General features: G+C 66.1%; 407 protein-coding genes, 8 tRNA genes, 8 pseudogenes and 1 riboswitch (2 of these 424 running past the window's edge). Of the genes and pseudogenes, 209 read left to right on the top strand and 214 right to left on the bottom strand.

Annotated features, from left to right (window positions below):
* Positions 1–10, top strand: the end of a protein-coding gene (locus MKI84_RS01090; RefSeq protein WP_241616126.1) for a hypothetical protein. Its footprint begins 188 nt before the window's first position; only the last 10 of its 198 coding nucleotides appear in the window; the start codon falls outside the window, past its left edge; the stop codon is at positions 8–10.
* Here MKI84_RS01090 and dprA read toward each other — a convergent pair.
* The 4 genes in view from dprA to MKI84_RS01110 are tightly spaced (at most 42 nt apart) and all read right to left on the bottom strand, a layout consistent with a single transcriptional unit that may run on beyond the window.
* Positions 1–1,089: the 5' portion of a DNA-processing protein DprA gene (dprA, locus tag MKI84_RS01095; protein ID WP_241616127.1), read on the bottom strand. 21 nt of this gene lie to the left of the window's left edge; 1,089 of the gene's 1,110 nt are visible here — the first part of the coding sequence; it begins with the start codon at positions 1,087–1,089; its stop codon lies beyond the left edge, outside the window. The genes MKI84_RS01090 and dprA overlap by 31 nt on opposite strands.
* Positions 1,090–1,092: 3 nt before the next feature.
* Positions 1,093–1,698, bottom strand: a complete 606-nt coding sequence (gene plsY / locus MKI84_RS01100) for a glycerol-3-phosphate 1-O-acyltransferase PlsY (RefSeq protein WP_241616128.1) — start codon at positions 1,696–1,698, stop codon at positions 1,093–1,095.
* Between the two features lie 42 nt (positions 1,699–1,740).
* Positions 1,741–3,054 (bottom strand): dihydroorotase, encoded by a 1,314-nt coding sequence (locus MKI84_RS01105; RefSeq protein WP_241616129.1) that lies wholly within the window; start codon positions 3,052–3,054, stop codon positions 1,741–1,743.
* Positions 3,047–4,012, bottom strand: a complete 966-nt coding sequence (locus MKI84_RS01110; protein WP_241616130.1) for an aspartate carbamoyltransferase catalytic subunit — start codon at positions 4,010–4,012, stop codon at positions 3,047–3,049. The genes MKI84_RS01105 and MKI84_RS01110 overlap by 8 nt, the downstream gene beginning before the upstream one ends.
* A gap of 482 nt (positions 4,013–4,494) precedes the next feature.
* Here MKI84_RS01110 and MKI84_RS01115 point away from each other — a divergent pair, with 482 nt between their 5' ends.
* Positions 4,495–4,887 carry a hypothetical protein gene (locus MKI84_RS01115; RefSeq protein ID WP_241616131.1) on the top strand — a complete coding sequence of 131 codons (393 nt, stop codon included), beginning with the start codon at positions 4,495–4,497 and terminating at the stop codon, positions 4,885–4,887.
* A gap of 7 nt (positions 4,888–4,894) precedes the next feature.
* Here the strand turns inward: MKI84_RS01115 and MKI84_RS01120 are convergent, their stop codons facing one another.
* Complete coding sequence (locus MKI84_RS01120; protein ID WP_241616132.1) at positions 4,895–5,827, bottom strand: AEC family transporter; 933 nt, start codon at positions 5,825–5,827, stop codon at positions 4,895–4,897.
* 3 nt (positions 5,828–5,830) lie between these two features.
* Positions 5,831–6,316, bottom strand: a complete 486-nt coding sequence (gene ruvX / locus MKI84_RS01125; protein ID WP_241616133.1) for a Holliday junction resolvase RuvX — start codon at positions 6,314–6,316, stop codon at positions 5,831–5,833.
* A 96-nt stretch (positions 6,317–6,412) separates the two neighbouring features.
* Between ruvX and MKI84_RS01130 the strand changes: the two genes are divergently transcribed.
* Positions 6,413–7,108: a metal-dependent hydrolase gene (locus MKI84_RS01130; protein ID WP_241616134.1), complete on the top strand. Its 696-nt coding sequence runs from the start codon at positions 6,413–6,415 to the stop codon at positions 7,106–7,108.
* 4 nt (positions 7,109–7,112) lie between these two features.
* Here MKI84_RS01130 and MKI84_RS01135 read toward each other — a convergent pair whose 3' ends face one another.
* The gene (locus MKI84_RS01135; RefSeq protein WP_241616135.1) at positions 7,113–8,021 is read right to left on the bottom strand and encodes a hypothetical protein; all 909 of its coding nucleotides are present in this window, start codon (positions 8,019–8,021) and stop codon (positions 7,113–7,115) included.
* 144 nt (positions 8,022–8,165) lie between these two features.
* Between MKI84_RS01135 and MKI84_RS01140 the strand changes: the two genes are divergently transcribed.
* From MKI84_RS01140 to MKI84_RS01160, 5 genes are all read left to right on the top strand, one after another.
* Positions 8,166–8,534 (top strand): hypothetical protein, encoded by a 369-nt coding sequence (locus tag MKI84_RS01140; RefSeq protein WP_241616136.1) that lies wholly within the window; start codon positions 8,166–8,168, stop codon positions 8,532–8,534.
* Positions 8,535–8,574: 40 nt separating this feature from the next.
* Positions 8,575–8,874: a hypothetical protein gene (locus MKI84_RS01145; protein WP_241616137.1), complete on the top strand. Its 300-nt coding sequence runs from the start codon at positions 8,575–8,577 to the stop codon at positions 8,872–8,874.
* Between the two features lie 119 nt (positions 8,875–8,993).
* Complete coding sequence (gatC, locus tag MKI84_RS01150; protein WP_241616138.1) at positions 8,994–9,281, top strand: Asp-tRNA(Asn)/Glu-tRNA(Gln) amidotransferase subunit GatC; 288 nt, start codon at positions 8,994–8,996, stop codon at positions 9,279–9,281.
* Positions 9,282–9,286: 5 nt separating this feature from the next.
* Positions 9,287–10,768, top strand: coding sequence for an Asp-tRNA(Asn)/Glu-tRNA(Gln) amidotransferase subunit GatA (gene gatA / locus MKI84_RS01155; protein ID WP_241616139.1), 1,482 nt, complete (start codon positions 9,287–9,289; stop codon positions 10,766–10,768).
* On the top strand, positions 10,768–11,064 hold the full coding sequence (locus tag MKI84_RS01160; RefSeq protein ID WP_241616140.1) for a chorismate mutase: 297 nt from the start codon (positions 10,768–10,770) through the stop codon (positions 11,062–11,064). The genes gatA and MKI84_RS01160 overlap by 1 nt, the downstream gene beginning before the upstream one ends.
* Positions 11,065–11,095: 31 nt before the next feature.
* On the opposite strand, the gene MKI84_RS01165 is transcribed toward MKI84_RS01160, so the two are convergent.
* On the bottom strand, positions 11,096–11,389 hold the full coding sequence (locus MKI84_RS01165; protein WP_241616141.1) for a DUF6455 family protein: 294 nt from the start codon (positions 11,387–11,389) through the stop codon (positions 11,096–11,098).
* Between the two features lie 171 nt (positions 11,390–11,560).
* Entirely contained in the window at positions 11,561–13,255 is a 1,695-nt protein-coding gene (locus MKI84_RS01170; RefSeq protein ID WP_241616142.1) for an L-lactate permease, read from the bottom strand.
* Positions 13,256–13,606: 351 nt separating this feature from the next.
* Between MKI84_RS01170 and gatB the strand changes: the two genes are divergently transcribed.
* Both gatB and MKI84_RS01180 read left to right on the top strand, forming a co-directional pair.
* Complete coding sequence (gatB, locus tag MKI84_RS01175; RefSeq protein ID WP_425353786.1) at positions 13,607–15,082, top strand: Asp-tRNA(Asn)/Glu-tRNA(Gln) amidotransferase subunit GatB; 1,476 nt, start codon at positions 13,607–13,609, stop codon at positions 15,080–15,082.
* A gap of 142 nt (positions 15,083–15,224) precedes the next feature.
* Complete coding sequence (locus tag MKI84_RS01180) at positions 15,225–15,725, top strand: GNAT family N-acetyltransferase (protein ID WP_241616143.1); 501 nt, start codon at positions 15,225–15,227, stop codon at positions 15,723–15,725.
* Between the two features lie 14 nt (positions 15,726–15,739).
* Here MKI84_RS01180 and MKI84_RS01185 read toward each other — a convergent pair whose 3' ends face one another.
* Positions 15,740–16,384 (bottom strand): hypothetical protein, encoded by a 645-nt coding sequence (locus MKI84_RS01185; RefSeq protein WP_241616144.1) that lies wholly within the window; start codon positions 16,382–16,384, stop codon positions 15,740–15,742.
* Between the two features lie 153 nt (positions 16,385–16,537).
* Entirely contained in the window at positions 16,538–16,813 is a 276-nt protein-coding gene (locus MKI84_RS01190) for a hypothetical protein (RefSeq protein WP_241616145.1), read from the bottom strand.
* A 295-nt stretch (positions 16,814–17,108) separates the two neighbouring features.
* Between MKI84_RS01190 and MKI84_RS01195 the strand changes: the two genes are divergently transcribed.
* Complete coding sequence (locus MKI84_RS01195) at positions 17,109–17,822, top strand: glutathione S-transferase N-terminal domain-containing protein (RefSeq protein WP_241616146.1); 714 nt, start codon at positions 17,109–17,111, stop codon at positions 17,820–17,822.
* A gap of 123 nt (positions 17,823–17,945) precedes the next feature.
* Positions 17,946–18,037, top strand: a tRNA-Ser gene (locus MKI84_RS01200).
* A gap of 404 nt (positions 18,038–18,441) precedes the next feature.
* Here the strand turns inward: MKI84_RS01200 and MKI84_RS01205 are convergent.
* Entirely contained in the window at positions 18,442–18,591 is a 150-nt protein-coding gene (locus MKI84_RS01205; protein ID WP_241616147.1) for a hypothetical protein, read from the bottom strand.
* A 221-nt stretch (positions 18,592–18,812) separates the two neighbouring features.
* Here MKI84_RS01205 and MKI84_RS01210 point away from each other — a divergent pair, with 221 nt between their 5' ends.
* Both MKI84_RS01210 and MKI84_RS01215 read left to right on the top strand, forming a co-directional pair.
* Complete coding sequence (locus MKI84_RS01210) at positions 18,813–20,306, top strand: ankyrin repeat domain-containing protein (RefSeq protein WP_241616148.1); 1,494 nt, start codon at positions 18,813–18,815, stop codon at positions 20,304–20,306.
* Between the two features lie 20 nt (positions 20,307–20,326).
* Complete coding sequence (locus tag MKI84_RS01215) at positions 20,327–21,697, top strand: hypothetical protein (RefSeq protein ID WP_241616149.1); 1,371 nt, start codon at positions 20,327–20,329, stop codon at positions 21,695–21,697.
* A gap of 228 nt (positions 21,698–21,925) precedes the next feature.
* On the opposite strand, the gene MKI84_RS01220 is transcribed toward MKI84_RS01215, so the two are convergent.
* From MKI84_RS01220 to MKI84_RS01260, 9 genes are all read right to left on the bottom strand, one after another.
* Positions 21,926–22,717 (bottom strand): ATP-binding cassette domain-containing protein, encoded by a 792-nt coding sequence (locus tag MKI84_RS01220; RefSeq protein ID WP_241616150.1) that lies wholly within the window; start codon positions 22,715–22,717, stop codon positions 21,926–21,928.
* On the bottom strand, positions 22,714–23,571 hold the full coding sequence (locus tag MKI84_RS01225; RefSeq protein ID WP_241616151.1) for an alpha/beta hydrolase: 858 nt from the start codon (positions 23,569–23,571) through the stop codon (positions 22,714–22,716). The genes MKI84_RS01220 and MKI84_RS01225 overlap by 4 nt, the downstream gene beginning before the upstream one ends.
* The gene (fhuB, locus tag MKI84_RS01230; protein ID WP_241616152.1) at positions 23,571–25,577 is read right to left on the bottom strand and encodes a Fe(3+)-hydroxamate ABC transporter permease FhuB; all 2,007 of its coding nucleotides are present in this window, start codon (positions 25,575–25,577) and stop codon (positions 23,571–23,573) included. The genes MKI84_RS01225 and fhuB overlap by 1 nt, the downstream gene beginning before the upstream one ends.
* A complete protein-coding gene (locus tag MKI84_RS01235) occupies positions 25,570–26,484 on the bottom strand; it encodes an iron-siderophore ABC transporter substrate-binding protein (RefSeq protein WP_241616153.1) in 915 nt (304 codons plus the stop codon). Before MKI84_RS01235 ends, fhuB begins: the two co-directional genes overlap by 8 nt.
* Positions 26,481–28,919 (bottom strand): TonB-dependent siderophore receptor, encoded by a 2,439-nt coding sequence (locus MKI84_RS01240; RefSeq protein ID WP_241616154.1) that lies wholly within the window; start codon positions 28,917–28,919, stop codon positions 26,481–26,483. Before MKI84_RS01240 ends, MKI84_RS01235 begins: the two co-directional genes overlap by 4 nt.
* 120 nt (positions 28,920–29,039) lie before the next feature.
* Positions 29,040–30,023, bottom strand: coding sequence for a FecR family protein (locus MKI84_RS01245; RefSeq protein ID WP_241616155.1), 984 nt, complete (start codon positions 30,021–30,023; stop codon positions 29,040–29,042).
* Between the two features lie 93 nt (positions 30,024–30,116).
* Complete coding sequence (locus MKI84_RS01250) at positions 30,117–30,611, bottom strand: RNA polymerase sigma factor (protein ID WP_241616156.1); 495 nt, start codon at positions 30,609–30,611, stop codon at positions 30,117–30,119.
* 172 nt (positions 30,612–30,783) lie between these two features.
* Positions 30,784–32,277, bottom strand: coding sequence for an MFS transporter (locus MKI84_RS01255; protein ID WP_281063185.1), 1,494 nt, complete (start codon positions 32,275–32,277; stop codon positions 30,784–30,786).
* Between the two features lie 53 nt (positions 32,278–32,330).
* On the bottom strand, positions 32,331–33,191 hold the full coding sequence (locus MKI84_RS01260; RefSeq protein ID WP_241616158.1) for an oxidoreductase: 861 nt from the start codon (positions 33,189–33,191) through the stop codon (positions 32,331–32,333).
* Between the two features lie 160 nt (positions 33,192–33,351).
* On the opposite strand from MKI84_RS01260, the gene MKI84_RS01265 reads away from it, so the two are divergent.
* Both MKI84_RS01265 and MKI84_RS01270 read left to right on the top strand, forming a co-directional pair.
* Positions 33,352–34,218: a LysR family transcriptional regulator gene (locus MKI84_RS01265; protein WP_241616504.1), complete on the top strand. Its 867-nt coding sequence runs from the start codon at positions 33,352–33,354 to the stop codon at positions 34,216–34,218.
* A 274-nt stretch (positions 34,219–34,492) separates the two neighbouring features.
* A complete protein-coding gene (locus MKI84_RS01270; RefSeq protein WP_241616159.1) occupies positions 34,493–35,698 on the top strand; it encodes a M14 family metallopeptidase in 1,206 nt (401 codons plus the stop codon).
* A gap of 27 nt (positions 35,699–35,725) precedes the next feature.
* Here MKI84_RS01270 and MKI84_RS01275 read toward each other — a convergent pair whose 3' ends face one another.
* On the bottom strand, positions 35,726–36,661 hold the full coding sequence (locus tag MKI84_RS01275; protein WP_241616160.1) for a pirin family protein: 936 nt from the start codon (positions 36,659–36,661) through the stop codon (positions 35,726–35,728).
* A 208-nt stretch (positions 36,662–36,869) separates the two neighbouring features.
* Positions 36,870–37,763, bottom strand: coding sequence for a LysR family transcriptional regulator (locus tag MKI84_RS01280; RefSeq protein ID WP_241616161.1), 894 nt, complete (start codon positions 37,761–37,763; stop codon positions 36,870–36,872).
* Positions 37,764–37,912: 149 nt separating this feature from the next.
* Between MKI84_RS01280 and MKI84_RS01285 the strand changes: the two genes are divergently transcribed.
* Together MKI84_RS01285 and MKI84_RS01290 are read left to right on the top strand one after the other, a co-directional pair.
* Positions 37,913–38,566 (top strand): hydrolase, encoded by a 654-nt coding sequence (locus tag MKI84_RS01285; protein ID WP_241616162.1) that lies wholly within the window; start codon positions 37,913–37,915, stop codon positions 38,564–38,566.
* Between the two features lie 403 nt (positions 38,567–38,969).
* Entirely contained in the window at positions 38,970–40,094 is a 1,125-nt protein-coding gene (locus MKI84_RS01290; RefSeq protein WP_241616163.1) for a mechanosensitive ion channel family protein, read from the top strand.
* A gap of 22 nt (positions 40,095–40,116) precedes the next feature.
* Here the strand turns inward: MKI84_RS01290 and MKI84_RS20600 are convergent, their stop codons facing one another.
* The 3 genes from MKI84_RS20600 to MKI84_RS01300 form a co-directional block, all read right to left on the bottom strand.
* On the bottom strand, positions 40,117–40,239 hold the full coding sequence (locus MKI84_RS20600; RefSeq protein WP_281063179.1) for a hypothetical protein: 123 nt from the start codon (positions 40,237–40,239) through the stop codon (positions 40,117–40,119).
* Between the two features lie 171 nt (positions 40,240–40,410).
* On the bottom strand, positions 40,411–40,704 hold the full coding sequence (locus tag MKI84_RS01295) for a YciI family protein (RefSeq protein ID WP_241616164.1): 294 nt from the start codon (positions 40,702–40,704) through the stop codon (positions 40,411–40,413).
* Between the two features lie 92 nt (positions 40,705–40,796).
* Entirely contained in the window at positions 40,797–40,940 is a 144-nt protein-coding gene (locus tag MKI84_RS01300; RefSeq protein WP_241616165.1) for a hypothetical protein, read from the bottom strand.
* A 138-nt stretch (positions 40,941–41,078) separates the two neighbouring features.
* Between MKI84_RS01300 and MKI84_RS01305 the strand changes: the two genes are divergently transcribed.
* Positions 41,079–41,783, top strand: coding sequence for an SOS response-associated peptidase (locus tag MKI84_RS01305; protein WP_241616166.1), 705 nt, complete (start codon positions 41,079–41,081; stop codon positions 41,781–41,783).
* On the opposite strand, the gene MKI84_RS01310 is transcribed toward MKI84_RS01305, so the two are convergent.
* Both MKI84_RS01310 and MKI84_RS01315 read right to left on the bottom strand, forming a co-directional pair.
* Complete coding sequence (locus MKI84_RS01310) at positions 41,773–42,279, bottom strand: hypothetical protein (protein WP_241616167.1); 507 nt, start codon at positions 42,277–42,279, stop codon at positions 41,773–41,775. The two genes, MKI84_RS01305 and MKI84_RS01310, sit on opposite strands and share 11 nt — an antisense overlap.
* Before the next feature lie 60 nt (positions 42,280–42,339).
* Complete coding sequence (locus MKI84_RS01315; RefSeq protein WP_241616168.1) at positions 42,340–42,996, bottom strand: GntR family transcriptional regulator; 657 nt, start codon at positions 42,994–42,996, stop codon at positions 42,340–42,342.
* Between the two features lie 209 nt (positions 42,997–43,205).
* Here MKI84_RS01315 and MKI84_RS01320 point away from each other — a divergent pair, with 209 nt between their 5' ends.
* The 4 genes from MKI84_RS01320 (at position 43,206) to MKI84_RS01335 (ending at position 48,669) form a co-directional block, all read left to right on the top strand.
* Positions 43,206–44,834 (top strand): ABC transporter substrate-binding protein, encoded by a 1,629-nt coding sequence (locus tag MKI84_RS01320; RefSeq protein WP_241616169.1) that lies wholly within the window; start codon positions 43,206–43,208, stop codon positions 44,832–44,834.
* Between the two features lie 208 nt (positions 44,835–45,042).
* Entirely contained in the window at positions 45,043–46,056 is a 1,014-nt protein-coding gene (locus tag MKI84_RS01325) for an ABC transporter permease (protein WP_241616170.1), read from the top strand.
* A complete protein-coding gene (locus MKI84_RS01330; RefSeq protein ID WP_241616171.1) occupies positions 46,053–46,934 on the top strand; it encodes an ABC transporter permease in 882 nt (293 codons plus the stop codon). Before MKI84_RS01325 ends, MKI84_RS01330 begins: the two co-directional genes overlap by 4 nt.
* 10 nt (positions 46,935–46,944) lie before the next feature.
* Complete coding sequence (locus tag MKI84_RS01335) at positions 46,945–48,669, top strand: dipeptide ABC transporter ATP-binding protein (RefSeq protein WP_241616172.1); 1,725 nt, start codon at positions 46,945–46,947, stop codon at positions 48,667–48,669.
* Positions 48,670–48,693: 24 nt separating this feature from the next.
* Here MKI84_RS01335 and MKI84_RS01340 read toward each other — a convergent pair whose 3' ends face one another.
* Positions 48,694–49,080 carry a hypothetical protein gene (locus MKI84_RS01340; protein WP_241616173.1) on the bottom strand — a complete coding sequence of 129 codons (387 nt, stop codon included), beginning with the start codon at positions 49,078–49,080 and terminating at the stop codon, positions 48,694–48,696.
* 459 nt (positions 49,081–49,539) lie between these two features.
* On the opposite strand from MKI84_RS01340, the gene MKI84_RS01345 reads away from it, so the two are divergent.
* Positions 49,540–50,496, top strand: a complete 957-nt coding sequence (locus MKI84_RS01345; RefSeq protein ID WP_483415922.1) for an SLAC1 family transporter — start codon at positions 49,540–49,542, stop codon at positions 50,494–50,496.
* Positions 50,497–50,516: 20 nt separating this feature from the next.
* Here MKI84_RS01345 and MKI84_RS01350 read toward each other — a convergent pair whose 3' ends face one another.
* On the bottom strand, positions 50,517–51,299 hold the full coding sequence (locus tag MKI84_RS01350; protein WP_241616174.1) for an SIR2 family NAD-dependent protein deacylase: 783 nt from the start codon (positions 51,297–51,299) through the stop codon (positions 50,517–50,519).
* 71 nt (positions 51,300–51,370) lie between these two features.
* Between MKI84_RS01350 and MKI84_RS01355 the strand changes: the two genes are divergently transcribed.
* The 4 genes from MKI84_RS01355 to MKI84_RS01370 all read left to right on the top strand — a co-directional run bounded on the left by MKI84_RS01355 (position 51,371) and on the right by MKI84_RS01370 (position 53,877).
* Entirely contained in the window at positions 51,371–51,793 is a 423-nt protein-coding gene (locus MKI84_RS01355) for a VOC family protein (RefSeq protein ID WP_241616175.1), read from the top strand.
* 152 nt (positions 51,794–51,945) lie between these two features.
* Positions 51,946–52,020: transfer RNA gene (locus tag MKI84_RS01360), tRNA-Glu, on the top strand.
* Positions 52,021–52,519: 499 nt separating this feature from the next.
* A complete protein-coding gene (locus MKI84_RS01365) occupies positions 52,520–53,125 on the top strand; it encodes a cold-shock protein (RefSeq protein ID WP_241616176.1) in 606 nt (201 codons plus the stop codon).
* Between the two features lie 233 nt (positions 53,126–53,358).
* Entirely contained in the window at positions 53,359–53,877 is a 519-nt protein-coding gene (locus tag MKI84_RS01370; protein ID WP_425353778.1) for a DUF192 domain-containing protein, read from the top strand.
* A gap of 6 nt (positions 53,878–53,883) precedes the next feature.
* Here the strand turns inward: MKI84_RS01370 and MKI84_RS01375 are convergent, their stop codons facing one another.
* Positions 53,884–55,539, bottom strand: a complete 1,656-nt coding sequence (locus MKI84_RS01375) for a glycosyltransferase family 4 protein (protein ID WP_241616177.1) — start codon at positions 55,537–55,539, stop codon at positions 53,884–53,886.
* Between the two features lie 449 nt (positions 55,540–55,988).
* Between MKI84_RS01375 and MKI84_RS01380 the strand changes: the two genes are divergently transcribed.
* The 9 genes from MKI84_RS01380 to MKI84_RS01420 all read left to right on the top strand — a co-directional run bounded on the left by MKI84_RS01380 (position 55,989) and on the right by MKI84_RS01420 (position 62,106).
* Positions 55,989–56,065 (top strand) — tRNA-Pro (locus MKI84_RS01380).
* A gap of 84 nt (positions 56,066–56,149) precedes the next feature.
* Positions 56,150–56,455, top strand: a complete 306-nt coding sequence (locus MKI84_RS01385; protein WP_241616178.1) for an ETC complex I subunit — start codon at positions 56,150–56,152, stop codon at positions 56,453–56,455.
* Between the two features lie 28 nt (positions 56,456–56,483).
* Positions 56,484–56,560: transfer RNA gene (locus MKI84_RS01390), tRNA-Arg, on the top strand.
* A 139-nt stretch (positions 56,561–56,699) separates the two neighbouring features.
* Entirely contained in the window at positions 56,700–57,098 is a 399-nt protein-coding gene (locus MKI84_RS01395; RefSeq protein WP_241616179.1) for a hypothetical protein, read from the top strand.
* A 32-nt stretch (positions 57,099–57,130) separates the two neighbouring features.
* On the top strand, positions 57,131–57,715 hold the full coding sequence (locus MKI84_RS01400) for a nucleoside 2-deoxyribosyltransferase (RefSeq protein WP_241616180.1): 585 nt from the start codon (positions 57,131–57,133) through the stop codon (positions 57,713–57,715).
* Positions 57,716–57,873: 158 nt separating this feature from the next.
* Entirely contained in the window at positions 57,874–58,287 is a 414-nt protein-coding gene (locus MKI84_RS01405; RefSeq protein WP_241616181.1) for a hypothetical protein, read from the top strand.
* A gap of 189 nt (positions 58,288–58,476) precedes the next feature.
* Positions 58,477–59,736, top strand: a complete 1,260-nt coding sequence (locus MKI84_RS01410) for an aminopeptidase (RefSeq protein WP_241616182.1) — start codon at positions 58,477–58,479, stop codon at positions 59,734–59,736.
* Between the two features lie 99 nt (positions 59,737–59,835).
* Positions 59,836–61,962 carry an OmpA family protein gene (locus MKI84_RS01415; protein ID WP_241616183.1) on the top strand — a complete coding sequence of 709 codons (2,127 nt, stop codon included), beginning with the start codon at positions 59,836–59,838 and terminating at the stop codon, positions 61,960–61,962.
* A 3-nt stretch (positions 61,963–61,965) separates the two neighbouring features.
* Positions 61,966–62,106 carry a hypothetical protein gene (locus MKI84_RS01420; protein WP_241616184.1) on the top strand — a complete coding sequence of 47 codons (141 nt, stop codon included), beginning with the start codon at positions 61,966–61,968 and terminating at the stop codon, positions 62,104–62,106.
* Positions 62,107–62,226: 120 nt separating this feature from the next.
* Here the strand turns inward: MKI84_RS01420 and MKI84_RS20605 are convergent, their stop codons facing one another.
* The gene (locus MKI84_RS20605) at positions 62,227–64,413 is read right to left on the bottom strand and encodes a lytic transglycosylase domain-containing protein (protein WP_281063180.1); all 2,187 of its coding nucleotides are present in this window, start codon (positions 64,411–64,413) and stop codon (positions 62,227–62,229) included.
* Positions 64,414–64,773: 360 nt separating this feature from the next.
* Between MKI84_RS20605 and dapA the strand changes: the two genes are divergently transcribed.
* Both dapA and smpB read left to right on the top strand, forming a co-directional pair.
* Entirely contained in the window at positions 64,774–65,664 is an 891-nt protein-coding gene (dapA, locus tag MKI84_RS01430; protein ID WP_241616185.1) for a 4-hydroxy-tetrahydrodipicolinate synthase, read from the top strand.
* Between the two features lie 40 nt (positions 65,665–65,704).
* On the top strand, positions 65,705–66,181 hold the full coding sequence (smpB, locus tag MKI84_RS01435; protein WP_241616186.1) for an SsrA-binding protein SmpB: 477 nt from the start codon (positions 65,705–65,707) through the stop codon (positions 66,179–66,181).
* 72 nt (positions 66,182–66,253) lie between these two features.
* Here the strand turns inward: smpB and efp are convergent, their stop codons facing one another.
* Positions 66,254–66,823, bottom strand: coding sequence for an elongation factor P (gene efp / locus MKI84_RS01440; protein ID WP_241616187.1), 570 nt, complete (start codon positions 66,821–66,823; stop codon positions 66,254–66,256).
* Positions 66,824–66,949: 126 nt separating this feature from the next.
* On the opposite strand from efp, the gene epmA reads away from it, so the two are divergent.
* Positions 66,950–68,002, top strand: a complete 1,053-nt coding sequence (gene epmA / locus MKI84_RS01445; protein ID WP_241616188.1) for an EF-P lysine aminoacylase EpmA — start codon at positions 66,950–66,952, stop codon at positions 68,000–68,002.
* Here the strand turns inward: epmA and MKI84_RS01450 are convergent, their stop codons facing one another.
* Positions 68,003–68,662, bottom strand: coding sequence for a uracil-DNA glycosylase (locus MKI84_RS01450; protein ID WP_241616189.1), 660 nt, complete (start codon positions 68,660–68,662; stop codon positions 68,003–68,005).
* A gap of 10 nt (positions 68,663–68,672) precedes the next feature.
* On the bottom strand, positions 68,673–69,296 hold the full coding sequence (locus MKI84_RS01455; RefSeq protein ID WP_425353779.1) for a LabA-like NYN domain-containing protein: 624 nt from the start codon (positions 69,294–69,296) through the stop codon (positions 68,673–68,675).
* A 219-nt stretch (positions 69,297–69,515) separates the two neighbouring features.
* Between MKI84_RS01455 and rpoZ the strand changes: the two genes are divergently transcribed.
* The 11 genes from rpoZ to recO all read left to right on the top strand — a co-directional run bounded on the left by rpoZ (position 69,516) and on the right by recO (position 78,586).
* Complete coding sequence (gene rpoZ, locus MKI84_RS01460; RefSeq protein ID WP_241616191.1) at positions 69,516–69,902, top strand: DNA-directed RNA polymerase subunit omega; 387 nt, start codon at positions 69,516–69,518, stop codon at positions 69,900–69,902.
* Between the two features lie 174 nt (positions 69,903–70,076).
* A complete protein-coding gene (locus MKI84_RS01465) occupies positions 70,077–72,275 on the top strand; it encodes a RelA/SpoT family protein (protein WP_241616192.1) in 2,199 nt (732 codons plus the stop codon).
* A gap of 36 nt (positions 72,276–72,311) precedes the next feature.
* Positions 72,312–72,560, top strand: coding sequence for a CsbD family protein (locus tag MKI84_RS01470; protein ID WP_241616193.1), 249 nt, complete (start codon positions 72,312–72,314; stop codon positions 72,558–72,560).
* 40 nt (positions 72,561–72,600) lie between these two features.
* Positions 72,601–73,434: a transglutaminase-like domain-containing protein gene (locus MKI84_RS01475; protein WP_241616194.1), complete on the top strand. Its 834-nt coding sequence runs from the start codon at positions 72,601–72,603 to the stop codon at positions 73,432–73,434.
* Positions 73,435–73,520: 86 nt separating this feature from the next.
* Positions 73,521–74,114 (top strand): orotate phosphoribosyltransferase, encoded by a 594-nt coding sequence (gene pyrE / locus MKI84_RS01480; protein ID WP_241616508.1) that lies wholly within the window; start codon positions 73,521–73,523, stop codon positions 74,112–74,114.
* A 5-nt stretch (positions 74,115–74,119) separates the two neighbouring features.
* A complete protein-coding gene (locus MKI84_RS01485; RefSeq protein WP_241616195.1) occupies positions 74,120–74,896 on the top strand; it encodes a pyridoxine 5'-phosphate synthase in 777 nt (258 codons plus the stop codon).
* Positions 74,897–74,911: 15 nt separating this feature from the next.
* Positions 74,912–75,322, top strand: coding sequence for a holo-ACP synthase (gene acpS, locus MKI84_RS01490; protein ID WP_241616196.1), 411 nt, complete (start codon positions 74,912–74,914; stop codon positions 75,320–75,322).
* A 125-nt stretch (positions 75,323–75,447) separates the two neighbouring features.
* On the top strand, positions 75,448–76,203 hold the full coding sequence (gene lepB / locus MKI84_RS01495; protein WP_241616197.1) for a signal peptidase I: 756 nt from the start codon (positions 75,448–75,450) through the stop codon (positions 76,201–76,203).
* Entirely contained in the window at positions 76,200–76,931 is a 732-nt protein-coding gene (gene rnc, locus MKI84_RS01500) for a ribonuclease III (RefSeq protein ID WP_241616509.1), read from the top strand. Before lepB ends, rnc begins: the two co-directional genes overlap by 4 nt.
* Positions 76,928–77,842, top strand: a complete 915-nt coding sequence (gene era, locus MKI84_RS01505; RefSeq protein WP_241616198.1) for a GTPase Era — start codon at positions 76,928–76,930, stop codon at positions 77,840–77,842. Before rnc ends, era begins: the two co-directional genes overlap by 4 nt.
* Positions 77,843–77,854: 12 nt before the next feature.
* Positions 77,855–78,586 carry a DNA repair protein RecO gene (gene recO, locus MKI84_RS01510; protein WP_241616199.1) on the top strand — a complete coding sequence of 244 codons (732 nt, stop codon included), beginning with the start codon at positions 77,855–77,857 and terminating at the stop codon, positions 78,584–78,586.
* A 12-nt stretch (positions 78,587–78,598) separates the two neighbouring features.
* Here the strand turns inward: recO and MKI84_RS01515 are convergent, their stop codons facing one another.
* Positions 78,599–78,886, bottom strand: a complete 288-nt coding sequence (locus tag MKI84_RS01515; RefSeq protein ID WP_241616200.1) for a hypothetical protein — start codon at positions 78,884–78,886, stop codon at positions 78,599–78,601.
* Positions 78,887–79,211: 325 nt separating this feature from the next.
* Between MKI84_RS01515 and parC the strand changes: the two genes are divergently transcribed.
* Complete coding sequence (gene parC, locus MKI84_RS01520; protein WP_241616201.1) at positions 79,212–81,446, top strand: DNA topoisomerase IV subunit A; 2,235 nt, start codon at positions 79,212–79,214, stop codon at positions 81,444–81,446.
* A gap of 3 nt (positions 81,447–81,449) precedes the next feature.
* Here parC and MKI84_RS01525 read toward each other — a convergent pair whose 3' ends face one another.
* The 5 genes from MKI84_RS01525 to hemB all read right to left on the bottom strand — a co-directional run bounded on the left by MKI84_RS01525 (position 81,450) and on the right by hemB (position 86,573).
* Positions 81,450–82,199 (bottom strand): arginyltransferase, encoded by a 750-nt coding sequence (locus MKI84_RS01525; protein ID WP_241616202.1) that lies wholly within the window; start codon positions 82,197–82,199, stop codon positions 81,450–81,452.
* 105 nt (positions 82,200–82,304) lie between these two features.
* The gene (locus MKI84_RS01530; RefSeq protein ID WP_241616203.1) at positions 82,305–82,829 is read right to left on the bottom strand and encodes an RDD family protein; all 525 of its coding nucleotides are present in this window, start codon (positions 82,827–82,829) and stop codon (positions 82,305–82,307) included.
* A gap of 76 nt (positions 82,830–82,905) precedes the next feature.
* Positions 82,906–84,135 (bottom strand): threonine ammonia-lyase, encoded by a 1,230-nt coding sequence (locus MKI84_RS01535; RefSeq protein ID WP_241616204.1) that lies wholly within the window; start codon positions 84,133–84,135, stop codon positions 82,906–82,908.
* 8 nt (positions 84,136–84,143) lie between these two features.
* On the bottom strand, positions 84,144–85,472 hold the full coding sequence (locus tag MKI84_RS01540; RefSeq protein WP_241616205.1) for a branched-chain amino acid ABC transporter permease: 1,329 nt from the start codon (positions 85,470–85,472) through the stop codon (positions 84,144–84,146).
* Between the two features lie 42 nt (positions 85,473–85,514).
* Positions 85,515–86,573 carry a porphobilinogen synthase gene (gene hemB / locus MKI84_RS01545; RefSeq protein WP_241616510.1) on the bottom strand — a complete coding sequence of 353 codons (1,059 nt, stop codon included), beginning with the start codon at positions 86,571–86,573 and terminating at the stop codon, positions 85,515–85,517.
* A gap of 174 nt (positions 86,574–86,747) precedes the next feature.
* Between hemB and MKI84_RS01550 the strand changes: the two genes are divergently transcribed.
* The 5 genes from MKI84_RS01550 to MKI84_RS01570 all read left to right on the top strand — a co-directional run bounded on the left by MKI84_RS01550 (position 86,748) and on the right by MKI84_RS01570 (position 91,514).
* A complete protein-coding gene (locus tag MKI84_RS01550; protein ID WP_241616206.1) occupies positions 86,748–87,809 on the top strand; it encodes an enoyl-CoA hydratase/isomerase family protein in 1,062 nt (353 codons plus the stop codon).
* Between the two features lie 25 nt (positions 87,810–87,834).
* Positions 87,835–88,266: a DUF6163 family protein gene (locus tag MKI84_RS01555; RefSeq protein ID WP_241616207.1), complete on the top strand. Its 432-nt coding sequence runs from the start codon at positions 87,835–87,837 to the stop codon at positions 88,264–88,266.
* Between the two features lie 157 nt (positions 88,267–88,423).
* On the top strand, positions 88,424–88,936 hold the full coding sequence (ldtR, locus tag MKI84_RS01560; RefSeq protein ID WP_241616208.1) for a transcriptional regulator LdtR: 513 nt from the start codon (positions 88,424–88,426) through the stop codon (positions 88,934–88,936).
* A gap of 110 nt (positions 88,937–89,046) precedes the next feature.
* Positions 89,047–90,183 carry a GGDEF domain-containing protein gene (locus MKI84_RS01565; protein ID WP_241616209.1) on the top strand — a complete coding sequence of 379 codons (1,137 nt, stop codon included), beginning with the start codon at positions 89,047–89,049 and terminating at the stop codon, positions 90,181–90,183.
* Positions 90,184–90,365: 182 nt separating this feature from the next.
* Positions 90,366–91,514 carry a GGDEF domain-containing protein gene (locus MKI84_RS01570; protein ID WP_241616210.1) on the top strand — a complete coding sequence of 383 codons (1,149 nt, stop codon included), beginning with the start codon at positions 90,366–90,368 and terminating at the stop codon, positions 91,512–91,514.
* 6 nt (positions 91,515–91,520) lie between these two features.
* Here the strand turns inward: MKI84_RS01570 and MKI84_RS01575 are convergent, their stop codons facing one another.
* A complete protein-coding gene (locus tag MKI84_RS01575; protein WP_241616211.1) occupies positions 91,521–92,549 on the bottom strand; it encodes a histone deacetylase family protein in 1,029 nt (342 codons plus the stop codon).
* Between the two features lie 193 nt (positions 92,550–92,742).
* Here MKI84_RS01575 and glyA point away from each other — a divergent pair, with 193 nt between their 5' ends.
* The 9 genes from glyA to MKI84_RS01620 all read left to right on the top strand — a co-directional run bounded on the left by glyA (position 92,743) and on the right by MKI84_RS01620 (position 100,572).
* Entirely contained in the window at positions 92,743–94,044 is a 1,302-nt protein-coding gene (gene glyA, locus MKI84_RS01580) for a serine hydroxymethyltransferase (RefSeq protein ID WP_241616212.1), read from the top strand.
* Positions 94,045–94,056: 12 nt separating this feature from the next.
* Entirely contained in the window at positions 94,057–94,593 is a 537-nt protein-coding gene (gene nrdR / locus MKI84_RS01585; RefSeq protein WP_241616213.1) for a transcriptional regulator NrdR, read from the top strand.
* Positions 94,590–95,702, top strand: a complete 1,113-nt coding sequence (gene ribD, locus MKI84_RS01590; protein ID WP_241616214.1) for a bifunctional diaminohydroxyphosphoribosylaminopyrimidine deaminase/5-amino-6-(5-phosphoribosylamino)uracil reductase RibD — start codon at positions 94,590–94,592, stop codon at positions 95,700–95,702. Before nrdR ends, ribD begins: the two co-directional genes overlap by 4 nt.
* Positions 95,703–95,705: 3 nt before the next feature.
* The gene (locus MKI84_RS01595; protein ID WP_241616215.1) at positions 95,706–96,296 is read left to right on the top strand and encodes a riboflavin synthase; all 591 of its coding nucleotides are present in this window, start codon (positions 95,706–95,708) and stop codon (positions 96,294–96,296) included.
* A 43-nt stretch (positions 96,297–96,339) separates the two neighbouring features.
* The gene (gene ribH, locus MKI84_RS01600; protein WP_241616216.1) at positions 96,340–96,837 is read left to right on the top strand and encodes a 6,7-dimethyl-8-ribityllumazine synthase; all 498 of its coding nucleotides are present in this window, start codon (positions 96,340–96,342) and stop codon (positions 96,835–96,837) included.
* Positions 96,834–97,340, top strand: a complete 507-nt coding sequence (gene nusB / locus MKI84_RS01605) for a transcription antitermination factor NusB (RefSeq protein ID WP_241616217.1) — start codon at positions 96,834–96,836, stop codon at positions 97,338–97,340. The genes ribH and nusB overlap by 4 nt, the downstream gene beginning before the upstream one ends.
* Before the next feature lie 8 nt (positions 97,341–97,348).
* On the top strand, positions 97,349–98,359 hold the full coding sequence (gene thiL / locus MKI84_RS01610; protein ID WP_241616218.1) for a thiamine-phosphate kinase: 1,011 nt from the start codon (positions 97,349–97,351) through the stop codon (positions 98,357–98,359).
* 123 nt (positions 98,360–98,482) lie between these two features.
* The gene (locus MKI84_RS01615) at positions 98,483–99,247 is read left to right on the top strand and encodes an ABC transporter substrate-binding protein (RefSeq protein WP_241616219.1); all 765 of its coding nucleotides are present in this window, start codon (positions 98,483–98,485) and stop codon (positions 99,245–99,247) included.
* A gap of 83 nt (positions 99,248–99,330) precedes the next feature.
* Positions 99,331–100,572, top strand: a complete 1,242-nt coding sequence (locus tag MKI84_RS01620) for an NAD(P)/FAD-dependent oxidoreductase (protein ID WP_241616220.1) — start codon at positions 99,331–99,333, stop codon at positions 100,570–100,572.
* Between the two features lie 33 nt (positions 100,573–100,605).
* Here MKI84_RS01620 and MKI84_RS01625 read toward each other — a convergent pair whose 3' ends face one another.
* Positions 100,606–101,121: an outer membrane protein assembly factor BamE gene (locus MKI84_RS01625; protein ID WP_241616221.1), complete on the bottom strand. Its 516-nt coding sequence runs from the start codon at positions 101,119–101,121 to the stop codon at positions 100,606–100,608.
* A 238-nt stretch (positions 101,122–101,359) separates the two neighbouring features.
* Here MKI84_RS01625 and MKI84_RS01630 point away from each other — a divergent pair, with 238 nt between their 5' ends.
* The 6 genes and pseudogenes from MKI84_RS01630 to MKI84_RS01655 all read left to right on the top strand — a co-directional run.
* Positions 101,360–101,920: a ubiquinol-cytochrome C chaperone family protein gene (locus MKI84_RS01630; RefSeq protein ID WP_241616222.1), complete on the top strand. Its 561-nt coding sequence runs from the start codon at positions 101,360–101,362 to the stop codon at positions 101,918–101,920.
* Positions 101,917–102,447: a YceD family protein gene (locus MKI84_RS01635; protein WP_241616223.1), complete on the top strand. Its 531-nt coding sequence runs from the start codon at positions 101,917–101,919 to the stop codon at positions 102,445–102,447. Before MKI84_RS01630 ends, MKI84_RS01635 begins: the two co-directional genes overlap by 4 nt.
* 121 nt (positions 102,448–102,568) lie before the next feature.
* Positions 102,569–103,651, top strand: a complete 1,083-nt coding sequence (gene plsX / locus MKI84_RS01640; protein WP_241616224.1) for a phosphate acyltransferase PlsX — start codon at positions 102,569–102,571, stop codon at positions 103,649–103,651.
* Positions 103,648–104,625 carry a beta-ketoacyl-ACP synthase III gene (locus MKI84_RS01645; protein ID WP_342593606.1) on the top strand — a complete coding sequence of 326 codons (978 nt, stop codon included), beginning with the start codon at positions 103,648–103,650 and terminating at the stop codon, positions 104,623–104,625. The genes plsX and MKI84_RS01645 overlap by 4 nt, the downstream gene beginning before the upstream one ends.
* A 102-nt stretch (positions 104,626–104,727) precedes the next feature.
* Entirely contained in the window at positions 104,728–105,033 is a 306-nt protein-coding gene (locus MKI84_RS01650) for an integration host factor subunit alpha (RefSeq protein WP_241616225.1), read from the top strand.
* A 135-nt stretch (positions 105,034–105,168) separates the two neighbouring features.
* Positions 105,169–105,457, top strand: a pseudogene (locus MKI84_RS01655) (MerR family transcriptional regulator); the annotation flags it as partial.
* 769 nt (positions 105,458–106,226) lie between these two features.
* On the opposite strand, the gene MKI84_RS01660 reads toward MKI84_RS01655, so the two are convergent.
* Positions 106,227–106,571 (bottom strand): septal ring lytic transglycosylase RlpA family protein, encoded by a 345-nt coding sequence (locus MKI84_RS01660; protein ID WP_241616512.1) that lies wholly within the window; start codon positions 106,569–106,571, stop codon positions 106,227–106,229.
* Between the two features lie 414 nt (positions 106,572–106,985).
* On the opposite strand from MKI84_RS01660, the gene amaB reads away from it, so the two are divergent.
* Positions 106,986–108,533: an L-piperidine-6-carboxylate dehydrogenase gene (gene amaB / locus MKI84_RS01665; RefSeq protein WP_241616226.1), complete on the top strand. Its 1,548-nt coding sequence runs from the start codon at positions 106,986–106,988 to the stop codon at positions 108,531–108,533.
* Here the strand turns inward: amaB and MKI84_RS01670 are convergent.
* Positions 108,503–109,186, bottom strand: coding sequence for a nitroreductase family protein (locus MKI84_RS01670; protein WP_241616227.1), 684 nt, complete (start codon positions 109,184–109,186; stop codon positions 108,503–108,505). The genes amaB and MKI84_RS01670 overlap by 31 nt on opposite strands.
* A 78-nt stretch (positions 109,187–109,264) precedes the next feature.
* Here MKI84_RS01670 and MKI84_RS01675 point away from each other — a divergent pair, with 78 nt between their 5' ends.
* The 4 genes from MKI84_RS01675 (at position 109,265) to MKI84_RS01690 (ending at position 112,244) form a co-directional block, all read left to right on the top strand.
* On the top strand, positions 109,265–109,453 hold the full coding sequence (locus MKI84_RS01675) for a hypothetical protein (RefSeq protein WP_241616228.1): 189 nt from the start codon (positions 109,265–109,267) through the stop codon (positions 109,451–109,453).
* Positions 109,454–109,555: 102 nt separating this feature from the next.
* Positions 109,556–110,284, top strand: coding sequence for a hypothetical protein (locus MKI84_RS01680; protein WP_241616229.1), 729 nt, complete (start codon positions 109,556–109,558; stop codon positions 110,282–110,284).
* Positions 110,285–110,455: 171 nt separating this feature from the next.
* Positions 110,456–110,533 (top strand) — tRNA-Pro (locus MKI84_RS01685).
* A gap of 370 nt (positions 110,534–110,903) precedes the next feature.
* Positions 110,904–112,244 (top strand): tyrosine-protein kinase family protein, encoded by a 1,341-nt coding sequence (locus tag MKI84_RS01690; RefSeq protein WP_241616230.1) that lies wholly within the window; start codon positions 110,904–110,906, stop codon positions 112,242–112,244.
* 21 nt (positions 112,245–112,265) lie between these two features.
* Here the strand turns inward: MKI84_RS01690 and MKI84_RS01695 are convergent, their stop codons facing one another.
* Complete coding sequence (locus MKI84_RS01695) at positions 112,266–112,529, bottom strand: DUF2842 domain-containing protein (protein WP_241616231.1); 264 nt, start codon at positions 112,527–112,529, stop codon at positions 112,266–112,268.
* A gap of 175 nt (positions 112,530–112,704) precedes the next feature.
* Between MKI84_RS01695 and MKI84_RS01700 the strand changes: the two genes are divergently transcribed.
* The gene (locus MKI84_RS01700) at positions 112,705–113,811 is read left to right on the top strand and encodes a COX15/CtaA family protein (protein ID WP_241616232.1); all 1,107 of its coding nucleotides are present in this window, start codon (positions 112,705–112,707) and stop codon (positions 113,809–113,811) included.
* On the opposite strand, the gene MKI84_RS01705 is transcribed toward MKI84_RS01700, so the two are convergent.
* Both MKI84_RS01705 and uvrA read right to left on the bottom strand, forming a co-directional pair.
* Positions 113,804–114,493: a hypothetical protein gene (locus tag MKI84_RS01705; RefSeq protein WP_241616233.1), complete on the bottom strand. Its 690-nt coding sequence runs from the start codon at positions 114,491–114,493 to the stop codon at positions 113,804–113,806. The genes MKI84_RS01700 and MKI84_RS01705 overlap by 8 nt on opposite strands.
* Before the next feature lie 66 nt (positions 114,494–114,559).
* Positions 114,560–117,466, bottom strand: coding sequence for an excinuclease ABC subunit UvrA (gene uvrA / locus MKI84_RS01710; RefSeq protein WP_241616234.1), 2,907 nt, complete (start codon positions 117,464–117,466; stop codon positions 114,560–114,562).
* A gap of 479 nt (positions 117,467–117,945) precedes the next feature.
* Between uvrA and ssb the strand changes: the two genes are divergently transcribed.
* Together ssb and MKI84_RS01720 are read left to right on the top strand one after the other, a co-directional pair.
* Positions 117,946–118,509 (top strand): single-stranded DNA-binding protein, encoded by a 564-nt coding sequence (gene ssb, locus MKI84_RS01715; protein ID WP_241616235.1) that lies wholly within the window; start codon positions 117,946–117,948, stop codon positions 118,507–118,509.
* 296 nt (positions 118,510–118,805) lie between these two features.
* Entirely contained in the window at positions 118,806–119,204 is a 399-nt protein-coding gene (locus MKI84_RS01720) for a DUF2306 domain-containing protein (RefSeq protein WP_241616236.1), read from the top strand.
* 9 nt (positions 119,205–119,213) lie between these two features.
* Here the strand turns inward: MKI84_RS01720 and MKI84_RS01725 are convergent, their stop codons facing one another.
* The gene (locus MKI84_RS01725) at positions 119,214–119,840 is read right to left on the bottom strand and encodes a MarC family protein (protein ID WP_241616237.1); all 627 of its coding nucleotides are present in this window, start codon (positions 119,838–119,840) and stop codon (positions 119,214–119,216) included.
* A gap of 267 nt (positions 119,841–120,107) precedes the next feature.
* On the opposite strand from MKI84_RS01725, the gene gyrA reads away from it, so the two are divergent.
* From gyrA to tgt, 7 genes are all read left to right on the top strand, one after another.
* Complete coding sequence (gene gyrA / locus MKI84_RS01730; protein WP_241616238.1) at positions 120,108–122,879, top strand: DNA gyrase subunit A; 2,772 nt, start codon at positions 120,108–120,110, stop codon at positions 122,877–122,879.
* Between the two features lie 72 nt (positions 122,880–122,951).
* Complete coding sequence (locus MKI84_RS01735) at positions 122,952–123,533, top strand: LOG family protein (RefSeq protein ID WP_241616239.1); 582 nt, start codon at positions 122,952–122,954, stop codon at positions 123,531–123,533.
* A 117-nt stretch (positions 123,534–123,650) separates the two neighbouring features.
* Complete coding sequence (gene coaD, locus MKI84_RS01740; RefSeq protein ID WP_241616240.1) at positions 123,651–124,163, top strand: pantetheine-phosphate adenylyltransferase; 513 nt, start codon at positions 123,651–123,653, stop codon at positions 124,161–124,163.
* A gap of 39 nt (positions 124,164–124,202) precedes the next feature.
* Positions 124,203–124,754, top strand: coding sequence for a peptidylprolyl isomerase (locus MKI84_RS01745; RefSeq protein ID WP_241616241.1), 552 nt, complete (start codon positions 124,203–124,205; stop codon positions 124,752–124,754).
* 44 nt (positions 124,755–124,798) lie between these two features.
* On the top strand, positions 124,799–125,260 hold the full coding sequence (locus MKI84_RS01750; RefSeq protein WP_241616242.1) for a peptidylprolyl isomerase: 462 nt from the start codon (positions 124,799–124,801) through the stop codon (positions 125,258–125,260).
* Positions 125,261–125,374: 114 nt separating this feature from the next.
* Complete coding sequence (gene queA / locus MKI84_RS01755) at positions 125,375–126,454, top strand: tRNA preQ1(34) S-adenosylmethionine ribosyltransferase-isomerase QueA (protein ID WP_241616243.1); 1,080 nt, start codon at positions 125,375–125,377, stop codon at positions 126,452–126,454.
* The gene (tgt, locus tag MKI84_RS01760; RefSeq protein ID WP_241616244.1) at positions 126,451–127,584 is read left to right on the top strand and encodes a tRNA guanosine(34) transglycosylase Tgt; all 1,134 of its coding nucleotides are present in this window, start codon (positions 126,451–126,453) and stop codon (positions 127,582–127,584) included. Before queA ends, tgt begins: the two co-directional genes overlap by 4 nt.
* 88 nt (positions 127,585–127,672) lie before the next feature.
* On the opposite strand, the gene wrbA is transcribed toward tgt, so the two are convergent.
* Entirely contained in the window at positions 127,673–128,272 is a 600-nt protein-coding gene (gene wrbA, locus MKI84_RS01765; RefSeq protein ID WP_241616245.1) for an NAD(P)H:quinone oxidoreductase, read from the bottom strand.
* A 231-nt stretch (positions 128,273–128,503) separates the two neighbouring features.
* Between wrbA and MKI84_RS01770 the strand changes: the two genes are divergently transcribed.
* Together MKI84_RS01770 and MKI84_RS01775 are read left to right on the top strand one after the other, a co-directional pair.
* A tRNA-Lys gene (locus MKI84_RS01770) sits at positions 128,504–128,579 on the top strand.
* 297 nt (positions 128,580–128,876) lie between these two features.
* Positions 128,877–129,179 (top strand): hypothetical protein, encoded by a 303-nt coding sequence (locus MKI84_RS01775; protein ID WP_241616246.1) that lies wholly within the window; start codon positions 128,877–128,879, stop codon positions 129,177–129,179.
* A gap of 14 nt (positions 129,180–129,193) precedes the next feature.
* On the opposite strand, the gene MKI84_RS01780 is transcribed toward MKI84_RS01775, so the two are convergent.
* The 12 genes from MKI84_RS01780 to MKI84_RS01840 form a co-directional block, all read right to left on the bottom strand.
* Positions 129,194–129,937 carry a TIGR02391 family protein gene (locus MKI84_RS01780; RefSeq protein ID WP_241616247.1) on the bottom strand — a complete coding sequence of 248 codons (744 nt, stop codon included), beginning with the start codon at positions 129,935–129,937 and terminating at the stop codon, positions 129,194–129,196.
* A 55-nt stretch (positions 129,938–129,992) separates the two neighbouring features.
* Complete coding sequence (locus MKI84_RS01785) at positions 129,993–130,664, bottom strand: DUF2161 domain-containing phosphodiesterase (RefSeq protein ID WP_241616513.1); 672 nt, start codon at positions 130,662–130,664, stop codon at positions 129,993–129,995.
* A gap of 364 nt (positions 130,665–131,028) precedes the next feature.
* Positions 131,029–132,807: a hypothetical protein gene (locus tag MKI84_RS01795; protein WP_241616249.1), complete on the bottom strand. Its 1,779-nt coding sequence runs from the start codon at positions 132,805–132,807 to the stop codon at positions 131,029–131,031.
* A complete protein-coding gene (locus MKI84_RS01800; protein ID WP_241616250.1) occupies positions 132,807–135,209 on the bottom strand; it encodes a coiled-coil domain-containing protein in 2,403 nt (800 codons plus the stop codon). The genes MKI84_RS01795 and MKI84_RS01800 overlap by 1 nt, the downstream gene beginning before the upstream one ends.
* Positions 135,199–135,459: a hypothetical protein gene (locus MKI84_RS01805; protein ID WP_241616251.1), complete on the bottom strand. Its 261-nt coding sequence runs from the start codon at positions 135,457–135,459 to the stop codon at positions 135,199–135,201. Before MKI84_RS01805 ends, MKI84_RS01800 begins: the two co-directional genes overlap by 11 nt.
* A gap of 204 nt (positions 135,460–135,663) precedes the next feature.
* Positions 135,664–136,857 carry an AAA family ATPase gene (locus MKI84_RS01810; RefSeq protein ID WP_241616252.1) on the bottom strand — a complete coding sequence of 398 codons (1,194 nt, stop codon included), beginning with the start codon at positions 136,855–136,857 and terminating at the stop codon, positions 135,664–135,666.
* Positions 136,857–137,468, bottom strand: a complete 612-nt coding sequence (locus MKI84_RS01815; protein WP_241616253.1) for a hypothetical protein — start codon at positions 137,466–137,468, stop codon at positions 136,857–136,859. Before MKI84_RS01815 ends, MKI84_RS01810 begins: the two co-directional genes overlap by 1 nt.
* Before the next feature lie 11 nt (positions 137,469–137,479).
* On the bottom strand, positions 137,480–137,701 hold the full coding sequence (locus MKI84_RS01820; protein ID WP_241616254.1) for a helix-turn-helix transcriptional regulator: 222 nt from the start codon (positions 137,699–137,701) through the stop codon (positions 137,480–137,482).
* Between the two features lie 110 nt (positions 137,702–137,811).
* Entirely contained in the window at positions 137,812–138,360 is a 549-nt protein-coding gene (locus tag MKI84_RS01825) for a hypothetical protein (RefSeq protein WP_241616255.1), read from the bottom strand.
* A gap of 2 nt (positions 138,361–138,362) precedes the next feature.
* Positions 138,363–138,656 carry an addiction module antidote protein gene (locus tag MKI84_RS01830; RefSeq protein ID WP_241616256.1) on the bottom strand — a complete coding sequence of 98 codons (294 nt, stop codon included), beginning with the start codon at positions 138,654–138,656 and terminating at the stop codon, positions 138,363–138,365.
* A gap of 3 nt (positions 138,657–138,659) precedes the next feature.
* Positions 138,660–138,953 (bottom strand): type II toxin-antitoxin system RelE/ParE family toxin, encoded by a 294-nt coding sequence (locus MKI84_RS01835; RefSeq protein WP_241616257.1) that lies wholly within the window; start codon positions 138,951–138,953, stop codon positions 138,660–138,662.
* 165 nt (positions 138,954–139,118) lie between these two features.
* Positions 139,119–139,376, bottom strand: a complete 258-nt coding sequence (locus MKI84_RS01840) for a sulfurtransferase TusA family protein (protein ID WP_241616258.1) — start codon at positions 139,374–139,376, stop codon at positions 139,119–139,121.
* A 148-nt stretch (positions 139,377–139,524) separates the two neighbouring features.
* Between MKI84_RS01840 and mobB the strand changes: the two genes are divergently transcribed.
* Complete coding sequence (mobB, locus tag MKI84_RS01845; protein ID WP_241616259.1) at positions 139,525–140,052, top strand: molybdopterin-guanine dinucleotide biosynthesis protein B; 528 nt, start codon at positions 139,525–139,527, stop codon at positions 140,050–140,052.
* On the opposite strand, the gene mobA is transcribed toward mobB, so the two are convergent.
* Genes mobA through recG form a run of 3 tightly spaced genes read right to left on the bottom strand, consistent with a single transcriptional unit; the run spans position 140,049 to position 143,207 of the window.
* Positions 140,049–140,663 (bottom strand): molybdenum cofactor guanylyltransferase MobA, encoded by a 615-nt coding sequence (gene mobA / locus MKI84_RS01850; protein ID WP_241616260.1) that lies wholly within the window; start codon positions 140,661–140,663, stop codon positions 140,049–140,051. The genes mobB and mobA overlap by 4 nt on opposite strands.
* Positions 140,663–141,094, bottom strand: coding sequence for a YbaN family protein (locus MKI84_RS01855; protein WP_425353780.1), 432 nt, complete (start codon positions 141,092–141,094; stop codon positions 140,663–140,665). Before MKI84_RS01855 ends, mobA begins: the two co-directional genes overlap by 1 nt.
* Positions 141,095–141,110: 16 nt before the next feature.
* A complete protein-coding gene (gene recG, locus MKI84_RS01860) occupies positions 141,111–143,207 on the bottom strand; it encodes an ATP-dependent DNA helicase RecG (RefSeq protein WP_241616515.1) in 2,097 nt (698 codons plus the stop codon).
* 151 nt (positions 143,208–143,358) lie between these two features.
* Between recG and MKI84_RS01865 the strand changes: the two genes are divergently transcribed.
* The gene (locus tag MKI84_RS01865; protein WP_241616261.1) at positions 143,359–143,655 is read left to right on the top strand and encodes an FAD assembly factor SdhE; all 297 of its coding nucleotides are present in this window, start codon (positions 143,359–143,361) and stop codon (positions 143,653–143,655) included.
* The gene (gene mfd / locus MKI84_RS01870; RefSeq protein WP_241616262.1) at positions 143,652–147,332 is read left to right on the top strand and encodes a transcription-repair coupling factor; all 3,681 of its coding nucleotides are present in this window, start codon (positions 143,652–143,654) and stop codon (positions 147,330–147,332) included. The genes MKI84_RS01865 and mfd overlap by 4 nt, the downstream gene beginning before the upstream one ends.
* A 25-nt stretch (positions 147,333–147,357) precedes the next feature.
* Here the strand turns inward: mfd and MKI84_RS01875 are convergent, their stop codons facing one another.
* Both MKI84_RS01875 and MKI84_RS01880 read right to left on the bottom strand, forming a co-directional pair.
* Positions 147,358–147,693, bottom strand: a complete 336-nt coding sequence (locus tag MKI84_RS01875) for a hypothetical protein (protein WP_241616263.1) — start codon at positions 147,691–147,693, stop codon at positions 147,358–147,360.
* A 163-nt stretch (positions 147,694–147,856) separates the two neighbouring features.
* A complete protein-coding gene (locus MKI84_RS01880) occupies positions 147,857–149,560 on the bottom strand; it encodes an extracellular solute-binding protein (protein ID WP_241616516.1) in 1,704 nt (567 codons plus the stop codon).
* Positions 149,561–149,879: 319 nt separating this feature from the next.
* Here MKI84_RS01880 and MKI84_RS01885 point away from each other — a divergent pair, with 319 nt between their 5' ends.
* Complete coding sequence (locus MKI84_RS01885; protein WP_241616264.1) at positions 149,880–150,656, top strand: invasion associated locus B family protein; 777 nt, start codon at positions 149,880–149,882, stop codon at positions 150,654–150,656.
* A gap of 83 nt (positions 150,657–150,739) precedes the next feature.
* On the opposite strand, the gene hspQ is transcribed toward MKI84_RS01885, so the two are convergent.
* Positions 150,740–151,069, bottom strand: coding sequence for a heat shock protein HspQ (hspQ, locus tag MKI84_RS01890; protein WP_241616517.1), 330 nt, complete (start codon positions 151,067–151,069; stop codon positions 150,740–150,742).
* 166 nt (positions 151,070–151,235) lie between these two features.
* Between hspQ and MKI84_RS01895 the strand changes: the two genes are divergently transcribed.
* Positions 151,236–152,189, top strand: a complete 954-nt coding sequence (locus MKI84_RS01895) for an AEC family transporter (RefSeq protein ID WP_241616265.1) — start codon at positions 151,236–151,238, stop codon at positions 152,187–152,189.
* Positions 152,190–152,197: 8 nt separating this feature from the next.
* Here MKI84_RS01895 and MKI84_RS01900 read toward each other — a convergent pair whose 3' ends face one another.
* Positions 152,198–153,418: a UbiH/UbiF family hydroxylase gene (locus MKI84_RS01900; RefSeq protein ID WP_241616266.1), complete on the bottom strand. Its 1,221-nt coding sequence runs from the start codon at positions 153,416–153,418 to the stop codon at positions 152,198–152,200.
* Between the two features lie 204 nt (positions 153,419–153,622).
* Between MKI84_RS01900 and MKI84_RS01905 the strand changes: the two genes are divergently transcribed.
* The 9 genes from MKI84_RS01905 to MKI84_RS01945 all read left to right on the top strand — a co-directional run bounded on the left by MKI84_RS01905 (position 153,623) and on the right by MKI84_RS01945 (position 163,741).
* Positions 153,623–154,327, top strand: coding sequence for a CDP-alcohol phosphatidyltransferase family protein (locus tag MKI84_RS01905; protein ID WP_241616267.1), 705 nt, complete (start codon positions 153,623–153,625; stop codon positions 154,325–154,327).
* A gap of 34 nt (positions 154,328–154,361) precedes the next feature.
* Positions 154,362–155,339, top strand: a complete 978-nt coding sequence (locus tag MKI84_RS01910; protein ID WP_241616268.1) for a quinone oxidoreductase family protein — start codon at positions 154,362–154,364, stop codon at positions 155,337–155,339.
* Between the two features lie 205 nt (positions 155,340–155,544).
* On the top strand, positions 155,545–157,113 hold the full coding sequence (locus MKI84_RS01915; protein ID WP_241616269.1) for an ABC transporter ATP-binding protein: 1,569 nt from the start codon (positions 155,545–155,547) through the stop codon (positions 157,111–157,113).
* Positions 157,103–158,179 carry an ABC transporter permease gene (locus tag MKI84_RS01920; RefSeq protein ID WP_241616270.1) on the top strand — a complete coding sequence of 359 codons (1,077 nt, stop codon included), beginning with the start codon at positions 157,103–157,105 and terminating at the stop codon, positions 158,177–158,179. Before MKI84_RS01915 ends, MKI84_RS01920 begins: the two co-directional genes overlap by 11 nt.
* Complete coding sequence (locus tag MKI84_RS01925; protein WP_241616271.1) at positions 158,172–159,095, top strand: ABC transporter permease; 924 nt, start codon at positions 158,172–158,174, stop codon at positions 159,093–159,095. The genes MKI84_RS01920 and MKI84_RS01925 overlap by 8 nt, the downstream gene beginning before the upstream one ends.
* Before the next feature lie 114 nt (positions 159,096–159,209).
* Complete coding sequence (locus MKI84_RS01930) at positions 159,210–160,295, top strand: BMP family ABC transporter substrate-binding protein (protein WP_241616272.1); 1,086 nt, start codon at positions 159,210–159,212, stop codon at positions 160,293–160,295.
* Positions 160,296–160,458: 163 nt separating this feature from the next.
* Positions 160,459–161,712: an allantoate amidohydrolase gene (locus tag MKI84_RS01935; protein WP_241616273.1), complete on the top strand. Its 1,254-nt coding sequence runs from the start codon at positions 160,459–160,461 to the stop codon at positions 161,710–161,712.
* Positions 161,713–161,729: 17 nt separating this feature from the next.
* Positions 161,730–162,962 carry an ArgE/DapE family deacylase gene (locus MKI84_RS01940; protein WP_241616274.1) on the top strand — a complete coding sequence of 411 codons (1,233 nt, stop codon included), beginning with the start codon at positions 161,730–161,732 and terminating at the stop codon, positions 162,960–162,962.
* Positions 162,963–163,027: 65 nt separating this feature from the next.
* On the top strand, positions 163,028–163,741 hold the full coding sequence (locus tag MKI84_RS01945) for a bestrophin-like domain (protein ID WP_241616275.1): 714 nt from the start codon (positions 163,028–163,030) through the stop codon (positions 163,739–163,741).
* Positions 163,742–163,749: 8 nt separating this feature from the next.
* On the opposite strand, the gene rimO is transcribed toward MKI84_RS01945, so the two are convergent.
* The 3 genes from rimO to MKI84_RS01960 form a co-directional block, all read right to left on the bottom strand.
* Entirely contained in the window at positions 163,750–165,108 is a 1,359-nt protein-coding gene (rimO, locus tag MKI84_RS01950) for a 30S ribosomal protein S12 methylthiotransferase RimO (RefSeq protein WP_241616276.1), read from the bottom strand.
* Between the two features lie 93 nt (positions 165,109–165,201).
* Positions 165,202–165,522: a heme-degrading protein HmuQ gene (gene hmuQ, locus MKI84_RS01955; protein WP_241616277.1), complete on the bottom strand. Its 321-nt coding sequence runs from the start codon at positions 165,520–165,522 to the stop codon at positions 165,202–165,204.
* Between the two features lie 167 nt (positions 165,523–165,689).
* Positions 165,690–166,259 (bottom strand): hypothetical protein, encoded by a 570-nt coding sequence (locus tag MKI84_RS01960; protein WP_241616278.1) that lies wholly within the window; start codon positions 166,257–166,259, stop codon positions 165,690–165,692.
* Between the two features lie 609 nt (positions 166,260–166,868).
* Here MKI84_RS01960 and MKI84_RS01965 point away from each other — a divergent pair.
* From MKI84_RS01965 to MKI84_RS01975, 3 genes are all read left to right on the top strand, one after another.
* On the top strand, positions 166,869–167,138 hold the full coding sequence (locus MKI84_RS01965) for a hypothetical protein (protein ID WP_241616279.1): 270 nt from the start codon (positions 166,869–166,871) through the stop codon (positions 167,136–167,138).
* A gap of 182 nt (positions 167,139–167,320) precedes the next feature.
* The gene (locus MKI84_RS01970; protein ID WP_241616280.1) at positions 167,321–167,986 is read left to right on the top strand and encodes an alpha/beta hydrolase family protein; all 666 of its coding nucleotides are present in this window, start codon (positions 167,321–167,323) and stop codon (positions 167,984–167,986) included.
* Positions 167,987–168,060: 74 nt separating this feature from the next.
* A tRNA-Ser gene (locus MKI84_RS01975) sits at positions 168,061–168,150 on the top strand.
* Here the strand turns inward: MKI84_RS01975 and MKI84_RS01980 are convergent.
* The 18 genes and pseudogenes from MKI84_RS01980 to MKI84_RS02065 form a co-directional block, all read right to left on the bottom strand.
* Positions 168,121–169,767: pseudogene (locus MKI84_RS01980) on the bottom strand (recombinase family protein); the annotation flags it as partial. The gene MKI84_RS01975 and the pseudogene MKI84_RS01980 overlap by 30 nt on opposite strands.
* Complete coding sequence (locus MKI84_RS01985; protein ID WP_342593607.1) at positions 169,764–170,165, bottom strand: HVO_A0114 family putative DNA-binding protein; 402 nt, start codon at positions 170,163–170,165, stop codon at positions 169,764–169,766. The pseudogene MKI84_RS01980 and the gene MKI84_RS01985, both read right to left, overlap by 4 nt.
* A 131-nt stretch (positions 170,166–170,296) precedes the next feature.
* Positions 170,297–170,569: a hypothetical protein gene (locus MKI84_RS01990; protein ID WP_241616281.1), complete on the bottom strand. Its 273-nt coding sequence runs from the start codon at positions 170,567–170,569 to the stop codon at positions 170,297–170,299.
* Between the two features lie 129 nt (positions 170,570–170,698).
* Entirely contained in the window at positions 170,699–170,941 is a 243-nt protein-coding gene (locus MKI84_RS01995; RefSeq protein WP_241616282.1) for a DUF2274 domain-containing protein, read from the bottom strand.
* Positions 170,938–172,182 (bottom strand): TraB/TrbI/VirB10 family type IV secretion system protein, encoded by a 1,245-nt coding sequence (locus tag MKI84_RS02000; RefSeq protein WP_241616283.1) that lies wholly within the window; start codon positions 172,180–172,182, stop codon positions 170,938–170,940. The genes MKI84_RS01995 and MKI84_RS02000 overlap by 4 nt, the downstream gene beginning before the upstream one ends.
* Positions 172,179–173,219: a P-type conjugative transfer protein TrbG gene (gene trbG, locus MKI84_RS02005; RefSeq protein WP_241616284.1), complete on the bottom strand. Its 1,041-nt coding sequence runs from the start codon at positions 173,217–173,219 to the stop codon at positions 172,179–172,181. Before trbG ends, MKI84_RS02000 begins: the two co-directional genes overlap by 4 nt.
* On the bottom strand, positions 173,216–173,899 hold the full coding sequence (trbF, locus tag MKI84_RS02010) for a conjugal transfer protein TrbF (RefSeq protein WP_241616285.1): 684 nt from the start codon (positions 173,897–173,899) through the stop codon (positions 173,216–173,218). The genes trbG and trbF overlap by 4 nt, the downstream gene beginning before the upstream one ends.
* The gene (trbL, locus tag MKI84_RS02015) at positions 173,899–175,269 is read right to left on the bottom strand and encodes a P-type conjugative transfer protein TrbL (protein ID WP_241616286.1); all 1,371 of its coding nucleotides are present in this window, start codon (positions 175,267–175,269) and stop codon (positions 173,899–173,901) included. The genes trbF and trbL overlap by 1 nt, the downstream gene beginning before the upstream one ends.
* A 1-nt stretch (position 175,270) precedes the next feature.
* Positions 175,271–175,663: a putative entry exclusion protein TrbK-alt gene (gene trbK-alt, locus MKI84_RS02020; protein WP_241616287.1), complete on the bottom strand. Its 393-nt coding sequence runs from the start codon at positions 175,661–175,663 to the stop codon at positions 175,271–175,273.
* Positions 175,664–175,677: 14 nt separating this feature from the next.
* A complete protein-coding gene (gene trbJ, locus MKI84_RS02025) occupies positions 175,678–176,436 on the bottom strand; it encodes a P-type conjugative transfer protein TrbJ (protein ID WP_241616288.1) in 759 nt (252 codons plus the stop codon).
* Positions 176,433–178,871, bottom strand: a complete 2,439-nt coding sequence (trbE, locus tag MKI84_RS02030) for a conjugal transfer protein TrbE (protein ID WP_241616289.1) — start codon at positions 178,869–178,871, stop codon at positions 176,433–176,435. The genes trbJ and trbE overlap by 4 nt, the downstream gene beginning before the upstream one ends.
* A gap of 13 nt (positions 178,872–178,884) precedes the next feature.
* Positions 178,885–179,166, bottom strand: coding sequence for a VirB3 family type IV secretion system protein (locus tag MKI84_RS02035; RefSeq protein WP_241616290.1), 282 nt, complete (start codon positions 179,164–179,166; stop codon positions 178,885–178,887).
* Positions 179,166–179,513 (bottom strand): TrbC/VirB2 family type IV secretion system protein, encoded by a 348-nt coding sequence (locus MKI84_RS02040; RefSeq protein ID WP_425353781.1) that lies wholly within the window; start codon positions 179,511–179,513, stop codon positions 179,166–179,168. Before MKI84_RS02040 ends, MKI84_RS02035 begins: the two co-directional genes overlap by 1 nt.
* The gene (trbB, locus tag MKI84_RS02045; RefSeq protein ID WP_241616291.1) at positions 179,510–180,538 is read right to left on the bottom strand and encodes a P-type conjugative transfer ATPase TrbB; all 1,029 of its coding nucleotides are present in this window, start codon (positions 180,536–180,538) and stop codon (positions 179,510–179,512) included. Before trbB ends, MKI84_RS02040 begins: the two co-directional genes overlap by 4 nt.
* A gap of 169 nt (positions 180,539–180,707) precedes the next feature.
* Complete coding sequence (locus MKI84_RS02050) at positions 180,708–181,145, bottom strand: ribbon-helix-helix domain-containing protein (protein WP_241616292.1); 438 nt, start codon at positions 181,143–181,145, stop codon at positions 180,708–180,710.
* A gap of 10 nt (positions 181,146–181,155) precedes the next feature.
* Positions 181,156–183,144, bottom strand: a complete 1,989-nt coding sequence (locus tag MKI84_RS02055) for a conjugal transfer protein TraG (RefSeq protein WP_241616293.1) — start codon at positions 183,142–183,144, stop codon at positions 181,156–181,158.
* Between the two features lie 116 nt (positions 183,145–183,260).
* Positions 183,261–183,731 carry a hypothetical protein gene (locus tag MKI84_RS02060; protein WP_241616294.1) on the bottom strand — a complete coding sequence of 157 codons (471 nt, stop codon included), beginning with the start codon at positions 183,729–183,731 and terminating at the stop codon, positions 183,261–183,263.
* Positions 183,731–184,039 (bottom strand): DNA -binding domain-containing protein, encoded by a 309-nt coding sequence (locus MKI84_RS02065; RefSeq protein ID WP_241616295.1) that lies wholly within the window; start codon positions 184,037–184,039, stop codon positions 183,731–183,733. Before MKI84_RS02065 ends, MKI84_RS02060 begins: the two co-directional genes overlap by 1 nt.
* 107 nt (positions 184,040–184,146) lie before the next feature.
* Between MKI84_RS02065 and MKI84_RS02070 the strand changes: the two genes are divergently transcribed.
* Together MKI84_RS02070 and MKI84_RS02075 are read left to right on the top strand one after the other, a co-directional pair.
* The gene (locus MKI84_RS02070; protein ID WP_241616296.1) at positions 184,147–184,410 is read left to right on the top strand and encodes a helix-turn-helix domain-containing protein; all 264 of its coding nucleotides are present in this window, start codon (positions 184,147–184,149) and stop codon (positions 184,408–184,410) included.
* Positions 184,411–184,482: 72 nt separating this feature from the next.
* Positions 184,483–184,704, top strand: a complete 222-nt coding sequence (locus MKI84_RS02075; RefSeq protein WP_241616297.1) for a helix-turn-helix domain-containing protein — start codon at positions 184,483–184,485, stop codon at positions 184,702–184,704.
* On the opposite strand, the gene MKI84_RS02080 is transcribed toward MKI84_RS02075, so the two are convergent.
* The 4 genes from MKI84_RS02080 to MKI84_RS02095 are packed head-to-tail and all read right to left on the bottom strand — an operon-like array spanning position 184,687 to position 189,100.
* Complete coding sequence (locus MKI84_RS02080; protein WP_241616298.1) at positions 184,687–185,646, bottom strand: LysR substrate-binding domain-containing protein; 960 nt, start codon at positions 185,644–185,646, stop codon at positions 184,687–184,689. The genes MKI84_RS02075 and MKI84_RS02080 overlap by 18 nt on opposite strands.
* Positions 185,647–185,680: 34 nt before the next feature.
* Positions 185,681–186,865, bottom strand: a complete 1,185-nt coding sequence (locus tag MKI84_RS02085; protein ID WP_425353787.1) for an MFS transporter — start codon at positions 186,863–186,865, stop codon at positions 185,681–185,683.
* Positions 186,866–186,900: 35 nt separating this feature from the next.
* Positions 186,901–188,046 carry an alkene reductase gene (locus MKI84_RS02090; RefSeq protein ID WP_241616299.1) on the bottom strand — a complete coding sequence of 382 codons (1,146 nt, stop codon included), beginning with the start codon at positions 188,044–188,046 and terminating at the stop codon, positions 186,901–186,903.
* The gene (locus MKI84_RS02095; RefSeq protein WP_241616300.1) at positions 188,039–189,100 is read right to left on the bottom strand and encodes an LLM class oxidoreductase; all 1,062 of its coding nucleotides are present in this window, start codon (positions 189,098–189,100) and stop codon (positions 188,039–188,041) included. Before MKI84_RS02095 ends, MKI84_RS02090 begins: the two co-directional genes overlap by 8 nt.
* A 67-nt stretch (positions 189,101–189,167) precedes the next feature.
* Here MKI84_RS02095 and MKI84_RS02100 point away from each other — a divergent pair, with 67 nt between their 5' ends.
* Complete coding sequence (locus MKI84_RS02100; RefSeq protein WP_048646195.1) at positions 189,168–190,085, top strand: LysR family transcriptional regulator; 918 nt, start codon at positions 189,168–189,170, stop codon at positions 190,083–190,085.
* Here MKI84_RS02100 and MKI84_RS02105 read toward each other — a convergent pair.
* The 18 genes from MKI84_RS02105 to MKI84_RS02190 form a co-directional block, all read right to left on the bottom strand.
* Entirely contained in the window at positions 190,082–192,289 is a 2,208-nt protein-coding gene (locus tag MKI84_RS02105; protein WP_425353782.1) for a relaxase/mobilization nuclease domain-containing protein, read from the bottom strand. The two genes, MKI84_RS02100 and MKI84_RS02105, sit on opposite strands and share 4 nt — an antisense overlap.
* Before the next feature lie 133 nt (positions 192,290–192,422).
* Positions 192,423–193,352: a lytic transglycosylase domain-containing protein gene (locus MKI84_RS02110; RefSeq protein ID WP_241616302.1), complete on the bottom strand. Its 930-nt coding sequence runs from the start codon at positions 193,350–193,352 to the stop codon at positions 192,423–192,425.
* A gap of 4 nt (positions 193,353–193,356) precedes the next feature.
* Positions 193,357–193,692: a DUF736 domain-containing protein gene (locus MKI84_RS02115; protein WP_241616303.1), complete on the bottom strand. Its 336-nt coding sequence runs from the start codon at positions 193,690–193,692 to the stop codon at positions 193,357–193,359.
* A 43-nt stretch (positions 193,693–193,735) separates the two neighbouring features.
* Complete coding sequence (locus tag MKI84_RS02120; RefSeq protein ID WP_048646198.1) at positions 193,736–194,281, bottom strand: S26 family signal peptidase; 546 nt, start codon at positions 194,279–194,281, stop codon at positions 193,736–193,738.
* A complete protein-coding gene (locus MKI84_RS02125) occupies positions 194,278–194,799 on the bottom strand; it encodes a DUF2840 domain-containing protein (protein WP_241616304.1) in 522 nt (173 codons plus the stop codon). The genes MKI84_RS02120 and MKI84_RS02125 overlap by 4 nt, the downstream gene beginning before the upstream one ends.
* Entirely contained in the window at positions 194,796–195,050 is a 255-nt protein-coding gene (locus MKI84_RS02130; RefSeq protein ID WP_241616305.1) for a ribbon-helix-helix protein, read from the bottom strand. The genes MKI84_RS02125 and MKI84_RS02130 overlap by 4 nt, the downstream gene beginning before the upstream one ends.
* Positions 195,047–195,700: a ParA family partition ATPase gene (parA, locus tag MKI84_RS02135; RefSeq protein ID WP_241616306.1), complete on the bottom strand. Its 654-nt coding sequence runs from the start codon at positions 195,698–195,700 to the stop codon at positions 195,047–195,049. The genes MKI84_RS02130 and parA (MKI84_RS02135) overlap by 4 nt, the downstream gene beginning before the upstream one ends.
* Entirely contained in the window at positions 195,697–196,776 is a 1,080-nt protein-coding gene (locus MKI84_RS02140) for a replication initiator protein A (protein WP_241616307.1), read from the bottom strand. Before MKI84_RS02140 ends, parA (MKI84_RS02135) begins: the two co-directional genes overlap by 4 nt.
* A gap of 1 nt (position 196,777) precedes the next feature.
* Positions 196,778–197,047, bottom strand: coding sequence for a helix-turn-helix transcriptional regulator (locus MKI84_RS02145; protein WP_241616308.1), 270 nt, complete (start codon positions 197,045–197,047; stop codon positions 196,778–196,780).
* 157 nt (positions 197,048–197,204) lie between these two features.
* Positions 197,205–197,762, bottom strand: a complete 558-nt coding sequence (locus MKI84_RS02150; RefSeq protein WP_342593608.1) for a DUF2285 domain-containing protein — start codon at positions 197,760–197,762, stop codon at positions 197,205–197,207.
* A complete protein-coding gene (locus tag MKI84_RS02155; protein ID WP_241616309.1) occupies positions 197,743–197,997 on the bottom strand; it encodes a transcriptional regulator domain-containing protein in 255 nt (84 codons plus the stop codon). Before MKI84_RS02155 ends, MKI84_RS02150 begins: the two co-directional genes overlap by 20 nt.
* A 297-nt stretch (positions 197,998–198,294) precedes the next feature.
* Entirely contained in the window at positions 198,295–199,137 is an 843-nt protein-coding gene (locus tag MKI84_RS02160) for a DUF932 domain-containing protein (RefSeq protein WP_230360043.1), read from the bottom strand.
* Between the two features lie 387 nt (positions 199,138–199,524).
* Complete coding sequence (locus tag MKI84_RS02165; protein WP_048646204.1) at positions 199,525–199,845, bottom strand: DUF736 domain-containing protein; 321 nt, start codon at positions 199,843–199,845, stop codon at positions 199,525–199,527.
* Between the two features lie 733 nt (positions 199,846–200,578).
* Entirely contained in the window at positions 200,579–200,869 is a 291-nt protein-coding gene (locus tag MKI84_RS02170) for a putative quinol monooxygenase (protein WP_230360044.1), read from the bottom strand.
* Between the two features lie 41 nt (positions 200,870–200,910).
* Complete coding sequence (locus MKI84_RS02175) at positions 200,911–201,333, bottom strand: type II toxin-antitoxin system VapC family toxin (protein ID WP_230360045.1); 423 nt, start codon at positions 201,331–201,333, stop codon at positions 200,911–200,913.
* The gene (locus MKI84_RS02180) at positions 201,330–201,584 is read right to left on the bottom strand and encodes a FitA-like ribbon-helix-helix domain-containing protein (protein WP_230360046.1); all 255 of its coding nucleotides are present in this window, start codon (positions 201,582–201,584) and stop codon (positions 201,330–201,332) included. Before MKI84_RS02180 ends, MKI84_RS02175 begins: the two co-directional genes overlap by 4 nt.
* Before the next feature lie 96 nt (positions 201,585–201,680).
* Positions 201,681–202,097, bottom strand: coding sequence for a hypothetical protein (locus MKI84_RS02185; RefSeq protein ID WP_230360047.1), 417 nt, complete (start codon positions 202,095–202,097; stop codon positions 201,681–201,683).
* 133 nt (positions 202,098–202,230) lie between these two features.
* Positions 202,231–204,267, bottom strand: a complete 2,037-nt coding sequence (locus MKI84_RS02190) for a ParB/RepB/Spo0J family partition protein (protein WP_241616310.1) — start codon at positions 204,265–204,267, stop codon at positions 202,231–202,233.
* Between the two features lie 635 nt (positions 204,268–204,902).
* Between MKI84_RS02190 and MKI84_RS02195 the strand changes: the two genes are divergently transcribed.
* The 6 genes from MKI84_RS02195 to MKI84_RS02220 all read left to right on the top strand — a co-directional run bounded on the left by MKI84_RS02195 (position 204,903) and on the right by MKI84_RS02220 (position 212,008).
* Positions 204,903–206,909 (top strand): ATP-binding protein, encoded by a 2,007-nt coding sequence (locus MKI84_RS02195; protein ID WP_230360049.1) that lies wholly within the window; start codon positions 204,903–204,905, stop codon positions 206,907–206,909.
* A gap of 30 nt (positions 206,910–206,939) precedes the next feature.
* Positions 206,940–208,211, top strand: a complete 1,272-nt coding sequence (locus MKI84_RS02200; protein ID WP_241616311.1) for a hypothetical protein — start codon at positions 206,940–206,942, stop codon at positions 208,209–208,211.
* Positions 208,211–209,365, top strand: coding sequence for a hypothetical protein (locus MKI84_RS02205; protein WP_241616312.1), 1,155 nt, complete (start codon positions 208,211–208,213; stop codon positions 209,363–209,365). The genes MKI84_RS02200 and MKI84_RS02205 overlap by 1 nt, the downstream gene beginning before the upstream one ends.
* A 148-nt stretch (positions 209,366–209,513) precedes the next feature.
* Entirely contained in the window at positions 209,514–210,062 is a 549-nt protein-coding gene (locus tag MKI84_RS02210; protein WP_241616313.1) for a hypothetical protein, read from the top strand.
* Complete coding sequence (locus tag MKI84_RS02215; RefSeq protein WP_230360053.1) at positions 210,059–210,742, top strand: hypothetical protein; 684 nt, start codon at positions 210,059–210,061, stop codon at positions 210,740–210,742. The genes MKI84_RS02210 and MKI84_RS02215 overlap by 4 nt, the downstream gene beginning before the upstream one ends.
* A gap of 42 nt (positions 210,743–210,784) precedes the next feature.
* The gene (locus tag MKI84_RS02220) at positions 210,785–212,008 is read left to right on the top strand and encodes a DUF3644 domain-containing protein (protein WP_241616314.1); all 1,224 of its coding nucleotides are present in this window, start codon (positions 210,785–210,787) and stop codon (positions 212,006–212,008) included.
* Between the two features lie 138 nt (positions 212,009–212,146).
* Here the strand turns inward: MKI84_RS02220 and MKI84_RS02225 are convergent, their stop codons facing one another.
* Positions 212,147–212,284 (bottom strand): hypothetical protein, encoded by a 138-nt coding sequence (locus tag MKI84_RS02225; RefSeq protein ID WP_241616315.1) that lies wholly within the window; start codon positions 212,282–212,284, stop codon positions 212,147–212,149.
* A 380-nt stretch (positions 212,285–212,664) separates the two neighbouring features.
* Positions 212,665–213,687: a LysR family transcriptional regulator gene (locus MKI84_RS02230; protein ID WP_241616316.1), complete on the bottom strand. Its 1,023-nt coding sequence runs from the start codon at positions 213,685–213,687 to the stop codon at positions 212,665–212,667.
* A 171-nt stretch (positions 213,688–213,858) separates the two neighbouring features.
* On the opposite strand from MKI84_RS02230, the gene MKI84_RS02235 reads away from it, so the two are divergent.
* Genes MKI84_RS02235 through MKI84_RS02250 form a run of 4 tightly spaced genes read left to right on the top strand, consistent with a single transcriptional unit; the run spans position 213,859 to position 217,970 of the window.
* Complete coding sequence (locus MKI84_RS02235) at positions 213,859–214,530, top strand: L,D-transpeptidase (protein WP_241616317.1); 672 nt, start codon at positions 213,859–213,861, stop codon at positions 214,528–214,530.
* Positions 214,531–214,558: 28 nt separating this feature from the next.
* A complete protein-coding gene (locus tag MKI84_RS02240; protein ID WP_241616318.1) occupies positions 214,559–214,951 on the top strand; it encodes a RidA family protein in 393 nt (130 codons plus the stop codon).
* Between the two features lie 51 nt (positions 214,952–215,002).
* Complete coding sequence (locus tag MKI84_RS02245; RefSeq protein WP_241616319.1) at positions 215,003–217,054, top strand: prolyl oligopeptidase family serine peptidase; 2,052 nt, start codon at positions 215,003–215,005, stop codon at positions 217,052–217,054.
* Complete coding sequence (locus MKI84_RS02250; RefSeq protein ID WP_241616320.1) at positions 217,044–217,970, top strand: AraC family transcriptional regulator; 927 nt, start codon at positions 217,044–217,046, stop codon at positions 217,968–217,970. The genes MKI84_RS02245 and MKI84_RS02250 overlap by 11 nt, the downstream gene beginning before the upstream one ends.
* A 12-nt stretch (positions 217,971–217,982) precedes the next feature.
* Here the strand turns inward: MKI84_RS02250 and MKI84_RS02255 are convergent, their stop codons facing one another.
* From MKI84_RS02255 to MKI84_RS02270, 4 genes are all read right to left on the bottom strand, one after another.
* Entirely contained in the window at positions 217,983–218,747 is a 765-nt protein-coding gene (locus tag MKI84_RS02255; protein ID WP_241616321.1) for an MBL fold metallo-hydrolase, read from the bottom strand.
* Positions 218,748–218,813: 66 nt separating this feature from the next.
* Entirely contained in the window at positions 218,814–221,009 is a 2,196-nt protein-coding gene (locus MKI84_RS02260) for a xanthine dehydrogenase family protein molybdopterin-binding subunit (RefSeq protein WP_241616322.1), read from the bottom strand.
* Entirely contained in the window at positions 221,006–221,977 is a 972-nt protein-coding gene (locus MKI84_RS02265; protein WP_281063186.1) for an FAD binding domain-containing protein, read from the bottom strand. The genes MKI84_RS02260 and MKI84_RS02265 overlap by 4 nt, the downstream gene beginning before the upstream one ends.
* Before the next feature lie 50 nt (positions 221,978–222,027).
* Complete coding sequence (locus MKI84_RS02270) at positions 222,028–222,651, bottom strand: (2Fe-2S)-binding protein (protein WP_241616324.1); 624 nt, start codon at positions 222,649–222,651, stop codon at positions 222,028–222,030.
* Positions 222,652–222,841: 190 nt separating this feature from the next.
* Here MKI84_RS02270 and MKI84_RS02275 point away from each other — a divergent pair.
* Positions 222,842–222,919: pseudogene (locus tag MKI84_RS02275) on the top strand (ethanolamine utilization protein); the annotation flags it as partial.
* Positions 222,920–223,016: 97 nt separating this feature from the next.
* Here the strand turns inward: MKI84_RS02275 and MKI84_RS02280 are convergent.
* From MKI84_RS02280 to MKI84_RS02290, 3 genes are all read right to left on the bottom strand, one after another.
* Complete coding sequence (locus MKI84_RS02280; RefSeq protein WP_241616325.1) at positions 223,017–223,934, bottom strand: alpha/beta hydrolase; 918 nt, start codon at positions 223,932–223,934, stop codon at positions 223,017–223,019.
* Positions 223,931–224,596, bottom strand: coding sequence for an SDR family oxidoreductase (locus MKI84_RS02285; RefSeq protein ID WP_241616326.1), 666 nt, complete (start codon positions 224,594–224,596; stop codon positions 223,931–223,933). The genes MKI84_RS02280 and MKI84_RS02285 overlap by 4 nt, the downstream gene beginning before the upstream one ends.
* Positions 224,597–224,658: 62 nt before the next feature.
* A complete protein-coding gene (locus tag MKI84_RS02290; RefSeq protein WP_241616327.1) occupies positions 224,659–225,357 on the bottom strand; it encodes a type 1 glutamine amidotransferase domain-containing protein in 699 nt (232 codons plus the stop codon).
* A 149-nt stretch (positions 225,358–225,506) separates the two neighbouring features.
* Here MKI84_RS02290 and MKI84_RS02295 point away from each other — a divergent pair, with 149 nt between their 5' ends.
* Together MKI84_RS02295 and MKI84_RS02300 are read left to right on the top strand one after the other, a co-directional pair.
* Positions 225,507–226,472: a LysR family transcriptional regulator gene (locus MKI84_RS02295; protein ID WP_241616328.1), complete on the top strand. Its 966-nt coding sequence runs from the start codon at positions 225,507–225,509 to the stop codon at positions 226,470–226,472.
* Positions 226,473–226,919: 447 nt separating this feature from the next.
* Positions 226,920–228,026 carry a Gfo/Idh/MocA family protein gene (locus MKI84_RS02300; RefSeq protein WP_241616329.1) on the top strand — a complete coding sequence of 369 codons (1,107 nt, stop codon included), beginning with the start codon at positions 226,920–226,922 and terminating at the stop codon, positions 228,024–228,026.
* 412 nt (positions 228,027–228,438) lie between these two features.
* Here MKI84_RS02300 and MKI84_RS02305 read toward each other — a convergent pair whose 3' ends face one another.
* The 3 genes from MKI84_RS02305 to nikR form a co-directional block, all read right to left on the bottom strand.
* On the bottom strand, positions 228,439–228,774 hold the full coding sequence (locus MKI84_RS02305; RefSeq protein ID WP_281063187.1) for an FUSC family protein: 336 nt from the start codon (positions 228,772–228,774) through the stop codon (positions 228,439–228,441).
* 63 nt (positions 228,775–228,837) lie between these two features.
* Positions 228,838–229,737, bottom strand: coding sequence for a LysR family transcriptional regulator (locus MKI84_RS02310; protein WP_241616330.1), 900 nt, complete (start codon positions 229,735–229,737; stop codon positions 228,838–228,840).
* 146 nt (positions 229,738–229,883) lie between these two features.
* Positions 229,884–230,357: a nickel-responsive transcriptional regulator NikR gene (gene nikR / locus MKI84_RS02315; RefSeq protein ID WP_241616331.1), complete on the bottom strand. Its 474-nt coding sequence runs from the start codon at positions 230,355–230,357 to the stop codon at positions 229,884–229,886.
* A gap of 185 nt (positions 230,358–230,542) precedes the next feature.
* Here nikR and MKI84_RS02320 point away from each other — a divergent pair, with 185 nt between their 5' ends.
* From MKI84_RS02320 to MKI84_RS02395, 16 genes are all read left to right on the top strand, one after another.
* Positions 230,543–231,277: a DUF4198 domain-containing protein gene (locus MKI84_RS02320; RefSeq protein WP_241616523.1), complete on the top strand. Its 735-nt coding sequence runs from the start codon at positions 230,543–230,545 to the stop codon at positions 231,275–231,277.
* Between the two features lie 9 nt (positions 231,278–231,286).
* The gene (cbiM, locus tag MKI84_RS02325) at positions 231,287–231,901 is read left to right on the top strand and encodes a cobalt transporter CbiM (RefSeq protein ID WP_241616332.1); all 615 of its coding nucleotides are present in this window, start codon (positions 231,287–231,289) and stop codon (positions 231,899–231,901) included.
* A complete protein-coding gene (locus MKI84_RS02330) occupies positions 231,898–232,455 on the top strand; it encodes a cobalamin biosynthesis protein CbiL (protein WP_241616333.1) in 558 nt (185 codons plus the stop codon). Before cbiM ends, MKI84_RS02330 begins: the two co-directional genes overlap by 4 nt.
* A gap of 20 nt (positions 232,456–232,475) precedes the next feature.
* Positions 232,476–233,165, top strand: a complete 690-nt coding sequence (gene cbiQ / locus MKI84_RS02335; RefSeq protein WP_241616334.1) for a cobalt ECF transporter T component CbiQ — start codon at positions 232,476–232,478, stop codon at positions 233,163–233,165.
* Positions 233,162–233,869, top strand: a complete 708-nt coding sequence (locus MKI84_RS02340) for an energy-coupling factor ABC transporter ATP-binding protein (RefSeq protein ID WP_241616335.1) — start codon at positions 233,162–233,164, stop codon at positions 233,867–233,869. The genes cbiQ and MKI84_RS02340 overlap by 4 nt, the downstream gene beginning before the upstream one ends.
* A 221-nt stretch (positions 233,870–234,090) precedes the next feature.
* Positions 234,091–234,393 carry an urease subunit gamma gene (locus tag MKI84_RS02345; RefSeq protein ID WP_241616336.1) on the top strand — a complete coding sequence of 101 codons (303 nt, stop codon included), beginning with the start codon at positions 234,091–234,093 and terminating at the stop codon, positions 234,391–234,393.
* Positions 234,394–234,412: 19 nt separating this feature from the next.
* On the top strand, positions 234,413–234,823 hold the full coding sequence (locus MKI84_RS02350; protein ID WP_241616337.1) for an urease subunit beta: 411 nt from the start codon (positions 234,413–234,415) through the stop codon (positions 234,821–234,823).
* 33 nt (positions 234,824–234,856) lie between these two features.
* Positions 234,857–236,575, top strand: a complete 1,719-nt coding sequence (locus MKI84_RS02355; RefSeq protein WP_241616338.1) for an urease subunit alpha — start codon at positions 234,857–234,859, stop codon at positions 236,573–236,575.
* 60 nt (positions 236,576–236,635) lie between these two features.
* Complete coding sequence (locus MKI84_RS02360; protein WP_241616339.1) at positions 236,636–237,019, top strand: fluoride efflux transporter FluC; 384 nt, start codon at positions 236,636–236,638, stop codon at positions 237,017–237,019.
* A gap of 10 nt (positions 237,020–237,029) precedes the next feature.
* Positions 237,030–237,410, top strand: a complete 381-nt coding sequence (locus MKI84_RS02365; RefSeq protein ID WP_241616340.1) for a CrcB family protein — start codon at positions 237,030–237,032, stop codon at positions 237,408–237,410.
* A 24-nt stretch (positions 237,411–237,434) separates the two neighbouring features.
* Entirely contained in the window at positions 237,435–238,124 is a 690-nt protein-coding gene (locus MKI84_RS02370) for an urease accessory protein UreE (protein WP_241616341.1), read from the top strand.
* Between the two features lie 41 nt (positions 238,125–238,165).
* A complete protein-coding gene (locus MKI84_RS02375; protein ID WP_342593610.1) occupies positions 238,166–238,846 on the top strand; it encodes an urease accessory protein UreF in 681 nt (226 codons plus the stop codon).
* 27 nt (positions 238,847–238,873) lie between these two features.
* Positions 238,874–239,521, top strand: coding sequence for an urease accessory protein UreG (gene ureG, locus MKI84_RS02380; RefSeq protein WP_241616343.1), 648 nt, complete (start codon positions 238,874–238,876; stop codon positions 239,519–239,521).
* Positions 239,522–239,524: 3 nt separating this feature from the next.
* The gene (locus MKI84_RS02385; protein WP_241616344.1) at positions 239,525–240,460 is read left to right on the top strand and encodes an urease accessory protein UreD; all 936 of its coding nucleotides are present in this window, start codon (positions 239,525–239,527) and stop codon (positions 240,458–240,460) included.
* Positions 240,461–240,476: 16 nt separating this feature from the next.
* Positions 240,477–241,493 (top strand): urea transporter, encoded by a 1,017-nt coding sequence (yut, locus tag MKI84_RS02390; protein WP_241616345.1) that lies wholly within the window; start codon positions 240,477–240,479, stop codon positions 241,491–241,493.
* A 126-nt stretch (positions 241,494–241,619) separates the two neighbouring features.
* Positions 241,620–242,861 (top strand): ammonium transporter, encoded by a 1,242-nt coding sequence (locus MKI84_RS02395; protein WP_241616346.1) that lies wholly within the window; start codon positions 241,620–241,622, stop codon positions 242,859–242,861.
* A gap of 32 nt (positions 242,862–242,893) precedes the next feature.
* Here the strand turns inward: MKI84_RS02395 and MKI84_RS02400 are convergent.
* A pseudogene (locus MKI84_RS02400) lies at positions 242,894–243,010 on the bottom strand (IS5/IS1182 family transposase); the annotation flags it as partial.
* A gap of 6 nt (positions 243,011–243,016) precedes the next feature.
* Positions 243,017–243,259 carry a flavin reductase family protein gene (locus tag MKI84_RS02405; RefSeq protein WP_342593611.1) on the bottom strand — a complete coding sequence of 81 codons (243 nt, stop codon included), beginning with the start codon at positions 243,257–243,259 and terminating at the stop codon, positions 243,017–243,019.
* Between the two features lie 14 nt (positions 243,260–243,273).
* On the opposite strand from MKI84_RS02405, the pseudogene MKI84_RS02410 reads away from it, so the two are divergent.
* The 3 genes and pseudogenes from MKI84_RS02410 to MKI84_RS02420 all read left to right on the top strand — a co-directional run.
* Positions 243,274–243,880: pseudogene (locus MKI84_RS02410) on the top strand (transposase); the annotation flags it as partial.
* A gap of 132 nt (positions 243,881–244,012) precedes the next feature.
* Positions 244,013–244,091: riboswitch (Fluoride riboswitch) on the top strand.
* A gap of 102 nt (positions 244,092–244,193) precedes the next feature.
* Entirely contained in the window at positions 244,194–246,026 is a 1,833-nt protein-coding gene (locus MKI84_RS02415; RefSeq protein WP_241616348.1) for a voltage-gated chloride channel family protein, read from the top strand.
* 56 nt (positions 246,027–246,082) lie between these two features.
* Entirely contained in the window at positions 246,083–246,517 is a 435-nt protein-coding gene (locus MKI84_RS02420; RefSeq protein WP_241616349.1) for an EamA family transporter, read from the top strand.
* Between the two features lie 6 nt (positions 246,518–246,523).
* On the opposite strand, the gene MKI84_RS02425 is transcribed toward MKI84_RS02420, so the two are convergent.
* The 3 genes from MKI84_RS02425 to nhaA form a co-directional block, all read right to left on the bottom strand.
* On the bottom strand, positions 246,524–246,724 hold the full coding sequence (locus MKI84_RS02425; RefSeq protein WP_241616350.1) for a hypothetical protein: 201 nt from the start codon (positions 246,722–246,724) through the stop codon (positions 246,524–246,526).
* Between the two features lie 75 nt (positions 246,725–246,799).
* Positions 246,800–247,000, bottom strand: coding sequence for a hypothetical protein (locus MKI84_RS02430; protein ID WP_241616351.1), 201 nt, complete (start codon positions 246,998–247,000; stop codon positions 246,800–246,802).
* A 16-nt stretch (positions 247,001–247,016) separates the two neighbouring features.
* Entirely contained in the window at positions 247,017–248,384 is a 1,368-nt protein-coding gene (nhaA, locus tag MKI84_RS02435) for a Na+/H+ antiporter NhaA (RefSeq protein WP_241616352.1), read from the bottom strand.
* Between the two features lie 383 nt (positions 248,385–248,767).
* Between nhaA and MKI84_RS02440 the strand changes: the two genes are divergently transcribed.
* Positions 248,768–250,270 carry an MFS transporter gene (locus tag MKI84_RS02440; RefSeq protein WP_241616353.1) on the top strand — a complete coding sequence of 501 codons (1,503 nt, stop codon included), beginning with the start codon at positions 248,768–248,770 and terminating at the stop codon, positions 250,268–250,270.
* 166 nt (positions 250,271–250,436) lie between these two features.
* Here the strand turns inward: MKI84_RS02440 and MKI84_RS02445 are convergent, their stop codons facing one another.
* Positions 250,437–251,336, bottom strand: coding sequence for a LysR family transcriptional regulator ArgP (locus tag MKI84_RS02445; protein WP_241616354.1), 900 nt, complete (start codon positions 251,334–251,336; stop codon positions 250,437–250,439).
* 73 nt (positions 251,337–251,409) lie between these two features.
* Here MKI84_RS02445 and MKI84_RS02450 point away from each other — a divergent pair, with 73 nt between their 5' ends.
* The 6 genes from MKI84_RS02450 (at position 251,410) to MKI84_RS02475 (ending at position 257,705) form a co-directional block, all read left to right on the top strand.
* On the top strand, positions 251,410–252,033 hold the full coding sequence (locus tag MKI84_RS02450) for a LysE/ArgO family amino acid transporter (RefSeq protein ID WP_241616524.1): 624 nt from the start codon (positions 251,410–251,412) through the stop codon (positions 252,031–252,033).
* A 388-nt stretch (positions 252,034–252,421) separates the two neighbouring features.
* On the top strand, positions 252,422–253,618 hold the full coding sequence (locus MKI84_RS02455) for a patatin-like phospholipase family protein (protein ID WP_241616355.1): 1,197 nt from the start codon (positions 252,422–252,424) through the stop codon (positions 253,616–253,618).
* A gap of 154 nt (positions 253,619–253,772) precedes the next feature.
* A complete protein-coding gene (locus MKI84_RS02460; RefSeq protein WP_241616356.1) occupies positions 253,773–254,024 on the top strand; it encodes a hypothetical protein in 252 nt (83 codons plus the stop codon).
* 379 nt (positions 254,025–254,403) lie between these two features.
* Positions 254,404–255,309 carry a helix-turn-helix transcriptional regulator gene (locus MKI84_RS02465; RefSeq protein WP_241616525.1) on the top strand — a complete coding sequence of 302 codons (906 nt, stop codon included), beginning with the start codon at positions 254,404–254,406 and terminating at the stop codon, positions 255,307–255,309.
* A gap of 180 nt (positions 255,310–255,489) precedes the next feature.
* Positions 255,490–256,395, top strand: coding sequence for an alpha/beta fold hydrolase (locus MKI84_RS02470; RefSeq protein WP_241616526.1), 906 nt, complete (start codon positions 255,490–255,492; stop codon positions 256,393–256,395).
* A 104-nt stretch (positions 256,396–256,499) separates the two neighbouring features.
* On the top strand, positions 256,500–257,705 hold the full coding sequence (locus MKI84_RS02475; protein ID WP_241616357.1) for an NAD(P)/FAD-dependent oxidoreductase: 1,206 nt from the start codon (positions 256,500–256,502) through the stop codon (positions 257,703–257,705).
* A gap of 25 nt (positions 257,706–257,730) precedes the next feature.
* Here the strand turns inward: MKI84_RS02475 and MKI84_RS02480 are convergent, their stop codons facing one another.
* From MKI84_RS02480 to MKI84_RS02500, 6 genes and pseudogenes are all read right to left on the bottom strand, one after another.
* Positions 257,731–258,423 carry a response regulator transcription factor gene (locus tag MKI84_RS02480; RefSeq protein WP_241616358.1) on the bottom strand — a complete coding sequence of 231 codons (693 nt, stop codon included), beginning with the start codon at positions 258,421–258,423 and terminating at the stop codon, positions 257,731–257,733.
* Positions 258,424–258,425: 2 nt separating this feature from the next.
* On the bottom strand, positions 258,426–258,803 hold the full coding sequence (locus tag MKI84_RS02485) for a response regulator (protein WP_241616359.1): 378 nt from the start codon (positions 258,801–258,803) through the stop codon (positions 258,426–258,428).
* Between the two features lie 2 nt (positions 258,804–258,805).
* Positions 258,806–259,447, bottom strand: coding sequence for a response regulator transcription factor (locus MKI84_RS02490; RefSeq protein WP_241616360.1), 642 nt, complete (start codon positions 259,445–259,447; stop codon positions 258,806–258,808).
* Positions 259,444–260,985: a PAS domain-containing sensor histidine kinase gene (locus MKI84_RS20785; RefSeq protein ID WP_425353788.1), complete on the bottom strand. Its 1,542-nt coding sequence runs from the start codon at positions 260,983–260,985 to the stop codon at positions 259,444–259,446. The genes MKI84_RS02490 and MKI84_RS20785 overlap by 4 nt, the downstream gene beginning before the upstream one ends.
* Positions 260,959–261,939, bottom strand: a pseudogene (locus MKI84_RS20790) (PAS domain-containing protein); the annotation flags it as partial. The pseudogene MKI84_RS20790 and the gene MKI84_RS20785, both read right to left, overlap by 27 nt.
* Positions 261,940–262,131: 192 nt before the next feature.
* Positions 262,132–262,893: an SDR family NAD(P)-dependent oxidoreductase gene (locus MKI84_RS02500; RefSeq protein WP_241616362.1), complete on the bottom strand. Its 762-nt coding sequence runs from the start codon at positions 262,891–262,893 to the stop codon at positions 262,132–262,134.
* An 88-nt stretch (positions 262,894–262,981) separates the two neighbouring features.
* Here MKI84_RS02500 and MKI84_RS02505 point away from each other — a divergent pair, with 88 nt between their 5' ends.
* The 4 genes from MKI84_RS02505 to MKI84_RS02520 all read left to right on the top strand — a co-directional run bounded on the left by MKI84_RS02505 (position 262,982) and on the right by MKI84_RS02520 (position 267,926).
* Positions 262,982–263,881, top strand: coding sequence for a LysR family transcriptional regulator (locus MKI84_RS02505; protein WP_241616363.1), 900 nt, complete (start codon positions 262,982–262,984; stop codon positions 263,879–263,881).
* Positions 263,882–264,085: 204 nt separating this feature from the next.
* Positions 264,086–265,000, top strand: a complete 915-nt coding sequence (locus tag MKI84_RS02510; RefSeq protein ID WP_241616364.1) for an MBL fold metallo-hydrolase — start codon at positions 264,086–264,088, stop codon at positions 264,998–265,000.
* A gap of 111 nt (positions 265,001–265,111) precedes the next feature.
* Positions 265,112–266,389: an HlyD family secretion protein gene (locus MKI84_RS02515; protein ID WP_241616365.1), complete on the top strand. Its 1,278-nt coding sequence runs from the start codon at positions 265,112–265,114 to the stop codon at positions 266,387–266,389.
* Position 266,390: 1 nt separating this feature from the next.
* Positions 266,391–267,926 carry a DHA2 family efflux MFS transporter permease subunit gene (locus MKI84_RS02520; protein WP_241616366.1) on the top strand — a complete coding sequence of 512 codons (1,536 nt, stop codon included), beginning with the start codon at positions 266,391–266,393 and terminating at the stop codon, positions 267,924–267,926.
* 165 nt (positions 267,927–268,091) lie between these two features.
* On the opposite strand, the gene MKI84_RS02525 is transcribed toward MKI84_RS02520, so the two are convergent.
* The 6 genes from MKI84_RS02525 to MKI84_RS02550 form a co-directional block, all read right to left on the bottom strand.
* On the bottom strand, positions 268,092–269,147 hold the full coding sequence (locus tag MKI84_RS02525) for an alpha/beta fold hydrolase (protein WP_241616367.1): 1,056 nt from the start codon (positions 269,145–269,147) through the stop codon (positions 268,092–268,094).
* A 350-nt stretch (positions 269,148–269,497) separates the two neighbouring features.
* Positions 269,498–270,334: a sugar phosphate isomerase/epimerase family protein gene (locus tag MKI84_RS02530; RefSeq protein WP_241616368.1), complete on the bottom strand. Its 837-nt coding sequence runs from the start codon at positions 270,332–270,334 to the stop codon at positions 269,498–269,500.
* A complete protein-coding gene (locus tag MKI84_RS02535; RefSeq protein WP_241616369.1) occupies positions 270,331–271,836 on the bottom strand; it encodes a tripartite tricarboxylate transporter permease in 1,506 nt (501 codons plus the stop codon). The genes MKI84_RS02530 and MKI84_RS02535 overlap by 4 nt, the downstream gene beginning before the upstream one ends.
* 1 nt (position 271,837) lies before the next feature.
* Positions 271,838–272,290 (bottom strand): tripartite tricarboxylate transporter TctB family protein, encoded by a 453-nt coding sequence (locus MKI84_RS02540; RefSeq protein ID WP_241616370.1) that lies wholly within the window; start codon positions 272,288–272,290, stop codon positions 271,838–271,840.
* A gap of 11 nt (positions 272,291–272,301) precedes the next feature.
* Complete coding sequence (locus MKI84_RS02545; protein ID WP_241616371.1) at positions 272,302–273,288, bottom strand: Bug family tripartite tricarboxylate transporter substrate binding protein; 987 nt, start codon at positions 273,286–273,288, stop codon at positions 272,302–272,304.
* 103 nt (positions 273,289–273,391) lie between these two features.
* On the bottom strand, positions 273,392–274,642 hold the full coding sequence (locus tag MKI84_RS02550; protein ID WP_241616372.1) for a YncE family protein: 1,251 nt from the start codon (positions 274,640–274,642) through the stop codon (positions 273,392–273,394).
* A gap of 112 nt (positions 274,643–274,754) precedes the next feature.
* Between MKI84_RS02550 and MKI84_RS02555 the strand changes: the two are divergent.
* The 9 genes and pseudogenes from MKI84_RS02555 to MKI84_RS02595 all read left to right on the top strand — a co-directional run.
* Positions 274,755–275,162 (top strand): annotated as a pseudogene (locus tag MKI84_RS02555) (ATP-binding cassette domain-containing protein); the annotation flags it as partial.
* Positions 275,163–275,251: 89 nt separating this feature from the next.
* Positions 275,252–276,307, top strand: coding sequence for a dipeptidase (locus MKI84_RS02560; protein ID WP_241616373.1), 1,056 nt, complete (start codon positions 275,252–275,254; stop codon positions 276,305–276,307).
* Between the two features lie 30 nt (positions 276,308–276,337).
* Entirely contained in the window at positions 276,338–277,978 is a 1,641-nt protein-coding gene (locus MKI84_RS02565; RefSeq protein WP_241616374.1) for an ABC transporter substrate-binding protein, read from the top strand.
* Between the two features lie 15 nt (positions 277,979–277,993).
* Positions 277,994–279,067, top strand: a complete 1,074-nt coding sequence (locus MKI84_RS02570) for an ABC transporter permease (RefSeq protein WP_241616375.1) — start codon at positions 277,994–277,996, stop codon at positions 279,065–279,067.
* Positions 279,064–279,996: an ABC transporter permease gene (locus tag MKI84_RS02575; RefSeq protein ID WP_241616376.1), complete on the top strand. Its 933-nt coding sequence runs from the start codon at positions 279,064–279,066 to the stop codon at positions 279,994–279,996. The genes MKI84_RS02570 and MKI84_RS02575 overlap by 4 nt, the downstream gene beginning before the upstream one ends.
* The gene (locus tag MKI84_RS02580; RefSeq protein WP_241616377.1) at positions 279,993–280,826 is read left to right on the top strand and encodes an ABC transporter ATP-binding protein; all 834 of its coding nucleotides are present in this window, start codon (positions 279,993–279,995) and stop codon (positions 280,824–280,826) included. Before MKI84_RS02575 ends, MKI84_RS02580 begins: the two co-directional genes overlap by 4 nt.
* Positions 280,823–281,608, top strand: coding sequence for an ABC transporter ATP-binding protein (locus MKI84_RS02585; protein ID WP_241616378.1), 786 nt, complete (start codon positions 280,823–280,825; stop codon positions 281,606–281,608). The genes MKI84_RS02580 and MKI84_RS02585 overlap by 4 nt, the downstream gene beginning before the upstream one ends.
* Positions 281,589–282,986: an amidase gene (locus MKI84_RS02590; RefSeq protein ID WP_241616379.1), complete on the top strand. Its 1,398-nt coding sequence runs from the start codon at positions 281,589–281,591 to the stop codon at positions 282,984–282,986. The genes MKI84_RS02585 and MKI84_RS02590 overlap by 20 nt, the downstream gene beginning before the upstream one ends.
* Before the next feature lie 283 nt (positions 282,987–283,269).
* Positions 283,270–283,346, top strand: a tRNA-Arg gene (locus MKI84_RS02595).
* Positions 283,347–283,725: 379 nt separating this feature from the next.
* Here MKI84_RS02595 and MKI84_RS20795 read toward each other — a convergent pair.
* Positions 283,726–283,920: pseudogene (locus tag MKI84_RS20795) on the bottom strand (recombinase family protein); the annotation flags it as partial.
* A 166-nt stretch (positions 283,921–284,086) separates the two neighbouring features.
* Here MKI84_RS20795 and MKI84_RS02605 point away from each other — a divergent pair.
* The 7 genes from MKI84_RS02605 (at position 284,087) to otnC (ending at position 290,870) form a co-directional block, all read left to right on the top strand.
* Complete coding sequence (locus MKI84_RS02605) at positions 284,087–285,127, top strand: 3-hydroxyacyl-CoA dehydrogenase (RefSeq protein ID WP_241616381.1); 1,041 nt, start codon at positions 284,087–284,089, stop codon at positions 285,125–285,127.
* A 38-nt stretch (positions 285,128–285,165) separates the two neighbouring features.
* A complete protein-coding gene (locus tag MKI84_RS02610; protein WP_241616382.1) occupies positions 285,166–285,852 on the top strand; it encodes an FCD domain-containing protein in 687 nt (228 codons plus the stop codon).
* Between the two features lie 43 nt (positions 285,853–285,895).
* The gene (otnK, locus tag MKI84_RS02615; protein ID WP_241616383.1) at positions 285,896–287,158 is read left to right on the top strand and encodes a 3-oxo-tetronate kinase; all 1,263 of its coding nucleotides are present in this window, start codon (positions 285,896–285,898) and stop codon (positions 287,156–287,158) included.
* Positions 287,159–287,228: 70 nt separating this feature from the next.
* Entirely contained in the window at positions 287,229–288,233 is a 1,005-nt protein-coding gene (locus MKI84_RS02620; protein ID WP_241616384.1) for a TRAP transporter substrate-binding protein, read from the top strand.
* Between the two features lie 125 nt (positions 288,234–288,358).
* Positions 288,359–288,856, top strand: coding sequence for a TRAP transporter small permease (locus MKI84_RS02625; protein WP_241616385.1), 498 nt, complete (start codon positions 288,359–288,361; stop codon positions 288,854–288,856).
* A complete protein-coding gene (locus MKI84_RS02630; RefSeq protein ID WP_241616386.1) occupies positions 288,853–290,121 on the top strand; it encodes a TRAP transporter large permease in 1,269 nt (422 codons plus the stop codon). The genes MKI84_RS02625 and MKI84_RS02630 overlap by 4 nt, the downstream gene beginning before the upstream one ends.
* Before the next feature lie 134 nt (positions 290,122–290,255).
* On the top strand, positions 290,256–290,870 hold the full coding sequence (gene otnC / locus MKI84_RS02635) for a 3-oxo-tetronate 4-phosphate decarboxylase (RefSeq protein WP_241616527.1): 615 nt from the start codon (positions 290,256–290,258) through the stop codon (positions 290,868–290,870).
* Positions 290,871–291,290: 420 nt separating this feature from the next.
* Here the strand turns inward: otnC and MKI84_RS02640 are convergent, their stop codons facing one another.
* On the bottom strand, positions 291,291–291,491 hold the full coding sequence (locus tag MKI84_RS02640; protein ID WP_281063182.1) for a DUF3363 domain-containing protein: 201 nt from the start codon (positions 291,489–291,491) through the stop codon (positions 291,291–291,293).
* 448 nt (positions 291,492–291,939) lie between these two features.
* On the opposite strand from MKI84_RS02640, the gene MKI84_RS02645 reads away from it, so the two are divergent.
* Positions 291,940–293,025 (top strand): Gfo/Idh/MocA family protein, encoded by a 1,086-nt coding sequence (locus tag MKI84_RS02645; RefSeq protein ID WP_241616387.1) that lies wholly within the window; start codon positions 291,940–291,942, stop codon positions 293,023–293,025.
* Positions 293,026–293,081: 56 nt separating this feature from the next.
* Here the strand turns inward: MKI84_RS02645 and MKI84_RS02650 are convergent, their stop codons facing one another.
* The 4 genes from MKI84_RS02650 to MKI84_RS02665 all read right to left on the bottom strand — a co-directional run bounded on the left by MKI84_RS02650 (position 293,082) and on the right by MKI84_RS02665 (position 296,785).
* Positions 293,082–294,605, bottom strand: a complete 1,524-nt coding sequence (locus tag MKI84_RS02650) for a tripartite tricarboxylate transporter permease (RefSeq protein ID WP_241616388.1) — start codon at positions 294,603–294,605, stop codon at positions 293,082–293,084.
* A 10-nt stretch (positions 294,606–294,615) separates the two neighbouring features.
* Positions 294,616–295,140 (bottom strand): tripartite tricarboxylate transporter TctB family protein, encoded by a 525-nt coding sequence (locus tag MKI84_RS02655; protein ID WP_241616389.1) that lies wholly within the window; start codon positions 295,138–295,140, stop codon positions 294,616–294,618.
* A 78-nt stretch (positions 295,141–295,218) separates the two neighbouring features.
* Positions 295,219–296,187 carry a tripartite tricarboxylate transporter substrate binding protein gene (locus MKI84_RS02660; protein WP_241616390.1) on the bottom strand — a complete coding sequence of 323 codons (969 nt, stop codon included), beginning with the start codon at positions 296,185–296,187 and terminating at the stop codon, positions 295,219–295,221.
* Between the two features lie 133 nt (positions 296,188–296,320).
* Positions 296,321–296,785 (bottom strand): cupin domain-containing protein, encoded by a 465-nt coding sequence (locus tag MKI84_RS02665; protein ID WP_241616391.1) that lies wholly within the window; start codon positions 296,783–296,785, stop codon positions 296,321–296,323.
* 408 nt (positions 296,786–297,193) lie between these two features.
* On the opposite strand from MKI84_RS02665, the gene MKI84_RS02670 reads away from it, so the two are divergent.
* The 4 genes from MKI84_RS02670 to MKI84_RS02685 all read left to right on the top strand — a co-directional run bounded on the left by MKI84_RS02670 (position 297,194) and on the right by MKI84_RS02685 (position 301,498).
* Positions 297,194–298,330, top strand: a complete 1,137-nt coding sequence (locus MKI84_RS02670; protein WP_241616392.1) for a Gfo/Idh/MocA family protein — start codon at positions 297,194–297,196, stop codon at positions 298,328–298,330.
* A gap of 79 nt (positions 298,331–298,409) precedes the next feature.
* Complete coding sequence (locus MKI84_RS02675) at positions 298,410–299,420, top strand: Bug family tripartite tricarboxylate transporter substrate binding protein (RefSeq protein WP_241616393.1); 1,011 nt, start codon at positions 298,410–298,412, stop codon at positions 299,418–299,420.
* Between the two features lie 113 nt (positions 299,421–299,533).
* A complete protein-coding gene (locus tag MKI84_RS02680) occupies positions 299,534–299,980 on the top strand; it encodes a tripartite tricarboxylate transporter TctB family protein (RefSeq protein ID WP_241616394.1) in 447 nt (148 codons plus the stop codon).
* Between the two features lie 9 nt (positions 299,981–299,989).
* Complete coding sequence (locus MKI84_RS02685; protein WP_241616395.1) at positions 299,990–301,498, top strand: tripartite tricarboxylate transporter permease; 1,509 nt, start codon at positions 299,990–299,992, stop codon at positions 301,496–301,498.
* Positions 301,499–301,574: 76 nt separating this feature from the next.
* Here the strand turns inward: MKI84_RS02685 and MKI84_RS02690 are convergent, their stop codons facing one another.
* From MKI84_RS02690 to MKI84_RS02710, 5 genes are all read right to left on the bottom strand, one after another.
* A complete protein-coding gene (locus MKI84_RS02690; RefSeq protein WP_241616396.1) occupies positions 301,575–302,537 on the bottom strand; it encodes a LysR family transcriptional regulator in 963 nt (320 codons plus the stop codon).
* Between the two features lie 67 nt (positions 302,538–302,604).
* The gene (locus MKI84_RS02695) at positions 302,605–303,153 is read right to left on the bottom strand and encodes a carboxymuconolactone decarboxylase family protein (protein WP_241616397.1); all 549 of its coding nucleotides are present in this window, start codon (positions 303,151–303,153) and stop codon (positions 302,605–302,607) included.
* Between the two features lie 9 nt (positions 303,154–303,162).
* Entirely contained in the window at positions 303,163–304,197 is a 1,035-nt protein-coding gene (locus MKI84_RS02700; protein WP_241616398.1) for a Gfo/Idh/MocA family protein, read from the bottom strand.
* A 48-nt stretch (positions 304,198–304,245) separates the two neighbouring features.
* Positions 304,246–305,346 carry an LLM class flavin-dependent oxidoreductase gene (locus MKI84_RS02705; protein WP_241616399.1) on the bottom strand — a complete coding sequence of 367 codons (1,101 nt, stop codon included), beginning with the start codon at positions 305,344–305,346 and terminating at the stop codon, positions 304,246–304,248.
* Positions 305,343–305,915, bottom strand: coding sequence for a flavin reductase family protein (locus MKI84_RS02710; RefSeq protein ID WP_241616400.1), 573 nt, complete (start codon positions 305,913–305,915; stop codon positions 305,343–305,345). The genes MKI84_RS02705 and MKI84_RS02710 overlap by 4 nt, the downstream gene beginning before the upstream one ends.
* 77 nt (positions 305,916–305,992) lie before the next feature.
* Here MKI84_RS02710 and MKI84_RS02715 point away from each other — a divergent pair, with 77 nt between their 5' ends.
* Positions 305,993–306,961 (top strand): LysR family transcriptional regulator, encoded by a 969-nt coding sequence (locus MKI84_RS02715; RefSeq protein ID WP_241616401.1) that lies wholly within the window; start codon positions 305,993–305,995, stop codon positions 306,959–306,961.
* Between the two features lie 60 nt (positions 306,962–307,021).
* Here the strand turns inward: MKI84_RS02715 and MKI84_RS02720 are convergent, their stop codons facing one another.
* From MKI84_RS02720 to MKI84_RS02775, 12 genes are all read right to left on the bottom strand, one after another.
* The gene (locus MKI84_RS02720; protein ID WP_241616402.1) at positions 307,022–308,116 is read right to left on the bottom strand and encodes an Ldh family oxidoreductase; all 1,095 of its coding nucleotides are present in this window, start codon (positions 308,114–308,116) and stop codon (positions 307,022–307,024) included.
* Positions 308,113–308,559 carry a cupin domain-containing protein gene (locus tag MKI84_RS02725; RefSeq protein WP_241616403.1) on the bottom strand — a complete coding sequence of 149 codons (447 nt, stop codon included), beginning with the start codon at positions 308,557–308,559 and terminating at the stop codon, positions 308,113–308,115. The genes MKI84_RS02720 and MKI84_RS02725 overlap by 4 nt, the downstream gene beginning before the upstream one ends.
* Positions 308,556–309,596 carry an amidohydrolase family protein gene (locus MKI84_RS02730; protein ID WP_241616404.1) on the bottom strand — a complete coding sequence of 347 codons (1,041 nt, stop codon included), beginning with the start codon at positions 309,594–309,596 and terminating at the stop codon, positions 308,556–308,558. Before MKI84_RS02730 ends, MKI84_RS02725 begins: the two co-directional genes overlap by 4 nt.
* 9 nt (positions 309,597–309,605) lie before the next feature.
* Positions 309,606–311,135, bottom strand: a complete 1,530-nt coding sequence (locus MKI84_RS02735; RefSeq protein ID WP_241616405.1) for a tripartite tricarboxylate transporter permease — start codon at positions 311,133–311,135, stop codon at positions 309,606–309,608.
* A 15-nt stretch (positions 311,136–311,150) separates the two neighbouring features.
* Positions 311,151–311,603 (bottom strand): tripartite tricarboxylate transporter TctB family protein, encoded by a 453-nt coding sequence (locus tag MKI84_RS02740; protein ID WP_241616406.1) that lies wholly within the window; start codon positions 311,601–311,603, stop codon positions 311,151–311,153.
* A gap of 67 nt (positions 311,604–311,670) precedes the next feature.
* A complete protein-coding gene (locus MKI84_RS02745; RefSeq protein WP_241616407.1) occupies positions 311,671–312,705 on the bottom strand; it encodes a Bug family tripartite tricarboxylate transporter substrate binding protein in 1,035 nt (344 codons plus the stop codon).
* 508 nt (positions 312,706–313,213) lie between these two features.
* Positions 313,214–314,227 (bottom strand): CobW family GTP-binding protein, encoded by a 1,014-nt coding sequence (locus MKI84_RS02750; protein WP_241616408.1) that lies wholly within the window; start codon positions 314,225–314,227, stop codon positions 313,214–313,216.
* A gap of 117 nt (positions 314,228–314,344) precedes the next feature.
* Positions 314,345–315,583, bottom strand: a complete 1,239-nt coding sequence (locus MKI84_RS02755) for an LVIVD repeat-containing protein (RefSeq protein WP_241616409.1) — start codon at positions 315,581–315,583, stop codon at positions 314,345–314,347.
* Between the two features lie 127 nt (positions 315,584–315,710).
* Positions 315,711–316,454, bottom strand: a complete 744-nt coding sequence (locus MKI84_RS20740; RefSeq protein WP_241616410.1) for an FCD domain-containing protein — start codon at positions 316,452–316,454, stop codon at positions 315,711–315,713.
* Positions 316,455–316,548: 94 nt separating this feature from the next.
* Positions 316,549–317,250, bottom strand: coding sequence for a TetR/AcrR family transcriptional regulator (locus MKI84_RS02765; protein WP_241616411.1), 702 nt, complete (start codon positions 317,248–317,250; stop codon positions 316,549–316,551).
* Positions 317,251–317,285: 35 nt separating this feature from the next.
* Positions 317,286–318,500 carry an acyl-CoA dehydrogenase family protein gene (locus MKI84_RS02770; protein WP_241616412.1) on the bottom strand — a complete coding sequence of 405 codons (1,215 nt, stop codon included), beginning with the start codon at positions 318,498–318,500 and terminating at the stop codon, positions 317,286–317,288.
* 11 nt (positions 318,501–318,511) lie between these two features.
* Positions 318,512–318,991, bottom strand: a complete 480-nt coding sequence (locus MKI84_RS02775) for a VOC family protein (protein WP_241616413.1) — start codon at positions 318,989–318,991, stop codon at positions 318,512–318,514.
* A 182-nt stretch (positions 318,992–319,173) separates the two neighbouring features.
* Here MKI84_RS02775 and hisD point away from each other — a divergent pair, with 182 nt between their 5' ends.
* Both hisD and MKI84_RS02785 read left to right on the top strand, forming a co-directional pair.
* On the top strand, positions 319,174–320,493 hold the full coding sequence (gene hisD / locus MKI84_RS02780) for a histidinol dehydrogenase (protein WP_241616414.1): 1,320 nt from the start codon (positions 319,174–319,176) through the stop codon (positions 320,491–320,493).
* A 52-nt stretch (positions 320,494–320,545) separates the two neighbouring features.
* Entirely contained in the window at positions 320,546–321,418 is an 873-nt protein-coding gene (locus tag MKI84_RS02785; RefSeq protein WP_241616415.1) for a polysaccharide deacetylase family protein, read from the top strand.
* A gap of 7 nt (positions 321,419–321,425) precedes the next feature.
* Here MKI84_RS02785 and MKI84_RS02790 read toward each other — a convergent pair whose 3' ends face one another.
* The 9 genes from MKI84_RS02790 to MKI84_RS02830 form a co-directional block, all read right to left on the bottom strand.
* Positions 321,426–322,103, bottom strand: a complete 678-nt coding sequence (locus tag MKI84_RS02790) for a hypothetical protein (protein ID WP_241616416.1) — start codon at positions 322,101–322,103, stop codon at positions 321,426–321,428.
* Positions 322,100–322,948, bottom strand: coding sequence for an ABC transporter permease (locus MKI84_RS02795; RefSeq protein WP_241616417.1), 849 nt, complete (start codon positions 322,946–322,948; stop codon positions 322,100–322,102). Before MKI84_RS02795 ends, MKI84_RS02790 begins: the two co-directional genes overlap by 4 nt.
* A complete protein-coding gene (locus MKI84_RS02800) occupies positions 322,945–323,742 on the bottom strand; it encodes an ABC transporter permease (RefSeq protein ID WP_241616418.1) in 798 nt (265 codons plus the stop codon). Before MKI84_RS02800 ends, MKI84_RS02795 begins: the two co-directional genes overlap by 4 nt.
* On the bottom strand, positions 323,742–324,575 hold the full coding sequence (locus MKI84_RS02805; RefSeq protein ID WP_241616419.1) for an ABC transporter ATP-binding protein: 834 nt from the start codon (positions 324,573–324,575) through the stop codon (positions 323,742–323,744). Before MKI84_RS02805 ends, MKI84_RS02800 begins: the two co-directional genes overlap by 1 nt.
* Entirely contained in the window at positions 324,572–325,600 is a 1,029-nt protein-coding gene (locus MKI84_RS02810) for an ABC transporter substrate-binding protein (protein WP_241616420.1), read from the bottom strand. Before MKI84_RS02810 ends, MKI84_RS02805 begins: the two co-directional genes overlap by 4 nt.
* A gap of 257 nt (positions 325,601–325,857) precedes the next feature.
* The gene (locus tag MKI84_RS02815) at positions 325,858–326,619 is read right to left on the bottom strand and encodes an SDR family oxidoreductase (RefSeq protein WP_241616421.1); all 762 of its coding nucleotides are present in this window, start codon (positions 326,617–326,619) and stop codon (positions 325,858–325,860) included.
* 11 nt (positions 326,620–326,630) lie between these two features.
* Positions 326,631–327,632, bottom strand: coding sequence for a Gfo/Idh/MocA family protein (locus tag MKI84_RS02820; protein WP_241616422.1), 1,002 nt, complete (start codon positions 327,630–327,632; stop codon positions 326,631–326,633).
* A gap of 3 nt (positions 327,633–327,635) precedes the next feature.
* On the bottom strand, positions 327,636–328,568 hold the full coding sequence (kce, locus tag MKI84_RS02825; RefSeq protein WP_241616423.1) for a 3,5-dioxohexanoate:acetyl-CoA acetone transferase: 933 nt from the start codon (positions 328,566–328,568) through the stop codon (positions 327,636–327,638).
* 78 nt (positions 328,569–328,646) lie between these two features.
* Positions 328,647–329,600 (bottom strand): cyclase family protein, encoded by a 954-nt coding sequence (locus MKI84_RS02830; RefSeq protein WP_241616424.1) that lies wholly within the window; start codon positions 329,598–329,600, stop codon positions 328,647–328,649.
* Positions 329,601–329,938: 338 nt separating this feature from the next.
* Here MKI84_RS02830 and MKI84_RS02835 point away from each other — a divergent pair, with 338 nt between their 5' ends.
* The 11 genes from MKI84_RS02835 to MKI84_RS02890 all read left to right on the top strand — a co-directional run bounded on the left by MKI84_RS02835 (position 329,939) and on the right by MKI84_RS02890 (position 341,411).
* Positions 329,939–330,751 carry an alpha/beta fold hydrolase gene (locus tag MKI84_RS02835; RefSeq protein WP_241616425.1) on the top strand — a complete coding sequence of 271 codons (813 nt, stop codon included), beginning with the start codon at positions 329,939–329,941 and terminating at the stop codon, positions 330,749–330,751.
* A 5-nt stretch (positions 330,752–330,756) separates the two neighbouring features.
* A complete protein-coding gene (locus tag MKI84_RS20745; RefSeq protein WP_241616426.1) occupies positions 330,757–331,656 on the top strand; it encodes an NAD(P)-dependent oxidoreductase in 900 nt (299 codons plus the stop codon).
* Position 331,657: 1 nt separating this feature from the next.
* Positions 331,658–332,098 (top strand): GlcG/HbpS family heme-binding protein, encoded by a 441-nt coding sequence (locus MKI84_RS02845; protein ID WP_241616427.1) that lies wholly within the window; start codon positions 331,658–331,660, stop codon positions 332,096–332,098.
* Between the two features lie 3 nt (positions 332,099–332,101).
* Positions 332,102–332,821 (top strand): SDR family NAD(P)-dependent oxidoreductase, encoded by a 720-nt coding sequence (locus tag MKI84_RS02850; RefSeq protein ID WP_241616428.1) that lies wholly within the window; start codon positions 332,102–332,104, stop codon positions 332,819–332,821.
* Between the two features lie 251 nt (positions 332,822–333,072).
* Positions 333,073–334,686 (top strand): methyl-accepting chemotaxis protein, encoded by a 1,614-nt coding sequence (locus MKI84_RS02860; protein ID WP_241616429.1) that lies wholly within the window; start codon positions 333,073–333,075, stop codon positions 334,684–334,686.
* A 16-nt stretch (positions 334,687–334,702) separates the two neighbouring features.
* Positions 334,703–335,167 (top strand): chemotaxis protein CheW, encoded by a 465-nt coding sequence (locus tag MKI84_RS02865; protein ID WP_241616430.1) that lies wholly within the window; start codon positions 334,703–334,705, stop codon positions 335,165–335,167.
* Positions 335,164–336,447, top strand: coding sequence for a CheR family methyltransferase (locus MKI84_RS02870; RefSeq protein ID WP_241616431.1), 1,284 nt, complete (start codon positions 335,164–335,166; stop codon positions 336,445–336,447). The genes MKI84_RS02865 and MKI84_RS02870 overlap by 4 nt, the downstream gene beginning before the upstream one ends.
* Positions 336,444–337,058, top strand: a complete 615-nt coding sequence (locus MKI84_RS02875; protein ID WP_241616432.1) for a chemotaxis protein CheW — start codon at positions 336,444–336,446, stop codon at positions 337,056–337,058. The genes MKI84_RS02870 and MKI84_RS02875 overlap by 4 nt, the downstream gene beginning before the upstream one ends.
* Entirely contained in the window at positions 337,055–339,322 is a 2,268-nt protein-coding gene (locus MKI84_RS02880; protein ID WP_241616433.1) for a hybrid sensor histidine kinase/response regulator, read from the top strand. The genes MKI84_RS02875 and MKI84_RS02880 overlap by 4 nt, the downstream gene beginning before the upstream one ends.
* A gap of 34 nt (positions 339,323–339,356) precedes the next feature.
* Entirely contained in the window at positions 339,357–340,385 is a 1,029-nt protein-coding gene (gene cheB / locus MKI84_RS02885; RefSeq protein ID WP_241616434.1) for a chemotaxis response regulator protein-glutamate methylesterase, read from the top strand.
* Between the two features lie 12 nt (positions 340,386–340,397).
* Positions 340,398–341,411, top strand: a complete 1,014-nt coding sequence (locus MKI84_RS02890) for a diguanylate cyclase (protein WP_241616435.1) — start codon at positions 340,398–340,400, stop codon at positions 341,409–341,411.
* 204 nt (positions 341,412–341,615) lie between these two features.
* Here MKI84_RS02890 and MKI84_RS02895 read toward each other — a convergent pair whose 3' ends face one another.
* On the bottom strand, positions 341,616–342,320 hold the full coding sequence (locus tag MKI84_RS02895; protein WP_241616436.1) for a DUF1223 domain-containing protein: 705 nt from the start codon (positions 342,318–342,320) through the stop codon (positions 341,616–341,618).
* Between the two features lie 241 nt (positions 342,321–342,561).
* Here MKI84_RS02895 and mtnK point away from each other — a divergent pair, with 241 nt between their 5' ends.
* Positions 342,562–343,827: an S-methyl-5-thioribose kinase gene (gene mtnK / locus MKI84_RS02900; protein WP_241616437.1), complete on the top strand. Its 1,266-nt coding sequence runs from the start codon at positions 342,562–342,564 to the stop codon at positions 343,825–343,827.
* A gap of 50 nt (positions 343,828–343,877) precedes the next feature.
* Here mtnK and MKI84_RS02905 read toward each other — a convergent pair whose 3' ends face one another.
* The gene (locus MKI84_RS02905) at positions 343,878–344,363 is read right to left on the bottom strand and encodes a PRC-barrel domain-containing protein (RefSeq protein WP_241616438.1); all 486 of its coding nucleotides are present in this window, start codon (positions 344,361–344,363) and stop codon (positions 343,878–343,880) included.
* Between the two features lie 108 nt (positions 344,364–344,471).
* On the opposite strand from MKI84_RS02905, the gene MKI84_RS02910 reads away from it, so the two are divergent.
* The 4 genes from MKI84_RS02910 (at position 344,472) to MKI84_RS02925 (ending at position 348,666) form a co-directional block, all read left to right on the top strand.
* A complete protein-coding gene (locus MKI84_RS02910) occupies positions 344,472–345,116 on the top strand; it encodes a cytochrome b/b6 domain-containing protein (RefSeq protein WP_241616439.1) in 645 nt (214 codons plus the stop codon).
* Between the two features lie 11 nt (positions 345,117–345,127).
* On the top strand, positions 345,128–345,919 hold the full coding sequence (locus MKI84_RS02915) for a molybdopterin-dependent oxidoreductase (RefSeq protein WP_241616440.1): 792 nt from the start codon (positions 345,128–345,130) through the stop codon (positions 345,917–345,919).
* A gap of 61 nt (positions 345,920–345,980) precedes the next feature.
* A complete protein-coding gene (locus tag MKI84_RS02920; protein ID WP_241616441.1) occupies positions 345,981–348,002 on the top strand; it encodes a hypothetical protein in 2,022 nt (673 codons plus the stop codon).
* Positions 348,003–348,006: 4 nt separating this feature from the next.
* Positions 348,007–348,666 (top strand): 5'-methylthioadenosine/S-adenosylhomocysteine nucleosidase, encoded by a 660-nt coding sequence (locus MKI84_RS02925; RefSeq protein ID WP_241616442.1) that lies wholly within the window; start codon positions 348,007–348,009, stop codon positions 348,664–348,666.
* A gap of 16 nt (positions 348,667–348,682) precedes the next feature.
* On the opposite strand, the gene MKI84_RS02930 is transcribed toward MKI84_RS02925, so the two are convergent.
* The 6 genes from MKI84_RS02930 to MKI84_RS02955 form a co-directional block, all read right to left on the bottom strand.
* Positions 348,683–349,318, bottom strand: a complete 636-nt coding sequence (locus MKI84_RS02930) for an NrsF family protein (RefSeq protein WP_241616443.1) — start codon at positions 349,316–349,318, stop codon at positions 348,683–348,685.
* Between the two features lie 104 nt (positions 349,319–349,422).
* Positions 349,423–349,791, bottom strand: a complete 369-nt coding sequence (locus MKI84_RS02935) for a DMT family transporter (protein WP_241616444.1) — start codon at positions 349,789–349,791, stop codon at positions 349,423–349,425.
* The gene (locus MKI84_RS02940; RefSeq protein WP_241616445.1) at positions 349,788–350,855 is read right to left on the bottom strand and encodes an NAD-dependent epimerase/dehydratase family protein; all 1,068 of its coding nucleotides are present in this window, start codon (positions 350,853–350,855) and stop codon (positions 349,788–349,790) included. The genes MKI84_RS02935 and MKI84_RS02940 overlap by 4 nt, the downstream gene beginning before the upstream one ends.
* Positions 350,856–350,872: 17 nt before the next feature.
* The gene (locus MKI84_RS02945) at positions 350,873–351,628 is read right to left on the bottom strand and encodes a glycosyltransferase family 2 protein (protein WP_241616446.1); all 756 of its coding nucleotides are present in this window, start codon (positions 351,626–351,628) and stop codon (positions 350,873–350,875) included.
* Complete coding sequence (locus MKI84_RS02950) at positions 351,625–352,368, bottom strand: TIGR04282 family arsenosugar biosynthesis glycosyltransferase (RefSeq protein WP_241616447.1); 744 nt, start codon at positions 352,366–352,368, stop codon at positions 351,625–351,627. Before MKI84_RS02950 ends, MKI84_RS02945 begins: the two co-directional genes overlap by 4 nt.
* A gap of 11 nt (positions 352,369–352,379) precedes the next feature.
* The gene (locus tag MKI84_RS02955; RefSeq protein WP_425353783.1) at positions 352,380–353,510 is read right to left on the bottom strand and encodes a trans-sulfuration enzyme family protein; all 1,131 of its coding nucleotides are present in this window, start codon (positions 353,508–353,510) and stop codon (positions 352,380–352,382) included.
* Between the two features lie 424 nt (positions 353,511–353,934).
* Here MKI84_RS02955 and MKI84_RS02960 point away from each other — a divergent pair, with 424 nt between their 5' ends.
* Complete coding sequence (locus MKI84_RS02960) at positions 353,935–354,489, top strand: sigma-70 family RNA polymerase sigma factor (protein ID WP_241616449.1); 555 nt, start codon at positions 353,935–353,937, stop codon at positions 354,487–354,489.
* Positions 354,490–354,533: 44 nt separating this feature from the next.
* Here the strand turns inward: MKI84_RS02960 and MKI84_RS02965 are convergent, their stop codons facing one another.
* The 14 genes from MKI84_RS02965 to MKI84_RS03030 all read right to left on the bottom strand — a co-directional run bounded on the left by MKI84_RS02965 (position 354,534) and on the right by MKI84_RS03030 (position 373,996).
* The gene (locus MKI84_RS02965) at positions 354,534–355,187 is read right to left on the bottom strand and encodes a hypothetical protein (protein ID WP_241616450.1); all 654 of its coding nucleotides are present in this window, start codon (positions 355,185–355,187) and stop codon (positions 354,534–354,536) included.
* Entirely contained in the window at positions 355,184–355,819 is a 636-nt protein-coding gene (locus tag MKI84_RS02970; RefSeq protein WP_241616451.1) for a S1 family peptidase, read from the bottom strand. The genes MKI84_RS02965 and MKI84_RS02970 overlap by 4 nt, the downstream gene beginning before the upstream one ends.
* 71 nt (positions 355,820–355,890) lie before the next feature.
* Entirely contained in the window at positions 355,891–356,328 is a 438-nt protein-coding gene (locus MKI84_RS02975; RefSeq protein ID WP_241616452.1) for an RT0821/Lpp0805 family surface protein, read from the bottom strand.
* A gap of 30 nt (positions 356,329–356,358) precedes the next feature.
* On the bottom strand, positions 356,359–360,030 hold the full coding sequence (locus tag MKI84_RS02980; RefSeq protein ID WP_241616453.1) for a tubulin-like doman-containing protein: 3,672 nt from the start codon (positions 360,028–360,030) through the stop codon (positions 356,359–356,361).
* A 15-nt stretch (positions 360,031–360,045) separates the two neighbouring features.
* On the bottom strand, positions 360,046–360,531 hold the full coding sequence (locus tag MKI84_RS02985; protein WP_241616454.1) for a hypothetical protein: 486 nt from the start codon (positions 360,529–360,531) through the stop codon (positions 360,046–360,048).
* 29 nt (positions 360,532–360,560) lie between these two features.
* Entirely contained in the window at positions 360,561–362,048 is a 1,488-nt protein-coding gene (locus MKI84_RS02990) for a hypothetical protein (protein WP_241616455.1), read from the bottom strand.
* 19 nt (positions 362,049–362,067) lie between these two features.
* Positions 362,068–363,492, bottom strand: coding sequence for a hypothetical protein (locus tag MKI84_RS02995; RefSeq protein WP_241616456.1), 1,425 nt, complete (start codon positions 363,490–363,492; stop codon positions 362,068–362,070).
* The gene (locus tag MKI84_RS03000) at positions 363,493–363,909 is read right to left on the bottom strand and encodes a hypothetical protein (protein WP_241616457.1); all 417 of its coding nucleotides are present in this window, start codon (positions 363,907–363,909) and stop codon (positions 363,493–363,495) included.
* A 793-nt stretch (positions 363,910–364,702) separates the two neighbouring features.
* Positions 364,703–368,968 carry a translocation/assembly module TamB domain-containing protein gene (locus MKI84_RS03005; RefSeq protein WP_241616458.1) on the bottom strand — a complete coding sequence of 1,422 codons (4,266 nt, stop codon included), beginning with the start codon at positions 368,966–368,968 and terminating at the stop codon, positions 364,703–364,705.
* Entirely contained in the window at positions 368,968–370,950 is a 1,983-nt protein-coding gene (locus tag MKI84_RS03010) for an autotransporter assembly complex protein TamA (RefSeq protein WP_241616459.1), read from the bottom strand. The genes MKI84_RS03005 and MKI84_RS03010 overlap by 1 nt, the downstream gene beginning before the upstream one ends.
* Before the next feature lie 224 nt (positions 370,951–371,174).
* Positions 371,175–371,816, bottom strand: a complete 642-nt coding sequence (gene parA, locus MKI84_RS03015) for a ParA family partition ATPase (protein ID WP_241616460.1) — start codon at positions 371,814–371,816, stop codon at positions 371,175–371,177.
* 94 nt (positions 371,817–371,910) lie between these two features.
* Positions 371,911–372,615 carry a L,D-transpeptidase gene (locus MKI84_RS03020; protein ID WP_241616461.1) on the bottom strand — a complete coding sequence of 235 codons (705 nt, stop codon included), beginning with the start codon at positions 372,613–372,615 and terminating at the stop codon, positions 371,911–371,913.
* A 213-nt stretch (positions 372,616–372,828) separates the two neighbouring features.
* The gene (locus MKI84_RS03025) at positions 372,829–373,428 is read right to left on the bottom strand and encodes a flavin reductase family protein (protein ID WP_241616462.1); all 600 of its coding nucleotides are present in this window, start codon (positions 373,426–373,428) and stop codon (positions 372,829–372,831) included.
* 4 nt (positions 373,429–373,432) lie between these two features.
* Positions 373,433–373,996, bottom strand: coding sequence for a nitroreductase family protein (locus MKI84_RS03030; RefSeq protein ID WP_241616463.1), 564 nt, complete (start codon positions 373,994–373,996; stop codon positions 373,433–373,435).
* A 284-nt stretch (positions 373,997–374,280) separates the two neighbouring features.
* Here MKI84_RS03030 and MKI84_RS03035 point away from each other — a divergent pair, with 284 nt between their 5' ends.
* Positions 374,281–375,273, top strand: a complete 993-nt coding sequence (locus MKI84_RS03035) for a hypothetical protein (RefSeq protein WP_241616464.1) — start codon at positions 374,281–374,283, stop codon at positions 375,271–375,273.
* Between the two features lie 99 nt (positions 375,274–375,372).
* Positions 375,373–376,500, top strand: coding sequence for a DUF2336 domain-containing protein (locus tag MKI84_RS03040; RefSeq protein WP_241616465.1), 1,128 nt, complete (start codon positions 375,373–375,375; stop codon positions 376,498–376,500).
* 9 nt (positions 376,501–376,509) lie between these two features.
* On the opposite strand, the gene MKI84_RS03045 is transcribed toward MKI84_RS03040, so the two are convergent.
* Positions 376,510–377,328, bottom strand: coding sequence for an NAD kinase (locus tag MKI84_RS03045; RefSeq protein WP_241616466.1), 819 nt, complete (start codon positions 377,326–377,328; stop codon positions 376,510–376,512).
* A 31-nt stretch (positions 377,329–377,359) separates the two neighbouring features.
* Here MKI84_RS03045 and cutA point away from each other — a divergent pair, with 31 nt between their 5' ends.
* A complete protein-coding gene (gene cutA / locus MKI84_RS03050) occupies positions 377,360–377,695 on the top strand; it encodes a divalent-cation tolerance protein CutA (protein ID WP_241616467.1) in 336 nt (111 codons plus the stop codon).
* Between the two features lie 15 nt (positions 377,696–377,710).
* Here cutA and MKI84_RS03055 read toward each other — a convergent pair whose 3' ends face one another.
* The 8 genes from MKI84_RS03055 to MKI84_RS03090 all read right to left on the bottom strand — a co-directional run bounded on the left by MKI84_RS03055 (position 377,711) and on the right by MKI84_RS03090 (position 384,413).
* Positions 377,711–377,968 (bottom strand): DUF3297 family protein, encoded by a 258-nt coding sequence (locus tag MKI84_RS03055; protein ID WP_241616468.1) that lies wholly within the window; start codon positions 377,966–377,968, stop codon positions 377,711–377,713.
* Between the two features lie 72 nt (positions 377,969–378,040).
* Positions 378,041–378,301: a cupin domain-containing protein gene (locus tag MKI84_RS03060; protein WP_342593609.1), complete on the bottom strand. Its 261-nt coding sequence runs from the start codon at positions 378,299–378,301 to the stop codon at positions 378,041–378,043.
* Between the two features lie 92 nt (positions 378,302–378,393).
* Positions 378,394–379,392 carry an MBL fold metallo-hydrolase gene (locus MKI84_RS03065; RefSeq protein WP_241616469.1) on the bottom strand — a complete coding sequence of 333 codons (999 nt, stop codon included), beginning with the start codon at positions 379,390–379,392 and terminating at the stop codon, positions 378,394–378,396.
* A gap of 112 nt (positions 379,393–379,504) precedes the next feature.
* Entirely contained in the window at positions 379,505–380,095 is a 591-nt protein-coding gene (locus MKI84_RS03070) for a hypothetical protein (protein WP_241616470.1), read from the bottom strand.
* Positions 380,096–380,133: 38 nt separating this feature from the next.
* Positions 380,134–380,931: an ABC transporter permease gene (locus MKI84_RS03075; protein WP_241616471.1), complete on the bottom strand. Its 798-nt coding sequence runs from the start codon at positions 380,929–380,931 to the stop codon at positions 380,134–380,136.
* On the bottom strand, positions 380,928–381,965 hold the full coding sequence (locus tag MKI84_RS03080) for an ABC transporter permease (RefSeq protein WP_241616472.1): 1,038 nt from the start codon (positions 381,963–381,965) through the stop codon (positions 380,928–380,930). The genes MKI84_RS03075 and MKI84_RS03080 overlap by 4 nt, the downstream gene beginning before the upstream one ends.
* Positions 381,966–382,054: 89 nt before the next feature.
* Positions 382,055–383,131, bottom strand: a complete 1,077-nt coding sequence (locus tag MKI84_RS03085; protein ID WP_241616473.1) for an ABC transporter ATP-binding protein — start codon at positions 383,129–383,131, stop codon at positions 382,055–382,057.
* Positions 383,132–383,285: 154 nt separating this feature from the next.
* A complete protein-coding gene (locus tag MKI84_RS03090) occupies positions 383,286–384,413 on the bottom strand; it encodes an extracellular solute-binding protein (RefSeq protein ID WP_241616474.1) in 1,128 nt (375 codons plus the stop codon).
* A gap of 430 nt (positions 384,414–384,843) precedes the next feature.
* Here MKI84_RS03090 and MKI84_RS03095 point away from each other — a divergent pair, with 430 nt between their 5' ends.
* Together MKI84_RS03095 and MKI84_RS03100 are read left to right on the top strand one after the other, a co-directional pair.
* Entirely contained in the window at positions 384,844–385,590 is a 747-nt protein-coding gene (locus tag MKI84_RS03095) for a TerC family protein (RefSeq protein WP_241616475.1), read from the top strand.
* A gap of 128 nt (positions 385,591–385,718) precedes the next feature.
* A complete protein-coding gene (locus MKI84_RS03100) occupies positions 385,719–386,414 on the top strand; it encodes a sulfite oxidase-like oxidoreductase (protein ID WP_241616476.1) in 696 nt (231 codons plus the stop codon).
* 92 nt (positions 386,415–386,506) lie between these two features.
* On the opposite strand, the gene MKI84_RS03105 is transcribed toward MKI84_RS03100, so the two are convergent.
* Together MKI84_RS03105 and speB are read right to left on the bottom strand one after the other, a co-directional pair.
* A complete protein-coding gene (locus tag MKI84_RS03105; RefSeq protein ID WP_241616477.1) occupies positions 386,507–387,262 on the bottom strand; it encodes a hypothetical protein in 756 nt (251 codons plus the stop codon).
* 174 nt (positions 387,263–387,436) lie between these two features.
* Positions 387,437–388,489 (bottom strand): agmatinase, encoded by a 1,053-nt coding sequence (speB, locus tag MKI84_RS03110; RefSeq protein ID WP_241616478.1) that lies wholly within the window; start codon positions 388,487–388,489, stop codon positions 387,437–387,439.
* Between the two features lie 192 nt (positions 388,490–388,681).
* Here speB and recA point away from each other — a divergent pair, with 192 nt between their 5' ends.
* The 3 genes from recA (at position 388,682) to MKI84_RS03125 (ending at position 394,464) form a co-directional block, all read left to right on the top strand.
* Positions 388,682–389,755 carry a recombinase RecA gene (gene recA, locus MKI84_RS03115; RefSeq protein WP_241616479.1) on the top strand — a complete coding sequence of 358 codons (1,074 nt, stop codon included), beginning with the start codon at positions 388,682–388,684 and terminating at the stop codon, positions 389,753–389,755.
* Positions 389,756–389,943: 188 nt separating this feature from the next.
* Positions 389,944–392,598: an alanine--tRNA ligase gene (gene alaS / locus MKI84_RS03120; RefSeq protein WP_241616480.1), complete on the top strand. Its 2,655-nt coding sequence runs from the start codon at positions 389,944–389,946 to the stop codon at positions 392,596–392,598.
* Between the two features lie 612 nt (positions 392,599–393,210).
* On the top strand, positions 393,211–394,464 hold the full coding sequence (locus MKI84_RS03125) for a cyclic nucleotide-gated ion channel (RefSeq protein ID WP_241616481.1): 1,254 nt from the start codon (positions 393,211–393,213) through the stop codon (positions 394,462–394,464).
* Positions 394,465–394,554: 90 nt separating this feature from the next.
* Here MKI84_RS03125 and MKI84_RS03130 read toward each other — a convergent pair whose 3' ends face one another.
* Positions 394,555–395,766 (bottom strand): NADP-dependent isocitrate dehydrogenase, encoded by a 1,212-nt coding sequence (locus tag MKI84_RS03130; protein WP_241616482.1) that lies wholly within the window; start codon positions 395,764–395,766, stop codon positions 394,555–394,557.
* Between the two features lie 268 nt (positions 395,767–396,034).
* Between MKI84_RS03130 and MKI84_RS03135 the strand changes: the two genes are divergently transcribed.
* The 6 genes from MKI84_RS03135 (at position 396,035) to MKI84_RS03160 (ending at position 402,646) form a co-directional block, all read left to right on the top strand.
* On the top strand, positions 396,035–396,874 hold the full coding sequence (locus tag MKI84_RS03135; protein ID WP_241616483.1) for an RNA methyltransferase: 840 nt from the start codon (positions 396,035–396,037) through the stop codon (positions 396,872–396,874).
* Positions 396,875–396,998: 124 nt separating this feature from the next.
* Entirely contained in the window at positions 396,999–397,850 is an 852-nt protein-coding gene (gene murI, locus MKI84_RS03140; protein WP_241616484.1) for a glutamate racemase, read from the top strand.
* A gap of 97 nt (positions 397,851–397,947) precedes the next feature.
* The gene (locus tag MKI84_RS03145) at positions 397,948–399,207 is read left to right on the top strand and encodes a lytic murein transglycosylase (protein WP_425353784.1); all 1,260 of its coding nucleotides are present in this window, start codon (positions 397,948–397,950) and stop codon (positions 399,205–399,207) included.
* A 482-nt stretch (positions 399,208–399,689) separates the two neighbouring features.
* Positions 399,690–401,003, top strand: coding sequence for an oxalate/formate MFS antiporter (gene oxlT, locus MKI84_RS03150; protein ID WP_241616485.1), 1,314 nt, complete (start codon positions 399,690–399,692; stop codon positions 401,001–401,003).
* Positions 401,004–401,208: 205 nt separating this feature from the next.
* Positions 401,209–401,826 (top strand): 30S ribosomal protein S4, encoded by a 618-nt coding sequence (gene rpsD / locus MKI84_RS03155; protein ID WP_241616486.1) that lies wholly within the window; start codon positions 401,209–401,211, stop codon positions 401,824–401,826.
* A 103-nt stretch (positions 401,827–401,929) separates the two neighbouring features.
* Positions 401,930–402,646 (top strand): hypothetical protein, encoded by a 717-nt coding sequence (locus MKI84_RS03160; RefSeq protein WP_241616487.1) that lies wholly within the window; start codon positions 401,930–401,932, stop codon positions 402,644–402,646.
* A gap of 75 nt (positions 402,647–402,721) precedes the next feature.
* Here MKI84_RS03160 and grxD read toward each other — a convergent pair whose 3' ends face one another.
* The 6 genes from grxD to purC all read right to left on the bottom strand — a co-directional run bounded on the left by grxD (position 402,722) and on the right by purC (position 407,515).
* Positions 402,722–403,063, bottom strand: coding sequence for a Grx4 family monothiol glutaredoxin (grxD, locus tag MKI84_RS03165; RefSeq protein ID WP_241616530.1), 342 nt, complete (start codon positions 403,061–403,063; stop codon positions 402,722–402,724).
* Positions 403,064–403,106: 43 nt separating this feature from the next.
* Positions 403,107–403,340 carry a BolA family protein gene (locus MKI84_RS03170; RefSeq protein ID WP_241616488.1) on the bottom strand — a complete coding sequence of 78 codons (234 nt, stop codon included), beginning with the start codon at positions 403,338–403,340 and terminating at the stop codon, positions 403,107–403,109.
* 19 nt (positions 403,341–403,359) lie between these two features.
* A complete protein-coding gene (gene purL / locus MKI84_RS03175) occupies positions 403,360–405,567 on the bottom strand; it encodes a phosphoribosylformylglycinamidine synthase subunit PurL (protein WP_241616489.1) in 2,208 nt (735 codons plus the stop codon).
* Positions 405,568–405,622: 55 nt separating this feature from the next.
* A complete protein-coding gene (gene purQ / locus MKI84_RS03180) occupies positions 405,623–406,321 on the bottom strand; it encodes a phosphoribosylformylglycinamidine synthase subunit PurQ (RefSeq protein ID WP_241616490.1) in 699 nt (232 codons plus the stop codon).
* A gap of 4 nt (positions 406,322–406,325) precedes the next feature.
* Positions 406,326–406,568, bottom strand: coding sequence for a phosphoribosylformylglycinamidine synthase subunit PurS (purS, locus tag MKI84_RS03185; RefSeq protein WP_241616491.1), 243 nt, complete (start codon positions 406,566–406,568; stop codon positions 406,326–406,328).
* Positions 406,569–406,705: 137 nt separating this feature from the next.
* Positions 406,706–407,515: a phosphoribosylaminoimidazolesuccinocarboxamide synthase gene (gene purC, locus MKI84_RS03190; RefSeq protein WP_241616492.1), complete on the bottom strand. Its 810-nt coding sequence runs from the start codon at positions 407,513–407,515 to the stop codon at positions 406,706–406,708.
* 287 nt (positions 407,516–407,802) lie between these two features.
* On the opposite strand from purC, the gene MKI84_RS03195 reads away from it, so the two are divergent.
* Both MKI84_RS03195 and MKI84_RS03200 read left to right on the top strand, forming a co-directional pair.
* Entirely contained in the window at positions 407,803–408,126 is a 324-nt protein-coding gene (locus MKI84_RS03195) for a DUF1476 domain-containing protein (protein ID WP_241616493.1), read from the top strand.
* A 297-nt stretch (positions 408,127–408,423) separates the two neighbouring features.
* On the top strand, positions 408,424–408,780 hold a 357-nt coding region (locus MKI84_RS03200; RefSeq protein WP_241616494.1), incomplete at its 3' end, for an SH3 domain-containing protein.

Genomic DNA, 408,780 nt, shown 5'->3' on the forward strand with positions numbered 1-408,780 from the left:
GCCGGAGTGACGTTCCAGCCGGCCGGCGAGTTCGATTTCCAGCAACACGATCTGAACCTCCGCGACGCCGGCGCGGGAGAGCTGTACCAGATCGTCGACCTTCATCGGCGCAGGCGAGAGCAGCGACACGATGCGTGAGCGGGTGTCATCGCTCGGCTCATCGTCCACCAGTTCGCCCGCCGGCTCCTCCATCGACCGTGCGTCCAGATGCTGCCGCAGCGGCGCGAGCACCTCGATGATGTCGCGCGCGCTGGTCACAAGCCCAGCGCCCTGCTGGATCAGCGCATTGGCGCCGCCCGCGCGCGGGTCGAGCGGCGAGCCGGGAACGGCGAACACCTCCCGGCCCTGTTCGCCGGCCAGCCGCGCGGTGATCAGCGAGCCGGAACGCTCCGCCGCCTCGACCACAACCACACCGAGAGACAACCCCGAGACCAGCCGGTTGCGGCGGGGAAAGTCGCGTGCGCGCGGCTCCCAGCCCATGGGCATCTCGGTCAGCACCAGCCCTTGCTCGGCGATGCGCGCCATCAAGGCCTCGTTCTCGCGGGGGTAGGGCTTGTCCTGCCCGCCGGCGATGACGGCGATGGTGCCACTGGCAAGGCTCGCCTCGTGGGCGGTGGTGTCGATGCCGCGCGCCAGCCCGGAGGCGACGACCCAGCCCGCCTCGCCGAGCCCGCGCGCGATGCGTGCCGTCATGGTCCGCCCGGCGCCGGAGGCGTTGCGCGAGCCGACAATGCCGACCGTGGGCCGGTTGAGCAAAGCGACGCGGCCGCGCACCGCGATCAGCGGCGGGGCGTCGTCGATCTCGCGCAGCAGGGCCGGGTAATCTGGTTCGCCCAGCGCGATGAAGCGCCCGCCGAGCCGCGCCAGCGCCTCGATTTCCGCCTCGATCTCGGCGACGGACGGAATGCGCGGAGGGAACAGGCCGCCACCCCGGCGGGCCATGGCCGGCAGGGCGTCCAGCGCGGCGGCGGCCCCGCCGAAGCGGTTCACGAGATTGCGGAAGGCGCGGGGGCCGACATTTTCGGTGCGAATCAGGCGGAGCCAGTCGCGGCGCTGCGTCTCGTCGAGCTGAACGCCGCGTCCCGCCACAGCCTAGCCCTTGCTGCCGATGCGGCTCTCGGTGCCGGCCAGCAGCCGGGCGATATTGGCTCGGTGCAGGAACCAGGACAGGGCGGCGAGGACCAGAAGCAGCACGCCGACCGCGGGTGAAGCGAGGACGAAGGCGCTGAGCGCGGTGCCGACCGTCGCCACCAGCGCGGCCAGCGAAGAATAACGCGTCGCGAAGGCGGTGCCGAGCCAGAGCGCGGCGAAGACCAGCGCGCAGGGCCAGGCGAGGCCTAGGGTAACGCCAAGATAGGTAGCCACGCCCTTGCCGCCGCGAAAGCGCAGCCAGACCGGGAAGACATGGCCGATGAAGGCACCCAGCCCGCCGAGCAGCGCGCCCTCGAAGCCGTAGAGCCGGCCGACCAGCAGCACCGCCACCGTGCCCTTGAGCGCGTCGCCGAGCAGCGTGGCCGCAGCCAACCCCTTGCGCCCGGTGCGCAGCACATTGGTGGCGCCGATATTGCCGGAGCCGATCGAGCGGATGTCCTGCGTGCCGGCAAGCCGCGTCAGGATCAGCCCGAACGGGATCGAGCCGAGGAGATAGCCGATGAGCGCGGCGATGTGGCTGGAGACCAGCGGAAGGGACCAGTTCATGGCGATGAGCTTAGAGCCTTTCCGGCGGAATGGGGAAGTCGCTCACACGTATTCATATACCGTGCGGCCTGAAACCAGCGTGCGCACGACGCGGCCCTCGAACCGGGCCTCGTCGAACGGGGTGTTGCGGCAGCGCGATTTGAGCTGCGCGGCGTCGAGCAGCCACGCCTCGTCCGGGGCGATCACCGCGATATCGGCACTGCGGCCGGGGCGTAGCGTGCCGGCCGGCAGGCCGAGCAATTCGGCGGGGCGGGTCGACATGGCGCGGATCAGCGTCATCAGGTCGAGGCTGCCGTCGTTCACGAGGCGCAGCCCGGCGGCGAGCATGGTCTCCAGCCCGATGGCGCCGAACGCGGCTTCCGAGAATGGGAGGCGCTTGACCTCGACATCCTGCGGGTTGTGGTCGGACACCACCACATCGATCAGGCCTTCCGCCAGCGCGCTCACCAGCGCGCGGCGATCATCCTCGTCGCGCAGCGGCGGGGCGACCTTGAAGAAGGTGCGGTAGCCGACCACGTCGCGCTCGTTCAGCGTCAGATGGTTGATCGAGGCGGAGGCGGTGACGGCGAGGCCCGCCTCTTTCGCCCGCCGCAAAACGTCGAGCGAGTCCGGGCAGGTCAGCGAGGCGGCGTGGTAGCGACCGCGCGTCATGGCGGCGAGGCGCACGTCGCGCTCGAACACGATGGTTTCCGCCGCGCGCGGAATGCCGGCGAGGCCGAGGCGCGAGGCGAGCTCGCCCTCATTCATCACGCCCGCGCCGGTGAGGTCGGCGTCTTCGGTGTGATGCACGATCAGCGCGTTGAACTCGCGGGCATAAGTCAGCGCCCGGCGCAGCACCTGCGCGGAGGGGATGGAGTGATTGGCGTCGGTGAACGCCACCGCGCCGGCCGCGCTGAGCAGGCCGATCTCCGTCATCTCGCGGCCTTCCATGCCCTTGGTGAGGGCGGCCATGGGATGGACATGCACGATGGCGGTGTCGCGGGCGCGGCGCTTGACGAAGTCGACGATGGCGGGATCGTCGATGATGGGGTCGGTGTCCGGCTGGCAGATGATGGTGGTCACGCCGCCCGCCGCAGCGGCCTGGCTGGCGGAGGCCAGCGTCTCGCGGTGCTCGGCGCCGGGCTCGCCGATGAAGGCGCGCATATCGACGAGGCCGGGCACCACGACGCGGTGGCGGCAGTCGACGATCTCGGTGCCGTCGGGCAGGCCCTCCGAGGACAGGCCGGAGGCGTTGTCCTTGATGATGCCGTCGGCGATCAGCAGGTCGGCTTTGATGTCGAGGTCGCGGGAGGGGTCGAGCACGCGCCCGCCGGCAAGCAGCACCGGGCGGGGCGAGGGGGAGCGGCTGTCATGCATTGGGCAGGTTCCCCGGCAGGGTGCGCGAGAGCGCGTCCAGCACCGCCATGCGGACGGCGACGCCCATCTCGACCTGTTCGCGGATCAGCGACTGGGCGCCATCCGCGACCGCCGAATCGATCTCCACGCCCCGGTTCATCGGCCCGGGATGCATCACCAGCGCGTCGGGCTTCGCGTAGCGCAGCTTGGCCTCATCGAGGCCCCAGAAGTGGAAATATTCCTTCACCGAGGGCACGAAGGAACCGTTCATGCGCTCGCGCTGCAGGCGCAGCATCATGACGATATCGACATCCTCCAGTCCCCGGCGCATGTCGTGATGCACCTCGACGCCGAAGCGCTCGATGTCGCGCGGCAGCAGGGTCGGCGGGGCCACGACGCGCACCTGCGCGCCCAGCGCGTGCAGCAGCAGAATGTTGGAGCGGGCGACACGGGAATGGGTGATGTCGCCGCAGATGGCGACGGTGAGCCCTTGGATGCGGCCCTTGTTGCGGCGGATGGTGAGCGCGTCGAGCAGCGCCTGCGTCGGGTGTTCATGGGCGCCGTCGCCGGCATTGATCACCGCGCAGTCGACCTTGCGCGCCAGCAGTTCCACCGCGCCGGAGGCGCTGTGGCGCACGATGAGGAGGTCCGGGTGCATGGCGTTAAGGGTCGCGGCGGTGTCGATCAGCGTCTCGCCCTTCTTCAGCGAGGAGTTGCCGACCGCCATGTTCATCACATCCGCGCCGAGCCGCTTGCCGGCCAGCTCAAACGAGGACTGGGTGCGGGTCGACGCCTCGAAGAACAGGTTGATCTGGGTGCGGCCGCGCAGCGTCGCCCGTTTCTTCTCGACCTGACGGTTGAGGACCACGAACTCTTCGGCGAGGTCGAGCAGGCCGGTGATCTCGCCGGCGGACAGCCCTTCGATGCCGAGAAGATCGCGGCGCGAGAGCGTGAAGGGTGCTTTGAGGTTCGATGTCATATCGAAGTCGGCTGGATAGACTTAGCCCGGGGTGACCGCAAGCGATTAAGCGCGATTTCCCAAGAAACAACGACGCAGGAATGGCGCCAGCCTCCCGCGCTCGGCGCTCGCCCCCCGGCACGCGGCGGTAGCGCCAACCATCTCGCGGTCCACAAGCCGCCTGAAACGGGGCAGGGAGACACAAGTAATGGCCGCCCCACGCGGCGTCATCGCCGGGTCTGGCAGGTGATGAAGCAGAAGAGCCCGCCAGACGGACAGGTTCGGTTGATGGTACTCTGTGGAATATATTCGGATCCACGGCCGGCCATTGGAGCCGCATTGAGGGGGCTCACCCCGTCGCCTGAAGAGCGAGCGCCGTTGCAGCGAAATATGTCGATGTTGCTGTGGGGAGGGTTCAGTCCTTCCGGCCTGTATGGAACCGAGCACAGCCGTGGGGCGTTCTTTCGGTCACATGCCCGTTGGGCGCTGAAGGAGTGCTGACGATGAGTGGTTTCCTGAACAAGACCAGCGTTGTGCGCGGCGCGGCCGTCGCGGCGGGTATCGCCGCCCTTTCGGCTCTCGCCCTGTCCCCGGCCTCCGCCGCGACTATGGGGAACGCCGCGCTGGAGCGCGCGCCGGCCAGCCTTCCGGTGGAGAATGTCCGCTGTGGCGACGGCTGCGCTGTCGGCGCGGGCATCGCGGCCGGTGTGATTGCCGGCGCGGCGATCGCCGGAGCCGCCAATAATCGCAACAATTATTACCGCGAGCGTTATGATTATGCCGAGCCCGGCCCGGCTTATTATGGCGGTCGCGGCTATGGCCCGCGCCCGCGCCAGGGCCGTTGCTGGGTCGAGACCAACCCGATGCGCGGCACCGGTTACTGGGGCCGCTGCTGAGCGGCGGCTACAGGTGGGTGACCACCGCGATCACCACCGGCATGGTGAAGGCGGCGAAGAGGGTCTGAAGCGTGAGCATCTCGGCGAGCAGCGGCGCGTCGCCGCCCATCTGGCGGGCGAGGACGTAGCCATTGGGTGCCGAGGGCACGCTGGAGGCGACGGAGACGATCAGCAGATCGACTCCATGCAGGCCCAGCGCGAGGCCGATCGTCACCGCGATGGTCGGTAGCACCAGTAGCTTCAACGCCGCCGCGGCCAGACTTTCCGGCCGCGGCCGGTGCAGATCGCCGAGCCGCAGCCCGGCGCCGACCACGAGAAGCCCGAGCGCCAGCGAAGCGCGGCCGAGGACGTCGCAAAACGTGATCAGGATGCTCGGCACCGGGAGGTGCAGCAGGTTGATCGCCGCGCCGACGAGACACGACCAGATGAACGGGTTGCGCGCGAGTTGCACCAACAGGCCGCGCGCCGAGACGTCGCCGTTTCCGGCATGCCGGGTCAGCACCGCCACGCTCATGATGTTGAGCAACGGAATCAGCACCGCGATCGCGACGGCGGCGACCGCCAGCCCTGCCGGCCCGGCCAGCGAACCGGAGACGGCGAGCGCGATATAGGTGTTCCAGCGCAGCGAGCCCTGGAAGAACGAGGTGTAGGCCGGTCCCAGCATGCCGAACATGCGGCACAAATGGCGCCGGAGGACCGTGAACACCGCCGCCAGCAGGACGATGGAGCCGATCAGCGCGCTGCCGACTTCCATGACCGCGACGCCTGTAAGGTCGGCGCGGGCGATGTTGACCACGATCAGCGCCGGGAACAGCACGTAATAGGTGAGGCGCTCCAGCCCGATCCAGTGTGCTTCCTCGGGCAGCAGGGTTCGCTTCAGCCCGATCCCCAGCGCGATGGTGAGGAAGACCGGCACAAGCGCCGACAGCACGCTTTCCATGGTTCAGTCCCGGAATTCCGCGAGAAAGCGCAGCCGGTCCAGCGCGCCTTGCAGGATGAAGGCGGCGGCCTGCTGGTCCACCACCTCGGCGCGACGGGCGCGGCTCATGTCGGTGGAAATAAGATCGCGTTCGACGGCAGCGGTGGACAGCCGTTCGTCCCAGAGCACGATCGGCAGATCGGTGAGCCGGGCGAGATTGCGGGCGAAAGCGCGCGAGGCCTGCGCGCGCGGGCCTTCCGATCCGTCCATGTTCACCGGCAGGCCCAGCACGAAGCCGACCACGCCGCGCGCCGCCGCGAGCTGAAGGATGCGGCCGGCATCGGGGGTGAACTGCTTGCGCGCAATGGTTTCGACGCCCGCCGCGATACGCCGGTCGGGGTCGCTGCTGGCGACTCCGATGGTCTTGGTGCCGAGATCGAGGCCGATCAGGCTGCCGCGCGCGGGCAGCAGCCCGGCGGCATCGGTGAGGGAGAGAAGGGGCGCGCTCATGGCCGATGCGCTAGCACGACCGCCGCGCGGGCGCCACTTGTGCCGTCATCGACGCGCTCTAATCTCCCGCCCGACCTTATCCTTCAGGAGACAAAGATGAAGATCACCTGGTACGGCCATTCCGCCTTCCGCCTCGATTTCGCGGACAAGGTGGTGCAGATCGATCCCTTCCTGACCGGCAATCCGTCGTTCCGCTCCGGCCGCGACGTGGCGGTGATGGGCACCACCCATGTGCTGCTGACCCACGGCCATGGCGACCATGTCGGCGACACGGTGGCGATCGCGCAGGCGACCGGCGCCACCGTGGTCGCCAATGCCGATCTGGCCTCCTGGCTTGGCCATCAGGGCGTGGCGAATCTGGAGATGATGAACACCGGCGGTACGGTATGGCTCGACGGCTTCTCCGTCTCCATGGTGCGGGCCGACCATTCCTCGGGCGCGATGGTCGACGGCCATTCGGTCTATCTCGGCAATGCCAACGGCCTGATCGTGAAGGCGCCGGGCGAACCGGTGATCTGGCACATGGGCGATACCGACCTGTTCTCCGACATGGCCTTGATCGCCGAAATCCACAAGCCGGACATCGTGATCCTCCCCATTGGCGACCGTTTCACCATGGGGCCGGAGAGCGCGGCGCTGGCCGTGAAACGCTATCTGCCGGGCCTGACCGTCATTCCGTGCCATTACGCCTCGTTCCCGCCGCTGGAGCCGACGGCCGAGCGCTTCGTTGCGCTGGTCGAGGAAGAGGCGACGGTGATCGTGCCGGAAAACGGCGTGCCGGTCAGCGTCTGACGGCTCAGGGCGCGCGGTCCCGCTGTTCCATGCAGGCGCAGGCGTGGCGCACGGCCTGCGCCTGCATCAGCATCGCGACCGCCACCAGCTTCTCCAGCGCCACGATGAGTGCCGGCCGGGCGATCGCGCCGCCGCGCGGTTCGGGGCGGTGCACCAGCCCGGCCTGCTCGGCTTCCTGCAGCATGCCGACAATATGCGAGCGCGACAGCCGGAAATGCCGCGCGAGATGGGCGATAGGGCGCGGCGGGGCGCCGTGGCCGGTTTCCAGGAGCGACAAGGCGAGCACCATGCCGCCGTCGCGCTCCGTGAACATGGCGAGTTCCGGCACGTCGTCCACCATGCGCCAGCCCTCGCGGAACGGCAGGAGGAACGCGCTGATGAACGGCGCGAGAAAAGCGTGCTGATCGAGCCGCTCCAGCCCCTGTGTGCCCTCGGGCATCAGTCCGGCCATGGCCTCCAGCGTGCGGTGCCAGCGCTGGCGGTGGATCGCGATCAGCTTCTCGGTCGCGGCGAGCCGGTTGAGGCGCCGGTCGGGATCCGGCACGCTGGTGACGAGGCCCATCAGCCGGAAGGTCGCGAGCACAGCGCCGGCGCGGCCGGGGCTGCACAGACCGAGGCCGGTGGCCTGCGCCTTCAGCCGGGTCGAGGTGAGCCCGCCGCGCGCGCTGCCGGTCAGCGACTCGAAATGCATGTCGAGCACCAGCAGCGAGAGGACGAAGCGTCCGCGGTCGTTCATCAGCCGGTTCAGCAGGTGGCTGCCGCTATAGGTGCTCACAATGCCGGCGGCGAAGGCGAGGGTGGCTTCGACGAATGCCGGCTGCGCCCGCAATGCGGCGATGTCGGCCAGCAGAATGGCGCTCGATGCGCGCGCGCAGGCGGTAGGGAACGCGGAGGGTGAGCCGTAATTCGGCAACCTTGATACTCCAGTAGAGAATGGTGTTTCCCTAGCGGCAATATCGCTGGGCAATGCGACCAATCTTCGGCATTGATGACGGGATCTTTTTACCGAATGCATACGCGCCCCGTTTCAAGTCCAATGTCAACCCAAGGAAGCGCCATGAAAAATCCGGGGATTTCCTCTGCCTTCGTCTCGCGCGGTGGTGCATGGGCGCTGCGCGCGCTCCTCGGCGCCGCGGCCCTTGCGCTGTTCGTCCCGGCTGGCAGCGGCCCGGCCGAAGCGGTGGTTTACTGCAACGGTCCCGGCGTGCCCGTCGGCTGCGTCGTGCGCCCGGCCGCTCCGGTGGCCCGCGCGGCGGTGGCCTGTACCCGGCCGGGCTATCCGGTTGGCTGCGTCGGCGGTGTCGGCGCTCCGGGCGTCGGTGTCGCGCCCGGCGTGGGCGTGGGCGCTCCCGGCGTGGGTGTTGCGCCGCGCGCCGGTTCGCCGGTCAATCGCGGCGGTCCGGTCAATCGCGTCGGCGTGCACTGAACGCCGCCGACCTCATTCGTGTTTCGAAAGGGAAAACATCATGAACATCCGTCTTATCTCGCGCGGCGCGCTCGTTGCCTCGGCGCTCGCTGCCGCCTCCATCCTCGCCGCCCCGCTCGCCCATGCCGACAAGGCGGCCGGCGACGCCTGCGCGGCTGGGCTGAACGCGGACGGCAAGGCGATCTACGCCGCCGCGCTGCCCTCGCTGGGCTCGGCCGACCTTCGCACCGTGGTGACCAACACCACCAAGTCGCTGGTCGAGGGCGGCAAGGTCGCCATGGGCAGCGCCCGCTCCAATGCGCAGGCCGCCGGCAAGTGCCTGGAAGCCGCCAGCTCCTGACGGGCGGCACCCGCTTCAGGTGTCCCGATCGCCGAATGAACCGGGCGTAGCGCGTTGCGGGGCGGGCCACCGCCCTGCTATACGGCGCGCGGTAGCAATTCAGCGTTCGGGATTTTGAGATGGCGGTCGATCAGGCGACGGTCCGGCGGGTGGCGCGTCTTTCGCGCATTGCCGTGACCGAGGACGAGGTGGCCCATCTGCAGGGCGAGCTCAATGCCATTCTCGCCTTTGTGGATGAACTGGCGCAGGTGGATGTCTCCGGCGTCGAGCCGATGACCAGCGTCATCCCCATGACGCTGCCGATGCGCGCGGACGAGGTGACGGACGGGTTCTACCCCGCCCGTATCCTCGCCAACGCTCCCAATGCCGAGGACGGCTTCTTCGCCGTTCCCAAGGTTGTGGAGTGAGCGCGATGACCGAACTGACCCGCCTCACCATCACAGCCGCCCGCGAGGGGCTCGCCGAAGGCCGCTTTTCGGCCACCGAGCTGACGCAGGCCTATCTCGACGCCATGGCGCCGGCCGGCGCGCTCAACGCCTATGTGCTGGCGACGCCGGAAAAGGCGCTGGCGATGGCGAAGGCCAGCGATGAACGGATCGCCAAGGGCGAGGCGCGCGCGCTGGAAGGCATCCCGCTCGGCATCAAGGACATGTTCGCCACCGATGGCGTGCGCACCACGGCGTGCTCGAACATCCTCAAGAACTTCGTGCCGACCTACGAATCGACCGTCACCTCGCAGCTCTGGCGCGACGGAGCGGTGCTGCTCGGCAAGCTGAACCAGGACGAGTTCGCCATGGGCTCGTCCACCGAATCGAGCGCCTTCGGCCCGGCCGTGAACCCGTGGCGGCGCAAGGGCTCTGACAAGACGCTGGTGCCCGGTGGCTCCTCCGGCGGCTCGGCGGCGGCGGTGGCGGCGCATATCTGCGCGGGCGCGGCCGGCACCGATACCGGCGGCTCGATCCGCCAGCCCGCGGCCTTTACCGGCACGGTCGGCATCAAGCCGACCTATGGCCGCTGCTCGCGCTGGGGCATCATCGCCTACGCTTCCTCGCTGGACCAGGCCGGCCCGATCGCCCGCTCGGTGAACGATGCGGCGCTGCTGCTGCGCTCCATGGCCGGCCACGACCCCAAGGATTCCACCAGCGCCAACCTTCCCGTGCCGGACTACCAGCAGGCGGTGGGCGCGTCGGTAAAGGGCAAGCGCATCGGCATTCCGAAGGAATATCGCGTCGACGGCATGTCGGCCGAGATCGCCGCTCTGTGGGACAAGGGCGCGGACATGTTGCGCGAGGCGGGGGCGGAGATCGTCGAGATCAGCCTCCCGCACACCAAATATGCGCTGCCGGCCTATTACATCGTGGCGTTGGCCGAAGCCTCGTCCAACCTCGCGCGCTATGACGGCGTGCGCTATGGCGAGCGCGTGCCGGGCCGCGACATCATCGACATGTACGAGAAGACCCGCGCCGGCGGCTTCGGCGACGAGGTTCGCCGGCGCATCATGATCGGCACCTATGTGCTGTCGGCCGGCTATTACGATGCCTATTACCTCAAGGCCCAGAAGGTGCGCACCCTGCTCAAGCGCGACTTCGAGAACGCCTTCGCCGACGGCGTCGACGCGGTGCTGGCGCCAGCCACGCCGTCGCCGGCCTTCGGCATCGGCGAGAAATCGGGCGCCGATCCGGTGGAGATGTATCTCCAGGACGTGTTCACCGTGACACTCAACATGGCCGGCCTGCCGGGCATCGCCGTGCCGGCCGGGCTGTCCTCCGACGGCCTGCCGCTGGGCTTGCAGCTCATCGGCCGTCCGTTCGGCGAGGAGGGGCTGTTCTCGCTCGGCCAGGTGATCGAGGAGGCGGCCGGCCGCTTCCCGTGCCCCGATCATTGGTGGAAGTAATGGCGCGCCGGCTGCCTGAAAACGAAGCCGCGCTGCTGCCGTTCCGGGCGGAGATCGACCGGATCGACGCGCAGATCGTCGAGCTTCTGGCGCGGCGCTTCGAGGTGGTGAAGCACGTCATCGCCGTGAAGAAGACCGAGGGGCTGGCGGCACTGCTGCCCGAGCGCGTCGAGGATGTGGTCGAGAAGGTCTGCGCGCAGGCCGAGACCCAGGGCGTGCCGCCGGAGCTGGTCGAGAAGCTCTGGCGCATCCTGATCCAGTGGGTCATCGACTATGAGAACGAGCGGCTGGGCTGAGCCCGGCCGCGCTCTCTTCCAAGGCTCGGCGTCAGCGATCCAGCGCGTGAACCGCTTCGCTGAGCGTCTCCTGTTCCATCGACACCTGACGCGCCGCCCAATCGGTGAAATGCGCCGCGTTCCGGCAGAAGCCGGGGACGGATGCGTGGTCGGGCGCGGTTTCCAGCCAGTCGCGGCAGGTCTCCCCGGAACGGCAGCCGAGACAGCGCTGGGCGCCGCCGCGCAGTTCGTCATTGGAGATGAGGGGGAATTGAGGGTCGAAGCCGGCCCGTTCCATCATGGCGCGGAACAGCGCCAGCCTTTCGTCGATCGTATCGATGTGCATGTGACGCCTCCTTCGTGACGGACTGTGCCGGCAGCATGAGGCGAGGGCGCCGCAGCGTTGTTGATCTGTCGCAATTTTCCCGGAAAAGCCGGCCGCCATGCGCGCCGGACAAAGAAAAACGGCGACCGGGGGAGTCCCGGTCGCCGCGAAGACTAGGCACGATCCGGCGTGTCAGCGCACGGTGAGCGGATCGCCGAGGCCGAACACGTAGAACCCCAGCACCAGAATCAGGCCAGTCAGGCACAGATAATAGATGGTCGGCAGGATGGTGATGCGCAGCGTCGCGCCTTCCCGGCCGAGCAGGCCGACCGTGGCGGACGCCGCGACCACGTTGTGGATCGCGATCATGTTGCCGGCGGCGGCACCGACCGACTGACCGGCCACCATCAGCGCCGACGAGATGCCCAGGCCCTGCGCCACCGAGAACTGGAACTGGCTCAGCATCAGGTTGCTGACCGTGTTCGAGCCCGCGAGGAACGCGCCCAGTGCGCCGATGGAGGGAGCGAAGAACGGATAGACCGCGCCCACCTGCGTCGACACCCACTCTGCGACCAGCACGGGCATGCTGTCGAAGCCGCTGGCATTGACGCCCGAATTGATCATCACGCGCACCATCGGCACGGTGAAAATCAGCACGAAACCGGCGCCGAGCAGCGTGCCGGTGCTCTCATGAACCGCCCTGGCGAAGCCGGAGAACGACATGCGGTGCAGGAAGAAGGTGAGCAGGCAGACCAGGACCAGAAGGCCGCCCGGCGAGAACAGGATCGGGAAATCGCCGTTGATGCCCGTTTCGCCCATGATGCCGACCACCGGTACGGTCGCGGCCTTCAGCGCGCTACCGATCGAGGGGATGGTGCGGCTGATCACCAGCACGACGGCGAGGATCACATAGGGGGCCCACGCCAGGGCAAGCGGGATGGTGCGCTTGGCCAGATTGTCGAGCTTGATGTCGACCGCGCCGAACCACTCCTTGGGCCATTCCGACGGCGGCGCGAAGTCCCAGCTGTCCTTGGGAATCAGGAAACGGGCACGGGCCGCGGCCGTCATCAGGGCGAGGCCGACGAGGCCGCCGATCAGCGAGGGGAATTCCGCGCCGAGGAAGACGGCGGAGGCGACATAGGGGATGGTCATCGCGAACGCGCCGAGAATGGCGAACGGCGCGATGGACAGGCCTTCGGTCCAGGACTTGTTGCGACCGAAGAAGCGGGTCATCACCACGATCAGGAACAGCGGCATCAGCGTGCCGCAAATGGCGTGAATGATGGCGACTTCCGAGGTGATGACGTGGAAGAACGCCTGCCATGAGGAGCCGGCCTCAGTGAGCCGGGCCGTGATCGCGGCCTGGTCGAGGCCGGTCTGCACGCCGACGATCAGCGGCGTGCCGACCGCGCCGAACGACACGGGCGTCGACTGGATCATCATGCCGAACACGACGGCGGCCATCGCCGGGAAGCCGACGGCCACCATCAGCGGCGCCGCGACGGCGGCCGGGGTGCCGAAGCCGGAGGCGCCCTCGATGAAGGAGCCGAACAGCCACGCGATGAGGATGACCTGCACGCGCCGATCCGGGCTGATCGACGTGAAGCCGGCGCGGATCGTGGAGATGGCGCCCGAATGCTTGAGGGTGTTCAGCAGCAATATGGCGCCGAAAATGATCCACAGCAGGCCGATGGTCTGGATGAGGCCCTGCAGGGACGAGGCGATGACCCGGTTGGCGCTCACGCCCCACACGAACAGCGCGATGACCACGGCCATGGCGTAGGTGATCGGCATCACGATACGGGCGGGAATACGAAAACCGATCAGCAATACGCCAGCGGAAAGAATCGGCAAGAAGGCCAATAATGCGAGTAGTCCGGTCGACATCCGACGTTTTCCTCCTTGGGTGTCAGGCTTTTTATTGCCCTTGGAGCCATGGGGCCTTTTTAGAGATGATGCCTGAAACGAGACGCTCCGCCGTTCAGCTATAATTGGTAAAATGAACTAACCAATATAGGCCGATGGTCTAATTTCTTCGTCGAAGGCGAATTTTGGCGCAATTGTGATGGGCCATGACATGCGCGGCGCCTGAATCGCCCGCCATCGGCGTGTCGGTGCGTACCTGACCACCGAGCCGTTTGTCAGCGTGCCGGTTGTCAGGACAGTCGTCTGTTGTATAGGAAACGGCATGCCGTGAGCCGCCTCGTCATGGGCGGCGCGATGGAACAGGTTGACGCGATGAACATGCACGCCCGCCCCGCAGACCCGAAGAAGCTGATCAAGGGCGCGACCGGCGACTGGGAGGTCGTCATCGGCATGGAAATCCATGCGCAGGTGACGTCGAACTCGAAGCTGTTCTCCGGCGCCTCCACCGAATTCGGCGGCGATCCCAATTCGCACGTCTCGCTGGTCGATGCCGCCATGCCCGGCATGCTGCCGGTGATCAACGAGGAATGCGTGAAGCAGGCGGTGCGCACCGGCCTGGGGCTGAAGGCGCAGATCAACAACCGCTCGGTGTTCGACCGGAAGAACTATTTCTACCCGGACCTGCCGCAGGGCTACCAGATCAGCCAGTTCAAGCACCCGATCGTCGGCGAGGGCGTGGTGCTGGTCGACACGGCGGACGGGCAGATCGAGGTCGGGATCGAGCGGCTGCATCTGGAGCAGGATGCCGGCAAGTCGATTCACGACCTGCATCCGAGCCAGTCCCTGGTCGACCTCAACCGTTCCGGCGTCGCGCTGATGGAGATCGTCTCCAAGCCGGACCTGCGCTCCTCCGAGGAAGCCAAGGCCTATGTGACCAAGCTGCGCACCATCCTGCGCTATCTCGGCACTTGCGACGGCGACATGGAGAAGGGCAGCCTGCGCGCCGACGTGAACGTCTCGGTGCGCAAGCCGGGCGACGATTTCGGCACGCGCTGCGAGATCAAGAACGTCAACTCGATCCGCTTCATCGGCCAGGCGATCGAGGTCGAGGCACGCCGCCAGATCGGCATCATCGAGGATGGCGGCACCATCGACCAGGAAACCCGCCTGTTCGACCCCGGCCGGGGCGAGACCCGCTCGATGCGCTCCAAGGAAGAAGCGCATGATTACCGCTATTTTCCCGACCCGGACCTGTTGCCGCTGGAATTCGACGACGCCTTCGTCGAGGCGCTGAAAGTCCATCTCCCGGAACTGCCGGACGAGAAGAAGGCGCGCTTCGTCGCCAGCTACGGCCTCTCGGCCTATGACGCCGACGTGCTGGTCGCCGAGAAGGACACCGCCGACTATTACGAGGCCGCCGCCAAGGGGCGCGATGCCAAGGCGGTGGCGAACTTCACCATCAACGAGCTGTTCGGGCGACTGAACAAGGAAGGCAAGGACATCTCCTCCTCGCCGGTCTCGGCCGACCAGATCGGGGCCATCGTCGACCTGATCGCCGACGGCACCATCTCCGGCAAGATCGCCAAGGACCTGTTCGAGATCGTGTTCACCGAGGGCGGCGATCCCCGCGCGGTGGTGGAAGCGCGCGGCATGAAGCAGGTGACCGACACCGGCGCCATCGAGGCGGCCGTCGACGCCATCATCGCCGCCAACCCGGACAAGGTGCAGCAGGTGCTGGCCAAGCCGACCATGCTGGGCTGGTTCGTCGGGCAGGTGATGAAGTCCACCGGCGGCAAGGCCAACCCGCAGGCGGTGAACGACCTGTTGAAGGCGAAGCTCGGAATCTGATTCCCCCCGCGCCGGCGCATTCCCGTGCGCCGCCTGCGCGACATCGACCGCCATCCCCGGGCTTGACCCCGGGGGGCCAGTTTCCGGGTGCGTCAGGTCTGGCAGGGGCGGCCCCTGCCATGACAGCAAGGGGGACGGCCAGATGACCGAAGCCGACAATGCCGCCGTGGCGCCTGTCGCGCGCGACGCCCTCATTATCGAGCCCGCCAGCCGCGCGGATCTGGCCGACATCATCGCCATCCTCGCCGCCGAGACGCTGCTCGGGGTGCGCGACAGCACGGATCCGGCCGACCTGCCGGCCTATGAGCGCGCCTTCGAGGACATCGCGCAGGACCCGCGCACCACGATTTATGTGGCAAAGCGCGAGGGGAGGGTGCTCGGCACCTTCCAACTCGTGCTGATGCGGGCGCTGACGCGCCGGGGCGCGCTGCTGGCGATCGCCGAGGCGGTGCAGGTGCACCCGGAGGCGCGCGGCATGGGGGTCGGCCGCGCGATGATGGATTTTGCCATAGCGGAGGCGAAGCGGCGCGGAGCCGGCTCGCTGCAGCTCACCTCGAACAAGCAGCGGCTGGATGCCCACCGCTTCTACGAGCGCGCCGGCTTCGAGCGCCGGCATGAAGGCTTCAAAATCGATTTCTATTGAGCCGGCAAAATAACCTAGAGGCACTTCGCCATGAAGACGTGCCAGGCCTTGGCGCCGCTAAGGTTGTTCCTGGCCTTGTAGTCCTGCCACTGCGCATTGCAGCGGGTGAGCGCGGCCTTGTCGCTCTCGCTGTCCTGCTCCTCGCGCGCGGCGGCGGGCTTCGGCGCGGGCTTCGCGGGTGCCGGCTTCTCCGTTGCCAGCGGCTTGGCGCCGGCGCTCGGCACCGAGGTGCGGCTTCCGGTGGCGGCGCCCTTCGGCGCCGTGCCCGCCATGCAGGACTGCGAGAACTCGCGATAGGTGAGATCGCCGGTCTGGTCCTTCGCCTTCATGTCGTTCCAGCGCGCCGCGCAGTCCTTGGCGGAGGCGCCGCCGGTGGCGGGCGTCGCGCTCGCGGCGGGGGTGCTTGTGGCGGGCTTGGGCGCCGGGGCGGAGGAGGGCGCCGCATTGGCGGTGCATTGCTGGAAGAACTGGCGATAGGTGAGATCGCCGGTCTGGTCCTTGGCCTTCATCTCGTTCCAGCGCTCGGAACACTGCTTCATCACCGCCGAACTCTGGGCGTTCGCGGGTGCCGCAAGGGCAAGGGCGGCGAGTGCGGCGGCGGCAAACAGGCTGCGCGCAGCACGGTTCCGGGGGGAGGAGAAGGCATTCAGGACCGGCATGTCGCACCTTGCGGATGTCTGCCGTGGTGCCGCCGCCGGCGCGGGGAGGGCTCGCGCTTCGCCCCCTCGCGACAGGTTTTAGCCGCTTCGCGCCATTGAGGCGAGAGCGATGGCGGGCGAGATGCCGCGCGGCACCCCGCCCGTCGGCGCCGCTCAGGCGCCCTTCATGCATTTCGACAGGAAGTCCTTCTGGCCGAGGCCGTTCAGCTTCCCGGCCTTGTGGCCGGTGGTCCATTCCTTCTCGCAGCTCTTCTTGCTGGTCTGGGCCGCCACCTTGATCGGGGTGGGGGTCGCCTGTGCCGTGGTCTGCACCTTGGCCTGCGGCGTGGCCGCGGGGGGCGCGGAGGCGGGCGCGCCCGCGGCGAAAGCCGCCGCCGAGGAGAGCACAAACGCAGCAGTGGTGAGGGTGGCAAGAGTACGCTTGATCATGTCTGATCCTCGCTTGATATCCGCGTTCATCTGCGGACAGGCAGTATTTCGCTCCCGGTTGGTGTTTTAAATTTGTCGGATCGACGGAATTAATTCGATGACCGAAAAATATGACTCCATTTGCTTACCTATCGAAAAGTAACCATAGGAGAGGTGTTCATCGAATGCTGGAAATTTCAAGGTTTCGGCCCCGATGCGCGGCGTTCCGGTTCTGCTTGCCAGCGCCGCCGGAGAGTCCTAGTTCTGGTGGCACGATGGCCCAAAAGCGGCAAAACGGCGGAGGGGTACACCCGACATGGCCCAGCTTCAGACGCGACCGATCCAGCTCTATTACTGGCCGACCCCCAATGGCTGGAAGATCAGCATCATGCTGGAGGAGTGCGGGCTGCCCTATGAGGTGATTCCGGTGAACATCGCCAAGGGCGAGCAGTTCCGCCCGGAATTCCTGGCGCTCTCGCCCAACAACAAGATTCCCGCGATCCTCGACCCCGACGGGCCGGACGGCGAACCGATCTCGGTGTTCGAGTCGGGTGCGATCCTGCAATATCTCGGGCGCAAGACCGGGCTGTTCTACCCCGCCGACGAGCGCGGCCGCGTGGAGGTCGACCAGTGGCTGTTCTGGCAGATGGCGGGGCTGGGGCCGATGGCCGGGCAGACCCACCATTTCCGCATCTACGCGCCCGAGAAGATTGCCTACGCCATTGACCGCTACACCAACGAGACGCACCGGCTCTACGGCGTGCTCAACAAGCGGCTGGCCGATCGCGATTTCGTCGCCGGCAGCTATTCCATCGCCGACATGGCGATTCTGGGCTGGGCCAAGCTCTGGGAGCGGCAGGGGCAGGACATCGCCGAGTTTCCCCATATGGCGCGCTGGCTGGAGCGCATGCTCGCGCGCCCTGCGGTCAAGCGCGGCCTCGCCGTGAATGCGGAGGATCGCAACCGCACCGACCTCGCCACCGACAAGGATGCGCAGAAGGTCCTGTTCGGCCAGCGTGCCCGCAGTTGAGGCCCGGCGCGCGCGCTGGCGGTGCATCACTTCACGATGGCCCTTGACCGTGGGGCGTTGGAAACCTAGACAGGGCGCCGCCCCATCCCGGCGCCCGACATAAAGGCGCCCGGCGGGCGGGCTGGAGACGTGGCCGAGAGGCTGAAGGCACTCGTTTGCTAAATGAGCAGGCCCCCAAAAGGGCCTCGAGGGTTCGAATCCCTCCGTCTCCGCCATTTCAATCCCAGACTGGGCGCGCCTATTGCCGCCGATTCCCTCCTGAGACGGCTGCGAGCGTTCTGAGCAGTCTCCCCTTCTTTCCGATGATGCGGACTTCCTTCGCGCCGATAGCCGCCGCCGTCCATGCGCCTGCGCTCGCTCGCCTTGCGAGCGAAATGCGCGCCATCGCCGATGTGGGTGCGGTGGTTCAGCGGCCGGTGCAACTGGCTAATGCCCCAGCGCCCGCCCTTCCGGGAACGGTCGCGTCGTGCCGTGGGGCGGCGGCGTCACGGCGTGGGTGGACTGGCGCGAACGCGACCGATGCCAAACGTGCATCCAGCGCTACGCGTGGTTTTGACGCCACCTATCCGGACGCGAGGCAATCGAGTGACGGTGAACTGGCCGCGTGTTCAGTCACCTCTCATGGCCACGCGATGCTTACGAGCCGGCCGCCGTTCCAGACCGCATCGACGAGATAAAGCGCCGGAAGCACCATGAGCGCCAGGTAGAGACAGGCGACAACACATAGTTCCTTCGCGATCAAAAAGAGACGCCCCAGCGAAACGCTCATTCAGTCCTCTCCGTCACCGTGCAACGTCTCGATAGTGCGACCCATTCGTGTACGTTCCGTATGCGCCGGCTCATGCAGCCGTATCACACGCCCCCACGCGGCTCTCCATCCTCGCCTGCAGCCACATCCCCGATATGCCGCCCCGTTGCCGTAACCGCAGCTTTAGGGCTGACAGTTGCGCCTGTGCGTTTACATTGGTGGCGCGATGACGGGGAACGCCGATGAGACGTACACTCTTCGCGCTGGCGATGCTGTTGGCGATGTCGGGCGTGGAAGCGCGCGCCGACGATACCGCCAGACCGGAGCTGATCGCGATCCAGCTCGCCATTCGCAGCCATGACGAGACCGCACTTGCCACCTTTGCGCAGCGCGGCCTGCGTGTGACAGATCTCGGCCCCTCGGGCCCGGAGCTGGTCACGCTGGCCGCACGCATGGGAACGCCCGAAACCCTCCGGCTCCTGCATCGCATGGGCGGTGAAGTCGATCGCGAAGACGCGCAGGGCTACACGCCGCTCATGCGCGCGCTGGAGGAGCGGCGCATCGACAATGCGCTGGCGCTGAAGGATCTCGGCGCGCGCCTCGATAGCGTGGCGGAGGATGGCATGTCGCCCGCCGCCCTTGCCGAGATAGCGGGCCTTTCAGGATTTGGCGAAGGTCCTGGCCGGGCAGCGGCGCCCATGCCGCCAGACGCCGCCAACCGCCTGCTGCTGTTCGCCAGCGAGTTCGGCGACGTCGAGGCGGTCGACCAAGCCATCGCGCAGGGTGCGGCGGCCGACGCGCGCGCGGCCAATGGCTGGTCCGCCGTGATGCTTGCGGCCTTGGGGGGACATGCCGCCATCGTCGAGCGTCTGGCCCGCGATATCGCCGACCCGTCGCGGAAGGCGCGCACGGCCGCCACCGAGGCCGGAGCGATGGACGCGATCACGGCCGCGCTGGTCGGCGAGGGCGGTGGCGACACCGGGCGCGTCGCCGCTACCTTGAGAGCGCTTCAGTCCTCGGGAGTTCAGGGTGAACTGACCGATGATCAGCGCCAGCGCTACCGGCGGATCGCCCGCAACATCGGCTATGATCCGCGCTTCATCGATGCTCATTTTCCCGGCGCGGATCCCCCACGCTTCCTGCCGGTGCTGGAATATGATCTGCCCTTCGGCATCGCCTCCGATGGCGAGGGCTGGAGGGAGGCGCAGAAGGTGCTGCGGGACACCGGCCTGTATCGCGGCGCCATCGACGGGACGCCGGGTGAGGAGACGCTGGCCGCGCTGCTGGCCTATGTGGCGCCGCTGGAGAAAGTGCTCGCCGACCGCGGCGAACAGGCCGCGCGCCGGGGCACCGGCGGGACCCGCGAGGAGAAGGCCGGGCCGGGCTATGGCGAAACCGTGCTGATAATCGGCGAGGTGAATGGCCGCCTGCCCGTGGGCTATATGCGCAACAAGGCGCTGGATGGTTTCGCGGGCGCCTTCTATTACGCCTATCGCTTTCCCGGCGAGGACTATGTCGAAGCGGCGCTGATCCAGACGGTCGATGTCACGCGCGTCCGGCGGATATTGAGAGTGCCGTTTCTCGACCGCACGCTCACGGTCATCCGCGAGCCCGACAGCACGACGCTTTCGATCGCCGAGACCGGCACGCCGTCCGGGCCGGCGCCCAAGGAATTCCACAAGCTGCGGATTGCGCAGAAGAACCAGCCGATCCAGCCCTCCGCCGCCGTCCCCTAGCCAGAGGGAGCCGCCGCCTCATGCCGAGAACACAGGTGAAGACCATGCGCCCATGGCTCTGCCTCGCGGCCCTGCTGCTGATACTCTCCGCCACGCCGGGCCTCGCGGACTATAACGACCCGCGCACCACGTCCGACTGCAACATCCACTCCGGCAACTACGTCTTTTCGAGCCAGCGCAACGAACTTAGCAGCAGCATCCAGCGCTGCCTGCGAACCGCGAGCGGCGCGAACTGGATTCGCGTCCCGGTCTGCGGTTGGGGCGGGTCACGGGACTGCGCGGCGCTGGAGCAGCAGCGCTGCGAACTCGACAACCGCATGAGAGCGATCCGGGACGCCTGCCTCGCGCGGTTGCGCGTGCACCAGCTCCGCGAGGTGGAGCGCGAGCAGCGGGAGCGGGAGCGCCAGCGCCAGGAAGCGCAGGCACGGGAGGAACAGGCCGCCCTGATGCGGGCCGCGGCGGCGCGGGCCGTCACGCCGGGCGGCGTCTCTCCGGCATTCCGTCCGGCAGCGCAGGCCCAGCGCGGCGCGATGATCGGCGGCATGGCTGCCGCGCAGGTTGCCGGCATCCCGGTACTGGCCCATGGCGGCGCGCTTCACCTCTCCAATGCCTTCACTCTCGAAGGCACCCGCGTGTTGCAATCCATCCAGCAGCAGACCCTCGCCATGCTGGAGGCGAGCCTCACCGCGGTCGAGGCGGCGGAGCACCAGAAGCGAAATCCGGACACACCGGCGAGCGGGCCCTATTCGCGCAGATCCCCCTATCCCCTCGACCAGCAGGTGCGGCAGCAGATCGAGGAGCCGTTCCAGCAGGCGGCGCGCACCGCCGCGATGGACGGCCAGCTGCCCTTTGGCGGCGAGAGCGCGGTCGAGGGTAGCCGCGCGCAATACCTCACCGAACTCGCCGAGGACCGCGCCAATGGCACGCTGACCGAGCCGTTCTGGTCGATGGATGTGGGCGAGGCCTTGGCCGCGCCGCTGTCCGGGGGCGAGGGCGTGAGGGCAGGCGCGGATATCGCCCGCGAGCCGGGCCTCGATGCGTCCGTCCTGCGCGAGCAAAGAATGGCGGCACTCACTCAGGTCCAGCAGGGCCGGGCGAGCCTTCAGCGCCAACAGGACGCCGTCGCCGGCGAACGCAGGAGAGCGGAGGACGCACGCCGCAACGCGAACCGGCAGGCATCACCGGGTGGTAGGGGAGCGTCCGCTGCACGGGTTCCTGCAGGCAGCTGCGTAAAAGTGGCGCAGGAATCAAATTACTACAGCATTTACAATCTGTGCAGCTACCCGATCCAGTTCCTTTGCGCTTATGTAGACCCTACCGTGCCCTACATTCTAAAGCAGAGCGAGGGATTCACATGTACCAGACGCCCATCGGGCATCTACCGCAGATAGTTCTGATATCGGCTTGATCCTGACTACTTGAAGATAATACGACATTAAGATAAGCGACATGATAAACCTGCAGGTATTCCAACAATTCCGCTTCGACTCACGCCCTCAATCCGAATGCGGCCTGGGGCTGCCCCACGCCGCACAGGAATATAGATCGCAGATAAAACGGATGCCTCACGCCCCCGACCTCCCGCGTCATCTGCTCTGCGCGGGCTCAGGTCGTTTGACTTAAAGGCGTGGCACGGAAACCTGCCGCCCGTTTTCCTGGCGGATCACTTCCATCTCGATGCCGTAGATCTCGCGGAGCGTGTGCGGCGTGACGATGTCCGCCGGCGTGCCGCGTGCGATCATTCGGCCGCCATGCAGTGCGATGATGTCGTCGCAATAGCGGGCCGCCATGTTCACGTCGTGCAACACCACGACGACGCCCGTCCCGCGTTCGCGGCAGAGCGAGCGCACCAGTTCCAGCACCTCAAGCTGATGCGCGATATCGAGGGCCGATGTCGGCTCGTCGAGCAGAAGGCAATGTGCCCCCTGCGCCACCAGCATGGCGATCCACACGCGTTGGCGTTCGCCGCCCGACAGCGTGTCGACCAGCCGATCCGCGAAGGGCGCGGTATCGGTCAGCTCGATGGCCTCGGCGATCTTGCGGCGATCCTCCGCCGTGATGCGGCCGAGCGCGCCGTGCCAGGGATAGCGGCCCAGCGCGATGAGTTCGCGCCCGGTCATGCCGCCTGTCGCTGGCGTGGTCTGCGGCAGATAGGCGACGCGACGGGCGAAGGCGCGGTTGCTCCAGTCAGCAAGCGGGCGTCCCTCAAGCCGGACATCCCCCCCGCTCGCATCCAGCTGCCGGCCGAGCAGCTTCAGCAGGGTGGATTTGCCTGAGCCATTATGGCCGATCAGCCCGACCACCTTGCCCGAAGGCACCGTCAGGCTGAGCGGGTGCAGCAATGTGCGGCCCTCGACGCTGACATGCGTGTCGGTCAGCTCGAACAGTGTGCCGGTGGATGGTGTGGTCATGCGGTATCCCGCCCAAAGGCAAAGCGGATCGCGAGATTGACCATCGCGGGCAGCACCGACATATGGGTCTCGCCGGGCAGGAAGACGTATTCGGTGGTCAGTTCCGGGACCTGTGCGAGGCGTTCCGCCATCTCCCGCGTATGGTCGACGATGCGGCTTTCCTTGAAGCTGGCGAGCCGTTTCTCCTCGTCCGCGGCGCCGATCTGGAACGGCGCCAGTGCCTGCTCATATTCGCCCGCCAGCAGCATCACCCGGCCGCCATGCGCCTGCCGGTCGGCGACGAACGTCTCGGCCGCGTCGACGATGCCGCCCCCCTCCCACCAGATGGCGGGGCTGGCGGAAATCCAGCGCGAAAAGGCGGTGGGACGGCGAAACAGCGCGTGCAGCACGAACAATCCACCGAAGGAATGTCCGAGAATGGCCTGCCGGGTGGCATCGACCGCGACGCGGCGGGCGATCTCCGGCTTTAGCTGGCCTTCGATGAAGGCGAGGAACTCGTCTGCCCCGCCCGTGCGCACATCCGGCCCGTCGGGTGTAAAGGGCGGATAGGTCTTGCCGGGCGGCGGGCCGAGATCCCATGAGCGGCGCACACCGTCATAGGCATTGTCGACGGGATAGCCGATGCCGACCATCACGCCCCACTCGATGCCGGTGCCGAGCGGCCATTCCGCCTGCACCCGCATCGTGTCCGCCGCCGTCCCGGCGATCGCGTTGGCATCGGTGTAGTAGAGCACCGGCCAACCCTGCGCCGGCGGCTCGCCGGCCGGGCAAAAGAGGAAGATGCGCCAGGTGGAGGAGCCGTCACCCGGCGAAAAATCGAACACCGTGGTTTGGGGAATCAGAGCGGCAATCATCAGGTCTTCTTGCGTGTGAGGAGCCATAGGAAGACGGGCGCGCCAATCGCCGACGCGACGAGACCGGCCGGCAACTGCCAGGGAAAGGCGATGGAGCGCCCGATGAAGTCGGCCACCGCCATGATCACGCTGCCGAGCAGCGCGGCACCGAACAGTTCCGGCAGCGGACGCCGCAGACCGACGAGACGCGCGAGCGGCGGTGCGATCAACCCGACGAAGGACAGCGGCCCGACCAGCAGCGTCGCCAGAGCGGTTGTGATCGCGGCCAAAGCGAGCAGCAGCGAGCGGCTCCGGAGCGAGGAGATGCCGAGCGCGCGCGCCGACGCATCGCCCAGAGGCAGGATTTCGAGCCAGCGAGCGACCAATGGCAGCGCGGCGAGCACGAGGCCGGCGGCGGCGAGGCTGCTGGCGGCCGATGCGGCATCGATACCGTAGGTCGAGCCGGTCATCCAGTTGAACAGCCGCATGGCGCGCGGATCGCCGCTCGCCATCAGGATGCTGACCAGCGAGTCCAGCAGTGCGCCGATGGCGATGCCGGCGAGGATCACCCGTTCGGGGGAGCCTTTCGAGGCACGGGCGAGGGCCAGGATCACGACCAGAGCCAGTGACGCTCCGGCCATGGCGGCGAGCGTCTGACCGGAGCGGTCAATGGTGTCGAAGACGAACAGCGCCACCACGAGCCCGCCGGCGGCACCGGCGCTCACGCCCAGCACCTCCGGGCTCGCCAACGGATTCCCGGTGACGCGCTGGAGGATCCCACCCGCCACGGCGAGCAATGTACCCCCCGCGATTGCCGCCAGAATGCGCGGCAAACGGAGCGACCAGACCGGATCGCCCGGCGCGGCGATGCTCCAGCCTTCCAGACCCGGTCCAAGGCTCGCCGAAAGCACGGCGGCTATCACCAGCACGACCGCCAGCACGCCGAGACACATGAAGGGGCGGCCGGTCCCTGCCGTGGGAGCGATAAGGCCGGAGGCCGTGTGCGGTGGCAGATTAAGCCGGGGCAGCATCCACAGCAGCAACGGCCCGCCCAGCATCGCCGTGACCGCGCCGGTCGGCAGCAGCATCCCGGAAGAGCTGGAGAGCAGTATCACCATCTGGTCGGTGAGGCAGAGCAGGGCGGCCCCGAGCAGCGTCGCCACGAGAAGCCGCGTGCCGAGCCGCCGGGCCCCGCCAAGACGGGCCAGCATGGGAGCGGCGAGGCCGACAAAGCCGAAGCTGCCGACCGAGGCGACCACCGATCCGGTCAGCGCCACGGCTACCGCCAAAGCGGTGAAGCGGGAGACCTTGAGCGAAAGCCCGAGGCTGCGGGCCGCGCCATCCTCAAGACCGAGCAGCGCCAGCGGGCGCAGCAGCAGCAGCGCTGCCGCACCCATCAGGGCGAGGCGCGGCGCAAGCTCCCTTGGCACCGCCCAGTCCTGCTGGCTCAGCGAGCCGGCCCCCCACAGAAACAATCCCGCGAGATAGTGACTGTTGAACAGCGTGAGGAGCGCGGCCAGCGCCGCGCAGACAAGGCCCGTGACCATGCCGGCAAGAATGACCACCAGCGGCGCCAGCCCGCTGCGGCGCGACAGCAGCAGCACCAGCGTAACGGTCAGAAGGCCGCCGCCGAGCGCCACCCATTCGCGCCCGAAACCGATGAGCACGGGCGCGAAGACCAGCGTTGCGCCGAGAGCAAGGTTTGCGCCCGCCTCGATGCCGAGTGTGGTTGGAGAGGCAATGGGATTGCGCAGCACCTGCTGCAAAAGGGCACCGGCCAGGCCCAGCGCGGCGCCGGCCAGCAGGCTGACCACAAGGCGCGGCGCGAAACTGTACAGCACCAGCAGTTCGGCGATGTCTGTCGCGTCCGGCTGGATGAGCGCGTGCCACCATTGCCCGGGCGGCAATTGCATCGACAGGTTGACGAGACCGGCCAGCAGCGCCGGGACGCCCAGCAGCAGAACCAGCCCGAACGGGCGCAGCGGCGGGTGCGTGCTGCCCGACATGGACACGGCGACGTCACCCATGTGACGGCCCTCCACCGAGCACGCGGGAGAGCTGGCGTGCGAAGCGCATGGCCGAAGGCACCATTCCGAACATCAGCGCGGGCGGCAGGCGGTAGATGCGCCCGGTCTTGACGAAGGGCAGGCTGTTCCAGAGCGGGCTGGCCGCGAGTGTTGCCAGCGTATCGGGCGCGATCGGTTCGAGATAGACGAGGCTGCTCGTCGGGCTTTGCGACAGTTCCTCGATGCCGACGGTGCTGAACCCCCAATAGTTGCTTGGCCGCGTCCAGCCATTGCGGAGGCCGCAGCGATCGAGGACGTCGCCGAACAGGCTGCCCCGACCGAAGACGCGGACGTGCCGGGCATCCAGAAACTGGACGATCAGCAGGGAGTGGCCAGTGAGGTCGACGGCCGCGATATGTGCGCGGATCTCCTCCATCAACATATGCGCGCGGGTGATGAGCGCCTCGCCGGCGCTCTCCCGGTCGACCAGGGCCGCGAGTTCGCGGGTGGCGGTGACGCTGCGGTCAAAGAGATGGCCCGGCGGTGGCGCGTACACGGAAAACGTCCGCGTCGGCGCCAGGCGCTCCAGCACGGGGGTGATGTCGCCGAGAAACGGTGTGGTCACGATGAGGTCCGGCCGGAGCGCGGCAAGCAGTTCGAGGTTCGGCTCGCGATCCGTGCCGAGATTGACGATGTCCGCCGGCAGGGGCGGCTCGACCACCCAGTCCGCCCACGTCTGCGGATCGGGAACCGCGATCGGCGGGAGGCCCATTTCGATCAGCGTCTCGGCGAGGCCGAAATCCAGCGCCACGACGCGCGGGCGTCCGCGCCCGGCCGCAGTGCGGCCGGATTGGGGGAGGGCGAGTGCCCCGGCGGCAAGCCCGCCGCACAGAAGCGCGCGACGGGAAAGCGGTGCTGGCGCGCTCACCAGCGATACTTCAGCCCGGCGATGACGGTGCGCGGGGCGCCCATGTAGCAATAGCCGGCGTCACAGGTGATATATTCCTCGTCGAGCAGGTTCTGCGCGTTGACCTGCAGGCTCCAGCCCTTGAGCGTTGCGGCGAGATAGCTGAAATCATAGCTCAGCTTGGCGTCGACCAGCGTATAGGCGCTGTTCTGGAAGGTGTTGAGCGAGTCGCCCCAGGTGGCGCCGGTGTAGCGCACACCCGCCCCGACGCCGAGGCCCGCGAGCTTGCTTCCCTCCTGGAACTGATAGTCCGCCCAGATGGAAAAGGCGTTCTCCGGTTGCCCCGAGGGCGACAGGCCGATCGTCTCGGCATCGCCGGAAACATTGGTCAGGTCGAGATAGGAATAGGCGCCGCGAACGCGCCAGCCGGCGCCGAAATTGGCGACCGCTTCCAGTTCGAACCCGCGCGCCCGCACCTCGCCGGTCTGCACCTGGAAGAGCGGGTTGGTGTCGTCGGTGGCGAGCCCGTTCTCCTGGTTGATCTGGAACACCGAGGCGGTGAAATAGCCGTCGAAGCCCGGCGGCACATATTTCACGCCGGCCTCGATCTGCCTCGCCGTGGTCGGGGCGAAGGCATTGCCGTTGATGTCGACCCCGAGCGTGGGCGCGAAAGAGGTCGCGTAGCTGACATAGGGCGCGATGCCATTGTCGAAGAGATAGGTCAGGCCCGCGCGGCCGGTGAACTGGTTGTCGTCGGTGTTCTCCGTGGTAGAGGCGAGCAGGTCGTCATCCTTGGACTCGACCCAGTCGTAGCGGCCGGTCAGGGTCAGGATCCAGCGGTCGAAGGTCGCCTGTTCCTGCACATAGAGCCCGGTCTGGTTCTGCGTCTGCTGATAGCGCGCATAGTTCAAGGCGGGATCGAAAGTCGGGCCGAGCGGCTGGCCAATGTTGAAATTGAAGTCCGCCGCCGTTCCGAAGCCGATGCCGCCGTCGAGCGCAAGATAGGTATAATCGAGCCCGACCAGCAGCTTATGCGTGACCGGGCCTGTGACGAAGTCGGCCTGCAACTGGTTGTCGATCGAGAAGGAATCGAGCTTGTCATCGACATAGCCGGTGCCGCGGGTCGCGATGTTGGTCACCGGGTCGGTGTCATAGACGCTGGTATAGCGCACCTTGGTGTCGGCATGGCCGTAGCGCAAATTCTGCCGGACGGTGAAGATGTCGTTGAACTCGTGCTCGGCGAGATAGCCGATGCGGTACTGCTCCTGCGGCTGGCTGTTATAGTCGCCGGGCGCCCGGCTGAAGCTGCCGCCGGCACCCTGCCACTGATAAAAGGGCAGGGAGGCCGGGGTCTCGGATTCCTGATATTCGCCGAGGAAGGTGATCCGGGTCTGGTCGTTCGGCTTCCAGGTCAGCGCCGGGGCGATGAACGTCATATCGTTGACGCCGCCCCCCAGCGTGTTCGGCGAACCGGCGTCGCGCAGCAGGCCTGTCAGGCGGTAGAGAAAATGGCCGTCTTCGTCGATCGGGCCGCCCACGTCGAACTGGCCCTGCCACCAGTCGTAATTGCCGCCCTGCACCTCGACCTCGCCGAAGGCCTCCTCGGTCGGGCGCTTTGAGGTGACATCGACGAGCCCGCCCGGCGAGCCGAGACCGTACAGAGCCGAACTCGGCCCGCGCAGCACGGTCACGCTCTCCACGCCATAGGGCTCGATCTTGAACACCGCCATGTTGGCGCCCGGCCAGCGCAGGCCGTCGCGGTAGATGCCGTTATAGGTGGTGTCGAAGCCGCGGATGGTGAACACGTCGAAGCGCGGGTCATAGCCGCTCTGGCCGGTGCGCACGCCGGGCGTATAGGCGACCGCCTGCGTCAGCGTCTGCACGTTGCGATCATCGAGTTCCTGCCGGGTGACGACCGAAATCGACTGCGGCGTCTCGATCAGCGGCGTGTCGGTCTTGGTGCCGACGGTGCTGCGATTGGCGACATAGCCGACGGTGCCGCTGCCTTCGCCTTCGACCGATATGGTGTCGAGAGCGATGGTGCCGCCGTCGTCCCCGGAGGTAACCAACGCCGCCGGATCCTCGATGGTCACCCGGTTGGGCGCCGTGAAGCGATAGGTCAGGCCGGTGCCGGATAACAGCGCGTCCAGCGCTGCCGGCGCGCTGAGCGTCCCGGAAACGGCCGAGGAGCGCCGCCCGCCGAACTTCGCGGTGTCATAGAACACCCGCACGCCGGCCTTCTGCGCGAATGAAAGGATGGCGCCGTTGAGGTCCTGCGCCGGGATGTTGAACGCGATCTGTGCCGGCGCGGCGACCGTCGCGCTCTGCGCGTGCGCGGCCGCCCCGGACAGGGCAATTCCCGCGACTGCCAGACCGACGACCAGGGCCCTTGCCGCAGCACCGCCGAGATAGTGCCGGCGCAGGCGCGATGTGCAGAGATGTCCCCGGGTCGTCATGATGCTTTGTTCCTTCCAGCTTGCGGAGGAACCGCCGGGCGGCGATGCGCGGCAGTTCGCAGGAAGGAAGACAACTGGGGCGCCGGAGTCAGTAACGGAAAATTGAAAAATCGACAGTGCCTAGTAAAGCACTGTGATTAATGGATAAATAGATCGCGCCCTGATGCCGAGCTCGGCGGTGATGGTGTCGATAGCGTCATGCAGATCGTTGGTGGCGAGCACGCCGCTGACCCGTCGCTCGGCGAGCGTATCGTCGAGGATGACGATGTGGCTGTGCTGGTAGCGGTTCAGCGTCTCGACGACATGACGCAGCCGCGTGCCATCGAAGACCAGCAGTCCGCGGCGCCAGGCGGTCGCCGCGTCGATATCGCGGGTGCGCACGCGCCCCATGCCGCTTTCGGGCGCATAGCGCACCTGCTCGCCCGGCGAGAGCACGACGTCCTGCGTTTCCGTGCCCCGCTGGAACGCCACGGTGACCTGATGTTCGATGGCGAGAACTTCGGCGCCGTTGCCTTCTTCCTCGATCGCGAACTGCGTGCCGAGCGCCGTGGTCGTGCCGCCGGCGGCTTCGACCACAAACGGGCGGGGCTCGCGCGCATCGCGCGGCATGGCCGAGAAGAACACTTCACCGGCGAGGAACTTCACCCGCCGCTCGGTATCGTTGAAGTCGATGGCAATGGCGCTCGCCGGGCCCAGTTCGACCGAACTGCCATCGGCCAGCGTGACCGTGCGCACTTCACCGGGCGAGGTGCGATAGTCCGCCGTCGCCAGCAGCCACAGGTCGCCGAAATAATAGCGCGCGAATCCGGTGCCGAGCAGCAGAAGCCCGATGAAGGCGCCGATCCGGATAGCGCGCCGGGCCGGGGACGTCCGCCGCCGTACCGGAGTCAGTCCCCGCAACGGACCCGGATCCAGCCGAAGCTGCGAGAGGTCCCGCCAGGTGGAGGCCGCCTCCTCGAACGCCGCGCGGTGGTCCGGATCGTCCTCAAGCCAGCAACGCAGCGCGCGTTTCTCGTTGTCGGCCAATGGCGAGCCGTCGAGACGCGCCACCCATTCGGCGGCGCGCATGCCGATCTCATCGTCGCGATCGTCGACAGTGCTCACTTCCGCACACCCGCAGTTCGGTACCATCCCCCTATAAGACAACTGAGCGCGGGGGACATAGTAATCAGCGATCGCATGCGCGGCGATACGGTCTCAGCGCGCGCGCAGGCGGCGGGTCAAATGCGCGATGGCGACAGCGAGATGCTTCTGCACCGAGCTTTCGGAAATCCGCAGGTGCTTCGCTACCTCGGCATGGGTGAGGCCGTCGAGCCGGTTCAGCACGAAGATTTCCTGCGTGCGGAGCGGCAATTCCTGAACGAGTGCATGGACGCGTTCGAGCTGGAGACGAGAATCGACCACATCCTCCGGCGAGGGCTGGTCGGCCGCCAGCTCGGCGAAAGCTTCCGGCGCGACGGTATCGGTGCGGCGCCGGGCCTCCTGCTTGCGATGATTGAGGAGGAGATTTCGCGCGATCGCATAGAGATAGGCGCGGATGTTGTAGATATGCGCTTCCGGGCGCTCCAGCACGTTTACGAACGTGTCCTGCACCAGATCATTGGCGGTATGTCCATCGCCGAGCCGACACCGCAGATAACTCCGCAGCTCCGCCTCGTGCGTTGAAAAGACAAACGACAGATCTGACTGCATGAAACCGGCGCGGTCCCTCTGGCCTCCGTTGAGACGAGACAGCTACCATGCAGACCTTTTGAAGTTAAGCCGTCCGAAATACATTATAATTGTTGCAGACTCATAGATTGGAATACTTCTAGTCTTGGCCGTGGCGGTCTCTCAAGCCGGCGTGGCCGATGCCACGCGTCCCTCAAACCCGAGCCTCCGCCTCGTTATGCGGAGGAGGCGCCCGGCGGACCAGGGTGAGGCTCAGGGCCACGCCGCCCGTGAGACAGAAGGCGATGCAAAGGACGGCGACGATAAGCGCCTGCGTGATGGCGGCCGGGTCGCTTCGCGCGCCCTGCACCTCGTAAAAGATTCCGCCGATAACCGCGACGCTGAGCGCGGTGCTGACCTGGAGAGTCGAGGAGGCGATCCCGGCGATCATGCCGGAAAAGACCGGAGCGACGCGGCCCGTCACCATCGCCATCAGGGTCGGCAGCGCGAGCCCTTGGCCAAAACCGACGACGAACAGCAGGGTGGCAAGCGGCATCGGTGCGGGATGCAGGCCGGTCAGTGTCGCCGCGATAAGCCCGGCGAGACCCAGGAGCCCGACAACCTCCAGCCCCATGCCGATCGGATTGACATAGGCGCCGAATAACCGTCGGAGCAGGGGCGTCGACAGCGGCCCGAGCAGGAATCCGGCGCCAAACGGCAGGAAGACGAGGCCGGCCTGCAGCGCCGTCACACGCAGCGCGTCCTGCAGATAGATAGAGAACAGCTGGAAAAAGCTGCCGATCGAGTAGAACAACAGCGCGATCAGCAGCGCGTGGCCCAGTCCCGGTGCCTGCAAGGCGCGCGGGTCGAGCAGGGGCGCTCCGCCCGCTCGTGCCAGCCGGGTCTCATAACGCCAGAACAGCCACGCCAGCAGCGGCGCCCCGGCCAACGACAGCCAGGACCAGAGCGGCCACCCGGCTTCGCGCCCCTCGATCAGCGGCACGAGCAGCGCGCCGAGCGTCAGCATCGACAACGCCATCCCGCCGAGATCCAGCCGGCGTGCATCGCGCGCGCGTGTCTCTTTCAGCAGAGGAAGGCCGAACAGCAGGACGAGCATCGCCACGGGCAGGTTGATCAAAAAGATCGCCCGCCATCCCAGCCCCAGAATATCCAGCGCGATCAGGACGCCGCCCAAGGCCTGCCCGACCACCGCGGCCAGGCCGAACACCGCACCATAGATGCTGAGGGCGATCGGCTTCTCCCGCTCCGGGAAAATCGCCTGCACCGAGGCGAGCGCCTGGGGCGCCATGACGGCCGCCGTTACGCCCTGCAATGTGCGCCCGGCGATCAGCACCCAGGGCGACCAGGCGAAGCCGCACAGCGTCGAGGCGGCGGCAAAGCCGATCAGGCCGAGAAAGAACACACGGCCGCGACCAAACAGATCGCCAAGCCGCCCACCGGTGGTCAGCGTCACGGCATAGAGCGCGGCATAGGAAGCAATGACGAGCTGCTCGGCAGAAGAGGAGGCGCCCAGTTCTCCCCGGATGGAGGGAAGCGCCACATTGACGATGAAGAAGTCGAGCGGCGGCAGGAACGCGCCAACCAGCAGGATCACGAACATCGTCCAGCGGCGCGGCTCGAACGCGGCGTCACCGTCTCGCACCACGGCCGCCGCAAGGGCCGCGGCGTCACCTGTTGTCGCTCTCATGGCTGTATGTCCGTTCGTGAAGCTAAACGTCGCGGCCGCCAATGCAGGCCGCGCTATCGGGTGCCGACTGCCGAACCCTGGTCAGGCGTGTCGAAATCGGTCGCGATGGAGATGTCGCGCCAGGCGCTCATGTCGGCGCGGAAGGAGGCGAGCTTCTGCTCGGCTATCGCGTGGGCGCGCGGCCCGATCGGGAGGTGCAGCGGCGGATGCTCGGCATCGATGGCCTGCAGCATCACCGCGACGGCTTTGGCCGGGTCGCCGGCCTGCCGGCCGTTATTGGTCTGGCGGTAATGGCGTCTTGCCGGCACCGTCTCGGCATAGGCGGGGACCTCCCGCGCCGCGGTCATCATCGAGCGGCCGAGAAACTCGGTGCGGAAGGGGCCGGGCTCGACGATGATCACCTGCACGCCGAGCGGCCGAAGCTCCTGTGCGAGTGCTTCGGACAGGCCTTCGACGGCGAACTTGCTCGCATTGTAGAAACCGAAACCCGCCGAGCCGGCGATACCGGCGCCGGAGGAGAGATTGACGATGCGGGCGCCGGGACGTTTGCGCAGCGCCGGCAGGGCGGCGCGGGTGGTCTCGATCAGGCCGAACAGGTTCACCTCGAACATCGGGCGATATTCGTCGGGCTCTGCCTCCTCGATCGCGCCGATGAAGCCGAAGCCGGCATTGTTCACGAGGACGTCCAGGCCCCCGAACACGCTTTCGGCCAGCGCAACGGCCCTTGCGGCGTCGCCGGGGCGGGTGACGTCAAGCGCCATGGCGCGCACCGTCTCGGGATAGCGGTCGCACAGCGGCTGCAAGCTATCGATGGAGCGGGCGGTGGCTATGAGGCGGTCGCCTCGCGCGGCGACGGCCTCGGCAAGCTGCCGGCCCAGGCCCGACGAGCATCCTGTGATCAGCCAGGTTTTCATCATGTCCTCCTTCGGCGTTGGGAACGAGCGCCACACAAGCCAACGCCATAAGCGGCCGGCGCGCGGCCATGCCCAACCGGATGAGGCGAATGTAGGTGATTGGATTTGTTCGATAACTGACAGTATTGTACAGTATCCGTTCATTTTTGTGGGTGTGGCGATGGAGTGGAGCGACGTCAGGATCTTTCTGGCCATAGCCCGTACCGGCACGCTGGGCGCGGCCGCCCGCGCGCTTCATCTCAGCCATCCCACGGTCGGGCGCCGCCTTCGGGCACTCGAACAGGCCACCGGCCACACGCTGTTCCAGCGAACGGCCGACGGTTTCGTTCCGACGGAAGAAGGCAACGCCGTCATCGCTCTGGCCGAGCAGATGGAGGATGGCGCTCTGGCCATCGAGCGGCGTCTCGCCGGACAGGAGCAGGCCCTTCAGGGCACCTTGCGCATATCGTCGGCCGACTGGTTCGGCGCCTATGTCCTGCCGCCGATCATCGACGATTATGCGAAGGCTTATCCGCACGTTGATCTGGAAATTCTCACCGGTACCCGCCTGTTCAGCCTCGCGCAGCGGGAGGCCGACATCGCGTTCCGGATCGTCCCGTTCGACAACCCCGATGTCGTACAGCGACGACTGGTCTGTCTGCCCTATGGCGCCTATGTCGCGGCAGGCTCGCCCGAGCCGGTCTATGGCGATGGAGCCGGCTTCCGGCTCATCACCCACGACACGTCGACCGGCCAGTTCCCGGATATTGCCTGGCTCACCGAGAGCTTTCCAAACGCGAAGCCGCTCCTGCGGTCGAACAATCGGAACGTGCAGGGCCGCATGAGCCGCCAGGGCATTGGCATCGCCGTCCTGCCACAAGTGGTCGGAAGTCAGATCGTTGGTCTTCGCAAGCTCGATCTGCCGGTAGAGGCCCCCTCACGGGATATCTGGATGGGCTATCACCGGGACATCCGGCGCCTTCAGCGGCTGCGGGCCTTCATAACCGTCGTGACCGATCACATGGCGAAATCACCACTCCAACGGTGAATGCCGCGGACGCGCAACATCACGATCAAGCTTATCCAACCCGGCTCGGCCGACAGCGATATGAACCCGGCGGAGGGTTCGCGGGCGGCTTCCATGCCTGGGCCGATGTCCGTCAAGCGCTGCGGCATTGCTGGCGACGTGGCGAGCCTCGCGCCTCATCTCGCCGGCCGGCACCTCTCATCCGCCGCGCACCCGGCCATGTCGGCATTGCGCTCGGCGCCGCTGGCGCGCAAGCATGCATGGGGGCGGGCAACTTGCGGATAAGGATCACCACATGTCGAACACGCCGAACCAGCGCCTCGATCGCCGCGATTTCATGATCGCGTCAGCGGCGATGATCGGCGCGTCGACCGGTCTTGTCGCCGAGGCCGGGCCCGCCGCCGCGCAAGGCTCGACGTCCCCCGCTGCCGGCCCCGCACCGGGCGCGCCGTCGGCGACGGTCTATACCGGCGACGTCATCGAGGGGCGCAAGGTCGTCAGCGCGCTCGACATTGGCGACCTTGAGCCGGGGCGGAAGCATCTTCTGTATTTCCAGGGCGTCGAAATGCCCAGCGGACAGCATTGGTATGTGTCCGTGATCGTCGCCAGGGGCGCCAAGCCCGGCAAGCGCGTCGTGCTGGTCAGCGGCGTGCATGGCGACGAGATGAGTTCGGTGCACACGGTGCAGTCGGTGATGAACCAGCTCGATCCGGCGCAGATGTCGGGCACGGTCATGGCGGTCACGGACGTCTCCCGCCCCGCCATGGAAGGCATGCAGCGCCGCTGGCCCAATGCCGGCAGGGGAGCCGATCTGATCGACATGAACCGGGAATGGCCGGGCAATGAGAACGGCCTTTCCGCCCCCAGCCGTCATGCCGGGCTGCTGTTCAACCGCTTGTTGCGGCCGAATGCCGATGCCGCCATCGACTTCCACACCGGGACCACCGGCTTTGAGGTCACCGCCTTCAACATCGGCGGCATGGATGTGCCCGAGGTCAAGGCCATGCTGGAGCTGTATCCCGTGGGCCAGATCTTCGACAATCACGTCTATCCCGGCGTCCTGCACAACGCCTTTATGGATGTCGGCATCCCCGCCTTCACCCCGGAGATCGGCGCGGCGCGGGTGCTGGATCACGAGATGATCGCGCTGTTCGTCGAGGGCACGATGAATGTCCTCAAGCATCACGGCATCGTCGCCGGCCCCATGGGTCGCACGGGCAAGGACGTGCGCGTCTTCGTGGGGAACAGCGCCCTCCCGATACTGGCCACCGAAGGCGGCATTGTCGAGCATCTGGTCCGGCTCAACGACAGGGTGGAGCCCGGCCAGAAAGTCGCCATCCAGCGTAACAGCTTCGGCGAAGTGGTCGCCGAATACACCAGCGGCGTCGCCGGCGAGGTGACGGGCCAGCGCAGCGACGCGATGGCGGAGCCCGGCAACCCCCTGGTGTTCATCCTGTTTCACATGGATGGGGCGGATCGGGGCGAAATCTATCCCGAGTGACCGTTTCGCGTGTCCGGCGCGCCTCGCTCAGTCCGGCAGTGGAATGTGCTCGTCGCGGTCATCGATCGGGAGATCGAAGCGGCCCTTGCCCCAGTTCTGTGCCCGCCATTCCGCCTTCGCCTCCTCGATGCGCTCGCGCGACGAGGCGACGAAATTCCACCAGATGTAGCGGGGACCCGAAAGGGTCGCGCCGCCGAGGATCATCAGACGCGCGCCTCTGTCGCCGGCCGCGACCGTGATCCGGTCGCCGGGGCGGAAGACCATCATCCGGCCCGCCTCGAACTCCTGTCCGGCGATCGAGATCGAGCCGTCGACGATGTAGATGCCCCGGTCCTCGTGACCATCCGGCATCGGCAGACGTGCGCGCGCATCCAGCGTCACGTCGGCGTAGAACGTCTCCGAGTACATGGTCGCGGGGGCCGTTTCGCCATAGGCGCTCCCGAGGATCAGCCGGACCGACACGCCGTCATCCTCGATGACCGGCAGCGCCTCCTTGCCGTGATGCTCGAACAGCGGCGCCATATCCTCGTTGCTCTCCGGCAGCGCGAGCCAGGTCTGGATGCCGAACAGGCTGTTCGGGCCGCTGCGGGCGGCCGCCGAGGTGCGCTCGGAATGGGAGACGCCGTGCCCGGCGACCATCCAGTTCAGTTCGCCCGGACGGATGATCTGGTCGGCCCCGGTGCTGTCGCGGTGATGGAAATCGCCGCGATAGAGATAGGTCACGGTGCCGAGACCGATATGGGGATGCGGCCGCACGTCGATGCCCTGTCCGGTGAGCAGCTCCGCCGGCCCGGCCTGATCGAAGAAGATGAACGGGCCAACCATCTGCCGCTTCGGCGCGGGCAGGGCGCGCCGGACCTCGAAGCCGCCGAGATCGCGCGCGCGGGGCACGATGAGCGTCTCGATCGCGTCGAGGCCGACCTCATCGGGACAGCCGGGTTCGATTGCCGGATTCCAACTCATGCGCCTCATCCTCTGCCGGGCTGCCGTCAGCCCTGGTCACTGTCCACCCAAAGCTCCAGACTGGCCGGCGGCCGCCGGTTCGGCTAGCCCCGCCATCCGCCACGGCGTGTCGCGATAAGTGGAACATGGACGCGCCATCACGCCGATCGGCGCTTCGCGTCGCCACGCGCGGCCGGCGCCATTCGTCCATGAGCCCTGCCGTTCCTGTTCAGCGGTCGAGCCCCCACACCTCCGGATTGCGTGCGAAATACGCGATCAGCCTCTCGGTGAGGATGCGCACCTTCCGCACGGGATGCTGCCCGGGCGGGCGGACGACATAGGCACCTGCCGATGGCGGGGGATAGCGCGTCATCACCGGAACCAGCGCGCCGGAGGCCACATAGGGGTGGGTGATGCAGTCCGGGAGCCAGGCGAGGCCGAGCCCCGCCGCCGCCGCCGCGGCAAGCGCCGTCGCATTGTCGGCCTTGAACCGGCCCTGCGGCTGGACCGTGACGATCCTGTCGCCGTCCATGAACTGCCAGGCTTCGGTTCCTTGCATCACGGCCTGGTGGTCGGCGAGCTGCTCGACGGTCTCGGGCGAACCATGGGCCTTGATGTAGGCGGGGCTGGCCACGAGCGCGCCGTAGATCGGTCCGACACGCTTGGCGATCAGGTTGGAGTCCTGAAGGTAGCCAACCCGGATCGCGCAGTCGAAACCCTCGCCGATCAGATCGACAAACCGATCGGTGTAGGAGGTGTGGATGTGGAGCTGCGGGTGGCATTGCGCCATTTCGGCAACCACGGGAGCGAAGTGGGTCGGCCCGAAGGACAGCGGCATGGCGATCCTCAGTCGGCCACGCAGCTCGCCGGCGGGGAGGATCGCCTCGCGCGCGGTCTCGATCTCGGTGCTGGCCCGGGCCGCATGATCGCGGAACGTGATCCCCGCTTCCGTCAGCGCGGCGCCCCGGGTGGTTCGTGAGAGCAGCTGGACGCCGAGCTCCGCCTCGATCCGGAACAGCCGCCGGCTAACGATCGACTTGGAGATGCCGAGACGGCGCGCAGCGGCCGATACGCCCCCGGCATCGGCAACGGTGACGAAGGTCTGCAGATCCTCGATGTCCAAGAGCGTTGCTCCTTTCGCGACACAGCGTGTCGGACTATGGCACTATCTCATCACCTAACGGAACAGCAAATTGCGCCCGGCCCGCGTCGCCCGCGGCGCATGCCTTCCGCAAAACCAGTGCCGCTCAATCGGCAGCAAAGGACGCAGCAATGACTTTTCGCAACGGCCTCGCGTCGCTTCTTCGTCCCGAAGACTCGGTCCTCGTTCTGATCGACCACCAGCCCTACCAGCTCGCGAACCTGAACAGCCACGAGCCGCAGATGGTCATCAACAATACGGCGGGTCTGGCGAAGGCGGCCAAGGCCTTCGGCGTCCCGACCATCCTGACCACCGTGGTCGCGGAGCGGGGCGGCCTGCTCTTCCCCCAGATCACGGAGGTCTTCCCCGGACAGGAGGTGATCGACCGGACCCTCATCAACACCTGGCAGGATCCGAAGGTGGTGGATGTGGTCAAGGCGACCGGCCGCAAGCAGCTGGTCATCGCCGGCCTGTGGACCGAGGTCTGCGTCGCCATGCCCACGATCCAGGCTCTCGGCGAGGGCTGGGACGTGACGGTGGTCACCGATGCGTCTGGCGGCGTCTCCGTCGAAGCCCACGAGGTCGCCATCCAGCGCATGATCGCGGCCGGCGCGAATATGATGACGTGGGTGGCGGTGGCCGCCGAGTGGCAGCGTGACTGGGCCCGGCTCGACACCGCCGCCAAGCTGACCGAGGTGTTTGTGCAGCACGCCGGCGGCAGCGGCATCGCGTATCTCTGGGAGCAGCAGCTGCTCAACACGCCGGTGCCGAAGGCCGCCGGCTGATCCGGGCCTAGCCGGGCGGGGTTTCATGACGCGTCGACATCGATCCGTATGAGGAGCCTCGCCAGCCGGGCCGCGCAGGCAGGAGCGGGGAGCCGGCACATTTCCCGGCCCCCGCCACGCCCGCGCGTCGCTCAAGTTCGGCAGCCGCGTGGTCCGGTATAGCCGCGTGACCGGCAGCCACCTCTCCAGATCGTCGATACGCCGCCCGAGCACGCTGGCCGAGTTGTTCTCCTTGAGGACGGCACGGGCCACCGGGCCTTCGGTCCTCACCAGCTACTCCGCCGCGCCGATGCGGGAGAGCGGGACAGCGCGCGGCGATGAGTGGGGCCGCCGCCGCTTTTGCTGCATCGCGGGAACCCGTCGGCATGCCGGCCGTTAGCGTCAGGTAACCGGCGGAGGGTGGATGGAATATGTCGAGACGGCGCTCGATGGCATCGAGCGCGCGCTACCTTGGGTTCCGAGCTGGGTGGTGAGCCTGGCGCTTTTCGTCATTGCCGTGCTGCTGGCGCGGTGGCTGCATAATCTGGCGTTCAGGATCGTGACCCGCGCGGTGGGCGGGATGGACCTGTTCTGGCGCTCGCTGGTGTCGCGGGCCGAGGGTCCGACACGGCTCGCCGCCATGATCGTCGGCATGTGGATCGCGGCCGGTGTCGCCCCGCTGACCTGGACCGAGACCGGGATCGTCCAGCAATTCCTGCTGGTCTGCTTCATCGCGCTGGTCGCCTGGCTCGCCCAGACCGCGCTGCACATCTGGGTCACCGTATATCTGCGGCGCTTCAAGCTCGACGCTGAAGACAATCTGCTCGCCCGCAAGCACGTCACCCAGACCCGCATCCTGCGCCGCGTCGCGTCGGTGATCATCTTCACCGTGGGGCTGTCGGCGGTGCTGATGTCGTTCGAGCAGGTGCGCCAATACGGCGTCAGCCTGCTCGCCTCGGCCGGGGCCGCCGGCATCGTGGTCGGCCTTGCGCTCCAGCCCGTGCTCAAGAACCTGCTCGCTGGCATCCAGCTCGCGGTCACCCAGCCGATCCGCATCGACGACGCCCTGCTGGTGGAGGGCGAGTGGGGCAATGTCGAGGAAATCACCTCGACCTATGTGGTGGTGCGGCTGTGGGACTGGCGCCGGCTGATCCTGCCGCTCAGCTATTTCATCGAGCAGCCGTTCCAGAACTGGACCCGCGAGGGCTCGGCGCTGATCGGCACAGTGATGATCTATCTCGATTACAGCGTCCCGGTCGGCGTGCTGCGCGCCAAGGTCGAGGAGATCGCCAACGCCTCGCCGCTTTGGGACCGGCGCGTGGTGAACGTGCAGGTCACCGATTTCCGCGAGAACGTCATGGAGGTGCGCATTCTGGTCAGCGCGTCCAATGCCGGGCGGGCCTTCGACATACGCTGCGAGGTGCGCGAGAAGCTGATCGCCTTCCTTCAGGAAGCCTATCCCGCCGCGCTGCCGCGCGTGCGCACCGAGTTCTCGGCTCCGGTTGGGCAGGGCCAGCACCCCGAATTTGCGGCGGTCGTGCCGTCGTGAGGGCCGGCGGGGGACGGCAACGCTAGCATTTCCCGCCATGCCGGCACCGCAGGCCGCCGACCGCGATCACCACCGCGGTCATGCCGAGCGCTCCCGTCAGGGCGAACAGGCTCAGCGATGTCAGGTCAAAGTCCAGCACGCTCATCGCGCGAAGCTCCGCAGCCGGCGGCACTCCGCCATCCGGCGATGCACCACTCTCGCCAAGCTCCTTACGTTCGGCCAGCCGAAAAAACGAAATGGGTGGCATGCGTCGCCCGCATGGCGCGAGCAGGTTTGGCGAGCGCGTCATTGGCGACGGCGTGTCGGGCGAGGGCGCTCAGGCCCCCATCACCCCGTCCTTCACCACGACGCGATAACCCTTGAGCTCGACGCTGCCGAACAGGTCCGCCTTGCTGTAGGGATCGGCGTCGACCATGGCCTGCGCGGCGGCGCGATCCTCGGCCTCGTAGACGATGACCGAACCGCAGGGCTTGCCTTCCTCGTCCAGCATCGGCCCGGCCAGCACCAGCGCGGTGCCCAGCGAGCGCAGATAGTCGAGATGGCTCGGGCGCACCTCAAGGCGCAGCGCAAGGGCGTTCGGGCGGTCGTGGGCGGTCAGGACGAATTGCATGGCGGCACCGTATCAGCGGATTTGAATGCAAACGGCGTAACCCATCATGTCCTGGAATCCAAACGGAACCTGACCGCCCGATACGCGCCGCCTCAGCCCGGCGGATCGACCTTCACGCCCTGCGGGCCAACCTCGATCTGCAACGAATTCTGGTCGCGCTGATACGCCTGATAGGCGAACACGCCCGCAACCACGGCCAGAATGACCACCAGCCCCACAAGAATCGGACGACTCATGATTCTCAAACCCCTTCATTACTTTAGGAGGCACCGCCGGGCGGTGGCGCACTCCGGTAAGGGAACGGGGAGACGGGCTTTAAGTTCCCGTCTACCGGCGGCATAAGGGTGGGGGTGCCTCGAACCGGGAGCCGGAACATGTGCGGACGCCTTCTCCAGGCTCGCGACCTCACCGCCTATGCCGAGCATTTCCGCATCCCGCCGGGCGGTGCGGCGGTGCCCAACCTGCCGCCGCGCTATAACGGCGCGCCGACGCAGGATTTTCTCGTCGTCCGCCGCAATCCGCAGACCGCGCGGGCCGAGTTCGGCGCGCTACGCTGGGGGCTGGTGCCGGTCTGGGCCAAGGACCGCTCGATCGCGAACCGGACCTTCAACGCCCGCGCCGAGACGGTCGCTACCACCGCCTCGTTTCGCGGGGCATGGCGGGCAGGGCGGCGCTGCCTCATTCCGGTCGATGGCTTTTACGAGTGGCGCCGTGCGGCCGGCGGCAAGCAGCCGTTCCTGATCGCCCGCGCCGACGGCGCGCCGATCTGGCTGGCCGGACTGTGGGAGGGCTGGAAGGATCCGGCAAGCGGGGAGTGGCTGCGCACCTTCACCATTCTCACCTGCGCGGCCTCGCCCTTCATGGCGCCGCTGCACGACCGCATGCCGGTCATCGTCGAGGACAGCGAGGCCGGGCGCTGGCTGGAGGCGGAGGCTCCGGCCGACCTGCTGCGCGCCTACGGCCCGGACGACCTGTCGATGCGCCCGGTTTCGCCGCGGCTCAATTCGGTGCGGAATGAGGGGCCGGAGCTGTTGGAGCCGCCGGCGGGCGAGGCGCCGTCGCTCGATCTCAGCCTTTGATCCAGGCGCGGAACCGTGCCCCGGCCAGCGCCGCCTCACGGCGCAGGCGCAGGGCGAGCCGCCAGATCGAGGTGCGCCGGACCCGCTCCAGCATGTAGTCGCGCACCTGCACCATCAGGCCGATGGCCCATGCGAACCATGGATAGGTCAGCAGCTTGGCGCGGCCGGCATGGTAGATGCGCTCCACCACCACGAAGCTCATGAGATAGGCGAACACCATGATCAGCGCGCCGGTCCTGAAATGCCCGCGCGCGATGACGACCACGCCGACCGCCTTCAGCGGCTCGGCGATGGCAAAGGGAATGGCCAGAATCACGAGGATGAACAGGCGGTTGCGCGCCGCGATCCAGCGGTCCAGACGCTGCATGATGCGCCAGGAGCCGACCCAGCGCAGGAACGGCCGGTAGAGCGGGCGGGCGAGTTCGTCGAGCAGGATGAGCGGGACCAGCAGCACCTCGAAGGGCAGGCGCGCCAGCCGGTACAGTGTCTTACGCATCGTCTGGAGTATCTCGGCCTGAAGTGTCTCGCTCAACGTCGGGGCGCACCCGCGCGAGGCTCACACCGCGCTGATGCGCTGGAGCTGGTCGAACGCGTCCTCGACCAGGCTGACATGGTGCAGCATGGCCGCATGGGCGCCGGCGGCATCGCCACCCAGCACCGCCTTCACCACCGCGCCGTGCTCGGCATGCGAGCGGGCGAGGCGGCCCGGCGCACGGAACTGCGCCTGACGGAACGGGGCGAGGCGCCGACGCAGCGCGATCGTCATCTCCGACACCACGACATTATGCGCGCCGGCATAGAACATGGTGTGGAACACCGTGTTGCTCGCCGTGTAGGCGGCGACGTCGCCGCGCGCGGTCATCTCGCCCATGCTCTCGTGCAGCGCGTCGAGCCGGCGGCGCTCGATCGGCGTCATGCTCAGCGCGGAGAGGCGGGCGCAGGTGGCTTCCAGCTCGCCCATGGCGACGAACAACGTGTCGAGCTGCTCGGAGGTCACCTGCGTAACCACGGCGCCGCGGCGCGGGCGCAGCTCGATCAGGCCGCTGGTCGCAAGCTGGCGCAGCGCCTCGCGTACCGGCGTGCGCGAGGTGCCATAACGCTCGGCGAGCATGTGCTCATCGAGACGGCTGCCGGGTTCCAGCGTGCCGTCCAGAATGGCAGAGGCGAGGTCCGCCGCCAGTTTCTCGGTTCGGGTCTGGCGTTCATCGGCCATGGCGGGCGCGCTTATCCTGCTGCTGTGGACACGAAATTTGCCCCCAATCCTTCGCATGAAACCGACGATGCATACAGCCCAATATATGAGCGGCGGTGAATTCTATTTCAGCACACAAAAATGCAAAGTTGCATGCACAATCCCCATCAAGAATGCATCACCGGCTTGCGGCACGATGATCCGCCGGCCTGACGGGAGCACTGGGGAACATGAATCGTCGCGAATTCCTGAAGTCCACCTCCGCCGTTACCCTGGCTTCGGCTGGTGGCCTCGCCGCACCCGCGCTGTGGAGCCTGGCTCAGGCCCAGTCGGCGCGTCAGGAGACGCTGCTGCTGGTGAGTGAGGGCGGGCCGAACAATCTGGACATCCACGGCGTCGGCACCAACCGCCCCGGCTACGAGGTGTCGTGGAACTGCTACGACCGGCTGATGAGCTACGGCACCAAGACGCTGCCGGACGGCTCGGTGAGCTATGATCGCGACAAGCTGGTGCCGGAACTCGCCGAGAGCTGGGATCTCACCAAGGATTCCGTGACCTTCACGCTGCGCAAGGACGCCAAGTTCCACGACGGCGCCCCGGTAACCGCGCACGACGTGAAATGGTCGCTCGACCGCGCGGTGACGGTGGGCGGCTTCCCGACCTTCCAGATGAAGGCGGGCTCGCTGGAGAAGCCCGAGCAGTTCGTCGTGGTCGACGACCACACCATCCGCATCGACTTCATCCGCCCCGACCGGCTGACCATGCCGGACCTCGCGGTGATCGTGCCGGGCGTCTATAATTCCAAGCTGGTGAAGTCCAAGGCGACCGAGCAGGACCCCTGGGGCCTCGAATACACCAAGCAGAACACCGCCGGCTCCGGCGCCTACAAGGTCACGCGCTGGCAGCCGGGCACCGAGGTGGTGTTCGAGCGCAACGATGCGTGGGTCTGCGGTCCGCTGCCCGCGCTCAAGCGCGTGGTATGGCGCATGGTTCCTTCGGCCGGCAACCGCCGGGCGCTGATCGAGCGCGGCGACGCCGACATCTCCTTCGACCTGCCGTCCAAGGACTTCAAGGAGCTGGAGGCCGGCGGCAAGGTGAAGGTGGTGTCGAACCCGATCTCGAACGGCATCCAGTATATCGGCATGAACGTCACCAAGCCGCCCTTCGACAAGCTCGAAGTGCGTCAGGCGGTGGCCTATGCCATCCCGTATCAGAAGATCATGGACGCGGTGATGTTCGGCATGGCCAAGCCCATGTTCGGCGCCGCCTCCAACACGGTGAGCGAGCCGGTCTGGCCGCAGCCGCACGGTTACAACACCGACATCGCCAAGGCCAAGGAACTGCTTGCCAAGGCCGGCTACCCGGAAGGCTTCGAGACCACGCTGTCCTTCGACCTCGGTTCGGCAGGGATCAACGAGCCGCTGTGCACGCTGGTTCAGGAAAGTCTGGCCCAGATCGGCATCAAGGCAACGCTGAACAAGATTCCCGGCGCGAACTGGCGCGGCGAGCTGACCAAGAAGGAGCTGCCGCTGATCGCCAACTTCTTCTCGGGCTGGCTCGACTATCCCGAATACTTCTTCTTCTGGTGCTATCACGGCCAGAACGCCGTGTTCAACACGATGAGCTACAAGAACCCGGAGATGGACAAGCTGATCGACGGCGCCCGCGCGAGTGCTGCCGCCGGCGACTGGCCCGCCTACACCAAGGACGTGACCGGCTTTATCGATCTCGCCTTCGCCGAGGTGCCGCGCGTGCCGCTCTACCAGCCCTATCTGAGCGTCGCGATGCAGAAGCCGATCACCGGCTATCAGTACTGGTTCCACCGCCAGCTCGACTACCGCACGCTGAAGAAGGGCTGAGCGCCGCGCGCAGAGGGTCGCCAGCGCCCCGGATCGCCACGCGCGTCCGGGAACGCGATTGGGGGGCGGCAAGGGGGTCGGGCGCCAGGCGTCCCCGCTGGGCGTCCGACCCCCGAGCGGCGCCTGATCGCAAGGCGCCCGTTCGCTCCTCCCGCCGGCCCCTCTCAAGCCTGATTTTCGCCCGCCGTTCCGTTCCATGGAGGCCGCGTTGCTCAAGCAGATCATCAAGCGCATGGCGACGGCGATACCGAGCATCATCGGCGTCGTCATCGTCACCTTCCTGCTCACCCGCGTGCTGCCGGGCGATACCGCCGCCTATTTCGCCGGCCCGGCCGCCAGCGAACAGGCGATCTCGGAAATCCGCGCCAAGCTCGGCCTCGACCAGCCGCTGCCCGTGCAGTTCCTCGCCTATGTGAAGGACCTCGCCACCGGCAATCTCGGCAACTCGCTCACCACCGGCCAGCCGGTGCTCGACGACATCCGCGCCCGCCTGCCGGCCTCGGCCGAGCTGACATTGCTGGGGCTGCTGCTCTCGGTGCTGGTCGCGGTGCCGCTCGGCATCCTCGCCGCCGTGCGGCAGGGATCGTGGATCGACCATCTGTGCCGGCTGGTGGCGACGGCGGGCGTGTCGCTCCCGGTGTTCTTCACCGGGCTGCTGCTGGTCTATGTGTTCTATTTCAAGCTCGGCTGGGCTCCGGCGCCGCTGGGGCGGCTGGACTTCTTCTATTCGCCGCCGGAAACGATCACCGGCTTCTACCTCGTCGACAGCCTGCTCGCCGGCGATATCGAGGTGTTCCGCGCCTCCTGGTCGCAGATCTGGCTGCCGGCGGTGACGCTCGCCATCTTCTCGCTGGCGCCGATCGCGCGCATGACCCGCGCCTCCATGCTTGCCGTGCTGGCCTCGGATTTCGTGCGCACCGCGCGGGCCTCGGGGCTGAAACCGCGCAAGGTCGTGCTGGGCTATGCGTTCCGCAACGCGCTGCTGCCGGTCGTGACCACGCTCGGCATGGTGTTCTCCTTCCTGCTGGGTGCGAATGTGCTCGTGGAGAAGGTGTTCGCCTGGCCAGGGATCGGCTCCTACGCCATTGAGGCGCTGATCACTTCGGACTACGCGCCGGTGCAGGGCTTCGTGCTCGCCATGGCCATTCTTTACGTGCTGCTGAACCTGCTCATCGACATCGTCTACGGGCTCATCGACCCGCGCGTGAGGATTGAAGCATGACCATGGTCTCCGCCTCTCCCGCCTCAGCCCCCCGCGACGGGCTGCTGTCCCACGCCCGCCACATCGTCGCCGAGAACCCGGTGACCGGCATCGCCTTCGGCCTGTTCGCGCTGCTGGTGATCGCGGCGGTGCTTGGTCCGTGGATCGTGCCCTACGACCCGCTGGCGAGCGACACGGTGAACGCGCTCCAGCCGCCCTCCGCCGCGCACTGGTTCGGCACCGACCAGCTCGGGCGCGACATCTTCTCGCGCGTGGTGGTGGCGACGCGGCTGGACATGGTGATCGCGATCGCCTCGGTCGCGCTGGTGTTCATCGCCGGCGGCTTCGCGGGCATCGCCTCGGGCTATTTCGGCGGCTGGACCGACCGCATCGTCGGGCGCGTCTCCGACACCATCATGGCGTTTCCCCTCTTCGTGCTGGCCATGGGCATCGTGGCGGCGCTGGGCAACACGGTGACCAACATCGTCATCGCCACCGCGATCATCAATTTCCCGCTCTATGTCCGCGTCGCCCGCGCCGAGGCCAATATTCGCCGCGAGGCTGGCTTCGTGCAGGCGGCCCGGCTGACCGGCAATTCGGAAATGCGCATCCTGCTCACCCAGATCGCGCCGAACATCCTGCCGCTGATGATGGTGCAGGTCTCGCTGACCATGGGCTACGCCATCCTCAACGCCGCCGGTCTGTCCTTCATCGGCCTGGGCGTGCGCCCGCCTACCCCCGAATGGGGGATCATGGTCGCGGAAGGCGCCTCGTTCATCGTCTCCGGCGAATGGTGGATCGCCTTCTTCCCCGGCGTGACGCTGATGCTGGCCGTGTTCTGCTTCAATCTGCTCGGCGATGGTCTGCGCGATCTCGTCGACCCGCAGCGCCGCACCTGAGGGGGCCGTCATGAACGTTCACAACGTGCCGCCGAACCACGTCCAGCCGCCGCTGCTCGATGTCCGCGACCTCTCCGTGGAGTTCGCCACCCGCCGGGGCGTGGTGCGGGCGGTGGAGAAGGTCAACATCCGCCTCGCCAAGGGCGAGACGCTGGGCATCGTCGGTGAATCCGGCTCGGGAAAATCGGTCACCTCCTACACGGTGATGCGCATCCTCGACCGCGCCGGCCGCATCGCGGAAGGCGCGATCCGGTTCGGCGGGGTCGATCTGGTGGGCGCCTCCGAAAGCGAGGTGAGGGCGCTTCGCGGCCGGGAGATGTCGATGATCTTCCAGAACCCGCGCGCGGCGCTGAACCCGATCCGCAAGGTCGGCAAGCAGATCGAGGACGTGCTGATCGAGCATGTGCAGGCCCAGCCTTCGGATGCGAAGGAGAAGGCGATCGAGGCGCTCAAAGCGGTGCGCATCGCCCGGCCGGAAGAGCGCTATCATGCCTATCCGTTCGAGCTTTCCGGCGGCATGTGCCAGCGCATCGTGATCGCGCTGGCGCTGGCCTGCCGGCCGCAACTGCTGATCGCCGACGAGCCCACCACCGGGCTCGACGTCACGACCCAGAAGGCGGTGATGGACCTCGTGGTCGAACTGACGCGCGAGCGCAACATGTCGACCATCCTGATCACCCATGACCTCGGCCTCGCGGCGGCCTATTGCGACCGGGTGATGGTGATGGAGAAGGGCAAGGTGGTGGAAACCGCCAATGCCAGCGAGATCTTCCGCGCTCCCCAGCATCCCTATACGCGCAAGCTGATGCGCGCGACCCCGCGCGGCGGCGTGACACTTCGCGACCTGCTGCCGGAGGACGTCGCTGCCGCCATGGACGCGCCGTCCGAGCCCGCGGCCGCGCCGGGGCAGGGGCCGCTTCTCAAGGTCGAGGCGCTGGTGAAGGAATATCCGCGCCAGCTCACCGGCGGCGGGCTGGCGCAGGCGCTCGGTTTTCGCGGCGCGAGCGCAGATCCGTTCCGCGCGGTGGACGGCATCAGCTTCGAGGTGGCGCGGGGTGAAAGCCTCGGCCTCGTCGGCGAATCCGGCTGCGGCAAGTCCACCACCTCGATGATGCTGATGCGCCTGATCGACCCGACCTCGGGGCGGATCATGTTCGATGGCACCGACCTCTCGGCCATTCCCGCGAAGCAGTTCGCGCGCTCGGCATTCCGCCTGCGCATCCAGATGGTGTTCCAGGACCCGACCGACAGCCTCAACCCGCGCTTCACCGCGGCGCGCTCGATCGCGGATCCGCTGATGCGCATGGGGACGGCGATGGGCAGCGCGGCGCTGCGTGCGCGGGTGGAGGAGCTGGCGGGCCATGTCGGCCTGCCCCCGGAGTTTCTCGACCGCTTCCCGCATCAGCTCTCGGGCGGGCAGAAGGCGCGCGTCGGCATCGCCCGCGCCATCGCGCTCAATCCCGATCTCGTGGTGCTCGACGAGCCGACCGCCGCGCTCGACGTCTCGGTGCAGGCGGTGGTTCTGAACCTCTTGCAGGACCTCAAGACCAAGCTGGGCATGAGCTATATCTTCGTCAGCCACGACCTCGAAGTGGTGCGCATGCTGTGCGATCGGGTGATCGTGATGCGCGCGGGCGCCATCGTGGAGGAGGGCGGCACCGAACAGGTGATGGCGGCGCCGAAGGCCGCCTATACGCGCGAGCTGCTGGCCTCGATCCCGCATCCGCCGATCTGAACGCGCCGGCTCACGCCCGCGCAATCATTTCTTGCGGCCGTATTCCTCGTCCATCCACTGGTCGGCCTGCACCATGCGGGTGAACATGTAGGCCACGGCGCGGGCGGTGGCGACGGTCGGCCCCTGTTCCCAGACTTCGCCATGCTCGAAGCCCATCATCACCGTGTAGTTCGGCCGGCGGGCGCCGAACAGCGTGCGCTTGCGCAGCGACTTCACCACGACGAACTCCATGTGAAGCTGGTTGGAGACGAGGTAGAGCATCCCCTCGCTCGGGTCGTATTTGGGCGACAGCTTCGATGCCACGGCGGGTGTGGCACGCGTGATGGCGGCGATGTCGGCGTCGGTATAGGGAAGGCGATTCATGTGCGCGGCGGTGGCGCGCATCTCCGGCAGGGTCAGGCGTTCGGCCATGGGTCGCGTTCCTCGTCGTGTCTTTGCGGCCGTTCTCGGCTGCGCTCTTGCCGCCCACGGGGCGGAGCGTTGCTTTAGGCGAAATGCCTCCGTTACGTAAAGCCGCCCGTGGATTTTCGAGTGCACGGCATGGTTGCGATCGCGCGGCATCGGGCGGGAACGGCAGTCGACCTCAATATTCCCTAGCGGCATCATCCGCCTTCATTCTTGAAGGAATTTCAGCAGGAGCGCGACAGGGGGCCGGCAGCACGCATGCCGGGCTGATGGCGGTCATCGCCGGCCTTCTTGTCGTGATTGTGTTGATGCTCGATCGGCGTCACGTCTCGCTCCGGGCGCCTGCGCGCGCGGCTGGAGGTCGGCGAATCGCCGCACTCCGCCGGATGGCGAGTTGACGGCCGCCACGCCCCTGCCGATACAGCGCAGGGCCGGCATTGCCCGGCGATAATACCGAGGCGCCTTGTGACATCCGTCCTTCTCACCATGCGGCCCATGTTCTTCGGCAGCGTGCTCGGCATTGGCGGCCTCGCCAATGGCTGGCGCGTCGCCTCCCGGCTCTGGGGCGTGCCCGTGGAGATCGGCGAGGGGCTGGCCTTGCTCGCCTTCGGGCTCTGGGCGCTCTGGTGCGTGCTCTATGCCGGCAAATGGCTGCGCTACCCGCAGGAGGCGCGCGCGGATCTGCGCCACCCGGTTCAGGCCCTGCTGGCGGCGCTGATCCCGGTGACCACGCTGATCGCGAGCATGGCGATCGGTCCGCATGTGCCGCTGCTCGGCTGGGTCATGTTCGCGGCGGGCGTGGCGGGTGTGGTGGTGTTCGCGGCGTGGAGCATTGGCGGGCTATGGCAGGGGGGCCGTGATGTCGCCCACACCACGGCCATTCTCTACATGCCGACGGTGGGCGGCGGGCTGGTGGCCGCGCTCGCCTGCGCCTGGTTCGGCCAGACCACGCTCGGCTGGATGTATTTCGGCCTCGGGCTGATTTCGTGGATGAGCATGGAATCGGTGCTGCTCAGCCGGCTGTTCAACCACGCGCTGCCGGTGGATCTGCGCGCGACGATGGGGGTGCATCTGGCGCCGCCGGCGGTGGCCTGCGTCGCCTATCTCATGCTCGATCCGGGACCGGCGAGCCCGGTGGCGCTGGCGCTTTTCGGCTATGGCTGCTTCCTGGCGCTGGTGATGATCCGGCTGGTGCCGTGGCTGCGCCAGCAACCCTTCGGGCCGGGCGCGTGGGCCTACACCTTCGGTGTTTCCGCCTTGCCGCTCGCCGCACTGCGCCTGGTCGAGAAGGGCGCCGGCGCGCCGCTCGCAATCATGGCGCTGCCGATGTTCGCAGTGGCCAACCTGATCATCGGCTGGATCGCCGCGCGCAGTCTCGTGCTGGTCTGGCGCTTTGTCGGCGATCTGTCGCGGGAGGCCTGAGCGCGAGGCCTGAGCGCACGTCACGGCAGCGGGCCGAGCTGTTCGGCGAGCGCGTCGAAGACGTCGCCGATCTCGGCGTGGATCACCAGATCCGCGATGTCGTCGAGTTCGGTCGCCTCGCGGTTGATGATCACCAGCGTCGCGCCGCCGCGCTTGGCCGCGACCGGGAAGCCGGCCGCCGGGTAGACCACCAGCGAGGAGCCGATGGCGAGGAACACGTCGCAGGCGCGCGTCAGCTCCCGCGCGCGGGCCATCGCCAGCCCCGGCATGGGCTGGCCGAAGGATATGGTCGCGGTCTTGATCGGGCCGTCGCAATGGGGGCAGTCTGGAGCGGTCCCGCCCGCCGCTTGGAATCGCTCGCGCACCCAGTCCAGTTCGAAGCGCGTATCGCAGCCGAGGCAGGTGGCATAGGTGCTGTTGCCATGGAGTTCGACCAGCCTGTCGTCCGGCACGCCGGAGGCCTGATGCAGCCCGTCAATGTTCTGGGTGACGATGCCGGCGAGGCGTCCCTCCTGCAGCAGGCGCGCCAGTGCCCGATGCCCGCGTGTCGGCCGCGCGCCGCCGAAGGCCGCCTCCATCTCGAAACGACGGCGCCACGCCTCGCTGCGCATCTCGTGGCTGCGCAGGAAGGCGTCGAAGTCGATCGGGCGGTTGCGGGTCCAGAGCCCGCCGGGCGAACGGAAATCCGGGATGCCGCTTTCGGTGGAAAGGCCCGCCCCGGTAAAGGCGACGCCGTTCCTCATGCCGCCGACGATGTCGGCAAGTTCAACGGCTGCGGCCTTGATGTCGTCGTTCTGGATCATATGCTGCACCCGCTTTCGCAACAGCCGGCTGGCCGGACAGGTCCATTCGAGGCGAACGTTTTGAGGAACACATGAAATATCTTCACACCATGGTCCGCATCACCGATATCGATGCCTCGCTGGATTTCTACTGCGACAAGCTCGGCCTCGTGGAAGTGCGCCGGCGCGAGTCGCCGCAGGGCCGTTTCACGCTGATCTTCCTCGCCGCGCCGGGGCAGGAAGGCATTGCCGAACTGGAACTGACCTATAACTGGGACCCCGAGACCTATGGCGAGGGCCGCAATTTCGGTCATCTGGCCTTTCGCGTCGACGATATCTACGCGACCTGCCAGAAGCTGATGGATGCCGGCATCACCATCAACCGCCCGCCGCGCGACGGGCATATGGCCTTCGTGCGCTCGCCCGACAACATCTCGATCGAACTTTTGCAGCGGGACGGCTCGCTGCCAGCCCAGGAGCCGTGGGCGTCGATGCCGAACACCGGAAAATGGTGAGGGCACCGCGCGAGGCATGACGCCGTAGCGCGGGAAAGCGGGGCTCCACGGCGCTTTGCCCCCGCGCCGGCGCGGGTTCGCAAGCCTGTGGATGAACCTGTCGGAGACGGCTTGTGTGAACCGGCCGTCGCCCCTATAAGGGCCTCGCCTGCGCGCCCTTCGTCTATCGGTTAGGACGCCACCCTTTCACGGTGGAGAGAGGGGTTCGACTCCCCTAGGGCGCGCCACTTCCGTACAAAACCGCGAACACCCGGCCGGGTGCTTCGGCTGGCGAGTGCGGCACCTTCCAGCACCGACCTTGATCCGTGGATGCGCACGACGCGCTGGTCGACGTCGACCGCATTGATCAGCGAGCGCGGATAGGCTTTGCGGCGATTATCGCGCTGTCCTCTCCAGCGCGCCTCCCATGCCGCGCTCGCCGTCGGCGTTTTTCCCGCCGCGGTGGTGGCTGCCGGTCTGATATCGCCAGCCAGATCCGCTCGGTGAAGCTCTGGATGCGGCCCCGATCGGCCGGCGGAACCGTTTGCGGTACTCGGGTAGGGTGGCGGATGGCGACCGGCAAGTATCGCAAAAGCCACAAGGAAAAGGCTGGAGCCGTTCTGAACCCGCGCCTCGAATCAATTTGGGTATTTTCGTGTCGGGATCGGGTGCTATGCTCGGGCGATCCAGAATCAAACAGCTTCGCCGGCTCGCGCCAGGGCGGAGCGTGTCGGGGGTGGCTGGCTGATGGTGTCCGACGGTTCACTGCCGCGATCAGGGCGTGTCGATCTGGGATCGACGGGTGACGATCTGGACGATGCCGCCACTGGCGTGGACGGCTCCCCCGTGCACATTGCCGGCACCATCAAGTGGTTCGACGTCTCCAAGGGTTATGGCTTCGTGGTGCCGGACAATGGCGGCAGCGACGTGCTGCTGCATGTCACCTGCCTGCGGCGCGGCGGCTTCACCACGGCGCAGGAAGGCGCGCGCGTGGTGTGCGAGGTGGTGGCGCGCGAGCGTGGCTTCCAGGCGCTGCGCGTGCTTTCAATGGACGAATCCACCGCGCTCCACCATTCCCAGCTCCCGCAGGCGCGCACCCATGTCGAGGTGCAGCCCACCGGCGGTTTCGAGCGGGCCTTCGTGAAATGGTTCAACCGCCTGCGCGGCTTTGGCTTTCTGTCGCGCGGGGAGGGCACGGAGGATATCTTCGTGCACATGGAGACGCTGCGCCGTCACGGCCTCACCGAGTTGCGGCCCGGCCAGATCGTGTTCGTGCGCTTCGGGCCGGGCCCCAAGGGGCTGATGGCCGCCGAGGTGCGGCCGGAAGGCTCGGCGGCGCCGTCGTCGCATTGATGTGCGTGTCGCATTGACGCCGTCATCGGCATTGACAGTCGGGCACCCGCCACCCGACGGCCGTCTGCCCCGCAAGACGTGAACGACTGACCGGGCCGGATCATGCTCCAACATGGCGCGCGGAAGGAACGGCCCCGCGCAGCGGTTGCGGCATGGGGGCGCCGGCCGACTGGCCGGCTTCGTTCACCGGGCCGTTTCGTTCAAAGGCAAAGCGCCGTCGGCGCACAGGCAAGATGATGCAGATCCGTTACCCGCAGCCCGGCATTCGCACCGCTTCCCTCCACCTCATCCCGCCATTCCTGCCGCAGATGGTGGCGGCCTTGCTGCTGGCCATTCTGATGGCGCTGGCGGCGACGGGGGCGCGCGCGGCGACCTTCGAGCCATTGGCGATCGACACCAAAAGCGGTCCGGTGACCTTTCAGGTCGAAATCGCCCAGAGCGCGGCGGAGCGGGCCAAGGGGCTGATGTACCGCAGCGAACTGGCGCCGGATGCCGGGATGCTGTTCGACTTCGATTATGACCAGCCAGTCTATATGTGGATGAAGAACACCTATATTCCGCTGGACATGCTGTTCATCCGCTCGGATGGGCGTATCGCCAGCATCGCGGCCAATACCGAGCCGCTATCCACTCGCACCATCGAATCCGGCGCCCCGGTGCGCGCGGTGCTGGAACTGCCGGCGGGCACCGCCAAGGCCAGGGGCATCGCGGTCGGGGACCGGGTGCGTCACCGGATGTTTCCCGAGAAGTGAGCCCGCTCAGGCGCTGAGCGAACTCTGGGTGTCCGGCGGCGTTCCATGCGCGGCCCCGGCGTGCGGCGCCATGTTCTGGCGGCGCGGCAGCGGAGTGAGCACCCGTGCGCCGGCCCGCCCGGCCTCGTTCGGGCCGCCCGTGCCGGCGCGCTCCGCCGTCAGCGTCCTGAGATGTTCGAGGATCAGCGCATTCTGCTGCTTGAGGCTGTCCACGTCGTCGGCCAGCCGGCCGAGCCGGGTCTCATTGTGCCGGCCGAGCTGCTCGATGGCGCGCACCAGCCCGAGATTGAGGCTGAACGCGACCCGGCGCAGCTGGCGGTAGGCGCGGCTGAAGAGGCTCCGCTTCTGCGGGAAGCCGTTTCGCCAGGTCGACTTGAAGAGGTCGCCGCCGCCATTTCCGGCCGCGCGCAGCAATGTGTCGAACGAGGCGAGGTCGTGGAGCGTCACCAGCCGGCCCGGCGCGTCGGCCGGCACGGAGCGGGCGATGGCGGCGATCTCGGGAGCAAGGCGGGGCGCGGTGGCGAGGGCCTCCAGCGCGACACCGGACAGGCGCTGAAGCACCGGATCCGCGGCGATCTCGGGGACCGCCTCTCCGGTTTCCCCGGCTTGCCCGGGATGGGACAGTGCGAGGAACAGACGGCGGGCGAGGGCGTCGTCGGAATAATGCGGCAGCACCTGCTGCTTCTGCCACCAGATGGTCGTGGCGCGCAGCGGCTGCTGGAGCGCGGCGACCACGCGCAGCGCCGCCGCTTCGTGATCGAGCTGGGCGATGGCCAGGGGATGGCGGGCGAGTTGCTCGGCCACGGCCGTCGAGCGCCAGCCCACGACCGGGAGCCCGAAGCGCATGGCCTCCAGCACCGGCAGGCCGAAACCTTCATGCTCCGACAGGCACACGAACACGTCGCTGCTGCAGTACAGCTCGTTCAGACGCTCCTCTGAGGCTTCCTTATGGTCGACGAGCGTGACGTCGAGAAGCTCGGCCAGCCGCCGGACCTCCTCGATATAGCCGGGCATGGACTGGTCGTGTCGGCCGACAAGGTGCAATTCCACCGGGCGGCCGGAAATGGCGCGGACATGGGCGGCGGTGGCGACGAGATGCTTATGGCCCTTATGCGGGACGAAGCGGCCGACGAACAGCAGCCGGATGGCATCGTCGGGCGTGCGCACCGGCGTCCGGCCGAGACGGCTGCGGATCGCCTCGATCTCGGCATCGCTCGCCCTGAGTAGCGGCGACACCGGATGCACCACATGCACGCGGTCCTCGGTCGCCCCGAACAGCCGCAACTGGGCGGCGGAGTAGTCGGAATTGGTCCAGATCGCGATATCGGTCTCGGCGATCAGCCGGCGCATGCTGACCAGCCCGCGCATCGTGTCGCCTGCGCTCGCGATCGAATAGGGCGCGAAAAACCACGGCGGCGTGTTGTTGTGCCAGCGCAGGATGCGGCGCGCCTTCAGCCGGATGAACTGATTGTCGAAGGCGGTCCAGCCATCGCACCAGTGATAGACCACGCACGCGTCCGGCGCGTCCTCGATCCAGGGTGCAAGCTCTTTAAGTGCGTGCGCTTCTCGCCCGTCCGGCAAGGTTCGATTAGGGTTCTTGCAGAAAAGCCGAACATCAAAACGGCGTTCGCTATCGTTCAGCAGCAGCATGTACTGCATCATGCAGTCGAATCCTATGGAATCCGACTTCTCATGGAGTGTATGTATAACGAGCGCAACTTTTAATCTACGCAACATTTTTCCACTGAGGTTGGAGGTTCCGCGCTCGCGCTGCCTTGTTTATTCTAATTTAAAAGTATTATCATCATCCCACTATTTGGTAAAATATTTGATTTGTTGGCGGAGTCAATTCTGTGTTAGCCGCCGATTCCTCGATTATGTCGCCACGCCGCTGACCCGGCCTCGGTCGGGCAGGGGCCGTCGGATGCGGGTGGGCGCCGTGTACTGCGGGAGAGTGTCGGGCGCGCGACACGCCGCGTCCGGCCGGGGATGTTGTCGGCGACTTTGCTCCCGACCCCTTGCCTTTGTCCGCCGCTCTGTGCCATTCCATTTTGCGGTCGATATGTTCGCAAGGAGCCGAAGGTCGTTGCACGGCAAACGGTTATGAATGGCGGGGCATAGCGCAGCCCGGTAGCGCGGAAGTTTTGGGTACTTCAGGTCGCAGGTTCGAATCCTGCTGCCCCGACCACGCAACCAGCCAAGCGCCGATGCATCGCCTGTCAGGACCGGAAGACGTGGCAGGCCGACGGCCGCGCAGGCGGGAGCGAGGGTCATGGTTGCACGCATTTACAAGCCGAGCCGGAACGCCATGCAGTCCGGCACCGCGAAGACCAAGCTCTGGGTTCTGGATTACGAGCCTGAAGAGGCCCGCCAGGTTGAGCCGCTGATGGGCTATACCAGCTCCGGCGACATGAAGAGCCAGCTGCGCCTGCGCTTCGAGAACAAGGAAGAAGCGATCGCCTATGCCGAGCGCCACGGCATCGCCTATCAGGTTCAGGAGCCGCGCGAGCCGGCCCGGCGCAAGATCGCCTATTCCGACAATTTCAGCTTCCGCCGCGTCGGGCAGTGGACGCACTGAGCGTCACTCGACCTGCCGCCTCGAACGGGGCCGCGTAGCTCAGCTGGATAGAGCAGCCGCCTTCTAAGCGGCAGGTCGCTGGTTCGAGCCCAGCCGCGGTCGCCATTCCCGCCGGTCGTTTTGACCACCCCGCCGGCCGCCACGCGGCACCGCCTTTCGCGCGGTGCCTGTTCATGGAGCGGCCCGGTTGTCAGGTGACGTGCCCAGGGGCCGTCCACCATCCGCGACGACAGGAGAGCATCGCGTGAAAACATCCCCCTTCGTGGTCCTCGCCCTGATCGGCCTCTCGACCGCCGGATGCGTTACCGCCTCGCAGCAGGAGCAGCAGAGCAAGGAGAACCTGCTGGCCGCAGCGGGCTTCCAGATGCGCCTTGCCGACACGCCTGCCCGTGTCGCCTCGCTCAAGGCGATGCCGGCCAACCAGTTCGTGGTGAAGAGCCAGAACGGGCAGCCGGTCTATCTCTATGCCGATCCCGTCGCGTGCGGCTGCGTCTATTACGGCAGCCAGAATGCCTTCACCGCCTATCAGCAGATGGTGTTCCAGCAGCGCATCATGAGCGAACAGGAAATGACGGCGATGATGAACCAGCAGGCGGCGTTCGATTTCGGCGTCTGGGGTGATCCGCTGGTGCCGATGTACTGACGCCGCGCCCCGCGTTTCGCGAGAACTGGCTCATGCCTGCCCACAAGGTCTATCTGGCCGGCCCCGAAGTGTTTCGGCCCGACGCGAAGGCGGAGGGCGCGCGGCTTAAGGCGTTGTGCGAGGCGGCGGGCATTGAGGGGCTTTATCCGTTCGATGCCGGCGACGCCGATATCCGGCGCGGCTGCATCGGGCTGATCCACCGCGCCGATGCGATGGTTGCCAATATCTCGCCGTTCCGCGGCCACCACATGGATCCCGGCACGGCGTTCGAGATCGGCTATGCGCAGGCGCTCGGCAAGCCGGTCTATTTGTGGTCGGCCGATCCGCGGGCGCTGGCCGCGCGCATTCCGGCCCATGAGGAGCCCGGCCGCGATGTTGACGGCCACCTGATCGAGGATTTCGGCAAGGCCGAGAACCTGATGATCGTGCCCGATGGCGCCCATGTCTGGGCAAGCGCGGAGGAGGCGATCGCCGAGGCCGGCCGCCGCGTGTCGCATGGCGCGCTCAACCGCCAGCTCCAGCGCGAGACACGTCGCTCCGTGGTCATCGCCTTCGGCATCGCCATCGCCGTAGCGTTCGGCGCGAGCTTCGTGGTCAATTATCTGGTCGGCTGGTAGATCGGACCAAAGAGGCAGGTTTTTTCGTACCTTTCTCGAAAAGGGCGCGGTTCTCGCTCCCGTTCTCAGGGAACCAACATGGTTTTCCGTTCGTTAATCATGCGAAACGGCGAGGAAGTCTTTCCCGCCACATGACATGAACAGGACGGAGAAAAGATATGCGCAAGCTCATCCTTGCTTCCGCGACCCTGAGCATTCTCGCCATCGGCGCTGTTGCCAACGCCCATGCGGATGGACGCGAGAAGAGCGAACGCCAGGCCTTTGTGCGCACCCAGCAGGAAAGCGCCGCCAATGTGCGCGGCGAAGTGTGGCTCGGCCCCGGCAACACTGTGCCGGCCTACAGCGTCGGCACGATGTATGAGGTGGAGCGGGTCTATACTCCCGCGCCGGCCTATGAGGGCCGCACCTATTATGTCCAGCCCGAGCCGATGGTCGAGGTCCCGTTCCCGGTCGAATCGCAGATGTACCGCAACCACCGGCCGATCGACGACTACAACTCGGCTTGGTACCAGCCCGGCGATGCGGCGATCATCAAGCAGCAGATCAAGGACCAGCGCGGGCAGGGCAAGTAGCCCTCAGGCGGCAAGCCGACCTGAGCGCAGGGTTTCCAGCACGATCATCGACAAGGAGGGCGGGCCATCGGCTCGCCCTTTTCTGCGGCGATAACCTCGTCCGGCAACTTGGCCTTGACGCTTCGCCGCCGACGCACCTTGAATGCGCTCCGACCGCGCGGCGTGGGCCGCGACTTTTCGGAGACGAGCATGAACAAGCACGCTGGCCACCCCACCGAGCCTCTCACTCATGATGAGCGCCTCGACCGGCTCGGCCGCGTGGCGGTCGAAGTCGGGCTTGGCCTGCGCGCTGGCCAGGAACTGGTGATCACCGCTTCGCTCGATGCCCTGCCGCTGGTGCGTCGCATCACCGAGCACGCCTATAAGGCGGGCGCGAGCCTCGTCACCACGCTGTTCAATGATGAGGAAGCCGCCCTGATGCGCTTCCGCAGCGCGCCCGATGACAGCTTCGACCGCGCCACCGGCTGGCTCTATGAGGGCATGGCCAATGCCTTCAAGAATGGCGCGGCCCGGCTGGCGATCTCCGGCGAAAATCCGTCGCTGCTGGCCAATGAAGACCCGGAAAAGGTCGCCCGGGCCAATCGTGCGCGCTCGCGTGCCTATATGCCCGCGCTCTCGCTGATCGCGGGTTTCGACATCAACTGGACCATCGTTTCGTACGCCTCGCCGGCCTGGGCGCGGACCATGTTCCCCGACGACCCGGAGGAGATCGCCGTCGCCAAGCTCTGGCACGCGATCTTCGCCGCCTCGCGCGTCGACACGCCCGATCCGGTGGCCGCGTGGCAGGAGCATAACGAACAGCTCTCGACCTCGACCGCCCGTCTCAATGCCAAGCGCTATGCCGCGCTGCGCTTCCGCGGGCCGGGCACCGACCTCACGGTCGGGCTCGCCGACGATCATGAATGGGCGGGCGGCGCGTCGGTGGCGAAGAACGGCATCATCTGCAACGCCAATATTCCCACCGAGGAGGTCTTCACCACCCCGCATCGGCTGCGGGTGGATGGCTATGTCGCCTCCACCAAGCCGCTGTCGTATCAGGGCACGCTGATACAGGACATCGCGGTGCGCTTCGAGGGCGGCGCGATCGTGGAAGCCTCGGCACGGACCGGCCTCGACGTGCTCAACAAGGTGCTGGACACCGACGAGGGTTCGCGCCGGCTCGGCGAGGTGGCGCTGGTGCCGCATTCCTCGCCGATCTCGAAAAGCGGCCTGCTGTTCTACAACACCCTTTACGACGAGAACGCCGCCAGCCACATCGCGCTCGGTCAGTCCTACTCGAAGTGCTTCGTCAATGGCGCCAGCCTCACGCCCGACGAACTGGCGGCACGCGGCGCCAATTCCAGCCTCATCCACATCGACTGGATGATTGGCTCGGGCCAGATCGACGTCGACGGCCTCGACGCGGAGGGTCGCGCCGAGCCGGTGATGCGCGCGGGCGAATGGGTTTGACGGCCACACGCGCGGCGGGCGGCGTTCCCATAAACCGGCTTCCTGATGTCGAGGAACTATGATGAACTCACCCACCGTCACGACCGGACCGGAACGGCCGTGAAACGGGAGAACGTACCGATGTGCCGCTGGCGCTCCTGGTGGAAGGGGCTTCCTCCGCTCGCGCTGCTTGTCGCGGCGGCGGTCCTGCTGGCGCGCGACCCGGTCGAGCATCATCTAGCCGCGCGCTCGGAGACGCTTCTGGTCGATATCGGCGAATCCTGGGCGCGGGCGCGGTTCGAGGGACGGGACGCGCTGCTGGAGGGCGAGGCGCTCTCCGAGGAGGCGCGGATCAAGGTGCGCGCCGAACTCGGTCGGCTGTTCGGCGTGCGGCAGGTGGAAGATCGCACCACCCTGCTGCCGGAACGCCGTCCTTTCACCTTCACGGCCATTCGCGACGGCTCGAAGCTGCATCTGGAGGGCTATGTGCCCTCACGCTATGCCCGCAAGCGCATCGCCGAGGCGGCCGAGCAGCTGGCGCCGGGCATGATCGTCACCGGCGAGCGGGAACTGGTCCGCGCGCGCGGCGGTCCGGCCGGCGATTTCGCCGGCGTGGTGATCTTCGGTCTGGAGCAACTCGCCAAGATGCCGGCCGGCCGCATTATCATCTCCGACGATTCTTTCTCGATCGAGGGCAGGGCGCCGGATTTCGTCACCTATGACGCGCTCGAGGTTACGGTCCGCAGCGAGCTGCCGGCCGACGCCAAGCTGGCGCGCTTCGCCGTTTTGCCGCCGATCGCCGACCCTTTTGTCTGGTCGGCGCAGCGTGAGGGCGACGGCGTGCGCCTCTCCGGCTATATCCCGCTCGGCGATGCCAGGCGCTCCCTGCTTGATGCGGTGCGCGGCGCGGTGCCGGGTTCGGCGATCTCCGACCAACTCCGCCTCGCCGACGGCGCCCCGCCGACCGATGGCTGGCTGAAGGCCGTGTCCTTCGCGCTCGCCCAGCTCGGCAAACTGCCGGATGGCAAGGTGACGCTGAACGGAACCACCATCGTCATTGAAGGTTCCGCGCGCGATTTCGCCGACTATGACGCGCTGGCCGGCGCGCGCCGTGGCGTACCCGAGGGCTATACGCTGACCCGGTTCGCCGTCGAGCCGCCACGGGTAAATCCCTTTGTGTGGAGTGTGTTGCGGGGCACGGGCGGGCTGCGGCTCACCGGCTACGCACCGTCCGAGGATGCCAAGAGGCTGGTGCTCGACGCGATGCGCGCCAGCTTCCCCGGCGAGCAGGTGAGCGACGAGATGCGCATCGGCGGCGGCGGGCCGGGGCCCGAGGATTGGGTCAATGCCACGGTCTTCGGCGTCGGCCAGCTCGGCCGGCTGCGCACCGGCGCGGTGCAGGGGAAGGGCAGTGTCCTGTCCATTTCCGGCGAGGCGCAGGACGCAGCCGCCTACGCTGCCGTCAGGGCCGCCCTTGAAAAGGCGCCGCCGCGCGGCTTCTCGCTGGCGCGCGACGTCCGCCCGCCCGTGGTTTCGCCCTATGTGTTCGCCATGCGCAAGGATCAGGAAGGGCTGACGCTGTCAGGCTTTTTTCCGCAATCGGCCGATCATGAGCGACTGGTCGTCGCCGCCAAGCCACTCCTGCTCGGCGGGCCGGTGAACGACGTGTCCGCCATGGCGCAGGGCGCGCCCGATGGCTTCACCGAGGCGGTGCGGGTAACCCTGTATGAGCTGGCGCGGCTTGATGCCGGCGAAGCGCGCTTCGACGACGGCAAGCTGCGCCTGACCGGTACCGCGCTCTATCCGGCGGCGGTCGGCCAGATCCGCGACACTCTCACGGCCGTGCTTCCACCGGGTTTCGAGGTTGAGGTCAGCCTCGACGTCGCGCCACGTCGCGAGAGCCTCGACACCGCCTCCTGCGAGAGGGCGGTGGCGGACCTGTTGGCGCGTGGCGCCATCGTCTTCGTGGACGCCACGGCGCAGCTCGATCCCGCCAGCAGGGGCCTGCTCGATCATGTCGCTGCGGCGGCGGCGAACTGTCCGGACGCGCTGATCTCGATCTCGGTGCGCGCGCGCGACGGCAGCGCCGCGCTGACCGAGGCGCGGGTCAAGACGCTGACCACCTATCTCGCGCAGGCCGGCATTGCGCCGGAGCGGCTCATCACCGACACGCTCGGCACCGTGGCGGTGCAGGCCTGGCCCGACGGCGTGCCCGGGCAGGCCGGCATACAGTTGATCGTGAGGTAGAGCATGTGGTTTCTGGCGCTGGAGCTCTGGCCCTATCTGATCGGCGCGCTGGCCATCGGCGTGATCACCGGCTGGCTGGGCGGCTGCGCGCCGTCCATGCGTCCCGGCGTCGGGGATGACGCGGACCGGAAGGGCGCCCGATGAGCATGTTCATCATCGAGACGGCGGCACTGTTGCTGGTGGCCTACATCTTCGGCTGCGCGGCCGGATGCTGGATGCGCCGGTCTTTTGACCGGCGCGTCTGACGGCGGTCCTTCAGCGCGCTTACAGACGCGCGCCGCGCAGGTCCGCCTCGATCTGCAGCGTGGCACGCGAGCCGAAGCGGGACTTGTAGACCTGCGCATTCTCCATCACCCGCTGCACATAGTTGCGGGTCTCGGAGAAGGGGATGCGCTCTACCCAGTCGATCGGGTCGACATTGGGATCGCGCGGGTCGCCATAGGCCTGAATCCATTTGGAAACATTGCCGCGCCCGGCGTTGTAGCCGGCGAAGGTCAGCACGTAATTGTCGTGATAATTGTCCAGCAGGCTGCGCAGCTCAGCGGCGCCGAACTGCACGTTTGTGGCGGGATCGGAGCGCAGCTTCACGGCATCGAGCTTGACGCCGGTGCGGTTGGCGATGGTGCGGCCGGTGGCCGGCATCACCTGCATCAGCCCGCCGGCGCCGGCGCTGGACACGGCGGAGGTGTGGAACATGCTCTCCTGCCGCGTAATCGCATAGATCAGCGCCGGGTCCACCGGCTCGGCGATCGGCCGGAATTTGGGAATGCCCTGCGTGGGGAAGGCTTCCGCTTCCAGCGCCATGCCGCGATTGAGCGCGACCTTCCCGATCGTGGTCTGGGTGCGCGCATCCCCGCTGCTGCGCGCGAGTTCCGCCAGCAGGCCGAGTTGCGCCGCATCGGGCAGGCGCTCGGCCAGGTCATAGGCCAGCGCGAGGGCGAGGTTGTCCTTGTCGATCTTTTCCAGCAGCCTGAAGATCTGCACGCCTTCGTCGCGGGCGAAGGCTGCGCGCTGGGCGGCATTGGCCTGCGGCGCAGAGCGTACCTTCACGTCGGGCTTGCCGAGCCGGGCGCGGGCGAGCTGCCCGTAATAGGCGGTGCTGTAGCCGGCCGCGATCTCATACTGCGAGCGGGCATTGGCGGTGCTGCCGAGCGCCTCGAAGGTCCGGCCCTGCCAGTAGAAGCCGCGGGAAACCGTGGCGGGGTGGGTCTGGCCTTCGGCGACACGGACGAAGTGCTGCTGCGCGGTCTTCGGATCATTGAGGAAGCGCAGCGCGATCCAGCCCGACATGAAGTGCTGGTCGGCGATATAGTGTTCGTTCTCCGCCAGTGCTCCGCTGGAGGCTACCTTGTAGGCGGTGCGCGGGTCGCCGGCGTCGAGCAGGCGGCGCGTCATCAGGCGGCGCTCGATCCACCACTCGTCGGTGTCGACAAGCAGCGCGGGGTCCTTCGGCGCGGCGAGCAGCGCCCGAGCCGCAGTTGCGTCATCGCCGGCGCGACGCGCGATCTTGGCCTGGGTGTAGAGATAGGCGGGATCCGAACGCAGTGACGCGGGGACCGCCGCGAACAGCTTGGCCGGATCGCCGCCCTTCGAGAACAAGGCGATGCGTGCCTTGGCCAGCGCGGTGACATCGCCACCCGCGCGCTGGGCGGCGCGCAGGCCGCGCACGGCGTCCTCGGCATAAAGCTGCTTGTCGGCGCGGTACTTGTGGTCAGCGCGGGTCAGCAGGCCGCCGAATTCGACCATCACGGTCGCCTCGACATCCTCGGACAGCGCGTCTTCGCGCCAGGCGTCCTTGAGCCAGGCCGTGCCGGCCTTCTGGTCGCCGCTGGCAAACAGAGCGCGGGCGAGGGCGATCTTGCCTTCGCCCGAATAGGGCCGCAGCTCACCGAAGAAGGCGAGGATCACATCCGGTGACTTGTTCTCGACATAGAGCAGATATTCCAGCCGCCGGCGCAGTACCACGGGGGTCGGGAGCGTGGGGTGGGCGCGCAGGATCGCGACCGCCCGGTCGAAGCCGACGTCGCGCGCCGTCACCCGCAGGGCGAGCCAGCGCACCAGCGCCTGCTGGCCGGGATCACGCAGATTGTCGGCGATGCTCAGCGCTTCGGCGGACTGGCCCTTCTCGACCAGGCTCACCGCGCGCTGCATGTCGCCAAGATTGCCGGAGAGCGCAGGCGCAGCCATTGCGAAGCCGCTGGCGGCCATCGGCGCGACCGCACCGGCCAGCGCGGGCTTGGCCGTGGGCCGGATGACCGGCTTGGCCGGCGGCTTTGCCGGTGCCGGCTTGGCGGCAGCCTGCTTGGTTGCCGGCTTCTGCGGCGGACGCGGGACGGAACTCGATGCGGCGAGGGAGGGCGTGAACCCGGCGGTCGACGCCAGCAGCAAGGCGACGAGCGGAGCGGCCGCACGAAACGGACGGCGACGCGACGGGTTGGAGCTCTGGCTCATGACAATACGCACTCCCGGCAAACAGACGCTTGAAACGTTCCGGCCCTTGGGCCAACCCGTGAGGGGCTACGTCTGCCCTAGTTGTCTCGCGATCTTATTGACGAATTGCTAACCACAACCCCGTGGATGGCAAGGCCGTGGCCATTACGCAACGGTTGTAGCTTCCGAAGCCGACGAAACCGGGGCAGGGTGCCGCATCCCGGGCGCTTTGCCAAGTTTGGCAGGGCAGCGCCATGACAGCGGCGCAACAATGCCCTTTCTTCCGCCGCGCCGACGCGATATCTGATGCCCCCTTCGCCCGCGCGCGTCGTTCGCGTTGCGGCCGATGGACATCGAGAAAAAAGAGACCAGGAGCACGCCATGCCTCCCCAGACACCCTTTCGTGGTTCCTTTACGGCTCTCGTGACGCCGTTCCGCGACGGTGCGCTGGACGAGAAAGCGCTGCGCGGGCTGGTGGAATGGCAGATCGAGGAAGGCATCCATGGCCTTGTCCCGGTCGGCACCACCGGCGAGAGCCCCACGGTCTCCCATGATGAGCACAAGCGGGTCGTCGAATGGACCATCGCGCAGGCGAAGGGCCGAGTGCCCGTAATCGCCGGTGCGGGCTCCAACAACACGATCGAGGCCATCGATCTCGCCCGCCATGCCGAGAAGGCGGGGGCGGATGCGGTGCTCGTGGTGACGCCCTATTACAACAAGCCCGGCCAGGAGGGCATGTACCAGCACTACAAGGCCATCGCCGAGGCGATCACGATTCCCGTCATCATCTACAACATTCCCGGCCGCTCGGTCGTGGACATGTCGGTTGAGACGATGACGCGGCTGTTCGAGATCAAGAACATCACCGGCGTGAAGGACGCGACCGCCAATCTGGTGCGCGTCAGCCAGCAGCGCCAGGCGATGGGCCCGGGCTTCAACCAGCTCTCCGGTGAGGACCCGACCGCGCTGGCCTTCATGGCCCATGGCGGAGACGGCTGCATCTCGGTCGCCTCCAACGTGGCGCCGAAGCTGTGCTCGGATCTGCTCAACGCCTGCATTGCCGGCGACTACGCCAAGGCTCTGGAGCTTCAGGACCGGCTGTTCCCGCTGTTCCAGGCGCTGTTCGTTGAAACCAACCCGAGCCCCACCAAATATGCGCTAAGCGTTCTCGGCAAGATCAAGGACGAGGCGCGCCTTCCGATGGTTCCGGTGAGCGAGAAGACCAAGGAAATCGTTCAGGCCGCGATGCGGCATGCCGGACTGATCAACTGAGGCCGGGCGGAGCTCACGCTCCGGCACGGAGCTGAGTGAAATGGCCGAAAAGAAAAAGAGTCTACCCCGCAAGGTGGTTGCAGAGAACCGCCGAGCCCGTTTCGACTTCGACATCGGTGAGGTGTTCGAAGCCGGTATCGCCTTGTCCGGTACGGAGGTGAAAAGCCTGCGCGACGGCAAGGCGACCGTGGGCGAGAGCTATGTCTCGGCCAAGTCGGGCGAAGCCATCCTCTACAATTCCTACATCCCCGAATATCTCCAGGCCAATCGCTTCAACCATGAGCCGCGACGCCCGCGCAAGCTGCTGCTCCACATGCGGGAGATTGCCAAGCTGTGGCAGGCGGTGGAGCGCGAGGGCATGACCGTGGTGCCGCTGCGCATCTATTTCAACGAGCAGGGCCGGGCCAAGGTCGAGCTTGCCATCGCGCGCGGCCGCAAGGCGCACGACAAGCGTGAGGCGGCGAAGGAGAAGGACTGGAACCGCGACAAGCAGCGCCTGATGCGCGACCGCGGCTGATGGACCTGCGCTGATTCAACAAAAAAGCCCGGCACTTGGCCGGGCTTTTTCATGTTTATTGAGAGCGCCGGCTCAATCCTTGGCGCGTTCCACATAGGAGCCGTCCGCCGTCATCACCACGATGCGGGTGCCGATGCCGATATGCGGGGGAACCGCCGAGCGCACACCGTTGGACAGCACCGCCGGCTTGTAGGACGAGGAGGCGGTCTGCCCCTTCATCGCCGGCTCGGTCTCGACCACTTCCAGCGTCACGCGCTGCGGCAGTTCGATGGCGATGCCGTTGCCATCGTGCATCTTCAGCATGACCTGCATGCCTTCCTGCAGATACGGCGCCTGATCGCCCACCACGTCCGGGTGCACCGCGACCTGGTCGTAATTGTCGGGGTTCATGAAGTGGAAGCCCTCGCCGTCCGAATACAGGAAGGTGTAGGGGCGATCCTCGACATGGGCGCGCTCCACCTGCTCGGTGGTGCGGTAGCGCTCGGAGATCTTCACGCCGTCGGAAATGCGGCGCATGTCGAGCTGGGTCACCGGCGTGCCCTTGCCGGGGTGGATGTTGTCGGCGGTGAGCACGACATAGAGCCTGCCGTCGATGTCGACCACGTTGCCCTTGCGCAGCGTGCTGGCGATGACCTTGACCATGCGGTCCTCTGGCTGTTGGGTGCTCGCCTTGCGCGCACCGGGATTCACGTTGGCGGTTCCTATACTCGCGCGCCCGCCTTCCGCCAACCCCGCCCGTTGCGTCCCGTCTAACTGCCGGAGCCTGCCATGCCGTCCTCTCCCGCCGCGTCGCCCTGGTGGTCCCGCGAGCGCCACGCCGACCGGCGCCCGTTCCTGCTGGCACGGCAGAAGGTGATGGCGGCGCTGCGTGGCTTCTTTGAGGAGCGGGATTTCATCGAGGTGGAGACGCCGATCCTTCAGGTGTCGCCGGGCAACGAGACCCATCTCAAGGCGTTCGCGACCGAGCTGGAAGCGCCGGATGGCGAGCGCGCGGTACGCTATCTGCACACCTCGCCGGAATTCACCGCCAAGAAGCTGCTGGCGGCGGGCGAGGAACGGCTGTTCACCTTCGCCCGGGTGTTCCGCAATGGCGAGCGCACGGCTCTGCACCATCCCGAGTTCACCATGCTGGAATGGTATCGCGCGGGCGAGAATTACGAGGCGCTGATGGCCGATTGCGCCGCATTGCTGGCGCTCGCGGCGCAATCGGCGGGCAGTCGGCGCTTTGCCTTCGGCGGCGTCGAGGCCGATCCGTTCGCTGACCCGGAGCGGCTGACGGTCTGCGCGGCGTTCGCGCGCCATGCCGGCATCGACCTGATGGCGACGCTGGGCGAGGGCGGGGAAAATGACCGGGACGGATTGTGGCGCGCTGCCCGCGAGGCCGGCATCCGCGTCGCGCAGGATGACAGCTGGGCGGACGTGTTCACCCGCGTGATGGTGGAAAAGATCGAGCCGCATCTGGGGCGAGGGCGGGCGACAATCCTGTACGAATATCCGGTGTCGGAGGCCGCGCTGTCGCGGCCGAAGCCCGGCGATGCCCGCCTTGCCGAGCGCTTCGAGTTCTATGTCTGCGGGGTGGAACTCGCCAATGCCTTTGGCGAACTGACGGATGCAGGGGAGCAGCGGCGCCGCTTTATCGCGTGGATGGACGAGAAGGAGCGCATCTATGGCGAACGCTATCCGCTGGACGAGGATTTCCTCGCCGCGCTCGCGTTGATGCCGGAAGCCTCCGGCATCGCGCTCGGCCTCGACCGGCTGGTGCTGCTGGCGAGCGGGGCGCGGCGCATCGAGGATGTGCTCTGGGCGCCGGTCGCGCCCTGATCACCCCAGCGTGTCGATATGCGCCCGCACTTTGGCGAAGACGGCGTGGAACATCTCGGTCGTCAGCACGCCGGTGTTCGTGTTGTAGCGGGAGCAGTGATAGCTATCGAACAGCACCACGTCCTTGATCCGATGCACCGCGCCATGCGCGAATTTGTGGTGCGACAGCTTCTCGCCATGGGCGGCAAGCACCTGGTCATGGGCGATCTTTCCCAGCGCCACGATAGCGCCGAGGCGCGGCAGGCGGTCGATGGTGGCCGAGAGGAAGGGCCGGCAGGTGCGCATCTCTTCCGTGGTCGGCTTGTTCTCGGGCGGCACGCAGCGCACCGCATTGGTGAGGCGGGCATCGAGCAATTGCAGGCTGTCGTCCGGGCGCGCCTCGAAGCGGCCGGTGGCGAAACCGAAGCGGATCAGCGTGCTGTAGAGCAGTTCTCCGGCATAATCGCCGGTGAACGGGCGCCCTGTGCGGTTGGCCCCGCGCAGCCCCGGCGCGAGACCGACGATCAGCAGCCGCCCGTCCTCCGGCCCGAAGGACGGGACGGGGGCGTTGTGCCAGCCGGGCTCATTGGCGCGCCACAGTTCCCGGAACGCGACCAGCCGCGGACATAGCGGGCAATCGCGTCCCGGCTCAGCGGGCGCGCGGGCAGTGGAGAGGCTCATGCGGCGGTTCTCAGGACGTCGAAAGCTCGTCGTCATCCTCGTTCGAGGGTGGCGCGGTCCGACGCTCCAGGAAACGCGGGGTCTCCTGCATCCGCCCCGACCGCTCCGACGGATCGCGGCCGATTCGACTCTGAAGATCCACCAGGTCGATGAAGGTATCGGCCTGACGGCGCAGCTCGTCGGCGATCATCGGCGGCTGGGTGTTCACGCTCGACACCACGCTGACGCGAACGCCCTTGCGCTGCAGCGCCTCGACCAGCGAGCGGAAATCACCGTCACCGGAGAAAATCACGATGTGATCGACATGAGCGGCCACCTCCATCGCGTTGACCGCGAGTTCGATGTCCATGTTGCCGCGAAGACGACGGCGGCCCTGCGAATCGGTGAATTCTCGGGCCGGCTTTGTAATGACTGAGTAGCCATTATAGCCAAGCCAGTCCAGCAACGGCCGAATGGAGGAGTACTCGGTATCTTCAACCAGTGTCGTATAGTAAAAGGCGCGCAAGACATAGCCGCGCGATTCGAATTCACGCAAAAGGCGCTTGTAATCAATATCGAACCCGAGCGACTTTGTCGCAGAGTAAAGATTTGCGCCATCTATAAAAAGTGCAATCTTTTCCATTCCGTTTATCATTTTGGGCGGTATCCGGAAATTTTATGTGCCGTTTTTGCTTCGGTTCCCGCAACACGAAGCGGCTCCTACCCCGAACATACTCATAGCGCATTTATGGCGTGCGCAAGGGAACGATTTTACAAACCCTCCCAAAGTCGTGTTCCAGCGTAAGGCTTGCCCTTGATGAGCTGATCGTTTATTGCAGCGCCTTTCCAGTTCCACCGACAGGAGTGCCGAGGCATGGCTCGCGTCACCGTCGAGGATTGCATCGACAAGGTCGACAATCGCTTCGAACTCGTACTGCTCGCGGGTCATCGTGCCCGCATGATCGCGTCCGGCTCGCCGATCACCGTGGATCGCGACAACGACAAGAATCCCGTCGTCGCGCTGCGCGAGATCGCCGACGAGACGATTTCTCCCGAGGACCTCAAGGAGGACCTCATCCACTCGCTGCAGAAGTTCACCGAGGTGGACGAGCCCGAGCCGGAGACTGTGCCGATGATCGCCTCCAGCGAGGGCGGCGCGGACGATTCGGACGTCATGCTCGACCGCATGACCGAGGAAGAGCTGCTGGCCGGCCTTCAGGGCCTGGTGCCGCCCGAGCCGAGCGACGACGACGAGGGCTGAGCGTCTTTCCACGCTGTTCGACCCATCCACTGATGCGCAAGGCCCGGTTTCCCGCCGGGCCTTTTGCTTTTCTAAAGCTTTTCAGCCGCTTGCGCCTTGCGCGCCGCGCCGGCTCGGACGATATCTAAATCCAGTGGCCGGCATGCGCCGGTCGGTCTCACGGGTTTCTGTCTCATGATGCGGCAGTACGAGCTCGTCGAGCGCGTCCGCCGGTACAATCCCAACACCGACGAGGCGCTGCTCGATCGCGCCTATGTTTACGCAATGCGTGCGCATGGCACGCAGAAGCGCGCCTCCGGCGATCCCTATTTCTCGCACCCGCTCGAAGTCGCCGCGATCCTCACCGACCTCAAGCTGGACGATGCGACCATCGTCGCCGCGCTGCTGCACGACACGATCGAGGACACCGACGCGACCCGCGAAGAGATCGACCGGCTGTTCAGCCCGCAGATCGGCGCCCTGGTCGAGGGTCTGACCAAGATCAAGAAGCTGGACCTCGTGTCCAAGCAGGCCAAGCAGGCGGAAAACCTGCGCAAGCTGCTGCTCGCCATTGCCGACGATGTCCGCGTGCTGCTGGTGAAGCTCGCCGACCGGCTGCACAATATGCGCACCCTGAAATGGGTGCCCGAAGAAAAGCGCTCGCGCGTCGCGCAGGAAACGCTCGACATCTACGCTCCGCTCGCCGGGCGCATGGGCATGCACGACATGCGCGAGGAGCTGGAGGACCTGTCGTTCCGCCAGCTCTCGTCGGAAGCCTATGAATCGATCATCGGCCGGCTTCAGGCGCTGAAGGAAAACAATGGCGAGCTGGTCTCGTCGATCGAGCGCGAACTCTCCGACGCCATCGCCCAGAAGAACATCGTCGCCGTGGTGAAGGGACGCGAGAAGCGGCCCTATTCGATCTGGCGCAAGATGGAACAGAAGTCCGTCGCCTTCGAGCAGCTCTCGGATATCTACGGCTTCCGTATCCTCGTGGAGCGTCTGGAGGACTGCTACGCCGCGCTTGGCGTGGTTCACACCAAGTGGCCGCTGGTTCCCGGCCGCTTCAAGGACTACATCTCGACGCCCAAGCAGAACGATTACCGCTCGCTGCACACCACCGTGGTCGGGCCGGGCCGCCAGCGCGTCGAGCTGCAGATCCGCACCCGCGAGATGCATGAGATCGCCGAATACGGCATCGCCGCCCATGCCCTCTACAAAGACAAGGAAGGCCGGGGCGACCTGCTCACGCGCGATTCTAACGCCTATGCGTGGCTGCGGCGGACCATCGAGCTGCTGGCCGAAGGTTCCAGCCCCGAGGAATTCCTCGAACACACCAAGCTCGAACTGTTCCACGACCAGGTTTTCTGCTTCACCCCCAAGGGCCGTCTGATCATCCTGCCGCGCCGCGCGACGCCGATCGATTTTGCCTATGCGGTGCATACCGGGGTCGGCGACCGTGCCGTTGGCGCGAAGGTGAACGGCAAGGTCTCGCCGCTGGTCTCCGAACTCCAGAACGGCGACGAGGTGGAGATCATCACCGCCGAGGCGCAGACCCCGCCCGCCGCCTGGGAATCGATCGTGGTCACCGGCAAGGCGCGGGCGGCCATCCGCCGGGCGACGCGCGCGGCGGTGCGCGCGCAATATGCCGGGCTTGGTCGCAAGATCGTCGAGCGGGCGGTCGCGCGCGCGGGCAAGGTGTTCTCCGAGGAGAAGCTCGCCAGCGCGCTCAACCGGCTGGCGCGCGGCACGCTGGAGGATGTCTATGCGGCCGTGGGGCGCGGCGAGATGCGTTCCGACGACGTGGTGAAGGCGATCCATCCGGAATGGTCTGGCCTCGCCGAGCTTGCGGCCCCGAAGGGCGAGGGCTGGTTCGAGCTGGAGCAGGGGCAGAGCCTCAAGTTCAAGATTCCCGGTATCGAATCCGATCCCGACCCGAAGACGGCGATCCCGATCCGCGGCATCAACCGCGAATTGCCGGTGCGCTTCGCGCCGAATGGCGGCGCCGTGCCGGGCGATCGTATCGTCGGCATCCTGACGCCGGGCGAGGGGATCACGGTCTACCCGATCCAGTCGCCGGCGCTTCAGGATTTCGAGGAGGAGCCGGAGCGTTGGCTGGATGTGCGCTGGGATGTCGATGACGACGATCCGCAGCGCTTTCCGGTGCAGATCGTGGTGGTGGCCACCAACGAGCCCGGTTCGCTCGCTCAGGTCGCGCAGGTGATCGGCGAGCGCGACGGCAATATCGACAATCTGCGCATGTCATCGCGCTCGGCCGATTTCACCCGGATGGTGATCGATGTCGGGGTCTACGACCTGCGCCATCTCAACGGCATCATCACCGATCTGCGGGCGCGCGCCGTGGTGTCCAGCGTGCAGCGCGTGAACGGTTGAGCGCCGAAGCGCGGAACCTTTTCGACCGTCCTCGCGTTGATCAGCCAGAACTATCCCTGTGCAATCAACGCGATGGAGAGGTTTATGGCGATCGGCAATCCGCTGGTGGAAACAGTTGAAGGTGCCATGCGGATCGTAGCCGGCGCGGCGCGTGAAGTTATGGGCCGGATGTTGAACGATGGCGCTCTCGCCGCTGGCGGCCGCGTCGAACAGCTCTCCGGTCATGCCGCGCTGGCCTGTGCCCGCGTCCGGAGCGCCCGCTCGCGTGTCGCGCCGCCGGCCTGATTTCCGGCACTCTCCCGATAGATCCCGAAAGGTTTCGACCATGCGTATCCGTTATGGATTTCGCATTGCGCTTGATTGCGCGATGCCGACCGTCGCCAGCTTCGCGCTCGACATCCACACCTCGCGCCAGGCCGACATCCTGACCGCCTCGCCGCTGTTCATGCGCTGCGGCCCGCAGGACGTGCCGAGCAGCATGGCCACCGACATGTTCGGCAATGTCCGTCGTCGCGCGGTGCTGCCGGTCGGTCGTACCGTGATCGAGCATCATGGCGTGGTCCACGATGGCGGGCGGCCCGATCCGGTGAACCTGTCCGCCGGGCAGGTGCCTATCGAGCAGCTTCCCGAAGAGGCGATGACCTTTCTTCTCGGCAGCCGCTATTGCGAGACCGATCTCCTCGCGGAGGAAGCATGGTCGCGCTTCGGTCATGTCCCGGAGGGTTGGGCGCGTGTGCAGGCGATCTGCGATTTCGCGCATGATCATATCACCTTCAACTACCAGAACGCCGACCGTACCCGCACCGCCGCCGGGGCGCTGCGCGAGGGGCGCGGCGTCTGCCGCGACTTCGCCCATCTGGCCATCGCGCTGTGCCGGGCGATGAACATTCCGGCACGCTATTGCACCGGCTATCTGGGCGATATCGGCGTGCCGCGCGATCCCGCGCCGATGGATTTCAGCGCGTGGTTCGAGGCTTATCTCGATGGCCGCTGGTACTCGTTTGACGCCCGCCACAACATTCCCCGGATCGGGCGTGTGGTCATGGCGCGCGGGCGGGATGCGGCCGACGTCGCGATGGTCAACACCTTCGGGCCGCATATTCTTGCTGGTTTCGAGGTGTGGACCGACGAGATGGGTGCCGAAAGCGTCGCGGCCTAGGCGCACGCCGTAGCGTGAGGGTGACGCGCCGGGGCGGATCGGCTAGACCACGGCCGTTCCGCAACAAACTCATCGGTGCGCTTCCCATGACTCAAGACGAGGTTCTGGCTGAATTCCGTGACGCGGGTGCGCTGCTTGAGGGCCACTTCATCCTCTCGTCGGGCCTGCGCTCGCCGGTATTCCTGCAGAAGATGAAGGTGTTCCAGGACCCGGTGCGCACGGCGCGCCTCTGCAAGGCGCTGGCGCAGAAGGTCGAGGCCGCGTTCGGGAAGATCAATTACGTCGTATCGCCGGCCGTCGGCGGCATTGTGCCGGGCTACGAGACGGCGCGCCAGCTCGGTGCCAAGGCCGTTTTCGTCGAACGCGAGGACGGCCGGTTCCAGCTCCGGCGCGGCTTCACCATCCCACCGGAAGCCAAGGTGCTGATGGTCGAGGACATCATCACGACGGGCCTGTCGTCGCGCGAATGCCTGGCGGCGGTGGCGGACTACACGTCCAATGTCGTCGGCGCGGCCTGCCTGATCAACCGCTCAGGCGGCAGGGCAGATATTGGCGTCGAGCTCGTCTCGCTCGCGCAACTCGACATCCCCACCTATGCGCCCGACGCGCTTCCGCCTGAGCTTGCCGCCATGCCGGCGATCAAGCCCGGCTCGCGCGGCCTCTCGCAGGCGAAGGCGTGATGGCGATGAGCGCGATCCTGACCCCGATTCCCCCGCTGCGCCTCGGCGTCAATGTCGATCACGTCGCGACGGTGCGGAACGCCCGCGGCGGCGCGCTTCCCGATCCGGTGCGCGCGGCCCTGCTCGCCGCCGCCGCCGGCGCAGACGGCATCACCGCCCATCTGCGCGAGGATCGCCGGCATATTCGCGACGCCGATATGCGCCGGCTGCGTGCGGAAATTCCGGTGCCGCTGAATTTCGAAATGGCCGCGACCGAAGAGATGACGGCGCTGGCGCTGGAACTCCGCCCACATGCCTGCTGCCTCGTGCCGGAGCGGCGCGAGGAGCGCACCACCGAGGGCGGTCTTGACGTGATCGGCGGCGGCATTGAGCTGGCGCATCGTGTCGAGACGCTGGCGGCGGCCGGCATCCGGGTCTCGCTGTTCGTCGCGCCCGATGCCGAGCAGATCGCGCGTTCCGCCGATATCGGCGCGGCGGTGGTGGAATTGCACACAGGCGCGTGGTGCGAGTGGCTGGCCGAAGGCCGGGCGGCGGAAGCGCATGAGGAATTCGCCCGCCTCGCACAGGCCGCCACGCAGGCCGCCGCGCTCGGGCTTGAGGTTCATGCCGGTCATGGCCTCGATTACGCAAGCGCGCAGGAAATCGCCGCTCTGGTGGAAATCCGCGAGCTCAATATCGGCCATTTCCTCATCGGCGAGGCGATGTTCGAGGGGCTGGAAACGGCGATCCGCCGCATGCGGCACGCCATGGCGCACGGGCGCGCCGTGCTGCGCGCGGCCTGAACCGGGGAGGGCGCGATGATCATCGGCATCGGCTCCGACATTACCGACGCGCGGCGCGTCGCCGAGGTGCTGGAGCGCCATGGCGAACGTTTTCTCGATCGGGTGTTCACGCCCATCGAGCGCGCCAAGTCCGAGCGCCGCAAGCGGCGGGCCGAGAGCTATGCCAAGCGCTTCGCCGCCAAGGAGGCCTGCGCCAAGGCGCTCGGCACCGGGCTGGCACAGGGCGTGTTCTGGCGCGACATGGGCGTCATCAACCTGCCGTCCGGCCGGCCGACAATGAAGCTCACCGGGGGTGCCCTCGCGCGGCTGGAAGCGATCACGCCGCCCGGCTTCGAGGCGCAGATCGACCTCACCATCACCGATGACGGACCAATCGCGCAGGCCTTCGTCATCATCAGCGCGGTGCCGCGCGCGCCGGCAGACTGACGCAGCGTCTCCTCCGGCATTCGTGACCACGGCGCGTTGCCGCAGGCACGGCGAGCGGCTATAGGAGCCGCACAGCCCATACGGGTGGCCAGGCGTGGCCGCGGCAGGGCGTAGCGGAAAGCGATATGAGCTCCACCACACAACCGAAGAAGCAGGAAGGCGGCCTCGGCGAGACCGTCAAGGTTATCCTTCAGGCGTTCCTGATCGCCATACTGATCCGCACCTTCCTGTTCCAGCCGTTCAACATTCCCTCCGGCTCGATGAAGGAGACGCTGCTGGTCGGCGACTATCTCTTCGTGTCGAAATACAGCTATGGCTACAGCCGCTTTTCCTTCCCGTTCTCGCTGCCGCTGTTCGACGGGCGCATCTTCGGTTCGGCGCCGAACCGGGGCGACGTCGTGGTGTTCAAGCTGCCGCGCGACGAGGTCACGGACTACATCAAGCGCGTGATCGGCCTGCCGGGCGACGAAATCCAGATGATCGACGGTGTGCTGCACATCAACGGCCAGCCGGTGAAGCGCGAGGATGCCGGCTACTGGATGGACCAGGAAGCCGACGGGCGTGCGCAGCGCGTGAAGGTGTGGCGCGAGACCCTGCCGAACGGCGTCTCCTACAACACGCTCGATCTGGTCGATAACGGCTTCTACGACAACACGCCGGTCTACAAGGTTCCCGCCGACCATTACTTCATGATGGGCGACAACCGCGACAACTCCACCGACAGCCGTGTGCTGAGCCAGGTGGGCTATGTGCCCTATGACAACCTGATCGGTCGCGCGCAGGTCATCTTCTTCTCGGTGGAAGAAGGCGACGCCGCATGGCAGTTCTGGAAATGGCCCTGGACGGTGCGCTGGTCGCGCCTGTTCTCGTTCGTGCGATGAACCGTCCGCCCCGGCGCCCGGCGCAGGAGACCGGCAGCGACCCGGCGCTGGCGGAGCTGGAGGCACGGCTCGGCCACGCCTTCACAGACCGCGCGCATCTGACGCTGGCGCTGACCCATATCAGCGCCGTTACCGGCTATCAGGGCACCAAGGCGCGCATCCGCTCCTATCAGCGGCTCGAATTTCTCGGCGACCATGTGCTGGGTCTGGTGGTGTCGGACATGCTGTTCCGCGCCCTGCCGAACGCCGAGGAAGGCGACCTGTCGCGTGGCCTGGCGGAACTGGTATGCGAGGCCGCCTGCGCCGAGGTCGCCCTGGCCATGGGTGTCGGCCCCTTTATCCGGATCGGCGCCGGCGAGGAGCGCAGCGGCGGGCGTGAGCGGCCGGCCATTCTCGCCGATATCGCGGAGGCGGTGCTGGCGGCGGTCTATCTCGATGGCGGTTTTCCGGCCGCCGAGGCCACGGTGGAGCGGTTCTGGGGCCCGCGGCTGAAGCGGCTCGGCCAGCAGTCGCGCGACCCGAAGACCGCACTTCAGGAATGGGCACAGGCGCGCGGCCTGCCGCCGCCACATTACAAGCTGGTAGCGCGCAGCGGACCGGATCATAATCCCGAATTCCGCATCCTGGTCGACATACCCGGCCATGACGGCGTGGAAGGCACGGGCACCTCCAAGCAGAACGCACAGAAAGTCGCCGCGGCGGCATTTCTCGAACGGGTCAAGGCATGAACGACGAACACACCGAAACCCGCTGCGGCTTCGTCGCCCTGATCGGCGCGCCCAATGCCGGCAAGTCGACCCTGACCAATGCGCTCGTCGGCACCAAGGTGTCGATCGTCTCGCACAAGGTGCAGACCACGCGCTCGCTGGTGCGCGGTATCGCGCTTGAGGGGGCGACGCAGATCGTGCTGGTCGACACGCCCGGTATCTTCGCGCCCAAGCGCCGGCTTGAGAAAGCCATGGTGCGCTCGGCCTGGGGCGGAGCGGGGGACGCCGACGCCGTGGTGCTGCTGATCGACGCGCGGGTCGGCCTTACCGAGGAGGTCGAGGCGATCCTGCGCGGCCTGAACGAGGTAAAGCGCCCGCGCGCGGTCGTGCTCAACAAGATCGACCTGATGAAGCGCGAGAGCCTGCTCGGCCTTGCCGCCCAGGTCGCCGAGCGCATCAGCTTCGACCGGCTGTTCATGATTTCCGCGCTGGCGGGCGACGGCCTCGCGGAAATGCGCGAATGGCTGGCGCAGACCCTGCCGCTCGGCCCGTGGCTCTACCCGGAAGACCAGATTTCCGACGCGCCGATGCGCATGCTCGCCGCCGAGATCACCCGTGAGAAGCTGTTCCACCGTCTGCACGAGGAACTGCCCTACCGCTCCACGGTGGAGACCGATAGCTGGCAGGAGCGCAAGGATGGCTCGGTACGTATCGAGCAGACCATCTTCGTCGAGCGCGAGAGCCAGCGGAAGATCGTGCTCGGCAAGGGCGGCGATACCATCAAGGCGATCTCCACCAGCGCGCGCAAGGAACTGGCAGACATACTCGAACAGCCGGTGCATCTGTTCCTGTTCGTGAAGGTTCGCGAGAACTGGGCCGACGATCCCGAGCGCTACCGCGAGATGGGGTTGGAATTTCCCAGCGCGGACTAGGGTCCTCCCACCATGGAATGGAGCGATGACGGCATCATCCTCGGCGTGCGGCGGCACGGTGAGGCCAACGCCATCGTCGAACTCCTCACCAAGGGCCATGGCCGGCATCTCGGCCTCGTGCGTGGTGGCGCCTCGCGCCGGCAGGCGGGCGCGCTTCAGCCGGGAAACGGCGTGCATGCCCAGTGGCGGGCGCGGCTCGACGGGCATCTGGGCGCCTATACGCTCGAAGTCACGGCATCCCGCGCCGGACAGATGATGGAGCGCGCTCACACCGCCTTCGCCTTCGCCCATATGAGCGCGCTGCTGCGCATGCTGCCCGAGCGCGACCCCCATCCGGCGCTGCACTGCGTGCTGGATGTCGTGGTGGACCAACTCGATGATCCACGCCTCGCCGGGATGGTGGTGGCGCGGTTCGAGTTGATGATGCTGTCGGAACTCGGCTTCGGGCTGGATCTTGAGAGCTGCGCGGCCACGGGCGGGCGCAACGATCTGCTTTATGTCTCGCCGAAATCCGGTCGCGCGGTCAGCCGTGATGCTGGCGAGCCATGGCGCGGGCAGTTGCTGAACCTGCCGTACTTCCTGATCGCCGAAGTGGCGGAGCCTCCGCAGATCGATGACATCCGCGCGGCCTTCGACATGACCGGCCATTTCCTGGCGCGGCGCATCTTCGAGCCGCGTGGGCTGGCGCTGCCGGATTCCCGCGCCGCGCTGCTCGCTGTGCTGCTGCGCGAACCCGCGCTCTGAGGCGGGTACGCCTCAGAGCGGCAGGATGAAGTTGGGGTCGGCGTAGTAGTTGCCGTTGAACAGATAGCGCTTGCCGACCCACACCATGTTGCAGCGGGGCACCTGCACCACGACCAGCCGGCCGCGCGCGTCGCGACGAAGCGCGTTCTGCTCACGGCACACGTTCATCCAGGTCACGTCGGTGAGCGGCAGCGTCGCCTCGGGCGTGCCGGCGGTCTGCGCGACCGGGTGCGCCGCGAGAGCCGTGCTGGTCATGCCGAGGGCGAACAGGGCCGCGTGAAGCATCACGGCGTGTCGCATTGGCGTTACTCCCTTATGTTTTTTCTGGTCCGACTTTAGGCAGATGTGACGCGGAAAAGGCAGTTTCGTCTTTGTTTCGGTTTCGCTTCGGATCGCGCCAAACGAAAGCGCGTCATCGAATCCGGAAAACGGCGACACTATCGCATTGAAATTGATAATAATTTCGTAGCGTCCTCCGCGACCTGTCCTCTGGAGGAGATGCATCAAAAATTGTGACATAATGCCTCACCTCGTGACGGGTCCTGCCTAAAAAGCCATCGGCATGACCGCGGCGATGTGGCGTTCGCGTCTTGTTCCCGTCCCGGCTTCCATGTAGCGAAGGGGAATGGAGGAAGGACCGATTCCGATGGACGAGGGTTCGATCGAACCGGTGGAGCTGAAGGCGGCGCTCGAGGAGCGCTACCTCGCTTATGCGCTGTCGACCATCATGCACCGTGCCCTGCCGGACGCCCGCGACGGGCTGAAGCCGGTGCACCGGCGCATCCTCTACAGCATGCGGCTGCTGCGCCTTGATCCTGGCGGCGGCTTCCGCAAGTCGGCCAAGATCGTCGGCGACGTGATGGGCTCGTTCCATCCTCACGGCAATGCCGCGATCTACGACGCGATGGTGCGCCTCGCGCAGGATTTCTCGCAGCGCTATCCGCTGGTCGATGGCCAGGGCAATTTCGGCAATATCGACGGCGATAACGCTGCCGCCGAGCGCTACACCGAAGCGCGCATGACCGAGGTCGCGAGGCTGATGCTGGACGGCATCGACGAGGACGCGGTGACGTTTCGCCCGAATTATGACGGGCAGAGCGAGGAGCCCGGCGTGCTGCCCGGCGCCTTCCCGAACCTGCTGGCCAATGGCTCGACCGGTATCGCCGTCGGCATGGCGACCTCGATCCCCCCGCACAATGCGGCCGAGCTGATCGACGCCAGCCTGCACCTGATCGACCACCCCGAGGCGACCACCGACGACCTGTTGAAATTCGTGCAGGGCCCGGATTTCCCGACCGGCGGGGTGTGCATCGAGAGCCCGGCCTCGATGGCCGACGCCTATGCCACCGGCCGCGGCGGCTTCCGCCTGCGCGCGCGCTGGCACAAGGAAGAGACCGGGCGCGGCACCTATGTCGTGGTGGTGACGGAGATTCCCTACACCGTCGCCAAGTCGCGGCTGATCGAGAAGATCGCCGACCTGCTTAACGAGAAGAAGCTGCCGCTACTCGGCGATGTGCGCGATGAATCGGCCGAGGACGTGCGCCTCGTGCTTGAGCCGCGCGCGCGGAACGTCGATGCCGAGCTGATGATGGAGAGCCTGTTCAAGCTCACCGAGCTCGAAATCCGCTTCCCGCTCAACATGAACGTGCTGGTCGGCGGGCTGGTGCCGAAGGTGGTGAGCCTTGGCGAGGCGCTGCGCGAATGGCTGGGCCACCGGCGCGACGTGTTGCTGCGTCGCTCGCGGTTCCGGCTGAAGCAGATCGAGCACCGCCTCGAGGTGCTGGGCGGCTACCTGATCGCCTATCTCAACCTCGACGAGGTGATCCGCATCATCCGCGAGGAGGATGAGCCCAAGCCTGTGCTCATGGCGCGGTTCGAACTTACCGACGTGCAGGCCGAAGCGATCCTCAACATGCGCTTGCGCTCCTTGCGCAGGCTTGAGGAGTTCGAGATCCGCAAGGAGCATGACGCGCTCTCCGCCGAGAAGAGCGAGATCGAGGCACTGCTGGGCTCGGAAGCCAAGCAGTGGAAGACCGTCGGCTGGCAGCTCTCCGAGATGCGCAAGGTGTTTGGTCCCGACACCGCGATCGGCAAGCGCCGCACCAGCTTCGGCGAGGCCGGCAACCATGACGCGACCGCGGTGAGCGAGGCGCTGGTCGAGCGCGAGCCGATCACGGTCGTGATGTCGGAAAAGGGCTGGATTCGCGCTCTCAAGGGCCATGTCGCAGACCTGTCCAGCCTCGCCTTCAAGGGCGACGATTCCCTGAAGCTCAGCTTCTTCGCCGAGACCACCTCGAAGCTGCTGGTGTTCGCCACCAATGGCCGCTTCTACACTCTCGAAGCCTCGAAGCTGCCCGGCGGACGCGGCCATGGCGAGCCGCTGCGCCTGTCGATCGACCTCGAACAGGAGGCCGATATCGTCGACGTGCTGCCCTATCAGGGCGGGCGGAAGCTGCTGGTGGCGGCGAAGGAGGGGCGCGGCTTCCTCGTTTCCGAGGATGAGTGCCTCGCCAACACCCGCAAGGGCAAGCAGGTGCTCGGCGTCGACGCGCAGGACGCGTTCCGCGTGGTGCCGGCGGTCGGCGACACGGTGGCGGTGATCGGCGAGAACCGCAAGCTGCTGGTGTTCCCGCTGGTTCAGGTGCCGGAAATGGTGCGTGGGCGCGGCGTGCGGTTGCAGCGCTACAAGGACGGCCTGATGTCGGACGTAAAGGTGTTCACCGCCGCCGACGGCCTGACCTGGACTGACACCTCGAAGCGCAACTGGACGGTGAACGACCTCACCGAATGGCGCGGCGAGCGCGCCACCGCCGGCCGCCTCCCGCCCAAGGGCTTCCCGAGGAACAACAGGTTCAGCTGACGCCTACCCCTCCACCCGCTCCCAACCGGGCGGGGAGAGGCGTTCCTGGGGCAGGAAGCGGGCCTTGTAGGCCATCTTCTCGGACCCCTCGACCCAATAGCCGAGATAGACGTAGGGCAGGCCGAGTTGGCGGGCCTTGTCGATGTGGTCGAGGATCATGAACGTGCCGAGCGAGCGCCCGATATCCTCCGGCTCGTAGAACGAATAGACCATGGAAAGCCCGTCTGCGAGAATATCGCTGAGTGCCACCGCGTGCAGCGCGCCCTGTCCCCGGCCGGTGATGCCGGTATCGGGTCCGCGCGGACGGTATTCGATCAGCCGCGTGCGGACATGGCTGTCTTCCACCATCATCGCATAGTCGAGTACGCTCATATCGGCCATGCCGCCATCGCTGTGGCGGCTGTCGAGATAGGCGCGGAACAGCGAATATTGCTCGGCGGTCGGCACCGCGGCGCGCATGTCGCCGATCAGATCGGCGTTCGCCTTGCGCACCCGCCGGAAGCCGCGCGTCTCGCGGAAATCACTGACGCAGATCCGCACCGAGACGCAGGCCCGGCAATGCTCGCAGGCCGGGCGATAGGCAATGGACTGGCTGCGGCGGAAGCCGCCATGGGTCAGCACGTCGTTGAGCTGCGTGGCGCGCTCACCGACCAGATGGGTGAACACCTTCCGCTCCTCGCGGCCCGGCAGATAGGGGCAGGGGGAGGGTGCCGTCAGGTAGAATTGCGGTGTGTCGCGCGGATGTTCGGTCACGGCCGTCTGTGAGTTTGACTGACATCAGGATTGCGCGCGGCGGCCTCCGCGTCAAAGCTTCTTGCGGGCCTGCCGGACAAAAAATGCCCCCGGTCGGCCCGCTGTTCAGCGGTAGCGGCGCAGCGTGTTCGCGCGGACCTCGGTATTCGTGACGACCGTGCCGATGATCAGGTCGTGCGGCAGCCGCCTGCGGCCGTTGAATAGCCCGACCAGCAGCACCAGCGGCGTCAGCACGCTCATGAACACCCAGAACAGCACCACGCTCAGCACGGCGAGCAGCGCGTTCATCGGCGGTCCGTCCCATTGGCGCATCTCGATCTCCATCATGCGCATGCCGATGGTTGCCGAATGCGGGCCGCCGAGCGTCAGGCCGCTATAGGCCACGGCCCAGATCACGAAGGCCGGGCTCAGAAGCCCGAACAGAAGCCAGCCGAAGCCGAAGGTGACGATGCCGAACACCAGGATGAAGAGGGCGGCCAGCCCCACCGGGACGCAGATGATCACCGCGTCGACAATGAAGGCAAAGAAGCGCCGCCACAGCACGCCGCGGAAATATTCCGGCTCGGCGACCGGATCGAACGCGTAGACGCGTGGACCGTCCAGATCGTCGAAATGATGGGGATTGGACATGGATGAAGGGGCTCCTCGGCTCCCGCACCAATCTGGGGGCAGGAGCCGATTGTCGCAAGGGTTGCGCTCAAGGGCTTCAGGCGCCGGTCGAATTCCAGTCGATGCGCACCACGTCCATGCCGTCCTCGATCAGGGCCTTGTGGACCTGATCGGCATGGGCGCGGTCGCGGGTCTCGACCGTGACGTCGAGCCGGGCGCCCTTGGCGTGCACGTCGAGGAAATGGCGCTTGTGCTCCACTTCCAGGATGTTGGCGCCCAGGCTGCCGAGCAGGCTGGAGATGATGCCGAGTTCGCCGGGGCGGTCCAGCATCGAGAAGCGGAACGAGACGATGCGCTCCTCGCGCTCCAGTTCGCGCAGCATGATCGAGGCGACGATGCGCGGGTCGATATTGCCGCCGGAGACCACGAGGCCGACATTGCGGCCGCGATAGCGGTCAGGATCGGCCAGAACGGCGGCGAGACCGGCGGCGCCGGCGCCCTCGGCGAGCGTTTTCTGCTGGGTCAGGAACAGGTTCACCGCGCGCTCGAAAGTCGGCTCGTCGATGAGCACGACATCGGACACCAGCGCGGAGACAATCTCCCGCGTCAGCGCGCCGACATTCTTCACCGCGATGCCTTCCGCCAGCGTCGCGCCCTCGCAGGGGCGGTTCTCCTGATGCAGCGCGTTCCACATCGAGGGATAGAGCGTGGTCTCGACGCCGACGATCTCGATATCGGGGCGCATGTGGCGGGCGGCCGTGGCGATGCCGGAGATGAGGCCGCCGCCGCCGACCGGGATCACCAGCACGTCGAGGTCCGGCGCATCCTCAAGCATCTCGAAGCCGATCGAGCCCTGGCCGGCAATGACATGGGCGTCGTCATAGGGATGCACCCAGACCTGCCCCTCTTCCTTGGCGATGCGGTCGGCCTCCTCGGAGGCGTCGCCCACGGATTCGCCGTGCAACACCACCCGAGCGCCATGAGCCTCGGTGGCGGCGACCTTCACGATCGGGGTGTGCTTGGGCATCACGATGGTGGCGCGGATGCCGAGCCGGGCGGCGTGGTAGGCCACCGCCTGCGCATGGTTGCCGGCGGACATGGCGACCACGCCGCGCGCGCGCTCCTCGGGTGACAGGCTGGCGAGCTTCACCAGCGCGCCGCGCTCCTTGAAGCTGGCAGTGACCTGGAGGTTCTCGTATTTCACGAAGATGTGTGCGCCCGTAATCGCCGAGAGGCGCGGCGCCGGCAGCGTGGGCGTGCGCAGCACCGCGCCGGTCAGCACATGGCGGGCGCTAGCGACATCGGCGGGAGTAACGGGCAGGGACATCGGAATTCTCAGAATTCTCGCGGCGAGGGCGCCGCGCGCTGGAGGAGCCCACCGGGCCGCAGCACGAGAAATGCCGCCAGGAGGGAATAGATCACCACGTCGCGATACACGATATTGAAGCTGCCCGACCAGAGCGCTTCGATGCCGGCGACGACGGCCGCGCCCACAAAAGCGCCCGGCACGGAGCCAATGCCGCCGATCACCGCCGAAATCAAGGCTTTGAGCGTGACGGCCAGCCCGTCGCCGGGCTGAACGGTGCCATAGGCCAGAACCATGACCGTGCCTGCCAGCCCGGCGCAGGCGCCTGCAAGCGCGAAGGTGAAGCCGCGGAGCGCCGGCACCGGCACGCCGAGCAGAGCGGCCATCAGCGGGTCCTGCGCATAGGCCCGCCACGCCCGGCCGAACCGGGTGAAGGCCATAAGGCCGAGCAGGGTGGAGACGGCAGTGAAGCACAGGCCGGCGGCCAGCATCTGCGCCGGCGTGGTGGTGACGAGGAATTGGCCGTCATCGGCCAGCAACAGGCTGCGGTTGAGAAGCGGCGGCAGCCAGTTTTCGCGCTGTGGCTCGGTGATGCGCAGGGCTTCCGCCAGCACGATCGACAAGGCCAGAGTGGCGACAAGCGCCGCTGTCGGCGAGATTGTTCGGCGCGCCAGCGGGAGGATGATCAGCCGCCCGGTGACCCAGTTCAACAGGGCCGCGCTCGCGACGCCGACGCCGAGCGCGGCAGCGAGCAGCGGGCCGTCAAGCCGCATGAAGGACCCGGCAATGCCCGCCGCCACCAGCATGCCGACACCGCCAAACACGCCGATCTCGCCAAAGGCGAGATTGATGCGCCCGGTGAGGCCGAACACCAGAGAGAAGCTGGTGGCGATCAGCCCATAAATGCCGGCGCTCACCACGCCGTTCAGCCCTTGCTGCAACCAATAGGCGGAGCCTGCGGGAAGCGTGAGCAGAGGTGGCTTGTCGCGAGGCTCGGGCGGTGATTTGTCCAGCCACCACCGCTTGAGAATGAGCAGCTTGATGCCGCTGAGCGGGCCGCGATCGGTGTCGATCGCGGTCAGGTTGAAACGGGGCAGGCCGGTTTGCCCGCCGAAGGAGCAGATCAGCCAGTGCGGGTGAAGATTGCCGCTCGACCCGCGCGCCCGGTAGGTCAGCTTCATGGCATTGGCCGCGCCGGGAATCGGTGAGAGCACCGTCTCCCGAATTTCCGTGCCGTCCGGGTGGAGAGCGGGCGCGACAGCGCGGCAGATCCGTGCCTGATCGGCATCAATCACCGAGCCGCAGCCGACGAGGCAGAAAGCGGCAAGGGCCAGCACCACGGCGGCGAGAGCGCGCATCCGGCCTCACATCCGCGGCGAGCCCGCCGGCCCGCCGCCCGATCAGGCTTCGCGCGCCAGCTTCTCGGCAACGCGGGGGGCGAAATAGGTAAGCACGCCATCGGCGCCGGCACGCTTGAAGGCCATCAGGCTCTCCATCATCGCCTTCTCGCCGTCGAGCCAGCCATTGCGCGCGGCGGCCTCGATCATCGCGTATTCGCCGGACACCTGATAGGCGAAGGTCGGCAGGCCGAAGGCGTCCTTCAAGCGGTACACGATGTCGAGATAGGGCAGGCCGGGCTTGACCATCAGCATGTCCGCGCCTTCCTCGATGTCGAGCGCGGCCTCGCGCAGCGCTTCCATCCCGTTGGCCGGGTCCATCTGGTAGGTGCGCTTGTCGCCGGTGAGGCAGCCAGAGGAGCCGACCGCGTCGCGGAACGGGCCGTAATAGGCCGAGGCGTATTTGGCGCTGTAGGCGAGAATCTGCGCGTCGAGGAAGCCGGCAGCGTCCAGCGAGCGGCGGATCGCGCCCACGCGGCCGTCCATCATGTCGGACGGGGCGATGACGTCGGCGCCGGCATCGGCCTGCACCAGCGCCTGCTCCACCAGCACCGAGACGGTTTCGTCATTGAGGATGCGCCCGTCGCCGTCCAGCAGCCCGTCATGGCCGTGGCTGGTATAGGGATCGAGCGCGACGTCGGTGATCAGCCCGATATGCGGCACCTCGGCCTTGATGGCGCGCAGGGTCTGGCAGACCAGGTTCTCGCGGTTCAGCGCCTCGCGCCCGTCAGCGGTGCGCAGCGACGGATCGGTGTAGGGAAACAGCGCCAGCGCGGGAATGCCGAGCTTCGCCGCGCGCTCGGCGTCGCGCACCGCTTCGTCCACGGTCAGGCGCTCGACGCCCGGCATGGAGCCGACCGGGGTGCGGGCGTTGCTGCCCTCCATCACGAAGATCGGCCAGATCAGGTCCGCGACGGTCAGCGTGTTCTCGCGCATCAGCGAGCGCGCCCATTCCGACTTGCGGTTGCGCCGGGGGCGCTGGGCAAGGTCGAGCCGCGACGACAGGTCCGGCCGCCCCGGTTCGGGGAAGGCGGGACGGGGGCGGGCGAAGGGAATGGCCATGGGCATGCTCACACTCAACCGGCAGTTTGAAATGCTTATAACGTCATATTGCACACAGCGCGAGTTGCCGAGCGGGCCAATACGTATTCGCACGAAAACGCGGCGGGTCATGTTGACGCTGTGACGCAAGGGCTTATCCCAGAGCGACGATCCCAGCCGGCGAGGATAAGGCCCGTGACCCATTCTATCGGCATTCGATTCGAGCAGTCCGGGGCCCTCGGCATCATCACGCTGGACCGGCCGAAGGCTCTGAACGCCATCGACCACGCCATGGTGCGGGCCATGCGCGCACAGCTCGACCAATGGGCCATCGACCCCTCGGTCGCTCATGTGCTGCTGCGCGCCGCCGGGGAGAAGGCGTTCTGTGTCGGCGGCGACGTGCGCCACATGCACGACCACGGCAAGGCCGGGAACAAGGAGCTGGCGAGAGACTTCTGGCGCGACGAATACCAGCTCAACCATTTCATCTCGCGCTATCCCAAGCCCTATGTCTCGCTGGTCGACGGGCTGTGCTTCGGCGGGGGATTCGGCGTCTCCGGCCATGGCCGCTATCGCGTCGCCGGGGAGCGGCTCGGCTTCGCCATGCCGGAAGTCGCCATCGGCCTGTTTCCCGATGTCGGGGGCACCTTTGTGCTGCCGCGCCTTGCCGGCTGGAGCGGCACCTGGCTCGCCATGACCGGCGCGCGCATCGGCATGTCCGACGCCATGGCGATCGGGCTCTACACCCATCACGTTCCCGTGGCCCGCTGGCCGGAGCTGACCGAGCGGCTGTCGCGCGGGGAGGAGATGGGCGCGGTGCTCGCCAGCCTCGCCGCCGCGCCGCCGCCGCCCTCGCTCGGCCCGCTCTACCCGCTGATCGACCGCGTGTTCGCCGGCACCAGCGTGCTCGCCGTGCTGGCCGCGCTGGATTATTCCGCGCGGGGCGAGGGGGTGGAAGCGGAGTTCGCGCAATTGCAGGCCGCCACCATCCGCCGCGCCTCGCCGACCAGCGTCAACATCGCGTTCCAGCAGATGCAGCGCGGGCTGCATCACGATCTGGCGGGATGTCTCACGCTGGAGTTCCGCGTGGTGAGCCGGGTTCTGGACGGGCACGACTTCTACGAGGGCGTGCGCGCCGTGCTGGTGGACAAGGACCAGAAGCCGCGCTGGCGGCCGGAACGACTGGAAGAGGTAGACCCGGCGGTGATCGATACCCTGTTCGAGGTGCCGCTTCCCGACGAATTGGTGCTGACGTGAGCGCAAATTGGGGTATTGAGGCGCCATGAGCTCGCCTTACGACCCCATCGACGCCACGCTCGGCCCGGCCGGCACCGCGATGCCCCCCTGGCAGCGGCGCGTCCTGCTGTATCTGCGCATCCTCGCCGGCTTCCTGCTGGTGAAGACCATCTACAGCTGGACGCTGATCTGCGGCGTCTGGGACGGCGAGACCAGCCGTTTCGAGATGATCTCCATGGCCGCGCAGTCCGCCGTGATCTGGGCGGCGATCATGAATCCGGTGGCGGCGGTGGGGCTGTGGCTTGGCGCGTCCTGGGGCGTGGTGCTGTGGCTGGTGACCGCCATGGTGCAGATCCTTATCAACGCCTCGGCGCCCGAAGGCGTCGGCCGGCTGTTCATCGTCGCCGGCGTCGAGACGGTGCTGGTCGCGATCTACGCCTTCCTCACCTACAAGGCCGCGCGCGAAAGCGAGCGTTGAGCCGAGAGGCGCGCGAGCGGATGTTAAGTCCTTGTAAGGCATAAGGTGTTACGAAGGATTCATCGTCCTGCTTAAAGCGGTTTTAGAAGCCGCGCCCGACACTGTATTCCGATGGAGAGGGAGACAATCCCCGCGACGGAATTCGAAGGTGTCGAACATGAAGAGCGCAGCGCGGACCGCGAATGTCGCGGCCTTCGAGCCGCAGAAGGACAAGATTACGCCGCTCTATCAGGAGGCGCTGACGCTGCTGGAGCGTCTGCACCGCCGCCTGCTCGACGTGGTGAAGGACGAGTTCGACCGGCGCGAGCGCACCGACGTCAATGCCGCGCAGGCGCTGCTGCTGTTCAATATCGGCGATGCCGAGCTTTCGGCGGGCGAACTGCGCACGCGCGGCTACTATCTCGGCGCGAACGTCTCCTACAACATCAAGAAGCTCGCCGAGATGGGCTATCTGGAGCACCAGCGCTCGCGCATGGATCGCCGCGCGCTGCGCATCAGCCTGACGCCGAAAGGCGAGGAGGTCCGCGAGATCGTCGGCGCGCTCTACGCCAAGCATGTCGCGACCATCGAACAGATCGGCGGCATCGCGGCGCAGGATTTCCAGGTGATCAACCGCTCGCTGCAGCGGCTGGAGCGGTTCTGGACCGACCAGATCCTGTATCGGCTGTAGGGCGCCGCACCGGCCGCGGCTTCCGCATCGCCTGATCGGATGCTATCCCGCTACCGAAGGTGGCGGGACCTGATGTCGGTTCCCTGCCGGTATCCGGGGATCCGCTCAGCATGACCGGCGTCAAGCTCTTCACGCTGCTGAACCCCTCGATCGGGCTGGTCTTCACGCTGGTCTTTGTGCTGCTCTGGCTGAACCAGAAGCCGCGCGTCTACATCCTGCTGATGGGCGGGGCGTGCTTCGCCTTCTCGCTGGCGATGCTGGTCCAGATTTTCCAGATTCCGCCGGATGTCGGCGCCAACACGCTGCTGGCCAACGTGCTGTATCTCGCCAGCCTCGGCCTGTTCACGGAATCGGTTTCCCGGCGCGTCGGCGTGCGCGGCAGCTATATCGGCAGTCTCGTCATTTCGGCGGGCATCTTCCTGTCCATCTTCTATTTCTTCTACATCGACCGCGATCTCCACACGCGAATTTTCATCGTAAGTGCAGGGTTTTGCATCTTCCTGTGCTACGCGGCGCTGCGCATGCGCCTCGCCGGGCGCACCCAGCCGATCGACCGGGTGATGTTCTGGTTTCTCCTGCTGGCGGGCCTGCATTTCCTGCCGCGCGCCGTGCTGACCCTGATGATCGACGGAACGCTGACGAGCGGCGCTTTCGGCCGCTCCATGTTCTGGACCGGGCTCAATTTTTCCCTGATCATCATCGTGTTGATGCTGTGCCTGACCTTCCTGCTGGCCATCGCTCTCGACATCATCGAAGGGCTGCGCGCCGACCGGCATCGCGACGCTCTGGTCCCGCTGCTGAACCGGCGCGGCTTCGAGGAGCAGGCGGGCGCTTATCTCGGCCGCGCCTTGCCGGAGCCCGCCTGTCTGGTGTTCTGCGACATCGACCACTTCAAGGCGATCAACGACACCTATGGCCACGGCGTCGGCGATGGCGTCATCCGCGCCTTCGGCCGCTGGATCGGCGAAGCGGTTCGCCGCGACGACGTGGCCGGGCGGATCGGCGGCGAGGAGTTCGCCATCCTGCTGCCCGGCGCGGCTCCGGCCGACGCGGCCCGCTTCTGCGAGCGGCTGCGCCTGCGGGTGGAGGCGGGCGAAGAGGGCATCATCCCCGCGCCGTGGCGGGTGACGTCGAGCTTCGGCATTGCCGAGCGGCGGCCCGGCGACACGCTGGCGAGCCTGATGGAGCGCGCGGACGGGCGGCTCTACGCCGCCAAGCGCAACGGACGCAACCGGGTGGAAGGGTGAGGCGGCTTAGGTCCGCGGTAGTGGGACTTTAGGTGATCGACCGCTTGCTCCAGCGGCCGGAGCGTTTCGGGACGGGCCAGATCCTGTATCGGCTGTAACGTCGCGTCGCCACGACACCACTAATTTGATACCAAGCGGCGGCCCGCCTACGGTCATCATCCGCCGCCTGGAAGATTTGCTCCGTGACACCTCTGCGCCTGTTCGCACTGCTGAATCCGGCCATCGGGATCGTCTTCGCGCTGGTGTTTCTGGTGCTGTGGACCAACCACCGCAGCCAGCGCCATATCCTGCTGATGTCCGCCGCCGCCGGGCTCTACAGCGTGGCTGCGCTGGCGCAGATGTTTCTCCCGCTCTCGCCGAAATACGGCGTGAACACCATGGTGTCCGCCGTCCTGTACATGACGTGCCTCGCCCTCTTCGTCGAGGCGCTGCTGATGCGGGCCGGCGTGCGTGGCAACGTGCCCTGGCTGGCGCTGCTGGCCGGCGGCATCGTCGGCCTGATCGCCTTCTTCTTTTATGTGCACGAGGATCTCACGATCCGCATCTATGTGCTCAATCTCGGCTGCGGGGCGGTGCTGGTGTTCGGGGCGCTGCGGCTGCGGCTGGCGCGGGACCCCAAGCCGATCGACCGCGTGCTGTTCTGGACGGTGCTGCTGGTCGGGCTGCATTTCCTGCCCCGCACGCTGCTGACCCTGTTCGCCGACGGGCCGAATGGCACCGTCAACGTCGAGAACTACCGGGCGTCGCTGTTCTTCTCGCTGTTGAATTTCGCGCTGATCATCCTCGCCCTGATGCTGTGCCTGACCTTCCTGCTGGCCATCGCGCTCGACATCATCGAAGGGCTGCGCGCCGAGCGCAATCGCGATGGCCTGACCCCGCTGCTGAACCGGCGCGGCTTCGAGGAGCAGGCGGGCGCTTCTCTTGCCAGGGCTGGGCCGGAGCGGGCCTGTCTGGTGTTCTGCGACATCGACCACTTCAAGGCGATCAACGACACCTATGGCCACGGCGTCGGCGATGCGGTCATCCGCGCCTTCGGCCGCTGGATCAGGGAGGCGGTACGCCGGGACGATGTGGCGGGGCGGATCGGCGGCGAGGAGTTCGCCATCCTGTTGCACGGCGCTGCTCTGTCCGACGCGGCCCGCTTCTGCGAGCGGCTGCGCCTGCGGGTGGAGGCGGGCGAGGAGGGCATCATCCCCGCGCCGTGGCGGGTGACGTCGAGCTTCGGCATCGCCAAGCGCCGACCCGGCGACACGCTGGCGGAGCTGATGGAGCGCGCGGACCAGCAGCTCTACGCCGCCAAGCGCAATGGCCGCAACCGGGTGGAAGGGTGAGGGGGCTCACCCCTGCAGGAAGCCTTCTAGCGTGTTCGCGACGTTGACGCCGATGGCCTCGACCGCATAGCCGCCCTCCATCACGAACAGCGTCGGCAGGCCGAGCCCGGCGATCATCGCGCCCATGCGCAGATAATCCGGGCTGTCGAGGCGGAAGCGCGAGATCGGGTCGCCCTGATAGGTGTCGACGCCGAGCGAGACAATGAGCGCGTCCGGCGCGAAGGTGGCGATCCGTGCCGATGCGGCGGCCAGGGCTTCGCTCCAGCGGGCGAAATCCGTGCCCCAGGGCAGGGGGTAATTGGCGTTGAAACCCTCGCCCGGGCCGGCGCCCAACTCGTCGGCATGGCCGAGGAAATAGGGGAATTCCTGCATCGGGTCGGCGTGGATGTTGCACACCAGAACGTCCGCGCGGTCATAGAAGATCGCCTGCGTGCCGTTGCCGTGGTGATAGTCGACATCGAGCACCGCCACACGGGTCATCCCGCCGTCACGCAGGGCCTGCGCGGCGATGGCGGCGTTGTTGAGGTAGCAATAGCCGCCCATGGTTCCGGCATGGGCGTGGTGGCCCGGCGGGCGGCATAAGGCGAAGGCGCTGGCCTCGCCGGCCATCAGCAGGTCCGCGCCGGTGAGCGCGAGGTCGGCGCTGGCCTGCACAGCGTCCCACGTCCCTGCGACGATGCAGCAGCCGGCATCGAAGGAAAAATGGCCGAGCTTGCCGTCGAGCGCTGCCGGCTCGATCGAACGCATGCCCGGCGCGCGCCAGAAGCTGGGCAGCGCCGGCCCCTCGCGCCCCTCGCTGGTCCACAGGCCCCAGACATTGGCGAGAAACCGCACATAGTCGGGCTCATGCACCCTGAGCACCGGATCCAGCCCGTGCGGCTGCGGGCCGACCAGCGGCCCGAGGTCGCGGCCGGCGATCGCCTTCAGCACCATCTCGACGCGCTCGGGCTTCTCGAAGGCCGGCACGATGCGCCCGTCATTGAGTTCGACATGGCCGGAATGGCCGAGATGGCGCGGGGAATGGATGACCTGCATGGCGGCTATGCGATTCGTTGACGGGAGCCGCAGGTTAGGCGAGGCGGGCCCGCGCGTCATCGCCGATGCACCGGACCGCGCGGATCGGAATCCTCTTGCTTTGAAACGGCAGGACCGCTGTGCTAAGCGACCGCGCATGTTCGGCATGCGCGCCATGGCTGGCGGCGCGTGCCTGGCGCCACGGAGATTCCTGATGTCGCACGCCGAAGCCGTCGCTTCCTCCACCCCGAGCCGCTTCTTCTCCGCCCCACTGGCCGAGACCGATCCCGAACTCGCCGGCGCGATTTCCGCCGAGCTGGGTCGCCAGCGCGACGAGATCGAGCTGATCGCCTCGGAGAACATCGTTTCCCGCGCGGTGCTGGAAGCGCAGGGCTCGGTGCTGACCAACAAATACGCCGAAGGCTATCCGGGCCGGCGCTATTATGGCGGCTGCCAGTATGTCGACGTGGCCGAGCAACTCGCCATCGACCGCGCCAAGAAGCTGTTCGGCGCCGGCTTCGCCAATGTGCAGCCCCATTCCGGCGCGCAGGCCAACACCGCGGTGTTCTTCGCGCTGATGCAGCCGGGCGATACCTTCCTTGGCCTCAACCTCGCGGCCGGCGGTCACCTGACACATGGCGCGCCGGTGAGTCTCTCGGGCAAGTGGTTCAAGCCGGTGCCCTACAGCGTGCGCCGCGACGACCAGCGCATCGATTATGAAGAGGTCGCCAAGCTCGCCGACGAGCACAAGCCCAAGGTGATCATTGCCGGCGGCTCGGCCTATCCGCGCCATATCGACTTCGCCAAGATGCGCGCCATCGCCGATTCCGTCGGCGCCTATCTGATGGTCGACATGGCGCATTTCGCCGGCCTGGTGGCGGGCGGCGCGCACCCCAATCCGGTGCCGCATGCCCATGTCGTCACCACCACCACCCACAAGACCCTGCGCGGCCCGCGCGGCGGCATGATCCTCACCAATGACGAGGACCTCGCCAAGAAGTTCAACTCGGCGATCTTCCCCGGCATTCAGGGCGGCCCGCTGATGCACGTCATCGCCGCCAAGGCGGTGGCCTTCGGCGAGGCGCTGCAGCCGGACTTCAAGATTTACGCGAAGAACGTGGTGGAAAATGCTAAGGCGCTTGCAGAAAATCTGAAAGGCCACGGTTTCGAGATCGTCTCCGGCGGCACCGATACCCACCTGATGCTGGTCGATCTTCGCCCGAAGAAGCTGACCGGCAAGGTGTCGGAGATCGCGCTGGGGCGCGCCCATATCACCACCAACAAGAACGGCATCCCGTTCGATCCCGAGAAGCCGTTCGTGACCTCGGGCATCCGGCTCGGCACCCCGGCCGGCACCACGCGCGGCTTCGGCGTCGGCGAATTCCAGCAGATCGGCGACATGATCGCGGAAGTGCTGGACGTGCTGTCGCAGAAGGGCACCGACGAGGACAGCCTGGTCGAGGCGGCGGTTCGTGCCAAGGTGGCCGAGTTGCTGGGCCGATTCCCGATCTATTGATGAGGTGAGCTGATGCGCTGTCCCTATTGCGGGAGCCTGGAGACGCAGGTCAAGGATTCCCGTCCCACCGAGGACAGCGCCGCCATACGCCGCCGCCGCATCTGCCCGGATTGCGGCGGCCGCTTCACCACCTTCGAGCGGGTTCAGCTCCGCGAACTGACCGTGCTCAAGCGCTCCGGCCGGCGGGTGCCGTTCGACCGCGACAAGCTCGCCCGCTCCATCGAGGTGGCGCTGAGGAAGCGCCCGGTCGATCCCGAGCGCATCGAGCGGCTGGTCTCCGGCCTGGTGCGCCGGCTGGAAAGCATGGGCGAGAGCGAAATCTCGTCGGAGATGATCGGCGAGCGGGTGATGGAAAGCCTGAAGCAGCTCGACGACGTGGCCTATGTCCGCTTCGCCTCGGTCTATCGCAATTTCCGCGAGGCCAAGGATTTCGAGACCCTGCTCGGCGAGCTCGGTCCGAAGATCGGCGACGAACTGGCCGACGAGGACGGCGAGTTGCTGCGTGCGGTCGCGAAGGCATCGGCCAAGCCGGCCGCGCCGGACGAATGAGCCCCTACGCCCTCGACGAGGCGCTGATGGCCACGGCGCTCGCCATGGGCCGCCGCAACCTCGGCGCGACATGGCCGAACCCGGCCGTGGGCGCGCTGGTGGTGCGGGATACGCCGGACGGCCCCCTCGTGCTTGGCCGCGGCGCCACGGCGCGGGGCGGGCGCCCCCATGCCGAGACGCAGGCGCTGGCCATGGCCGGCGAGGCCGCGCGCGGGGGGACGCTCTATGTCACGCTGGAGCCCTGCTCCCATCACGGCCGCACGCCGCCCTGCGTCGACGCGATCCGCGCGGCGGGCGTCGCGCGCGTGGTGGTGGCGATCGGCGACCCGGATGATCGCGTTGCCGGGCGCGGCTTCAACATTCTGCGCGAGGCGGGCATCACGGTGGATGTCGGTCCCGGCGCGGCGGAGGCGCGGCTCGCCCATGCCGGCCACATACGCCGCGTCACCGAGGGGCGGCCGCATGTCATGCTCAAGCTCGCCGTATCGTCCGATGGCAAGGCCGGGCTGGAAGGGCGCCGCCCGGCGGCGATCACTGGCGAGACTTCCCGCGCCCACGTCCACATGCTGCGCGCGACCCATGATGCGGTGCTGACCGGCATCGGCACGGTGCTCGCGGACGATCCGCTGCTGACCTGCCGCCTGCCGGGCATGGCGGACCGCTCGCCGGTGCGCGTGGTCCTCGATGGCGCGCTGCGCCTGCCGCTGTCCAGCGCCGTGGTGCGCAGCCTCGACATTGCCCCGCTTTGGGTGATTGCGGGGGAGGACGCGCCGGCGGAGCGCGAGGCGGCGCTGAACGCGCTGGGGGTCGAGGTGATGCGCGTCGGGCGTGCGCCCGGCGGCGGGCTCGATCTGGTCGAGGCGCTGCGGCTGCTGGCGGTGCGCGGCATCACCCGGCTGATGGTCGAGGCCGGACCGCGCGTCGCCGCCGCCTTCGTCGCGGCGGATCTGGTCGACGAGGCCGACATCTTCACAGGTCCCGATCCGCTCGGCGCGAATGCCATCGATGCGCTGGAGGGCCTGCCGCTCGCCGCGCTCCATGCCCATCTTGTCGAGGTCGAAACACACACGCACGGGCGCGACCGCCTGCGCGTCATGAGGCGCAGCTAGGTCATGTTCACAGGCATCGTCACCGATATCGGCGAAATCGTCGCCGTCGAGCCGCGCAACGACGTGCGCCGCCTGACCATTTCCACCCGCTACGATACCGCCGGCATCGATCTCGGCGCCTCCATCGCCTGCGCCGGCGTATGCCTCACCGTCGTCGAGATGCAGCCATCGAGCTTTTCCGTGGAAGCCGCGCCGGAGACGCTGGCGATCACCACGGTGAAGGACTGGCAGGCCGGCACCCGCATCAATCTGGAGCGCGCGCTGAAGATCGGCGACGAGCTGGGCGGCCATGTGGTGCAGGGCCATGTCGACGGCCTCGCCACCGTGACCGACCGCGAGGATCTCGGCGAGACCACGCGCTTCACCTTCGAGGCGCCGGCCGCGCTCGCCCCTTTCATCGCGGTGAAGGGCTCGGTGACGCTGGACGGCACGTCGCTCACGGTGAACACGGTGGAGGGGCGGCACTTCTCCTGCCTGCTCATTCCGCATACGCTGGGGCACACCACCTGGGGGCAGGTTCAGGCGGGCGCGCATGTCAATATCGAAGTCGACATGATGGCCCGCTATGCTGCGCGGCTTGCGGAGTTCCGCTGAGGCCTGTACGTCGTCGGCCCGATCCGTTTCATGAGGTGTTTCCATGGCGAGCCCCCGCCCGCCGCGCGCATCCGAAAGCCCTGCCGTCCCGCTCGCGGGCGCGCGGGTGCTGATCGTCGAGGCGCGCTTCTATGACGATATCGCCGACGAGCTGCTCGCCGGCGCCCGTGCCGCCGTGGACGCGGCCGGCGCCAGCGCCGATGTCGTCTCCATGCCGGGCGCGCTGGAAATTCCGACCGCCATCGCCATTGCGGTCGATGCCGCAGCGGTTGCAGGCAGCCCTTACGACGCCGTGGTGGCGCTCGGCTGCGTGGTTCGCGGGGAAACCTACCATTTCGAGATCGTCGCGGGGGAATCCTCGCGCGCGCTGATGGACCTCGCCGTGGCGCGCAAGCTGCCGCTCGGCAACGGCATCCTCACCGTCGAGACTGATGAGCAGGCCTGGGTGCGCGCCCGGGTCGGCGAGGGCAACAAGGGCGGCGGTGCGGCCGAGGCGGCTCTGACGCTGCTGCGCCTCAAGCGGAGCGTGGACGCGAAATGAGCTCCGTGTCGAAACCGGCCAATTCCGAAAAACAGAAGCCCGAGAACCACAAGCCGCTGCGCAAGAGCGCGGCGCGGCTCAATGCGGTGCAGGCGCTCTACCAGATGGACGTCGCCGCCACGCCGGTCACCGAGATCCTCGCCCAGTTCGAGAGCCACTGGATCGGGCAGGAGATCGAGGGCGACGAGATCGCGATGGCCGACCTCACTCTGTTCCGCGACATCGTCGGCGGGGTGGTCCGCGAGCAGCGCACCATCGACCCGGTGCTCGACGCCGCGCTGGTGCGCGGCTGGCCGCTCAAGCGCATCGAGACCGTGCTGCGCGCGGTGCTGCGTGCCGGGGCCTATGAACTCGCCGGCCGGCCCGATGTGCCCGCGCGCGTGGTGATCGCCGAGTATGTCAACGTTGCCGCCGCCTTCCTCGACCGCGACGAGACCGGCATGGTCAATGCCGTGCTGGACGGGCTCGCTCGCGAGCAGCGCGCCGGCGAATTCACCGGCTGAGGCGCACCATGGCGGGTGAGGGCGGTTCCGGCGAGGACGATGTGATCGCCCGGCTGTTCGCGCCGATCGCCACCCATCCCGGCGCGCTCGGCCTGACCGACGATGCCGCCTGCCTGCCGGTGCCGCCCGGCCATGAACTGGTGCTGACCAAGGACGCGCTGGTCGCCGGCGTCCATTTCTTCCCGGACGACCCGCTGGATTCGGTCGCGCGCAAGGCGATGCGGGTCAATCTCTCCGACCTCGCGGCCAAAGGCGCGGCGCCGCTCGGCGTGCTGCTGGCGATCGCGATTCCCGACGGCATGGACGCCGCCGCGCTCGCCGCCTTCGCGCAGGGGCTGGGGGAGGATTGCAGAACCTATGGCGCGCCGCTGCTGGGCGGCGACACGGTGCGCACGCCGGGGCCGCTGACCATTTCCATCACCGCGCTCGGCAGCGTGCCCGCCGGCCGGATGGTGCGCCGCGCCAGCGCCGGGGCAGGGCAGGCCATCGTGGTCTCCGGCACCATCGGCGACGGCGCGCTCGGCCTCGCGCTGCGGCTGGAGCCGGGACGCGTGGGCTTCGCGGCGCTGTCGGAACAGGCGCGCCGGCATCTGGCCGACCGCTACCTGCACCCGCGCCCGCGCCTGGCACTGGCCGGCGCGCTGCGCGCCCATGCCAGCGCGGCGATGGATGTCTCCGACGGGCTGGTCGGCGACCTCGCCAAGATGCTCAGGGCCTCGGGCGTCGCGGGCGAACTCGACCTCGCGCGCCTCCCGTTCAGCGCGGCGGCGCGGGCGGCGATCGCGGCCGAGCCGGCCTTGCTGGAGACCGCGATCACCGGCGGCGACGATTACGAGGTGCTCGCGGTGATGCCTCCCGAGCGGCTCGACGCCTTCCACACGCTCGCCACCGTCGCCGGCATCGGCGTTGCCGTGATCGGGCGCACGCTCGATGCCGGGGATGCGGGCGAGGGGCTCACCGTGCGCGACGCGCAGGGCCTGCCCGTCACGCTCTCGCGCACCAGCTTCAGCCATTTCTGAGCGCCGCCCTGCCTCCCGTACCAAAGACTAGGCAGTACGCCGATTGCCTGCCTTCCGTGCACGGCCTAGCGTGTGCGGATCGAAGGCCGGCCCCACCGGCCCGACACAATCGGGAAATACGCCATGAAAATGTTGAAGATGCTCGCCGCCGCGGCCGTACTGGCCGCCAGTGCCGGCATGGCGCACGCGGAAATCAAGAAGGTCCGCATCGGGACGGAGGGTGCCTATCCGCCCTTCAACGCGGTTGATTCGACCGGCAAGCTGATCGGCTTCGACATCGATATCGCCAATGCGCTCTGCGCGAAGATGAAGGTGGAATGCACCTTCGTGGCGCAGGACTGGGATGGGATCATCCCCGCGCTGCTCGCCAAGAAGTACGACGCCATTGTCGCGTCCATGTCGATCACCGACGAACGCAAGCAGAAGGTGGCCTTCACCGACCCCTATTACCTGACGCCGGGCAATTTCATGGTGCCGAAGGACAGCCCGATCAAGGGCACGACCCCGGCCGACCTGAAGGGCAAGATCGTGGGCGCGCAGTCCTCGACCACCAGCGCCAACTATCTGGAAGACAAGTACAAGGATTCGGAGATCAAGCTCTACCCGACGCAGGACGAGGCCAATGCCGACCTTGCCAACGGGCGGCTCGACGCGATCCTGATCGACAAGTTCGTCGGTTACGAATGGCTTGAGAAGACCGATGCCGGCAAGTGCTGCGTGTTCGTCGGCGCCGACCTGCTCGACGTCAATCCGGACGGCACCGGCATCGCCGTGCGCCAGGACGACAACGAGCTGCGCGAGGCCTTCAACAAGGCGCTCAAGGAGATCGTCGCCGACGGCACCTACAAGAAGATCAACGAGAAGTACTTCCCGTTCCCGATCAACTGACGGAACGTCCCCCCTGCCGGCGCGGCGGAATCGTCTGCCGCGCCGGTCCTGCCGTCTCCACCGCTTCCGGATAACGCTCTCCCATGAAAGCCGATACCCTCGTCCTCGGCGCCGGCATTGTCGGCGTCTCGGTAGCCCTTCATCTCGCCATGCGCGGGCGCTCCGTCGTGCTGGTCGACCGTCGCGGTCCGGGCGAGGAGACCTCCTACGGCAATGCCGGCCTGGTGGAGCGCGCGTCGATCTACCCGGTCGCCTTTCCGCGCAGCATCAGCGCGCTGATCGAGGTCGCGCTGAAGCGCAATCCCGGGGCGAACTATCACTGGAGTGCGCTGCCGGGGCTGGCGCCGTGGATGTATCAATACTGGAAAGCATCCTCGCCGGCGCGCATCCTCGATTACGCCCGCACCATCGAGAAGCTGCTCTCGCGCACCATCGAGGAGCATCATCACCTCGCCGGCCCGGCCGGGGCGCTGCACTATTTTCGCGAGGGCGGCTGGCTGAAGCTCTACCGTACCCCCGCCGGGCTCGACAATGAACGCACCGAGTTTCCGCTCGCCCGCACCTATGGGCTGACGCCGCGCGAACTGAGCGTCGACGAAGCGCTGGCAGTGGAGCCCTCGCTGCGCCCGGTATTCATGGGCGCCGTGCTGTGGTCGGACCCGCATTCGGTCTCAAGCCCCGGCGGGGTGGCGCAGGCCTATGCCGCGCATTTCCAGTCGCTGGGCGGGCGCATCGTGACGGGCGATGCCCGCACGCTGACGCGCGGCGGCGCGGGCTGGAAGGTGACGACCGCCGAGGGCGAGATCGAGGCGCCCGACGCCGTGGTCGCGCTCGGTCCGTGGGCCATGGACGTGCTGGCGCCGCTGGGAGTCCGACTGCCGCTGGCGGTGAAGCGCGGCTATCACATGCATTACCGCGCGGAGGGCGGCGCGGGCCTGAGCCGGCCGGTGCTGGACGAGGAGGGCGGCTATGTCATCACGCCGATGGAGCAGGGCATCCGCCTGACCACCGGCGTGGAATTCGCGCGCCGCGATGCACCCAAGAGCCCGGTTCAGCTCGCTGTCACCGAAAGGCTGGCGCGCGGGCTGTTCCCGCTCGGCGAACGGCTGGAGGCGGAGCCGTGGATGGGCTGCCGTCCCGCGTTCCCGGACATGTTGCCGGTCATCGGGCCGGCGCCGGGGCAGAACGGGCTGTGGCTCGCCATCGGCCACCAGCATCTCGGCTTCACGCTGGGGCCGATCACCGGCCGGTTGCTGGCCGAGATGATGAACGGCCATACGCCGTGCACCGATCCCGCACCGTTCGCCGCGACGCGGTTCGCCTGATCCGGGGCGCGTGACCCGGCGCCGGCGGTGTCGTCAGATGGCGCCGGCGGCGTTGAACACCTGGCCGAGGATGGAGAGTTCCTGGCCGCTGGTCGGGGTGGTACGCGACACGAAGTCGAACACCTTGCCGTCCTGCAGCCCGTAATCGGCGATGCGGGTGACGCGCTTGTCCTTGGGGTCGAAATAGACCGCCATCACGCGCTGCTCGATCACCTCGGGGCGCAGGAACATGACCTTCTTGGTCTTCTGCGAGATGTAGTAGAACACCTCGCCGTCGACGGTCGCCACGGTCGAGGGCGTGCCAAGCACGAGCAGCACCTGCTCCTGGCTGGAGCCGACCGGCACCTGTTCGAGCGCGCCTTCCGTCGGCACGTAGCCGCGCTGCTGCTCGGAGACGAAGCCGGTGGGCGTGCGCGTGAGGCCGAGATTGGCGGTCGGCGTCGCCAGATCGCCATTGGAGCACGCCGCGAGGCCAAGGCCCGCCACGGCGCCAACCGCCAGCCGCCGCGCCGCCGTTCCGGCCTTTTCCATCCTGCCCAACGCTGCCATCCACTCAACTCCCGTCGCCGATGCGTCCGTTCGTCCCGCGAAAAAGCACAGGCCGACCCGATGTTGCAACTGTCGATGCATCACGAGGTGACGGCGCGGCCGTGTCACGCGGCCAGGCCGCGTCACTTGCCGCGTCACTTGCCACGCCACCCGCCGCGCCACTTGCCACCGGGCGCCGCGCGCGCTAACCCGCCTCGCGACACTCGCAATGACAGCGGCAACGAGGCAGGAGCCGGCCATGATTCTGCGCTTCTTCCGCCGGAACGACGGACGCGAGAGCATCCAGCGGCTCTATGGCGCGATCGTGGCGCATTCGCGCGATCCCGGCTTCTATATCGATTTCGAGGTTCCCGACACCATTGAGGGGCGGTTCGAGATGATCGTGCTGCACGCCTTCCTGCTGTTTCACCGGCTGAAGGACGAGGATGAGGGGCGCCGCGAACTGGGGCAGCGCGTGTTCGACGCATTCTGTGCCGATATGGACGCCAATCTGCGCGAAATGGGCGTGGGCGACCTCACGGTCCCCAAGAAGATGAAGCGTGTCGCCGAGTCTTTTTATGGCCGTGTCGGCGTTTATGATGAGGCGCTCGCCACGGCTGACGAGGCGGTGCTGGCGCAGGCGCTGCTACGCAATGTCTACGGCTCGGATGCCGAGCGCGCGCCGCAGGCCACCGCGCTCGCGGCCTGCGTCCGGCAGCGTTCCGCCGCGCTTGCCGCCGTGCCGTTCGAGGTTTTCGCCGGGGGTGAGCTGCCGTTGCCGCCGCTCGGCGCCGCTGACAGGGAGAACACCGCCCCATGACCGACACCTCTCCGCTTTCCCACCCGGTGCTGGTCGCCAGCCTGCCGGATACCGGCTCCACCTTCCGCGTCGAGCCCGATGAGGCGGCCCGCGCGGCGCTGGCCCGCGACTTCGGCATTCCCGCCATTCCCGCGTTGAAGGCGCGGGTCACGCTGATTCCGGGCTCGCGCCGCACCGTGCGGGCGGAGGGCCGCGTGGACGCCGTGGTGCGGCAGGTCTGCGTGGTCACGCTGGAGGAGTTCGACTCGTCCGTGTCCGAAGAGATCGAGGTGACCTTCGCCCCCGAGGACCAGCTCCCGGAAATCCGCCCGGGCGCGGAGATCGACGTCAGCGAGCTGGACCTGCCCGATCCGCTGGTCGACGGCACCGTGGATGTCGGCGCGGTGGTCGCCGAGTTCCTCGCCCTGGCGCTCGATCCCTATCCGCGCAAGCCCGGCGTCGAATTCAAGGTGGTCGAGGAGCTTTCCGACGAGCAGGCCTCGCCCTTCTCCGCACTGTCCAAGTTGCGGGACGGAGACAAGGAATGATCGGTGCTGTTGCCGTGACGGGCCCAGAGGCTATTGTCACGGACGTGCAACTGAGGCATGCCCTCTGCCGCAAGCTGCGTGCCGCGCGGCCTTCCTCCTGCAATGAGATCAGACCGGCTTCATGTCTTCGTCCGTCCGAATAGCGCTCGACGTCATGGGCGGAGATCACGGTGCCGACGTGGTGCTGCCCGGCGCCGAGATCGCCCTCATCCGTCACCCGGATATCCGCTTCCTGCTGTTCGGGGATGCGGCGCTCATCGGCAGGCATCTCGCCGCGCGTCCGAAGCTCGCCGCCGTCAGCGAGGTGTTCGCGACCGAGGTCGTGGTGCAGATGGACGACAAGCCGAGCCAGGCGCTGCGGCGCGGCCGGCGCGTCTCCTCGATGTGGCAGGCGATCGACGCGGTGCGCATGGGCAAGGCCGATTGCGCCGTCTCCGCCGGCAATACCGGGGCGCTGATGGCGATGGCCAAGGTCAACCTGAAGACCATGTCCGGCATTTCCCGACCCGCCATTGCGTGCCTCTGGCCGACCATGCGCGGCGAGAGCGTGGTGCTGGATGTCGGCGCCTCGATCGGCGCCAGCGCCCAGCACCTCATCGACATGGCGGTGATGGGTGCGGCCATGGCGCGCATCGTGTTCGACATCGAGCGGCCCAGTGTCGGCCTGCTCAATATCGGCGTCGAGGAGATCAAGGGCGTCGAGGAAGTGAAGGACGCCGCCGCCGCGCTCCGCGAAGCGGACTATCCCGGCCTCGATTATCGCGGCTTCGTCGAGGGCGACGACATCGGCCAGGGCAAGGTCGACGTGGTGGTGACGGAGGGGTTCTCCGGCAACATCGCGCTGAAGGCCGCCGAGGGCACGGCCAAGCAGGTGGCGGAGTTCCTGCGCGGCGCGATCCAGCGCAGCTTCATGGCCAGGATCGGCTACCTGTTCGCGCGCGGCGCCTTCCATGCGCTTCGCGAGAAGCTGGACCCGCGCAAGTCGAATGGCGGCGTGTTCCTTGGCCTGAACGGCGTGGTGATCAAGAGCCATGGCGGCACGGATGCCGAAGGCTTCGCGTCCGCCGTCGATATCGGTTACGACATGGTGCGTTACGAGCTGCTCTCGCGGATCGCGGCGGGCATTAACGGCCGTCCGCAGGCTTCGGGCTCCGGGGCCGGCGCGGATAGCGGGATTAGCGACGAGTTGCAGGTTATATCGTGAGCATGAATCGATCCGTGGTGCGCGGTGTCGGCGCCTATCTGCCGGCGCACACGCTGACCAATGCCGACCTCGCGCAGATGGTGGACACGTCCGACGACTGGATCGTCCAGCGCACCGGTATCCGTGAGCGGCACATCGCGGCGGAAGGCGAGGTCACGTCCGACCTCGCGCTCAACGCCGCCCGCGCAGCGCTGGCCGATGCCGGGCTGGAGCCGGGCGATATCGACCTGATCGTGCTCGCCACCTCGACGCCCGACAACACCTTCCCCGCGACCGCGGTATCGGTGCAGGCCGGTCTCGGCATCACCCATGGCGCGGCCTTCGACGTGCAGGCGGTGTGCTCCGGCTTCGTGTTCGCGCTGGCGACGGCGGATAATTTCCTCAAGGCCGGCTCCTTCAAGCGGGCGCTGGTGATCGGGGCGGAAACCTTCTCGCGCATTCTCGACTGGTCGGACCGCACCACCTGCGTGCTGTTCGGCGACGGCGCGGGCGCGCTGGTGCTGGAAGCGGTTCCCGCAACCGGCGCGGCCGACGAGCCGGGCGTGATGACCACGCATCTGCGCTCCGACGGGCGCCACAAGAACAAGCTCTATGTCGATGGCGGCGTCTCCTCGACCAAGACCACCGGCTTCCTGCGCATGGAAGGCCGCGAGGTGTTCCGCTATGCGGTCGGCATGATCACCGACGTGATCGAGGACGCCTTCGCCGCCACCGGCGTCACCGCGCAGTCGCTGGACTGGTTCGTGCCGCACCAGGCCAACCGCCGCATCATCGATGCCAGCGCCAACAAGCTCGGCATCGCGGCTGCCAAGGTGGTGGTGACTGTGGACCATCACGGCAACACGTCGGCGGCGTCGATTCCGCTCGCGCTGGCCAGCGCCCATGCCGATAAGCGAATCAAGCGCGGTGATATCGTGCTGCTGGAAGCGATGGGCGGCGGATTTACCTGGGGATCGGCGCTAATCCGCTGGTAGCACGGCGTTTCGGTGCGATGTGCCGTTGACCAGCGCCGGCCACGGCGCCTAGGTTGGCATGACAATTAATGGACTGTTAAGGCGGCGAGGCGGAGACGAGCTATGGCGGGTCGTACCATTACCCGGGCGGACCTTTGCGAGGCGGTGTACCAGCGGGTCGGGCTGTCCCGGACGGAATCGGCCGCGCTGGTCGAGACGGTCCTGTCCGAGATCGCGGATTGCGTCGCGCGGGGCGAGACGGTGAAGCTGTCCTCCTTCGGCTCCTTCGTGGTGCGGCAGAAGGGCGAGCGGGTCGGCCGCAACCCCAAGACCGGCGAGGAGGTGCCGATCGCGCCGCGCCGGGTGATGGTGTTCAAGCCGTCCAACATCCTCAAGCAGCAGATCAACGGCGAAACGCCGGACGCGTGAGTGCCGCCGCCTGCGCGCTCGCGCGGCATCGGCCGGGCGCAGCGGCGAGCGACGGAATAAATCGAATGAGCATCATCGTCGCGGCGGGATCGATCCGATCCGGCCCGATCATGCTCTAGGCAGGAGCAGCCGAGCGTGGAGAAAGGCCCCGACGCCTTCCGCACGATCAGCGAGGTCGCGGACGATCTCGATCTTCCGCAGCATGTGCTGCGTTTCTGGGAATCGCGCTTTCCACAGATCCGCCCGCTGAAGCGTGGCGGCGGGCGACGCTATTACCGGCCCGACGACGTGGAACTGCTGCGCGGCATCCGCCACCTCCTGTACGGGGAGGGCTACACCATCCGTGGCGTGCAGCGCATCCTCAAGGAAGAGGGGCCGCGCTACGTTCAGGCGATCTGGCGCGATGCCGAAGCCGATGCTCTGGCCGCGTCCGGTCAGAGCGATGAGGTCGAGGATTATTCGGTCGATGCCGGACATCCGGCGATCGGCCGCGAGTCGGCGCCCCGTTCGGGCGGGCTCGGGGGATTCTTCAGCCTGCTGCCGTCGCGCCAGCGTGCTCCGCAGCCCGAGCCCGAGCCGGAACCGGAAGAGCCCGCGCCGCGCCGCGCCGGGCGCCGCCGTCCCGAGGCCGAGCCGGAATATCTGGAACTGCCGCTGCTGCCGGACCTCGCGCCCCAGAGCCGCCCCGCGAGGACCGAGCCGCCGCGCATGGAGCCGCCTCATGCCGAGCCGCGCCATGGTGAGGCGCGCCACGAGCCGGCGCGTCGCGACGCGCCACGGCACGAGCCTGTGCGCCCCGAGCCCGCGCGCCCCGAGCCGGTCCGTCCGCGGCCGGAACCGCGTCCGCCAGAGGATATCGGTGGTGAGGGGCGTGCCGGTTTCCCGTTCCGTGCGCTGACGCCGGAACCCGAGCCGGATTACGAGGACGAGGTGGATTATGCGCCGGAGCCGGTGCCGCCGCCGCGTCCGGCCGCCACTGTGGCTCCGGTACCGCTGCGCCCGATACCGGTGCGCCCGGTCGAGGACGCTCTGGCGCGCGAGGACATCCAGCGGCTACAGGCGGCGCTCTACGAATTGCAGGAATGCCGCCGCCTGCTCGACAGCGCCCGCGGCGACGACTGAGCGCGGCAGAGTAAGATCGGGCGAGGCTGCGGCCGGCGCTGTTCCGCGCCGTGCCGCCAGCTCATGAGTGTTCAGTCGACGACCGCCAGCGAGACCTTGGCGACGCCGCGCTTGCGGAAGCCGAGCGTGTCGGCCGCGGCGGTCGAGACATCGATGATGCGCCCGCGCACGAAGGGGCCGCGATCATTGATGCGCAGCACGACCGATTTTCCGTTGGTTTCATTTGTGACCCGCACCTTTGTGCCGAAGGGCAGGGAGCGGTGGGCGGCGGTCATGGCCTGCGCATTGTGCCGCTCGCCATTGGCGGTGCGTCCACCATAGCCGTAATACGACGCCATCCCCGAGGTGGCGAAGTTCTTCTTAGAGTCCGCGAATGCCGCGTGTCCGGTGGTGGCGAAAATGACGCCGGCGGCCATGGCCAGCCGGGTGATCCGCCCCTTTTCCCAAGCCTGCAATACCCTCTTCCTTCTGAAATTGCATCCAGCGAACTGGATGAGAAGGAAATGTGTCGAGGTCTTAGCGATTATGCGGCGGGAATTTGAAATGAGCAAACCAACGATGGCATAACGGATAATATATGCCGCCAGTCGAGTGCGGCTATATTTGCCTCATCGTGCTCAAAGAGATAGGTATTTGCCTGCGGGCCGCAAGGCTTATACACAGAATTGAATAATCAAAACGCATGCGCGTTTTTGCGGCAGTCGTGCAGCAGCGGAAAGCATTCGCGGCCGGCTCTTGCGAGGGCACTAGCCAGAACGGCGCAATGGATTTGCCCGCCCCGCCAGTGCTATGCACCGGGATGTCACAGGGCCGCCGAGGAGTTGCACGCCATGACCACCCAGAGCACCGCCGGCAAGGCGCATGAATCCGTCGCGGCGGAAGTCGCCGGTCTGCTCACGGCGCTCGGCGTGCCCGAAACGCAGTGGAAAGGCGGCGCCCGCGCGGCGCATTCGCCCATCACGGGCGAGCGGGTGGCCAACGTCGCGGACGCCTCCAAGGGCGAGGCCGAAGCGGCGGTCGCCCGTGCGCGCGAGGCCTTCGAGGCGTGGCGCACCGTGCCGGCCCCGCGTCGCGGCGAACTGGTGCGCCTCATCGGCGAGGAACTGCGCGCCCACAAGACCGAGCTCGGCCGGCTGGTGACGCTGGAAGCCGGCAAGATCGTCTCCGAGGGCCTCGGCGAGGTGCAGGAGATGATCGACATTTGCGATTTCGCGGTCGGCCTGTCGCGCCAGCTCTACGGCCTCACCATCGCCTCCGAGCGGCCCGGCCACCGGATGATGGAGACCTGGCACCCGATCGGGCCGGTCGGCATCATCACCGCCTTCAATTTCCCCGTCGCTGTGTGGTCGTGGAACGCGGCGCTCGCGCTGGTCTGCGGGAACAGCGTGATCTGGAAGCCGTCGGAGAAGACCCCGCTTACCGCGCTCGCGGTGCAGGCGCTGTTCGAAAAGGCTGCGCAGGTGTTCGGCGGCGTGCCGGAAGGGCTCTCGCAGGTGCTGGTCGGCGGCGCCGAGATCGGCGCGGTGCTGACCGACGATCCGCGGATTCCCGTCGTCTCGGCGACCGGCTCGACCCGCATGGGCCGCATCGTCGGCGAGCGGGTGGCGCGCCGCTTCGGCCGCTCGATCCTGGAACTCGGCGGCAACAACGCCGCCATCGTCTGCCCCTCGGCCGATCTCGACCTCGCTTTGCGCGGCATCGCCTTCGCCGCCATGGGCACGGCGGGCCAGCGCTGCACCACGCTGCGCCGCCTCATCGTCAATGAGGGCGTCTACGACACGCTGGTGCCGCGCCTCGCCCGCGCCTATGGCTCGGTGACCATCGGCGATCCCCGCGAGGCCGGCACCCTCATCGGTCCGCTGATCGACAAGGCGGCGTTTGACGGCATGCAGGCGGCGCTGGAAGCCGCACGCGCGGCGGGCGCCACCATCCATGGCGGCGCGCGCGTCGAGACCGGCGCGCCGGATGCCTATTATGTCCGCCCCGCGCTGGTGGAGATCGACGAGCAGATCGAGATCGTGCGCCACGAGACCTTCGCGCCCATCCTCTATGTGCTGCGTGCCGGCGGCCTGCCGGAATCGATCAAGCTGCAGAACGACGTGCCGCAGGGCCTGTCCTCCTCCATCTTCACCAACGACCTTCGCGAGGCCGAGGCCTTCGTCTCGGCTGAAGGCTCGGATTGCGGCATCGCCAATGTGAATATCGGGCCTTCGGGCGCGGAGATAGGCGGGGCGTTCGGCGGGGAGAAGGAAACCGGCGGCGGGCGCGAGGCCGGCTCGGATTCGTGGAAGGCCTATATGCGCCGCGCCACCAACACCATCAATTACTCCCGCGCCCTGCCGCTGGCTCAGGGCGTGTCGTTCGACATTGAGGACTGAGCTTCGCCCCAGCGCGTGACCACCTCGTCCAGCGATGGGCGAGGGCGGTCGGGCGCCACCATGCGCGGGCGCCCGACATGGAGGAAGCCGGCGATGCGCTCGCCCGGCCTCGCTCCGACCAGCGCCGCGGCTTGCGGATCGCGGCCCGGCCATTTCAGGAGCCATTGCGTGGCGAACCCCATGGCATTCGCCGCCAGTGTCAGCGCCATCCCCGCCGCGCCGGCGGAAAGCACCTGATTGAATTCCGGCACCTTGGCCGCCGGGTCCGGCCGGCTCACCAGAGCCACGGTGAGCGGCGCGCGGGAGAGGTACAGCGTCCACATATCGGCCTTGGCCGGCGGCAGTTCCGGGTTCTGCGTGGCATAGAGCGCATCCAGCTGTTCGCCGAGCGCGCGCCGGGCCTCGCCCTCGATCACGATGAAGCGCCAAGGCACCAGCCGGCCATGATCGGGCACCCGGGCGGCGAGGGCGAGCAGGCGCGCCAGTTCCTCCGGCGTGGGGCCCGGCCCCGCCAGCGCCCGCAGCGGCACCGAGCGCCGCGTCTCCAGCCGCGCGAGCATCTCCTCGCAGGCCGCAATGTCGAGCGGCGCGGCGCTGTCATCGAGCGCCGGCGGGGCTGCATGGCTGTGCTGGGTGGAACTGTGCTCGTTCATGGCGGCTCTCGGCTGAAGGTCAGGCAACTTTTCGCGGAGCCCCGGGTTGTTGGCAAGGGCAGAGGCCGAGGGGGAACCATGCTGACCATCATCATCCTGATCCTGGTGATTCTGTTGCTCGGCGGCGGTTTCTACGGGCACCGCACCCATGGCCTGCGCGGTGTGCTGGTGGTGCTGGTCATCGCGCTGCTTGTGCTGGCGGTGCTCGGCTTCGTCAGCGACGAATTCGCGGTTGGCCCCGGCGTGGCGCCGATCATGCGCGAGTGATCGGGCTTTCCCCGGCGCCGTGAATCGCCAAAAATGCGATACCGTCATTCGGGTGGCGCCGTCATAGCCGGGCGCCATCACGCGCTTGAGGATCGTAGCATCATGCCGCTCACGCTTTCCGCCCTTCGGTCGCCAGCGTCGCTGCTCTACCGGCGTGGGCGGGCGGCGGCACTCGCCGGACTGCTCGGCCTGCTGGCGGGGAGCGCGCCGGCTGCCGCGTTCGAGTGGCCGGACGGCTATGTGACCCGTCTTCAGGCTCTCGCGCTGATCCAGACCCTGAATGCCGACCTGCTCGCCAACCCCAGCGCGACGCTGACGCTCGACCGCTGGTGCGGCACGCACAAGCTCGCCGAGCCGCCGACCATCATCGCCGACCGGGTGAGCGGGCAGGACAAGGCGCCAACGGAGGAAATCCGCGCCCTGCTCAAGGTCGGCGCGGACGAGCCGGTGCGCTATCGCCGGGTGCGGCTGCGCTGCGGCGAGCATGTGCTTTCCGAGGCGGACAACTGGTACGTTCCCGCGCGGCTGACGCCGGAGATGAACCGTGAGCTGGACACCAGCGACACCTCCTTCGGCCGCGTCGTCCGCCCGCTTGGGTTCCGCCGCACCACACTGGCGGCGACGCTGCTGTGGCATCCTCTGCCGCCGGGCTGGGAGAATGGCGCGCCGCCGCCCGCCACCGGCGACGCGCTGGTGATTCCCGATTTCGTGCTGGAGCACCGCGCGGTGCTGACCCTGCCGGACGGCACGCCGTTCAGCGCTCTCGTCGAGAGCTACCGGCGCGATGTCCTGTCCTTTCCGCCGCCGGCCTTACCGGGGGCGAGCCGGTGAGGGACCCGGCAGGCGGACCCGCACGAGACCGGGCGCACAAGTAAACCGGAGACTTTTCGACCCGGTTTCACCGCCCCGCCGACCGGTAGGCGCGGTTTGAGGTGGATTGATCCCCTCGTCCGGCTTGCGTCGCGGCCGGCAAATGGCTAGAGAGGTCGCGCCTCACGGCGTCGGAGCGTAGCGCAGCCTGGTTAGCGCACTAGTCTGGGGGACTAGGGGTCGGAGGTTCAAATCCTCTCGCTCCGACCATTTCACTCTTCACAATTTGCGACGTTGCAGACCTGACGCCGATGCTCGCGGCGCCGCAGGCTGATGTCGCGTGCCTCCGCCGGCCTTGGTTCGTGCGGGGCGGGGCACGATCGTTCCGCCGGCTTTCCGGCTTTAACGCGACGGAAACCATGTGCCGGCTCTAATCGCCGGCATGTGGAGCGATGGCAACAACAGGTCCGGCGATTCTCCGACCTTCCTGAGGGAAGGCGAGGGCGGCGGTGCCATGTCCGGGCCGCCGGTCATATCCGCGGCCCCCTCGTCCGACACGTCATCGGGGAATTCGCCCGCCGCGCCATCCACCACGTCGTCTCCCGCGGCCTCGTCCACCCGGGCGTCGGTGCTGCGCGCGATGCGCCGGCATTTGATGGCTCCGGTGCTGGTCGGGGCGGTGTGCGCGGCCGTGATGCTCCCCTTCGCCGCGCCGCGCTACGCGGCCGAGGCGCTGCTGAGGGTCGAGGGTCGGCTGAACGAATCGAGCCGAAGCCGGGTGCAGGTGATCGCTTCGCGCGAATTTGCGCGGCAGATTCTCGCCGATGCTGGCCTGACCGCGCGGCTGTCGCCGCCGCAGGAGACGGTGAGGCTGGCCGGGCTGTTCGGCGCGCCGCGGAGCCTGCCGGTCTCGCGCGAGACGCAGGCGCTGCGCGAGATCGAGGCCAATCTCACCGTCGTTCCGCTCGGCGAGGGCCGGGCCGCCATCAGCTATGTCGCGACCGATCCGCGCCTCGCCGCCGATGTCGCCAACGCCTTTGCCGATGGCTATCTCAAATTGCAGCAGACCACGACCGCGTTCAGCATGAACGCGCAGCCCGCCCCAGCCGCGCCGCGCGTGCTGGCGCGGGCCGAGCCGGCGGGACTGCCGCTGCTGCCGCATCCCTGGATGCTGGTCGCGGGGGCGGGGGTGGCCGGCTTCCTGTTGGCCTTCGCGCTGCAGGCGCTGGCGCGCCGCCGCGCCACGGCGCTCACGCTCGAGCCGGTGGATGCCGTCGCCGCGCCGGCTCCGCAGGGCCATGCCCAGCATTTGCCCTGGATCGGCAGCGAGGCCGAGGATGACGGCGCGGAGAGCGAGGCCGAGCCGCGTCGACGCGTCTCGCGCGATGGCGAACTGGCGGACCTGACACGCCTTGTCGAGCTGCGCGGCCCGGCGGCCGGGCTGGTGGTGGTCACCGGCCTTGGCCCCGAGGCGAGCGCGGCCGACTGCGCTCTGGCGCTCGGGCGCTCGCTGGCGGTGGAAAAGCGGGTGGTGATCGTATGCCTCGACGTCGCGGCGCCGCAGCTCGACGGGCTGACGGCCGATCCGCGCGCCGCCGGTCTCACCGACCTGCTGTTCGGCGTCGCCAGCTTCTCCGATGTCATCCATCGCGAGACCGCCTCGCGCTGTCACGTCATTCCGCCGGGCCGCGGCGCCCGCGAGGCGGGCGGGTTGGTGGCGGCGGACCGGCTGGCGCTGATTCTCGGCGCGCTGGAGCGCACCTATGATCATGTCGTGGTGGCGGCGCCGCCGCTGGGCGAGGAAGAGGGAGCCGGCCGCCTCGCCGCGCTCCAGCCGACATTGATCCTGGTGACGCGGCCCGGCGGGCTGGCCACCGACGCGGTTCAGGCCTTCGATCGGCTGGCGTCCTGGGGCTTCGGCGACATTGCCATGATCACTTTTACTCAGACGCCGCCCGCCGGCTTCTCGCAGGCGGCGTGACGGGCGCGGGGGACGTCTGCGCTACAGCGTGTCCGGCCGCCGGTCGAATTTCAGCATCCAGCGAATGAGCAGGCCGGCCGGCACGATCCAGCCGATGCCGAGCACGACATAGGCAATGAACTGCCAGACCGCCGGCATCACCGTGATCCGGCCCTGCGCCAGCGCCATCGCGCCCAGCGCCCAGGAGAGCACCAGAACGATCATCGCGACCGTTCCCACCAGCTTGCGCCAGCGCGGCGGCAGGGCGGCTCGGGTTGCGGCGGGGCGTTTGTCGGTCTCGGGCATGGCGGGTTCCGGCGGGACACAATGCCGCGCGCGGGACAAAACGCCCGTTGCGCGCGGTGAAACTGCTCTATAACCCTCGCCGCGCCGGGGAGGAAGCCGCCAGACGTCGCGGCACCCGGAAAGGATGGCCCGTGCGCGGGGGCAGGGCCGTCGCAATGCTGCAGGGAGCGCAGAGATGGCCCTCGATGTTCCGGCCACCGCGGCCGATGGGGTTTCCGGGCGGGTCTCGCCCGCCGGCGACAGGTTCCGGCCGGTGCGGGCGTGGCTCTACTTCGTTGCCGCGATGGTCATGCTGATGGTGGTTGTCGGCGGCGCGACGCGTCTGACCGAATCCGGCCTGTCCATCGTCGAATGGAAGCCGGTGACCGGCACGCTGCCGCCGCTGAGCGAGGAGGCCTGGCAGGCCGAGTTCCTGAAATATCAGCAGATCCCGCAATATCAGCAGATCAACAAGGGCATGAGCCTCGACGAGTTCCGCACCATCTTCTGGTGGGAATGGGGGCACCGCCTGCTTGGCCGGCTGATCGGCTTCGTGTTCCTGCTGCCGTTTCTCTATTTCCTGTGGCGCGGCCTCGTCACCGGCCCGTTGCGCTGGAAGCTCGCGGGCCTGTTCGTGCTCGGCGGCATGCAGGGGGCGATCGGCTGGTGGATGGTGGCGTCCGGCCTCGTGGGGCGGGTGGATGTCAGCCAGTACCGGCTCGCCGTGCACCTGACGCTGGCCTGCGTGATCCTCGCCGCCACGGTGGCGACGGCCGCCGGGCTGAAGCCGGCGGGGCCGCAGGCTGCGCCGTCGCGCCGGGTGGCACTGGGCGGGAGCGTGTTGCTGGCCCTGATTCTGGTGCAGATCTTCCTGGGTGGCCTGGTCGCCGGGCTCGATGCCGGCCTCACCTACACCACCTGGCCGCTGATGGACGGACATATCATTCCGCCGGCGGCGAACCTGTTCGTGCAGCAGCCGCTGTGGCGGAACTTCTTCGAGAACGTGCTGACCGTGCAGTTCGATCACCGCATGGTGGCCTATGCGCTGTGGGCGCTTGCCCTGCTGCACTGGCTCGACGCGCGGCGCGCGGGCGGGGCGGCGGCGCGGCGGGCGGGGCTGATCTTCGGCCTCGTCACCGCGCAGGCCGCCATCGGCATCATGACGCTGGTGCATCAGGTGCCGATCGACATCGCGCTGGCGCACCAGTTCGGGGCGACCGTGGTTCTGGTCGCGGCGACGGTGCATGTCGTGCGGCTGCGCGAGGCCGCGGGCGGGAGGGTCGCGCAGCCGCAGGCTACTTGACCAGGTTGGCCCGGACATCGGTCAGCGCGGTTGCCCGCCTGCCGCCAAGCGCCCACCAGAAGTCCTTTTGGGAGGTCGCGATCCGCTCCGCTGAAATGGCGATGGTCGTGGTCTGGCCGGTCAGGGGCAATGTATCGCCGGCGACCCTGACGCCCAGCGCATCCGTCGGCACCGAAACGACCGTCGCGCCGTTTCCGGTGCTGACTGTCTGCTGGTCCACGCAGTCGGTAGCGCCAACCGTCGTCAGGAAGCAGACCGGGACCGCAATATTGGCCGCCGCCGGGTCCGCCTTGATGATGGCCAGCACGTTTGGCCTGTCGCCCGGTGTCGGCGACGGAAGGCGGATTTCGGGTGTCGCCTCCTGAGCATGGGCTGTCGAGAACAGCAGGCTGACCGGCTGGGCCGGGACCAGTTGCGGTTGCATACGGGCATCCTGCGCGCCCGTTATGGCGTTGGAGATCAAGGCGGGCGCGGCAATCCCCGCGAAAAGCGCGCCCCTGAGGTTTTGCTCTCCGAGCGCCAGAGCCAGGCCCCCGCCGAGAACGGCATACAGACCCAGGCCGACGAAGAAACCCAGGAGCGGCAATTCGGCGATCGGGTTGGTCACCAGCGTCGACGCGAGCTTCATGACCGACGGCGAAACGCCACCAAAGGCACCGAAAAACAGGATCGGCAAGGACATGGATTCCTCCTGTATTGTGCAGGAGGATAATGCACGCATTGCGTGCATTATCCATCGCCTTGTTACCTACTCCGCCGCTTGCGGTCCCCGCTTCACCGGCCGGCGCGCCAGCACGTCGGCGAGGAAGCGCCCGGTGTGGCTGCGCGGCGCCTTCGCGACCGCTTCCGGCGTGCCGACCGCAACGATCTCGCCGCCGCCATCCCCGCCTTCCGGCCCGAGATCGATCACCCAGTCGGCGGTCTTGATGACCTCCAGATTGTGCTCGATCACCACCACCGTGTTGCCCTGCTCGACCAGTTCGTGCAGCACTTCCATCAGCTTGGCGACGTCATGGAAATGCAGGCCGGTGGTCGGCTCGTCGAGGATATAGAGCGTGCGTCCCGTGGCGCGGCGCGACAGTTCCTTGGAGAGCTTGACGCGCTGCGCCTCGCCGCCCGAGAGCGTGTTGGCCTGCTGGCCGACATGGATATAGCCGAGCCCGACGCGCGAGAGCGTCTCCAGCTTCTCGCGCACCGCCGGCACCGCCTTGAAGAACTCCGCGCCCTCGTCGACCGTCATATCGAGCACGTCGGCGATCGACTTGTTCTTGAAGGTGACCTCCAGCGTCTCGCGATTGTAGCGCTTGCCCTTGCAGACGTCGCAGGTCACGTAGACGTCGGGCAGGAAGTGCATCTCGATCTTGATGACGCCGTCGCCCTGGCACGCCTCGCAGCGCCCGCCCTTTACATTGAACGAGAAGCGCCCCGGCCCGTAGCCGCGCGCCTTGGCCTCCGGCAGGCCGGAGAACCATTCGCGGATCGGGGTGAAGGCACCGGTATAGGTCGCCGGGTTGGAGCGCGGCGTGCGCCCGATCGGCGACTGGTCGATGTCGATCACCTTGTCGAGATGCTCCAGCCCTTCCAGCCGGTCATGCGGGGCCGGCGGCTCGGACGCGCCGCTGAGCCGGCGGGCGACCGCCTTGTACAGCGTGTCGAGCAGCAGGGTCGACTTGCCGCCGCCCGAGACGCCGGTCACCGCCGTGAACAGGCCGAGCGGGACCTCGGCCGTGACGTTCTTGAGGTTGTTGCCGCGCGCGCCGACGATGCGAAGCTGGCGCTTGGGATCGGGCTTGCGGCGCTTCGGCACCGGAACGTTGAGCGCGCCGGTGAGATACTGGCCGGTGAGCGACGCCGGATCGGCAAGGATCTGCGCCGGCGTGCCCTGCGAGACGATGCGCCCGCCATTCACGCCCGCGCCGGGACCGACATCGACCACATAGTCGGCCGAGAGGATGGCGTCCTCGTCATGCTCGACCACGATCACCGTGTTGCCGAGGTCGCGCAGCCGTCGCAGCGTGCCGAGCAGGCGCTCATTGTCGCGCTGGTGCAGGCCGATCGAGGGTTCGTCCAGCACATAGAGCACGCCGGTCAGGCCGGAGCCGATCTGCGACGCCAGGCGGATGCGCTGGCTCTCGCCGCCGGACAGCGTGCCGGAAGCGCGGGCGAGCGTGAGATAATCGAGGCCCACATCGAGCAGGAAGGCGAGCCGCTCGCGGATTTCCTTGAGGATGCGGACCGCGATCTCGTTCTGCTTGTCGGTGAGCTGGCCGGGCAGGGCGGCGAACCATTCCAGTGCGGCGCGTACCGAGAGCTGGGCCGACTGGCCGATATGCTGGCCGGCGATCTTCACCGCCAGCGCTTCGGGCTTGAGCCGGTAGCCATGGCAGGCCGCGCAGGGCACGGCGGAGAAATACTTGCCGATCTCCTCGCGCGCCCAGTCGCTGTCGGTCTCGCGCCAGCGGCGTTCCAGATTGTTGATCAACCCCTCATAGGTCTTGGTGGTCTCATAGGCGCGCATGCCGTCATCATAGACGAAGGTCACCTGCTCGATGCCCGAGCCGTACAGCAGCACGTCGCGCGCCCGCGAGGGCAGCTCGGCCCAGGGCACGGTGAGCTTGAAACCGTAATGCTTGGCGAGCGCCGCCAGCGTCTGGCCGTAATAGGGCGAGGAGGATTTCGCCCAGGGCGCCAGCGCACCCTGCTTGAGGCTGCGCGAGGAATCCGGCACCACCAGCTCGGGGTCGATCTTGCTCTCATGGCCCAGCCCGTCGCAGGCCGGACAGGCGCCGAACGGGTTGTTGAAAGAGAACAGCCGCGGCTCGATCTCGGGGATGGTGAAGCCGGAGACGGGACAGGCGAATTTCTCCGAGAACACGATGCGCCGGGCCTCGCCGTCCTCGTCCTTCTCATCGGCGAACTCGATCACCGCAATGCCGTCGGCAAGGCCGAGCGCGGTCTCGAAACTGTCGGCCAGCCGGCTCGCAATATCGGCGCGCACCACCAGCCGGTCGACCACGACGTCGATGTCGTGCTTGAACTTCTTGTCGAGCGCCGGCGCCTCAGCGATCTCGTGGAACGTGCCGTCGACCTTGACGCGCTGGAAGCCCTTTTTCTGGAACTCGGCGAGTTCTTTGCGGTATTCGCCCTTGCGCCCGCGCACCACCGGCGCCAGCAGGTAGAGCCGGGTCTTTTCCGGCAGCGCGAGCACGCGGTCCACCATCTGGCTGACGGTCTGGCTCTCGATCGGCAGACCGGTCGCGGGGGAATAGGGCACGCCGACGCGCGCCCAGAGCAGGCGCATATAGTCGTAGATCTCCGTCACCGTGCCGACGGTCGAGCGCGGGTTCTTCGAGGTGGTCTTCTGCTCGATGGAAATCGCCGGCGACAGCCCGTCGATCTGGTCGACGTCCGGCTTTTGCATCATCTCCAGGAACTGGCGCGCATAGGCCGAGAGGCTCTCGACATAGCGGCGCTGGCCCTCGGCATAGATGGTGTCGAAGGCGAGCGACGACTTGCCGGAGCCGGACAGGCCGGTGAAGACCACGAGGCTGTCACGCGGAATCTCAAGGTCGACATTCTTGAGATTGTGCTCGCGGGCGCCCCGCACGACAATCGAACGGGCATCACGACGCGGCGGCTCCACGCGGTCCTTCATCGGAATGTCTTCTTTCGCGTACTCGAAAAGGGATGGGGCCGGCGGGGACGTCCCGCGCGGCCACTCCCTTATAAAGGAAGGCCAGTGCCGCTTTGCAACATCGCGACCGCAAGCGTCGCCGCGGCCAGCACGCCCGCGGCAAAGGCGCAGGCCGCGCCCATATGGTCGACGCTCGCATGGTCGCGTGTTCGCAGCGTGGCGACCCGCACGCGGGGGGCGGCGCGGGAGCCTGGGAAATGCCTGCCGGGATGGTGTCTCATGGGGGTGCCTGAATTGTGCGAAGCGAGTCGATTTGCCGTTGTCAGTAGCTAAGCAGAGTGTTAGGAACATAACAAGAACATATTTCGGGCGCCTTTCCCCCGCCGCATCCGACCAATATGTGGACAGAACCGGCCCGAGAGGGGCATCGGCAAGGCCTGTGGTTTATGGTGGGGCGAGAGGTCCGCTTATCGCGCGGATGACGGGCTGTGGAGGACGGAATGGCGGGCAGCGTCAACAAGGTGATCCTGGTCGGCAATCTGGGTCGCGACCCGGAAGTGCGGACCTTCCAGAATGGCGGGCGGGTGTGCAATCTGCGCATCGCGACCTCGGAGACGTGGCGCGACAAGGCGTCGGGCGAGCGGCGCGAGCGCACGGAATGGCACAGCGTGGTGATCTTCAACGAGAACCTGCTGCGCATCGCCGAGCAGTATCTGCGCAAGGGCACGAAGGTTTATATCGAGGGCCAGCTGGAGACCCGCAAGGCGACGGACCAGTCCGGCGGCGAGCGCTATTTCACCGAAGTGGTGCTGCGCCAGTTCCGCGGTGAGCTGACCATTCTCGACAGCCGTGGCGGCGGCGCTTCGGAAGGTGGCGACGATTATGGCGCGGGCAGCAGCGGCGACTTTGGTTCGGGCGGTTCGCAGAACCTCGGCGGCGGGGGCGGTGGCCGGTCCTTCGGCGGCGAGCGCAAGCCGGCGGCGGTGAGCGGCGGGGCCGGCGGCTCGCGGTTCGGCGGTGGGAGCGGCGGCGGCGGGGATCTCGACGACGAGATTCCGTTCTGAGCGCAGGCGCACGCCTCGCCATTGCGGACTGAGGCGCGCGACAGGCGTCGTGCCGTTGTGAAGGGCAGGCGATCCGGCGCGTTTGGCGGATTGCGGCAGTTCAGCTCCCTGCACGCGAGGGACCAGGTGCGGTTTTATGCTGTGTGCGCCTGGCGGGCTGGGTGCGGGGATGGGATGCGGCGCGTCAGGCCGGGCCGGCGTCGCGGCAAGGTGTCGGCTGGCTGTGCTCGGGTGAGGCGCGGTCGGGTGGCGAGCGAGGTCGGGCGTCGCGGCGCCGTCGTAAGGGGAAGGGCTCGATGACGCTTGCGCCATTGCTGGATGCATCGCTGCCGATCCGCATCCATGCCTTCGCCGCGCTTGCCGCGCTCGGGCTCGGCACGCTCCAGCTTCTGGCGCCGAAAGGCACCGGGCCGCATCGGGCGCTTGGCTGGCTCTGGGCGGCGCTGATGGCCTTGGTGGCGCTGTCCTCGTTCCTGATCCACGAAATGCGCTGGATCGGCCCCTTCGGTCCCATCCACCTGCTCTCGCTCATTGTCGTCGGAGCGCTGCCGCTGGCGGTCTATCGCGCCCATCAGGGCGATATCGCACGTCATGAGAAGGGAATGCGCGGTCTGTTCATGGGCGGGCTCGTGATTGCCGGCCTGTTCACGCTGTGGCCGGGGCGGATCATGCATGCGGTGGTGTTCGGCGATTGAGGCCCGCGTTCAGCTCAGAAAAGCGGCACGGATGCCGTCTATGACGAACTGCACGGCGAGCGCGGCCAGCAGCACGCCGAGCAGGCGCGACAGGATGGCGTTGCCGGTGACGCCGAGCAGCCGGTCCATCCGCTCGGCGGCGAGATAGACCGCGAGACTCGCGGCGACCACCAGCACGGTGATGATGAACAGGATGGCCAGCTTCGTCGGGTCGCCCTTGGCCTCGCCGGCCAGCAGCATCATCGCGGTGATGGCGCCGGGTCCGGCCATCAGCGGAATAGCGAGCGGGAACACCGCCAGATTGCGCAGCAGGCTGTCGCGCGCCATGGTCTCGCCGGGCTCGATCCGGCGTTCATGGCGCTGGCCGAACACCATTTCGAACGAGATGGTGAACAGCAGCAGCCCGCCGGCGATGCGAAAGGCCGGCAGGGTGATGCCGAGCGCCGCCAGCATCGGCGCGCCGACCACGCCGAACACAACCAATATGCCCAGCGCGATGCCGGAGGAGCGCCAGGCCACCACCCGTCGCTCCTCGCGCGAGAGCCCGCTGGTCACCGCGAGGAAGATCGGCGCCAGGCCGATCGGATCGATCACCACCAGCATGGTGATGGCGGCGGAGATCAGATAATCCAGCATGTCGGCCCCCGTTCGCGCCCCGATGCGGGCCCGCGCCGGGCTGCATCAGCAAGCCCCGCGCCAGCCGCAGAAGAGCACAACCGGAACCGGCCGGGGAGTGCCCGGCGCCACGGTTCCGCCACGTTCGGACATGCTCTCGGAAAGGCGGTTGTAATGCCTTGATATTCATAGTGTTTTTGGAGCGTTTCCGGCGGCGTCGGGCTGGTGTCTGGAGCCGGAATCGGCTAGACAGTCACACTTGTTCCGCAACCACGGAAAGTCGATTCCTTGTCTGATTCCGATACCTCTAAGCCGGAGGACGGCGGTCCCTCGGACATCCGGCCCGTCTCGATCACCGACGAGCTCTCGCGCAGCTATCTCGACTACGCGATGAGCGTGATCGTCTCGCGCGCGCTGCCGGATGTGCGCGACGGCCTGAAGCCGGTGCATCGCCGCATCCTGTTCTCGATGCGCGAGAACAATTACACGCCCGAGCGTGCCTACAATAAGTCCGCCCGCGTCACCGGCGACACGATGGGCAAGTACCATCCGCACGGCAACCAGGCGATCTACGACGCGCTGGTCCGGCTCGCGCAGGACTTTTCGATGCGCCTGCCGCTGATCGACGGGCAGGGCAATTTCGGCTCGGTCGACGGCGACCCCCCGGCGGCGGAACGTTACACCGAGGTGCGCCTCGCCAAGCCGGCGATGACGCTGCTGGACGATCTCGACAAGGACACCGTCGATTTCCAGGAGAATTATGACGGGCGCGAGCAGGAGCCGACCGCGCTCCCCGCCCGGTTCCCGAACCTCCTGGTCAATGGCGCCGGCGGCATCGCGGTCGGCATGGCGACCAACATCCCGCCGCACAATCTCGGCGAGGTGGTCGATGCCTGCGTCGCGCTGATCGACGAGCCCGCGCTTGAAGTCGAGCGGCTGCTGGACATCATCCACGGCCCGGATTTCCCCACTGGCGCGCTCATTCTCGGGCGCAGCGGCATCCGGCAGGCCTATCTCACCGGCCGGGGCTCGGTCGTGATGCGCTCGCGCGCCACGGTGGAGAGCATCCGCAAGGACCGCGAAGCGATCATCATCACCGAGATTCCCTATCAGGTGAACAAGGCGACGATGATCGAGCGCATGGCCGAGCTGGTGCGCGAGAAGCGGCTGGAGGGCATCTCGGAAATCCGCGACGAGTCCTCCCGCGAGGGCATGCGCATCGTCATCGAGGTCAAGCGCGACGCGCAGGGCGACGTCGTCCTCAACAACCTCTACCGCATGACCGCGCTGCAGACCTCGTTTGGCGCCAATATGGTGGCGCTGAACGGCGGCAAGCCGGCGCTGATGACGCTGCACGACCTGCTGACCGCCTTCATCGCCTTCCGCGAGGAAGTGGTTAGCCGGCGCACGAAATTCCTGCTGCGCAAGGCACGTGACCGCGCGCATGTGTTGGTCGGCCTCGCCATCGCGGTCGCCAATATCGACGAGGTGATCCGCACCATCCGCACCTCGCCCGATCCCGCGACCGCCCGGGACCTGCTGATGACGCGGGACTGGCCGGCACTGGACGTCGCGCCGCTGATCGCGTTGATCGACGATCCGCGCCATCGCCTCGGGCCGGACAACACCTACCGCCTGTCGTTCGAGCAGGCGCGCGCGATCCTCGATCTGCGCCTGCAGCGCCTCACCGCGCTCGGCCGCGACGAGATCGCCGACGAACTCGACAAGATCGCCGCAGAGATCCGCGAATATCTCGACATCCTCGCCAGCCGCGAACGCATCTATGCCATCGTCAAGGACGAACTCCTTGCGGTGAAAGCGGAATTCGGCACGCCGCGTCGGACCGAGATCGTCGAGGCGGAGGGGGATTTCGAGGACGAGGACCTGATCGCCCGCGAGGATATGGTCGTCACCGTGTCCCATGCCGGTTATGTGAAGCGCGTGCCGCTCTCCACCTATCGGGCGCAGCGGCGTGGCGGCAAGGGCCGCTCGGGCATGCAGACGCGCGACGAGGATTTCGTCACCCGCCTGTTCGTCGCGTCCACCCACGCGCCCGTGCTGTTCTTCTCGTCCAAGGGGCAGGTCTACAAGCTGAAGGTCTGGCGCTTGCCGCTGGCGGCCCCGCAGGCGCGCGGCAAGGCGCTGGTCAACATCCTTCCGCTCGACGCCGATGAGCGCATCACCTCGATCATGGCACTGCCGGACGAGGAGACGTGGAGCCGGCTACAGATCATGTTCGCCACCACCGGCGGCACGGTGCGGCGCAACGAGCTGTCGGACTTCACCAATGTGAACCGCAACGGCAAGATCGCGATGAAGCTGGAGGAGGGCGAGGCCATCGCCGACGTCCAGTTGTGCACCGAGGATGACGACGTGGTGCTCACCAGCGCCAATGGTCAGTGCATCCGCTTCCCGGTCACCGAGGTCCGCGTCTTCAAGGGCCGCGACTCTATGGGCGTGCGCGGCATCCAGCTCGAAGACGGCGACCGCATGATCTCGCTGGCGATCATTCGCCATGTCGCGGCCAGCGCCGAGGAGCGGGCGGGCTACATCAAGCTCGCCAACCAGGTGCGCCGCAGCCAGAACGCCGCCGAGAACGGGGCGGACGAGGCGGCCGAGGTGGTGGATGTCGAGACCGTCGAGGCCGAGGGCGAGGAGGCGGGGCTCGCCGGCGCCTCCATCGACCAGGCGCGCTATATCGAACTGAGCGCGGCCGAGCAGTTCATCCTCACTTTGTCGGAGAACGGTTACGGCAAGCGGTCCTCGTCCTATGAGTACCGCACCACGCGGCGCGGCGGTAAGGGCATCGTCGCCATGGCGGTCAATGATCGCAACGGGCCGCTGGTGGCCTCCTTCCCGGTGGAAGAGACCGACCAGATCATGCTGGTGACCGATGGCGGGCAGCTCATCCGCTGCCCGGTCAACGGCATCCGCATCGTCGGGCGCGGCAGCCAGGGCGTCATCGTGTTCGACACCGCCGAGGACGAGAAGGTGGTCTCGGTCGAGCGCGTCTCGGAAGAGGAAGGCGAGGAAGCGCTCGCCGGGGACGCCGAAGACTGATCTTTTGCCCGTACGCATCGTTGAAGGCGGCTTCGGCCGCCTTCAGTCATGTCAGACCTCACGGAATATCCCATGCGCCGTATCTGCGTGTTTCTCGGCTCCAACAGCGGCCATCGTCCGGGCTATCGCGCGGCGGCGGTCGCGCTGGGCACGGAGCTTGCCCGGCAGGGGCTGGGCCTGGTCTATGGCGGCGCCTCGGTCGGGCTGATGGGCGCGGTCGCCGATGCCGCGCTGGCGGCGGGCGGCGAGGTGATCGGCATCATCCCGCAGCGGCTGGTGGACAAGGAAGTGGCGCATGCCGGCCTGAGCGACCTGCGGATCGTGCAGTCCATGCACCAGCGCAAGGCGCTGATGGCGGAGCTGTCGGATGCCTTCGTCGCGCTGCCGGGCGGGGTGGGCACGCTGGAGGAACTGTTCGAGGTGTGGACCTGGGCGCAACTCGGCGGCCATGTCAAGCCCTGCGCGCTCTATAATGTCGAGGGCTATTACGACCGGCTGCTGGGCTTTCTCGACCATGTGGTCGACGAAGCCTTCATGAAGCCCGCCCATCGCGACATGCTGCTGGTGGCGGAGGAGCCGGGCGCGCTGATCGAGCGACTGCGCGCGTATCAGCCGCCGAACGTCACCAAATGGATCGCCGACCGCCATCGCTGAGCGGCGCACGGCTTGCGCGCCGCCGCCGGCGCGGCTAACCCTTGCGCGCACCCGGAGACGCCCCGTCGCCGCGTGCGACGTGTCGCCCACGGAAAACCCCGCCCACGGAAGCCCCGCATGAGCGCCGACGCCATCGCCTTCTATCCCGGCTCCTTCGATCCGCCGACCAACGGCCATGTCGAAGTCGCCCGCGCCGCCGCGCGGCTGGCGGGAAAGCTCATCGTCGGCGTCGGCATCCATCCCGGCAAGGCCCCGCTGTTCAGCGCACAGGAGCGGCTGGAGATGCTGCGCGAGGTGTTCGCGCCGATCGCGGCGGCCGAGGGCGCGGCGCTGGAATGCCTGACCTTCGACAATCTCGTCGTCGACGCCGCGCGCGATCACGGCGCGCGCCTCCTGATCCGCGGCCTGCGCGACGGCACCGATCTTGACTATGAAATGCAGATGGCGGGCATGAACGCCGTGCTGCGCCCCGAGGTGCAGACGGTTTTTCTGCCGGCCTCGCCGATTGCCCGCCCTATCACCGCCACCCTTGTCAGGCAGATCGCCCAGATGGGCGGCGATGTCTCGGCCTTCGTGCCGCCCGCCGTGCTGGACCGGCTGAAGGCGCGGTTCGGCCGCACCCCCGCCTGACACGGCCTCCCGGTCCGCGTTCCTCAACGGAGTTCACTCATGGTTCGCAGCCTCTTCGCCGCCCTTGCCGTCAGCCTCGCCTTCGCCGTGCCGGCGAGCGCGCAGGCTCCCAAGATCCCGGCGAATGCCGATCCGCAGAACACGATCCTCATGGAGACCACCAAGGGTCCCGTCGTGATCGTGCTGCGCCCCGACGTGGCGCCCAAGCATGCCGAGCGCATCAAGACGCTCTCGCGTGAGGGTTTCTACAACAACGTGCCGTTCCACCGCGTCATTGACGGCTTCATGGCCCAGACCGGCGACGGCCAGTATGGCAATGGCACGGGTGGCTCGCGCTACCCGGACCTGCCGGCGGAGTTCTCCAGCCTGCCGCACACGCGCGGCACGGTGGGCATGGCCCGCGCCTCCAGCCCCAACAGCGCCAACTCGCAGTTTTTCATCTGCTTCCAGGACTGCTCGTTCCTGAACGGCCAGTACACCGTGGTCGGGCAGGTGGTGTCGGGCATGGAGAATGTCGACAAGCTCAAGCGCGGCGAGCCGGTGGCGAACCCCGACAAGATCGTTTCCATGAAGGTCGCCGCTGACAAGTGAGCGGCGTTCCTTCGCGTAGCTGACGTTTACCAAGGAGAAAAACCATGGCCGAAACCGCCAACTTCCTGCTGCTCGAAACCACGCAGGGCCCGGTCAAGATCAAGTTCCGCCCTGATCTCGCCCCCAACCACGTCGCCCGCATCGCCGAGCTGGCGACCGAGGGCTTCTATGACAACGTGCCGTTCCACCGCGTGATCGAGGGCTTCATGGCCCAGACCGGTGACGGCCAGCACGGCAACGGCACCGGCGGCTCGGGCAAGAAGCTCAAGGCCGAGTTCAACAAGGGCCGTCATGTGCGTGGCACCGCCTCCATGGCCCGCGCCCAGAGCCCGGATTCCGGCGACAGCCAGTTCTTCATCTGCTTCGGCGACGCCTCCTTCCTCGACGGCCAGTACACCGTCTGGGGCGAGGTGGTCGAAGGCATGGAGAATGTCGACAAGGTCAAGCGCGGCGAGCCGGTGCGCAACCCGGACATGATCGTCAAGGCGAGCGTCTCCGCCGCCTGAGCGTCGTCTCATCGCTGAGACCAGGATCCCGGACGCGCGACGAGCGCGCTCCGGGATCGTTTTTTGAGAACTCCCCCGGCCCGCGAAGGGCGCGGCGGATGACGGATGACGTGAATGCGTGTCGACCTGTTCGATTTCGAGCTGCCGCCCGAGCGGATCGCGCTGCGCCCGGTCTCGCCGCGCGACGCCGCGCGCATGCTGGTGGTGCGGCCGGGGCGGGATCCCGAGCTGGACGACCGGCATGTGCGCGACCTGCCGGACCTGCTGAACCCCGGCGATGCGCTGGTGGTGAACGACACCCGCGTGGTGCCCGCCCGGCTCGATGGCCTGCGCCGTCGCGATGCCTCGCAGGGCGAGGGCGTGCGGGTGGAGGCGATGCTGCACAAGCGGGTGTCGGGCGACACCTGGCTGGCGCTGGCGCGGCCGGGCAAGCGGCTGGCGGTCGGCGACGCCGTTGATTTTTCCCGCGCGGGCCATCCGCTCGCCGCCCGCATCGAGGCGAAAGGCGAGGGCGGCGAGGTCACGCTGCGGTTCGATCTGTCGGGCGCGGCGCTGGATGCCGCGATCGCCACGCTCGGCCATATCCCGCTGCCGCCCTATATCGCGGCCAAGCGCGAGGATGATGCGCAGGACCGCGCCGACTACCAGACCATGTTCGCGCAGTATGAGGGGTCGGTCGCCGCGCCGACCGCCGGCCTGCACTTCACGCCCGAACTGATCGAGAGGCTGGCCGCGCGCCGGGTCGAGACCCACCGCGTCACGCTCCATGTCGGCGCCGGCACCTTCCTGCCGGTCAAGGCCGACGACACCGAGGGCCACCGCATGCACGCGGAATGGGGCGAGGTCTCCGCCGCCACCGCACAGGCGCTGAACGCGGTGAAGGCGCGCGGCGGACGGGTGGTCACGGTCGGCACCACGGCGACGCGCCTCTTGGAAAGCGCGGCGCGCGAGGACGGCGCCTTGCACGAGTGGCGCGGCGACACCGACATCTTCATCACGCCCGGCTACCGCTTCCGCTTCATCGACGGGATGATGACCAATTTCCACCTGCCGCGCTCGACGCTGGTCATGCTCATCGCCGCCTTCATCGGCCATGACGTGCAGAAGCGCGCCTATGCCCATGCCATTGCCGACGGCTATCGCTTCTATTCCTATGGCGACGCCAGCCTTTTGCTGCCAGAACGTCGCTCATGACCCAGCCTTTCGCCTATCATCTCAAGGCCACCGACGGGGCCGCGCGCCTCGGCGAGGTGGTCACTCCGCGCGGTATCATCCGCACACCCGCCTTCATGCCGGTCGGCACGGCCGCGACAGTGAAGGGCATGTACCCCGAGCAGGTGCGCGAACTCGGCGCCGATATCGTGCTGGGCAACACCTATCATCTGATGCTGCGCCCCTCCGCCGAGCGGATCGCGGAGCTGGGCGGTCTGCATAAGTTCATGCGCTGGCCGTACCCGATCCTCACCGATTCCGGCGGGTTCCAGGTGATGTCGCTGGCGGCGCTGCGCAAGCTGAACGAGAAGGGCGTGACCTTCCGCTCGCATATTGACGGCGCCTATCACGAGATGTCGCCGGAGCGCTCGGTGGAGATCCAGGGCCTGCTCGGCTCCGACATTCAGATGCAGCTCGACGAATGCGTGCGCCTGCCGGCCGCGCCGGAAGAGGTCGCCCGCGCGCTGCGCCTGTCGCTGCGCTGGGCGGAGCGCTCGAAGAAGGCGTTCGAGGCGCAGCCGCCGGGCCGCGCGCTGTTTGGCATCGTGCAGGGCGGCGACGTGCCGGACCTGCGCGAGGAATCCGCGCGCGGGCTCGTCGATATCGGATTTCCCGGCTACTCCATCGGCGGGCTGGCGGTCGGCGAGCCGCAGGCGGTGATGCTCGGCATGATCGAGGTGGTCAACGCCATCCTGCCGCAGGACAAGCCGCGCTACCTCATGGGCGTCGGCACGCCGGACGACATCATCGAGGCGGTGGGGCGCGGCGTCGACATGTTCGACTGCGTGATGCCGACGCGCGCCGGGCGCCACGCGCTGGCCTTCACCCGCTTCGGCAAGATCAATCTGAAGAACGCGCGCCACGCCAATGACCCGCGTCCGCTCGACGAGGAAAGCGACTGCCCGGCGGCGCGAGACTATTCGCGTGCCTATCTGCACCACCTCATCCGCTGCGACGAGATGCTGGGCTCGATGCTGCTGACCTGGGTGAACCTCGCCTATTACCAGACGCTGATGGCCGGTATCCGCGCCGCGATCGCGGAAGGGCGCTTCGAGGCGCACAAGGCCGAGGTCAAGGAAGGCTGGGCGCGCGGGGATATCCCGGCGCGCTGACCCTTACGGGCAGACAACAAGCGTGCCCAAACCAGAACGGCCGGACCCGCGAAGGTCCGGCCGTTCGTGTGTCCGGCGCTGCCGGCTATCAGCCGTGCAGCTTGCCCGCGATGGTGGCGACATGCTTGCCCTGGAAGCGGGCGCCGTCGAGTTCCACCTTGGAAGGCTGACGCGAGCCGTCACCATCGGCGATGGTGGACGCGCCGTAGGGCGAGCCGCCCTTGATTTCGTCGACACCCATCTGGCCCTGGAAGGCGTAGGGCAGGCCTACCACGACCATGCCGTGATGCAGCAGGGTGGGCATGAAGCCGAGAATGGTGGATTCTTGGCCGCCATGCTGGGTGGCCGAGGAAGTGAACACCGAGCCGACCTTGCCGACGAGGCCGCCGGTGAACCACAGGCCGCCGGTCTGGTCGATGAAGGCGCGCATCTGCGAGGCCACGGTGCCGAAGCGGGTGGGCGCGCCGAAGATGATGGCGTCATAGTCCTTCAGCTCGTCGACAGTGGCGACCGGCGCCTTCTGGTCGAGCTTGAAGTGATTCTGCTGGGCGATTTCGGTCGGCACCGTTTCCGGCACGCGCTTCACCACCACCTCGGCACCGGCCTCGCGCGCACCCTCGGCGACGGCCTCGGCCATCGTCTCGATGTGCCCATAGGTCGAATAATAGAGAACCAGAACCTTGGCCATGTGAACCAACTCCTCATGTGACGTGCGGCGCGCCATCGGGCGGGCCGTCGAATTCCATGGGCAGCAAGCTAGCCGCGGGAGCCGTGCATCGGAAGCGGTATGATCGACAGAGCATGTTTGCGCCAATGCAATGTCGAAAAAACCGCGCGGTGGCGGCTGGGGGTTCCCGGCCGCGGCACCGGTCTTCGTCTTGCGTTCCGCGCGCTAAACCCTTAAGCCCCGTTCCCGTGGGAGCCCGTAGCTCAGCTGGTAGAGCACGTGACTTTTAATCATGGGGTCTCGGGTTCGAATCCCGACGGGCTCACCACATAAGTCCTTGAGATGTAATATGAAATCTCAAGGCCGCTTCGGCCTAGGCAGCGCTTCCGAGCTTCGGGTCATCACCGGGTCATCACGGTGCGCCGAATCTGTCCGTCTCGGCGGGGAGGTGCGAGGCGGATTTTTTCTGGCGCGCCGTCTTCAGCCTCGCTCACGACATCTGTACGAGGGCGCGGCAATCCCCTGGGGGATCAACGCAGCTCGCCCCACCGGGCCAGCATTCCCTACCGTGACAATCCCTCGCCTGGATGCAATTCTCCTCCAATACAACCAAGGGGAGGCGGATATGAAGATGGCGATCTTTGCTGCTGGGCTCGCGTGCTTACTGCTGGAGACCGGAACGGCGGTAGCGGGCTGTGAGCTTGTGACCAATCCGTGCTCGACCGATTCGGCGGGCAACACGTACATCACGCAGAAGTCGATCGGAGGGACTGGATACGTCACCACACAGAACGGCAATCCCTATTCGCACACCGGACAGACGCTCGGCGGCGGCTGGCGGGAGGAGTTCACGAGCGGTGGCTACCAGATGCACAGCACAAACCCTTACCAGCCGGTTGGGAGACCCAAGACGACGCTAGGCTGGTAGAGCGCCCTCAACATCTATCGGGGTTGAGGGCCCGCAACCGCTGCGGCGCGAACATCGACAATGCGCAATAGATGGTTGGCGAGCAGGATGATCTCTGCCGCCTCATACGGATCTTCAAGTGCGACGTTCCGGTGGGAATGCGGGTTCTTGTAAGAACCGATGGCGCCAGCGAACAGATGCGCTCGCATCTCCCGCTCGCCTTCATCCATGGTCATATCCGCCAATGGGCCTGAGCCTTTGTCGAACGCCCTGCGCATCAGTCCGACACCTATATCCTTGTCGGAAAGCCGCGCCGCAGTCCTCACCGCAACTTCGACGGCCTTCATCGCCTCGAAGACAGCCGTGTCCAGCTTCCCGCGATGAAACAGCGACCACACGTCCTCTCGGATCGACGGGTGCAGGCTCTCCTTCGGAATGAGACGGGCGCTGAACGCCCTTCGTGGATCCTGTTCCTTCACCAGTTGCACCGCCTTGCGGCTGAGAACCCGAACCGAATTGGGGGAGCCGTATTGCGGCGATTCGATCAATAGGGCCTGTCCCTCAAGCCATGCCCACGCCTCACGAATAGCCGTGTCCACATGACGGTGGAGATGCCCGTCATAGCTCTTATTGGCCTCCTGAACCGCCCAAAGAAGTTGGCGGTTGCCCGCGGGAATGGTCGCGAGCCAGGGCAGGAGGCGTAGGCCGAGTTCTTCCGGCTCCAAAGCCGCTAAGACATCAGGCTCAGGGAAAACCTGCGTTATCTTCCACCCAAACATCAAGCTTGTTCCTTCCTCACCCTCACACCTGGCCACGTCGTGCTCGGTCGGCCATCTATTCGGCCGCTTGGGTGTCGGGCATCGGCATCCAGGATGCAACGGCACTGCGGCCGGCTGCGGTAAGGGCGTACACGCCTCGCTCCGAGCGTTCGAACCAGCCATAGACGTTGCGACGCAGGATCTTCGGTGCGTCAGGAAATGCCTGTTTCAGATCGCGCGGGCGTTGCGGCGCCGACATCATCGTTGCGGCGCACCCGAGAGCCTGCTGCCGATATGCGGTCATAATGGGCTTGCGCGATCCGCCGCCGGCCACCGGATCGCCCTGCCGGCGCTTGTGCTCGTCGACCAGCCGAGAGCGCCGGCGAGGGTCCTTCCGCGGCAGTGGAGCGGTCGGAGAAACCAGTACGTCGACCTGACCCGCGTCGGACACCCCCAGCAGCCCGAAGCCGAGGCGTCTGCAGAGATTGCGATAGCGCGGATCACTCTCGCGCCCTTTGCCTCTCTTCGAGAGCTTGGCGGCCAACCATATCTCGTCGCCGATCGCCATCCGGTCGACGCCCTGCAAGATCAGTTCGAGATTGAAGGTCAGCTTCATCTCGCCGATCACAACTACTGTCGGCTCGCCGTCCCTTAAGCCAACCAGATCGCAGGGGCCAATCTCGCCCTTCACGCTATAGCCGAGCGTCTCGAGGAAGCGCTTCACCGGTTCATAGAGAAGAGTTTCCAGCATACTTCTCCGCGGTCGTCGTGTTTCGACAGGCGGCTCGCGAACTGGCCGCTAAGTCCGTTCCCGCAGTCGTACTCCAGGACCGTTACCATTCTGCTCGATGAAGATCACGCCAGCGGATTCGAGGGCGCGCTGGATGGCATTACCGTTCGCGTCGGTAATGCTCGGCGCACCGTCTGCGCCCTCCGCTCGGCGCACCGTCGCAACGCCGAGCCTCGCCTCGGTGGCAAGCTTCTCCGCGCTCCAGCGAATAAGCCCTCGTGCTGCTCTGATCTGAGCTCCAGTGAGCACTTTCATATCCCTTGATTGACATCAGATCAAATCATCAGCATGATATGTTTCATATCAGTTAACGTATTTCAGATCAAACGAAGCGCCTATAAACTGCGAGTGCCCGTTTCGGCAAACTCGGCCGTTTGCCTGCCGTTCGCGCCACTAACCTGACCGGCAGCAAGCCGGCAGGTTGCCCCACAACCCGACCACCCGAACAAGCCGGCGCGCCACGCGTGACCGGCGAAGGAGGAGCTATGCCCCGATCCCCGCGCGACCTGCTGATGGCGCGCCCGTTCCTTTCGCCTGAGGAAGTTATCAGCCTCGCCACGCAGCTGCAGATGCCCGACGACGCACACCCTGACGCGGCGCTGAGGTGGCCGAGCATTTCCATGGTGAAGGTGCGCTTCATGAGATCGGTCCACGCGGCGAGGCCGTGCGTCCGGATGACCACGTTCGCCATGGCGCGCAGCACTTGCGGGCCAGTCACCTCGTCGACGAACCGCGAAAAGCCGTGCGCGAAGTCCATCGCGGCGTGGGCTGTGAGGTTGAGCCGCGCTGCCAGCGCCTCGCTGCCCTCGCCCCCGCGGCTGAGTTCACGGAGCGTGCCGGCGAGGATCCGGCCTGGCGCCATCCCGTTATAGGAGGCGGCCAAGCCGGCGGTGACACTATCGCCCGGCACGGCAGAGATGACCGCGCCGCCCAGCTTGGCCGCGACGTTGATCGAGCGCAGCCCGCCGAAGATGCCGGCCATCAGCGGGCCGTCCACCGCGTTCGCCTTGCCAGTGAGAACGTCATAGGTGCGCTCGGCAACGGCCCGGCTTTCCAGCATGCGGAGGGGGTTCATCCTCCCCAGCGTCGAGAGCCCGGCTTCCTCCTCGCGGACATGCGGCAGCAGCGCGCGGATGACGGCACCGTGGTTCGGTCCGACCACCTCGGCGAGGGCAATCTCTGTGCTCATGCGCTGAAGGTGGCCGGTGAGCATCCCCAACACGTTTTCGCCCGATCCGAACTGGTCCGACAGTCGCAGCCAGGCCTCGGCACCCGCCTCGCCGTCCGCGAACTGAAAGGTGCGCTGCTCGGGTGAGAATGCCTTGGCGCTGCTGTCGCCGACGGCGATGTCACGATAGGCGCGCTGCAGGATGAAGTCGGTGCGGCCGGCGGCGGCCTGCGTGCCGGTGTCGCGATCCCACAAGGTGAGCGCGCCGCGATCCACCTCGGCCTTGAACGCCTGGGCGAACTCGTCGGCGGAGAAGCGACGCACGCGGAGGCTGTCCCAGAACTGGGGAAGCCGCCAGTTTTCACTCACCGGCATGTTCCGCCCGGCGGCGGTCACCCGGTCGACGGCCTCTTTGGTCGCCTCGGTCCATCCGCGCGCAGCCGCCTTGGCGATCTGGTCACCCGTGTCGTGCCCGAACACCTCGCGCACGAGATTGCGCACGCTGGCGATCTGTTCGGCCGACTGGCCCAGGATGCCGGGGGCGAGCTTGCGCAGCGCGTCGTCGAAGCGGCGGAACAGTTGCGCGGTGATGACTTCGGCTTTCGTCGCGACGTTCTCGCCGCCCTGTTCCCAGATGTCGCGAGTTAGCATCGACATGAGCCCGGCGGCGCGGCCCTTCGGGTGCTCCAGCACGCGTCGCTCGGCACTGGCGAAGGCTAAGGCCTGTTTCGCCGTGTCGTTCCGCAACTTCTTGGCCCCGGCCTCCATCGCCTTGGCGGTCGCCAGCGCCGCCGCAGCATCGGCCTGCGCTGGCCCCATCGTTCTGCCGAACTCGCCGCGGGACCGCTCGTAGAGTCCCAGCGCCTCGTCGCCGATCTCCTTGGAGATGGCGCCGGTCTTCACCAGCTTCGCCACGCATTCGTTGATGGGCATCAGGACATCTCCGGTTGCGGGAGGGCGCAGGCGGCAATCTCGCGCGCGGCGGCGAGACGGGCGTCGGCTTCGTCCATCAGATCGTCGACCGACCGCATGTCGGCCTCAAGCTCGCCACGCTCATTCAGCCGCTCGCCAACGGGCACCTGCCGGTCACCCATGGCCCGGAGCTTGTCGAGCTCGTGGGCAACCGTGTCATCCGTCACGGACGCGGCGCGGGCGGCGGCGATCTTCGCGGGCGTCAGTTCGTCCGCGAGGGCGGCAATCTGTTCGGGGCGTGGCTCGCCGGCTACAATGCCGCCGGCCTGCGAGGCGGCGGAGCTGTGTGAGGCCGTCTGGAGACCGTCGGGGCTCTCCGTCCTACCCCCGGCGCGCAGGCCAACCTCCAGCCGTGCGGCCTCCGTGCCGGGCAAGGTGGCCGCGAGCGTGCGCGGGCGCAGCAGCAGTTCGTCGACGATCGCGCCGGCCTCGTCGTCGCTTCGAGCGCGCACAATGGCGCCTGCGATGGCGGCGGCCTCGTCCTTCGGCATCTGGTATCCGACCTCGCGCGCCAGCGCCTGCACCCGCTTCCGGGCCTCGTCTGTGTGATAAGCGGTGCGGGCGTGCCGCTGCGTCACCGGGGCGGGCTCGGGCTGGGCGCGCAGCGCATCAAGCCGGCGATCAACCAGCGTCTCGGTCAGTTCGCGCTGCCGGGCGTCAACCTCGTCCGGCGCGGCGGCAAGGATCTTGCCGGCAAGCTCCTCCGCATCGTCGCGCGCGAGCCGAACGCCGTATCCCTCTTGTGCGAGGCGCGACACTGCGCGGCGCAGCTCGGTGCCGGCGCTCGCCTCGCGGCCGGCGGCGCGGGTTTCGGCGGCGGTGCGCCGGGTCGGCAGGTCGGCATCGGCCTTGTCGAGCCGGGCGCGCTCGCGGTTCGCCCGCCGGTCGGCGGTGTCGAGCTCCTTCTCGCGTGCCTTGCGCGACCTCTCCAGTCCGGCCACCTCCTGCCGCAGCGAGACCGCCAGCCGGGCATCGCCGGGGGCGGTCTTGGCGAGGGTGTCGACGATAGATTGGCGCTCGTTCTCCAGCCAGGCGCGGCGGTCGGCCGGGATGCTGGCGACGGCGAGGTCGCTTTCGATGGCGGCCAGGCGGGCCTGCGTCTCCGGATCGGTCGGCGGGCGGGCGTCGGCGAGCCGGGTTCGGGCCTGCTCCAGATCGGCGCGGAGGGAATCGACCTCCTCGCGAAGTGCGGACACCTCCTGCTCACGGGTACCGAGAACGCCGCGTCGGGCGGTTAGGTTGCCGGCCTCGGTGTCGAGCGTCTGGCGGGTCGTAGCGAGCTCATCGCGCGCGGCCTGTGCCGTGGCGCGGATGTCGGCGAGCTGCACCTCGCTCAGGCGCTCCACCGTGCCCGGCAGACGCGCGCCCTCGCGCTCGATTGCAAGGCCGGTTTCCTCGGCGCCTCGGGCCGCGGCGCGGGCCTCCATGACGGGCGCGAGCCGCGCCTCGTAGCTGCGCAGCAGCGAGGGCGTGATGGTGTCCGACACGTCAACCGGCCGGCCGCTGACCATGGCGTCGATGCTGGCCTGCAGCGCGGTGCGGTGCGCCACCTCGCCCTCGACACCGGGAAGGCGGTTCGCGTCCGCAATCTGCGCCTCGCTGGCCACCACGTTGCCCGCGTCGCGGACATGGCGTGGCCAGGCGCCCGTCTGCACCCGCGTCCACAGGGCGCCGAGGCCCCTCACCCCGCCACCCAGCACGGCGCCGGCAATGGCGGCCTCGCCGATGTTCTGCGCGGCCTCGCCGGAGGCGGCATAGCCGGGCGCGACCTGCTCCTTGTAGCTGGCCGTGATCGCCTCGATGCCGAGCTGCGTTCCGGCCGTAATGCCGCCGGTGGCGAGCGCGGTGCCGAGGATACCGATGGACGCCGGGGCGGCCAGCGGCACGGCGACGAGATTCACGGGGTCAACAGCGCCGGCCGCCGTGCCGCCGAGGATGCCGCCGATGGTCGAGCCCCAGGTCTGTTCGCGGCCGGCCAGCTTCTGCTGTGCTTCGCGCGCCGCGCGGGACCGGGCGATTCCCATCTCGTCGAGGTCGGCGGCGGTGAGCGGCTTCAAGGCGAGGTCGGGGAACTTCGGCGCGAGCTGGGCAATCTGGCGGTTCATCTCCGCCAGCGCCGCGGCGCCGCCGCCGAAGGCGGGATTGGCCAACGTCACGCCAGCACGCTGGCGCACCCGGTCGACGAACTCCTGCACCCCCTCAATGCGCGCGCGGTTGGCCGCGTCGCTGTTGCCGAAGTCTAAGCCCACGCGCCACGCGGCTTCCATCCCCTCCGCGAAGGTCGCCGGCAAGTCCTGCGCGAGGTGATCGCGGGCGTAGGCGATATCCCCTGCGATGCTGTCCTGAAAAACATCAAGGGTCATCGCGCGCCGCCACTCCAGAAGTTGCCGAACCGCGACCCGCCGTACACCCCGCTGCTGGCGGCCGGATCTTCAGTGCTCGGCAGAAGTGTTCGGAGCTGATCCCGGCCTTTGCGGCTGCTTCAACCTGGGTCTTCGCGGTGCCCGTGATGTAGGCCTCAAGGGCCTGATGCATCTTCCGCGAAATGCGTGGCTTCTTGGCTGGCGGACGGCGGGTTTTAGGCGCGGCGATGGCGTATTCGGTCGTGCTCATGACAGGCTCCCATGGGCTTCAGAGGGGCAAGCGCACCGCCCCCAGAGGGGCGCTTGAGCCCCATAGGGGGTACGGGGGATATGTAGGCAGGGGGATTGGAAGGGGGATTGGAAGGCGCGAGGGGAGGTTGGAAGGGGGATTGGCACCCTCCCGAACCCCTGATTGGTGGAACCGGAATTTGGGATTGGAAGGGGGATTGGAAGGTCATGGAGCCGGCTCCGATCCCACCGGAACGATGCGGGTGCGGCGCCGCGAAGGAGGGCCGACCTCCTCGACACGGATGCGCTTCGCCTGGAACAGCCGGTTCATCGCATCGGAAAGGGCCCTCCGGTTCAGGCCGTCCGCACGGGCGTCCTTGGCGAAGATCGCCGGCGCATAGGTCGGGCCCGCGGTCGTGACATTCCGCCCCTCGGCGTCGTATGCTGACAGCAGTTCGAGGAAGACGCGCTCGGCATTCTCATGAGCGGCGTAGTGGTTCAGCGGATTTGTGCTGGTCGCGACCTTGAAGGAGCCGTCCTGCCACCGAACCTTGATCTCATCCCTGCTGCGCGCATAGTTCGACTTCATGATGCGGAGCACGCGCGCGTCGACGTCGAGTTCCTTGCCGCTTTCGTCCTTGACGCGCTCGAAGTAGAGCCGCGACCGGAGGCTGTTATTCCAAGCGGTGGAACCGCTGGTGCCGGAGCCGCTGGCAAGGCCGCCAAGCGACGGATGATCGAGCAGCAGTGTCGTCGTCCGGTGCTGGATCGCCTGGGCGCGCAGCAGGCCGATGAACTGGCGGGCGTGGGCGCGATTGTTTTCGTCGCCGCCAAACAGGTCCGCCTTGGTGTCGAGCACCACTAGCGCCGGCTGCACCTCCTCGATGCGCTGTTCGACGGCGGCAAACAGGGGCGTAGGGCGAAGAATGCCATTGCGGCCATCGGGCGCAGCCAGAAGCGCGTCCCGGTGAGCGAGCGGGATGATCTTCAAGCCGCCTAGGGCGGCAAGGTCGATGCCCATGCCCAGCGTGATCGCGTCGAGGCGGCGGTGAACCTCGTCCACGTCGTCCTCCGCCGTGAGGTAGATGCACGGTCCGCGCTCGGCGGATCGGCCCAGCCAATAGCCGCCCGCGACCGTCGCGACGGCGAGCTGGAGCGCGATCGTCGACTTGCCGGTGGCACCGTCGCCTGAGAGGCCCGTGACGGTTTGGGCCGGCATCAGCTCATCGACGTGCCACAGCCGAGGCGGGACCGATCGCCCCGCGAAGGACGCGGCGTCCAGCATCTCCACCGTGGGGATGGTTGTTCGGTCGTCGTGCTGACGATCGTCTGCCGCCCGGCGCGCCGCCTCCTGCGCTCGGTGGCGATCTTCTTCCAGCAGCTCCGCGGCCGTCACATAATCCCCTCGCACATCCATCATTAGGGCGCTCTCGGAGTCGTGCGCGGCGCGACGATGCGCTCGGCGGGAACATGCGGCGCCAGCATCGCGGCCAGATCGCGGGCATGTTCGGCATCCTCCGCCATGATGCCCGGCGCATCGGCCAAGCGCAGCGCGGCGCCGACCGAATCGACGATCACGAGGCCGTTGCGGTCGGCGCGCAGCCAGCCGAGCGGATCGCGGAAGACGCGCACGGGCCGGCGGTAGGCGAACGTCGCAGGATTGCCGAGCGCCCCCTCGCCGAGAAGTGCCGCCGCACCATCGCGCCGGGCGATTTTTCGCGGGTCACCGGCAGACCATGCGACGAGGTCGAGCCCGCACTCCCACTCGTCGCGTACCAGCGTGATGAACGCCGGCTGGCCCTCGTCGGCGTGACGCGCGAGGCGGAAGAACGAGCCCGAGCCGAACACGCACGGCCACGCCTTGACCTCGCGCAGGCTCCATTCGGTCGCGCCGCGCGCTCGGAGCTCGGTGAGCTGATAGAGGGTCGGCAAGGGGAGCGGGAGCCACGAACATTCGGGGTCAGGTGGCCGCCGATCCAGCGCCGCCACCGCCAGAGCTCGGCGCGTATCGTCCGTGAGGGTGGCGGGCATGCGCGCTCTCCTCACGCGGCCGCGCCGGTATCGGAAGTCGAGCGGCGACGCCGGCTCGACGGCCAGGCCTCGATGTCCGACCGGCGATACCTGACGAGTTTCCCGACCTTCAGGAAGGCTGGACCGGCACCCGACAGGCGCGATTTTGCGAGCGTGGATTCAGCCCATCCGATCGCAGCCGCGGCCTCCTTGGGCCGCAGGATGGGATCAGCTTCAGAGTGAGCGGGGTGCATGGCGGGCTCCGTGAGAACAGTTCCGTTGCTGTCCTCACCGTGTCCTTGCCGTGCTAATTCGTCATCGCCCGAGAACTATGCGCGCAGTTCTCGGTGCACCGCGAAGTCGGTCATTCGTTTTCGGTGCACGCTCGGACCGCTGCGATGAAGTGCTCGGCCGGCAAGTCCTTGGCAATTTCCGCCAAAGCGGTGACCCATGCCTCTCCTTTCGCTTCGTCGAAGCGATTCTCCAGGCTGCGCGACTTACCACCAAGCGATTGATACGCTGCGCGTTTGACAAGGAGCCGCGCGGCCTCGGCCTTCGTCTTGCCGGCTGCCATCAGTTCCACCATGTCGGCGACGAGGGCGGCCTTGCGAGAGCTCGTCCATGCACGCGGACGATGCGCGGCAGCCGTTGCTTCCACGCGTAGTCCCGGTACGTGCGTGCGCGCGAGTTCGATGGCTAAGAGCGCGAAGCTTAAAAGCCCCTGGCCCGACGGCACGCCATGGTGTTCCATCAAAAGGTGATATCGCCTCTCGCGTTCTTCCGCGACTCGCCGCTGTTCGGCTTCGATCTGCGCCGCTCGAATGGCAGCATCGTCCAAAAGCGAGACACTGATGTCGGCAGGCGGGATCGGTGTCGCTATATCTCCGGTATAGCCTTCGTCTCGCCCGCTCATGCTTACGCCGCCTTCGCGGGCGCCACGGTGAGCGAGAGACCGAGAGCCTTCACCACCTTGAGCACGGTGGCGAACTCCGGGTTCCCGCCCTCGCTGAGTGCACGGTACAGCGCCTCCCGGGCCACCCCGGCGTCGCGGGCAATCTGGGTCATGCCACGCGAGCGAGCCACGTCGCCCAGCGCGGCGGTGATGAGAGCCGGCGTGCCGTCCTCGAATGCCGCCTCGAGATACGCCGCGATGTCCTCCGGCGTGTCGAGGTAATCAGTTGCGTCAAACTTCGTCGTCTTGAGTGCCATGTGTCAGTCCTCCTCGCGCGCCAATGCCTTGGCCTTCACGATGTCCCGATCCTGAGTGTCCTTGTCGCCGCCGCACAGAAGGAGCACCACAATCGGCCCCCTCTGCGCGTAGTAGACGCGGTAACCCGGCCCGTAATCGATTCTCATTTCGCTGACGCCTTCTCCGACCGGCTTCACATCCCCCGGATTGCCCAGCTCCAGCCGCCGGACCCGCGCCAGGATGCGCGCCTTGGCCTGTCGGTCGCGCAGGTGAGTGAGCCAAGCCTCAAAGACCTCAGTTTGACGAACATCGAACATGCGGAACTGTATCTCATAAGTTACGTTTAGTCGAGTAGTTCGTAACTCTTGGGTTACGAACTCTTCGGCGGGCGATGTTTCGAGGCGGAGCCGGTGTCTCTCTGCTGTCCATCGAGCGCGACCGCGATCTGGCCGCCGATCTGATCCGACGCCCGGCGCAGCGGATCACCCCTTGCGGATGTGGAACACCAGCCGGTCGGTCTGCCGCTCCTGGCCTTCCAGCGTGTGGCCGTTCTCGTGCAGCATGTGGGGAATGTCGATCACCGCCATCGGGTCGGTGCATTCGACCGTGAGGCGCAGCCCCGGCGCGCCGCGCTCCAGCGCCCGGCGGGTCAGCAGCGCGGGAAGCGGGCACTTCAGGCCCCGGAGGTCGAGCGTCTGCGCCTCGTCTGTCGACGGGTTCTGCGGCGGGTCGTTGTCCATGGCCACTCTCCTGCGGTCGCAATAGGCCGGGCGCCATCCGCCGCGCAAGCGGAAAGCCCGATCGGGCGATGGCGGGCGCCGGCTTGACAGGGCGGCCCCCTCGGCCGATGTGGCCCTCGTGCCACCCATCTGCGAAGGAGACGCGGCTATGAGGCTCATCGGCTTTGCCGGCTGGAGCGGGGCGGGCAAGACCACCCTGCTGGCGCAGCTCATTCCCGTGCTGGTGGCGCGCGGGCTTAAGGTGTCGACTGTCAAGCACGCCCATCATAATTTCGACGTCGACAAGCCGGGCAAGGATTCCCACACCCATCGCCTTGCGGGCGCGACCGAAGTGCTGATTTCCTCCGCCAATCGCTGGGCGCTGATGCACGAATTGCGCGGCGCGCCGGAGCCGGAACTGCCGGACCTGCTGGCGCATCTGTCCCATGTCGATCTGGTGCTGGTGGAAGGCTTCAAGCGCGACCATCACCCGAAGATCGAGATTCACCGCGCCGAGGTCGGAAAGCCGTTCCTCCATCCCGAGGACGCGCACATCATCGCCATCGCCGCGGATGTCGCGCTGCCGGACGCCACGCTGCCGGTGATCGACCTCGACGATATCGGCGCCATCGCCGATCTGGTCGAGGCTCATGCCGTGCCGGTCGACGCCATCGACTGGCGGCAGGCGGGCGGCTAGCGCGCGCCGGCGGCCAGCATCCGCTCGGCCTGCGCGAGGTCCTCGGGGGTGTTGACGTTGAAGAACGGGTCGGCGGGTTCTGTCGGCCAGTCCACCGCGACGGCGTCGACCGCGTCGGCGAAACGGCCGACCCGGCGTTCGTCGTCGTCCACCAGCGCGGTGCGCAGCCGCCCGCGCAGCGTCACCTCCCATAGGCCGACCACCGGATGGCGCCGCCCGGCGGAAGAGGCGATCGCGGCCGGGCTGCCATGGTCAACGCAGGCCTGAAGCAGCCGCACCGCGAGGTCGTCCGGCAGAAACGGGCAATCGGCCGGCACGCAGAGAACGAAACGCGCCGCCGGCTTGTGCCGCGCGGCATGGTCGAGCCCGGCGAGCAGGCCGGCGAGCGGGCCGGGAGAGTCCGGCAGCGAATCGGGAATGACGGGGAGGTCGAGACCGAAGCGGTCGGCGTCGCCATTGGCGTTGAGCAGAAGCGCGCTCACCTGCGGCGCCACCCTTGCGACCACCGCGCCGAGCACCGTGCCTGCTCCGAGCGGGCGCAGCGCCTTGTCGCCGCCGCCCATGCGGCGCGACAGCCCGCCGGCGAGGATGAGGCCGACCGGCTTGTCCATCACGCGGTCGGCCGGGTCAGCAGATAGATCGCGCAGGCAAGCATCACCAGCCCGGCGGGGATCAGGCCGGCCGGCGGCACACCGGTATAGGCCATCAGCCCGAAGCTGAAGGCCATGCTTCCCGTGGCGACGAACTGCGCCCAGCGCGGCACCGCGCCCCGCTCGCGCCAGCGCACGACCGAAGGCCCGAGCCGTGGATGGCCGAGCAGCCAGGCCTCGAAGCGCGGCGAGGAGCGGGAGAACAGCCAGGCGGCGAGAATGAGGAAGACGGTGCCCGGCAGTCCGGGCAGGATGATGCCGGCAACGCCGATGCCGACGCACAGCCAGCCGAGCGCGAACATCATCCAGCGCAGGGATGACGTAGCGTAAGAAATGCGGCGAGGTTTATCGTCCGTCGGGCTCATCAAGGTCGCGCTGGCAAGTCGTTTCATGGTCGTTACGCAATAATCAGCCGGCGCTGAGGAGCTTCACGGCGATATCTCGCTCGAAGACATGTAGCAAAATCCGTAGCGCCGCTCCATGTTCCCCCATCAGATCGGAATCGTTCTGAACGATATCTAGTGCCTCGGCGCGGGCGCGCTCGAGAAGGGCGCCATGCACGTCGAGCCGGGCGAGGCGGAAGCCGGGAAAGCCGCTCTGCCGCGTGCCGAGAACATCGCCTTCGCCGCGGAGCTTGAGGTCCTGTTCGGCGAGGAAGAACCCGTCCTCGGAGCTCCGCAGCGCCTGGAGCCGCTCGCGCGCGATCTCGCCGAGCGGGCGGCGGTAGACCAGAAGGCAGATCGAGGCCTCCGAGCCGCGCCCCACGCGCCCGCGCAATTGGTGGAGCTGGGCAAGGCCGAAGCGCTCGGCATGCTCGATCACGATGATGGTGGCCTCCGGCACGTCCATGCCGACCTCGACCACGGTGGTCGCGACGAGGAGCTGGGTCTCGCCAGCGGCGAAGGCGGCCATGGCGGCATCCTTCTGCGCGCCCTTCATCTTGCCGTGGATCAGTCCAACCTTGTCGCCGAACCAGTGGCGCAGTTCCTCGAAGCGCGCCTCGGCGGCGGCGAGGTCCGAACTTTCCGATTCCTCGACCAGCGGGCAGATCCAGTAGGCACGCCGCCCCTCTGCCAGCGCATGGGCAAGGCGTTGGACCACCTCGTCGAGCCGGTCGGAAGGAATGGTGCGGGTGTCGATCGGTTTGCGCCCGGCCGGCTTCTCGCGCAGCTCGCTGGAATCCATGTCGCCGAAATAGGTGAGCACCAGCGTGCGCGGGATCGGGGTCGCGGTCATCACCAGCACATCCACCGCCTCACCCTTGGCGGCGAGGGCAAGGCGCTGGTGCACGCCGAAGCGGTGCTGCTCGTCGACGAGGGCGAGGGCGAGGTCATGGAACTCCACGCCCTCCTGAAACAGGGCATGGGTGCCGATGATCAGGTCGATCTCACCCGCCTTGAGGGCACTGAGCACGGCGTCGCGCGCGCGCCCCTTCTCGCGCCCGGTCAGCAGGGCGAGGCGCAGGCCCGCTGTCGCGGCGACCTTCTCGATGGTCTTCATGTGCTGGCGGGCGAGGATTTCCGTCGGTGCCATCAGCGCGGCCTGCCGCCCGGCCTCGATCACGGTCGCGCTCGCGAGCAGGGCTACCACGGTCTTGCCGGAGCCGACATCGCCCTGAAGCAGGCGCAGCATGCGGTGGGGCGAGGCGAGGTCCGCGCGGATCGCCTTCAGCGCCTCGACCTGGGAGGAGGTGAGGGAGAAGGGCAGCGTGTCCTCGATCCGCCGGGACAGCTGGCCATCGCCCACGCTCGGCCGGCCTGCCAGATGAACGGTGCGGGCGCGCACCAGAGCGAGGGTGAGCTGGCTCGCCAGCAATTCGTCATAGGCGAGGCGCCGCCAGGCGAGGCCGGCCGGGCTGGCGTCGACGGGATCGCGCGGATGGTGGATGCGCTCCAGCGCCGAGCGGAAGCCGGGCCGCGCCGTGTCCGCCGGGCCGCCGTCGGCGCGCCATTCTGGCAGTTCCGGCGCCCGCGCCAGCGCCGCTTCGATGGCGCGGCGGACATGGCCCTGACCGAGCCCTTCCACCAGCGGATAGATCGGCTCGATCGGCGGCAGCTTCGCAAGGCCAGCCTCATCGACCACCCGGTCCGGGTGAACCATCTGCGCGGCGCCGTCATAGAGCGTCAGGGTGCCGGAGACATAGCGGGTCTCGCCGACGGGCATCAGACGCTCGATCCAGCCGCCATCGGCGCTGAACCAGGCGAGGGTGATATCGCCGCTCTCGTCATGGGCGAAGACACGGTGCGGGGTGCGGGCGCCGCGCGGTGTCGGTACATGGCGGTCGACATGGAGCTTGAGTGTCACCACCGTGTCGGGCAGCGCTTCGGCAATGGTCGGACGGGCGCGGCGGTCGATGGTGGAGGAGGGCAGGTGCAGCAGCAAATCCAGCACCCGCGCGCCTTCGGGGCGCCCGAGCAGCCGGTTGAACGGGCGTGCGAGCTTGGGACCGATGCCGGGAAGGCTCTCGATCGATGCGAAATACGGGTTGAGGATGTCGGGACGCAGGGAGCCGGTTGCCATGGTGCGGGGCAAGGTGGACGAAGCGTGTCGCCTGCGCAATCCGCGCAGCACGCATTCCCCCGCAAGGCATGACAGGGCGCCCATGTCGCGCTAAAAGCCGCTTCCTTCGCTATAGGGCGATCCACGAGGTCCTCTCATGACCGGAACGACACGTTCGAGCGCGGGCCTTGACCCCCGCCGCCGCCGCATCCTCTATCGCTCCTGGCATCGCGGGACGCGGGAGATGGACCTGTTGATGGGCCGCTTCGCGGACGCGCTGATTTCCGAGCTTTCCGAAGAGGATGTCGCCGATTTCGAGAAGCTGATCGAGGTCGAGGACCCCGACCTGTTCGGCTGGATCAATACCGGCGTGCCCGATCCCGCGTTCGATACTCCCATCTTCCACCGTTTCCGGCTGTTCCACCTGTCCGGCGAGAGCGTTCCCGAAATATGACGATCCCGCTTTCCCGGCTGGGCGCGCTGCTGGCGCCCGGCAAGACGCTGACCCTCGCCAACGTGCCGCCCGGCATGCAGGGTCTGGTGATCGCCGACCTCGCCCGTACCCTCGCGGCGCAGGACAAGGCGCCATGGCCGACGCTGATCGTGGTCTGCCGCGACACCGAGCGCATGGCGGAGCTGGAGCGGGCGCTCGACTTCTTCGCCCCCGGCGTGGAGGTGCTGGCGCTGCCTGCCTGGGACTGCCTGCCCTATGACCGCGCCTCGCCCAACGGCGCCATCGTCGCCCGCCGCATGACCACGCTCGCCCGTCTCGCGCGGGTGAAGGGCCGCGAGGGCGGCTCGATCGTGCTGACCACGGTCAACGCCGCGCTCCAGCGCGTGCCCTCGCGCGCCCTGATCGCGACCCAGTCCTTTTCCGCCGCGCCGGGCAATGCGCTCTCGCTGGACGAGATCGTCGGCTGGGCCGAGGTGAACGGCTTCCTGCGCACCCCGACCGTGCGCGACACCGGCGAATATGCGGTGCGCGGTGGCATTGTCGACCTGTTTCCGCCGGGTCTGCCGGCGCCGGTGCGGCTCGACTTCTTCGGCGACACGCTGGAATCGATCCGCTCCTTCGATCCCGAGACCCAGCGCACGGCGACGCAGATGCGCGCGCTGGACCTCGTGCCGATGAGCGAATTGCAGCTCACCACCGAGACCATGCGCCGCTTCCGCATGGCCTATGTCGCGCAGTTCGGCGCCGCCCAGCGCGGCGACCTGCTGTACGAGGCCGTGAGCGAGGGCCGGCGCTATCCCGGCATGGAGCACTGGCTGCCGCTGTTCAATGACGGGCTCGACACGCTGTTCGACTACGCGCCCGGCGCACCGATCCTGATGGAGGCGCAGACCACCGACGCCGCCAAGGAACGGCTGGAGCAGATCGCGGATTATTACGAGGCACGGCGCGAGGCGCTGGAGCAGGGCGGACAGTCCTCGCCCTACAAGCCGCTGCCGCCCGAGGCGCTGTATCTGACTGGTGCCGAGTGGGACGCCCGGCGCGAGGGCGCGGCGATGGTCGCGCTTTCGGCCTTCGCGCTGCCGGAATCCAAGCAGGTGATCGACCTCGACGGCCGGCCGGCGCGCTCCTTCGCACCCGAGCGGGCCGATCCCGAAGCCTCGTTGTTCGACGTTGCGGTGGAGTATCTGCGCACACTGGCCAAGACCAAGCGCACCGTGCTGGCCGCATGGTCGGATGGCTCGCGCGATCGCCTCTCCACCGTGCTGGCCGACCATGGGCTGAAGGGTACGCAGACGGTCGGCACGCGCGACGCCGCCGACACGCTGCCCAACGGCACTATCGGCCTCGCCGTGCTCGGCATCGAGAGCGGGTTCGAGACCGATGGGCTTGCGGTGATCGGCGAGCAGGACATTCTCGGCGACCGCCTCGTGCGCCCCAAGCGCAAGGCGCGCCGGCCGCAGGACGTGATCGCGGAACTGACATCGCTCACCGCTGGCGACCTCGTGGTGCATGTCGACCATGGCATCGGCCGCTTCATCGGGCTGAAGACCATCGAGGCGATGGGAGCCCCGCACGACTGCCTCGAAATCCACTATGCGGAAGGCTCCAAGCTGTTCCTGCCGGTGGAGAATCTCGAACTCCTGTCGCGCTACGGCTCGGAGGATACCGAGGCGCAGCTCGATCGGCTGGGCGGTGGCGGCTGGCAGGCGCGCAAGGCGCGGATGAAGAGCCGCATCCGCGAGATGGCGGCCGAGCTGATCAAGATCGCCGCCCAGCGCCAGCTCCACGAGGCGCCGCGCCTCGTCCCCGCGCCGGGGCTCTATGACGAGTTCCGCGCCCGCTTCCCCTATGAGGAGACCGAGGATCAGGAAGCCGCTATCGAGGCGGTGTTCGACGATCTCGGCTCCGGCCATCCGATGGACCGCCTGGTCTGCGGCGATGTCGGCTTCGGCAAGACCGAGGTCGCGCTGCGCGCGGCCTTCACCGTGGCGCTGAACGGCAAGCAGGTGGCGGTCGTCGTGCCGACCACCCTGCTGGCGCGCCAGCATTTCAAGACGTTTTCCGAGCGCTTCAAGGGCCTTCCGGTCGAGGTGCGCCAGCTTTCGCGCCTGGTCTCCAACAAGGAGATGAGCGAGACCCGCAAGGGGCTCGCTGACGGGACGGTCGACATCGTGGTCGGCACCCATGCCGTGCTCGGCAAGCAGGTATCGTTCAAGGATCTTGGCATCGTCATCGTCGACGAGGAGCAGCATTTCGGCGTCGGCCACAAGGAGCGCCTCAAGCAACTGCGTGCCGACGTCCATGTGCTGACCCTTACCGCGACGCCGATCCCGCGCACGCTCCAGCTCGCCATGACCGGGGTGCGCGAGCTTTCCCTGATCGCCAGCCCGCCGGTGGATCGTCTCGCGGTGCGCACCTTCGTGACGCCGTTCGATCCGTTGATCGTCCGCGAGGCGCTGCTGCGTGAACGCTATCGCGGCGGGCAGAGCTTCTATGTCTGTCCGCGCATCGAGGACCTCGGCGAGGTCAAGGACTTCCTCGACAAGCAGGTGCCCGAAGTGCGGGTTGCCGTCGCCCACGGCCAGATGGCGCCGACGCAGCTCGAAGAGATCATGTCCGCCTTCTATGACGGGCAGTTCGACGTGCTTCTGTCGACGACTATCGTCGAATCTGGCCTCGACATTCCGACGGCAAACACGCTGGTCATCCACCGCGCCGACATGTTCGGCCTCGCCCAGCTCTACCAGCTGCGCGGGCGCGTCGGGCGCTCCAAGACGCGCGCCTATGCGATCTTCACCCTGCCGGCGGAGAAGCAGGTGACCGCGCAGGCGGAGCGGCGGCTGAAGGTGTTGCAGTCGCTGGATTCGCTGGGGGCGGGCTTCCAGCTCGCCAGCCACGACCTCGACATTCGCGGGGCGGGCAATCTGCTGGGCGACGAGCAGTCCGGTCACATCAAGGAGGTCGGCTACGAGCTGTACCAGGAGATGCTGGAGGAGGCGATCGCCAACCTCAAGGCCGGCATCACCGCGCCGGTCGCCGACAAATGGTCGCCGCAGATTTCCATCGGCATGCCGGTGCTGATCCCCGAGGACTATGTGGCGGACCTGCATGTCCGGCTCACGCTTTATCGCCGGCTCGCCGAGATGGAGACCGACGAGGATATCGCGCAGATGGGCGTCGAGCTGGTGGACCGCTTCGGCCCACTGCCCGAGGAAGTGCAGCAACTGCTCAAGCTGGTCGCCATCAAGGCACTGTGCCGGCGGGGAAATGTCGAGAAGGTCGATGCCGGCCCGCGTGGCGCGGTGCTGACCTTCCGCGACAACCAGTTTCCCAATACCGCGGGGCTGGTGGGATGGATCGGCCTGCCGAACGTGGTGGCCAAGGTGCGCCCGGACCTGAAGCTCGTTATCTCGGAGGACTGGCCGGATGCCGAGGCGCGGCTGAAGGGCACCGTGGCGCTGCTCAAGGACCTCGCGAAGCTCGCCGGGTTGAAGGGCACACTTCCGGCGGATCAAAGCGTGTTCAACAAGGTGGCCTCTCCGCCCCGGCCCGCGCCGGCTCCGGCGGCACCGGCCAAGAAGTCCGGCGGTGCGTTCCGGCCCACCGGTTTCCGCCCCTCGGCTCCCACGTCGCCGGGTGCGCGGCCATCCGGCCCGAAGGGCTGGCGGCGCTAGCGAGCGCCGCCGGTTCCCTCAGGGCTCATGGCGGCAGGTTGTACGCGCTGTCGCTGTCGGGCAGCAGGTCGGCATCCACGTCCCCGCCAATGCCGACACCGACGCCGCCCATGCTGTCGCCGCCAGCCTGCTGCATATAGTCCTCGGACTTGCTGGCGCCGGGCACGAACGGAGCGGGACCGGGGTCCAGATAGTTCGGGTTGTTCAGCGGCGGGATATTGATCTCCACATTCTCGTCGCCATTCGGCACGGAATTGGGATGGATCGTGATTGCCGGGTTCTGGGCCAGTGCCGGCACCGCCGGCAGGACCAGAAGGCCGGTCAGGATAAGCGCGGCGTAATGCGCGGCGCGGTCACTCATGGCGCTACTCCGAAACCTGTAACAGGCGCCGCTCTCCCCGCGAGAGGCGACCGGGCGCCCGGACATCCCCTAAGGAGACGTTTCCGCCCGCCATGTCCAGCGCTTCATGGCCGCAGGGCCAAGGAATTCACGCCGATTTGGTTTCCAGGCACCACCACCGAGCCTACCCGCCCGGCCGGCGCCACCAGCTCTCCGCCAGGGTACCGGCGAGCGAGACCCGTTCCGGCCTCTGGATCTGTTCCCAGCGCGCGATCCATTGCGCGGGGGTGTAGAACAGCGGCAGCGAGAAGCGCGCCGACATCAGCACCCGGTCGAGCGCGCGCACCGCGTCAATGAAATCCGCGCGCTCGCGGGCTGCGAGCAGCGCGGCGATCATCGCATCCGCCGCCGGGCTCCTGAGCCCCATGAAATTGCGCGTGCCGGGCGTGTCGGCCGCCGGCGAGCCGAAATAGAACGCCTGTTCGTTGCCCGGAGAGAGCGACTGGTCCCAGATATAGGGCACTATGTCGTAGTCGTAGCTCTGCTTGCGCGCCTCGAACTGCACATTGTCGACGAGGCGGATGCTCAGAGTGATCCCGGCGCGGCGCAGCATGGATTGATAGGCCAGCGCGAGGCGCTCCTGATCCTTGGTGCCGACCAGAAGCTCGGGGGAGAAGCGGCGCCCGGTGGCGGCCGAGGTCATCGCGCCGGCTTTCAGTTCCCAGCCGGCGGCGGCGAAGAGATCCAATGCGCGCCTGAGCCTTACCCGGTCGCGCCCGGTGCCGTCGGAGACCGGCGGCCGCCAACTGCCGTCCATGACCTGCGGTAGCACCGCGGCGGGGTAGGGGGCCAGCAGTTCCCGTTCCCGCGCGCCGGCTGGCCGGCCGAGGGCGGAGAGTTCGGAATCGTCATAGAACGAGCCGTTGCGCCGGTAGAGGCCGAAATAGAGATTGGCGTTGGCCCATTCGAAATCGAACAGCTCCACCATGGCCTCGCGCACTCGGGCATCTTTGAAAAGCGGGCGGCGCATGTTGAAGATCAGCGCGGAATAGGGCTTGGGGCGGCCGTTTCCGACCTCCTCCCGCACGATGCGGCCATCGCGCACGGCGGGGAAGTTGTAGCCGGTCTTCCAGCGGCCGGGATCGGTCTCGAATCGGATGTCGTAGAGCCCGCGCTTGAAGGCCTCGAACTGGCCGTTCACGTCGCGATAGAAGTCGTAGCGCAGACTGTCGAAATTATGATTGCCGCGATTGACCGGCAGGTCGCGCCCCCAATAGTCGCTGGTGCGCTCCAGCACCACAGTCTCGCCCGGCCGCACCTCTGTGACGCGATAGGGACCGCTGCCGAGCGGCGCGGTGAAGCTGGTCTCCTCGAAGCGCGTCGCGTCTGTGGCGTGCTCGGCCAGCACCGGCATCAGCGAGAGAATGAGCGGCAATTCGCGATCGACCTCGGCGAAGTCGAAGCGCACATCGAGCGGCCCATCGGAGCCAGCCCGCGCAACTTTGCCGTAAAAGGCGCGGTGATTGGGGCGGCCCTTGGCTTTCAGCAGCTCGAAGGAGAACAGGACGTCGCGCGCGGTGACCGGCGCGCCGTCCGAGAAGCGCGCGCGTGGATCGATCGCGAAGGCGACATATGAGCGCGCATCGTCAGTCTCGATGGTGCGGGCGATCAGGCCATAGACCGTGAACGCCTCGTCGGGCGAGCGCGCCATCAGGCTTTCGACGATGTTCCAGCGTATGAAGGGCAGCGCATTGCCGCGCACGATGAACGGGTTGAGGCTGTCGAAAGCGCCGACCACGCCCTGGGTGAGGCGCCCACCCTGCGGCGCCTGCGGGTTCACGCCGGAAAAGTTCGTGAAGTCAGCAGGATGAAGCGGTTTTCCGTGCATGGCGAGGCCATGGCTCGCCACCCCGTCGGCCGCGGCGCGGGCGACAGGTGGGCGGCCCGTGCCTATGAGCAGGCCGGCTCCCGCAACAAGACCGTTGCGCAGAAAGGCGCGACGGGCGATATCGGTCACGCTAGCGCTCCTCCGGTCATAGATTCGACTCGTGCTTAGCCAATCGTGTACGGCTTGAACAGAGAGGCCGGATATGCAGCCGGGTCACTGTCTCGCCGTATTTGGACGGGAGACAGCGCTTGTCTTGGAGATGGCGCCGAGGCGTCTTCCTTAATCGTCCTCGCTGCGGTCCGCACGACAGGAACTCGATATGATCACACGCACGTTCTCCGCGCCTCGCTTTGCGCGCCATGTAGCCGGTGCCGTCCTCGCGCTGGCCATTGCCGGTGGCGCGGCTCAGGCCCAGCAGGCCCAGAAGCCGGCCCCCGCCAAGCCCGCCGCTCCGGCGGCGCAGGCCGCGCCGGCCGGCCAGGCTGCCCCCGCCGGTCAGCCGCAGGCCCAGCAGATTCCCGCCATTCCGGTTCCGTGGGTGAAGCGCTGCGAGCAGGAGCCTTCGATCAAGAAGGAGGTCTGTAACTACGAGCAGACCATCATCACCGACACCGGGCAGTTTCTGGTCCGCTTCGGCATCTTCGAGGTCAAGGACGACCAGCGGAAGGCGTTCACCGTCTCATTCCCGACCGGCCTTCTGCTGCGCAACGGCTTCCGGGTCGCGCTGGCCAACGAGCAGCCGATCATGGGCACCTTCATCATGTGCGACGAGCGCATGTGCCGTGGCGACCTTCAGATCGACCAGGATTTCATCAACCGCATGAAGAAGGCCCCGGGCCTAACCCTGCAGGTGGCGAACCAGGTCGGCCGGCTGATTTCCTACCCGATCGGCCTCGGCGACTTCGCCAAGACCTATGACGGGCCGCAGACCGACCCCAAGGTGTTCGACGAGCAGCTCAAGAAGATCCAGGAACAGGTCAAGGCCCGCCAGACGCAGCTCCAGAGCGAGGCCGCCGCGCGCGAACAGCAGACCAAGGCCGGTCTTGAGAAGCTGGGCGCAGAGAAGCTGAAGGGCGCCGCTCAGCCGGCGCAGTGACGCGGGACATCGGTCCACATCAACGACAGCGCCCGGCGATGAGCCGGGCGTTTTCATTTTCGAGATGAGGTTGGCAGCCTAACCTATTGCAGCCGCTCGCTGCGCACCCGCCAGCCGCCGTCGCCATCGGCCGCCAGCATTTCCTCGACCTGGGGATGGCGGACCGGCTCTCCCGAGGTGTCTGGTTCGAGGTTCTGCTCGGAGACATAGGCGACGTATTCCGTCTCGGCGTTTTCGGCGAGCAGGTGGTAGAACGGCTGGTCCTTGGTGGGGCGGATGTTCTCGGGAATCGATTCCCACCATTCGTCGGTGTTCGAGAATTCCGGGTCGACATCGAAGACCACGCCGCGAAACGAGTAGTGACGGTGCCGGACGATCTGGCCGATGCGGTACTTGGCGTTGCGTTCCTTCATGTCCATGGCTCAACACTCTTCGCGCGACAGGTAAGGACGTCCTCGTAGCGGCCCGGCAACGATGCGTCGCCCAATTACTCCCACGGCGATTTGATCGATGCAATCACCGGCCGGTCCGGCTTAAAATGAACATTGACCCGAATCCGGCGACCCGATAGCCAGCATCATGGCCGAGGTTCTGGCGCTGGCGCTGCCGTTTTTTGGTGTGATCTTTCTGGGCTTGGGATGCGGCCGTTTCGTCCGCATTCCCGAGGGCGGCCTCGCATGGCTCAGCTTCTTCATCATCTATCTTGCTCTGCCGGCGCTGTTTTTCTCGCTGGTGGCGCGCACGCCGTTTTCCGAGCTGACCAATGGCAGCTTCATCGTCGCCACCACGCTCTCGACGGCCCTGTGCTTCGCGCTCTCGCTCGGCGTCGGGCTGTGGCTGCGCCGGGGCAACCTGCCTGAAGCCACGATCGGCGCCGTCGTCGGCGCCTATTCCAATGTCGGCTATATGGGGCCGGGGCTGACCCTCGGGGCCCTTGGGGCGGGCGCGTCGGTGCCGACGGCGCTGATCTTCGTGTTCGACAGCCTGTTCTTCTTCACCGCCGTGCCGCTGCTGATGGCGGTCAGCGGGCGCGACAAGCGGCGTATCAGCGAGACGCTGCTGCTGGTGGCGCGCCGGGTGCTGACGCACCCGTTCAATGTCGCGACCTTCCTCGGCGTGTTCGCGGCCTATATCGAGTTCCAGCCGCCGGCAGCGATCGACCGGATGCTGGAGTTCCTGAAGAACGCCGCGGCGCCCTGCGCGCTGTTCACGCTCGGCGTCTCGGTGGCGTTGCGGCCCATGGCGCGGATGCAGGGGGAGGTGCCGCCGCTGATCGCGATCAAGCTGGTGCTGCACCCCCTGCTGATCTGGGGCGTGCTGATGGCGGTCGGCGGCTTCGAGCCGGTGTGGGTCGCCACCGCCGTGCTGATGGCCTCGCTGCCGCCCGCGCTGAACGCCTTCATCATGGCCAAGCAGTATGAGACCTATGTGGAGGGCGCGTCGGGCGGCGTGCTGATCGGCACGATCGTCTCGGTCGTGACCGTGACCGCCATGTTGTATGCCCTGCAGCACGACATGGTCGTGCTGCGCTGAAACCTGCCTCAGACCGGCTCGCCGGCCAGAAGGCGGGGAACATTACGCGTCGGTCCCACGCCCTCGCGCATGACGCGCCGGCGCAGCGTCGGCGAGCGGCCGAGCAGCCACAACCCCATGCCGCGCAGCCCCTGCACGGGGAGGAAATCGGTGAGCAGCGAGCGGTTGAACAGGTCGACCGCGAGGCTGCGCCCTTCCACATCGGCGCGGCGGCGGGCTTCATAGCCGTCCGTCACGCCGGCCGAGCCGATATCCACGCCCGCCCGCAGCGCGTCGACCGCCAGTTCGGCCAGCGTCGCGGCGTCGCGTATACCGAGATTGAGACCTTGCGCGCCGATCGGAGGGATGATGTGCGCGGCCTCGCCCACCAGCACGATGCGCCCGCGTGAAAAACGCTCGGCGGTGCGGGAGCTCAAGGGAAAGCTGCCGCGTACCGAATCGAGCTTCATCGCCCCGAGCAGCGAGTGCGCGCGTTTCTCCATGGCCCGCGCGAACGCGGTGTCGTCGAGCGCCGCGAGCGCCTCGGCCTCCTTGGCCGAGACCACGCACACCACGCTGGAGCGGTCGCCTGGCAGCGGCACCAGCGTGAACGGGCCGGTCTCGGTGTGGAATTCGGTGGAAATGTCGCCATGCGGGCGGCCGTGCGCCAGCGTGGCGGTGACGGCGACCTGCGGATAGTCGCGGCTGCGCATGGCGATGCCGGCATCGCGCCGGCACGGCGAATTTCGCCCATCGGCCGCCGCAAGCAGGGCCGCCTCGATCGTGGAGCCGTCGTCGAGCGCGACGCTCACGCCAGCGTCATCCTGACGGACGTGATCGACCTTCGCCACGATCCGGCGGATGCCGGCTTGCGCGGCCACGGCGGAGTCGAGCGCGGCGAGCAGTGGCTCGTTCTCGAAATTCCACGCAAAGGCATCGAGTTGCAGCTCGTCGGCACGGAACGCGACTTCCGGCGCGCGCAGCAGCCGCTTTGTGCCGTCGACCAGCCGCATCACGCGCAGCGGCGAGGCATTCGGGCGCAGCGCTTCCCAGACGCCGAGCGCCTTCAGTGCCTTGACGGAGCCGTCCATCAGCGCCGTCGTGCGCGGGTCCGGCGCGCGGGGAGGGGCGATCAGCGTGACGCCGACCCCGCCAGAGGCGAGGGCAAGCGCACTCACGAGCCCGGCGGCACCACCGCCGGCCACGACAAGGTGATGAGCCGAAGGGGTCGCGGTGGTGTTCGGTGCCATCAAGGCCTCCATCCGTTACAGCGCAGGGCTATAAGCGCGGGCTGGAGTGTGGGATAAGCACGATGCCGCGGTCTGGCAATGCGGATCAATGCGGGCGCGTGCTATATGCGTGATGGCGATCAAGAACGTGCCGGCCGTGCGAACGAAGCGGCCTTCGGAGGAACACCTGTGGCGGCAACGTCCAAACCAATTGACGAGCGTCCGGTGCGCGAGCGTCCCACGCGGCAGCAGACGCTGGCCTTCGCCGTCCATCTGTTCACCGCCTCGGGCGCGGTGTTCGGCCTGCTGGCGCTGATCGCGGCGGTCGAGGGCAATTGGCCGCTGATGTTCACCTGGCTCGGCGCGGCGCTGTTCGTCGATGGCATCGATGGTTCAATCGCCCGCAAGGTGCGCGTGGTCGAGGTGCTGCCGCGCTGGTCGGGCGAGACGCTCGACCTCGTGGTGGATTATCTCACCTATGTTCTGGTGCCGGCCTTCGCGGTCGCGACCGGCGGGCTGATGCCGACCTGGATGGCGGTGCCGGCCAGCGCGGCGATCCTGCTGACCAGCGCACTCTATTTCGCCGACACCAACATGAAGACCGAAGACAAGTATTTTCAGGGCTTTCCGGCGGTCTGGAATGTCGTGGTGTTTTACTTCTTCCTCGTGCCTCTCCATCCGCTGGTAACCGCGCTGATCATCGCGGCGCTGTCGGTGGGCACCTTCCTGCCGATCAAGTTCGTCCATCCGTTCCGCGTGCTGCGGATGCGCCTTGTCACCATCGCGTTGCTGGCGCTGTGGGCGGTGCTCGCCGTGGTGGCTGTGCTGGAAGGTCTGCGCCCGGGCCTGTGGGTGACCGGCGGTCTGTGCGCGCTGGCGCTGTATTTCCTGCTGTTCGGCGTGATCGCCTCGCGTCGGCGTGCGGCCTGATCCGCTGTCTTCCCTGCAAGCGTGAGAGTGCATGATGGCGTCTGCGATACGCGTCCATGAAGTTGGCGGGCCCGAAGTCCTGAGCTACGAGCCGATCGAGGTCGGTGCTCCCGGAAAGGGCGCGGTCCGGCTCCGGCACACCGCGATCGGCCTGAACTTCATCGACACCTATTTCCGCACCGGCCTTTATCCCGCGCCGAGCGGTCTGCCGTTCATTCCCGGCAATGAGGGCGCGGGCGTGATCGAGGAAGTCGGCGAGGGCGTCACCGACTTCAGGAAGGGCGACCGCGTGGCCTATGGGGCCGCCATCGGTGCCTATTGCACCGAACGGCTGATTCCGGCGGCGGTGCTGGTGAAGCTGCCCAATGCCATCAGCGACACAACCGCGGCGGCGATGATGCTCAAGGGCATGACCGCGCGCTACCTCATCCGGCAGACCTACCCGGTGAAGGCCGGCGACGTCATCCTCGTGCACGCTGCGGCCGGCGGCGTCGGGCTGCTCCTGTGTCAGTGGGCCGCCCATATCGGCGCGACCGTGATCGGCACGGTCGGTTCGGCCGAAAAGGCCGAGCTGGCGACGGCCAATGGCGCGACCTACACCATCGACTACACCCGCGAGAACTTCGCCGATCGGGTGAAGGAGATCACCGACGGCACGCTGTGCGACGTGGTCTATGACGGGGTGGGGCAGGCGACCTATCCGGGCTCGCTGGACTGTCTCAAGCCGCGCGGCCTGTTCGTGAGCTTCGGCAACGCCTCGGGCGCGATCCAGAATTTCAGCCTGCTGGCGCTGTCGCAGAAGGGGTCGCTCTACGCGACTCGCCCGACGCTCTTCACGCATATCGCCACTCGTCCGGCATTGCTCGCGAATGCGGCAGACCTGTTCGAGGCGGTCGCCTCGGGCGCGGTCCGCATTCCGGTGAACCAGAGCTATGCTCTGAAGGACGCCGCACAGGCCCATCGCGATCTCGAAGGCCGTCAGACCACCGGCTCGACGGTGCTGCTACCCTGAGGGCGGCCGGCGTTTCTGATACGATTTTGCCCAATAGCACGCCGGGGACGGGCCAGAGTTTAGGCTTGCTCCCCTTGGCGAGCATGCGATGCTGCCATTGACCTTTCCGGTAGCTGAAGACGCATGACACCCGAGCTGCAGTTCGAGCTTACTCGCCCGTGCCTCGCCGCATGCCTTGACGGCCTCCGCTGCGATCGGAGGTGCCATGTCGGATAGCGCAGCCGGCGCCAGTGCCAAGCCTTCCGCTCTTCTGGAAGCGGTGGAGCTTACCAAGCGCTTCGGCGCGCTGGTGGCCAACGACCATGTGAGCCTCGCCATACGCGCCGGCGAAACCCATGCACTGCTTGGCGAGAACGGCGCCGGCAAGTCCACGCTGGTCAAGATGATGTGCGGGCTTCTCCAGCCCGACAGCGGCGAGTTGCTCTATGACGACGCGCCGATCATGTTTCCCGATCCCGCCACCTCCCGCGCCAAGGGCGTGGGCGTGGTGTTCCAGCATTTCGCCCTGTTCGACGCCCTGACCGTGGTCGAGAACGTGGCGCTGGGTCTTGCCGGCCACGAGCCGCTGTCCGCGCTGGCCGAGCGTATCCGCGACTGCACTGTGCGTTACGGGCTCGCGGTCGAGCCGTATCGCCGCGTCGGCGAATTGTCGGTGGGCGAGCGCCAGCGCGTGGAGATCGTGCGCTGCCTGCTCGGCGACCCGCGCGTGCTGATTCTCGACGAGCCTACCTCGGTGCTCACCCCGGACGAATCGGAGAACCTGTTCCGCACGGTCGACCTGCTTACCGATGAGGGGCGGGCGGTGCTGTTCATCTCCCACAAGCTGGACGAGGTGCGCCGGCTGTGCCACCGCGCCACCGTGCTGCGCGGCGGCAAATTCATCGCCGAGGTCGACCCGAAGGTGGAGACGTCTTCCAGCCTCGCCCGGCTGATGGTCGGCGCGGAAGTGCCGCGCACGCCCCGCGAGGTGACGCATGAGCTCGGCACGCCGCGGCTGCTGATCAAGGACCTGAACCTCGTCGGCGACGGCTCCCGCGGCTCCGCGCTGCACGATATCAACCTCGAAATCCGCGCCGGCGAGATCGTGGGCATCGCCGGGGTCGCCGGCAACGGGCAGACCGCCCTGTTCGAGGCGCTGTCCGGGGAGCGCCCTGCCTCCGACCCCGAGAGCATCGTGATCGACACCGTCCCGGCCGGTGGCCTCGGCCCGACCCAGCGCCGCGCCTTGAAGGCCGGCTTCGTGCCCGAGGAGCGGCTCGGCCATGCCGCGGCGCCGGACATGCGGCTCTCCGACAATGTGCTGCTCACCACCCATGGCGACGGTGAGATCGTGCGCGCCGGCGTGGTGCGCCATTCCGTGCTCAATGCCCGCTTCGCCGAGATCGTGAAGCGCTTCGACGTGCGCTTCGGCGGCAAGGACCCCAAGGCGCGCCGGCTCTCCGGCGGCAACCTCCAGAAATTCGTCATCGGCCGCGAGGTGCTGCGTGAGCCGGTGCTGCTGGTGGTCGACCAGCCGACCTGGGGCGTCGATGCCGCCGCCGCGGGCTTTATCCGCACCACACTGCGCCAGAAGGCGGCGGAGGGCTGCGCCATTCTCGTCATCAGCCAGGATTTGGACGAATTGCTGGAGTTCACCGACCGCATCGCGGTGATGTGCGAAGGCCATCTCACCGCGCCGGTGCCGGTGGGTGAGACCTCGCGCGAGGCGATCGGCCTGGCCATGGGCGGCTCGCAGGGTGGCGATGCCGGGACGGGAGGCGCCCATGGCCATTAGGCTGGAGCGTCAGGAGACGGTCCCCCCGCTCGGGCTGATCGCCGCGCCGCTGCTGGCGCTGCTTTTCACGCTTGTCGTTGGGGCGGTGATGTTCGTGCTGCTGGGCCACGACCCGCTGCGCGCCTTCACCATCTATTTCATCGAGCCGCTGACCGACCCCTGGACCCTGCAGGAATTGGTGGTGAAGGCCTGCCCCCTGCTGCTGATCGGCATCGGGCTCTCCTTCTGCTACCGCGCCAATCGCTGGAACATCGGCGCGGAAGGCCAATATGTGGTCGGCGCCCTGTTCGGCTCCTGGCTGGCACTCGCCACCCACGGCACCGATGCCGGCCCGTGGGTGCTGCCGGCCATGCTGGTGCTGGCCTGCATCGGCGGCGCGCTGTGGGGCCTGATCCCGGCCTTCCTGCGCGTGCGCTTCGGCTGCAGCGAAATCCTCACCAGCCTGATGCTGGTCTATGTCGCCCAGCTCGGGCTGGACTATCTGGTGCGCGGTCCGTGGAAGGACCCGGCCGGCTTCAACTTTCCCCAGAGCGTGACCTTCGATGCCGTGGCGGTGGTGCCGCTGCTGATGGAGGAGGGGCGCATGCATGCCGGCATCCTGATCGCGCTTGTCGCGGTCGCGGCCGCGACCTTCGTGCTCGGGCGGACACTGATCGGCTACTCCATCGAACTGGGCGGCTCGGCGCCCCGCGCGGCCGCCTTTGCCGGCTTCGACGAGCGGCGCGTAACCTATGGCGTGTTCGCAGTGTCCGGCGCTCTCGCGGGGCTGGCCGGCATCATCGAGGTCGCCGGTCCCATCGGCCAGATGCAGCCCTCGATCTCGCCGGGCTACGGCTTCACCGCGATCATCGCGGCGATGCTCGGGCGCCTGCACCCGGTTGGCGTGCTGGTGGCGAGCTTCGTTCTGGCGCTGACCTATATCGGCGGCGAGGCGGCGCAGATCTCCATGCGCATGCCGTTTGACGTCACCCGCGTGTTTCAGGGGACGCTGCTCATCTCGATCCTCGCGGCGGATGTTCTCGTGCGCTACCGGATCCGGCGCGTGGAAGGAGCGAGCCATGCTTGATGCCGCCATTCTCGGCGCCGTGCTCGCCAGCATCGTCGCCGCCGCCACCATCCTCCTGCTCGCCTCGCTGGGCGAACTGGTGGCCGAGCGCGCGGGCACGCTCAATCTCGGCGTCGAAGGCATGATGATCGTGGGCGCGGCGGTCGGCTACGCGACGGCCTATGGATCGGGCAGCCTCATCCTCGGCACCATCGCCGCCGTGCTGGCAGGCGCGGCGCTGTCGTTGGTGTTCGCGGGGCTGGCGATCTGGCTGGCGGCCAATCAGGTTGCCTCCGGCCTTGCCACCACGATTCTCGGGCTCGGTATCGCCGGGCTGATAGGCTCGCCCTTTGTCGGCACGCGGCTCGATGCCGCCCCGGCGCTGTACATTCCCGGTCTCTCGGACCTGCCGCTGATCGGGCGCGTGGTGTTCGGCCAGGATGCCTTCGTCTATCTCTCGCTGATCCTGCTAGGCGTCGTCGCCTATGGGCTGGCGCGCACCCGCACCGGGCTGGTGCTGCGTGCGGTGGGGGAAAGCCATGTCGCGGCACATGCGCTGGGGCATCCGGTACGCAAGATCCGCACGCTGGCGGTGATGTTCGGCGGCGCCTGCGCGGGACTGGCCGGGGCGCAGCTCTCCTTGTCCTATACCCCGTTCTGGGCCAGCGACATGACCGCCGGGCGCGGCTGGATCGCCCTGGCGCTGGTGGTGTTCTCGGCGTGGAAGCCGATGTGGCTGCTGGCGGGCGCCTATCTGTTCGGCGCGGTCTCGATCTTGCAGCTTCACGTGCAGGGATTCGGCCTCGGCATTCCCTCGCAGTTGCTTTCCGCGCTCCCTTATCTGGCGACAGTGGGGGCGCTGGTAGTGATATCGGCGCTGAAGCGCGGGCAGGGCGCGCCCGCCTCGCTCGGCGTGCCCTTCGTGCCCGACCGCTGAGACGCGGCACGGGCCTTTCATCCGGCCGCCGGCGCGCGGCCCCCGCTCCCGCGGCTGCGGCCCCGCGGGGCGGTCGACAGACAAGGCCGGCGTTGGATTGGAGCGGAGACGTTCATGCGGAAGATTCTCTCACTCGCGGCGGCACTCGCGGCGGGGTTGGTCCTTGCCGGCGGCGTCGGGACACAGGCGCAGGCGCAGGAGAAGCTGAAGGTCGGCTTCGTCTATATCGGCCCGGTCGGCGATTTCGGCTGGACCTACCAGCACGATCAGGGCCGCAAGGCCATCGAGAAGGAGTTCGGCGACAAGGTGGAGACCACCTATGTCGAGAACGTGCCGGAGGGTCCGGATGCGGAGCGCGTGATCGAGCAACTCGCCCGTGCTGGCAACAAGCTGATCTTCACCACCTCGTTCGGCTACATGGAGCCGACGCTGAAGGTCGCCAAGCGCCACCCCAAGGTGATGTTCGAGCACGCCACCGGCTATAAGCGCGACAAGAACGTCTCGACCTATAATTCGAAGTTCCACGAAGGCCGCTACATTCTCGGCCAGATCGCCGCCAAGACCTCCAAGACCGGCACGATCGGCTACATTGCTTCGTTCCCGATTCCCGAAGTCATCTCCGGCATCAATTCGCTGATGCTCGGTGCGCAGTCGGTGAACCCGGACGCCAAGGTCAAGATCGTGTGGGTGAACTCCTGGTTCGACCCCGCCAAGGAAGCCGACGCGGCCAAGGCGCTGATCGACCAGGGCGCCGACGTGATCTCGCAGCACACCGACAGCCCGGCCGCCATGCAGGCCGCCGAAGCGCGCGGCGTCAAGGCATTCGGCCAGGCCTCCGACATGATCGCCTTCGGTCCCAAGGCGCAGCTCACCTCGATCGTCGACAACTGGTCGCCCTACTACATCAAGCGCGTCAAGGACGTGCTCGACGGCACATGGACCTCCACGGACACCTGGGCCGGCATGGGTGACGGCGAGGTCGTGATGGCGCCCTACACCAACATGCCCGACGATGTGAAGGCGATGGCCGAGGCCACCGAAGCCAAGATCAAGTCGGGCGAACTGAACCCGTTCAAGGGTCCGATCTACAACCAGGACGGCAAGCTGGTGGTGAAGGAGGGCGAGGTTCTTCCCAACGGCGATATCCTGTCCATGAACTGGTATGTGAAGGGCATCGACGACAAGGTGCCGGGCAAGTAGCCCGCCTCGTCTTCTCCGCCGCGCGTGACCAGCGGCGCCGGTAGCCTTTCGATGGAGGCCCGGCGCCGTTGCCAAATTCCGGCCCATATGCGATTTCGCGGGTCGGGGCCGGCGCAAGCGCGGCCGTCGGCACAGCCGCGACCGGGGGCGCAGCGACCAGATCATGACCACACCATCGGATTTCGCCGCGCTGGGAGCCCGCGCGGCGGCGATGATCGAAGAACTCGGCGCGCTCTCGCAGACGCCCGAACATCTCACGCGGTTCTTCCTCACCCCTGAACATCGCCGCGCCGCCGATCTCGTCGCGCGCTGGATGCGTGAGGCGGGGCTTGAGGTTTCCGAGGATGCACTGGGCACGGTACGGGGGCATTGGGGTCCCGTCGACGCGCCGCGCCTGCTGATCGGCTCGCATATCGACACCGTGGCCAATGCGGGCAAGTACGATGGCTGCATGGGGGTCGTCGCCGGCATTCTGGCGCTGGACGCGATCAACCGCGCCGGGCTGACCCGGCCCTACGGTATCGACATCCTCGCCTTTGGCGACGAGGAAGGAACGCGCTTTCCCACCACGCTCTCTTCCTCCGCGGCGGTGGCCGGCTATTTCTCGCCCGCGAATCTGGAACTGCGCGACGCCGACGGCATCAGCCTGCGCGAGGCGATGGTCGCCTATGGCAAAAACCCCGATGACATTCCCGCTGCCGCTTATGATCCGAACCGGGTGATCGCCTATATCGAGGCGCATATCGAGCAAGGGCCGGTGCTTGAAGCCGAGGGCGAGCCATTGGGCGTGGTTTCCGCCATTGCCGGGGCCTCGCGGCTCTCGGTGACGGTGACCGGCGAGGCCGGCCATGCCGGCACCGTGCCGATGCGCATGCGCCACGACGCGCTGCTCGGCGCCGCCGAGATGGCGCTGGCCGTCGAGCGCATCGCCAAAGCTGACGCGCATGGCATGGTCGCCACCGTAGGGCGCGTCCATGTCGAGCCGGGTTCGATCAACGTCATTCCCTCGCGCGTGGTGTTTACCGTCGACCTGCGTTCCGGTTCGGATATTTCTCGCCGCGAGGCGCTGACGCGTTTTGAGCGGGAGGCACATCGCATCGCCGACCTGCGTGGACTCGGTGTGGTGATTTCCGCGTTCCACGAGGTCGCGACCGTGCCATGCTATCGCGATCTGCAACTGCGCCTGCGCAACGCGGTTGCCGATCTCGGTCATCGCGCCGTCACCATGCCGTCCGGCGCCGGCCATGACGGGCAGGCCATGTCGCGGCTGTGCCCGATCGGCATGCTGTTCGTGCGGTGCAAGGGCGGCATCAGTCACAACCCGGCGGAATATGCCTCGCCGGAAGATATGGGGCTCGCGGTTGCCGCGCTGGTTCGCTTCATCGAGCGTTTCCAGCTCCCGCAACTTGCCGCCTGAACAATCGGAGTAGGAATGTGAGCACGGATTCGAGCAGCACCGACGGGAACCCGGACAGTTTCGGGCTGGAGGTGGAATTCCTGAAGGCGCTGGTGCGGGTGCCGAGCGACAATCCGCCGGGCGACTGCGCGCCGCATGCCGAGGTGGCCGCCGGGCTGCTGGAGGAACTCGGCTTCACGGTCGAGCGCCACGCGGTACCCGAGCCCTTCGTGAAGACCTACGGCATGCGCTCCGTGATCAATCTCGTGGTGCGCCAGAGCTTCGGCACCGGCAAGGGCCCGACCATTGCACTGAACGCTCATGGCGACGTGGTGCCGCCGGGCGAGGGCTGGACTTTCGATCCCTATGGCGCCGAGGAAAAGGGCGGGGCGATCTACGGGCGCGGCGCCGCGGTGTCGAAATCCGATTTCGCGACCTATACTTTCGCGCTGCTGGCGCTGAAGGAAAAGCCCGAGGGCCTCGATGGCACGGTCGAGCTGCATTTCACCTATGACGAGGAGGCTGGCGGCTTCCTCGGGCCGAAATGGCTGCTGGAGCATGAGCTTTCCAAGCCGGATTACGCCATCTCGGCCGGCTTCTCCTATGCCGTGGTGGTGGCGCATAACGGCGCGCTGCACCTTGAAATCCTGGTGCGCGGCAAGCAGGCTCACGCCGCGCTGCCCGAAACCGGCCACGACGCGCTAGAGGCCGCGACCGGCATCCTGAACGCAATTTATGAAGAGCGCGCGCGGCTCTACGGGATCACCAGCGAGACGCCCGGCATCGGCTCGCCCAAGATCACGGTCGGCCTGATTTCCGGCGGCATCAACACCAATGTGGTGCCGGACCGCATCGTGATGCGTGTCGATCGTCGCCTCACCCCGGAGGAGGACGGCCTGCAGGTCGAGGCCGAGCTCACAGCGCTGATCGAGAAGGCGGTTGCGGGCAAGCCGGGCATCGATATCGAATGCAGGCGCATCATCCTCGCCGAGCCGCTGCGCACGCTGGCCGGCACCGATAAGCTGGTGGAGACGATCCAGAAGCATGCCGCCTCCGTGCTCGGCGAAGTGCCGCCGGCGACCGCCGTGCCGCTCTATACCGATGCGCGCCACTACACCGCCGCGGGCATTCCCACGGTGCTCTACGGCGCCGGCCCGCGTTCGATCCTGGAGGCGAACGCGCACGCCGCCGACGAGCATGTGCGCATCTCTGACCTCGGCAAGGCGACGCGCATCATCGAGGCGACGCTGCGCGATCTGCTTGCCGGCTAGGCACGGAGGACGAAGCGATCAACTGGGGTCGTCTGATCGTTGACCATTATTGGGGCGTCGTCTCGGTGGCAGTGGCACTTCCGCTGCTGAGCGGGGCGGCGCTCGGCTGGCTGGCCATGCGCCCGGCCGTCGTCCGTTCCTTCCGGCCGGGCGATCTGGCGACCTCGCATCTCGGTGCGTTGACGGTGCCGTTCGCGCTCTTCCTGGCGTTCATGGTGGGCGACATCTGGCAACGCGGCAACCAGTTCGCGGAAACGCTGCTGCACGAGGTCCAGCGCATCGAGGCGATGCGGGATCTTCTCTGGCTGTGCGGGGCCGAATGCGTGCCGGTTACCGATGCGCTGCGCTCCTATGCCCGCGCGCTGGCCCAGCATGAATGGCAAGCCGGGTGGACCGAGCCCCATTTGGCAGTCTCGACGCTGTTCGACACTCTCTCCGCACGGCTCGCCGCGCTGAAGGACAGCGCGGTCATCTCCGACCAGCTCCGCAATGCGCTGGTTGTCGGGCAGGGCGAGCTGCGCCGGTTGCGTACCGACCGCTACTTCATTCTGCACGCCGAACTTGCGCCCTATCGCTGGACGGTGGTGTTCGTGCTCGGCGTCCTGTCGCAGGTCGGCATCGCCGCGCTCCATGTCGGGCGGCGGCCGCAACTCATCGTCGGGCTCGCGACCTTCTCGCTGGCCTTCGCCGTGACGCTGTCCTACACGGTCTCGCTCGCCTGGCCGACCGTTGATACCGGGATCATTCCGGCCCAGGAGCTACGACGGATTCTCGACTGAAGTGGCCCTCAGAACCCGACGGCGGTGCCGTGCAGGTCGTAGGCGTCGGCGCGCTCGATCTTCACCGTGGTGATCTCACCGACCCGGAGCGGGCGGCGCGAGGCGACGTGGACAACGCCGTCGATTTCCGGTGCGTCCGCCTTGGAGCGGCCGATGGCGACGGTGGGGCCGACGGAATCGATGATCACCTGCTGGCGGGTGCCGACCTTGCGCTTCAGGCGCCGGGCGGAAACCTTCTGCTGGGTGGCCATGAAGCGATCCCAGCGCTCCTGCTTCACCTCGTCCGGCACCGCCTCGCCCAGCGCATTGGCCGGGGCGCCCTGAACCGGCTCATATTTGAAGCATCCGACCCGATCGAGTTCGGCCTCCTCAAGGAAGTCCAGCAACTCCTGGAACTCCGCCTCGGTCTCGCCGGGAAAGCCGACGATGAAGGTCGAGCGCAGGGTGAGGTCGGGGCAGGCGGCGCGCCAGGCCTGCACGCGGGCCAGCGTCTTTTCCTGCGCCGCCGGGCGCTTCATGCGCCTGAGCACGGTGGGAGACGCGTGCTGGAACGGAATGTCGAGATAGGGAAGGATTACGCCCTCGGCCATGAGCGCGATCACCTCGTCGACATGGGGGTAGGGGTAGACATAGTGCATGCGCACCCACGCCCCCAGCGAGCCGAGTTCGCGGGAGAGATCGAGGAAGCGGGCGCGGACCTGCCGATCCTTCCACGTAGTTTCGGCATATTTCAGGTCCACGCCATAGGCCGAGGTGTCCTGCGAGATCACCAGCAGCTCCTTCACGCCGGCCGCGACCAGCTTTTCGGCCTCGCGCAGCACGTCGCCCGCCGGACGGCTGACCAGGTCGCCACGCAGCTTCGGGATGATGCAGAACGTGCAACGATTGTTGCAACCTTCTGAAATCTTTAGATAAGCGTAGTGTCGCGGGGTGAGCTTCACGCCCTGCGGCGGCACGAGATCGATGAACGGATCGTGTTGCGGCGGCACGGCCGAGTGCACCGCTTCCAGCACGCTTTCATATTGCTGCGGGCCGGTGATGGCGAGCACGCCGGGATGCACGCCGCGAATCTGCTCGGGCTCGGCGCCCATGCAGCCGGTGACGATGACCTTGCCATTCTCCTTCAACGCGTCGCCGATCGCGGCGAGGCTCTCCGCCTTGGCGCTGTCGAGGAAGCCGCAGGTGTTGACGATGACGAGATCCGCGCCCTCATGCTTGCGCGAGAGTTCATAGCCTTCCGCGCGCAGCCGGGTGACGATGCGTTCGGAATCGACGAGCGCCTTGGGGCAGCCCAGCGACACGAAGGAAATGCGCGGAGCCTCGCCACGCCCGGTATCCAAGGCGTCGAGGGAAACGAGGTCGGCCATGATGGAACGGATCCAGACAACAAATGGATCGCGAGCCGTTAAGCCACGCGCCAGCCGTCGTCAACACCCCGTCGTCATGCGATCCCGCCGGTCCTACGCCGCCGGGGCGTGTTCCAGCACCGAATCGAACAGCTCCAGCTCGGGGTGGCCGATATAGAGCGGCTTGTTGCTGCCGGCGGTGCGGTGGGCGGCGCGGAACGCCTCCGAGCGCGTCCATGCCTCGAAATCGGCGCGGCTGGCCCAGATCGTGTGCGAGGCGTACAGCGTATGGTCCTCGCGCGCCGGGCCGCGCAGCAGCTCGAACTGCTTGAAGCCGGGAACGGTGGCGAGATAGCTGTCGCGTGACCGCCAGACCTGCTCGAACGCGGCTTCCGAGCCCTTGTGCACCTTGAAACGATTCATCGCGATGAACATGCCGGGCCTCCTCAGCTGTGGCCGGACCGCGCTGCGCTCCCGGCTGGCGGGAGAAACTAGCCGCGTGCGGCGCGCGCCGGAAGGGGGCCAGCAAGCTTCGGAGCGTTTCAAAAAAGAAGGGCGGCTTGCGCCGCCCGGGATTATCCAAGGAGAGACACCGGGTCAGATCATTTCAGCTTGTCGACATCGATGCCGAAGGTCACGGCGCCGATCGCCTTGCCATTGTCCACGATGGTGACGCTGGCCTGAGAAATCTTCTTGCCACCGTCTTCCTCGACCTTGTCGATGAAGATGGCATCGGGGCCGGCGCCGTAGGTCTTCTGCCACTTGGCTTCGTCGGCCTGCCACATGTCGGAGGTGCCATCGGTCTGGCCGACATTGAGGCCACGGTCATCCATCACGAAAATCTCGGTGATAACGCCGCCGGAAGCTTCCTTCTTCTTGGTCAGGAACTCGGCGAGTTTGTTCTTCATGGTGGAGTCGCGCAGCGCCTGGTCCTTGGCCTTCCACTTGGCGTCGAGCTCGTCGATGTCGGACTGCATGAGGCGGGCGTGGGCCTTGTTGGACTCGGTAACAGCGGTAATCACCACGGTATCGGCCAGCCAGGGCTGGATGCTCTTCTTCACATAAGCGGTCGTCGCCGGAGCATGTGCCATCTCATCCTGCGCGAAAACCGGCGCGGCGCCGAGCACGCTAGCGGCCGCGACCAGCGCGGCGATCGTCAAACGGGTGGTCATAAGTTTCCTCCTTGCGGACGGTCTTTCTGCCGTCCAATCGCAGAGTAACATAAGTCATGCATAGACTCGCAAGGGGGTATTATTGTTGCACAGCATCATAATCAAGTATTCATGGTTCGCATTTGCGATATAGTCAGAATATTCGTTTGGCATCTGGTATGCCAGGTGCGCTTCATGCGTATGGTCCTGAAAGAAATTCGCCCCGGAGACTGAAAATTCCGTTTGGCCAGAAGTCTCATCGTCTGGTGGTCCGATTTGATGTGTCGCCGGTCGTCCGGGTTGGCTCAAAATCATGGTGTCGGTGCCATGATGCGATCGCTGTCGCTCTGGAATGCCAAATTCCATGTACGATGTACCATATTATTCGTCGGTAACTCGGTGTCGATCGCCTGAAGAAATCGGCAAGAAAGACGGAAAATCACGCGGCTGTGCCTGTCCGTGTCGGGTTCGTCCCCTATTGTTCTTGGGATTGAGTCCGCATTGGCGCGATACGGTCATCTGATCGCCGTGATCGGACCGTATCCTTTACGTCAACATGGTAGACCTATTGACCCGGGCACTATCGTGACATGGACAAGAACGGGTCAGCACAAAGGGAGGATTCAAACGATGTTGAGTAGCTCCGCCGACTTTCAGCCGACGCCGATTCACCTGACGATCGGCCACGAACATATCGACATCGAATCGCTGGATGAGGCGATCGATTTCCTGCGTTCCCTGCGCCATGACCGCCTTGGCGGTTTCGCGGAGATGCTGCTGTTGCAGATGGAGGCGGCGAAGGCGCCGCATCAGAAGAGCGAGGCCTGGACCGCGTTCCGTACCTGGTCGACCGCGTGTGGGCTGCATGGAGGCAAGGGACCGCTCTCCCGCGCAGCCTGACCTTTCTGGTGTCACAGCACCCGCGCCGTCGTCCGTCCGGGGCGACGGCGTTTTCATGTGACGTAGCCTTGAAACCGAAATCCGCTGTTCGCTACCGCAAAAATGCCATTGGCCGGGCGTTTGTACATCGGCTATGTCTCGCGAAGGGCGGGGCTTTTACGTCATTCCTGCGAGCGACCATATTGAGAATCGTTGTTTTCCTGTTCACCGCCCTGCTCGGGCTGGCGACAGCGTCCCAGGGCCAGGCACAAAGCCAGAACCCGAGGTCGAGCCGAAGTCAGGGCCAGGTCGCGGCACCCGCCAAGCGCGCCGTCGAGCCGCCGCTGGTGTTGCTTCTCGACGGGCTGGGCGTCTATGTCGAAAACGATTACGTCGGGGTCTCCGCCCTGGCGCAGCCGCTGCGGGCGCAGGGATTCCGTACCCGTGTCGACACTCACTTCATGGGGAAGACCTATGGGCTGGTGCCGGACATCATCATCGGCCATTCGATGGGCGGGTCCATGGCGCTCAACTATGCCAATTCGCTGGCGCGCTCCGGGCGCCCCGCGCCGTTGGTAATCACAATCGATGCCGCGCCGACCCCGCCGCCCTGCCGGGTGCGCGAATGCCTCAACATCCGAAACCCCGGAATGCTGAACGTCTACGGCGCGCGGAACATCGACGCATGGTCTGCCGGCGCCACCTTCGTGAACCATGCCCGCCTGCCGACCCACCCGGTGGTGCGCTCGCTGATCCTCAACCGGACGGCTGAGTTCATGGCGACCTACAAGGCGCGGCAGGGCGCGCGCACCACCACTCCGACGACCTCGCAGCGCCCGCTCAACACCCCCCGTGCAAAGGGCGGCTGAACGGTCCGCGCGCAATACACTTGCAAAGCGCGGCGAGTTTGGGAACAAGGGCGGGCGCACCGCCGCATCGGTGGGGAAGGGTGGCCGAGTGGTTTAAGGCAGCGGTCTTGAAAACCGCCGTGGGTGCAAGCCCACCGTGGGTTCGAATCCCACCCCTTCCGCCATTTCAGTCCCAAAGTGGGCACGCCGATGCCCGCCGATTTCCCGCTAGAGACCGAAGTAAGGGCACGCAGTAGCTCGCCCTTCGATCCCATGATGCGAACATGGCCTTCTCCGACCTCGACGCGCTGGGCAAAAGCGCGCAGATGGTCCCGTCGATAGCCGCCCCCATCCTGCCTGAGCCGCCGCCGCGCGGTCGCGGCGAACTTGCGTAGAACGACCGGCGTCACCGCCATACTGCCGGAGCTTTCGAGCATGGCCTGTGCCCGCTCGGAATCGACCTGCGCTTGGTCGCGTAGCGCTCGAAGGGCGACGACGCGCTCCTTCAAGGCCGGATCGTTCAGATCGGCCACGCCCGATTCGATGGCCTCATAGAGCCGCTTCAAACGAAGCTCGGTCTCGGCCGCGCGCCGGTTCAGTTCGGCGATATGCTCGCGGCGACGCTCGGCCCGTTCCTCGCGCCGGTCGAGGATTGAGGCCAGGATCTCCTCCAGTCGTTCGGGCTGGAGGAGCCGGTTCTCAATGTGATCGCAGACGATGGCGTCGAGTTGCGGCATCGGAATCGATCGGCCTGAGCAACCTGTCTCACCCTGCCGCGCCTTGATCGAGCAGGTGTAATAGCGATAGCGCCCACCCTTGCCGGTGCGAATCGTCATGGCCCCGCCGCACTTCTCGCAGTAGCAGATGCCCGTCAGCAGGGTCGGCCCGCTGACGACGCGCGGAGGCGTGACCCTGGAGTTGCGGACGCGCAAATGCTCCTGCACGGCGTCGAACGTCTCCTGGTCGATCAGGCGCGGCACCGGCACCACAACAATTTCGCTGACCGGCTTCAATTCCTTGGATTTGGAGCGTTTGTTGAACTCGTGCTCGCCGATATAGGTGCGCCGGGTCAGGATGCGGTGAAGCTGACCAATGCCCCAACGCCCGCCGTCACGGGTAAAAATGCGGTTGCGGTTGAGGTGGTTGACGATCGCCTTGACGCCCATCGGGCCGGAACCGCCTTCCCCCTGAAGAGCGAGCCGGTAGATCAGCCGCACCGTGTCGGCGTGTAGCGGGTCGATCTCCAGTTTCTTCTTGGTCTTCGCGCCGCGCTGCTCGGCCGCGACGATGCGATAGCCGATCGGCGGCAGCGCGCCGTTCCAGAAGCCCTGCCGGGCATTCTCCTTCAGGGCGCGCATGACGTGCTTGGCGTTCTCCTTCGACTGGTATTCGTCGAATAGCGCCATGATCCGACGCATCATGTCGTGGATCGGATCGTCGCCCAGTTCCTGGGTGATGGAGATGAGCCGGACGCCGTTCTTGGCGAGCTTCCGATAGTAATATTCCATGTCGAAGGCGTCGCGAAAGAAGCGCGAGAAGCTGTGAACCAGCACCACGTCGAACGGCGCAGGCTTGGACGTGCCCGCCTCGATCATGCGCTGAAACTCGGGCCGGCGATCGTTGGTGGCGGTATTGCCCGGCTCCACGAAGGTTTCGACGAGCTGATAGCCACGAGCCTCGCAATAGGCTTCGCCCTGTTTGCGCTGGTCGGGGAGTGACACGTCATGCTCTGCCTGACGCGCGGTGGAGACGCGCAGGTAAAGGGCGGCGCGCGTGGCGACCAGAGGAGATTCCTTGTTCATGGGCGGTCTCCTTCGGGCTCGGCGACACGAGCGCGTGGTTCGGCAAGGCGCAACTCTAGCGAAACGCAGTCATAGTTGAGTTTGGGGGCGAGCTTCCGGCCGCTGCGCTCCATGCGCACGATGCCGTAGTCGATCATCGTTTTCATGGTGCGGGAAAGATTCGACTTCGCCCGCCCGGTCATCTCCGCCAGTTCCTCAATCGACCCCGGCTCCCGCTCGGCGATGGTGGAGAGCATGGCTCGATTGGTGGCGGAGAGAATGCGCGCGAAGGATTCGGTCGAAGGGAACCAGACTGTCGGATCGCTGGGACCAGGTTTCTCCTCTCCCCGCGCAATCCGCAAGGTGCGGGCCTTCATGTCATCCAAGCCGGCGATCCCGATCCTGAGCGTTCTTGTCACCTGTCGCCTCCTTCCAGCGGCACAGCCAGACGGACGCTCGATGAGCAAGACGGCTGCTTACCCAATAAATATCATTATCAGATTACGATATCAACGAGTAATGATCTATTCCCGCCAATCGCCTCTGGGGATTAGCCGGGCTTGCCAAACAGCTCGTCGAGAATGTCGCCGAACCACGCCTCGAACAGGTCGATCTCGGCTTCCGTCACAGGCACGCGATCAGGCCAGTCGTCAGAGACGGTCCAATGGTCGAGCGAAGGGATGACTATCTGCTTCTTCGTCACCCGCACCTGCGGCGGTTCCAATGCTGCGGCCTCGTCGATGTAATCGTATAGGTCGTCGGGCAAGCTGCCGGAGACGGCACGCGCCCGACGCCGGGTTTTGGTGGCTTGGCGTCGAGACATGAACTCACCGTCCGGTTGGATACGCAGTCGTGGGTTCCCCCGATCGGAATATGCGGCACCGCGCCGCCGCATCATCCTGCGAGGTTTGGGGACGGTGTGAAGTCATGGTTTCGCGATACCGTGATCGCTTCATGCGATCGGAGCGCCGGATGACGCTGATTTTCGGCGGGCTTTCGCGAAGCCGCGATCGGTGGCGATGAACCGCTCCAGCATAGGCACGATGAGGCGAACGGGATCGGACGGGCCGTGTCCTGCCTCGCGGCCGAGGATTTCGGCATAGGCGGTCAGGTCGCGGTGCAGGCTGGCAGGCAGCTCCAGCGTGACTTTGATGGGTTTGTCGTCGGCGATTGGGCCTAACTTCAGCTTGGTCATGGCGTTCCCCCATAGGGTTCGAGCACAAGGTCACGGGTGACGATGACGCGCACGGGAAAGCCCGGCCGGATCGTCAGTGTCGGCGCGATCTGCAACTGGCGCTGGACGATCTGCTGGCCAGCTTGATTGACGGTGTCCTGTGCGCCGTCGCGGATGGCTCGCACCAGCCGGTCATTGTCGTCGGTGGCGAGTTCGGTGCCGATGCCGAGTAGCGTCGAGAGCGCGGCCGCCTTGGCGAGATCCCACCAGTGATAATCGACGCCATCCTCCAGGCCGGCATAGCCTTGCGTATCCGCACCCGGCTGGCGCTCCAGCACGATCGACCGGCCGTTCGGGAAGATCAGCCGGTTCCAGACCAGCAGGATGCGGCGCTGACCGAAGCCGACGCCGTTGTCATACTCTCCGATGACGCGTGTGCCCTGCGGAATGAGAAGGATGCGTCCGGTCGGGCTGTCGTAGATGTTCTCCGTCACCTGCGCAGTGATCTGGCCGGGAAGATCGGAGCGGATGCCGGTGATGAGCGCGGCGGAAATCACCGCGCCTGCCTGAAGCACATTCGGCGACGCGGGCGCGGCGATGCGATCGGACGAGACCGTGCGCCGGTCGGGCGTCTGGTTGAGGAAGGCGAGCTGGCGGTCCTGCGCCGAGGGTGTGGCCGGCTGCGGCGCAAGGCCAAGGCTCGCGAGGTTCGGCGCGGGTGACGTGGCGTCGGCCGTCGTCGCCGCAACAGGCGCGGCGGCGCGTGTCTCCGTCGAAGCGAAGAGCCGCGCGGTCCTCGCCGCCTCCAGTTCCTGTAAGCGGCGCTGCTCTTCGGCGCTGAGACCTGGCTGCACGGCGGGATTGGCGAACGGCGGCGTGACCGGCTGGCCGCGGTTCTGCGCGTCGAGGATCGGTCGGCCGAGATCGCCGGGGAGCGGAGGGCCGAGCACCGGGCCGGTATAATCGCGCGGCAGGCTGTTGAGGCCGTCCGGCGTTGCCCGGTTGTCGGTCGAAAGCAGCTCCTCGTTCGCGCGTCCGCCGTGCGAGTTCTGGAGCGCGTAGATCAGCGCGCCACCAACGCCGAGACTGGCGGCCAGGCCGAGGCCCGCGAGCACCTTGCGCGACAGGCGGGTAACGCGCGGCGGCTCAGGGCGGAGCCGCATGGGCGCGACCGGCTCGCCGGTCAGCGGCCGTGCATCGTCCGGGGCTTCTGGTGCGTCCGGGTTCTGCCCTTCCTTCTTTTCGGAATCGACCCCGCTCACGATGCCGGCCTCCCGTCCGTTCGGGAAATGCGGACCCGCTTCTGGTTGCGGTCGGTCCCGAAACGCAGTTCGGCGGCGGCGAAGAGCCGGTCCACGATCATGTGGTTGCCGCGCACGCGATAGTTCACCAGTTCCGAGGTATTGCCCTCCGGCCCGACGACGAAGAGCGGCGGCATCTCGCCTTGTCCGATGCCACGCGGAAACTCGATGAAGACCTGCCGTCCATCGTCGAAAGCGCGCAGAGGCCGCCATGGCGCTCGGTCGCCCGAAATCTCATAGCGGAAGTTGACATTGGCCAGATCGACGCCGCTGGCGACGGGCTGGACAGCCTGCGCCTCGGCATTCTGTCGGCGGAGCGCGATGAGCTGGTCCTGCGGATACTGCCAGGACACCGATGCCATATAGGTCCGCTCAGTCGAGCGCAGTTCCATATGGTAGGTGCGCAGGTTGGTGTTGATGACGAGGTTGGTCATCAGCTCTGCGCGCGTGGGCTTCACGAGGATATGGACCTGCCGGGCAGCACCCGTGCCGCTTTCGGTATCCCCGATGATCCAGCGCACGGTGTCGCCAGCGGCGACCGGCCCGGACCCGACCAGCGTTTCGCCGGGCTGAAGAGCGATGTCGGTGATCTGTCCGACGGCGGTATAGACTTGATAGAGCGCCCCTTGCGTGAAGGGATAGACCTGCATGGAATTGATGAAGCCATCTCGCACCGGCTGGACGCGGGCCTGCGCATTGGCTTGATTGACGCGGGCGGCGGGATCAGCCGGCTCCGGCGTGCGGCGCGTCGTCTCGACAGGTTTCATCTGGCCGGGAAGCGGCAACGGCCGTGGCAGTTCGACCACCGTGACCGGCGCCGGAGGATCGACCGTCTGCACGGCCGGCGCGGCATCGTCATAGGCGATATTGGGCGGCGGGGTCGTGGTGGCGCAGCCGCCAAGGGCTGTTGTGCAGATGAGGACAGCCGTGAAAGCGGATTTACGGAAAGCCGGATGCCCTGCACTCCAGGGGATGGCTTTGCGGAGTGCGGGGATCATTGTCCAAGCTCCTTCGACCAGTTGATGGCGTTGACGTAGATTCCGAGCGGATTGGCCCGGAGTTTTTCCGGGTCGCGCGGGACCTGCACGACGACGGTGAGGATTGCAGACCAGCGCTCGGTGGAGGCGAGCGAGCCGTCCTGATAGCGGCGCTCGATCCAGGCGACGCGGAAGCTGTCAGGCGATGCGCGGATTACCGAGGAGACTTCGACGGCGATCTGCTGCTTTCCGACCTTCGTGAACGGGTCGTTGGCGCGGGCATAATCGTTGAGCGCCAGAGCGCCGGCCTGCGTGGTGAACTCATAGGCACGAAGCCAGTTCTGCCGCACGATGATGGCGTCCGCCGGGATCGCGCGGACCTGTTCGATGAACCGGGCCAGATGGAAAGCGATCTGCGGATCGGTCGGCCGGTAGTCGGCGACAGCGGGTGCGACGGCTTGCGCCTGGCCGAGCTTGTCGACCTGCACCACCCACGGCACGATCGATCCGCTGGTGGACTGCCAGACCAGCGCCACCGACAGGCCGGCAGACAGGGCGAGCGAGCCGAAGGCCATGAAGCGCCAGTTCTTCGCTTGCACACGGGCGGAACCGATGCGGTCGTCCCAGACCTGCGCCGCGCGCTGATAGGGCGTCTCGGGCAGAGGGGATTTGCCATAATGGGTGGCGGGTCGTTTGAACATCAGCGGTCACTTTCGGAAAGATTGACGGAGGAGCCGCCGCCGTGGCTGTCGCCGCTGCGCACGGAATGGGCGGCGGCCTGAACGCCGTGCGTGAATTGTTGCGAGCGCTTCATGCGCTTGGCCCAGGCGGGCGGGCCGTCAACGGCGGACGAGGACGAAGCGGCAGGTGCAGCCCCGCCATCGGCGGCTTCACCGCCGATCGTGCCGGCGGTGGACGAACCGCCCGTCACCTCGAACGCACTGCGGGCGCCAGCTTGATAGCTCTGCTTCATGCCGTCGGCGGCTTTCGACGCTGCGCGCTTCAAGGGGGAGACGGCGGCTTGCGCACCGGCGCTGGCGACATTGCCGAGACCGGTGCCGACGGCGGACGCGCCAGTCTGGCCAGCAGCGCCGAGGCTGTAAGCGGTGGAGGCTCCACCCGCGAGCGCTGCGCCGCCGCGGGCGGCAGCAGCGGCTCCTCCGACGAGAGCGCCAGCACCGCCAGCGGCAGCGCCAAGGGCAGCGCCGCCGGCCATGACCATGCCGCCTGCGGCGAGGCCCGTTCCGACCGCCGCACCTGCGCCGAGTTGGGGGCCGCCGGAGACGAGGCCGTTGGCGATGCCGGGGCCGAAGATGCCGAGGCCGAGCAGCGACAGCGCGGCGAGCACGATCGCCATGGCGTCGTCGATGGTCGGCGTCGCGCCGCCGAAGCCCGCTGTGAATTCCGAGAATAGCGTCGAACCGATGCCGATGATGACGGCGAGCACCAAAACCTTGATGCCGCTTGAGATGACGTTGCCGAGCACCCGTTCGGCCATGAAGGCGGACTTGCCGAACAGGCCGAAGGGGATCAGCACGAAGCCCGCAAGCGTCGTCAGCTTGAACTCAATCAGGGTGACGAAGAGCTGGATGGCGAGAATGAAGAAGGCGAGCAGGATCAGCGCCCAGGCGAATAGGAGGCACGCGATCTGGATGAAGTTCTCGAAAAATGAGACCCAGCCCATAAGGTCGGAGATGGATTCGAGCAACGGGCGACCGGCGTCGAGGCCGGTCTGCGCCACCTTGCCGGGGCGCAGCAGGTCGGCGACGGAAAAGCCGGTCCCAGACGCCTTCAGGCCGAGACCGGCGAAGCTTTCGAAGACGATGCGGGCGAGATTGTTCCAGTTGCCGATGATGTAGGCGAAGACGCCGACGAACAGCGTCTTCTTGACCAGCCGGGCGATGATGTCGTCATCGGCGCCCCACGACCAGAACAGCGCCGCCAGCACCACATCGATGACGATCAGCGTCGTGGCGATGAAGGCGACCTCGCCCGACAGCAGGCCGAAACCGCCGTCGATGTAACGGGTGAAGACTTCGAGGAAATGGTCGATAACGCCGGTGCCGCCCATGTCAGCGCGCTCCCTCGTCAGGAGAAACGGGCGGCTGTGCAGGTTCGGGCGGAATGGCCGGCTCGGTTTCCTTGGCGATTGGATCTTCGGTTGGCGTGGGTGGCCAAAGGGGCGTTGGGGCGCTCGGCGCACCTGATGCCCGTGCGCCCTGCTTCAGGAAACGGTCACGGTTCTCCGCCCATATGTCGAGGCAGGCGGGGGCGCGCGTGGCGGCCTCGCCCATATCCCGGCAACGGCGAAGGCGTTGACGAATGTCGCCGGTGTCGTTGCGCTCGCTGGCGTGCGGGAGCAGCTCCGGCGTTGCGGGCTGGCGCGTGAATTCGATCACAGCGGCGGTGATCGCGACGCCGACGAAGACGACAGCGCCGAGCCGGGCAAGCATCTTGCCTTCCATGGGCGTCGCCTCCGTCAGTTGTTGCCGTAGAACATCTTGGCGCTGCCGGGCTGATAGCCCGCGCCCGCCGTCAGGAAACGGCGACGCTGTTCGCGCCCCTGTTCCGCGGCGGCGGCACGTTCGGCGTCGGTGAGCGCCTGCGCCCGGCCATTGGCGGCGACGACGGCGGTGAGATCCGCGAGCTGCTGGGTCTGAAGCGCGAGAAGCTGATTGCCGGCCTGCGTCGCCTGAAGCGCGCCGGTCGCACCCTGGCTCTGGCCGACCAGCGCCGACATCTGCGCGCGGTTGGTGTCGATGTTGCTGACGACGCCGGCTTGCACGCGCATGGCGTCCTGCAAGCCGCCTACCGTGTTTTGCCAGCGCGAGCGGGCGTCGGCGACAAGTTGGCTGTCCGTAGCCGACAGCGAGACGTTGCCGTATTTTTGGCTGAACATCTGGTCGATCTTCTGAACGTCGAAGGCGATGTTCTGCGCTTGGGCCAGAAGCTGCTGGGTGCGTTGGACCGACTGCTGAATCTGTTGCAGCGAGGAATATGGCAAGCTCGCCAGATTGCGGGCCTGATTGATGAGCATCTGCGCTTCGTTCTGAAGCTGCGTGATCTGCTGGTTGATCTGCTGGAGTGCTCGCGCGGCCTGAAGCACGTTCTGCGCATAGTTAGACGGATCGAACACGGTGATGGCGTAAGCCGGCGGCGCCAGCATGGGCGCGATGGCGACGGGCGCAAGGAACAGCGTGGCGGTGAGCCGCGCAATACGGGAACGACGCAGTTTCATGGCAGGTTCTCCAGGTTGGTGAGGTCGGGGATGAGGTCGGCCGCCCAATCGACGCCGCGATGGCGCAGCCATGCGTCGAGGAAGTCATCGGGACCATGTTCGGCGAGAAGCTGGGCAATGGCGGCCTGATCGGTCTTGGACGATGCGGCGCAGAGCGACAGCGCTACGTCGCTGAGGCCAAGGTCGAACAGGCGGTTGCCGCGCCGGGACTGGCAGTAGTAATCGCGCTTGGGCATCGCTCGCGCGATGATCTCGATCTGGCGATCATTGAGGCCGAAGCGGCGATAGATGGCGGTGATCTGCGGCTCGATCGCCCGTTCGTTCGGGAGCAGAAGTCGGGTCTGGCAGCTCTCGATGATGGCGGGCGCGATGGCGCTGCCGTCGATGTCCGACAGGCTTTGCGTGGCGAAGATGACGGACGCGTTCTTCTTGCGCAGAGTCTTGAGCCATTCACGGAGCTGGCCGGCGAAGCCTTCGTCGTCCAGCGCCAGCCAGCCTTCATCGACAATGATGAGCGTGGGCGATCCGTCGAGCCGGTCTTCGATGCGGTGGAACAGATAGGCGAGCACGGCGGGCGCGGCGTCGGTGCCGATCAGTCCTTCCGTCTCGAACGCCTGAACGGTGGCCGTGCCGAGATGTTCGTTCTCGGCGTCGAGCAAGCGGCCCCACGCGCCGCCAACGCAGTAGGGTCGGAGCGCCTGCTTCAGGTCATTCGACTGGAGCAGCACGCAGAGGCCGGTGATGGTTCGCTCCCCGATTGGCGCGGAGGCGAGCGAGGTCAGCGCCGTCCAGATATGTTCCTTCACCTCCGGCGTGATGGTGACGCCCTCGCGGATCAGGATGGCGACGATCCAGTCACCCGCCCACGCCCGTTCGCTCGTCTCCTCGATCCGAGCCAGCGGCTGAAGACTGACCGATGTTTCCGAGCCATCCGTCAGTCCGCCGCCGAGATCGTGCCAATCGCCGCGCATGGCGAGCGCGGCGGCGCGGATCGAGCCGCCGAAGTCGAAGGCGAAGACCTGAGCGCCATGGTAGCGGCGGAACTGAAGCGCCATCAGCGCCAGAAGCACGGACTTGCCTGCGCCGGTCGGGCCGACGATCAGCGTGTGGCCGACGTCCCCGACGTGGAGAGAAAACCGGAACGGGGTCGAGCCTTCGGTCTTGCCGAAGAGCAGTGGGGGCGCTGCAAAATGCTCGTCCCGTTCCGGCCCCGCCCACACGGCGCTCAGGGGGATCATGTGGGCGAGATTGAGCGTGGAAATCGGGGGCTGTCGGACGTTGGCATAGACATGGCCGGGCAACGATCCGAGCCATGCGTCCACGGCGTTGATGGTCTCGGCCATCGCCGTGAAATCGCGGCCCTGGATAACCTTCTCGACCAGCCGCAGCTTTTCATCGGCCGTGCGCGGATCGGCGTCCCACACCGTCACCGTCGCGGTGACATAAGCGATACCGGCATAGTCAGCGCCGAGTTCCTGTAGCGCGAGGTCTGCATCCGCCGCCTTGTTCGACGCATCGGTATCGACCAGCGCGGACGCTTCGTTGGTCATCACCTCCTTGAGGATCGCGGCGATGGATTTGCGCTTGGCGAACCACTGGCGGCGGATTTTTGTGAGGAGCTTCGTCGCGTCGGTCTTGTCGAGCAGGATGGCGCGGGTGGACCAGCGATAGGGAAAGGCCAGACGGTTCAGTTCGTCGAGCAGGCCCGGTGTCGTCGCCGTCGGGAACCCGGTGATGGTCAGCACGCGCAGATGCTGGCTGCCAAGGCGTGGCTCCAGCCCGCCGGTCAGCGGCTGATCGGCGAGCAGCGCGTCGAGATAGATCGGCGTTTCGGGGACGCGCACGCGGTGCCGGTGCGTGGATACGCAGCCGTGCAGATAGGTCAGCGTCCCGCCGTCGTCGAGCCAGCGGCATTCCGGCATGAAGGCTTCGATCAGGCGGAGCAGCCGATCTGTGCGGTCAGCGAAGGCGGACATGACCTCGTTGGGGTCGATGCCGCTCTTCTCGCGACCCTCATAGAGCCAGGTTTCCGCGCGGGCTGCGTCTTCAGCCGGCGGCAGATAGGTGAAGGTCAGGAAATAGCTGGATTCAAAATGTGCGCCCGCTTCCTCGAAATCCGCCTTGCGCTCGGCATCGACCAGCGCAGAAGCGGCGTCAGGAAAGGTGCTGGCGGGATAGATCGATGCCGGATGACGCTGCGCCTCCACGAAGATCGCCCAGCCCGAGCCGAGGCGGCGGAAGGCGTTGTTGAGGCGGCCCGCGACGGCGACCAGTTCGGCGGGTACAGCGCTGTCCAGGTCCGCCCCCCGGAATCTGGCGGTGCGCTGGAAGCTGCCATCCTTGTTGAGCACGATGCCGGTGCCGACCAGTGCTGCCCAGGGCAGGAAGTCGGCAAGCCGACTGTTGCGATTGCGGTATTCGGCGAGACTCATCATCGGTGCGTTCCCCTCAGACCGTGAGATGCGCGGGGATGCGCAGATGGCGGCGGCCGACCTCGACGAAGAGCGGGTCTCGCTTCGCCGCCCACACTGCCGCGAAATGGCCGATCGCCCAGATGGCGAGACCGACCAGCCAGAGGCGCAGGCCGAGGCCGACCGCGCCTGCCAGTGTGCCGTTCATGATGGCGATGGCGCGCGGAGCGCCGCCGAGCAGGATCGGCTCGGTCAGCGCCCGATGGACCGGCACGGTGAAGCCCGGAACCTCGCTCCCCTGATCGACGACGCCCGTCATCAGACCAGTGCCCCGCCGCCGAACGAGAAGAACGACAGGAAGAAGCTCGACGCCGCGAAGGCGATCGACAGGCCGAACACGATCTGGATCAGGCGGCGGAAACCGCCCGACGTGTCGCCGAAGGCCAGTGCGAGACCCGTGGTGATGATGACGATCACCGCGATGATCTTGGCGACCGGGCCTTCGATCGACTGGAGGATGGATTGCAGCGGCGCTTCCCACGGCATGGACGAGCCGGAGGCATGGGCGGGCGCGGCCATCAAGAGGCTCACCGTGGCGGCGGATGCCGTCGTGGTGAGGTAATGGTGCATTTGGGACGGGCGCAGGGAGCGTAGACGTTGGATCATGGACGGTCTCCTTCGGAGTTGGGGCTGAGGGCATGGCTGAGAGAGGCCGCACCGCCGTCGCCCTCGATGACGGCGGGCGCGACGCGGTAATCGCCGTCCGGGCCGAGGCCATCGACACGGGCGAGTTCGGACAGCCGGCGCGCGGAACCGCGCCCGGTGAGGACGGCAACAAGATCGATCGTCTCGGCGATCAGCGCGCGCGGAACGGTGACGACCGCTTCCTGAATGAGCTGTTCCATCCGGCGCAGCGCGCCGATGGCGCTGCCGGCGTGGATCGTGCCGACGCCACCGGGATGGCCAGTGCCCCATGCCTTCAGGAGGTCCAGCGCCTCCGGGCCGCGTACTTCGCCGACCGGGATACGGTCGGGGCGCAGGCGCAAGCTGGAGCGAACGAGATCCGACAGGGACGCCATGCCATCCTTGGTGCGCATGGCAACGAGGTTCGGCGCGGCGCATTGCAGTTCACGCGTGTCCTCGATGATGACGACGCGATCGGAGGTCTTCGCTACTTCGGCCAAGAGGGCATTGGTCAGCGTGGTCTTGCCGGAGGACGTCCCGCCTGCCACGAGGATGTTGGCGCGGGACGCGACGCCTGCACGCAGCGTCTCGGCTTGGCGCGCGGACATGATCCTGGCCTGGACGTAATCGTCGAGCGTGAACACGGCGACTGCGGGCTTGCGGATGGCGAAGGCCGGCGCCGCCACCACGGGCGGCAGCAGGCCCTCGAACCTCTCCCCTGTCTCCGGCAGTTCGGCCGAGACACGCGGAGCGCCGGCATGAACCTCGGCGCCGACATGGTGCGCGACCAGGCGCACGATCCGCTCCCCATCGGCGGGTGACAGTCGCTCGCCGGTGTCGGACAGTCCTTCGGAAAGTCGGTCGATCCAGATGCGCCCGTCCGGGTTCAGCATCACCTCGACGACGGCGGCGTCTTCGAGAAACCGGGCGATGGCCGGGCCGAGCGCGGTGCGCAGCATTCGCGCGCCCCGCGCCAAGCCTTCCGATTTGTGATGTGAAACGGCCATCTGATCCCCGTGTCCGCCGGGGAGACATCAGACGGTCCCCGGACGGGGATGATTAAAAGAGCCGGAAATTAGGCTGATTCAACAAGTATCTAACACCCGGCGGCCATAGCGAAGAAACGGCGGTAATCGGCGGGATTGAATACTGCAGCCGGTAGCCACTGGACTTCGGCTATTCTGGATCGGCGGTCCCGTCACGGCGTGAGTCGATGTCGCGCGACAGGTCTTTGAGGAACCGATCGCCTGCCGCAAGCCGCCGGCCCAGGGATTGCAGGAAGCCCTCGAACCGTTCCGCACCCTTGGCTCTCGCCGACGCCTGCGCGCTGTCAGGCAGTGGCGGTGTGACGGTCAGCCAGAAGCGAATGAACAGCGACAGCGTTTCGCCGATAATGGCGACATCCTCGTCCAGCCCGTCGATCTGGCGACTGATCTTGTCCATGCGCCGGGCGAACACCGCCTCCAGCCGCTCCGACGCATCGGCCGACAGGAACGACGCCACGGCCGCTTCGATCACGGCGGATTTGGAGATGTTGCGGCGAAGCGCCAGCGCCTCGACCTTCTTCAGAAGCTCCGGCTCGAAATAGACGTTCATGCGGGTCTTGGTCTGCATGGCCGTCACCTCAAAGCTCGATGCCGTCGGCAGGGTCCATCGTCGCCTGCCGGGCGACGGACGTGACCTGCTGACGAAGGCTGCGCGCCTTGGCGGCGTCCACGTCGGGTTCGTCGTCCAACACGTCGAACTCGTGCCCGGCGGGACGTTCCGGCTGCGCGATCTCCTCATGTTCGGGCAATTCCGGTTCGCGGCGAATGCCGGCGTTTGCCGGGTCAGTGCGGACGCCCGCGGCGCTGCCCTGCGCCGCGCCTGCCGATGCAAGGGGGATCGTCAACGCTGACCAGTCGTCGGCCGGCGGCGCCGGTCGCTTCGGACTCGCTGGCTTTGGCGGCGGGAGAAGCCGCTCCCTGAAGCGGGCATCCTCGTAATAGCGCGCCTTCTCCGCCCGGACCGGCGGCACGCCCGCGACCAGCAGCAATTCGTCGGTTGGCGGAAGCTGCATCACCTCGCCGGGAGTGAGCAGCGGCCGGGCCGTCTCCTGCCGTGAGACCATGAGATGCCCCAGCCAGGGCGACAGCCGATGGCCGGCATAGTTAGTGGAATCGCGCATTTCGGTCGCGGTGCCGAGCGCATCGGATACGCGCTTGGCGGTGCGCTCGTCATTGGTGGCGAAGGCGACGCGCACATGACAGTTGTCGAGCACGCTGTTGTTTGCGCCATAAGCCTTCTCGATCTGGTTGAGGCTTTGCGCGATCAGAAAGCTCTTGATGCCGTAGCCCGCCATGAACGCCAGGGCGCTCTCGAAGAAGTCGAGCCGACCGAGCGCCGGAAACTCGTCCAGCATCAACAAGAGCCGATGACGATTGGCGGATGTGTTGAGGTCTTCGGTCAGGCGGCGACCCACCTGATTGAGAAGAAGACGGATGAGTGGCTTGGTGCGGTTGATGTCGGAGGGCGGCACCACGAGGTAAAGGCTGACAGGTCGTTCTCCCGTCACCAGATCGGCAATGTGCCAATCGCAGCGCGCCGTTACTTTCGCCACTACGGGATCGCGATAAAGCCCGAGGAATGACATCGCGGTGGAAAGCACGCCCGAGCGTTCGTTGTCGGACTTGTTCAGCAGCTCGCGCGCCGATGACGCGATAACGGGATGGACGCCGGCCGCGCCGAGGTGTGGCGTGTTCATCATGGCGCGCAACGTCGCCTCGACGGGGCGCTTCGGATCGGAGAGGAAGTTGGCGACGCCGGCGAGCGTCTTGTCGGCTTCCGCATAGAGGACGTGAAGGATCGCGCCAACCAGCAGCGAATGGCTGGTCTTTTCCCAGTGGTTCCGCTTGTCGAGCGCGCCTTCTGGATCGACCAAGATGTCGGCGATATTCTGCACGTCGCGGACTTCCTTGTCGCCGCGCCGCACCTCCAGCAGCGGATTGTAAGCCGATGATGCGGGATTGGTCGGATCGAACAGCAGCGTCCGGCCATGATGCGAGCGGAAGCCCGCCGTCAGGCCCCAATTCTCCCCCTTGATGTCGTGAATGATCGTGCTGCCGGGCCAGGTCAGCAGCGTGGGCACAACGAGGCCGACGCCCTTGCCGCTCCGCGTCGGCGCGAAGCACAGCACATGCTCCGGCCCGTCATGGCGCAGGTAGTCATGACTGAGCCGGCCGAGCACCACGCCGTCTGCGCCAAGTAACCCGGCCGCCCTGATCTCCTCCGGTTCAGCCCATCGCGCCGAACCGTAGGTCGCGACGTTCTTCGCCTGCCGCGCCCGGACAAGGGAAAGTCCGATGGCGACGGCAATGGACATAAAACCGCCGGACGCAGCGATGATCGCCCCCTCCACGAAGATGGAGGGGGCATAGGCGTCGTAAAAATACCACCACCAGAAGAAGGCGGGTGGATAGTGGATCGGCCAGCCCGCTAGGGTAAACCATGGTCCACCGAGTTGGGCCTGAAAGCCGAGCCGCCAAGCCGTCCATTGTGTCGCCGCCCATGTGGTCAGAAGGACGATGGTGAAAACGACGGCGACCTGGCCCCAAAGGATCTGACCTCCACGCATACAAGCTCCGATCGGCAAGAGAGACGGAGCCGATCAGAGAATAAGCGTTTGGGCGACAAGCAACAGAAAAGATCAGGTATCGGGCTATAGGATACCATAGCGAAGAAATAGGACGGTCAGAACCGCGCTGGGTTCGATGCCTTACCTGTTCCCGACACATAGGCGTCGATAATGCTGAGAAGATCAGCAAGGATGCGCAGCGACTCGTCCGCATCCGGTAACGGCTGATGCAAGGGCTGCGGATAGCGAAAGGCTTGCAGCGCATGGGGTTGGTCGAGCATGTCGATGAGCGACACGATATTTCGATTATCGAGAAGGTGCAGGCCGCCGCCGACGGCTCGACGACAGCACCGCTCCAATCCATGTCCCATCGACATGAGATACTCTTCGTCTTTTCCTTGAAAGCTAAGTGCCGCCTTCAACGAGAGTTCGATGGCGTGCGCGAAGAGATGGAAGAACGGTAGGCGGACGGCATCTATCTGGGCGGTGCATCGCCTCAGTCGGTCGGCCGCTTCTCCATACGTTTTCGCCAAAGAGAGATATTGCAGGTCGCGACCGAGTTCGGCGGTCCGGCCGCCCCCGACCATCAAACGCGATCATCCGACGACGATCGCGCGTCGATCGCGGCCTGTTCAAGAATCTTGCGGTAGCCCGTCTTCGTCATCCACTGCGCGCGGGCGAGATGACTTTCCCAGCATGCGCGGGTCCGATCGGTTTCGGCGATTGGATCGCGATGCAGCACGATGCACGCCACCTCCGTCCAGTCAGCCTTGTCTGCCTCCGCGTCGAGCAGGCGCATGTAGGTCACGAAATGCGCCTCGTCATAGATCGTGATCTCCGGCCCGGTCGGGGCGAGATCATCGACATTGGGGTCAAGCTCGGGTCGCACCCGCATTGCACGGCCCTCCTTCGGACCTCTGGCTCATCAGAATCCTGAAATGGGATAATCCTGAATCAGGATTAGCGGAACAGCTCCCCTTTTTCAACGGAGAGCCGTTCCGAATGCAGAAATCCTTGCGCACGCCCCGACAAATACTTCTGCAATCTCTGCTTGTCGAAGCGCGCAAGGCCAAAGGACTTACACAGGCCGAGTTGGCGACTGCGCTGCGCAAGCCGCAATCTTTCGTCGCCAAGTATGAAAACGGCGAGCGGCGGATTGATGTCGTAGAGTTCGTGGACATTACTGCGGTCCTGGGCGTGTCCACCGCCGATCTCCTCGCCAGAATCGAGCCGTTCGCGGGTCCATCGCGCCGCTCCGGCAAGTGAATACCACAGGCGGGGACGAATCGGAATGATCGTTCCTGGAACGATCGTTCCTGCGCTGGTTCCTCTAGCGCCATGGATCTCAAGGAGGTCATGGCGGTCAACCTGCGTCGGACGCGTCACGACAAGAACATGACGCAAGAGGAACTGGCTGATCGCGCCAGCCTGAGCGCCCGCTACATCGGCGCGATCGAGCGTGCGGACGTGTCGGCCAGTGTTACGGTGTTGGGGCAGATTGCCGATGCGCTCGGGATCGAGGCGGGCGAGCTTCTGAAACCCTCAGAGGGATCGCGCTGACCGGCTCATCTGGATCGCAAGATCGAGCATGTTCCTGAGCGCCGGGCTGCGATTGTGCGGCGACCATACGGCGCTGAATTGGGCTTGCTTCGTCTCATCGGCGATCGAGCGGAACACGATGCCCGGAAACTGGACATGGGTCGTGGCTTCGCTGGTCAGCGTAATGCCATCACCCGCTGCCACCATGTGCATCAGCGTGTCTCGGCCGACATCGAAACGATGGATATGCGGGGACCGCGCCCGCTCGACGACGCGGTGAACGACGTGATCGAACACTTGGGGGCCTGAACCGCCGTCGCGGACAAGAAAGGTTTCCGGCGCAAGATCGGCCCAGGTAATAGCCGACGACGAGGCGAGTGGGTGTTCCGCCGGCAAGGCGATCACAAGGGGTTCTTGCCAGAGTTCACGGGAGTGACAGTCCGGGGCTTCGACCGCGCCGACGACAAAGGCGACATCAAGCTTGCCGTCGCGTACCAGGGCGATCGTCTCGGAGGATCGACCCTCCATGATGGCTTGCTCGACCTTCGGATAGGCTGCACGGAACCGGCAGCGCAGATCGGCAAGAAAGCCGAAGGCGATGGAGGCGTGCAGCCCGATGGCAAGCCGCCCCTCTCCACCATGGGAAACAGCGCCCGCGGTGCGCACAGCATAGTCGAGGTGGTCGATGCCCGCCGACACCTCGGCGATGAAACGTCGTCCGGCCTCGGTCAGCCGCACGCCGCGATGCCGTCGCTCGAACAGAACGATACCAAGCGCCTCTTCCAGCGCCTTGATCCGGGCACTGACGCTCGACTGCGTAACCCCCAATACATTCGCAGCATGACGGAAGTTCAGGACGTCGCCGACGACAACCGCATGACGAAGCGCAACGAGTGGGATTTGCCTAAGCTGAGCTTGGGCAAATTCGGTTGATTTGCTCCGGGTTCGTGCGCTTCGCCGCATCTTACGTCGTCTCTTCGGTTTCGGAATGCATCGGTTAAGCCTCGCTTGCCGCGGGCCTGACCTCACCCCGGCTGTGATGCGCTTCGCGCTTGTCGAGATAGCCGCTCCACAAGGTGAGCAGCAGCCCGACGCCGACCATGATGGCGCCAACCCACGGCGTAGCGCCCAGTCCCAAGCTGGAATCGGCAACCGTTCCACCGATGAAGGCGCCCAGCGCGATACCGGCATTCGCCGCCGACACGTTGATCGTGGAAGCAATGTCAACATTTCCGGGTCGATAGCGCGTGGCAAGCTGCACGACATAGAGCGCCAAGCCCGGAATATTGCAGAACATCAGCGCGCCGAGCACGCCGAGCGTGAGGATCGAACCGATCATGGACGGAGCCGTGAAGGTGAAAATGAGAAGGACCGCCGCCTGCGCGCCGAGCATTAGCGCCAGCGTCGGCACCAACGCCTTGTCGGATACCCGCCCGCCGAGAAAGTTTCCGACGATCACCGATACCCCGTAGAGCGCCAACATCCAGGCCACGCCATTCGGCGTGAAGCCGGTGATGTCCGCCAGGATGCTCGGGAGATAGGCGAAGGCGACGAACGTGCCGCCCCAGGCGCAGAAGTTCATGCCGAACGCGATCAGCAGCCGTCCGCTACCGAGCACCTTGATCTGTTCGATGAGGCTTCCTGCCGGCGCAATGTCGATCTTCCGAGGCAAAGTCGCCGCCATGCCGACCAACGACACAAAACCCACCGCCGCGACGAACCAATAGGACATGGGCCAGCCGAAGCGCTGGCCGATGACGGTGGCTATCGGCACGCCGGCCGCGACCGCGATCGACAGACCACCGAACACGATCGCCACCGCCGAAGCTCTTCGGTCTTCCGAAACGAAGCTGGCGGCGATGGCGGCGCCGACGCCGAAGAAGATGCCGTGCGGGAGGGCCGTGACGACGCGCGCGGCGATGAGCAGCTCATAGCTGGTGCTCATCGCCGCTGCCGCATTGGCGACCACGAACAATGCCATGACCGCGAGCATCAGCGTCTTGCGCGAAAGGCTTCCCGTCAGGGCCGCGAGGATCGGCGATCCAAAGCTGACGCCAAGCGCATAGCCGCTGACGACCAGCCCGGCCCGCGCCAGGTTGACACCAAAATCATCGGCAATCTGCGGCAGAACGCCGACGCTCGCATATTCGGTGGTGCCAATGGCAAATCCACCGACCATCATCGCCAACAAGGCGGGCAACCTGTTCGTGCTCATACTCAAAGGGAATCTGCCTTCTCGGGTTGGGCCTCGGCCGCACGCGTGGCGCTGGAGTCAAAGGTCGGGTAGTCGGTGTAGCCATGGGCATCGCCGCCGTAGTGGGTGTCGCGGTCGGCCTGTGCGAGAGGCCAGCCGTTGCGAAGCCGGGCGACGAGGTCCGGGTTGGCGATGAAGGGCTCGCCGAAGGCGGCGATATCAATCAGGCCATCGGCGATGTGCTGTTCGGCTCGCTCGCGCGTCATGCCGCCGGCGAGGATCAACACGCCGTTGAAACGGTCCCGGAACAGCGCGAGGAATTCCGAAGGGATAGCCGCGCTGCCCCGCGATTTCTGGTCCATGAGGTGGACGTAGGCGATGCCGCGCTTCGACAGTTCGTCGGCGATGTGGAGATAGGATTCCTCGATCTCGGGATAGGTCCCCATGTCGAAGAGCCCGCCGAAGGGAGACAGTCGCACCGAGGTCTTCGCCGCGCCGATCCGGGCGATGACGGCATCGATCGTCTCAAGCAGGAAACGGGTGCGGCCTTCCAGCGTGTCGCCGCGATAGGCATCGGTGCGGTCGTTGACGAGCGGATTGATGAATTGTTCGATCAGATAGCCGTTCGCACCGTGAAGCTCGACACCATCGAACCCCGCCTCGACCGCATTGGCGGCAGCCTTGGCGAAATCGTCGATCACTCCGCGCACTTCCTCGGTCGAAAGGGCTCGTGGTGGGGAGACATCGACAGGCCCCGCAGAGCCGTCGTCGCGTAAGCCCCACGCCTGGGAGTTGGCGGCGATCCTGTCGGTCGAACTGACCGGCGCGATCCCGCCCGGCTGGTTCGAAACATGGCTCACACGTCCGACGTGCCAGAGCTGGGCGAAGATCACGCCGCCTTCCGCGTGAACCGCTTCGGTGGTCTTGCGCCAACCGGCAATCTGTTTGTCGGTGTAGATGCCCGGGATGAACAGAAAACCTTCGGCCGTGCGCGAAATCGGCGTCCCTTCGGTAACGATCAAGCCTGCGCTGGAGCGCTGACGGTAGTAAGTCGCGGTGAGATCGTCAGCGATCCCGTTGCGCGTCCGCGCCCGCGTCATGGGCGCCATCGCTATGCGATTGCGCAGCGCCAGGTCGCCGCGCTCAAACGGCTGAAACAGCTCACTCATGGACGAATTCCTTATCAGGGCTGGGACGTGGACCGGCCGTCGCCTTGCCGATCCTGGGCAGGATCTCGCGGGCGAATTCGTCGATCACCTCTGGCAGCGGCCGGCGGGAGGGTCGCAGCAGCACGGCCATGTGGTCGACGCCCACACCGCGAAGCTGCTCAAGATGGTCGAGGAAGGGCTTGCGGCCGATGCGCGCGCCGAACTTGCGGGGTGTCGGCAACTCGCTGGGATCATCGGCAAGATCCAGATGGAAGGCGGTGATGAATACGCCACGATCGAGGTCAGCCGCGTTCCGAAGCCGCCGGAAATCTGCGGCCTGCCCGGCCGTTCGATCCACGCCGCCCGGATAGACAAAACGTCCATCCATATTGGACGCGATCCACTCGTCGGATTGCTGGCCGTTGCCGGCAATGATCGTCGGAATGGTTTGCTGGCTGGGCTTGGGCAGCAGGTCGAGTTCGGCGGCTTTGCGTCCGTCGCCAAGAGGCAAGCCGCCGTCCTTCCAGGCGTCGCGCATATAGGCGAGGCTCTGGCGAAAGGTCTCGCCACGTCCCTCGAAGTCGAGACCGAGCAGCGGATACTCCACCGGACGGTCGCCTGAGGCGAGGCCTAGGATCAGCCTGCCGCACGACAGGCGATCGACCGACGCGGCCGCCTTCGCCACCATCATGGGATGGCGGAGCGGCAGGACGATGCCTGCCGTGCCGAGCGCGACATGCTTCGTGATCCCGGCGAGGAAGCCGAGATTGACGAAGGGATCGTAGATGGAACCCGCGTCGCCGAAGTTCCGCGGATCGAACACCGGAACGTCGCGCATCCAGATGGCGGCAAATCCTGAGGCGTCGATCTGCCGGACCAACTCCGGATAACGGGAGAGATCAGGCACGCCGTGCGGGCGTCCGTCCGCGACGCGGCGCGCTTCGCCTTCCGGCGACCAATCGTTATCGAGCGGCAGTTCGATGCCCAGCGTCAGTTGGCCGGGACGATTAATCAGATCGAGTGCGGTTGCGGAGCGGGAGTGCGTATCCATTCCCGCACCGTAACTGCTCGCCATTCACTCGATAATCCGCTATTATGGAACGTCACTGGTGAAATCAATTCGCGAGTAAGGATGAACGGACATGAACAACCGCGCCGGAGAGATGGAGGTGTTCGTCGAGGCCGTAGATCGCGGCAGCTTTGCCGGCGCAAGTCGAGCGCTCGGCCTGTCGCCCTCGGCTGTCAGCAAGGTCGTTGGCCGCATTGAAACCCGACTTGGGACGAACCTGCTGATCCGTTCAACCCGCTCGCTCAGTTTGACCCAGGAAGGCGAGATCTACCTGCGGCGTGCCCGCAATGTGCTGGCCGAGATTGACGATACGGAGCGCAGCATCACCTCGGGATCGTGCTCCACACCGCGCGGCCTGCTTAGGGTCAACGCCTCGGTGCCGATTGCGCACTGCGCGATAACACCGCTCCTGCCAGCTTTCCTCGCCCGCTTCCCGGAGATCGAAATCGACCTTTCGCTCGATGACGGCATGGTCGATCTGATCGAGAACCGCACCGATGTGGCGATCCGCGTCGGACCGCTACAAGATTCCGGTCTCAAAGCCCGAAAGCTATTGGAAAGCCGTTATGCCGTCGTCGCCGCTCCATCTTATCTGGAAAGCGCTCCGCCACTGCGAACGCCGGCCGACATCGCCCAGCATCAGTGTATCGGCTTCAACTTCCGGCGCTCGATGCACGAATGGCCGTTCCGTCAACGTGAAGACGATACAATGACCTACGCCCCGCTTCGCGGGCGGATGCGGGTCAACAATGGCGAAACTGTCCGAAGGCTTGCTCTCGCCGGCATGGGGCTGGCCCGCTTGGCCCGATACCATATCGAGCCGGATATCGAGGCGGGTTCGCTAGTGGCGGTGCTTGAGGACTTCAATCCCGGTGACATCGAGCCCGTTAGCGCTGTCTATGTCGGCCATGAGCATCTTGCTGCACGTATCCGTGCGTTCGTCGATTTCCTCGCCGAGCATATGGCGGTCGGTTCGAAGGCATCAGCTTAGATGCCCAATCCCCGCTGCCGCCCCAACTGCCACGACACCGATCCGCCCTGCATGATGCCCGCGACCTCGCGCCCAAGCTGACGGTCGATGACCGGCCGCCATGGGACAAGGGTGAACTCCTGAGATTTTTCAACGATGGCGAATTTGCCGCTCGATAGCTGCACGGTCCCGGCGAAGGTGCCGGCGACGGTTTCGCCATCGGCGGCAGCTCGGAACGGTTTCGCTCTCTCCTGCGCCAGCGCCGCGCCGGTGCTGGCCACTTCGCGCTCCTGAAGCGTGGCGATCAGATTGCGCCGATAAGCGATGCGACCGTCCGTCTGACGGATGGCATCGCCCCGGTCGATCAGAGTCTCGCGTCGCCGCTCCATCGCCTCGCGCACTTGGTCGCCAAAACCCGCCGCCGACAGGTCCGACGCGCCTGCGCCGACCAGCCGCCGATCGAGCCAGGTCGCGCCGTCCGATCCGATCTGGCGCTCGAGGTCGAGGGTCGAAAGGATACGGATATTGACACGGGCATTCCGGCCCGCGTCATGCGCGGTGGCGCGCGCCTCGAAATCCTCCGGGATGCGCCATTGATCGGCGTCGATCCGCTCCGCAATCCCGGCCCGCCGCAGCGCTTCCAGGCGACGGACATGGGCATCGACGAAGCCCTCATAGTCCCCACCCGGCACACGACCATCGAACCGGGCCTGCTCCAGATGCCGGCTCGGCTGATAGATGCCATCCTCGGCCATACCGGCGATGGCCCGATCGGATGGACGGACGGCGCTATCGGGTGGCCCGATCTCGATAACGCTGCCGATCCGAGCGTCTTCGACGCGGGCCGGGTCGACGCCGGCGACATGGTGCGTGCGTCCGTCGATGCCATCGACCACCAGTGCCAGGCTCTCCCCCAGCTCGTCGGAGAGGTGCTTGTCAATGACGCGGCCGACGATTGGCCTCGCGGGCGCGGCGTCATGAATCTCGAAGCTCATTGGATCGCGCTCGGCGCCCTCGGCCCGAAGCGCCTTCTGCATGGTGCGGACGATATCGCCACGCTCGCCCATCTCGCGCAGGGTCGGCTCCAGCCGCTCGCTCAACTCCCAGACACCCGGTGCGTGTCCCGTAGCGAGACCCATGTCGCCGAGCTTGCCGAGACGGCGCAACCGCATGGTCCGATCGGACTGGCCGCGCAGATCGTCCGGTTCATGGCGCAGGTCGATGAAGCGGTCATCGGCTTCGGCGATCATCGCCCGGTCGATACGGGTGAACCGGTCCTGATCGATCTCCGCCATGAGCTTGCGGCGCTGCTCGATCTCGGTGACAGGACCAAGTTCCAGCGTCGCCAGTTCGCTCGCCCGCTCACGGATGCCGCCCGCGAGATAATCGCCATTGATGACGAGATCCTCGCCCAGGGCGTCGCGGCCGTTGACGAGGACATGGATATGCGGATGGCCGGTGTTGTGGTGATTGACCGCGACCCAATCGAGCTTGGTCCCGAGGTCGGCCTCGACCTGGGCCATCAACTCGCGAGTATAGCCGGTGAGGTCCGCGAGATCGGCGGCGTCTTCGGGCGAGACGATGAAGCGGAACTGGTGGCGATCGTCTTTGCCGCGATCGAGGAAGGCATCGCCATCGGCGCGATCCTCACCCGCTGAATAGAGCCGGCCGCGCTCGCCATTGCGGGCGGTGCCGTCCCGCTGAATATAGCGCAGATGCGCGGCGGCCTTACCGCTGCGACCGGCGGCGCGAACCGACCGCGATTTGACGATGACACGGCGGCTGCCGGGCTGGCGATGGCTCCAGCCGTTCGACAGATTGCGGGCACGCACGAAGGCCGCGCCGCGCCCGCGCTGGACGCCCCGGCCGGAGGCGATAATGCTCTTGCCCTTGCCGCCGCGACTGGAGCCGCCACCCTTCGCAGACCGGCTCCGACCGGAGGCGGCCTGCTGCTGGCGCGTGATCTTGCGAATCTTGCTGAGGAAGCTCTTGGCCTGGCCCGCCTTCGGCGCATCGGAGCGCACGCGGCCGAGCCTCGGCCGGAAGCGGTTGTCGTCGTCGCCGCTCATCGACAAACGGCCCGAAACCGGTGATTTTGGGGAAGAGTGCCGCGAGAAACGCGGTAAATACTGGCTTTGCCGCGCCTCGCGGCACCATGAAGGCGCGGCGACGGTGCCGCCCCAAACAGTGTGCAGACAAGGGCTTGGCCCCCGGATCGGACCCATAGGGTGCCGTCCGCTTTAATCTTGCCCTCCCGCCTGCCTTCCCGTTCTGCCCCTCCAGCCCTGGGATGAGATTGCCGCCAGCCCCATCCCCTGCACACTGCAACCCGCCGCGCGATGCCGCCGACCACGATACTCATGGCCGTGGTCCCGTGTTCGCCCGCGCGACGAACAGGCCATCGGACTGCGGCTCTATGGCGGAAACATCGCGCACCGTGACCGCCGCTGGCACGTCATTCGATGGACGATCGGCCTGCACCGGATCGGCAACGGACGCGCGATCCGGCTGCGCGATGAACAAGGGTGCGCGGGTCCATGCCAGCGGATCGGCCGCCGCGACTATAACGGGCGTAACGATCGCGTTGCCGTCGATGACCGGCGCGATGGCGGCGACATAGGCGCGGGTCTCAGCGGGTAGCGGCCGCCCCGAAAGCGACGCCTCATAGCGTCCGGGACCGGCGTTATAGGCAGCGAGCATGGCGGTGACGCTGCCATAGCGGTCGTGCAGTTCGCGCAGATAGGCGGTGCCGGCAAGGATGTTGTCGCGCGGATCGTAAACATCGCCGCCGAGCCGATGCCGGATGCGCAACTCCGCCCATGTGGCGGGCATAATCTGCATCAGCCCCATCGCGCCGGCCGAGGAGATGGCGCGTGGATCGCCCGCGCTTTCGGCCCGCAGCACCGCTCTGATCCATGCCGCCGGGACGCCGAAGCGCTGCGAGGCTTCCGCGATATGGGGAGCAAAAGGATCAGCGGATGCGGCGCGCTCCGCCGGTTGGGGCTGCGCCACGGCTGCAATGGGCAAGGTGGAAGCGAACAGCAACGCTACTATCAGGACCGCGTATCGGACGTGCGCGCCTTCTCCGCTGTGACGCCAGCCTGCCAGCGTGCTCGCTGCGGTCAAGGGTGCGCGCGAAGCGCCGGCCAATGGCCGCCCTTGACCTTCGCTGCGCGCGCCGGCCGACCTGCGTTCGAGCGGGACGAAGGGATGAGACGGCTTTCCCGCTAACAAAGGGATGATGGATCGGAACGGGATCGCGCGCGCGAACAGGCTGACAGTCGGCATGATGTCAGTCCCTCCCATCGCGCTTTTGCGGGCGGTTCCAATGCAGCGACCATGCGTTGCCGGCGTCGTCGTCGCGGAACAGGTTGGCGCGGATCGGCTGCGGCAAAGCGGGGTCGTCGATCAGCAAAGCGATGTATTCGCCTGCACGCTCGCCCGTGCGTTTCCAGCCCGCGCCGATCTCCGGGCCTTCGTCATTGCCGTGATGGATGCGGTAGTCCGGCGCGTTCTCGGCGTCGGATGGCTCGGTCGAAACAACGGTGACTTCGCGGTAGATGGTGAAGGTATGGATGCGGCCGGTGAAGCCGGATTGCTCGCGCGTGAATGTGCCGATCTGCGGCATGGAAGCCTCCTTGGGATTGCGGTGGTGGGGAAGAGCGCGGCGGTCAGCGTGTCGCCGCACGCCAGACGAAACGGCCTTCGCCGTCCTCGTCGGTGTAGAGCGGCGTCGCCTTCCCGATGACGGTGCGCGCCGGAATCGGGCCGAAATAGCGACCGTCCAGGCTGTCGCGCACGTCGGGATTCATCAGGAAGATGTCGCCATCCGCGATGCGCCGGCAGCCCTGCCATATGGGCAGTTCGCGGCCGTGCCGGTCATGGTCGAGCGCGTCGCCGAGCGGCACGGCGTCGACGGTCACGGCGTTGCCGGTACGGCAAACCCGTTGACCGGAAAGCCCCATGACGCGCTTCATCAGCGGCACGTCGCGGCCGATATAGCCGCGCTCCACCATGAAATCGGCAAGCGGCTTGTCCGGCATGACGGCGACCAGATCGCCAACAGCCAGGTCGCTTGGGCGTTCGAGGTCGTAGAGACCGATCGGCACGCTGGCCGAGGCGTTCCAGACAAGGCGCAGCGGCGTCGGAATAAACGCGGCGATGGCGACGCCCATCGTCGCAAAATACGTCACCATGACGTAGCCGAAGCGGGTCATTGCCCGATCTCCCGCCGCTTGAGCCACGCCTGATGGCGATCCACCGTGTAGGGGCGCGGCGTATGGCCGGCGCCGATCCGGTTGCCGACATGCCGCCAGTGGTCGGGCGCGACCTCGCAAGCGTCGATGCCGACGGCCTCCACAGCGTCGATATGGCGGAGCACCTGTTCGACCTTCGGCCAGCCTTCGATCTTCAGAAGGATGTCACCGCCGGGGCGCACGAAAGGAAGCGTCTGATAGGCTTCACCTGACTCGACGGCGCGCACGATGTCGATGCGCGAGATGATGGTTCCGAAGTCGTTCGCCGCCCAGCGCACGAAGGCAAAGACGCTGCCGGGGCGATAGGAGAAGACGCGGCGGCGGCGGTCGAGAACCTGTTCGTGCGCCTCTCGGCCGAATCTGATCCAGTTCTCGATCCGCTTCTCGATATGCGTCAGCTCGACATGGGTAAGGCTGTCGGATGGCAACGCGGACGGCATGGGGCCGCCGCGCGCGCGGGGCACCGCTGCGCTCGTCATGATGGGTCTCCTTCGGTGGCTGGGGGAAATTCGCGCGCGAGCAGATCGCGAAGCATGTCGGCGACGGTGACGCCGCGCCGGAACGCGGCGATCTTGATCCGGCCGCGCAGGTCCGGCGTCACGTCGATGGTCAGTCGCGCGGTGAAGCCACCGGCATCGCTGTCACGCGGGGGAGCGTCGGACGCCTTGATCCAATGCTCGGGATCGGCGGGCCGTGATGCGAAGCCGCGGCGGGACGGTCGCTCGCTCATGGCGACGCCCTCCCGATGCCGAGAGCGCCGATCGCCGCTGCCAGCGCCGCGATTTCGCGCGCGGCGGGCGTGTCATCGTCCAGTTCGGACACCAACCGTCCCGACTGGGCGGCGGCGGCAAAGGCGATGCGCTGACCTATGGTGGCGGCAAGCACCGGCGGATCATGCTCGGCCAGTGTCTCGGCCGTCTCGCGGGCCAGCACGGTGCGCGCGCCGCAGCGATTGAGCACGAAGCGGGCGACCAATTCGGACCGGTAGATGCGCGCCTCAGTGATGAGCGCCAGCATTTCGGCCGAAGCCCAGCCATCGAATGGCGACGGCTGCACCGGGATCAACACCAGGTCGGCGGCGAGTAGCGCCGAACGCATCAGGGCAGCGACACGCGGCGGCCCGTCGATCACGACGTGATCGGCGTCACGGGCCAGCTCCGGCGCTTCCCGGTGCAGGGTGTCGCGAGCCAGGCCGACGACGCCGAATGTGCGGGCCAGACCCTCGCGGGCGCGCTGTTGCGACCAGTCCAGCGCCGAGCCTTGCGGGTCCGCGTCGATCAGCGTGACGCGCTTGCCCTGCCGCGCCCATTCTCCGGCGAGGTTCAGCGCCAGCGTCGTCTTCCCGACGCCGCCCTTCTGATTGAGGAGCGCGACGATCATGGCGCACCTCGCCGGGTGGCACCGGCACCGTGCCTCGCAGGCGCGCGCGTCAAAGAAGAAGAGTTAGATTCTTTGTTAGACTCTAAGTTAGCAGTCGGATTCCGCGTTTCAGGCCAGAGACTTAACTGTGGTTCGTGCGCCCGAAATCCCGATAGTCCTGCGCCCGAAGTCCCGATACCGTTTGCGCCCGAAGTCACGAGTGTTTCCACAGCGCTGTCCACAGGCACTGTGGACAGACCGTAGGGGCGGATTTGCATCATCTCGCGCCGCCCTTCGCGCCAGATGTCGAGGCGATAACCGGGCAGCGGCTGACGGGCGGCGATGCGGCGCAGGTCGAGCGCGAAATCGGAGATGCGCGCGAGGCTGCCCGACTTCTCGTGCAGATGGACGACTTCGAACAGCCAGCCATGCTGCTGGCGGCCAGCGTGCTTGCGGGCGACGCGATAGAGCCAGCGTTCGATGCCGCCGGTCAGCCGGAAATAGAGCGGGTCGATGGTCAGGACCAGCGAGCGGTCGATGACGCCGCGATAGAACCAATCCGGCAGGACGAACTCCATGCCCTCGACGCGGCCGTCGCGGGTGGTCAGTTCTTCCCATTCGTTGATCCAGGAGAATTGATGCCGCCGCCAATGCTCGCCGTGACGGATGGTAGTGCGGATGACGGTCGATTGTAGGCGGGCGAGCGCGCCCTTCAGCAGGCGGTATTCGCGCGCGCCGGTGGCGCGGCCGATCGCCTGCAAAAGCTGATAGGGCGTGAAGCGCAGGAAGCGCGACGTGCGCAGGCCGTGGTTCTCGGCCTCGACGATCTGGCTGGCGGCCCAGATGAGCACGTCCGCATCCCAGATGGTGGCCATGCCGTGTTCGGGCATCCCGAAGACTTCGACACGCTGGCCGCCGGCCTCGTAGAGGATCGGAGCGACCCGCTTGGCCTTGGCGAGCGAGAAGAACGGCCGCTCCATGAGGTCGCGCTGATCGCGTGGGGATGCGTCGCCGGTGGCGACCACGAACGGATCGAGCCGTTCGCGCTCGCTGCCTCGTGCGAAGCGTCCTCTGCCGGAGGTGACATCACCGGGCATCTCAGCGTGACGCCTTTTCGGCGGGTGTCAGCGGACGGGCCGGGAAAACGCGCGTGGCGGTCTTCTCGGACGCGGACTTGCGGATGCCGTCCTCGGTCCACGCCTGAAGGTCATCGACGGAGTAGACGATCCGCCCGCCGATCTTGCGGTAGGTCGGGCCGGTGCCGTAGGTGCGGTGCTTTTCCAGCGTACGGATGGAAATGCCGAGGAAGCGGGCCGCATCGGGAGCGCGCAGGTATAGGGGCGGCAGCCCCGTCTTCGGATCTATCATGATGGGATCTCCGGTCGGGTTCGAGCGGGCTACCGGTGGCGGCAGCGGGCTGTGGCGAACCGTGGCGGAGAAATGGCGGCTTGCAGCGTGCCGGATTTAAGGGGGCGCGATTCCGGCACCCCGACCGATTGCCACGTCTTCGGCAGCGCGATGGTGATTAGCGCCAGTATGCGGAATGGATGGGATAGCGAAGCAAGTCGCGGTAGCCGCCCCGCATGTAGCGCAAGCCATCGGCAACCAGGCGGCGCGTCTGGTTCTTGCGCGAATCTGCTTCCCAGTCGGCTTTGGTGCCAGCGAAGCCAAGGAGCGTTTCGGCGATCTGGCGATAACTTGCGCCTTCAAGATGGCCGTCGAGCGCGCGCAGGACCAGAATGAACCGATCGCGCGTCTGCTGTGGCAGGACCCGCGGTCCCTCGCCGATGGGCCGATCAGACAGGGCGCGCCAGATGCGCAAAAGCGCCTCGGCGCGAAGTTCCAACAGGGCGTCAAGGGGCAGAACAACGCAGTAGGTCGCTCGATCGTCTGGTGGCGTTTCGGCGAGCCAGAACTGATGGCTCAAGTCAGTCGATTGCCAAAGGCCATGCCATCCTCCGTCCACATCCGGGCGAGCATCGAGGCCGGACAGGCCCGGCAGATCGATCGGCATGGCGGCGGGATCGTCGCCGACTTTGGTGGTACACCGAAGCTCGATGGCCTCAGGCAGCAGCGCGGGCATCCAGAACAACGGGACGTGGCCCGCTGGCTGGTGCGGATCGGCCGGGAAATCGTAACCCCCAGCGCTCGGAGAAACTTCTCCGGGCGGCGGCTTGATGTTGAGGAAGAGCTTTCACGCGATGAAAGTCACGATGATAGTCGTCATCGCGGCGTAGAAACTCCCAGGCAAAGCCGGCGGTGGAGATGCTTTTCGCATGTCCGTAAGCGGCCGGCGCGCGCCAATCAGAACTCGGCATGGCGTCACCTCTAATCTTGCGCCGCCTCGCGGCACTAGAAAGAAGAAAGGTGAACAACCTCAGATGTATTTTGCAGATATTGTTTAGAGATATGTTGTTCTTTCAACGCGATCAATATTGGTTAATGTTTTACTATCAGAATAGACGTTCTCTGGCGAGCCGGGCGTGCCCGGCGAGCCGCCTTTTGCGCAGCAAGCCCGCCGATCCGCAAAAGCGGATCGGCGGGAAATCGGAAATCCGATGTTGGGCAAAGGCGGAAAGCCGTAGAACCGGAGTGGCGGTTCTACGGCTTTGCGATCAGGCGGTTTTCAGGCGCTGCATTCCCTCGGCCAGCGTCCACAGGGCTCGATTGAGGCCGACATTCTGGTCGATGCCGTTGATGGCTCGGGTCTGGCTGCGGCGGATACGACCGTCTGACGTCTGGCGGCGTCCGCTGAGTCCGCCCCGGATGAGGTTTTCCTGAATGACGTTGAAGGTCTGCCACAGGCTTTGTCCGATATCCTCGCGGCGGCGCGGAGCGATAATCTGGTCCGGGCGAAGGGGGCTTTCGTCCTCGCCATAGCGGGCGACGAGGCTCGCTTCCCCCAACACCTGCTGTTCGGCCTGCGACAACCGGGTTTCCTTCATCGTCTCAGTCGCATCGATCAAGCGCGGGAAATCCTCCGCGACAGTGTAAACGCCTTCGATGATCTGATCCTGTATCCCGCCTTTGTGCGGAACGCGGACTTCCTCGAACCGCTCGCCCGCGATCATGCTGTTTGTGCAGACGAAACGCAGCACGCCCGCGAACATCTGATAGGCTGACGTACCGTCATGTGAATTGACGATGATGACTTCCGCCGCCTCCGGCTTGCCGATGCCATCGTCCCGGCGCAGGCGCAGCATGTGCTTGGCGTGGCCCATGCGCTCACCATCGCGCGGAACCGCCTGCACGGCGAAGAACGGGAACCATCCTTCCCGGCGCAGCCCCTCCACAATCTCGATGGTGGGAACATAGACATAGCGCTCCGAGCGGCTGTCATGGGCTTCGCGGGCGAAGATGGACGGGACGTGTCGATAGAGGGTTTCGTTGTCGAGGGCTTCGCGCCCGCTGATCTGGTGGGAGTTGCGGCCGAACCGGGTGGCGAGGCTGTAGGTCATGATCTTGATCCTCATTGGCTTGGGTTGGAGCGCAGCGCTGCGCTGCAACCCTGGCCGTCGCCGAGACCGGGGGGTGCAAGGAGCAAGGGCGGCCGGGCCGGAGGGGGATCACCCGGCCTGCACGGAACGGCGGAACGACGTGGAGGAAGGCTGGGGAGACCGGCCCGGACGAGCGTCAGCGATCCCTTGCGCCGCGCCAGGGGGCAGCGCCCCCAAGCAAGCTTGCCGGCGTGAGCGCCAGCGGGAGCCGGGCACAAAGCTGGATCAGGATGTGCAAAGCCGCCGAGACTGAAAGCCGCATATCCTGATTGCCGTATTCCCCTCAGGACGGCGGATAAGCATGAAGAAGCCCCGCGCGCGGCGGGGCTTCGTCGGCGATATCCGTTTTCAATCGCCGTTGCGGCGGGACCAGATCAGATTGTGGCTTTCGCCGCTCTCGTCCTCGACCAGGCTGGCGTAGATCGGGGCCGGAAAGCTCGGATCGTCCAGCTTGACCGAGAGATATTCGCGGCCGGTCTCGCGAGCGGTTTTCTTCCAGGCTGCACCGAACTCGACGGATGGGCCGGCGATGATGCGATAATCAGGGCCGCGTTCGCTTTCGCCTTCGGTGGGGACGAGCTTGGCCTTGACGTTGAGGGTCAGGGTTTTGACCGTGCCGGTGAAGCCCGCGCCATTGTCGTTCTTGGTAAAGGTGCCGATGGTCGCCATTGTCGTTACTCCGTTCCACGGGCCGCGCCTATCGCGACCTCGATGGTGGTCGTGCGACCGGAGACGATCGGCCCGCACCCTTCAGGGCTGGAACGCAGTGGAAGGCGGCCGGCGGCGGCTTTTTTGGCTCGCGGTGCAAAGCGCGCTCGCGCGCGGCGGAAAAAAGCTCGCGACGGACGTTGCGGGAAATCGATCGAGGCGAAGCCGGTCTTCGGTCAGACCCATGCCATTCGAGGGCGCCGTGGGCGCGGCCCTGCAGAAGGAAACGTGACCTTGGCGATGATGCCCCTTGTCCGACGCGATGCGCGCCATGAACCGGCAGATCGAGATCCGACCTTCAGGCGTTGGATGGCCTTTCCACACTTTGGCGGGAACGTGCAGACCGCCGCGGCATCCTCCGTTCACGCGATACGGGTGCTGAATGCTCGCCGCCGGGCCGGCTTTGCAGTTCAGTCGGTCGGGCTAGGCGACCCGAGCGCCCATCCTGATTTCAGCTTCGTGATCGGAGGACGCGGGAAAGATTCGCGGCAAATCCGCTGCAACTGCGATTGAAAACGGATATCGCCGAAGCGGCCCCCTCCCGTGCGAGGCTTTGTGTAGTCCGCCGATTTTTCGCGTTAGCGATCGAAGCCGAATGGCGGAAACGCGCCATCGCGTGGTTCCGGCGCAGCCGAGAGCGCGGCCCGAAGGGCAACGCCTAAACCTGTTCGGAAGAAACGCCTCTCCGATCGAGTCAGGCCGGAAACGCATCCATGAGGATGAACGTCGCTTTCTGCCGCTGGTGAGCATTGATGAGCGGGACCAGCCGCGTGAAATGCTCGGTCCTGCAATGGGCGTCCAGCGCCGCTCGATCCGGCCATTCCTCGATGAAGATGAAATGTCCGGGGTCTTTCTGGTCGGTGAAGAGGTCGTAGGAGATGCAGAGGTCTTCCTGCCGGGTCTTCTCGACCAGCTCGCGGTAAAGCGGCAGGACGATCTCAACCGCTTCCGATTTGATGAAATCCTCGGCGATGACCTTGAGCATAAGGCGGCTCTCCATTTCGCAATCGGGCGATGCTCCGATGCTCAGCGTCCGGCCGTCCAAGGGTCGATGATCGGGAGACCCGCCGCCTTGAAGGCGCTGGCGTCACGCGTGGCGACCGCAAAGCCGTGGGCGGTCGCGATGGCCGCGATGTAACCGTCCGGTGTCGGAAAGCCCTTGCCAGCGTTGCGCGCCGCAACGGCGAGGTCGGCATAGCGGCGGGCCGCGTCCGTATCGAAGGGGAGGATTCTGCCGTCGAACAGGCCGAGGAGTCCGTCGAGGGTTGCGGCGAGCTTCTGCTTGCGCTGCCCGTCCGGCATCGCGCCGATGCCGAACAGGAGTTCCGCGACGGTGACGCTGGAGAGATAAAGGGTTTCGGCAGCCTGCTCGTCCAGCCAGTCGCGCACGGCGGGAGCCGGTTCCGGCTTCATCGCCTCGGAGACGACATTCGTATCCAAAACGATCATTCAAAGCTCATGGGCACGGCGGGCGTCCGGTCGCGGGCCTGTTCCAGCGCCTCGAAATCGGCATTGGTCAGCCCGGCCTCCCGGCTCAACGCTGCTAGGGCGGAACCGATGCGCAGGCGGTTGGCGGGACGAACCGCCTCTTCCAGAATGTCCCGGATTTCGGCTTCGGTGCTGCGGCCATGATGGGCCGCACGCACCTTGAGGGCGCGGTGCGCCTCGTCGGACAGGTTGCGAATGGTGACGGCGGGCATCTGATGGCGTCTCCGGCTAGTTGATAGCGACGCCATCAACATAGTGAAGTTGATATCATCAATCAAGATGTGACGGCCACAAGAGGCGCGGTTGCGCTATCTGGTGGGCGGGCTGATGTCTGCCGCCAATCGCAACCACGCCGCTAGGCCAACGAAGCCGCCGCCGATGATCGAGAAGACTTGCCGCCAGACTTCGGACGGCACGGCTTGCGTGGCGATGCCATGAACCAGCGCGTAGCCCGCGATGGCAGCGGGCGCGGCGAAGACGAGCGCCACGGCAAGGCGCAGGATCGGCGCGCGCACCGCCATGAACAGGACGATCAGCAGGCCATAGGCGGCTGCACCCGCCACCAGCCCGACCAAGCCCGCGCCGATGAGGCCGGAGCCGGAGGCGTAGGCCCAGCGCGCCGCCTCAACACCGATCATGAAAGGCAGCGCATAGACGGCGAGCGTATAGGCCAGAATGCAAAGGCCGGCGACCACTGCGATGGCCATCAGCATGAGCACGAACATCGCAAGTTCCTCCTGAACCGATGACGGTCACGGTCATCGGCGGGTCGCGGGGGGGCGATCCCCGCGCGACCGCGATTTTTTCGAGAGTGAAGAAAGGAAGGCCGGGACCGCTTGCACGGTCCCGGCCCGGTCCTCACTCGGCGGCTTGGAGGTAGGCGTCCGCGTCCGGCTCGGCGTCGAGCCATGCGGGTCGCGTGGTGCGCAGCACGGTCGGCAGCCAGCCGGTTCCGGCCAGAAGCTGTTCGGCGGCTTGCGCCATCTCCGGCTTCTTCAAGCCCGCGATCCGCTCGGCGGCTTCATCGCTGACGGCTTCCCGCACGGCGGCGAGGATATGCGCCTTGGTCACACGCCCGAGATAGGTCTGCCCGGTCGGGGTCCAGTGCGCCGACATGTCCAGTGTCGTCGCCGTCGCCAGTTTCTCCGCCGTCGCGCGGGCGTTCGGCTTCTGCTCCCATGGCAACTTGACCGCATTGACGGTCATGGCGGCGCAATGGGCGAGCAAGGCCATGAGGCTCGCATGGTCCAGCCCGGCGATGAACGTCCAAAGGTCCGCCACGTTGCGGGGCATATCCGACGCCCATCCGGCATGACGATCGGCCAGCGCCTTCGCGGCGGGCGTGTCCTCGATCCCGTCCGCGTGGGAGGCGAGATAGGCGCTGGTCAACCGGATTTCGAGGCAGGAAGCTTCCCCGCCACGATAGAAGGTCTGCGCCGCCAGCGCATGAACCACGGCGACAAGCGCCATATCCGGCTGCTCGCCAAGAGCGAGGCGAAGGCCAAGGGTGCGATGGGCCGTCAGGTCGCGGATGAGAAGATCCGATAGCGACTTGCCCGCATCCCCGGCGTCCTCGTCCTCCGTGTGCGGTTCGGCTTCCTCGTCCTCACCGTCTCCCTCGTTCCCGATGATCTCCCCATCCTCGGTGACGATCACGCCGTCCACGATGCCGGGTTCTTCCTCTGGTTCAGGGGCCTCGTCCTCGGCGCGAATGAAGCCGCGTTCGATCCGAGCCGTGCCGTCATGATTGAGGATAACGAACACGCCGCCGCGTGCGATCTCGTCGGCGTCATAGGCATGGCGCTTGGCGTCGATCCGCTCGATCTCCGCTTCCAACTCCCCGAACCGCTGGTCCACCTCGTCCGGCAATTCGTCATAGCCGTCATATTCGGCGGTCAGACGGTCGTATTCCTCCTGTGATGCGTCATAGGCAGTGGCATCTTCCTCCGACAGGTCCACCGGATGCGGATAGGTGCGGCGCATTCCGTGCGCATGGGGGAAGTCGATGTGAACGGCAGTCCACTTCCACCCCTCTGCCGTCTGCACCTCGGCGGCAACGCCTTCTAACTTGTTGATGACAAGCCGGTCGAGTAGCGCGGCATCCTCGAAATAGCCGCCCCGATCCTCGGTGAAGAGGTTGCGGATGATGGTGCCACCAGCCTCAGCGTAACTGTCCGCTCCGACGAAGATCGCGCGCCGGTCGGTCGCCGCGACATTCATTTTGGTCAGGTCACGCCGAATGGTCGCGGGATCGCGGTTCCATGACAGGTTCTCATAAACCTGCTCCTGCCGATCGTGGTCCTCGGTGATGGCAAAGGCCATCAACTGGTCCAGCGACAAGCTGCCGTCTCGATAGACCCGCATCAGCTTGGGGCTGACCGCACCAAGCCGAAGCCGCTGCTTCACGACATGCGCCGAAACCCCGAACCGGGCGGCGATTTCCTCCGCGCCCCATCCCCTGCGCTCGGAAAGCTCCCGGAATCGTTCGAACTGATCGGCGGGCGACATGCTTTCACGGGTAATGTTCTCATCAAGGCTGATTTCCGCCGCATCATTCTCGGTATCCAGCACGCAGCGGATGGCCTCCGTCTTCTTGATCTGCTTGCGCTTCACGCGCAGCAACTGCGCCAGCCTGCGGCCTTCGCCAATGGTCACGAAATAGCTTCCGGTGGGCTCGCCTTCCGCGTTCGTTTCTGGCTCCACCACCAGATTTTGCAGCATTCCCTTGGCCGCGATGCTGGCCGCCAGCGCCTCGATATGGGCTTCGCTGTGCGGGGTCTTGCGGGCGTTCTTAAGCGACTTCTTCAACTTGTTCAGCGGCACGAACAACACCGCGCCGTTTTCGATGGCGGGGGCTTCGGAAACCGTGGCGGTGGTTTCGACAGTGTAGGTCATGGTCTTGATCCTCATTGGCTTGGGTTGGAGCGCAGCGCTGCGCTGCAACCCTGGCCGTCGCCGAGACCGGGGGGTGCAAGGCGCAAGGGCGGCCGGGCGGAGGGGGATCACCCGGCCTGCACAAGCGGATCGAAGTCATGACGAGAGTGCGCAGCACATATCCGCGCGGAAGGCTGGGGATACCGCACGTCCGCCCTTGTGCCGCGCCAGGGGGCAGCGCCCCCAAGCAACCGGCCCGGCCAGAGCAAAGCGGAGGCCGGGGAGATAGATTGGATCAGGATATGAGCGCGCGGGAGGCTGGAGACCCTAGATCCTGATCGCCGTTCTTTACGGAACGATGTCTCTAGGCAGATGTGTATCCATTGGGTACACTCCTGGCATGACCAAAAAAGATGTCGGGTTGCGCATCAGGTTGGACCGGGATCTTCGGGACGAATTCGTCGCGGCGTGCCAGGTCCATGATCGTCCAGCGGCACAAGTGCTTAGGGAGTTCATGCGCGAGTACGTCCGCGAAAGTGTCGCGTCCTCTGCGATCAGAGCTCCGGAACGAGAATCGAGAGGGAACGAAGAATGACATCGGCGAGCCTGTCCAGATACAAGGCAGACGACGGCCCGACCGACGTGAGCGAGGCGGCATGAGCAATGTCAACGTCAGGCGGCTGGTCGAGAACATCCGATCCGGGACTAACGTCTATACGCCTTTGGTTGAGCTAGTGGTGAACGCCATTCAGGCCATCGACCAAAAGGGCGTCAAGAATGGTCTGATCCAGATCGAAATCCTGCGAAGCGGACAGGCGGACATCATCGACCGTCTTGAGGATATCGATGGTTTTATCGTCAAGGACAACGGGGTCGGCTTCACGAAAAGCAACCGCGATTCCTTTGATACACTCTATACCGAACAGAAGATTGCTGATGGCGGTAAAGGATTCGGCCGTTTCACCTGCCTCAAGTATTTCAATTATGTGAAGGTCGCAAGCACCTTCGCTGTCGACGATGCGTTCCATGATCGATCCTTCAGGATGGGCCTAGATAAAGACATCATCGTTGAAGAGGAAACGTCTGCTTCGGAAAAGCGGGAGACGGGTACGGCAGTCGAGATTTCCGGAATCAAGTCGGTCAAGTTCCCCGACAAGCGCCTCGATACCGTCAGCCGCGTTATCGTCGAACGGTTGCTGCCTTATTTCGTGGACAAAGAGCGGGCTTGTCCGCGCATCTTGATCCGGGAAGCGAGCGAGCCATCCGGCGGCGTCTCTCTCAACGATTATTTGGGGAAGGACAACAGCCAGATTGTGGAGATGCGAGTTGAACAGGGCACGTTCACGCTCCCGGCCAACGAAGAGGCTAAAGACTTTCAAGTCCGCGTCTTTAAGTTCTATGCGCCGAGGTCGGCCAAGAGCAAAGTTAGCCTTGTCGCGCACCGGCGCGAGGTGACGGACAATCCGCTTCAAGCCTACATACCTGAATTTGCCGAGGAGTTTTATGAGGCCGGCCCCGACCAGGACCTGTCCAAGGGGCGCAACTTCGTCGTCAAATCCTATGTATTCGGCGACTACCTTAATGACAACGTGTCGCTCGAACGAGGCGAATTCCGCTTCCAGACCGACAACGACCTGCTGAGCGGCATTTCTCAAAGCGAGATCGAGCAAAAGGCCGCCGAGATCGCGCAGTCGGCGCTGGGCTCGGAAATTACCGAGCGGAAGAGGCGCAAGCAGGCGCGCATCGCCGACTATGTGTCGGCCGATGCGCCCTGGCACCGGACGCTAGCGAACGAGGTCGATTTCGACGCCCTGCCCATGCGTCCGTCCAACCAAGATATCGAGCTTCATCTCCAAAAGAAGAAGTACGAAAAGGAAATCCAGACGCGCTCACAGGTGGCCGCGCTACTGAAATCAGAAAACCCCGATGAGTTGGGCGAGAAGATCATTCAGCTTATGGATAGCATTTCTGACACCAGCAAGAACGATCTCATCCACTACGTTTCCATGAGAAAGTGCGTTCTCGACCTCTTTTCCAAGTCTCTAGAAATCGATGCCGATGGAAAACATAAATCGGAAGGCGACGTGCATGACATCATCATGCGGCGCAAGAAGGATTCAGAAGACCTCGACTATGATGCGCATAATCTCTGGATGCTGGATGAGCGGCTGAATTTTTCGTCCTACGTGTCTTCCGACAAGCCGCTGAACAGAGCCAATGGCGACAGGACCGATATCACCATCTACAACCGGCGTGTCGCCTTTCGTGGTGAGAACGAGGCCAGCAATCCCATCACGATCTTCGAGTTCAAGAAGCCGCAGCGCGACAACTTCGCTGATCCTTCATCGAAGGAAGACCCAATTCAGCAGATCGTTCGCTATGTGAACCAGATTAGAGACGGGAAGTTCAAGACCCCCACCGGACGGGACATTATCGTCAACGGCACGACGCCATTTTACGGATACGTGGTTTGCGACCTAACCGCCAAGGTCAGGAAATGGCTTGAATTCGAGAAAGACTTTACACCTATGCCTGACGGACTTGGATGGTTTCGATGGTTCGGTAACAATAGTCTCTATATGGAGGTTTTAAGCTGGACTAAGCTCCTTCGAGACGCAGAAATGCGAAACAAGATATTCTTCAATAAACTCGGAATAGACTGAAAAGATACGAGTAAAAAACTAGGGGGGTGCATGGGAACGGCGAGCGACAAGGAAATCAAGGGCGCGTGGGTAATCCACCACGGTCGCAAGCTCGTTCTGGATGTGAACGGGCCAGCGGAGTTTCCCGCCATTAACGAGGCGGCGAAGGCCGCGACCCTCCTCACTAAGCTCGGCCAAACAAACCAGGCAACCGTCACCAAGCTTGAAGCGCGCGCTATCGCTGTGGCCTCGGGTCTCGATCCCCGGTTGGAGCTAAATGGGCTTCTCCAGGTGCTTGAGCGCAAGCGCCTGATCGACCAGTCCAAGGACGACATCTCTATTCTGGGCGTCACGACGCGCGGCTCGCTTGGTCATGCCACCGACATCTACAACGAGGCCGAGCCGAGCACCTACGAAGAAGCGTCAATCACGCTGGCGGAAGTTGCTTCGGAGGCACCCATCCGGCGCGCCGACGTCTCGCAGCGGATCGGCGATACGCACAAGCTCACCAATGCCCAAGTCGGCGATTTTCTCGATCGTGCGGAGGGCATCGGATTTGTCGATAAGGAAGGCGATGGAAATGACCGGCTGCTGTTCAACGGCAACCTTTTCCGCCGGTCGTCCGTCGTCAAAACCCAGAAAGTACTTACCTCCCTCACCGATGCCGAGCAGCGTTTGATCAGCGAGATTGCCGAACAACTATCCAAGAGCGGATGCTTGAGCGTCCAGCACGTTGAGCAGGTTCTGTCGAAGCCGCTCTTTGAGAAGCTGGTTGCGGCAGCCGTCTATGATCTCAACGAGGTCACGAACGAGCAGGGCAGCCATGTCTACGTCACTGCACCCGCCGCCTTTCATAAATTTGTCGATCCGATGGTGGATGATTGCTTCGACATGGCGAAGTCGCTCGTGGCGGCGCTCACCTACGGCATGGTTTCTCGGTCATCTTCCCAAGGCCGGATCAACCAACTTCCTGCACTTGTGAATAAGCTGATCTCCGGGCGTGAGGTTGGCCCAACAACTTCCATCGGACAGGACTATCGGGTTCTTGAAGTCAACGGCGTCGTCAAGCTCAGGCGTGACGCGAATTACGCCAATCGCTACTATCTGCGGCTACTCAAGAGGGAGGTAGGTGAGCTTGCGTTGCAGGTGCTCACGCAAGGTAACGCTTATGCCCAATCTCTAGCCGATCTGCCCAGCGCGCCCATGGCGGGATACATTGGCCCCGAAGAGAGCCGCACCTCAATCCGTAAGAACCAATCCCCGTTGAGCAAGCGAGCGACGCGGGATGTGCTAGAGGCCGTTCGCGGCGGGCGGGTGCTGTGATGAACGACAAGGTGCAAACGCCCAAGGGGGCTGTGTTGGAGGAGGTGCTGCGCGCCTACTTTCTGCGTGCCGGTTTCTTTGTCATTCGCGGGGTTCCATTTCGCTTTGCGGACGAAGATCTTACTGACGTCGACCTTTGGTTATATGAGCGCCCGACCGGCACGTCTCGGCGGGTGCAGATTTGCGACATCAAATACAAGCAACGCCCAAAGGCAGTTGAGCGCATCTTTTGGACGAGTGGGCTGGCCGATGCACTCGACGTTGACGGAGCATATGTTGCGACCACCGATAAGCGTAAAAGTCTACGGTCCGTAGCAGAGAAGCTGGACCTGCAACTGATCGACGGCACAGACATTCAACGCATTCAGAACAGCCAGGTTGTTCTCTATTCGGAGCGAATGGGCGATGAGCAACTAATCGCCGAATTGCAGGCGGTGGATAAAGGCTTCCGGAACAAGAACCTCCAGGACGCACGATTTGATATACTGTCGGCTCTCTCGGAGGGGTTTGGCGCTCCGTCCGCAGTTAGAGCTTTGGAAGGCTTCTCCCGGTTGGCCACGGCCGCCGTTGCGTACCATCCGGACTCACAGGCCGCTCGCTCGGCTGGCCGCTTGGCCTACCTTGCTGGGGCCATCGCTTGCCAGAGCCTCGATTACGTCAGCGTCGGCGCGGCATTTCGAACAATAGACGAGAGGCGGGACTTAATCCTGCGGGCTGTGCGGCTGGGTGCATTGGGCAATGACGATGGGCAGCAGACGCTTCGCTTGGCTATGGCGCTGGTCGAAAAATACGCGCCCGGTGGCAGGGGAACCGCTATGGCAGTAGAAGCCGGCTTAAAGCGGGATCTGGATCAAATCCCCGCTGAGATCGTCGCGGATCAAGCGGTACGGCTCCTAAAATCGGACCAGCTTTTCGTGACCGGGCGCGAGCTTGAAATGGCAAGCTACCACATCGCGCTGCCGACGTTTGACGGCCTCAGCGTCCAAACCAAATCGATGCTCGGAGCACTTCTCGACTATGCCAATGTCGATCGTCAACGATTCGCGAATGCATGGAAGTCTAACTCCAGCGCCACTATCGCATCCGCCCAGGCGATGACTGAACAGGTTGATAAGGACGCTTCATCGCAAGCCTCTCTTTTCGGAGAGGAATAGCTGTGATCGCGGTGATCAACATGGGTGGCCGGACATCCGATATAGCCGCCGTCAAGGGGGGCTGCGCTTTCGCGAGCAAGCAAGTATCTTATTTCCGATGTTCAGACCCGCGGTTGGAAAAAACGAACTCATATCGCTCATCGAGGAGATGTCTGAACTCGATGTGGCGAGATTTCTCTATTTTCAGGAAATGGCGGCTACCTATCTGTCCGTTGGTAAATTCGAAAGCATGCTGATCTCAGCGATGCATATGTGCGATCGCGTCAAGGTTCAAAAAGCCCTCGGGCTGGACGAAGATGCGTGGGCACTGTCAGTCGCTAAAAAGTCTCAGCTTGAAGGATCGACCCTCGGCTCCCTGATCAAGATACTCGAACGCCATAACGTCGATCCGGCCGACATCGCGTATCTGCGGTGGATCAAGGATAAGCGGGACTACTTTGTTCATCGACTTTTTCACGACCACGCTTGGCCTGGTGAGATGGACGCAGAGAGCTGCCAATTCATGAGGCGCCGCCTTCTCGCGATCCAGCTATGGTTGGAACGGGGAGAACGTAAAATCTGGCGCATTTTCGAACGCGCCGGATTTATCGAGCTGGATCACCTCGAAGATGGGGGATTGCTCGTCATGAATAGCGGGATCTACGACCTGATCCAGGCGGATATCACTAAGCTCGGATCTGAAGGAGCTGACGCTTGAATCCGGATCTGAAAGATATACCGGATCGCATTCTCAACCTCGCGATCGGCGCGCTCAGCCAAGCTAACACACACGCTGTCTATTCCGATCCTGGCCGGGAATATTGGGATCATATGTGCATTCTCAATGCGGCTCACGCAGGTGAGCTCTTTTTAAAGGCAATTATTGCGCGAGAGCATCCACTCCTAATTTTCAAAGATCTGTTCAGCTTGGACGACAACAAAGGCAAGCTTCTTGATATAGAAACTCTGATCAGACGGGGTCGGACGCACGATTTTGAGCGGTTGCCCCAGGTGCTTTGGGCGACGACAGGCAGACGAATTCCTAACCGAGAATGCTACGAGCGGGTGAGGTTAGCGCGCAATTCCATCCAGCACTTTTGCGCGCCGGAGAAGGACGATCTTCGGGCCTTATCACTCGAGTTCATTTACACCATTATCGATCCGCTCATTATGGAGGTGTTTGGCTTATTCGCGATCGAATACCATGAAGATCCAAGCGTCGGGTACGACTATGTCGTCAGCTCGCTGCTCGGCAGAGAACTCAAGTTTAGCATTCCTGACGATTTTACGATCACCGAAATCAGTATGCCGGAGGTACTCGGAGGCACGAGTGCCAAATATAAAAACTGGATCAAGAAGCAGGTGACGAAGATTGGAAGGCTTGACCTCCTATCGTGACGTTGCGGAATGTGATCCAATCTTGGAAGGGGGAGATTGGGCATGGCGCAAAGGCCGAAACGCAATGCGGCCAACAAACTGGAACGTTGGGAAATCGCGCTCATTAAGCGCATGATCTCAGCAGGTATTTTGAACGATCAGGACATCCTTGCCTATTTCACGCGGCCAACTCGTAGCATCAACCATGCGCGGATTGCCGAAATTCGGAATCAGGCAAAACACCGCAACGTAGCGGCTGCCAGCCAAGCAGAGCTTGGGGCATTTTTGCAAGCGTGGCCACAGATAGATCCGGTCACTGGAGCTCACCTGCGCGGCGACGAGTTGCTTGTTAAAGCGCGCGAAGCGATGCTCCAGGCGGTGCAGGGCTTCAATAATCCTCGCGCCTATTTTAAAAGCGAAATGTTCATCGTCATCGCGGTAATTGCTTACACTTACCTTCTTCACTGGCACTACCGTCGAAGCGGCGTCGACATCCGCTACAAGCGAGCGGTGGACGGTGTGGAGACCGTCTTGAAGACGCGGCACGGAGCAGACAAACATTGGGAGCTGGAGGCGTGCATCGACTACGCCGAATGTCCTCTCGATGCTCCAACGATTGCGAACCTCAGGTTTTTGATCGCTATTCGGCATGAGATTGAGCACCAGCTAACCAACCAGATCGATGATACGATCTCAGCGAAGCTGCAGGCCTGCTGCTTGAATTTCAACCGGGCTATAAAGGAGATTGCGGGCGCGCAGCACGGCCTGGACCGAGATCTATCCCTCGCCTTACAGTTCAGCGGTATCAGCAGAGATCATCGTAACATCCTGCTCTCCGAGACGGATATGCCGGCTCACATCCAAGCAGCTCATACTGAATATGAGGATGGGTTGACCGACGAGATGGTGGCGGATCCGCGCTATTCTTATCGCGTCGCCTACATCGAGCAGGCCGTGAACTCGCGAGGGAAGGCGGATCAAGTCGTTGAGTTTCTACGTCCGGGTACTGAGAAGGGTGACCATGTTCGACTGGCGTTGAAAGAAGTCGAAAAACCGAAGCTTAAGCCGGGCCAGATCGTCTCTCTGATGAGAGAGGAGGGCTATCCTCGCTTCAATTTGCATCATCATACCCAGCTTTGGCAGACGGCGGACGCTAAGGCTCCAGGCAAAGCATTTGGGACGACTCTGGCTGATGGCGCTTGGTATTGGTACCCAGCGTGGGTCGACCAAGTGCGAGCGCATGTGCAGGCAAATGGAGATCGATATGGGCCAGGGCCAGCCGGGTGAAGAAATCGAGCGCCTTCGCGATGCGCATGATCAGTGTACTGCGATACCGTGCCAAACCTCCGAAATGGCCGCCGTTAGCCGCCCAAATGCCGCCGATAGCCGCCGATAGCCGCGTAGTGCGGAATATCTGTATAATAATCAGAGGTTTATGATGATGTCGTAGTTCTCATCTTCATCGGGCGCTGCCCGCCATTTATTATAAGCAAGCAATTGTTTTATTTTGCTTTTTTCTCTTCGGGTAAATGTCGCCCACATTTTTCGCAGCGTGGCGCTCATTTGCATCGGGGTGATTTGGAATCGCTCATGACCTGAGCTGCCGTGCCCAACCTCGATAATCTACCACGCGTCTTTGATCGCCCGAGGTGGGTTTGCGAAACCCTCCCGTTTTGGCCGGCACGAAGTTACAACAGTATTTTGCGCAGTTTCAGACCGAGCCGGCGCGCGAAACGCGAGAGATGCCCGAGTACGGGGATGCCCTGTATACGGACGAGACTTGAAACGCACGATTACCGCATTGCGGCGTAGCCCTTGAGATTATCTCCGGAAGTTGAATGCCTCTGAGAGGTACGGGGCGACGGGTGGTCGTGTCTTGCGAATGCCCGCTTCCCGGCACAACTCGGAGTTCGGCTCCTAGCGTAATGCAGGCCATACACAGCCTACGCACTGCTAGGCATGTCGAGGCTAGGCGATCGTTCAGCCAAATTCTCGTTCCTGGGCGCATTCCGAACCGGAATTGGAAGGCCCGGCTTGTCTTCCGATGGCCAAGCTTCGCTGGTTGTGATGCCTTCGATCGACCTAAGTGCGGGCACAGCGAAATCGGTAAAGGCCCGGACGATGGGCCGCATAAAGCTAACGGAGGGATAGGCAAGGAAAGCCTCAGTGGGTCTCACCTCATAGTCGGGCAGAATGCGTATGAGGCGCCCCTGGGAAAGCTCGTCATTGACCAGAAGCTGCTGCACCGGTCCGGCTGCGTGGCCTTTGATCAGCGTGGAGGTGATGACCTCTGCGCTATTGGTCCGCAGAGCCGAGCGGATCGGGACATTGACCAGATCGCCGTTCCGATGACGCAGCGTCAGTACATCGCGCGGTGAGACCATCCTCGCGCTGGCGACGAGCCCGACGGCGGACAGTCGCTCCAGCGTGTCGATAGGTCCGAATTGCTTGAGGAAGCTGGGCGCCGCGACGAGTATCCGGCGGCTGAAGCCGAGCCGGCGAATGATCAGTTCCTGATCGGCGGGACGGCCGTATTTTATCGCCAGATCGAAGTTTTCATAGACAAGGTCGACATCCCTATTGTCGAGCATCAGATCCACCGTGACTGACGGGTGCTGGCCCTGGAAAGCCATGACGATGCCGTGGAGATGCTTGGTACCGATGCAGGACGGCGCGTGGATGCGAAAGCTGCCCTCCACCACGCCCTTATCCGTGCGGACGCCTTCCAGCGCCGCATCGATCGCAACCAGCGCCTCCCGGCTCGAATCGTAGAGCGCCTGTCCCTGCGGGGTCGGGCGCACCAGCCGCGACGAGCGCTCCAGCAGGCGCGCACCGACATGGCGTTCTAGATTTCGCAGATGCTTGGTGACGCCGGGCTGGGAAAGCGAGAGGTCGCGCGCGGCCGCCGTCACCGACCCGCGCTCGACGGTGCGCACAAAAGCCCTAAGGGCGGCCGCGACGTCCATTTCGATCTCCACGCGTCATAGATCCGACCCTCGGGTCTCCAGCCAGCATGTATACCGCATCTTAGCATAACCGATGGCTATGGGATCGATAACTTCATAACGGATCGACGCTGCCCGCGCTGCATGTTTTCTCCTCGCTGCGAACATCGGCGCGGGAGGTCTGGACGGCGAATGAGTATCAGCAGACGTGTTTTTGTTGTCGGAAGCCCATTTGCGTTGGCGGGTTGCGTGAGGTCCAAACCGCCGGGCGCCAGCCTTTCCGCGCCGCTCCTCGATGCCTCCTATGTGTCCATGTACGCGCAGGTCGACACCGAGCCGTTTCCGGTCCCCGCGATCGACTTGACCACCGTCGAGCCCGCGTTCCTGCGCCGCGAGGTGTCCTATAAGACCAATGCGGCGCCCGGCACGATCGTCGTCGACCCCAGTGCGCGCTACGCCTATCTCGTCCTGGAGAATGGCCGCGCGCTGCGCTACGGCGTCGGGGTCGGCAAGCAGGGAGGGTTCAACTTCAAGGGCGACGCGACAATCGCCCGCAAGGCCGAATGGCCGGGCTGGCGGCCCACGCCGGACATGATCAGGCGGGAACCGGAGCGCTACGGCCCGTTGAAGGAGGGTCTTCCGGGTGGCTTGGGCAATCCTCTTGGGCCGCGTGCGCTCTATCTCTATCGGGATGGCCAGGACACCTATTACCGGCTGCACGGGACGGTCGAGCCCTGGACCATCGGGACGATGGTGTCGTCCGGCTGCGTCCGGCTACTCAATCAGGACATTATCGACCTCTACCGGCGGGTTCCCGTTGGCGCGAAGGTCGTCGTCCTGCCCGCGAGCCCGGCGACAGCCTAGGCCGAACAATCCGCAACAGGAGACTTCAATGGCAAAGCGCGACGCTGTTTTCCCCGCCGGTCGGCATGACCTCTACACGTCACAGACCTATTCGGCGGCGATCAAATCCGGTGATCTCCTGTTCGTGTCCGGCCAGGTCGGCAGCCGCAGCGACGGCTCGCCCGAGCCGGACTTCGAGCTCCAGGTTCGCCTGGCATTCGCCAACCTTGAGGCGACGTTGCAAGCTGGCGGCTGCGAGCTGGACGATATCGTCGATGTGACCAGTTTTCACACCGATCCCAAGAACCAGTTCGGCACGGTCATGACCGTCAAAGCCGAAGTCTTCTCGGCAGCGCCTTACCCGAACTGGACGGCGATCGGCGTCAACTGGCTCGGGGGGTTCGACTTCGAGATCAAGGTCATCGCCCGTATCCCGGCTTAACCGGCCATCGTCGCGACGTGATCCTTGCATCGATCCCAAGAGGAGGCGCCGATGATCTATCCCGAAACCAGCCGGTCTGATGTCGCCGAGGAGCATTTCGGCACGCGGGTGGCCGATCCCTATCGCTGGCTGGAGGGCGATGGCGGCAGTCCTGATGTCGCCGCCTGGATGGCGGCACAGGACAAGGCCGCCCGTGCCTATCTCGGCCGCCTGCCGATGCGGGGCGTGTTCCGCGAACTTCTGACCACGCTGTTTGACCATGAGCGCCTTACGACCCCGGAGAAACGAGGCGCGCGCTACTTCTTCACCCGCAATGCCGGGCTCGACAATCAGGCTGTGCTCGTCCTTCGCGATGGCGCGGGCGGTCCGGACCGCGTGCTGATCGATCCGAACAACTGGTCGGAGGATGGCGCGACCGCGCTGGCGGAGTGGTCGCCTTCCGAAGACGGCACGCTTCTCGCCTTCGCGATGCAGGATGGCGGCACCGACTGGCGCACGATCCGCGTCCTCAACGTCAGCATTGGCGACGTCCTCGACGATGAGCTCGTCCGGGTCCGGTTCTCGGCCATTGCGTGGGCCAGGGACGGGTCCGGCTTCTTCTATTCCCGCTTTCCCGAGCCGCAGGCCGAAGCGACGTTACAGGCGCGGGTGGGCGGGCATGCGGTCTATTTCCATGCGCTCGGCACGGCGCAAAGCGAGGATCGGCTGGTCTATTCGACGCCCGAACAGCCGCATCTGGTGCACATGGCCGGCGTGACCGAGGATGGCCGCTACGCCATGATCTTTACGACGCCGGGCTCGGGCGGCAGCGCGCCGACCGTCGTCGACTTGACGAGTCCGGACTGGGCTCCGCGAACGCTGGTGCCGGATTTCGACCATTACTGGGCCATACTCGGCAGCGTCGGCAGCAGGCTGTTCCTGACCACCCAGAAGGGGGCGGAGCGCGGCAAGATCGTCACCTGTGACCTGCGTGACCCTGAGCCGGCATTCACCGACCTCGTCCCCGAGAAGGATGCCGTCCTGAACGACGCGGTACTGCTCGGCGGGCGGCTCATCGTCTCTTACCTCTCGGACGCGCAGACGCACGTCGAGCGCTACCGGCTTGATGGCACCCCCGATGGCGTGGTGGAAATGCCCGGCATCGGGAGCGCCGGAGGCTTTCGCGGCCGGTTGGACGACGATGAGGCATTCTTCGTTTTCACCAGCTACAACACGCCGACCACGATCTATTCCTACGACGTGGCGACCAATAGTCGGACGGTGTGGGCCACGCCCAAGGTCACGCTCGATCTCGACAGCATCGTCGTCGAGCAGCGTTTCTTCAGTTCAAAAGATGGCACAGAGGTGCCGATGTTCATTGTGCGGCGCGCCGACATCACGGGTCCGGCCCCGACGATTCTTTATGCCTATGGCGGCTATGCGATCAGCGTCGTGCCGGTCTACTCACCGGCGCAGCTTGCCTGGGTCGAGCGGGGCGGGGTCATTGCCGTCGCCAATATTCGCGGCGGCGGCGAGTACGGCAAAAGCTGGCACGATGGCGGGCGGCTGTTCAACAAGCAGAACAGCTTCGACGACTTCATCGCTGCCGGCGAATATCTGAAGGCGGAGGGCATCGCCACACCCGACGGCCTCGCCAGCCAGGGGGAGTCCAATGGCGGGCTTCTGGTCGGCGCCGTCGTCAACCAGCGGCCCGATCTGTTCGCCGCCGCGCTGGCCGGCGTCGGGGTGATGGACATGCTTCGCTTCGACCGCTTCACCGGCGGTGCATTCTGGGTCAGCGAATATGGCGACCCCGCGCGCGAGGCGGATTTCCGCAATCTGCTCGGTTACTCGCCCTATCACAACATCCGCGCGGGCGAGCCCTATCCCGCGATCCTTGTGACCACGGCCGATACCGACGACCGCGTCGTGCCGGCGCACAGCTTCAAATATGTCGCCGCGCTTCAGGCCGCCGATCTCGGCGACCGGCCGCGCCTGCTGCGCATCGATACCCGCGCCGGCCATGGGGCGGGAAAGCCAATGCGGCAGGCCATCGACGAGATAGCCGACATGTGGGCGTTCGCCGCCCGCTGGACCGGGCTGGAGACCGATCATGGACATTAGCGTGACACCCAGCGAGACCGACCTGCCGATCCGGCGCCTGCGACCGCTGATCGAACGCCAGGCGCTTCGTTATGGCCTCTACACGCCGATCGAAGGGCTGATGACCTCGCGCTTCGTGCACCCCAGCGAACCCCTCGCGGCTGTCCAGCGGCCGGTCTACAGCGTGGTGGTTCAGGGCGTGAAGGAAGCGATGCTCGGGGACAGGCTGGTGCGCTATTCCGCCGGAGATTCCTTGATTACGGCGGTCGATCTGCCGGTCACCTCCCGCATTGTCGAGGCCAGCGTCGCGGGACCTTACATGTCGGTGAGCGTCGAGCTCGACCGCGCCACTGTGCTTGATTTGCTGGGCGAACAGCCGGGAGGGTCATCGACCGCCCAAAAGGTCGTGCCGTTCGACATCCGCCCGTTCGACACGCGGCTGGCCGATCCGTTGGCGCGGCTGCTCGAACTTCTGGATCACCCGCGTGACATGGCCGTACTGGCGCCGCTCATCCGCCGCGAGATCATCTGGCGATTGCTCCAGACGTCATTCGAGCCGCTGCTGCGTCAGTTGGCGTGGCCTGAAGGAAATGTGGGGCGCATTGCCCGCGCCACGAACTGGATACGCGATCATTTTGCCGAGCCGTTGCGGGTCGCGGAACTCGCCGATCTGGCAAATATGAGCGTTCCGAGCTTCCATCGTCATTTCAAGACGATCACCACGGTTTCCCCGCTGCAGTTCCACAAGCATGTGCGTCTTCACATGGCACGCCGCCGCCTGCTGGAGGCAGAGGCCGTGGGGTTAGTCGCCTATGATGTCGGCTATGAGAGCCTTTCGCAGTTCAATCGCGACTACCGCAAGCTCTATGGGCTCCCACCCAGCCAGGACGTCGCCAATCTGCGGCAGGAGCTTCGGGGCACCACGGCGGCTTCCTGAGCTCCGAGGCTCTCAGCGCCAATCCCTGACGACGACTTTCGTGCGGCCCCCGGCGGCTTGAACTCTGGCGGCGAACGCGTCCCGTTCTTGGACATTCTCATAGTGATACGGGTAGGCGAAAGCCGGTCCAAAGGACGCGACGGCGGACGCACCTTGCTCCGGTGTCAGCGTCCAGCGCGATATTGCGAGAAAGGCGATATCGATGTCCTTCAGTCCCCGCAATTCGGGGGTCGCGTCGGTATCTCCCGATATGTAGATGCGGCGGCCGGCGACGGTGAGTAGGTAGCCATTGTCGCGGCCGCGCGGGTGATAGTGCGTGTAGGCCGGCACCAGATGATAGGCCGGAATCGCCTCGATCTGGACCGGCCCGACCTTTATGGTTTCGCCGTTCGCCAGAGCGGTCGCTTTCGATCTGAGATCGGGCGGCAGCATCTGCATCGTCGCCGGATTGACGACGAGCCGCGTATCGGCGCCGACGACCTTCTTCAAGGTATCCAGATCGAAATGGTCGATATGTTCGTGGCAGATCAGAATCAGGCCGGGCTCCGGCTGACCCTCGAACAGCTCCCTGCCGCCAGCAGGATCATTGTAGATCACCAGACCGGGCACCTTGAGAGCGAAGCTGGCCTCCCTGATCGGCACGACGACGATCTCGCCGCCGTCGGCGCCGTAGCGGTCACCGACTTCCTCAGCCTGCGCTGAGGCGAGACCCGCGAGCGATAGCGCGGAGAGACATGCGAGCCCGATCTGCAGGGAGCGGCGGCGCGTCAGTTCCATTTCGACCCTCTGCTTTCCATTGGCGCTGCGTCGCTGGTGGCGCGGATGACCACGCATGCGCGGCGCTCACATGACGTGTTCAAGCCGGATCGGCAGATCGCGCAGCCGCCGACCCGTCGCGTGAAACACCGCGTTGGAGATGGCCGCTGCGACGCCGACGACGCCGATTTCACCCACGCCCTTCACGCCCGCGCGGTTGACCAGCCGGTCCTCCTCCGGGACCATGATGGCCTTGACATCGATGATGTCGGCATTCACCGGCAGCAGGTAATCGGCCAGGTTGGCGTTGATGTAGCTGGCGTTGCGGTCGTCGATTTCCGTGTGCTCGTGCAGCGCTGAACTGATCCCCCAGATCATGCCGCCGACGAACTGGCCATGAACGGTGCGCGGATTGATGATCCGTCCGGCGGCAAAGGCGCCCACGGCGCGAGGGACCCGAATCTCGTGCGTCAGTGCGTGTATGCGCACCTCGACAAACTGCGCGCCGAGAGCGAACTGGACGCGGTCGGGAAGATGCACCCCGCCCACCGGAAACGTCTTGCCGCGATACAAGCCCTTCATGCTGTCCGGCGGAACGCCATGTGGACGGGTCTCCGCGAATTCCTCGATGACCCCGATCCCCGACGCTTCCATCGCCGGCATGATCTCGGCCGGGGACGCGCCGTCCACGCCGAGCCTCCGGCGGATGGCATCGCAGGCGGCCATGATGGCGGGCGCGACGCTGGCGGTCGAGGACGACCCGCCGGCGACGATGGCCGGAGGCAGGTCGGTATCGCCCAGCGACACAGTCACTCGCTCGACCGGCACGCCCAATTCCTCGGCCGCGACCTGCGCCATCATCGTGTACATGCCCTGGCCAAGCTCATGGCCGGCGCTCGACACATGGACGCGCCCATTCGCTGAGAGCCGGACGCGCGCTGCCGAATTCCCGGCATAGGTGGGATAGAATGCAGTGGCGCATCCCCAGCCGACCAGCCAGTCGCCATCGCGCATCGATCCCGGCTGGCTTGTCCGGCGCTTCCAGTCGAAGGCCGCCGCCGCCTCGTCGAAGCACCGCATCAGCGAGCGGCTGGTATAGGGCAGTCCGCCCACCGGCTCGGTCCGGGTGTCGTTGACTCGCCGAAGCTCGATCGGGTCCATGTCGAGCGTGTGAGCGAGTTCGTCCAGCGCCGTCTCGAGCGCGAAGGCGTAAGGCATTTCGCCCGGCGCCCTCATGAAGCCCGGCGTGGAGCGGTCGGTCGCCACGGTGTTCACCCGCGCCGAAATGTTCGGGCAGGCATAGAGCCGGGCGGTCATCGACACCGCGCCCATCGCGACCGCATCGCCGCGCGAGGTCAGCTCCCATCCCTCATGTCGCAGAGCGCTCAGTCGGCCCTCGCTGTCAGCCCCCAGCTGCACATGGTGCCGGGTCTCGGCGCGATAGCCCGAAACGGTGAAACCCTGCTCGCGCGTCGCCACCAGCTTGACCGGCCGCCCAATACGCCGCGCGGCGATAGCCACCAGGGCCGTGCGCTGTGTCAGAAAACCCTTCGCGCCAAAGGCGCCGCCGACATAGGTGCTGATGACGCGGATCCGTTCAGCGCCGATGCCAAGCTGCTCGGCGAGCCCGAACTTGACGTTGTTCACGTACTGGCTCGGTTCATGGACGGTCAGCCTGTCGCTCTCCCACACGCACTGGGTCGCGAACTGCTCCATCGGATTCTGGTGCTGCGCCGGGGTGGAGTAATGAGCCTCGACTTTGACCGGCGCTGCCGCATACGCCGCGTCGAAATCGCCGACCCCGATGGTCATGGGTTCGAGCGTCTGGGTGGTGGCACTGGGCGAGTTCATGCCGGCGGCAAGCGACGGGTGAAGCTTGTAGGTGACATCGATCCGGTGCGCCGCCTCGCGGGCCGCCTCGAACGTCTCGGCGACAACGACCGCAATCGGCTGGCCCCAATTGGCAATCTCGGCCGAACCCAGCGGACGACGGGAATCCGATATGTAGCCGCCCTGATAGATCGCCGGCGTCTGCCTGATCTGATCGCCGATCGTCTCATGCGTCAGAATGTCGATGACACCGGGAACGGCTCGGGCAGCCGCGAGGTCGAACGCCTCGATGGTGCCCCGAGCAATCGCACTCATGTGCAAATAGGCATGGGCGGTGCGGGCGAGCCTCACATCGCTCGCATAGCGCGCCTCGCCCGTGACCTTGGCTCGCCCTTCATAGCGCGGCACCGGCTGCCCCAGGGTACTGGATTGGGGAAACAGCGTCTCGCTCATGGCTGGAACTCCATCGATGCGGCCTGCAACAGAGCACGCACCAGCGTCGACTGGCCGAGCTCAACCTTGAAGGCGTTGTGGGATTGGGGAGTGGCATCGGCGAATGCCGCCCGCGCGGCGGTGCGTGCCACCTCCGCGGTCAGGGGGCGGCCGCGCAGCGCCGCTTCAGCTTCGAGCGCCCGCCACGGCACGGTGGCAACCCCGCCCAGCGCGATGCGGGCATTGCGCACGACATCGCCGTCCAGATCCACCGCAACCGCAGCGGATGCGACGGCGAACTCGTAGGATTGCCGATCCCGGATCTTCAAATAGAGCGAGCGGCGGGTCCATGCGCCTGAGGGAACGACGAACTCAGTGATGATCTCGCCCGACAGCAAATTGGTCTCCAGATGCGGGATCGTACCCGGCCGCCGATGCAGCGATGCAAACGGGAGGCGGCGGCTGCCGCGCGGGCCAGCGACGTTGACCGATGCGTCCAGTGCCAGAAGCGCCTGCGCAAAATCCCCCGGATAGGTCGCGATGCAGTGGTCGCTGGTTCCGAGCACCGCGTGCGAGCGGTTCGCGCCCTCCAGCGCCGCGCAGCCGCTGCCTGGCACGCGCTTGTTGCAGGCGCTCCAGGAAGTATCGCGAAAATAGGCGCAGCGCGTTCGCTGCAACACGTTGCCGCCAAGGCTCGCCATGTTGCGGAGCTGGGCGCTGGCGGCGAGAGACAGGCTCTGCGCGATCACCGGATAATGGGCGAGGACATCAGGATGGGCCGCGACCTCCGCCATCCTGGCAAAGGCGCCGAGACGCAGGCTTACGCCATCCCATCTGATGTGCCCGTACTCGCCACGCAGCGCATTCAGGTCGATGACGCGCTCGGGCCGGATGACCTCGAGCTTCATGAGGTCCAGAACCGTCGTGCCTCCGGCAAGGAAAGCGACGGATGAGTCCGGCTCGGCCGCCAGAATATCCCGCATCTCCAGAACTGCTGCGGCCGTCGACGAGGGGCGCTAATAGTGGCACGCACGCATGGCTAGCCACCTGCCATCTGGTCGCGGGCCTGCATGACGGCAGCGACGATGTTGGGATAGGCGGCGCACCGGCATATGTTGCCGCTCATATATTCGCGGATACCGGCTGGCGTGTCTGCATGCCCCTCGCTGACGCAGCCGATGGCCGAGAGGATCTGGCCCGGCGTGCAGTACCCGCACTGGAAGGCATCGTGATCGATGAAGGCCTGCTGCATCGGATGCAGGTCGCCATCCGGTCGCGCCAGCCCCTCGATAGTCGTCACCTCACGCTGCTGGCTTGAGACGGCGAGGGTCAGACAGGAAAGCTCACGGCTGCCATCGATCAGCACGGTGCAGGCGCCGCACTGGCCGTGGTCGCATCCCTTTTTCGAACCGGTCAGTCCAATATGCTCGCGCAGCGCGTCCAGCAGGGTGGTGCGCGCATCCAGTTCGACCGCATGCGTGCTTCCATTTACACGCAAGGTCATTGCGAGCGGCTGGTGCGCTTCCGGCGTTCGTGACGCGCGCGCCGGTTGCGCGGTGGCATCGCCCGACAGTAGAGGCATGGCACCCGTCAGAGCCGATCCGATAAGAAATCGGCGTCGATTGCTGGAGTAGCCGCCTGCTCTGGTTTTCTCGTCGTCCATTACCCATCCCGACCGTGAAGACGCATTCTCACTGCACTTCAGATCAGCATGCCGTTGCGGCATATGGATATGCAGATCCGATCAGAGACCGGCCCGATCGTTTCAATGAGGGCAATGGCGCCTGGGGACGTGAACGTCCTACGTCTTTCTTTCCGCCGCAGGTCGCCAGGCCAGATCCACAAAAAGCATGGTGACCATCCGCTCCCACGCGGAAGGCGCCGTGACCGCCTATGTCACCTATCCGCATTGGCGGTCTGCGCATCCATAGGTCGCGGCGTCAATTCGGCGACGCCGCCGGGGCGAGTGGAGAGCACGATCCATATTTGCCCGGGCCGCAGGGGCGCCCACTGAATGGAAAAAACAACTTAAGGAGTTTTCACGAAGCGGCTGATAGCATCCACCACGCCGGGCGCGAGTGCTAGATCGGCAGCGGCATAGGTCGCGAGGTTGGCACCGGGTTCGTCGGAGGTGACTTGTTTCAAGACATGGTTTGTATCCGGCAGGGTGACGAGCGTCGCGTGCGCCGCCGCCTGCAGTCGCTCGGCATCAGCGACTGATACCTGAAGGTCGCGCTGCCCTTGAAGGATCAGTATCGGCAGTATCGTATTGGCTGCCAGTACGGCGGGATCCAGTGCGAAGATGCTGATGAGGAACCCCTGCACGGCAGGATTGAACAAGGGTGTGAGCGCTGGCTGTAACTCGGCTGTGTTGACGTACCGCCCGGCCGAAAGTTCGTCGATTGCCTGATCGGCCGCGTTCAGGAACGGCGCATTGGCGGGATTGGCGCGCAACTGCTCCTTGAGCACGTTGCCGAGCGGTCGCCCCGCCGTGGCGATGAGAATCAGGCCGCAAAGATGGTCCACCTTCCCGGCAGCCGCGAGCGCGACAAGGCCTCCTTCGCTATGACCGAGCAGCCAGACGCATTGCGCGCCCGTCCGCGCCCTGATCGAACGGATCCAGGCATCGGTGTCGTGGACATAATCGGCGATCGTCACTGCATTTGCGTCGGGGACGGCGCCCTGGCTGCGGAACATGCCGCGCTTGTCGATGCGCACGCTGCCAATGCCCTGTTCGGCCAGACCTTCCGCGAGCAGGCGATACGGCGCGGCGCGTATACCCAATGGGCTGTTACCGTCTTGGTCCGTGGGGCCAGAGCCAGGGATCATCAGGATTACCGGCGCATCGCTTGCCGGCATGATCATCGTCCCCCGCAGCGGCCCATTGGGACCAGTCGCTTCTATATCGCCGCTAGCCTGCGCGAGGGTGCCCACAGACGCGCTCATTGTCCGTCGCCGCCTGCGAGGGAGTTGACGGCTTCCGCAATCGGTGTCGATCCGCCGGTTACTTCCAGGATTGATCGGCTGACATCGGGGCGAGCCATCAGAGCGATGAGCGTATCGGCCACATCGTCGCGTCGGATCTTCTGGTGGACCTTCGCCAGCCCCAGATCGACGGTTCCGACGCCCGGCTCATTCGTGAGCGCCGAGGGCCTCAGTATTACCCAGTCGAGAGCCGTGAGCACGATCTGAGTTTCCGCCTTCTTCTTCTCGACCATGTAATGCTCGAAATCGTCGTCCATCCGCCGCTCGCGCCACGCTTCGGGGAAGACGGAAACGAGATAGAACCGGCGGACGGCAGCGATCTCCATCGCGCGCGCGACCTTGCCGGGACCGTCGCCATCGACGGCGGCTGTGGCCTCGGGGCCATCCCGGCCCCCGGCGCCGGCGGTAAACAGCACGATGTCATGGCCTTTGATCGATTGGGCCAAGCGTTCCGGCGTGTCCTTGGCGACGTCCCCGAGGACGGCGCCGATACCCCGGCGGGCCAGGGCGGCCGCCTGCTTGTCGCTTCGGACCATTCCGGTGACCGTGTGGCCCTGCGCGACCAGGCGATCCGCAACCCGGCCGCCGACGCCACCGGTGATCCCGATGATATAGACAATCATCTTCTGTCTCCTTGGCCGAAGGCGAACTCCGCCACGCTGTCATGGCGGAGCGCGGTGTCCGTTCAGACGGTCCTGAACGTGCCCTCGCTTAGTGCGGCGATCAGCACGCGCGCCGCTTCCTCCGAGGAGGCGGGGTTCTGCCCGGTGATGAGCTGGCCATCCACGACCGTGTGGACGCCCCAGTCCTTGACCTTCGAGAATACGGCCCCAAGGCTCAGAAGCTCGTCCTCGACCAGGAACGGCACCACCTTGTCGAGCCCCACCGCCGCTTCCTCGCTGTTGGTGAAACCGGTCAAGTGGCGGCCGCTCACGAACGGGCTGCCATCAGCCTTCTTGACCCGATGCAGAACGCCCGGGGCATGGCAGACCAGAGCGATGGTCTTGCCGGCGGCGATGAAGGATTCGATCAGGCCGATGGAGGTCTCGTCTTCCGCCAGATCCCACATCGGGCCGTGTCCGCCGGGGTAGAACACCGTGTCGAAGTCGTTCTGGTCGACGCTGTCGAGGCGCACCGTCCGGGCGAGTTGCGCATTGGCGGCCTCGTCGGCGGTGAAGCGACGCGTGAGGTCGGTCTGGAACATCGGCTCGTCGCTCTTGGGATCCAGCGGCGGCTGCCCGCCTTTGGGAGAGGCCAGCGTGATCTCGGCCCCGGCGTCCTTGAACGCGTAATAGGGAGCCGCCAGTTCCTCCAGCCAGAAGCCGGTCTTCTTTCCCGTATCGCCGAGCGTGTCGTGCGACGTGAGTACCATGAGGACTTTCATTGCACCGTATCCCTTGTCTGATGCCATCGCCGGGGCTCGTCTGTCGGGCCTGCCGTGCGGGCTATTCGTTGGAGCGAATATGGCCCCAAGTGAATTATTCAAGAAATTTACTTCTTTGATTTCAGTTATTGGTATTTCTATATAACTGGATGAAGTACGACCTGAACCTGCTCCCGGTGTTTGTCGCTCTGATGGAAGAGCGCAGCGTCACGCGCGCTGCGCTGCGCCTCGGCATCACCCAGCCCGCCCTTTCCAACGCACTGAACCGGCTGCGGGACACGCTTCGCGATCCGCTTTTTGTTCGGGAACGGTATGGCATCCGGCCGACCCCTCTCGCCGAAGAGATCGCGTCGACCATCGAGGCCGCTCTGGCGCAACTCGACGCCATCATCGTGGACCAGCAGGAGTTCGACCCCGGTACGGCAGAGCATCTGTTCGCCCTGGCGCCCAACAGCTACGCGGAACTGGTGCTGATGCCGGCGCTTGTGATGAAGCTCCGCGATCTGGCGCCCGGGATCAGGATACAGCTGACACCTTTCGGCAATGATCTGGCCGACACTGGCGTCATCTCGGGCACCACGGCCATGGTGCTCGGCCGGATCGTCGACCCGCCCGACAATCTGGTTCTCCAGCATCTCATGGATGATGGTCTTGCCTGCGTCGTGCGGGCGGATCATCCAATTGTGCGAAACGTGATCACCCGGAAGATTTATGAAAGCCTGAAGCATGTGAACGTCCTTCCGCCGGGTCGCATTCGTGCTGGCCTCCACCAGGCGCTTGGTCAGCAGAACCTGAAGAGGAACGTGGTGGTCTCGGTCACCCACTTCATGGCCGTGCCGGAAATGATCGCCGTAACGGATTACTGCGCGACGCTGCCCATGCTGATCTGCCGGGCGTTGGAGCGGGATGCCCGCTTGAAGGTGCTTCCGGCGCCGGTCGATCTTGGTACGTTCCCGGTCCAGATGGGATGGCATGTCCGCTATCGGCACGATCCCGCACATCGATGGCTGCGAACGCTGATCGGTGAACTGGCGGCAGAACTGATGGGCGGGCTGCGTGCACCCCAGAAAGCGATCACTCGTCCTCGCGGCGCGACCAGCCCGAAGGAGGGGTGATAGAGGGAATGCCCGACCTCGGACGGCAGATCGGCTCGGCCTGCTTTCAGCCCGTCAATCCGCGTCACATAGTCATAACGGGCGTGACGTTCGATAATGTTGAGCAGATCTGCGAATGTCGGTTTCATCATTGAAGCCACCCGTCCTGCATCGGCGACCGGGATGACCGTCTGTGGTGGCCGCCAGCGGTGGATCGATGGCCCAACCCACTCTCCTCGCCAGATCATCAGCCATGCATGCCGCGCACTACGCAAATCCCATCAACAACACGCTGGATTCTCTCATACGGCACAGCGACCTGGATGCCGCTAGCGCCGGCATCGCTGAATGAGAGTGGCGAGCTAGTCGATGATAGGATCCGCTTAGACCACGCCACACGCAGATCCCTATGTTCCAGGAAACCGCGCGGGCCGAGAGCCCGGCTGCGGAACTCCCGGAGCATGGAACATGACAAACAGGAAATTCGGCGTCGGCATCATCGGTGCGGACACGAAGGCCAGTTGGGCGGCCGCCTCACATATACCGGCGTTGCAGTCGCAACCGCGACTTGTTCTGGCGGCAGTGGCGACACGAAGGGAAGAGAGTGCAAGGGCTGCCGCCGAAGCTTTCGGGGCAGAGCGCTGGTTTGCCGATCCTTACGCGATGATCTACGACGACGCTGTCGACCTCGTCACGGTCGCCGTGAACGTTCCTGCTCACAAGGACCTGGTGCTCGCGGCACTCGCGGCCGGGAAGGCGGTCTACTGCGAAAGCCCTCTCGGCTCGACTTTGGCCGAGACCGAGGAGATGGCGGCTGCCGTCGGTTCGTTGCACACCGCGATCGGGCTGCAGGGGCGCCAGAACCCCGCCGTCCGCCGGGCAGCGGAGATGATCGCAGCCGGAAATCTCGGCCGGCTGATGTCGGCCCGGGTCGGCGCCACGACGTTCGGTTACGGCCCGGAGTCGCCGAAGGCTTATGACTACTTCAACAAGGCCGCCTCGGGCGCGAGCTTCATGACCATCACGGTGGGGCACGTGCTGGATGTCGTCGAGGCCCTGCTCGGCGAGATCACCGAGGTCGACGCGCGCACCGAGCTGCCCTGGCCGGAGATCAGGATCGTCGATACTGGCGAGACATCCGTTCGCGAAATCCCCGATCATCTGGATCTCATCGCCAAGACCTCGAGCGGCGCGCCGGTTTCCGTCCAGATCCTGGCCGGCGTACCGGCGGATGAAGCCAACTTCGTTTTCGAGATCCGCGGCTCGAACGGATGGCTCAAACTTACCGGCAACCACCTCGCGGGTGTTCAGGTCGGCGACCTTACCCTGTCTTCCAGCCTCGAGTTCGCCAAGCCCGATGCCCCCATAGCCTCCGGTGTGGGTCCAACAGCCGCCGATTTCTGGGCCGGTGCCGCGATCAATGTGGGAGAGGTCTATGCCTGTCTCGTCCGTGATCTGGCGACCGGCACTTACGACACGCCGGGCTTTTCTCACGCGCTCCACAACAGCCGCCTCGTCGCCATGGTTGAGCGGGCGGCACGGACGGGCGAACGCCAATTCGCCGTAGGATCCTGAACAATTGGCAAGAGATCGACTACGCGATATTCGCAAGCCGGGAAAAAGCGGCCTGTTCGTCTCGGAGTGGCCTTCGGGGCAATGACCTTCCGGGGCTCCGGCGGGGAGGGGGGAAGGTCGGCACGCTTGGCCAAGACGAGGCCGATGTGCTGGTGTGCGGGCCGCACGGGAAGCGGCATCAATCTTTTCGACACGGCAAACGTCTATCCCGACGGATGCAGCAGGGATATTCTGGGCTAGCCCTTCCGAACGTCGGCTTACCTACCCAGGGACGACGACGCCGCGGCCACCAAGGCGGCGTCCTCCATCTGCCGGGGGTCAAACAGGCGCGGCGGATTGCGGCGTTGGCCAAGGCGCTGTGTGCGCCTTGAGCCGAGGCTGGTATCTCCCAACCGCTCCCGCCGATGACAATTTATCGAATGGCGGCTTTCCGGCTTGACCAATGGCTAGGCGAACGACCGAAATGGCGGCGCAAAGCGGCCGTTGGTAACGCGGTGCCGTTTTGGATTATAGCCGGCCCTGTGATGTGATTTGGCGGCGGGTAACACTGACGTTGCCCCCAACGTCGATCCAGCGGCGCGGATCGTTCCCGCAGGCGAGGCGCGCCTTTGGCCAGCGCCGCTCCGGCGGACGTCTGGGGAAGCAGATAGACCGTCAGGATCGCCCATTGCGGTTCCGGGGGTTCCAGCCAGTACGCAATGGCGAGCGCGGCGATCGCTGCGATGGCGAGGCGCGCCGAGACGGCCAGATTTCGCTAGTCCGGATTTATCGTGAAGGCGGGCCATGCGAGGGCCGTCAACCTGGTCGCTTCCTACCCAACGCCCCGTATTCCTTCACTTTCCACGCCCGTCGACCGCTTGGCCACTTCGCTCAGAACGGCTCGGAACGCGTCGACGGCGGGATCGATCGCACCGAGATTGCCTTCGATGACATAGGTGAGCTTACCAAGGGGCGGCAAATCCGCCGCTTCGGGAACTTCTTCCAGGACCGTCTTCTTAAAGCTCTGTCCGATCGCCATGACGCCAAGGCCGGAGCGTGCGGCGGCGATGACTCCGAGCAGGTTGCTGCATTCCGCAACGTCGATCCAGGCGCGGCCTCGGGCGAGCAGCGCGCTCTCGGCGAGCGATCGCGTCAGGCTCGGCTTCAGGTAGGTTATGAGCGGCACCGGATCGGAAGGTTTCAAATCCAGGGATCGGTGCCCGATCCACACCAATTGCTCCTGCCAGAGCGCGCCTCCGCTCGAAGCGCCGTGGCTCTTGCCCAGAATGACGTCGACCTCATGCGAGCGCAGCACGTCCTGTAGATGCTCATTGCGGCCGGTGATGAACTTCAGGCCGAAATCCGGGAACTGCGCGCGGAAGATGCCGAGCACTTCCGGCAGTCGGGTTCGTGCAAATTCGTCTTCGATTCCGACCTTGAGAACACCCTTCAGTCCGGGCTGCGCGAGGCGCAGGCGCGCCTCCTCGGATATGGCCAGCATCGAGCGGGCGTAGATCAGCATCGCCTCGCCGTCGGTGGTGAGATTCACCTGCCGGGTGGTGCGGTGAATCAGCTTGCGATTGAGGCGCTTCTCAAGGCGGGCGATCCGCTGGCTGATGGTGGATTGCGACGTCCCGATGTCTTTGGCGGCGAGACTGAAGCTGCGCCTGGTCGCGACGACGTCAAATGCGCGCAACTCATCTGTATCGATGAGACTGCCGTGTTCCTGCATGGGATGCCAGCCTGTGCGTTTCGCGTGTTGCCGATCCTTATGCATGACGGATCATGCAGGTGACCAGCGTTACCGGCGGCACCCCGGCACTTATCGCGAGGATGGATAAATACCCGGCGATTGCTTCGTCCTTTGGCCCGATCGCCTCAGAAACCGCTCAGGACCCGCAAATGGCGGTGCTCATGGCTGTGGCCGGTCGGGTGGGCATGCGAATGCCGTTCCTCGGCGATCGGGATCAGGCTGAGCGCGCCATGGAGCACGCCCCGCTCGGTGAACAGCGCCTCGGCATAGGCCGATACTTCGCCAACCCGCCCCCGCATCAGCATCACATCGATCGAGGTGGTGTGGTCGAGCGGGGTCGACAGCACCGCGATCGTCTCGTCATGCCGGTCGAGCCGGCCCTGAGGCACACGGGTCGCGAGGTTGCGGACGGACTGGTCGATGGTGCAGCTGACGACGCCGAAGCAGTGGGCCTCGGCCGGCGCCTCGCGGCGCGCGGACAGCCCGCGGCGTACCAGATCGCGTATCGCCTCCGACCGATTGGCGGCGCCGACGCTCTCCATATAGGCGTCGAGCGCGGCAGCGAGATCGTCGTCGATCGCAATGGTGGTCCGTTGCATGGCGAATAGCTCTCCCATCTCCTCCGAAGGATAGGCCGATGAAGAAGGCCGCACAATGAATCCATCCGGGAAACCCTTGCCCGATCACGCGAAACGGCTAGTATGATATATATGTAGGAATTTCATACATGGAGTTTGCCGTGACCGGTCTTCCCGCCACTCTCGGGCGTTACGCCGCCTGTCTGATGCTCGGTTCGACGCCGGCACTCGCCCATTTCCAGGAGATCATTCCGTCCGCCGATGTCGTGCCGGAGGGCGGCAGCGTGACGGTCGACATGGTCTTCACCCACCCCTTCGATGGCGGCCCGGTGATGGAGATGAAGCGCCCGGTGCAGGTGGGCGTGCTCAGGGACGGCAAGAAGACCGATCTTTCGGGCGCGCTCACGGAGAAGCCCGTCGGGGGAACGACAGGGTGGACGCTGAGCCATGACGTAAGCGAGCCCGGCGCCGCGATCTTCTATGTCGAGCCCCAGCCCTATTTCGAGCCGGCCGAGAACAAGCAGATCATCCACTATGCCAAGGTGATCGTGGACGGCTTCGCGTCCGGCGAGGGGTGGGACGACCTCGTGGGCCTGCCGGTCGAGATCCGTCCGCTGACCCGGCCAACCGGGCTGTGGACGGGAAACCAGTTCTCCGGCGTCGTTCTGAAGAACGGCGAGCCGGTGCCCTTCGCCGAGATCGAGGTCGAGTTCATCAATGACGGCACGGTGAAGGCGCCGAACGATGCCTTCATCACCCAGGTGATCAAGGCCGATGCCAACGGCACCTTCTCCTATACCATGCCGCGCGGCGGCTGGTGGGGCTTTGCGGCGCTGGTCGAGGCCGACAAGCCGGGCGAGTCGCCGGATGGCAAGGATGTCGCGATCGAGGAGGGCGGCCTGATCTGGGTCAAGACCACCGATATGCCCGGCACGAAGTGAGGATGGCCCATGGCCCACATCCCTGACGGACTGCTCTCCGTGCCGGTGCTGCTCTGCGGTGCCGGCGTGGCGGCTGCGGGCGTGGGGCTCGGGCTGAGGCGGCTCGACGACCGTCTGATTCCGCGAGCGGGCATCCTCGCTGCGGCGGTGTTCGTCGGCTCGCTGGTCTCCATTCCCGTCGGCCCGTCCAGCGTCCACGTGCTGCTGAGCGGGCTGATGGGCCTCATGCTCGGCACCGCCACCTTCCCGGCGGTGCTGGTCATCCTGCTGCTGCAGACGCTGCTGTTCGGCTTCGGGGGGCTGACGACGCTGGGCGTCAACACGGTCAATATCGCGCTGCCGGGTGTCCTGTTCGCCCTGCTGCTCGGCCCGGCGATACGGCGCACCGGCCATGCCGCGACGCGGGCCGCGCTCGCCGGCCTCGTGGGCGCGCTGTCGGTGGCGGGCACCGGCGGTCTCGTGGCGCTGTCGCTCGCTGTCTCATCCTCGGACTACACGCCGGTCGCGAAGGTGCTCATGGCCACCTATGTGCCGCTGATGATCGGCGAGGCGTTCGTCACGGCGACGATCGTGACCTTTCTCGCGCGCGTGCAGCCGGACGCGCTGCGGCCGGCAACTTCATGAAGCGCGCCGTCCTCGCGCTGCTGCTCGCGCTCGCCACCGTCTCGCCGGCGAGCGCCCACAAGCTGAAGGTGTTCGCCACGGTCGAGGGGCAGACGGTCCGGGGCTACGCCTTCTTCATCGGCGGCGGTCGCCCGGAAGGCAGCCCCTGGGTGGCGAAGGAAGCCGCCGGCACCGTCATCGCCTCCGGCACCACGGACGCCGAGGGACGCTTCGCCTTCGCGCTGCCTGCCGCCATCGCGACCGATCTGACCGTGACGGTCGACACGCAGGAGGCCCATGTCGCCTCCGCGACGCTGGCGGCGACCCGGCTGGCCGGCGCTCCCTCGCTCGTTCCACCCGCCGCCGCACCCGCCGCCGGCGCGGCCGATGTGGCAGTGGATGACGCACGACTTGCCGCCCTGATCGCCGGCGCGGTGCAGAAAGAGATCGAGCCGATGATGGAGCAGTTGGAGGCGATGGACGCTCGGCTGCGTTACACCGACATACTGTCCGGGGTATTCCTGATCATCGGCCTCGCCGGCATCGGCCTCTGGATGCGGGGGAGGCGGCGCTGATCACGCCCGGCGATCCGCGGTTGCGCCTGGTCGCGGCGCTCATTGCCGTTGCGGCAATCTCACTGCTGCACACGCTGCCGGTCGCCATCGCCGTGTTCTCGCTTACCGCCGTCGTCGCGGCGTTGCACCGGCCCGAACGCCGGCTCTGGCGCCGGCTTCTGCATGTCGAAGCGTTCATTCTGCTGCTGTTCGTGACGCTTCCCTTCACCATGGCCGGTCCCACCGTCGCCACCTTCGGGCCGCTCCATGTCAGCAGCACCGGGCTGTGGCGCGCCACGCTCATCGCGCTGAAGGTGTCGACCTCCGTGTTGATTCTGCTGGTCTTTCTCGGCGGGATGGAGCCGGAGCGGCTGGGCTCGACCCTTCGGGCGCTGCACGTGCCGGAGCGGCTTAGCCGGCTGTTCGTCATGACGGCGCGCTATGTCGGCCTCATCCGCGACGAGGCGCGCCGGCTGACCGAGACCATGCGCGCGCGCGGTTTCCGCCCGCGCTCGAACCGCCATACCTGGCGCAGCTACGGTCATCTGCTCGGCATGATACTGGTGCGCGCGCTCGAACGCGCCGAGCGCGTGGAAGAAGCCATGCTGTGCCGGGGCTATGCCGGCCACTATCCCCATTCGCCGCTGCCCGCGCCCCGCCATCGCGACTGGGCCGCCTTCGCGCTGGTTTCCGGCGCCGCCATTCTCGCACTGATGGTCGATCGCCTATGAGCCCGCTTCTCGAACTCGCCGACCTCACCGTCATGCGCGGCGGCACGACCGTGCTGACCGGCGTGGATCTCACGCTGTCGCGCGGCGAACGCCTCGCCTTGATCGGCCCGAACGGCGCCGGCAAGACGACGCTGCTGCGCAGCATCATCGGGCTCGAACCGATCGGAGGCGGCCGTATCCGGCTTTTCGGCGAGGACTGCACGACGGAGCGCGCATTCCGGAAGTTCCGCCCGCGCATCGGCTTCCTGTTCCAGGACAGCGACGACCAGTTGTTTTGTCCGACAGTCATCGAGGATGTCGCCTTCGGGCCGCTCAATCTCGGCCTTGGCGAGGCGGAAGCGCACCGACAGGCGATGGCGGCGCTCGAAGGTCTCGGGATCGGCCATCTCGCTCAGCGCATCAATCACCGGCTCTCCGGCGGAGAAAAGCGGCTCGTATGTCTCGCGGGTCTGCTCGCCATGAAACCCGACGTGCTGATGCTCGATGAGCCCACCAATGGGGTGGACGCGGAGAATGGCCGCCGGTTGCGGCAGGCGCTTCTCGACTATGCCGGGGCCCTGCTGCTCGTCTCGCACGATTCTCATTTCGTGGCGGAACTGGCGACGGGCGCGATGGTCGTTCAACACGGCCGTCTGATACCGGCAGAAATCCATGACCACGCTCATATGCACCAGCACCGCCACATACATCTGGAGCACGACTAGAGCGGGTATAATGAATTTAGCCGGGAATTTTTGCTATCTGCAGCGTGATATTTTCCCGTCGAACGGCCACTTATTTCAGTTCGCGATAATTAGACGGCACAACTGTTTGACACTGGTGCCGGCGTAAGGCTCTCTGTTATCTAAGGGGCGCGATCACGCAGATCGACCCGGCTTGCCCTTGCGGCACGGCCGGAGGACCGTGTTTGTCGAGGGATACGCCGATGCACTTTACGCCAAGGGAAATCGACAAGCTCATGATCTACACGCTCGCGCAGGTGGCGCAGAAGCGGAAGGATCAGGGACTGAAGCTCAATCACCCGGAGACCGTGTCGCTGATCTCCGTCGCCGCGCTGGATGGCGCGCGCGCCGGCAAGACCGTCGAAGAGGTCATGGAACTCGCCGGCAAGGCGATCACCCGCGATGACGTCATGGAAGGCGTCGTGGAGATGATCCCTTATGTGCAGGTCGAGGCCGTGTTCACCGACGGCAGCCGCCTCGTCACCGTGCACAATCCCATCAAGTAGCCGCGCGAGGGATGTCATCATGAGCAAAGACCAGAAGAAGGCTCCTGTCGGCGGGCTCGTCCTCGCGGAGGGCGACATCGAGATCAATGCCGGCTATCCGACCACGACGCTGAAGGTGCGCAACACTGGCGATCGTCCCATTCAGGTCGGGTCGCATTTCCATTTCTTCGAGGTGAACGCCTCGCTGGAATTCGACCGTGAACAGGCCTTCGGTAAGCGGCTGAACATTCCCGCCACCACGGCGCTGCGTTTCGAGCCGGGTGACGAGAAGGAGGTTGTGCTGGTTCCCTATCAGGGCAAGCAGCGCGTGCTGGGCTTCAATGGTCTCGTCAATGGCTGGGTGGGCGACGAGAACTACGACGATTACCGTCCGCGCCTTACGGACGCTCTGGAGCGTGCGAAGCGCTACGGTTTCAAGAGCAAGTCGTAATGAGCCGCAACATTCAGGTAATGGAGCTCTGAGATGGCAAAGATCTCGAGGCAGCAATATTCAGACCTTTACGGCCCCACGACCGGCGACAAGATTCGGCTCGCTGACACCGATCTCTATATCGAGATCGAGAAGGACCTGCGCGTCTATGGCGAGGAAGCCGTCTATGGCGGCGGCAAGACGCTGCGCGACGGCATGGGCTATGACAATGAACTGACCAGCGCGGCCGGCGCCCCCGATCTCGTCATCACCAACGTCACCATCGTCGACGCCGTGCAGGGTGTCATCAAGGCGGATGTGGGCATCAAGAACGGGCTGGTCTGCGCCATTGGTAAAGCCGGCAACCCGTCCACCATGTCCGGCGTCACGCCGGGTCTGGCGCTTGGGCCGGGCACGGACGCGATCTCCGGCGAGCATCTCATTCTGACGGCCGGCGGCATCGACGCGCACGTCCACTACATCTCGCCCCAGCAGGCCCTCGCCGCGCTCTCCAACGGCGTCACCACCGTGTTCGGCGGCGGGGTCGGGCCTACCGACGGCACCAACGGCACCACGATCACGCCCGGTACCTGGAACATCGAAATGATGCTCCGCTCGTTCGACAGCTGGCCGGTGAATGCCGGCGTGCTCGGCAAGGGCAATGGCTCGGCGCCGGTTCCGCTGGAAGAGCAGCTTCGCGCCGGCGCGGCGGGCCTCAAGATCCATGAGGACTGGGGCTCGACCCCTGCCGCGATCCGTAACGCGCTGACAGTCGCCGATAATTACGACGTTCAGGTCTGCATTCACACCGACACGCTCAACGAAGCCGGCTTCGTGGAAAACACGATCGCCGCCTTCGAGGGACGCACGATCCACACCTACCACACGGAAGGCGCCGGCGGCGGTCACGCGCCGGACATCATCCGGGTGGCGGGGCTCTCGAACGTGATCCCCAGCTCCACCAACCCGACGCTGCCCTACGGGATCAATTCCCAGGCCGAATTGTTCGACATGACGATGATCTGTCACAATCTCAGCCCGAAGATCCCCACCGACGTCGCGTTCGCCGAGAGCCGGGTGCGCGCCGAAACCATCGCGGCCGAAAACGTGCTGCACGATCTGGGGGCGATCTCGATCCTCTCCAGCGACAGCCAGGCCATGGGGCGCATCGGCGAGAACTGGACGCGCACCATCCAGACCGCCGATCTGATGAAGCTGCGTCTGGGCGCCTACAAGGGCGACACCTCGGGCAACGACAATGAGCGCGTCCTGCGCTTCGTCGCCAAGGTGACGATCAACCCCGCCATCGCGCAGGGCGTGGCCCATGTGATCGGGTCGGTCGAGGTCGGCAAGATGGCCGATCTGGTGCTCTGGGAGCCCGCCTTCTTCGGCGCCAAGCCGAAGATGGTCATCAAGGGCGGCATGATCTCCTGGGCGCTGATGGGCGATCCCAATGCTTCGCTGCCGACACCCCAGCCGGTGATCTACCGGCCCATGTTCGGCGCAATGGGGTCGGCGCTGCCCCGGACCCGCATCACGTTCACGTCGCATGTCGCCATCGAGGACGGGATCGTGGACCGCTACGAGCTGAAGTCCCAGGTCGTGCCGGTTTATGGGACGCGGACCATCACCAAGGGCTCGATGGTGCGGAACAACACGCTGCCGGTGATCGAGGTCAATCCGGAGACCTTTGCCGTTACGGTCGATGGCACCCATGCCACGATCGAGCCGGCGACCCGTCTCCCGCTCACCCAGCTCCACTTCTTCAGCTGAGCCTCGCATCGTCCTGTGGAGGGGCGTGCCCCTCCACATAAACTCGATGGCACGAAGCCGATGCATGCAATCGATATTCTGTGGGTCGGTCTGGGAGGGGGTGTCGGCTCCCTGCTGCGCTGGCAGGTGGGACGTCTCATCGAGCAGTGGGTCGGTGCGGCGTTCAAGGTCAGCACCTTGTTCATCAATGTCTCCGGCGCCTTCGTCATCGCCTATATCTCCGCATTGCTGTCCATGGGTTGGGAGGATCGCTTCGGCAGCGTCATCGCGTCGTTGGTGCTGACGGGCGTGCTGGGCGGTTACACGACCTTCAGCACCATGCAGCTCGACGCCGTCGAGATGGCCGAGGCCCGGCACCATGTGCGGGCGATGCTGTATCTCGTCACGTCGGTCGGGCTGGGCCTTCTCGCCGCGGGAGCCGGCGTGATGCTGGCACGGGCATAGGAGACGGAAGATGTGGCTGCCACCGATCATCGTCTTCGTGGGCGGAGGCCTCGGGGCGATCACCCGCGAACTGTCCATGCTGACGCTCGGCCGCTACAGCGCGGCCTTTCCGGTCGACATCTTTGCGGCAAACATCCTCGCCTCATTCCTGCTGGGGCTCGTCTTCGGTCTTCATCGGGCACGCCGCGCCTCGGACCATGTGACCCTGCTGGTTTCGACCGGCTTTTGCGGCGGCATGTCCACCTTCTCGACCTTCATCTTCGGAGCCTATTCGGAGATGACGACCGGCCAGCTGGGCCTTTCGCTTGTCTACATCCTTGCCAGTCTCGTCATCGGCTACAGCGCTGGCTGGCTAGGTCTTCGGGCCGCGACGCAACTGCGTCGCGCCTGAGGCCACGTCTGTTTGGAGGCACACATGATTCTCGTCGAGAGCACGCTCGGCAATCTCAGCGATCCGCTCTGGCAGCAGCGGGCCGCGTCCGGCACGGTGGACCTGCTGGTGCTGGAGCAATGGGAGGCGCCGAAGAGCCGGCTTCGCAAGGCGACCGGAGGCGGGATCGAACTCGCCATCTCGCTGCCGCGCTCCGAGCACCTGCAGGACGGCGATGTGCTGCACTACGATGAGGCCGCGAACATCATCGTCGCCGCCCGCATCGCGCTCAAGGACGTGCTGGTCATCGAGCTCGAAGGCATCGAGAAGCTGTCGCCGGCCCAGATCCTGCGTACCTGTTTCGAACTGGGCCATGGTCTTGGCAACCAGCACTGGCCGGCGGTGATCAAGGACACCACCGTCTACGTGCCGCTCTCCGTCGACCAGAAGGTCATGGCGTCGGTCATGCGCACCCATGCCTTCGAGCATGTGAAGACGCATTTCGCGCCGGGAGCGGAAATCGCGGCCAAGCTGGACGCCCGGGAGGTGCGCCTGCTTTTCGCCGGGGCCGACGCAACGCCGCACCACCATCATGGTGGGCATGGCGATTCACATGACCACGACCAAGGGCACCACCACGGTCACGATCATCATGATCATGTTCATGAGCACGGGCATTCGCATGGCCATGATCATTCGCATTCCCACAGCCATGCTCATTCGCCGGTGAAGTGATGACCGATGACGGCGCGGGCAAGCGTGGCAGTTCTGCCGGAATGGTGCATCTGGCGCGCCTGCTGCAATTCTCGGATTCCACGCTTCCGATCGGGTCGTTCGCCTTCTCGAACGGGCTGGAATCCGCGTTGCAGACCGGCGTCGTCTCCGATCCGGAAAGCCTGCTGAAATATGTCGACCTCATCCTCAGGCAAACCGCGCGCATGGACGGCATCGCCCTCCTGCATGCCCATCGCGCGGCGCTGGCGGGGGATTACGAGACGATCCTCGAAGCCGACAGCGAGCTGTTCTGCCGGCGCGTCGGCGAGGAGCAGCAGCTTATGCTGACCCGCGTCGGCAAGAAGTTCGCCGAGCTGGTGCTGAAGATCATGCCGTCGCCGACGCTCGAACGCTGGCTGGGCGACATCAAGGCGAACGCGACGCCAGGCTGTCTTCCCATCGGCCAGGCGCTCGCGCTCGCCCATATGGGCGTCGACGAGGTCGAGGCCTTCGTCATGCACCAGTACGGCATCGCTTCGATGATCCTGAGCGCTGCGCTGCGGCTCATGCGTATCGACCATGTCGACACGCAGCGCATCCTGTTCACGGCACAGGGGCGCGTCGAAGGCGACTATCTCGCCGTGCGCGATTTCTCGCTCGACGAGATGGCCTCGTTCGCTCCCGTGTTCGACGTCCTCGTCGCGCACCATACGACCACCCATCTCCGCCTGTTCATGAACTGAACGCGGTATCGGCAAAGGAAGCGGGTCATGAAAAAGATCACACGCATCGGCATCGGTGGGCCGGTCGGCTCGGGCAAGACGGCCGTCATCGAGACCATCACCCCGCGACTGATCGACCTCGGCATCAAGCCGCTGATCATCACCAACGACGTGGTGACGACCGAGGACGCCAAGCAGGTGCGCCGCACGCTGAACGGCATTCTGATCGAGGAGAAGATCGTCGGCGTCGAGACCGGCGCGTGCCCGCATACCGCCGTGCGCGAGGACCCGTCGATGAACATCGCGGCCGTCGAGGAACTGGAAGAGAAGTACCCTGACAGCGACGTGATCCTCATCGAATCCGGCGGCGACAACCTGACACTGACCTTCAGCCCGGCGCTGGCAGATTTCTACATCTACGTGATCGATGTCGCCGCCGGTGACAAGATTCCGCGCAAGAACGGCGCCGGCGTCTGCCAGTCCGATATCCTCGTGATCAACAAGAAGGATCTCGCCCCCTATGTCGGCGCGAGCCTCGAGGTGATGGACCGCGATTCCAAGCTGATGCGCGGCAAGAAGCCGTTCATCTTCACCAACTGCAAGACCGGCGAGGGGATCGACGACCTGATCCGCCTCATCCTCGATATGGCGCTGTTCGACGTGAAGGTCACGCCGCCCGCGACGGTGGATGCCTAGGACATGACGCTCCACGAGCAACTCGGCCGCCTCGACGCGGCGCGCGAGCTCCGCGATTTCAAGTCCGAGCCTGCCCAGATGCGGGCGGCGGGACCGGGAAAGGTCGGCGAGTTGCGTCTGGGCTTTTCGCTGCGCAATGGGCGCTCGATCCTGCACGACCTCTATCGCGTGGCGCCGCTGCTCGTGCAGCAGGCGCTGTACTGGGACGAGGCGATGCCGGAACTGCCGATCTGCTCGATCATCTCGATCGGCGGCGGCATCCTGCAGGGCGACCGGTACAAGATCGACATCTCGGTGGGCGAGGGGGCCTGTGCTCACGTCACGACGCAGAGCGCCAACCGCGTCCACCGGATGGACGCGAACTACGCGTCCCAGCATCAGACGGTGACGCTGGAGGGCGGTTCCTATCTGGAATATCTGCCCGATTTCACCATTCCCTACCGCGACTCCCGCTTCATCAACCAGACCGACATCGTGATCGCGGAGGACGCCACGCTGCTCTATGGCGAGATGATGCTGGCCGGCCGCAAGCATCATCATGCCGACGAGCGGTTCGGGCTCGATCTCCTCTCCGTCGCGGTGGCGGTGCGCCGGCCCGGCGGCCGCAAGCTCTTTGCCGAGAAGATTCTGATCGAGAAGGGCGACACGTCGATCGATTACCCCGCCGTGATGCAGGGCTATGACGCCTTCGCCAACATCATGTGCCTGACGCCGCCGCCGGTCGCCGCCCGCATCAAGGAACGGTTCGAGGCCCACTTCCCGAGCGAAGCGCCGCGGGCGATCTCCGGTGTCAGCCGCCTGCCCAATGATGCCGGCCTGATGCTGCGCGCGGTGGGCGTGGAGACCTATGACGTGCGCCACGAGGTGCGCCGGTTCTGGCGCATCGTCCGCGAGGAGGCGCGCGGCCGGACACTTCCTCAGGAATTTCTCTGGCGCTGACCGAAGGACCGCAGCCATGGCCAAGCAGAAAAGCAATGTCGTCACCGACGTCCTGAAGGGAACCAGTCAGGTCTTCTTCATGGAGAACTCTGTCACGGGCGTCCTGTTTTTCGTGGCCATGGCTTATGCCTCCTACGTTTCCGGCGTCTGGGCGACCACGATCGGCGCGGCGGTCGGCGTCATCGTCGCGACGCTCACCGCAAGGCTGCTGGACTGCGACGAGGCCTCTGTCGCCTCGGGTCTGTTCGGTTTCAACGGTGTTCTTGTCGGCGCCGCCCTGCCGACCTTCATCGCCGCCTCGCCGCAGCTGTGGGTCTATGTGGTGGTCGGTTCCGCGGTCAGCACCGTGGTGACCGCCGCCTTCAGCGCAACGCTTACCGCCAGATGGGGCATTCCAGGCTCTACGGGCCCGTTCGTGCTCACTGGCTGGCTGATGGTCGCGGGCGCCTATTCCTTCGGCGGCCTGCACGTCACCGGCGACGCCCCCAGGCTCGCGACCGATTATGTGCAGGGGATTTCGTCGATTCCCCAGCCGATCGAGCTGGTGCAGATCTTCTTCCGCAACATCGGTCAGGTTTATCTGCTGGGTGCCGAGATTTCCGGCGCGATCATTCTTCTTGGTATCTTCATCGCGTCGATCCGGGCCGGTATCGCCGTCGTTGCCGGCTCGGTGATCGCCATGGTGGTATCGATCGGCATGGGCGCCGATCCGGCCGTGGTCAGCCAGGGGCTCTACGGGTTCAGCCCGGTACTGACCGCGCTCGCCGTCGGCATGATCTTCCTGGAGGCTTCGCCGAAAGTGATCGCTTACGCGGTGCTCGCGACCATCGCCACGGTTTTCGTGCAGGGCGCGCTCGACGTGATGGTGGCCCCCGCGGGCATTCCCTCGTTCACGGCTCCCTATGTGCTGACGATGTATCTCTTCATCGCCCCGAAGAAGCTCATGGCGCCGCACCCGCACAAGCCGGTCGCGGGTCACATCGTCGGCCACGAGCATCGCAAGTCGGCCTCGCCCGCGTCCAAGGCGGCATGAGCCCGAGGCGAAGGGTCGTGAAGACCGCTGGAATCAAGACGACGGCCGTGTTGCCGCCGTCTCAGGCTGCCGCCGCGCGCAGCGGGATGGGACTATCCCGGCGCGTATTTTTGAAAGGGTGACGCGATGCAGGCTATAAACGCGGGCGATACCGCCTTCATTCTCCTGTGCACCGCTCTGGTGTGCATGATGACCCCGGCGCTGGCGCTGTTCTACGGCGGCCTCGTCAAACAGCGCGACATGCTGTCGATCATGATCCAGAACTTCGTCTGTATGGGGGTGGTCGGACTGATCTGGGTTTTTGGCGGCTTCAGCCTTGCCTTCGGGCCGGACATTGGTGGCGTAATCGGCAGCATCGTGCCCTATTTTGGCATGTACAATGTCGGCATAGCGCCCAATCCGGATTATGGGCCGAGCATTCCCTTCATCATGGTGTTCGCCTATCAGATGATGTTCGCCATCATCACCCCGGCGCTGATGACCGGCGCTTTTGTCGGGCGGTTCCGCTTCGGGGCCTATCTCTTCTTCATCGCCTTCTGGACCATTTTGGTCTATCTGCCCGCCGCTCACTGGATCTGGGGTGGCGGCTTCCTCGCGAAGCTCGGCGTGGTCGATTTCGCCGGTGGCATCGTCATCCACACCGCCGCGGGCTTCTCGGCGCTTCTGACGGCTGCCTATCTCGGTAAGCGTAAGCTGGCGCCGGGGGAAAGCGAATCCGAGCCGGCCGCGCTGCCGCTCGTGGCGCTAGGCGCTGGCCTTTTGTGGTTCGGCTGGTTCGGCTTCAACGCAGGCGGCGCCTATGCGGCCGATGCGCTGGCAGCCTATGCCTTCACTAACACCATGCTGGCCGGCTCGATCGCCATGCTGGTGTGGATGTTCTGGGAGTGGCGGGGAAATGGCCGGCCTTCATTCTCCGGCGTGCTGGTCGGCGCGGTGGCGGGATTGGCCACCATCACCCCGGCCTCGGGTTATGTCGAACCGATGTCCGCACTGTTGATCGGTGCCGTCGGTGCTACCGTCTGCTACCACGCCAAACATGTACAGAACTGGCTGAAGATCGACGATTCCTTGGAGGTCTGGCGGGCACATGGCGTCGGCGGCGTGACCGGCGCGCTGTTGATCGGGGTGTTGGCCAGTCCGCATATCAACGAGGTGTCCGCAGGCATTTACCAGCTGGGTTTCCAGTTCCTCGCCGTGGTGATCGTTGCCGCTTATGCCAGTATCGTCACCTATATACTTCTGAAGGTACTGGATGCGATGGGTATTCTTCGGGTTTCGGAGACTATCCAGGAAGAAGGTCTCGACAAGCCGCTCTATGGCGAGCGCGCCTACAGTTTCTGGAACATGGATCGCGGAAAGCCGAAGTGATTCTGGTAGGAGAGGCGGCTTAGGCTCAGCACTCATAGCCAGAACAGGACGGTTGTGGCGAGGACTATGGTGGAGAGGAAGGCGGGCGGGCAGCAATCATATCGGGTTGCTGCCCGCCGCCAGTCTTTCAGGCGCCCGAAAACCTGTTCTTTATTTTAATGCGAACCTGCCAGATGGCGATATCCCCCTTGCCAATACACAAGCGGATGCTGGGCGTCGCGGTCCTTCACGGCTCGTACCAAACCGATCAGAATGGCGTGTGAGCGATGGGCGATCTGCTCCTCCAACGCGCAGTCAAAGGCCACCATGGCACCCTCGAGCAACCAGACACCGCTTGGCTGGTGCGACTGACGTTGCCCCTCAGGTCTAATCCAGCTTGAAGTTCGCTCTGGCCCAATGAGAGGACCAGAACATGAGGCGCAGCCGCTTCACGGAAGAGCAGATCATCAGCATCCTGAAGGAGCATGAGGCCGGGGTGCCGGTCTCGGACCTGTGCAGGAAGCACGGGGTCAGCGACGCCAGCATCTACAAGTGGAAGGCTCGTCTCAGCGGGATGGACGTATCGGAGGCCAAGCGGCTGCGGGCGCTCGAGGATGAGAACGCCAAGCTGAAGCGCATGCTCGCCGACGCCATGCTGGACAACGTCGCGCTGAAGGATCTGCTGGGAAAGAAGTGGTGACGCCCGCTGCCGAGCGCAGAGCTGTCGCCCACCTCATGGATGTCCATGGATGAGCGAACGGCGGGCGTGTAAAGCCACCGGCTTCTGCCGCATGACCATGAGATACAAGGCCACGTGCGTGAATGACGCCTCGCTGCGGGAGCGGATGAAAGCCATCGCCCAGGAGCGGCGGCGGTTCGGGTATCGCCGTCTCCACGTCCTGCTCCGGCGGGAGGGCTTCCGGGTCAACCACAAGCGGTTGTTCCGGCTCTATCGTGAGGAACGGCTGATGGTGCGCTGGCGGGGTGGCCGCAAGCGGGCCATCGGGACACGGGCGCCGATGATGATCCCGCTGCGGCCGATGCGCCCACACCGTCTTCTCAGCCATCGGCATCTTCCGGATCTGATCAATGGATCCTGAGCCTAGAGCGCAGTGCGACTCGACCTCCCTCTCGGCGGCGTATTGACAGGGGGGGCGCCGGGGTCGGTACAAAATAACCAAGGCAATGGATTCTGCCGGGCCATCGTGGCCGAACCGCTTCGTTCGAGAAGCTGATGACTCCTACTCACATCGCCTGCGGGCGAAGGAGTAGGGTCATGTCTGTATTGTCGCTCATCTTTTCGACGTTGGGGCCCATCGGGCTCGCCTCCACCGCCGCGTGGAGGGCGGCCCCATGATGTTCGCTCCGGGATTTTTCGGCCTCAGCCTGCAGCAGCTGCGCGGCCTCGCCAAATGGACCCTCGTCGTCGTGACCATGTCCGCGGTGGTGGGCACGCTGTGCGCCCTGTTTCTCTGGGCGCTCGACCGGGCGACGCAGGCTCGCTTCGACTATCCGCTGCTGATTTATGTGATGCCCATCGCCGGCTTCGTGATGGTGCTGGCCTATCAGGTTTTCGGGCGCGGGTCAGAGGGCGGCAACAATCTGATCGTCGAGCAGATCCACGAGCCCGGCGGCGGCGTTCCGCTGCGCATGGCGCCGCTGATCCTGGTCTCGACCGTGCTCACCCATCTGGTGGGTGGATCGGCGGGACGCGAAGGGACGGCGGTGCAACTCGGCGGCAGCATCGCCAGCGGCTTTGCGCGGCTGTTCCGCCTCGACCGCAACGAGATCCGCATCCTGCTGATGGCGGGCATCGCCGCCGGGTTCGGGGCCGTTTTCGGCACGCCGATCGCCGGGGCAATCTTCGCGCTGGAGGTGCTGACCATCGGGCGGATGCAGTATGAGGCGCTGCTTCCCTGCCTGATGGCGGCGATCGGCGGCGACTGGGCGTGCCACGCCTGGGGCATCGAGCACACGAGCTACCACATTGCCTTTCTGGCGGAGGCGGGACCCGGCTTCCATCTTGAAGCGCTGCTCCTGATCAAGGTCGTGCTCGCCGGCGTCGCCTTCGGGCTCATGGCCCGTTTCTTCGCCGAGATCTCGCATCTGGTGTCGAGCGGCTTCAAGGCGATCTGCCCCTACGCACCGATGCGTCCGGTGATCGCCGGCCTTATCCTGATCGGCCTCGTCCATGCGCTCGGGACCCGAGAATATCTCGGTCTCGGCGTGTGGTCGCCCAACCCGGCGGACGCGACCATCTCCGGCTTCTTCGACGCCGGACGCGCCGATGACTGGAGCTGGCTGTGGAAGACGGTGTTCACCGTCATCACCCTCAGTTCGGGCTTCAAGGGGGGCGAGGTCACGCCGCTGTTCTTCATCGGTGCCGGGCTCGGTCACGCGTTGGCCGGCGTTTTCGGCGCGCCGGTCGATCTGTTCGCCGCGCTCGGCTTCGTGGCCATCCTCGCCGGCGCCACCAACACGCCGCTCGCCTGCATGATCATGGGCATCGAGCTCTTTGGCGCCACCCATGCCGTGTACATCGCTGTCGCCTGCTTCATTGCCTATCTCTGCAGCGGCCACTCCAGCATTTACCTCGCCCAGCGCGTCGGCGTGCCCAAATCCGCCATGGGGCACGCGATTCCGCCGGAGGCGTCGCTGCGCCACATCCACGAACTCAACAACCAGGCGATGGGCGACCTCATCGGCCGCGCTCGGTTGCGCCGCATCAGCCTTTCCTCCTCCCTCCCGCCCGACGAAGGACATTCCATGTCGCGCCACACGCTGACCCTCAATGAAATGGGCATGATCCGCATCTATCTGCGCCCGCGCGAGAAGGCGCCGGGACCCCGCAGCCGCCTGTTCGGCACGCGGCCGCTGTACCGCGAACTGGTGATCCAGGCGAAGGAGGCCGGGATCATGAATGCGGTCGCCCACCACACCCATTTCGGCTACAGCAATGGCGGCACGCTGCAGGATGAAGGCGTCGAGATCGCCAATCCCGACCTGACCATGTGCGTCGAACTGATCGCGCCGCGCGCGCAGCTCGAAACCTTCTGCCGCACTCATGGCAAGCTGCTGGAGCGCAAGGTCATCGTCTACAAGCATCTCGAGCATTGGGGCGTGGTCGACGGCGATATGATAGCCGATGAGGCCCTGGCCGGCGGGGATGCCCAGGCCGCCAAATAATTGCGACTGGCGGGTTCCCGCCCGGCGCGAGCGGCGGCGAATGGCGGAGGTCGTTGATGAAAAACCTGTTTCTCACTTGGCCGGTGTGGGCCGTGCTGTCGGCGGCCTTTGCCGCCCTGACGGCAATCTTCGCCAAGGTCGGGGTGGAGAATGTCGGCTCCGATTTCGCGACCTTCGTGCGCACCCTCGTCATCCTGTGCGTGGTCGCGGCCCTGCTCGTCACCACCGGGCAATGGCAATCCCCCAGCTCGGTGTCGGGGCGCAGCTATGTCTTCCTGGTGCTTTCGGGAATTGCCACCGGCGCCTCGTGGCTGTGCTATTTCCGGGCGTTGAAGCTGGGAGACGCGGCCCGCGTAGCGCCGGTTGACAAGCTGAGCGTCGTGATGGTCGCGCTCTTCGCGACCCTCTTCCTGGGAGAGCGCCTCTCCCTCGCCAACTGGTGCGGGGTCGCCCTCATCGCCGCCGGCGCGGTTCTGGTGGCCTTACGGTAATTAAATTCACGCGTTATGAAGACTCAAAACACCACTGACGGCGATTGCCCCTCCAGCGACCATGAGCACCATGATCGCTGCCGCGTACCAGCCATGAATGCTCTGTCGTGTGTGGCCATCACCAGAGTCCTGTGACGTCGTTGGTGCGAACACGCACATCATCGCCGCGGCCGAGAGCAGTGCGAAGCCGACAACAAGAAAAATCATGTTTCCTCCTTGCATCCTGGCAGGTCCCGGAGCCGGGCAAATTATCGCTTATGCTGTGACGGGCTGGCTGGCGCCTTAGTCCGCCGCGCCAGCCAAACTGACCACGCTGGTGATGAACCCGGTCGCGCCGAGGCCGACAATGGCCACCGCATAGATGCCCTGCGCGAAGTCCGCCCTGAGGAAGGGGCGAACCTTGCGATCCTGCCGCGGCAGCGCGACGAAGAACATCACCAAGGTGACGGCGATCAAGGTGAGGCCGATGACGAGTCCCGTCATATCAATCTCCCGTGGTTCACGTGGATGAGGTGGCCGTGAGCAGCGTCCGCCGCGCATGGAGCACGCCCCAGCCGAGGCCGAGGCAGGCGGCGCCGAGCGAGGCCACGAGGACGCCGAGCTTGGCGGCGCCGAGCAGCGCCGGGTCGGAGAAGGCGAGGGTGGCGATGAAGATCGACATGGTGAAGCCGATGCCGGCCAGCAGCCCGACCAGCAGCACCCCGCCCCAGCCGACGCCCGGCGGCAGGCTCCCCCAGCCGGCGCGCACCACCAGCCAGCTGGCGGCGAGAACGCCGAGGGGCTTGCCGACCACCAGCGCCACCGCCACACCCGCCATTACGGCGAAAGTGTCCGTCCGGCCGAGATCGACGCCGTCGAGGCTCACCCCGGCATTGGCGAGCGCGAAGATCGGCATCACGCCATAAGCGACCCAGGGGTGCAGCACCATCTGCACCCGCGTCACCGGCGGCGTCATCTCGCGCTGGGCGATGGCGAGGCGGCGGAGCGGCGGCAGCAGGCTGGCCGCTGCGTCCGGCGCGCGGGCGACCTTGGCGCGGATGTCGTCCAGCGCCCGCATCGCGGCATGCAGCGCCGGCTCACGCCCCCGCCCGGGAAGGACAGGGGTGAGCATGCCGAGCATCACGCCGGCGAGCGTCGGATGCGCGCCCGCCTGCAGAAGGCCGATCCACAGTACCGCGCCGGGCAGTACATAGGCCCAGGCCGAGCCGATACCCGCCATTTGCAGCGCGACGACCATCGCGAGGCCCAGCAGCCCCACCAGCAGCCCCGTTGGATCGATGCCGCCGGAATAGAACAGTGCGATGATGAGGATCGCGGCGATGTCGTCGATGATCGCCAGCGCCAGCAGGAAGACGCGCAGATTGGTGGGGATGGAGCGCCCCAACAGGGCGAGCACGCCGACGGCGAAGGCGATGTCGGTGGCCGTCGGCACCGCCCAGCCCTCGATCCGGCCGGGCTCTGTGTTCAACGTGACATAGATGAGCGCGGGCACGGCGACACCGCCCACCGCCGCCGCCATTGGCAGCACCGCCGCGCGCAGCTTTGAGAGCGCCCCCTCATGGATTTCCCGCCGTATCTCCATCCCCACGACGAGGAAGAAGACCGTCATCAGCGCGTCGTTCACCCAGAAATGCAGCGAATGCGACACGGTGAAAGAGCCGATCCCGAAGCTGAGCGGCGCGTGCCAGAGGTCGTGATAGCTCTGCGCATAGGAGGAGTTCGCCCAGATCAGCGCAATCGCCGCCGCGCACAGTAGAACGAGGCCGCTGACGGCTTCGATATGCAGGAAACGCTCGGCGGAATGGAAAGCGCGATCGGTGACGAGGCGCGCGCGCGCACTGGTGCGGCGGTACAGGCGTCGATGCATGCAGGACAGGTCCCGCGCGGCGGCCCGACCAGCGCATACCTGCCCCGGCTGCGGGATGCAGCCGACGACACCCACATCGATATTTATAGGACTGGGCGCGGAAATGCCAGACCTTACGTAAGCAGCGCGAACGCCCCGAGAAGTGCCGAAGCCTTCCGCGAGGTTCGCGACGATGCGGCAGGGCGCTTGTCATTCCCGTAAAAGTGGCGTTGGGATACGGCGCAATTCGAGTTAAATTCGAACGATTGGGGGCGGCACGATGAAGGCGCTGGGTTGGATGTTGCTCTGCAATGCGATGACGGTTTCCGTCGCTGCCGCTCAAAGCCCCGACCTGAAAGGCGATTGGGTCGCCTAGGCCCTGTCGGCCAGCATTCGGACACTGAATGTCTCTCCTCATCGCGCGGCTGACGACCGAACCCGCTCCTCTCGCCTGGCTTGAGCGTCAGCCATGGCATCCCTGGCTGGTCGTCGGCCTCGTCTCGATGGGCGCGTTCATCGGGCAGGTCGACGCCACGATCGTTCAGCTCGCCCTGCCGACTCTCGGGCACCATTTCGAGGCGTCGCTCCAGCATGTAAGCTGGATTGCGTTGTCCTACCTCGCCGCTTTCGTGGCATTTCTCCCGATCTTCGGCCGGCTGTGCGAAATGTTCGGCCGCAAGACGCTGTATATCCTCGGATACCTCGTTTTCATTGCTGCCAGCGCCCTGTGTGGCTTTGCTTCCAGTTTCGAGCAACTCGTGGTCTTCCGCTTTCTGCAGGGGATAGGCGGGTCGCTGCTCGGCGCCAACAGCATCTCGATCCTGGTTAAAACCGTTTCGCCGGCGCAGCGAGGGAGGGCACTTGGCTGGTTCGCGGCCGCTCAGGCTGTGGGAATGAGCGCCGGCCCGGTGCTGGGCGGATTGCTGCTAGTGACGCTCGGATGGCGATGGATCTTCTGGCTCACCGTGCCGTTCGGTGCGTTGGCCGTCGTCCTTGGCTGGCTGGCGCTGCCCCGTACGAGCGGCGTGCAGCCGGGCCGTGCTTTCGACTGGGGCGGTGCGCTGCTGATTGGCCCGGCTCTGATCCTGATCGTCGCGCTGTTCAACTATCTCTCCACCTGGGGCCTGGGTTCCCCCGCGACGCTTGGCAGTCTCGCGCTCGCCGCGCTTTTGCTCCTGTTGCTGTTACGGCGCGAACGCATGTTCGTCGCTCCGCTGATCGATCCGGTCCTGTTCCGGAGCCCGGCGTTTTGCAGCGCTGCCGCCGGGGTGACGCTTGGCTACGCGCTGCTCTTCGGCATGTTCTTCCTCATGTCCTTCGCGCAGGGGCATGGCTTCGGGGAGCCACCGGGCACCGCTGGACTGCATCTGGCCATCATCCCGGTGGCCATCGGCTTGACGGCGCCGTTCAGCAATACGGTGAAGGAGCGATTGGGCGGGCACTGGGTCGGCCTTGCGGGCATGGCACTGAGCTTCCTGGCCATCGCCCTTCTGCTCGCCACCCTGGGGCGTGTCGATGATCACCGTCTTTTCGACGCTGTCGCCTATGCCCTGTTCGGCGCCGGTATCGGTCTCTTCATCGCGCCCAACAACCAGGTGGCGATCGCGGCCGTGCCACCGGCTCTGTCGGGGCCCGCCAGCTCGCTGCTGAACCTCATGCGCGCGCTGGGGACCAGTCTCGGTGTCGCGGGCGGCGCGACCATGCTGGCGCTGAATCTGGAAAGCCCTGATGGCGCATCGCGGGCCTGGCTGTCCTCGAGTGGCGCCGACATGCTCATCGCCGTGCGCCACACCCTGCCGCTGCTCGGAGGCATCATTGTGCTGGCCGGCTTGGCCGCCTGGTATGCCGCGCGGAAGCTGGATGGCCCGGACAAGCCTCAGAAGACCTTGTCCGGCAAAGCGATGTGAGCGCTCGACGCAGGATATTTAAAGCCAGATGTCGCCTTGAGAACGTCTCGCATCGGGAGAGGTCACCCGCAGTTGACGCCTGACCCATGTTAGCGGCAGGGGCTGCGGAAGCTGTTACGGCGAATGAGCTGGTCGCCCGGCGTGCAGGGTGGGTGTGTGAGCGCATCTATTCACTGTTCACAAGGATCGCAGCTGCCGCGGCGCGAACGGCCTGCGTCAGCTGGCGCAGCGCCGTGGAGTGCAGCCGGGTGATCGTCCAGTAGAGCGCGACATCGATCCGGTGGGGCGGCGACAAATCGACAAGGCGCCCCGTCGCGAGGTTGTTCTCAACCATGACGCAGGGATGCATGCCCCAGCCCAGCCCGACCAGCGTCATGTCAAGGAAGCCATGGGTCGAGGGCACCCAGTGCACCGGGCCGATCCGTTCCGAACCAAGCGCCACCCGCGCCCAGCGCGCCTGCAGTAGGTCGCGCCGGTCGAAGCGGAGGCAGGGAGCATGCTCCAGTGCCTGTGCGGTCATGCCGTGAGCGAAGTAGCGCTCGACGAATTCCGGGCTCGCACAAGCCGCATAGCGCAGCGCGCCCAGCGGCGTCGTTCGACATCCCTGTACCGGCTCGCGTTCGCCAGTCACGGCGGCCAGCACCTCCCCGGAGCGCAGCCTTTCCGCCGTGTGCGCCTCGTCGTCTAGAGTGAGGTCCAGCGACACGTCCGCCACACGCCCGAAGGCGGCAGCGGCGGCTGGAAACCAGGTGGCAAGACTGTCGGCATTCACCGCCACGGGCAGGGTCAGCCTTTCCCCTGTACCGGCGGCGACGCTGCCGAGCATGGGAGCCAGATCGTGTTCGAGCAGTCGCACGCGGTCGAGGTGGGCGCACAGGGTGCGGCCGAGTTCGGTCGGCTCGCAGGGCTGCCCGCGGATGACGAGGATTGCGCCGAGGCGCTCCTCCAGTCCTCGCACCCGCTGCGAAACCGCCGATGGCGTGATGGCCAGCGCGGCGGCGGCGCGCTCAAACGTGCCCTCGCGTACCACGGCGGCCACGGCGGAAAGAGAGGGGTAATCCAGCATGGATGAAGTTTTGCTTCATCGAGCTTAGAAGAACAAGTTTTACTTGATCGGCCATTCGCGCCACCTACACGTCATGACAAACGCGCTTGTGCCCTTCGCGACCGGTTTCCTGCTCTCGGCCGCGCTCATCGTCGCCATCGGCGCACAGAACCTCTTCGTCCTGCGGCAGGGGTTGCAGCGGGAGCATGTCGGGGTAATCGTGCTGTTCTGCGGCACCGCCGACGCATTGCTCATCCTCGCCGGCGTCGCCGGCGTCGGCGCCTTCCTCGCCGCCGTGCCTCAACTCACCACGCTTCTCGCGCTCGGCGGCGCCGGCTTTCTCAGTTGGTACGGCGTCCAGGCGCTGCGGCGGACGGCAGCCCCCGATTCTATGGCGGTCAGCAATGCGCGCAGCATGACGCTCATACGGGCGCTCATCGCCACGGCTGGCTTCACCCTGCTCAACCCGCATGTCTATCTCGACACGGTTTTGCTGATGGGGACCGCAGGCTCTGCCCAACCCGAGGAGGTTCGCCCCGTCTTCGTCGCCGGTGCCGTCGCCGCCAGCTTCATCTGGTTCGCGTGTCTCGGTTATGGCGCCCGGCTGCTGCGGCCGCTCTTTGCCCGGCCGGTCGCCTGGCGGGTGCTGGATGCTTGCGTGGGGATCGTGATGCTTGGGCTCGCGGCCTCTCTGGTGACACGCGTTCTTTCCGGTTGAGCTTTGCTTCACAGGAAATGCACGCTCCGGCGACAGCGGAACGGGACTGTTGTCGTCGGGCCTCGGCGGGGGGCTCTCATAGGATGGTCGACGATGTGCGCGGCGAAGAGGCGTCCTCAAGCTGCGCAAGACGGATTGAGGGGTGAAGCGACGATCCGGCCACGGACAGGTGACGGGCCCGCCTGCCGTACATGCTGACGTATAGGTTCGGTCATATGGATGGGCAGGGAATACAGTCGGCCATTGATGCTGCACTGGAGAAGAGTCCAGATATTTCGCGACATGAGAGTTGCGTAGCTTCCTTAACGCCTGCGCCTCGGTTCGAGGGGATGGGTAACGGCCCGCGACTGCCGGCGTCGTTGGCGCGATTGTTGGGGAAGCGGCGCTCATGTTTCGCATCGTTGTCGTGGCGATCATCGCCAGCCTCTGCCTGGGCGGTTGCATCGGGTCGGATCGATCCCGGGCTCTGCCCTATGCGGCGCTCGATAAGGCGCACATCCCGGACTATGGCCTCGTGCGCTTCTGGGCCGACGAGAATTCGCCGGTCGTCGAGGCCTATGTCGACGCCCAGCTGAGGCAGGTGCGGGCCTCCGGCTGCCGGGAATGCCGGACCACCGCGAACTTCCTGGCCATTTCGGGTGGTGGCGAGGAGGGCGCGTTCGCCGCCGGTTTGCTGAACGGTTGGAGCATGCGCGGGAATCGCCCGGAATTCGAGGTCGTCACCGGCGTCAGCACCGGCTCCCTGGCCGCACCCTTTGCCTTTCTCGGGACCGGTCACGACGCCACCTTGCGGCGGGTCTATACCCAGATCACCGACCGGGATGTGTATGTCGACAAGGGTGCTGCCGGCCTCATCGGCGATGCGCTGTACGACAGTTCACCGCTGCGGCGCCTGATCGGCCTCTATGTCACCGAGGCGCTTCTTGACGAGATTGCGCGGGAGCATCGCAATGGGCGTCGCCTGCTGGTCCAGACCACCAATATCGACGCCCAGCGCCCCGTCATCTGGGACATGGGCGCCATCGCGAGCGGTGGCGGCTTCGAGCGACGACGGCTTTTCATCGACGTGCTTCTTGCCTCCGCCGCGATCCCCGCCGTCTTTCCGCCGGTGTCGATCGACGTGCAAAGCGGCGGACGGTCCTATGAGGAACTGCATGTTGATGGCGGCGTCACCTCGCAGATCACCTTCGGGCCGCCGGGCCTGGACCTGCGCTCTGCCGAGAGGCGCATCTTCGGCCGCGTGCGCGGCAAGACCCTGTATGTGATCCGTAATGGAAAGCTTCAGCCGGAATATGATCCGACCGACCGGACGGTCGCGGCTCTCGCCAAGCGCGCCGTCGGCACCATGGTGAAGTACCAGACCCTTGCCGATATCGCTGATTTTTCCAGGCGATCACAGGCGGAGGATATTGAGCTGCGGTTGGTGGCCATACCCGAGGGTTTCTCGGACCGTCCGTCGAGCGAATTCGACCGCGCCTACATGAATCGCCTTTTTCAGCTTGGGGAGGAGATCGGCGCACGCGGTGATTTCTGGCGCGCCGCGCCGTCGGGAAGCGTGATCTTGTCACGGGCCATGCAGCGCTAGCGCTCCCGGACTTCACTTGTCCAATAAATTGAATCAGAACAAATAGCAATTACTGTAAAAGAACAGCAAGTATAATAAATAACAATTGTCAATATATACAATGATGATCCGTCGATCGCATTTGATGCGACTGAAATTTTCAGAGATGGAGACGATGATGAACAAGTTCGCATTTATTCTGGCTGCCGCTGCGGCGTTTTCCTATGTGGATGCGTCGGAAGCGAAGCAGGAGCGCTATGAGCGCCAAGCCTGGAGGAGCGCCGTGACGAGCGTGCATCTCCCGGTCGGCCCGGTCCCTGAAGGCCGGCAGATGACGGCCATTCACCGCGTCGAGACCCGGCCCGCGCAGCCCGTTCACGCACATCGCATCGAGATCAACGCCCGCTCCTCGCGTACGGAGCGTTGATGCGGCGCGGGCGATGCCGGGCAGCCCCCGCCCGCGCGTCGCCCGCCTGTGCATCGTCTGCCGCGCCTTACCCGCTGACGGATCGCGGCCGAACTCGGCGGGTCAGGATGCCGACTTTGAGGGTCAGGCGGGGGAAGAAGCCGCGAACTTGCCGCCCCTCCACCCCTCGGGTCCGGCATAACCTATCCATTTCCTCAGCGTTACTGCACGCGCGTATAGTAGCCGGCACGCGACACATCCCTAATATCCGGTCAGTGCGATCCAGTATCGCGATCGGCTGAGCCAGTAGATTGATGCTGGATCAGAGCAGTTGCCAAAACTGTCTTAGGGGTGTGCGATGGAATCGCTCAGTGCCTTTGAAAGGTCATCGAGCAACGCGATGCGACCGGGCCGCGCGCTTTCCAGTGGAAGCCTTGCGGGCAATCGCCATCCCGTCGATGAAATGACGCGCGTTCTGCGCACCGCCCCCAAGCGACTGGCCACCGCATCGGAAGGCTTCATCGCCCATTGGACGCATGGCGCTCTACACGACACGGTCGAGCCCATGGCCGACCATGTTGTGATGACCTATGTCGGCACGAGGCAACGGCTGGAGAGGCGGAGCGGCGGCGCGACGCAACGAGGAACCGCCAGTCCGGATGCGGTGACCATCATTCCCGCCGGATCAAGCGCCCGCTGGGATATTGCCGGCCGCATCGACGTCGTTCAACTCTACCTTCCGCACGCGACGCTGACACGCATCGCCGGCGAGGCCCACCGGCCATTCTCGACATCCGTTGTGGAGCGGACCGGGTTCCGCGATCCCACCACCTCGCGGCTCCTCGCCAGCGCTGCGGATGTTCTTGAGGGCAATGAGGCGCTCGACGCGCTGTTTCGCCAGCAGATCACGGAACTGCTTGCCACTCGGGTTCTGTCGGCTCACGCGGGCCATGGTGCCGCGCCTCCGCCCCTAGGGGGAGGGCTCTCGCCCGCTGTCCTGCGGCGCGCAATCGAGCGCCTTTCCTCGGATTGCGACGCCGACGTGTCGCTCGCGACATTGGCGGCCGATGCGCAACTCTCCCGGTTTCATTTCTGCCGTGCCTTCAAGGAAAGTACGGGACTGCCACCCCATGCCTGGCTCAGGCAGCACCGGCTCACCCAGGCGATGACCCTGCTGCGTGAGACCGACGAGGCCGTGATCTCGATCGCCGTCGGACTTGGCTACGGCTCGCAATCCGCCTTTGCCACCGCCTTCCGGCGACTGACGGGCGAAACACCGAGCGGCTGGCGGCGACGCGCACGTTAGCCGCAATCGCGCGGCAATCGCGGCAATCGCTCGCGGGCACGGTGCGGCATGTCGTTCTCTACTCGTTCTCGAACTCACACAGACCGCGAGGCGGCTATGATCAAGGCGAATTGTACCGGTTGTCAGACCAGTCTGACGCGACGTGGCATATTGGCGGCGGGGGCGGCGGGGCTGGTGTCGATGACGCTCCCGATCGTCCCGGCCGAAGGGGCTCAGCATCAGGACGGCCACGGTCTTGCCCAGACCGTCAGCCCCACGCCGGTCGTCGCGACCCGCGACGGTGCGCGCATCTTCTATAAGGACTGGGGCCCGAAGTCGGCGCAGCCCATCTTCTTCCATCACGGCTGGCCGCTTTCCTCCGACGATTGGGATACGCACATGCTGTATTTCGTCGGCAAAGGATATCGCGTCGTCGCGCATGACCGGCGGGGACATGGGCGCTCCTCGCAGATCGGACATGGACATGACATGGACCAGTATGCGGCCGATGTGGCGGCGGTTGTGGAGCGGCTGGATCTGCACAACACCATCCATATCGGTCATTCCACCGGCGGGGGCGAGGCGGCCCGCTATGTCGCCCGTCATGGCAAGGGAAGGGTGGCCAAGCTGGTCCTCATCGGTGCGGTGCCACCGCTGATGCTGAAGACGCCGGCCAATCCTGGCGGCCTGCCGATCGGCGTGTTCGACAATCTGCGGGCCCGGCTCGCCGCCAACCGCTCGCAATTCTACCTCGACTTCGCCGGCGGGCCTTTCTACGGCTACAACCGGCCGGGCTCCGCACCCTCGCAGGCGGTGATCTGGAACTGGTGGCGACAGGCCATGATGGGCGGCGCCAAGGCGCAGTTCGATGGCATCAAGGCATTCTCGGAGACTGATTTTACCGAGGATCTCGCCGGCATCTCCGTTCCCACCCTGGTGATGCATGGCACGGACGACCAGATCGTGCCCTTCGCGGACTCCGCGCCGCTCTCCGCAAACCTGCTGAAAAACGGAACGCTCAAAGCCCTTGAGAACCTTCCACACGGCATGTGCACGACCCATGCGGACCTCATCCAGTCCGAGCTGAGCGCCTTCATAACCACCTGAATTTACGCCGCTTTCCGGCGTCGCCGTTCCGCCATCATCCGCGCCACCCGGCGCGGCAAGGACGGCGCACGCCCTTTCATCCTCAACCGACAGGAGTACATCCCATGCGACTTCTCATCATAGGCGCCGGCTTTGCCGGCATGTATGCCGCGCTCTCCGCCGCACGCCTGCGCGACATTGAGGGCGTCTCGCCCGAGATGTTCCAGATCGCGCTGGTCGCGCCGGAGCCCACTCTGACAGTGCGTCCCCGGCTTTACGAGCCCCGCCCGGAAACCCTGACGGCACCGCTTCTCGACGTGCTCACCGCGATCGACGTCACATATGTGCAGGGTCATGCCGAGACGGTCGACACTATCGCGAACCAGGTGGAAATCCTGACCCGGGACGGAGAGCGCAGGACGCTCGGCTATGACCGGCTGGTCGTGGCCACCGGCAGCCGGTTGTTCCGTCCCGATATTCCCGGTCTTTCCACCCACGGCTTCAGCGTTGATACCGTACCGGATGCGATCGCCCTCGACCGCCATCTTCAGGGGCTTGGCGCTCGGCCCGCTACCCGCGCGCGCAACACGGTCGTGGTCGCCGGCGGCGGCTTCACCGGCATCGAGGTCGCCACAGAAATGCCGGCCAGGCTGCGGGCCATCCTCGGGGCCTCGGCTGATATCCGCGTCGTGATCGTCGAACGCAGAGATGCCATCGGGCACGACCTTGGTCCCGGTCCGCGTCCGATCATCGAGGACGCGCTGGACAAGACCGGCGTCGAGGCGCGGCTCGCGGTCGGTGTCGCCGCGCTGGATGCTTCCGGCGTCACGCTCTCCAATGGCGAGCGCATCGAGGCTGAAACGGTGATCTGGGCGGCCGGCATGCGCGCGGCGCCGCTGACCGCGCAGATCCCCGCGGAGCGCGACAATTTCGGCCGGCTTGTCGTCGAGCGGGATTTGCGCGTGCCGGGCGTCTCCGCCGTGTTCGCCACCGGCGACGCGGCGAAGGCGGTGTGTGACGAGGAGGGCACCATCGCCCTCATGTCCTGCCAGCACGCCACACGCATGGGAGCCTTCGCAGGCAACAACGCCGCCGCCGATCTACTCGGCCTGCCGACCATGACCTACCACCAGAAGGCCTATGTGACCTGCCTTGATCTGGGGTCAGCCGGCGCGCTGTTCACGCGCGGCTGGGATCGGAAGATCGAGTTCACCGGTGCCGAGGCGAAGAAGATGAAGCAGGACATCAATACGATCTGGATCTACCCGCCCAAGCCCCAGCGCGCGGCCGCGCTGGCGTCGGCAGACCCGGCGCGCGTCACCGACCTCTGAGGCTGCCCATAGCCGGATGTGCGGGTCAGGGCGTACCTGACTCGCGCATTTCCTTGGGCAGCGATTGCCAGGCTCGCACCAACTGGCCGAGAGAGGCGGCCTCCATTTTGCGCATGCCGTTGCCGCGATGCAGCTTCACGGTGACCTCGCTGATCCCCAGATCGAAGGCGATCTGCTTGTTCAGACGCCCGCGCATCACCTTGTGCAAGATTTCCCGCTCGCGCGGGGTCAACGTCGCGTAGCGCTCCATGCTGCGCCTCGCCAGAACGGCTTCCGCCCGCCGGGCGCAATCGAGGGCGATGCCGGCGGTTACGGCATCAAGCAATGTCTGGTCCCTTACCGGCTTGGTGAGAAAATCCACGGCGCCGGCCTTCATCGCCTGAACCGTCATGGGAATATCGCCATGGCCGGTGAGGAAGACCACTGGCTTCGAGGTTCCGCTCTGCGACAGGTGGTGCTGAAGATCGAGGCCGCTGGCCCCGGGCATCCGTACATCCAATATCAGGCATCCGGGGCGATCCGGCAGATCGGTCTCCAGAAATGCATTGGTGGACGCGAAGGCGATCGGTTCCAGTCCGGCGGACAGGATCAGATCGCAGAGTGCTTCCCTGATGGCCGCATCGTCGTCGACGATGATGACGATCGGGCGCGATGCGTCGCTCTCGTCCTGAAGAGGCGACAGCGTGGACTGCCGCATGAGCGGCCGGTTGACGATCATGCTCACCCTCCCGTTTTTCGACTGTGTACGGCATTCCCAATGGCCGAGAGCAGGTCCTGCGCGTTGAACGGCTTGCGAAAGAAATCGCCGGTGACCTGCGCACGTTTGTCATCGGCGAACTCATAACGGCCGCTGATGAGGATCACCGGAAGCTCCGGGTGTTGCCTCTTCACCGCGTCCCGCAGGGCAAAGCCGTCTGCGCCCGGCAAGCCAATGTCGGTAATCAGCACGTCGACGGTCGCCAGGCCGCTGCCGAGCAGCGCCTCCGCCGAGCGGAAATTGATCGTGCGATACCCGGCCGATTCCAGCAGGTCCTGCAAGGATTCGATCAGTCGGGGATCATCGTCCACGATGGCTGCCAGGGGGCGCGTCTCGCCCATGTTCAGTGCCCTCCCGCCCGGGGCGACCGGGAGAGGGGGATCTCCAGCTTCTCCGCCATCCGGACGAGGTCGGCGAGCGATGCCGCCCCCATCTTCAGCATCACGTTGCGCCGATGCAGTTGCAGCGTCACCTCGCTGATTCCGAGCTCGGCCGCGGCCTGCTTGTTCAGGAAGCCGCTGACGACCAGAGGCAACACGTCGCGCTCGCGCGGCGTAAGCTCGTCGAGGCGCCGCCGGAGCGCGCTGAGTTCGCTGCGGGCCGAACGTTCCTGGCGGTCGCGCGCGAGAGCGGTGCGGATCGCCGTCATGAGATCGGCGTCGCTGAACGGCTTGGTCAGGAAATCGACCGCACCATGCCGGATCGCGCGGACGGAGGCGGGGATGCTGCCGTGGCCGGTGATGAAGACGATCGGCGGATGCCCGGCATTGGCGATCTGGGTCTGGAAGTCGAGCCCGTTTATATCCGGCAGTTCCACGTCGAGGACGAGGCACGCGGTCGTCTCAGGCTTAACCGCACGGGCATATTCCCCGGCGGAGCCGAAGGTGATCGCCCGGATGCCATAGGATTCCAGCATGTCGAGCAGTGCCTCGCGAATGCGGGCGTCGTCATCGACGACGAAGACCACGTTGTTTTCCGCCGTCATGCCGCTACGTCCGCTTCAACCGGAAGGGTGAAGACAAATATCGCTCCCCGCGGTTCGTTGTTTTCGATCCAGAGGCGCCCGCCATGGCTCTCGATAATGGAGCGGCAGATGGCCAGTCCCATGCCCATGCCGCTCCCCTTGGTGGTGAAGAACGGCTCGAAGATCCGGTCGGGGAAGGCGACGCCGGCGCCGAGATCGCTCACCCGGACCTGCACATCGTCCCCGGCACGGTAGACGCGGACCCCCACCACCTTGTCGCCCTCGACGGCCTCCATTGCCTCCATCCCGTTGCGGATCAGGTTGATGAGCACCTGCTGAAGCTGGACGCGGTCGAAGACGACGCGTGGAAGGCTGTCCTCAATGTCGACATGCAGGCGGATGCGCAGCCGGGACGCCTCTTCCGCCAGCAATCGGCGAGCCTCGTCGATCACGCTGGGAAGCGCGGTCGACATCTTCGGCTGCACGGACTGCTTGAACAGGGCGCGGATGCGGCTGACGACATCGGCCGCGGCATTGGAATCGCGGATGATGCGCTCGGCGGTGATCATCGCGCGCGGATAGTTGGGCGGTTCGGCGCGCAGCCAGCGCAGGCAGGTATGCGAATTGGCGACGATGGCGGCAAGCGGCTGGTTCACCTCATGCGCGATCGAGGCGGAAAGCTCCGCGAGGCTGGCCGCCTGGCTTGCCTTGGCGAGATCATCCTGCGCCAGCCGCAGTTCTTCCTGCGCCCGCACCTGGTCCTCGATTTCGAGGCAGATCCCGTTCCACTGCACGATCCTTCCTTCGGCGTTGCGCATTGCTGCCGCGCGGGTCTCCACCCAGCGGTAAACCCCATCAAAGCGTCGCAGCCGGTGTTTCATGTGATACGGTTCACCGGTCGAGAGCGAATGCCCGTAGCACTCTTTTACCGCTGCGAGATCGTCGGGGTGGATGATGGCATCGAGTGTATCTTTCAGCCGCTTCCGCTCGGGATCCTCCTTGTCGATGAGCCCGAAGCCGAGATAGTTGCGAAGCTTCTCGCTGCGGTAGGTCGGCGCTCCCTCGGGCGTGGCACAGTAGATCAGCGCCGGCAGCGTCTCGACCAGCTGTCGATGCGCGTGCTCGCTTTCGCGCAGGCTCATCTCGGCGACGACCCGTTCGTGAATATCGATGCTGACTCCGTACCACTGGAGAATGGTACCGGTGTCGTCCCGCAATGGTTCTGCGCGGGTCTGGGTCCAGCGATAGTCGCCATCGGCTCGCAGTTGACGATAGGTGGCAATGTAGGGAGTGCCGAGCTCCATCGAGGTGCGGAACAGCTCTCGCGCCTCCTTCCGGTCGTCCGGGTGAATGACAATTAGCGAAGCGGAGCCATCCGGCGCGGTGATGTCGGCGAGGGACGCACCGGTCATCTCGACGAAGCGCTTGTTGGCATAGGTCGGCGTTCCCGAGGCCGTCGTACTCCAGATCATCGTTGGTACGGCTTCGATCAACTGGCGCAGCTGGAGTTCCTTGGCGCGCAGTGCCGCCTCGGTCTTCTTCGGCAGGTCGATGTCTATCGAGGTGCCGAACCAGCCAGAGATATTTCCGTGGGCGTCGAGGAGGGGCTTGGCCGCCGTCTTGGCCCACGCATAGACGCCGTTTCCGCGCCGGATGCGGAACTCGGCATGGAAGGGCGCGCCGGTCGCCAGGCTGTGGCGCCACTTTGCGGCGACCGCCTCATATTCATCGGGATGGAGCAGGCGCTTCCAACTGATGTCGCCGTCCTCAAGCGCGGCATTGAGGTCGTCGGGCGTCAGGCCGAGCGTGGTCTGCGCGAAGAGCGGCAGGTAGGTCCAGCGTCCCGCCGAATCGAAGGCCCATCCATTGCCGAACAGATCTTCGACAGTCCGCGCGGCGTGCACCGCGTCCGCCACCGGCGAGGCAATGACCGTGTCGGATGTGGTCGGCTCCTCCCGCGTGGTCTCCAACTCGTCGATCTCGACAGCCGAGCCATGGGATGCGATCGACCGGGTGCGAACCCAGAGATAGCTACCGTCTGGCTGGAGCCGCCGATAGCGCATGACCTGCGGCACGCCGGTCCAGAACGCCCGCGCCGCGGCCAATGCCGCCGCCATTCGATCATCGGGGTGAAGGGGATGCGCGGTAAAGGACGCGTCCGGCGTCACCTCTGGTGTCGGCGCGCGGCCCACCATTCCCGATCCGGCCTTCGCCGTCCCGAAGGTCCTGTGGGCAGTGAGGGCGCCTCCCAGCGCGAGTATGAGCGCGAAGAACCCGACATAGGTCGCGTCCTCATTCGGCAGCAGCGCCTCGCTCGCCACCAGCACCGACACCGCTAGGCCTGCCGTCGCCAAGCCGAGCAACGGAAGCAGCCATCCGGCGCCGACCCGCAGGAACAGCACGGCGGCGATCGGCGCCAGTCCCAGGGGCGCGTAAATGCGCCAGGCCGCGACCGTCCCGGCGATGCAGGCGAGCAGAGCCAGCGCAAGACAAACGGGTCGCGAAATGGCCATGACATCTCCTCCTGCGCGGGCCGCGGCGCGTCGAGCCCGTGGGCGTTCAGCGTCGCGGTCCGGCCGCGGCTCGGGCGGCCTGGTGGCACCCTAATCTTACGCGGGCGCCGGCGCATCCTATGGAAACCCATCGGTTGCCTGCCGCCTTCGGCTGGCCTTCGCGGCCAGCCGTCGGGTTGCGTCGCGGTCCTTCTAGAGGCTGAAGCCTCCATCGATGCCCAGCACCTGTCCCGTCACCCAGTCTGCCTCCGGATCGGCGAGGGCCACGACCCAGCGGGCGACATCCTCCGGGACGCCTCGGCGAGCGAGCGGAATCATCGCCGCTTCGCTGGTCTTGATCGCTGCGATCTCCTCCTCGGAAAAACCCATGCGTTCGCGCAGGAAGTCCGACTCCACCGGGCCCGACGCCACCGCGTTGACGCGCACGCCCGCCGGCGCGAGTTCGAGCGCCCAGGCGCGCGTCATCTGTTCGAGCGCGGACTTGCTGGCGCCGTAGGCCGAGAAGCCCGCTACCGGCTTGCGACCAAGCGTGCTCGACAGGTTGACGATAGAGCCCCGGGTCTCGCGCAGGGACGGCAGGCAGGCTCGGGCGAGCAGCGCCGGCCCGAACACATTGATTCGGAAGGTCGCGTCGAGATGTTCCGTCGTCATCTGGTCGAGCGGGGCGGGCTGACCGGCGCCGGCATTGTTCACGAGAATATCGAGACGCCCCCAGCGACGCAGAGCCTCCGCCACCGTGGCGTCGGCCGCCTGGGCGCTGCCGGCATCGGCAACGAACCCCTCAATTAACGGATGCGCGCCAGCCGCCGCCGCGAGGGACTCGGGTCGCCGGCCGGTGATGAGGACGTGTGCGCCCATGTCCGCGAAACGCCGCGCTGTGGCGTGACCTATCCCCGCGCCGCCGCCCGTGACGATGGCGACCCTGCCTTCAAACATTGCCATGATGACCTCCATGAATGGTCATCCGCATGTGCGGCGGCGGCATCGTTTACTCAATTGTCCAAAATCTGGCTGAGTGTTTCATATTCTGCAATGATAGCGCATGGACAGGCTGCGCTCCTATGAAGTCTTCGCAACCATCGTCGCCTGTGGTGGCTTCAACCGTGCGGCGGCGGAGCTCGCCATCTCGCCGGCCAATGTCAGCCGCCACATGCAGCAGTTGGAGCAGGTGCTTGGCACCCGGCTGCTGGAGCGCACCTCGCGCCGGATGGAACTCACCGACAGCGGCCGCGAACTATATGCGCGTGTCCGTACGATCCTCGATGAGGTCGCCGATCTGGAAAACGGACTTGCGAGCGATGGCAAGACCGCGCGCGGCCGGTTGAGGGTCAACGCGCCGCTGACCTTCGGCATTGCCTGGCTGAACCCGCTACTGGTGGAGTTTGCCGAGAACCATCCGGCCATAGAACTCGATCTCCATTACAGCGATCGGGTCATCGAAATGGCGGATGAGAGCTTCGACCTGGCGCTGCGCATCTCCCGCGCCGGTGCTGAAACTCTGGTGTCGCGCCGCGTGGCAACGACCCGCATGCTGGTATGCGCGGCGCCGGGTCTGCTGGCCGCCAAGGGCGAGATCGGCAGCGTCGAACACATTCGGGGCTTGCCTCGTGCCGGCTACCTGTTCTCCGACACCGCCAATGCTTGGACGCTGGAGGCGGCCGATGGCGTGCGCCACGCGATCGAGACGCCATGCACGACGATGTGCGCCAACGGGCTCGGCTTGAAGGCCGCCGTTCTGCGTGCCGAGGCCATCGCTCTCCTGCCGGAATTTCTCGTCCACGGTGAACTGCTGTCCGGAGAGATCGTGGAAGTTCTGCCCGCGCTCCGGGCGGAAGCGATGGATGTGCGCATCGTCTATGCCCACCGTCGGCATCTCGCCCGACGGGCGCGGCTTTTCATCGACTTCATCGTCGACCGGTTTCGCCGAATACCCTGGCAATGACATCCCGTTGCGCCGGGCCATGTCTGGTCCCGCGAGTGGGTCGATTCCAGGCTAGAGAAACCTAGATTTCGGGCGCCTCGCGACTGGAATAACAGGGCCTGTACCATTCGGCCGCTCACCCTATCCCCGCGAATAGTCGAGGACCGCCGCGCCTCGACGTAGCGTCGTCGATGCCGTGTTCAAGGCGGCGCGAAGGAGATAGACATGAGCGTCAACATTACTTCTCATCCTGACAGAGCCCCCAGCGAGCTGGTGCCGTCGCGCTACGCGGTTCAGGTCGGCGACATCGACGTATTGGTGATCAGCGACGGGGTGCTGCCACTGCCGACCAAGATGCTCGGGCACAACGCCGATCCGAATGTCCGGGCGGCCTGGCTGAACGACATGTTCCTGCCGCCCGACGCGTTCGACTGGTCGCTCAACGTGGTGGTGGTGAAGAGCGGCGGGCAGACCATTCTCATCGACGCCGGCCTCGGCCTCGACCCGAATCTGAACCTGCCCCGCGCCGGCCAGCTGATCATGCGTCTGGAGGCTGCCGGTATCGATCTCGGCTCGGTGACCGACGTCGTGCTGACCCACATGCACATGGACCATATCGGCGGACTGCTCGTCGACGGCGTGAAGGAGCGCATGCGGCCGGACCTGCGGATCCACGTGGCGGCGGCCGAGGTCACGTTTTGGGAGGCGCCCGACTTTACCTATGCCGACATGCCCCCTGGCTTCCCGGATGCGCTTCGGGCGACGGCAAAGCGTTTCGCCGAGACCTACCGCAGCCAGCTCCGGCTGTTCGACGAGGAGCACGAGGTGGCGCCGGGCGTCATCGTTCGTCGTACGGGTGGCCACACGCCGGGGCACAGTGTCGTGCGCATGTCCTCCGGCGGCGAGCGTCTGACCTTCGCCGGTGATGCCGTGTTCACGGTCGGGTTCGAGCACCCTGACTGGCACAACGGTTTCGAGCACGACCCGAAGGAAGCGGCCCGCGTCCGGGTACGTCTTCTGACCGAACTGGCGGCGACCGGCGAGCAACTGGTGGCGACGCATCTGCCGTTCCCGTCCGTCGGCCGGGTGGCGGTCGATGGCGACGCTTTCCGCTGGGTGCCGGCCTTCTGGGACTACTGACCGCCGATTGCCCCGATCAAGGCCCCCGGAATACTCGGCGCCTCGCACTATGCGGGGCGGGTCGGGTCTTGGTCGGGCATCCGGGCACTGGTGCCCGTACTGGATTCGGAGATGAAAACGGTGCTCTACTCGATACCGGTCCGCGACGCGCATGAAAGCCCGGGGCATGACCATGCGCCCGGAGCCTGCGCGTCCGAAGCGCCGGAGCTCAAGCCGCCCCTCGACGTGAAGCTGCCCGAGGCGGCGCCGGTTGCCGAAACGGCCGCCGTGCCTACCGGTGAAAGGAAGCCCGGCAATCGCCAGCGGCGGCGGCGTCTGCTGCTACTGTTCGCAACCTTCCTCGCGCTTGCGGCGGCGTCGTGGTGGCTGTGGGCGAACCTGTTCGCCGGCGACATCGAGAGCACCGAGAATGCCTACACCAATGTGGAGCTGGCGCAGGTGACGCCGCTGGTAAGCGCGCCCGTGAAACGCGTGCGGGTGGTCGAGAGCCAGCGTGTCGCGGCGGGCGACGTCCTCGTGGAACTCGACGATGCCGATCTTCGCCTCGCCGTAAGCCAGGCGGAAGCCGCGCTCGGCAAGGCCCGGCGCCGGGTCTGGCAGCTGGAGGCCAACGACGCCAGCCTCGAAGGTCAGGAGCAGGTGCGCGCGGCGGAGGAAGCAACGGCCCGCGCCGACCTCGCCCGCGCACAGGCCGATCTCGACAAGGCGCTGCTCGACGAAGACCGGGCGCAGAAGCTCTCCATCCATGGCTGGGCGCCGACGCAGCGGTTGGATGATGCCCATACCAGTGTCCGGCAAGCCCGCGCCGCTGTCGCACAGGCGCAGGCGCGCATCGCCGTGTCGCAGGCGGCGCAGCAGGCCGCTGCCGGGGCGCGCCGTGCCAATCAGGCGCTGTTGGAAGACGCTACGGTGGAAACCAACCCCGAGGTCGCCGCCGCCAGGGCGCAACTCGATCAGGCCCTGCTCGACCTCGACCGCGCCATCATCCGTGCGCCGGTGGACGGTATCGTCGATCAGCGCCGCATCGCGGTGGGCCAGCGCGTGCAGGCCGGCGCGCCCATCATGGTGGTCGTGCCTTTGCAGGACATGCACGTCGACGCCAATTTCAAGGAAGTGCAGCTGGCGCGCGTCCGGCCGGGCCAGCCGGTTCGGCTGACCTCCGATCTCTACGGATCGGATGTTGTCTTTCGCGGCCGCGTTGGCGGCTTCGCGGGTGGCACCGGCGCGGCGTTTGCCGCCATCCCGGCGCAGAACGCGACCGGCAACTGGATCAAGGTGGTCCAGCGCCTGCCGGTCCGGATCGAGCTCGACCCCGCTGAGCTGCGCGCCCACCCTTTGCGGGTCGGCTTGTCCATGCATGCGACCATCGACCTCTCGGAGCCGCACTGATATGTCCGCAGACGTCGTCGAGCCGGCGGGGCGGCCTCACCCGCCGCTGACCGGGGCGGCGCTGGTGCTGTCGGTGGGGGCGCTGGCCTTCGCCAACTTCATGGTCGTGCTCGACACCACCATCGCCAATGTCGCCATGCCCACCATCGCCGGCGATCTCGGCGTGTCGACCACCGAAGGCACCTGGATCATCACGGCTTATGCCGTGGCAGAGGCGATCACCGTGCCGCTGACCGGCTGGCTCTCCCGGCGCTTCGGCGAGGTGCGGGTGTTCCTGTGCTGTGCGGTCGCATTCGTGGTCTGTTCGGTTCTGTGCGGTCTGTCCGGCAGCCTGGCCATGCTGGTGGCGTTCCGCATCCTGCAGGGATTTGCCGGCGGGCCGCTCATCCCCCTGTCATCGACGCTGCTGATGGCGATCTTTCCGAAGGAGAAGGCCAATACCGGCCTTGCCATATGGGGCATGACCACTGTGGTCGCACCGATCTTCGGGCCGATCCTCGGCGGCTATATCTCCGACAATTATCACTGGGGCTGGATCTTCTACATCAACATCGTGTTCGGGGCCGCCGTCGGCGGGATCGTCTGGGCGCTGATGCGCACGCGCGACACGCCGACCGAGCGTGCGCCCATCGACGTCGTGGGGCTGATCCTGCTCGTCGTGTTCGTCAGCGCCTTCCAGACGATGATCGACAAGGGGCGCGAGCTGGACTGGTTTTCCTCTTCGTTCATCGTCTGGATGGCGATCACCGCTTTCGTCGCCCTCGTGACTTTGGTCATTTGGGAACTGACGGATGACAACCCGGTGCTCGATCTCTCGGTGTTCGGTTCGCGCAACTGGCTGGTGTCGACCCTCACGCTCGGCCTGATGTTCGGCCTGTTCTTCGGCAACATCGTGCTGACGCCGCTCTGGCTTCAGCAGATGATGGGTTACACCGCGACCTGGGCCGGCTTCGCCACCGCGCCGATGGGCATTCTTGCTGTGCTGACGGCGCCGCTCGTCGGCCGGCTGATGGCGCGGATCGACCCGCGCCTCATCGTCACCTACGGCATGACCATGCTCGCCCTCTCATTCTACATGCGCGCCCAATTCACGGCGCAGGCGGACTACATGTCGATCGCGCTGGCCATGTTCGTGCTCGGCGCCGGCGTGCCGGCCTGCCTTGTCACGCTGACATCGCTCGCGGTGTCCGACCTTCCGCCGGAGAAGATCGCTGGTGGCGCCGGCCTGCAGAACTTCATCCGCGTCATGGCGATGGCGGTGGGTGCCTCGCTGACCTCGACCTATTGGGAGAACGCGACCAAGGAGAGCCGCGCCAATCTGGTGGCGATCATTGACCCTGCCGTGGCACTTCCTGCCCCGCCGGGCGTCCCGCTGGAGTCCCGGCTGGCGCTGTTCTCGAAGATGGTCGACGCCCAGTCGGTGATGCTGGCGACCAATAATTTCTACGCGATGGCAACCGGGCTCATCCTCGTCTTCGCCGCAGCCGTCTGGCTGGCAAAGCGCCCCAGCGCACCTCTCAAGCAGGTCGGGCACTGAAGACCTCGCGCACGGCTCACGCCGCCGGGTCGTCATGAGTTCCGCTGCCGGAGCGACGTCGCAAGGCAACCCTCGACACGCCATCGCCGCATGATTGCGAAGCGTGAGCCGGCGTCACGGCGGCGATGACGCCGGCTTCTATGGGGAGGCGTTTCCTACCTGCGCTCAGGCGCGGCCGACGTCCACGATTGCCTTGGCGAACGCCTCCGGCGCCTCCTGCGGCAGATTGTGGCCGATGCCACCGGTGATCAGCCGAAACTCGTATTTCCCGGTGAACTTCTTCGCATAGGCCGACGGATCGGGATGCGGAGCGCCATTGGCGTCGCCCTCCATGGTTATGGTGGGAACGCCGATGGTCGGGAAGGCCGCGAGCCGTTTTTCCAGCCCGTCATATTTCGCCTCGCCCTTGGAGAGGCCCAGCCGCCAGCGATAATTGTCGATGCTGATGGCGACATGGTCGGGATTCTCGAAGGACGCGGCGGTGCGGGCGAAGGTGGCATCGTCGAACGCCCATTTCGGCGACGCGAGCTGCCAGATCAGCCGCGCGAAATCGGCGGTATATTGACGATAGCCGGCCTCGCCGCGCTCGGTGGCGAAATAATACTGGTACCACCAGGCAAGCTCCGCCTTGGGCGGCAGCGGATTGCGGTTGGCCTCCTGGCTGCCGATCAGATAGCCGCTCACCGACACCATGCCCGCGCAGCGCTCGGGCCACAGCGCGGCCAGGATGTTGACGGTCCGCGCGCCCCAGTCGAAGCCGCCGAGCACCGCCTTGTCGATGTTGAGAGCGTCCAGAAAGGCGAGTGCATCGGCCGCCAGCGCCGCCTGCTGGCCGTTGCGCGGCGTGTTATCCGCGAGAAAACGCGTGCCGCCATAGCCCCGCAGATAGGGGATGAGCACACGATAACCGGCAGCGGCGAGGATCGGGGCGACGTCGACATAGGCGTGAATGTCGTAGGGCCAGCCATGCAGAAGCAGCACCGGCCGGCCATCGGCGGGGCCTTCCTCGGCATAGACGACATCAAGCTCGCCGGCATGGACATGCGTCAGCGCTGAAAAGCCGGTGCGCGCGGTGGGTTCGGTCTTGGGTGCGGCCGAGTGGCTCTCACCGGCTCCGGTCTGGGCTGCGGTCGCGACACGGGTGCCGAGCGGCAAGGTGGCCAGGCCGAGCGCGGTCACGCCAAGCAGACTGCGCCGCTGTCGGTTGATATCATTGGACATTTCGGGATCTCCACTGACGGCTGACCTGCGCCGATGATCGACGCAGCGCTGTGTCCGGCCCGCGTGGGGAGGCCGGCTTTGAAAGCCTTTGGGGACTTTCGTCTAGCCAGCACAATGCGGCACGCATCCGCGAACCGTTGTTCGGATTGCACGGGAGACACTTTGGAGCGGTCGTTTTGAATGGCTGCGGGGCCGTCTGGTCGGCTCTCGGGCAGCGACGGGCGCAGCCGCCGAGGGACGGCAGGGGGATTTTACGGAGATGGGCCTGCGGAGATTCCGCAGGCCGGAGAGCCGCGTCCGGCCCGCCGATCGTGCCAGATCGGACAGCACCGGCGGCGCCGGCGGCGCCCTCATGCCGTCTGCTGGGCGACCGCGTGCTCCGCGATGTTGGCGAGGATATCGCGGCCCTTCAGCATGTCCTCGATGCCGAGATAATCCTGCATGTAGTGGCCGCGATAGCCGCGGCGTTCCAACTCGCGGAAGATATCGGCGAAGTCCATGTTTCCGGTTCCCGGATACAGGTGTTCTTCGATCTCGCCGCGATTGTCGGCCAGCCGGACCTCGCCGCAGCGGCTGAAATCGAGCACGTCGAGAAAGCCGCGAATGCCGCAGTCCAACATATGGGCATGATTGGTCGTGAAGGCCCAGCGCAGGGCCGGCGAGGTCAGCCGGTCGAAATAGAACGCCGCCTCGTCGGGGTCGTGGACCAGATATTTCACCTCGGCGCCAGCGGGTTCGGGATTCATGTTCTCCAAGAGGATGGTCATGCCCTCGTCCTCGGCGATCGCGCTCATGCGGGCGAGGCGGGCGACGGCGATCTCCATGCGCTCGCGCTTGTCGGCAGTGAAATGATAGCCGCCATGCATGATCACCCAACCAGCGCCGAGCGCCTTGGCGGCGCGCAGATAGGCGGTGAGATAGGCATCGGTCGCCTCGCTCAGGAACGGCGAGCTTTCGGAGACATTGACCGCCGACAGCGTGTGCAGGCCGAGCGTGATGCCGGCCGCCTCGATTTTCTCCCGGGCACGGGCGAGCCGGGGATTGGAGGGGTCCAGCAACGCTGGGTCCGGGTCGAGGCAGATGTCGAGATAATGGACCCCGTTCGCGATCGCCCAGTCGAGACCGGGCTCCAGCCCGATCCGTCGGTTGAGGTCGATCCCGATGCGGGAGCGGAAATCGTTTCTCACGGCAGTTCTCCCATGCTGGCGTGGCGCGCCCGCGATGCCAGCATGCCGGCGATCAGCGGAACGGCGAGGAACAGCGCCGCCGCGACCATCAGCGCCGCCGCGATCGGACGGTCGAAGAAGATGATGGCGGTGCCATGCGACATGGTGAGCGACTGGCGCAGCGAGCTTTCGAAAATCGGCCCGAGCACGAGGCCGAGCACCATGGGCGCCGCCGGCCAGTCGAACCGCTTCATGCCCCAGCCCAGCGCGCCGAAGCCCACCACCAGCCAGCAATCCTCAAGGCTGTTGGCCTGCGAGAACACACCGACCAAACAGATCGCGAGGATCGGCGGATACAGCCACTTGTAGGGCACCTTGAGCAGGCGGGCGAACAGGCCGGCGAGCGGCAGGTTCATGATCAGCAGCAGCACGTTGCCGATATACATGCTGGCGATGACCGCCCAGACCAGAGTCGAGTTCTGGGTGAACAGCTCGGGGCCGGGGCGCAGCCCGAACATGATCAGGGCGCCGAGGATGATCGCCGTGGTGCCCGAGCCGGGCACGCCGAGTGCGAACATCGGGACCAGCGCGCCGGCGGCGGCGGCGTTGTTGGAGGCTTCCGGCCCGGCGACGCCCTCAATGGCGCCCTTGCCGAATTCCTCCGGGTGGCGGGAGAGCTTCTTCTCCATGATATAGGCAATGAAGCTGGCAATGGTCGCGCCCGTGCCCGGCAGGACACCCACCAGGAAGCCGACGAACGAGCCGCGCAGGATCGGCATCCGGCTGCGCCGCCAGTCTTCGCGCGTCGGCAGGGCGCTCTTCACCTCCGCCACCGGCCGCGCCGTCGCGGAGGAACAGCTCGCCAGCACCTCGCCGACACCGAACAGGGCGACGGTGAGCACGATGAACTCGATGCCGTCCAGCAGCCAGATCATGCCGAAATCGAAACGGGACACGCCGCTTTGCGGATCGACGCCGATCGTGGCGAGCAGAAGCCCCGCAACGCCCGCCGCCACGCCGCGCAGCACCGAGCGACCGCTTACAGCCGCGAGGGCGACGAGGCCGAGCACCACCAGTGCGAAATATTCCGGTGGCCCGAAGGCAAGCGCGGCTTCCGCCAGCGCCGGCGCGACCAATGTCAGGCCGAGCGTGGCGATGGTGCCGGCAATGAACGAGCCGATGGCGGCGATCCCGAGGGCAGGGCCGGCACGGCCCTTGATGGCCATCTGGTAGCCATCGATGCTGGTCATGACCGTCGAGGATTCCCCGGGCACGCTGATGAGCACCGAGGTGATGGTGCCGCCATATTGCGCGCCGTAGTAGATGCCGGCGAACATGATGAGCGAGCCGGTCGGGTCCCCGCCGAAGGTGAGCGGCAGCAGCAGCGCGATCGCTGCCGAAGGGCCGATGCCGGGCAGGACGCCCACCAGTTGCCCCAGGAACACGCCGACAAAGCACATCAGCAGATTGGCAGGCGTAAGAGCGGTTGCGAAACCGCCGCCGAGATCGATCAGCGATTCCATGTCAGAAGTCCCACGGCGTGAGTGGAAGAGGCACGGCAAGCCAGTGCACGAAGATCAGCGCCAGGCAGCCGGTGACCAATGCGGAAATGATGGTGGAACGCAGCAGCGGGAGCCGCTCCACATAGAGATAGATGAACATCATCATCGCGAAGACCGGCAGCAGGAACCCGATGAAGCCGAGGCTCGCGACCACGACCACCAGCGCGCCGAGCACGAGCATGGACTTGGTGAGCGGCTCGCGCTCCTCCTCATCGGGGTCCGCCAGAAGCAGCGAGATCATGACTCCGCCGGAGAGCAGCAGGAGCAGCGCGCCGTAGACCAGGGGAAGAAAACCTGAGTCCGGCGCGAAGCCGGACCACAGGGGAAAGTCGAGCGAACCCACGACCCAGTACAGGCCGAGCAGAGTCCAGCCGCCGGCGAAGGCCATGTCGCCGGTCAAGATCTTCTGTTTCATTGGGCCTCTCCTCAGGCCGGCTTGGCCAGGAGTTCGCGATAGAGCTTTTCCTGCGCGGCGAGGAACGCCACGAAATCCGCCCCGACGATCGGCGCTTCCGTCGCCACGTTGTCGGCGATGTATTTCTTCATGGTGGGGGAGGCGGCGACCTTCTGCATGATGCCTTCCCAATAGGCCTGGGCGGCCGGGTCGACATCCTTGGGCACGGCGATGCCGCGCCACATCTGGAAGTTCGGCACGGAGAGGCCGATTTCCTTCATGGTCGGGACGTCCGGCATGGCGGAGAAGCGCGTGTCACGGAACACGCCCAGCGCGCGGACCTTGCCGGAGGCGAGCTGGCCCATGAACTCCAGCGGATTGCCGATCGTGCCGTCGACATGGCCGCCGAGCAGCGCGGTCAGCGATTCACCGCCCGAGTTGAAGTTGACCGGGTTGATGTCCTTGCCGAGCGCGCGCGAGAACACGGTGATCGCCATGACATCGGTGGTGCCGCCGGTCGAGAAGTTGAACGTCTTGGTCGGCTTCGACTTGATGTCGTCGATCATCTCCTGCGCGGTCTTGTACTTGGAATCCCCCCGCACGAAGAGCAGGAAGTCGTCGAGCATGAAGTTCATGATCGGCTGGATTTCCGTGAGCGTGCGCGCGGACGGGTTCAGTATCGGCGTGATCTGGGTCGTGCCGTTGATCAGGATGATGGTGTTGGGATCCTTGCGCCGGCTCGCCGCCACATAGCCGAGGCCGACGGCGCCACCGCCACCCGGCCGATTGTTGAGCACCAGCGGCTGCGGGATGAGCTTCTCCTCGACGATGATCTTGCCGACCACGCGGGCGAGCAGATCGGAACCGCCGCCGGCCGCGAACGGAATCACCAGTTCGACGTCACGGGTCGGCGCCCACGCGCTCTGGGCGAAGGCGCTGCCAAGCATGCCGGAACCGGAGGAAATCAGGCAAGCCGAGGCCGAAGCCCCGAGCACGAAATCTCGGCGTGAAATATTCATGGTCCCCTCCCAGGGATATGTTTTTTTAGATTGGCGTCGCGTTGTATTTTTTTGAATTATGAATTCAGTCTGACATTTCCTCTGAGGAATGCAACTGAATTCTCTATTGCGATGCGGTAGAGGAAATCTCAATTACTTCAATGAAATAGGTCTCGTTTCCGACGCCACTTACCCGCGCAAGCATTCGCAGCGTGCGGGCGTCGAGCAGCCAGAGCTGGCTGCTGCCGGGGGCGCCTCGTGCCCCGCCGGCCACCACGACCAGAGCGCCGTCCCCCGTTACCCCGATCCCGCGCGGGCAGGGCGGCGAGCCGAGCGGATCACACAGGGCGGCACGCCCGCTCTCCTTCCAGTCGCCCTGCGCGGTACGCTCGATTCGCGAGACGGTGCCGGTCCGAAAGCAGGTGGCGAAGACGCTCAGGCCGTCAGGCGAAAAGGCGACGCCCATCGGGCGGCTCGGCCGGCCGTCATCGCTGCCGACCACGACGTGGCGCGCAGCCCAGCCGTCGCCGCGCCTCAGCGCCGCGAGATCGAGAAAGGTGACGGCGTTGCCCTCCGCGCCGGTGCGCGGGCATTCGCGGCCAGCGACCACCGCCAGCGTGCCGTCGGGACTCGCTGCGATGCCGAACGGGCCGGTTGGCAATTCAAGGCGTGCCAAGGGGGCGCGCGGTTCGCCCGACAGAACATCGGCGAGCGCGATGGCGGTGACGGTCGAACTGCCGCCATCGGCGGTGAGCACGAGATCAGGCGAGCCGCGGGCGATGGCGATGCCGGCCGGGTTGGGATAGCGGCCGAAGCCGGGATCAGGCGACCCCGCACGGGTGGGTTCCCCCTCATGCGGCAGCGCGAAATTGTGCCGGAGCGTGCAGGTGGGGAGATCGATCACGCTGATCTGGTAGCCGCCATCCTCAAGGCCGGGGCCTTCGCCGGCCGCGACCAGGAGATGGCGGCCATCCGGGGCGACCACGCAACCAACCGGGCCGAACGTCGCCGTTGGCAGGAGCAGGGTCGGGCGGGTGGCGGAGCCGGCCAGCGTCGCCCGCAGGTCGAACATCGCGAGCGCCCCGGCGTGCCCGTGGGGGTGCGCCTCCAGTGCCTGCGGCGTCGCGCAACCGGCATGGTTGACCACGACAAGGCGATCCAGCGCCGGCACGGCCGCGACGCTGACCGGCAGCCCGACAGCCGGAGCGCGGGCACCCGAGGGCAACGCGATGTCCGGTGTGACCCGCGCGCGGGTGATCACGGCGCGGTCGGTATCGTTATTGGCAGGATCGAGTGCGGCGTCGATATCCACGACCGTCAGCATGGGGTCCCAGCGGCCGCTGACGAGGGCCAGGCGTCGCGCGCGTGCATCCATGACGGCACTCTCAGATGTGGGGGGACAGGTGGCGCGCACCATGGCGCTTCCGCCGGCGCCGGGCAACCTAAGGGAAGGCGGGGGCTCCAAGGCGCGGTGCAAAAATCCGTCGCCGGACCATGCCGGGCGCTACCCGCACGAATTCTCCGGTGGCCAGCGCCAGTGTATCTGTATCGCCCGCGCGCTCGCGCTGGAGCCGAAACTCATCGTCGCGGATGAAAGCGTGGCGGCGCTCGACGTCTCGGTGCGGGCCCGCGTGCTGGACCTGATGCTGGAGCTTCAGGAGACCATGGGCCTCGCCTATCTGTTCATCTCCCACGACATGGCGGTCATCGAGCGCATGTGCCACGACGTGGCGGTGATGCGCGGCGGCGCCATCGTCGAGGCCGGCAGCCGACGGGCGGTGTTCGAGGCGCCGGCCGATGCCTATACGCGCGAACTGATGGCCGCCGTGCCGCTGCCCGACCCCACGCGGCGCGGCCTCGAAGCTCCCGGACGGCCCGTAGTTCCAGCCGCGTAGTCCGGTCGTCGCCTTGCGGGCATGGCGGAAAGTGCAACAGGATGGTGCCGGGCGACTCGCCCACCTTTCAACCTGCCGGGTCGGTTTCGATGCAGCTTGTTTTCGACGGTCACAACGACGTTCTCCTGCGGCTGTGGAAACACGCGGCGGCCGGCATCGATCCGCTGCGCGAATTCGGCGAGGGCACGACGTCCGGCCACATCGACGCGCCGCGCGCCCGGGCCGGCGGGCTCGGCGGTGGGCTGTGCGCGATCTACATTCCCTCCGGCGACCTCGTGCTCAAGGCGCCGGACGCCAACGGCCATTATCTGACGCCGATGGCCGCGCCTCTGGAGCGCGCGCCCTCGCTCGACATCGCGCTCGACATGGCGGCGATCGCGCTGCGGCTGGATCGTGCCGGGCTCTGGCGGCTGTGCCGCTCCACGGCGGATATCCGCGAGGCCATGGCAGCGGGCACTTTCGCCGCCGTGCTGCACATTGAGGGCTGCGAGGCGATCGACCGCGATCTGGCCGCGCTGGAGACCTTCCATGCCGCCGGCCTGCGCTCGCTCGGCCCGGTATGGAGCCGGCACAATATCTTCGGCCATGGCGTGCCTTTCGCCTATCCGATGAGCCCGGATACCGGCCCCGGCCTGACCGAGGCCGGCTTCGATCTGGTGCGTGCCTGTGACCGGCTCTGCATCGCCATCGACCTCGCCCATATCACCGAGCAGGGGTTCTGGGATGTCGCGCGCACCAGCGACAAGCCGCTGATCGTCAGCCATTCCAATGCCCACGCGCTGACCCCGGTGGCGCGCAACCTGACCGACCGCCAGATGGACGCGGTGCGCGAGAGCGCGGGGGTGGTCGGTCTCAACTACGCGACCACCATGCTGCGGCCGGACGGTGCCGAGAATGCCAACACGCCGCTGGAGTTGATGGTCGCCCATATCCGTTACATGGTGGAGCGCATGGGCGTGGACTGCGTGGCGCTTGGCTCGGATTATGACGGCGCCACCATCCCGGCGCCGATCGGCGACGCGGCCGGCCAGCAGGCGCTGGTCGACGCGCTGGCGGCGGACGGATTTTCCGAGGACGACCTCGCCAAGCTGTGCCGGGAGAACTGGCTGCGGGTGCTCGCCCGCGCCTGGCACGAGGCCGGCTGAACATTGCGAACCATTATAGGGAGACGGGTCATGATCGTGCAGCGACTTCCGCGCCTGGGCCTGCGCACGCTGGGTGCCGCCCTGTGCCTCGCTCTCAGCTATGGGGCGCCAGCGCTGGCCAAGACGCCGGCCGACACGCTGGTCGAGGGCTTTGCCATCGACGACATCATCTCCATGGACCCGGCGGAATCCTTCGAACTGACCGCCGGCGAGGTGCTGGGCAATGTCTATTCCTCGCTCGTTCACCTCGACCTCGACGACACCTCGAAGGTGGTGGGCGAACTGGCGGAAAGCTGGACCGTCTCCGATGACGGGCTGACCTTCACCTTCAAGCTGAAGCCCCGCCTCGTCTTCGCCTCCGGCAATCCGCTCACCGCCGACGACATCGCCTGGTCGTTCGAGCGCATGGTGAAGCTCGACAAGAGCCCGGCCTTCCTGCTCAATCAGTTCGGCCTCACCGGCGAGAACGTGACGCAGAAGGTGAAGGCGCTCGACCCCTCGACGCTCGCGATCACCGTCGACCAGCCCTATGCGCCGAGCTTCGTGCTCAACGTGATGGCGGCGAGCCCGATTTCGGCGGTCGACCGCAAGCTGGTGGAGCCGAATATCAAGACGGCGCCGGTCAGCGACACCAATAAATATGGCAGCGATTTCGGCAATGGCTGGCTGAAGACCAATTCCGCCGGCTCAGGCCCGTTCAAGCTGCGGCAGTGGCGGGCGAACGAGGCGGTGGTGCTGGACCGCAACGACAAATATTTCGGGCCGCAGGCCAAGCTCGCCCGCGTGGTCTATCGCCACATGAAGGAGAGCGCCGGCCAGCGCCTCGCGCTTGAGGCCGGGGACATCGACGTCGCGCGCAATCTGGAGCCGGGCGACCTCACCGCGGTGCTCGCCAACCCGAAGCTTGCCGTGGTCACCAAGCCCAAGGGCACGGTCTATTACATCAGCTTCAACCAGAAGAACCCGAACCTCGCCAAGCCCGAAGTGCGCGAGGCGCTCAAATATCTCATCGACTACGACGCGATCGGCGCCACGCTGATCAAGGGCATCGGCGAGGTGCACCAGACCTTCCTGCCGGAAGGCGTGCTCGGCGCACTCGATGCCAAACCGTACAAGCTCGATGTCGAGAAGGCCAAGGAACTGCTGGCGAGCGCCGGCCTCAAGGACGGCTTCACCGTCACCATCGACGTGCGCAACACCCAGCCCGTGACCGGCATCGCCGAAGCGTTCCAGCAGAGCGCGGCCAAGGCGGGGGTGAAGGTCGAGATCATTCCCGGTGACGGCAAGCAGACCCTGACCAAGTACCGCGCCCGCAACCACGACATGTATATCGGCCAGTGGGGCTCGGATTACTGGGATCCCAACTCCAACGCCGAGACCTTCACCGCCAACCCGGACAATTCCGACGCCGGCAAGATCAAGACGCTGGCGTGGCGCAATGCGTGGGATGTGCCGGAACTCACCGCCCGGACCCGTGCCGCCCTGCTGGAGAAGGATGCCGACAAGCGGGCGGATCTCTATCGCGAGTTGCAGAAGGATGTGCTGGAGACCGGCCCCTATGCGCTGATCTTCCAGCAGACCGAAGTCGCGGGCATTGGCGGCAATGTCGAGGGGCTTCGGCTGGGCCCGACCTTCGACACCAATTATGTCGGCCCCGTTTCCAAGAAGTGAGCGGGAGCCGGTTCGATGAGCCCGACGGTCGCCGCCGCCTCACGAACCGGCTCCCGCCCGGCCGCTCGGCTGTGGCGGCCGCTGCTTGGTCTGATCCGCTTTGCCGCCGTGGTCGCCACCACCTTCCTCGGCCTGCTGGCGGTCACCTTCTTCATCGGCCGGGTGATCCCGGTCGATCCGGTGCTGGCGGTGCTGGGCGATCGGGCGCCGGCCTCGGCCATGGAGCGGGTGCGCGAGGAGATGGGCCTCAATCTGCCGCTCTGGCAGCAATTCGTGCTGTATGTGCGGCAGGCCCTCTCGGGTGATTTCGGCACCTCGGTGCTGACCACCAACGCGGTGATGGACGACATCCGCCGGGTGTTCCCCGCCACCATCGAACTCGCGACGCTCGGCACGCTGATCGGCACCGGGCTCGGCGTCCCGCTCGGCGTGCTGGCGGCGGTGAAGCGCGGCAGTCTCACCGACCAGATCGTGCGCGTCATCGGGCTTGTCGGCTATTCGGTGCCGATCTTCTGGCTGGCGCTGCTGTCGCTGCTGATCTTCTACGCCCGCCTCGGATGGGTGGCCTATCCCGGGCGGATCGGGGTCGCCTTCGAGTACAGCTTCACCTCGACCACCGGGCTTTATCTGCTGGATGCGCTGTGGCAGGGCGAGTGGGAAGTGGCGTGGGACGTGTTCCGCCACATCATCCTGCCGGCTTCGCTGCTCGGCTATTTCTCGCTGGCCTATATCAGCCGCATGACCCGCAGTTTCATGCTCAACGAGCTGGGGCAGGAATACATCGTCGCCGCCCGCGCCAAGGGCCTGTCGGAGGCGCGCATCATCTGGTGCCACGCCCTGCGCAACGCGGCGGTGCCGCTGGTGACGGTGATCGCCTTGTCCTACGCCAATCTGCTCGAAGGCTCGGTGCTGACGGAGACCGTGTTCTCCTGGCCCGGCCTCGGGCTTTACATCACCAACTCGCTCCAGAACGCCGACATGAACGCGGTGCTGGGCGGGACGCTGGTGATCGGCGCGACCTTCATCGGCATCAACCTGTTGTCCGACCTGCTGTACCGGCTGCTCGACCCGAGGACGCACGCGCGATGAGCGAGGCCGGAATCGGAAGCGGGCAGGGGACCCGCGCATGGCTGCTCTCGGAATATCCGGCCTCGCGGATGCAGGCGCGGCTGGGGCGGGCCTATGCGACCTGGCTGCGCTTCGCCGCCAACCGGCTGGCGGTGGTGGGGCTCGCGATCCTGATCGCTCTGGTTCTGGTGGCGACGTTTGCCGGGGTACTTGCACCACATTCGCCCTATGCCGGCGATCTTGCCGGCGCGCGGCTGCTGCCGCCACTCTCGCCCGGCCATCTGCTCGGCACCGATGATCAGGGGCGCGACATTCTTTCCCGGCTGATTTACGGCTCCCGGCTGACGCTTGCCGTGGTGCTCATGGTCGCCGTGCTGACCGCGCCGGTCGGCCTGCTGGTCGGCACGGTCGCCGGCTATGCCGGCGGCATCATCGATACGGCGCTTATGCGTGTCACCGACATCTTCCTGGCCTTTCCCAAGCTGGTGCTGGCGCTGGCGCTGGTCGCCGCGCTCGGGCCGGGCATCGAGAACGCGGTGATCGCCATCGCCATCACCTCCTGGCCGCCTTATGCCCGCATGGCGCGGGCCGAGACGCTGGCGGTGCGCCATGCCGACTATATCGACGCGATCCGGCTGATGGGCGCCTCGCCGCTGCGCATCGTGCTGCGCCATGTCATGCCGATGTGCCTGTCCTCGCTGATCGTGCGGGTGACGCTCGACATGGCCGGTATCATCCTGATTGCGGCCGGCCTCGGCTTTCTGGGCCTCGGCGCCCAGCCGCCGGCGCCGGAATGGGGCGCGATGATCGCCTCGGGGCGGCGCTTCATCCTCGATCAATGGTGGGTGGCGACCATGCCGGGCATGGCGATCCTGATCGTGAGCCTCGGCTTCAACCTGGTCGGCGATGGCCTGCGCGACGCGCTCGACCCGCGCGAGGCCGAGCGATGACCCCGATGCTGACGGTCGAGGATCTCGCCATCTCCTTCGCCACCCGCACCGGCCGTTTCGAGGCGGTGCGCGGCGTTTCGTTCACGCTCGGGCGCGAGCGGCTCGGCATCGTCGGCGAGAGCGGCTCGGGCAAGTCGCTGACCGGGCGCGCCATCATGGGGCTGACGCCGCCAAGCGCCGACGTCACCGCCCGGCGGCTGGCCTTCGACGGCATCGACCTGCTGACCGCGCCGCCGGCACAGCGCCGTGCCTTGCGCGGTGCGCGGCTCTCCATGGTGCTCCAGGACCCGAAATATTCGCTCGACCCGGTGATGAGCATCGGCCGCCAGATCGTCGAGACGCTGAGGACCCATGAGCGGGTGTCCCGCCGCGAGGCGCGGGAGCGCGCGCTCGACATGCTGGCGGCGGTGCAGATCGAGAACCCGGCCCGGGTGTTCGACCTTTATCCGCATGAGGTGTCCGGCGGCATGGGCCAGCGGGCCATGATCGCCATGATGCTGATCGCCAATCCCGAGCTGCTGATCGCCGACGAGCCGACCTCGGCACTCGACGTCACCGTGCAGCTTGAGGTGTTGGGCATTCTCGACCGGCTGGTGACGGATCGCGGCATGGGGCTGATCTTCATCTCGCACGATCTGCGCCTCGTCTCCTCGTTCTGCGACCGGGTGCTGGTGATGTATGCCGGGCGTGTGGTCGAGGAGATCGCCGCCGCCGAACTTGCCCATGCCCGCCATCCCTATACGCGCGGGTTACTCGCCTGCGTGCCGGTGCCCGGCCATGACCGGCATCCGCTGCCGGTGCTCGACCGCCGGCCGGAGTGGCGGCTATGACCGACGCCGTGCCGGCTCTCTCGCTTGCCGGGGTAAACGTCGCCTATGACGGCTATCGCGCGCTGGCGGATGTCAGCCTGAACGTCGCCGCCGGCGAGGCGTTCGGGCTGGTTGGGGAATCCGGTTCCGGCAAGTCGACCCTGCTGCGCGCCATCGCCGGCCTCGCGCCGGTGACCGCCGGCACGCTGCGCGTCGAGGGCGAGACGCTGACCGGCCAGCGCCGGGGCCGAGCGTTCCATGCCCGCGTGCAGATGGTGTTCCAGGACCCCTATGGCTCGCTGCATCCGCGCCATACCATCGATCGGCAATTGCTGGAGCCGCTCGCGATCCATGGCGTCGACGCCACCAGCCCGCGAATCCTGCGCGCGCTGGACGAGGTGGGGCTCGGCGCCGGCTTCCGCTTCCGCTACCCGCACCAGCTTTCCGGCGGCCAGCGCCAGCGTGTCGCCATCGCCCGCGCGCTGATCCTCGAACCCGCGATACTGCTGCTGGACGAACCCACATCGGCGCTCGATGCCTCGGTGCAGGCGGAGGTGCTGAATCTCCTCGAGCAGGTGAGGGCGGAACGGGGGCTCACCTATGTCCTCGTCAGCCATGATCTCGGCGTCGTCACCCATATGTGCGACCGCCTTGCGGTGATGCACGGCGGGCGCATCGTCGAGGAACTGCCCGCCGACGATCTGGTCGCCGGGCGCATCGGTACCGACTACACGCGCAAGCTCATGGTGGCGAGCGCGGGATTCCGGCGAGGGAGTGACGGGCATGGACATGCGGACGAGTGAGACAGGCGGCCTCGACGCCATGGAGACCGGCGCGCTCATCCGCTCCGGCGCGCTGACAAGTGTCGGGGCGGTGCGCGCCAGTCTCGCCCGCATTGACCGTCTCGATCCGACGCTGCACGCCTTCGTGCTGCGCCTCGACGAACGCGCCCTCGAGATGGCCGCCGAGCGCGACGCCGAACGCGACGCCGGCCGCCTCCGTGGCCCGCTTCACGGCGTGCCGGTGGCGGTGAAGGACCTGTTCGACATCGAGGGCTTCCGCACCGGATCGGGCTCGCGCTGCTTTCCCGATCACGTCGCGCAGATGAGCGCGACCGCCGTGCGTCGGCTGGAGGCGGCCGGGGCGATCATTGTCGGGAAGACCCACACCGTGGAGTTCGCCTTCGGCGGATGGGGCACCAATCCGGTGCTCGGCGCGCCGCGCAACCCGTTCGACGTGGACGTGCACCGCGCGCCCGGCGGCTCCAGCAGCGGCTCGGCGGTCTCGGTAGCAAGCGGCATGGTGCCGCTGGCGCTCGCCACCGACACCGGCGGCTCTGTGCGTATCCCGGCCGCCTTCTGCGGCCTGTTCGGCCACAAATCGACGCCCGGCCTGATCGGGCGCGGCGGCATGCGGTTCCTCTCGCGCTCCCATGACAGCATCGGCGCGCTGGCCAGGAGCGTGCGCGACCTACGCGCGGTGATCGCGCTGCTGGCCGGCCCGGACCCGGATGACGCGGCGAGCGGCGATGCGCCGACCGACCTGTTCACGCCGGCCCGCCCCATCGGAGCGTTCCGGCTGGCGACCTTCGACGATCCCGCCTTCGCGCGCCTCGACGAGGAGGTGAGGGCGATCTTCGAGGCGACGCTGGTGCAGCTTGGCCAGCGCTTTGGCGAGGTGGCGCGGATCGCGCCGCCGGTGCCGATGGAGACGCTGTGCGCGCAGGCCGGGCGCCTGATGGCTGCCGAGAGCTACGCCACGCTGCACGCCGTGACCGAAGACCCGGCCACCGACATCGCCCCGGAAATTCGCGCGCGGATCAATCTCGGCCGCGAGGTGACGGCGACCGAACTGGCCGGGCTTCATGAACTGAAGCGGACGTGGAAGGCGCATTTCGCCACGCTTTTCGCGCCGTTCGATGTTCTGGTCATGCCCGGTATGCCGATCCTGCCGCCGCCGCTGGCCGAGATCGACCAGTCCAACATGGCGCTGAGCATTTTCGGGCGCTACGTCAACATGCTCGACCTGTGCGCGGTGTCGGCGCCCGTCGGCCTATCGCGCGACGGACTGCCGGTCGGCGTGCAACTCATCGGCCGGCCCTTCGCCGATGCCCACCTGCTCGACCTGGCCGGGGCGCTGGAACAGGAAGGCCTTGCCGCCTGCCGCCCGCCATCGATCTGACGCGCGGCGACATGGTTCGGGGTTATGGGAGGACCGCGGCCGGCTGACGATGGTGCGGGCATGTCGGCCATGTGTTCGCTCAAGGCGGGTGTTTGCTCAAGGCGGGTGTTTGCTCAAGGCATGTCTTTGCTGAAGCAATGCTTTTGCTCCAGCAAGGCGCGTGGGCAGGGGCGGGGACATGCGTCGGGAATCCGGGTCGCCCGGAGCCCGGTTCGAAGGTTTGGCGGAAACTGCACGAGAGCCATTGACCCCCGCCGCCCAATCGGGCTAGGCAGATGCCGCTGCACCCGTAGCTCAGCTGGATAGAGCGCTGCCCTCCGAAGGCAGAGGTCGCACGTTCGAATCGTGCCGGGTGCGCCAATTCAGAACAGAACTATGAACGCCGTTCGCCGTCGCTCCTGCGCTTGATGCGGCTGCTAGGGTGCGCAGAAGGTCCGACTTGTTCCCCATGGGCCGAATCTCCGACTTGCTCACCACCTCGATGCGCTGCGCGAGCGCGCGAAGATGGTCGCGGTGATACTCGCCGGTCTCGGTACGCAGCTTGGCGCGGGCGACCTCGGAGAAGTGCTTCAGGCTCTCAGCTTGGCCTCGGCCTCCGTCGCACGCTTGTTGAGCTCGGTGATGTGGCTGCGCCGCCGCTCGACGCATTCCTTGCGCCGGTCGACAAGCTTTTCCAGAAGGACGGAAAGGCGCTCGGGATCGAGAATGCGTCGCTCCAGATGATCGATGACAGCTCGGTCGAGCCGCGCGGACCGGCGATCACGATGCGGTAGCCGATCGGTGGGCGTGAGCCGTTCCAATAGCCCTGACGGGCATTTTCCTTCATCGCCCGCAGGGTGAGCTTAGCATTCTCCTTGGACTGATACTCGTCGAACAGCGTCATGATCTCGCGCATCATGACGCTCATAGGATCGTCGCCAAGGTCTTGACGCAGCTCTCTCGACTGCCAACCAGCGCCCTCAGCGGGTGCATCGCCGCCTCCATAAATTCGGCAGACACCTTCCCCTTCTGTGCGTTGGTCCCCTTCGGAAGGGGAAGGAGCAAACACGCGCGCCAAAAAGCTAGGAATTCGGACCGAGCAACAAGGCTCGCAGAATAGGTTGACGATCAGGCTATCAACCTGTCATACCAGAACAGATGACAATGCGGCGGCAACAAAGTTCGCGACGGACTCCATTTTGGGCACGCATCAGGGATTGGTTGCCGTGATCACTTGGGATGGCGAGAGGGCTAAGAGAATGAAGATTGCGATCGTCGGTTGCGGTGTGGTGGGGTCGTCTTGGTCGCTGGTCTTTGCTCGCGCAGGGCACGATCTGGTCATTTACGATCGCACGCCTGCGGCGGCTGAGGCAGCTGTGGCGTTCGTTGCCAATGCTGACCCTGCGCTCTCCAAGCGCTGTCGCATTGCATCGAGCCTCGCCGATGCGCTGGGGGCCGCCGACTATGTGCAGGAAAGCGCTCCGGAGCGGCTGCCGATCAAGCTGGCGCTGTATCAGGAGATGGACGCGCTGCTGTCGCCGACCACGATCGTTGCCAGCTCGACCTCCGGCTTCCCCGCCTCCGCCTTCACCGAGGGACTGAAGAACAGCGCCCGCTGCCTCGTCGCCCATCCGATCAACCCGCCGCATCTCATCCCGCTGGTGGAGTTGATCCCGGCGCCCTGGACCGCGACCGAGACGCTGGACTTCACCCGCGATCTCATGCGCAGCCTTGGCCAAAGCCCCATCACCCTGACCCGCGAAATCAACGGCTTCGTGGTCAACCGTCTACAAAGCGCGCTTCTGGGCGAAGCCTTCCGGCTGGTCGAGGACGGCATCTGCACACCGGCCGATGTCGACGCGGCCGTAGCCGACGGTCTGGGCCTGCGCTGGTGCTTCATGGGGCCCTTCGCCACCATCGACCTGAATGCCGCCAACGGCGTCGCGGAATATTGCGCCAACCTCGGCCCGATGTATTACGGGCTCGCCAAGGAGCAGGCTGACCCGCGCGAGTGGACGCCCGATCTGGTCTCGGCCATCGAAGCGAAGATGCGCGCCAAGGTGCCGTCCGAGGACCTGCCCGCCCGGCGCAAATGGCGTGACGGCTTCCTCGCGGCCATCGTCGCGGCCAAGCGCGACATCACCGGGAAGTTCGGCGCATGAGTGGCTTCGGGACGCCCGCCCATCTGCGCCGCGACCGCTTGTCGGACAAGATCGCGAAGGACATCCAGGACCGGGTGCTGTCAGGCGAACTGACGGTCGGCGATCGGCTGCCTTCGGAACGCGATCTGATGGCGCATTACGGTGTCGGACGTCCCGCCGTGCGCGAGGCCCTGCTCTGGCTGAACAAGACCGGCATGCTGTCGGTGTCGAACGGCGACCGCACGCGCGTCACCGAGCCCGACCCGCGGGACATGCTGCAGCTTCTGTCCGGCGCGGCAAAGATGCTGGTTGCCCGCGCCGAAGGCATCCGCCAGTTCCAGAAGACCCGCATTTTCGTCGAGGTCGCCCTCGCCCGGGAGGCAGCGCGGCTGGCAACGGACGATGATATCGCCGATCTGGAAGCTGTGCTGCTGCGCAACGAGAGCTGCGCCGACGATATCCCGGCGTTCTCCGCGACCGACGATGCCTTCCACCATCGCATTGCCCTCATCGCCGAGGATCCATTGCTTGATGCGCTTTATCACGTCGTTCTGGAGTTGCTCGAAGAGCAGCGCCGGACGTCGCTCAGTCATCCCGAATCGCTGGGCAAAGCCCAGGCGGCGCATCGCCGTATCTTCGAGGCTATCCGCGATCACGATGCCGATCGCGCGGAGGCCGCCATGCGCGATCATCTCGAGACGGTGATCCACACCTATTGGGGTATTCGCGAGCAAGCCTCGCCCTGATTTTCCGTCTCCAGCACCCGCCTATTCTGTAAAGGTTAAGACGATGCTTCTCGGCTGCATTGGTGACGACTTCACCGGCTCCAGCGATCTGGCCAACACCCTGTCGAAGCAGGGCATGCGGGTCACGCAATTCTCCGGCGTGCCGACGACCAACGCCGATTCCTCGGTCGAAGCCGGTGTGGTGGCGTTGAAGTCGCGCAGCATTCCGGCGAAGGATGCAATCGCCCAGTCGTTGCAGGCACTGGAATGGCTGAAGGCGCAGGGCTGCACGCAGTTTCTGTTCAAATACTGCTCGACCTTCGACAGCACGGCCGAGGGCAATATTGGCCCGGTGGCGGCGGCGCTCGCCGAGGCGCTGGGCGCCCGCAAGGTCGTGGTCTGCCCGGCGTTTCCGGGCGCGGGTCGCACCATCTATCAGGGCCATCTGTTCGTCCATGACCGGCTGCTGAACGAGAGCGGCATGGAGCACCACCCGCTCAACCCGATGACAGATGCCGACATCCGCCGCTGGCTGGCGCTGCAGACCGATATGGCGGTCGGGCATGTCGGCTTCAGTGCCGTCCGCAGGGGCACCGCCGCGATCACGGAGGCGCTGACGCGCGCCGATGCCGAAGGCGCCCGGCTGATCGTGGTGGACGCGCTTTCCGACGACGACCTGATGGCCATCGGCAGCGCACTGGACGGCCTTCCCCTGCTGACCGGCGGTTCGGGCATCGCGATGGGACTGCCCGCCAATTTCCGCCGTCAGGGTCTGCTGTCGGGCGAAGGCAGCAGTTGGCAGGGCGTCGACGGCAAATGCATCGTGCTCTCGGGGTCGTGCTCAAGCGCGACCCGAGGCCAGGTCGCGACGCATCGTGCCTCCGGTCTGCCGATGCGCGAGATCACGGCGGACGATGCCGTCGCCAACCGGCTTGATGCGCAGGAGATCGCCGACTGGGCCATGGCGCAAACCGATCGGCCGCTGGTGTTCTCCTCCGCAGATCCGGAGAGCGTTCGGGTGGCGCAGGACACCTATGGCCGCGAGAGGGTCGCGGCGGCCATCGAGCAGCTTTTCGCCGGCATCGCCCGGGCTCTCGTCGCTGGCGGCGTCGGGCGCCTCGTCGTGGCCGGGGGGGAAACCTCCGGCGCCGTGGTCGAGGGCCTCAGCCTGACCTCGCTGGAGATCGGGCCGGAAATCGCACCCGGTGCCCCGGCGCTGCGCAGCACCCCGCCGGGCGGCCGCCCGCTCGCCCTGGCGCTGAAATCCGGAAATTTCGGGGGCCCGAACTTCTTCGCGGAAGCCGACGCCATTCTGCGCGGCATCTGAACTCGACGTCTGCGGATGGCGCTAATTGCTGCCGCAGAGCACAAAACAGAAGACTTAAGGAGGATACAACATGTTGAATTTATTCACGAAAACACTCAAGCCGGCGTTTGTCTCGGCGGTGGCGGCTCTGGCCATCGCGTCGGCGCCGACCCCGGGCGTTGCCCAGGAAGTGTTGAACCTCAAGCTCGGACACATCCAGTCCGAGCAGGATTTGTGGCAGTTCGGCGCTCAGAAGTTCAAGGAAGAGCTGGAAAAGCGCTCTAACGGCAAGATCACACTGACCATCTATCCAAACTCGACGCTGGGCGGTGACCGCGACCTGGTCGAGGGCATGCAGATGGGCACGGTGGACTTCGGCCTGATCGCTGGCGTTCTGGGCAATTTCGATCCCTCGATCCAGCTGCTTGAACTGCCCTACCTGTTCAAGTCGCAGGAAGAGTTCGACAAGGTCGTGAAGGGCCCGCTCGGCGCGGAAATCACCGCCGGCGTGCTCAAGAGCGCCAATGTCCGCATTCTCGACTGGTGGGAGCGTGGCTCGCGCCAGGTTACGTCGAACAAGCCGATCAACGGCATCGCCGATCTAAAAGGCCTGAAGATACGCGTTCCGGAAATTCCGGCCATGGTCACGACCTGGCGCGCGATCGGCGCGAACCCGACGCCGATGGCCTGGAGCGAGGTCTATACCGGCCTCGAGCAGAACGTAATCGAGGCGCAGGAAAACCCGATCCCGTTCATCTTCGGCGGCCGTATCAACGAAGTTCAGAAGTATCTGGCCTTCACCAACCACAAATATGAGTACGTGACGCTGGCCATGAGCGAACTGCGCTGGAGCCAGCTTACCCCCGAGCAGCAGAAGATCATCGTTGAGGCCGCGAATGCCGCGACCAAGGCCGAGAACGAGGCCGTCCGCAGCAAGACCGGCGAGATGCTGAAGACGATGCAGGATGCGGGGCTTCAGGTCACCAATCCAGACACCGCACCGATCGCGGCGGCAGCGGTGTCGGCCCACAAGGCGTTTGCCGAGAAGGTCAACGTCGATCTCTACAATCGCATCAACAAAGAGCTGGGCCGGTAACAGCGCCCAAACATTCGGCACAGCCGGCTACACGCCCGGGACGGAAGGAGCGCACGCTCCACCGACCCGGGCGACAAGTGTGAGCGCAATAGTGTCGCGGCATGCCGCCTGAGGGAGAACCCGGCTTGGACAAGCTCGATCGCCTGATACACATAATCCTTCTCTGGGCCATCGGTGCGCTGATCTTCGCAATGATGGGTGTCACCTTCACGCAGGTGATCGCGCGCTATGCCCTGGCAAATTCGCTGAGCTGGTCCGAAGAGCTCGGCAGATACATATTCGTCTGGATCACCTTCCTCGGCATGGCCGCCGCCTTCCAGTCCAAGGCCCACATCGCACTGGACTTCCTGGTGTCGCTGCTGCCGTCGAAGTCATCCCATGCGCTCTCCATACTCAACACGCTGCTCATCGCTGTTGTCGGCCTCGCGCTGGTTGTCGGCGGTATATCGCTGATGAAGTTCGGCATGAACCAGCGCAGCGCAGCGCTCGGCATCCCGATGTACTGTGTTTACGTGGTGATCCCGTTCAGCGGCGCCATGCTGTTTTACTTCGCGCTGCGCGCGAGCTGGAATCAAATCATCTCCGGCAGGCAGATGACCTTCGACGAAAAGGGCGCGCTATGATCGCACTTCTGCTTCTTGGAGGCTTCGCGCTCTTTCTCGTTCTGGGCGTTCCCGTCGCCTTTGGCATCGCCCTCGCCTCGCTGAGCGCGATCGTCTATCAGGGCTATCCTCTGGCGCTGTTCGGCCAGAGGCTGTTCACCTCCGTCGACTCCTTCCCGCTGATGGCGATCCCGCTGTTCATGCTGGCCGGATCCCTGATGGGGCACGGCGGCATCACCCGGCGTATCATCAACCTCGCGCTGGCGCTGGTCGGCAACATCCGCGGTAGCCTCGCTCATGTCGTGGCCTCCAGCGGCGTGATCATGGGCGGCATCTCCGGCTCGGGCGTGGCGGATGTCGCGGCACTCGGCTCGGTGATGATCCCCGAGATGAAGAAGCGCAATTATGATGCCGGCTTCTCCGCCGCGCTCGTGGCCTCGTCGGGCAGCCTTGCGCTGATCATTCCGCCCAGCATTGCCATCATCATCTATGGCGTCTCCAACCAGGCATCGATCGGCGACCTGTTCCTCGCCGCCATCGCGCCCGGCGTGCTGATCGGCCTCGGCTTCGCGATCTACTCATACCTCTTCGCTCTCAAGCACGGCTATCCGACCGAGGGCCGTGTGAGCGGTGCCGAGAAGTGGCAGCGCTTCAAGGAGGCGAGCTGGGCGCTGATGATGCCGGTCATCATCATCGGCGGCATCCGTATGGGCATTTTCACGCCCACGGAGGGCGGCGCCGTGGTCGCGGTCTACGCCTTCCTGGTTGGCGTCTTCGTCTATAAGGAAATCACGCTCGCCAGTATTCCGAAGATCTGCATGGAGGCGGCGATCGCCACAGCGGTGATCGCCTCCATCATCGCCGCGACCTCTCTTTTTGGTTGGTTGCTGACCAATGCACGTCTGCCGCAGACCATCGCGAGCGCCATTCTCAGCCTGACGGAGAACAAGATCCTACTGCTGCTGCTGATCAACCTCATGCTGCTGGTCGTCGGCATGTTTCTCGATAGCGGTCCGGCGATCCTTCTCATGACCCCGATCCTGGGCCCGGTTGCGGCACATCTGGGCGTGCATCCCGTGCAGTTCGGCCTGATCATGGTGATCAACCTCACCATCGGCCTGCTGACGCCACCGGTCGGCACCGCACTCTACCTTGCCAGCAGTATCTCCGGCGTTCCGGTGATGAAACTGTCCAAGGCCATGCTGCCCTTCATCGGCATCATGCTGGCGGTGCTGGCTCTGGTGACCTATGTGCCCGGCTTCACCAGCTGGGCACTGTCGAACTAGTCACCTTATGCCCGGGCGCCGCGTCAATCGGTCGGCGCCCGGGCATTGCCTTCCCGGCCCGGGCTCTGATCCGGGGGGACATCATCGCTCCAGCGCCGAGGGAAGATATGAGCCGGAACTCCAAGGCAGAGCAGATGTGCAACCTCTGCAACAGCCTTTTCGACCGCGGCTATTCCGTTGGCGGTGCCGGGAATGTGTCGGTCCGGCTCGACGAGGGCGGCTTTCTGGTGACACCGACCGGCGGCAGCCTCGGGCGCATTACCCCGGCGGATCTGGCGCGGATCGATGCTGCGGGAAATCCGGTGGCGGGGCCGAAGCCGTCGAAGGAGTTCGCCTTTCACCTCGCGCTGTTCGAGTGCCGGCCCGAGGCAGGCGCGATCGTGCATCTGCACTCGACCTATCTCACCGCCCTGTCGTGCCTCGAGGATCTGCCGACGGATAACGCCCTGCGCGCCTTCACCCCTTATTATGTGATGCGCGCCGGCTACATGCCGGTCATTCCCTATTACCGGCCCGGCGCGCCCGAGATCGGGCGCGACCTGGCGATTGCCGCCAAGGCGCATCCCGTCAATGCCTTCCTCCTCGCCTCGCACGGCGTGGTCGTGCTTGGAAAGGACCTGGAGGATGCGGTCAACAATGCCGAGGAGCTCGAAGAAACCGCGCGGCTCGCGTTTATTCTACGTGGCGAAAATATCCGCTACCTGACTGACCCCGAAATTGCCGAGCTCCGCGCCATGGCGGTGCGCTGATGGGTGCGACGGAGAAAAAGGTCGGTTGGAACCGCATGAGCGAAGTCAGTGCGTGGTGAATGAACGAACAGCGGATTATTCTTTAAGCGACCTTGAGTGTCGAACCGCCATACCCGACTTTTCCCGTTGGCCGACTCATTCCTAATACCACTTTTCGCGCATTTGCCCGGTTCCAAGAGTCGCTCGCGGAGGTGAGCCAATGGCTCACGAATCGCCTTTCGCTATGATCAGCTCCTCCTGTCCAACGCGACTGGGTCAAGGCCGCCGCCGCGCGAGCGGTGGCGCGAAGTGCCAGCCTTGATGCAGCTGCGGCGGACCGGAACCCTGTTTTGTGCGGAAGCTCTCTTCCGGCAATGGTGACGGTGCGCGGTGGCATGGTCGGCAGATCAATTGGGAGTGGCCGCCTACGACCCAAAGAGTTCACAACCCCACTCCCCTTTGCCGGCCGAGATCCCACTCGATACCGCCGTCGCTGCGCCTGATGCCGGAGAGGTGCCGGCCGATGTGCTTGTCGAGCACCGGCTGCCAAGGCACGACTTGGAAGCCGAGCCCGTCCTCCAGAATCGCGAAGCGACTGGGGACGAGCTGAAATTGGCGGGAGACGGTCGGCGGCGTCTGCAAGCGTCAGGAACCAGAGGGATTCGAACTGCACCTTACGCCTGTCGTGATCAGCCAAATTGGAATTCGCAGCCTAGAAGGCGGTAGCGAAAACGTAGTTCTCGGTTTCATCAACGCCGGTGCGCCACTTCGGTACAAAGCTGCGAACGCCGTTCGCCGTCGCTCCTACGCTTGATGCGCTGATGCCGCGCGCGGATGGTCTCGCTGTGCTCCCCCCAACGTCTATCCCGCTGTGAGTTCGCTCTGGCGTTTGGATTTTGTTTCCCGGGCGTGCGGGGCGTCGAACCGTCGCCGCTCCCGGGCGACGGCCGTCTAGGGGCGGCTGCGGCGTCTCGCATGCCCGGATCTGATGGTTACATGCCCGAAAAGCATTGCCGCTACGGCATTTGGCTCCGGTATTCTTCAGGCATTCCCGGTCGCCGGGGGCGATGGGTCTGAAGGAGATCAGGTAATGCGGCAGGTCGAAGTAGCGGTGATTGGCACGGGCTGGTGCGGCGGTATCCGCGCCGAGACCCTTTCGCGATCGGCACTGGTGGACAAGCTGCACATCTGCGAAATCCGTCCCGAAAGGCTCGAGGAGGTGCGCAGGCTTACCAACGCGGCCACGGCGACGCTGGACTATCGCGATATCGTCGAGAACGAGGCCATTCAGGTGGTCTACATCTCGACCACGCCCGAGAGCACGCATTACGCGATCGCCCGCGACTGCCTGAAGGCCGGCAAGCATGTCCTGCTGGAAAAGCCGATCGCGATGGAGCTGTGGGAGGCCAACGAGCTGATCGAGCTGTCGAACCGGAACAGGGTGAAGTTCACCATCGGCTATTCGCAGCGCTTCAATCCCAAGATCGCCTACGCCAAGAAGCAGATCGCCGAGGGCACGCTGGGGCGCGTGGTCAATGTGATGGTGTCACGCCATTTGTCGCGCAGCCTCGGCAAGAAGATCGCCTCGCGCGTGAAGCTGTCGCCGGCCGCGATGGAATCGACCCACGACCTCGATTTCGTGTTCTGGCTGCTGGAGCCGGCCAAACCTGTACGGGTCTATTCGCAGGGCGCCTATGGCTACATGCAGGACGTCAACGGCTCCTATGACTGCATGTGGTCCACCGTGACCATGGATAATGGCATGCTGGTGGTGATCGGCGGCGGCTGGAACCTGCCGCCGGCCTATCCCAATTATTGCGGCACCTGGATCGAGATCACCGGCACCGAGGGCGCGCTGATCCTTGATGATACGCAGCGTGACAATTGGCTGAGCACGGTGAGCGGGGGCACGCGGTTCCCGATGTCGACCATGCCCGGCGAGCAGGTCGATCACGTCTTTGCCGGCCAGATGGGGCCGGAGACGCTGCATTTCCTTGAATCGGTGCTGCTCGACCGTTCGCCCATGGTGGCGCCCGAGCATGCCCGCATGGTGATGGAGAGCTATCTGGCGGCCGATCTTTCCGCGGCGGTGAACGAACCGGTGGACCTGCCGCTGTCGAACCGCGCCCTGGCCGAGATCAGCGATCTGAAAGCAGCGATGATCGCCGCTTCCTGACCTCCGACGGCTCCGGCAGGCAGACGACCGGCGTCTTTGGCGCCGGTCGTTTTGTTTCAGGCGGTCGCGGTGCGTGGGCCGCTCCGCCGGGCCTTGCGCGAGCGCCGGAAGGCCAGCACCACCGTGATGAAGGCCAGCAGCAGCAGGCCCATGGTGATCGGCCGGGTCAGCATGAAGCTGAGATCGCCGCCATGGATCACCATGGCCCGGTTGAGATTGGATTCGACGATCGGCCCCATGACGAAGGCGAGCACGATCGGAATGACCGGCATCTGGATCTTGTCGAACCAGAAGGCGACCGCCCCGAGCATCAGCGCCATGATGATGTGCGGGGTATAGGTCTGGTCGGCGAACACGCCCATGGTCAGAAGGATCAGCACGAACGGGCCGAGTATGTAGCGCGGGATTTGCGCCACCCGCGCGAAGATGCGGATGCCCGCCATGCCGACGACCAGCATCAGCAGCGCAGAGGCGATGAGGCCGACGAACACCGTCATAACGAGGAGGCCGTTGCGCTCGAACAGCAGCGGGCCGGGCACTATGCCCTTGGAGATGAGCAGGCCGAGCAGCACCGCGATGGCGCCGGAGCCTGGTACGCCCAGCGCCAGAGAGGGGATGAGCGCGCCGGCGACGATGGCGTTGTTGGCGGTCTCCGGCGCGGCGACGCCTTCATCGCAGCCGGTGCCGAACCTCTCCGGGTGCTTTGAGACACGGCGCTCCTCATTATAGGCGACGATCGAGGAGACGGTGGCGCCGGGACCGGGGATGGCGCCGATGGCGGTGCCGATCACCGTCGCGCGCAGCATGGTCGGCGACAGCTTCTTCATCTCCTTCCAGCCGATATGGTTCTTCTCGCGATCCGCGCCCTTGAGCGACTGCAGGTCGAGCCCGGCCTCGCCCTTGCGGGCCATCAGCAGGTTGAAGGCCTCCGGCATCGCCATCAGGCCGGTGATGACGACGATGAGCGGTATGCCGTCCATCAGCGATTCCAGTCCGAAGGTGAAGCGCAGCCCGGCAAAGCCGGAACTGCCGATGGTGGCGAGGAACAGGCCGATGCCGGTGGCGACGAAGCCCTTCACCGGGCTGTTGCCGAAGAACGAACCGATCATCGACAGGCCGAACACGCCCACCGCGAACATCTCGCTGGGGCCGAACTGCAGGCCGACCCAGGCCAGGCCCGAGGCGGCGAACAGGAAGATCAGGCTGGAGGCGATGGAGCCGACGACGCCGGTATAGAGCGAGATCTTGAGCGCGCGGCCCGCCTTGCCCTGCTGTGCCATCGGGTAGCCGTCGAGCAGAGTGATCGCCGCCGCGGCGGTGCCCGGCGTGCGGATCAGAATGGCCGGGATCGATCCGCCATACTCCGCCGCCGCATAGATCGAGATGAAGAACAGCGCTCCCGCTTCCGGCGACATGAAGAAGGTGAAGGGGAACATCAGCGCCAGCGCCTGCGCTGCGCCAAAGCCCGGCAGAGCGCCCAGCACCGTGCCGACGACGGCGCCGGCCAGCATGATCAGGATATTGGTCGGCGACAGGACCAGAAGGGTCGCCGGGATCAGGTTGTCGAACAGAACCTCCATCGCGGCCTCCTCAGAAGGTGATGTAGCTGGGCAGGAAGGCCAGCGGGATCGACACGCCGAGGGCCAGCACGAAGACGAGATAGATCGTCAGCATGGTCGCGACGGCGGCAAAGGCGCTCATCGCGGGGGAGTCCAGCCGCGGATAGAGCAGCGCGAAGGCAATCGCCACGCACGTGACCTCGAAGCCGACCGTATCGAGACCAACCGCGAACAGAAGTCCCGCCCCGATGGCGAGGGCGAAATCGCGATACTCGAAAATGACCGGCGCTGCCTCCGCTTCTGCCTCGGCCGAGCCGGGATCGTGCCGGCTGCGCGCCCGCCCGAGATAGAGCCGGCCGAGCCAGAGCAGGGCGAAGGTGCCGGTGAAGAGCAGGATGATGCGGGGAATGAAGCCCGGTCCGGGATAGCCGCGCATGGGCGATGGCGGCAGGCTCAGGCTGTTGATGTAAAGAGTGATGACGGCGGCGAGAACCACGAGGGCGGTGACCGCCTCCGCGACGCCGCGATTGATGCGGACGATGCCACGTTCTTCCATGGCGATGCTCCCTTGGGTCGGGGCCATTGACAGGCCGTCCGCGCCCTTTGGCCGGGCGCGGACAGGAGGGGGCATGGCTCAGAGAATGCCGTTCTGCTGCATGAAGGCGCGATAGCCCTGACGTTCTTCCTCGAACGACTTCTTCAGTTTCGCGCCATCGCTCTCGAACGCCTTTTCCACATGCGGGCTGTTCTTCAGGTACTCGGCATATTCCGGCCCATCGACCACCTTCTGGAAGGCGGCGCGCACCTTGACCTTGACGTCGTCGGGGGTGCCCGCCTTGACGAAGATGCCCTGCCATTGATGCGAGATCGGGTAGACGAAGCCGAGCTCCTGAATGGTGGGCACGTCGGGCATTTTGGGGGAGCGCGTCTCGTTGAGCACGACGAGGGTGCGCAGCTTGCCGGCTTCCTGATGCGGCATGATCTGGCCGATCGTGCCGAGCCCCGCCGGCACATGACCGCCGAGCAGGTCACGGATCGCGTCGCCCGAACCTTCATAGGGAATGTGGTTGACGCTCGCGCCCGCCGCCGTGAAGGCGGAAAGGATGTGCTTGTGATGGATCGAGCCGATCTTGTTGCCGGCAACGCCGATGCTGCCCGGCGCCAGCTTGGCGGCGGTGACGAGATCGCCGAAGGTCTGGTACTTGCTGTCGGAGCGAACGGCGAGCCCGTAGACGAACTTCTCGACCTTGACCAGGAACTCGAAATCCTCCGGCTTGGCCGAGAAGGTCGGCAGGTTCATGTAGCCCGAGAAACTCGCGCTGGCGTGCAGCAGCGTGTAGCCATCCGCCGGGCGGCTCATGACATAGACCGCCGCCTCATTGCCGGAGCCGGCGCCCTTGTAGACCACATTCACCGGCTTGCCGAGCACGTCGGGCTTGGAGAGTACCTGCGCCATCAGTTGGCACCACTGTGCCGCCGTGGAGCCGGGCGAGGTCGAGCAGACAAGTTCAATCGGCTTGGTGGGGTAGGCCTGCGCATGCGCCGCCGGGGCGGCGGCGACAGAAAGCATCACGGCCGCGAGGCCGGCGGCGAGTTTGATCATATGTTTTCCTCCCAGGTTTTGGCAGCGCGGTTTTTGTGCGCTTGCCGGCCCGCCACGCATCGGCGCGATGCGGGCGGTCGATAAGAGACGCTTGTCTTGGCGCAGCCGCGTCTCCCGGGGAATCAGCCTCTCATCATGCCTTGGGCTCGAAGCCCTTCTCATAGAAGGCGCCGGTGTTCTTGCCGTCGGCGGCGACGCCGGCAATGCCGAAGGACAGGTCCTTGGCGACGAAGAAGATGACGTCTTCATCCGGCAGGGCGACGGTCGAATGGATCTTGTTGGCGGGGAAGAAGATCAGCGTGCCGGGGCCGGCGATCTGCTCCGGCTGCCCTTCGATGTTCACGCGCAGCCGTCCCTGAATGACGTAGTTCCACTGCTCGTTGGGGTGCGAATGCGGCCGGGCGCCGGTGCCGCGCGCCTTGCGCATCAAGCCGACCTGCGTGCGCTCGCCTTCGACCACCGGGCCGATGGCGGTGCTGTAGGTCGGGCCGGCTTCCATCTTGTCGAGGGTGAGCAGGTCGAAAATATAGGCGCCGTCGCCGGCTTTCACCGCGCCTTCGTTCTTGGTTTCACGAGACATGGCGGCTTGTGCGGACATGTGTGGCTTCTCCCGTTGCAGTCCCGCCGGCCCGGTCTTCGGTTTGCCGTGGCGGGATCAATGTCCGGACTTGTTAAGCGCACGCTCCGGGGCGAAGGGTGCGTCGTGCCGGATCAAATTAACATATGAAGGATGTTTGAACATTTTTCACAAGTCAATAACTTCCGGCTCATTTTCGAACTGTCTTTCCGAGGTGCCTTTCTGACCTTGGCGCCGGCGATGCATCCATGCCCTTTCACTATGTCCCAATGGCGAAAGAGCATTTGCGCGGCTTGGAAACGCATGGTCCGCTCAACATCAACAACACTGATTGAGCAGGGTGGAAACCATGAGGAACACGGGCGACGACGCCAACACTTTGCGTTCGCAGGCCGATGTCTGCGTCGCGGCAGCAGAGGGGGCGTGGTGATGCGTCGCCAGTCTCCCAAGGGTATCGGCCTCGCCATTGTCGGCGCTGGGCGCGTCGGTCTGTTTCGCGGCGCGGTCGCCGCGCGCCATCCGGCGGTGGAATGGATCGGTCTCGCCGAGATCAACCCCGAGCGCGGCCAGCGCGTCGGTGCCGAGATCGGCGCCGACTTCATCACCACCGATCATCGCGAATTGCTGAAGCGGCCGGAAGTGACGGCGGTGATCGTCGCCACCGACGAGCATCTGCATGTCGATCCGGTGATGGCGGCGCTCGAGCGCGACCTGCCCATGCTGATCGAGAAGCCGCTCGCCACCCATCTAGATGACTCCATGCGCGTGCTGCGCGAGATCGAGACTGCCGGCGTCGATGCCGTGGTGGGCTATACCCAGCGCTTCCGCCGCCGCTGGCTCGCCGCCAAGGAGAAGGTGCGTACCGGCGCGCTCGGCGACGTGACCATGGTGACGTCCCGCGCCTTCATGAACCGGCTGGTCGCCATCGACAATTACCGGCGTTCCGATGCGCCCGCGACCATCTCGCCGATGGTGATTTCCGGCACCCATGCGCTCGATATCGTCATGTGGTACCTGGAGGCCAAGACCCCGGTCGAGGTCTATGCCCGCTCGGTCGACAAGGTGCTCGGTGCCGACTGGCAGGGCATCGACGGCACCGCCGGCATGATCATGATGAGCGACGGCTCGGTCTATCACCTCGCCATCTCCTGGGCGCTGCCGGTGACCTGGCCCGGCGCGGTCTACAGCCTTGAGGTCGGCATTGTCGGCACCACCGGCGTGCTCACCATCGACGACACTCATCGCGATATCGTGCTGGCGGTCTCGGCGCCGCAGGAAGAAGGCTATCTGCCGGACAAGACCCGGCTCGTCGACTTCATGGGCAGCTATCCGCCGGGCGACATGGCCCTTGGCGAGCTGCGCGGCCCGATGCGCACCGAGACCGAATCCTGGCTCAACCGCATCGCGCTCGACCTGCCGACCCAGCACGCGACCGCGGCCGAGGCCCATAACCGGCTGATGCTGACCAAGGCGCTCGATCTTTCGGCCAAACTCAAGCGGCCGGTGAAGCTGCCGCTCGAAGTGGAAGGCGAGCGCGAGATGATGCGTGAGGCCGCCATGGCCTGAAGCAACCGTGCCTGACATCGCTAAAGCGAGCCGGCGTCAGCCAGAACAAAAAGCGGCGCGGCTACCCTGGGAGGGAACGATGAAGACGTCCGTCACACGCCGTGCCGTGAATTCCTTAGCCGTACTTGCCGCCGCCGCACTCGCCGCCGGCCTGGCCACCGCGCTTCCCGCGTCGGCCCAGTCCGACTATCCGAACCAGCCGATCACGCTGATCGTACCCTTCGCACCCGGTGGTGCTTCGGACTTTGCGGCCCGGCTGCTGCAGCCGCGCCTCTCCGAAATCCTCGGTCAGCAGATCGTCATCGAAAACCGTGACGGCGCGGCCGGTAATGTCGGCATGGACTTCGCCGCGCGGGCCAAGCCGGACGGCTATACGCTGTTCCTCGGCAATGTCGGCACGGTGTCGATCAACCCGTCGCTGTTCGCCAGTCTGCGGGTGAAGCCGCTGCAGGATTTCATCCCGATCTCCATCGTCGCCGATACGCCGGGCCTTTTGATCGCCAACCCGCAGTTTCCGCCGAACAACGTCAAGGAACTGGTGGAATATGTGAAGGCGCGCCCCGGGGAGGTGAATTTCGCCTCGCCCGGCACCGGCTCGGTGAACCGGCTTGAAATGGAGGCGTTTCGCCGCGAGGCGGGGCTCGACATGAACCATGTGCCCTATAAGGGCGGCGCCGGCCCGGCCACGGCCGATGTGATGGGCGGCCATGTCAGCCTGATGTTCGTGACCATCTCGTCCGGCATCAACCATGTGAAAGGCGGCCGGCTCAAGGCGCTGGGCGTGTCCACCAAGGAACGCGTGCCGCAACTGCCCGACGTGCCCACCATGACCGAGCAGGGCTTCCCCAAGAGCGTGTCGTCGTCCTGGCAGGGCATTCTGGCGCCGGCCGGCACGCCGCAGCCGATCATTGACAAGCTGCATGCCGCGATCGTCGAGGCGATGAAGGATCCGACCATCAAGACGCGCATGGCGGAGGCCGGCGTGATGGCGGTGTCGAGCCCCAGCCCGGCGGACTTCAAGGCCTATATCCAGGCCGACGCCGACAAATGGGGTGGCGTCATCAAGGATATCGGCGCGAAGGCCGATTGATGTCCCGCAGGCGAAGGGGCCGCGCCACAGGCGTCGGCCCCTCGTCCTTCCGACCGATCCTCCCGCCTCGACGCATCTATGAGGCCGTGGCGGACCATCCATTGGGGTTGTCCATGGACATCAAGATTTCTTCCGATTTCGTGACCGGCCTGTTCTTCTGCAGCCTCGGCGCGGTCGCCATGATCATCGGCTCCGACTATCCGATCGGCACCGCGGCCCGCATGGGCGCCGGCTATTTCCCGTTGATGATCAGCTGCGGGCTCATCCTGCTCGGCGGCATCCTGATCGTGCGGTCCTTCGTCACCGAGACCGACGAGGTCGGGTCCATCGACTTCCGACCGTTGGCGCTGCTGATCGTCAGCATCCTGCTGTTCGGCCTGCTGATCGAGGATTGGGGGTTCCCGGTCGCCGGCCTGGTGGTCGTCATCGGCGCGCGCATCGCCGGCAAGCACTACAAGCCGCTGGAGACCCTGCTGCTCGCGGTCGGGCTGGTCGGCTTCTGCCTGCTCCTGTTCTCCTATGGGCTGGGCCTGCATTTCCCCGCCACGCGTCTGTGGTGAGGGTTGGCCATGGAACTCTTCAGCGACGTTCTCCTTGGTTTCTCGGTGGCGATGACGCCGGCGAATCTGGTCTATGGTTTCCTCGGCGTCCTGCTCGGCACGATCATCGGCGTGCTGCCCGGCCTCGGCCCGGTGGCGACGATCTCGATCCTGCTGCCGGTCACCTTCGCGCTGCCGGCGCCGGCGGCGCTGATCATGCTCGCCGGCATCTATTACGGCGCGCAATATGGTGGCTCGACCACCGCGATCCTCGTCAATCTGCCGGGTGAGAGTTCGTCGGTGGTGACCGCCATCGACGGCTATCAGATGGCCCGCAAGGGACAGGCGGGGCTCGCGCTTGCGACCGCCGCGCTGTGCTCCTTCATCGCCGGAACGCTGGCTACGCTGGTGATCGCGGTGGCGGCGCCGGCGCTGGCGGAGGTGGCGCTCGATTTCGGGCCAGCGGACTATTTCTCGCTGATGCTGTTCGGCCTCGTCGCCGCGGTGATCCTCGCCCACGGCTCGGTGGTCAAGGCGGTCGGCATGATCCTCGTCGGCATCCTGTTCGGCACGATGGGCATCGATGCCAATACCAGCCTCGAACGCTACACCTTCGGCGTTCCGTCTTTTGCCGATGGCATCGACTTCGCGGTCATCGCCATGGGCATGTTCGGCATTGGCGAGACCATCTCAAACCTCTGCCAGAAGGACGAGGAACGCAGCTTCGTGAAGGAAGTCCGCGGGCTGTGGCCGCGTTGGGCGGATTTCCGACGCTTCGTGCCGCCGGCCTTGCGCGGCACCCTTCTCGGTGGCGCCCTCGGCCTGCTTCCGGGTGGCGGACCGGTGCTGGCGTCGTTCTCGACCTATGCGCTGGAGAAGAAGCTCTCGAAGACGCCTGGCGAATTCGGCAAAGGCGCTATTGCCGGCGTCGCCGGGCCGGAGGCGGCCAACAACGCCGCCGCGCAGACCGCCTTCATCCCGATGCTGACCCTGGGCCTGCCGTCGAGTGCGGTCATGGCGCTGATGATCGGCGCGCTGATGATGCAGGGTCTGTCGCCCGGCCCGCAGCTGATGACTCAACGACCCGATCTGTTCTGGGGCCTCATCGCCTCGATGTGGTTGGGCAATCTGATGCTCGTCGTGCTCAACCTGCCACTGGTCGGCATCTGGGTGAAGCTGCTCTCCGTGCCCTACCGCATGCTCTATCCGGCGATCATGCTGTTCTGCTGCATCGGCGTGTACAGCATCAACAACAACGCGCTCGACGTGGTGCTGGCGGCGATCTTCGGGGCGTTCGGCTATCTGATGAAGCGGCTGCACTGCGAGCCGGCGCCGCTGCTGCTCGGCTTCATTCTCGGCCCGATGATCGAGGAGACGCTGCGCCGCGCTCTGCTGATCTCGCACGGCAATCCGATGGTGTTCGTCCAGCGGCCGATCAGCCTCAGCTTCCTGGTGCTGACGGTCCTGCTGCTGATCGTGCTGGTGGCGCCGATGATCCGCATGACGCGCCAGCGCGCCTTCGAGGAGAGCACGGACTGAAGCCCGCCCTCTGGGCTCACATGAAAACGGCCGGGCATGGTGCCCGGCCGTTTTGTTTCAGGAAACGCGATCCTGTTCAGGCGACGCCGGCCAGGATCCGGTGCTGCGGGGCGGCCCAGTGCGAGGCGTTGGTGTCGGGGAGGGCGCTGAAGATGCCGCGCTGCGCCAGCGCATCGATCTCCGCGCGCAGCAGCCCCATCACCGCATGCGCCGCAGCGCTGACCTTGTCGCCGACATGGGAGAGCATGATGGTGCGGCTTATGTTTACCCCGCCGACCGCGAGACCGGTGAGCTGGCCTTCATCGATCTCCTTTCGGAAGGTCGAGATCGGCATGATCGAGGCGCCGCGCCCCTGCAGCAGCATCCGGCGGATAGCCTCCACCGCGTCGATCTCGCAATCCACCTCGACACAGACGCCGTGCGAGGCGAGTTGCTCGTCGACCAGCGCGCGAATGCCGCGCGTGACCAGCATCGGTGTGGAGGCCAGCTCATCCAGCGTCACCACAGGCGAGACACCGCGCTGCTGGCGCGGCATCACCACGACGATCGGCTCGGTCAGCACGGCGGTGAATCGCAGGGCGCGGTTCGGCGGCGGGTTGGTGAGCAGAGCGAGATCGACCTGAGCATTCATGAGATCGACCTGCAGGCGCCGGGTGAATTCCTCGACGATGGTCAGGTTGATCGCCGGATAGCTCGTCGCGCAACGCTCGATCAGGCCGGGGGCCAGCAGCGAGGAGAGCGTCGGCGAGATGCCGACCACGACCTTGCCGGACACGCCGTCACCGCCAATGTTCATCTCCTGCGCAGCGCGCGCCACTTCCTGAAGGATGCGCCGGCTGTGCTGGAGGAAGCGGCGGCCGGCGAGGGTGAGTTGCACCCCGCGCGGCAGGCGCACCAGAAGCGGCGTGCCGATCTCGGTTTCGATGCGCTGGATATGCCGGCTCAGTGCTGGCTGGACGATACCGAGATCACGGGAGGCGCGTGTGATGCTGCCAAGTTCGGCAACGCGCACGAAGGCTTCGATGCTACGCAATTCCATGGCGTCTTCCTCCGGGAAGGGCGCCTATTATTTTGTGGCGCGCCCTTCGTGCTGAACGCAAACCCTCTCACGCGGGGGAGGGAACCCGAAACACCCGCAGGGCGATGGCAAGCATCGAGTAGTAGCCGAGCAATCCGGTCAACTCGATCACCGTGCGACGGCCGAAGCGCGTCACCGCCGCCGCGAACAGATCATCCGGCACATCCTTGTGCTGGTAGATCGCGGCGGAAAAATCATGCACCAGCGCGGCGTCGTCATCCGTGAAATCCGGCCGGCGGCCGCCGGCGAGCGCCTCGATCTCGAATTCCGGAACCCCGGCCTTGCGCGCCTCGCAGGCATGCACGCCGAACTCATATTCCGCGCCCCAGAAGGAGGCGGTTGTGAGAATGGCGAGTTCCGACAGGCGCGGCGACAGGCCGGTGCGATAGCGGCAGAAGGCACCGACCGCCTGCGCGGTCTCGGCCAGCTCCGGGCTCTCGACATAGATGTGGAACGGCGCCGGCACCGCGCCGGCCCGCGGACGGCCGATGGCTTCGAAGATGCGGAGCTGCTCGGCGTCGAGATCGGCGGGGTTCAATTCGCGGTAGCGCGGGGGCGCGTCGGTCAGGCTGTCCATGTCACTTCCTCAGGCGCTGGCGGCGAGGGAGGGACGGTCGGACTGCACGACGGCCTCGACCGCGACCGGCATGTTGGTCGCCACCGAGCGGCAGATCGCTTCGAGCACGGCGATGTTGCCGATCTTCTGTTCGTCGGTGAACACATAGGGCGCGCCGGTCTCGATGGAGCGGGCGAAGGCCTCGAGATTGGCGCGCACCGTGTCGGTCCACTCATATTCGCGCACGTCCCGCCGCCCGTCCTTGTACTGGATGGTCAGCGTCGTCGGACCGGGGGTGTCGGGGTGCGTCTGGTTGCGCGCCTCGACCCAGGCATCGGTGCCGAACACGGTGATGCCGATATAGAGCGGCGTCACCAGAATGGCATTGAGATAGCCGGTGGCGCCGGAGGCAAAGCGCGTGTGGACCGAGACCACATCGCCATTCGGCCGGTCGGTCGCCCGTGTCGAGGTCGCGGCATAGACCTCGCTGATCGGGCCGAACAGTTCGAGAAAACCGTCGGTGAGATGAATGCCCATGGCGGTCATGCCGGCGGCGGGGGCGTCCACGGTGGAGGCGCGCCAGTCGGTCTTCGGCACGGCAGCGAGCTTGTCGTGGCTGAAATTCGCCTCGACATGCATGATGGTGCCGAGCGCGCCGGACTGCACGAGTTCCTTGATCTGCAGCATGGCGAGCTCGTAGCGGCGCTCATGCCCGATGCCGAGCTTGACACCTGCCGCGCGGCAGGCGGCGACCGAACGTTCGGCGTCGGCACGGGTCAGCGCCAGCGGCTTCTCGCAGAACACATGCTTGCCCGCATGCGCGACCATCGCGACCTGCGCGGTGTGCAGCGAATGCGGGGTGCACAGGATCACCGCGTCGATCGAGGGATCGGACAGCACGTCGTCCCAGTTCGTGGTGAGCGGGATGCCATGCTCGGCGGCAAAGGCGGCCTGCGCGTCCGAGGTGTCGATGGCGGCGACGATGCGGAGCTGGTCGGAATCCGCCATGCGGCGGATCATGTGCTTGCCCCACCAGCCGAGGCCGGCGATTGCGGCGCGGATCATATGGTCCTCCCTTGCCGCCTTGGCCGGCGGCTTTTGATCTTGAACATGCTATTCGGCGGCAGCGGAGTGGCGCCCGGCATTCACCGCCGGCATCACCTTCTCCGCCATCAGCTCAAGGGAACGTATGGCGAGCTGCTTGTCGGCCCAGTCATGGCCGGCATAGAGCAGGGTACCGAATTCGCCGATCTCATCCTGAAACGCGGCGAGTTCGTCGGCAACCTTGTCAGGCGTGCCCCAGATGACGAGATCCGACAGCACGCTGTCGACCGTCACCGAACTGTCCGGCGCGTTCTGGTCGTGCTTGAACAGGTTCGCCCGGCCGTTGCCGACCAGCTTGGTCGCGAGCGAGCTGTAATAGGCATAATAGGGGCTGCCGGGCTCGGTCGCATAGCGCTTCGCCGTGGCGAGGTCATCGGCGACGAAGATGCTCTTGGCGACGCGCCAGTTGGCAGGGTCGGCCGGCCGACCGCCCTTCTCGCACCCCTCGACATATTTCGGCCAGTGGGTCTTTACCCAGCACGGCAGCAGGAAGTTCGCCGAGATCGGGTCCCAGCCGCGCTGCGCGGCCTCGGCTACGCCCTTGGAGAACGGCGCGACCGCGGTGACCACGATGGGCGGGTGCGGCGTTTGATAGGGCTTGTGCATCGCACCCTGTCCGAGCGCGGGGATGTGGGTCCGCTCGGTGGTGATGTTCCAGTACTTGCCTTCCCGCCTGTAGGGCGGCTCGCCCGACCAGATGGCGAGGATGTGGTCGATGGCCTCGACGAACATCTCCGTGCGGTTCTTGTCGAGATTGCCGAACACTTCGGCGTCGGACAGAAGGCCGCCAGGGCTGATGCCCATGAGATAGCGGCCCTTGGCCATGTGATCGAGCATCGCCACCTCGCCGGCGACGCGCGCGGGGTGCTGGTTCGGCAGGTTGATGGTGCCGGAGCCGAGCTTGATGGTCTTGGTCTCGTTCAGCAGCCAGGCGATGAAGATCAGCGAAGAGGTGATGGTCTCGGCGCCGTCGGTGACATGCTCGCCGAAATAGCCCTCGCAGAACCCCAGCTTCTCGGCGATGAGGCAGAATTCTCGATCTTCCTGCAGCGTCTCGGTCAGCGGACGGTGCAGCGGGTGGATCGGCATGGTGAAGAAACCGAGTTTCATGATGCGCGTTCCCGGTTCGCGAAAGCGTTGTTCGCGGTGCTGTCATTGGCCGCCGTGTCGGCCGGCAAAGTTGCGGCGCTGCAAAGGGCGCCGGTGGCGAAAATCAGCGGTTCGCCGTCGCGATGCGCGGCGCGCAGCACCCGGCCAAGGAAGATGAGATGGTCACCGGCCTCGATGATCTGCTCGGTGCGGCATTCGAACCGGGCGATGGTGTCCTCGATCAGCGGGGCGCCGTGATCGCCGATGCGGTGCGCGACGGTCTCGAACTTGTCGGGATGCGGGGTCGCGAAATGCCGGCACAGATGCTTCTGATGAGTGCCGAGCACATTGACCGCGAAATGGCCGGCCGTTGTGAAGTTCGCCAGTGAAGGGGCCTGTCGGCGCAGGCTCCACAGCACCAGCGGCGGGTCGAGCGAGACCGACGAGAAGCTGTTGGCGGTCAACCCTTCGAGCTTTCCGTCGGCAGTGCGCGTGGTGACGATGGTGACACCGGTGGCGAAGCGCCCGAGCGCCCGTCGGAAGTGACCATGATCGTCGGTAGATCGGAAATCGATGACATGTTCGCTCATGAGGATGAGCTTAAGGTGGTGGCGCTCGCTGTAGAAATGATATGATCTACTTGTCTCCATCAGGAAATGTAATGGCGATGAGCGACACCCTGCGCGATATCCGGCTGTTCGTGGCGGCTTATGAGGAGCGCTCCTTCACGGCCGCAGCCGAGCGCGAGAACGCCACGCAGTCCGGCGTCTCCCAGCACATCCGCAAGATCGAGGACCGCTTCGGGGTGAAACTGTTCGCGCGCGGTGGTGGCACGGTGCAGCCGACGCCAGCCGGTGAGAGCTATTACCGGCACTGCATCGAGCTGTTGCGGCTCAACGAGGCGGCTAATCGCTCGGTGGGCCGGTTCGGCACGGGTCTCGACGGCGAGATGGTGGTGGGGCTGATGCCGACCATGACCCGCTCCGTGCTGGCACCGTCGCTCGCCCGCTTTGTAGCGATGCACCCCAATGTGGTGGTGCGGGTGACAGAAGCCTATTCGGCGATCCTCACCCAGCAGGTGCGGGCCGGAGAGCTTGCTTTCGCCATCGTGCCGGCCTCGACCGGGACGGTGGGCGTGAAGACCACGCGCTTCGCCTACACGCCGGAGGTTCTGGTCTCGGCGGCGGATGCCCGGCGGGAGCATATGAGACCGGTGCGGCTCGCCGATCTGGGCCCTCTGAAAGTGGTGGTGCCCAGCGCGCAAAACGCCCGGAGGGCGAGCATCGAGACCTATCTCGCCTCGAATGGTGTCGCCGTGGAGCAGCGGCTTGAGCTCGACGCCATGATGGGCACGCTGGATTTCGTCGCCTCAACCGACTGGGTGGCGATCCTGCCCGGGCTGATGATGGCGCAGGAGGTCGAATGGTCGGCCGGATCCGACGCCATGCGCCGCTTGACCGTCAACCCGTTCGACGATCCCCCGCTCGGCATCGACCTTGTTCAGATCGAGCCGGCGCGGCGGTCGCTGGCGCCGGCCGCCGCGGCCTTTCTCGACATTCTCGCGCAGGAGACGGCGCGGATCGGCCGGGTGTGGGGCGCGCGCGCCGGCCTCTATGAGGAAGTCGGCGTGCCGTAGTCACCGCCGGACGTCATGCCGTCGGCGGCCTTCCGATCTGGCGCCGGTCGATGAACTCCATCACACGCGGCGGGCGAGCGGGGGAATGGCGAGATCGGCGGCGAGCGTATCGAGCTGGCGTTGCAGCGCCGCCGGCATCGGCACGCCGTCGCGGGCGCGGGCCGCGCGCAGGGCGGCGCGGCGGTCGCCGGGAATGCGCACGCCGTCGGTGCCGGGCAGCGGTGTGTCGTTGCGCAGCTCATCGAGATGCGTTGCCAGCAGCGCCGCGAAGGCATCCGGCTTCATGAAGCGGGCGACATCCAGCGCCAGGATGAAATGGCCGGTATTGGATTCGGTCGAGGAATCGGCGTTGAAGTCGACCACCTCGCTGCCGAACGCTGCGCCATTCAGCGTGCCGGCCAGCAGGCCGAGCATCAAGGCGATGCCGGAGCCCTTATAGCCCCCGATCGGCAGCAGCAGGCCTTCGCTGCTCTGTCTGGGGTCGGTGATGGCGCTGCCATCGGCCTTGCTCACCATCCAGCCCTCGGGCATCGGGGCGTCGTTCAGCAGGTGCTTCTTCACTGTGCCGTAGGAGACGACGGTGGTGGCGATGTCGAGCAACACCGGCGGCTTGCCCTCGCCGGCGGGGATGGCGATGGCGAGCGGGTTGGTGCCGAGCAGGGACGAGGTGCCGCCCCAGATCGCCATATGGTTCGCGCTCGCGACCACGGAATAGATGCCGACCATGCCGCGCCTGGCGAGCATGTCGACATAGAGCGAGGCCGGGCCGGCGTGGTTTGAACGGCGCACGCCGACCCAGGCGACGCCGATCTCGCGGGCCAGCGCTAGCGCCGTGTCGACGGCCGTCGACATCACCAGATGGCCCATACCGTTATCGCCATCGACCAGCGCGACGCCGGGGGCGGCCCGCTCGACGGCGATGGTCGGGGTCGGATTGACCGCACCACCCTTCAGCCGCCTCACATATTGCGCCAGGCGGAAGATGCCGTGGCCGTCGGCCCCGGTAAGGTCGGCCTCGACCATGAGGGTCGCGACGCGTTGCGCTTCCGTGGCCGGCAGGCCGCACGCCCGCATCGCGTCGGTGATCAGGCCTTCCAGGGCGGACGGCGGAAGAGTGGCGGAGGAGCCGGGCTCCGGCTTCACGGCAGCATTCATTGTGGCGTACCTGCGGAATGGGTTTTCGGGCCTGCCGAGTGTTCGGAGGCGATGGAGCGTGTCTCGCCGCTTGCCGACAAGGTGCGGGTGGCCTCGACATCGGCGTAGGTCCAGAAGATGGCGAGCGGCGCGCTGTCCGAAGCGTTGCGGAAGCGGTGCGGCACGTCCGGGGGAATCCAGGTCGTGTCGTGCTGCGACAACTCATGGGTGACGCCGTCGATTTCGAACACCGCGTCGCCTTCGAGGATGATCACGCTCTCCTCGCAATTATGACTGTGCAGGGGGATCGCCGCGCCGGGGCCGAAGCGGGTGATGCCGTTCAGCAGTTTCTGCGAGCCGATCTCGGCGGTGACGAGCCGGACCGTGCGGGCACCACCGCCACGCTCGGTCACGGGCAACTCGCGCGGGCGCAGGATGGCGGGAGCGGGTGTCTGCGCGCTCATGCGTTCACCGCCTTGCGGATCTGCGCGTCGAGGCCGAACCAGCTCGCGGCTGTGCTGCCAAGGATCGCGGTCTCGTCCGCTTTCGACAGGCCGGCGTCGCGGACCTGCCGGGCACCTTCCAGTGTGCCCATGTCGAACGGGTAGTCGCTGCCCAGCAGCACATGATCGGCACCGAACGTGTCGGTGAGATAGCGCAGCGCCGGGCCGAAATGGGTCAGCGTGTCGAAATGGAGCCGGCGGATCGAGACTTCCGGGCTCTCGCTGATGAACTGCCGGCATTCAGGCCGCTCCTTCCAGCCATGGATCATGCGGCCGGTCTGGAACGGCAGGAAGCCGCCGCCATGCACCAGGCAGATCTTCAGGTCGGGGTAGCGCTCAAGCACACCGCCAAACACCAGCGAGGCTGCCGCGATGGTGGTTTCCAGCGGATTGCCGATCAGGTTCTTGAGATAGAACTCGCTGGTCCGGTTGGCGGCCGCGGTCTTCTGCGGGTGGATCAGGATGAAGGCGCCCAGTTCCTCGGCGGTGGCCCAGATCGGTTCCAGCGCCGGATCGTCGAGATTCTTGCCTTCGATATGCGAGCCGATCTGCGCGCCTTTCAGCCCCAGCTTGGTCATGGCACGCCGCAGCTCGTCCGCCGCGCGGGGGGGATCCTGCATCGGCAGGGTGGCGATGCCGAGGAAGCGGGACGGGTGGCGCCGCACCAGATCGGCGATCGCCTCGTTCTGAATCTGGCAGAGCGCGGCGGTGAGCGCCGCCTCGCGCTCATAAAGGAAGGTCTGCGGGCAGTTGGAGAGCACCTGCAGATCGAAGCCGGCGTGATCGAGATCGGCGAAGCGCCGGTCGAGGTCCCAGCCGCCGCGCGGAAACGGCCGCTGCACGATGTCGCCGACTTTCAGGACGCCGCCCTCCTCGTCGACCTCGGAAAGTGTCGGTCCGATCTCGGGCGCCTCGCGCCGCATGCGGGCCATCATTTCCTCGGTGAGGATATGGGCGTGGACGTCGATGACGGGAGCGACAGGCAGGAGAGGGGTCATGCTGATGTCCTAGTCAGGGGAATGCGACAGGGCCTCGGCGACGCCGGCACGGCGCGCCGCGCGGCGGGCGAGGAGAAAGCTGAGCAGCGGCAGGCAGAGCGAGCCGATGACGAGCAGGGCCAGCACGGCGGAAAGCGGACGCTGCACGAAGATCACCCCGCTGCCTTCCGACAGCATCAGGCTCTGGCGCAGCGCGCTTTCCATCATCGGCGCCAGCACCACGGCGAGCACCAGCGGCGCCCGCGGGATGTCGGCGCGGATCATGAGATAGCCGACCATTCCGAACACCAGCGTCAGCCCGACATTGAACAGGCTGAGACTGATGGCGTAGGCGCCGACCAGCGACACGATGAGGATGCCGGCGACAAGGTAGGAGTAGGGGATGCGCAGCACGCTCGCGAAAAGCGGGGCGAGCGGCAGGTTCATGATCAGCAGGATCACATTGCCGATGAACATGGAGGCGATGAGCCCCCAGACCAGATCGGCCTGCTCGGTGAGCAGCATCGGTCCCGGCCGGATGCCCAGCAGCACCAGCGCGGCGAGCAGCACGGCGGTCGATGCCGAGCCGGGAATGCCGAGCGCAAGCATCGGGATCATGGCGCCATGAGCGGCCGAGTTGTTGGCGGATTCCGATGCCGCCACGCCATCGAGCGCGCCATGACCGAATTTCTCGGGGTGGCGGCTCGCCTTTTTCTCCACGACATAAGCCAGCAGGGCCGCAACCGTCGGCCCCGCGCCGGGCATCAGGCCGATGAGCAGGCCGATGAAGCCGCCGCGTACGATCGCCATGCGGCACTCCGCCCAGTCCTTCCCGGTCAGCCACATATCCTTGAGCCGGGTGCGGACGACCTGTCCCGACTGGGTCTGCTCCATCGACACCAGGATCTCGGCGATGCCGAACACGCCGATGGCCACGGGAAGGAAGTCGATGCCTTCCAGCAGATCCAGCGAGCCGAAGGTGAGCCGCGACGTGCCCTGAATCGGGTCGGTGCCGATCAGGGCGATCATCAGGCCGAGCGTGGCGCCGATCATCGCCTTGAGCGCCGAGCCGGTGCCGAGGCTCGCCGTGGCCGTGATGCCGAGCAACGCCAGCAGGAAATATTCCGGCGCGGAGAAGTTGAGCGCGAAAGAACTGAGCGCCGGCGTCAGGAACACAAGGGCGGTCACGGAGCCGATGCCGGCAAGGAACGAGCCGATCGCTGCCACCGCAAGCGCCTGTCCGGCGCGCCCCTGCTTCGCGAGCTGGTTGCCGTCGATCGCGGTCATCACGCTCGCGGCTTCGCCCGGCACGTTCACCAGCACCGAGGTGAGCGTGCCGCCATACATGCCGCCATACATGATGCCGGACAGCATCACGAGCGCGGTGACGGGATCGAGGCCGAAGGTGACGGGGAGCAGCAGCGCCATGCCGGCCGATGGCCCGATGCCGGGCAGGGCGCCGATGAGCTGCCCGAGCGTCACGCCGATCAGCACGAAGAGCAGGTTGGTGGGCGTCATCGCGATGGCGAAGCCGTTGGCGAGCGAGGCGAGGGCGTCCATGTGCGATCCCTCGTCTCAGATGCCAAGCGGGCCGGTCGGCAAAGCGATGCCGAGCCACGCGATGAACACGCCATAGACCACTCCAACCACGATCACGGTGGTGAACAGGCTGGGCACGATCGGCCGCCGCTCGATGCCGAGCAGCAGGAACAGGCAGAACAGGATGCTGGCGGTGACGAAACCCAGCGGCGGGATCAAGAGCACCAACAGCCAGAGCCCGGCGGTGAGCGCGACAATGCGCAGGATGCCGGACCGATCGGGGAAGCTGTGAGGCTCGGTGCTGTCATCCATCACCGCGGTGACGAGAAGGCTGAGCGCCAACACGATGCCGATGATTCCGACCCAGAACGCGGTGAATGAGGAGCCCGGAGCGAAGTCCGCCCAATAGGGCAGTTGCCATGTCCCGAGCAGCACCGTGGCGGAGAGGCCGAGCAGCACCAGCGCTGCGATGATGTTGGTTAAGCGCATGCCGAACCCTTGCCTGAAGGCGGAGATTGGCGGGCCGGGGACACGCCCGGCCCGCCGGCTCAGCGGCTCACTGCACCGCGGGCTGTTTGGCGAGGCCGAGATCGCGCAGCAGCGCGAGATGCTCGTCATGCAGCTTCTGCATGTAGGGCTTCACCTCGGCGGCCGGGATCATCTGGCTGCGCAGGAAGTTCTCCTTCAGGCTCGCCTGCCATTCCGGATTGGCGACCAGCTTGGCGATGGCCTCGTCCCAGAACTTCACGGTCTCGGCGTCGAGGCCGGGAGGGCCGGCGAGGCCCCAGGCCTGGCCCCACACCACGTCGTAGCCCTGCTCCTTCGCGGTCGGGATGTCCTTCAGCTCGGGCGCGGTGCGACGCTCGCTGGCGAGAATGGCGATGATGCGCGCCTTGCCGCCCTTCACCAGAGGCAGCGCCTCGCCCGGCGTGAGGGTCATGAAGTCGACATTGCCGCCGAGGAAGGCCGCCTGTGCGGCGCCGCCACCGTCGAACGGCACATAATTGAGCTTCACATTGCCGGCCTTCTCGACCAGCCCGGACACCATGTGGTCGGTCGAGCCCGACTGGGCACCGGCGACCTTGACCGAGCGCTCGCGCTTGGCGGCCAGCTCGACGAGCTGCTTCATGTCCTTGATCGGCGAGCTTTCCGGAACCACCAGAACCAGATCGCCCTGGATGAACATGCTGATCGGGGTCAGCTTGTCATAGAGCGTCGGCAGGCCCTGCGTGATCGGCGTCGTCAAGATCGGCTGGGCGATGCACAGCACGACGTTGCGGTCGCCCTGCTTGCCCATGACGAAATTGGCCGCGACCATCCAGGAGCCGCCCGTGCGGTTCTGCACCACCAGCGGGTTGGTGATGATCTTCTGCTCGTTCAGGATTTTGGCGGCCCGGCGCATCAGCACATCCGGCGTGCCGCCGGGGCTGGTGCCCGTGGTGATTTCGATCGGGCCGGTGGGGGCACCCTGCGCCTGCAGGGCGGTCGGCGCGGCGAGGCAGGCGGCGCCAAGCGCGAACGCTATGGCCGTGTGCTTCAGGCGCAGATGAAGCGGCACGCTCGACCGCATCTCAGTGTTTGTCTGGATCATGTGGCGTTCCTTCCCAGGCTTGCAGCGGCACAGCGTCTTTTGACGTCTTGTATTGCGGAGCAAATGGCGACAACTGGGTGGTGTCAAGTCAAACTTAGATAATTACATCAGGAAACCGATGCCGATTTGGCATGCATATAGTACAACTCGGCATGTATCGTGTAGTGCGAACTCAAAAATACAATATCATGAGTCTTATGAAGCTTTCGTTCCGTTGAGTCGCGACTTGCGGCGCGCGCTGACGGTAGTGCGGTGTGGTGAGTGCGGCATAAACTTCAACGCATTCGCGTTCAAAATTAAAATAGACGGTGCGTGTTTGTTTGATGCACGAATTGTTTATGCTACGATCCAAAAATAAAAAAACTGCTCGGAGGAACGCAAAATGTCAGTACTGCTTACAAGAATATTGAATTATGTATGCCAATGCTTGATCGTTACTGGCGCCTCGCACTGTGTGGTGACCGATGAGTCCGTCGCGGCAGGTCATTCCAATGGTTGCGATCCGGGATCAGGCGGCGTTTCTCATCGCCAGGACGTCCAGACTGCGCTGTAGCGCGGCAGGAGGTATGTTGCGGGTGATGAAGACGATGCGGGTGGTGTGATCCCCGGTCGGCCACCTCTCCAGCTGAACCGGCGGATGCAGCACGTTCTGCACCGCGTGGACCACAAGAGGCGCCGCTTCGCCGCGCAGAGCCACGATGCCCTTCATGCGCAGGAGATCACGGCCGCGCAGCGAGAGGATGGAGCGCAGCCATCCGCGGAGTGCCTCGCGGCTGACCGGGCGATCCAGCGTGATCGAGAACGCCTTGATGCCATTGTCATGATGGGAAGGGGCATGCCCCGTCGGCTCGTGCGCGGTGGCGAAGGCGGCCTCGTTCAACCAGCGCAGCACGTCGCCGCTGTCGCGCGTGGGGGCCCGCGCGGCGTGGGCGAACAGATCGTCCGGGGCTATGATTCCCTGAACCACCGGCACGATTTCAGCGCCCGGGTTTATCGCCTGCAGCCGGTCCCTCAGCGTTCCGATCGCCTCCGGCGTGGCGAGATCGGACTTGGTGAGCACCAGCACATCCGCAAGCCCGACCTGATGCCGCGCTTCCTCGAACTCCTCGAGCTGGCCGGCGCCATTGACGGCATCGACCGTGGTGATCACCGCGCGCAGCGCAAAGCGCTCCGCCAGCGTGCGCTCGGTCAGGAACATCTGCACCAGCGAAGCCGGGTCGGCGAGGCCCGTGGTTTCGACGGCGATACGCGAGAAGGGCGGCACCTCGCCCCGTGCCGCTTTGCCGGTCAGGTCGTCCAGCGTGTCGACAAGGTCGCCGCGCACGGTGCAGCAGATGCAGCCGCTCTGCAGCACGACCGTGTTCTCGATCGAGCTCTCGACCAGCAGATGGTCGATGGCGACATCGCCGAACTCGTTGATGATCACCGCGCTGTCCGCCATGCCGGGATCGCGCAGTAAATGGTTCAGCAGCGTGGTCTTGCCGCTGCCGAGGAAGCCGGTGATCAGCACGACGGGGATCATGGCGACGCCTCCCGGTAGAGCGTTTTCGAGTGAAGTGGATTCCGGTTCGCGTAAAGAACGCGCGTCGGAACAATCAGCCAGAGCCTTCCCGGCGAATGCGCGTTCACCGGAATGGCCCTAGAGGTCGAGCTCCAATATGTAGAGCCCGCCGGCGTGACGGTCGGCGCAATAGACGATGCCGTTCTCGTCGACATAGACCTCGTTGATCTGGGTCGCCGGCAGGCGGGCGCCGGGGGCCGCGGCGGGCACGAAGGCGCCGACCTCACGCGGGATCAGCGGGTCGCTGATGTCGTGGACGCGCAGGCCGCCATTGAACAGCGTCGAGAACAGCAGGTTTTCGGAGTGCAGCGCCGTGTCGCGCGGCGGGTTCTCATGCAGATTATGGCAGCCGAACCGGCCGCCCTTGCGGGAATATTCCTCGAAGGAGGGCATGGGCAGAGTGGACAGCGCCACCGGATTGTCCTCGCAGCGAATGTCGAGGAGCCAGGTCAGCTTCGGCCAGTCGAACCCGTCATCATGGATGCACTCATGGCTCGCGACCGCAAGATCGCGGCCGAACAACGGCATCAGCGTATGGGCGAAGCCGGGGAAGGGCGGATTGGGGCTGAAGCGGGAGATGACGGTCGGGCGCGACTTGTCCGAGATGTCCATCACGAAGAAGCCGCCGTCGATATAGCCGACATAGGCGCGGTCCGGGCGGGCCGGGTAGACATTGGTGTTGTGGCAGCGAATGCCGGTGTCGATCTTCAGGCGTGGCGGCGGCGCGGCGTCATCGCCTTCTGCCGTACCCGGCATCCACCAGCGACCGGCCTCGACCGGCTTCGACGGATTGCGCACGTCGATGATGCGGTAGGGCTGGTCGTCGAGCGGATTGCGCGGGGTGAAGTCAGGCGCCCCGGCGGCGCAGTGAACGAATTCGCCATCGACGAACCAGACCTGATGCACGCCGCGCGAATGCGGGCCGGAACAGTCGAAGAAGCTGATGGAGCGCGGGTTCTCCGGCACCGAGATATCGAACAGCTCGATGCCCGCGGGCTGCTCGCCATGCTGGTAGGACTGATAGGCCACGGCCATCAGATCGCCGGTCGTCTCCAGCGAATTCGAACGCACCCTGTTATGCGGCAGATCGGTCTGGACGATCACCTTGGGGCGGGTCGGATCGGTGACGTCGACGCCGCTGAAGTTCTTCGGCGGGCCTTCATGCGCCAGCCAGAGAATGCGGCGGCCATCCGGGGCCTTCTGGAGCGACATGCCCTCGCCGATGCCGCCGAAGCCGGCAATCGGGTCATGGGCGATCAGCTTCATGCCGGAGATCAGGTCGATCTTAACGTCGGCAACCCTGGTGTGGTCGAGCATGCACGGTCCTCCCGGTGGACCAGCGCGGGCAAGACCCGTCGAACGGTCCTTGTGATTGTTAATCACAAGAATGTTCGAACAAAAATACTATGTCAATAAAAGCGGGCCTTGTTTGTTCGTTTGGCAGCTAGTTTGCCTCGTCGCCATTGCCCGCCGAGAGGCTCAGGGAGACCTCTTCATAGTTGCGGATCACCACCTCGACGCTCCCCTGAAAATGCTCCGCGAGCACGGCGGTGGCGCGATCCGCGTCGCGGGCGATGGCCGCTTCCGCGATGGTGCGATGCTGGTCTCGCACGCGCTTCAGAAGCTCCTGCGAAGACGAGGTAACGACGATCACGCCGCGCCGATAGCGCTGGAAATGATCGGACAACGCCCCGCAGAAATGCAGCAGCCAGGGCGAGTCGCAGGCGGCGATCAGGCTGTAATGGAAGCGGTCGTGACGCAGTTCCCATTCGTCGACGATCTTGCGGTCCTCGACCGAATGCGGCAGCGGCGTGCGCTCCAGCCGGTGCAGGGCGGCAAGAATCTCCGCCTCCCAATCCTCGTCGCCGCGGGTGATGGAGCGGCGCAGGGCGTTGCAGCTCAGCTCGGTACGCAGCGCACACAGATCATGCAGATCCGACAGCGACAGCGGGGCGACGGTGTAGCCACGGTGGCCTTCGAAGCGCACCAGTTGATCGGATACCAGACGCGACAGCGCCTCGCGCAGTGGCGCGATGCCGACCCCATAGATGGAACTGAGCTGGCGAAAGCGCAGCCGCTCGCCGGGCTTGAGATGACCGGCGATCAGGTCGCGGCGCAGCCGGGCGTAGATCTCGATGCCTAGCGTTGTCGATTCGTCGTCCGCGACCGCGACGGGCTGAAGGGACACAGGGCGTTCTCCACGGCTGAAATCACCGGTAGATCATACCCGCGGCCGACGTTCGATCAAAGCGAAGATGTTCGAGGCTCTCTTGGCCAATCGTCTAGCGCGTTGAGTTGTCCTTTGTTTCCTGATCGGCGAGGCGCTTCAGCACCGGGCCGACGCCGGTGAGGAAGGTGTCGACCGCATTGCGGATCATGGTCGGCCGATCGACCGGCATCGGGAACTGGTAAACGATCTCGCGGACGCCGTAGTAGAAAATGCCGCCCTGAAGGGTCCAGAACAACTCGACCTCCTGCGGACTCGGCGGTTCGGCCCCGCCGAGACCGAAGCTCTGCCGGGTCGCCAATGTGATGGGGCGCAGGATTTCCGTCTCCACCGTCGCCGCATAGCGCCGGTTGATGTCGACGCCGCGCAGGCCCGCGAAGATGTAGATGCGGATCCATTCCGGCGTGAAGATGGTGTGCGTGTAGTCCTCATAGAAGGCGATGATGCGCTCGCGGATCGGGCGGCTGTCATCCATCAATCCCTCGCGCCACTCGCTCTTCCAGCGGTTGACGTAGATCTCCTGATAGACCGCGGCGATCAGGTCGTCCTTGCTCGGAAAATAGCGGTAGAGCAGCGGCTGGGTGACGCCAAGGCGCTGGGCGAGTTCGCGGGTGCCGGCTTCGAACCCGACCTCCGCGAACAGCTCGATGGCCTTGCGGACGAATTCGCGATGCCGATCCTCGGGCTTGTTGCGGGTGCGCCGGGCCGCGCGAACCGTGCCGGTGGCCTCAGCGGAGGGAGATGACGAGCCGTCCATTGATCTTGCGTCGATGTCCTTGTCGAGACTGCGTCTCACACGACCGGGTTGTCGGCTTCCATGCCGAGCGCAAGGCGCCCGAAGGCGGCGTTGGCGACATCGGAGCTGAAGGCGATATGGGCACTTATAGCATGGGCGTCGCGAAAGCGGCGCTGCGGGCTTCCTGAAAGATAGAGCGACTGCGCGCCACCCGCGCCATTGATCTCGTCCACCGCCTGCGTCGCCAGGCCGGTCGCGAAGGCCAGATCCCGGCGATAGGCGAACTTCGTCACCGGATCGGGGACATGCCCGCGCTCGGCATCGCACATCGCCTCGTTGCAGATCGCCAGCATCATGCGCCGGGAGTGGGACAGCCGGGTCGCGGCGCTGCCGATGTGGATCTGCACGCTCTGCAGTTCCGCCAGCCGCGCGCCGGTGTAGCTCGCCGCACGCTTGCGGGTGGACGCGACATGATCGGTGAGGGCGCCTTCGCCATTGCCGAGCCCGACGCCAGAGAGAATGGCCGGGAACAGGGCGAACACCGGCAGCCGGTAGAGCGGCGCGGGATGCCGCTCCGAGCCCGGCGTCTCGCCGCCTTTCAGATGCGCGGCGGAGACGGTCATCTCCTCCGGCACGAAGACGTCCTCGCACATCACATCGTTTGAGCCAGTGCCCTTGAGCCCCGTGACCTGCCAGGTATCGAGAATCCGATAGTCGGAGCGGGGGAGCAGGAACACACGGTGGTCCGGCGCCTCGCCGTCCTCGCGCACGATGCCGGCAAGCATGTTCCAGCCGCAGACATCGACCCCCGAGGAGAACGGCCAGCGGCCGGACAGCACATAGCCGCCGGGCGCCTTCGTCACCTTGGCGGCGGGAAAGACGAAGGAGGAGGCGATCAGCGCGTCGCGGTCCTCGTTCCAGATACGGTCCTGCGCGGCCGGCGGGAACATGGCCAGCATCCAGTGATGGCTGGCGAGGTTGGTGAGGTTCCATGCGGTCGAGGCGCAGCCGGCCGCCAGCGCGGCCCCGATGGTGATCAGGCTTTCATAGCCGAGTTCGGCGCCGCCGATCGCCTGCGGCTGAAGCATCCGGTAGAGGCCGCTGTCATGCAGGTCGCGCTCGCTTTCCGGCGGCAGGCGACGCAAGTCTTCGGTACGCGGGGCGCGTGCGGCAAACACCGAGGCGAGTTCGACGGCGCGCCCGAGCAGTTCATCGTGGCGCTGTTCCACGGGCGAGCGGGCAATGGCGGGTGCAGCGATCGTGTCGATCATCACGGCCTCCCTCACGCGCGCCCGCGGCGGTCGAGGTAAAGCGTCGCTTCGAGGTTCTCGCCGACCTGTTCGAAGCGATCGGCGAGGCGCTTGAGTTCGGGAATCCGGGAGGTATCGAGGCTCGAAACATCCGGCCAGTCGACCTCGACGAGATTGCCGCCGGGATCGCGCAGATAAAGCTGCACCGTGCCATCGGGCATCTCGTTCACGCCATTGCCGAAGGTCGCGTGGTCGATGAGGCCGGCGTCACGCGCCCGCTCATACACGCCCATGAAATCATCCACGTTGAGAGCGAAATGCTGGTAGTGCGGCGTGGCGTCGGGCAGGCCGAAGATGTGCAGCTGCTGGTTGCCGCAGCGCAGATACTGGGTGCGAAAGCCGAAATTATAGGTCGGGATGATCTCCATCCCGAACAGCGCGACATAGAAGCGAACGGACTCCTCGACATCGCGGGCGCCGATCGACAGATGGTTCAGGCCGGTGGCGTGCATGGCGCTCCCTTATATTTTTACTTATCGATCGATAAATAACATTGGAAGTGGACCCCGGCAAGGCTTGACACTTGTCGGTAATTTAGTTTTCACTCGATAAATAACAACAGATATCGACGGATCGCGCTGAGCCTCGCCGCTCGCGTCAACGTTTGGCCCCGCCAAGGCGCCAGGAGGAAAACATGCCCCGCCATTTGAAGACCGCCCGCTCCATCGAGGAACGGGCCGACGCCGATGCGCAGGTGCGCGCCACGGTCGAGACCATCCTCAGGGAGATCGAGAACGGCGGCGACGCGGCCGTCCGCTCCTATTCCGAGCGCTTCGACAAATGGTCGCCGGCGAGCTTCAAGCTGTCCGAACAGGATATCGAAGCGGCGCTGTCCAAGGTCTCGAAGTCCGATCTCGACGACATCCGCTTCGCACAGGCGCAGGTGCGCAACTTCGCCGAGAAGCAGCGCGCCTGTATCACCGACCTTGAGGTGGAAACCCTGCCGGGCGTGATCCTCGGCCACCGCAATGTGCCGGTGGAGCGTGTCGGCTGCTATGTGCCGGGCGGCAAATATCCCATGGTCGCCTCCGCCCATATGAGCGTGGTCACCGCAAAGGTCGCGGGCGTGAAGAGCGTCGTGGCAGCGGCCCCGCCGTTTCACAACGGACCGCATCCCGCCATCGTGGCGGCGATGCATCTGGCGGGGGCCGACGAGATTCTCGTGCTCGGCGGCGTTCAGGCCGTGGCGGCCATGGCGCTGGGCACCGAGACGGTCTTGCCGGTCGACATGCTGGTGGGGCCGGGCAATGCCTTCGTCGCGGAGGCCAAGCGGCAGCTCTATGGCCGCGTCGGCATCGACCTGTTCGCCGGCCCGACCGAGACGCTGGTGATCGCCGACGACACGGTGGATGCCGAGATCTGCGCGACCGACCTTCTGGGCCAGGCCGAACACGGGCCGACGTCGCCCGCGGTGCTGCTCACCAATTCCGAGAAGCTGGCGCGCGCGACCATGGCGGAAATCGAGCGACTGCTCAAAATCCTGCCGACCAGTGAGATCGCCTCGGTTTCCTGGCGCGATTTCGGCGAGGTGATTGTCTGCGACAGCGTCGACGAGATGGTCGCCGAGGCCGACCGCATCGCGTCCGAGCACGTGCAGGTGATGACGGCAGACCCGGACTACTTCCTGAACAATATCCGCAATTACGGCGCTCTGTTCCTCGGCCCGCGCACCAATGTCGCCTATGGCGACAAGGTGATCGGCACCAATCACACGCTGCCGACCAAGAAGGCGGCGCGCTACACGGGTGGGCTCTGGGTCGGCAAATTCCTCAAGACCTGCACCTATCAGAAGGTGACCAGCGACACGGCGAGCGCGGAAGTTGGCGAGTACTGCTCGCGGCTCTGCGTGCTCGAAGGCTTCCTTGGCCATGCCGAGCAGGCCAATGTCCGGGTGCGCCGTTATGGCGGCGGCAATGTCGAGTATGCGACGGCGGCGGCCCGCAAGGTCGGGTGACACCGGCCCGCCGAGCCCCTCCCATCAGACCTGACATGCCCGGAGCCGCAGCATGAGCCTTCTCAGCGAACGTGCGCCTTATCTCGCCTTTCCCGACCGCCCGCGCCTGCATTTGCCCGATGATGCCCGCGTCGCGGTCTGGATCATCGTCAATGTCGAGGAATGGTCCATCGCCCGGGCCATGCCGCGCACCGTGCTGCCGCCGCCCATGGGCCAGCCGCTCATGCCCGATCTGCCCAACTGGGCCTGGCATGAATACGGGATGCGGGTTGGCTTCTGGCGGCTGCTGAAGGCGATCGAATCCCGCGGTCTGCGCGCCACTTTCGCGGTGAACGGCCATGTCTGCCATTCCTATGAGCGGGTGACGCGGGCGGCACGCGATGCCGGCTGGGAGTTCATGGGCCACGGCTACGTGCAGCAGCCGATGCATCATGTGGAGGACCAGCGCAAAGCGATCTTCGACACGGTGGAGGCGATCCGTGATTTCACCGGCCGCCCGCCGCCCGGCTGGGAAAGCCCCGGCCTCACCGAGAACGATGCGACGCTCGACCTCCTGAAGGAGGCCGGCGTGGGCTATGTCGCCAATTGGGTGATCGACGACCTGCCGTTGGAACTCGCCACCGGCCATGGGCCGATGCTGTCGGTGCCCTATTCGGTGGAGACCAACGACATTGTCGTGCATGCCGTGCAGCATCAGCCTTCCGACGCCTTCCTGCGCCGCTGCACGCTGCAGTTCGACCGGTTATGGGAGGAGGGCGCACAGAACGCCAAGGTGATGGCGATCAGCACGCATCCCTATCTGACCGGCGTGCCGCACCGCATCGGCTATTTCGAACAATTGCTGGACTATGTGCTGGCGCGGCCGCATGTGGCGATGATGACCGGCGAGGAGATCGCCGATTGGTACCGCGCCGCGAGCCTTTAAGGCCGGTCTAGAAGCTCGGCAACCGGGGCGCTCCCGGCGCGATGGGCAGCAGCTCGTCGCGCCAGAAGCCGTTGCCGCGTTCGCCGAGCAGTTCGGCGAAGATGCCGGGTCGAGCAAGATCGGCACCGGTGATCATCCGTACCGTTATCCCCGCCGCAGCCAGTTGCTCCTGCCGTCGGCGTTCGGCCGCCGGGAGCAGGGCTGAGGGTGCGAAAAGCACGGCCACGGCTGTTTCGCCAAGCCACAGGAACATGTCCACCGGGACATGGCCCCCCGCTTCCAGCGGCAGCACTGCGCGCGGCAGCGGAAGGGGGGCGGAGTAGAGCACATCCTCCGGCACGAAAAGCCCGGCCATCCCGTCCAGCCGCTCCCCGATCTCCTCGCGATGGCTGGCGATGATCGACCGGAGATGCGCGAAATAGCCGTCGATGAACAGGCCGGCGCTGCGGTTCCACCCGCCGGCCAGCCGTTTCAGATGCTCGGCCAGCCTCATATCGGTTGGCGTGTTCTCCTGTCCGATTGCCGGCGCCGGCAGGTCGAGCGCCTCATCGCTGAGACGCAGCAACTCCCCCGGATGTACGGGCACCCAGGGGAGGCTGTCGAGGGAGCCCGTCGCCGGTGCCTTCTCGGCGCCATAGGCGACGAGCGGCGGCAAGCCGGCGAGGGCGGGGAGGCGGCGTGTCACCGCCGGCTCTCGGGATGCCAGATCAGCAGGCGGCGGCGGACGATCTCGAGACTCTTCACCACCACGAAGCCCAGGATGATGATCTGCACGATGCCGGCGAACACACCGACCGAGTCGGCGAAGCGCCCGGCCATGATCATCGAGCCACCCACGCCGCGCCCGCCCATCAGCATCTCCGTGACGATGGTGGTGATCATGCCGGTCGGCAGTGCGACCTGAAGGCCGGTGATGATCTGCGGCATGGCCATGGGCAGATACACTTCCCACAGCAGCTCGCGCTCCTTGGCTCCCAGCGAGCGGGCCGACCAGATCGGCCATTTGTCGAGGCCGGAGCAGCCGGCATAGGTCGCCGCGACGATCGGGAAGAAGCAGGAGAACGACACCATGATGATCTTCGAGGTGTCGTAAATGTCGAACCACAGGATGAAGATCGGGAGGAAGGCGATCTTCGGCATCGGGAAGCCGATGGACACCAGCGGGTCGAGGAACCAGCGCATCACCGCCGAGCGCGCCATCAGAATGCCGGCGGGAATGCCGATCACCGCGCCGATGACGAAGCCGAGCAAGGCGCGATAGAGCGTGAGGCCGAGATCGACCAGCACCGTGCCCGCGAGCAAATCTTCCCAGATCCGCCCCAGCACCACGCTGAGCGGCGGCAGCAGGAAGGGGTTGAGCGCGCCAAAGCGTGCGCTGAACTCCCAGATGCCGGCGAGCAGGGCGACCACCGCGATCTGAACGAGGGTATCGACCGTCTTCGGCGAGATCGCGCGGGCCGCACGAGGCGCCGGAACCTTCCTGGTGGGCATGTTCGGAGCGATGTGGCGGGCCTGAGCCATGTTCATCATGCCTCCCTCCAGCGCAGCGAGCGCCGAGCGAACATCGCGTAGAGGCGGTCCGCCCCGAACCCGATGCCGGCGACGAAAAAGATGGCGGCGAACATGGCCGGATACTGTCCGCCATCGCCGAGCGAGGAAATCATGAAGCCGACGCCATCGGTGGCGATGACGAATTCCGAACTCACCATCAGGATGAAGGAGAAGGCAAGCGCGGTGCGGCAGCCGTTGATAATGTCCGGCATCGCGCCGCGCAGTACCACTTCGCGCAGCACGTCGAAGCGCGAGGCGCCGAGGCTTGCCGCCGACCACAGCAGAAACGGATTGACGCCACGGGCGCCATTATAGGTGCCGACCACGACGGGGAGCAGGCAACCGAGAAAGATCAGCAGGATTTTTGACGAATCCCCCAGGCCAAGCCAGATCATGACCACGGGGATCAGAGCGGATTTCGGCATGGGGTAGAAGATCTGCACGATCGGATTGACCAGCAGCCGGGCGATACGGAACTGCGCCATCATCAGCCCGACGACCACGCCGACAATCACCGCAGCGGCCAGTCCCCCCGCCGCGCGGCTGACCGAGCGGGCGGTGTTGTAGAGCAGGTCGCCATTGACCAGCATCTGGACGAAGGCGGAAAACACCTCTCCGAGCCCGGGCAACATCTGCTGCGAGACGATGCCGCTAAGGCCCAGGAACTCCCAGAAGAAGGCCAGCAGCAGCAGCGGCGAGAAGCGGAATGCCAGCTCGATGAGGGTGTAGCCAAAACCGGGCGGGCGCCGGCGACCGGCGAGAGTGTCGCTCATCAATGCACCCCCCGCGTCGCCGCCACCGCCTGCTCGCGCACCAGACGCCAGATGTGCTCGCTGAGCCCGATGAATTCGCGGTTCTCGAGGATCTCCTCGCCGCGGTCCTTGGGCAGGTTGACGTCGATGATGTGCTGGATGCGGCCGGGCCGCGCGCTCATGATCGAGATGCGGTCGGCGAGGAACACCGCCTCCTGCACGTCATGGGTCACGAACACCACGGTCTTGCGGCTGTCGCGCCAGATTGCGCGCAGCTCTTCCTGCATGACGCGCCTTGTCTGCGCGTCGAGCGCGCCGAATGGCTCGTCCATCAACAGGATGCCCGGATCGACCGCCAGCGTGCGGGCGATGGCGGCGCGTTGCTGCATGCCGCCGGAGAGCTGCGAGGGATAGGAGTTCTCGAACCCGGTGAGATGCACCATGTCGATGTAGCGCTGGGCGCGCTCCTCGCGCTCGGCGCTGGGGTAGCCGGCTTTCTTCAGGCCGTAGAGCACATTGTCCTTCACGGTCTTCCACGGGAACAGCGCGAAGTTCTGGAACACGATGCTGCGGTCCGGCCCCGGCGCCGTCACCGGGCCGGCGGCGGTGGAGATCACCCCGGACTGCACCGGGATGAAGCCGCCGACGAGATAGAGCAGCGTGCTCTTGCCGCAGCCCGAGGGGCCGAGCAGGCAATGGAACTCGCCATCGCCAATCTCGAGATTGATGCCGTCCAGAGCCAGCATCCCGCCGCCGCCCTGCGCGCCATAGCTGTGCGATACATTGCTGATCGAGATGCCGCTGGCGAGGTGTGCGCCCTGTCGCGGGGCGGCCGATGCGTGGGTCATGCTCATTGGCTGGCCTCGATCCGCTTCTGTGCCTCCTTGACGAAGCTCAGGTCGACATAGTCGGGATCGACCTTGATGCCGCGCTGGGCGAGGCCGAGATCAACCGCGATATCAATGCTTTCCTGGATGGCGTTAATGTTCGGCACCATGAAGGGATCGCGGAAATAGTCTTCCTTGGTGAACAGGTAGCTCAGCGATTCCGGCGACTGCTGCATGAAGTTGGCGATGATCTTCACCGCCTCGTCGTGGTTCTTCGGGTCGGTGAACCAGCGCACGGCGCGGACATGGTCCTCGAAGAAGTCCATCAGCGCCTGGCGGTTATCCGCGAGGAACTTGCCATTGGCGACCAGGAAGACGAGCTGGGACGGCCCCATCGCATCCTTGGAGGTGAACAGCACCTTGTAATTCCCGGTGGCGATCATCTGCTTCGACATCGGCTGCAGCACGGTGCCGAGGTCGATCTTCTTCTCATCCAGCATCGCCGGGATGTTGGGGAAGGCGACCTCGACCATCGTGTAGTCGCGCTTGTCCTGCATGTTGTTCTTGCGGAACATGGCGCGGATGCCGGTGTCGGAAGCCGAGCCGATGGCGTTGGTGCCGACCCGCTTGCCCTTCATGTCGGCGATGGTGTTGATCCCGGAATCGGCACGGACCATGAAGGTCTCGCTGTGGCTGTCGCCGACGCCGTCCTGAATGATGTCGGCCACCACCTTCACGTCCAGCCGGGCATTGGTCGCGGCGAGCGCGAGCACCAGGGGGCCGAAGGCGGCCATGTCGATCTCGTTCGCCGCCATGGCGGTGATCTGCGGCGAGGACCCGCGGAACCGAATCGGCTCTACCGTGTAGCTCTTGCCGTAGTATTTGAGGATTTCCGGCTTGCTGTAGAGCACCGGGATGAGATGGCCCGGCATGGTGGACCAGCCGATGCGGATCTTGACCGGGTCGGCCTTTGCCGGGGTCAGACCGCCGGGGGCGATGATGAGGGCCGCCATCGCGGCCGCGAGCGCCAAGGCGCCGCGTCGTGTTGCCATGATCGTTTTCTCCCGATGCGCCCGGGCTTTGGCCGGGTCGCTTGTTGTTCTGGGCAGAGAAGATCGGGGCGTCCCACGGACTCCGCGCGGGAGAAGTTGGGCGTCCCGGTCGGCTTGGCGTCACCCGCCGCTGGTACTTTGCGCGGCAGCTCCTGCTTATTTATCGATTGATAATCTCTTGGATTTTCGATCATGTCAACGATGCAAGATGATCTCGGCATCGCTCGCAAGTCCTAAAGTGCGGATCGCGATGCCGGCTAACGCCCGCCGCCGACGGGAATAATCGCGCCCGTGACATAGCCGCTGGCGGGCGAGGCCAGCCACATCACAACATCGGCAACTTCCGTTGCTGTACCGGGCCGCTGCATCGGGATCATCGGGCCGAGCCGCTCCAGCCGTTCCGGCGCGCCGGCGGCGGCGTGCAGATTGGTGGCGATGAGGCCCGGAGCGACGGCGTTGACGCGAATGCCTTCCGCCGCAACCTCGCGCGCAAGACCGATGGTGAGGCTGTCCACCGCGCCCTTGCTGGCCGCGTAATGCACCCACTCGCCGGCACCGCCGAGTTCGGCGGCGCGGGAGGACATGTTGATGATGACGCCGCCCCGTCCGCCGTGACGCGTCGACATGCGTTTCACCGCTTCCCGGCAGCACAGGAAGCTGCCGACGACGTTCACGGCCATGATGTCGGTGAGCGCGCGGGCGGTGATCGCCTCGACCCGGCCGAGCGGACCGACACCGCCGGCATTGTTGACCAGTATGTCGGGCGGGCCGAAGTGGGTATCCACCTTGCGGAACAGCGCGAGGACATCGGCCTCATCGGCGACATCCGCCTTGACGATGAACGCGTCGCCGCCGGCCGTCGAGACAGCCTCGGCGACCGCTTCGGCGCCGGCCGCGTCGCCCTTGTAGGTGAGGGCGACCCGGTAGCCCGCGGCACCCGCGGCACCGGCGATGGCCGCGCCGATACCCTTGGAGGCGCCCGTGACGATGATGGTCCGAGACGTGGCGGATAAAGGCATGGCAGTTCTCCTCAGGAGACGGTGACGAAGCGATCCTTCCCGACGACGGCGACGATGGCTTCCAGCACCGCGACGCCGTGGATCATCTCAGCGGGTGTTATGGGATAGGGCGTACCGCCCTGGGCAGCCTGGGCAAAGGCGTCGAGTTCCGCCCGCAACGTATCGAAGCCTTCGACCGTGTCGTGCGTCGCCGGCGCCGCGGGCGCGCCGGGTGTGGTCAGTACCGGCTGCAGGCTGAAACGGTCCAGCGTCGCGCCGGTGATGGTCACGGTGGCGGCCGAGCCGGCGACCATGAAGCGATAGGTCGGCGCCGTGGCGGTGAAGGCGAGCAGCGAGCCGGTCTGCCCGCTCCTGAAGCGCAGCAACACCGAGGTGGTGTCCTCGGCGCCCGAGGGTGCGGCGCGGTGAACGCTCTGGCAGGCAACGGCCTCTACCTCGCCGAACAGGTCGATCATGCCATCCACGAGGTGGATGCCGAGCCCGGTCATCCCGCCGGCAGGCGACTGATCGGGATCGGTGCGCCACCCGCCGGCCCGCATGAACAGGCCGGTCGGCGAGGCCATCTCGCCATGGCAATGCAGTACCGTGCCGAGTTCGCCCGACCGCACGAGAGCACGCAGCCGGTGCATGTTGGGATGGAAGCGCCGGTTATGGCCGAGCGCCAGCGTCACGCCGGCGCGCTCCGTCGCGGCGACGGCTTCCCGGGCGCTCGCCTTCGTCATGGTGAAGGGCTTTTCGACGAAGATGTGCTTGCCGGCTGCCGCCGCCAGCGCGATCTGCTCGGCGTGCTGGAGATGCGGGGTCGCCAGCACCACCGCCTCGACCGAGGGCTCGGCGAGCACGGCCTCAAAACTGTCCTTGAGTTCGATGCCGGCGGAGGACGCGAAGTCCTCCGCCTTGGCGCGGGTGCCGGTGGCGGCACATGTGAAGCGGATGAGGTCGCTCTTGCCCTGCGCCGAAGTGACGAGAGACTGCCCCCAGCGGCCGAGCCCGATGATCGCGGTGTTCAGCACGGCCTAGAAATCCACCTGGTCCGCGCCCTTGAGCGCGAGCATGTCGCGGGCCTCATCGGGCGTGGCGAGTTCAAGCCCCATGCCTTCGAGGATCTGCCGCGCCTTGCGCACCTGCGCAGCGCTGGATGGCGCGAGTTCGCCCGGCCCGAGCCACAGCGAATCCTCCAGTCCTACGCGGACATTGGCCCCCATCGAGGCGGCCATGGCGGCGACTCGAAGCTGCGAGGCCCCCGCGCCGAGCACCGACCAGCGATACTGGTCGCCGAACAGCCGGTCGGCCGTGCGCTTCATGTGGATGATGTCTTCGGGGTGCGTGCCGATGCCACCGAGAATGCCGAACACCGACTGCACGAAGAGCGGCGGCTTGACGAGGCCGCGATCGAGGAAGTGCTTGAGATTGTAGAGATGGGCGATGTCGTAGCACTCGAACTCGAAGCGCGTGCCATTGCCGTAACAGGTCTCGAGTATGTACTCGATGTCTTTGAAGGAATTACGGAATACCAGATCCCGCGTCGCTTCGAGATGCTGACGCTCCCACTCGAACTTGAAGTCCTTGTAGCGGTCGAGCAGGTGGTACAGGCCGAAATTGATCGACCCCATATTGAGCGAGGCGACCTCCGGCTTGAAATGCGCCGCCGGCAGCACACGCTCTTCCACCTTCATATAGGGGCTGCCGCCGGTGGTGATGTTGATGGCGGCATTGGTGCGCTGCTTGAGCTGCGGCAGGAAACGCCCGAACGCCTTGGGCGTCTGGTCCGGCTTGCCGGTCTCCGGGTTGCGGGCGTGCAGATGCAGGATCGCGGCACCGGCTTCGGCGGCGCCGATGGCGTCGGCGATGATCTCGTCCGGCGTGATCGGCAGATGCGGCGACATGGAAGGCGTGTGAATCGCGCCGGTGCAGGCGCAGGTGACGATGACCTTGCGGGCGGCAGCCATGATCGGCTCCAGTGATTCGAGCGGCGAGGGGACGGCGCGGGTCTGCGCCGTCCTGCGATATCAGCCTATACGGCGGCGCTACTTGATCGCCTGCGGATTGATCGGCGAGCCGGTGCCGCCGGTGATGATCAGCGGCGGACCACAGAAGAAGAACTCGTAGATGCCATCCCTGGCGCAGTCCTCGGCGAGTTCCTTGACGTAGAAGATCTCGCCCATGCACAGGCCCATGGCGGGGATCACCACCCAGTGCCAGGGCTGGTTGGCTTCGGTGGTCTCGTTCGGCCGCACCTCGACACCCCAGGTGTCGGAGCAGATCGCTGCGACCTCCTTCTCGTGGCACCAGTAGCAATTCTCGAACTTCACACCCGGCGCGTCGCCACCGGCATAGCCGCCCCATTCGCCTTCGGCGAGGCAGCGTTCCATCTGGCCGGTGCGGACGATCACGAAATCGGCCCGGCGGATTTCGACACCCTGCTTCCTGGCGCAGGCGTCGAGTTCGTCATTGGAGATGGATTCTCCGTCCTTCAGCCAGTCGACGCCGCGGAAACGGGCAATGTCCAGCAGCACGCCGCGCCCGTTCATCTTCGACTTGGAATGTTCGATGCCGAGAACGTTGAGACCGCGCGAATCGATGTGACGGGGATCGTGGCCGTTATAGGCCTTGTCCTCATAGAAGATGTGGCCGAGCGCATCCCAATGGGTGGCCCCCTGCACGCACAGATTCAGCGTGTCGTCGGCATAGCGGATCTTGTTCCAATCCTGCTGGCCGGTGACGGCATCGGTGCCGGTGGCGAGCATCTGGTGGATCGGATTGAAACGCCCGCCGAACAGACCGTTCTGCGGCCCTTCGCGGTCGAGCGGGATGCCGAGCGAGAATACCCGGCCGGTTTTGATAAGCCCGGCAGCGGCGACGATGTCCTCCGGCTGGATGTGATTGAGCGTGCCGCTGTGATCGTCCTTGCCCCAGCGCCCCCAGTTGGAGAGCTTGCGGGAGGCCTCTTCTATGGCGGCGAGGCCGACATTGATGTCCATGGGTTTCCTCACTTTTCTGGTTTTTCGATCGCCGGCCGCAAGAACTGGCGTTGGCCGGGTGGCAGTTCAGGGCACGCGGATTGGTTTTCTCGGCGGGACTAATCACGTCCGGGCTTTTCAAGCTCGTGCGATTTGTTTATCGTTCGATAAATATCAGGGTGGCGTGACGGTTTTGTCAATCGCTCACAGTGGGTCGAAGCCAAAGTCGTCGCCGATCAGCATTGATGATCGGCGGGATCAGAACTCATGGTTTCGCACCCCAAGGGGGAGGTCGTTAGCGTTCACCCGGACCGGAGGCGGCAAACGCCCCGGAAATAACAATTGGAGAGGAGCCGCCCATGACGACCGAATTCGTCACTTCCGGCGACGCCGAGATCGCCGTGCGCATTGATGGGGCGGAGCATCTGCCCTGGATTGTGCTGTCGAACTCGCTCGCCGCCGATCTCACCATGTGGGACGACCAGATCCCGTTCCTGACCCGCAGCTACCGAGTGCTGCGCTACGATACGCGCGGCCATGGGAAGAGTTCTGCGCCGGCCGGGCCTTACAGCTTCGACATTCTCGTTGGCGATCTCCTCGCGGTCATGGACCATTTCGCCATCAGGCAGGCGGATATTCTCGGTCTGTCGATGGGGGGTATGACGGCTCTGGGCCTCGCCCTTGGCCATCCCGAGCGCGTCGGCCGGCTGATCTGCGCGGATGCGCGTGCCGATGCGCCGCCGCCTTTTGTGGCCGGCTGGGAGCAGCGCATCGCGGCGGTGGAAGCCGGCGGCATGGCGGCGATCCTCTCCGGCACCATGGAGCGCTGGTTTACCGCCGCGACGCGCAAGCAGCGGCCGGAGGTCGTCGATCGCGCGGCACGCATGCTGCTGTCGACGTCGCCCGTCGGCTATATCGGCTGCGCCAACGCCCTGAGGGGGCTGGATTATCTGCGCCACCTCCAGCGTATGCAGCCGCCGACGCTCTACATCGTCGGCGCCGAGGATGGCGCCGCGCCGGCCGACGCGATGCGCAACATGGCGGCCGCAACGCCGGGCGGACAGTTCGAAATCCTGCCGGCCGTCGCACATGTCGCGAACATGGAAGACGTTGACGGTTTCAACACGGCGGTAGCCAATTTTCTCAACATTTCCCGACAAGCGGCGGAGTGAGACGCGTGACGAGCGAGACCAAGGGGACCGTTGGCATCATCGGTCTCGGCATTATGGGTTCGGCCTATGCCAGTAATCTGCTGGCGCACGGCTTTAGGGTAATCGGCACCGATATCGCGGAAGAGGCGATGGCAACGCTTGCGCAGCAGGGCGGCCAGCCGGTCGGCTCGGCCGGGGAGGTGGCGGCGGGGGCCGATATTCTCCTGCTCGCGCTACCCTCTGTGAAGGCACTGGAGAAGGTGACGGCCGAGATCGCCGACACCCTTCGTCCGGGAGCGGTGGCCTGCGAGATGGGCACCCTGCCGATCGAGGCGAAAGAGGCGTGCCGCGTCGCGCTGGAAGCGAAGGGCGCCGATGTGCTCGATTGCCCGGTGAGCGGCACCGGCGCACAGGCGGCACGGCGCGACCTCTCCATCTATGCCAGCGGCGACGAGGCCGCATTCCGGAAGGTTGAAGCGTCCTTCGGCGCCTTCGCCCGAGACGTCCGCTATTGCGGCAGCTTCGGAACCGGAATGAAGCTGAAATACATCGCGAACCTGCTGGTCACCATACACAACCTTTCGACGGCTGAGGCGCTGTTGCTCGCCGAGCGCTCGGGGCTCGATCTCAACCTTGTCTATGACGCGATCCGTCCGGGTGCCGGCGGCTCGCGCATGTTCGACGTGCGCGCGCCGATGATGATCGAGAACCGCTACGAGCCGGCCACGATGAAGATGGACATCTACATCAAGGACTTGCAGCTCATCATGGACTTCGCCCGCGAGATGCGCACGCCCACCCCGCTCATGGCGGCGAGCCTGCCATTCTATTACGCGGCGCTGGCGGAAGGCCGCGGCAAGCAGGACACCGCCTCGCTGTTCGCGGTGCTCAAGGGCATGACCGAGCCGCGCGACAAGGGAGAGTGACATGGGGGATCTTACTCTGGCTCAGGCCGATGTGATCGGCCGTGCCGCCCTGGAGGACGGCCGGCGGCGCGACGCCAAGCCCCTCACCGTGGTGGTTCTCGATGCCGGCGGCCATGTGACGCTGGTGCGCCGTGAGGACGGCAGCGGGATCGCGCGGTTCGACATCGCCTTTGGCAAGGCCTGGGGCGCTCTGGGCATGGGCATTTCCTCGCGGGGCCTGTCGGTACGCGCCGCGAAGATGCCCGGCTTCTTCGCCGCGCTCGCCGCGGCGACCGATGGCCGTATGGTGCCGGTGCCGGGCGGCGTGCTGGTCCGCGACGGAGCGGACGGGCCGATCATCGGCGCGGTTGGCATCAGCGGCGACACCTCCGATGTCGACGAATTCTGCGCGGTCGCCGGCATCGAGGCCGCCGGTCTCGTGGCGGATATCGAGGAGCGCTGAACCATGCGTCTCGAGGGCAAGACGGCGCTGGTCACCGGCGCCGGCCGTGGCATCGGACGGGCGACGGCGCTCGCCTTGGCCGAGGCGGGGGCAAAGGTAATCGCGGTTGCCCGCACGCAGGCCGATCTCGACGAACTCGCGCAGCAAGGCCACGGTCGCATTGAACCGTGGGCCACGGATGTGCGCGACGAGGCTTTTCTCACGCGGATCGAGGCGATGCCCGGTCTCGACATTCTCGTGAACAATGCGGGCGGCAATCGTCCCAAGCTGATGGCCGATGTCGACGATGAGGCGCTCGACTGGATGATCGATCTCAATATCCGCTCGGTCTACCGGGTGGCGCGGGCAGCCGTGCGGGCCATGGGCAAGGGCGGCGTCATCGTCAACATGTCCTCGCAGATGGGCCATGTCGGGTCGCCCAAGCGCACCGTCTACTGCATGACCAAGCATGCGGTGGAGGGCCTGACCAAGGCGATGGCCGTTGAACTCGCCCCGCGCGGCATCCGGGTCGTCTCGATCGCGCCGACTTTCGTGATGACGCCGATGACCCACGGCATGTTCGAGGATGAGGAGTTCAGGCGCTTCGTCTACGACATGGTACCGCTGAACGATCTGCCGACGCCAGAGGATATCGCGGAGGGCATCCTGTTCCTCGTGTCGCCGGGGGCGCGCTTCATCACCGGCGACAGCCTGCGCGTCGATGGGGGCTGGACGGCGCGCTAGGTCACATACCCAAAAACGGGATTCCCCCTGGGGCCGGTGTTCGCCCTCAGCCCTGAAGGTTGAGATGGCTCGCTTTGGCGTGCGTCAACCGCTTCAGCCGCTGGCTCAAGGCCGGCCGTTGGGCGCGCATTCTGCGGGCTATATCCGACGCTCACGATGGCGGCATCCAGATGCCCGGTTAGGCTTCCTCAACGATTGATGTCTAGAATTTTCGGCAGGGCGCCGGGTGCCTTTTAGTGGCGAGAGTGCATATGAGTGGCATCACAATCCGTACGCGTATTCTTGCGAGTTTCCTGGCGATACTCGCGGTGCTTTCGGCGATTGCCGCCATCAACCTCTATGGCTTCCTAGTCACCGAGCGAGAGGGTGTGCGGGTCGAGACGCAGACCGTGCCGGCCCTCTCGTCCAGCCTGCGCTTGGCAACCGCGTGGGTCGAGGCGCACAGGCTGCTCGACAGTTACGTGCTTCAGGCGGATCAGGCCGGCCGCGATCAGGTGCTTCGGCGTATCGAGGACAACCGCAGGATTATCGCAGAGTTGATGGCCGCCTATGAGGCCACCATCGAGACCGAAGTTGAGGAGCGGACGTTTGCCGGCATCCGGCAGCTTTCGGAGCGGCTGATCCCGGCCGAGGATGCTATTCTCCAGCGTGATCCGAGTCAGATTGTCGCCGCGGTGCGGACGGAACTCGGCCCCCAGTTCGACCAGCTCCAGGCGCAGCTCGCGGCCGCGCTCGAGCACGAGCAGGCGGAAGCCTCGCAATCGGTCGCAACGATCGTATCCACGGTGCGGCAGGCCGAGCTGGCGCTGACGATCGGGTTCGTCGTGGCGCTCGCCCTGTCCATCCTCTGCGGTTATCTGCTGTTCCGCGCGGTTGCCATTCCGCTCGGCAAGCTTCAGCGCTTCGTTGGCGTCCTGCGCGGCGGCGATTTCAGCGAGCGCCTCAACCTTGAGGGTCGCGACGAGTTCGGCGTGCTCGCTGACGGGTTCAACAGCATGGCGGATGATCTCGCCACCCTGATCGGTCAGGTTCAGCGCTCCAGTATTCAGGTCAACACCTCGATCACCGAGGTCGCGGCGACCTCCAAGGAGCAGCAGGCGACCGCGAGCGAGATTGCGGCCACCACCACGGAGATCGGCGCAACCGCCAAGGAGATTTCCGCGACCTCCAATGAACTCGTGCGCACCATGGCGGAGGTGTCGGGCGTCGCCGAGCAGACGGCGACACTTGCCGGCGGCGGACAAAGCGGACTTTCGCGTATGGAGGACACCATGCGCCGTGTCATGGAGGCGGCTGGCGCGATCAATACCAAGCTGTCGGTATTGAGCGAGAAAGCCGGCGACATCAACCAGATGGTCACCACCATCACCAAAGTGGCCGACCAGACCAATCTGCTCTCGCTGAACGCCGCCATCGAAGCCGAGAAGGCCGGGCAATATGGTCGCGGCTTCGCCGTGGTGGCGACCGAGATCCGCCGCCTCGCCGATCAGACGGCTGCCTCGACCTACGACATCGAGCAGATGGTCAAGGATATTCAGTCGGCCGTCGCCGCAGGCGTCATGGGGATGGACAAGTTTTCCGAGGAAGTGCGCCGCGGCATTCTCGACGTTCAGGATGTCGGCGGCCAGCTGTCGCAGATCATCCATCAGGTGCAGGGGCTGGTGCCGCGCTTCGATGTGGTGAACGAGGGCATGCAGGCTCAGGCGACCGGTGCCGAGCAGATCAGTGACGCTCTCGGCCAGCTCAGCGAGGCGGCACAGCAGACAGTTGAATCCCTGCACCAGTCGAGCGTCGCGATGGACGAACTGAATCAGGTGTCGAGCGGATTGCGCAACTCGATCTCACGGTTCAAGCTCCGAGCATGACACCGGGAGAGCGGTGATGCTGTTCCTGATGTTCCGTATCGGCGCTGACCGCTATGTGCTCGACGTCGACCAGATCGAGCAGGTCCTGCCGCTGATGGCGGCCAAGGAGGTGCCGGGTGCGCCTTATGGGGTGGTGGGCGTCATCAACTATCACGGTGACCCGGTGCCGCTGGTCGATCTCAGCCAGATGGCCACGGGAACGCCGTCGACGCCGGTAATGAGCACGCGCATCATCCTGGTGCGCTATCCCATGCCAGAGGGCGAGCCCGTGCGGCTGGCCCTGTGCGCGGAGCGCGCGATCGAAGCCATCAAGCGCGAGCCGGCCGACTTTGTCGCTACCGGCCTTGAAGCAGGCACCCCAGCCTTTCTCGGCCCCGTCGCGGCCGACGAGCAGGGCCTTATCCAGTGGGTGAAGGCGCAGGCGCTGCTGACCGACGAGATACGCGAAATCCTGTTCCGGCACGCAGGAGCGCCGGTATGAGCCTCGACAACGTTGAAAAGCTGTTGAAGGACGCAATCGGTCTCGACCGCGAAACGGTCGGCGCCTCGACCGTGCAGTACGCCGTCAAGCAGCGCATGGCGGCCTGTGGCGCCACTGATGCGGCGGCCTATTGGCGTCATCTAACCACGACTGAACAGGAGCTTCAGGAGCTCGTCAACGCGGTCATCGTGCCGGAAACCTGGTTCTTTCGCGATCCCAAGGCCTTTGACGTCATGACGGCGCATGCCCGCGCTCGTTTGTCGGTCAGCCAACCGCTACGTCTGCTCAGCCTGCCATGTTCCACCGGCGAGGAGCCGTATTCCATGGCGATGGCACTGTTCGACGCCGGCTTCGAAGCCGGCCAGTTTCAGATCGACGCGATCGATATCTCCACCCGCAACCTCGCCGGTGCCGCGCACGCCGTTTATGGCCGAAACTCGTTCCGCGGCGCCGATATCGACTTTCGCGCGCGGCATTTTGAGAAACTGGAGGCCGGTTTCCGGCCCCATGCCGCGATCCGCGACGCGGTGCGCTTCCGGCTCGGCAATCTTCTGGATCCCGCCGTCCCGCCGAGCGAGACGATCTACGACATGATTTTCTGCCGGAACCTGCTGATCTATTTCGATCGCGACCTGCAACATCGCGCGCTGGTTCGGCTGAAACAGATGCTGGCCACCGATGGATTGCTGCTCGTTGGCCCGGCCGAGGCCGGGCTGATGGGGTTGCACGGCTTCTCATCGCTTCGCACTCCTATGGCCTTCGCATTCGTGAAGGGCGGGCGCGTGACGGCGCCTGCGGATTCCAGCCGTCCACAGCCAACCGCCGTGTCCATCGCCGCCCGCGCCGCGCCGCGCACTGCGGAAACCGGGGCACGACCGACGCCGAGCCGGCGTCCCTTTTCCCCGCCGAGAGCCCTGCCGGCTGCGACAAACGCCGCGACGGACGAGCGACCCACGGCGGCGGCCGGAGACGGCCTGTCCGCGATCCGCCGTGCGGCGGATGCCGGTCGGCTGGCCGAGGCTCGGGCGGCAGCGCAGGGCCATGTTGAGATTCACGGGCCATCGGGCGATGCCTTTTATCTGCTCGGGCTGATTTGCGATGCCGAGAACAACCTCGCCGAGGCCGCCAAGCATTATCGCAAGGCGTTGTATCTTCTACCCGATCACCCGGACGCGCTCGCACAGCTCGCGCTCCTGTTGCGGCGACAGGGCGATGTCGCCGGCGCCCGGCGGCTGACGGAACGACTTAACCGGCTCACCGAGCGGAGCGTACGGCAATGACGGATGCCACAGGGCGGGCCAGTGTGCAGGAAGCAGCCGCCGAGCGACTGCTCTCCCGCCCGTTACCGTCCGGCTATCGCGAGGAGTGGGCTCGCCACTATGCCGAGACTGGAACTCGCGCCACCTATGTCGACGAGGCCGATGCAGAGCGAGCCGCGCGAAACCGTCTGGTGTTTCGCATTGCCGATGAGTGGCTGGCGCTGCCAGCCGCGCTGGTGGACGAGGTCACCGATCCGCGCATCTGTCACTCCCTTCCGCACCGCCGCTCGGCTTATGTACTCGGCATCGTGAATGTCCGGGGCGAGTTGCTGGTCAGCCTGTCTCTTGCCGCCTTGCTCGGCATAGCGGGGAGTGAGCAGGCGCGAGATGCGCGTGGCGGGTCCGTCGCCCGTCTCGTCGTGATCGTCGGCGCGAATGGGCGGGTGGCCCTTCCGGTCGACGAGGTGCATGGACTGCACCTTTTTGCCGCCAGCGAGGTCGGGGCGGTTCCAGCGACGATCGCGCGCTCGACATCGGCGTTCACAAGCTCGGTGCTGGCGTGGCGCGGCCATGCCGTGGGCGGCCTGGACGCCGCGCATCTGCTGGCTGCCATCGATCGGGCCATCGCATGAGCGGCGAGGATCTCAGCGGCTTATCCCTGCTCCAGCTGTTCCGTGCCGAGCTGGCGTCGCAGTCGCGGGCCCTGATAGCCAGTCTCCTCGTGCTCGAACGCGATCCGGTTGCCGCCGAACAGCTGGAAGCCGCGATGCGCGCGGCGCATTCGCTGAAGGGGGCGGCGCGCATCGTCGATCTGATGCCGGCCGTACGCGTCGCGCATGTGATGGAAGAATGCCTCGTCGCCGCCCAGCACGGCCAGCTTCGGCTGCGGCACACGCATATCGACATGCTGCTCAGGGGTGTCGATCTTCTCGGGGCACTCGCCGCCGACGCGCCGACCGCCGGCAACACCGACATCGAGCGTTTCGCGGAGACGCTTGAGGCTGCAATGCGCGGCACGGACGAGCCGGTCGCGGGTGGGGAGATGGAGGCCGAAGCCGCCCCCCTGCCGCCAGCCTTGTCGGACGGGCCTCAGGCCAACGAGGAAACTCCGCGGCCCGGAATCGCACCGGCTGGGAGCGGCGTCGCGAACGATCGCATGCTGCATATTTCCGCACAGAGCATGACCCGTCTGCTCGGACTTGCCGGCGAATCCCTGATCGAGGCGCGCCGTCTCCGTCCGTTCGCCGACGGCCTCCAGCGCCTTCGACGCCAACATGGTGCGATCGCCAGGATGCTGGATGGGATACGCTCGACCTTCCCGGCAGACGAGAGGAACGGCCATGTCGTGCAGTCGCTTGACGCGGTGCGCGGTGCGCTGGAGCAGACACGGGTCTTTCTCGGTGACCGGCTCGCCGAAATCGATGCCATAGACCGGCGCAGCACCGACCTGGCCAATCGGCTCTACACCGAGACGCTGGAAAGCCGCATGCGCCCGTTCGGTGATGGTGTTCAGCATTATTCGCGGACCGTGCGCGACCTCAGCCGCACGCTCGGCAAGCCGGCGCGTCTGCAGATCATCGGCGGCTCGACCGGCATCGATCGCGACATACTCGACCAGCTCGACGCACCGCTCGGCCATCTGCTGCGCAACGCAATCGACCATGGGCTCGAGCCCCCCGAGCAGCGATTGACTGCCGGCAAGCCGGCTGAAGGCACGATCCGGCTGGAAGCTCGCCACAATGCCGGCATGCTCCAGATTATCGTCGCGGACGATGGCGGCGGCATCGATCTCGATCGTCTGCGCGCGGCGGTACTGAACCGTCGCCTGATCACGGAGGAGGCCGTCATGCGGCTCTCCAATGCGGAACTGCTGGAGTTCCTGTTTCTGCCCGGCTTTTCCATGAAGCCGATCGTGAGCGACATTTCGGGACGCGGCGTCGGGCTCGATGCGGTGCAGGTCGCCGCAAAGCAGGTGCGGGGGCAGGTCAGCATCACTACACAGCTCGGCGAAGGAACCAGCTTCCTCATGGAACTGCCGCTCACGCTGTCGGTCATCCGCACGCTGCTGGTCGAAATCGACGCCGAACCCTATGCCCTGCCGCTGGTCGGCATTACGCGGACGCTTCGGCTTTCGCGGGACGCCATCGAGCAGTTGGAGGGGCGGCCGCATTTCGAGATGCAGGGCCGGCGCATCGGACTGGTGACGGCGCACGAACTGCTCGCGCGCGGCGAAGCGCCATTGGAAGGCGTAGAACTTTCCGTCGTGGTGATCGGGGCAGGTGGCGTCGAATACGGCTTGGTCGTCGACCGGTTTCTCGGCGAGCGCGAACTCGTGGTTCGCCCGCTCGACCCTCGGCTGGGAAAGATCCAGGACATTAGTGCCGCTGCGCTGATGGAAGACGGCACGCCGGTGCTGATCGTCGACGTGGACGATCTGGTGCGCTCGGCGGACAAGCTCGCCGGCACCAACAACCTGCGCGGCTTGCGCCGGACCCTGTCCGCCAACGCCGCGATGCGCCGCAAGCGGGTGCTGATCGTCGACGATTCGCTTACCGTCCGCGAGCTTCAGCGCAAGCTGCTGGACGCCAATGGCTACGAGGTCGAGGTTGCCGTGGACGGCATGGACGGCTGGAACGCCGCCCGCGGCGGCACCTACGATCTGGTCGTTACCGATGTGGATATGCCGCGCATGGACGGCATCGAACTGGTGACCTTGATCAAGCGCGACCCGCGCCTGGGCACTCTTCCGGTCATGATCGTCTCCTACAAGGACCGCGAGGAGGACCGTCTGCGCGGTCTGGATGCCGGTGCGGATTATTATCTGACCAAGGGCAGCTTCCACGACGAGACACTGCTTCACGCGGTCAGCGACCTGATAGGACCAGCAGTCGAATGACGGTCATCGGACACGGTTCACAGGAGATGATCCGGTGAGGATCGGTATCGCCAACGACATGCCGATCGCGGCCGAACTGCTGCGCCGAGTGGTCGCGTCCGTGCCCGAGCACCGGGTGGTGTGGGTCGCCGCGGATGGTCAGGAAGCGGTCGACAATTGCCGCTATCAGCTACCTGATCTTGTCCTGATGGACATCAACATGCCGAACATGGACGGCGTGGAGGCGACGCGCCGGATCATGGCGGAAACGCCGTGTGCCATTTTGCTGGTGATAGCGAGCGTCGATGCCAATGTGACCGGTGTCTATGATGCCATGGGGCATGGCGCGATCGACGCCGTCGACCTGCCCAATGTCGGCATCGGCGCGGATCTTTCGACACAGGCATCGAGGCTGCTCACCAAGATAGCGATCATCGGCACGCTGCTCGGCGAAGGCCGGGGACAGCGGTCCCGACCGTCGTCGCCGCCGGCGCCGGAAGAGGCGGGCGGTGCGGCTCGCCGGCTGGTCGCGATCGGCGCCTCCGCCGGCGGGCCGGCAGCGGTCGCCAAGGTGCTGAGTGGTCTGCCGGCGGATTTCACCGCGGCGCTCGTGCTGGTCCAGCATATCGACGAAAAGTTCGTGCCGGGTCTGTGCCAGTGGCTTGGTCAGCACACGCCGATCCGCGTGACGGCGGCGGTCACCGGCGGCCGACCCGAGCGCGGGATGGTTCACGTCGCGTCGAGCGCCGATCATCTTGTTCTGCTGGAAGACGGCACGTTCGCTTACACTCCCGAGCCGCGCAGCCTTCCGTACCGGCCTTCCGTTGATCTGTTTTATCAAAGCCTCGAACGGCACTGGCACGGTGAACTGATCGCTGTCCTTCTGTCCGGCATGGGGCGGGACGGCGCGCAGGGGCTCAAAGCCCTGCGGGATGCCGGCCATCTCACGCTTGCGCAAGATAAGGGTTCCAGTGCCGTTTATGGCATGCCAAAAGCCGCCGCTGCCCTGGACGCGGCCGTCGAAGTTCTGCCGCTTGAGCATATCGCAGGACGTCTGCTGGGTGTCTTCGGACGCTCCGATTAAGGAATCGAAAGAATGAGCAATGAAGCCGGAGCGACGCCGCTCGACGTGACGGGGGCTTCCGACAAGTTTCAGGCCAGGGTGCTGTTGGTCGACGATCAGGTGCTGATCTGCGAGGCGGTGCGGCGTGCTCTTTTTGACGAGACCGACATCGAGTTCCACTACTGCACCAACCCGCTGGAAGCGATCACCATCGCCGAGGGCTTCAGGCCTACCGTGATCCTTCAGGATCTGGTTATGCCGGGAGTGGACGGGCTTGATCTCGTCGCCCGCTATCGCGAACGCCCATCTATTGCAGCCGTCCCCGTCATCGTGTTGTCGGCGAGGGACGAGGCCGTGACCAAGAGCGCGGCGTTCAAGGCCGGTGCCAACGACTATCTGGTAAAGCTGCCGGACCGGGTCGAGCTGATCGCCCGCCTGCGCTATCACAGCCGCGCCTATATCGACCATGTCGAGCGGGACGCCGCCTATGCCGCCTTGCGGGAGAGCCAGCGCCTGCTGATGCAGGCCAATCTGGAGCTGGAGAGACTGACCCGGGTGGACGGGCTGACCGGACTCGGCAACCGTCGTTATTTCGACGAATACATGCAGGCGGAATGGAGGCGCGCGCAGCGTTCTGGCGGCTCGGTCGCCCTTCTGATGATCGATGTCGACCGCTTCAAGCTTTATAACGACACCTATGGCCATCTCGCTGGCGACGACGTGCTGCGCAAGATCGGCGGAACGCTGCAGGGCGGCGCAAGCCGCCCCGGCGATCTGGCGGTCCGGTTCGGCGGCGAGGAGTTCGTGGTCGTGCTGCTGGGCACCACGATCGTCGGAGCCAGCACGGTGGCGCAACGTCTGGTGCAGAGCGTACGCGACCTTGCCATCCCGCATGGCGAAGGCACGGTGACGGTGAGCATTGGAGGGGCCGCCGCCTGCCCGACGGACGACATGGTGCCGGACCTGCTCATCCGGGCCGCGGACCTCGCTCTGTACCGCGCAAAGAACTCCGGCCGCGATCGTGTGGAACTGAGCCGGAGCGGGTAGGGGGCCCACGTTCCTGCCAATCGTTAGCTGGCGGATGGACATCGATCAAAGCCAGTGTGATGGCAACTGGGTCATCGGACGGCAACGCGGCGGGCATGAGCGCGAATGTCGGGGGGAGCCTTCCCCGGCATCGACGCCACCCACTGCGACGATGGGCGGGCGGGCCATCGCCGACCTCTCTATTTCCAGACGGCCCTCTCGCCCTCAGTCGGTCGCCGCCGCAAGGATCGGCCCGCCGCCGGGCTCCTGGACCAGTATCGCGGTTTTCAGTCCCTCGGGCGCGGCGGGGGTTGTGAAGGCGACCGCCTCGCCATTCCAACCGCCGAGGCGGGCCAAGTGATGTACGACATGGCTGTGGGGCAGCGTGCGCCCGGTATTCTCGCCGCGGCGCACCGGAACCTGCACGGTCGCCGGATCGAACCATACCAGCCAGACATCCGAGCCGCCGCTGCCCGCGCGCCCTTTGCCGATGTCGACGCGCTCGGGAGAGAGAGCGATCGCGGGCCCGGTCTTGGGCGCGCTGTTGGCGATGAGCGCCTGCATCTCCCGGAGATCGAAGCCGATGGCGGACGCGCGGCCGTCGACGACCATCTGCGGCGTGAATGGGCCGGCCTCGCCGAGCTTGGGCTCATAGACCGCCTGCCGCTGCGTATAGGCCGGGTGGCCGAACACATCCTTCCAGCCGAGATAGTCCCAATAGGTGACGCTGAAGGACAAAGCGAGGACGTCGGGACGCTCCGCCAGCTTGATAAGATTGGCATTCGCCGGCGGGCAGGAGGAACAGCCCTGGCTGGTGAACAGCTCGACCACGATCGGCTGCCGATCGGGCGTGACGAACTCCTTGGCGGAGGCCGGCCCCGAAAGGGCGAGCAGAGGTCCTGCCATCAGGAGATATAAGGAAAGGCGCATCCAATCGCTCCGGTTTCACATGGACGCCCCGGCGCAAGGGCGTTCAACCTGTGTTCGCGATGGCGCCGCCGCTTGTTACGGCCTCACGCATTCGTGTCGCGGCAGGCAGGTTGCCGGCGCCGCTCCCGCTTCGTTCACGATTCCGTGACAGATGTAATGCGTGCCGCCACGCCGCCGTACCGGCTATGCGAGGTGCCGCAAAAACCCTGTCGGCCTTCGCACACGCGACGCGGAGACCGGGATGCTTACTCATTCGCCTTACGAGCCGCTGCAGGCGCGGACACTGGCCGACCGGCTGGGAGGTCTGCCGGAAATGACCGGGCGCATCGGCCCGGCAGCGCAGTGGCGCGTCCGCGAGGTCGGCGACGGCAATCTGAACCTCGTCTTCATCGTCGAGGGTGCGGCCGGCTCGATCATCGTCAAGCAGGCGCTGCCCTATGCGCGGGTGGTCGGCGAAAGCTGGCCGATGTCGCTCGACCGCGCCTTTTTCGAGCATGAGGCCCTGTTGCGCCTGGGCAGCCGCGATCCGGGCCGGCTGCCGGAGCTTTACTATTTCGATCGCCATCAGGCGATCCAGATCATGGAGCACCTGCAGCCCCATATCATCCTGCGCAAGGGCTTGATGGCGGGGGAGCGCTACCCGCTGCTGGCCGGGCAGATTGGACGCTATCTCGCACGCACGCTGTTCCGCGGGTCCGACTGGGCAATGGAGACGGCGCGACGGAAGGCGGACCTCGCCTTGTTTGCCGGCAATGTCGAACTGTGCGGCATCACCGAGGACCTGTTTTTCACTGATCCATTCCATGACTGCGCGCGAAACAGCCACGGCCCGGCGCTGGATCGCGCCGTTGCGGCCATCCGCGCCGACCGCGACCTCAAGCTCGCCGCGCTCGAATTGAAGGCACGCTTCTGCTGCAGCGCCCAGACGCTGCTCCACGGCGATCTGCATACCGGGTCGATCATGGCGTGCGCGGATGACACCCGCGTCATCGACGCCGAATTTGCCACTTACGGGCCGATCGGCTTCGACATCGGCTCGCTGCTCGCCAATCTCTGGATGGCGGCCTTCGCCCTGCCCGGCCTTCAGCCGGACCGCGAGGAGAGGCGCGCCTATCGCGACTGGATTCTCGATACGGCGGAGGCGGTCTGGAGCGTCTTTGTCGAGGAGTTCACGCGGCTGTGGCGGTGCGAGCGCGCCGGCATTCTCGGGGGCCGGGAACTGTTCGAGGAACAGGCCGACCCGATCGGGAGCGAACTCGCGCTCAACACGATGATCGCCGAAATCTGGCGCGACGCGGTCGGCTTCGCCGGCATCGAGATACACCGCCGCATTCTCGGCCTCGCCCACATCCCCGAGTTCGAAACGATTGCGAACGAAGCGGTGCGCGCCTGCTGCGAGCATCGGGCGCTGATGGCCGGACGGGTGCTCGCGGTCGAGCGCGGACGCTTCGCCGCGATCGGGCAGGTGCGCACGCTCATGACCATGCTGGAGGGCCGCACCCTATGACGGCCGTGCGGTCCTCCGGCACCTATGCCCGGCCGAACGGCCGGCGCCGTTCAGCGGCGGGAAATGGCGATGCGGATGATGTCGTCGGCAGGGATCGGCATTCCCTCGCCATCCTTCCAGGTCGGCAGCTCGGGAAACGCCTCCCGCGGCAGGTCCAGCACGTTCAGGTGCCGCGCGAGGATGGCCACGGTCTCGATCGGCACGCCGACCGGGCGCCCGCCATAGCCGAACCATCCGCCGAACGGCATCACCAGCACAATCTGGCCGTCGGGGGTGCGCACGACCTCCTTCACATATCCCAGAACGCGGTCATCATAGTCCTGCAGGGGCAGGCCGATCAGGTCGCCGACCCGGACGTTCTGCGGGAAGCGGCGTTCCATCCGCTGCTGCGGCGTCAGCCCGTCCTGTTCCGGTCCAGCTTGGGTATGCGCCCCGCCTTCCGCGCGCATCGGCGTGGTCTCCTGGGCAAGGCCGGCGCCGGGCGCGCCGCCCAGAAGGAGAACCCCAAGCAGAGAATAAGCGATTTCACGGCGCATAATGGCCATCTCCTTCAATGAAACGGAGAGTTATTTAATGTTTATTTTTCTAATCATCAAGAATATTTCGTATAAACTTCATAAATACTTCAGCAAATAGAGCCAGCCATGAAGAGAATGCACCCCGTCGTCGTCAGGATCATGCATTGGACGAACGCTGTAGCGATGATCATCATGATCATGAGCGGCTGGAAGATCTATAATGACGAAGTCATCTTCGGGTTTCTCCACTTTCCCGATGCGGTCACGCTCGGCCCGTGGGCGCAGCATGGCCTGCAATGGCACTTCTTCGGCATGTGGGTTCTGGGGCTGAACGGCCTCGCCTATCTGATCTACGGCATTGTGACCGGCCGTTTCCGCCGCCTGCTTCTGCCGATCTCGCCGCGCGAGGTGATCCGCGAGGCACTGGCCGCGCTGAGCTTCCGCCTGCAGCATGCCGACCTCACGCATTACAACGCGGTTCAGAAGACGCTCTATGTCGGGGTGATACTGGTGATCATCCTGCAGGTGATTTCCGGTCTGGCGATCTGGAAACCCGTTCAGTTCTCATTCCTGACCGCGCTGTTTTACGATTTTCAGGGCGCGCGGCTCGCGCACTTCTTCGGCATGACGGCGATCTGCCTGTTCATGGTCGTGCATATCGCCCTCGCATTGCTCGTGCCGAAGACACTGCTCGCCATGATCACCGGCGGGCCGCGTGTCGACGACGACCCGGCCTCCCGCGCGCCATCGGCCCACGCCTCGAACATGTGAGAGATCGAGCCATGTCCATCCTTCGACGCCCGAGCTCGCTGTTCCGCCCGCGCCGCGGCCCGGATCAGAGCCTGCTGACGGAAAATCGTGCCCTGATCGAGGATATCGACCGGCGCAAGCTGCTGCGCGGGGCCGTCAGCCTCGGCGCGCTGTCCATGCTCACCGGCTGCGACATCGCCGAGCAGAGCCAGGTGCAGAGCGCGCTGCGCTCGGTCTCCTCCTTCAATGACTGGGTCCAGGCCAGGATTTTCGATCCGAACAAGCTGGCGCCGACCTATTCGCTCGACCAGGTGGTCAAGCCGCCCCGCTTCAACGCCTATTACGAGATCGAGAACGTCAAGCCGGTCGATATCGCCAGCTGGAGGCTGGAACTGAGCGGCCTCATCGCCGACAAGCGCCCGTGGGGCCTTGATCAGATCAATGCTCTTCCCGAGCAGGAAGTGATCATCAAGCACATCTGCGTCGAGGGCTGGGACTATATCGGGCAGTGGTCGGGCCCAAACCTCCGGCAATTCCTCACGCAGATCGGCGCGGACCTGACGGCCAAGTACGTCGCCTTCCATGGGCAGGACGACTATATGGAGAGCATCGACATGGCCTCCGCGCTGCACCCGCAGACCATTCTCGCCACCAAATATGCCGGCGAGCCGATCACCGATCCGTTCGGCGCGCCGCTGCGCCTGCGCACCGCGGTCAAACTAGGCTTCAAGAACCCCAAATGGATCCGGGCGATCGAGGTGACGAACACCTATCAGGAGGGGTTCTGGGAGAAGCAGGGCTTCAACTGGTTCAGCGGGCTGTGAGCGCCACGAAAGACACCTCGATCCGGCGCGAACGACCTGCCCGCAGGGTCGCGACACCGTGATGTTCGCGCTGGATTCGGCCTTCCTCGCCGCCGCCGCCGGCCTCGTCCTGTGGACCGGCGCGGGCTACGGGCTGGCACGCACACTCGGCTTCGGCCCCTCCCTCGCACTGCCGCTGGCGCCGGCTCTCGGCTGGACCGTGCTGAATGCCCTGGCGCTGGAAATCGCGCGGTGGGCCGGTAGCCCGGTGGCCGGCACCCTTGGCGCGCTGGTGCTGGTGGCGGCCGGCTGGCTGCTGCGCGACAGGAATGCCTACACCGCGTCCGACGACACACCGGCCATGCCGATCTGGATCGTCCTCGCCGCCGCCCTCGTCGCTCTGGTTCCGGCGATGGCGGTGGTACCGAAGGCGACGCAGGCTGGCATCGCACTGGCCCCGGCGATCTTCGACCACTCCAAGATCGCGCTCATCGACGCGATGGTCCGGGACGGCATCCCGCCGGTCGATCCGTTCTACGGTCCGCCAGGCGAGCCGGCCGGCGTCGCCTATTACTATCTCTGGCATTTCGGCGCCGCCCAGATCGCCAGCCTTACCGGCGCCCGCGGCTGGGAGGCCGACGCGGCGGCAAGCTGGTTCACCGCCTTCTCGACGCTGATGCTGATGGCGGGGCTGGCACTGCGGTTCGCCGGTTCGCGCCTCGCCGCCGGTTTCGCCATCGCGCTGAGTTGCGGCGGGTCGCTGCGGCCGGTTCTCGACGCGCTGTCCGGCGTACAGGCGCTCGGCACCGTCCTGCGCCCGGCGACCGGCTTTGCCGGCTGGCTGTTCCAGTCGAGCTGGAGTCCGCACCATGTCGCGGCCGCCGGCGCGCTGGTCATCGCCACGCTGCTGGCGGTGCGGCTGGCCGCGCGTCCCGCGTGGCCCATGGCGGTCGCGCTGGGGCTCGTGGTCGCGGGGGCCTATCAGAGCTCGATATGGGTCGGGGGCCTCGTGCTCGCCCTCGCCATGCTGGCGCTGCTGCCTCTGCTGCTGCGCTGTGTCCCCGAGGGCGGCCTGCCGCGCTTCCTTGTATTCGTTCTCGTCGCAGCGACGTTGGCGCTGCTGCTCGCGGCTCCGCTGCTGGTGGAGCAATATCACGCCGGCATGATGCGCGGCGGCGGCAGCCCGGTCGCGATCGCGCCCTACCGCGTGCTCTCGGACGGCGTCGCCGGGGGCTTCGGGAGCTGGCTCGACCTTCCGGCCTATTGGCTGGTGCTGCTGGTGGTCGAGTTCCCGCTGATCTATCCGGTGGGCGCCTTGGCGCTGTGGCGGCTGGCCTCCCGGCGTGCCGAACGCACGCTGCCGGCCCTCGACGCACGGGCGCTGGGCGTGCTGACGCTGGTCAGCCTTGCGGTGAGCTGGCTGCTGGTGAGCACGGTCGGCGACAATAACGACCTTGGATGGCGCGCCGTACTGCCGGGCCTCATGGTTCTGACGGCGGCGGCCGGGGCGGGTCTCGCGCGTCTCGTGGAACGGCCCGGCCGGGTCCTGCCGGGACTGGCGCTCGCCGGCTTCGCGGCAAGCCTTCTCAGCGGCGGGATCATCGCCGCCGGCAATGCGCAAGGCGAGGTGTCGCCCGATGCCGCATGGTTCGCGCGCGCGCCCGCCATGTGGGCCGCGGTGCGGCGGCATGCGCCGGCCGACGCGCGGGTCGCGAACAATCCCGCGCTGTTCGCCGCCATGACGCCATGGCCGGTCAACATCTCCTGGGCGCTGCTGGCGGATCGCCGCTCCTGTTTCGCCGGTAATGAACTGGCGATTGCCTTCGCGCCACTCTCGCGGCAACGGCGCGGCGAGATTTCCGAACGGTTCCGGCGTCTCTTCGCCGGCGAGGGATCGGCCGACGATCCGCGCGCACTGGCCGAGATGTATGGCTGCGGTGTCGTCCTGATCACCGCCCGCGACGGCGCCTGGGCGCGCGATCCGTTCGCGGACAGCCCGCTCTATCGCCTGGCCGAGACCGATCCGCAGGCGTGGCGGGTCTATGTCGCGGCCCGCAACGCGCGCGATCCGGCACCTTCCACCACGCCACAGGGCAACCCATAGCGCCATGGACGATCCCCGCCAGCACGTTCTTTCCATCGCGCAGGCCCGCGTGCTCTTCGTCATGGCGACGACGCATGAGTACGGCCCCGCGCTGCGGGCGCGGATCCGTCCGCTGATCTGCGGCGTCGGGCCGGTCGAAGCGGCGGTCGCGACAGCGACGGCACTGGCGAGGCTCGATCATGCCGGGCAGTTGCCGGATCTCGTGTTCACTCTTGGATCCGCCGGATCGCAGCGGCTCGATCACGCCGGCATCTACCAGATGGCCAGCGTCAGCTATCGGGACATGGACGCCTCGCCCCTTGGCTTTGCGAAGGGGGTGACGCCCTTCCTCGACGAGCCGGCGCATATTCGGATCTCCTATCGCATTGAGGGCGTGCCCGCCGCTTCGCTTGCCACCGGTGCGTCGATCGTATCCGGGGTGTGCTACGAGGCGATCGATGCCGACATGGTGGACATGGAGAGCTTCGCCGTGCTCCGGGCCGCCCGGCGCTTCGGCGTGCCGACCATCGGGCTGCGCGGCATCAGCGACGGCCGTCGCCCGCTCGCAGGCTTCGAGGACTGGACGGAATATCTGGAGGTCATCGACCTCAAGCTCGCCAGTGCGCTCGACGTGTTCTTGGCGCAGGTACACAGCGAAACGGCTGCGGGGCAGGGGTTTGCCTGAACCTTCCGCCTGATGGCTACCAGCGCAACCGGCTTCGGCCGACCGCATAGCCGGCGAGCGTCATCACTGTGATGCCCAGGCTGTACCAGACGGCGACGAAGAGCGGGCTGTCATCCGGGCAATGCGCCGCATACCAGGTGGCCCCGATCGCGCCCGCCGCCAAACCGGCCCATGCCCCGGTGCGACCGGGGTGGGTCGGCGCGCCCCGGCGAAGCACGTACAGCAGGCACAACAGCGGACCCAACGCCAGCATCGGGATGGTCCGCAGGCAGAAGGCGGCATTCTGCCCAACCAGATTGGTCATCCACAGTTCGGATGGAAGTACATAAAGCTCGATCGCCACCGCGCCGATCGCAAGCGCCGACGCAGCAATGAGGAACCAACCCCAGATGCCGCGGTCGGCAGCCGGCTGCGCCATCGCCAGCGTCACACCCGCCGCGCCCAGTGCCAAGGGCAGCATGAGCGCGAATTTGAGCGGAAAACGGACCGTTTCGGCCGCCAGCGCAATGTTCGGCCGCAGACCGACCGTCGTGAAGAACAGCACCCCGGCGAGGACAATTCCGCAACACAGCGCGGCCATGTACAACGTGCGAAACGGCCATTGCGGTGCCGCGTCCTTGGCGAGCAGATCGATGAGATCGTCCGTTTTCACGTTTCACACTCCCGATGCGCCGACGGGGACTCCCCGCCCGCGCCTTCGTGATGTTCAGGGCATATCATTGACTTACCCTAGATAGGCTGGGCGACGAAATCCCGCTAGCTCCGCGCCAATATGAACACGCCGACGAGGATTATGCCGATCCCCGTTGCGCGGGCGGGCGACATCGGTTCATCCAGCCACTGCCACCCCGCCAGCGCCACCAGCACGAAACCCAAGGCGAGGAACGGATAGGCGAAGGAGACCTCGATGCGGCCCAGCACGTAAAGCCATGTCAGCAGGCTGAAACCATAGCAGGCCAGTCCCGCCAGAACGGTGGGGCGAACTGCCATATCCGCGAATCCCGCGAGTACCGAGCCGTTGCCCGAGTGGATGGCCGTCCGCGCGCCGATCCGCAGCAATATCTGCGCGAGCGCGTTGAGGGTCACGCTGGCCAGGATCAGGCCAATCACCGCGCTCCGTGTCATGCCATCGCCGCGTGCGGATGCGCCGATTCCCGCGAAAGATCGGCCAGTTCGGCCATGCCATCGGCGAAATCGACCGCCGGTGTCCAGCCAAGCTCGCGCCGCAGTCGGGAGGAATCGGCGGTGATGTGGCGGACATCGCCGAGCCGGTATTGGCCGGTCACCACCGGGGCCGGGCCCTCCAGCGCGCGGGCGAGGGCGTTCGCCATGTCGCCCACCGTCCGGGGAGTGCCTGAGCCGACATTGTAGGCTCGGACGCCCTGCGCCGGCCGCTCGCAGGCGCGTATGGTCGCGGAGGCCACGTCTCCCACATGCACGAAGTCGCGCCGCTGCCCGCCGTCCTCGAACACCCGCGGCGCCTCGCCGCGTCGCAGCGCGGAGGTAAAGATGGAGGCGACACCGGCATAGGGCGTGTCGCGCGGCATGCCGGGGCCGTAGACATTGTGGTAGCGCATCATCGCCGCCGATCCGCCGGTCGCGCGCGCCCAGTTCGCGGCGTAGAATTCCTGCGTCGCCTTGCTGGACGCATAGGCATTTCGGGGGTCGAAGGAGGTCTCCTCATCCACCAGCCCGACGGCCAGCGGGCGGGCGCAGATCGGGCAGGGGGGCTCGAAGTCACCGGCGGCAAGCGCGCTTTCAAATCGGGGACCGGGACGCACGGCGCCGTGCTCGGGGCAACGGCCGAAGCCCTCGCCATACACCACCATCGAACTCGCCAGCGTCAGCCGGGACACGCCAGCCCGCGCCATGGCGGAGAGCAGCTCGGCGGTGCCGACATCATTCGAGGACGCATAGTCCGGCATATCGCCGATATCGACGCCGAGACCGACCTTGGCGGCGAGATGGATGACGGCATCGACGCCAGCCACCGCCTGCGCGACGACGGCAGCGTCGCGCATGTCCCCGACCCGCGCATCGACACCGCGGGGCGTGGTCCAGGGGGCGCCGGAACGATGCACGTCCGGCCGCAGGGAATCCAGCGCCCGCACCTCGTGGCCACGATCAAGCAACTGGGCGAGAACATGCCGGCCTATGAAGCCGGCTGCGCCCGTGAGGAGGATGCGCATGACTTTCTCCTGATCGATCAGCGACGCGCCACGGGAACCGCTGCCGGCTCGCATCGGCGTCCCGCGCGCTGGCGTCGCGCCAGGCGCAGGAAGGTGGTTGAGATCTTCCAGGCCGCGCTCAGCCCGGCGACGAGATTGCCGGAGACTTTCGACTGCCCGCCGCGCCGGCAGCGATGGTCGACCGGCACCTCCAGGCAGCGCAGGCCGGCACCCGCCGCGCGCATCTGCATTTCCAGATTCCAGCCATAGGTCTGCTCGCTCATGCCGAGCGCGCGGAGGCGGTCGATCCGCATCGCGCGCAGTGGCGACATGTCGGTGAAGCGCACGCCATAGGTCAGGCGCAGCAGCATGCCTGCAATCCGGCCCGCAACGAGTTGCTGGGGTGTCATGGAACCGCGTTCGCGCTGTCCGCGCAGCCGCGAGCCCATGACGAAATCCGCGGCGCCGTCCGCCACCGGCGCGACGACTGAGGGAAGGAACGCCGGCACATCGCTGCCATCGCCATCCAGGAAGCAGACAATGTCGCTGTCGGCACCGACCGCTGCGAGGCCGGCGGCGCAGGCGCGGCCATAGCCCCGCACCGGTTCCACCACGACGCGGGCTCCCGCAGCCGCTGCGCGCTCGGCCGTCCGGTCACGCGAGCCGTTGTCGACGACGATCACCTCGGCCACGCCCTCGGCAAGCACCTCGCGCACCACGGCCGCGATGGCTTCTTCCTCGTCGAGGCAGGGAATGACGACGGTGACGCCGCGGAGAGGGTTCGGTCCCGTCATGCCGCACCTACGTGCACGGACGGCATCGCCGCCAATCTAGCGCGGCGCCGCCGGACGAAGGCGGCCGTGTGCACCGCTGGCTCGCGCGGCAGGTCGGCCGGCGCGAAGCTCAGCGACAACCCGTCAAGATCCCGCTCCAGCAGCGCGTAGGATGCGGCGTCGTCGACATCGTACCAGGGCGCGAGTTCAACGACGGGCAGCTCGATGTCTCGGGCTCGTTCCAGCGTCAGGCGGTGCACCTCCGGCGTGCTCCACGGAATGTCCGCGAACAGATGCGGATGCGGCCGGGAGAGCCCGATGAAGGTATAGCCACCATCCAGCGCCGGGCTGAGCACCGCCCGGTCGCCGTCCTTCAACAGCTCGATCGCCTGGCGCAGCAGCGCCTTCGGCAAAGTCGGGCTGTCGGAATTGATGAGGATGGCTCCCGAATGACCGAGCGCAAGCAGGTCGGCGATGCCCTTGTCGAGCCGCTGGCCGAGATCGCCGTCACCCTGCAGCACCAGCCCGAAACCGGGCGGGAGCAGCCGGGTCAGCACGCCTTCCGATCCTGCGGGCGTGTAGACGGCATAACCCTGCGCATCGCCCTCAGTGGCAAGTTCCGCGATGGTGGCGGACAGGTCGGCGATGAAGCAGGCGGAGATTTCCGCGCATTCCTCGGGGCGCAAGGGCGGCGACAGCCGGGTCTTGGATTTGCCCGGCGCCGGCGTCTTGCAGATGATGGCCACGGCGACAGTCGACATGATGCGTGTCCTCACATGCGAGTCAGAAGGTCGAGCGAGTCGGCAAGGTCGCGATACAGGTCGTTGGGGTCTTCAAGGCCGACGGAAAGCCGCAACAGATCGTCCGGGCAGGGAGAGCCTTCTCCTTCGATCGACGCGCGATGCTCGATGAGGCTTTCAATGCCGCCGAAAGACGTGGCCCGTCGCCACAGCTGAACCTGCGCGGCGGCGGTGATGGCCGCAGCGGCCCCGCCGCGCAGACGCAGGGACAGCATGCCGCCAAAGCCATGCGGCATCTGGCGTTTGGCGATCGCGTGGCCGGGATGGTCCGGCAGGCCGGGATACAGCACATCGCTGATCGCCGGATGCCCGCGCAGCCGCTCCGCGATCACGGCGGCGCTGCGGCTCTGTTCCTTCACGCGCAGGTCAAGAGTGCGCAGGCCGCGCGTCAGCAGCCAGGCATCGAACGAGCCGAGCACGGCGCCCTGCTGGTCGCGCATGTCCTTGATGCGCAGCCAGAGCTCCGAACGATCGGCGCTGGCCAAGGCGCCCGCGACCACGTCCGAATGGCCGTTGAGATATTTGGTCGCCGAATGCATCACGATGTCGGCCCCGAACAGCAGCGGATTGGTCAGCACCGGCGTCGCGACGGTGGAATCGGCGCACACCATCGCACCGGCCCGGTGGGCCAGATCGGACACGGCGGCGATGTCGGTCACGGTCCAGAGCGGATTGCTCGGCGTTTCGATCCAGACCAGCCCGGTCCCGCCGGGACGAAGGCTGGCTCGAACCTCGTCGAGCCTCGAGATATCGATGAAGCTGACCTCGTGACCATATCGATGGGCGGCGTGCAGCCAGACGCGCAATCCCCAATACATGTCGCGCGGCGCCACGATGTGGGTGGGCGGCAGCGCCGTGAAGACCGCCACGGCCGCCGCCATGCCCGAGCCGAACAGCAGGGCATCCCGCGCCTGTTCGAGCTCGGCGATCTGCCGCTCGGCCTGCTGGACCGTCGCATTGTCCTTGCGGCCATAGACGTGGCCGGAGCGGTAACCATTATCGGGGTCCCGCGCATAGGTGGTGCTCATGTCGATCGACGGCGTGAGCGCGGTCGACGGCGGACGCCCGACGCCGAGCGCGCGGGTGGCCACAGTGCGGGGCATAAATCGGCGGGAGGGACGGTCGTCCATGGAACCTGCGATCGGTGGAGCGGCGAGGGCCAAAAATGACGCGCTCCGACAGGGGCCGGATGCGTCATGTGTCCTCTACGCAGGCCAGGGCGGCTTCGTTACAGCCCGGCTCTAATTTTGCGAGCCGCCCGGATCCGGCACGGCCACGGAGGCGGCGAGACCGGCGACGGGTTGGCATCGCCGGGGCGCCGGCGCGCTTCGATGTCGTGTGTCAGCTTGTGCGCCGGCAGGTGGGCGAACCGCCGCCTTGCCGAAATGCCCGATCCCAAAGCATTCGCTTTACGCAATGACCGGACAGGGGCGGCGGTCATGCTATCGCCGCAACCCTCCCGGAGATATAGATCGGACATTATAAAACATCCCGGCAAAGGCTGGCGAAGCGCGTACGAGGGCGTATGTGACACGGGCGGATCGCGAGAGTGAGTGGGCCGCCGACATGCGCGCTGCCCTGGCGGGGGATGCCGATGCGTATCGCCATTTTCTACAGTCGGTGACGCCGCATCTGCGGGCCATGGCTCGCAGCAATTGCGCCAAATACGGGGCGCCCGCCAGCGATGTCGAGGATATCGTTCAGGAAACCTTGCTGGCTATCCATCTGAAGCGCAGCACATGGGACCCCGTGCGGCCCATCACGCCGTGGATTTCGGTGATCGTCCGCAACAAGCTGATCGATATGCTGCGCCGGTCGGCTCGGCACACCGTTCCCATCGACGACTTCGCCGAAGTGCTCGCCGCCGATGAGCCGGCCGACGATACACCCGCTGCCCAGATCGGCAGGCTGATCGGCAGGCTGAAGGATCGCCAGCGCGCCGTCGTTCAGGCCGTCAGCATCGAAGGCTGCACGACCCGGGAGGCCGCGGCGCGTCTGAGCATGAGCGAGACGGGCGTTCGCGTGACCCTGCACCGCGCGCTGAAAGCCCTCGCGACGCTCCAGCAGTCGAAGCCGGGGTGATATGGCGGTTCATCGGTCATCCGAGGCGTGCCGATTCCAAACCGTCAGTTCAGCCGACCGCATGCGGAGTTGGGAGCGGAGGCCGAGCATCCGCCGGACATGGTCGAGCGACCGACAACCTCGCGGAGCGCGGCCCAGTCGCGCGCAGTGATCTCCACGGTCAAGGGCCGCGGCAGGCCCGCATCCTGCCTGAACTCATCAAGGGCGCGCAGGATAAGCCGGGGCGAGATGCCGGCATCGTCGGGGAGATACATCAGCGCGGTCAGATAGCCCCGCGCCTCCGCAAGCGTTTCCGGCGCCACCTGCCATTTCGTGCCGACGAGAGTGGGGCGCCGCCGGTCCTGCCACGGGGCTTCATTGGGCAAAGAAGCGGGAACCGTCATGCATCGTTCGCCGGCATATGTGCTGGTCGAAAGACCGGCGTCCCGCACGATTTCCAAGGTGTAGTCGCGGCACATGTCCTTGCAGCGGGTGCAAGGCCTGCCGGTTGCCTTCGACATGATGAGGCCCGGCGTTACCTGCGCGGACAAGCTGGATGAAATCGATGTGCGATGCGGCTGCCCGGAGGTGAAGTCGGCCATCGCCTGGCCGATGAGCGCGTCGATACTGCTTCGCTCGATCGGTGACAGTCCCTCTTGCCCTCGGCCGGATGACGCCAGCATCAGCAGAGCGAGAAGGGCGGTAAAAAGCCGTGTCATTTGCATCGTACTTTGACTGTCGCCAGCGACGGAGCGACCATTTGCGCCGGAGCTGACGGTGGCTGGTCCTCCCGAATATCGAGACCGCCCCGAAACACCGAAATCGGCGATGCGGCCAACTCCTGGCGTGCGCTGTTCATTCGGCCGGTCAGGATCGCCGCGGCGCGCCCCTTCCCGTCGATAACCGGCCCGCCGGAGAAGCCGGCGGGGACATTTCCCGTGAGCAGGAGAACCAGGTCGTCGGTCATCTCGACCCGCTCCGCCCTGACGCGTACCGGCTCTGTGTCGCCGCGGGCAGTGGCCGGAAAGCCGAGAATGGAGAAATCCCCGGCCGTCGCATCGCTGGCAATCGACAGCACCGCGTCCGAGGGAACGGACACGGTGAGCAGGGCCGCATCACGGTCCGCAATGATGCGCCCACGCTGTGCCGGCAGCCAACCCATATGCTTGTTCTCGACGCCGAAGGACGCGCAGCCGGCCAGAACATGGGCGCTGGTAAGGACGGTGGTCGGCCCGATGAAGAAGCCCGACCCCACCACCGTCGCCGCTGCGGGAATGGGATGGCGCCGGGCGTCCTCATAGACCCTTTCCAGCGGCGAGGCGGCGCTGGCCGGACACGACAGAAGCAGCACGATCGCGACCGATCGGCCGCGCAGAGGGCGGCCGATCGCGTGGATGCCGGAAGCCGGGCCCGTGAGACGTCTCAGGAACAGACTGAATGCTCCTCGGTGACGACCTGTCCTTCCTTGACATAGGTTTCCTTGACGAGCTGGCAGGTGCGGCCGTCCTCGACCACGGCGCGCAGCGGCGTGATGGTGCCGCTGTTTCCGGTCTGGCTGTTCTTCCAATGGACCGTCTGTGCCGACGCCCGAGCCTGCCTGAGCGCAGCATCGCGCTCTGCGCGGTCGCGTGCGTCCATCTGCGCGCCGATCGATCCGCCAATGAGCGCTCCGACGCCGGCGACGGCAATGCAGGTGCCGGCATTGCCGCCGAGCGCCGCGCAGCCCAGACCGCCGATGGCGGCGCCAATTCCAGCGCCCGCCGCGGTTTTTCGGCCGACCGAATTCGTCTGGCAGGCACCGAGAAACGCCGCGACTCCAAGGAGAAGAACGGAATTTCGAGCAAGCTTAAGCGTGATCAAGATGCATCTCCTATTGAAGAAAAGTGTGATTCAGGCGACGGGGGGCGGGGCTGGAGGTGCGGCGGGCGCCGCCTGAAGCAACAGGGACAGCGCGGGTACATCGCGAATGCTCACCCATTGCTGTGAGCCATCGGGGCAGACTTTCATCTCGGCGTTGAGCTGGCCCAACTGGCCCAGCATCTGGAAGGCCGACAGCTCGAAGGGGCCGACAACCTGGCTCGCGGCATTGAACAGCCAATAGCGCGCTGCCGGCGGAGCGGGAGGAGGAGAGGGGGGCGACGCAGCGGAGGCCGGGAAGGAGGATGGTGTCGTGCCCACATTCTGCGGAGCTGCGTTGCCCCCGACGAACTGCAGAAGTCGGGCTTCGTCAAAGACCGCCCAATTGATGGTGCGCTTTTCCGTGGCCTGCCGTCCCGGCGGATCCCGTGGATCGCGGCCAACCTCGGTGTCCTCGACGTCGTCCAGCGTTCCCGAAATATTGGTGGTCCACTGAGCGACCTCGTCATGCAGGAGGTTGACGACATCCTCCGCGCTCCGCCCGCCGGGCAGGCTGCCACCGATGCGCTCTGCCTGAAGCCGGAAATCCTTTTCCATCTGCAGGCAGGTGTGATGGCCGATTCCGCCACGCCGGATCAGCGCACCCCGCTCGCTCTCCTCAAAGGGGCGTTCGGTGTAGACACGCTTGGCGAACCAGCCCGCCAAGGCCGACATGGCCAGGAACTGGACATAGCCGAAGCGCTCCTTGGCGCGCCGGATATGCTCCGCCAGCCGGGTCTTCTGTCCCGCCTGAAACCCGCGGCGACGCAGATATTTCTCGTCGCCGACCGGGTCCCAATGGCTCCGCGCGACCTCGATCTCATAGATGCGCCGGGTGGAATTGAAGCGCAGCGCGCCGAGCATCACGCCTTCCAGGAACAGCGCGATCCGCTCCCTCAGGTCTTCCAGCTCGGCGGAGGTCGGAACGATCGGATCAGGAAAGCGCAGATCATCCTTGTGGTTGTGCAGCGGCAGGGCGTCAGGCCGGCTCTGTTCGCGCAGATAGGAGGGGCGCCACTCCGAGCGAATGGACGCGATGGCATCCAGCGGAAGACCGGAGAGCTCGCAATAACAGACGATGCGGCCGGGAACGCCGGATTCCTCGTAGGCGAGCGATGTCAGGCCCGACTGGCCCGGCAGCCGTGACCGCGCCATCTCGTCGAACTCGGCGCGGAAGGCCTTCGTGTCGTCCACCGCGATGAACATCTTGTAGTGCTCATTCTCGGGACGGAAGCTGCGGCTGAAGTCCGTGTAGATCCACGGCATGGCACGGGCGATGAGGAGTTCCATGAGGCGCTGCTGCTCGTGAATGGGCAACTGGCGGAGCGCATCCACGACGGAGGGAATGCGCTGGCGATAGTCCCCAAGCTGCTTGTTGGTGACCGAGCGCAGCAGGCCGAGGATATCCAGACGGCCATCCTCGTTTTCCAGCCTGGCGAATATCTCCCGCGAGCCCCCGATGCTCTCGAACGCTTCCCGCGCCCATTCGAGCTGCCGCGCGGTGTTTTCGACGGGAAGCTCCACGCCCTTGTCCTTGATGACAAAGAAAGTGCCGCCATCGCCGCGGCTGAGCGCGTCCTGCAGGCGCGCGGTGTCGCCGTCGATCATGGCAATCAGCTGGCGTACCCGGCGGCGCCCGGTCTGGAACTCGCCGATGAGGCCGGACCAGAGCGTCTCGCCCGTCTTGTCATCGACGCCTTGTGGCGAGCCGAGGAATTGGGAAACACGATGCAGGAGCGCGATGGCTTCGCGGCAGGCGATACTGCGCAGCCGTGCCTGTAGCGTCGCGATCAGATCATCGCGCACCTGATTGAGATATTTCTCGGCGGCCTTTCGGCCTCCGCCGGTGAGGAAGCTGCTGTCGGCCGCCTGCTTCACCCGGTCGATAGACGCCTGCAATTGCTCCGCATGCAGGCGATTGGCGCGCTTCGCGTAAGCTTCTTCCGCCTCAAGCAGGCGCGTGACGATCCCGGTGCCCGATTCATCGAGACGGGCCTGGATCTTCGCCACCAGATCGATGGTGTATTCCAGCCCTCCGCGCTCCTGGTCGTCCAGTATGTTGTAGAGTTCCGCACGCAGGCTGCCGTCATCATTGCCCCTGTTCAGAAGCGCCGCTTCCAGCCGCATCCTCTGGGCGGCAATTTCCGCGCCCTTCGGTCCGTAGGACGTGCCCTCGCCGACCCGGCCCTCGACATCCCTCTGGCGCAGGTCGACGAGTTTCCGGATCTCGGATTCCCAGGCCTTGTGATCGGGTATCCGGGCGAGGATGCCGGCGACGTCCTGCTCGATCTCCGAGGCGAGCGTGACCGTTACCAGGCTCTTGTCCGCCCGCAGCAGGAGATGATCGACCAGGGCGTAATCGGTGATGGGCGCATGCTCGAAGCGCGCGCGGACATCGTAATCATCGTGGAACGCCTGACCACGCAGGCGCAGGCGCTCCTGAAGGAACGTGTCGCGCTCCTCCGTCGTCGCGAGCCGGGCCTGGCCGTGCAGCGCCATCCCGAAAAAGGCGCGGACCATGGCGCCGTTATTGCGCGACAGATGCTCCTCGACCTGGATGCTCGCCTTCGAGATCAGCGTGGTCTGGCCGATCGCGGAATAGGCGCGGGAATAGAAAAGCCCACCCCGAAGCCACTCCGGCAGGTTCGGCACATAGCTTCCGAGCTTGTGCCGCTGCTGGTTGACCGCCACGGATCGCTTGCGACGGGCGAAATCGCTGGAGCCGAAATCCTCGAAAAGGATATCGGCGACCATGTCGAAAATGTCTTCCTTGTTGCCGGTCTGCTGGCCGGCGATGTTCTGGCGGTCGAAGAGGTAGACGTCCTTATAGGGCGACGCCACGTCGGGCTCGGGCTTGTCGAAATCGCTCCAGCGCGTCACGTAAGGCGGCTTGCGGGTGCCGCGCATGGCGAATTCAAGTTCCGACAGCGCGGCATAGGTGTTGGCAAACACCCGCTCCTTGTTCGCATCGCGGTAGCCGCCCGGCAGCATGAGAAACAGGTCGAGCTGGTCGATCCGGGGCGCCCGCATCGAGCGCAGCGCATAGCCGACATCGATGAACGCCCCGGAGCCGGTGCCTCCCGCGCTGGAGCCGACCACCACCACGCGAAGATTGGTGCCGGTCTTGAGGCCGAGGCTGCGCAGGGCGGCCTCGTTGGTCACATTCTGGGTGACGCGGTCCGCCTGGGTGCGGACGAGGTTCATGAAATTCGAGTATTCGTCAAAGAACAGCAGGCGCGAAATCGATCGGATCTGACCGGCGCCCTTCTCGGTGTCGATCTTGTCGAGTTCGCCCTTTGGCAGCCATTCCTGGATATTCGGATAGTTTTGCAGCTCGGCAATATAGTGGGCCGTATCCACCTTCTTCTGGATCGTCTCTCCGCCGCGCGCGAAAGCCACGCGCGACCCGAGAACGTCGGTCGCCCCCGCCCGCCCGCTTTCCCGCGCTTCTGCGGTGTCCGTGTCGAAATAGACGAACCGCGCCGGCGGGAACTCGTCGAGCGACATCAGGCTGCGGCCGGCCCAGTTGTGCTGAAGGATGCGCCGGCGCAGGCGCAGGAGAATTTCCATTCCAGTCCCGCCCAGCGCGACGAACACCGTGGGCATGACATCAAGGAGCAGCTCCGAACCGCGGTTCGGCGTGTCGGCATTCGTTGTGTCGTTCATCTTCGTCCTCGCGGCCTAGCGCCGTGTGTTCAGGGCTGCGCTTCGCTTCCTCACGAAGAGGAGCAAAAGGACTAGGGAAATGAGCGTGGCCGGGACGAGCAGGAGCAGCTGGGTCCAGAGGCCGGCGATGAATCCGGCGATCAGGAACAGCGTGGTGAACGCCAGCCAGCTGAACAGAAGCCACCCCGCTTCCGACGCGACGCCCGGTGCGGCGTAGCGGGACTGAAGTCCGCGCGTCATGGACATTTTGGCGAAGAAATAGGGAACCAGCAGAACGATGAAGAGCAGGACGCCGACGGTAATCTCGGTCGTCGAGACGGGCTTGCCGAGCTGGACGTCGAACGAGAGGGTGGACGACTGGGATTTCGCCAACGGTACCGCCGGAGGCGGATTCTGCGCCGGCTGAGGGGCACCGGCGCTGCCCGGCTGGGCCGTCTGATTTTGGCGCGGGGCCGGAATCTTGAAGTCGGACTGGGCAAGCTGCAGCGGGGCATCCGTCATTTCAGAACATTCCAATGGGCGGAGGGAAATCAGGACACGCGGGAGCGCGGAGGGCCGAACAGGCGGCCGCGCAGCAGATAGGATTTTCCATCGATGCCCTGCAGCGACACCTGCTGGCCGGGCCGCAGCATCACCCGCTGCGCGCCCCCACCGCCCAGTGCGACGCTGTAGGCCCTCGCTCGAAGCGCCTGTGTGAGCAATCCCGCCAGGAGCAGCAGCATCGCGACCGCCATGCCGGCCCCCGCATAAAGCGGCCAGACGGGGTAGCTGAGGATCACCCGGATCGGGATCGTCGTGACGCGCTCGCGAACGGTGCGAAAATCGAAAAAGATGGCCGGCAGCTGCTTCTCGACGAATGCGCGCTGGCCCTCGCCGATCATGCCGCCACCGAACACCGCGGCGGCTTTTTCAATGAACGTATCGTCGAGATCGAAATTGAGATCGTTCAGGGTGATGCTGAGCTGGCCGTCCACCACGGTGTCCGTCGTCAGCAGGCCGGCCATCCCCGCAGGGCGCGGAATGCGCGGCACGGTCAGCGTGAACTGCAGGGGCGGCGACACCCGCCCGGTGCCGATATTCTGGACGCGGGCCGGGTCGATCTGGACGGAGCCCGCCTGTTGCGGCCCCTCCCACGAGGCGCTGACGTGGCCAGTCAGTATCTTCTTGGGATAGGCGACATTGGCGATCTCGCCCACGAAGCTGACCGTGGAGTCCTGGTCCGCGTCCAGCCCGCTGACAATGACGACCCCGTTCTCGATGGCGATCTGGCCATCGTCGCCGACCCCCTGAGGATGCATGCGCAATTCGAGCGTCTGCGGTTCCTGCGGTTTCAGGAAGATGGGGGGATCGGAGAACAGGGCGCGCAAGGGGGCCTGGGGACCCGTAATCACATCAAGGGCCCGTGCACCATCGGCGCCGTAGGCGATGCCATAAACGATGAAGCCCTTTTCGGAAAAATTAGGCCCCACAACCGGCATGCGCAGCGGGAAGGCGATGATCCGCGTGATGAATTCAGACCCGCGCAACAGATCATAAAATCCCCGCGTATTGTTTTCGACATCCTGACTGTTGTTCGGCGAATTCTTGTTGTTGCTCAGCATCCATATGATGCCGTCCTGCTGCTGCAACAGAGTGCCGAGCGTGGCTTGCAGCGCGCCGAGGAAATCGGCGTCGGCATAGCGGCCGTTTGGACGGCGGGGCAGGGTGATGGTCGCCAGTTGCAGGGCGACCGCCTGCGGATTGTAGGATCCCGCGTACAATATGTCGGGCGACGTCTGCCCCGGAACCTGCCCATCCTGGTTGAAGGTCGCCACCGTGATATCCACCCCTTCGAGTTGGGTGGCCTCGATGAGCCTCTCGGCGAGGGCGATGAACTGTGACGCCGGATCGAGATAGTACGGCTCCATCCAGCCGGAATTCTGGACCAGATAAACCTGCCGTACCGAGGCGGCATCCGCCGGGCCGGCCGCCATCAGCAGCACAACGCCCAGAACAATTCTCTGCAAACAATGGATCATGGCCGCCGAACCTATGCGATCACTGATCAGTCCCGGCTGACGGCAGCCGGAATCGATAGAAATCTCCAGTCAGCGCGGTGCCGACAACCAAACCTCCGGCGTCTCGATAAAGTATGATGTCGTATCTGGACCTGAATCGCAGCGTGATGTTCAGTTGATGAAGCTGGGCGCCGGCGTGCCAATAAAGACTTCCGGAGAAAATCTTGCCGTCACGCGGAGAGAAGAGCGCGTCGACTTCGGACACGCCGTCGGCGAGGACCAGCAGCGCGCTTTCGGTTCGTCCGCGCTCGTTCCGACCATAGGCGAGGGGAACCAGTGCCCGCTCGGCGCCGGCCTCGATCTGGAACGCGGTAATCTCATCGCTCCACAGCGACGGGTAGTAATAGCGCCCGATATACCGACCTTCTCCCGCGCTCAGATGCGGGCCGTCGAGAGGGATCGGAACCGGCCGGCCCGCCAGATTGACGAAGGCGTAATGCGCGTCACTGCTCGCCAGTACGTAGATGGTCTCCCGCTCGTCCCTGAGCCGCGGAGCGCCGCGCACGGCCCTCATACCTGCCGAAAGAGACCTGATGTGCGCCTCACGCCGGTCGAAGGCGGAGGTCAGCACCAGATAATCCGTCTCGCCGCACCAGAACGTGTCGGGGATGCGGGAGAGGTTCTGCACGGGCACGTCGAACGCCCCGCCACCCGGCGCGCGCTGTCCCTCGACGATCATATCGTCGAGCCATTTGCCAGTCGCGATCTGATACCGCGCGAGTTTGACGGACGTGCCCCTGGCGACCGGGAAGACGATAATGTCATCCTCGATCAGCGCGGGAGTGCCGCAGGGCACGCAGTCCCCGAAGTCGTGAGGCGTGATGAGAGGCTCCGGAAGCCCCGGGACCAGCCGACCGATCACGGCGCTGTTGCCGAGAGCCATGGCGAAGCCCTGCGCGAAGGCACAGACGCCAAAGGCGTGCGATGGCAGCGTGGGCGGCGCCAGCCGGCGGGAGAGCTCCACCCACGACGTCTCGTTCAGGCGGAAGGAGAGGTTGCCGTGGCTGGTCAGACAGAAGAGCCGCGACGGCGCGCCTGCACAGAACACGCAAATGGCGCCCGCCGGCATCGTGACGCGGAGTTTCTCGGGAGAGGACCGGAAGCTGACGCCGCTGAGAATGGCCGGAAAGCCATCACGCTCATAACCGGGATAGCTTGCGAGCTGGCCCGAGGACGGCGGCGATTTCAGCTCTCCTCCGGTGGCCGGATCATAACGGAACTGAACTGGAAACGGCGCCCCGGTTTCAGAAACGGGAAACGCACCCAGCATGAAACGCGGATCCTCGGGTGTCAGCACTTCGCCGTTCCACCGCAAGCCGACCACCCGCTGATCGTGGAACACCCAATCCAGTTCCGGACCGGGGACCGGGGACGGCAACGGCCAATGCGTTTCTTCGGACACCATTCAACGGCTCCCACCGTTGGCGGAGCGAACGACCGTCAACGAGGCCGGGGTCGACACAGCACGTACATCGATGGACGAGACATCTTTCAGATCGACGGCGACGGGCGTGTTGCCGGCTACCAGATAGAGCTGACCTTTGCTGCGCACGCGAATGGGCTCCGATGCCACCAACGACACAGTGGGGCGTGCCGCGTCCGGTGGGAGAGGGACTTCGGTCCAGTTGTTGGGCACGTCGATGCGGGTGCGCTGTTCGGGAGTGGCCGCAGCGAGGGTGCCTGGACGGGGCGTCGGCAGAGGTGTCAGCTTTGCCTGCGGCGCGGGCGCCGCGACGGGTGGCGTGCTGGCCGCGGGATGGGAGCCGATGCTCCTCACAGCGAGCAGCCCGGCCCCCGGCACCAGCACGATCATCGCGGCCATGGCCAGCCTGCGGACGCCGCGACGTCTGGGCGGCCCCCGAAGCTCGGCAGCGGCCGGCGGCACCGGGGCAACAACGGGAAGAGACGGGCTGGCGGATGACTGCGGCAGGACCGCCGGGGCAGCACGCGGCGGCGTGCGGATCGCCGGCTCGGGAATTGGCGGAGCCTTCGGCGGCCGCGCTGGCGGAACACGGTCGGTCACCACGCGTGGCGCCGGAATGGCCGGGCCGGGCCTGCGAAACGCCATCACGCCGCAGAATGGACAAAAGAAAACGTCGGCCCTCAGCTCTTCCTTACAGGACGAGCACGAAGGCGCCACCTCTGCTGCTTGCCGATCCCCAACCCGCATCGCCCAACACCTCCTATAGTTGCAATACCTCAATTTTTGCACCAAGGGAAGAAGGTACATTAGTCCGGCAAGGAGGCCGGGATGTGCGCGTTTTTGTACCTTTTCAATGAGTTAGAGGCCGCGCTCGCGCGCCTGCGGCGAGGATACACCCAGCGGACTTGTAAATATCTGTGGTTGCATTTCTGTCGCCGGCCCTGGGCAGCGCCCTAAGGTCCGCTGCAGGAGGACGACGGCCCGAGATCTCACGACCTACGCAACCGCAGAGCGCTGCGCGTCAGACCGGCCACGCGGTTGAATCACGCCTGTCGCGACGCGGGAGCGATGCGGTGCCTGGAGCGCCCGGCTTCGCAGGCAGCCGGGATTTTCCGACGTTGCGCTTCAGCCGATCATAGAGGCCAGACGGCGGCTGCGAGCCAGCGCGACAGAGGCGCAGGGACGCCCGCCCTCAGTAATCCCACTGCGCGCCGATGCCGACTTCCGCCGAGCCATCGGCGCCGGTCGCGCCTTGCAGGCGAATGCGGTTGGTCACGTCGACATCCACCGTCACCCGGCTGGAGTTCGGCGTGGTGCCCTGCCGCACGCCGAGATAGATGTTGTCGTTCAGCCGCTTGCCGAGGCCGACCTGTCCGCCGGTGCCCGCGGAGTCGGTGCCGACATCCAGCGCGTCAACGCCGAGGGAGCGGCGCACGCTGTCGAGCATGCCGGCGCCGCCGGAAAACTGCGCGATGGTCTGGGCTACCTGCACCGCCTGGCCGGCTGTCAGCGAGCCGGCCGAGCGTCCGAACATCAGCCGTGCCAGCACTTCGTCCTGCGGCAGGGTGGGTGTGGAGGTGAAGCTGATCTCCGGCTGGGAGGCCGGGCCGGTGACCAGGATCCGCGCGGTCACGTCGGCGCTTGTGGTTTCGGCGACGAAGTCCAGCTCGGGATCGGTGCTGCCGGCAAAGGTGACGCGCCCGCGCGTGAAAGTGAGACGGCGGCCGAGAATGTCGAAGCTGCCCCGCCGCATCTCGAAGGCGCCGTTGGTCACCGGAGCCGCGGAGGTGCCGGTCACGCGGATCTCGCCGCCCAGCTCGGCATTGATGCCGAGGCCGCGCACGAACACATTGTTCGGAGCCGAGACGGTGAGGTCGAGCGGCATGCCGCCGCTGGCGGGCGCCCGACGGCTGGCAGCGGCACGACCGGCCGTGCGGCGCGTGTTGCGGGGCCCGGCATTGACATGGCGCACATTCAGGTTCTGCACACCGCCGGGGAAGCGGTCGGGAATGTTGACGTCAAGCGCCCGCACCACCAGCCGGCCGGTGATGCGCGGATCGACGAGGAACGCGCCCTCGACCGCGACCCGGCCCTCGGCGACGAGACGCATCAGGTCGCTATTGATCAGGCCGGCATTGGTGAGGTCCACCTCGATGCGGCCGGGGAAGCCGGCGGCCGCGTCCAGCCCGACATTGCCGCGCCCGCTCAGGCTGCCGCCATTGGAGGTGCGCGCGGAGAAGGAAGTGACGGTCACCGAGCGCTCGCTGCCGGTGAGCACGGCGGTGATCTGGTCGAGCGCCACGCCGTTCACGCTGTCGTCGAAACGTCCGCCCGAAACACGCACTGTGCCGCCGGCGCGAGGCGCGGCCGGGGTGCCTCGCAGCGTGGCGTCGATATTGGCGATGCCGGAAACCCGCGCTCCCGATGTGGCCAGCGCCGTGTTGGCGATGGCGAGATTGACCGCGCCGCGAATAGCGAGGTCCAACTCGCCGGCCGCCACCGGCACCGAGCCGGTGATGGTCAGCGCCTGCAGGTTTTGCCCGGAAATGGTCGCGCGTATGCCGGCGCGGCCATCGGCCAGCGTTCCCTGCGCGGCGATGTCGAACGGGCCGGCACCTTGCTGCGCGAGCACGGGCGAACTCAGCCGGGTGATCCGCAGCTCGTAATTCCCGCCGGGGGCCGCCGGCGTGCCGGTGATGCGGGCATTGCCGGCGAGCGTGCCGGACAGGCCGAGGCCGGGGGAGGCGAGGTCGGCAAGCGCCAGCGGCAGGGCGCGCAGGTCGACATTGAGGTCGAGCCGCTGGCCCGCCGAGCCGGAAACCGTGGCGCTGCCGCCGCCGGTCGCAAGCGCGAGGCGGTCGATGGTAACGGTGCCGTCGACGAGGGTGAAGGTGGCCGGCGCGCTGGTGGCGACGCGCACCCCGGTGCGCTCCGCGGTGAGCCGGTCGAGGCGCAGGACCGCACCGCCTTCGCGGGGGGTCAGACGGCCGGCGGCGCGCAGCGTGGTGCCTTCGGCGAGCGCATCCACGGTGAGATCGGTGCCTTCCAGGCCGCCCTTGGCAACCACCGACGCATTGGCGATCCGCACGCCCGAAGCGTCCACGCCGCTGAGATTTATGGTGCCGTCGAGCAGGGGAATCCCGGTCGGGTCGGTGACGGTCGCATCGATGCGCGCGCTCCCGACGCGCTGGCCGGCGGCCGCGATATCCGCGCCGTCGGCCTTCACCGCCACGCGCTGCCGGCCCTCATCACTGCTCAGCGTCACGTCGGCATTGAGCTGGCCCGCGAGCGGGGTCAAGGCGAGGGCGGAGAGGTCCGCGAGATTACCGGCCGCGACGATGAGCCGGCCGTCAAGGAGGCCGGACGCTTCCGTGAGGGTGAGGTCGCCCTTGGCGTTCACTGAACCGATGGCGACGTCGAGGCCCCGCAGCCGGCGGGTGCCGGGCTCGCTGGAGAGCGCGCCGCTACCCGTGGCGGGGCGGCCGGCGACATCGCCGGTGAGCCGGAAGGTGCCGCCGACATTGCCTGTCAGGTCGGTCGCGTTCAGGTCGAGCGCCAGGTTTTCGATCGGCTGCTTCATCGCGGTGCCGCGTGGAATCTCGATCCGCGCCGTCGCGCCCAGATTGGCGAGATCGCCGGTGAACGCGGCCTGCGCGTTCATGGCGCCGGTCAGTCGGGGGTCGAGGCGGGAGAGGTCGCTGAGCGCCACACTGGCCTGGAGATCCGCCAGAGTCTCGGCGATGCGGCCATTGACATCGAGTTGAAGTCCGTCGGCGATCAGCTTGAGATCGTTGATGGAAATCGCATTGGCGCCGCCGCGGGCGAGCGCGCCTTCCAGCGTCGTGGTGCGGCCGAACAATTCGTCCACGGCGGCGATACCGGTGGAAATACCGGAGGTGCTGCCTTTGACGTCGAGACTGATGCGGCTGAAATCGGCGCTCGCATCCACTGTGATGTCGGCCCGTGCCTCGCCCGCCAGTGTGCGGCCGGCAAGCGGGGACAGTGCGGCGAGGTTCAGCCGCTCCAGATGCAGGGTGCCGTCGATGTCGCGGGCGTCCGCGGTTCCGGCGAAGCGGGCGGTGAGCGCGGTGAGTTCGATGGCGAGCGCGGTGAGAACCGGCTCGCCGCCGGCCGGCCGGTTGGCCGTCGCGGAGAAGCGTCCGGTGGTACCAAGCGCGCTGGCGACCTGCGGGTCGGAGGCCGAGAGGCCCGAGGCGTCACCTGTCACGGTGATGGCGAGGTTGCCGGCCGGGTCGGGTACGGTGCCGGCGGCCAGTGTCACCGTCTGGGCGCCGTAGCCGGCGCCGGAGAGGCCGGAAGCGGCCACATTGGTCACCAGCGTCGGCGCCTGCAGCGTGCCCTTCAGCGTGCCGTCCAGGGCGACCGAGCCCCAGTTCACGCCCGGCGCCAGCGCGGCGAAGCGGGCGGCCTCACCCAGCGTGACATGGAAGGCGAGGTCCGGGATGTTGGCGGACGCATCGAAGGTTCCGGTGGCGGAGGCACCGAAGCCGGCGGCACGCGCGGTCGCGGTCTCGATGGTGACGAGGAGGGCCGGATCGACCAGCGCCGCGCCGGCGAGTTCCGTGCGTCCCTCGAACAGCGGGGCGAGATCGGCCGGCAGCAGCTTCGCCATGTCAGCATCGAGAGCGAAGGTGACACGATGGCCCTGCGGAACGGCGCGGATGCCGGCAACGCCGCCGATCTGCGCCGCATCGCCCGCGGAGAGGTTCAGCCGGCCGTCCCACGCATCGAGCGTGCCGGTGCCCTTGAGCGTGGCGTCGAGTTCGGGGAGGCCGTCCATGCCGGCGGCGCGTGCGATCAATCCGCCGGCAGGTTCCTGCGCCGTGAGGTCGAGGTCGAGCTGCCCGGTCTCGGGCGCAAACCGTGCGGTGCCGGCGATCTTGCCCGGCGCGTCGTGGCGTTCCAGCGCGAAATCGAGCGACAGCGCGCGGCCCAGCGCGGCGAGGTCGGCCGAGGCCTGGAGCGAGAGCGTCGCCTCATGGCCGACCACCGGCTCGGCCAGCGCGATCTCGTCGATGGCGAAGCGGGCGACATGAACCGGCAAGGCGAAGGAAGACCCTTCGCTGGCGGGCTCCACCGGGGTCTGCGCGGGCAGCGGCATCCGCGCGACCGCGACCTTGGCGATATCGAGCGCGGTCACATCGACCCGCCCGCTCAGCAGGGCAAGCGGGCTCCAGTCGAGGCGGATGGCATCGATGCGCGCGAATTCGCCCTCGCGGTCGGCGAGCGTGACCGCGCCGACGCTCATCTGCGAAGGGATGAAGCCGCCGATGTCGGAAATCTCGATCCGCAGGTCCGGCGTCGAGGCCAGCGAGGAGGCGAGGCGCGCCAGCACGGACTTGCCGGGCCCGGTCTGGATCGCGCCGAACAGCAGGGCGAGCAGAACCACCAGGCCGACGACCAGATAGGCGAATGATTTGAGGATGCGCCTGACCATCAGAACGACTGCCCCAGGCTGACATAGATGCCGTACGTGCCGTCTTCCGGGCTCGGATTGAGCGGGAAGGCGAGATCGACGCGCAGCGGGCCGATGGCGGTGTAGTAGCGCAGGCCGATGCCGGCGGAATATTTCATCTCGTCAAAGTCCGGCAGTTCGGAGGTAAAGGCCGAACCCATATCCAGGAACGGCACCACGCCGATGGTGTCGGTGATCCTGATGCGCGCTTCCACGGAGGCCTCGAAGAAGCTGCGACCGCCAATGATCACGCCGTCGGCGTTGCGCGGGGAGGCCGACTGGTAGTCATAGCCGCGCAGCGAGCCGCCGCCGCCGACATAGAACCGCCGCTGCGGCGGGATGTCGTCGAGGCTGGCGCCGAGCACGCTGCCAGCGGCGACGCGGCCGGCGAGGATGTAGCGCTTGCGCTCGTCCAGCGCGTAATAGGTCGAGGCCGAGCCCTTCAGCATCGCCGGCCCGCCCCCGGAATCGCCGAGATAGGCGAAGGGCTCCACCGTGCCGGAAATGCGCCAGCCGCGCGAGGGATCGAGGTCGTTGTCGGTGCTGTCGTAATTCACGTCGATCGGCACACCGGCGATGAAATAGTCATGGGTGCCGGTGGTGTCCTCGACCTGCGACTCTTCGAGGTCGATGCTGACCTGCATGGAGAGTTGATCGTTGAAGCGATGCCGCACGCCGGCCAGCAGCGTGATGGCCTCGTTGACATAGGCGTTGGTCACCTCGCGGAAAACCGCGGCCTGCGCGATCAGGTCATCCTGCGCGGTGTAGATGCCGGGCTTCATGAAGGAGGCCGCGAGCCGATAGCCGAACGGGTCGGCATCCGGCACCGCCTCTGGCTTCTGGCCGAACCACGACACCTGCGAATCCAGCCGCAGCGTCTCGCCGCCGCCGAACAGGTTGCGATGGCCCCAATAGGCGTTGATGGCCGAGCCGTCCGTGCTGGAATAGGTCGCGCTGAAGCCGACATAGCGCGGCTTGCGGGCGGTGACCTCGATGGTGATCGGGAGGCTCCCGTCAGGCGCGAGATGATCCGCCTCGACCAGACGCACGCCCGCGATGGCCTCGTATTTCAGCAGCCGCCGACGCAGCCGGTTCAGCACCTCCGGCGAGTAGGGCGTGCCGGGCGCGATCTCGACCCGCTCCTCGATAAAGCCGGGCGTGAGGAAATCCGCGCCTTCCACGGTGAAGCGACCGAAGGTGGCGACCGGGCCGGGCGAGACCAGTATCGCCACATCCAGCTTGCGCGTGGCGTGGTCGGCCACGACGTCCTTGTCGACCACACGGGCGAAGGGGTGGCCGGAGCGGCGCCAATGATCCACCAGCACGCTTTCGGCCCGCACGATCGCGCTCGCCAGCGCCGGCTCGCCGGGCTGAAGGTTCAGCACATCAAGGGAAGGGGCGTCGGCCAGCGGGCGATGGGTGGCGGCGTCGAGGATCTGTACCTTGCCGAAGGTGAAGACCGGGCCGGGATCGACATCGATGCGCACCGGAACCGGCCCGCGCTTGCGCGCCGCCTCCAGCAGGTCGAAAATATTTGGCGCGTCCGGCGCATTTCCGGCCAGTGTGATGCGGATCACGCCGGCATAATGGCCGAGCGAATAGAGCGCGGCGTTGATGTTGCCCTCATCCGCCCGCGCGCGGCGCACCAGCCCGGCGGCGCCGGAAGGCGGGCGGTTCTTGAGCGACTCGAGGTTCGAGGCGTCGGTGACGGCATTGCGCAGATCGCGGTCGCCGCCGCGCACCTCGATGTCGACGCTGTAGGGCAGCGCATCGATGGTGGGCGCCTCGCTTCCGGCCGTGCGCTGCGGATTGAACAGGTTCAGCAAGGAGTTGAACAGGCCGGGTTGCTCGGTCGCCGCGCCGGCGCTCTCCTGCGCAATGGCCGGAAGGGGCGCGGCAATCAGGGCCACCGCGCTGAGCGCGAGCAGGCTCCGTGACTGTTTTTCATTCGACGCCCGATACACCAACGACAACATCCGACCAGTACAAGCCCCGCGAACGCCGAAACCGATGGCGACCCACGGGATCGAGGCGGGCCCGAAGGACCGCGAGGAACCATGAAGCCGCGAACCTAATCCGCGACGATGAACAATGGCTTGCTGCCGGGCAGCTTATCCTGATTGCCGCGTGACGGCCGCGACGTCAACCTCAGCCGTGGACGCAACGGCATCAGGGTGCCGTGGAGCGGTCACAGTCGCAGATGCTGGCGCAACTCCAGCGCGAGCGCCTCGACCTCCAGCGCGCCCTTGCTGCCCGGCGCGGTCTCCATGATGGTCAGTCCGTCGCCCATGCTGGCGGCAAAGCCGGTGCGGTTGCCGAGCCGCACCTCCGCCGCCGGATGACCGAGAGAGCGGATGGCCTCGGTGATTTCCTGCGTCAGCGCCACGCGCTGCACGGCGCGGTTGATCACCAGCAGCGAGGCCTTGCCCTCCTTGGCGATCATTTCAAGCGTCGGCCGGGTGGCCCACAGGTCGATCGGGGTCGGCTGGACCGGCACGGTGACGATATCGGACACCTCGATCGCGGGGCGGGATTCCACGTCGGATTTGGGCGGGGTGTCGATCACGACAAAATCATAGTCGCGCGCCAGGCTGCGCGCCTCGCGACGCGCGCCCCAGCCGCTGGCGGTGCGGAAGACGAGGCCGGTTTCGTCCTCGCCCAGCGTCTGCTCGCGGGTCTCGAACCATTCGCCGAGGCTGCCCTGCGGGTCGCAGTCCAGCAGGGCGACGCGAGCGCCGTCGCGCGCCACGGCGACGGCGATGTGGGCGGCGAGGGTGGTCTTGCCCGATCCGCCCTTCTGCTGCGCAATCGTGATGATGCGGCCGCTCATGCCTGATGCTCCCTTGCCCAAGGGGAGGTTTGCACCGCAACAGCCGCGCCGCAACCGCTAATGCAGCCGCGACGCCGGCTTATCCGGCGATCAATCAGACCGAGGCGCCGGCTCCCAGCACCACGACGCGGGTGCCGACCGGGATGCGGTTGTAGAGATCGATGGCATCCTGATTGATCATGCGGATGCAGCCGGAGGACACGTTGGTGCCGATGGAATAGGGCTCCAGCGTGCCGTGGATGCGGTACAGCGTGTCCTTGCCGTTCTGCCACAGATACATGGCCCGTGCACCGAGCGGGTTGGACAGGCCGCCGGCAACGCCGTCGCCGCTTTGCAGCTTGCTGAGCTGCGGCTTGATGTCGGGCCGGCGCTCGATCATCTCCTTGGGCGGATACCAGTCCGGCCATTCCTGCTTGGAATTGATGGTGGCGACGCCCGACCAGGAAAAGCCCTGCTTGCCGACGCCGACGCCGTAGCGCATCGCGGTGCCGCCGGGCTGCACGAGGTAGAGGAACTTGGCCTGCGGATCGACGATGATGGTGCCGGGCGGCTCCTTGCCCGAATAGGGCACCTGCCGGCGCAGATAGGCCGGATTGATCTGGGAGGTGTCGACGCCCGCGATGGGGTAGCGGTCCTGCACCGGCCCATAGCCGCCGCCCGAGCCGGCATAGCTCATGGCGGGGGAGATGGGCTCCACCGGGGCGCGGGCCGACGTCGTGCGGTTGCAGCCGCCGAGGGCGACGGCGATGCCGGCAAGCGATAGGCCGGTCAGAAAGGTGCGGCGATCAGGGGTGCGCATGGTCTACGACTCTCAACCGGACGGGGTGCCCGCAATTAATTGCGATTATGCCTAACAAAACCTTACCGGCGATCGTCAGCCGTGCCGCGGATATAAACGCGCAGCTGGCGGAATGTTCGATCAAATGCGCTTGTGCGCGCATGTCCATGCGTCATCTGTCGCGCAAAAGGCACGCATCAGGTGCCGATCGTGCCGGCCGGGAGGCAAACCGCGCTATTTCGGCCGCGGGATCGAGCGCACCTGATCAACCCAGGCGTAATCGAAATAGCCGGCGCGGGCGAGCGGCTGGAGCCGTTCGGTGCGCACCAGCCCGTCCTCGATGAAGCGTTCGTCGAGATGCACGCCGACGATCTCGCCGAGCGTCAGCAGTCGGCCGGACCACGCGCCGTGACGGTCCTTGATCTCGATGATCTCGATCAGCACGCATTCCAGCGCGGCGGGAGAGGCGGCGACGCGCGGTGGCTTCACCAGCCGGGACGGGGCAGTGTCCAGCTCGGCGAGGTCGAACTCGCTGTCCTCCGGCCCGATCGGCCTGGAGGTGAGGTTCACCTGCTCGATCAGATCGTGGGTGGGAAGGTTCCACACGAACTCGCCGCTGTCGCGGATGTTGCTGACCGAGTGCTTCCAGCCATCGCTGGAGAAGGCGAGGATGGACGGGTTCTCGCTCACGAGATTGAAGAAGGAGTAGGGGGCGAGATTGGCGGTGCCGTGCGGCGACAGGGTGGAGATCCAGCCGATGGGACGCGGGGCGACGATGGCTTTCAGCGGATCGTGCGGCAGGCCGTGATTGCGCCGGGAAGGTTCGTAGAACATCGGGTCAGAACCTCGTCACGATGGCGTCGAGCGCGGGGCGCGGGCGGTCGTCCTGCGGCCGGGCGAGGGTGCCGATATGGACGAAGCCGACAATGCGCTCCTCCTCCGACAGCCCGAGTCCGGCGCGCACGCGCGGGTCATAGGACTGCCAGCCGGTGAGCCACACCGCCGCGTAGCCGAGCGCATGGGCGGCGAGCACCAGCAGCGTGCAGGCAGCGCCTCCGGACAGCAGCTGCTCGAACTCGGGAATCTTCGCGTGCGGCACGGCACTGGAGACGACGGCGACGACCAGCGGGGCCTGCGTCATCCGCGCCCGCTCAATGGCGAGACGGTCGGAATCGGCCTGCGGGTTGTCGGCCGCGAACACGCCGGCGATGACGCCGCCAGCCCGCGCGCGCGCCTCGCCTTCGAACACGATGAAGCGCCACGGCGCCAGCTTGCCATGATCGGGCACGCGGGAGGCAATGGTCAGCATCTCCTCGATCTCGGCGGGCGAGGGGCCGGGCTCGGCGAGATCGAAGACTTTCGGGCTCTTGCGCGTCTTCAGCAGGGTGCGGGCGTCGATCATGGTCCATCCTTAGTGGTGGAGCCCTCGGGTAGCATGGCACGCGGCGCGCTCCAAGGCGGACGGGCGCCGGTCCCGCCTTGGTGATACGCCGCGCGGTGACTTGAATTCGCCCCGGTTTGGGGGCACGAAAGCGCGGCATGCGACACAGAACCCACCCCGCGACCTCCCGTTTGCTTCAAGCATTTCCGTGCACGGCCGCCGCCCTGGCGATGCTGGCGGCCGGGGGGACGTGTGTCCGCGCGCAGAACGCCGCGCCGCTTAATTCCGGCACGCTGACGCAGGCCATGCCCTTCGTCGGCACCCAGTCGCCGACCGGGCAGTTACCCTCGCGCGTGGGGCCGCCGCAGCCGCTCACGCCCGGTGGACGCGCCAACCCGAGCGACCCGCATGCCATCCTGCCCCAGCCACCGCCCGGCAAGGCCGCGATCGGCATGAGCGCGCGCTTCGGTGCGGCCGAGCCGCTGGTGCCGCGCGGGCTGGTGTGGCGCATTTTCGCCGACCAGCCGGAAACCTCCGGCGCCTACCCGCTGGTGGCTGAGGCCGCCGAGCCGGCGCCGGTGTTCTTCCTGTCGCCCGGCGGCTATGTGGTTCATGTCTCCTACGGGCTCGCCAGCGTGGCGCGCCGCATCGTGGTGGGCGACGATTCCCGCCGCGAGCAGATCATCATGTCGGCCGGGGCGGTGCAGCTCCAGAGCGACGTCGACGACAAGCCGATCCCGCCCGAAAAGATCAGCTACGATATTTTCGAGGGCAGCTTCCTGCAGGGACGCGCCTCAAGCCGCCCCTTCTATCGTGGCGCGAATTCCGGCGATCTCATCATACTGCCGGCAGGCGACTATTACGTGGTCTCGACCTATGGCGACGGCAATGCGGTGATTCAGGCCGACATCGCGGTCGCGGCCGGCAAGGTGACCGACGCGACGCTGCATCACCGCGCCGCTGAGGTGACGCTGCGGCTGGTGCAGGCCAAGGGCGGCCAGCCGCTGCCGGACACGCAATGGTCCGTGCTTTCGCCGGGCGGCGACGCGATCAAGGAATCCAGCGGCGCCGTGCCGTCCTTCGTGCTGGCGGAAGGTCGCTACCAGGCCATCGCGCGCTATGACGGCAAGACCTATTCCAAGGAATTCGACGTCGAATCGGGCAAGGACCAGCCGGTCGAGGTGACGATCGGCGAGCAGATCACGGCGCCCGCGTCCCCGCAGGTCGATGGCGGCGACGGGCTGGAAGGATCCGGTGACGGCGATCTCGGGGTGAGTGCCGAGGGCAGCGGCGACTGAGCGGCTTATTGCGGCCTGCCCGGCGGTTATGGTCAACGCTTTCTTAAGCTGCACCGGGTCACCATCCGACCACCGAAGATGATCCGACGGGTGGCTGCCATGATCGTGCGACAGTTTCTGCTCTGGGCCCGTACCGCTCCCGCCAATGTTCGCGCACAGGCGGCTTCGGCTCTGGCGCGGGCTTACCTGCGGGCCGATCTCGGGGCACAGGATCGCGCCGAGCTGGAAGAGGCGCTGCCGCTGATGATCGTGGACCCGGCGCCGCAGATGGGGCTGGCGCTGGCCGAGGCGTTCTGCCGCCACCCGTTGGTGCCCGTCGACATCGTGCTCTCGCTGGCAGCGAACGAGGGCGATGCCGGGCTGATGATGCTGGCGCGCTCGCCGGTGCTGCATGAACGCGAGCTGATCGAACTGGTGGAAACCGGATCGCCGGCCCGGCAGGCCGCGATTGCCAGCCGCGAGGGGCTGGTCGCGCCGGTCGCCGCCGCGATTGCCGAGGTCGGCCATGCCGCCGCCTCCCTGACGCTGGTCACCAATGCCTCCGCCGATATCCCGGGCTTCGCGCTGGCACGCATCGTCGAGCGCTTCTCGCACCTGCCGGCGATGCGCGAGGCGCTGCTGGCGCGCCCCGGTCTGCCCGCTGCCGCGCATCATGCGCTGATCCGGGCTGTGGCCGGCGCGCTTACCAGCTTTGTCTCGGAACGCGACTGGATGGGAACGGCCGACGCCGCGCGGGTTGCGCGCGAGGCCTGCGAGCGGGCGACGCTGACCTGCGCCGACGGGCGCGAGGATGCCGACGTGCGCGGGCTGGTCGAGCAGATGTACCGGAACGACCAGCTCACCCCGGCTCTGGTGCTGCGTGCGCTGCTGTCCGGGCAGGTGCGGCTGTTCCTCGAAGCGGTCTCGGTGCTCTCCGGCCTGCCGACCGACCGGGTGGCGGCGCTGGCCGCCGACCGCTCGGGTGCCGCCTTCCGCGTGCTCTATGATCGGATCGGGCTGCCGCGCGGCGCCTATGTCGCCTTCCGCACCGCGCTTCAGGTGATGCAGGCGGAGAGCTATGTCGACGAGGGCGAAGGTACCGCCGGCCTCAAGCGCCGCATCGTCGAGCGCGTGCTCGACCAATATGCCGGGCTGGGCGAGACGCAGGGCAGCGGCAAGCTGATCGAGGTGCTCCAGCGCTGGCAGGCCGAGGCAATCCGCGACGCGGCCGACCGTCAGGCGGCGTGAGGCGCCGTCTCAGTCGAACTGCTCGCGCAGGATGCGCTCCTCGATCGAGTGATCGCGGTCGACCAGCATGATCAGCGTCGAGTTCGGATCGAGGCGCGCGCGCACGGCGACGGCGTTCAGCACCTGAAAATGGTCCGCCGTGGCATTGACCGGGCGCTTTTCCGATTCCAGCACCGCGATATCGACCCGCACACGGTCCGGCACCAGCGCACCGCGCCAGCGCCGCGGGCGAAAGGCCGAGATCGGCGTGACCGCCAGCAGCGGCGTGCCGATCGGCAGGATCGGGCCCTGGGCCGAGAGGTTGTAGGCGGTGGAGCCGGCGGGGGTCGCCACCAGCACGCCGTCGCAGATCAGCTCCTCCATGCGCACCTTGCCGTCGATGGCGATGCGCAGCTTGGCGGCCTGATAGGACTGACGGATCAGCGACACCTCATTGATCGCCGGCGCGCGATGGGTGCGCCCGGACGTATCGGTGGCTTCCATCATCAGCGGGTGGATCACCACGCGCTGCGCGGCGGCGATGCGCGCGGGCAGGTCCTCGTGACGATAGGAGTTCATCAGGAAGCCGACCGATCCACGATTCATCCCGTAGATCGGGATGCCGGTGTCGCGGAAGCGATGCAGCGTCTGCAGCATGAAGCCGTCGCCGCCGAGCGCCACCACGATATCCGCATCCTCCGGGGCGACATTGCCATAGCGCGCGACCAGCTCGGCGCGGGCCTGCACGGCATCCGTCGCCTCGCTCGCGACAAAGGCGATTCGGCCATATGCTGGTGCCTCGGGGGCGTCTGTCGCGGAAGCCGAGGCGGGACGGGCGACTTCGTTCATCGTGGACGGGCCCGATCGCGGGGTTTCGAGGATGGCGCCACATAACGGCTATGGCACGGTACTGATCTATACGACCTGGCCAAGCCCCGTCGAGGCCGAGGCCGCCGGCAGGGCCATCGTTGCCGATGGGCTGGCGGCCTGCGTCAATATACTGCCGGGAATGGTATCGATCTATCGCTGGCAGGGCGAAATCGAGCGGGCGCAGGAGACGGTGATGCTGCTCAAGACCCGCGAGGACCTCGCCGAGGCGGTGGCGCAGGCCGTGCGCGCGCGCCATTCCTACGAGGTGCCGGCCATCCTCTTCCTCCCCGTCTCCGGGGGCGACGAGGCGTATCTCGACTGGATCGAGGCGGAGACGGAAGAGTAGCGAGGCTACCGGCCGTCAGCCTTCAGCCTCGCGCAGATAGGGCTCGACCGGGCCCTTGAGCTTGACCGTCATCGGGTTGCCGGCGCGGTCCTTGGCCTTGCCGACCGAGACGCGGACCCAGCCCTCGCTGACGCAATATTCCTCGACATTGGTCTTCTCGACGCCCTTAAAGCGGATGCCGACGCCACGGGCGAGAAGCTCCTCATTGTAATGGGGGCTCGACGGGTCGCTGGAGAGGCGGTCGGGCAGGGCGGCGGGGACGGTATCGTTCATGGCATCCTCGGCAAGGCGAATGGATCGGCCGGCACACATAGCCTCATGCCGCCGGCCTGCCAATCGCCGCGCTCAGCTTTCGTCGAACCACACCGTCAGCCAGACCGTCGGCATACCCGCCGCGGTCTCGTCCACCCGGTGGCGCCGGAGCGGCGCGATCAGCAGATGATCGCCCGGCAGCAGGCGGCGCGGTGCCGCTTCATCCTCGAAACGCAACCATGCCTCACCGCTGACCAGCAGCACCCATTCCGCCTGCGCCTGCTCGTACCAGAAGCCGGGCGGGCTCGACTGGCCCTGCGAGACGATCCGCTCGATGCGCAGCCCCGGCCGCACCAGAAGATCCTGGACATGCTCGGCCGAGGCGGGGAGATCGCCCAGTGCGGCGAAAAGGTTGCCGGCCCCGGCCGCGTGGTCGTCCCCGGCGCTCAGAGCACGGGGTTCCAGGGGGCGGGAACCAGCCGGTAGCCGTTCCCGGCCTTCTCGATGAAGCCGGTGGCCGGGAAGAAGAAATGATAGCCGGTAAGCTGCATGCGCTCGGCCGCCAGCATGTCGTAGACCTTGCGCCGGGTCTCGATTGCCTTGGCGGCGTCCATGTCGAAGGTCACCTGCCATTCCGGGTTGGGCACGAACAGCGCCGGCGTGTTGGTGATGTCGGACTGGACGAAAAGCTTGGCATCGCCGGAGGCGACCACATAGGCGGTGTGGCCGGGCGTATGGCCGGCGGCGTTCACCGAGGTGATGCCGGGGGCGATCTCCTTGTCCCACTCATAGGGCTTCACCCGGCTGTCGGTATCCTTGAACACCTTGCGCACATTGGCGAAGGCACCCTTCATCGCCTCCGGGGCGCGGCTCATCTGGCCCTCGTCCATCCAGAACGCCCATTCCGGCGCGGGAACGAGGATTTCGGCGTTCGGGAAGGCGAGCGAACCGTCTTCGGCGCGCAGGCCGTTAATGTGGTCGCCATGGAAATGGGAAATGACCACGGTATCGATATCGGCCGGCTTCACCCCGGCCCAGGCGAGATTGGCCATCAGCTTGCCGACCGGGGCATTGGCGCTCTGCGGACCGTTGCCGGTATCGATCAGCACCCGCTTGCCGCCGGTGTTCAGCAGCATCGGGTTGAACTGGATGGTCATCTGGTCCTTCGGCAGGAAGGCCGCCTCCAGCGCGCCATTGACCTCATCGCGGCTGGCGTTCTTCACGAAGCCGTCGGCCAGCGGGAAACTGCGCGCGCCGTCATTGATCGCGGTGATCTCGATATCGCCGACCTTGTAGCGGTAGAGGCCGGGAACCTGCGTGCCGGAGCCGGTCTGGGCGTGGGCTGCACCCGACGAGCCGACGAGAGCCGACAAAGCGGGCGCGCCGGCGAGGAGGGGCAGGCTGGCGGCACCGGCGAGAAGCCCGCGGCGGGTTGTATCGGTCATCGCTTCCTCCTGAACAGGGTGGCGCCGGGCATGAGCCGCGCGCGAGAGAAGCTAGTCGGGCCATGGTGCAGGGTCACGCCGCAACGGTTCACGTTCGGGTGAGGCCGGGCCGTCAGAAGCTGTGTTTGAAGCCGAATTCGAGACCGTTGTAAGACGGCTCACCATCAGTCCAGTCGCGCTCCACAAACACCGTCAGCGTGTTGTGCGCGTCGAGGTGGAAATTGAGGCCGGTGGCGATTTCGGGGGTGTCGTAGTCGTTCGCCGTGTCGAAGGCGTTGCGGTAGCGCAGCCGCGCGATGGTCCAGCTCACGGACTGGGTCAGCGGCACTTCGGCGGAGACGGTGAAATAATAATAGGTGAAGTTCGAAGAGTCGTCGTTCTCGATGAAATGCTGGCCGATGCCGGCCATGCCGGTCAGGCTCAGCTTATCGAATTTGTGGGTGTAGCCGATCGCCGCCTGGACGTTCACCTTGTAGTCCGAGGTGTGCGCGGTGTCGTAATATTTGGCGCCGCCGGAGATCACGACATTATTGTCGAAGACATGAGAGAGCGACAGGTCCCAATCGGTGGATTTGGTGGTTCCGAAATGGTCCGGGTCGCGCTCGGTGGTGACCGTGCCGCCGATCGTGGTACTGCCGGCCCAAGCTGGCGTGACGGCCAGCGCGCCCACCAGAAACGCCGCCACCGGCCCCATTCTTTTCATGCCGAACCCCTCTTCCGCTCGCCATTCATAGCCTTGAATCAGCGCTTGGGCTTGCCTTTCAGCACGACATAAGCGCTCGCGGCGAGCAAGGTCAGCACCACGAAGATGACGCCGACAACATTGATCACCGGCGACAGGCCGAAGCGCAGGCGGGAGGCGATTTCCGTCACCAGCGTCCACTCGCCGCCAATGGCGAAGACAGTGGTGTTGTAGTTCTCGAAGGATTGCAGGAAGGCCACGACCGCCGCCGTGAAGGCGGTCGGGGCGAGGAAGGGCAGGGTGATGCGGCGGAACACCAGCGTGTGGCGGGCGCCGAGATCGAGCGCCGCTTCTTCCAGCGTGCGGTCCTGCCGCTGCAGGCGGGCGAGGAACAGCAGCATGGCGTAGGAGGCGATGAAGCTGGACTGTGCCATGACCGCGACGAACAGCCCGCCCGGCACGCCGAATTCCCGCCAGAAGATCAGGCTGGAAATGCCGAGGATGATGCCGGGCGTCAGCACCGGCGACACCAGCACGGAATAAAGGAAGGTGCCCGAGCGCTCCGATAGCCGGGTCAGGATCAGCGCGCCGGCGAGGCCCGCCGGGATCGACACCGCGATCACGCCCAGCGCCACGATCACCGAATTCAGCAGCCCCTTGAGCAGGCGCTGGTCATGAGCCAGCGCCACGAACCACTCCAGAGTGAAGCCCTGCCACTGGGTGACGGACGGGTAGGGATAGGCATTGAACGCCGCCGCCGACATCACCGCCAGCGGCAGGAACAGATACAGGCAGAACAGCCCGACATAGATGTTCAGCACCAGCCGGGCGGCAGGGCTCTCGGTGGCGGTGCTCATTTCGCGATGTCCCTCAAACCGACGCCGAACAGGCGCATCATGATGAGGATGAAGGCCGTGCACACCACCAGCAGCGACACCGCATAGGCCGAGCCCATGTTCCAGTTGTTGCTCTCATAGAACTGGCGGTAGACGAGCTGGCTGAACCAGTCGCCGCCCTGTCCCCGCGTCATGATCACCGGCACCGAATAGGAGCCGGCGGAGAGCATGAAGGTCATGATGCAGCCGACCGCGATGCCGGGCTTGGCGTGCGGGATGATCACGCGGCGATGGATGCGCCAGGTGGAAGCGCCGAGGTCGCGGGCGGCTTCGATCTGGTTGCGGTCCAGCGTCTCCAGCGTGTTCACCATCGGGAACACCATGAACAGCACATAGGTGTAGATCATCGCCAGGAAGACGGCGGAGGGATTTTCGAGGAACGGAATCCACTCGCGCGCGTCGAGGTCGATGAAGCCGGCCCAGGCCAGCAGGCCGTTGATGACGCCGCGATAGTCGAGAATCATCAGCCAGGCATAGACCCGCAGCAATTCGTTGATCGCGTAAGGCACGATCAGCGCCACGGTGAGGATCACCGTCTTGCGCGGGCCGCTCGCCAACGCCACCGCATAGGCGATGGGGTAGCAGACGATGAAGGCCAGCAGCGTCACCAGCAGCGCGTAGAAGATCGTGCGCACGAAGATGTAGAGATGCAGGCTGCTCATCCGGGTGAAGTTGGCCAGCCCGTACATCTTGGGCGGGTTGGTCTCCTGCGCTTCGAGCGTCGCGATCTCGGTCCGCTTCTGCTCCAGCGTCGATTCGATCGCGGCGCGCTTTGCCGGGTCGGTGGCGGTGTTCGCGTCGAGCTCGATCACCGCGATCTCGTTATAGAGCCGGTCGATGCTCAGCGTGATGTCGCCGCCGGATTCGCGCCACCACAGCGACTGTTCCAGCATGGCGCCGATCGGCACCACGATCAGCACCAGCACCCAGGCGACGGTGATGGCGCAGATCAGCGCCGCGAGGAGCTTGCCATAGGCGCGCGCGAGGCTAGCCATGACGCGATCTCCTCGTCGCGCCATGGCTAGCGATATTCGCCAACGCGTTTTCTTCACGCGAACCGGCTGCCACTTCGCTTGAAAACGCTTCAGCCATTGGCGAGGGCTCCTTCCGCGAACACCAGCGCGTCGTCGCGCCCGAAGGACAGCACCAGGTCCTCCGGCAGGTCGCGCACCGCCGGGCCATTGGGCATCGTGACCATGAAATGCTGGCCGGCGGCCTCGCAGTCGAGATTGATCGAAGGGCCTTCGAGATGACGGGCGACGAGTTTTGCCGGCACCGAATTGCCGGCATTGCCGCCCAGCGCGATACGCTCGGGCCGGACCATGACCAGTGCCTCCGCGCCCGCACCGATCTCGGCCCGCAGCCGACCCTCGACGCGCCCGACAGCGGTTTCCACCGTGGCGATGCCGTCAATGGTGCGCATCAGCTTGCCGCGCAGCACGTTCTGTTCCCCCACGAAGGTCGCGACGAAGGGGGTGGCGGGCTCGGCATAGAGCTGGTCGGCGGTCGCCACCTGCTCCAGCCGGCCGCGGCTCATCACCGCCACGCGGTCCGACATGGCGAGCGCCTCGCCCTGATCGTGGGTGATGTAGATGAAGGTGATGCCGACCCGGCGCTGGATGGCGCGCAGTTCGGTGCGCATGTGCTGGCGCAGCTTGAGATCCAGCGCGGAGAGCGGCTCGTCCAGCAGCAGCACGGAAGGCTCGACCGCCAGCGCGCGGGCGATGGCGACGCGCTGGCGCTGGCCGCCGGACAGGTCGGACGGCTTCTTGTCGCCATAGCCGCCAAGCGCGACCAGATCGAGCAGTTCCTGCGCGCGCTTCAGCCGGTCGGCCCTGGAGACGCCGCGCGCCTCCAGCCCGAAGGCGACGTTCTCGGCGACGCTCATCAGCGGGAACAGGGCGAGGTTCTGGAAGATCAGCGCGGTCGGACGCTGGTTCGGGCCCTTGCCCACCATGTCCTCGCCGCCGATCAGCACCCGGCCTTCCGTCGGCTCGATGAAACCGGAAATGGCGCGCAGGATCGTGGTCTTGCCGCAGCCGGAGGGGCCTAGGATCGAGAAGAATTCGCCGGCCTCGATGGTGAGATCGAGAGGCTGCACCGCGGTGGCGTCGCCGAAGCGGATCATCACCTTGTCGAGACGAACGTCCTTGCCGCGCATGGAAACACCACCAGCCACGTTATCTGCCGTCCTGGCCGGGCGTGTCCCGGCCAACCACGTCGTCCGGGGCCATCCGGCTGACAGGCGTGGATCCCCGGGACACGCCCGGGGATGACGTTGGAGGCGGAAGGCCCGGGCGTGCCGGGCCGCGCGATCAGCTGTTGGTGAGCTTCTCGACGAACTCAGAGCGCAGCTTGGCGTAGAAGTCGGTCTGCATCGGCCACCAGAACAGGTTGTCGATGGTGCCGGCCGGATAGGCCGCCTCGAAGGCCGAACGCGCTTCCGCCGACAGGTAGTTCTCGGCCTTCACGGCGCAGCTGTTATAGCCGGTGGTGTTGGCGAACAGCGCGCCCACTTCCGGCTGATAGAGGAAGTTCGCGAAGGCATAGGCCTGTTCGAGATTGGCCGCGCCCGAGGGAATGGCCAGCGTGTCGGTCCAGGCGAGGCCGCCTTCCTTGGGCATGCCGTACTTCCAGTTCGGGCTGGTCTTGCGGCCGAGCAGGATGCCGGTGGTGTCCCAGGTCTGGCCGATGGTGCAGCCCGCGTCGGTGAAGGCGGCGGTGGCCTCCGTCGCGTTGTTCCAGTAGGCGCCGATATTGCCCTTGTGTTCGAGGATGAACTTCAGGCAGCCCTCGAACACGCGGCGGCTCTCGGCTTCCGACTTGTAGAGGTCGAGGCCGCGGTTGCTCTTGAGCGTGCCGTTGGCGTCGAGATAGAGCGCGACGCCGTTGAACACCGACTTCTGGCGGATCGCGGTCTGCTTGGGGTGATCGGCGAGCCACATGTCGCCATAGGAGATGTCGCCGGACACCTTGCCGGGGAACTTGGTCGAATCCCAGGTGATGCCTTCCGTGCCCCAGTCGAAGGGCACGAGGAAGCGCTTGCCGCGATGGGCGGCGCCGAGGGTCAGCGAGTTGCGGTAGATCGAGGGGATGACCTGCGCCGATTTGAACTTCGCCTCGTCGATCGGCTGCAGCAGGTTGTCCTTGTAGTAGTTCGGGCCGGTGTCGACCGACGGGAACAGGATGTCGAAGCCCTTGCCGCCGGCGGCGCGCAGCTTGTTCTCGGCCTCCTCGTTGGAGCCGTAGGTCGACAGGTTCACCTTGATGCCGGTGGCATTGGTGAAGTCGGCCAGGATGGTGTTCTTGTCGAAATAGTCGCCCCAGGCATAAACGGCGACCGAGCCGGAGCTGGCCAGCGCGTCATGGGCGCGCAGAACGGCGGGAGCGGCGAGCGCGAAGGCGCCGGCCTTCATGATGTCGCGGCGGGAAAAACGGGTCATTCTAACCTCCCAGAGGCCCCAAGGGCGAAACCGGGTCCGCTCTAGTTCGGGGCGATGAACGAACGATGACACGCTCCCGCGAGCCTAGAAAGCGCCCGTCGCACACGAACAGTGGCCATGTCGCATTCGTTCAACAGTTACCGAAGGGCGGAAGAGGCTACCAGCAGGGGGTGCGACAATCTGTCATGGCCCGGGACGGATGGAAAGTGCGCGGGTCTCCACTAAGTTCCGCCTACCCGATGATCCGGGCCCCTCTGACGCGAGCCTTGCCGGCGTTCGCGTGATGTCGGATCGATTTCCGATGTCATGCTGGCTGGAGAACCGTGTCAAATGCTACCGCAGCACCGTGAATCGACCTGTACCCCGGAGAAACGGATGTTTCCCCGGCCCATTCGTGCGTTTATCTGATTAGCGCGGGGGAGGGACACTCATGACGGAATATCTGCTGCAGCTTGCCGCCAGCCCGGAAGCCTGGGCGGCGCTCATCACCCTGATGGCCATGGAAGTCGTGCTCGGCATCGACAACCTGCTGTTCATCTCGATTCTCACCAACAAATTGCCTGAGGACATCCGGCCCCGCGCGCGGCGCATCGGCATCGGGCTCGCCCTGATCATGCGCCTCGGCCTGCTGTCGACGGTTGCGATCATCGTGCAGTTGGTGCACCCGGTGTTCACGGTGTTCGGCCACGCCTTCTCGTGGCGCGACCTGATCCTGATCGCCGGCGGCCTGTTCCTGGTGTGGAAGGCGACCAAGGAAATCCATCACGCGATGGCGCCCCATGAAGAGCAGGAAGCGGCGCTCGGTGGCACGCTTCAGATGAGCTTCAGCGCGGCGATCGTGCAGATCCTGATCCTCGACCTGGTGTTCTCGGTCGACAGCATCATCACCGCCGTGGGCATGACCGAGCACATCCCGATCATGGTGATCGCGGTCATCGTTGCGGTGCTCACCATGCTGCTGGCCGCCGGCCCGCTCGCCAACTTCATCAATCGCAATCCGTCGATCGTGATGTTGGCTCTGGGCTTCCTGCTGCTGATCGGCACCACGCTGATCGCGGAAGGCTTCGGCGCTCACGTCTCGAAGGGCTACATCTACACCGCCATGGCGTTCTCGGCCGGTGTGGAGGCGCTGAACATGATGGTGCGCCGCCGCCGCCCGGCCGGCGCCGGCCACTGACCAACCGAAACGGCGGGCCTCGTGCCCGCCGTTTCTCAATTTCGTGACGCACCGAGCGTGCGATCCTCGAATCCGGAGCGGCGAGGCGATGCTATATTCGCCCGGCTATCCGCCTGAGGAGACCCGCGATGACAGACGAGCCCCCCGCGCCTGATGAGCTTGCCGGCGGTGACCCGCCCCCGGACAGCAAGCTCACCCGCACCAAGCGCGCCTGGGCACAGGCCGGCAAGTTCCTCACCGGCAAGGTCACCCGCGAGGATGACGAGCGCCTGCCGCCCGGCCAGCATCTGGTCAAGGACTGGCCGGTGCTCGATCTCGGTCTTCAGCCGGACATTCCGCTCAACCACTGGCGCTTCGATGTCACGGGGGCGGTGGAGGCCCCGATCTCCTGGGACTGGCCGACCTTCCAGTCCCATGCGCAGAGCCATCTCGTCACCGATATTCACTGCGTCACCACCTGGTCGCGCTACGATAATCGCTGGGACGGCCTGCTGGTGCGCGACCTGCTCGACATCGTGATGCCGAAGCTGGGCGCCAGCCACGTTCTGCTGCACAGTTTCGACGGCTACACCACCAATCTCGCCCTGGAGGATTTCGCCGCCGAGGACGCGATGCTGGTGCATAGCTGGGAGGGCAAGCCGCTCAGCGTCGCCCATGGCGCGCCGATGCGCCTCGTGGTGCCGCATCTCTATTTCTGGAAGAGCGCCAAGTGGCTGCAGCGGATCGAGTTCCGCACCTTCGACAAGCGCGGCTTCTGGGAGGAAAACGGCTACCACAACCACGCGGACCCGTGGAAGGAAGAGCGCTATTCCGCCGACGAGTGAGCAACCTCATTACTCGCCCCCACTCATCACTCGCCACATGAAAAAGCCGGGCATGAGCCCGGCTTTTGTCGTCTGACCCGGCGTTGCGGCGATCAGCGCGGGCGCATCGCTCCGGCGCGCAGGAAAGAGGGCGGCGGCGTCTGCGACAGGCGCGACGCCTCCGTTGCGGGCTTGCGCGGAGCGGACGCAGGAGCCGGCTGCGGGGCAGGGGCCGACGCGAACGGCTTGGCTGAGGGACGGGCCTCGGCGCCCGCCTTGGCGGTCACGGTGCCGGTGGCAGCCGAACGGGCGGCAAGTCCGGGAAGCTGCGCCTTGGCCAGCTGTGAGCCCTTGGCGAGCTGCGCGGTGAGCGGCAGGTCCGGCGCCGGGGGCACCGCGCGCGAGGCAGACGGGTTGATGGAGAGCTCTCGGCGCAGCTTGGCCCAGGTTTCCGCGAGCGCCGACGGGTCCCAGCTCGGCTCGGCATCGTCGATCTTCCAGCTTTCCGAGCTGGCGGGCGGCGGCGCGCGCGGGGCTTCCGGCGCCACCTCGCGGGCCGCGGCCGTCGCCACCGGAGCGGCCTCAGGCTGAGCGGCTGGCGCGGCCACCGGCGAGGCCTGGACCACCGGCTGAACCTGAGCCTGAACGGGCTGGACGGCGGCCTGGGCCTCCGCCACGATCGGCTGGAACGCGATCCGCACGCCCCATTTGCCGGCTTCCCATTCGTTGATCGCCCACATCAGCGCTGCGCCGATACCTGCACCGGCCGCGACATCCGCAAGCGTGACGCCAGGAACGATTGCGAGATACAGGGCGCACAGGGCAGCCACCCCGACATAGCACGCAGGTGCACGCCATTTCGATTGCATGTCACTATTCCCAGCCATTTTTTACAACATAGCTGATTCGTGGGAATCTCAACGCGTTAGACGAGAGAAACCATGCAAAAAACCTACCTCGCCAAGTCGTCGCGAATCGCGTTTGCGAACTGTTCAAAGGTTAATTGAAGGTTAATATTTGGAGGTGGTGGGCGCGCACCGCTCTCACCCGCCCCGGCGCGCCTTCATCGCTGTCACCGCCATGCAGAACAGCTCGAACAGCACCTGTGCGGCGGCGTGGGCCGTGTTTGTGGTCGCATCATATTGCGGCGCGACTTCAACCACATCGCCACCAATCACATCCAGCCCATTGAGTCCGCGAAGAATTTCCAGAACCTCACGCGAGGTGAGCCCGCCGATTTCCGGCGTGCCCGTGCCCGGCGCGAAGGCCGGATCGAGGCTGTCGACGTCGAAGGAGACATAGACCGGGCCGTTGCCGAGCACCTCCCGCGCCTTTTCGATGATCGCCGGAATGCCGAGCCCGGTGACTTCCTCGGCATGGATCACCGTCATGCCGCTCTCATAGGAAAATTCCCACAGGAACTCCGCCCCGCCGCGAATGCCGATCTGGATGGTGCGCTCGGGATCGAGCGTGCCGTCCAGCACCGCCTTGCGGAACGGCCCGCCATGGTGAAACTTCGAGCCCTCATAGATGCCGCTGGTATCGCAATGGGCGTCGATGTGCAGCATGCCCACGGGCCGCGCGGCGCCGACCGCCTTCAGGATCGAGCCGGTGATGGAGTGATCGCCCCCGACGCTGAGCGGGATGACGCCGGCCGCGACCACCTTGGCAAAGAACGCCTCAATATCGGCGTGACAGGTCTCGAGGTTGAACCGGCTGGCAAAGGGCACGTCGCCAATATCGGCGATGGCCGCCTCGGCGGCCGGCACCATGCCGAGCACATGTTCGTAAGGCCCGATGCGCTCGATGGCGCGGACCGCGCGCGGACCGAGCCGGGCGCCGGCGCGATTGGTGACGCCGAGGTCCATCGGCACGCCGATCAGCGCCATGTCCAGCCCGCCGAAATCCGGCGTGTCCTGCAACTCCGGGCGATAGGGCGCGCCGAGCAGCGTGGCGGCATTGGCCCAGGGCCACACGCGCCGGTCGCCCTTGAACTGCAGCTCGGCCACGCGCTTGAAGGCGGGATCGAAGATCACCGAGCCGGACACATCGGCATATTTGGCCCGCAGCCGGGCCAGCTTCTCATCATTCGACATGGGATTCTCGCAAAACGGGCGGCAGGCGGGGACATGCATGATTGGTACCGTGCTTTGCGCCGCCGAACGAGCCCGACATTCTGCGGGATTCAAAAAGAACAGATTGCGAACATGGAACAAAACATGTACGTTTAATCATCCTCAGTCCGACAAATCCATTGGCACCCCTTGCGTGCAACCCGGAGCCCGGCAATGACTCAATCCACGTTGCGACTCGTCGAAGGAACTTCAATGGACAAGACCAAGGCGCTGGATGCCGCGCTGAGCCAGATCGAGCGGGCCTTTGGCAAGGGCTCGATCATGCGCCTGGGCAAGAATGACAAGGTTCTCGAGATCGAGACCGTGTCGACCGGCTCGCTCGGCCTTGATATCGCGCTCGGCGTCGGCGGTCTGCCGCGCGGCCGTGTCGTGGAGATTTTCGGGCCGGAATCCTCGGGCAAGACCACGCTGGCGCTCCATACCATCGCGGAAGCGCAGAAGAAGGGCGGGGTGTGTGCCTTCATCGACGCCGAGCACGCGCTTGACCCGATCTATGCGCGCAAGCTCGGCGTGGACCTCGACGGACTGCTGATCTCGCAGCCCGACGCCGGCGAGCAGGCGCTGGAGATTGCCGATACGCTGGTGCGCTCCGGTGCCGTCGACGTGCTGGTGGTGGATTCGGTGGCGGCTCTGACCCCGCGCGCCGAACTCGATGGTGAGATGGGCGATTCCCAGCCGGGTATGCAGGCGCGCCTGATGAGCCAGGCGCTGCGCAAGCTCACCGCCTCGATCAGCCGCTCCAACACGATGGTCATCTTCATCAACCAGATCCGCATGAAGATCGGCGTGATGTATGGCAGCCCGGAGACGACGACCGGCGGCAATGCGCTGAAATTCTATGCTTCGGTCCGTCTCGACATCCGCCGCATCGGCTCGATCAAGGAGCGCGACGAGGTGGTGGGCAACCAGACCCGCGTGAAGGTGGTCAAGAACAAGCTGGCGCCTCCTTTCAAGCAGGTCGAGTTCGACATCATGTATGGCGAGGGCGTCTCGAAGATGGGCGAATTGATCGATCTCGGCATCAAGGCTGGGGTGGTCGAGAAGTCCGGCGCCTGGTTTTCGCACGACAACCAGCGGCTGGGGCAGGGGCGTGAGAATGCCAAGAACTTCCTGCGTCAGAACCCGGAAGTGGCCAATCGCATCGAGGCGACCATACGGCAGAATGCCGGCCTGATCGCCGAGCAGATTCTGGCGGGTTCGAATGAAGGGGAAGACGAGGCGGAGTGACCCCTCCGGCTCGGTTCGCGCGACAGGTGACCGGGTAGGCGCTCCCTGCGCCGATCCGGCTTCGCCCGCCCCGCTCAACGGGCGGGAAGCATTCTGGACAAGCTATTTGAGCGCCGTTAGAACCGGTGGCGCGCGTTTGGGCGCGTCCCGGCGGCAACGTCGGCTGTTTGGAGTTGGCGGACGAATTCATGAGCGGCGTTAACGAGATACGTGCGACCTTTCTCGATTATTTTGCGAAGAATGGTCATCAGGTGGTCGAATCTTCGCCGCTTGTCCCGCGCAACGATCCGACATTGATGTTCACCAATGCCGGCATGGTGCAGTTCAAGAATGTTTTCACCGGGGTTGAGAAGCGGCCCTACCAGCGCGCGGCGACGTCGCAGAAGTGTGTCCGTGCGGGCGGCAAGCATAACGATCTCGACAATGTCGGCTACACGGCGCGTCATCATACGTTCTTTGAAATGCTGGGGAATTTTTCCTTCGGTGACTATTTCAAGGAGAACGCGATCGAGTTCGCCTGGAAGCTGATCACCCGGGAATTCGAGCTGCCGGTCGACCGTCTCCTGGTCACCGTCTATCACGAGGATGACGAGGCGTTCTCGCTATGGAAGCGGATCGCCGGGCTGCCGGATGAGAAGATCATCCGCATCGCCACCTCTGACAATTTCTGGCAGATGGGCGATACGGGCCCGTGCGGCCCGTGCTCGGAGATCTTCTTTGATCACGGCCCCCACATTCCCGGTGGCCCTCCCGGCTCGCCGGACGAGGATGGCGACCGCTTCATCGAGATCTGGAATCTCGTCTTTATGCAGTTCGAGCAGATGGCCGGCGGCGAGCGCGTAAACCTGCCCCGTCCGTCCATCGACACCGGCATGGGGCTTGAGCGCATTTCCGCGGTGCTCCAGGGCACGCACGACAATTACGAGATCGACCTGATGCGCGCCTTGATCGGCGCGGTCGAGGAAATGACCAATGTCGAGGCCAACGGGCCGCGCAAGGCCAGCCATCGGGTGATTGCCGACCATCTGCGCGCCGCGACCTTCCTGGTCGCCGACGGGGTCCTGCCCTCCAATGAGGGCCGCGGCTATGTGCTGCGCCGCATCATGCGCCGGGCCATGCGCCACGCCCAGCTTCTGGGCGCGCAGGATCCACTGATGTACCGTCTCGTTCCGGTATTGGTGCGCGAGATGGGCCGTGCCTATCCCGAGATCGTTCGCGCGGAAGCACTGGTCTCCGAGACGCTGCGCCTGGAGGAAACCCGCTTCCGCAAGACGCTGGAGCGCGGCCTGTCGATCCTTGAGACCGAGAGCGAAGGCCTGTCGGCCGGCGCCAAGTTCTCCGGCGACACCGCGTTCAAACTCTACGACACCTATGGCTTCCCGCTCGATCTGACAGAGGACGCGCTGCGCACTCGTGGCATCTCGGTCGACGAGACCGCTTTCAATGCCGCCATGGAACGCCAGCGCGCCGATGCGCGCGCCTCTTGGGCCGGTTCGGGTGAAGCCGCGACCGACACGGTGTGGTTCGGGGTGCGCGAGGAGGTCGGGGCGACCGAGTTTCTCGGCTATGAGACCGAGACCGCGGAGGGTGCGGTAACGGCTCTGGTTACGGAGGGCGCGCGCGCCACGACCCTGGCGGCGGGTTCGCGTGGCCTGGTCGTCCTCAACCAGACCCCGTTCTATGGCGAATCCGGCGGCCAGGTCGGCGATACCGGGCGGATGACCGGCGAGGACGGTCTGAGCGTTCGCGTGATCGGCACCCAGAAGAAACTGGGCGACATTTTTGTCCACGAAGTCGAGGTCGAGACCGGCACCCTCGCCATCGGTACGCCTCTGGCGCTGACGGTCGATGCGAGGCGGCGTTCTGCGATTCGCGGCAACCATTCAGCCACCCATCTGCTGCACGAGGCGCTGCGTCGTGTGCTCGGCGATCATGTCGCGCAGAAGGGCTCGCTCGTGGCGCCGGACCGGCTGCGCTTCGATTTCAGCCATCCCAAGCCGTTGTCCGAGGACGAACTGGAGCGGGTCGAGGATCTGGCGAACCGGGTCGTGCTGCGCAACGAGCCTGTCGTGACCCGGCTTATGGCGGTCGACGAGGCGATCGAATCGGGCGCGCGCGCCCTGTTCGGCGAGAAATATGGTGAGGAGGTCCGCGTGGTCTCCATGGGCACCGGGCCGGACAATGGCGCGCCCTATTCCGTGGAATTGTGCGGCGGCACCCATGTCGCGCGGACCGGGGACATCGGTATCGTCACCGTGCTGGGCGAGAGTGCGGTCGGCGCCGGCGTGCGCCGCATCGAGGCGATGACAGGCGATGCCGCACGTCATCACCTTTCCCAGGAAAGCCGCGCGTTTCATGCGGCGGCGGGTCTGCTCAAGGCGCCGGTCGCCGATGTCGGCGAGCGCATCGCGGCGCTGGTCGAGGAGCGGCGCCGGCTGGAACGCGAACTCGGCGACGTCAAACGGCAGCTTGCCTTCGGCGGCGGCAGCAGCTCGGCGGCGCCCGACATCATGACGGTGAACGGCATCAGCTATCTGCCGATCGCGGTCAGCGGCGTCGACGCAAAGGACATGAAGCCGATCGCCGACGAGGCCAAGAAGCGGGTCGGTTCCGGGGTGGTGGCCATCGTCAACACCGCGCCGGACGGCAAGGGCGTGCTGGTCGTCGGCGTGACGGCCGACCTTACGGCCCGCTTCGACGCGGTGGCGCTGGTACGTCGGGGCGCCGAGGCGCTGGGCGGCAAGGGCGGCGGCGGCCGGCCCGACATGGCGCAGGCCGGTGGCCCGGATGGCGCGCGCGCGGCCGAAGCCCTCGCGGCTGTTGAAAGCGCCCTGGCCGGCTAGCCGGCGGGGCGCGGGACGCGGATATCCCGCGCCTTGCAGCGTTTCATGGTGCTGGAAATACGCGTGGCAGGCCGGCGCTCGCTGCTGCGCTGGCCGGCGCTGAAGCGAGGCGCCGCGGGTGATCGCGCCGCTTCGGCAGGTACGGCTGGCGGCACGGCAGGGAACGGCAATGTGGGGCGCGGCTCCAATTCCAGGTCGAGCCTTCTTGCCGCGATCTGCCGGTCACCGGCACGGATAGGGGCGGGAAACGCCGCGCGGGAGTTTCGCCGTGGCTGCCCCGTCGCCCGCGCCAGGAGCGATGATCGCGTCGGCGAGGTCATTCCCGCTCCGGCCGTTGCCGGGAGAGGCGCCGACGGGGCGGGCAGGGGGAAGCGCTGCGCACGACACCGCGACGCGGTTCGTCCGCTCGGGACCCTCGATCCCTCTGGCGTTCCGCCGCGACCTCAGACGTAATGCGCGCGGACGGCGCAGTCGTGAACCCGCCGTCGTTGAGAGACCGGCCGCGACCGCCATGACCGACATGTGGCATGGAAGGCCCGGCGGCGATCGGGGCCATGCCGCAAGCGGTGAGTCGCACCGGGATCGGGCGTCGGGGATGAGGGAGCGGCCGGTATGACAACGCGTGGCCAGAATACGGGCTGGCTTTCGGCGTCGTGGCGGCGACAGCAGCGGCGGCGCTGCTATCAGGTGCTGGAGCGCGACGCGGTACAGGACCGCACGGCCGAAATCGTCAATCTCGGGCTCATCGTTCTCATCGTCGCAAATGTGGTCTTCGCGGTGCTGGAGACGGTCGAGAGCCTGCTGCTGCGCGAGATGCTGCTGTTTCGCGCCTTCGAGATGTTCTCGCTCGTTGTCTTCGCGGTCGAGTATCTGGCGCGCATCTGGGTCGCGCCGGAAAACCCGCGCTATCGCGGGCTGTCGGCGCGGCGTGCGCGCTGGCGCCATCTGTGGACCCCGGCCGCGATCATCGACCTCCTGGCGTGGATGCCTTTCCTGATTTCGATGATGATGGGCATCAATTTGCGCACGCTCGCCATTCTGCGGCTGCTGCGCTTCGTGAAGCTGGCGCGGTATTCGCCGGGCATGCAGTCGCTGCTGGAGGTACTGCGTTCGGAATCGCAGTCGCTTCTGGCCTGCTTCTGGCTGCTGGCCGGCGCCGTGCTGCTCTCCGCCTCGGCGATGTATGTGGCGGAAGGCCATGTCCAGCCCGACCATCTGGGCTCGATCCCCGCCGCCATGTGGTGGTCGATGGCGACCGTGACCACGGTCGGCTATGGCGACGTCTATCCGGTCACCGTGCCGGGACGCATCATTGCCGGGCTCACCATGCTCTCGGGCATCATCATGATCGCCCTGCCGGTCGGCATCATTGCGACCGCTTTTGTGGAAGTGATCAAGCGGCGCGATTTCATCATCACCTGGGGCATGGTCGCGCGCGTGCCTCTGTTCGCCGATCTCGATGCGGCCGGCATCGGGGAGATTCACCGTGCGCTGTCCGCCCACACCGCCCATGCCGGCGAGGTGATCGTGCGGCGCGGCGAGGAGGCGACTTCGATGTATTTCATCGCCTCGGGCGAGGTGGAGCTGGAATTCGCCGACGAGACCGTCACGCTCTCGGAAGGCCAGTTTTTCGGTGAGATGGCGCTGCTGCATGTGGCGCGGCGCGCGGCGACGGCGCGGGCACGCAAGCGCTCGATGCTTCTGGTGCTGGACTCCACCGATCTCGCGGACATCATGCGGCGCCATCCGCAGATCCGGGCGGGCATCCAGGCGGTGTCGCGCAATACGGACGGCCCGCAGCCGGTCAGCCGGCGCACCGATATTGCCGGCGACGAACTGCCCGACAGCGACGACGGCCCGAAATGAAAAGCAAACGGGCCGGAAGCGTAGCTCCCGGCCCGTCGGCCGACTCGATGCGAGGGCAGGGTGCCCGGCCCGCGACGGCCGGGCGCGCCGTCAGCTCAGCGCCTTGCTGAGATTGTCGGAAACCTTGTCGAGGAAGCCGGTGGTGGACAGCCACTTCTGGTCGGCGCCAACCAGCAGCGCAAGGTCCTTGGTCATGTAGCCGCTCTCGACGGTGTCGACGCAGACCTTCTCCAGCGTGTTGGCGAAGGCGGCGAGGTCGGCATTGTCGTCAAGCTTGGCGCGATGGGCGAGGCCGCGGGTCCAGGCGAAGATGGAGGCGATGGAGTTGGTCGAGGTCTCCTTGCCCTTCTGGTGCTCGCGGTAATGGCGCGTGACGGTGCCGTGGGCGGCTTCGGCCTCGACCGTCTGACCATCCGGCGTCATCAGCACCGAGGTCATCAGGCCGAGCGAACCGAAGCCCTGCGCCACGATGTCGGACTGCACGTCGCCGTCATAGTTCTTGCAGGCCCAGACATAGCCGCCGGACCATTTGAGGGCGGAGGCCACCATGTCGTCGATCAGGCGGTGCTCGTACCAGATCTTGCGCTTCTCGAACTCGGCCTTGAACTCGGCTTCGTAGATCTCCTGGAAGATGTCCTTGAAGCGGCCGTCATACTGCTTGAGGATCGTGTTCTTCGTGGAGAGATAGACCGGATAGTTGCGGATCAGGCCGTAGTTCAGCGAGGCGCGCGCGAACTCGATGATGGATTCGTCGATGTTGTACATCGCCATGGCGACGCCGGAGCCCGGCGACTTGTAGACCTCGTGCTCGATCACCGCGCCGTCCTCGCCGACGAACTTGATGGTGAGCGTGCCCTTGCCGGGGAACTTGAAGTCGGTGGCGCGGTACTGGTCGCCGAAGGCGTGGCGGCCGACGATGATCGGCTGGGTCCAGCCCGGAACGAGGCGCGGCACGTTCTTGGCGATGATCGGCTCGCGGAAGATGACGCCGCCAAGGATGTTGCGGATCGTGCCGTTCGGCGAGCGCCACATCTTCTTGAGGTTGAACTCCTTCACGCGGGCCTCGTCCGGCGTGATGGTCGCGCATTTCACGCCGACGCCCACCCGCTTGATGGCGTGGGCGGCGTCGATCGTCACCTGGTCCTCGGTGGCATCGCGATTCTCGACACTCAGATCGTAATATTCGAGATCGATGTCGAGATAGGGGTGGATCAGCTTGTCCTTGATGTACTGCCAGATGATGCGGGTCATCTCGTCGCCGTCGAGTTCGACGACCGGATTCGCGACCTTGATCTTCGCCATGGAATTATAACCCTCGCACGGAACGGATGTCGTAATGGGGCCGCGGCACCCTCCGCGCGGAAATGCCTGCCCGCGTGGAATATGCCGGTGCGCGGTGATAGCGCGCCGCGTGCTCAAGTGAAAGCACGCAGCAGGCCAACTTTCGGGGCAATGCGCGGCTTATGCCGTACGCTCCGGTGCCTCTGTGGTGCAACCACGCTTCGCAAGCGGACCGGCGGGGGGTATACGAGCCGCTTTGCCTTTCCACCTTGCTTGCGGAGCGCAATTCATGCCGGGCGCCGGAACAGACAGCACCAAGCCCTGGCCCGAGGGCGGGCCGGTCGTGATCCTCGTCGAGCCGCAGCTTGGCGAGAATATCGGCTCGGCGGTGCGCGCCATGGGCAATTTCGGGGTGTCGCGGCTGCGGATCGTCAATCCGCGCGAGGGCTGGCCCAATCCGAAAGCGGTGACCTTCGCATCGGGCGCCGACCGCATTCTGGAGAATGCCGAGCTGTTTCCCGATGTGCGCTCGGCGATCGCCGACCTGTCCTTCGTCGCGGCCACGACGGCGCGCGAACGCGGCATGCAGAAGCCGGTGCTCGGCGCCGACCTGCTCGCCGGCGAGATCGTCGCGCGCACGCTGGCGGGCAACGAGGTCGGGCTGCTGTTCGGCCGCGAGCGCACCGGGCTCTATACCGACGAGGTGTCGCTCGCCGACGTCATCGTGACCCTTCCGGTCAACCCGGCCTTCGCCTCGCTCAATCTCGGCATGGCGGTTGCCGTGGTGTGCTACGAATGGTTCAAGCTCACCACCGGCGGCGCGCTGCCCTTCGCCCAGCCGGATCGCTACCAGATGGCGGACAAGGGCGACCTGCTGGCCTTCTTCGACCATGTGGAGCGCGAGCTGGAAGCGGCGGCGTTCTTCCGCTCCAAGGAAAAGCAGCCCTCCACCACCCGCAACATCCGCGACATCTTCCACCGGGTCGGGCTGACGCGACAGGACATCGCCACGCTGCACGGCATGGTCACGGCACTGGTGGAGGGCAGGGCGCTGCGCGAGGCCCGCACCAGGGCGCGGCTGAGCGGCAAGGCGGCCGGAGCTGTGGAAACCGGCGAAGGCGAAGGATAGACGTCTCAACCTTCCGTTCACCAAACTGGGCCACACTCCCGCCGGGGATGGAGGTCAACAGATGAGCACAGAGATGTCATCCGTTTCCGGTTACGGTCAGGCTCACTCCTTTGGACCGCCAGTCGTGTCGCCTCTCACTCCGGGCCATGGCCCTGCCACCGCGCTGCGCGCGCCCACCATACTGGTCTTCGATTCGGGCCTCGGCGGGCTGTCGGTATTCCGCGAGCTGGCGCGAACCCGGCCTGACGCCCGCTTCATCTATGCCGCCGACGATGCCGGCTTTCCCTATGGCCCGCTCGCCGAGCCCGAGCTGACCGCGCGCGTGCTCGCCGTGGTCGGCGCGCTGATCGCGCGGCTGGCGCCCGATGCCGTGGTGATCGCCTGCAACACCGCTTCGACCGCCGTGCTGCCGGCGCTGCGGGCGCGCTACGCCATTCCCTTCGTCGGCACGGTTCCGGCCATCAAGCCCGCCTGCGAGAGCTCGCTGACGCGGCAGGTGAGCGTGCTGGCGACGCCGGGCACGGTGCGCCGCGACTATACGCAGGCGCTGATCCGCGATTTCGCGGGCAACTGCCGGGTGACGCTGATCGGATCCACCCGCCTCGCGCCGCTGGCCGAAGCCGCCATGGCCGGCGAATCTGTGCCGGACGAGGCGTTCGCGCAGGAGATCGCGCCGTGCTTCGTGCGTGAGGGACGCGCGCGCACCGATACGGTGGTGCTGGCCTGCACCCATTATCCGCTGGTGCTCGACCGGCTGGAACGGGCCGCGCCCTGGCCGGTGCGCTGGGTCGATCCCGCGCCCGCCATCGCGCGGCGCATGGGCTCGCTGCTCGGCCCTGTCGCCTTTGCCGCCAGCCCGATGCCGCTTCGGCTGTTCTCGACCGGCGCGCCGCTCGACGCGGCGATGGTGGAGCGGCTCACCGGCCGCAAGGCGCGTGCCGGCGAGATCGTCTCGCTGGATCCAGCCGTCGCGTGACGGCCGGCGAGGTGACGCGAGGCCTTGCCTGCGTCATGATCGCTTGTCAGCATGCCGTAGCGGCACGAGCGCCGATAACAGGGAGCATGCCCGCGCCGTGAGTGCCTTTCGGTCCGATCGTTCCGGCGATGCCCACCCCTTGACCCGCCGCGCCTTTATCGGCGGCGCGGGCGTCCTTCTGTTCGGCGTCCCGGCAGCGGGCGCGCAGACCGCGGCGCAGCCGTTCGATTCCTGGGTCGCCACGTTCCGGGCGCGAGCCCGCGCGCGCGGCATCACCGATCAGGTCTATGACCGGGTGATGCGCGGGCTGGAGCCCGACACCTCGGTCTATGCGAGAGACCGCGCGCAGCCGGAGTTCCGCGAACAGCTCTGGCAATATCTCAACCGTCGCATTTCGGAATGGCGCATCGTCACCGGACAAGCCGCGCTGAAGAAGAACGCCGCCCTGCTGAAGCGGCTGGAGAAGGATTTCGGCGTCGAGGCGGATGTGCTGCTCGGCCTGTGGGGCATGGAGAGCGCCTTCGGCGAACTCGTCGATGATCCCGATCACATGCGCCCGGTCTTCCCCTCGCTCGCAGCGCTGGCCTGGGGCGAGCCGCGACGGCGCAAATATTGGGAGACCGAGCTGCTCAATGCCCTGGCCATCGTGCAGCGCGGCTGGGGCGAGCCGGACGGCATGCTCGGCTCCTGGGCCGGTGCCATGGGCCACACCCAGTGGATGCCGGAAGTCTGGCTCAATCTCGGCATCGACTATGACGGCGACGGCCGGGTCTCGCCCTATGAGGTGGGCGATGCGCTGGCCGGCAGCTCGCGCTATCTCATCAAGCGCGGCGGCTATCAGCGCGGCCTGCCGTGGGGCTTCGAGGTCGTGATGCCGGCCTCGGCCGCGAAGGCGGCGGACGCCAAGACCATTCGCACCGTCGAGGACTGGGGCAAGCTCGGCATCAGGCCGGTGGAAGGCGGCGGCTTCTCCCATCCCAAGGCCCGCACGCGGCTGTGGGCGCCCACGGGTGCGGAGGGACCGTGCTTCCTGCTGACACAGAATTTCTTCGCCGTGCGGTCCTATAACCCCTCGATGAACTACGCCCTCGCGGTCTGCCATCTCGGCGACCGGGTGCTGGGCTCGCCGGGATTCGTTACGCCGTTTCCCGGTGGCGAGCGCGCGCTCACCCTGGCGGAGGTTCAGGAAGTGCAGAAGCGCCTGACGCGCGCGGGATTCGATACCGGCGGCGTCGATGGACGGGTCGGCAACATGACCATGCGCGCGGTGCGCGACTTCCAGAAGAAGACGGGAATCGCCCCGGCAGACGGCTATGCCAGCCTCGATGTACTGAACGCGCTGCGCGGCGCGCGCTGAACCCGCCAGCTTTCGCCGCGCGACTGCGTACTAGAGCGCCCCCGATTTCCAGTTGTTCCGACCGCCGGCCCGCCACCGAGTGAGCGATGCTGCGTCATATGACGCAAGGATGTCGCCGGCCTTTTCGTGCGGACGAGAAATACATTCTCTAACATCAGCCGAGAGACACAACGTAATCAACACCTATAACCTAATTTTTATTAGCTTCTACTTTCAATATTCGTCCGATGAATATTCTGTAACGTGACGATACGTAAGCGTATTTGGCACGTTATTTGACGTGCATATTGAAAATACATAATATCTAAAAGGTTTGATCGTTACCGAGGGTAAGGTTTACTTGAGGTAATGATGCCTGCCGCTCCCCCATAAACATTGGCAGGGCATCGCCTTCATTCCGGCCGGGCGGCCAGACGCCCGTCAGAACCGTAAGCGGCCGCACAGAAGAGCCGCGTGTTACGAACAGGTCGAGGAAGACAAAGATGAACAAGAATGATGTCGCGATGCGTCCGTGGGAACCGTGGGTTCAGCTCGGATGCGGCATTCTCTGCATGGCGATGATCGCCAATCTTCAATATGGCTGGACGCTGTTCGTCGATCCGATCGACGCCAAGCACCAGTGGGGCCGGGCGGCGATCCAGACCGCCTTCACCATCTTCGTGCTGACCGAGACCTGGCTAGTGCCGATCGAGGCCTGGTTCGTCGACCGCTACGGCCCGCGGATCGTGCTCTCCTTCGGTGCGGTGATGATCGCACTGGCCTGGATCGTCAATTCCTACGCCGCCTCGCTGCCCATGCTCTATCTTGGCGCGGTGCTCGGCGGCATTGGTGCCGGCTCGGTCTACGGCACCTGCGTCGGCAATGCGCTGAAGTGGTTTCCCTACCGGCGCGGCCTCGCCGCCGGTGCCACGGCGGCCGGCTTCGGCGCCGGCGCGGCGCTGACCGTGGTGCCGATCGCCAACGTCATCGCCAACTCCGGCTATGAGACCGCCTTCTTCTGGTTCGGCATCGGGCAGGGCATCATCGTTCTGATCGCCGCCCAGTTCCTTTATCCGCCCCGCCAGAAGATCGCCCCGCCCAAGAAGGCCATCAGCCTGCCGCAGACCAAGGTCGATTATCCCCCGAGCAAGACGCTCTCCAAGCCGGTGTTCTGGCTGCTCTACCTGATGTTCGTCATGGTCGCGTCTGGCGGCCTGATGGCTGCGGCGCAGATCGGCCCGATCGCCCACGATCTCGGCGTCGCCGACGTGCCGGTCAACCTGCTGGGGCTTCAGGCCGTGGCGCTGACGCTGGCGATCTCGCTGGATCGCATCTTCGACGGCTTCGGCCGGCCGATCTTCGGCTATGTCTCGGACCGGATCGGGCGTGAGAACACCATGTTCATCGCCTTCGGCACCGCCGCGGTCATGCTGCTGCTGCTGGTCTATCACGGCTCGAACCCGCTGGTGTTCGTCCTGGCTACGGCGTGCTTCTTCGGCGTGTTCGGCGAAATATACAGCCTGTTCCCTGCGACCTGCGGCGACACGTTCGGCTCGAAATTCGCCGCCACCAATGCCGGCATGCTCTATACCGCCAAGGGCACGGCGGCGTTGCTGGTGCCGTTGGCGAGCGTCGTGGCGGCCGCCTATGGCTGGTACGCGGTGTTCGCCATTGCCGTCGGCCTCAACGCCACGGCGGCGCTGCTGGCGCTGTTCGTGCTGAAGCCGGTGCGCGGCGCCTTCATGGCGCGCGGCGAAGAGCCGGCCGCGCAGGGAGCCGGCCTGGCCGCCTCCTCGCACGGTGGCGCGGCGGGCTGAGCCCGGCAAGCTGCATGCGCGCTTGACCTTTGTGGCCGGCGCGCGTATGCACCCGATCACTCGCGGGGCTGGCAACGGCCCCGCGATATGTTTCACGCACCCGTGGTGCCGGTCGGCGCGTTCGATCGGAGCCTGTCATTGGTCCTTGTGGCCAAAGAGGAGGGGGCGCGATCCAACCCGCAACCTTGCGAAGAGGACCAGCGCAATGAGCAAGCGCGTTTCGGCCAAGCACAAGCTTGACCGCCGTATGGGCGAGAATATCTGGGGTCGCCCGAAGAGCCCCATCAACAAGCGTGAATATGGCCCCGGCCAGCACGGCCAGCGCCGCAAGGGCAAGCTGTCCGACTTCGGCGTGCAGCTGCGCGCCAAGCAAAAGCTGAAGGGCTACTACGCCTCGATCGGCGAGAAGCAGTTCCACGCCATCTATGTGGAAGCCTCGCGCCTCAAGGGCGACACCGGCGCCAACCTGATCGGCCTCCTCGAGTGCCGTCTGGACGCCGTGGTGTACCGCGCCAAGTTCGTTCCCACCGTGTTCGCCGCCCGCCAGTTCGTGAGCCACGGCCACATCAAGGTGAACGGCCACCGCGTCAACATCCCGAGCTACAAGGTGAAGGTCGGCGACGTGGTCGAGGTGAAGGAAGCCTCCCGCCAGCTGGTCCTGGTTCTCGAAGCCGTCGCCTCCGGCGAGCGCGACGTGCCGGACTATCTTGAGGTCGATCACTCCAAGATGACCGCCAAGTATGTCCGCACCCCGGACCTCAACGAGGTGCCGTACCCGGTGGTGATGGAACCGAACCTCGTGGTCGAATACTATTCGCGCTGATCCGGCAACGGATCGCGACAGACGGAAAAGCCGCCCTTTCGGGCGGCTTTTTTGTTGTGCGATACAAGCTGGCCAAACTTCACGTACCATAACGGGAACCACCATGAGGAACGACGAAATGTTCCGGGGGCAGCTTCCCAGAATTTATGAACTCAGCGATCTGATCGCGACACCGGCACCCGCAGGCGCGTATTTCCACAACCTCAACGCGTCGCTGGCCGCAATCCCCCAGAAACTGAAGCAGTATCGGGATATCGAAGCGGAATTGCAGGTTCTTGATTATGATGCGTGGGCCTGTCTCAAGGCAAAGGTCGAACCGGACTTGAAAAGAAAGGATGCTCTACGCGCTTGGGAGCAGGCCTTTAATACGCTTAATGAGGCCAAGGGTTACAAATACCTCGTTAGCGCTGGCTACTCCGACATTCGCTTCATCCCTGTATCCGGACAGAGCACCCCTGATCTGGAGGCGTTTGAGGGAAGTCGGAGAATTCTATGTGAGGTGAAAACGATCAACAGGTCCGATCAGCAGAGAGAGACGTTCGCTAGGAATGAGGTCTTTGACGTGGTGGACCAATTAGACGAGGGATTTTTCACGAAGCTAGAATGTTCTTTGAACAATGCTGCGAAGCAAATGCGGGCTTATTGTTCCGAGGCTGATACTCGGCGCATCGCCTACGTCATCATAAACCTCGACGATATTTTGCATGAGTATGCGGATCGCTATCGAGTTCAGCTGGAGTCATTTTTGGTCAGCAAGAAGCCATCTGACATAGAAGTGGTGTGGGACATCAAGCCGCCATTCTACACTTCGCAACTCTAACCAACGGTCGCGCTCTCATGAAAAAAGCCGCCCCGAGAGGCGGCTTTCTCATATCGTAGTGGTACAGCGACCACCTCAGGCCGTCGCCTTGCCCATCACCGGGACGCCCTTTTCTTCCAGCAGCGTCTGCAGCTCGCCGGCCTGGAACATCTCGCGCACGATATCGCAGCCGCCGATGAACTCGCCCTTGACGAAGATCTGCGGGATGGTGGGCCAGTTGGTGTATTCCTTGATGCCGGTGCGCATCTCGTCGGAATCAAGAACGTTGATGCCCTTATAGTCGACGCCGAGATGGTTCAGGATCTGTGCGACCTGGCCGGAGAACCCGCACATCGGAAACTGCGGCGTGCCCTTCATGAAGACCACGACGTCGTTGCTCTTCACCTGGCTGTCAATGAAATCATGGATGCTCATGATGGAACCCTTGAGAAATACGGCTGACGGCTGCTTTCAGCCGCGTTCATTCCGGTACATTGGTCTGTAGGGCCAGGGCATGCAAGATGCCGCCCATCTGGCCCTGAAGCGCGGCATAGACCATCTGGTGCTGCTGCACCCGGCTCTTTCCGCGAAAGCTCTCGCACGTCACCGTGGCGGCATAATGATTGCCGTCGCCGGCGAGATCGCGGATCGAGACGTCCGCGTCGGGAAGGCCCTGCTTGATCAGCCGCTCGATCTCGGCCGCTTCCATCGCCATAAGTCAGTGCTCCCTCACATCAAAAGCCGGCGCCCATATAGATCGGCAACCACGCCTCGTGACGCTCACGCAGCGCATCCACGATAATTGGGCGCTCGCCCGGGATATTCAATCGGTCGGAGCCGGTTACGCCGAGCTTTGCCACCGTGATGCCGGCAGTTTCCGCGCGCTTGAGCACGAGCGCCTTGGCGTGGGCCACCGTCACGATGTAGCGCGCCTGGTCCTCGCCGAACCAGAAGGCGTGCGGCACCATGCCGGCGGGCGGGGCGACGAGCGTCGCGCCGATGCCCGACGCCATCGCCATCTCGGCCACGGCGACCAGAAGGCCGCCATCGGAGACGTCATGCACCGCGGTGACGAGACCTTCCTCGATCAGCGTGCGCACGAAATCGCCATGCTTGCGCTCCAGCGCGAGGTCGACCGGGGGCGGGGCGCCATCCTCGCGGTCGAGAATCTCCGAGAGGAAGGCCGACTGGCCAAGCCAGCCCGTGGTGGCGCCGATGACGAGGATGGTCTCGCCATCGTCCTTGAACGCCAGCGTCGCCGTCTTCGCGACATCGGCCACCACGCCGACGCCGCCAATGGTCGGGGTCGGCAGGATCGCGCGGCCGTTGGTCTCGTTGTAGAGGCTGACATTGCCGGAAACGACCGGGAAATCGAGCGCCAGCGCTGCCGCACCGATACCGCGCAGGCAGCCGACGAGCTGGCCCATGATCTCGGGCCGCTCGGGATTGCCGAAGTTGAGATTGTCGGTCAGCGCCAGCGGCTTGCCGCCGACGGCGGTGATGTTGCGCCACACTTCCGCGACCGCCTGCTTGCCGCCCTCGAACGGATCGGCCTCACAATAGCGCGGGGTGACGTCGCAGGCCATGACCAGCCCCTTCGGGCCATCCTCGACACGCACCACGGCCGCGTCGCCGCCGGGGCGCTGCACGGTGTTGTTGAGGATCAGGTGGTCGTATTGTTCCCAGATCCAGCGCTTGGAGGCGAAGTCCGGCGAGCCGAGCAGCCGCTCCAGCGCGCCGGGAACAGTGGCGGAAATCTCCAGCGAGGCGGGATCGACATTCTGCTGCTTGGGCGTCTCGACCCACGGGCGATCATAGAGCGGGGCCTCGTCGCCCAGTTCCTTGATCGGCAGATCGGCCTTCACTTCGCCCTTGTGCTTGACCACGAAGCGCAGCGTGTCGGTGGTGCGCCCGACAATGGCGAAGTCGAGACCCCATTTGCGGAAGATCGCCTCGGCCTGCGCTTCCTTGCCGGGCGCGATCACCATGAGCATGCGCTCCTGGCTCTCGGAGAGCATCATCTCATAGGCGCTCATGCCCGCCTCGCGGCAGGGCAGCTTGTCGAGGTCCAGCTCGATGCCGAGGTCGCCCTTGGCGCCCATCTCGACCGCCGAGCAGGTGAGGCCGGCCGCGCCCATGTCCTGGATCGCGACCACGCAGCCCGCTTCCATGATTTCGAGGCAGGCTTCCAGCAGCAGCTTCTCGGCGAAGGGGTCGCCGACCTGCACGGTGGGGCGCTTCTCCTCCGCGCCCTCGCCGAACTCGGCCGAGGCCATGGTGGCGCCGTGGATGCCGTCGCGTCCGGTCTTGGAGCCGAGATAGACCACGGGCAGGCCGACGCCGGTCGCCTTGGCGTAGAAGATCTTGTCGGCGTCCGCGAGGCCGACCGCCATGGCGTTGACCAGGCAATTGCCGTCATAGCGCGTGTGGAAGCCCACGAGGCCGCCGACGGTCGGCACGCCGAAGGAATTGCCATAGCCGCCGATGCCCGCCACCACGCCGGCGACGAGGTGCCGCGTGCGCGGATGCTTGGGGTCGCCGAAGCGCAGCGCGTTCAGCGCCGCGATCGGGCGCGCGCCCATGGTGAAAACGTCGCGCAGAATGCCGCCGACACCCGTGCCCGCGCCCTGATAGGGCTCGATATAGGACGGGTGGTTGTGGCTCTCCATCTTGAACACGGCGGCCTGCCCGTCGCCGATGTCGATCACGCCGGCATTCTCGCCGGGGCCCTGGATCACCCAGGGCGCCTTGGTCGGCAGGCCCTTCAGGTGCAGGCGCGAGGACTTGTAGGAACAGTGTTCGTTCCACATCGCCGAGAAGATGCCGAGCTCGGTGAAGCTGGGCTCCCGCCCGATCAGCGTGAGAATGCGCTCATACTCGTCGGGCTTGAGCCCATGGTCGGCGACGAGCTGGGGAGTGATCTTCGGTTCAAGGGAGGTCATGCGAGGGCCGTCATTCCGTTTCGCGTCATGCGGGGCAGGGCGGTGAGCGCGGGGCTCACGCCTTTTCCAGCACGCCGGCAATGCTCTCGAACAGGCCGCGCCCGTCGGTCGGGCCGAGCAGCGGGTCGACATGGTTTTCGGGGTGCGGCATCAGGCCGAGCACGTTCAGCTTTTCCGAGGCGATGCCGGCGATGGAATTGGCCGCGCCGTTCAGCACCTGCGTGTCGTCGCGCCGGCCGTCCGCGGTGACATAGCGGAAGATCACCCGCCCATCGCCTTCCAGCTGCTTGAGCGTTTCGGCATCGGCGGCGTAGTTGCCCTCGCCATGCGCCACCGGGTAGCGCACCACGGCGCCCTTGGCGTATTTGCGGGTGAACGGGGTATCGGTGCGCTCGACCTTCAACAGCGCCTCGCGGCAGACGAAGCGCAGCCGGGCATTGCGCACCAGCACGCCCGGCAGCAGGCCGCTTTCGCACAGGATCTGGAAGCCGTTGCAGATGCCGAGCACCAGGCCGCCGCGCGCGGCGTGGGCGCGCACCGCGTCCATGATCGAGGCGCGGGCCGCGATGGCGCCGCAGCGCAGATAGTCGCCATAGGAAAAGCCGCCGGGCAGCACCACGAGGTCGGTGCCGGTCGGAAGCTCGGTCTCGGCGTGCCAGACCAGGCTGACGCGGCTGCCGGAGACGTTCTCCAGCGCGCGCTTGGCGTCACCCTCGCGATTGGAGCCGGGGAAGACGAGGACGGCGGATTTCATCGGCCTAACCCACGAACTCGATGCGGTAGCTTTCGATCACCGTATTGGCGAGCAGCTTCTCGCACGCGTCCTTCAGCGTGGCTTCGGCGCGGACCTTGTCGTCGCCGTCGAGTTCGACGTCGAAGACCTTGCCCTGCCGAACGCTGGCAACACCGGGCACGCCGAGCGAGCGCAGCGCGCCTTCAATGGCTTTGCCCTGCGGGTCGAGCACGGCGGATTTGAGGGTGACGAGAACGCGCGCCTTCATGGGTCAGCTCTTTGCATCGCTTTGCGACGGGCCGCCGGAAACCTTTCGGGCATCCAGCCACCCGCATCGGGTGTCAGAAACGTAAAGCGGGGGCTCAACGCCCCCGCCTAGCATTGCGCCGCGTGCGGCTCAACGGCTCATTTCTCCGGCTCGGACTTCACCAGCACCGGGCCGCCGGTCGGGGACCGCTCGTTCTCGGACATGATGCCGAGACGACGCGCGACCTCAGAATAGGCTTCGACCAGCCCGCCCATGTCGCGGCGGAAGCGGTCCTTGTCGAGCTTGTCGTTCGACTTGATGTCCCACAGCCGGCACGAATCCGGGCTGATCTCGTCGGCGACGACGATGCGCATCATGTCGTTTTCCCACAGCCGCCCGCATTCCATCTTGAAATCGACGAGACGGATGCCGACGCCGAGGAACAGGCCCGAGAGGAAATCGTTGACGCGGATCGCGAGCGCGATGATGTCGTCGATCTCCTGGGTCGTCGCCCAGCCGAACGCCGTGATGTGCTCTTCCGACACCATCGGGTCGTTGAGCTGGTCGTTCTTGTAGTAGAACTCGATGATCGAGCGCGGGAGCTGCGTGCCTTCCTCGATGCCGAGGCGGGTCGACAGCGAGCCGGCGGCAACGTTGCGCACCACGACTTCGAGCGGAATGATCTCCACTTCGCGGATGAGCTGCTCGCGCATGTTCAGCCGCTTGATGAAGTGGGTGGGAACACCGATCTCGTTCAGCTTCAGGAAGACATATTCCGAGATGCGGTTGTTCAGCACGCCTTTGCCGTCGATGACGTCGTGTTTCTTCGCGTTGAACGCGGTGGCGTCATCCTTGAAGTGCTGGATCAAAGTGCCGGGCTCAGGACCTTCATACAGGACCTTCGCCTTACCTTCGTAAATGCGGCGGCGGCGGCTCATGGGGGGGTACCGTCGGTTGAGGAAATCCATTGATGCCGGGGCTCCGGTGTTGCTGGTCCACGGCTGGGTGCTTCGGGCGCATGCGAACGAGGCGCGCTTTGTCGATTCGTATCGCGTTGCACCTGTACCCGCGCGGACACTAGCCGATTGGCGAAGCGGATACAAACGGGATGGCGCGCAACGCGGCCGCGCGTGCCGCGCAACCCCGCGCCCGGCGTCACATTGACGTAGCGGGCACCTGAGCGCTTCGGCGACGTTGATTTGGGGGCGGGCTCGCGATAATCAAGCCCGCGACCAGTCATGCACGAGGGCGAGACATGAGCACGTTCGATAATCGTGAAGATGCCTTTGAAGCCAAGTTCGCGCATGATGCGACCCTGCGCTTCAAGGCGAGCGCCCGCCGCAACCGCGCGCTGGGCCTGTGGGCGGCCGACAAGCTCGGCCTGTCCGGCGACGAGGCCGCGGCCTACGCCAAGTCCCTGATCGAGGCGGATCTCGAAGAAGCCGGCGACGAAGACGTGTTCCGGAAGGTTAAGGCGGATTTCGACGCCAAGGGCGTCGATATTTCCGAGCATCGCATCCGGCGCACGATGGAAGAGCTGCTGCTCGACGCCATCGCGAGCCTGAAGGCGGAAGGCTGAGCCTGCGGCCGCGCGTCCATCACGGCCGGGCAACGGCTGAAGGACGCCAGCCAAGCGCTTGATATATCAAAGAAAACGGTCGGGAACCCGCAGAGGTCGCCCGACCGTCGGCGTTGAGGCGCGGCCACCGTCCGGCGGCGATGGTCGCATCGCCGGGCACGCATGGCACGTCCGTGGCGCGGACGCAGCGTCGGCCCACGTCCTGATGTTTCAGTGATTCGGGTTGCACCTTGGCAACCATCTTTGCGGCATTTGATTGCCGTCAACCCCAAGAAAGGGCAAGCGTGAGGATGGCTGATGCTGCGCGCCATGGCGCAGGTCGGCGACGAGGAGGACCGTATGAGGTTCACGACATCCTTCGCGCTGTCCGCCGGGCTGGTTCTGGCCGGCACGATGCAGGCCGCGGCCGTGCCCGCGACGACGACGGCGAATGTGAATGTGCGCTCCGGACCCGGGGCGCGCTACAGCGTCGTTGCGTCACTGCCAGCCGGATCTTCCGTCGATATTCTCGGGTGCACCGGCAGCTGGTGCCAGACGCAATACGGCTATGTCAGCGCCCGCCTCGTGTCGCAGGGCGCGCTGTATGCCGGCGCGCAGCCGGCCGCCGCCCGCGCCTATGGCGCGCCGAACTACGCGCTGGCCTCGCCCGGCACC

The organism is Ancylobacter gelatini (assembly GCF_022601675.1).
In the GTDB taxonomy this organism is placed as follows: Bacteria; Pseudomonadota; Alphaproteobacteria; order Rhizobiales; family Xanthobacteraceae; genus Ancylobacter; species Ancylobacter gelatini.

Bases quoted from the DNA above. Each gene is read 5' to 3' on its own strand.
- MKI84_RS02235 (WP_241616317.1), top strand. From the start codon at position 213,859: ATGAGTATCAGCAGACGTGTTTTTGTTGTCGGAAGCCCATTTGCGTTG.
- parA (WP_241616460.1), bottom strand. From the start codon at position 371,816: ATGAGCGGCCGCATCATCACGATTGCGCAGCAGAAGGGCGGATCGGGC.
- MKI84_RS02090 (WP_241616299.1), bottom strand. From the start codon at position 188,046: ATGAGTGAGCTGTTTCAGCCGTTTGAGCGCGGCGACCTGGCGCTGCGC.
- MKI84_RS02535 (WP_241616369.1), bottom strand. From the start codon at position 271,836: ATGGAATCGCTGATCGATCTCGGCGGCGGTTTCGCAACCGCTCTTACG.
- MKI84_RS01265 (WP_241616504.1), top strand. From the start codon at position 33,352: ATGGAGTGGAGCGACGTCAGGATCTTTCTGGCCATAGCCCGTACCGGC.
- smpB (WP_241616186.1), top strand. From the start codon at position 65,705: ATGGCCGAAAAGAAAAAGAGTCTACCCCGCAAGGTGGTTGCAGAGAAC.
- MKI84_RS01115 (WP_241616131.1), top strand. From the start codon at position 4,495: ATGAGTGGTTTCCTGAACAAGACCAGCGTTGTGCGCGGCGCGGCCGTC.
- MKI84_RS02925 (WP_241616442.1), top strand. From the start codon at position 348,007: ATGGACGATCCCCGCCAGCACGTTCTTTCCATCGCGCAGGCCCGCGTG.
- pyrE (WP_241616508.1), top strand. From the start codon at position 73,521: ATGACTCAAGACGAGGTTCTGGCTGAATTCCGTGACGCGGGTGCGCTG.
- MKI84_RS02455 (WP_241616355.1), top strand. From the start codon at position 252,422: ATGTTTCGCATCGTTGTCGTGGCGATCATCGCCAGCCTCTGCCTGGGC.
- MKI84_RS02650 (WP_241616388.1), bottom strand. From the start codon at position 294,605: ATGGAGGTTCTGTTCGACAACCTGATCCCGGCGACCCTTCTGGTCCTG.
- MKI84_RS02475 (WP_241616357.1), top strand. From the start codon at position 256,500: ATGCGACTTCTCATCATAGGCGCCGGCTTTGCCGGCATGTATGCCGCG.
- MKI84_RS02155 (WP_241616309.1), bottom strand. From the start codon at position 197,997: ATGCCGAGTTCTGATTGGCGCGCGCCGGCCGCTTACGGACATGCGAAA.
- purQ (WP_241616490.1), bottom strand. From the start codon at position 406,321: ATGAAATCCGCCGTCCTCGTCTTCCCCGGCTCCAATCGCGAGGGTGAC.
- trbJ (WP_241616288.1), bottom strand. From the start codon at position 176,436: ATGAAACTGCGTCGTTCCCGTATTGCGCGGCTCACCGCCACGCTGTTC.
- MKI84_RS02355 (WP_241616338.1), top strand. From the start codon at position 234,857: ATGGCAAAGATCTCGAGGCAGCAATATTCAGACCTTTACGGCCCCACG.
- MKI84_RS01795 (WP_241616249.1), bottom strand. From the start codon at position 132,807: ATGCCCATCAACGAATGCGTGGCGAAGCTGGTGAAGACCGGCGCCATC.
- MKI84_RS03135 (WP_241616483.1), top strand. From the start codon at position 396,035: ATGCCGGGCGCCGGAACAGACAGCACCAAGCCCTGGCCCGAGGGCGGG.
- MKI84_RS02180 (WP_230360046.1), bottom strand. From the start codon at position 201,584: ATGCCCGCCGTCACCATTCGCAACCTGTCCGACGAGGCGCACCGCGCC.
- MKI84_RS01120 (WP_241616132.1), bottom strand. From the start codon at position 5,827: ATGGAAAGCGTGCTGTCGGCGCTTGTGCCGGTCTTCCTCACCATCGCG.
- MKI84_RS01635 (WP_241616223.1), top strand. From the start codon at position 101,917: ATGACCGACACCTCTCCGCTTTCCCACCCGGTGCTGGTCGCCAGCCTG.
- MKI84_RS01420 (WP_241616184.1), top strand. From the start codon at position 61,966: ATGTGGTTTCTGGCGCTGGAGCTCTGGCCCTATCTGATCGGCGCGCTG.
- MKI84_RS02040 (WP_425353781.1), bottom strand. From the start codon at position 179,513: ATGATCCAACGTCTACGCTCCCTGCGCCCGTCCCAAATGCACCATTAC.
- MKI84_RS02340 (WP_241616335.1), top strand. From the start codon at position 233,162: ATGAGCCCGCTTCTCGAACTCGCCGACCTCACCGTCATGCGCGGCGGC.
- MKI84_RS02630 (WP_241616386.1), top strand. From the start codon at position 288,853: ATGATCGCACTTCTGCTTCTTGGAGGCTTCGCGCTCTTTCTCGTTCTG.
- MKI84_RS02205 (WP_241616312.1), top strand. From the start codon at position 208,211: ATGAACGACAAGGTGCAAACGCCCAAGGGGGCTGTGTTGGAGGAGGTG.
- MKI84_RS01615 (WP_241616219.1), top strand. From the start codon at position 98,483: ATGAAAATGTTGAAGATGCTCGCCGCCGCGGCCGTACTGGCCGCCAGT.
- MKI84_RS02905 (WP_241616438.1), bottom strand. From the start codon at position 344,363: ATGCGCCGTGAAATCGCTTATTCTCTGCTTGGGGTTCTCCTTCTGGGC.
- MKI84_RS02665 (WP_241616391.1), bottom strand. From the start codon at position 296,785: ATGTCCGCACAAGCCGCCATGTCTCGTGAAACCAAGAACGAAGGCGCG.
- MKI84_RS02770 (WP_241616412.1), bottom strand. From the start codon at position 318,500: ATGATCGACACGATCGCTGCACCCGCCATTGCCCGCTCGCCCGTGGAA.
- MKI84_RS01210 (WP_241616148.1), top strand. From the start codon at position 18,813: ATGAGACGTACACTCTTCGCGCTGGCGATGCTGTTGGCGATGTCGGGC.
- MKI84_RS02320 (WP_241616523.1), top strand. From the start codon at position 230,543: ATGCTCGGTTCGACGCCGGCACTCGCCCATTTCCAGGAGATCATTCCG.
- wrbA (WP_241616245.1), bottom strand. From the start codon at position 128,272: ATGGCCAAGGTTCTGGTTCTCTATTATTCGACCTATGGGCACATCGAG.
- MKI84_RS02080 (WP_241616298.1), bottom strand. From the start codon at position 185,646: ATGCGGCGAAGCGCACGAACCCGGAGCAAATCAACCGAATTTGCCCAA.
- MKI84_RS02490 (WP_241616360.1), bottom strand. From the start codon at position 259,447: ATGACGGCGGAAAACAACGTGGTCTTCGTCGTCGATGACGACGCCCGC.
- trbK-alt (WP_241616287.1), bottom strand. From the start codon at position 175,663: ATGGAAGGCAAGATGCTTGCCCGGCTCGGCGCTGTCGTCTTCGTCGGC.
- MKI84_RS02385 (WP_241616344.1), top strand. From the start codon at position 239,525: ATGACGCTCCACGAGCAACTCGGCCGCCTCGACGCGGCGCGCGAGCTC.
- MKI84_RS03000 (WP_241616457.1), bottom strand. From the start codon at position 363,909: ATGGCCGCGATGATCGTGCTGGTGCCGGGGGCCGGGCTGCTCGCTGTG.
- MKI84_RS01880 (WP_241616516.1), bottom strand. From the start codon at position 149,560: ATGCACGGAAAACCGCTTCATCCTGCTGACTTCACGAACTTTTCCGGC.
- MKI84_RS01670 (WP_241616227.1), bottom strand. From the start codon at position 109,186: ATGAACGAGCACAGTTCCACCCAGCACAGCCATGCAGCCCCGCCGGCG.
- MKI84_RS02440 (WP_241616353.1), top strand. From the start codon at position 248,768: ATGTCTCTCCTCATCGCGCGGCTGACGACCGAACCCGCTCCTCTCGCC.
- MKI84_RS03100 (WP_241616476.1), top strand. From the start codon at position 385,719: ATGACAGACGAGCCCCCCGCGCCTGATGAGCTTGCCGGCGGTGACCCG.
- MKI84_RS02070 (WP_241616296.1), top strand. From the start codon at position 184,147: ATGCAGAAATCCTTGCGCACGCCCCGACAAATACTTCTGCAATCTCTG.
- MKI84_RS01305 (WP_241616166.1), top strand. From the start codon at position 41,079: ATGTGCGGACGCCTTCTCCAGGCTCGCGACCTCACCGCCTATGCCGAG.
- MKI84_RS02060 (WP_241616294.1), bottom strand. From the start codon at position 183,731: ATGGTCGGGGGCGGCCGGACCGCCGAACTCGGTCGCGACCTGCAATAT.
- MKI84_RS01220 (WP_241616150.1), bottom strand. From the start codon at position 22,717: ATGACCACACCATCCACCGGCACACTGTTCGAGCTGACCGACACGCAT.
- MKI84_RS02515 (WP_241616365.1), top strand. From the start codon at position 265,112: ATGAAAACGGTGCTCTACTCGATACCGGTCCGCGACGCGCATGAAAGC.
- kce (WP_241616423.1), bottom strand. From the start codon at position 328,568: ATGGCTGCCGCCCGCAAGGTCATCGTCACCTGCGCCTGCACCGGCGCG.
- MKI84_RS02705 (WP_241616399.1), bottom strand. From the start codon at position 305,346: ATGAAACTCGGTTTCTTCACCATGCCGATCCACCCGCTGCACCGTCCG.
- MKI84_RS02560 (WP_241616373.1), top strand. From the start codon at position 275,252: ATGCAGCTTGTTTTCGACGGTCACAACGACGTTCTCCTGCGGCTGTGG.
- MKI84_RS02140 (WP_241616307.1), bottom strand. From the start codon at position 196,776: ATGCCCGGTGATGTCACCTCCGGCAGAGGACGCTTCGCACGAGGCAGC.
- MKI84_RS02150 (WP_342593608.1), bottom strand. From the start codon at position 197,762: ATGCCCGCGCTGCTGCCTGAGGCCATCGAGCTTCGGTGTACCACCAAA.
- MKI84_RS02445 (WP_241616354.1), bottom strand. From the start codon at position 251,336: ATGCTGGATTACCCCTCTCTTTCCGCCGTGGCCGCCGTGGTACGCGAG.
- MKI84_RS02240 (WP_241616318.1), top strand. From the start codon at position 214,559: ATGGCAAAGCGCGACGCTGTTTTCCCCGCCGGTCGGCATGACCTCTAC.
- MKI84_RS02500 (WP_241616362.1), bottom strand. From the start codon at position 262,893: ATGGAGGTCATCATGGCAATGTTTGAAGGCAGGGTCGCCATCGTCACG.
- MKI84_RS02420 (WP_241616349.1), top strand. From the start codon at position 246,083: ATGAAAAACCTGTTTCTCACTTGGCCGGTGTGGGCCGTGCTGTCGGCG.
- MKI84_RS01690 (WP_241616230.1), top strand. From the start codon at position 110,904: ATGCGCCGGCATTTGATGGCTCCGGTGCTGGTCGGGGCGGTGTGCGCG.
- MKI84_RS02935 (WP_241616444.1), bottom strand. From the start codon at position 349,791: ATGACACGGAGCGCGGTGATTGGCCTGATCCTGGCCAGCGTGACCCTC.
- MKI84_RS02980 (WP_241616453.1), bottom strand. From the start codon at position 360,030: ATGAACGACACAACGAATGCCGACACGCCGAACCGCGGTTCGGAGCTG.
- MKI84_RS01205 (WP_241616147.1), bottom strand. From the start codon at position 18,591: ATGAGCGTTTCGCTGGGGCGTCTCTTTTTGATCGCGAAGGAACTATGT.
- MKI84_RS02375 (WP_342593610.1), top strand. From the start codon at position 238,166: ATGGTGCATCTGGCGCGCCTGCTGCAATTCTCGGATTCCACGCTTCCG.
- MKI84_RS02300 (WP_241616329.1), top strand. From the start codon at position 226,920: ATGACAAACAGGAAATTCGGCGTCGGCATCATCGGTGCGGACACGAAG.
- queA (WP_241616243.1), top strand. From the start codon at position 125,375: ATGCGTGTCGACCTGTTCGATTTCGAGCTGCCGCCCGAGCGGATCGCG.
- trbF (WP_241616285.1), bottom strand. From the start codon at position 173,899: ATGTTCAAACGACCCGCCACCCATTATGGCAAATCCCCTCTGCCCGAG.
- MKI84_RS20600 (WP_281063179.1), bottom strand. From the start codon at position 40,239: ATGAGCGTGCTGGACTTTGACCTGACATCGCTGAGCCTGTTCGCCCTG.
- MKI84_RS02860 (WP_241616429.1), top strand. From the start codon at position 333,073: ATGAGTGGCATCACAATCCGTACGCGTATTCTTGCGAGTTTCCTGGCG.
- MKI84_RS02675 (WP_241616393.1), top strand. From the start codon at position 298,410: ATGAAGACGTCCGTCACACGCCGTGCCGTGAATTCCTTAGCCGTACTT.
- MKI84_RS02370 (WP_241616341.1), top strand. From the start codon at position 237,435: ATGATTCTCGTCGAGAGCACGCTCGGCAATCTCAGCGATCCGCTCTGG.
- MKI84_RS01405 (WP_241616181.1), top strand. From the start codon at position 57,874: ATGCGCAAGCTCATCCTTGCTTCCGCGACCCTGAGCATTCTCGCCATC.
- MKI84_RS01650 (WP_241616225.1), top strand. From the start codon at position 104,728: ATGGCGGGTCGTACCATTACCCGGGCGGACCTTTGCGAGGCGGTGTAC.
- MKI84_RS01820 (WP_241616254.1), bottom strand. From the start codon at position 137,701: ATGCACCCCGCTCACTCTGAAGCTGATCCCATCCTGCGGCCCAAGGAG.
- ureG (WP_241616343.1), top strand. From the start codon at position 238,874: ATGAAAAAGATCACACGCATCGGCATCGGTGGGCCGGTCGGCTCGGGC.
- MKI84_RS02430 (WP_241616351.1), bottom strand. From the start codon at position 247,000: ATGACGGGACTCGTCATCGGCCTCACCTTGATCGCCGTCACCTTGGTG.
- MKI84_RS01555 (WP_241616207.1), top strand. From the start codon at position 87,835: ATGAGCTCGCCTTACGACCCCATCGACGCCACGCTCGGCCCGGCCGGC.
- MKI84_RS02685 (WP_241616395.1), top strand. From the start codon at position 299,990: ATGGAACTCTTCAGCGACGTTCTCCTTGGTTTCTCGGTGGCGATGACG.
- coaD (WP_241616240.1), top strand. From the start codon at position 123,651: ATGAGCGCCGACGCCATCGCCTTCTATCCCGGCTCCTTCGATCCGCCG.
- MKI84_RS01735 (WP_241616239.1), top strand. From the start codon at position 122,952: ATGCGCCGTATCTGCGTGTTTCTCGGCTCCAACAGCGGCCATCGTCCG.
- MKI84_RS01995 (WP_241616282.1), bottom strand. From the start codon at position 170,941: ATGACCAAGCTGAAGTTAGGCCCAATCGCCGACGACAAACCCATCAAA.
- MKI84_RS01825 (WP_241616255.1), bottom strand. From the start codon at position 138,360: ATGAGCGGGCGAGACGAAGGCTATACCGGAGATATAGCGACACCGATC.
- MKI84_RS02990 (WP_241616455.1), bottom strand. From the start codon at position 362,048: ATGATCCATTGTTTGCAGAGAATTGTTCTGGGCGTTGTGCTGCTGATG.
- MKI84_RS02940 (WP_241616445.1), bottom strand. From the start codon at position 350,855: ATGCGCATCCTCCTCACGGGCGCAGCCGGCTTCATAGGCCGGCATGTT.
- MKI84_RS02095 (WP_241616300.1), bottom strand. From the start codon at position 189,100: ATGGCGAGCAGTTACGGTGCGGGAATGGATACGCACTCCCGCTCCGCA.
- MKI84_RS02575 (WP_241616376.1), top strand. From the start codon at position 279,064: ATGAGCGAGGCCGGAATCGGAAGCGGGCAGGGGACCCGCGCATGGCTG.
- hemB (WP_241616510.1), bottom strand. From the start codon at position 86,573: ATGGCCATTCCCTTCGCCCGCCCCCGTCCCGCCTTCCCCGAACCGGGG.
- MKI84_RS02730 (WP_241616404.1), bottom strand. From the start codon at position 309,596: ATGACCCCTCTCCTGCCTGTCGCTCCCGTCATCGACGTCCACGCCCAT.
- MKI84_RS01830 (WP_241616256.1), bottom strand. From the start codon at position 138,656: ATGGCACTCAAGACGACGAAGTTTGACGCAACTGATTACCTCGACACG.
- MKI84_RS02870 (WP_241616431.1), top strand. From the start codon at position 335,164: ATGAGCCTCGACAACGTTGAAAAGCTGTTGAAGGACGCAATCGGTCTC.
- MKI84_RS02460 (WP_241616356.1), top strand. From the start codon at position 253,773: ATGATGAACAAGTTCGCATTTATTCTGGCTGCCGCTGCGGCGTTTTCC.
- fhuB (WP_241616152.1), bottom strand. From the start codon at position 25,577: ATGGGTGACGTCGCCGTGTCCATGTCGGGCAGCACGCACCCGCCGCTG.
- MKI84_RS01215 (WP_241616149.1), top strand. From the start codon at position 20,327: ATGCCGAGAACACAGGTGAAGACCATGCGCCCATGGCTCTGCCTCGCG.
- MKI84_RS02285 (WP_241616326.1), bottom strand. From the start codon at position 224,596: ATGATTGTCTATATCATCGGGATCACCGGTGGCGTCGGCGGCCGGGTT.
- MKI84_RS01660 (WP_241616512.1), bottom strand. From the start codon at position 106,571: ATGGCCGCCGGCGTCATTTTCGCCACCACCGGACACGCGGCATTCGCG.
- MKI84_RS20605 (WP_281063180.1), bottom strand. From the start codon at position 64,413: ATGAGCCAGAGCTCCAACCCGTCGCGTCGCCGTCCGTTTCGTGCGGCC.
- MKI84_RS01720 (WP_241616236.1), top strand. From the start codon at position 118,806: ATGACGCTTGCGCCATTGCTGGATGCATCGCTGCCGATCCGCATCCAT.
- MKI84_RS01700 (WP_241616232.1), top strand. From the start codon at position 112,705: ATGGCCCTCGATGTTCCGGCCACCGCGGCCGATGGGGTTTCCGGGCGG.
- purS (WP_241616491.1), bottom strand. From the start codon at position 406,568: ATGAAGGCGCGCGTTCTCGTCACCCTCAAATCCGCCGTGCTCGACCCG.
- MKI84_RS02245 (WP_241616319.1), top strand. From the start codon at position 215,003: ATGATCTATCCCGAAACCAGCCGGTCTGATGTCGCCGAGGAGCATTTC.
- MKI84_RS02890 (WP_241616435.1), top strand. From the start codon at position 340,398: ATGAGCAATGAAGCCGGAGCGACGCCGCTCGACGTGACGGGGGCTTCC.
- MKI84_RS03130 (WP_241616482.1), bottom strand. From the start codon at position 395,766: ATGGCGAAGATCAAGGTCGCGAATCCGGTCGTCGAACTCGACGGCGAC.
- MKI84_RS02170 (WP_230360044.1), bottom strand. From the start codon at position 200,869: ATGCTCAAGGTCATCGCCGAGGATTTCATCAAATCGGAAGCGGTTGAG.
- MKI84_RS01745 (WP_241616241.1), top strand. From the start codon at position 124,203: ATGGTTCGCAGCCTCTTCGCCGCCCTTGCCGTCAGCCTCGCCTTCGCC.
- parA (WP_241616306.1), bottom strand. From the start codon at position 195,700: ATGATCGTCGCGCTCCTCAATCAGAAGGGCGGCGTCGGGAAGACGACG.
- otnC (WP_241616527.1), top strand. From the start codon at position 290,256: ATGTGCAACCTCTGCAACAGCCTTTTCGACCGCGGCTATTCCGTTGGC.
- MKI84_RS01675 (WP_241616228.1), top strand. From the start codon at position 109,265: ATGCTGACCATCATCATCCTGATCCTGGTGATTCTGTTGCTCGGCGGC.
- nhaA (WP_241616352.1), bottom strand. From the start codon at position 248,384: ATGCATCGACGCCTGTACCGCCGCACCAGTGCGCGCGCGCGCCTCGTC.
- MKI84_RS03035 (WP_241616464.1), top strand. From the start codon at position 374,281: ATGCCCTTCGTCGGCACCCAGTCGCCGACCGGGCAGTTACCCTCGCGC.
- MKI84_RS01960 (WP_241616278.1), bottom strand. From the start codon at position 166,259: ATGACCACCCGTTTGACGATCGCCGCGCTGGTCGCGGCCGCTAGCGTG.
- MKI84_RS01855 (WP_425353780.1), bottom strand. From the start codon at position 141,094: ATGAAACGACTTGCCAGCGCGACCTTGATGAGCCCGACGGACGATAAA.
- MKI84_RS01450 (WP_241616189.1), bottom strand. From the start codon at position 68,662: ATGAGCCTCTCCACTGCCCGCGCGCCCGCTGAGCCGGGACGCGATTGC.
- acpS (WP_241616196.1), top strand. From the start codon at position 74,912: ATGATCATCGGCATCGGCTCCGACATTACCGACGCGCGGCGCGTCGCC.
- MKI84_RS02330 (WP_241616333.1), top strand. From the start codon at position 231,898: ATGAAGCGCGCCGTCCTCGCGCTGCTGCTCGCGCTCGCCACCGTCTCG.
- MKI84_RS02120 (WP_048646198.1), bottom strand. From the start codon at position 194,281: ATGACCCGCTTCGGCTACGTCATGGTGACGTATTTTGCGACGATGGGC.
- MKI84_RS02485 (WP_241616359.1), bottom strand. From the start codon at position 258,803: ATGGGCGAGACGCGCCCCCTGGCAGCCATCGTGGACGATGATCCCCGA.
- MKI84_RS01865 (WP_241616261.1), top strand. From the start codon at position 143,359: ATGACCGGAACGACACGTTCGAGCGCGGGCCTTGACCCCCGCCGCCGC.
- MKI84_RS03095 (WP_241616475.1), top strand. From the start codon at position 384,844: ATGACGGAATATCTGCTGCAGCTTGCCGCCAGCCCGGAAGCCTGGGCG.
- MKI84_RS03105 (WP_241616477.1), bottom strand. From the start codon at position 387,262: ATGCAATCGAAATGGCGTGCACCTGCGTGCTATGTCGGGGTGGCTGCC.
- MKI84_RS01355 (WP_241616175.1), top strand. From the start codon at position 51,371: ATGAAATATCTTCACACCATGGTCCGCATCACCGATATCGATGCCTCG.
- MKI84_RS02660 (WP_241616390.1), bottom strand. From the start codon at position 296,187: ATGATCAAACTCGCCGCCGGCCTCGCGGCCGTGATGCTTTCTGTCGCC.
- MKI84_RS02110 (WP_241616302.1), bottom strand. From the start codon at position 193,352: ATGCCGACTGTCAGCCTGTTCGCGCGCGCGATCCCGTTCCGATCCATC.
- MKI84_RS02750 (WP_241616408.1), bottom strand. From the start codon at position 314,227: ATGATCCCCGTCGTGCTGATCACCGGCTTCCTCGGCAGCGGCAAGACC.
- MKI84_RS01810 (WP_241616252.1), bottom strand. From the start codon at position 136,857: ATGATGGATGTGCGAGGGGATTATGTGACGGCCGCGGAGCTGCTGGAA.
- MKI84_RS02580 (WP_241616377.1), top strand. From the start codon at position 279,993: ATGACCCCGATGCTGACGGTCGAGGATCTCGCCATCTCCTTCGCCACC.
- MKI84_RS01350 (WP_241616174.1), bottom strand. From the start codon at position 51,299: ATGATCCAGAACGACGACATCAAGGCCGCAGCCGTTGAACTTGCCGAC.
- MKI84_RS02835 (WP_241616425.1), top strand. From the start codon at position 329,939: ATGACGACCGAATTCGTCACTTCCGGCGACGCCGAGATCGCCGTGCGC.
- MKI84_RS01630 (WP_241616222.1), top strand. From the start codon at position 101,360: ATGATTCTGCGCTTCTTCCGCCGGAACGACGGACGCGAGAGCATCCAG.
- MKI84_RS01285 (WP_241616162.1), top strand. From the start codon at position 37,913: ATGACTTTTCGCAACGGCCTCGCGTCGCTTCTTCGTCCCGAAGACTCG.
- MKI84_RS01260 (WP_241616158.1), bottom strand. From the start codon at position 33,191: ATGAAAACCTGGCTGATCACAGGATGCTCGTCGGGCCTGGGCCGGCAG.
- MKI84_RS02725 (WP_241616403.1), bottom strand. From the start codon at position 308,559: ATGAGCGCGCAGACACCCGCTCCCGCCATCCTGCGCCCGCGCGAGTTG.
- MKI84_RS02345 (WP_241616336.1), top strand. From the start codon at position 234,091: ATGCACTTTACGCCAAGGGAAATCGACAAGCTCATGATCTACACGCTC.
- MKI84_RS01225 (WP_241616151.1), bottom strand. From the start codon at position 23,571: ATGATTGCCGCTCTGATTCCCCAAACCACGGTGTTCGATTTTTCGCCG.
- MKI84_RS03090 (WP_241616474.1), bottom strand. From the start codon at position 384,413: ATGACCCGTTTTTCCCGCCGCGACATCATGAAGGCCGGCGCCTTCGCG.
- MKI84_RS01625 (WP_241616221.1), bottom strand. From the start codon at position 101,121: ATGGCAGCGTTGGGCAGGATGGAAAAGGCCGGAACGGCGGCGCGGCGG.
- ribH (WP_241616216.1), top strand. From the start codon at position 96,340: ATGGCGAGCCCCCGCCCGCCGCGCGCATCCGAAAGCCCTGCCGTCCCG.
- MKI84_RS02800 (WP_241616418.1), bottom strand. From the start codon at position 323,742: ATGAGCGACACTCTCGCCGGTCGCCGGCGCCCGCCCGGTTTTGGCTAC.
- MKI84_RS01340 (WP_241616173.1), bottom strand. From the start codon at position 49,080: ATGGCCGAACGCCTGACCCTGCCGGAGATGCGCGCCACCGCCGCGCAC.
- MKI84_RS01515 (WP_241616200.1), bottom strand. From the start codon at position 78,886: ATGCGACACGCCGTGATGCTTCACGCGGCCCTGTTCGCCCTCGGCATG.
- MKI84_RS03125 (WP_241616481.1), top strand. From the start codon at position 393,211: ATGACAACGCGTGGCCAGAATACGGGCTGGCTTTCGGCGTCGTGGCGG.
- MKI84_RS02505 (WP_241616363.1), top strand. From the start codon at position 262,982: ATGGACAGGCTGCGCTCCTATGAAGTCTTCGCAACCATCGTCGCCTGT.
- era (WP_241616198.1), top strand. From the start codon at position 76,928: ATGAACGACGAACACACCGAAACCCGCTGCGGCTTCGTCGCCCTGATC.
- MKI84_RS02680 (WP_241616394.1), top strand. From the start codon at position 299,534: ATGGACATCAAGATTTCTTCCGATTTCGTGACCGGCCTGTTCTTCTGC.
- MKI84_RS01725 (WP_241616237.1), bottom strand. From the start codon at position 119,840: ATGCTGGATTATCTGATCTCCGCCGCCATCACCATGCTGGTGGTGATC.
- MKI84_RS02075 (WP_241616297.1), top strand. From the start codon at position 184,483: ATGGATCTCAAGGAGGTCATGGCGGTCAACCTGCGTCGGACGCGTCAC.
- MKI84_RS02830 (WP_241616424.1), bottom strand. From the start codon at position 329,600: ATGGACATCAATGTCGGCCTCGCCGCCATAGAAGAGGCCTCCCGCAAG.
- MKI84_RS02690 (WP_241616396.1), bottom strand. From the start codon at position 302,537: ATGGAATTGCGTAGCATCGAAGCCTTCGTGCGCGTTGCCGAACTTGGC.
- MKI84_RS01335 (WP_241616172.1), top strand. From the start codon at position 46,945: ATGAACGTTCACAACGTGCCGCCGAACCACGTCCAGCCGCCGCTGCTC.
- MKI84_RS01930 (WP_241616272.1), top strand. From the start codon at position 159,210: ATGCGGAAGATTCTCTCACTCGCGGCGGCACTCGCGGCGGGGTTGGTC.
- tgt (WP_241616244.1), top strand. From the start codon at position 126,451: ATGACCCAGCCTTTCGCCTATCATCTCAAGGCCACCGACGGGGCCGCG.
- MKI84_RS03085 (WP_241616473.1), bottom strand. From the start codon at position 383,131: ATGCGCGGCAAGGACGTTCGTCTCGACAAGGTGATGATCCGCTTCGGC.
- MKI84_RS01295 (WP_241616164.1), bottom strand. From the start codon at position 40,704: ATGCAATTCGTCCTGACCGCCCACGACCGCCCGAACGCCCTTGCGCTG.
- MKI84_RS02350 (WP_241616337.1), top strand. From the start codon at position 234,413: ATGAGCAAAGACCAGAAGAAGGCTCCTGTCGGCGGGCTCGTCCTCGCG.
- MKI84_RS01270 (WP_241616159.1), top strand. From the start codon at position 34,493: ATGTCGAACACGCCGAACCAGCGCCTCGATCGCCGCGATTTCATGATC.
- MKI84_RS01410 (WP_241616182.1), top strand. From the start codon at position 58,477: ATGAACAAGCACGCTGGCCACCCCACCGAGCCTCTCACTCATGATGAG.
- MKI84_RS02160 (WP_230360043.1), bottom strand. From the start codon at position 199,137: ATGACCTACAGCCTCGCCACCCGGTTCGGCCGCAACTCCCACCAGATC.
- MKI84_RS01705 (WP_241616233.1), bottom strand. From the start codon at position 114,493: ATGTCCTTGCCGATCCTGTTTTTCGGTGCCTTTGGTGGCGTTTCGCCG.
- MKI84_RS02145 (WP_241616308.1), bottom strand. From the start codon at position 197,047: ATGATAGATCCGAAGACGGGGCTGCCGCCCCTATACCTGCGCGCTCCC.
- MKI84_RS02985 (WP_241616454.1), bottom strand. From the start codon at position 360,531: ATGACGGATGCCCCGCTGCAGCTTGCCCAGTCCGACTTCAAGATTCCG.
- MKI84_RS01170 (WP_241616142.1), bottom strand. From the start codon at position 13,255: ATGTCGACCGGACTACTCGCATTATTGGCCTTCTTGCCGATTCTTTCC.
- MKI84_RS01160 (WP_241616140.1), top strand. From the start codon at position 10,768: ATGGCGCGCCGGCTGCCTGAAAACGAAGCCGCGCTGCTGCCGTTCCGG.
- MKI84_RS02735 (WP_241616405.1), bottom strand. From the start codon at position 311,135: ATGGACGCCCTCGCCTCGCTCGCCAACGGCTTCGCCATCGCGATGACG.
- mtnK (WP_241616437.1), top strand. From the start codon at position 342,562: ATGCTTACTCATTCGCCTTACGAGCCGCTGCAGGCGCGGACACTGGCC.
- MKI84_RS02250 (WP_241616320.1), top strand. From the start codon at position 217,044: ATGGACATTAGCGTGACACCCAGCGAGACCGACCTGCCGATCCGGCGC.
- MKI84_RS01400 (WP_241616180.1), top strand. From the start codon at position 57,131: ATGCCTGCCCACAAGGTCTATCTGGCCGGCCCCGAAGTGTTTCGGCCC.
- mobB (WP_241616259.1), top strand. From the start codon at position 139,525: ATGAGGCTCATCGGCTTTGCCGGCTGGAGCGGGGCGGGCAAGACCACC.
- MKI84_RS01455 (WP_425353779.1), bottom strand. From the start codon at position 69,296: ATGATAAACGGAATGGAAAAGATTGCACTTTTTATAGATGGCGCAAAT.
- purC (WP_241616492.1), bottom strand. From the start codon at position 407,515: ATGGATTTCCTCAACCGACGGTACCCCCCCATGAGCCGCCGCCGCCGC.
- cbiM (WP_241616332.1), top strand. From the start codon at position 231,287: ATGGCCCACATCCCTGACGGACTGCTCTCCGTGCCGGTGCTGCTCTGC.
- MKI84_RS02815 (WP_241616421.1), bottom strand. From the start codon at position 326,619: ATGCCTTTATCCGCCACGTCTCGGACCATCATCGTCACGGGCGCCTCC.
- MKI84_RS01300 (WP_241616165.1), bottom strand. From the start codon at position 40,940: ATGAGTCGTCCGATTCTTGTGGGGCTGGTGGTCATTCTGGCCGTGGTT.
- MKI84_RS02590 (WP_241616379.1), top strand. From the start codon at position 281,589: ATGGACATGCGGACGAGTGAGACAGGCGGCCTCGACGCCATGGAGACC.
- MKI84_RS01250 (WP_241616156.1), bottom strand. From the start codon at position 30,611: ATGCAGTCAGATCTGTCGTTTGTCTTTTCAACGCACGAGGCGGAGCTG.
- MKI84_RS01365 (WP_241616176.1), top strand. From the start codon at position 52,520: ATGGTGTCCGACGGTTCACTGCCGCGATCAGGGCGTGTCGATCTGGGA.
- uvrA (WP_241616234.1), bottom strand. From the start codon at position 117,466: ATGAAGGACCGCGTGGAGCCGCCGCGTCGTGATGCCCGTTCGATTGTC.
- MKI84_RS03170 (WP_241616488.1), bottom strand. From the start codon at position 403,340: ATGGCGATGGAAGCGGCCGAGATCGAGCGGCTGATCAAGCAGGGCCTT.
- MKI84_RS01935 (WP_241616273.1), top strand. From the start codon at position 160,459: ATGACCACACCATCGGATTTCGCCGCGCTGGGAGCCCGCGCGGCGGCG.
- MKI84_RS01275 (WP_241616160.1), bottom strand. From the start codon at position 36,661: ATGAGTTGGAATCCGGCAATCGAACCCGGCTGTCCCGATGAGGTCGGC.
- MKI84_RS02740 (WP_241616406.1), bottom strand. From the start codon at position 311,603: ATGCGCTTAACCAACATCATCGCAGCGCTGGTGCTGCTCGGCCTCTCC.
- MKI84_RS01140 (WP_241616136.1), top strand. From the start codon at position 8,166: ATGAAAAATCCGGGGATTTCCTCTGCCTTCGTCTCGCGCGGTGGTGCA.
- ldtR (WP_241616208.1), top strand. From the start codon at position 88,424: ATGAAGAGCGCAGCGCGGACCGCGAATGTCGCGGCCTTCGAGCCGCAG.
- MKI84_RS01920 (WP_241616270.1), top strand. From the start codon at position 157,103: ATGGCCATTAGGCTGGAGCGTCAGGAGACGGTCCCCCCGCTCGGGCTG.
- MKI84_RS02290 (WP_241616327.1), bottom strand. From the start codon at position 225,357: ATGAAAGTCCTCATGGTACTCACGTCGCACGACACGCTCGGCGATACG.
- recA (WP_241616479.1), top strand. From the start codon at position 388,682: ATGACTCAATCCACGTTGCGACTCGTCGAAGGAACTTCAATGGACAAG.
- hmuQ (WP_241616277.1), bottom strand. From the start codon at position 165,522: ATGTTCATCGCGATGAATCGTTTCAAGGTGCACAAGGGCTCGGAAGCC.
- MKI84_RS02450 (WP_241616524.1), top strand. From the start codon at position 251,410: ATGACAAACGCGCTTGTGCCCTTCGCGACCGGTTTCCTGCTCTCGGCC.
- dapA (WP_241616185.1), top strand. From the start codon at position 64,774: ATGCCTCCCCAGACACCCTTTCGTGGTTCCTTTACGGCTCTCGTGACG.
- MKI84_RS02255 (WP_241616321.1), bottom strand. From the start codon at position 218,747: ATGGAACTGACGCGCCGCCGCTCCCTGCAGATCGGGCTCGCATGTCTC.
- MKI84_RS02190 (WP_241616310.1), bottom strand. From the start codon at position 204,267: ATGACCTACACTGTCGAAACCACCGCCACGGTTTCCGAAGCCCCCGCC.
- MKI84_RS03025 (WP_241616462.1), bottom strand. From the start codon at position 373,428: ATGTTCTACGAACCTTCCCGGCGCAATCACGGCCTGCCGCACGATCCG.
- MKI84_RS02965 (WP_241616450.1), bottom strand. From the start codon at position 355,187: ATGACACGGCTTTTTACCGCCCTTCTCGCTCTGCTGATGCTGGCGTCA.
- ribD (WP_241616214.1), top strand. From the start codon at position 94,590: ATGAGCCCCTACGCCCTCGACGAGGCGCTGATGGCCACGGCGCTCGCC.
- MKI84_RS03070 (WP_241616470.1), bottom strand. From the start codon at position 380,095: ATGAAAAGAATGGGGCCGGTGGCGGCGTTTCTGGTGGGCGCGCTGGCC.
- MKI84_RS01185 (WP_241616144.1), bottom strand. From the start codon at position 16,384: ATGCCGGTCCTGAATGCCTTCTCCTCCCCCCGGAACCGTGCTGCGCGC.
- MKI84_RS01915 (WP_241616269.1), top strand. From the start codon at position 155,545: ATGTCGGATAGCGCAGCCGGCGCCAGTGCCAAGCCTTCCGCTCTTCTG.
- MKI84_RS02365 (WP_241616340.1), top strand. From the start codon at position 237,030: ATGTGGCTGCCACCGATCATCGTCTTCGTGGGCGGAGGCCTCGGGGCG.
- MKI84_RS02655 (WP_241616389.1), bottom strand. From the start codon at position 295,140: ATGGAAGAACGTGGCATCGTCCGCATCAATCGCGGCGTCGCGGAGGCG.
- plsX (WP_241616224.1), top strand. From the start codon at position 102,569: ATGTCTTCGTCCGTCCGAATAGCGCTCGACGTCATGGGCGGAGATCAC.
- amaB (WP_241616226.1), top strand. From the start codon at position 106,986: ATGACCACCCAGAGCACCGCCGGCAAGGCGCATGAATCCGTCGCGGCG.
- epmA (WP_241616188.1), top strand. From the start codon at position 66,950: ATGCCGTCCTCTCCCGCCGCGTCGCCCTGGTGGTCCCGCGAGCGCCAC.
- gatA (WP_241616139.1), top strand. From the start codon at position 9,287: ATGACCGAACTGACCCGCCTCACCATCACAGCCGCCCGCGAGGGGCTC.
- MKI84_RS02220 (WP_241616314.1), top strand. From the start codon at position 210,785: ATGGCGCAAAGGCCGAAACGCAATGCGGCCAACAAACTGGAACGTTGG.
- MKI84_RS02050 (WP_241616292.1), bottom strand. From the start codon at position 181,145: ATGCAGACCAAGACCCGCATGAACGTCTATTTCGAGCCGGAGCTTCTG.
- MKI84_RS02425 (WP_241616350.1), bottom strand. From the start codon at position 246,724: ATGATTTTTCTTGTTGTCGGCTTCGCACTGCTCTCGGCCGCGGCGATG.
- MKI84_RS02175 (WP_230360045.1), bottom strand. From the start codon at position 201,333: ATGATCGTTTTGGATACGAATGTCGTCTCCGAGGCGATGAAGCCGGAA.
- thiL (WP_241616218.1), top strand. From the start codon at position 97,349: ATGGCGGGTGAGGGCGGTTCCGGCGAGGACGATGTGATCGCCCGGCTG.
- MKI84_RS02895 (WP_241616436.1), bottom strand. From the start codon at position 342,320: ATGCGCCTTTCCTTATATCTCCTGATGGCAGGACCTCTGCTCGCCCTT.
- purL (WP_241616489.1), bottom strand. From the start codon at position 405,567: ATGACCTCCCTTGAACCGAAGATCACTCCCCAGCTCGTCGCCGACCAT.
- MKI84_RS01835 (WP_241616257.1), bottom strand. From the start codon at position 138,953: ATGTTCGATGTTCGTCAAACTGAGGTCTTTGAGGCTTGGCTCACTCAC.
- plsY (WP_241616128.1), bottom strand. From the start codon at position 1,698: ATGAACTGGTCCCTTCCGCTGGTCTCCAGCCACATCGCCGCGCTCATC.
- MKI84_RS01900 (WP_241616266.1), bottom strand. From the start codon at position 153,418: ATGGCACCGAACACCACCGCGACCCCTTCGGCTCATCACCTTGTCGTG.
- MKI84_RS02185 (WP_230360047.1), bottom strand. From the start codon at position 202,097: ATGTTCGTGCTCATGCTGATGGCCATCGCAGTGGTCGCCGGCCTTTGC.
- MKI84_RS01255 (WP_281063185.1), bottom strand. From the start codon at position 32,277: ATGAGAGCGACAACAGGTGACGCCGCGGCCCTTGCGGCGGCCGTGGTG.
- MKI84_RS03040 (WP_241616465.1), top strand. From the start codon at position 375,373: ATGATCGTGCGACAGTTTCTGCTCTGGGCCCGTACCGCTCCCGCCAAT.
- MKI84_RS02510 (WP_241616364.1), top strand. From the start codon at position 264,086: ATGAGCGTCAACATTACTTCTCATCCTGACAGAGCCCCCAGCGAGCTG.
- trbE (WP_241616289.1), bottom strand. From the start codon at position 178,871: ATGATGAGTCTCGCCGAATACCGCAATCGCAACAGTCGGCTTGCCGAC.
- MKI84_RS02130 (WP_241616305.1), bottom strand. From the start codon at position 195,050: ATGAGCGAGCGACCGTCCCGCCGCGGCTTCGCATCACGGCCCGCCGAT.
- MKI84_RS01885 (WP_241616264.1), top strand. From the start codon at position 149,880: ATGATCACACGCACGTTCTCCGCGCCTCGCTTTGCGCGCCATGTAGCC.
- MKI84_RS02310 (WP_241616330.1), bottom strand. From the start codon at position 229,737: ATGCAGGAACACGGCAGTCTCATCGATACAGATGAGTTGCGCGCATTT.
- MKI84_RS01680 (WP_241616229.1), top strand. From the start codon at position 109,556: ATGCCGCTCACGCTTTCCGCCCTTCGGTCGCCAGCGTCGCTGCTCTAC.
- rpoZ (WP_241616191.1), top strand. From the start codon at position 69,516: ATGGCTCGCGTCACCGTCGAGGATTGCATCGACAAGGTCGACAATCGC.
- alaS (WP_241616480.1), top strand. From the start codon at position 389,944: ATGAGCGGCGTTAACGAGATACGTGCGACCTTTCTCGATTATTTTGCG.
- nikR (WP_241616331.1), bottom strand. From the start codon at position 230,357: ATGCAACGGACCACCATTGCGATCGACGACGATCTCGCTGCCGCGCTC.
- MKI84_RS02085 (WP_425353787.1), bottom strand. From the start codon at position 186,865: ATGATGGTCGGTGGATTTGCCATTGGCACCACCGAATATGCGAGCGTC.
- MKI84_RS01145 (WP_241616137.1), top strand. From the start codon at position 8,575: ATGAACATCCGTCTTATCTCGCGCGGCGCGCTCGTTGCCTCGGCGCTC.
- trbB (WP_241616291.1), bottom strand. From the start codon at position 180,538: ATGGCCGTTTCACATCACAAATCGGAAGGCTTGGCGCGGGGCGCGCGA.
- otnK (WP_241616383.1), top strand. From the start codon at position 285,896: ATGCTTCTCGGCTGCATTGGTGACGACTTCACCGGCTCCAGCGATCTG.
- MKI84_RS01240 (WP_241616154.1), bottom strand. From the start codon at position 28,919: ATGACGACCCGGGGACATCTCTGCACATCGCGCCTGCGCCGGCACTAT.
- MKI84_RS02810 (WP_241616420.1), bottom strand. From the start codon at position 325,600: ATGGCAACACGACGCGGCGCCTTGGCGCTCGCGGCCGCGATGGCGGCC.
- MKI84_RS01105 (WP_241616129.1), bottom strand. From the start codon at position 3,054: ATGCATGACAGCCGCTCCCCCTCGCCCCGCCCGGTGCTGCTTGCCGGC.
- MKI84_RS03005 (WP_241616458.1), bottom strand. From the start codon at position 368,968: ATGGTCAGGCGCATCCTCAAATCATTCGCCTATCTGGTCGTCGGCCTG.
- rimO (WP_241616276.1), bottom strand. From the start codon at position 165,108: ATGGCCGACCTCGTTTCCCTCGACGCCTTGGATACCGGGCGTGGCGAG.
- MKI84_RS01375 (WP_241616177.1), bottom strand. From the start codon at position 55,539: ATGATGCAGTACATGCTGCTGCTGAACGATAGCGAACGCCGTTTTGAT.
- MKI84_RS03160 (WP_241616487.1), top strand. From the start codon at position 401,930: ATGAGGAACGACGAAATGTTCCGGGGGCAGCTTCCCAGAATTTATGAA.
- MKI84_RS01775 (WP_241616246.1), top strand. From the start codon at position 128,877: ATGAAGATGGCGATCTTTGCTGCTGGGCTCGCGTGCTTACTGCTGGAG.
- MKI84_RS02295 (WP_241616328.1), top strand. From the start codon at position 225,507: ATGAAGTACGACCTGAACCTGCTCCCGGTGTTTGTCGCTCTGATGGAA.
- MKI84_RS02745 (WP_241616407.1), bottom strand. From the start codon at position 312,705: ATGATCCAGACAAACACTGAGATGCGGTCGAGCGTGCCGCTTCATCTG.
- MKI84_RS02950 (WP_241616447.1), bottom strand. From the start codon at position 352,368: ATGTCGACTGTCGCCGTGGCCATCATCTGCAAGACGCCGGCGCCGGGC.
- MKI84_RS02755 (WP_241616409.1), bottom strand. From the start codon at position 315,583: ATGCTCGACCACACCAGGGTTGCCGACGTTAAGATCGACCTGATCTCC.
- trbG (WP_241616284.1), bottom strand. From the start codon at position 173,219: ATGATCCCCGCACTCCGCAAAGCCATCCCCTGGAGTGCAGGGCATCCG.
- MKI84_RS02670 (WP_241616392.1), top strand. From the start codon at position 297,194: ATGCGTCGCCAGTCTCCCAAGGGTATCGGCCTCGCCATTGTCGGCGCT.
- ssb (WP_241616235.1), top strand. From the start codon at position 117,946: ATGGCGGGCAGCGTCAACAAGGTGATCCTGGTCGGCAATCTGGGTCGC.
- oxlT (WP_241616485.1), top strand. From the start codon at position 399,690: ATGAACAAGAATGATGTCGCGATGCGTCCGTGGGAACCGTGGGTTCAG.
- MKI84_RS02765 (WP_241616411.1), bottom strand. From the start codon at position 317,250: ATGGACGGCTCGTCATCTCCCTCCGCTGAGGCCACCGGCACGGTTCGC.
- MKI84_RS02945 (WP_241616446.1), bottom strand. From the start codon at position 351,628: ATGACGGGACCGAACCCTCTCCGCGGCGTCACCGTCGTCATTCCCTGC.
- MKI84_RS01530 (WP_241616203.1), bottom strand. From the start codon at position 82,829: ATGTCCAATCCCCATCATTTCGACGATCTGGACGGTCCACGCGTCTAC.
- MKI84_RS01840 (WP_241616258.1), bottom strand. From the start codon at position 139,376: ATGGACAACGACCCGCCGCAGAACCCGTCGACAGACGAGGCGCAGACG.
- MKI84_RS02785 (WP_241616415.1), top strand. From the start codon at position 320,546: ATGAGCCTTCTCAGCGAACGTGCGCCTTATCTCGCCTTTCCCGACCGC.
- MKI84_RS01910 (WP_241616268.1), top strand. From the start codon at position 154,362: ATGGCGTCTGCGATACGCGTCCATGAAGTTGGCGGGCCCGAAGTCCTG.
- MKI84_RS02645 (WP_241616387.1), top strand. From the start codon at position 291,940: ATGCGGCAGGTCGAAGTAGCGGTGATTGGCACGGGCTGGTGCGGCGGT.
- MKI84_RS01595 (WP_241616215.1), top strand. From the start codon at position 95,706: ATGTTCACAGGCATCGTCACCGATATCGGCGAAATCGTCGCCGTCGAG.
- MKI84_RS02035 (WP_241616290.1), bottom strand. From the start codon at position 179,166: ATGACGGGCGTCGTCGATCAGGGGAGCGAGGTTCCGGGCTTCACCGTG.
- MKI84_RS01990 (WP_241616281.1), bottom strand. From the start codon at position 170,569: ATGTCTCGACGCCAAGCCACCAAAACCCGGCGTCGGGCGCGTGCCGTC.
- ruvX (WP_241616133.1), bottom strand. From the start codon at position 6,316: ATGAGCGCGCCCCTTCTCTCCCTCACCGATGCCGCCGGGCTGCTGCCC.
- MKI84_RS02570 (WP_241616375.1), top strand. From the start codon at position 277,994: ATGAGCCCGACGGTCGCCGCCGCCTCACGAACCGGCTCCCGCCCGGCC.
- MKI84_RS01925 (WP_241616271.1), top strand. From the start codon at position 158,172: ATGCTTGATGCCGCCATTCTCGGCGCCGTGCTCGCCAGCATCGTCGCC.
- MKI84_RS02105 (WP_425353782.1), bottom strand. From the start codon at position 192,289: ATGGGTCCGATCCGGGGGCCAAGCCCTTGTCTGCACACTGTTTGGGGC.
- MKI84_RS01800 (WP_241616250.1), bottom strand. From the start codon at position 135,209: ATGACCCTTGATGTTTTTCAGGACAGCATCGCAGGGGATATCGCCTAC.
- MKI84_RS02125 (WP_241616304.1), bottom strand. From the start codon at position 194,799: ATGACGAGCGCAGCGGTGCCCCGCGCGCGCGGCGGCCCCATGCCGTCC.
- nrdR (WP_241616213.1), top strand. From the start codon at position 94,057: ATGCGCTGTCCCTATTGCGGGAGCCTGGAGACGCAGGTCAAGGATTCC.
- MKI84_RS01315 (WP_241616168.1), bottom strand. From the start codon at position 42,996: ATGGCCGATGAACGCCAGACCCGAACCGAGAAACTGGCGGCGGACCTC.
- MKI84_RS01110 (WP_241616130.1), bottom strand. From the start codon at position 4,012: ATGACATCGAACCTCAAAGCACCCTTCACGCTCTCGCGCCGCGATCTT.
- MKI84_RS02845 (WP_241616427.1), top strand. From the start codon at position 331,658: ATGGGGGATCTTACTCTGGCTCAGGCCGATGTGATCGGCCGTGCCGCC.
- MKI84_RS02200 (WP_241616311.1), top strand. From the start codon at position 206,940: ATGGGAACGGCGAGCGACAAGGAAATCAAGGGCGCGTGGGTAATCCAC.
- parC (WP_241616201.1), top strand. From the start codon at position 79,212: ATGGAGGAAGGACCGATTCCGATGGACGAGGGTTCGATCGAACCGGTG.
- lepB (WP_241616197.1), top strand. From the start codon at position 75,448: ATGAGCTCCACCACACAACCGAAGAAGCAGGAAGGCGGCCTCGGCGAG.
- MKI84_RS01370 (WP_425353778.1), top strand. From the start codon at position 53,359: ATGATGCAGATCCGTTACCCGCAGCCCGGCATTCGCACCGCTTCCCTC.
- trbL (WP_241616286.1), bottom strand. From the start codon at position 175,269: ATGGGCGGCACCGGCGTTATCGACCATTTCCTCGAAGTCTTCACCCGT.
- MKI84_RS02465 (WP_241616525.1), top strand. From the start codon at position 254,404: ATGCGACCGGGCCGCGCGCTTTCCAGTGGAAGCCTTGCGGGCAATCGC.
- MKI84_RS03195 (WP_241616493.1), top strand. From the start codon at position 407,803: ATGAGCACGTTCGATAATCGTGAAGATGCCTTTGAAGCCAAGTTCGCG.
- MKI84_RS02360 (WP_241616339.1), top strand. From the start codon at position 236,636: ATGCATGCAATCGATATTCTGTGGGTCGGTCTGGGAGGGGGTGTCGGC.
- MKI84_RS01805 (WP_241616251.1), bottom strand. From the start codon at position 135,459: ATGAGCACGACCGAATACGCCATCGCCGCGCCTAAAACCCGCCGTCCG.
- MKI84_RS01695 (WP_241616231.1), bottom strand. From the start codon at position 112,529: ATGCCCGAGACCGACAAACGCCCCGCCGCAACCCGAGCCGCCCTGCCG.
- MKI84_RS02270 (WP_241616324.1), bottom strand. From the start codon at position 222,651: ATGGACGACGAGAAAACCAGAGCAGGCGGCTACTCCAGCAATCGACGC.
- MKI84_RS01475 (WP_241616194.1), top strand. From the start codon at position 72,601: ATGCGTATCCGTTATGGATTTCGCATTGCGCTTGATTGCGCGATGCCG.
- rpsD (WP_241616486.1), top strand. From the start codon at position 401,209: ATGAGCAAGCGCGTTTCGGCCAAGCACAAGCTTGACCGCCGTATGGGC.
- MKI84_RS02480 (WP_241616358.1), bottom strand. From the start codon at position 258,423: ATGATCGTCAACCGGCCGCTCATGCGGCAGTCCACGCTGTCGCCTCTT.
- MKI84_RS03080 (WP_241616472.1), bottom strand. From the start codon at position 381,965: ATGGCTAGCCTCGCGCGCGCCTATGGCAAGCTCCTCGCGGCGCTGATC.
- MKI84_RS02910 (WP_241616439.1), top strand. From the start codon at position 344,472: ATGAAGAGAATGCACCCCGTCGTCGTCAGGATCATGCATTGGACGAAC.
- MKI84_RS02550 (WP_241616372.1), bottom strand. From the start codon at position 274,642: ATGGATGCACGCGCGCGACGCCTGGCCCTCGTCAGCGGCCGCTGGGAC.
- efp (WP_241616187.1), bottom strand. From the start codon at position 66,823: ATGGTCAAGGTCATCGCCAGCACGCTGCGCAAGGGCAACGTGGTCGAC.
- MKI84_RS01565 (WP_241616209.1), top strand. From the start codon at position 89,047: ATGACCGGCGTCAAGCTCTTCACGCTGCTGAACCCCTCGATCGGGCTG.
- MKI84_RS03045 (WP_241616466.1), bottom strand. From the start codon at position 377,328: ATGAACGAAGTCGCCCGTCCCGCCTCGGCTTCCGCGACAGACGCCCCC.
- MKI84_RS01815 (WP_241616253.1), bottom strand. From the start codon at position 137,468: ATGCCCGCCACCCTCACGGACGATACGCGCCGAGCTCTGGCGGTGGCG.
- MKI84_RS02710 (WP_241616400.1), bottom strand. From the start codon at position 305,915: ATGAGCGAACATGTCATCGATTTCCGATCTACCGACGATCATGGTCAC.
- MKI84_RS02520 (WP_241616366.1), top strand. From the start codon at position 266,391: ATGTCCGCAGACGTCGTCGAGCCGGCGGGGCGGCCTCACCCGCCGCTG.
- MKI84_RS02955 (WP_425353783.1), bottom strand. From the start codon at position 353,510: ATGCCCCGCACTGTGGCCACCCGCGCGCTCGGCGTCGGGCGTCCGCCG.
- MKI84_RS01535 (WP_241616204.1), bottom strand. From the start codon at position 84,135: ATGTCCCTGCCCGTTACTCCCGCCGATGTCGCTAGCGCCCGCCATGTG.
- MKI84_RS01895 (WP_241616265.1), top strand. From the start codon at position 151,236: ATGGCCGAGGTTCTGGCGCTGGCGCTGCCGTTTTTTGGTGTGATCTTT.
- MKI84_RS01310 (WP_241616167.1), bottom strand. From the start codon at position 42,279: ATGCGTAAGACACTGTACCGGCTGGCGCGCCTGCCCTTCGAGGTGCTG.
- MKI84_RS03055 (WP_241616468.1), bottom strand. From the start codon at position 377,968: ATGAACGATACCGTCCCCGCCGCCCTGCCCGACCGCCTCTCCAGCGAC.
- MKI84_RS02620 (WP_241616384.1), top strand. From the start codon at position 287,229: ATGTTGAATTTATTCACGAAAACACTCAAGCCGGCGTTTGTCTCGGCG.
- MKI84_RS02280 (WP_241616325.1), bottom strand. From the start codon at position 223,934: ATGAGCGCGTCTGTGGGCACCCTCGCGCAGGCTAGCGGCGATATAGAA.
- MKI84_RS02545 (WP_241616371.1), bottom strand. From the start codon at position 273,288: ATGAATATTTCACGCCGAGATTTCGTGCTCGGGGCTTCGGCCTCGGCT.
- recO (WP_241616199.1), top strand. From the start codon at position 77,855: ATGGAATGGAGCGATGACGGCATCATCCTCGGCGTGCGGCGGCACGGT.
- MKI84_RS02225 (WP_241616315.1), bottom strand. From the start codon at position 212,284: ATGAGCGCCACGCTGCGAAAAATGTGGGCGACATTTACCCGAAGAGAA.
- MKI84_RS02715 (WP_241616401.1), top strand. From the start codon at position 305,993: ATGAGCGACACCCTGCGCGATATCCGGCTGTTCGTGGCGGCTTATGAG.
- MKI84_RS02395 (WP_241616346.1), top strand. From the start codon at position 241,620: ATGCAGGCTATAAACGCGGGCGATACCGCCTTCATTCTCCTGTGCACC.
- MKI84_RS03020 (WP_241616461.1), bottom strand. From the start codon at position 372,615: ATGCGCACCCCTGATCGCCGCACCTTTCTGACCGGCCTATCGCTTGCC.
- MKI84_RS01130 (WP_241616134.1), top strand. From the start codon at position 6,413: ATGAAGATCACCTGGTACGGCCATTCCGCCTTCCGCCTCGATTTCGCG.
- MKI84_RS01620 (WP_241616220.1), top strand. From the start codon at position 99,331: ATGAAAGCCGATACCCTCGTCCTCGGCGCCGGCATTGTCGGCGTCTCG.
- MKI84_RS02775 (WP_241616413.1), bottom strand. From the start codon at position 318,991: ATGCACGCCACCGGCCTGAACCATCTGTCGATCGGCGCCCGCGATGTC.
- MKI84_RS02875 (WP_241616432.1), top strand. From the start codon at position 336,444: ATGACGGATGCCACAGGGCGGGCCAGTGTGCAGGAAGCAGCCGCCGAG.
- MKI84_RS03075 (WP_241616471.1), bottom strand. From the start codon at position 380,931: ATGAGCACCGCCACCGAGAGCCCTGCCGCCCGGCTGGTGCTGAACATC.
- MKI84_RS02700 (WP_241616398.1), bottom strand. From the start codon at position 304,197: ATGATCCGCGCCGCAATCGCCGGCCTCGGCTGGTGGGGCAAGCACATG.
- hisD (WP_241616414.1), top strand. From the start codon at position 319,174: ATGCCCCGCCATTTGAAGACCGCCCGCTCCATCGAGGAACGGGCCGAC.
- MKI84_RS02915 (WP_241616440.1), top strand. From the start codon at position 345,128: ATGTCCATCCTTCGACGCCCGAGCTCGCTGTTCCGCCCGCGCCGCGGC.
- rnc (WP_241616509.1), top strand. From the start codon at position 76,200: ATGAACCGTCCGCCCCGGCGCCCGGCGCAGGAGACCGGCAGCGACCCG.
- MKI84_RS02165 (WP_048646204.1), bottom strand. From the start codon at position 199,845: ATGGCGACCATCGGCACCTTTACCAAGAACGACAATGGCGCGGGCTTC.
- MKI84_RS02055 (WP_241616293.1), bottom strand. From the start codon at position 183,144: ATGCGTGGAGGTCAGATCCTTTGGGGCCAGGTCGCCGTCGTTTTCACC.
- MKI84_RS02865 (WP_241616430.1), top strand. From the start codon at position 334,703: ATGCTGTTCCTGATGTTCCGTATCGGCGCTGACCGCTATGTGCTCGAC.
- MKI84_RS02100 (WP_048646195.1), top strand. From the start codon at position 189,168: ATGAACAACCGCGCCGGAGAGATGGAGGTGTTCGTCGAGGCCGTAGAT.
- MKI84_RS01875 (WP_241616263.1), bottom strand. From the start codon at position 147,693: ATGAGTGACCGCGCCGCGCATTACGCCGCGCTTATCCTGACCGGCCTT.
- MKI84_RS02210 (WP_241616313.1), top strand. From the start codon at position 209,514: ATGTCTGAACTCGATGTGGCGAGATTTCTCTATTTTCAGGAAATGGCG.
- MKI84_RS01195 (WP_241616146.1), top strand. From the start codon at position 17,109: ATGGCCCAGCTTCAGACGCGACCGATCCAGCTCTATTACTGGCCGACC.
- MKI84_RS01385 (WP_241616178.1), top strand. From the start codon at position 56,150: ATGGTTGCACGCATTTACAAGCCGAGCCGGAACGCCATGCAGTCCGGC.
- speB (WP_241616478.1), bottom strand. From the start codon at position 388,489: ATGTCGAATGATGAGAAGCTGGCCCGGCTGCGGGCCAAATATGCCGAT.
- MKI84_RS01965 (WP_241616279.1), top strand. From the start codon at position 166,869: ATGTTGAGTAGCTCCGCCGACTTTCAGCCGACGCCGATTCACCTGACG.
- MKI84_RS02415 (WP_241616348.1), top strand. From the start codon at position 244,194: ATGATGTTCGCTCCGGGATTTTTCGGCCTCAGCCTGCAGCAGCTGCGC.
- MKI84_RS01330 (WP_241616171.1), top strand. From the start codon at position 46,053: ATGACCATGGTCTCCGCCTCTCCCGCCTCAGCCCCCCGCGACGGGCTG.
- MKI84_RS01190 (WP_241616145.1), bottom strand. From the start codon at position 16,813: ATGATCAAGCGTACTCTTGCCACCCTCACCACTGCTGCGTTTGTGCTC.
- mfd (WP_241616262.1), top strand. From the start codon at position 143,652: ATGACGATCCCGCTTTCCCGGCTGGGCGCGCTGCTGGCGCCCGGCAAG.
- MKI84_RS03065 (WP_241616469.1), bottom strand. From the start codon at position 379,392: ATGACCGATACAACCCGCCGCGGGCTTCTCGCCGGTGCCGCCAGCCTG.
- MKI84_RS01750 (WP_241616242.1), top strand. From the start codon at position 124,799: ATGGCCGAAACCGCCAACTTCCTGCTGCTCGAAACCACGCAGGGCCCG.
- nusB (WP_241616217.1), top strand. From the start codon at position 96,834: ATGAGCTCCGTGTCGAAACCGGCCAATTCCGAAAAACAGAAGCCCGAG.
- MKI84_RS02920 (WP_241616441.1), top strand. From the start codon at position 345,981: ATGTTCGCGCTGGATTCGGCCTTCCTCGCCGCCGCCGCCGGCCTCGTC.
- MKI84_RS02720 (WP_241616402.1), bottom strand. From the start codon at position 308,116: ATGAATGCTGCCGTGAAGCCGGAGCCCGGCTCCTCCGCCACTCTTCCG.
- MKI84_RS01290 (WP_241616163.1), top strand. From the start codon at position 38,970: ATGGAATATGTCGAGACGGCGCTCGATGGCATCGAGCGCGCGCTACCT.
- MKI84_RS01780 (WP_241616247.1), bottom strand. From the start codon at position 129,937: ATGTTTGGGTGGAAGATAACGCAGGTTTTCCCTGAGCCTGATGTCTTA.
- gatC (WP_241616138.1), top strand. From the start codon at position 8,994: ATGGCGGTCGATCAGGCGACGGTCCGGCGGGTGGCGCGTCTTTCGCGC.
- cutA (WP_241616467.1), top strand. From the start codon at position 377,360: ATGGCGCCACATAACGGCTATGGCACGGTACTGATCTATACGACCTGG.
- glyA (WP_241616212.1), top strand. From the start codon at position 92,743: ATGTCGCACGCCGAAGCCGTCGCTTCCTCCACCCCGAGCCGCTTCTTC.
- MKI84_RS01575 (WP_241616211.1), bottom strand. From the start codon at position 92,549: ATGCAGGTCATCCATTCCCCGCGCCATCTCGGCCATTCCGGCCATGTC.
- MKI84_RS02880 (WP_241616433.1), top strand. From the start codon at position 337,055: ATGAGCGGCGAGGATCTCAGCGGCTTATCCCTGCTCCAGCTGTTCCGT.
- MKI84_RS02065 (WP_241616295.1), bottom strand. From the start codon at position 184,039: ATGCGGGTGCGACCCGAGCTTGACCCCAATGTCGATGATCTCGCCCCG.
- MKI84_RS02195 (WP_230360049.1), top strand. From the start codon at position 204,903: ATGAGCAATGTCAACGTCAGGCGGCTGGTCGAGAACATCCGATCCGGG.
- MKI84_RS03030 (WP_241616463.1), bottom strand. From the start codon at position 373,996: ATGATCGACGCCCGCACCCTGCTGAAGACGCGCAAGAGCCCGAAAGTC.
- MKI84_RS02850 (WP_241616428.1), top strand. From the start codon at position 332,102: ATGCGTCTCGAGGGCAAGACGGCGCTGGTCACCGGCGCCGGCCGTGGC.
- gatB (WP_425353786.1), top strand. From the start codon at position 13,607: ATGAACATGCACGCCCGCCCCGCAGACCCGAAGAAGCTGATCAAGGGC.
- yut (WP_241616345.1), top strand. From the start codon at position 240,477: ATGGCCAAGCAGAAAAGCAATGTCGTCACCGACGTCCTGAAGGGAACC.
- MKI84_RS02230 (WP_241616316.1), bottom strand. From the start codon at position 213,687: ATGGACGTCGCGGCCGCCCTTAGGGCTTTTGTGCGCACCGTCGAGCGC.
- MKI84_RS01485 (WP_241616195.1), top strand. From the start codon at position 74,120: ATGAGCGCGATCCTGACCCCGATTCCCCCGCTGCGCCTCGGCGTCAAT.
- hspQ (WP_241616517.1), bottom strand. From the start codon at position 151,069: ATGAAGGAACGCAACGCCAAGTACCGCATCGGCCAGATCGTCCGGCAC.
- mobA (WP_241616260.1), bottom strand. From the start codon at position 140,663: ATGGACAAGCCGGTCGGCCTCATCCTCGCCGGCGGGCTGTCGCGCCGC.
- MKI84_RS02470 (WP_241616526.1), top strand. From the start codon at position 255,490: ATGACGCTCCCGATCGTCCCGGCCGAAGGGGCTCAGCATCAGGACGGC.
- MKI84_RS01465 (WP_241616192.1), top strand. From the start codon at position 70,077: ATGATGCGGCAGTACGAGCTCGTCGAGCGCGTCCGCCGGTACAATCCC.
- MKI84_RS02115 (WP_241616303.1), bottom strand. From the start codon at position 193,692: ATGCCGCAGATCGGCACATTCACGCGCGAGCAATCCGGCTTCACCGGC.
- MKI84_RS01540 (WP_241616205.1), bottom strand. From the start codon at position 85,472: ATGCGCGCTCTCGCCGCCGTGGTGCTGGCCCTTGCCGCTTTCTGCCTC.
- MKI84_RS02260 (WP_241616322.1), bottom strand. From the start codon at position 221,009: ATGAGCGAGACGCTGTTTCCCCAATCCAGTACCCTGGGGCAGCCGGTG.
- MKI84_RS02695 (WP_241616397.1), bottom strand. From the start codon at position 303,153: ATGGACAGCCTGACCGACGCGCCCCCGCGCTACCGCGAATTGAACCCC.
- MKI84_RS02805 (WP_241616419.1), bottom strand. From the start codon at position 324,575: ATGAGCATGACCCACGCATCGGCCGCCCCGCGACAGGGCGCACACCTC.
- MKI84_RS02585 (WP_241616378.1), top strand. From the start codon at position 280,823: ATGACCGACGCCGTGCCGGCTCTCTCGCTTGCCGGGGTAAACGTCGCC.
- MKI84_RS01165 (WP_241616141.1), bottom strand. From the start codon at position 11,389: ATGCACATCGATACGATCGACGAAAGGCTGGCGCTGTTCCGCGCCATG.
- MKI84_RS02795 (WP_241616417.1), bottom strand. From the start codon at position 322,948: ATGATGAACATGGCTCAGGCCCGCCACATCGCTCCGAACATGCCCACC.
- MKI84_RS02540 (WP_241616370.1), bottom strand. From the start codon at position 272,290: ATGAAACAGAAGATCTTGACCGGCGACATGGCCTTCGCCGGCGGCTGG.
- MKI84_RS01320 (WP_241616169.1), top strand. From the start codon at position 43,206: ATGAATCGTCGCGAATTCCTGAAGTCCACCTCCGCCGTTACCCTGGCT.
- MKI84_RS02525 (WP_241616367.1), bottom strand. From the start codon at position 269,147: ATGTCCAATGATATCAACCGACAGCGGCGCAGTCTGCTTGGCGTGACC.
- MKI84_RS02995 (WP_241616456.1), bottom strand. From the start codon at position 363,492: ATGGTGTCCGAAGAAACGCATTGGCCGTTGCCGTCCCCGGTCCCCGGT.
- MKI84_RS01180 (WP_241616143.1), top strand. From the start codon at position 15,225: ATGACCGAAGCCGACAATGCCGCCGTGGCGCCTGTCGCGCGCGACGCC.
- MKI84_RS02565 (WP_241616374.1), top strand. From the start codon at position 276,338: ATGATCGTGCAGCGACTTCCGCGCCTGGGCCTGCGCACGCTGGGTGCC.